We start from the raw sequence: 461,373 nt of genomic DNA on the forward strand, positions 1-461,373 counted from the left end.
CCGCAAGGCCCTGGCACGCTGGGCGCACCCCGCCGAGCCCGCCGCCCGCGCCAATGCACCGTCAGCTACACCCATTACCCCGGCGCCCACGACCACGGTGGCGACCAGCACGTGCCCCACGTCCGCCTCAGCGGCCTATGGCTGGAACAATTGGGCTTCGCCATCGGCACCAAGCTGCGCATCACCGCCAGTGAAGGTCAACTGCTGATGGAGGTGTTACCGCCGGTGGAGGTGCCGGCCAAGGCGCGCAGCGTGCGGCGATGATGGTGCGGCTGCCAAAAGCCTTGCGATTGACCTCAGCGCCCGATGCCACTAGCGTCGCAGCCACACCAGCGCACAACGGACGCTTCATGATCGCGCGCGCCCTCTATGCCTTGCTCGCCACCCTTGCTCTGGGCGCCTGCGCCCACACAGCGGCCACCCCAGCCCCGGCAACCGTCACGGAGACATCTGCCATGCGTTCCTCAGCCGATTACGTACCTGCAGATCCTTCCAAAGGTGGACCACGTACCGCGCAGGAGGCATTGGAGCGGGTACTGGAGCTGATTCGCACAAGCACCAGTATCGAATCGTTCACTGCCGACCATGTGTCTCAAGCAATGGGCCAGTCGGTACAGCATCGCGATGATGGTTCCGGGCGGTTCGGTGCCAGCGGAGTGCTGACCCGAAACTGGAACTACGGGTTTGGTGTCAACAAAACCGAAATAAAGGGTGCATGGTTCGAGTTCCTGTTCCTGCCTAATCCGCCAGAAGTGTCTCCGTCTATGTCGGATATCTGCCAGATCGACCTCGAGGCATTTGCGGCGCACCTCGAAAAAATGGGTTTTTCGCGACAGCGCAATCTTGTCGAGGATAGACGATGGATGAGCGATATTTTTCAACGCCCAGGGATGCGCGTAGAGCTCTTCACGCGTGGTGAGGCTGACGAACCTTTAGCGCGCACTACTCATCAGTGCGTCGAGTGGGTTCAAATTCGCTAGTCCAAGGAGCAGACATGTCACTCAGTCCTGATGCTTTGAAAGTTCTGAATGATTTCGGCAATCAGCCTGGAGTTACCAAACCTCACGTCGATCAACTGCCAGAAGCCTTGCGATTGACCTCAGCTCCCGATGCCACTAGCGTCGCAGCCACACCAGCGCACAACGGACGCTTCATGATCGCGCGCCCCCTCTACGCCTTGCTCGCCACCTTCGCCCTGGGCGCGTGCGCCCACACGGCGGCCACCCCAGCCCCGACAACCGTCACGGAGACATCTGCCATGAATTCATCCGGCCCTACCACTGTGCCGCCTAATAAGCCCACTGCTGAAGGCTTGCTTGGTCAGTTGCTTTCGTTGATCAAGGATAGCCAGACCATCTCCGACTTCACTCCACAGCGTTTGAATTCGACGATGGGGCAGGCGGTTCAGTTCGTGAAAGGCGACGAACGCCGATACCGCGCCTTCGGTCTGCTCACTAAGGATTGGAGTTATGGATTTGGAGTGGATGAAACCAAGCTTGATGGCAGATGGTTCGAATTCCGCTTCGATCGCAATGTCGCCGGTGCATCGCCTCCGATGAGCGAAATTTGTCGCCTGGACTTTGATCGCTTTACCCAGCAGCTTGAGCAGATGGGATTTGCGCGTGAGCGCAACATCGTCGAAGACGGGCGCTGGATGAGTGATTTCTTTACGCGCCCAGGAATGCGAGTAGAGGTTTTTCCGCGAGGTGAGGCTGCGGAACCGCAAGCGTTGGTAGCGCACAAATGCGTCGAATGGGTCTACATCCGTTAAGTCCAAGGAGCGGACATGTCACTCAGTCCTGATGCTTTGAAAGTTGTGAATGATTTCGGCAATGAGCCTGGAGTTACCAAGGCTCACGTCGATCAACTGAAGCAGCTTCTAACCGATTCGCCGGAACTTACGCGCCAACTGAATGTAGCAGTGGATCAAAAGCTGGTGACCAGTTTCAAGCCTCTCACCGATCCGCATGCTGGAGGCTCGTTTGATCCTATTGGCCACTCAATCCAGTTGCCACTGACAAAGCTGGTGGCCCCAAATGGAGTTGCTCCCCCATCTGCGGGGGATCTGACGTTTGTCCTTGGGCACGAGTTGCAGCACAGCACCTTCAGCCCGGACGCGGAGGCCGCAAGGCAACAATTCATGACTGAGGCTCGTACGATTGCGCGCACCACACACGACTATACGTCAGCCGCTGAAAAGGTCATTGCTAGCAACCGTGAGGATGAATCACGTGCAGAGATCGCGGGTTGGAATGCCACCCTCAGTAGGGTCAAAGGCGGTACGCCTCAGCCGACCTTGGAAGACATTTATCGTGCGGCTCCAGGAAGGATGCGTGATTTCATCGATACCGCTGCGGGAAGCCAAGGTCTCGTCTATACCTTAAAGCCCAATCTTTCCTTGAATCAAGATTTGACCATGTCAGCTACGCCGGCAAATGTCGAGGCCATGGGTGTCAACTATTTCGATAAATCAGCACAGGATACGCAGATCGGTTACGGCGGCCTGTCTGACTATCACAACCATTACGGACCTTGGGTCATCGGCACCGCAGCGATCTTTGAGCGTCACTACAATAAGGCGCAGCCGGGCACGCCTGAGCAACCCATGATCTTTAACCTGCAGCGACTTGGTCTCAAAGAGGATGCACTAGAGCGCAATGGTATTGATCTGGGCAGCAACACGCGCCCGATGCCTTACCTAGATAGCAGCACCCAGCCCCCGACGCCGGGCTTGTTCCAGCACAGCAAAAACACTCATCTGCATGTCTCGCCGATCTCTGCACAAGAGCTGGAGCAGGAGCTCCGTGCACGTGAATCCCCATCGCAAGGGACGTCACTTCACCTTCTTCCGTCAGATCCAGGCCATGCGGATCACCCGCTATATCAGCAGATCAAAGGCGGGGTGCAAAAGCTCGATGCTGAACATGGCAGGCAGTGGGATGCATCGAGTGAGCGTATGACGGCCAGCCTGCTTGCGCTGGCAAAAGAGGAGGGGTTGTCGCGGGTGGATCATGTGGTGCTCAACAACCCAACGGCTCAGCTGGCGGGCGGCGAGAAGGTCTTCGTCGTTCAGGGCGCCCTCAACGACCCGGCTCACCAGCGTGCCCATATGTCGACCATGGACGCCGTGCAGACACCAGAGACCCAGTCGTTCGATCGCCTGCAGGCAATCAACCAGACTCAGGCCCAGGCGCGCGAACAGCAGCAGGCGCTGGAGCAGTCCCAGCAAGCCGTCAGCCAGGCTGGTCCTTCGATGACTCGCTGAGTGTTTCGCAACGAGATAATGGGGTCCAAATAACGGTTCCAGGTTCAGTTCCACGGCAGCCTGGCCGTCGCCAAACCAGCACGCCCATGCCTGCGCGCGTAGCGGGGTAGATCGGCAGCAATGCTGCTAGTGAAACGACAACGGCCGCAGTACGCGGCCGTTGTCGTTGGATCAGGCAGCCAGGATCGTCTTGACGATTCCCGATTCCCGATTCCCGATTCCCGATTCCCGATTCCCGAACCTCAATGATCGCTGGAGCGCAATCCATCCACATCCAGGATCAGCGCCATGCGGCCGTCGCCGATCAGGGTGGCGCCGGCGTAGCCGGGCAGGCCGCGCAGGGCGCGGGGCAGGGGCTTGATCACCACTTCCTCGCGGCCGCGGACCTGGTCCACCACCAGGCCGAAGCGGGTTTCGCCGGCCTGCAGCAACACCACGGTCAGCAGCGGCGGTTGTTCGGCCGGTACGCCCAGCCAGCGGCGCAGGTCGATCAGGGGCAGAGTGTGCGAGCGGCGGTCCAGCACGGCGCGGCCGTCGAACCAGCCCAGCGAGGTTTGTGGTGCATGCAGTACTTCCACCACGCGCGCCAGCGGCAATGCGTAGACTGCTTCGCCGGCCTGCACCAGCAGGGTCGGCAGAATCGCCAGGGTCAACGGCACGCGGATCATGAAGCGGCTGCCGCGGCCCAGTTCAGACTGGATCTGGATCTGCCCGCTGAGTTCGCGGATACGCGACTGCACCACGTCCATGCCGACACCGCGGCCGGAGATGTCGGTGACTTCCACCTTGGTCGAGAAGCCCGGCATGAAGATCAGATGCAAGCACTCGTCGGTGCTCAGACGCGCGGCGGCTTCGGCGTCGATCAGGCCCTTGTTGCGGGCGATTTCGCGCAGGCGCTCCGGGTCGATGCCGGCGCCGTCGTCCTGGATTTCGATGCTGACGTAGTCGCCTTCCTGCTGCGCCGACAGACGCACATGGCCGCTGCGCGGTTTGCCGGTGGCTTCGCGCAGGGCAGGCGATTCGATGCCGTGGTCGATGGCGTTGCGCACCAGGTGCACCAACGGGTCGGCGAGGGCTTCGACCAGATTACGATCGAGCTCGGTTTCGGCGCCGATCAGTTCCAGCTCCACCTCCTTGGACAAGGTGCGCGCAACATCGCGGGCCACCTTGGGGAAGCGGGCGAACACCTTGCTCACCGGTTGCATGCGGGTGCGCATGACCGCGGTCTGCAGGCGTGCGGTGGCGATGTCCAGCGTGCTGACCGCGCGGTCCAGTTCTTCGTCGCGCAGGCGGGTGCGCAAGGTCTTCAGTCGGTTGCGCGAGAGTACAAGTTCGCCGATCAGGTTGACGATGGCGTCCAGGCGCTTGGTGTCCACGCGCACGGTCTGTTCGGCTTCGGCGCCGGTCTTGGCCGCGCCCTTGCCGGCCGCCTTGGGGGCGGGCGCATGCGCATCGTCGCCGTGTGCGGCGGCAACCGGCTTGGCCGCGGCCGCCTGCGGCGCGGCCTTGACCGCCGGCGGGGCGCTCTTGGCGTCGAACTGCGCGATCAACGTGGCCGGTGCGTGCGGCACGGCTTCGCCCGAGCCCATGGCATCCAGCATGGCCTGCAGATAATCCAGCGATTGTTGCGCGGCATCGAAGTGATGCGCCTGCAGCACCGCCTGGCCCGAGCGCGCCATGCCCAGGGTTTCTTCAGCGGCGTGGCACAGCTCCACCATGGGCTTGATCGCCAGAAAGCCGGCGCCGCCCTTGAGCGTGTGGAAGCCGCGGAACACCGCGTTGAGCTGGTCGGCTTCTTCTGGCGCCTGTTCCAGCGAGACCAGCTGTTCGCCGAGGCGATCCAGGATTTCCTGGGCCTCGACGATGAAATCGGCAGCAATATCGTCTGGAACAGCACTCATGGTTACAGCCCCAATCCGGACAGCAGGTCGTCGGCATCGTCCTGCGACACCGCGTGACGGTCCAGGCCCTTGACTGCAGGACCGGCAAGACCGCCGTCGTCTTTCTTCGGTTCGATGTTCTTCGGCGGCAGGCCGAGCGCACCGAAGCCTTCATGCACGCGCCGCACGATACCGGCCACGCGCCGGATGATCTGGCCGCTCAGGTCCTGGTAGCTCTGCGCCAGCGACAGCTCGGTGAGGTTGTGGCGCATCTTGTCCAGCAGCGCGCCCTGGTCCTGATTGAGCCCGCCGTTGCGCAGCTGGTTGGCCAGCTCGCGGCATTCTTCGACCAGATCCAGCGTGCGATGGCTGGCCTTTTCGGTCATTTCCACCACGTGGTCCAGGCGCGAACAGGCATCGTCCAGTTCGCCGGCTTCTTCGGGGATGGTGGGCAGCTCGCCCAGCGCCTGGCCGAGTTCGCGGGCGAGCCGGCTCAGGCTCTGCATCATCGGGCGCGTGCGCAGGGCGGCGAGATGATCCACCTCGCGACGCCAGGCGACCTGGTCACCGCTTTCCAGTGCATCGAGTGCGTTCTGCAGGCGCTCGATCAACGCGGCACGTTCGGCATCGGTTTCCATGGTCGCGTTCATCAGGCGGTCGCCGCCAGACGTTCGAACACCTTGCCCAACTTTTCTTCCAGCGTCTGGGCGGTAAACGGCTTGATGATGTAGCCGTTCACGCCGCACTGGGCCGCTTCGATGATCTGCTCGCGCTTGGCTTCGGCGGTCACCATCATCACCGGCAGGTGCTTGAGCTTGGCGTCGGCGCGGATGTTGCGCAGCAGGTCGATGCCGGTCATGCCGGGCATGTTCCAGTCGGTGACCACGAAATCGAACGGGCCGGCACGCAACGCCGCCAGGGCGCTGTTGCCGTCTTCGGCCTCTGCGGTGTTGGTGAAGCCGAGATCGCCCAACAGATTCTTGACGATACGTCGCATCGTCGAGAAGTCGTCCACGATCAGGATCCGCATGTTCTTGTTCACATCAAGCTCCTAACACGAAAAATTACGCGAAAAATTCAGTCGTCGACTTCGACGCCGGCATCGGCCAGTTCGAAGACTTTGAGGCGGCCACGCAAACGCACCACCGCCTGGCCATGGATCTGGCACACGCGCGATTCGCTGACGCCCAGCACGGCGCCGATTTCCTTCAGGTTCAATTCCTGTTCGTAGTACAGCGACAGCACCAGCTGCTCGCGCTCGGGCAATTGGCCGATGGCCTTGCCCAGCTCGCGACCAAATTCGCCACGCTCCATCATCTGCTGCGGGTTGGGGCCACCCTTGGCGGTGGTGTCCAGCTCGCCGTGATCTTCGATGCGCGATTCCAGGCTCAGCACCTGGCCACGTGCGGCATCTTCCATCAGACGCAGGTAATCGGGCAGCGGCATTTCCATCGCGGCGGCCACTTCGGTGGCGGCGGCGGCGCGGCCGGTGTTCTGTTCGATCTTGCGCACGGCGGCGGCAGCGTCGCGGGCGCGGCGGTGCACCGAACGCGGCACCCAGTCGCCCCTGCGAATCTCGTCGATCATCGAGCCGCGGATGCGGATCGAGGCATAGGTTTCGAACGAAGCGCCCTGTTCGGAGTCGTAGCTGCGCGAGGCTTCGATCAGGCCGATCATGCCGGCCTGGATCAGGTCGTCCACTTCCACGCTGGCCGGCAGGCGCGCCGCCAGATGGTGGGCGATGCGGCGGACCAGGTCGGCGTGCTGGGTCACCACGTCGTTGGCGTTGTTGCGCTGCACGGCGCGGTACTGCGCGCTGGCCGTGGTTGCGGTAGCGGTGCTCATGCGGCCACTCCCCGTTGGATGATGCGTTCGACAAAGAACTCGACGTTGCCGCGCGGCACGGTCGGGGCCTGCCAGCGCGAGGTACGGCGTGCGATTTCGGCGATGGCCTGCGCCGACGGACTGGCGGGGTAGGCCTTGATGACCGGTTGCTGGCGCTGCACCGACAGGCGCAGCCAGTCGTCCTGCGGCACATGGCCGAGATAGTTCAGCGACACATCGCCGAGGAACTTTTCGCACACGCGCGAGAGCTTGTCGTACAGCAGGCGACCTTCGTTGGGGTCGCGCACCATGTTGGCGATGATCTGCAGGCGGTCCACGCCGCGTTCGCGCGAGAGCACCTTGATCAGCGCGTAGGCGTCGGTGATCGAAGCTGGCTCGTCGCAGACCACCACCACGGTGTCCTGGGCGGCCTGGCAGAAGGTCAGCACGCTGTCGGTGATGCCGGCGGCGGTATCGATGACCATCACGTCCAGGTCGCGTTCCAGTTCGGAGAACACGTTGACCAGGCCGATGTGTTGGGCCGGGGCCAGTTCGGCCATGTGGCGGCGACCGGAGGCGGCCGGCACCACCAGCACGCCGCCGGGGCCTTCGATGATGACTTCATCGAGCGTGCAACGGCCGGCAATCAGGTCGGCCAGGGTGTACTTGGGCGCCAGGCCCAGCACCACGTCCAGGTTGGCCAGGCCGAGGTCGGCGTCCAGCAGCAGCGTGCGTTTGCCCATGTCGGCAAGCGCCACGGCCAGGTTGGCGGAGATGTTGGTTTTCCCCACGCCGCCCTTGCCACCGGTCACGGCAATAGTGCGCACCGGGCCCAAAGGCTCGGGACGGGTCGCCGACAGGGGGAAGGCGTTGGTCAGCTTGGCGTATTCACGCGACTGCATGGTTGTGCTCCGGAGTACAGGGCTTATCGGCAGCGCGCCGCAAATCTTCAAGGCGAAGAACGAGACTGGCGGCATTGGCGCGGTGCAGGTCGTCGGGGACCCGCTGTCCGTCAGTCACCCAGGTGATGGGCATTTGGTGGTCGACCACCACCGACAAGGCGCTGCCGAAGCGGCCGGTCTCGTCGAGTTTGGTCAGCACCACGCCTTGGGGCTTGGCGTGGGCGAAGCGACGTACGACCTCGTCGAGGTCGGAAAAATGGGCGTTGGCAGGCAGTACCAGCAGCGAGGTGACCTGCTGGGCGGCACGCAGCCAGTTCAGCTGGGCGGCCAGGGCGCGGTCGCGCTGGCCCATGCCGGCGGTGTCGATCAGCACCAGCTTGTAGTCGCGCAGGCGCTCGAGCAGGTCCAGCAGGCTTTCGGCGCTGTCGGCCTCGTGCACCGCGATGCCGAGCTGGCGGCCGTAGCTGTGCAGCTGTTCGCGGCCGCCCACGCGCTGGGTGTCGGTGGTGACCAGGGCCACGTCGCGCGGGGCGTGCTGGGCGGCGAAGCGCTGGGCGAGCTTGGCGATGGTGGTGGTCTTGCCGGCGCCGGTCGGGCCGACCAGGGCGATGACGCCGCCACGTTCCAGCGGGTCGACCGGGGACACCGGCAACCGCTTGGACAGCAAGCCCAGCATCAGGCCGCGGCCACGGTGCAATTCGGTATCGGCCGGGATCTGCAGGGCGATATCGCGGGTCAGGCCGGCGTCGAAGCCGTAGTCGTCCATCAGTTCCAGCGCCTGGGCGCGCACCGGCGAGCCACGCAGGCGCTCGTCGGTGAGGCGGTTCATTTCGCGCTCGATCATCTGCCGCATCAGCGCCAGCTCACCGCGCAGTTGCTTGAGTTCTTCGTCGTTCTGCGGGATCGGCGCGGCCGCCACCGGCACTGCGGCCAGCGCAGCGGGGGCGGGCGGGGCGACCACGATCGGCGGCAGCGCGGCCGGCGGCAGGATCTGCGGAAGGGCGTCGTCCAGATCGAAGTCGGCTTCATCGGCGAAGGCGTCGTCGTCCTGGCCTGCGGCAGCAAACGCCGGGGCGGTGACCGTTGCCGCCGCGACCGGCGCGGGCGCCTGCACCGCCGTGGCCGGGACGGCCGGGCGCTGCACCGGGGCCGTGGTCAAAAAGTCGGCGAACAACTGTTCCGGCACGGCCGACAGCGCGTGTTCCTGGCGCGGCGCGGCGGTGACGGCAACCGCGTGGGCGAGTGCCTGGGCAGCGGGCGAAGGGATGCTGGCGGTACGCACCGGCGCGGCGACCGGCGCCTGGCGCGGCACGCTGACCGGCTGGCGCAGCGCCATGGCGGCAATCATGTCGTCGGCGGCGCTGGCGACGCGCTGGCGCTGGCTTGCTTCGGTGTCGGCAGACGGCTTGAGCAGGGCGTGCACCGGTGCAGCGGGCTTGGCCGGGGCTTGCGGGGCAGGCGCCGGCTGAGCGGGAGCCTGCTGGTGCTGTGCGGGGGCCGGGGTGTCGGAGCGCGCGGTTTCCAGGGCGCGCTGCACGAGCTCTTCGTCGTAATTGCTGGCAGCGACGATCTCGATGCCTTCGGCGGTGCGACGGTTGGACAGGATCACCGCGTCCGGGCCGTGTTCTTCACGCACCATGCGGAATGCGGTGCGCATGTCCGGGGCGACAAAGCGTTTGATCTTCATACGAAGTGCCTCCAGGAACGGGACCCGCCGGACGCCGGACGGGTGTGCGATGAATGTGGGTGTGTTGCCAGCGTCATGAGTTGCCTGTCCCGTTCGTTCGTCCAGTTCCGCAGCGGTGGTGCTGGCTGTGGTCTCGGCAGAGCTAATGCATGCGGTGTGCCAAAACGCGGTGCCAGCGTTCCGGCGCGGGGCGCCGGAGCATCAGGGCGGGGTGGGCGCTGTGCGTCTGGCCCGGTTGGAAGGCGTCAAGTCACTGAATCGATTGACGTTTTTCCGGGGCGGTGCGGCGCTGGCGTCTTTCTGCGGACCGCTGAACTCGCAGGCCGGACGTCCGGCCGGGCGCATTGGGAACGCCTCGCAGCGGCCAGCGCCACGCAATCGATTGGAGGTCCGGGCCGGTGGCGGCTTTCCGACGCCGGGTGCGGTGGTCGGTTGCGGCAGGTATCCATCGCTGGCTGGCATGTCGGCCGGGCACGGGAATGGCTTGGTAGGAGCGCACTTGGGCGCGACGGGCTGTCCGGTAAAGGCGGTCGCGCCCAGGTGCGCTCCTACGGTGGTGTCGGCGTGGGCGGCATATTTCCGCATCGCCTTGGATGTCGTAGGAGCGCACCCGGGCGCGACTGGCCGTCCCGGCAAGCCCGGCGGGGGATGGGTGCGTTGTGGTTGGGCGGTCTCAGCTGATCGTGCCGACCAGCTTCAGGCGCTTGTCTTCTGGCACTTCGCTGTAGGCCAGCACCGACAGGCTGGGCACGCTGTGGCGCACCAGACGGGCCAGTGCGGCGCGCACCTGGCCGGGCACCAGCACCACCGCCGGTTCGTTGCGGGCTTCCTGCTTGCCCACGCAATCGGCCAGGCTCTGGTGCAGGCGTTCGGCCAGCCCGGGCTCCAGCGCCACGCCGTTGCCATGGGTGGATTCCTGCAGGACGCGCTCCAGCTGCGGGGCCAGGGTGAACACCGGCAGCTCGGCCGACATGCCGGCGATCTCCTGCACGATGAAGCGGCCCAGCGAGGTACGCACCGCGGCGGTGAGGGTGGCCGGGTCCTGGCTATGCGGGGCGTGTTCGACCAGCGCTTCGACAATCTTGCGCAGTTGCCGTACCGGAATCTTCTCGATCAGCAGGTTCTGCAGCACGCGCACCACCACCGACAGCGGCAGTGCCTTCGGGGTGAGGTCTTCGACCATCTTCGGCGCGGTCTTGGCCAGCGTGGCCAGCAACTGCTGCACTTCTTCATGGCCGAGCAGTTCGGGCGCATGCTCGCGGATCAGGTGCGACAGGTGGGTGGCGACCACGGTCGCCGGGTCGACCACGGTGTAGCCCATCGATTCGGCATAGGCGCGCTGGTGCGGCTGGATCCAGGTGGCGTCCAGGCCGAATGCCGGGTCCTTGCCGGGGATGCCGTCGAGCTGGCCGAGCGCACCGCCCGGGTCCAGTGCCAGTTCGCGATCGGAATAGATTTCTGCGGTGGCTACCGGCACGCCATGCACTAGTAGCCGGTAGGCATTGGCCGACAGTTCCAGGTTGTCGCGGATATGCACCGGCGGCACCAGGAAACCGATGTCCTGGGTGAGCTTGCGGCGCACGCCCTTGATGCGCGCCATCAGTTCGCCGCCCTGGTTCTTGTCCACCAGCGGGATCAGCCGGTAGCCCACTTCCAGGCCCAGCGGGTCGATCGGGCGCAGCTCGTCCCAGCTCAGCTCGGCGCTGGCCTGGGCGGCGGTCGCCGCGGCCGCCGCCTGCGGATCGGCCGCCGGATCGCCGGCCGCCGGCTTTGCCAGGCTGCGCTTGTACAGCTTCCAGGCGATCACGCCCAGGACCAGGCCCAGCGTCAAAAACGCGACGTTCGGCATGCCGGGCACCAGGCCGACCAGGCCGAGGATGGCCGCAGCCACCGCCAAGGCGCGGTGCTGGCCGAACACCTGGCTGACCATGGCCCCGCGCATGTCCTGCGCACGCGAGGCGCGGGTCACCAGCAAGGCGACCGAAGACGAAACCAGCAGGGCCGGCAGCTGCGCCACCAGGCCGTCGCCGATGGATAGCAGGGTGTAGGTGGAGGCGGCATCCATGAAGCTCATGCCGTGCTGGAGCATGCCCACCGCCATGCCGCCGATGAGGTTGATGAACAGGATCAGGATGGCGGCGATGGCGTCGCCGCGGATGAACTTGTTGGCACCGTCCATCGCACCGTAGAAGTCGGCTTCCTCGCGCACTTCCTCGCGGCGGGCCTTGGCCTCCTCGCGCGTCAGCAAACCGGCGTTGAGGTCGGCGTCGATGGCCATCTGCTTGCCGGGCATGGCGTCCAGGATGAAGCGCGCGGTCACTTCCGACACGCGTCCGGCACCCTTGGTGATGACCACGAAGTTGATGATGGTCAGGATCGCGAACACCACGATACCCACGGCGTAATTGCCGCCGATCACGAACTGGCCGAAGGCCTCGATGACCTTGCCGGCGGCGGCGTGACCGTCCTGGCCGTTGATCAGGATCACGCGGCTGGAGGCGACGTTCAGCGCCAGCCGCAGCATCGTGGTCATCAACAGCACGATCGGGAAAATGGTGAATTCCAGCGGGCGCTGCACGTACACCACCGCCAGCAGCACCATCAGCGAGATGGCGATGTTGAAGGTGAACAGCGCATCCAGCACCGGCGCGGCCAGCGGCACCATCAGCATGGCCAGCATGGCCATCAACGCCAGCGGGGCGCCCAGGCCGTTGCGCAGCAACTCCATCACGCGGCGGGCGTTCATCGGGGCGGGGCGGGCGCTCATGCGCTGGCTCCCTTGCCGAACTCATCCACCTCAAGCGAGGGCAGTTCCGGCATCGGGCCGCCGTTCCAGCCACGCAGCTGGTAGACGTAGGAGAGCACCTGGGCCACGACCGAATAGAGTCTCACGGGAATTTCCTTGCCGATTTGCGCTTCCCTATACAAGGCGCGTGCCAAAGGCGGGGCGGTGACGATCGCCACCCGGTGCTGTTCGCCGGCTTCGCGGATGCGGAAGGCCATTTCGTCCGCGCCCTTGGCCACCACGATCGGGGCGCGCATCTTGCCGCCTTCGTACTTGAGCGCCACCGCGTAGTGGGTTGGATTCATCAGCACCACGTCGGCCTTGGGCACCGCTTCCATCATCTGGCGCTGCGACATCTGCATCTGCATCTGGCGGATGCGGCCCTTCACTTCCGGGCTGCCCTCGCTTTCCTTCATCTCGCGCTTGATCTCTTCGCGCGTCATCTTCAGCTTCCGCAGCCAGTTCCACTTCTGGTACGGCGCGTCGATGGCGGCCAGCAGCACCAGCGCGCCGGCGGTGTAGAACAGCAGGCTCTTGGTGAAGTCCAGCCCGTTGCCGATGGCCTGTTCCAGCGGCTGGTTCACCAGCGAGCGCAGGCCGTGCAGGCCCTTGGAAATGCAGAAGCTGGCGGCCAGCCCGACAAACAGCAGGCGCAGCACCGACTTGATCAGCTCGGCCAGGCTGTTGCTGCCCCACATGCGCTTGATCCCGTTGGCGGGGTTGAGCTTGCTGAGGTCGGGCATGATGGCTTTGCCGGAAAAGCGCAGGCCGCTCATCATCAGCGGGCCGGCCAGCCCGGCAGCCAGGCAGATGCCGATCAGCGGCAGCATCACCCACAGCAACTGCAGCAGCAGATCGCCGAAATGGCCGAACAGCGCCATCGGGGTCTCGCGCAGCTTCGGGTCCGGGCTGAGCGCGGTCTTCATCCACACCGCAGCGCCATCGCCGATGCCGCGGGCCAGCACCATCAGCGCGAATACGCCGGCACCGAACACCGCTGCGGTCGACAACTCGCGCGATTGCGGGATGTTGCCCTGCTCACGGGCCTCGCGTAGGCGTTTTTCGGTGGGAAGCTCTGTACGCTCGCCGCCGTCTTCGGACTCGGACATGGAGGTGCCGGTGGGGGATTAATCCAACCGATGCAAGCGGCGTTCCAGTTTGTGGAGCTGGGAATCGGGATTCGGGATTCGGGATTCGGGATTCGGGATTCGGGATTCGGAAAAGCGGTGGCTGCGGGTTGCACCGTAGGCCAGACGCCGGGGCTGCAGCGAGCGGCTCAGCTGGCCAGGCGGCGCGGGCCGTCGCGCTGGGCGACCACGGTGGCGATGAAGCGTTCGGCGTCCATCGGCCGGCCCAGCAGATAGCCTTGCAGCTGGTCGCAGCCCAGCCGTTCCAGGGTGTTGCGCTGGGCGAGGGTTTCCACGCCTTCGGCCACCACTTGCAGGCGCATGGTGTGCGCCAGCGCGACCACGGCCGCCACGATGGCGATGTCTTCGGCGCTGCCGTCCATGGCCTGGACGAAACTGCGGTCGATCTTGAGCTCGTGCGCCGGCAGCTTGCGCAGGTAGAGCAGGTTGGAATAGCCGGTGCCGAAGTCGTCGATGGCAATGCGCACGCCCAGCGCGTTGAGCTGGCCCAGGGTGCGCAGGCAGGCCTCGGCGTCGCGCATGGCCATGGTTTCGGTGATTTCCAGGGTGAGCTGGCCAGGGGCCAGCGCATATTCGCTCAGCGTGGTGGCCACTTCGTCCAGCAGGCTGGGCGAGGCCAGCTGGAGGGCCGACAGGTTGACCGCCACCCGCCAGTCGCCGTGCCCAGCCTGCCGCCAGTCGCGCATCTGGCGGCAGGCCTGCCGCAGCACCCAGCTGCCGAGCAGGCCGATCATGCCGCTGCGTTCGGCCAGCGGAATGAAGCTGTCCGGCGGCACCAGGCCGCGCTCGGGGTGCTGCCAGCGGATCAGCGCTTCGGCGCCGATCGGGCGGCCGTCCTCGGCGCAGTACTTGGGCTGGTAATGCAGCACGAACTGCCCCAGTTCCAGCGCGCGCGGCAGTTCCTGCAGCAGCTGCAGGCGGTCGCGGGTGGTGGCCGTCATCGAGCGTTCGAAAAAGCTGTAGCGGTTGCGGCCGGCATGTTTGGCATGGGTCATTGCCGCATCGGCATGCGTCAGCAGCTGGTGCTCGCTACCGGCGTCTTCCGGGTACAGCGCAATGCCAATGCTGCTGCTCAGGCGCAGCTCGTGGTTGGCCACCAGGAACGGCACCGCCAGCGCCTGCACCAAGTGCGCGGCCAGCGCAGCGGCATCTTCCGGGTCGGCGATGTCGGCCACCAGCACGAATTCGTCTGCGCCCAGCCGCGCCAGGCTGCCATGCGCGCGCCGATGCGCGTTCAAGCGCTCGGCCACCACCACCAGCAGGCGGTCGCCCAACGCATGACCATAGCCGTCGTTGATCACCTTGAACCCGTCCAGGTTGATCAGCATCACCGCAAAGCGCTGCCCCTGGCGCTGGGCGCGTTCGATGTTCTGCACGAGATGCTCGTGCAGCAGGATGCGGTTCGGCAGCCGGGTGAGTGGGTCGTGCAGCGTGGCCAGTGCCAGTTCGGCATTGGCCTTGGCCAGCGACTGCGCCAGCACATCGGTGCGCTGCTGAAAGCGGCGCGACAGCAACGAAATGACCAGCGCCAGCATCAGCAGGACCAAGGTCACCAGCACCACCACCGCCGTCAGCCACGACAACGGCAGATGCGTATCGGCCACCGCGCCACACACGCTACCGGGCGCGAACCGGGCGGCGGCCATGCCGGTGTAATGCATGCCCACGATGGCTACGCCCATGATCGAGGCGGCGATCAGGCGCAGGCTGGAGCGCTGCCCATCGTGGCGCAGCCGGAACGCGATCCACAACGCGGCGGCAGAGGCGCCGATGGCGATGGCGATCGACAGCCCGAACAGCAGCGGGTCGTAGCGAATGGCCGGCACCATGCGCAGCGCATCCATGCCCATGTAATGCATCAGCGCAATGCCCAGTCCCATCAACAGCGCGCCCAGGCCCAACCGAAGCGACGGCAGGTCCGCGCGCGAGGTCAGCCAGAGCGCCAGCGCCGAGGTCAGGATCGCCGCCAGCATCGAATAGCACGTCAGCGCCAGGTCGTAGCCGACCGGAATCGGCAGGCGAAACGCCAGCATGCCGACGAAGTGCATCGACCAGATGCCGATGCCCATGGCAATGGCGCCGCCCACCAGCCACGCGGCTGCGATGCCGCCACGACTGGCAGTGGTGCGTGCGGCCAGATACAGCGCGGTGTAGGAAGCCAGCACGGCCACTACCAGCGACAGCATCACCATGCCAGGGTTGTAGGTTCCGACCACCTATCCACTTCCCACGTCGAAAGACGCGTTGCCCAAGACCTAGCGACCCCTTGGCCGACTTCTTGAGCGCGGGGAAGCGGCCAAGGCCATCAACCCGGCGTTGCCGCCAGAGACGGCACGCTCGAAGGTGCTGCGGCCGCCCTGCGTGCGCTGTCGGCGTACGCAATCACGGCATGGTCGCGCATCGACTGCCGGTGCGCCGTGGCTTGCCGATGAGACGCGTGCGCTGCCTGCCTGCGCGTGCCCGCCGGGCCTGGCCGCCTGCGCGGCTCATGCCACCGAACTTTCCGGTTCCTCCGGTTCGATCCGGTTACGGCCGGAGCGCTTGGCCCGATACAGCGCCTCGTCCGCACGCGCCAGCAGCGAGGCGGCGGTATCGCCGACGCGGAACCAGGACACGCCCACCGAACAGGTCACCTGCAGCGGGCGTGCGGCGCCCACTTCGTAGGGCGCAATGCTGAGCGCTTCGTGGATGGCGCGCAGCCGGTGCTGGCTCTGTTGGCTCATGCCTGGCAGCAACAGCAGCAATTCTTCGCCGCCGTAGCGGCCCACCTTGTCCGAATCGCGCAGGCAGGCCGTCAGCCGCGCGCCCACCTTGGCCAGCACCGCATCGCCGACCAAGTGCCCATGTTCGTCGTTGACCTGTTTGAAGTGGTCCAGATCGATCAACACCACCGCCAGCGGATGCTCGCCGTGCGCGCAGCCCTGCAGTTCTTCGGCCATCGCTTCCAGGATGCCGGAGCGGTTGAGCAGGCCGGTCAGCGCGTCGTGGCTGGCCTTCAAGGCCAGCGCCGCACGTGCGTTTTCCAGTTCGCGTTTTTCGCGCTCCAGCTGGTAAGTGCGCTCGGACACCAATTCGGCCAGCATGCGTTCGCGCGCCACCAGATGGCGGTGCCGCCAGCGCCACAGGCCGATCAGCAGGCCGCCGCCGATCAACACATACAGCGCGATCGCCGGCGGGCTGCGCCACCACAGTGGCGCGACCGCGAAGGGCAGGTCGGCGATCGGCGAAGCGGTGCGACGGTAGCGGTCCAGCACCTGCACCTGCAGGCGGAAGTGCCCGGAAGGCAGCGGTGGCTGGTCGATGGAGAGGTTGTCGCTCTGGATCCATTGGTCGTGCAGGCCGAGCAGGCGATAACGTACCGTCAGGCGGCTGGGGTCGTCGTAGACCTCCATCGTCGACAGCTCGATGTGCAAGGGCTTGTCGCTCCAGCCCAGCAGCTGCCCGCGCTGCACCGGCATGCCGCCGCGGCTGACGCTGTCGATGCGCACGCTGGGTTGGCGTTCGTCGAACAGGCGCGCCGGGTCGCTCACGTGGCTCACCCCGCGTGCGGTGCCGATCCACACCGAACCGTCCGGATCTTCGGCAAACGCGGCCTCGGAAACGTCATCCCAGATCAGCCCCTGCGACTGCGACAGATGCGCTCAGCGCTCGCCGTCGTAGACTTCGACGCCGCGCGCATGACCCACCCAGACCCGGCCGAAGCTGTCGCTGCGCAGCAGGTACACGCCGACATCGCGCAGCGCCTCGTCGCTGATTTCCTGCAGGTCCAGGCCGTCGTGCAACAACATGCCGTGCCACAGGCCGGGGCGATAGAACGCCAGCCACACCTCACCGCTGTCGCTGATATGGAACTTGGCGATCCATGGCTCCGGCGCGCCGCCGTTGACCTTGACCCTGACCTTGGACCACCGCCCATCGCGCAGCTGGAACAAGCCGTTGGAGCTGGAAACCCACAGCGTGCCGTCGGCGGTTTGCTGGATGTCGGTGTAGGCGATGGCAGGCACGTCGGCCACGGCCTGCATGCTGCCGCCGTCGAGCGGGTGTTCGATCACGAACAAGCCGCCGGCGCTGAGCATCCATAGCCGGCTCTGGCGGTCGATCAGCAGGCGGCGCGCAGTGCGCGGCAACTTGGCGATCTGCGCGCTGCGCCCATCCGGCCAGGTGCGGCGCAGGAAACCGGCCGAATTGAGCGTCCACAAGCTGCCGTCTGCGCTGCGCTGCATGCCTACGACCTGGATCCCGGCGCTTTGCAGGGCCGGGACGAAGCGCTTGTCCGGCTCGGCCTGGCGGCCGATGCCGTGCTCGTTGCCGACCAGCAGTGCGCCCTGCGTGTCGCGGGCGATCGACCAGGTCGGCGCGGCCGGCATGCCTTGCGAAGCGTCCCAGTTTTCGATCCATTCGTAGCCGGCCCAGCGCACCAGACCTTCGCCGTCCACGGTCATCCAGATATCGCCATCGCGGTCCACCAGGATCGCGTCGCTGCTGCCGGGCGGTAGCCCATTGTCCGCGCCGAAAGTGCGCCAGTGGCCGTTTTCCCAACGCGCCAGGCCGTCGTTACGACGCACCAGCACGCGTCCTTCGCTGTCCATCACCAGTGCCGCCGGCCGCCCGACCGTGCTGCCATCCAGCAGCGGCAGCGAGCGAACACTGAAGGCACTCGCCCCGCGTGCGCGATAGAGCAGGGTGCCCGCACCGCGCACCCACAGCCCGCCGTCGTGGTCGCGCAACACGCTGTACCACCGGTCGTCCGGCACCCCGTGTTCGGGTCCGAATACCTGCACCTTGCGCTGCGCATCGATGGCGCACAGCTTGCGTGCGCAGCCCACCCACAGCGTGTCGCCGTCCACCGACAGGCTCAGCGACTTGGACAACTCGGGAACGCGTACGCGGGTTGCGGTGTCCAGCAACGGTTCGCTGTGCCAGCGATCGTTGGCGCGGCCCTGCAGGATTTCCAGCGTGCCGCCATTGGCCAGCACCGTGCCCCAGGGCAGGCTGGCGAGCTGCATCTGGTCCCCCAGGTGCTCGGCTTCATCGGGCTGCAGTTTGCGGAAGCCGTGCTCGTCGCCGACGAACAGGGCCTGGAAGCCGGCCACCCACAACCGCCCATCGGCGGTTTCGGCGATCGAGGTGGTGGGCTCGTTGCGCAGGCCATCCAGCGGCACCTGTTGGAAGATGCGCCCGTTGTAGCGATACAGCCCGCTCTCGGTGCACACCCACAGCAAGGTGGCGCGGGTCTGCAGCAGGCAGGTACCGGCAAGCCCGAGCAGGCCCTGGTCGTGGGCATAGCGGCGGATGCTGGCGCTTTGCGCACCGGCCAGGTCGGCCAACGACAGCAATGCCAACAGCACCACGACGGCAAACGGTGCACGCCGGTGCGACGACCTCCATTGGCGGTGCTCAAACCCCACGGACGTTGCAGTCTCCCACGCATCGGCAATGCGGTCCGCGCCCCTCGCGCGGTGTCTCAGGCTTGCCTTGGCAGCCCCCCGTTGCAGGCCGCATTGGAATCACTAGCGGCTGCCAACGCGTAATCCTTTAATGCTTCAGCGAGCACGACGGCGTGAGGAACTGGCATACGCGGCTGGTTGCTGGCGTGTTGTAGGACGCAGGTCACACGGGTGCGCAAGCGCGATTCACCTGTCGTCCCTGCCGGGCTTTGCACGGCGCGGTACTGGGCGGGCGCAGGCTTGCGCTTGACCAGGCGTTGCAATCGATTGTCGGCGCTTGTGCGTCTCCGGCATGCGGGTCGAACGGGTGCAACGCGCGGCAAGCTCAGCTGCGCTGCCGTCACACCTGATCGAACGTATCCAGCGGCACGTGGTCGTAATCGACGCGATTGCGGCCACTGCGCTTGGCCCTGTACAGCGCCGCATCGGCGCGAGCCAGCAGTTGCTCGAGCGTTTCGCCACGCTGGAACCAGGCCACGCCGACCGAACAGGTGACATGCAGCCAGCCGCCATCGATGGGGTAGTCGCCGCAGATGCCGTGGTGCAGGGCGTCCAGCCGATGGGTGGCATCCAGGTTCAGGCCTGGCAGCAGCGCCAGCAATTCTTCGCCGCCGTAACGGCCGATGCGGTCGTCGCCGCGCATCAGCGTGTCCATGCGGCGGCCGACCCCGGCCAGGACGGCGTCGCCGGCCAGATGGCCATGCTGGTCGTTGACCAGTTTGAAGTGGTCCAGGTCGATCAACACCACCGCCAGCGGACGCCCGGTGTGTTCGGCGTGCAGCAGCATCTCGCGCAACGCGGCCAGGATGCCGGCGCGGTTGAGCAGGCCGGTGAGTTCGTCGTGGGTGGCCTTGAGCGAGAGTTCGGCGCGCGCCGCTTCCAGATCGCGCTTGTCCTGTTCCAGCTCGGCGGTGCGCTTGGCCACCAGTTGCTCCAGTTCGCGCTTGCGTCGCAGCAGTTTGGCGGTGCGCCAACGCAGCAGCGCGATCACTGCCAGGATGCTCAGCACCGCATACCCGATGATGGCCGGCACGCCGCGCCACCACGGCGGTGTCAGTTCGAAACCGAAGCGGGTGATCGGGCTGCTGCTGCGCTGGTAGGCATCCAGTGCCTGCACTTCCAGCGTGTAGCTGCCCGGCGGCAGCAGCGGGTAGGTCAGGTGGCTGAGCGAGGTGCTGGTCCAACTGGCCTGATGGCCTTCGACCCGGTACCGGAAGCTGATGCGGTTCGCGCCGCCTTCCGCCCCCGGGGTGCTGAGCTCCACATCCAGCGGCACCTGCGACCACGCCACCCGGGATTGCGGCAGCAGCGGTTGGCTGCCGCGGCGCACATGCAGGATGTCCACCCGCAGCGGCGGTGCGGCGAACAGGCGCATCGGATCCAGCAGGTGGGTCAGGCCACGGCTGCTGCCGAGCCAGATGCTGCCATCGGTATCTTCGAAAAATGCATTGGCCGACATGTCGTCCCACAACAGCCCTTCCGTGCGCGTGGCCCGCGACCAACGACCGTTCTGGTACACATCCAGGCCCTGGCTGCTGCCCAGCCACAGCCGGCCCTTGCTGTCGTGGCGCAGGATGAAGGGCATCACCCGTGCCACCAGCGGGTCGTCCACGGCGGCAAGCGTCAGCACGCCGTCGGCCTGCAGCCGGCCATGCCACAGCCCGGTATCGCGCAGCGACAGCCAGACCTCGCCATCGGCGCTGAAATCGAGCAGGAAGAAATCCTGGCTGGGCAGGTCGCCGCGCACCTGCACGCGCTGCCAGTTGCCGTCTTTTGCCTGCAGGAACAGGCCTTCGCGCGTGCTGGCCCACAGCCGCCCCTGCGGATCCAGGTCGATATCGCCCACAAAGGCTGCCGGCAGCGCCGTTTCGCGCTCGGCCCGCAGCGGGGTGCCGCGCTGTACGCGGTACAGCCCACGCGGGGTGGTGATCCACAAGGTGCCGGCCGTATCGAACATCAGCCTGTTGATCGGCAGGTCGAGCTGCAGCACATCGGTGGTCTTGCCGCTGCGCGAGTCGCGCCGCGCCACGGCTCCGGACGAGCGCGCCACCCAGGCCGCACCATCGTCCGGCGACAGTGCAATAGAAATGGATTGCAGCAGGGGTTGGCCGTTCTCCAGCGTCCACGGCTGCATGCGCCCGCTACGCGGATCGAGCATATTGGAACCGGCATCGCCACCGACCAACAGCTCACCGCTGGGCAGTCGCTGGCTCACCCAGGTCGGCGCTTCGGCCAGCCCCTGGCTTTCGTCCCAGTGTTCGACGGTGCCGTAGCCCAGCCAGCGCTGCACACCCAGGCCGCGCGTGCCGATCCACAGGTGGCCGGTGCTCTGCATCATCAACGGGCCAACCATGGGGCTGATCTGCAGCCCCTGGCTTTGGCCGAAGTAGCGCCAGTGGTCGCCTTCCCAGCGCACCAGGCCGCGGTCCGAGCGCGTCAGCAGGCGGCCCTGCGCGTCTTCCGACAGCGTCGTGGCACCGGAGAGGGTGTTGAACCGGGTGCCCGCCGGCGCCGGACGATTGCGGAACACGCGCTCGCCGGCAGCGCGTGAGAGCACCAGGCCGCCCCCACGCAACCACAAGGTGCCCTGGTGATCGCGAAAGATCGCGCGCCATTGCCGTTCGGGCACGCCATCGTCTTCGGATATCAGGGTGATCCTGCCGCCGGCATCGATCCGGCAGACGTGCTGGCCGCAACTGGCCCATAACGCGGTTCCGTCGGCCAGCAAGGCCCTGCCGGCCGGCAAGAGGCGTCCATCGTCCAGCTGCAAGGGCAGGGGGTTGACCGACCAGCCGCCTGCTGCATTGGGCGACACCCGCAGCAGGCTGTTTTCGCTGACCACCACCACGCCATCGGCGTAGGCGGCAACGACATTGCCGCTGTCGGCACGGATCGGCTTGCCCTCGCGCAGCACCTGCACGAAGTCGTTGCCCTCGCGCACGAACAGGCCATTGGCGCTGGACACCCACAGACGTCCGGCCGCATCCAGCCCGAGCGCGCGGATATAGCGCGCATCCAGCCCGCTCTCCTTGCCGACCGGGGTGAAGTGTTCGCGTTCGAAACGGTGCAGCGCCAGCTCGGTGCCGACCCAGACCACGCCCTGGCGATCTTCGAGCAGGCTGTTGACGGTCATGCCCTGCAGGCCATCGGCCTGGGCGTAATCGCGGAAGCTGTAGGTTTGCGCCCAACTTGTGCCGCAGATCAGCACCGCCGCCAGCAACAGCCACGCCCTCGCACGCAGGCGAGCGCCTTGCAATCGCATCGGGGCCAACAGCGCAGGCACAGTAAGCATCGATTCCCGTGGGATGGGTAAGTGTTGGACGACGATACGCAGCGTCAATCGTGTAGGGGCTTTAGCGGCTGCGCGGCCAGAAACTTGAGGCGTGTCACGGTTTGCAAGGGTGCAGGCGGGGCGGCCCCCCGTCGAAGTGGTGGCGGCGCCGGCAAGTTGGCGGCCTGCCGTGCTTGCAGTGGTCGGCCATTGTCTAGTGTGGGTCAGGCCGTCAGCTCTCTGGCGGCATCGAAGGCGGTATCGAACATGCGTTGCACTGGCGGGGCGAACTCGCTGGCGAAACTCGACAGCAGGAACAGCCCCAGCAACACCGTCAGCGGCAGGCCCAGTTGCATGGGATTCAATGCCGGCGCCGCCTTGGCCAGCGCGCCAAAGGCCAGGTTGACCGCCAGCATCGCCACCATCATCGGCAAGGCCAGGGTCAACCCGCCGCGCAGGATCTGCAGGAACAGGGTGGGCGCCACTTCGGCGAATGCGCCGGCATCGGGCAACGCGGTCCCGATCGGCAACGCCTTGTAGCTGTCCACCAGCAATGCGATCACCGCCAGATGCCCGTTGGCCGCGAAGAACAGCAGCCCGAAGCCGAGATAGAACCACTGCGCGATCACCCCCGACGTCACGCCGCGCATCGGGTCGGACATCTGCGCGAACGACAGGCCGGTGGACTGCGACACCAGTTCGCCGGCCAATGCGCCGGCTTCGAAAATCAGCTTCAGCATGAAGCCCATGCTGGCCCCGACCGCCAGCTCGCGCGCAATGCTCAGCACTGCCTGGGCGGTAAAGCCGTCCCACTCCGGCACCGGCGGCAGGATCGGCGCCAGCACCATCGCCAGCGTCCCGGCCAGCATCACCCGCACCCGTCCGGGCACCGCCCGCGTACCGATCAACGGCATGGCGGTGAGCAACGCACCGGTGCGCAGCATGGTCCACATGATCGCCCCGACCATCGCGAACGCGCGCTGGCCATCGATCACCATCTGGGTTGCAGAATCCATCCGGTCTGGCCCGCTAGCCGATCAGGTGTGGAATGCGCTGGAACAGCGCAATGGTGAACTCCACCAGATGCCCCAGCAGCATGCTGCCGGTGGCAAACAGCGTGGCCGTCAGCGCGACCGCCTTGGCCACGAAGGCGATGGTCGGCTCGTTCAACTGGGTGGCGGCCTGCACCACGCCAATCACCACGCCGACCACCAGCACGGCCAGCAACATCGGCCCGGCGATCCACAGGACGGTGACCAGGCCACCACGCAATTCAGTCAGGGCGATTTCAGGGCTCATGGGAGGTGCTGATGCAAGTGGGGTGCCAAAGGGGCGGGGATTCGGGATTCGTGGTTCGGGATTGGTTGGCGAACGGGGATCTGAGTTGCCTCGTGTTGCACTCGCTGTCGCTGTCGCTGTCGCTGTCGCTGTCGCTGTGCTCTTGCTTGGCATTTGCAGTTTGCTTTTCATCCCCCATACCGCAGCGGCGGGCCGCGTGGGTCAAACCCGAAGGGGCGGCGCGCATGGATGCGCGACGTTTTTCTAAGGGACATGGATGTCCCTTAGAAAAATTCCCACGTGGACTGCGTACCCGTAGCGCCTTGGCGCGTAGGGGCGCGAGGACGGGGTGTGTTTCTTTGGTTACTTGATCAGCCTTCGGCTGCTGTAAAGCGCTTCTTTGCACAGGCAAAGAAAGTGACTCGTTCCCCGAAGGGGAGCGAAAGCCCTGTACTTGAGTTTGCTCGGTTTGCAGTTTCGTTTTTGGTGTGAGACAGAGAATCAACGGCTTTCACGCCCTGCGGGCGCGAGTCACTTTTCTTTGCTTGTGCAAAGAAAAGTAACCAAAAGAAAGCACACCCCGTCCTCGCGCCCTCCGCGCCTACGGCGCTGCGGGTGCGCAAGTCCGGCAGAAATTTTTGTAAGGGACATCCATGTCCCTTACAAAAACGACGCGCATCCATGCGCGCCGCCCTGCGGGTTGTATCTGCCGGCCTTGCCGCTGCGGTATGGGGCCCTGGAGAAGCTAGAAGCCAAAGCGAAGCACAAAGGCAAAAAGCGGAAGGCAAAAAGCGGCAAGCGGAGCTGATGGTTGAGCAATGCAACCCCGCAGTGCGCGAAAATCAGTCGATTGACAAGCGCTACCGCGCGCACCGCGCGTCCACACCTACGACGCATTAAAGCTCGCAGCCAGCGTCCCCACCACCAGCACCCACCCATCCACCAGAATGAACAGCAGGATCTTGAACGGCGCGGAGATCAGCATCGGCGACAGCATCATCATGCCCATCGACATCAGCACGCTGGCCACCACCAGGTCGATGATCACGAACGGAATGAAGATCAGAAAGCCGATTTCGAACGCGGTCTTCAGCTCGCTGGTCACGAACGAGGCCACCAGCACCGGGAACGGTACCGCGTCCGGGCCGGCGTACTTGCCGTCGCCGGCCATGCCGGCGAAGGTCATCAGATCGGTCTCGCGGATCTGCGCCAGCATGAAGGCGCGCAGCGGCTGCGTGGTGAGCGTCCAGGCAGTGGAAAAATCGATCTGGTTATTGAGATACGGCTGCAGTCCGGCGCCCCACATCTTCTGCCACACCGGCATCATCACCAGCGCGGTCAGGAACATCGCCAGGCCCAGCAGTACCTGGTTGGACGGGGTCTGGCCGGTGCCCAACGCCTGGCGCAGCAGGCCCAGCACGATGGTGATGCGGGTGAAGGCGGTCAGCACCAGCAGCATCGACGGCAGCAGGGTGATCGCCGTCATCAGCAGCAAGGTCTGCAGCGGCAGGCTCACGGGCTGGTCGCCGATGCGGCCCACGCTCACGTTCGGCAGCGACGGCAACTGGTTGGAACCGGCCGGTACCGCGGCAGGGGTCGCCGCCGGTGCCGCGGCCTGCGCCATTGCCGGCAGCGCGGCCGGGCTGGCCGCGGCCAGCAGCGGGCAACTCATCACCAGCAGGATCAGCACCAGGCGCACACTGCGCCCCCAACGATTCCAACGGCTCAACATGTCACGGGTCCTTGCGCAGCTTCTGGGCGAGCAGCTGGGCGAAATTGGGGAGTTGCTTGAAAGTGGGCAGGGTGGGTGCGGGCGTGGGCGGCAGCGGTTCGGGCAAGGTGTGCAGGGTGCTGATGCCGCCGGCGGTGACGCCCAGCAACAACTGCTGGCCGTTCACCTCCACCACCACCACACGTTCCTTGGCACCGACTGCCAGGCTGGTCACCACACGCAGGCCCTCGGTGCTGCGGAATCCGCTGCCGGGCATGCGCTTGAGCAACCAGCCCAGGCCGACGATCAGCGCGAGCACCAACAGCAATGCAAAGACTGCGCCAAACAGACCGGGCGAGGACGGTGCCTGCGCGCCGACCCCGGTCGCCTTGGCCGCGACCGGCGCAGCAGTGGCCAGCAGGCCGATCACCGCAGCCTCCGGATCCGTTCGCTGGGGCTGACTACGTCGGTCAGGCGAATGCCGAAGCGGTCGTTGATGACGACCACCTCGCCGTGCGCGATCAGGGTGCCGTTGACGTAGACATCGAGCGGTTCGCCGGCGCCGCGTTCCAGTTCCACCACCGAGCCCTGGTTGAGCTGCAGCAGGTTGCGGATCGGGATGCGTGCGCGGCCCACTTCCAGCGACAGGGTCACCGGTACGTCCAGGATCACGTCCAGGTTGAGGTCGGCGGCGTTCTGGTCCTGCTCGGCCTGCAGGCTGTCGAAGGTGGCAGGCGAGGCGTCGAGGATGTCGGAGTTGATCATTTGCTGGGGTCCTGGGAGGGAACGGCGCGTGGGGCTTGCACGCCGGGCGGGCGTACGGCGGTGATCTTGACGGCGTTGTTGCCATTGGAAACGCCGAATTCGCCGGTGAATAACGGGATGTCTTCCACGCACAGCGGCACCTGGGCGGGCAGGTCGATCGGCAGGATGTCGCCGACCTTCAACCCGGTGAGCTGGCGCAGGCTCATGCGCTTGCTGGCCAGCACGCTGGAGAGCGTGACCTCGGCGGTGTCCAGCTGCTCGCGCAGCATCACGTTCCACGAGTCGTCGCGGTCGTTGCGGTCGCTCTGGATGCCGGCATCGAGCAGTTCGCGGATCGGCTCCAGCATCGAATACGGCAGGGTGATGTGGATCTCGCCGCCGCCGCCTTCCAGCTCCACATGGAACCGGCACACCACCACATACTCGCGCGGGGTGACGATGTTGGCGAAGTGCGGGTTGATCTCGGAGTTGATGTACTCGAAGTCCACGTCCATCACCGGCGCCCAGGCTTCCTTCAGGTCGGCGAAGGTCTGCTTGAGCATCAGCTGGATCACGCGCATCTCGGTGGCGGTGAATTCGCGGCCTTCGATGCGGGTGTGGAAGCGGCCGTCGCCACCGAAGAAGTTGTCCACCACGGTGAACACCAGGGTGGGTTCGAACACGATCAGCCCGGTACCACGCAGCGGCTTGAACCGGATCAGGTTGAGGTTGGTCGGCACATACAGCGAGTGCATGTACTCGTTGAACTTGACCAGGTCGATGCCGCGCACCGACAGGTCGGCCGAGCGCCGGATCAGGTTGAACAGGCCGATCCGCCACAACCGCGCGAAGCGCTCGTTGACCATCTCCAGGGTCGGCATGCGCCCACGGATGATGCGGTCCTGGCTGGACAGATCGTATTGGCGCGCCTCGCCGGGCAGCGGCTCCGGCTCGGTGTTGACCGCGCCCGAATCCACGCCATGCAGCAGGGCATCGATCTCGTCTTGGGAAAGCAGATCACTGACGCTCATCGGGCAGGCCTTACTGGGTCACGAAACTGGTGAACAGCAATTCTTCGACGCACTTCTTGCCGGTCTCGCTGGTCATGACCTTCTGCGCTTCGGCCAGGGCGGACTTCTGCAGCTTCTGCTTGCCAGCCAGGTCGGCCACGTCGGTGGCCTTGACCTGCGACAGCAGCATCAGCAGGTGCGCGCGAATGGCCGGCGCGTTCTCGGTGATGAGCTTGAGCTCTTCGGGGTCGCGGGTGACCAGCTGCACTTCGACCTGCAGGTACTGCGGGCCATCGCCGGGGTCGGCCAGGTTGACCACGATCGCCGGGTCCATCGGGAAGTACTGCGCCGGCTTGGGCACTTCGGCCACCTTGGGGGCGTCGTGCTTGCCGCCTTTTTCCTCGCCCTTGTGGCCCAGGAAGAACCAGGCGCCGCCGCCAGCGGCTGCCAGCACCACCACGCCGATGGCGATGAGCAGGATGGGCTTCTTGCCGCCCTTCTTCTTCTCGCCCTTGTCGTCTTTGTCGTCGGTCTTCTTGGTTTTTTCGGCCGCTGCCACAGTCTGCTCCAGGGGAATGCTCACCCTGTCGATGCAACTGGCATGCCAAAACCGCGTCGGTTTCCTGGCGCGGGCTGCGTGGAAACCAGAAAACCCCCGCAGGCCTTGCGCCGCGGGGGTGGGAGGGCGTCATCGGCCAGCGGCCGAGCGCGAGGATCAGCGGTGCCGGGGTGTGCCCGGCACGTCGTCTCAGGCGTAGGCGTCCAGCAATCCACGCTGGCGTAACACCACCGACGGAATTCCGACGGGCGGGGCGTCGTCCAGGGTCAGGCCGTTGCCGCTGTCGTTGCCGCCATTGCGATTGCCCGCCGACTGCTGCTGTTGCTGGCCGACGTCGGCCTGGCCAAGCTGGAAGCCATTCTGGCCGAGCATTTCGCGCAGCCGCGGCAGGCTCTGTTCCAGCGCCTGGCGGGTGTCGGCGTTGGCGGCGGTGAAGCTGGCATTGACCTTGTCGCCCTCCAGATGCAGGCGCACCTCGACCGGACCCATCTCGTTCGGAGTCACCTTGATGTGGGCATGGCCGATTTTCTGGTCTGCCAGCCAGCTCATGCGCGCGCCGATGGCATCGTCGAAAGTGTCGCTGCCCAGGTCCGGGGTAGGCGTGGGCGAGGCGCTGAAGATCGGTGCGGCATCCTGCAGGCGGGTGAGTGCCGGCGCGGTGGTGGTCGGCAACACGAACGCCGGGGCGTCCGGCGCTGCGGCAGCGGCGCTGTCGTCGGCGGCCGGCTCCAGCGCCTTGGCGGCCATGCTCATCAACGCGGCCGTCTGTGCATCGCCGCTTACGGCGGTGGTCGAGGTCGGCTTGGCGCCTGCAGCAGCGGCCGGCACCGGCGCTCCCAATGCGGGCAGGGCGGCGCCGGCGTTTGCAGTGGCGGCGGCTGCGGCTGCATCGGTGGGCAGGGCGGTGGCGGTCGCCGCAGCGCCGTTGGCGCCGGCCATGCTGGCCGTCAGTGCGGCGGCTGCGGCCGCCAGCACGTCGCCACCCGGCAGCGCCTGCGCCAGCAGGCCCATGCCGAAGCCACCCAGGCCAGCCGGCGGCCAGCCGGCATCGGTCGCGGTGGCTGCTTCTGCGGGCGCGTCTTCGCCGGTCGCGGCGGCCTTGGCCGGTTTGCCGGTCTTGCTGGCAGTGGCGGCTGTGCTCTTGTCGGTGGTTGCCGCGTCCTTGGCGGCACCTGGCTTGGCCTGCTTGGCATCGCCGTCCTGCGCCCGCGGCCGGGCAGTGGCATCGCCGGCCGCATCGTCGTGGGTGTCCTCGTCGCCGCGGTTCTTGTCGGGCTGGTTGGGCCTGGGCGCGGCCTGCTTGGCAGGCACGCGCTCGGGTGCCTGCGGCGGGGCCTGGTTCGGCGTGTTGGCCGGATTGAGCATGCGCGCAAACTGGTCCTGGCCCGCGTCCGGTTCGGACGACGGGTCGCTGTAGCTGGATTTCTTGCCGGTGCCGGCAAGCGCACCAAGGCCGGCGGCGAAGGCGGACAAGGGGTTCATGCGGATTCTCCGTGGGTGTCTTGGCTGCGGGCCAGGCGCGAACGACGCGCGCCGAGGTCGTCCATCTCACGCTGGTCGCGGCGTTCGATCACTTTGTTTTCCTGGGCACGGTAGCTGGCGGCCAATTGCTCCAGCACCTGCTTCTCGCGGCTGGCCAGCAGCAGGCGGGTGCGCTCGGCTTCCACCTTGGCGATGTTGCTTTGCACGGTCTGCGCCTGTTGCAGCACGGCGCTGTCCAGGCGGTCCAGGAAGGCGCGGCGGTTGCTCAGCGCCACCGCGCTGGTGCCGGCCATCTGGCTGTTGGCGTATTCCTCGGCGTAGCGGCGCAATTCTTCCAGGCGCGACTGGTGGGTTTCCAGGACGCGCTGGCGCTCGGCCAGATCGCGGGCGACCTTGTCTTCCTGTTCCTGCGCGCGGCGCAGCAGTGGGTCGATCCGTTTGGACTGCATCATGGATTAGTTCTCGGGTTCGACCAGTTGTTGCAGGGCGGACAGGCTGTCGCTCAGGAGCGAGGCCTTGTGCACGTCCTGGCCGAGGAATTCGACGATTTCCGGCCAGCGCGCCAGCGCTTCGTCGGTGGCCGGGTCGCTGCCACGCTGGTAGGCGCCGATGGCGATCAGGTCGCGGTTGGCGGTATAGGCCGAGAGCAGCCGCTTGAGCTTGCGGATGCGCAGGCGCCAGGTGTCGTCGGCGATGTCCTGCACCACGCGGCTGACCGAGGATTCCAGGTCGATGGCCGGATACAGGCCGCTGTCGGCCACCCGACGCGAGAGCAGGATGTGGCCGTCCAGGATGGCGCGGGCAGCGTCGGCGATCGGGTCCTGCGGGTCGTCGCCTTCGGTCAGCACGGTGTAGAAGGCGGTGATCGAACCGCGCCCCTTGGCGCCGTTGCCGGCACGTTCCACCAGCGCCGGCAATTTGGCGAACACCGACGGCGGGTAACCGCGGGTGGTCGGCGGCTCGCCCACCGACAGGCCGATCTCGCGCTGCGCCTGGGCGAAGCGGGTCAGCGAATCCATCAGCAGCAGCACGTTCAAGCCCTGGTCGCGGAACCATTCGGCGATGGCGGTGGCGCGGTAGGCGCCATGCAGGCGCGCCAACGGCGGGCGGTCGGCTGGTGCGGCCACGACCACGGCGCGGCGCAGGCCTTCTTCGCCCAGGGTGGTTTCGACGAAATCGCGCACTTCGCGGCCACGTTCGCCGATCAGCCCGACCACGATCACGTCGGCCGAGGTGAAGCGGGTCATCATGCCGAGCAGCGTCGATTTACCGACGCCGGAGCCGGCGAACAGGCCCACGCGCTGGCCACGGCCGATCGGCAGCATGGCGTTGATGGCGCGCACGCCGACATCCAGCGAGGTGGTGATGGGCTCGCGCGCCAGCGGGTTGATCGACACGCCGGCCATGCCGATGCTGCCTTCGGCGCGGATCGGGCCCTTGCCGTCCAGCGGGGTGCCGTCGCTGTCGATCACACGGCCGAGCAGGCCTTCGCCCACTTCCACGCCGCCGCGGCGGCGCGAGGGCACCACCCGGGCATTGGGCAGCAGGCCATGCAGTTCGGCGCTGGGCATCAGGTAGGTGCGTTCGCCGGCGAAGCCGACCACTTCAGCGTCGACCCAGCCGCCATCGACCTCGACCTTGCAGGTCGCGCCCATCGGCGCTTCGCAGCCGGTCGCTTCCAGGGTCAGGCCGACCGCGCGGCGCAGGATGCCTTCACGGATCAGGGTGCGACCGGCGGTGGGCTCCAGGCCAAGGGTGCCCAGGCGCGTGGCCAGGCGCAGATTGCGTGCATCCAGCCAATCGGCCGGGGTGGCACCGAACAGGGCGCTCACAGGCCCGCTCCGGATTTGCGCATGACCGTCTCCAGCGCAGCCCGCAGGCGCGCGTCCAGGGTGCCGTCGATGCGCACGCTTTCGGCGTGCACACGCAGGTCGCCGCGGCTCAGGCTCATGTCCGGGGCCACGCGGGTGGTGCTGCTGGGCGCCAGATGCGGCAGCAGCGCGGTGATGTCGTCCGGGTGCAGGCGCACTTCGACCTCGCGGCCGGCGCCGCCAACCGCATCGACCGCCTCGCCGACCAGGTCGGCCAGCAGTTGCGGGTCGGCCTGGTAGGCACGGCCGACCAGCTGGCCGGCAATGCGCACGGCCAACTCGCCGAGCGCGCCGACCACTTCGTTTTCCAGCCGCGCCAGCGGGCGGGTGAAGTTGTCCAGGATGCCGTCGATCTGCGCGGTGAGGCGGCGCACTTCCGACTGGCCCTGGGCGAAGCCTTCGGCATGCCCACGCGCGAACCCTTCGTGCTGGGCGGCATCTTCGATGGCCTGGATCTCTTCCAGGGTCGGCGGGCGCAGCACCGGCTCGAGCATGGCCGGTTCTTCGTAGTCCGGTTCCGGCAGGGCCGGGACAAGCTGCAGGTCCGGGGCCAGCCAGCGGGTGACCACCTCGTTCATACCATGGCCTCCGCACCGGCGCCGCCCAGGCTGATGGCGCCTTCGTCAGCCAGGCGGCGGACGATGGTGAGGATTTCCTTCTGCGCCGCTTCCACGTCTGCAAGGCGCACCGGGCCGCGCGCTTCCATGTCCTCGAGCAGGATTTCGGCCGCGCGCTGGGACATGTTGCGGGTGATCTTTTCGCGCACCTTGACGTCGGCGCCGCGCAAGGCCAGCCCCAGGCGCTCGCCGGAGACTTCGCGCAGCAGCGTCTGCAGGCCGCGGTCGTCCAGGTCCACCAGGTTGTCGAACACGAACATCAGGTCCTGGATCTTGCCGGCCAGGTCGGCGTCGATCTTGCCGATCTCGCCCAGCACGCCCTGGTCGGCGCCGGTGTCCAGGAAGTTGAGGATGTTGGCCGCCACCTTGATGCCGCCCACGTTGGACGACTTCAGGTTCTGGTTGCCGGCGAATTGACGCTCCATGATGTCGTTGAGCTCGCTCAGCGCATTCGGCGGAATGCCGTCCAGGGTGGCGATGCGCAGCAGCACGTCGGCGCGGGTGCGCTCGGGCAGCAGCTTCAGCGCCTCGGCGGCCTGGTCGCTGTCCAGATGCGCCATGACGATGGCGATGATCTGCGGGTGCTCGTTGCGCACCAGGTTGGCGACCGCGCGCGGGTCCATCCACTTCAAGGTGTCCAGGCCGGTGGTGTTGCGGCCCAGCAGGATGCGGTCGATCAGCCCGCCGGCCTTGTCGGCGCCCAGCGCCTGGATCAGCACGTTGCGGATGTAGTCGTCGGCGCCCACGCCCAGCGAGGTCTTGCCGGCCAGTTCGCCGTTGAACTCGTCCATCACCTTCTCGACCTGGTCGCGCGAGATGCCGGTCATGGTGGCCATGGCGATGCCGATCTTCTGCACCTCCTTGGGGTCCATGTGCTTGAGCACTTCGGCCGCGTCGCTCTCGCCCAGCGACAGCAACAGCACCGCGGCGCGCTGCACTCCAGTCATCGGTTGTGTATCAGGCTTCACTGGCGACCCATCCCTTCACGACTTGTGCGACACGTTTTGAATCGGCTTTGACGGCCTCGCGCGCCAGGCGCATGCGCTCTTCGTAGGCGTCTGGCAGAGCGATCGGGGTCTTCTTGTCCTGACCGATCTGCGCGGTGTCTTCTTCCAGGCGGGGCATCAGGTCGTCGTCTTCGTCGACCATCCGCACGTCGGCGCTCTGTGGAGTGCCATCCTTGCCAGCCTTGCCTTGCTTGTCCTTGACCGCGGTCACGCCGGTGAGCTGACGCAGGGTGGGGCGCACCACACCGAACAACAGCGCCAGCACCACCACCGCACCGACCAGCAGGCGCAGACCGTTCTGCACGCGCGGGTCTTCCCACCACTTCGGGCCTTCCTCGCCCGCCACCGCTTCGCGCACGAACGGGGCATTCATCACCGACACCGTGTCGCCGCGTGCCGCATCGAACCCCACTGCCTGCTTGACCAGGCCTTCGATACGGGTGAGCTCGGCAGCGGTGAGCGGCTGTTCGACCATCTTGCCCTTGGCGCCGGGGCGCGGGACGTTGTCCAGCAGCACCGCCACCGAGACGCGCTTGATGCGACCGGCCGGCTGGCGGGTGTGTTGCAAGGTTCGGTCCAATTCGTAGTTACGCGTGGCGCTCTTGGAACTTTCGGTCGGCGTGGCCGGGGCCGCGGCCTGGCCATTGGCGGCCGCCGGGGTGCCCGGCGCGCCGGCCACGGCCGGTGCCGGCGGCTGGCCGGGGCTATTGCTGGTGGCGCCCGGAGGGCCCTGCGGGCCGGTGGCGCTGGTGCTGGTGTCGCTGACCTGCTCGCTGCGCAGCTTGGCCGGCTCGCCGTTGTAGAGCTCGCGGGCTTCTTCGACCACCGAGAAGTCCATGTCCACGCTGGTTTCCGGATTGACCCGGCCCGGGCCGGTCATCGGCTCCAGCAGCTCGCGGATGCGCTGGTTGTAGGAGCTTTCCTGGCGGCGCACCTGTTCGAACTGGGCGGCGTGCTGGGCCGCGTCGCTGTTCGGGTCGGCAATGGAGAGCATGCGGCCGCTCTGGTCGACCACGGTCACGCGTTCGGGGGTCATGTCCGGGATGCTGGACGCCACCAGATTGACGATGGCATCGACCTGGTTGCGCTCCAGGCCCTGGCCGCCGCGCAATTCCAGCACCACCGAGGCGCTGGCTACATCGCGCTGGCGGGTGAAGGCGCTGGGCTTGGGAATGGCCAGGTGCACACGGGCCTCGCGGACCGGGCGCAGGGTGCCGATGGTGCGCGAGAGTTCGGTTTCCAGCGCGTGCTGGTAGCGGGCGTTTTCCACGAACTGGCTGACGCCGAAGCCCGGGTCCTTTTCCATCAGTTCGAAACCGCCGCCGGTTTCCTTGCCGGTCAGGCCGGAGCCGGCCAGTTTGAGGCGGGCGTCGTACAGACGGTCCTGCGGCACCGAAATGGCGCCGGTGGCCTGGTCGATCTTGTAGGGAATCTGCGCGGTGCGCAGCAGGTCGGCCGCTTCGGCATTGCCCTTCTCATCCAGGCCGGTGTACAGCGACTGATAGCCAGGCTTCTGCGACCAGAAGAACACCGCCAGACCGGCCGCGACCGCCAGGGCGATCATCGCCATCATGGTCAGCTTGCGGGTGATCTGCAGGCTGCGGACACGGTCGAACCATTGCCCCGCCTTTTCGGCGTTCTGGTTCATGTTTTCTTTGCTGATCGCGAGTGCCATGTGTCGTCAACCTTTACAGCGGCATGTTCATGACGTCCTGATAAGCCTGGACGAGACGGTTGCGGACTTCCACGGTGGCGCGGAAGGCCACCTGGGACTGCTGGGAGGCGACCATGACCCGTGCCAGATCGGCATTGGGGTCGCCCATTTCGAATGCTTTGGACAGCGCGCCGGCCTTCTGCTGGGCCTCGTTGACGCCGCCGATGGCGCCGCGCAAGGTCTCGCTGAAGCTCGGTGCCTGCGTCGCCGGTGTTCCCTGTGCGCCGGCCAGGCCCTGGATCTGGTTGCCACGCGCCGCATCGCCCACCGCGCCCATCGGGCCTTGGCCCATCTGCGTCTGGTAGCTGCGGATCTGCGAGAGGATGGAGGTGACGGAATCGCTCATGGGTGCGGTCAGCCAGGGAGGCATCCACACCAATGCAAGCGGCGTGCCGAAATGGCGCCGGGATTCCGGCGCGGGGGCGTTCCGGTCGCGGCCGCGTCGCAGCGATTGGCTTGTTTTCTCCCGCAGCCAGGTGTTCCTTCTCCCGCCTGCGGGAGAAGGTGGCGCGCAGCGCCGGATGAGGGCAACCCGGTGGGTGGTCAGCTGAAGCAGCGCATCCGCATTAGTCCGGCAACCAGGCGGCCCGCCAGGTGTCCAGATTGCTGCCGCTGAGCATCCAGTCGCGCCGCACCACCTCGCGCAAGGCCGCACCTTTGGCGCGTGCTGCGTCCAGGTCGGCCAAGTGCTCGCGGATGGCGCCGATCCAGTCGCGGTAGCGGTTCTTCACCAGCGTCACCGGCAGGCTGCCCTGGTAGCAGCGCACGTCGCTGGCGATCACCGGATAGCCGCAGGCGCCGTACTCCAGGAGCCGCAGATTGCTCTTGCATTCGTTGAACAGGTTCTGCTCCACCGGCGCCAGCGCCAGATCCAGGTCCAGCGCCGCCAGCGCGGCGGGGTACTCATCGATCGGCACACCCGGCTGGAACTGGTGAATATGCTGGCGCAGCGCAAACGGGTACATCCCCATGAACACCCATTCCACTTCGCCGGCGAGCTCCTTCACCACGTCGGCAATCAGCTCCAGGTCGCCGGTATGGCTGGCGCCGCCAGCCCAGCCGATCCGCGGCTTGCCACCCTGGCGTTCGGCCCGCGCAGGCAGATGTTCCCACCAATGCGGCGGCAGGCGGTTTTCGGCCACGCGGATATCGCTGTGCAGCCCAGCAAACGCCTCGGCCAGGGCAGGGGTGGAGACCACGAAGCGGTCCACCATGCCGAGCCCGCGCCTCACCGTCTTCAGAATGTCCTTGGGCATGTGCTCGCGGTGCGCATTCTTCAGCGGCAAATTGGGCAGGTAATCGTCCAGCTCGTACACCTTGAATGCGCGCGACAACGCCTTCATCCGCCGCATCGCCTCTAGCCGCGCTTCGCCGACCTGGCGTTGCAGGATCACCACGTCGGGATCCTGGCGCGCAAGCTCGCTGATCTCCAAATAGCCGTTGAACAGCACGCCTTCGACCATGCCGGCTTCGCGCAGGGCGCGCAGCGGCTGGATTACCCGGTAGTGGCCGCAGCCTTCGATATCGGCGGGCAGGGCGATCATCGTCGGCAGCGGTCGCCACGACTGCAGCGGCCGCCAACTGGCGCACGGGTCGGCCAGCTGGAAGCCGGCGCCGGGATCCAGCGAGAAGCCCGGGTTGTAGGCCGGGTCGTTGGCCATCACCGGCAGCCAACGCGCATACATCGCTTCTTCGTCGAGTGCAGTGGCGGGTGGCGCGTCGGGCGGGTCGATCAGCAGCTGCGCGCGTGCGGCGTAGACATTGAGATAACCGGCCTGCTGCAGGCGCAGACATAGATCGACGTCGCTCCATTGCGCCAATGCCGGTTCCTGCGCAAAGCCGCCGGCGTCCAGGAACAGCTGGCGCGGCAGCATCAGGCATTCGCCACTGAGCGCGCTGTAGTTCTGATCCAGTTGCAGGCGCTGCAGATAGCCCGATTCGTCGAACGCCGCACCTGCGAAGGCGCGCGCTGCCGGTGCGCCCAGGCCTAGCAGCAGGCCGGCGTGATGCACAGTGCCGTCGCCGCGCAGCAGCTTGCCGGCCACCGCGCCGACCTCCGGGCGCAGCGCGTGGTTGAGCAGCTGCGCCAGCCAATCGGCCTTGATCGCTGCCGCGCCGGCCGCCAGCCACAGCAACACCTCCCCACGTGCCTGCTCGGCCGCCGCATTGCAGGCCGCTTCGCGCGAGGGCGCACCGTCGAAGCGCAGCACGCGGATCTGCTGCAGGCCGAGGTTGTCGATGCCCGCCAGCCAGTCGCGCAACCCCGGCTCGGCGCTGTCGCCGCGATCCAGCAACAGCAGCTCGTAGTGCGGGTAGCCGGTGTTGGCGAGCACGCTTTCCAGGCAGCGCTGCACCTGCGCCAGGCGTCCATCCACCAGCACCAGGATGCTGACCAATGGTTGCTGTGCATGACGGTAGTCCACCGCGTGCCTGCCGGGGCCGTTGCTGCTCACCACCGCGTCCACGTACCCGCGCGCGGCAAGATGGCGGCTGATGGCGCGCTGCTCGTCTTCGTCGCCATGCCGCGTGGTGGCCGATGCCACCAGCAAGGGTTCGGCGATGTGCTGGATGCAGGCCAGGCCGTAGCGTTCGACCAGCCCAAGCTGGTAATCCAGTTCGAAGGCGTCGCTCGTTTCGGTTGCAAAGCCGCCATCGGCCACTAGCGTCTGGTGCCGGAACAGCCAATGCCGCGACATCGTCGACGGTGAGCTCAGCAACATGTCCAGATACAGCGCCGGCCGCATCGCCAGCCCCAGCTGACCGCCGTCCAGCGCGACCACTTCATCGGCGTAGATGGCCTGACACGTGTCCGGCAGCGCGAGCATCTCCAGCGCCAGCATCAGCAGGCCGCTGGCGGTGAACAGGCTGCCGGCCTGGACCAGCAGCACCCAGTCGGTGGACTGTTGCGTGGCGATGGTCCGATTGAGTGCGGGCACCAAGCCGTCCGGACCGATCAGCACGCCGTACTCGCCGTGCTCGGCGGCCTGCTGCGGCGAGCTGCTGATCACCCAGGTCTGCTGGTTCCGATAACACGCCACCGCCGCCAGGCTGGCCTGGGTTGCGGCCACCGCCGCCGCATCGCCGTCGCTGTCGACCACCATCACTGCGATCCGCGGGCCGCCCGCATGCGCCTGCAAACGTGCATCGATCAAGGCGCGCTGCACGGTGCTGGGATGACGCACCCCCAACCAGGTGGCCGGCGACACGCGCTCGGCCATTCCTGCGCTCTGCATCAAGGCGTTGACCAGATCCACCGACTTGAACACCCGCGCCTTGTGCGGGCTAAGCGGGGCGACACGCACCTGGCGGTTGTCGCCGCCCTCGCGCCGCCAGCCGAGTTGGCGGATGCCCTGGCGCAGGTCGTCGTGACCTTGATCGCCGATACCGGGCTGATCGCGGCCGGCCTGACTGAACTGCGCACTGGACACGCGAAAATGCGTGAGCGGGCTGGACAGCAAGGCCAGGTTGCCGTGACGCAGCAGCTTGACGTAGATCGCCAGGTCGCCAACCCAGTGGATGGCCTTGCCGTTCAACATCATCAGCTCGCTACCCAGCGCCACCAGGTCGGCGCGCCGTGCAAGCACGCAACTCGGCTCGCCGATGAAGTTGATGGCATGGTCGGCCAGGAACGACACCAACTCCGGCCCATCGATCAGCACGTCCTCGGCAAACGGGAAGCTGGTGGCCAGGATGTCCGGCAACGGCGCACCGTCATCGTCGATCCGCAGCCGGCGCGAGGACGCCAGCGCGGTGCCGGGGTTGCGCTCCATTGCGCCGACCAGCTGCGCGACGCAGTCCGGCTGCAGCACGTCGTCGTCGTGCAGCAACTTGACGTACTCGCCCTGCGCCAGGCCGATCCCCTTGACCGTGCTGCCGAGTTCGCCGAGGCGGGGGGTATTGCGGTGGTAGCGGATCGGAAATGGGGCGTCAGCCAGCCTCGACGCCAGCACAGCCTCGATGGCGCCATCGGCGTTGTCGTCGCAGATCACCAACTCCAGCGCCGTGTAAGTCTGCGCCAGCACGCTGTCCAGCGCCTGCGCGAAATAGCGCGGCTTGTAGGTCGGCATGACAATGCTGACCAGAGTGGTAGAAGTCATGCAGAGCGGACCGTGTTCGAGGATTGGAGGACTGGGACTCATCGCATTGTCGAGGATTCGGCAACTAAGCGTATACAGGCAGCGGAGCCAGAGCGGTCCGTTGCTTGAAATACTCGTGCTTTGATCGCCTGCGCGAGGTGCTGAGTTCAGCAAAGCCTGTAATGCGCATATGCACGGATGCTGTGTTGAGGCGAATCCTCAACTGAGGACTGGTTCTCAATAATAGAATTAAGTCAATGATAAATTGAAGAAAGAGCAATTTTCCGTTGAATTTTTCCATTTAAATATAATGTCCGCTAACGGGGTATTGGCCTGAAAAAATCTCACGCTTCAATTGGAGTGATAGTGTCAAAAATTTTTAATATCATTTATTTTGAACTATAAATCCAGGGAATTTAACGCCATGTCTGATTCAATATCAGGTGCAAATATTTATGTGAAACGCGGAACTCGTGCGCAATTTGATGCTGCTGCCACAGCTGGTGAACTCGCTGCCAGCGAGCCGTATTTCATCATTGATGAAGGTCGGTTCGCGATGGGTACCAGTGCAAACAGCTATGCCACTTACGCCATTGCCTTGACTCAGGATTTATCTTTGTATGTCTCCAGCACCGGTAGTGATTCAAACGATGGGTTAAGCGCTGCGACTGCGTTTCAGACCATCCAGCGTGCTGTGAATGTAGTGAGGACGCGCTATTCATTATGTGGCTATACAGCGATTATCAATGTTGCAGACGGAACTTACATAGAAAATGTTTTGATGGGCAGCGTGGCAGGTGGCATCGTAAGACTTGTAGGTAGCACATCTGCTATTTGGCGTAACACAGCAGGATACCTCCTCACGGTTAGTGAGGGTAGCAGGGTTTCGGTGTCCGGTTTCACTTTTGGCGGCGGAGGTACAGTAAATGGCATATTGATTAGTAATAGAGCGTTGTGCAGTTTCCTAGGTGGTCACGTGTTTGCAGCAATGACCGGTTTCCAAATCGTCGCAATTTCCAATGGCGTCTGCTACGTCAACGGTAACTACAGTATCACTGGAGGTGGTATTTACCACTATGGGGTGTATGATGGTGGTCAGCTAATTATTGGTAGCATTACCGTTGCACTGACAGGTACGCCGGCTTTTACTGCCTTTACTAACGTTGGTCGCGTTGGTAGCATAAATGGCGGTGACAACGTATTTACATTCTCCGGGGCGGCCACGGGTCAGCGATATCAAATATACACAAATGGAGTGATTTGGATTAACGGAAAAGGTCCAAATGTCTTTCCGGGAAATGCAGCGGGATTCGTTACTGCCGGTGGTACTTATTACTGACGTCAGAATTTGTAAAGGCTGTTAGTTTGTGAAGACCAGCATTCCTCATTCAGAGGGGCGATTTCCAAGCTGGTGCGCTGCTAGCCCAGCTTGTCTACGCGCTGCCGGAAATCGGTATGACCTTACTCTTTAATGCTTATCTGGTTGCTGGTAGCGAACGGGGGGAGGGCGCTACCAGCAACTTGGACGCTACTACCGCCTCAATGGCGGCAGGGGCATCGGCGTCACAGGTCACCAGCTGCAACGCTGCTTAGGTTTGCGCCAAAACGCTATCCAGCGCCTGCGCAAAGTAGCGTGGCTTGTAGGTCGGCATGACGATGCTGACTAGATTCGATTTCACGTGGCTTTACCCGTAGATCGGCTGAGATAATCCAAATACTCCTTGCGCGTCAGCCCTGGATAGCGCCGTCTAAGGAGTTGGAATTTATCTACCAAGCGCCGAGACATCTCTCCGCCATGCTCTCTCCGAACAACGACTTCGCGGTCCAGATTCTCTACGAGTTCGGTGTAGGCTTCATGTAGCTCAGCTGCAACCGAGGGGCTAGTGCTTTTCTTTAGATCCGGAAATTCAAAACAAGGTTTTTCATGAGGCACAGTGCAAGGAACAAGGCCGACTGCGTCGAGAAAATCAAGAAATTCCTTGTACAAAACCGGGTAAGCGTTGTTCATTTCAGAGAGGTCGAGGTTCTCGAAAACTTCACGGATGTTGCTTCGGCTGTGAATGGTAGGGTCATAAGGGATGCGGAGGTATTCGCAAGTTTCCCTGGCCCTGGAATCCGGGTTGGTCACAATGGCGGGGACGCCGCTATTAATCGAGAGAATTCCGGAGTGAAGTCGGGTTCCAATCGTGAGGCAATGGTCGTTGCTTTTGAAGAACGTGGCCCATCGGCTGTAATCAGAGAAAAATTCCAGCCGTCCAGCCATGGCCTTGGCCAATAGTTGGAAGGACGTGGGTATTTCGTCGAGATTGAAAGGTTGCGCTGTGATGTTGCGGGTCGATGGCAGCGCTTTTTCAAGATAGAGCAAGTTGATGAAATACAATTCATCCTGCAGCAGATGGGATGTCCTCGGCAGCCCGGAATTGAAGAATGTGGCCGTAGTGATGACCTTGTCCGCATCCCACGGCTTTTTTTGCAGAGCCCGGGTGGGTCCGTTCTCGAAATAGCTCGGGCAGCCAATCACTCTGACGTTCTTTATGCCAAGGCTATTCAGGATCTCGGCGGAATAATTTCCGCGAACACCAATTAGCTTGGACTTTTCAGAGAGAAGGGAGAAATTTCGCTTTTGATTGGGGCTGAGGCGCTCGGCCAGGTTCGGGTCGTAGCCGTTGAATGAGTTCGCGCAAAGGCTCACCGGCACGATCGGGATCGTGATTTTTTCAAGAAAGTGCGTGATCCGCTCAACCGGGAGGCCCGAGAAGTCCTCCCGGATGTCATCCTTCATCGTCCAGACAAGATGCGAATATTTTTGGTTGATCTCTTCTGCAAGTTGATCGGAGAGCTTTGCCTCAAGCGCGTTAGAGATGTGGTCAACTTTCACCGGGCGCCCGAACAGCGCTTTCAAAAAACCGTAGGCGATATAGCCGTTTCCTATATTCTGGCCTCTGACATTGTCTTGGGACGGCCCCATGCCTTTCAGGAAATCCGAAATTTCCAGGGATTCAGGAAGAGCTGAGTTGAAAAGGAAAATCTTGCTTGGGTCAGTCATCGATCCGCTCATTTTTAAGGCAGAGCGTTAATAAAAATAAAGGCAGGTATCCCAGCGATCCGGCGTGTGATGGCGCAGGCCGATCCTGTAATCCGGGTTCAGAGATAGGGCAAAATCGCTTAGATCTAGCAGGTCGGTAGCTCTGTGATAGGCGGAGATCGCCATCTTGGGCTTGCACTGAACAATCGCATTCTGCGCACCTTTCAGTGCCGAAAGCTCCGACCCCTCGATGTCCATTTTGATGAAGGTGGGTGCATCGTCGATGACATCGTCGATGCAACATACGTCGATCATGTCTGCCGGTTCGCAATCCTCACTCGAAGGCTTGACGAAGCCGCCGTGGCCACCCTCATGATTGAATGGGACCCTGCCTGTTGTCTCGCCTACGCCGCAGTCATGCAGACTGATTCTGGACGCCAGAGCTGTGCCTTCGTAGCGGCGCAGTACGTTCTTGAGTGTGCCGACGTTGATCCGATCGGGTTCAATCATCCAAGAACGCGAGAATTGGCCTTTGGTGGCGCCAATCAGGCCTGCGAGCGACTCGCCAATCGAGGCGCCGCAATCAACCATCTTTTCTCCGCTACCGAATTGCAGCAGGCCGGAGCGGAAGTACAACGTGGTGTAGGGGCGTTCGATTTCGTGGTAGTACTCGGGGTCACACGTCAGGTGGAAGTTGAGGACAGAGAACAGGGTTTGTGCCGAATAGGCATCGGAAAAGCGTTCTGCCAGGCGCTGAAACCTGGGAATGTTGCGCACGATCTCCCGTCCCCAATCGTCCACCCGGAAATCTACACGCCCCTGTAGACCGAAAGCGCGAACGGCCTGTTCAAAGTTGATATGAGCAATCCCGTGCTGCCTGCAGACCTGGTCAAAAAATCGCTTGGGTCCGTCATATCGGCAGGTGTTGAGGGCGATGATGTCGCCAGACTTGGTCAGTTCGATGAACCTGTCCGTCGAGATGATCGGAGTGCCGTAATACAGCGCACCGGAGTGATAGCGGAAGTCGTCCACCGAGGCGATCACATTGCAGTGCCGGTCCTGCTTCAGGTTCAGCAAGTGCGCGCCGAACCCCCCGGTTCCTAAAACGATCACCTTGACTTCGTCGCCAAATTTGGCAATGAGGTGGCGAACGTCCTCGGGAATACCGAACATCGGATCACCAGTCAGGCCTTCGGCGGCGACCTGAAACGTCTCTTCCGATGCCTGCGGGTCGATATTTAGTTTGAATTGGATAGCGGTTTGCATGATTGGTCCCCGGCTTAGGCTTCATAAACATGGATTGGAGTGTCGTAGCGGGCGTGGAAATAGGTCTTGGCCGGCACGTCCTCGCAGTAGACACGTGACCAGCCAAGTTCGCAGCTTCGCCCCACCTTGACGCCCCCACTCACGATGGCGCCGGTACGCAAGATGCTGTTGCCGCCGATTTCGACGCCCGCGCCGATTTGAACGCCATGCTCTATCCAGCATGAGGATTTGATGCGGCATGCCGGCCCAAGGTGCGCTCCGGCATGGATGACGGTGTTGTAGTCGATCCTGCACCCGTGCCCGACGACAGCATTGGCACCCACGAATGCGTTGAGGCCGATGACAGTGTCCGTGCCGATGGCGGCGCTGGGGTGTATGAATGGCTCCAGCTTGAAGCCACGCTCCATTGCTGCCTGCATCAGTTCCATGCGCTTGAAGTTGCCGAAGCGTTCGTCGAAAGCCACGAACATGGCGCCGTCGGTCGGATTCAGTCGATCCAGCACGCCCAGATCGAATTCGTGTTCCGAGTCTTGTGGTACATCGATCCTGATGACCGTCTCGTCCTGACGCGCGTGCTTCCAGGCATGAAAGGCCAGATCGAGGTATTCGCTGCCGCCGATGATCCACCTAGATCTCATGTTCGGTCTCCATCAGCGCCGTGTACCAGCGCTCAACCAGGCGATTCATGGATTCATAGGCTCCCTGGGTGGGTAGCGGGGCGTCTGTATGCAGTGCCGCCTGCACCCGCTCCATGATGTCCACGTCTTCTCCCACTACCACCTTGCTGCCGTGCATCTGCGCAAGCAGCACTTGGCTGGAAGAACGGTAAGGCTGTTTCTTGCGTGCGCTAAACCAATAGATTTCCAGGTCGGTCCGGTCCGGTGCGACGGGGATGTGGTGTTCCAGAGTGAAGGAATAGCCCCCGTTGGCGCTGGCGATATGCAAATTCGGGAAGGCAAGCCAGTTAAAGTAGGCGTCCTGCTTGCCCCAGCGTTCCACTTTAGCGTGCCAGCCGAAATGCTTAAGGTTGGGGATGGTGGCTTCCGGGCCGCCGAAACTGAAGCGGCGCATCTCGCGCCTCAGCGCTACCGGCGACGTGTCCTGCAAGGCCTCCATGGACTCCTTGGCTTGTTCCTCGTTTACCTGGGGAGTGAAGTTGACGCTTTTGGCCAGGGTCTTGGGGTGGACAAAGCGCGGGTGGTTGGCGTCCCGCAGATTCTCGTAGGCCAGCTTCCAGTTGTACCGGCCATGCCATGTGGTCACCATGACCTCAGTGTCATAGGCGTTGGAACTACTTTCCAGCAAGGCGATGAAGTCTGCCGAAAACTGCTCCTCGATTGGCATGGGGTCTGGATCGAGGTTGACGAACAACAGGTTGCCGATGGCGCGCAGTGAGAATTCGCGCAGCTTCAAGTTGGCCTTTTCACTATTGTCCAGGTGGTAGATCGCATCGCAGTCCGGGATGTTCTTTACCCGGCCTTGTTCGTCGTAACTCCAGGCGTGGTAGGGGCACACCAAAGGCCGGCAACCGAGAGCAGCGGTTTGAATCAGTGCACTACGGTGGAGGCAGACGTTCTCGAACGCACGGATTTGCCCGCGGAAGTTCTGGATCACCAGAGGAACACCCGCGATCTTGCGTGTGATAAAGCAATTGTGATCCTTCAGCAGCGTTTTGAGTCCTGCGAACAACCAGACCCTGCGGAAGATCTTGCGCTGTTCGCAGTCAAAGATTTCCTGCGACAAGTAATACTTGGGGTGCATCCTGGAGCGCATGGATCAGTCCATCTTGATGTTCTTGTGGAATACGATCTTGGCCGGATTGCCAAACACCGTGGCGCCTGCCGGCACATCCTTCAGCACGACCGCACCGGTGCCGACGACAGCGTGCTCACCTACCTTGACGCCAGGTACTAGGGTGGCACGTGGGTGCACGACTGCGAAATCGCCTATCTGCACACCGCCTCCCATGAAAACCTGTGCGCCCACATGAGCATAATTGCCAATGCGGACATCGTGTCCAATCACCGACCAAGTGAGCAGATTGGCAAAATCCCCGATCCACACATCGGGGCCAACGTGTACCTGGTTGCCGAGAAAGCAACCTGTGCCCAGACGCACGCGACGACTGAGGTGCGCCTCGGTGCAGATTGGGATGAACGCGGCCCCCTTTGCAAGCAGCGGTTGAATGTATTTATGCCGTTCCAATGGGTCGCCTTGCGCGCAGACAAAAGCCTCGTTGCCACGCGGCACGTATGTCAAAGGGTCACCGACGATGGGTACCCCGGTATCGAAGCCATCGAGAATATGCTCGCGGCTGTCCAGGAATCCGGTGACTTCCCATTCCTTGCGATGTGCAATATCACCTTGCATCTGCTCAAGAACCTCCCGGCCCCAGCCGCCCGCCCCGACGATGAGCACGGAATAGGTCATAGGACAGACCCACCGTCCATTACCAAACTGGTCCCGGTTACCCAGCGGCTGGCATCGGACAAGAGATAGATCGCAGCGTTCGCTACGTCCTCTGAGGTGCCCAAACCGAGCGGGTGGCGTTTTCGCTGTGCTTCCAGATGGGTTGCGTCCCAAATGGGCGTTATGACTGCAGAGGGAGACATGCCATTGACCCGGATCTTGCGTTTGGCCTGCTCCATGGACAGGCAGCGAATGATGCCGAGCAGGGCTGACTTCATGGCCGAATACGGTCCTACCCCGGGTGTGCCGATATGGGCCGCAGTGGAAAGCATGAAGACGATGGAACTTTGAGGCGCAAGAGCGTTGGCCTGCAACAGCCGCTGGGTGAGCATGACAGGGGCCAGGAAATTGACCGCATAGACATCGGTCATGAGCTTCTCGGTCAACTGCCTGATAGGGCTCAAGCGCTGCCTGCCAGCGCAGTGGACCAAGCCATCTAGGCTGGAAATGCCCTGTACTAGTCGTTCACGGCCTTCGGCTTCGGTCAGGTCGGCCAGCACTTGAAGGTGGCCTTGGCCATTCAACAAGTTGTAGGTTTCCTGCAGGCGTTCTGCATCCCGCCCGGTGATGACCAGGCGCGCCCCACGCCGCGCGCAGGAAACAGCGATTTGCCTGCCGATGCCTGATGAAGCGCCTGTGACCAAAATGGTCTTGCCATCCAGTGAAAAAGCGCGTTGCGCCGCGTTGGTCATGCGTAGATGTCCATCGGTACAGAAAAACCGCCATCAAGAATGAAGTGGTTGCGCGTGATCCAGCGGCTGGCATCGGAAAGATAGAACACTGCTGCATAAGCCACGTCTTCCGGCTCGCCCATGCCAAGTGGCGTCAATTCAAACAGGCTGTCCATATTGCCGCCGCTTCCCTGCAACCCATCCAACAAGGGAGTGCGTACATAACCCGGTGCAATGCAGTTGGCGCGCATACCTTGCTTTGCTACTTCCATGCCAAGCGAGCGCATCATGCCCAGCAGGGCGCTTTTGCTGGCAGCGTATGCGCTGCTTGCCAGTGGGCCGATATGCGAGGCAATTGAGGCAATGAATAGCAGGGATCCGCCCGGCGCGATCTGCTTCTTCGCCAATAGGCCTCGCGTCAGTAGCATGGGTGCGTAGGTGTTGCTTGCAAATGTCTCGTCAAGGTGCGCTTGACCGATCATTCGAAAGGGGGTCAGCTTGGACATGCCAGCTGCGTGCGCCAGGCCGTTGATGACACCGCTCGCAGCCACCACGTGGTCAATACCCTCCTGTACCGCCAAGTCCGCCACCACTTGCGTGTGGCCTTGGCCGTCCAGTTGGTCGAATGTGGCTTGCAAGCGCTCGGTGTTGCGTCCGGTGATGACAACGCTCGCTCCCATCTGTGAGCAAGTGATTGCAATTTGACGACCAATACCCGATGAAGCACCAGTCACCAGGACGCGCTTGCCTTCTAGGGAAAACGGATCACGCTCGGCGTTCATGCTTCGATCAGTGCCGGAAAAGCCGCGTTTTCGACGTCCACGATCGCCGTGCCCCACGACAAGCCGATACCGAAGCCGGCAAGCAACAGTCGGTGCCTGGCATTGATCAGCGTATCGTTCAGGCGGACGGTCATGGTGACGGGCAGGGAGGCGCCACTGGTATTGCCGAAGTCTCGCAAGGTTGACGGAACTTTCTCCGTCGGCAGCGCCAACTTCTTGCGGATGGTTTCGTTGATCATCTTGTTGGCCTGATGGAAAACGAAAAAATCAACGCTGTCCTTATCAACACCAGAATACTCAAGCAATCTTTCCACCGCTGGAGGTACTCGCTGGGTCGAGAAACTCAATACGGCAGGGCCATCCAGAATGAGTTCACCCGGCCAATGCAGCACACCGTTCTCGTCACGTGTAGGAGAGATATGTTGGGGGCCGTAAGGCTCACGATGTCCGCCTATGGGCAACATGATGGCTCGGTAGCCGCTACCGTCGCTGTTCAAATCAAAATGCATGGGTGGTGCATTCTTGTCGAACTCCAGCGCCGTGGCGGTGCCCGCGTCGGAGAACAATGGGTCCAGAAGCGTGGCCGAGCGGTCGCCGACCAGCAGAAGCGCCTTTTTGATGGTGCCCGCTGCAATCATGCTTCCCACCAGGTGTAGGCCAAAGGGATAGCCGGAACAGCCGAGATTGACATCAAAGGCGATAGCGGTCTGTGGCAATTGCAGCCGGTGCTGCATGATGATGGCCGTGGCCGGGATGGGGTAGTCGGGTGATTGCGTCACGACAATCAGTGCATCGATTTCTTCCTTATCCCATTGCAGCTCTGCAAGCAGCTTTTCCGCAGAGATGAGCGCCAAATCGGAAAATGTCTGCCAGCTTGGGCAAATGCGACGAAACTCGATGCCGATGTTACGCACCAGACGCTCGCGTTCTGAGCGCATCTTCGGCGGGCAATCGGTCAGGTTGGAAATGATCCGCTTGGGCACGCAACTCGCCATGCCCGCAAAACGGACATTGCTAAGAGTGGACAGTCCCATGGCTTTACCCCAGCAGTTTGTGAAGATCGTTCAAGGTGGCGCAGTTCTTGAGATCTTCGCCGGTAATGACCTTTCCGTAATCCACGTCGAACATGACGATTACCCCCAACGCGGAGAGCGAATCCCACTCAGGCAAGTCGGCCAGTGCGGTGTCCATGGTGACCTCCACCGGTTCCTGGAAGTCGGTGGCGGAGAGGAAGTTCTCGATAAATGTTGCCTGGGTCATGCGAGCTCGCCTGGTTGCCTGTTGAAGAGATGGGAGTCTGGAATGCAGCTGCAGCGTGTTGCGATCATGTTGCCTGTGCGCCGGCGATCAGATCGGCAATGGTATCGACCTGGTCGCGGGTCAGGCCAGGAAAGATTGGCAGGCACAATACCTGTGCGGCCACCGAGCGCGCGACCGGCAGCCATGCCGGCGCCGAGGAGGGTAGGGCGCGATACATCGGGAAATCGCTGATCAACGGATAGAAGTACCGCCGCACCAGGATGCCGTGCTCGCGCATCACTTGGTACAGCGCATCGCGCGACAGCGGGTAGTCGTCCTGCACCAGGATCGGAAAGTACGCGTAGTTGGCGCTGGCGTGATCGGGCCGTGCCACGCAGCGCACGCCGCGAACATCGCTCAGGCGCTGCCGATACTGCGCATCGATGGCGCTGCGCTGGGCGATGGCGTGATCGATGTGCTTGAGCTGCAGCAGACCAAACGCTGCGCTGATCTCGTTCATCTTGCCGTTGATGCCCGGTGCCACCACCGTGGTTTCGTCGACGAAGCCGAAGTTCTTCAGATGCCCGATGCGCTGATAGGTCCTTTCGTCGGGGCAGACAATCGCGCCGCCCTCGAAGGTATTGAAGACCTTGGTTGCATGGAAGCTCAATACGCTCAGGTCGCCGTGGCGCAGGATCGAGCCGCCGTCATCGCGCACCCCAAAAGCATGCGCCGCGTCGTAGATCACCTTGAGGTTATAGATATCGGCGATGCGGGTGATTGCGCTGGTGTCGCAGGCGGTGCCATAGCAGTGCACCGGCATGATCGCGGTGGTCTGCGGGGTGATGGCCGCTTCGATCTTCGAAGGGTCCATGTTGAGCGTCACCGGATCGATGTCCACGAACACCGGGGTGATGCTTTTCCACAGCAGCGAATGCGCGGTAGCCACGAACGAGTAGGGCGTGGTGATCACTTCGCCGGTGATGCGCAGCGCCTGCAGGGCGGTGATCAACGCAGTGGTGCCATTGGTCAGCAGTGCAAGGTGCGGAACGCCCAGGTAATCGCACAACGCCTGCTCCAACGCCCGGTGCATCTCGCCACCGTTGCTGACGATGCGGCTGGTCCAGATCCGTTCCAGATAGGGCAGGAACTCTTCCAGCGGCGGCAGCAGCGGACTGGTGACGGGAATGGGCATCAATGCCTCGCTGGTGCGGGTGGATGTCGGGATTCCGCCGCAGCCGGCAGCTGCGAACGGAGTGATCCTGCTGAAGCAAGCGCTATGCCAGCGAGTGGAACCCGAGCGTGTGCTGGCTCAGTTGGCCAGCTCGGTCTGCTCGCGATCGATGCCGTACTTGCGCAGCTTCTCCACCAACGTGGTGCGGCGCAGGCCCAGCAGCTGAGCGGCATGCGCCACCACGCCCTGCGTGCGTTCCAATGCTTCGTTGATCAACGCCAACTCGATATTGGCCATATGCCCGCGCAAATCGATGCCATCGTCCGGCAGGCTGGACGTGGCGGCCGGTTCGGCATCGGCGGTCTTCGGTTGCAGCGTCACCACATTGCTCGGCAGGGCGCTGACTTCGACCGGTGCGGCCACCAACGCCGGCTCCGGCGGCAACTCGACCGGACTGGCCGAAGCGAAATCGCCGCGATAACGCGCCGGCAGATCCTGCACCCGCACCAGCCCGCCGGGATGCAGCACCGCCAGGCGCTCGACCAAATTGGTCAGCTCGCGCACATTGCCCGGCCAATCGTAACTGCGCAGCGCCTGCAGGGCCTCGTCGGCAAAGCGCACTTCGCCGCGACCGGTGCGTGCCAGCTGGCCCGCAATGGTCTGTACCAGCATGGCCAGATCGTCCACGCGCTCGCGCAGTGCCGGCATTTCGATCGGAAACACATTCAGGCGATAGAACAGGTCCTCGCGGAACTGGCCATCGCTGATGCGCGATTCCAGATTGCGGTGGGTCGCGGCGATCACGCGCACGTTGCAGCGGATGGTCTGCCCGCCGCCAACGCGCTCGAAGCTGCGCTCCTGCAGCACGCGCAGCAGCTTGACCTGCATCGGCAGGCTCATGTCGCCAATCTCGTCCAGCAGCAGCGTGCCGCCCTCGGCCATCTCGAAGCGACCCTTGCGGGTGGTCAGCGCGCCGGTGAAGGCGCCTTTTTCGTGCCCGAACAGTTCGCTTTCCAGCAGATCCGGCGGGATCGCGCCGCAATTGATCGCGACGAACGGCCCGTCGCGCCGCGGCGAATGCTGGTGGATGGCGCGCGCCACCACTTCCTTGCCGGTGCCGGATTCGCCCAGCACCAGCACGGTGGTGTCGAACGCGGCCACCTGGTCGATCAGCCGGCGCAGGCGGGTCACTGCCTCGCTGTTGCCGGTCGGGCCGGAGTCCTGCTGCACACCGGCCTGGTGCTCGGCGTCCAGCCGCTTGAGGCTGGCACGGCGCAGCAACGCTTCCAGCTGCGCATGCCGCAGGGGAGTGTCCAACGCCCACACATTGGCTTCGTGCAGGCCGTGGGATTGCGCAAATGCGCTCGGGCTGCCCTCCATCAGCAGTACCGGTGGCGGCAGCTTGGCATCGGCCAGCCAGTCGAAGAATTTGTCGGCCTGTGCGGCGTCCTGCGCCGAGCCCACCATCACCGCCATCCACTCATCGTGGCGGTGACGGCCAGGATTGATGTCGGCGCCGTCGGTGACCCAGCGGGGATTGAAGTCCATGAACTCGAGCAGCGACACGGTGCGCTCGGCGCGCACGGCGTCACTGTCGATCAACAGAATGCGGGACTCACTCATTCCTGGCTCCTTCCGTCAGGCCCTCCAGGATTGGCATGACTTCCTGGATATAGGACAGCTTGCTGACAAAATTGTCAGCACCCGCGCGAAGAGCGTGTTCACGATGCTCGGCATCATCGAAGTGGCTCGCGATGACAATATACGGCGGATCGTCCTGCGTCTTGATCAGACGCGTGGCCTGCAGCCCGCCCATCTCCGGCATGGCCAAGTCCATCAGCACGACATTGGGGCGCAGCGACTCAGAGCGCTCGATCGCTTCCAGCCCATTGGCGGCACTGCCCACGATATTGAGCCAATCGACCTTGCGAAAATGACGCATCGCAGCGTTGATGAAGCCCTCGTGGTCGTCGACCAGCAGCACGGTGAGTTTGCTCATAGTAGTCCTTATCCTGCCCGGGCAAGCAGCGGTTTAGTGGTGCGGCGGCGCTCGCGTGCCGGTGCGATATCAAGTTGTTCGCGGTACTTGGCCACGGTGCGGCGCGCAATGTTAACGCCTTGCCGCGACAGCAATCCGGCAATCGCCTCGTCGGCCAGCGGCCGGCCGGCCGGCTCGCTTTCGATCAAGCGGCGCACCATCGCCTTGACGGCCTGGCCGGAGACGCTGGCGCCTTCCAGCCGCACGGCGAAGAAGTGCTTGAGCTCGAAGGTGCCGCGTGGAGTCTGGATGTATTTGCCGGTGGTGATGCGCGAAATGGTCGATTCGTGCATGCCGATCTCGTCGGCGATTTCCTTCAGCGTCAGCGGTGCCATTGCTTCTTCGCCACGCGCCAGGAAGGCGGCCTGGCGTTCGACGATGGCACGCGTGGCGCGCAGCAGGGTCTCATAGCGCATCGACAGCCCGCGGGTCAGCCAGCGCGCTTCCTGCAGCATGTCGCGCAACGGCTGCGCGGCCTCGCCGGCGTCGGCCAGCGCGCGTTCGTGCACCGGATTGATGCTGACGCGATGGGTGGTGGCCGGGTTGAGTGCGACGCGCCAGCTGTCGTCGGCATGCCAGGCGAGCACATCCGGGATCACGCTGGCATTGCTTTCCTGCAGCAGGTCGTCGCCGGGGCGAGGTTGCAGCGACAGGATCAGCCGCACCGCTTCGCGGGCATCGTCCACTTCGGCATCGTGTGCGCATGCCAGCACCGTGTAGTCGTGCGCGGCCAGCAGCTCCAGATCGCCGTCGAGGATGCGCGCAGCCAGGTGGCGTGCCGGCACGCGGCCGGGCAGGGCGCTCAACTGGGCCTGCAGACACTCGCGCAGGTCGCAGGCGGCCAGACCGGCCGGGTCGCCGTGCAGCAACCGCTGCCGGATCGCTTCCACCGCCTGCACGGTCATGCCCAGACGGGTGGCGCCCAGCTGTTGCAGCGTCGACAGCGCTTCGGTCAGATAACCGGCGTCGTCGGTCTGCTCCAGCCAGAACGCAGCGGCCCCCAATGCCGCCTCGTCCAGGTCCAGCGCCAGCTCGCGCAGGATGCGCACATGCGGGTCGGTCGACTCGCCGGCGGCCACGCGCTGCATGCGATCGTCGTCCCCATCGTTCCAACTGCCGCCCTGCACGTCCCACATCGTGCTTTCCGGCAGTTCGTCGAACGCGGCGATATCGCTGGCGCCATCGTTGTCGGTGGCGGCCTGATCCCCGTTATCGGCCAGCTCTTCCAACTCCAGCAACGGATTGGTTTCCAGGGCACGACGGATTTCCAGTTCTAATTGCATGCCGTCCAATTGCAACAGACGGATCGACTGCAGCAACTGCGGGGTGAGGTGCAGTTGCTGGCCAAGCTGGGCGGAAATGGTCGTCTTCATGGAAGCGCTTCCGATGGGCGCTGCACGCAGCAGCGATGGAATGCATCTTGCAGGACAACGCGACGGGTTTCTAATCAGGGAGTCAGGTGAGGTGACTCATGATTTTCCCGACAGTTTGTCAGGAACTTCCTGACGTTGCAGGCGGGCTCAAGCGTGCCCGCCGGAATCCCGTCACTGTTTTCAGCGTCGCTGGCCCACGCGTGCCCGGATAGCGCGTCAGACCAACTCGTTGTGATGTTTGGCGGCCAGCAGCACCAGATCGTTGGCGCGACGGCATCCGAGCGATTCCATCATGCGGGCGCGGTGGGTTTCCACGGTCTTGACGCTGATGCCCAAATCGGCGGCGATTTCCTTGTTGCTCTGGCCGCGGCCGATTTCACGCAGGATCTCGCGCTGACGCGGCGACAGCGCGGCAATGCCGACCGGCTTTTCGCGGCCCAGCATCGGCGCAATCATCTTGGACGAGATCTGCGGGCTCAGGAACACCTGCCCGGCGGCGGCGGCGCGCAACGCCAATTCCAGTTCCAGTGGTGCGGCGTCCTTGACCACGAAGCCGACCGCGCCGCGATCGAGCGCATCGCGCACATGCACCGGGTCGTCGTGCATCGACATCATCACCACGTGCGTGCGCGGCGCGGCGCGCAGCACGTCGGTCATGGCATCCAGGCCGCTGCGGCCGGGCAAAGACAGGTCCATCAGCACCAGGTCGGGCCGGTGCAGGGACGTCATGTCCAGGGCTTGTTGCGCATTGCTGGCTTCGCCCACGACATCGATGCCGGCGAAGGTTTGCAGCAGCCTGGACAGGCCGGCACGGACAAGGGTGTGATCGTCGACGATGATGACTCGCACGGCGCAGAAGAGACCTTTTTCAGTAAAGGGCACCTTAGCTGACCCGGCGCCCGGCGCCAACTATCGGATCAACGCTGGCGGCGCGCGTCGGCGATCTGACGGCGGTGCAAGCGAAACAGGTGGCGTTCCAGCGCATCCTGCAGGCCGGGCGCGAGCGGGGCAAACCGCAGCCACAGCCAGACATCGTGGCCATCGCTCGCGTTCGCCAGCACGGTGGCAGGAAGCTGTACAAGTTCAGGAAGCCAGTCGGACGGCTGCAGGCAAACGGCGCCGGTTGTGCCCGGCGGGTGACTGGTTGCGCAACTCAGGCGGATCCCGCGCACCGACCAGTGCACCATTCCCTGGCTCAGGCCGCTGTCGCCCTGGCGCACCAGGCGGCCGATCAGCGCCAGCATCAAATCCAGTTTGGCGTCCATGCGCTGCACCAGCAGCGGCAGTTCGCCGCGGTCCTCGCTGGTTTCTTCGCTACGCAGGTCTTCGACCTGGCCAAGACTGCGCAACAGGGTTTCAGCGGCGCTGTGCGCGCCCGCATCGCTCCCGGCGCGGAAGCCGGCCGGCAACTGCAATTGGCAACTGAGCGTGTCGGCAAACAGCTCGGCATCGGCCGATGGCGCGAGTGTGCCGAGCGCGCTCATCAGATCCGTCCGACCCGCGCGTAGGCGCGGCTGGCCGACGATGAGGTGCGCTGTGCGCGGATCAGTTCCAGCAGCTTGCGCTGCCGCTCGCGCATCATCCGCATCAAGTCCTGATGCATGGTGAGCAAGGCCTGCAGCGCGTCGCGGTCCTGCTGGATGTCCACCTGCTGCGCGTATTCGCGCAGGTGCAGGTCGTGGTTGTCCAGCATCTGCGGCATCGCCTCGAACTCCTCTTGCGCCATGGCCAGGCGGAGGTCGGCGATTTCTGCTTGAAGGCTTTGCACGCTATGCATGGCAGGACTCACGAAACGGCGGAAAGGCCGCGTTGTTCGAGGGGGATGGAGTTCCACGCCGAGTCAATTTCGCTGAGCAACCCCAGCGCTTCGGTCAACGCGGTCTCGTCGTTGTGCAGGTTGGCCGCGGTCAGCCGCTGCATCACGTAGTCGTACAGGGCCGAGAGGTTACCAGCGATCTCGCCACCGGCTTCGTGATCGAGCGAGCCGTTCAAGTGACCGACGATCGCGCAAGCCTCGCCGATGGCCTTGCCCTTGCGCGCCTGGTCGCCCTGCGCCAGGCAGGCCTGGGCCAGACGGATGCGTTGGCAAGCGCCGGCAAACAGCAGCGAGACCAGCTTGTGCGGATCGGCTTCGGTCACGCTGGTGGACACGCCGACCTTGCGATATTGCTCGGCATACTGACGATTGGAACCGTACATGGATGACTCCTCAATGGGCTGACCTTCGCTGGTCCCGGAGCGCTGCGCTCCTGCGACGACGCTCCTGCCGGAAGGCAAGGCCGAAATCACGATAGGCCTTACTTGTATCGGCAATACCCTGACAGGACTTGAGGATCGTCATCACGGAAATCAGCTTGTCAGCAGGCTGCTGAGCGAGCTGGTGCTGCTCTGCAGCTGGCTGATCATGGTTTCCATTGCGGTGAATTGGGCGGTGTAGCGGTCGCTGAGTTTTTCCATGCGCGCATCGAGATCGTCCAGCTCCGACTCATAGCCCTTGATGGTCTTGTTCAAGCTGTCCGAGCGCAGGGTCAGCGTGCCGTTGGTGACATTGACGTTGCTGTCCAGCACTTTGCTCAGCGTGCCGCTGAACTTGCTGTCCTTGCCGAACACCTCGGCCGCGGCGCCACCGTCCGAGGCGATGGCGGTGTCGAACTTGGCGCCGTCGAAACTCATCACGCCATCCTTGTCGATGGTCAGGCCCAGGGCCTTGAGTTCGTTGACGTTGCCGCTGACCTGGCCGCGCAGCTGCTGCTGCAGATTGCGCACCAGCGAATCGCCGGTCAGCGCCGAGGCGGTCTTGGTGGTGGCGTCATAACTGCTGCTCTTGGCCAGCAGCGTGTTGGCCGTGTTGTAGGCCGCGGCGAACGCGGTGAGGTTGCCCTTGAGGCCGCTGGTGTCGGCGGCCACGCCCAGATTGAACTTGGTGCCTTCAGCGGCCTTGGTCAGGGTGAGCACCACGCCGGGCACGATGTCGCTGACGGTGTTGGAGCTGGACGTGCGCTCGAAACCGTCCACGCGTACCAGCGCGTCGGCGGCGGCGACGGTCTGGTTCAGCCCGCCGGTGACGCCGGGGCCGTAGGTCAGGCTGCTCAGGCTGGGGTCGCTGGCGCTGATGGTCAGGGCGCCCTTGGTACCGGAGTCGACCGCATTGAAGACCAGGTGCTGGCCATCGTTGGCGGTGACCACGCTGGCAGTCACGCCCTTGCCGCCGGCGGCCTTGTTGATGGCTGCAGCGATGTCGGTGAGCTTGTCGGTGCCGCTGATGTCCACGGTGACGCTCTGATCGCCATAGCCGATCGTCAGCGTGCCGCTACCCACGGTGGCATCGGCAGCGAATGCACCGGAGGCCAGTTTTTGCGAGGTCGCCAGCGAGACCACTTCCACCGAATAGTTGCCCGGCGCCGCCGAACTGGTGGTGGTGGCGGTGAAGCCGGCATCGGTCGGCACCGTGGCCTTGTAGGCGTTGGTGTCGGCGCTGCTGATCACCTTGTCCAGCGCAGACTTGAGCGTGGTCATGCTGCTCTTGATCTGGCTGATCGCCGACAACTGCGTGGTCGCGGCGGTGCCGGCCTTGTTGATGCGTGCCTGCTCGGGGTCTTTCTGCCGGGACACCAGGGTGGACACCACGGTAGGGATGTCCAATCCGGAGCCAGAAGTGCTGATCACCGATGCCATGTTGCATTCCTCGTCTGGGCGCCCGAAACAGACGGACGCATGGGATTACGTGACGGGTATCGGCCGCATCCGCGAGGACTTTAGCGGCGGCGAGGGGTCACGCGCACGACGGCTATCGATGCAAGTTCCATGCCCGTGGTGGCCGGCGGCGCGCGTCAACAAACCGTCCATGGCGGGCGTGGACGGGCTGCGGCCACAAAAAAGCCCCTCCGAAGAGGGGCTTTGGACGTGCTGCGGAGCACTGCCGCGTTGCGGCGGCAGGTCACTGCCAGTTACTGCAGCAGGCTCAGCACGTTCTGCGGAACCGACTTGGCCTGCGCCAGCATCGCGGTACCGGCCTGCTGCAGGATTTGCGTGCGGGTCAGTTCGGCGGTTTCCTTGGCGTAGTCGGTGTCGCGGATACGGCTACGCGAGGCCGACAGGTTTTCCGAGGTTGCGCTCAGGTTGGCGATAGTGGAGGTGAAGCGGTTCTGCACCGCACCCATGTCGGCGCGCGAGGAGTTGACCGCGGTCAGCGCCTTGTCGACGATTTCCAGGGCCTTCTGCGAGCCGGAGAACGTGGAGATATCCAGGCTGCTCAGGGTCGAAGCGGTGGAGCCGGAAGCGGCCGAAGCGGTGGTGATGCCGGCGCCGACGGTGATGCCAGCGGCGCTGGAGGTGCCAGCCGACAGCGAGGTGAAGTCCTGGCCAGCCTTCAGCGATTCGATCTGCAGCGAACCGTCGCTCTTGATCGAGGCGTACATGCCGGTCTGGTCGAGCTTGTCGTTGATCGCCGAGGCGACCTTCTTGTTGACGTCGGCAGCGGTGTCGCCGGCGCCGATCTTGACGTCGGCAATGGTGACGCTCTTGGCCGAGCCGCTGGCGTCCTTGAACGACAGGCTGATGCCGCTGACCGAACCAGAAGCGGTGGCGGTGCCGGTGACGCCGGCGCCGGAGACGGCGGCAGCGAAGTTGGCCTTGCCCAGCGAATCGACGTTGGCGTCGACGATGCTGTTGATGCCGATGGTCTGGCCGGCGTCGGCGCCGACCTGGAACAGCGCGCCGGAGAACGAGCCGTCCAGCAGCTTGGTGCCGTTGAAGTTGGTCTGGTTGGCAACGCGGTCGATTTCCGCGGTCAGCTGCTTGACTTCCGAGTTCAGCGCGTCACGGTCGGTGGACGAGTTGGTGGCGTTGGACGACTGCACCGACAGCTCGCGGATACGCTGCAGGTTGCTGCCGATTTCCACCATCGCGCCTTCGGCGGTCTGGGCCAGCGAGATACCGTCGTTGGCGTTGCGCGAGGCAACGTCCAGGCCGCGGATCTGCGTGGTGAAACGCTCGGAGATCGCCAGACCTGCGGCGTCGTCCTTGGCGCTGTTGATGCGCAGACCAGACGACAGACGCTGGATGCTCGTCGACATGCTGGCGCTGCTGGTGTTGAGGTTCCGCTGAGCGTTCAGCGACATTACGTTGGTGTTGATTACCTGTGCCATTTTGATTTCTCCTAAGCGATTTTTCCGGCAAGGGGGACTTGCCTGGAGCCTCCGCAGGGGGGCCATCAAGTTGGCCGTTGCCGCTGCTGAGATGAATAACGGCGTTGCGTCGGGAACCTTTAGCGAAATTCAGTATTTTTTACTGTCTTTCTGCGTCGGGACGAAATACGTAAGCGTTGTGTATCAAGGGGTTTGGTTTATTCGGCAGCACCCCGCCAATCTTTAGCGTTGGTATAACTCTTCGAAAAATAAACTCCGTCCGCCTGCGCAAGCGCTGACGCGCAGGAGCGAAGAAAACCCAGGTTTTCTGCGGCAAAATCAGCGGATGATGTTGAACAACGACGAGGACTGCATCTGCTGAAAAATCGTTTGAGCGGCCTGCAACGAGGCCTTCTCGAGTTGGTACTGCCCAATCGCCGAGGCGTAATCCAGGTCGCGGATCGACGACAGGCTGGTCTTGAGCGTGACTTCGTTGGATTCAAGCAATGAGTTGGCATTGTCGATGGCCGACAACTGCGCGCCGCCGGAGGCGCGCGCATCGATCATCTTCGAAGACGCCTGGGTGATGTCGCGCATGGACGACTGCAGCGTGTTGATCATCGCAGCCTTCTGCGGCGCGGTCAGCGTATCGGAGTTGAGCGCGCCGACCAGGTCATCGATGGTGGAGAACACATCCTTGGTGCCGGAGGCGCCAATCTGGAAACTGTCGCCCACCGCCGGGGCGCCGCTGATGCGCATGCGCACGCCGGCGGCGTTGATGTCTTCGCCCTCCTTGTAGGTGCCGGTGCCGACCACCGTATTGGTGCTGTCGCGCACTTCATAGGTGTCGGCGGCGGTGAACTGCACGCTGTAACTTCCACCGTTCCAGCTGCCGGTGCTCGCGTCGCGGCTGAAATCCAGCAGCAAGCCGGTCCCCGTGTTGGCGGCGTTGGCGTGCGCATCCACGGTGCCGTCGCCGGTGCGGATGCGCATGAAGATTTCGCTGCCGGGCAGGGTGTCGCTGACGAAGGTGTCCGGCGCCACTTCGACCTGCTTCTGGGTCTGGTCGCCGTTGTAGGTGACGCTGCCATTGCTCTTGATGAAAGGCGCACTGCCATCGGCGGTGCCGCCGAACAGGTAGCGTCCGGTGCCGTCGGTGCTGTTGGCCAGGCTCACCATGCTCTCGCGCAGCGCTGTCAGTTCCGAGGCGATCGCCTTGCGGTCATCGGGGCTGAGCGAAGAATTGCTGGCCTGCACCGCCAATTCGGTGACGCGCGCCATTTTGTCGCCGGCTTGCGACAGCGCGTTTTCCTGCAGCCCGAGCCGGTTCTGCACGTTGTTGGCGTTTTCGCCGAAGCGCGTGATCGCCGCCAGGGCACGGTCCAGGCCGACCGCCGTGCCTGCAGCCACCGGGTCGTCCTTGGCGGTGACCAGGCGCTGCCCACTGGAGAGCTGCGATTCGAGCTGGTTCAGCCGCGACTGCTTGGCGCCCATCGAGGCGACCGACTGGCTGTACATCATGCTGGTGGAGATACGGTCGGTCATCAGCGTACGGCACCCAGGATGGCTTGGAAGACGGTGTCGGCGGTAGAGATCATCTGTGCGGCGGCCTGGTAGGCCTGTTGCAGCTTCAGCATGTTGGCGGCTTCCTCATCGAGGTTGACGCCGGAAATCGAGTCGCGGCTGGCCTGCGCCTGGTCGTTGATGACCTTCTGCGCATCGGCCGAATAGCTGGCCGCACGCGCGGCCGAACCGACCGAGGTGGTCAGGCCGGAGAGCGCGCCATTGAGGGTGACCGTGCCGCCGCTGAGCGCCTTGGCATCGTCGATGTTGGCCAGCAATTTGGCATTGCCGTTGTCGCTGGAGCCTGCGCCCATTGGGCCGACGCCGAAGGTGTCGCCGGCCTTGGGCGCGCCGTCCAGCGCGAAGCTCCAGCCGTTGGCGCTGATGGTCTGGCCGGCGGTGTAGGCGAACGGGCCGGCGCCATCGATGGTGTACTGGTTGGCGTCGATGAACTCGATCGACGAGGGGGTCAGCAGCGCGGGGTTCTGCGCATTGGTGACCTTGACGTCGCTGATCTTGCCGGTGCCCAGGTTGGCGACCGTGGCGGTGGCCTTGACCGGGGTGGCGGCGGCAATCCGCGAGGGATCGGTAATGGCCACCGACAGGCTGCCGGCCAGCCCGGCGGTGGGCTGCAGCAGGAACTTGTCGCCGCTGGCCGGCGTGCCGCCCACCACCATGCTGACGCCATTGAGCACCAGCGGGTCGGCGGCGGTGCCGGTACCGGTCATCGGCACGGCAGAGCCGGTACTGGCGTTGATGGCTTTCCAGGTGGTGCCGTCGAAGCTGAGCGTGACGTTCTGGCCGTCAACGGCGCTCACGTTGCTGAAACTGGCGCTCAGCGATGCGCTGCCGGTATTGCTCGGATTGGCGGCAACGGCGGGCGAACCGATATTGAAGAAGTTCCCGCCCATCGCGCCATACAAGTCCATCCCCTGGCTGTGGCCGGCATTGAAGGTGCTGGCCATGCCCACGGCCAGGCGGCCGAGTTCGGCCTGGGTCGGCTCCAGCACGCTGCTGCGAAATTCCAGCAGACCGCCGATCTGGCCGCCCAGCGAACTGGCGCTGAGGCTGACGTTCTGGCCTTGGGTCTGCATCGCCACCTGCAGCTTGGTCGGCTGATACGGGTCGGCAACGGTGACGAGTTTGGAAGAGGTGGTACCGACCACCAGCGGCTGGCCGCCGGCGGTGAAAACATTCATGAAGCCGCCGTCCTGGATCACCGCCGTGCCGCCGGTAAAACCGACCAGCTTGCTCACCAGCGCGTCGCGCTGATCCAGCATGTCCGGCGCTGCCGCCTGGGCACTGCTGCCGATGGTGCCGTTGAGCTTGGCGATCTGCTGCGTCAAGCGGTTGACTTCGTCCACCGAGGAGGTCAACCCGCTGTTGACTTCGTTGCTCAGGCTGTCCATCTGCCCGTTGAGCTGCTTGAAGCGCGTCGCCAGCGAATTGCCGCTGTCGAGCATGCTCTGGCGCTCGGCGGTGGAGGAGGCGTTGGACGACACCGCGCTGGTGGAATCGAAGAAATTCGACCACAGCCCGGCCACGTTGGTGGCGGTGTTGGAGTACAGCGCGTCGACGCGGTTGGACAGCGAGGACAGCTGCTGCAGGCGCGAGAGTTCGCCGCCGCTGTCGAGCAGGCGCGAGATGGCCAGCTGGTCGGCGACCCGGCCCACATCGGTGATCTTGGCGCCATTGCCCACGAACGCGTAGCCCATGTCGGTGGGCGTGCGCGTTGCAAATTCCACACGTTGGCGGCTATAGCCTTCGGTATTGATGTTGGCGACGTTATGGCTAACGGTCGACAACGCCCGTTGGAAGGCGATGAGCGCGCTGGTCCCGGTGGACATGATGGACATGAGCGTTTACCTCAGCGACGGATGGTGCCGAGCCCGGCCGGCTCGGCGGTACTGGCATAGCGGTTGGACAGATCGGCCGCCGCATTGCCGATGGCGGCCACCGCACGGTCGATGGTCGGGCCGTTGGCGATCGCCGCGATCTTGGCCGCATAGCCCGGATCGGTGGCGTATCCGGCTTGTTGCAAGCCGCGTGCAAAACCCCTGATATCGGTGCCGGCCTGCAGCGCGGGCTGGTAACGGCTGTTGTTCTTCAGCAGCCGCACGTAGTCGGCAAAACTCTCCTCGGCCGAGCCATAGGCGCGGAAATCGGCGGTTTCGGTGGTTTTGACGCCGTTGACGTATTCGTGGGTGCCGGTGGTGACCTTGTCGCCGCTCCAGCCGGTGGCCTTGATGCCGAACAGGTTGTTGGAGTCGCCACCGTTGCCGATGCCGCGACGGCCCCAACCGGTTTCCAATGCGGCCTGGGCCACCAGCGCGCGCGGGTCCACGCCAAGTTCGCGCGCAGCCTTTTGCGCATGCGTCCAGATCTTGGCGACAAAGCCTTCCGGGGTGCGCTCGCCCAGGCTGGCAGCGGCGCTGCTGGCGGCGCTCGCATTGACCGCGGCATTGGCATCGGCTGCATCGCTGGCGGCCACATCGGCCCAGCGATCGTTGGCCGACGGCCAGCTCAGTGCTGCAGCATCGTCGCTGCCGGCTTCGCCAGCGCCGGTACGCCCGGCAATCAGATCCAGCACCTGGCTCATGCCGATGCCGCTCAAGTTGCCTGCGCCCAGGGCCGCCTTCGCCACGCTGCTGGTCGTGATGCCGGTGGCCGCGCCGTCGCGGGCGGGCAGCGGCAACGAGGCGTCGCGCTTGCCGGCAACCAGGGCGTACGCCTTGGCCGCTTCGGCAGTGTTCAACGAGGTGTTCAAGGCCGGGCCGCCAGTGTCGCCACTGAGCTGCTTGGAGATCATCGCCGACAGCCCCAGCCCCTTGCCGTCGGTCAACGCCTTGGCCATCTGCTGGTCGTACATTTCGCGGAACATCTGGTTTTGGCCCGGAAACATCGGGTCGCCGGAGCTCGCATCGCGCATGCTCTTGACCAGCATCTGCGCGAACTGACCTTCGAGCTGACGGGAGACCTTGTCGATCTTTGCCGGATCGGCCTTGGTGCTCGGGTTGAGATCAATGGGCGAGGCTGCGATACGCATGTCAGATCACCTCTAGCTCCGCCGTCAGCGCACCGGCTTGCTTGAGCGCTTCCAGGATGGCCACCAGGTCGCCGGGCGCGGCGCCCACTTCGTTGACTGCGCGTACGATCTGATCGAGCGTGGTGCCGCCTTCGAACTTGAACATGCGGCTGCCTTCGGAGGTGGCCGTGATCGTCGATTGCTGGGTCACCGCAGTGCGGCCGCCACTGAAGGCGCCCGGCTGGCTGACGTTGGTGTTTTCGCTGATGGTGACGGTGAGCGAGCCATGCGCGATGGCGGCCGGCATCACCCGCACCAGCTGGCCGATGACCACGGTGCCGGTACGCGCATTGACCACCACCTTGGCCGGTGCATCGCCCGGGGAGAGCTCGACGTTTTCCAGCCGCGACAACAGGCCGATCCGCGCACCCGGGTCGGTCGGCGAGCGCACCGCCACGGTCACGCCGTCGACCGCACGCGCGGTGCCGGCGCCGAAGCTGCTGTCGATCGCCGCGACCATGCGCGAGACGGTGGTGAAGTCGTTCTGGTGCAGGTTGAGGGTGATCTCGCCGGTACCGGCGAACACGTCCGGCAATGCACGTTCGACGGTGGCGCCGTTGGGAATGCGCCCGACGCTGGGCACATTGACCGAAACGCGCGAGCCGTCCTTGCCTTGCGCACCGAAGCCGCCAACGACCAGGTTGCCCTGCGCCATCGCATAGACCTGGCCATCGGCGCCTTTCAGCGGTGCCATCAGCAGCGAGCCGCCACGCAGCGACACCGCGTTGGCGATCGAGGAAACGGTGATGTCGATGGGCTGGCCGGGCTTGGCGAACGGCGGCAATTCGGCATGGATGGCCACGGCCGCGACGTTTTTCAGCTGCGGGTTGACGTTCGCCGGAACATTGACGCCCAGCTCGCCGAGCAGGTTCTTCAGGCTCTGCACGGTGAAGGGTGCCTGGCTGGTACGGTCGCCGCTGCCGTCCAGGCCAACCACCAGGCCGTAGCCGACCAGCGCGTTGCCGCGCACGCCGCCGACCTGGGCAAGATCCTTGATGCGCTCGGCGCTGGCCGGCGCGGCAATCGCGCACAGCGCGACGGCGGCAGCCAGCAGACGGAAGGGCAGGGAAGACAGGTTCATGGTCGCAGGCTCAGTAGGGCGACAGACGGGAATTGAAGAAGCGGCTCAGCCAGCCCATTGCATTGGACTGCGCGATCGCGCCGCGGCCGCCGTAAGCGATGCGGGCGTCGGCGACCTTGCTGGAGGGCACGGTGTTGTCCGGGGCGATGTCGGCGGCGCGCACGATGCCTTGCACCTGCACCAGTTCGTCGCCCTGGGTCAGGCGCAGGTTCTTCTGCCCCTGGATCACCAGGTTGCCGTTGGGCAGGCGTTGCATCACGGTGACGGTGACGCTGCCCTGCATGCGGTTGCTCTGTGCGGTGTTGCCCTTGCCGGCAAAGCTGCGGTCGCCGCTGGTGCTGTTTTCCAGCACATTCAAGCCACCCACGGTGAGCGGTGCGCCCAGCAGCGTCGGCGCGCCCATGGTAGTGGCGTCCTTCTTGCTGATGCTGGTGTTGGCGGTGGACGAGGCGGTAGTGCTTTCGACCAGGTTCACCGTCAGCAGATCGCCGACATCGCGGGCACGGCGATCGCCATACAGGTTCAGGCTGGGGCCGGCGGCGTAGATCGCACCGGCCGTCGGCTGCGCCACCGGTGCCACCACCGGCACGATCGGCGCCAGTTCGGCGAACGGACGTACATCGCCGGCGGCCACGCAGCCACCCAGCAGCGCGCTGCAGGCAATGGCGAGGCACAGGCGGGAGAGAGAAGGCAGGCGTGACATGGCGTTGATTCCTGAGAGGGCGAGGAGCGGCGAGCCGATCAGACGTTGTTGTTCAAGTAACCGAGCATCGAGTCGGTGGTGGAGATGGCCTTGGCATTCATTTCGTAGGCGCGCTGCGTCTCGATCATGCTCACCAGCTCTTCCACCGTATTGACGTTGCTGCCTTCCAGCGCGCCCTGCACGGTGGTGCCCAGGCCGTTGAGGCCAGGCGTGCCGTTTTGTGCGGGGCCCGAAGCGGTGGTTTCGACGAACAGGTTTTCGCCCTTGGCCTGCAGGCCCGAGGGATTGATGAAGTCGGTCAGCGTCAATGCGCCGATTTCCTGCGCGGCGGCCTGGCCGGCCAGCGTCACGCTGATGGTGCCGTCGTTGCCGATGGTCAGCGACTGCGCGCCTTCCGGCACCTGGATGCCCGGCTGCAGCGGGTAGCCGCTGTTGGTGACCAGTTCGCCCTGGGCGTTGATCTGGAAGGTGCCGTCGCGGGTGTAGGCGGAGGTGCCGTCGGGCATCTGCACTTCGAAGAAACCGCGACCGTTGACCATCACGTCCAGCGCGCGGCCGGTCTGCTGCTGGCTGCCCTGGTCGAACCCCTTGAAGGTGGACACCACGCGCACGCCGGTACCCAGTTGCAGGCCGGTCGGCAGCTGCGTCTGCGCGGAGGTCGAGCCGCCGGGCGCACGCACCTGTTGGTACAACAGGTCTTCGAACGCGGCACGGTCGCGCTTGAAGCCGGTGGTATTGGTATTGGCCAGGTTGTTGGAAATGACCGACATGCGCGTCTGCTGCGCATCCAGTCCGGTTTTGGCGACCCACAAAGCCTGATTCATGACCCGATTCCTCGTTAGACCCGGGGATGTGTTCCGGGTACGGGTGGGTATATGCACGTGCCGTGCCAAACCCGCGTCGGATTTCTGCCGGGTGTGCAGTGGGTCACGTGGGGTGGGGGGGGGGGCGAGCTGCGTGGGGCAGGGGCGGCAGCTAGCGGCAGCGGTGGGGCTGCGTGATAGATCCGCTTGGAGGTCTGTTGCAGGTTGCCGGTTGTAGCGTCTTGCTCGCTTGGCGGAGAGCGGTGGAGTTTGTTAGCCGCTTCTTGTTAGCGTGGTCCTGGATCAGGGCAAACTCTGAGTCGGTCGAGTGTGCGGTGCCCTCACCGCTCGCGGGACACGCCGTGAACCCATCCCTGGGGGCTCGATGGCGGCATCCATGCCGCCAACGGTCCCGCAAGCGGCGAGGACACCGCACCAGAGAGTTTGTCGGTTCCTCCCTTAAAACTTGTCCATTGCCAGGCCTGAGGCCTGCATGGAGAAGATGACTGGATGGGCCGTGATCCCAGCAGCCACGTCAGGCATTGTGTGCACCATGCGCACCGACCATCTCGACAGGTCCTTGCCCGCCCACTGTCGCGGGACCTTACGCGGCATGGATGCCGCGTAAGAGCCTACAAGGACGTACTTGCGGCGTGTCCCGCGATGGTGGGCGGGCAAGGACCCTGCAGCCAAGTCACAAACCAGCCGCTCTGCAGCGAACCCGGGCGGCGGCCATCAAGGTGCTCGGCAGAGCGGCGAGCCAACCGACGGTGCGGCCGTGGGCGCCAGTGGCGCTTAGCCGCTCACCCGCAACAGCGAATTGGCCGATTGCGCATTGTCGTCGCCGTTCTTGATGATCTTGACCTGCATTTCGAACTGCCGCTGCAACTGGATCATTTCCACCAGCGCGCCGGCCGCGTCCACGTTGCTGCCTTCCAGCATGCCGCTGTTGACGGTCTTGCCGGTGGCCACCGCAAACGCCTGTGCCGGGTCGGTGCTGGTGTTGCGCATCAGCCCGTCGGGGCGCCGCGTCAAACGGTCGGCGGGCGCATCCACCACCTTCATCTTGCCGACGATGGCCATGGTCTGCGGGCCTTCGCCCTGCGGAATGATGGAGATGCTTCCGTCGCTGCCGATTTCCATCGCCTGGTGCGGTGGGATGGTCATCGGGTTGCCGCCTTCGTCCAGCACGGCATGCCCGTTGGCGGTGACCAGTTGGCCATTGGCGGTGAGCGCCAATTCGCCGTTGCGGGTGTAGGCCTCGCTGCCGTCGGGCGACTGCACCGCCAACCAGCGGTCCTGTTGCAGCGACACGTCCAGCGGGTTGCCGGTGACCTTCTGATGGCCCTGGCTACGATCGAACCCTTGGTCTACATGCAGCGCATCGATCCGCGACGGATAGCCCTTGCCCTGGATCTTGAACGCCTCGGTGTTGGCCAACGCGGCCTTGAATCCCACCGTATCGACATTGGCGAGATTGTGCGAGACGGTGCTTTGCGCCTGCAGTGAGGCGCGGGCACCGGTCATCGCGACGTAGAGAGCTTTATCCATGGGACACCGAGACTTGAGATTCGGGATTGGGGATTCGTAAAGGCGGACTGTTGCGACTCGGGATTTGAGGGGGCAGGGCCGGTCACCGATTGACGGAGTGCCGGCTTTTACCAATCCCTAATCCCGAATCACCAATCCCGGCTTTTAACGAATATTGATGATCGTCTGGGTGACCTGGTCCTGGGTCGAGATCATCTGCGAGTTGGCCTGGAAGTTGCGCTGGGCCACGATCATGTTCACCAGCTGCTCGGTCAGGTCCACCGTGGAGGCTTCCAGCGAGCCGGATTCGATCTGGCCCAGGTCCGAGGTGTCCGGCGCGCCGGTGCGGGCGGCACCGGAGGTGTAGCTCTCGGCCCACATGTTGTTGCCCTGCGACTGCAGGCCCTGCGGGTTGACGAAGCTGCTCAGCGCCACCTGGCCCAGCGGCTTGTCGGCACCGTTGGAATAGCGCGCGAACACCACGCCGCTGGTGTCGATGCTGATTTCGTTGAGCTTGCCGCTGGCGTAGCCGTCCTGGCGCGTATCGCGCAGGGCGAAGGCTTCGCCGTACTGGGTGGAGCCAGTGACGTTGAGCTGCATGTTCAGCACGCCCGCGCCGGTGCTCGGGGTGAACGGGTCCATCGCGATGATGCCGTTGGCCGGGGTGGTCAGCGCGCCGGTATCGGAGAACTGCAGGGTGGTCGGGGCACCGACCGCAGCCCCGTCCACGTAGTTGTAGACCTGCCACTCGTTGGGGTTGGCGGTCTTGACGAAGTAGGAGGTCTGCACATGGCTGACGCCCAGCGAATCGTAGACATTGATGCCGCCGGTGGAATGGCTATAGGTCTTGTCGTCGGCCGGGTTGAACGGGGTCACCGTCGGCGCGGTGGCATTGCCGGGCAGGGTGAAGGCCAGGTTGACCGTGGAGGTGGATTTTGGCGGGCTGTCGGTGGTCAGCAACTGCAGGTCCGACAGGCGGCCTACGTCAAACCCGTTGCCGCTGGGATTGGGCGCGAACACCTGCAGGCGTGCGCCCTGCGGGTTGACCACATAGCCGTTGGCATCGGTCTGGAAATTGCCGGCGCGGGTGTACATCTTGGCGCCGTTGGACGAGACAGTGAAGAAGCCTTCGCCGGAGACCGCCAGGTCCAGGCTGCGCCCGGTCGGGTCGATATTGCCCTGCGAGAACTGCTGCGCCACGTTGCTGACGCGCACGCCCGAACCGACCGCATTGCGCGACAGGCCATAGCTGGTGCTCTGGAACATGTCGGCAAATTCGGCGCGTGATTCCTTGAACCCGGTCGTGTTGACGTTGGCGATGTTGTTGGAGGTGACGTTCAGATCGGCATTGGCTGCGTTGATGCCGGACAACGAGGTATTGAAGCCCATGGATGAGTTCCTTTAGGTGTTGGTTGCCGGCTCAGCTGACGCGGAGCACGTTGGCGAGCGGGGAAGTGCCTAGCCCGGTCAGGTTGAGATACAACCCGTCCGAGCCGATCGTGACGCTGTCCACCGGTGCCTGGACATAGGTAGACAACTTGCTTTTGGAGCCGGCGGTGTCGGTCTGGGTGGCAGTCACGCCGTATTTGCCGGCCGCCATGCGATTGCCGTTTGCGTCGGTGCCATCCCAGTCGAAGGACACCTCACCGGCGGCGCTGGCCGGCACGCTGATCTGTTTGACGAAGGTGCCGTTGGCGTCGGTGATTTCGAAATTGACGAAACCGGCCGAAGTCGCGGCCACCACGCCCTTGGCCGAGCCGGTGGCATCGATCGCTACCTGCGCCGAGGGCACCAGCACGTTGTGGCCAACCAGCGCCGCGCCCTTGAGCACCTGGTCGCTGTTCATCGAATCGGAAAAGTTGCTGACCTTGGTATTGAGGTCGCCAATGCCCTGCACGGTGGAAAACTGCGCCAATTGCCCGAGAAACGCGCTGTTTTCCATCGGCTTGAGCGGGTCTTGATGCTGCAGCTGTTCGGTCATCAGTTTGAGGAAGTCGGCCTGGCCGAGTGCCTCCTCCTTCTTGGCGACGGTGCTGCTGGTACTCAGGCCAAGGCTTTTGTAGAGATCGCTGCCGATCGTGCTCATGTGGAGTATTCCGTTGGTAAGGGTCAGCTAGGAAGGGTCAGCGACCCATGGTGAGGGTCGCGAGCGCCAGTTCCTTGGCGGTATTGAGCATTTCCACGCCTGCCTGGTAATTGCGCGAGGCGGAAATCATGTTGACCATCTGCGAGACCGGATCCACGTCGGGCGAGAACACGTAGCCGTCGGCGTCAGCCAGCGGGTGGCCGGGTTCGTAGCGGCGGATCGGCGGCGCATTGGTGGTGGTGATCTCTTTGACGTTCACCGAGGTCAGGCTGGGGTCCTGGCGGCTTTGCTGGGCCTGGAAGATCGGCTCGATCGGCTTGTAGGTCGCCTCGGCCGAGCCTGCGACCGAATCGGCGTTGGCCAGGTTGGAGGCAATGGTGCTCAGGCGCACCGACTGCGCGTGCAGCGCCGAGCCGGCCACATCGAAGATGGGAAGATTGCTCATGACTTATTGGCCCGTGATCGCGGTGAGCATCGAGCGCACCTTGGATTCGAGGAAGCTCAGCGACGCGCGGTATTCCAGCGCGGCGCGGCCGTAGGCGGCGCGTTCGGCATCGGGATCGACGGTATTGCCGTCAAGGCTGGGCTGATCGGCTTCGCGGGCGAACTGGAAGGGGTTGAGCCCGGCGCCGCCGCCCACTTCGTAATGCTTGGCGTCGGTGGTCTGCAGCAGACCGCCATCCTGCTCGCCCTGCGCCGACTTCAGCGCCGCCTCGAAGTTCAGGTCCTTGGCCTTGTATCCGGGCGTGTCCACATTGCTCAGATTGCTGGCAATGAGCTTCATGCGCTGCTCGCGCAGCGTCAACGCGTCGCCATGGACGCCGAGGAACGAAGAGAAGGGGCTGGACACGGTGCTCTCCCGCGAAGTGTTGCCAGGGAGGAAGCAATGTTTGTGCCAATCGAGGTGGTACGGGCTATGGAACGCGGAGAATGATCGACGCTGCCGGCGCACGGCAGCTTGCTGTCCGGAAACGCGATGGCCACGCCATCCGTCGCGGAATTGGCGCGGTCAAACTCGACAGGCCGGAAGGTTCGACAGTCCCGAGGCGCAGTCTGGCATCAGCAGATGTGAAGTCGGAATCGCGTGGACGCGCTTGCCTCACCTTTCTGCGCTGCAGTGCTTCTGCAGCTGGGCAGCACCTTGTGGCTGCCATCGGCTCCGACCCGGCAGCCGCTTGGTCTTGCTCAGGCCGCTTCTGCGACCACTTTCAGGCGGGCCAGCACATAGTCGGCCAGTTCATGGGCGCTGTACTTGGCCACGAAGGCGTTGGCGCCCACCTGCTCGACCATCGCGTTGTTGAACACGCCCGACAGGGAGGTGTGCAACAGCACATACAGGCCTTGCAGGCCCGGCGTGCGCCGGATTTCCGTCGTCAGCGTATAGCCGTCCATTGCCGGCATTTCGATGTCGGAAATCACCATGGCGTAGCGGTCGGCCGGGTTTTCGCCCGAGGCGGCCACCTGAAGCAGGTGATCCAGCGCCTGGCGGCCATCGGACAGCAGGGTGGCCGAAACACCCAACTGGTCGAGCACGCTGCGGATCTGCTGCCGCGCCACGCGCGAATCGTCCACCACCAGTACCTGGAACTGGCGGTCGTAGGCCACCAGCTGCAGCGAGGGATCCAGCTGCACGTCCTTGCTCACCTTGGCGATATCGGCCAGCACGCTCTCCACGTCGATGACCTGGATCAGCTCGCCCTGGAAACGCGTCACCGCCGTCAAATAAGTGGCTTCGGCACCCAATTCCGGCGGCGGGTGGATATCTTCCACCGCGATATTGACGATGCGTTCCACTCCGCTGACCAGGAAACCCTGGACCGAGCGGTTGAACTCGGCAACGACCAAATAGCCGGGGCCGTTTTCCGAATGCGAATCGCGTTCCGGGTGGCCGATGGCCAGGCCCAGATCCAGCACCGGCACCGAGCGCCCGCGCACGTCGGCCACGCCGGCGAACTCGGTCGGCAGGCCAGGCACCTGGAACAGTTCCGGCCGGCGCAGCACTTCCTGCACCTTGAAGACGTTGACGCCAAAAAGCTGGCGTCCGCCCAGCCGGAACAGCAGCAGGGCCAGTCGGTTGTGGCCAGCCAGTCGCGTGCGCTGGTCGATGCGGTTGAGCAGATCGTGGGTCATGGGGCAGATATCGACAGCGCCCTCTGGAAACTTGAGGGCTTTATGGTTGGTCGGGGCGCTGTTGGGATTGGGGATTGGGGATTCGCTCAAGCGCCGGGATGAGGTGATTTGGGATTAGGGATTCGCTTAAAGCGTGCATTAGCGAGTTTGTCTGCCGCTGCTGCTTCTGCATCCTTGAGAGCTCGGTATGGTTGTCGAAGAGATCCGGTCGGTGAAGGGGCTTCGGCAGTGGATAAATGAATCACCCGCAAGGCCGCTTTTACGAATCCCCAATCCCGATTCCCCAATCCCGGCAAAAAACAGGCACGCCGCTTGCAACGCCTGTCCCGTCTTCCTCCGGATCTGGTCCCATGCGTCTGCTCCTGCTTGTCATCTTGTTGGCTGCCGCTCCGGCCTGGGCCCAGAGCTATCAGTCCGTCGATTCCATTCGTGCTGCGGCGCTGGCCACCGTCGGCCCGGACGCCGAGGCCGAGGCCACGCTCGATCCGGGTCTGCGCATGCCGGCTTGCCCGGTCGCGCTGCAGGCGCAGCCCACCGGCACCAACACGGTGGAAGTGGCGTGCCCGCAGCCGGCCGGCTGGCGCCTGTTCGTGCCTTTGAAGGTGCGTCGCAACCAGGACGTGCTGGTCTTGCGCCGCGGCATCAGCGCTGGAGAAACCATCTCGCTGGCCGATATCAGTATCGAGAAGCGTGACGCCGCCCGCATCGTCGGCGCGGTGCTTGCCGACCCGGTCGCTGCGGTGGGCAAGACCGCCCGCCGCGTCCTGCCGGCCGGCTCGCTGCTCTCGGCCAACGATCTGGTGACGCAGCGGCTGGTCCGGCGCGGCGACACCGTGCCGCTGGTCTCGCGCAATGGCGGGCTGGAGGTGCGCATGAGTGGTCGCGCCCTGTCGGACGCCGGCGAAAACGAGCGCGTATCGGTGGAAAATTCGTCCTCGCGCCGGGTGGTGCAGGGCATCGTTGAAGCGAGCGGAACCGTTGTGGTCTCCAGGTAAAAAATTTCTATAAAGTTTTTTTTCTGGGTGCCGTTATCCCCTACGACCTGTAGAGGAGTTCCTGACATGACCCAGAAAATCGAAGGCAATCTACCGACCGCTGCCACCCTTCGCACCACGGCCACCAGCAGCAAGATCGCTTCGGCCGGCGAAGACCGCGCGTCCCCGGTTGCCGCAACCCCGCCGACCGACAGCGTCAAGTTGACCGGCGAAGCCACCAACCTGCAGAACCTGCAGCGCGAGCTTTCGCAGTCCTCGGCGATCGACACCGGTCGCGTCCAGGCGGTGAAGGATGCATTGCAGAACGGCAGCTATTCCATCAACCCGGACGCCATCGCCAGCCGCATGATGGATCTGAATCAGCAACTGGCGGGTTGATCCCCGACGGAAAGGATGAACGTGAACGAGTTCCTGCAACGTCTCAGCGATGCGCTGGCCGGCGAACGCCAGGCATTACTCGAGAACGACATCGATGGGCTGATGCGACACACGCAGGACAAGCTGTCGGCGCTGCAAGCGCTGGAAGCGGCGATGCCTGCAGGCGAAGAAGAGCGGCTGCGTGAGCTGGCCGAAGCCAACCGCGCCAATGGCGCGCTGCTGGCACGCCGGCGCCGCGAAGTGAACTGGGCGCTGCGTCACCTGGGCCGCACCGAAAGTGCGCCGTCCTACGATGCCAAGGGGCAATCGAGCGTGTTGCGCGGCGGGCGTTCGTTGGCAGTGGCCTGAGTTGCAGGCTGTTCTGCAGCACGCCGGGCTGCAGATGGTGCGGCAAGCCTGGGCGAGCAGGCAGGTGCCGTTGGCTCTGCGTCCCATCGCCGGGTAATGCAAGACGACAATACGGAGCGTCAATGGTTCGGCGTATATTGAGGCATCCTCTACGCCGCCTGCTCCCGTGACCGCCAAGTTTTTTCTCAATCAAGCCTTACTGCCTTCCCCGGATATCCTGCGCGCCTTCGGCGACCAGATGATGGAGGGGCTGCTGCTGTTCCGCGCAGACGGCAAGCTGATTCTGGCCAATGCCATCGCACGCCAGAGCCTGTGCAAGGAAGACCCCACCGACGACCGCAATCTGGGCGAGCGCATTTCGCAGGTATTGCCATCGGACGCACTCAATCAGGCGCGCAGCAAGGGCAGCTGGACCGGCAGCCTGCCGGTCGCCGACCGGGTGGTCATCGCGCATCTGTATTACAACGAAGAGTCCGGGCCCGGGCATTTTCTGGCGCTGTTCCACAACATCGAAGGCCAGCAGGATTACGAGCGCGAGCTGCAACAGCGCCATGCCGAATTGCGCCAGGCCTATCTGCGCCTGAACGGTGCGCAGGACAAATTGCTGCAATCGGAAAAGATGGCCTCCATCGGCCAGCTGGCCGCAGGCGTGGCGCACGAAATCAACAATCCGATCGGTTATGTGCACTCCAATCTGGGCAGCCTGCAGGAATATCTGCGCAGCTTGTTCACCCTGATCGAAGCCTACGAGCGCGCGCTGCAGGCGCCGGATCCCAAGGCGCTGATTCCGGAAATCGACGAAATCCGCAACCGCGCCGACATCGACTTCATCAGCCGCGATCTGCCGCAATTGATGGCCGAATCGCGCGAAGGCATCGAGCGGGTGACCCGCATCGTGCGCGACCTCAAGGACTTCTCGTACTCGGACCGGTCCGAGTCGTGGAAGATGGTCGACCTGCATGCGGGTCTGGAATCCACCATCAACATCATCTGGAACGAGCTCAAGTACAAGGTCACGCTGGAGCGCAACTACGCCGAGTTGCCGCTGGTGGAGTGCCTGCCATCCGAGCTCAACCAGGTCTACATGAACATGCTGCTCAACGCCGGCCAAGCCATCGTCGAGCGCGGCACGATCACCGTGACCACCGGTCGCGACGAAGCAGAAAACGTCTGGATCCAGTTCCAGGACAGCGGTGCCGGCATCGCCCCGGATCTGTTGCAGCGCATCTTCGACCCATTCTTCACCACCAAGCCGGTCGGCAGCGGCACCGGCCTGGGCCTGTCGATTTCCTACGGCATCATCAACAAGCACCACGGCCGCATCGACGTGGAAAGCACGCCAGGGCAGGGTGCCAGTTTCAGGATCACGCTACCGATCCGGCAGCCGCGCTGACGCGCTGGGAATCGGGAATCGGTAAGGCAGCTTTTCGCTCGCTTGATCTGGTTGCGTGTTTGAGAAGCAACAACACGCAGAGGTCTGCTCTACCGATTCCCCAATCCCGATTCCCTATTCCCGGCCATTACGCAACTCATCATGCGTGCGGAATGCCTGGCGAATGTGCTCGCGCAGCTCGTCGTCGTTCCAGGGCTTGGTCAGGAAACGGTAGATCGCGCCGCGGTTGATGGCCTCGGTGACGGTGGCCAGGTCGGTGTAGCCGGAGAGCACCAGGCGCACCGTGTCCGGGTAGAGCATCTTGACCCGGCCCAGGAACTCGGTGCCGCTCATGTCGCTCATGCGCTGGTCCGACAGGATCACCTGCACATCGTTGGTGGCCAGCAGGTCGAAGGCGTCGCGCACGTTGCCGGCTGCCAGAATCCGGTAACCGTCGCGGCGGAACAGCCGCACCAGCGAGCGCAGCACGTTTTCTTCGTCGTCCAGCAGCAAGAGCGTGCGGTCGGGGCGGCTTTCGGCAAATGATTCCGGGCGCAGGTAGCGGCGACGCAGTGCCATGCCGGCCGACTCGGCTGACATCGGCTCGCCGAACAGGTAGCCCTGGAAGATGTCGCAATCGTTGCGGCGCAAAAAGCCCAGCTGCGCCTGCGATTCCACGCCATTGGCAATCACCGTCATGCCGAGCTGGTGGCCCATGGCGATAATAGCGCGCGCGATCGCCGCCTCGCGGCTGCCGGCCGGTGCGCTCTTGATGAAGCTGCGGTCGATCTTGAGCCGGTCCACCGGGTAGCGCACCAACGCGCTCAGGCTGGAATCGCCGGTGCCGAAGTTGTCCAGGCTCAGGCTGATGCCTTCGTTGCGCAGATTGGCCATCGTCTCGTGGACGAAATTGACGTTGTTGGTCAGCGCGCTTTCGTTGATCTCCAGCGTGACGAACTGCGCCGGCACACCGGCGGTCTGCAGCATCGCCATCACTTCGTTGAAGAAGCCCGGGCGCAGCAGCTGCAGCGTGGAAACATTCACTGCAATGCTGAAATCGTCGAAACCCTGGTCGCGCCACAGCCGCGCCTGGCGCACTGCGTTCTGCAATACCCATTCGCCGATCTGCACGATCACGCCCAGGCGCTCGGCGGTACGCATGAAGCGTTCCGGCACCAGCATGCCCAGGGTGGGCGATTGCCAGCGCAGCAGCGCTTCCATGCCCACGATGCGGCCGTCGCGCGCACTCACCAGCGGCTGGTAGCGCAGGCGCAATTCGCCGTGCGGAATCGCATCGACGATCTGCCGCGCAATGATGCTTTCGCTGTGCGCGTTGGTGGCCGAGTTGCGCGTGTACAGCCGCACCGTGTTGCCGCCTTCGCGCGCGGCCTGGTAGCTGGCTTCTTCGGCGTAATCCAGCAGCGTGGACAATGAGGTGGAATGTTCCGGACACAGGCTGATGCCGACCTTGCCGGTCATGAACAAGGTATACGGCAGCACCGACAGCGGCAGTTCCAGTTGCTGGCGGATTTCCTCGGCAAAATCTTCCGGCAGGGGCGTGTCGTCGCGGCGCACCGCTACAACCACCATTTCATCGCTGCCGTGGCGCCACAGCTTGCCGCGCGTGCCGAGAAATTCCTGCAGCCTGCGCGCTGCCAGCGTCAGCGCCTGGTCGCCGACCTCGCCACTCATGTTCTCGTTGATCGAGGCAAAGTGATCGATATCGACGTGGAAGATCATCAGCGGCGGGCCGCCGGACGCGGCCGCATCCACCAGGTGCAGCAATTCGGGGTTGCCCGCGCCAAGCCGGGTGGGCTTGACGATTTCCAGTCCGGGCGGGATTACGGGACTCCACATGACTCAACGTCCACCATCGTCGTGGACGGACTCGCCGACCGGGTGATAGGGCAGGCGCAACGTCACGCGCGTGCCTGCTCCGGGGGCTGATTCTATCGCGAGCGTGCCGCCGACGGTTTGCGCACGCTCACGCATCACGATCAGTCCCAGCCCACGCGGACCCTCCGGCTCGAACCCATCGCCGTCGTCGCTGACTTCCAGGCGGAAACTGTCGCCATCGATCGAATGCAGACGCAGGTGCACTTCGCCGGCGCAGGCGTGCCGCAACGCATTGGTCAGGCTTTCCTGCGCGATCCGGAAGCAGGCCTGTTCGATCTCGTTGCCCGGCCGTTCCTCGAGTGCCTGAATATCGAGCTCCAGCCGAACCTGCGAGGCGCGGAACAGCATCGATGCCTGCCAACGCAGCGCTGCCTCCAGGCCCAGGGCATCGAGTTGTGGCGGGCGCAACAGCATCGACAGATTGCGCAGCTTGGTCACCGTGGTGTCGGCCAGCGACACGACTTCCAGCAAGTCCTCGCGGCGCGCGTCCGCGTCCGGCTCATCCAGGGCTGCGTGCGCAGACAACTTCATCGCAGTGATCGCTTGCCCGATGTCGTCATGCAGGTCGCGCGAGATGGCACGCCGCTCATCTTCCTGCAACGAAAACAGACGTTTGGCCATCGCCTGCAGTTCGGCATTGCTCTCGGCCAGGGCATCGCGCATGCGCTCGGGTTCGCTCAGATCGCGCACCACCAGCAACTTGCAGCTGCGTCCGCCGTAGCGGATGTCGCCGGCCGACAGACCTGCGTAGAAGGTGCTGCCGTCGCGACGACGCATCGCGCGTGCGCTGGAGACCGGCTCATTGCGATCGCTGCCTGCGCGCAGGTATTCGCGCACCACCGGCAGGTCGTTGTCGCCCACCAGGGTCTGCAGTGGTTCGCCCAGGATGGTTTCGCCCTGGAAGCCGAACTGGGCCGAGCCGGCCGCGTTGGCATACATCACATGCTCGTCGGCGAGAATCAGCACACCGTCGGGCAGCACGCGCACCAACTCGCGAAACTGCTCCTCGCGTTCGCGCAGCAGCCGGCGCGATTGCTCGCGTTCGCTCACGTCCTGCAAGGTGCCGTGCACATGGCGCACGCCGCTGGGGCTGGTCACGCTTTCGGCGCGCAGATGCACCGTGCGCGGTTGCGAATCGCCACCGGTCAGCGGCAGCAGCACATCGATCTGCACCTCGCCACCGGTACACATGTCTTCGATCATGCGTTCGATGCGCACCTGGGTCGCGCTGTCAGAGGCGGTCAGCAATTCTTCCAGCCGATGCTCACGACGGTGCATCGGCACGCTGCGCCCCAGCAGGCGGTAGACCGCCGGCGAATAGCGCCCCAGGCCGGTGGTGCGATCCAGTTGCCAGGAGCCCAGCCGCGCGATGCTTTGCGCCTCTTCCAAGCGTTCGAGCGCCTCGTCGCGCAGATCCTGCGCCCGGCGCTCTTCGCTGCGATCTACGGTGACGACCAGACGGGCAGGGCCGCTGGCCAGATGTAGCTGGTTGCTGCGCACCTCGACATGCCGCGGGCCGCTGCGCGTCATCAGGTCTTCGTTCAACACGCAGGTGGCATCCCCCTTGCCACGGATCTGCGCAATGATCTCTTCCAGCCGCTCGCCATCGGCATTGGGCCAGATCGCCTGCAGCGTCTGCTGCAGGAACTCGTCGCGCTCCCAGCCGAAGAATTCCAGCGCCGCCGGATTGGCGTCGAGGATGCGCATGGTGGCCAGGTCGTAAATGAAGGCCGGGCTGGGCAATGCCAGGAACTTGGCTTGCAGCAACGCCTCGGACTGCGCCAGCTGGGCGTACTCGTCCACGATCAAGCCGGTAAAGCGGCGTAGCACCAGGTGGATGACGATGCTGGACAGCACCAGAAAGCTTGCATCCGACCAGCGCTCCGGCATGGCGGCGCCGGCCAGGTTGAGCAGCCGGTTGCCCAGCAGCAGCCAGATCACGCCAACCAGCAGGTACAGGCCGGTCAGTGTCCACAAGCCTTGCTGCAGGCGCTCGGCCAGACGGAGGCAGGAGACGGGGGCAGACGAAAATGCGGGCGCGGCGACGGGCTGTTGCATGGATCCGCGGACGACCTTGAGTGCTGGCGATGCGGCCATCTTAGCCGTAACTCGGGCCGGTTCGGTCCAGCTCGCAACAGGTGGCTCAACTATTGGCCGGCACGGCCGTTATCCATTGCGACTCCGAAGGCCGGGGTCGATTCTTCGGAGTGTTCCAGAGTGGACTCAGGCGTCATTGCAAGCATGCTGCAGCACCCGCTGACCTCGGCGGTGGTGTTGTTGGATGCGCATGGCCAGCCTCTGGCGGCCAACCGCGTTGCGCAATCCCTCGGATTGCCGGCAACCCTCGGCGCATACGCCGATGTGTTGGAAAGCAGCCGTGCCCAATTGGCCGAAAGCGGGGGCATGGCGCCCTGCGTATTGCCAGGCACCGGCGGCGGGCGGCTGGAGGGCTGGCTGCGTGCGGTCTGCGACGAGCACGGCCAGATCATGGCATTCACGCTGAGCATTCCCGAGCCCAAGGGTGCCGATGGCACCAGTCGCTGGGAGATAGGCCTGGACAGCGCCGATCATGGCTTGTGGGATTGGGATATTCCGGCCGATGTGGTGTATCGCTCCGAGCGCTGGACGCGCATGCTCGGTTATTCCGAGCAGCCGCTGCCGAACAATCTCACTGCCTTGTCCGGGCTGATTCATCCGGAAGACCATGCGCATGTCAGCGCGGCGGTGCAGGCGCATCTGGAAGGCCGTACCGATACCTATGTGGCCGAATTTCGGCTACGCCAGCACGACGGCCAGTGGCGCTGGATCCTGGATCGCGGCCGCGTGGTATCGCGCACCGCCGACGGACGTCCGTTGCGCATGGTCGGCACGCATACCGACGTGCACCATCACAAATTGCTCGAGCAGCAGCTGCGCGATCAGCAGGCACAGCTCGAAGAAGCCCAGCGCATTGCCAGCATGGGAAGCTGGAGCTGGGATTCGCATCACGATGCGCTGTGGGTGTCGCAGGATTTCCTGCAACAACTCGGCATGACCCAGGTTCGTCTGCAAGGCATCCGCGACATCCTGCGCCTGCTGGCTGGGCCTTCGGTTGCGCAGCTGCGCAGCGCCTGGCGCAAGATCAAGCACGAAGGCATGCCGGTGCACTTCGAGATGGAGATCAACGGCCTGCTCGGTGCCAACCCGCATCATCTGCGCGTGTGGGCACAGCCGGTGTTCGATGGCGACGGCAGCATGGTGCGCGTGCTTGGCCAGCTGCAGAACGTCACCGAACAACGCCAGACCGACGCGCTGATCCGTTGGCGCACCGAGCTGCTCAATCGCGTGTCCGCGTTGGGCAAGATCGGCGGCTGCGAGATCGAGGTCGACACCCGGCGCATGCAATGGACCGAGGAGTGCTATCGCATTCACGGCCTGCGCAAGGAAAACATCACCCTGGAGCAGGCGCTGTCGCTGTATACGCAGGATTCGCGCGACGCTTTCGAGGCGGCGCTGCTGCGTATCTCCGATGGCGGCCTGCCCGAGCAGCTAGAGCTGTGTTTCTATCGCAACTCCGGCCAGCGTGTCTGGGTGCAGGTGCTGATCGAACTGGATCGTCGTGAGGGCTTGCCGCCGCGGTTTGTTGCCTTGTTCCGCGATATCACCCGCGAGCGCGAAGCCAACGAGCGCATCGAGCTGCTTGCCCATTACGACCGTCTGACCGGTTTGCCGAACCGCTTCTTGTTGCGCGAGCAGGCAGAAAACGCCATTCGCGAAGCGAGCGAGCGCGGCCAGACATTGGCAATGCTGTTGATCGATCTGGATGGCTTCAAGAGCATCAACGATTCGTTCGGCCACGCCACCGGCGACAACCTGCTCAAGCTGGCCTCGTCGCGCCTGCATCAACATCTGCGTAATAGCGACCTGTTCGGCCGCTTCAGCGACGACGAATTCATCGTGCTGCTGCGCGATATGTCCGAGCCCGAAGATGCCGGCCACGTGGCGCGCAAATTGATTGCTGCGCTGGGCGAGCCGCTGCGCAAGGAGCACGTCACCCTCAAGCTCGGCGCCAGCATTGGCATCGCGCTGCAGGGCGAAGGGCTGTCGGATTTCGACAGCCTGTTGCGTGCCGCCGACGCGGCGATGTATGCAGCCAAGGAGTCCGGGCGCAATACCTACCATTACTACAGCCAGGACGTGCTGCTGCGCGCGCAGCGCCGCCTGGAGCTGGAGCATGCGCTGCAAGGCGCGCTCGAGCGCGAAGAATTCACGCTGGTCTACCAGCCGCTGGTCAACACCGTGGACGATGCATCGCCGGCGATCGAAGCGCTGATGCGCTGGAATCGCCCTGGCCATGGACCCTGCAGCCCGGTCGAATTCATCCCGATTGCCGAAGAATGCGGCGAGATCGTGCGTCTGGGCGAGTGGGTCATCGGCGAAGCGTGTCGTCAGGCCGTGGTCTGGGATCGGGCCGGGCTGCATTTCAGCCGCGTTGCGGTGAATGTGTCTGCGGTGCAATTGCGCGAACGCGGCTTTGCCGAGCGCGTGCTGGAAATCTGCCGCGACAATGGCTGGCCGCCTTCACGCCTGGAGCTGGAGCTGACCGAATCTGCCTTGATTCGCGACTCCGATTCGCTACGCCGCTGCTTCGAATTGTTCGAACAGAACGGCGTGCTGCTGGCGGTGGACGACTTCGGCACCGGCTTCTCGAACCTGCATTACCTCAACCGGTTCCCGGTACAGCGTCTGAAGATCGACCGAAGCTTCGTGCAGGGCATGCTCGACGACGCCAACACGGCCGAAGTCACCCAGGCCATCGTCCATCTGGGGCATGCCCTGGGCATGCAGGTGGTCGCAGAAGGCGTGGAAACCGTGCAGGAAGATGCACTGCTGCGCCAGCAGGGCTGCGACGAAATCCAGGGTTACTTCTACTCACGCCCGCTATCGCCGCGCGACATGGCGCAGTGGTTGCGCGAAGCCGACGCCGGCATGCGGTTGGGCGCACGGCTGGTGATTGCCAACTGACCCAGTGCGTTGCGTGGGTTTGAGCCGCGGCGCATCCGCCCTACAGGTGTCGGTGTATATTGCCCAACGGGTCGAAGACATCAGACATGGCGAGCCATATCGGCGTTCTCACGCCGCTGATCACTTGTCAGGTCGGGTACGCAGGGCCTCACCAGTCACAGGGCAGGCCATGAGGGCGTCCCACACATACTTCGCGGCGGCATCAACGACGCTCAAGCTGACGTAAGCGACAGGGCCACAACCACGTCCTGGCGTCGAAGGCGGCGCGATGCCTTGCCGCTCGCGGGACACGCTGCTGGTCCATCTAGTGAAGTTCGATGGCGACCTCCATGCCGCGCCAACGCTCCCGCACTCGGCGAGGACATCGCACCCGAGCGTTGGCAGGTCGATAAGTGAAAAGCAGGGGGCGATGCACTGCGCACATCGCGCAGCGACCATCTCCACGGTCGCTGCGCGCCCGCCATCGCAGGACCTCGAACGGCATGGCTGCCGCGTAAGCTCTTACAGGCTGCAATGCATCTGTCCTGCGATGAGGCGCGCGCAAGGACCCGCAGCCACGCTACACATCAGCATCGGTGCAACTGGCGGGTCCACTTCCACTGCTGAAGTGGTTTGGGTTGCTCAGCCGGCAAAGACGCACTTCGAGTGTGTGCCGCAACAGGGGCGTGAGAGAGTTGCGACGCTGCGTAGCAGACGCGCAATTCCCTCGCGCAGGCTCGTTCCGATCGCGCGGTAGCGATCAAAGGCGCACGTTCAGTCATAAGAATCGCCGCAGACGGGCGGGCAGAGCTCACCTGACGCTGCAGGTGAGCGGTGTCGCGTGCGTGGGCACTGCTTGTCGGCAGAAGCGCCTTGGCGGCAAAGCGGGGCGCAAAGGCCTCAATCTCGGGCAGTGGAAACAACCAGCGGGGCGCCTGCCGAGGCATGCCCCGCTGTGCGGCGCTGGGCTTACCGCGCCGATCCGCTGACCGCGGCACCATCCAGACCGAGATCCCAGGCCACGGTTGCAAACAGCAGTTCTTCTTCGCTGCATGCACGGCGCGGGTTGATCAGGGCCAGCAGCTCCGCGCGTGCGCTGTGTTCCAGCCGTTCCAGCGCGGCCGGCATGCGGACGCGCCGCAATGCAGGCCTGGCCGCATCGCTTTGCGCGATGCGCTCGGCCTGTGCGGCTGCCAATGCAGCGGCCTGCAGTGCGGCGGTAGGGGCATCGATGGTCGGGGCAACAAGCGTCATGGGCGGAACACCAGGTCGTAACGGAACGACAAATCCCCGGAAGGCCGGGGAATGTCGGAATCAGCAGCTGCGTGGCGGCATCGGTCTTAGAACAACTCGACCGTGCCGGCACCCATGCCTTGCTGCGCCACCGGCTTGTGCGGCGGGCGCTCCCACTCCACGCGCATGTCGCGAAGGCGGTTGGACACCTTGGCCAGCGCGGCGACCAGGTCGCTGTCGTACACGCCGCCATTGCGATGCAGCAGTTCCTGCAGCGCCACCGCTTCGCGGTTGATCGCGGTCAGGCGATCCAGGTGGGTGTGGATACCGCTCAGCGTCTGCGTGGCGATGTCCTCGAACTGCAGGGCACGCACCGCTTCGGCCACGCTGCCATCGATCGAGCGTGCGCATTCGGAGATCTCGCGCATGCCATCGCCCAACGAGGCGTTGATCTGGGCGACGTTCTCCAGCATGGCGGCCGATTCATGGCGCGCCTCGCGGGAGCGGTCCATGTGGCGCGAGGCCAGCTGCGAGACCGTTTCACGCACCTTGGCGATCGATTCCTTGGAGCTGTGTGCCAGCTTGCGGATCTGCTCGTTGAAGGTGGTGGAACGCTCGGACAGGTTGCGCACCTCGTCGGCAACCACGGCGAAGCCGCGACCGGCTTCACCGGCACGCGCTGCTTCGATGGCGGCGTTCAAGGCCAGCAGGTTGGTCTGGTCGGCAATCGACTTGACGTCTTCCAGCAGCGCGAAGATGCCATCCAGATGCTGCGCCATCTCGTCGATGTGATGGACGGTATTGGTGCTTTGGCCGCTCACCTGTTCCAGCGCTTCCACCAACTGCTCCATACGGGAGCTGGCGTGCTGGGCGAAGCGGGCGACGTCGACGCCGGCGCTGCCATCGTCACCGGCGCGGTCGACGATGCGGGCCAGTGCCTGGCTTTGCTGACGCGATTTGCGATTCATCGCTTCGAAGCTGCCACCCAGGCCGGACACGGCCTGGCGGATCAGTTCGCGGGCACGCTCGACTTCCGAGCGCGAACCGTCGACTTCGTTGCTGACGAACGTGCGCAGTTCGTTGAGCAGTTGGTCCTGCTCGCGCAGGATGCGGGCCTGGTCCGGATTAGGCCGGAACTGGGAATACGTCACCCAGGCAGCGAAACCCAACCAACTGAGGGTCATGGTCGCCAGGATCGCCCAGCGCACCGAAGCGGGCCAGTCGAATCCGACAGCGAAGGGGAACAGCAAGGTCAGAGCCAAAGGAGCGGCTAGACGGATGAGTGGACGTGAATACATGGGCGTTCTCGGCAGAGTCACGGTTGCTGTATCGGCACTGCCCCCGTTGTCTTTAGCGACGATCGCCACATCGCCTGGCCCATTCAACCGCCGTTGGCGCGCGTCAGCGGCCGCTAGCGTGCAGATGCAGGCGGCTTTTTCGCGCCATTTAGCGCAACGCGCGGCCCACCGCTTCGATCATCGCGCGCTTGGCGAACAAAAAATCCCACAGGCTGCCGCCCATCTGCCGCCACAGCACCGCCGAGCGCACTGCTGCCAGCAACAGCGCGCGGATCTCCGCGACCACGCCGGCCTGGCCCAGGTAGTGCGGGTTGCCTTGGACCATGACCTTGGGCCGCAAGTGGCTGATGGTCTGTGCGTACAGCCCGCCGAGCGAGCTCAACACATCGGGGTGGCTGCTGTCGCCCAGCTGCTGGGCCTGGCGCGCTGCCGCGTCGATTCCGCTGGCGACAGTGGCGACGGTGCTGGTATCGCGTACGAACCGGCGCTCCAGCTGCAGCACGGCCAGCGCCAGACGCGGCAGCACTTCGTCCTGGCCCTGGTTGCGGAAGTAGTTGTGCAGCAGGCGCAGGCCAGGCGCCAGCGCCGCTGCCGAGCCGTACACGGCCTCTGGCGAGGCGGCGTCCACCCGGAACACGCTGTCCATGGCGGTACGCACCGTCGCCGCTTCCGAATGCCCGGTCTCGGCGATCCGCCGCACCTGTTGCAGGGCCTGAGCGACGCCGGCAAGCGCCAGCACACGGTGATCCATGGAAACACTCATCAAGCCACTACCTCAGAGGAAAAAGAAGATCCCGCCAACTGGCGTTCCAGCGGTGCGTCGGTGGCGGCGATGACCGCGCCGCCCAGGCACTCCTCGCCGTCGTACAGCACCAGCGACTGCCCCGGCGTCACCGCCCGTTGCGGCCGTTCGAAGCGCACCTGCACGCTGCCATCGTCCTGCACATCCACCGCGCAGGGCTCGTCGGGCTGACGGTAGCGCGTCTGCGCAGTGCAGGTGAACCGGCGTGCCGGCGGCGCCCCGGTCACCCAGTGGGCTTGTTCGGACCGCAGCCAGCGCGATTGCAGCAGCGGGCTGTCGCGGTCCTGGTCCACATACAGCACATTGTTCGCCACATCCTTGCCGACCACATACCACGGCGCGGCCGCCCGTCCGCGCACGCCGCCGATGTTCAGCCCTTCGCGCTGGCCCAGGGTGAAATAGAACACCCCCGGATGCTCGGCGATGCGCTGCCCCTGCGGGTCGCGGATCTCGCCGGCGCGCGCGGGCAGGTAGCGGCCCAGAAACTCGCGGAAATCGCGTTCGCCGATGAAGCAGATGCCGGTGGAATCCTTCTTGGCATGGGTCGGCAAGCCGGCATCCTGGGCAATCCGGCGCAACGTGCTTTTTTCCAGATCGCCGATCGGGAACAGGGTGGCGGCCAACTGCGCCTGCCCCAGCTGATGCAGGAAATAACTCTGGTCCTTGCCGCGGTCGGCGCCACGCAGCAGCCGCCACTTCCCGCCGCGATGCGCCACCTGCGCGTAATGGCCGGTGGCGATGCGCTCGGCACCCAGCGCCTGTGCTGCATCCAGAAAATGCTTGAACTTCACTTCGCGGTTGCACAACACGTCCGGGTTGGGCGTGCGTCCGGCCGCATATTCGGCCAGGAAATGCGCGAACACGCCGCTCCAGTATTCGCCGGAGAAATCGCGAAAATGAAACGGGATGCCCAGCACGCCGCACACCGCCACGGCATCGCGGCGGTCGTCTTCGGCGCGGCAATCGCCGCTGCCGTCGTCGGCCCAGTTCTGCATGAACAGCCCCGCGATCGGCTCGCCTTGCTGCGCCAGCTTCCACGCCGCCACCGACGAATCCACGCCGCCGGACACACCCACCACAATCCGTGGCGTACTCATGCGACGTGCCGCACCAGGGAGAGCGGATAGCGCTGCCCTGCCAGGTAGTCGGCAACCACCTCCCACACCAGTGGGCTGCGCAGGCGCTCGGTGGAGGCGCGCAGTTCGTCCGGGGTCATCCACAGCGCGCGCACCACGCCGGTGTCGAGGCTGCGTTCGGAGTGATGGGCTAGCGCATCGGCAACGAATGCAAAGCGCAAAAAGCACTGTCCGTTGGGGGCAACCCATTGGTAGGTACCGATGAACTGGGTCAGGCGCACGTCCCAGCCAGTCTCCTCGAGGGTTTCGCGCACGGCCGCATCCAGCAGGCTTTCGTTCGGCTCCAGATGCCCGGCAGGCTGGTTCAACAGCAGGCGGCCGCCGATGGCTTCTTCCACCTGCAAAAAGCGTCCATCGCGCACCACGACGGTAGCCACGGTCACATCGGGATGCCAGCGTTGCTCTGGCGTACTCATCGAATCTGCTCCAACGCGGTCGACCACCTGTGCGCTGCTTGCGCGGCGGGGACGGCATTGCGGTGCCACCGCGGCACGGCTGCGCCGTCGTGTGCGGTGCGCATCGGGGCATCTGCGGTCGACGACGGCGCCAGCAGCTGCGCGGTCATGGGATCGGTCATCAAGGGCCAGCCAGGGAATTGGAGACAAATTGTGCGGGGCGCAGCGTAAATCGTCCAATGCGTGCAAGGTTGAACCGTATAATGGCCGGATGCCTCGGAATACCTCACACGAACACGACCACGGCCTGATGGTCGAAGCCAGCAAGCCCGAAGTGGCGCCACCGCCGCGCTACCAGGTGCTGTTGCTGAACGACGACTACACCCCGATGGACTTCGTGGTGACCGTCCTGGAGCAGTTTTTCAACCTGAATCTGGAGCAGGCCACCCAGATCATGTTGCACGTCCACACCCGCGGACGCGGCGTGTGCGGGGTCTACAGCCGAGAGGTTGCGGAGTCGAAAGTGGCCCAGGTCAACGAGTTTTCGCGCATGAACCAGCACCCGCTGCTGTGCACGATGGAACAGGCCTGAGGCGCCCGGCAGGTCATTCCAGCAGCGCAACAGTGTGGCTGCGATCACGTGCTAACGCTGTCTGAACATGCCTATCCGATAGGGTTGTGGAAAATCCCAACAAAAGCCGCATATTGTTGGCAACAGCCGTTCGGAGTTACCAATGTTCAGCAAAGACCTAGAGCAAACCATCGGCCAGTGCTACAAGCGAGCACGCGAGGCGCGTCATGAGTTCATGACCGTCGAGCACCTGCTGCTCTCGCTGCTGGACAACCCTTCCGCCCAGGCCGTGCTCAAGGCCTGTGGGGCAGACCAGGTGCGCCTGCACAATGACCTGGAACAGGCGATCGAGGCCTCGGTCTCGCGCCTGGCCGAGGACGACGGGCGCGACACGCAGCCAACCCTGGGATTCCAGCGGGTGTTGCAGCGCGCGGTCTACCACGTGCAGTCCTCGGGCAAGAAGGAAGTTACCGGCGCCAACGTGCTGGTCGCGATCTTCGGCGAGAAGGACTCGCATGCGGTGTACTTCCTGAACCAACAGGACATCACCCGCCTCGATATCGTCAATTATCTCTCGCACGGCATCGCCAAGCTGGGTGAGGACGGCGAGCAGCCGTCCGCGCCGGATGGTGAGTCCAAGAGCGAAGGCGGCGAGGGCGAAGCCAAGGGCGACGCCCTGGCCGAGTTCGCCACCAATCTCAACGATCAGGCACGCAACGGCAAGATCGACCCGCTGGTCGGCCGTAGCGATGAGATCGAGCGCACCATCCAGGTCCTGTGCCGTCGGCGCAAGAACAACCCGCTGTACGTGGGCGAGGCCGGCGTTGGCAAGACCGCGATCGCCGAGGGCTTGGCCAAGCGCATCGTCGACAACGACGTGCCGGAAGTGCTCGCCGATGCGGTGATCTACTCGCTGGATCTGGGCGCCCTGGTGGCAGGTACCAAGTACCGCGGCGATTTCGAAAAGCGTCTCAAGGGCGTGCTGGCTGCGTTGAAGAAGGTGCCGAATGCGGTGCTGTTCATCGACGAAATCCACACGATCATCGGTGCCGGATCGGCGTCGGGCGGCACCATGGATGCCTCCAATCTGATCAAGCCGGCGCTGTCGTCGGGCGAGCTGCGCTGCATCGGCTCGACCACGTTCCAGGAATATCGCGGCATTTTCGAGAAGGACCGTGCGCTGGCGCGTCGGTTCCAGAAGATCGATATCGTCGAGCCGACCGTGGGCGAGACCTTCGAGATCCTGCAGGGCCTCAAGCCCAAGTACGAGGCGCATCACGGCGTGACCTACGCCGATGACGCGCTACAGGCCGCCGTCGACCTGTCGGTGAAGCATATCGGCGACCGTTTGCTGCCGGACAAGGCGATTGACGTGATCGACGAGGCTGGTGCGCGTCAGCGTCTGCTGCCGGAAGGCAAGCGCAAGGAACTGATCGATATCGAAGAGATCGAGACCATCGTCGCCAAGATGGCACGCATTCCGGCCAAGCAGGTCAGCGCGACCGACAAGGACGTGCTGCAGCACCTGGAGCGCAACCTGAAGATGGTGATCTTCGGGCAGAACCCGGCGATCGAGACGCTGGCCGGTTCGATCAAGCTGGCGCGCTCGGGTCTGGCCAATCCGGAAAAACCAATCGGCAACTTCCTGTTCGCCGGCCCCACCGGTGTCGGCAAGACCGAGGTCACCAAGCAGCTCGCGCTGCAGCTGGGGATCGAGCTGGTGCGTTTCGACATGTCCGAATACATGGAAGCGCACTCGATCAGCCGTCTCATCGGTGCGCCCCCGGGCTACGTCGGTTTCGATCAGGGCGGCTTGTTGACCGAAAAGATCGTCAAGACACCGCACTGCGTGCTGCTGCTGGACGAAGTGGAGAAAGCGCATCCGGACATCTTCAACATCCTGTTGCAGGTCATGGACCGCGGCATTCTGACCGACACCAACGGGCGCGAGGCCAACTTCAAGAACGTGATTTTGGTGATGACGACCAATGCCGGCGCCACGCAGGCATCGCGTCGGTCGATCGGTTTTACCAAGCAGGATCATTCCACCGATGCGATGGAGTCGATCCGTCGCGGTTTCACGCCCGAATTCCGCAACCGTCTGGATGCGATCGTGCAGTTCCAGCCCCTGGCGTTCGACCACATCCTGCGGGTGGTGGACAAGTTCATCATCGAACTGGAAATGCTGTTGCAGGAAAAGCACGTCTCCCTGTCGGCTACCCCGACCGCGCGCGACTGGCTGGCCCAGCATGGCTTCGATCCGCTGATGGGTGCGCGGCCGATGTCGCGGGTGATCCAGGAGAAGATCAAGCGCCCGCTCGCCGACGAACTGCTGTTCGGCAAGTTGGTGGACGGTGGCCGGGTCAGCATCGACGTCAAGGATGGCGAACTGGTGGTCGAGGCGCATCCGGAACCCGAACGCCTGTTGCCCGCGACGGTGGATTGATCGTTGTAAGGTTGTTTGGCAGTCAAGGAAAAGCCGCTCGAAAGAGCGGCTTTTTTACGTCTTCAGCGCGCATCGCGATCACGCACCCTGACGATGGCACGCTTGGCGGGGATGGCTGCTGGGTGATGCGTTTCTACGCTGCCGGCAAGTCTTGCCCAGCCGCCGGTGCGGAGCAGGGCAGTGCGTTTCGGTGACTGCCTTGCACTGCGCGCTCGAATTGCGGGCACGACAAAAAGCGGCCAATGGCCGCCTCGCGTCTCGGTACCAAAACCGCTTACTTCATGCGGTAGGTAATACGACCCTTGGTCAGGTCGTAGGGAGTCATCTCAACTTTGACCCGGTCGCCGGTCAGGATGCGGATGTAGTTCTTGCGCATACGTCCGGAGATGTGGGCGATGATTTCATGCCCGTTCTCCAGCTTGACCCGGAACGTGGTGTTGGGAAGCGTCTCGCTGACGCTGCCTTCGAATTCAATGGAGTCGTCTTTCGACATGTAATCCTGTGCAGTCACGGCTGGCCCGGCAGGGCCGTAAGGGACGGCATTTTACGCGCCATCTCCCCGCGGTGCAAATTTTATGTTAAGCGGGTCTCACACAGCTCGCTGGCGGCGTGTTCGCCGTAACGCGCAGACCAACTACCCGGCGGTTCCGTCAGGGCAACCTGGCGTTGCACCTGGTGCAAAAAGTCAGCGCGCGGCAAGCGTTCGGCGCCCAGGCTCAGCAGGTGCGGATTTTCCACCTGCGCATCGATCAGTGGCCACCCTCGGCCATGCAGATTGGCGGCCAAGGCGGCTAGTGCCACCTTGGAGCCGCCGCTTTCCCCGCTGAACATGCTTTCGCCAAAAAACATCCGGCCGATCGCGACGCCGTAGATCCCGCCAACCAGGCGCGCGCCGTCGAACACCTCGATCGAATGCGCGTGGCCGAGACGGTGCAAGGCGATATAGGCCTGCTGCATTTCCGCGGTGATCCAGGTGCCGTCCTGGCCAGGGCGCGGACTCGCAGCACAGGCGTCGATCACCTGTTCGAAGGCGGTATCGGCGCGAACCGTCCAGGTGCTTGCGCGAAGCTGGCGCTTGAAGCGAGAGGACAGGCGCACGCCGTCCGTGCGAAAGACCATGCGCGGATCCGGGCTCCACCACAGGATCGGTTGGCCTTCCGAATACCACGGGAAAATGCCGTGCGCGTACGCGTTGAGCAGGCGCTGGGGCGACAGATCTCCGCCAACGGCAAGCAGTCCGTCGGGATCGGTCAGGGCGGCCTCGGCAGGCGGGAATGGGGCCGAGGCGGAAGTGCCCAACACGGTGGGACGACGAAAGGGCGTCATCACGCCGGCCACCGGCCGGATCGCCACGGCGCGCCACGCATGCATGGAAATGGAGCGGCAAAGGGCATGGGCAGGTGCCTGGTTCGGTTCCGGCGATGGTACAGGTGCGCTTGCGGAGCACCCAGCCGGCTCAGGCCCGTCGCTGCCGTTCCCAGCTGGCGTAGTGCGCGTGCAAGGTCTGCTCGACCGGACGGTAGTCCACGCCCAACTCCTGGCGCGAGCGCCGGTTGTCCAGGCCGAAGCGGATGCCGAGATGGTTGCGAATGTACCTGGGGCTCAGCCCGAAGAAGGGGCCGAGCAGCCGCAACGCCAAACCGGGAATCTGCAGACGCGGCAACAGGTAAGGGCGGCGGTGGACCTTGCGCAGGAACCGCGCGATTTCCAGGAACGAGATCATCTGTGCCGAGGCGACGATGTAGCGGCCGTGCGCGCTGGGTCGCTTGGCCGCGGCGATATGCGCGTTGGCAACTTCACGCACGTCCACCGTGGCAAAGCTCAGGTCCGGCACACCATAGAAGAACAGGCCGCGCATCAGTTCGTCGAGCAGGAACAGGCTGCCCGAATCCGAGCCTGCGGCCGGGGACGGACCGAGCACCAGGCCGGGGTTGATGCAGACCAGGTCCCAGCGCTGCTGCGCACGGGACATGGCCCACGCCTCCTGCTCGGCGACCACCTTGGAGTAGTGGTAGGGATTGTGATCGAGGCTGCTGGTGGTGTTGAAGAAGGCTTCCGACAGCGTTTGCCCGGGCATGTCCAGCACGTCGCGGTAGTCGCCGAAGATCGCGCCGATGGTGGACGTGAGCACCACCCGCTCGACGCTGGAAGTCGCGTTCACCGTGGTCAGCACGTTCCTGACGCCTTGCAGCGCGGGTTCCAGCAGTTGGGTGCGGCCGTTCTTGATCTTTTCCGGCATCAGGAACGGCGAGGCGACGTGATGCACCACAGAGCAGCCCTGCATCGCGTCGGCGAAGGAGCCGGGTACCAGCAGGTCTGCTTCGAACAACCGCAATCGGTCCGGGTGGTCCGCCTGCAGCTGCCGTAAGGGCCGCAGCTTGGGCGAATCGTGCAGGCTGCGCACGGTGGCGTGCACGGTGTCGCCCGCTTCCAGCAACTGCTTCACCAGCCGGCAGGCGACATAGCCACTACCGCCGGTGACCAACACCGTTTGCTTCATGGGCCGATTCCGGTGCGGGCGACATGCCCGAATCAATAGTCAACGCTAGCATATTCTGCGGTAGCGTCCGCAAGTGCGGAATGATCGGGTACCAGGCACGGCAAATGCGCGGCCTGCGAGGGCTACGATGAGGACTGATGAACGGGTCTCGCGCAACGGCGCAGAGGCCTGCCACGTCAGGCGGTGCCTGGATTTGTGCGGCGGCGGTGCGATGTATCGGCCCGGGATGGGTGGAGAAGCCGCCGCAGGGCGATCACCCTTGGCGGAACGGCGAATGGCGCAGCAGGGCGGCGGCGTGCTGCTCGACCTCGGCCCGCTCTTGCGCGCACCAGTCCGCCAGCGGCTCGCGAAAGCCCGGATCGGCAATCCAGTGGCGGCTGCGCACCAGCGTCGGCAGAAAGCCGCGCGCGATCTTGTGCTGGCCTTGTGCGCCAGGTTCGAAGCGGGTCAGGCCTTCGCGCAGGCAATATTCGATGCCCTGGTAATAGCAGGTCTCGAAATGCAGGCCGGGCAGGGCTTCACCGCCCCAGTAGCGGCCATACAAGGTGTCCTTCCCGCGCAGGCAGAGTGCACCGGCGATGGGTTGCCCATCGAGGTCGGCCAGGAACATCACCAGTTGGCGCGGCATGGCCGTGGCCAAGTGCTGCAGGAACTGCGGCGTCAGCGCGGGCGAGTTGCCGTACTCGTTGAAGGTCTTGAGATAAAAGCCGTACATCGCGGCCAGCTCCGCATCGCTGGCCTCATCACCGTGCACCACGCGCAGTTGCACGCCGGCGCGCTGCACCTTGGCGCGTTCCTGGCGAATATTCTTGCGGTGCTTGTGATCCATCGCCGACAGGAACGTCTCGAAGTCGCCCCAGCCGCTGGCGTTGTGCCAGTGGTACTGCAGGTCGTTGCGTTCCAGCCAGTCGGCATCGAAGGCGGCGTCTTCACCAGCGGGGTAAAAGTTCACATGCGCCGACGACAGTCCGCTGCGCTCCACCAGCTCGCGCATCGCCTTCAGCAGGTGGCCGCGCCACGTGGGCGCACCGAGCAGGCGCGGGCCGGTGACGGGCGAGTAGGGCACCCCACACAGCCATTTGGGGAAGTAGTCCTGGCCATAGCGCGCGTACGCATGCGCCCAGGCATGGTCGAAGACGAACTCGCCGTGCGAGTTGTTCTTGAGGTAGCCGGGAGCCGCGGCGACCAGAGTGTCACCCTCCCACAAGGTCAGGTGCAGCGGGTTCCACCCCCAATCCGGGCGCAGGCAACCCTCACGTTCAAGGCCTTGCAGAAACGCGTAGCCGATGAAGGGATGCGTGCCATCGTGCAGCGCATCCCAGGCGCCGGCCGGCAACTCGTCCAGCTGGCGACACCAGCGTGCGGTTATGCCCATGCGGGCAGCCCCTCGGCGATGCTGGCCGCGTGGCGCGGCCGGCAATCAGGCGCCATCTCAGGCGCTCTTGTCGAGATAACGCTCGGCATCCAGCGCGGCCATGCAGCCGAAGCCGGCCGAGGTGATGGCCTGGCGGTAATGCTGGTCGGCCACGTCGCCGGCGGCGAACACGCCGGCCACCGAGGTCTCGGTCGCGGCGCCGTTCAGGCCGGAGCGGATTTCCAGGTAGCCGTTGTTCATTGCCAACTGGCCATCGAACAACTGCGTGTTCGGGTGATGGCCGATCGCCACGAAGAAGCCATGCGCATCGATGTCGCGGGTGCTGCCGTCGATGGTGGACTTCACTCGGACGCCGGTAACCCCGGCATCGTTGCCCAGTACCTCGTCGATGGCATGGTGCCAGACGGTCTCGATCTTGCCGGCGGCCACTTTGGCGAACAGCTTGTCCTGCATGATTTTTTCTGCGCGCAGCGTATCGCGGCGATGCACCAGGTAGACCTTGCGGGCAATGTTGGACAGGTACAGCGCCTCTTCGACCGCGGTGTTGCCGCCGCCGACCACCACCACGTCCTGGTCCTTGTAGAAGAAGCCGTCGCAGGTGGCGCAGGCGGAGACGCCACGCCCCTTGAAGGCTTCTTCGGTGGGGATGCCCAGGTACTTGGCGGTAGCGCCGGTGGCGATGATGAGCGCGTCGCAGGTGTACTCGGCCCCGTCGCCGATCAGCCGGAACGGACGCTGCGACAGATCTGCCGTGTGGATATGGTCGAAGATGACCTCGGTCTCGAAGCGCTCGGCATGCGCCTGCATGCGGCTCATCAGGTCAGGACCCATCAGGCCGTGGGGGTCGCCCGGCCAGTTGTCCACCTCGGTGGTGGTCATCAGCTGGCCGCCTTGCTGCAGCCCGGTGATGACCACCGGCTTGAGATTGGCGCGGGCGGCGTAGACCGCGGCGGTCCAGCCGGCCGGGCCGGAGCCCAGGATCAACAGGCGGGAATGCTTGGCGGGGCTGGCAGAAGAGGCGCTCATGTATACTCGCGATCTAGGAATTGGTAGGGCAGGCGAAGTAATTCGCGCCCCCGTGGCGGCATAGAGTGGCGGTCCCCACCCGGTGAATCAAGGCGGCGCGATGGAACTGCTTGAACCGCAGATGGCATGCTCCGCTCCAACCACGTGCTCGACGCCGCCTTGTGCGGCGTTTTTCGTTGAGCGGCGCTTGGTTGGATGGCCAGGGCGCATGCAAGTGCTGAAACCGTGGCTTCAGTCGTTTATTATCAAACACTAACAGCATTTTTCTAAGGTCTGGCTACAGGTGGCAAAGCAGGTTCCCGAACGCAGCAGCAAGCCCGCAGAGGGCAAACCGTCGTCGCGTAAGACGGCGGTGGCGGACAATCCGCGGCGGCAGAAGCTCTGGCGCGATCTGGCCTTGATCGCGGTGGCGCCGTTGCTGCTGTATCTGCTGGCCAGCCTGTTCACTTACTCGGCGACCGATCCGGGTTGGTCGCGCACCGGCAATCTGGTTGCGCCGATCCATAACATGGGCGGCCGATTCGGCGCCCTGGCGGCCGACGTGCTGCTGCAGCTGTTCGGGTATGTGGCTTTCCTGCTGCCGGTGCTGTTGGGAGCGGTCGCCTGGATCGCCTTGATCGGCGAGCGCGAGGAGCAGAGCCAAAGCGACCTGGGGCCGGCGCTGCGCCTGGTCGGGATGGTGGGGTTCCTGATTTCCTCGACCGGCTTCCTGCACCTGCGCCTGTTCCAGGGCGAGGTGGCCGAGGCCGGCGGCATCCTGGGCAAGTTGGTCGCCGGCTCGCTCAGTTCCGGCTTCGGTGCCTTGGGCGCGAACTTGTTCGTGTTGGTGCTGCTGCTGGTGTCGATCACCCTGGCGACCGGCTTGTCGTGGTTTGCGGTGATGGAGCGCATCGGCAAGTGGGTGCTAGCGCTGGGGCCGCTGATGCAGCGCAAGACCCATCAGGCCACCGAGTGGCAGCAGACCCGGGTGATGCGCGAAGAACGCGAGGAAGTGCGCAAGGTCGATGCGGTCAAGCAGGCCAAGCGCGAGCCGGTCAAGATCGAGCCGCCGCCGGCGCCGGTGGTGGAAAAGAGCGAGCGCGCCAAGCGCGACACCCAGATTCCGATGTTCCAGGGCGTCAGCACCGACGGCTCGGACCTGCCGCCGCTGGCGCTGCTGGACGACCCCAAGCCGCAGACCAAGGGCTATTCGGAAGAGACGCTGGAAACGCTGTCGCGCCAGATCGAGTTCAAGCTCAAGGATTTCCGCATCGAGGCGCAGGTGGTCGGGGCCTATCCGGGCCCGGTGATCACCCGCTTCGAGATCGAGCCGGCGCCGGGCATCAAGGTCAGCCAGATCAGCTCGCTGGACAAGGACATCGCGCGCGGGTTGTCGGTGAAATCGGTGCGCGTGGTGGACGTAATCCCGGGCAAGTCGGTGATCGGCCTGGAAATTCCCAATGTCAGCCGGGAGATGATCTTCCTCTCCGAATTGCTGCGCTCCAAGGAATACGACAAGTCGGCCAGCCCGCTGACGCTGGCCCTGGGCAAGGATATTGCCGGGCGCCCGACCGTGGCCGACCTGGCGCGCATGCCGCACTTGCTGGTCGCCGGTACGACCGGCTCGGGCAAGTCGGTGGCGGTCAATGCGATGGTGCTCAGCCTGCTGTTCAAGGCCTCGCACAAGGAACTGCGGATGCTGATGATCGACCCGAAGATGCTCGAGTTGAGCGTCTATCAGGGCATCCCGCACCTGCTGGCGCCGGTGGTCACCGACATGAAGGAGGCCGCCAACGGCCTGCGCTGGTGCGTGGCCGAGATGGAGCGCCGCTACAAGCTGATGAGCGCGGTGGGCGTGCGCAACCTGGCCGGCTTCAACAAGAAGGTCAAGGACGCCATCGACGCCGGCCAGCCGATGATGGACCCGCTGTTCAAGCCGAACCCGGAACTGGGCGAAGCGCCCCGGCCGCTGGAAACGCTGCCGTTCATCGTCATCTTCATCGACGAATTCGCCGACATGATGATGATCGTCGGCAAGAAGGTCGAAGAGCTCATCGCGCGCCTGGCGCAGAAGGCGCGTGCGGCCGGCATCCACTTGATCCTGGCCACGCAGCGGCCATCGGTGGACGTGATCACCGGCCTGATCAAGGCCAATATCCCCACCCGCGTGGCGTTTCAGGTCAGCTCCAAGATCGATTCGCGCACCATCCTGGACCAGTCCGGCGCCGAGGCGCTGCTGGGCAACGGCGACATGCTGTACCTGCCGCCGGGCACCGCGCTGCCGGATCGCGTGCACGGGGCTTTCGTCAGCGACGAGGAAGTGCATCGCGTGGTCGAGCATCTCAAGGCCAGCGGGCCGGTGTCCTACGTCGAAGGCGTGCTGGACGAAGTGCAGACCATGGGCGATGGCACCGTGGTCGGTGCCACCGGCTTGCCGGAAAGCAGCGGCGGTGGCGGCGACGAATCGGATCCCTTGTACGACGAAGCCTTGCGCATCGTCACCGAGACCCGGCGTGCGTCGATTTCCGGCGTGCAGCGGCGCTTGAAGATCGGCTACAACCGTGCCGCGCGTCTGATCGAAGCGATGGAGGCGGCCGGCGTCGTCAGCCCGCCCGAGCACAATGGCGACCGTACCGTGCTGGCACCGCCGCCGCCGAAGTAGGCGCCGGCGATGTCGTGGCGCATTCCCGGTGCAGCTTCCGATCGGGCGCCTGCAGCAATGCCGCATTGTTGGAAGCCCGTGCCTGTCATTGCCTGGCACAACGGCTACCCTGTGGGTGAGGGCCGCTCCGGCCCGCCGTGATCGAGACCCATGTTGCATCGTCCCTCGTTAGTGCTCGTGCTGCTCCTCTGTCTTCCGCTGCTTGCCCAGGCACAGCAACGGCCCGCGCCCACTGCCAGTGCTGCAACGCGCACGCAGGCCGACACCAATTACAGTTTCGTGCGCTACCGCGCCGACTACGAGGTGCGCGCCGACGCCAGCAGCGTTGAAACCGACGAATACGAGATCCTGCTCAAGACCAAGTCGGCCGTGGAGCAGTTCAGCCAGGTCCGGCTGAGTTATAGCGAGAAGATGGAAACGCTCGATGTGCTGCAGGCGTATACCGTCACGGCCGAAGGGCTGCGCCAGGACGTGGCGGCCGACAAAATCTATACCCAGGAAAGCTATTCCAGCGCCTCGGCAGCGATGTATGCCGACCGCAAGGTGAAAGTGGTGGTGTTCCCGAATCTGGCGCCGGGCGCGCGCATTGTGTACCGCGTGCGGCGGGCACAGAACACGCCGTATTTCCCCGGTTACTTCAGCCTGTGGGAGACCTTCAGCGTCTTCGCGCAGTACGACGATGCGGTGATTACGTTGGTCGCGCCGAAGGGGCTGCCGATGCATCTTTCTGCACGCGGGCTGCAGGGCAGCACCAAGCCGGTGGTGCGCGGCGACCAGGCACGCTGGGAGTGGCGCTACCAGCGCACCGCGCCGATGAAAAACCAGAACTGGAGCGCTGCGACCTGGGAGTTCAGCCCCACCTTGATGGCCAGCACCTTCGATAGCTGGTCGCAGATGGGCCTGGCGTACCACGTCAAAGGCGGGCGCGCTGCGGCGGTGACGCCGGCGATCCAGGCGCTGGCCGATGAGGTCACCCGCGGTATCGATTCCCCGCGCGCGCAGGCTGCCGCGCTGTATGCGTGGGTGGCGCGCAATATCCGCTACGTGGCGGTGTATCTGGGCAATGGCGGGCTGGAACCCAACAGCGCCGAGAGCATCCTGGCCAACCATTACGGCGATTGCAAAGACCACACCGTGATTCTGGAGGCCCTGCTTGCCGCCAAGGGGATTGCCAGCACCCCGGTGCTGATCGGGGCAGAGGGCGGCCCGACCTTGCCGCAGATCCCGGTGCTGGGCCGCTTCAACCACGCCATCACCTACATTCCCGCATTCGATCTGTACGTGGACTCGACCAACCCCTACGCACGCTTCGGCCAGTTGCCGGCCGGCGATCTCGGCGCGCCGGTGGTGCATACGCGCGATGGCAAGGTCACGCAGACGCCGCCGAACGACCGCAAGGTCAATCGCTATGTCGCCCGCACTGAATACCGGTTCACGCCGCAAGGCGATCTGCAGGGCACCACCACGCTCGACAGCGGGCAGACCGGCGAAGTGGGCTTGCGCGCGATGTTCGTGCAGCTCAATGCGCAGAATCGCAACCGGATCGAAGAGTCGATCCTTGCCCAGTCCGGTTTCGACGGCACCGGCGATCTGCTGATTCAGGGCGACCCGCTGGATCTGGATGCACCGTTCAACTACCGCTACACCTTCCAGGCCAAGGACGCGGTGGATTTCTCGGTGGTCGGCGGCATGACCTTGCCGGATATGCCAGGTGCCGAGTCAACGCGCGCCATCTACACCACCACCTCGGCCGAAAACAATCTGACCCCGTTTTACTGCAACGACAGCGTGCGCGAAGAAACCTACGTGGTGAGCTTTCCCGAGACGGTGCCGATCATCGCCATTCCGCGCAGCAGCACCTTTCGCAATGCCGCCGGCGAATACGTGGTTGAGTGGACACGGCAGGGGCAGACGGTCACCGCCGTGCATCGCCTGCAGCGTGCCGCCGTGCGCGGGCCACAGGCGTTGTGCCAGCCGCAGGATTACCGTGCGTTTCGCGAGCTCTACCAACAGGTTCGGCGCGGGTTTCGCGGGCAGATCGTCTATGGCGATCTGTCCAGGGTGCAGACGGCACGATGAGGCGGATTGCCGCGCACACGCCGCCATCTGAACATGCCGTGCGATAGCGCTCGCCCATTCATCTATGAAGTATCAGAATCTACGCATGTCCTTCTGGAAGACCGCGATGCATCGCCAGCTCCGTTATGCCGTCCTTGCCACTGCTCTGTTCGCCAGTACCGCGTTTGCCGGTGCGCGCCAGGAGCTGGACACCTTCACGCGAGGGTTGAAGGGACTGGATGGGCAGTTCAGTCAGCGGGTGACCGACGCGAACGGCCGGGTCAAGGAAACTTCGAGCGGGCGGGTCGCACTGGCGACACCGCGTCAGTTCCGTTGGGAATACGCCAAGCCCTATAAGCAGCTGATCGTGGCCGACGGCAAGAAGGTCTGGGTATTGGATCCGGATCTGGAGCAGGTCACCGTGCGCGCACAGGGCAGCGAAGAACAGAACAGCCCGCTGGTTGCATTGATCGACCCGGCGCTTCTGGACAAGAAGTACGATGTCAGCGAAGAAGCCGCGCCACGCGACGGCCTGCAATGGTTGTCGCTGACGCCCAAGGTGGACACCGACGCCAGCTTCCAGATCGCCTCGCTGGGGTTCGGCAAGGATGGCCTGGCCAGGATGGAAGTGGTGGACGCAGTCGGCCAACGCACCGCGATCAGCTTTAGCGGCTGGAAGCGCAACCCGGCGTTTGCTGCAGACACCTTCCGCTATACGCCGGCCAAGGGCGTGGACGTGGTGGGCGACGCGCAGTAGAAGCGTCTGCGGGGCTCTCGGGATGAACGCATGGCGCAGCGAGCGGCTGTGCCTGCGGGCGCGCAGCAGTTGTCGTGACCTGACGGATGCACCCGCACAGGAGCGATGCCACCACGCTACGGGACTGGCTCGTACGGGATCCACTGACCAACCGTCCGACTCGCCTCCGCTGCCTGGTTGGTCTGGCGTTTGATGAAGAAATCGAGGCCACGTTCGCGCTGGCGTTTGCCCTTTTCGCGCAGGATCAGGATGGTCGGTTCCCAAATGCTTGGGTGGCTGATCAGCTCATCGAACGCGCGATCGGCTTCTGCCGCTTGCGCTTCGCATCCGGCGACCCGCAATAGCTGGGCCTGCGCGCGCAGCGCGTCCAGGCGTGGTGCAGCCTCTGCCTGCAACACCCAGTCCACGATCAGCGAGGCGAACTTGTTGTCTTGCATGTGGAGGCGGACCCGGTCGATGAAGTCCTGCAACTGGCGCTCGGCCACCATATAGAGCCGCTGGTCATCGACCTTGCCCTGCAGTTTGGAGATTCCGTAGTGGGTCCATAACTGCCAGTTACGCTTCACTTCGCGTTCGAATGAGGCGAAATTGAAGAATTCGAAGCCACGATCGGTGCGCACGGGATCGATTTCGTTGTTGAACATCCACAAGGTGGAGAACGTCGTGCTGCCGGCCGAGCGCAGTTCCCTGCTGTAGCCGAGATCAAGCGTGGCCATGGACAGCCGCGCCACTGGTGTGGGCGGCGCATTGCCGGTGCCTGGGTGCGTCCACTGCCGGGCGACGACACTGGCCGATGCGCGCCCTGCGATCTCTACCCTGGATTGTGCGCTCGAATCCTTCAGCACCATGGTCATGTAGCCTTCGATCGGCGTCTGCGACCGGGAGGTTTCGCGCCGCGCTTTCACGCCGAGCGACGCGCCCAGGGTGGCGCGACGCGGTTGGCCATCCATGTTTCCCACGCGCACGCCGGCAGCGACGCTGAGGCTGGATTCGGTGGCCGAAGTATTGCGTTCGGCATGGCCGATCAAGCCAACGGTGATGCTGGGGTGGTGCGCCAGCAGCTCCCCCAGGAAGTCGCGCTCGCTCAACTGGCCTGCATCGTCGCCGGATTGCTCGGCCAGTTGCAGCAAGTGTTCGAACATGGCCAGGAATTGCGCGCGCTGCTCCAGCTCCTGGCCCTTGCCCCGTCGTGGTACGCGGATTTGCACGCCATGCTCGATGCCCGATTCCTTTTTCATGCGCCATTCGGCTGCGCCCGTGATACCCACCGGTGCGTGTTCGGTGCCCGGCAGCAGCACGCCCGCGCTAATGCCGGTACTGGCGTTGAACTGCCGCGCCTTCTGCCGCCCGATCTGCAGCGACAACCCGGTCCGCCCCATGTAAATCTCCACCGAGCGATCGGAACTGGTCTGGCCGCCCGCGGAGAGTTTCAGTCCCAGGCCGCTGGGGATGATCGCAAGTGCGGCCGACAGCGGCGTCGTATTGAGTCCGATCACCCGTTGCTCGGTAAGACGCAGCTTGTCGCGCCATTCCAGTCGTTCCATCAGGTTGCGCAGGCATTCGAACAGCGCACGTGGCGATCTGACGCGGGAGGTGTCGCCCTCGTGCAGAAGGCGACTTGCATGACCGATGGCCTGATGAAAGTGGGTGCGCGCGTCAGACGCCAGTTCTTCATCCAGGGTCGCTGCACCGACCGGCAGGTCGCTCGGCTGTCCGGCGTGGTCGAGCAGGCCACGCTGGATCAGACGCAGCGTTTCGGGCAGACGCATGCGGCCGGCGCGTAACGCACCCCACGCGGATGCGATGGCCGGATGGCACGCCGCCGGCTGCAGGTCGTCGGTCTCGTTCACGGAGGCAGCCACCGAGCGCTGAAGCTCCTGGGCACGCCGTTCGATCGTGCCCAGCACCTTGGCGGTGAAGGTCAGGTCGGTTGCGTTCTGCTCGTGTGGGAGCCATTGCACGTATTCCAACAGTGCCTGCATTGCCAGCTCGTCCTGCGACGGCATTCGCCCGCCAGCCAGCTGGATCTGGCGGCGCGCGACGAGCCAGCTGGTCAGGTGGCCGGCCGCTTCGCGAAAAGCGTCGTTGGCACGCCGCACGGCGGTGGGAAGCGCTTCGGAGGCGCCAACCTTCACTCCCAGCTCAAGTGCGTTGAAGGGATTGAGGGCGCGCCTGCCGCGCCGCCCACTGCCTGCGACCGCCCATTGCGCAAACATCTGCAGGCATGCGTTGACGCGCGCATAGGGTGAACCTGCCCGGGTGGTTTCGTAGCCATTGCGGAATGCGTGAAATGCGCTGCGCTGGGCATCGGTTGCAGACTGCAGGCCCTGCAGCGGCGAGTCTCCATGCACGGCATGGCGCGCTCCCATCTGCGCATCGCCCAGCCAGCTGCGTTCAGCCTGTTCTGCGTCCGGCGTCAGTGCAAGCCGGTGGCTGGCACGCAGGTGGACCTGCGCCGCCTCCAACCATTCCCTGGAGGGGGGCGTGGCTTCTTCGCGCAGCATGTGCGAAAGAACCTGCATGCCACGCGGAACGCTGGCCAACAGGCCGACGCAGGCGGTAACGGTCTCTATTGGCTGGGCCGCCTCGGCAGCGATGGAGACCTGTGGCGGCGGAATCAGCTCACGCAACCGCACCATGCCCAGGCGTCGCAGCACGTCGGCCGCTGCGGCAGCATCGCCTTCGCTGGCGATCGCCAAGGCCTGCAGGGCGATGCGCAAGGCGTCGACCGGCTGCAAGGCGTCGCCCCCGAACGCAGCGCTGCGGCCATGCAGACCGTCAGCCCAGGCGCGCAGAACCTGTCGACTCACGGGGTCGATGGTTTCCTCGCGAAAGCCGGGCAGGGCGCCAAGCAGTGCGTCCATGGTGTCGGCGACGATCTCGGCAGCGACGGGCCGGGCCTCATCGGCCGGCGGCTGCGCGGCTGCATGTTCCGCCACGCGCTGCATGTCGCCGTTCGCAGCTTCCAGCGCGTTGACCGTCTGTTCGTGCTGCCACACCTCCTCGGTGTTGATCCGCGACGAATGCCGCGCCTGCTGCAGTTTCGCCTCGACCTGGTCGAGGCGCTGCTGTAGGCGTCGCGCATGCCGCCGACAGCGCTCGGCATGCGTGCGTTGCAGGGTCAGCATGTTCTCGTTGCGTCCCAGCCGTGTGCGCAGTGCCTCGACTTCTCGGTTTCGCTCTGCAGCAAGGTGCGAGCCGAGCGTGCGCGAAGCCGGCCTGTTGGCAGAGTTGCCTGCTTGATCCGACTGCAACGCATCGCGTGCTTGCGCATACGCGCTTCGCAATCGATCGATTTCCGCGTTAGCTTCCGCAAGTGCTTGCTCTGCTTGTGCTGCCTGTGCCGAGCCGCGGCCGAAAAAGACCGCTTTGGCCAGCGCATCGCCGCGTGCGCGCGCCTGCCGCACTGCGTGCTCGAGCCGAGTGCAGGCGCGTTGCAGCTGTAAGCGATCGACGCCCTGCTGCGCGTCGGCCGAGGATGGGCCCGCGTGCGCTGCGACAGCGCGCGACGGCTGATCGTGCGGTAGCGCGTTCAATGCGGCGCGTGCGGAGAGGATGTCCGACTCGAGATCGTGGATCGCGGCCGCCACTGCATCAGTCTGCGCATTGCATCCATGCAGCTGTTGCAGCAGTTCGGCACGTTCGCGCGTCAGCGCGTTGATGCTGTCGCTCAGGTTGGCGGCGCGCCGGGCTCTCAGGGCCAACTGCTCGCGTGCAGCCTGTAGCGTTTGTGCATGCGCGTAGCTCAGCTCGTCCTGGCGACGCCGCCAGATGCGTGCGGCCAGATCGTTGTTGGATTGTTCCAGGCGGGCGATCAGGGCCTCATTGAGATGCTGGGTGGCATTGGACAGCAGCGGGGCTGCTCGCAGATCACGGGCGGCATCGGCGTTGCGATCCGATGGGCCGGCTGGTGTGTCCCGCGCGTACTGCACCGAGGAATAGCGCAGCAGGCTCGTATGTGGTTCTGGCGAACCGCTACTGAGCCCCAAGCGTTCTGCGGCCTTCCTGCAGGGACGCGGGAGGGCGTGTTTGCGTTTGGGAGCGGCCTTCAGTCCGGGATCGACGACGCTTGGCTGTCTTGCTTGCTCAAGTAGCGTCGCGGACCAACCCAGCGGATCTTCCTGTGCCTGGATCAGTTCCGCCTCGAACGCGCATGGGTCCGGAGTCGCCAATTTGTTGTGCGTCTGCCGCCGCGCAGAAGGCTTGGATGGATGCGCGATGGTCTCGGCCATGCCTGGAAGGCAAGCGGCGATGACGGAGGGGCGAAGCGGAATGCGAGGCATGGTGGAATCCGTGCGCTGAACCTGCCGCTTGCGCTTGCGCAGCTCGTGGCCGATGCGGAATGCCGGCAGGCGATTGCGGTCACTCGTTACTCAGTAACAGTATTGCGCTACGCAGTCGATGCGTTGCACCTGCGCGAAGTGGTCGCTTGGAAAGAGAACGTCGGCGTCCCAGCGATGGCCGAACACTGCGTTGTGGAACGTCCATCAGGCGCAGGCGGTAGAATGAAGGGGTGAGCAAAGCCAAACGTCCCGACTCGATCACACCCGATCTGCTGCACGTCGATCGCAGCGCCATGGGGCCCTTGGCAGAGCGGATGCGGCCGCGCACGCTTGACGAGATGGTGGGCCAGAAGCGATTGCTGGCTCCCGACAGCGCCCTGCGGCGCGCGGTGGAATCCGGCCGCGTGCACTCCATGATCCTGTGGGGCCCGCCGGGATGCGGCAAGACCACATTGGCCTTGTTGCTCGCGCATTACGCAGACGCCGAATTCAAGGCGATCTCGGCCGTACTCTCCGGCTTGCCGGAAGTGCGGCAGGTGCTGGCAGAGGCGGCGCAGCGTTTTGCCGGTGGCCGCCGCACCGTGTTGTTCGTCGATGAGGTGCATCGCTTCAACAAGGCCCAGCAGGATGCGTTCTTGCCGCATATCGAACGCGGCACGATTCTGTTCGTCGGTGCGACCACTGAAAACCCGTCCTTCGAGTTGAATTCAGCGCTGTTGTCGCGCTGCCGCGTGCATGTGCTGGAAGGCGTGTCGCCGCAGGATATTGTCGAAGCCTTGCAGCGTGCCTTGCGCGATGCCGAGCGCGGCTTGGGGGCAGAGACGATCCAGGTCAGCGAAGCGTCGCTGCTGGAAATCGCCAGCGCCGCCGACGGCGATGTGCGTCGGGCACTGACGCTGTTGGAAATTGCCGCGGAACTGGCGGCAGGCGAGGGTGGCGAGATCACGCCACAGACGTTGCTGCAGGTGCTGGCCGACCGTACGCGCCGCTTCGACAAGAACGGCGAGCAGTTCTACGACCAGATTTCGGCGTTGCATAAGTCCGTACGCAGTTCCAACCCGGATGCAGCGCTGTACTGGCTGACGCGCATGCTCGATGGCGGGTGCGACCCTGCGTATCTGGCGCGTCGGTTGACCCGCATGGCGATCGAGGACATTGGCCTGGCCGATCCGCGCGCGCAGAGCATGGCGCTGGAAGCCTGGGACATCTACGAGCGCCTCGGCAGCCCGGAAGGCGAGTTGGCATTCGCACAGCTGGTGCTGTACCTGGCCAGCACTGCCAAATCCAACGCCGGCTACGCGGCCTTCAACCAGGCCAAGGCCGACGTGCGCGCCACCGGCACCCAGGAGGTGCCGCTGCATCTGCGCAACGCGCCGACCAAGCTGATGAAGACGCTGGGCTACGGCCAGGATTACCAGTACGACCATGATGCCGAGGGCGGCATCGCGCTGGATCAGACCGGGTTCCCGGATGCGATGGGCGAGCGCGTGTACTACAACCCGGTGCCGCGCGGGATGGAGATCAAGCTGAAGGAAAAGCTCGATCGGCTGCGCGAGGCGCGCGCGCTGGCACGGGCTGACAAGGCCGGCAAGCCCACGGCATAATCGGCCGCACAGGAGATGGCATTCCTCCTCGAACCGCACGCACCTGCGCGCTGATGATGCCTGCCCACCCCGCCGGGGCGGCAGGCCTGTGCCCCGGCATCGCTTTTGACTCACAAAGGATGACGCCGATGTCGCACACTTTTTTTTCGAACACACGCTCTGGTCGCGGGGTGCGTGCATGAACGGACCGGTGTGGTGGCAACAGCTGTTGTTGGCAATGACCGGTGGCGCACTGGGATCGGGCTTGCGTTTTGCGATCGGTGCCTCGTTGATCCAGCGCTTCGGTACCGGCTTCCCTTGGGGAACGCTGACGGTGAACCTGCTCGGGTCGTTCGTGGCCGGCGTGTTGCTGGTCTGGCTGGATGCACGCGGGCCCTCGAGCTGGCCGCTGCGGGCCCTGTTGATCGTCGGCGTGATCGGTGGGCTGACCACGTTTTCGTCGCTGATGATGGAGTGCCTGGTGTTTGCGCGCACCGACCGCTCGACGATGATCGGCATCTATCTGGCGGTGACCTTGCTGGCTGGACTGGCGCTGGTCGTTGCAGGGGCGCGGACCGGTCAATGGTTGGTGGCGCGCTGAGCGTCGCCGTTTGCTAGCGGTATCTGCGGCGTCCCTATTGCGACAGCTGGATCGACGGCTTCAGGCCGCAGCGACATGACCGATGCATCAGAACGCAACGCTCAGCGTTTCACTGGGCACGCGGGGGATGTGCGTTGGAGCGCCGCGACGTTGGCAAGACCGCATTGACCGAGAAAGGAAAGGGCGTGCTTGCGCACGCCCTTTTGGGCACAGCATGGCGATGTGATCCTTAACACCTGATCTCCGCGGATGGATGACACAGATGGAAACACCAGATCGACCCGGAAGGCCGACCCGGCGCTCCAACGCGCTTCACAGCGCTTCGATGATGCCCGCAGCGCCCATGCCGGTACCGATGCACATGGTGACCATGCCGTACTTCTGCTGACGACGGCGCAGGCCATGCACCAGCGTGGCGGCACGGATCGCGCCGGTGGCGCCCAGCGGGTGGCCAAGGGCGATTGCGCCACCCAGCGGATTGACCTTGGATGGATCCAGTTCGCTGTCGCGGATCACGGCCAACGCCTGTGCGGCGAAGGCTTCGTTGAGCTCGATCCAGTCGAGTTGATCTTTGGTCAGCCCGGCCTGCTTGAGCGCCTTGGGAATGGCGGCGATCGGTCCAATGCCCATGACTTCCGGGCGCACGCCGGCTACCGAGAAGCTGACAAAACGCGCAAGCGGTGTGAGGCCGTAATCCTTGATCGCCTGCTCGGAGGCCAGCAGCACGGCACCGGCGCCATCGCTCATCTGCGAAGAATTACCGGCGGTGACGCTGCCGCCGAACTGGCCGTTGCGGAACACCGGGCGCAACTTGGCCAGGCCCTCGAGCGAGCTATCCGGACGCGGGCCTTCGTCGGTGTCGACCAGGCGCTTGCGCAGCGCGATGACGTTGCCTGCCAGATCGGGCTGGTGCGAATGGATTTCGTACGGAGTGATTTCGTCGCGGAACTCGCCGGCGGCAACTGCGGCGATCGCCTTTTGATGGGAGGCCAGCGCAAAAGCGTCCTGGTCTTCGCGCGACACCTTCCACTCTTCTGCGACCTTCTCGGCAGTGATGCCCATGCCATAGGCAATGGCCACATGGTCGTCGGCGAACACGCTTGGCGACATCGCCACCTTGTTGCCCATCATCGGCACCATCGACATCGACTCGGTACCGCCGGCCAGCATCAGGTCGGCATTGCCCAGCCGGATCTGGTCGGCGGCCATGGCGATGGCCTGGATGCCGGACGAACAGAAGCGGTTGATGGTCTGACCGGCCACCGAATTGGGCAGGCCCGCCAGCAACACGCCGATGCGCGCCACGTTCATGCCTTGCTCGCCTTCGGGCATGGCGCAGCCGATGATGGCGTCGTCGATGCGCGAGGTATCGATGCCCGGCGCCTGCGCGACCACGGCGCGCAGCACATGCGCCAGCATGTCGTCGGGACGGGTATTGCGGAACACGCCCTTCGGCGCCTTGCCCACCGGCGTACGCGTGGCGGCAACGATGTAGGCTTCTTGAATCTGCTTGCTCATGGCTATCTCCGATAGCCGGGATTCGGGATTCGGGATTTGGGATTCGTCAAAGCGAATCCGCGTGCCCGAATGTTCCTGCCCGGCGGATGAATTTGGTGGAAGCGAGAAAGTTGGAGGGCGGGGACCCGCTGTTACGAATCCCCAATCCCCAATCCCGATTCTCAGTTCCTGAGTGGCTTACCCGTCTTGAGCATGTGCCCAATCCGCGCCTGGGTCTTTTCCTGCTGGGCCAGTTCGACGAAGTGCTTGCGCTCCAGCTTGAGCAGCCATTCCTCGTCGACCAGTGCGCCGCGATCGACTTCGCCGCCGCACATCACCGTGGCGATGCGGCTGGCGATTTCGTAGTCGTATTCGCTGATGAAGCGGCCTTCCAGCATGTTGACCAGCAGCATCTTGAAGGTGGCGATGCCGACGTCGCCGGCGACCTGGATGCGGCGTGCCGGCAGCGGGGCGCGGTAGCCGCCCTCGGCCAGCGCGCGCGCTTCGGCCTTGGCGATGTGCAGACTCTCGTAGCTGTTGAACACCACCTTGTCGGTGGCACGCAGCAGGCCCAGTTCCTTGGCATTGACGGCCGAGTTGGAGACCTTGGCCATTGCCACGGTCTCGAAGGTCTTCTTCAGCTCGGCGAACACGTCGCCGCCCGGACCTGCGGCGATCGAGGCACGCACCGCAATTTCCTTCAGGCCACCACCGGCCGGCAGCAGGCCGACGCCGGCTTCGACCAAGCCGATGTAGCTCTCCAGCGAAGCCACGGTCTTGGCGCTATGCATCTGGAATTCGCAGCCGCCGCCCAGCGCCAGGCCACGCACGGCCGAGATCACCGGCACCTGCGCGTACTTGATGCGCTGGCTGGTGGCCTGGAAATTGGCGACCAACGCTTCGAACGCATCGACCTTGCCGGCCTGCAGCAGGCCAAGCGCGCCGGCCAGATCGGCACCGGCGGAGAAGGGCTCCTTCTGCTGCCAGATCACCAGACCGGCGAAGTCTTTCTCGGCGCGGCCAACCACTTCCTGCAGGCCATTGAGCACGTGGTCGGAAACGGTGTTCATCTTGGTCTTGAAGCTGACCACGGCGATGTCGTCGCCGTCGTGCCACATGCGCACGCCGTCATTTTCGAACACGGTTTCGCCCGGCGAGAACTGCTCGCCCAGCAACGGATCGGGGAAGCGCTGGCGCTTGTACACCGGCAGCGACGAGCGTGGCAGCTTGGCGTCGCGCGCCGGGCTGTACGAGCCTTCGGCGCCATGCACGCCATCGCGACCGTCGAACACCCAGTTCGGTAGTGGCGCGCTGCTCATGCTCTTGCCGTTGGAGATGTCTTCGGCAATCCACTGCGCCACCTGCTTCCAGCCAGCGGCCTGCCAGGTCTCGAACGGGCCCAGCGACCAGCCGTAGCCCCAGCGGATCGCCAGATCCACGTCGCGTGCGGTCTCGGCGATATCGGCCAGGTGGTAGGCGCTGTAGTGGAACAGGTCGCGGAAGCTGGCCCACAGGAACTGCGCCTGCGGGTGCTGGCTTTCGCGCAGCTTGGCGAATTTTTCGGCCGGGTTCTTGATCTTGAGGATCTCGACCACTTCCGGCGCGGCGCTACGATCGGCCGGGCGATAGTCCTGCTTCTCCAGGTCGACCACCACGATGTCCTTGCCGACCTTGCGGAAGATGCCGGCACCGACCTTCTGGCCCAGCGCGCCCTTGCCGATCAGCGCATCCAGCCACTTCGGCGACTTGAAATACTGATGCCACGGGTCGTCGGGCAGGGTGTCGCCCATGGTCTTGATGACGTGCGCCATGGTGTCCAGGCCGACCACATCGGAGGTGCGATAGGTGGCCGACTTTGGGCGACCCACCAGCGGGCCGGTCAGCGCATCGACTTCGTCGAAGCCCAGGCCGAATTCCTGCGTGTGGTGGATGGTGGACAGGATCGAGAACACGCCGATGCGGTTGCCGATGAAGTTCGGGGTGTCCTTCGCATACACCACGCCCTTGCCGAGCGTGGTCACCAGGAAGGCTTCCAGGCCTTCCAGTACCGCCTTGTCGGTGCCCTTGGCCGGGATCAGCTCGGCCAGGTGCATGTAGCGCGGCGGATTGAAGAAATGCACGCCGCAAAAGCGGTGGCGCAACTGCTCGGGCAGCACGTCGGAGAGCTTGTTGATGCCCAGGCCGGAGGTGTTGGAGGCCAGCACGGCATGATCGGCCACGAACGGGGCGATCTTCTTGTACAGGTCCTGCTTCCAGTCCATGCGCTCGGCGATCGCTTCGATGATCAGATCGCAGTCGCGCAGTTGTTCCAGGCCGCTCTCGTAATTGGCCGGCGTGATCGCCTCGGCCAGCGCCTTGCTGGCGAGCGGGGCGGGGCTCAGCTTGCCGAGATTGGTGATCGCCTTGAGTACGATGCCGTCTGCCGGGCCTTCCTTGGCGGGCAGGTCGAACAACACGGTGTCGACACCGGCATTGGTGAGGTGCGCGGCGATCTGCGCACCCATGACGCCGGCACCGAGCACGGCGGCACGACGGACTAGCAACGGGTTGGACATAGCGATAGGCCTCTTGTGGAACGTTTACAGTGTGGAATGAGCGCGGAACCCGGGTTCCGCGAAACGGATGAGTTCGCGCGCCGCGCGCGCACGATGGTCGGCCTCGCTGACGCCCGCAGGCCGCTTGATGAGCCCGAAATCGGCCATGGCATAGGTCAGTGCGCCGGCCAGGAAGTCCAGCCGCCAATACAGCTCTTCCTTGCTCAGGCCCGGCACGCAGCCGGCGATGGCCTTGCCGAATTCGCGCAGCACATGTCCGTAGTGGTCGGACAGGAACTTGCGCAGGTTGTCGTTCTTTTCCGCGTAAGCGCGCGCAATCACGCGTACGAACGCGCCGCCGTTCTGGCGGTCCTGCGCCATGGCCAACGCCGGCTCGACGAAGGCAGCGAGCACGGCCGTGAGCTCGCCGGGCTGGGACTTCTTTGCCGTTTCCAGCTGCTGCAGGCGCGCGGCGGTCATCTCGTCCATGCGCCGGCGGAACACCTCGTTGACCAGGTTTTCCTTGGAGCCGAAATGATAGTTGACCGCGGCGATATTGACGTCGGCCTGCGTGGTGAGCTGGCGCAGCGACGTGCCGGCGAACCCGTGCTGGGCGAACAGCTCCTCGGCCGCACCGAGAATGCGGTCCTTGGTGGAGAAGTGGGCGGGCTTGGGCATGCGCGAAGAGGGGACTCAATCAAACGATTGTTTGAGTCTACGGGCTCGCCTGCGAGCGGGTCATGTCGCAACGCAGCACGATTCAGGGGGCGGTGTGCAAACGTAGCGTTGACGAGATAGAATTGACCATCGCAAAGAAGCCTAAGCCCGCGTTTTGTCGCGGGTTTTTTTCATGATAACCTCGGGCCTTCAGTGGCCCGCCCAACGGAGAACTTCCCATGGCGCTGGAGCGCACCCTGTCCATTATCAAGCCCGACGCCGTTGCCAAGAACGTCATCGGCGAAATCTACAGCCGCTTCGAAAAGGCTGGCCTGAAGGTCGTGGCCGCCAAGTACAAGCAGCTGTCGCGCCGTGAAGCCGAAGGCTTTTACGCCGTTCACCGCGAGCGTCCGTTCTTCAACGCGCTGGTCGAGTTCATGATCTCCGGCCCGGTGATGATCCAGGCGCTGGAAGGCGAGAACGCCGTTGCCGCACATCGTGACCTGCTGGGCGCGACCAATCCCAAGGACGCTGCGCCGGGCACCATCCGCGCCGACTTCGCCGATTCGATCGATGCCAATGCCGCCCATGGCTCGGATTCGGTCGAGAACGCTGCCAACGAAGTCGCGTATTTCTTTGCTGCCACCGAAGTGGTCTCGCGCTGAGGCCGAGTGAGTCGAATCGTGAATGAGGTCGTGATCCCTTCCGTGCTGCAGGACGGCTCCGTCCGTCCCCCGGAGCCGCGCAAGCAGAACCTGCTCGACCTCGATCGCGAGGGTCTGGAGCGCTTCTTCGCCGACACGCTCGGCGAGGCGCGTTACCGTGCCCATCAGGTGATGAAGTGGATCCACCATCGCTACGTCACCGATTTCGACCAGATGACGGACCTCGGCAAGGCGCTGCGTGCGAAGTTGCACCAGCATGCCGAGGTCCTCGTCCCGAACGTGGTGTTCGACAAGCCTTCGGCCGACGGCACCCACAAATGGCTGTTGGCCATGGGCGCCGACGGCAAGAACGCCATCGAAACCGTGTATATCCCCGACAAGGGCCGCGGCACGCTGTGCGTGTCCTCCCAGGTCGGTTGCGGCTTGAACTGCACCTTTTGTTCGACCGCCACCCAGGGCTTCAACCGCAACCTCACCACCGCCGAAATCATCGGCCAGGTGTGGGTGGCGGCGCGCCATCTGGGCAATGTGCCGCACCAGCAGCGCCGTCTCACCAATGTGGTGATGATGGGCATGGGCGAGCCGCTGATGAATTTCGATAACGTCGTGCGCGCGATGAGTGTGATGCGCGACGATCTTGGCTACGGCCTGGCCAGCAAGCGGGTCACGCTGTCGACCTCCGGCCTGGTGCCGATGATCGACCGGCTCTCCACCGAAAGCGACGTGTCGCTGGCGGTCTCGCTGCATGCCGCCAACGACACGCTGCGCGAGAGCCTGGTGCCGTTGAACAAGAAATACCCGATCGCCGAGCTGATGGAGTCGTGCGCGCGCTACCTGCGCGGCAGCAAGAAGCGCGATTCGGTGACCTTCGAATACACCTTGATGAAAGGCATCAACGACCAGCCGGAGCATGCGCGCCAGTTGGCCAGGTTGATGCGGCAGTTCGACAACGCGGTGCAGTCCAAGGACGCCGGCAAGGTCAATCTGATTCCGTTCAATCCATTTCCTGGAACGCGCTATGAGCGCTCGGGCGAGACCGAGATTCGCGCGTTCCAGAAGATCCTGCTCGATGCGCAGGTGCTGACGATGGTTCGCCGCACCCGTGGCGACGACATCGATGCCGCATGCGGGCAGCTCAAGGGGCAGGTCATGGACCGTACCCGTCGCCAGGCGGAGTTCCGCCGCACATTGGAAGGGCAGGCCGATCGAGATGCGGCAGCGTGAACTCGCTTTAATGGCGGCCGTGGCGATCGCGCTGAGCGCGGTCGGCTGCGGTGGTCGCAATGCCAAGGCCGGCTCGGCCAAGAGCGTGGAGGAAGTCGCGCCGGTGTACTCTTTCCGCGACGACAAGGCCACCAAGAATCGCCTGGCTGTCCAGGAAAAATTAGGCCTGGCGCGCAATCGGCTGCAGACCGGCGATTACGCCAGCGCCGAAGAGCAGGTGCGTGCGGCCTTGAAAAAAGATCCGCAGTCGGTGGATGCCATCGGCTTGCTGGCGCTGATTCAGGGCGCCAGGGGCGATACGGCGGCGGCTGGTGCGTCGTACCGGCAGGCCGCAGAACTCGCACCGCAACGCGGCGACGTGCTGAATAACTATGGCGCCTGGTTGTGCGCGAATGGCTCGCCCGCCGAAGCGTTGACATGGTTCGATCGTGCGCTGGCCGACCGGACGTATGCCTCGCCTGCGTCTGCCTTGGGCAATGCCGGCGGTTGCGCGCTCAAGGCAGGACAGCCTGAGCGAGCAGCGGGCGATCTGCGCAAAGCGCTCGATCTCGACCCGAATAATCCGTATGCGCTCGAATCGATGGCACGTCTGGAAGCCGGGCGCCGCAATTATTTCGAAGCCCGCGCTTTTATCGAACGCCGCCTTGCGGCTGCACCGGCAACTGCTTCCGTGTTACAACTGGCCATTCAGATTGAGCAAGGGCTAGGCGACAAGGTAGCTGCCGGCCGTTACCAACAGCGGTTGGTCAAGGAATTCCCTGACGCAGCGACCGCTACTCCCGGGGCCAATGCATTGTGATCAGTGATTCCAATCCGAACCTTTTCGAGCAGGAAAAGGGCTGCGGACAGCATTTGCGCGAAGCGCGCGAGGCAGCAGGTCTGAGCGTGGACGAGGTGGCCGGCAAGCTGCGCATGCCGGCCCATGTGGTGCACGCGTTGGAGCAGGAGGACTGGCAGCGGCTGGGCGCGCCGGTGTTCGTACGCGGGCAGCTGCGCAGCTATGCGCGCTTGTTGCAGGTCGATCTGGAGCCGCTGTTGCAGCAGGCCACCATTGCGCCGATCGAGCCGGTCAAGCTGGTCAGTCACACGCATACGCCGCGTGCGCGGCGCATTCTCGAAAGCACCGCGCGCAAGGCCATGTATGTGGTCATCACCGGCGTGTTTGCGGTGCCGGTCTGGTACGCGACGCGCTCGCATCTGGATGGCAAGGCGCCTAGCACGGTGTCCTTGGACAGCATGCCTGAGGCTGCAAAGTCCGCTGCGCCAGGTACGCCGGCAACGCAGCCGGCCGCCGCGCCGCGCGAGCAGCCGGCGCCGTATATCGCGTCGATGACCCCGGTGCCGCGTGCGACCGCCGACGCCAAGGCGCCTGCGGCAGCAGCTGCTCCCGGCGGCAGTTTGTCGCTGAGTTTCAGCGGCGACAGCTGGGTGCAGATTTTGGCACCGGATGGCAGTGCGGTGGAAAAAGCCCTGATACGTGCCGGTGAACAACGCACGTATTCGCCCGGTCAGGTGGGGCGCATCGTGCTCGGTAATGCCTCGGCGGTACAGGTTCAGCAAGGCGGCAGTATCGTCGACGTGAAACCGTTCCAGCGCGCTAACGTGGCCCGTTTTGCGGTATCCTCCGACGGCTCCGTGGTACCTGCTTCCGAGTGAAGCGGACTGCGGTTTTTCATTTATCCCTTTTGATGTTCCGTGCCTCCGGGATGACGGAGCGAGAGTACGCATGGCGATCGACGATCTGCTGGACGAACACGAACAAGGCGAACGCGTTCGTTCCTGGTTGAGAAAGAATGGCGCAGGTCTGGTGGGCGGTGTCCTGCTTGGTCTGGCACTGATCCTGGGCTGGCAGTGGTGGCAGACGCGCACCAATACCGCATTGGTCGAGGCCAATGGCCGCTACGAGGCGGTGGTGAAGTCGATTCAGGCCAAGGACCTGGACAAGGCCGCCAAGGACATCGTGGCACTGGACGACGGCAAGGGCGGTATTTATGCCGAGCTGGCGGCGCTGCGGCTGGCCAAGGCCCAGGTCGATGCCGGCAAGAATGCCGAAGCGATCAAGACCTTGCGCGACGTGCCCGCCGAAGGCGAGCTCAAGCAGATCGTGCAGCAGCGCCTGGCGCGCGTACTGACCGAAAGCGGCAAGCCCGACGAAGCGATCAAGCTGCTGGCCGACGCGCAGGACCACGCCAGCCTGGAGATTCGCGCCGATGCATTGGTCGCGCAGGGCAAGCCGGATGAGGCGCGTGCGCTGTACACCCGCGCCCTGACCACGGTGGATGTGGCTTCGCCGCAGCGCCGGTTGCTGGAAACCAAGCTGATGGATGTGGGCGGCAAGGTGCCCGATCCGGCGGAGCAGATTTGATGAAGCAGGTTGATATGTATAAGCGCGTTGCGTTGATTGCCGTGATGGGTCTGTCGCTGGCTGGCTGCAGCACCGTGAAGGGCTGGTTCGCCGGGAAGGACGCTGCTGCCAAGAAGGCGCAGGAACCTGCCGAGCTGGTGAAGTTCGAGCCGTCGGTCAAGGTCGAGAAGATCTGGTCTGCCGGTGTGGGCAAGGGTGAAGGGCATATCGGTGTCCGTCAGCGCCCGGCCGTGGCCGATGGCAAGGTGTATGCAGCGGCGATCACCGGTGGCGTGGAGGCACTCGACCTGCAGACCGGCAAGCGCGTGTGGGAATACAAGCCCAAGAAAGAAGAGCGTAACGACCGCAAGTTCAAGCAGCGCCTGTCCGGTGGTCCCGGTGTGGGCGAGGGCCTGGTGGTGATCGGTAGCCTGTCCGGCGATGTGATCGCCTTGAACCAGGCCGACGGCACTGAAAAATGGCGGGCCAAGGTGCCGAACGAAGTGATTGCTGCGCCGGCCATTGCACAGAACCTGGTGCTGGTGCGTAGCAACGACGGTCGCGTGACTGCGTTTGATGCGGCAACCGGCGAGCGTCGCTGGTTCCATGCCGAAGAAGGCCCGACCTTGTCCGTCCGCGGCAATGCGCCGATCGTGACCGGCCCGGGCGTGGTGTTCGTCGGTAACGACAGCGGCACCTTGAGTGCGCTGGCGCTGCAGGACGGTCGCCCGTTGTGGGAGCAGGCCATCGGCGTGCCGGAAGGCCGTACCGAGCTGGAGCGCATGTCCGATGTGGATGGTGCGCCGGTGCTGGATGGCACCACGCTGTACGCGACCAGCTTCAAGAATGAAACCCTCGCACTGGAAGGCCCGAGCGGCCGTCCGCTGTGGACGCGCGATCACGGCGGCGCCGGTGGCGTTGGTGTGTCGTCGGCCGTCGTGGTGGTGTCCGACAATGCTGGATCGGTGTGGGGGCTGGACAAGAGCAGCGGTGCGGCGATGTGGTCGCAGGCTGCGTTGGCACGCCGTTCGCTGACCGGTGTGGCCATCCAGGGCGATTACGCCGTGGTCGGCGACTACAAGGGCTATCTGCACTGGCTGAAACTCAGCGACGGCGCACTGGCTGCGCGCGCACGTGCCGGACGCGATACGCTGCTGGCGCAGCCGCAGGTGGTCGACGGCATTTTGCTGGTACAAAACACCGACGGCGATCTCACCGCCTTCCGGTTGGCACAATAAGGACCTTGCGATGCTGCCCCTGGTCGCCCTGGTTGGACGGCCCAATGTCGGCAAGTCCACCATCTTCAATGCGCTGACGCGCACCCGTGACGCGCTGGTCCACGACCAGCCTGGCGTCACCCGCGACCGTAACTACGGGGTCTGCCGTCTCGACGAGCAGCAGCCCTTCATCGTCGTCGATACCGGTGGTATCGCCGGCGACGAGGAAGGTCTTGCTGGAGCCACGGCCCGCCAGGCACGGGCCGCCGCCGGCGAAGCCGATCTGGTGCTGTTCGTGGTCGATGGCCGCGAAGGCGCGTCCTCGCTCGATGACGAGATTCTGGCCTGGTTGCGCAAATTGGCGCGGCCGACCGTGCTGGTGATCAACAAGATCGACGGCACCGACGAAGAAACCGTGCGCTCGGAATTCGCGCGCTACGGCTTCTCCGACGTGGTGGCGTTGTCTGCGGCGCATCGGCAGGGCATCGACGAATTGCTTGACGAGGTGGGTGCGCGGCTGCCCGAGGAAGGTGCCGGCGAGCTGCTGGACAACGACCCGGCACGCGTGCGGATCGCCTTCGTGGGCCGGCCGAATGTCGGCAAATCGACGCTGGTCAATCGCCTGCTGGGCGAAGAACGCATGATCGCCTCGGAAGTGCCGGGCACCACGCGCGATTCGATCGCGGTGGACCTGGAGCGCGATGGCCGTCAGTACCGCCTGATCGATACCGCCGGCCTGCGCCGGCGCGGCAAGGTGGAAGAGGCGGTCGAGAAGTTCAGCGCGTTCAAGACGCTGCAGGCGATCGAGCAATGCCAGGTGGCGGTGCTGATGCTGGACGCTACCGAAGGCGTGACCGACCAGGATGCGACGATTCTCGGCGCGATCCTGGATGCCGGCCGGGCGCTGGTGGTGGCGATCAACAAGTGGGACGGGCAAAGCGATTACCAGCGTGCGCAGGCCGAAGACCTGCTGTCGCGCAAGCTGGGCTTCGTCAATTGGGCAGAGGCGGTGCGGATCTCTGCATTGCACGGCTCGGGCATGCGCGAGCTGTTCCAGGCCATCCATCGTGCGCACGCATCGGCGACGCACGAATTCAGCACCAGCGAAGTGAACCAGGCACTGGAAATCGCTTACGAGACCAACCCGCCGCCGAGCATTCGCGGGCATGTCTCCAAGCTGCGCTATGTGCACCCGGGCGGCGCGAATCCGCCGACCTTCATCGTGCATGGCACGCGCCTGAAGGTGTTGCCGGAGTCGTACAAGCGCTATCTGGAAAACTTCTTCCGCAAGCGTTTCAAGCTGGTTGGTACGCCGGTGCGTTTCATCTTTCGCGAGGGCGCCAACCCGTACGAGGGCAAGAAGAATCCGCTCTCCGATCGCCAGGTGGCCCGCAAGCGGCGCCTGATGCGGCATGTCAAAGGGAAGTAAGGGCCCCAGGCTCCCTGAGGTGTGATGTTCAGGCGGTTCGGCAGGCGCGCAGATCGGTCAGGCTGCGCGTTCGCCGCTTGCAGGCAGGGTTCTAAACGTTCCGCGCATCCTCCTGATCGCTCGATCGATACGTGAGGCAGTTCCTGCCGCGTGCAGGCGTTCGTTCTTTGGCGCGGGTGGCGGCGCGTGCAGGTGCAATCGAATTCGCTCGCAGCGCGGCGTGTCGTTAAAGCCCATCTCCTTTGGCCGACGCGTGGCGCGGCCACCCTTCGCGTTGGCGATGCGCTGGTATCCTGCGCGGCATGACCGATTATCCTTCCCGCATTCCGTACGCGCAGGCGCTGCAGATTCTGCGCAGTGTCGCTGCCACCAACCGTTCGCCCGATGAAAACATCGCCACCTCGCGTGCCGATGGGCGGATCTCTGCTGGCGACCTGATCGCACCGCTGGCGCTGCCGCCGTTTGCCAATAGCGCGATGGATGGCTTTGCGCTGCGGCACGCCGATGTCGCTGGCGGCGATGCGTCGCTGCAGCTGGTTGGCGAACAGTTTGCCGGCGAGCGCTGGGCCGGCACACTGGGCGCCGGGCAATGCCTGCGTATCACCACGGGCGCGCCACTGCCCGATGGCGCCGATACCGTGATTCCCAAGGAAGATGCCGACGAACGCGATGGCATGGTGCGGTTTCAGACCGCGCCTGCATCGGGCGCAGCCGTACGCCTGGCCGGCAGCGACGTGCGTGCCGGCGACCTGGTGATCCAGGCCGGGCAGGTGTTGACGCCTGCACGTATCGGCCTGGCCGCTGCGCTGGGCGTGTCGCGGCTTGCGGTCGCGCCGCGCCCGACCATTGCGGTGCTGGCCACCGGCGATGAGCTGATCGAGCCGGGCATGCCGCTCGGCCCGGGTCAGATCTACAACAGCAACCGCGACATGCTGATGGCGCAGCTGCGTGCACTGGGCTATGCGCCGACCGCGTGGCCGACCTTGCCGGACGACCCGCAACGCATTCGCACCATGCTGGAAGATGCGGCCGCAGCGTTCGATGTGGTCATCACCTGCGGCGGCGTTTCTGCGGGCGAAAAAGATTATCTGCCGCGTCTGATCGGCGAATTGGGGCGCATCCATTTCTGGCGTGTGCGGATGCGCCCGGGCATGCCGGCGGTGTTGGGGCAGATTGGCCGCTGCCTGGTCTTGGGCCTGCCGGGCAACCCGGTCTCTGTGCTGGCAACGCTGATCGCCTACGGCGTGCCGTTGCTGGATGGATTGCAGGGACGCAGCGAGCCGCGCCTGGTCTGGCATGCGGCGTTGGCAAGCCCATGGGACAAGCGCCACGAACGGCTGGAATTCCTGCGTGGGCGATTGGAATGCGGCGAAGATGGGCGGCTGACCGCGCTGCCGCACCGCGGCGATGCCTCGCATCTACTGCGTGGCGCGGCCGACAGCAACGCATTGATCGTGCTGCCCGAGCAGGCGCGGCGCTTTGAGGCTGGCGAGATCGTGCGGGTGATTCCTTACGCGTTGTGAGCGTTTGCTCGATCGTTGGTGCCCGGCAGAATGATGCGCGCCCTGTTGGAGTGTTTACGTCATGGGCAGCGCATGGCGAAGTGCGCGCCGCGGCGTTTCAACATGTAGGGCGATCGTCAAACTGCTCAAGCGTCTTGGGCGTGGCCTGGAAGCGAACGCCTCGACAATGGGAGCCAATCGCTCGATAGCCGCTCTCCCGGTGGGAGAGTGGTGAGGTGGGGCGCAAGACAGCCATCCACGCAAACGTCGCCGAAGTGCTTGACGTATCGATATACCTCGCATTGCATCGGTGGCAAGCCAATCAGTCAGCGACCGACACCACACGCCGCTGTGGGCTCGCTCAACCAACCGCACTACCGCAGAACGCCGCGTAATCCGCATAGCCGCGAAATGCCGCGCCAGGCGCGCACACCGGGCAGTGCGGGTCCGGCGGCAAGCGGATGTCGCGAAAGCGCATCGCCAATGCATCGAAACTGAGCAGGCGGCCAGTGAGGCCGTCACCAATGCCGAGCAGCAACTTGATCGCTTCGGTGGCTTGCAAGAGTCCGATCACTCCGGGCAGTACGCCGAGCACACCAGCCTCGGCACAACTGGGCGCGAATTCCGGCGGCGGTGGTTCGGGAAACAGGCAGCGGTAGCAGGGCGCATGACCGCGGTGGCGGCCGGCATCGAACACGCTGACCTGTCCTTCGAACTGCTGCACGGCGCCGTAAACCAGTGGTTTACCGAATTTGACGCACGCATCGTTGAGCAAATACCGCGCAGGAAAATTATCTGCGCCATCCACCACCACATCCACATCCTGCAGCAGCGCTTCGACATTGTCGGCCGTCACGCGGGTTTGCACCGCCTCGATGTCCACGCGCGGGTTGAGCGCGGCAATGCGCTGTGCGGCGGAGTCGACCTTTGCAGTGCCGACGCTGTCTTCGGTGTGCAGAATCTGGCGTTGCAGGTTGCTGCGGTCCACCACGTCGTCGTCGGCAATGCGCAGATGCCCCACACCGGCTGCGGCGAGGTAGAACGCGGCCGGCGAGCCTAGTCCGCCTGCGCCGATCAGCAACACCCGCGCGCGCGCCAGGCGCCGCTGACCTTCCAGGCCGACCTGGGACAGACGCAGATGGCGTGAATAACGCTCAAGAAAGTCCTGCTCGTCCGCCGGCAACGTCGGGCGTACCAACGGCAGGCCGGCCCTGGCCCATGCGCTGGTGCCACCGACCACCGACGCCACGTGCGCATAGCCGTGCGCGCGCAAGATGGCGGCCGTGTGCGCCGAGCGTTTGCCGCTCTGGCAGATCAACACGATTGCGCGGGTTTGCTCCGGCAGATGGGCTGCAGGCTCGGTTTCCAGGGAGTTCTGTGCGATCGCCAACGCGCCTTCGGCCTGGCCGCCGGCACGCTCATGCAGTTGCCGGATGTCGACCAGCAGGGCGCCTTGCAGGGCGCGGGCACGGGCGTCGGCGGGAGAGATGTCGTGGCTGCTCATGTTGCCATTGTCGCGCAAACGCAGCAGCTGCGATGTGCAGTCTTGCCCATGACACGCACGCACCTCGCCGTTGATGAAAGGCGCGTCATGATCGCGGCGCGACGGCGGACGCGATCACGCTGCACTGCGAGCGGCACCGCTGTAATTCGGCCTTGTTCAACACCTCGCGGCTCGTGCGGCCCGGTTTGCCTGACTTGCGCAGGCGCGCCCAGCCGCGCGTCATCGCACTGCTGCCCCAGGAGGCCATCATGCTTGTTCCGTCGCAGCATGCGTCTGTCGCGCGGCGTGCCATCACGTATCGGCCGCTGGGTGTGTGCATCGGTTTGGTCCTGAGTTGCAACGCGGCGGCGCAACAGGCCGCGCCCAACCCCGATCCCGCGGCGCCGGCCACATCCACGTTGGAAGCGGTGCAGGTCAAAGGGGTGCGCAGCAGCGTGGAAAGCGCCATCGCGATCAAGCAATCGAACGCGGAAATCAGCGATTCCATTGTCGCCGAAGACATCGGAAAGCTGCCCGACAACAGCGTGGCTGCGGCCCTGCAACGCGTGACCGGCGTGCAGGTGGCGCGCGCCGGTGGCGAAGTGGGGCAGGTGCTGGTGCGCGGCTTGCCGAACGTCATCACCACCCTGGATGGGCGAAACGTCTTCACAACGGTGGGTCGCGACATGGAGTTGGCCGATGTTCCGGCCGAATTGCTGCGCAGCGTGGATGTGTATAAGACCACTGGCGCGCAATTTCAGGAAGGTGGCATCGCCGGGGTGGTCGATGTGCATCTGCGGCGGCCATTCGATTTCGATCAGGACAGCACCATTGCCGGCAGCATCAGCGCCTTGCGGGGCGACCAATCAGGCAAGACCGTTCCCAATGGCAGCCTCACCCTCAGCCAGCGCCGCGACACCGGGCTGGGCCGCATGGGCTGGATGGGAAGCGTGTCCTATCAACGCCGCCCGTATCAGGAATCCAACACGTTGTACGGCACTTACGACCGGAAGGCGAACCCGCTCGATCCGGCCCAGCAGATTTACGTGCCTTACAGCGCAGGCGGATTGATGGCGCGCGGCGATCGCAAGCGCAAATCGGCGAATTTTTCGTTTCAATGGGCGCCAAGCGAGAACAGCGAGGTGTATTTCGACACGCTGTACATCGGGTACGACAACCGGCCCCAAGTGAATTACTGGTTGCCATTCCCAGGGCTGGCCACGCCAGAGAACACCGAAGCGGTCAGCCTGCGGCCGGGCAGTGATGTGCTGGCTGGCCTGGTGGCGCGCGAGGTGCGCACGCTCTCCAGCACGCAAGCGCACAAGAACGCATCCGATACCTACCAAGCTGCGCTGGGCGGGCGTTGGACCGGCGAGCGCATGCGTGCGAGCAGCGAGCTCGCCTATACCCATAGCACTGCCGAGAACCGCTCGTTCACCCTGGACATGACCACGCAGGCGCCGCGATTGAACATGCGTTCGTCAGGCGGCGCTGCAGATGTCTGGATCACCCAGGCCGATGGCAGCGCTTATGACGTCACAGCGCCAGGAAATTGGGAACTGAGTCAGTACTACGACAGCTGGAACACGCAGAGAGGCGAAGAGTGGGCATGGCGGGCCGATGCCACCTTCGACCTGGAGCTGGGGCCGTTGCGATCGGTGGACGTGGGTGCGCGCGCAAGCCGGCGGACGGCGACCAATCACTCCGGCGATACCGGCGCGCGCAACAATCTGACCGGCGCACCGATCTACTTGAGCGAGGTGTCCGGCCTGGCATCGGTAACGCCCGGCAACATGCTCGACGGGGCGCGTGCATTCACCAGCGATCGCTGGGCATCGGCCAACCAGGACGTCCTGCTGCAGCAAAGCACCCGGTTGCGTACCGTGATGGGGCAGCCGCCGGGCCGGCCCGATGAAAACCCTGCCTTGTTCTTCGACGATCGCGAAGACAGCTATGCGATCTATGCGCAGGTGAATTACGGGTTCTCGCTTGGGTCCATTCCTGTCGATGGGCGTGTGGGGGCGCGCGCGACGCGATTGGATTCGCAACTGCAGGGCAGCCAGTCGGTGGATGGCGTGCTGAGCCCGGTCAGCATCGATCGGCGTATCGACAAGGTGTTACCCAACTACAGCGCCAACCTCACCTTGCATGACAACCTGATGCTGCGGCTGGCAGGCAGCACCACGATCACGCGCCCGGAATTTGCCGATCTCAATCCGCAGCTGGCCTTGTATCAGTCCACCGAATCGTTGCCGGCGCGCGGCAATGGCGGCAACCCGCAGCTGCGTCCGGTGGAATCGCGCAATGCCGATGTGTCGCTGGAATGGTATTTCCGTCCCGGCTCATTGCTGTCGGTTGCCGGCTTTCATCGCAAGATCGATGGCTATATCCAGAATTACGCAGCCGATGAACCCATCGGTGGCATCGTCTATTCGATCAGCCGGCCGCGCAATACCGGCGAGGGCAGCTTGAAGGGCGTGGAGGTGGGGTACACGCAGTTCTACGACTTTCTGCCGGGTGGGTGGTCCGGCTTCGGCAGCCAGCTCAACTACACCTACATCTCGGCGAAGGCCGAATCGCCGGAAGGGATCAGCCAGCCGTTGACCAACGTCTCCAAAAATTCCTATAACGCGATCCTGATGTACGAATACGCGCGGTTCTCGGCGCGGGTCGCCTACAACTAGCGTGGCGACTATGCGGTGAGCTTCAACAGCTCAGGCGATCAGCCCGAGCAAATCAATCAGGGGCGGGAGCAATGGCTGGATGCCGCCTTCAATTACGAGCTCAACAGGCATGTGACCTTGTTTGCCGAGGCCACCAATCTGCTCGGCACCACGACCAACAATTATTTCGGTCAGCGGCATGGCGATTTCCCGCGCGAGATCGCATCGCCCGAGCGGACTTACACCCTGGGTTTTCGCTTCCGTTTGTGATGCGGATAACGTTGATGCGGATAACGCGGCCTGCGCACCACGTTGGCATCGGGCTCACCGGCGCAGCGGTAGCGTGAGCACAGCAGAGGAGACCGTGATGACACCTGACATCGATGCACAATTGAAGCAGCTTGCCGAAGCGTTGCCGGAGATGCGCAGTCAGCACCCGGACGATTTTTGGGATGTGTTCCGGGCCCGTTCCGAGAAGATCACCGGTGCGGCGCAATCGCAGGAGCAGGCAGCGCAGATCGTCAAACGTATCGACGAGATATTGGCCGCCAATCAGCTGGGGCCGGCGGATCCTGGCGCATGACACGGGACGCTGACGGGATGCGGTAGGCTCGACCCTATGCCGTGAATCGACGTTGCAGCGCCAAGCGCTGCAGCGACAGCTTGCCCGTGATTACGCCCTTGCTGCGGGACAAAGCGGCTCGCGGTGCGCGTGCATCGCCACAGTACTGCCAGTGGGACGATTGCAGCACAGAATGCACGTAGAGCCGATCCTCGATGTCCCGGGAAGCCGACCATTGCCTTGATGATGGCAGCGCCAGGCGCTGGCGGCGAGCGATTGCGTTCTTCCAAAACAGGGTTTTCGATAGCCGATGATGCGGTATCCCGCGCTGCCGCGCAGCGGCATGGTCGTCAGCGAATTCAAAGTTGGAGAAAAACCCCGACTGCGTGACCTTCACACAGTGTGACGATGCGTTGCGCTGCAGCACGCAGCCTTCGCCAGTTCTCGACGCTAGCGCGACGATCGAGTCACGCAGCCAAGCCCAGCATCGAGCTACATCATCCAGCTGGAGACTTCCATGAACACACGTCGCCCGATCATCCTTGTCCTGGCCCTGTGCGTTGGCGCCAGCATATCTGCGCAAGCACAGAACCGGACACAGTCTGCAATGCCCGCCGGGCAGCAAACCGCGGGTGCAGCGACACCCAGCGAGGACGAGCGCGAGGCGCTCGGTATGCTGAGTGCCATCAACACCAGCGAAATCAACGCGGCAAATCTGGCATTGCAGAAGCAGGTGCAAGGCGGCGCACGCGACTACGCCACGCGCATGATCAAGGAACACACCGACAACAACCAGAAGATCGCCAAATGGCAACCGGACACGTCCGCCGCGGGTGCAAAGCTGCAGATGACGAAGGGCAAGGCGGAGTTGGCCAAGCTGCAGAAGCTGGACGGTCATGCATTCGAAACGGCCTATATCACTGCGATGGTGAAAGACCACACCGACGCATTAACGGCGCTCGACAGCAAGCTGATCCCGCAGGCAAAGACATCGCCGGTGCTCGAACACCTGCAGACCACGCGCCATCACGTCGCCGATCATCTGAGCAGCGCCAAGGCATTGCAGGCCGACGACAAGAACGCCGGAGCCCGCTGAGCCATGGCTGCATTACCGACCGATCCGGTACGTACCGACGATGACGGTACGCACATCGTACGCAGCATGACCATCCGTGCCGAACCTCATCAGATACTGGATGCCTGGTGCGATGCGAATGTGCAGCAACGCGTGTTGGAAGGTGCTGCCGAGCTGGTCTCCGGCGACGGCCATGCGTCCCGCTGGAAGCTGCACGCGCCGCTGCGTCAGGATGTGGAGGTGACCTTGCGCCGCGCAGATGCGCGGCTGGGCGAGTCGGTGCGTTACGAGGCCGAGGGCGAACATGGGCTGCAGCTCGCTATCGTATTGCAGGTGCGCCCTGCACGTGGGCGCGAAGCCAGCGAAGCGACGCTAAGCCTGCACTATGCGGTCGAAGGCCTGCTGGCGCAGGTGTTCACCAAGCTGGTGAATCCCGCGCCGTACGTGCTGGTCGGCAAGGGACTACGGCGATTGCGCGCATGGCTGGAGGCCGGCGAGGTGCCGACCTTGTTGCATACCCCAGCGGCGCGCGCGTCGACGCACGCGCATTCTTGAGGAGGGCTTTTCTGTGCGAGCACTGTGCTGGAATGGCATCAACGATTTGCGCGTGGAAACCGTGCCCGATCCGGTGCTGGTCAATCCCCGCGATGTGATCCTGAAGGTCGGGCTCACCACCACCTGCGGCTCTGATCTGCATTTCATCGATGGCTACCTGCCAACCATGCGCGAGGGCGATGTCATCGGCCACGAGTTCATGGGTACGGTGGTGGAGGTGGGCAACGCAGTGAAGAATGTGCGCGTGGGTCAGCGCGTGGTGGTGCCGTCGTTTATTTCCTGTGGCGGTTGCTGGCATTGCGAGCGCAAGGAATTTTCGCTGTGCGACAACACCAACCCCAACTGGGAAATGCAGGAACCCTTGCTTGGGCATGCGACCGCCGGGATTTACGGCTATACGCACGCCTTTGGCGGTTACGCAGGTTCGCACGCAACCTACATCCGCGTGCCGCATGCGGATGTGGGGTGTTTCGAGGTGCCCGATGGGGTCTCCGACGAAGATGCGCTGTTTCTCTCGGACGCGGGGCCCACTGGCTTCATGGGTGCAGACTTTTGCAATATCCAGCCCGGCGACACGGTGGCGGTGTGGGGATGCGGTGGCGTGGGGCTGATGGCCCAGCAAAGTGCACGTATTTTGGGCGCAGAACGCGTGATCGGCATCGACCGCTTGCCGGAGCGTCTGGCAATGGCGCGCGATGTGTTAGGTGTGGAGGTGATCGATTATTCGGCGGTCGACAGCGTGGTGGATGTCCTGCGCGAAATGACTGGTGGGCGTGGCCCGGATGCCTGTATCGATGCGGTCGGAATGGAGGCGCATGGCACCGGCATCGGCCATACCTACGATCGGGTCAAGCAGGCTTTGCACCTGCACACCGATCGCGGCCAGGCGTTGCGCGAAGCCATCCTCGCCTGCCGCAAGGGCGGCATCCTGTCGGTCTTGGGCGTGTACGGAGTGATGGACAAGTTTCCGCTGGGTGCCGTGATGAACAAAGGTCTGACGGTGCGAACCGCGCAGCAACATGGGCAGCGATACGTGCCCAGGTTGTTGGACTTGGCGCAGGCGGGACGTTTGAAATCCGGATTTTTGCTGACCCACAAGATGCCGCTGGAAGACGCCGTGCGGGGCTACGACATGTTCAAGCACAAACACGATGGGTGCGTGCGTGCGGGGTTTGTGCCCTAGCGTCGGAGAACCTTGGTCGCACTGAGTTGCGCTGCAGGCGCTGCCGGGAATCGCTTGGCATCTGGCGTGTGCAACAGGGCAGGGTACGCGCGTACCGCTAGCTGCATCGCGCGTTTTTCCAGGCTCTAACGCATTGCCAAGTACGCGCGCCACGCCTGACCCTGCTGCACGTTGGTGCAGCAAGGTGTCTTGTGGGCTCAGGGATGCTTGCCCCTTGCGTCGGTCACCCCGGGTATGGGTTGGGCGTTGGGAAAATGGGCACGTAATGCATCCACGCCTTCTTGCGGCTTTGCCAGCGGCACAAGCTCTTGACGGTTGGCGCGGCGCTCTGCGGTGGACACCGAAACGGCCTGATCGCGTTGCGCAATCAACGGTTGCTGCAACTCACCATCGCGATTGAACGACCACGCCAGCATCGGCTCGCCCAGCGGCAAGGTGTCGCCGGGCGCGGTGCCCTTGCGCGAATGCCAGGTGTGCCAAGTCTTGCCGTAGCTGTTGATCTTGCTGCGCATCAGTTCCTTCTCTGCGACCTGCGGCAGGTTGGGAGCAGAGAGCTGGCCGGAAAGAATTTCACCGTTATGCGGATGCCAGAAGTTGCGCTCGTGTGCCGGCAACTGCGCAAATAACGTCTCCGAGATGATGTACTCGATACCGGTGAGGTTGGCACGGTCGGTGTTGCCGTCGTAGAGCGCGCATTGGGCAAGATCTTCATTGACCTGCTGGCAATAGTGATGCGCCTCCATTTGCTCATCTGGCGCATCCTTCATCGGATGGAAGCCGACCAGATAGATGTCCAGCTTGCCGACCGGGCCGCTGGGCTGCAGCACTTTCGCGCCGGCTTCCAGCACATTGGTCTTGGGCGTTTCCGGTGCGCCGGGCGGGGTGACCGACGGTGGGCTGCGCGAGCAACTGGCGCAGAGCGCAAGGCCGATCAACAGTGCGGAATGTCGCATGGCAATTCCCCTCAATGAATGTGCTTCAAGCTAAGAGCGCCGGTGGTGTGCCAGGCGTGAGCATGGGCCGGGGCACGCAGTGCAGCTTCACCTCGCTTGAGCATCGGCTTAATCAAGCGGCGGTCATGCTGTTGCACCACGGAAGCGGCCATTTGCACCCATGTCAGGTACCTTACGTAAGATCGCGACGTTCAACGTCAACGGTATTGCCAGCCGTCTGCCACACTTGCTGGAATGGCTGCAGCGCGAGCAGCCGGACATCGTGGGCCTGCAGGAATTGAAATCGACGCAAGCTGCGTTTCCGGAGCAGGCAATCCGCGATGCCGGGTACGGTGTGATCTGGCAGGGCGAAAAGTCCTGGAATGGCGTGGCGCTGCTCGCGCGGGGGACCGAGCCAGTGGAGATTCGTCGCTGGTTGCCCTGGGATCCACGCGATACGCAAAGCCGCTATCTGGAGGCGGCGATCCATGGTGTGGTGGTGGCCTGCCTGTATTTGCCCAACGGCAACCCGCAGCCCGGGCCGAAGTTCGACTACAAGCTTGCATGGTTCGAACGCTTGATCCGGCATGCGAAAACGCTGGTGGACCTGCCGCATCCGGTGGCGCTGATCGGCGACTTCAATGTGGTGCCGACCGATGCGGATATCTACGACCCCAAGGGCTGGCGCAAGGACGCCCTGCTGCAGCCGGAGAGCCGCGAGGCCTACCAGACCCTGCTGGCACAGGGCTGGACCGACAGCCTGCTGGCCATCCATGGCCACACGCCGATCTATACGTTCTGGGATTACTTCCGTCAGCACTTTGCGCGCGACCGTGGGTTGCGCATCGATCATCTGCTACTCAATCGCACGCTGGCGCCCGGCCTGCAAGATGCCGGCGTCGACAAGTGGGTACGTGCGTTGGAAAAGGCCAGCGACCATGCACCCACCTGGATCAGCGTGCGCGTACCGGATGCGCCCGCCGAAGCAGCGGCGGATGCCATGCCGGCAGCGAAGGTGCGCAAGCCGGGCGTAGCGAAAAAGGCGGCCGTGCCCAAGGCGGCCGCCAAGAAGACGCCCAGTGTCATCGCGAAAAAAGCGGCCAAGAAGATCGCTGCGAAGAGGGCCACAGCCGCATCGGCAAGACCACACAAGTCGGCGAAAAGAACGGCTGACTAAGCTCGACCGGCCGGCAGGAGTCCACGCAGCCTGTCTACGCTGCGCGTTCCAGCCTGCGGCGCTTGACCCGCTGCAATGCATAGCCGGTCAGGGCCGTCAGCAGGATCAGCACATTACTGACGATAAACACCGCGTTGCCAACCAGATAGCTGTAGAGGATGAACAACACCGAAGCACTGATCTGGCCGAGGAACAACCAGCGCGAGACGCCCTGCGCGGCGTCGGAGCGCCATTGTTTGTAGATCTGCCGGATCAAGGTGGCGATCAGGATGATGCTGGCGAGCCAGCCCACGACGTCGACGAATTGCATGCGTGCAGTTGATCAAGGAAGGCCTGCAACCTTGCAGCGCACACTGTCTGCATACCGTTCGAGCAGCTTCAAGCGTGGTGTCTACGGTGATGCCCATCATGTGGCGGATGGACACACGACGGCCCCGCACGGCCACGCCTGTACCTGCTGCGCCAGGGGCCGGTATCCTAGCCGGGTCATCCATTGGTCGGCACTGTCCTGCACATGATCAGCTATGCCGAAGCACTCGCGCTGGTCCACGCGCACGTCGCACCCCTTGCCAGCGAGTGGGTGGCAAGCGCCGATGCCGAAGGTCGCGTGCTTGCCGACGCCTTGTCGAGCCAGGCCGAGTTGCCGCCCTTCGACAACAGCGCAATGGATGGGTTTGCATTGGCGACCGCGGGGATGGGTGCGTTGGCAGACCGCGAGTACGTGGTGAGCGGTACCGTTGCGGCAGGGCAGGACGCCGGTGCGGCTGCGATCGGTGCGGCCTGGGAAATCATGACCGGCGCCGGCGTGCCGCCGGGTGCCGATGCGGTGGTACCGATCGAGCAAGTGCAGATCCTTGAGCACGACGGCGGGCGACCCAGCCGCATCCGCCTGCGTCAGCCGGTGCGTGCGGGCCAGCACATCCGTCGTCGCGGCGAAGACGTGCGCTTGCACGATCGCGTGATCGACGCCGGCACCATGCTGCGCGGTGCGCATCTGATGCTGCTCGCCGGCCTGGGCTGCGCGCATGTGCAGGTGGTGCGGCGGCCGCGCGTGGCCTTGATTGCCACTGGACGCGAGTTGATCGGCGACCCTGCACAACCCCTGCAGCCGGGCCAGATCCGCGATGGCACCAGCAGTTATCTGCTGGCTCAGTTGCGTGCCGCCGGCGCCGATGTCGTGTGGCGTGGGCAGGTAGGCGACGACGATGCTGCGTTCGATGCGGCACTGGCACAGGCCCGCCATGCCGGTGCCGATCTCATCCTGAGCACCGGCGCCGTTTCGCGTGGTCGGTACGATTTCATCCCGGAGGCATTGGCACGCCACACTGCCGAAGTGCTGTTTCATAAGGTCGCAGTGCGACCGGGCAAACCGGTGCTGCTTGCACGCTTTAGCGATGGCGCGCTGTATATGGGGTTGCCCGGCAACCCGATGGCCAGCGCGGCCGGTCTGCGCTTTTTCGTCGAGCCGGCATTGCGCGGTTTGTTGGGCATGCCGGTTGAGCATGGCGTGCGCGTCGCATTAGAGGCACCGATGCAGGCCAGGCCGATCTGGCGGCAGCATCTGCGGGCACGCCTGCTGTGCAGTGCGGCCGGCGCGTTGTCGGTGCAGATCCTGCCGCAGCAGGAATCCTTTCGTGTGGCCCCGTTGCTGCAGGCCAACGTCTGGGCAGTGCTGGAGCCACAGGACGAAGGCGCCGCAGCGAGCACGCATGCCGAGGTCTTCGGCCTGGGCCACCTGCACCCGGCCGCGCCGGCCATCGCGCCATGAACATGCCGGTGGGTGCCGCCCATCCCGGGGCTGTCGCATGACGCTGCAGCAGCCGTGGACGGGCGTGGTGCTGGCTGGTGGACGTTCGTCGCGCATGGGGCAGGACAAGGCCTTACTGCCCTGGCATGGACGTCCGTTGCTGGAACAGATGCAGGCGCTGCTGCGCCAGGCCGGTGCGCAGCACGTGGTGGTCAGCGGCAACCGGCCCGAATATGCCGGCATTGCCGACGTCCATCCCGATCTGGGCCCGCTCGGCGGGCTGGCAAGCGTGATCGCGGGCGCGGCCGACGCGACCACGCTGGTGGTGGTGCCGGTGGATATGCCGCTGTTATCGGCCGCGTTGCTGGGCAAGCTGCTTGCGCCGTCGCAACATTGCTGTGTGGCCTTCGAGGACCAGATGCTGCCGATGTGCCTGCGCCTGGATGCCAGCGTGCGCGAGGCGTTGACGGTGCTGATGGCGGGCGCTGCATCGTCACGCTCGCTGCGCGCCTTGCAGCATTCACTGCAGTGCCATCGCGTGACTGTCACTGCCAGCGAACGCGCTGAGTTCGTCAATTGCAATACGCCCGAGCAATGGAGCCGGCTGATCCATGAAAATCCAGATTGAAGGCCAACATCTGCGCTTTCGTATCGACGAGGACGAGCTGGCCAGCCTGCTGGCCGGGCGCAGCGTCGACAATCTCAGCCGGTTGCCGAGCGGGCAGGGCGCGCGGTTGGTGAGACACAGCGTGAGCCTCACCGGCGGTCACCCCGCATGTAATTGCGCCACCGATCATTGGCAACTGGCGATCCCGCGCGACGCGCTGGAGGAACACGCACGCCAGCTACCGCGCCGTGACGGGCTTCAGTTCAGTTTCGATGCGGGCGCTGGGCATGCCGAGGCGATGACCTTGCAGGTCACCTTCGACGTGGATGTGCGCGACAGCACGCGCAAGCGTTTGTTGCGGGACTGATGGTTTGACGCGCCGGCAGCTGTTGGCTGGACCTGCACGCCATCGCTTGCGCTAAAGTGCGGCCGAGCGGTTGAGGCCGCATTGTCGCGAGGACGCAACGCATGCAAGACGTTCGGCTCCGGCCGGCTTGTACCGCCACATGGCACGCGCTGCATGGTGGCGTTATTGGCTGCACGGCACGCTGGCACCGCGGCGAACGCGAACGCTCTGCGGAGCACTGCTGAGCATGCCGCGTGTGCGCGCGGCCGTCACACGCAGACAGCCCATCTCCGAGGTCGGCAACGCGCGTCCGGCGCCGGCCGATAACCGCCGCACCGCCAACATCGTTCCCAACACCGTGCGCTCGCTGCTGGGCCTGGTCGAAGATCGAGGACACGCGCCGGAGCGGCTGTGCAAGGGGTTGGGATTCACCGACCGCGACCTGCACGACCGCGACCTGCTGCTGTCCTACCAGCAGGTGCGTGCGCTGATCCTGCGCGCACGCCGTCTGCTGGACGAGCCGGCGATGGGCCTGGCGGCCGGCATGCGGCAACGGCCGGTGTCATGGGGACTGACCGGGCTGGCCATGCTCACCTGCGAAACCTTCGGCGAAGCCATCGCCTATGGCCTGGGGCATCAGCACGAAGCCGGGGCGATGATGCAGCACCTGTTCGCACAGCAAGGCCCCGAAGCCTGCATCGAACTGGTGCCGCATGTGTTCGACCTGGAGATCGAGCCTTACCTCATCGAGGAAGCCTTTGCCGGTGCCCTCAATGTCAGTCGCTGCATGCTGGGGCCGGACATCCGACCGCGCGCGGTGGAACTGGCCTTCGCGCGATCGGCCCCGCTGGAGATCTACACGCGTTTTTTCCGCTGCCCGGTGCGGTTTGGCGCCGGCCGCAACCGGATGACGCTGGAGGCAAAGTGGCTGGCCGCGCGGTTGCCGGGCTACGACCGCACCACCTGCGGACTGTTGCGGCAACAACTGGAGACCCTGATCCAGCGGCCGCCGTCGCGCAACGAGTTGGTCGAATCGATCGCACTGCGGCTGCGCAGCGATGCCGAGCATGCGCCGCGGCAACCGGAGCTGGCGCGCCAGGCCAATTGCAGCGAGCGCACTCTACGGCGTCGGCTCGGTGCGCAACAGGTCGGCTACCGGGCACTGCGCGATGCCGCCCGCTACGAACGTGCGCAGGATCTGCTGCGCAATTCGCAGATGACCGTGGCCGAGGTGGCGCAAGCGGTGGGATACGCCGATGCACGGGCGTTTCGGCGCGCCTTTCAACGGTGGTCCGGTCGTTCGCCCGGACAGGCGCGCGATCCGCGCTGAGCGTTCGACCAGACACGGTACTTGGCCGTAGCGGCGCACCGGTTTGCCCTCCAACAGCGCTGCCGCCGCATGCGCTGCGCGTGCGGGCGCCAGGCAGCGGCTCAGGTCCGCTGCGTGGTTGCTCGCGTTGCGGCGAGGGTGTGCGGGTCTTCGCGGTGAGCGGGCGGCACCACTTCCCATCCGTCCTGGCGTGGGCGAATCAGGCCGCGCTGCTGCAGCGACGCAAGATAGTTGCGATGCCCACGCTCGGCGCTGCGTGCGAACAGCGGCAGGGCGCGCGTCAGCAGGTTGGGCAGCAGCATGGCCAGCCGCACCGTCCACGATTCGCTGGGGCGCACGAAGCGCTCCAGGCACGGTGCGTCCAGGCACCGCAACACCTGCAATGCGACTTCGTCCGGTTGTTGCGGCCGATCCATGAACTGCAACTTGTTGCCGCCGTTGAGGGCCTCGCGCATCAGCATCGGGGTGTCGGTGGCCGACGGGTTGACGATGGAGACGCGAATACCCAGGCGTGCGCCGTCCAGTCCCAGGCAGAGCATGGCACCGCGCAGCCCGAACTTGCTGGCCGAGTAGACCGTCGATTCCGGCAACGGGAACATGCCGCCCAGCGAGACGATGTTCACCACGCGCCCGTCGCCACTGCGCTGCAGCAGCGGCAGCAACCGGTGCGTGAGCAACAACGGCGCCATCAGGTTCAACTCCAGTTCGCCGCGGATCGACGCCGGCGTGCGCTGCTCGAACGGCGTGGTGCCGACGATGCCGGCATTGTTGACCAACAGCTGCAACTGGCCCCAATCCGTGTCGAGCCGCTCGGCGAGACGGTCGCGCGCGGCCGGATCGGTCAGGTCGGCCACCTGCGCGCACGCCAACGGCCCCAGCGCCTGCACCGCACGTGCCAGTGCATCGGCATCGATATCCACCAGCAGGCAGCGCACGCCGCGCTGGATCAGGCGCGCGGCGGTCGCGCGTCCCAGCCCGCCGGCGCCGCCGGTGATCACCGCATTCCAGCCGCGCAGATCCTGCGGCTTAGCCATGGGCAACCTCGCTGTCGGCTAGCCGTGCGGTGGCGGTAGTGCGCATGCGTGGATCGCCACCGGCGTCGAGCTTGAGCGCGTCGTACATGTGTTCGCCCAGTTCGCCCCAGCCCAATCGCCTGCGCAGCTGATGCAGATAGCGTTTGAATGCATGCGCCTCGATGTAGACGGCGTGGCGCTGCGATGCCACGAAACGGATGCCGCCGGACAGGTCCGGTGTATCGTTTTCGATCAATGCATCGAAGCGGCGTGCGCTGGCAGGATCGCGGCGCTGCGCGGTCAGGTAGGACGCGATCATGTGGGCCTGGGTGTCGAACAGCTTGTACGCGCTGGAATTGGTTTCCAGGTAGCCGATCCCGAACAGATTGCGATGCGTGCGGTTGAACATCGACAGGTACATCTGCGGGCGTCCGCCGTTCCAGAGGAAATACTCGCTGGCATACGGGCAGCTCCAGCGGTAGCCGGTGGCGCACAGCAGCAGGTCGATCTGCTCGCGGCTGCCGTCCTTGAACACCACGTGCCTGCCGTCCAGTCGGTCGATATCGGGTTTGACGGCGATGTTGCCGTGCTGGAGATGGTGCAGCAGCTGGGCGTTGAGCAGCGGGTGACTTTCGAACAGGCGATGGTCCGGCTTGGGCAACCCCAGCCGGGCCAGGTCTCCGTTGACCAGCCGCAGCAGGGCCGAAAAGATCGGGCGTGCCAGCCACAGGGGCAGGTGCGGACCGGTTTCGGCGATCTGGTCGACCGGAATCCCCATCAGGTGCTTGGGGATGAAGTGATATCCGCGGCGCACGCTCAGAAAGGCGCGTTGCGCATGCATGGCCGCCTCGCAGGCGATGTCCGCGCCGGAGTTGCCGGCCCCCAGCACCAGCACGCGCTTGCCACGAAATTCGTCGCCATGCCGGAAACTCACCGAGTGGCGGATCTCGCCATCGAAGTGGCCCGGCAATTGCGGCATGCTGGGGTCCCAGTTGACGCCCGACGCGCAGATCACCGCGGCGTAGAGGCGCTGCGAGCCATCGGCCAACGTCACCTGCCAGCGCCCGTCCGCCTGTTTGTCGATGCGCAGGACGGCGGTGTCGAACTGGATCTTCTCGCGCAGACCGAACGTCTCGGCAAAGCTGCGCAGGTAGGCCAGGATCTGCCGATGCGACGGGTAGTCGGGGTACTGGCGCGGCATGGGATGGCCGATGAAGGCCGACAGATCGCGCGAGGAAATGAAATGGGTGGAGTCGTAGATCGGCGAGCCGGGGTTGCTGACGTCCCAAATCCCGCCCAGGTCGCCGTGGCGTTCGAACTGGTCGTAGTCCAGCCCCTGCGCCTTGAGCGCGCGTGCCGCACTGAGCCCACCCGGGCCAGCACCGATGATGCAGACCGCATCGCTGCGGTCGAGCGGGAACGTCTGGGACGGCGAAGGCGTCTGCATGGTGTGGCGATGTCCGAACCGGGATGACGTGCTCGACTGTAGGCGGATGCGCGCGCCGTGCTGGGGACTTTTTCGGCCAGGCAGGGGGTGAAACCGGTCACGCTGGGTGGCTGTTGCCTGCCTTGCTGCACGCCGTGACGCGGTGCCGATGGCATGCGCCGGCGGGTAGCAGTCGAGCGCCATCGCGCGGCGGCGGGCCGTCATTTCCCGCGGATGGTATGGGCGGGCGCTCCGGCGATCGGTGTGTCGAACGCACGCGTTGGCAGCAGGACACGGCGCGCCGAGCGTTGCTGGCGCGGTAGGCAGTCGCGTTCAAGCGCGTCGAATCCGGCAACGCGCTTGGAAAAATCTAGCGGAGCGGCAAACCCGGAACCCGCACCGACAGGATGCTTTGCGCGTGCAGGGCGGCGTCCAGCTCCGCCGGGATGGCATCGCCGCTGCCCATGCGCAGGACCACGACCTGCAGCCCGGCGCCGACCAACTCCACTACGGCGGCCTGCTGCGCGCCCGGCGTCTCCGGCCAGGCGCGCCGTTGCGCATCCCGGCGCGCCAGTTCCACCACCGCGGCGGGCACGTCCGACGCCAGCAGCAGCACGTCGGCCAGGTTCAGGGCACGCAAGGCATTGAGCGTGAGCAGGCCGGGATCGCCCGGGCCGGCACCGACCCATTGCACGCTGCCGCGCGCCGGAACGCTGTCCACCGCGTCCAACGCAGCGGCAAAGGCGGCTTCGGCGGCGACGGTATCGCCGGCCTGCAGCAATTGCGGCACCTTCCCGTCGATCACCTGGTCGAACCAGCGGCGCCGCCGGTTCATGTCCGGCAACTGCTGACGAATGCGCTCGCGGTGCCGGGCGAACAAGGCCGCCAGCGTACCCACCGACGCATGCAGTTCGCGCTCCAGTCGCTCGCGCAGTCGGCGCGCCAGCATCGGCGCCGCGCCCGCCGACGAAATCGCAATCACCAGCGGATCGCGGTCGACAATGGCCGGCACCTGGTAGGTGGAGAGCTCGGCATCGTCCACGACATTGACCAGACGCTGGCGTGCGCCGGCCGCTGCGGCCACACGTTGATTCAGATCCACATCATCGGTGGCGGCGACGACCAGCCACACAGTGTCGATCCAGGCAGGATCGAACTCGCCTGTCATTTGCTCAAAGCGCCCGGCCTGCAGCAGCTGGGCAAGTTCGGGCGAAAGCGCATGCGCATACAGCCGGATGTGCGCCTGCGCCTTCAGCAGCGCCAGCACCTTGCGTGTGGCGACTTCGCCGCCACCGATCACCAGCACAGCGCGCCCCTGCAGGTTGGCGAACAACGGGAACAACGGCATCGGACACTCCGAAAAGATGGCTCGCACGAGCGGCATGTTGCATGGCACCATCAGGCCACGTCCATGCCTCGCTGCTGTCAATGCGTGTTTTGCTGGTCAACGATACCGAAAAGCCGATCGGCGAACTGCGCCAGGCACTGACGCGCGCCGGCTACACGGTGCTCGATGACGTGGCCTCGGTCAGCGCGCTGCTGCATGCCGTGCAACGCCAGCAGCCGGATGTGGTGGTGATCGACGTGGATTCGCCTTCCCGCGATACCTTGGAGCAGCTGTCGATGTTGCATGCGCACGCGCCGCGGCCGGTGGTGATGTTCTCCGGCGATGGCGACGATGCGTTGATCCATGCAGCGGTCGGCGCGGGCGTGACGGCGTACGTGGTGGATGGCTTGGCGCCTGCGCGGTTGGCGCCGATCGTGCAGGTGGCGCTGGCCCGTTTTGCGCAGGAAAGCAGCATGCGCAAGCGCCTGGACGAGGTCCAGCAGGCGCTGCAGGACCGCAAGCAGATCGACCGTGCGAAGGGCTTGCTGATGGAAAAACGTGGCCTGAGCGAGGCCGATGCCTATGCGGCATTACGCCAGCAGGCGATGAAGCAGGGCGTCAAACTGGCCGAAGTGGCGCGCCGCATCGTGGCCATGGCCGAGTTGTTGGGATGAATCTATGAGTCAAGCCGAATATCCCGTCCTGCGCGTGGCCTACCTGCCATTGATCGACTGCGCGCCGCTGGTCGCTGCGCAACACCTGGGTCTGGACCATCGACATGGTCTGCAGCTGGAGCTGCAACGACAGGCATCCTGGGCCGGCGTGCGCGACCGTTTGCTGGCCGGTGAAGTGGAGGCAGCCCACACCCTGGCCAGTTTGGTGTATGCGATCGACCTGGGCATCGCCGGCCCGCAATGCCCGATGGCATTGCTGATGACGCTCAATCACAACGGCCAGGCGATCACGCTGGCGCCTGCACTCGCGCAGGCGTTGGCGGCCGGCCGCACGCTGCCACAGGCATTGGCAGGATTGGGGCGGCGTGCGGTGTTTGCGCAGACCTTTCCTACCGGAACGCATGCGCTGTGGCTGTACTACTGGCTGGCTGCAGGCGGGGTGGACCCGATCGGCGATGTGGATGTGCTCAGCATTCCGCCACCGCAAATGCCCGAGGCGTTGGCCAGCGGATTGGTCGACGGCTATTGCTCCGGCGAGCCGTGGGCGGCGGTGGCCGAAGCGCAGGGCACGGGGCGGCGTGTGATCCGTAGCGGCGAGTTGTGGCCTGGCCATCCGGAGAAGGTGCTCGCCTGCCGCCGCGAATTTGCAGCACTGCAGCCGGAGTTGAGCGAGCGCTTGACCGCTTGCGTGCTGGAGGCCTGCCGTTGGCTGGACGCGGCGCCAGCCAATCGCGCGCACTGTGCGCAGTGGCTGGCCGAGCCGCAGCATATCGGGGTGCCGGCGACGCACCTGGCGGTGTGTCTGGGGGCGCATCCCGAGGTTGAGTCGCATGTTGGTTGCGGCGCTGCCACCGATGATGCGACTGCGCTGGCCTTTCACCGCGGCGGGGTGGTGAATATGCCGTGGCTGTCGGACGGCGAGTGGTTCCTGGGCCAGTTCCAGCGCTGGGGATGGCATGACGTTCAAGGCGACGACATCGCCCGGCTCGGCGATATCCACCGACTCGACAACTATCGGCGTGCCGCCGCACGTGTGGGTGTCGTCGCGCCGGACAGCGATCATCGCAGCAATCGGTTGTTCGATACGCCGTAACGCGATGGATCAGGCGTGCTGGAGTCTGCGCTGATGGCTGGAGAGCGTAGAGGGATCGCAGGGAGAGCGGCTGGTCTGCAGTTTGGCTGCAGGGGCCCTTGCCGGCCCACCAGCGCAGGACAGGCTGCAAGTACGTCCATGTAGGCTCTACACGGCATCCATGCCGCGTAAGCTCCCGCGACGGTGGGCCGGCAAGGGCCAGTGGAGATGGTCGGTGCGCCAGGTTTCAAACAGAGCAAACAGCAAGCCGCACGAGGCGGTTTCCTCGCTCTTCCACAAACCGCCGGCCAACTCCCAGGTGCGGTGTCCTCGCCGCTTGCGGCATGGATGCGGCCATCGAGTCTGCACGGACGTACTTGCAGCGTGTCTGCGAGCGGTGAGGGCGCCGCGCGCTCCATCGGCCAGGCGTTTGATCTCGGCAGTCGCGCCAATGCGTTCGACTGCACCCAGTCACGCCGTCTAGCTTCCCTGACGCGCAATGCGCCAGCCTGGCGTCACGATCATGCGTGGAGGGACGGCGTGTCGCAGGAATATCGATCGATCGCGCCCGCCAGCAACGCACGGTGTTGGTGCATTGCTGCACGAAAGCCGGGAATGGTGAGCCGCGCCAGCGGCTACCCGTTACCTCGCGCGAGACCGGCAACCAGCCGCCAACCCTTAATTTATCAAGCGCTTGCAGCGCAGTGAGGTCGTGGTGAGAAAGTTGGCACGTTGATTGCGTAGTACGCACGTGCAGGTACAACGGCGTGCCTGCAACAACATGCAGACGATGCCAGCGGCTCAACGGCGAGCCGCACGCATCCAGGACAACGGCGTCCTTCCGGTTTACCGGAGGGCGCCGTTTTTTTTTGGCCATCGCACTCGAAGAGGTCTCTATGCAGCGCTCGTTCTGGCGATCAGGGCATACGCCCACGTTGTTCGCATCTTTCCTGTATTTCGACCTGAGCTTCATGGTGTGGTATCTGCTCGGTCCGCTGCAGGTGCCGATCGCGCAATCGCTGGGGCTGGATACGCAGCAGCGTGCCTTGATGGTGGCAGTGCCGATCCTGTGCGGCGCCGTGTTGCGCCTGGTACTGGGCATGTTCGCCGACCGGATCGGCGCCAAGCGTGCCGGCATGGTCGCGCAGCTGGCGGTGATCGCAGCACTGTTCGGTGCATGGCAACTGGGCGTGCACAGCATGGGGCAGGTGCTGTTGCTGGGCGTGCTATTGGGGATTGCCGGTGCATCTTTCGCGGTGGCATTGCCGCTGGCTTCGCGCTGGTATCCGCCCGAGCATCAGGGCACCGCGATGGGGATTGCCGGAGCCGGCAATTCCGGCACGGTGCTGGCGGCGTTGTTCGCCCCGATGCTGGCGGCCGCTTTCGGCTATCAGAACGTGTTCGGCCTGGCGTGCATTCCGTTGGTGCTGACGCTGGTCGTGTTCGCAACCATCGCCAAGGAAGCACCCACGCCGGTCGCGCGCAAGCAGTGGTCCGACTATGGCCGCGTGCTGGTGGGCAACCGCGATGCATGGCGCTTCATGTGTTTCTACGCGATCACCTTCGGTGGCTTCTCCGGCTTTGCCAGCGCACTGCCTGGTTACTTCCACGACCAGTTCGATTTCGATGCGCGTACCGCGGGGTGGGCCACCGCAGCGTGCGTACTGGCCGGCTCGGTGATGCGCCCGCTCGGCGGCGTGATTGCCGACCGCCTCGGCGGCACGCGCGCCCTGTTGGCGGTGTATCTGCTGGTCGCCGGGCTGGTGGCAATCGCCGGATTTGGTGCCGGCGGCGCCACGATCACGCTGGCGCTGTTCGTGCTGACCTTGTTGTGCCTGGGCGCCGGCAATGGCGCGGTGTTTCAACTGGTGCCGCAGCGCTTCGGCCAGGACATCGGCGTGATGACCGGCCTGATCGGCATGGCAGGCGGCATCGGTGGATTTGCGCTTGCCGCAGGGCTGGGCGTGCTCAAGCAGCACACCGGCAGCTACGCGATCGGCATGTGGTTGTTCGCTGCCTTCGCGCTCGGCGGCTGGGCGTTGCTGGCCGGCGTGAAGGCGCAGTGGCGCAGCGAATGGTCAACCGCAGGCGCGGCGCGCGTCTGATATGTCGACAGGAGCCCAGGCAATGAAGCAACCCAGACTCGTCGTCATCGGCAATGGCATGGCCGGCATCCGCACCGTGGAAGAACTGCTCAAGCTGATGCCGGGCATGTACCACATCACCGTGTTCGGCGCCGAGCCGCATCCCAACTACAACCGCATCCTGCTCTCGCCGGTGCTGGCCGGCGAGCAGGAATTCGACGACATCGTGCTCAATCCGTTGCAGTGGTATCAGGACAACGGCATCCACCTGCATTTGAACAAGGAAGTCACGCGCATCGACCGCGTGCGCCGCCGCGTGATTGCGGCCGATGGTACGCAAGCCGAGTACGACCGGCTGCTGATCGCCACCGGCTCGGTGCCGTTCGTGCTGCCGATTCCCGGTAACGACCTGAAAGGGGTGATTGGGTATCGCGATATCCAGGACACGCGCACCATGATCGATACCGCGCGTAGCAAGCAGCACGCGGTGGTGATCGGTGGTGGGTTGCTCGGGCTGGAAGCGGCCAATGGGCTCAAGCTGCGCGGCATGGAGGTGACGGTGGTGCATCTGGCCGGCTGGTTGCTGGAGCGCCAGCTCGACCCGGTGGCCGGCAACCTGCTGCAACAGGCCCTGCGCGCGCGTGGCCTGCACTTCAAGCTGAGCACCGCCACCAGTGCGCTGCTGGGCAATGCGCAGGGCGAGGTGATCGGGGTGAAGTTCGCCGACGGCAGCGAGATTCCCGCCGATCTGGTGGTCATGGCGGCCGGCATTCGCCCGAACACGCGTCTTGCCGAAGAGGCAGGGATTCATTGCTCGCGCGGCATCGTGGTCAACGACAGCCTGCAAAGCTTCGACCCACGCGTGTACGCGGTGGGCGAGTGTGCAAACCATCGCGGCATTGCCTACGGCCTGGTCGCGCCGCTGTTCGAGCAAGCCAAGGTCTGCGCAAACCACCTGGCGCAGTTCGGTATCGGCATTTATCGCGGTTCGGTGGCATCGACCAAGCTCAAGGTCACCGGCATCGACCTGTTTTCTGCCGGTGATTTCATGGGCGGCGACGGCTGCGAAGAAATCGTGCTCTCCGACCCGGCCGGTGGCGTCTACAAGAAGCTGGTGATCCGCGACGATGTCCTGGTGGGCGCGTGCCTGTACGGCGACACCAGCGACGGCGGGTGGTACTTCAAGTTGCTCAAGGACGGCACGCCGATCCAGGCGCAGCGCGATCAACTGATCTTCGGCGAAAGCGCGCTGGGCGATGCCGGCACCGGTGGCCAGGACCGCGCCAGTGCGATGGCCGACAGCGATGAAGTGTGCGGCTGCAACGGCGTCTGCAAGGGCACGATCGTCAAGGCGATCAGCGAGCAAGGCCTGTTCACCGTGGACGAGGTGAAAAAGCACACCAAGGCGGCCAGTTCGTGCGGCTCGTGCACCGGCCTGGTCGAGCAGATCCTGATGAATTGCCTGGGCTCCAACTTTCAGGAAACCCCGAAAACCAAGGCGGTATGCAGCTGCACCGACCTCAGCCACGGCGAGGTGCGCCGCGCCATCCGCGAGCACAAACTGCTCACGCATGCACAGGCTTATGCGTTCATGGAATGGCGCACACCCAACGGTTGCGCCACCTGCCGGCCGGCAATCAACTACTACATGCTGTCGACCTGGCCGCATGAGGCCATCGACGACCCGCAGTCGCGTTTCATCAACGAGCGTGCGCACGCCAATATCCAGAAAGACGGCACGTTTTCGGTGATTCCGCAGATGAAGGGCGGGGTGACCAATGCCAGCGAGCTGCGCCGGATTGCCGATGTCGCCGACAAGTATGCGGTGCCCATGGTCAAGGTGACCGGCGGCCAACGCATCGATCTGCTTGGGGTCAAGAAGGAAGACCTGGTCGACGTGTGGCGCGATCTGGGCATGCCCTCCGGCCATGCGTACGGCAAGTCCATCCGCACGGTGAAAACCTGCGTGGGAAGCGAATTCTGCCGCTTCGGTACCCAAAACAGCACGCAGATGGGGATCGATCTGGAAACCATGCTCGCCAACATGTGGAGCCCGCACAAGGTGAAGCTGGCGGTGTCTGGATGCCCGCGCAATTGCGCCGAATCCGGCATCAAGGACGTGGGCATCATCGCGGTGGATTCCGGCTGGGAGATCCATATCGGCGGCAATGGCGGCATCAAGACCGAGGTGGCACGCTTCCTGGTCAAGGTGGCCACCGCCGACGAAGTGCGCGAATACACCGGCGCGTTCCTGCAGCTCTACCGCGAGCAGGCGTATTACCTGGACCGCACGGTGCACTACATCGCGCGGGTAGGGCTGGATTACATCCGTGCGCAAGTGGTGGACGACGCCGCCAACCGGCGTGCGCTGTACGAGCGCCTGCTGTATTCGCTGGAGGGTCTGGTCGACCCGTGGAAGGCGCGTATCGCCGGCCAGCGCCGACAGGAATACCAACCGCTGCGCGTTGCGGCGCCGGCTGCCACGGTGGAGCAATGAGCATGCATAAGCCGCCTGCCTGGATCCGCATCTGCGCTTTGCAGGAATTGCCCGCATTGGGCGCACGCGTGCTGGAGATCGAGGGCATCGAACCGATCGCGTTGTTCCGCACTGCCAGCGACCAGGTATTCGCGCTACGCGACCGGTGCCCGCACAAGGGTGGACCGCTGTCGCAAGGGATTGTTGCCGGCGACACCGTGACCTGCCCGTTGCATGGTTGGGCCATCGCGCTGCAGAGCGGGCAGGCATGTGCGCCGGATGTGGGTTGCGCGCCGCGCTATCCGGTGAAGGTGGAAGCCGATGCGGTATGGATCGTGTTGCAGCCGGCGACCGCGCCGGATGCTGTCGCCGAGCCCGCCGTATGAGCGAAGGCCTGCAGCATCTGTCAAGCGACGAAGCCGCGCAGCCGCAGGCCGCGTTACCGATGCACCGCATCACGCGTTCGTCCTGCTGCTATTGCGGGGTGGGCTGCGGTGTGCTGATCCACAGCGAGCATGCCGCCGATGGCGAACGCATCGTCGGCATCGAAGGCGACCCGCTGCACCCGGCCAATTTCGGGCGCCTGTGCAGCAAGGGACTGGCACTGCCGCAGACGGTGGCCAGCACGCAGGGGCGTGTGCTCCAACCGCAGCTACGCCGTCATCGCCAGGCGCCGCGTACCGCAGTGGGTTGGGAGCAGGCACTCGACCATGTGGCCCACAAGCTGGCCGCCATCATCCAGGAGCATGGCCCGGACGCGGTGGGGTTCTATCTCTCCGGGCAGCTGTTGACCGAAGACTATTACGTCTTCAACAAGCTGGCCAAAGGCCTGCTCGGTACCAACAACATCGACACCAATTCGCGGCTGTGCATGTCCAGCGCGGTGACCGGCTACAAGCTTGCGCTGGGTGCCGATGGCCCGCCCACCTGTTACGACGATCTGGAGCTGGCGCACACCGTGCTGTTTGCCGGCAGCAACATGGCCTATGCGCATCCGGTGCTGTTTCGCCGGCTGGAAGAGGCACGCGCGCGCAACCCCGACATTCGCTGGATCGTGATCGATCCGCGGCGTACCGACACGGCGGCCATGGCCGATCTGCACCTGGCGATCGAGCCCGGCACCGACGTCGCCTTGTTCAACGGCATGCTGCATCACCTGATCTGGGAGGGCCTGGTAGACGCGCGTTTCGTCGCGGCACACACCGAGGAGTTCGATGCCCTCAAGCGGATGCTGCGCGAGTACACGCCGCGCATGAGCGCCGAGATCTGCGGCATTGCGCACGAGGATTTGGTGCAGGCGGCCGAGTGGTTCGGGCGCAGCCCTGCAGCGTTGTCGCTGTACTGCATGGGCTTGAACCAGTCCGTGCACGGCACCGACAAGAACCTGGCCCTGATCAACCTGCATCTGGCCACCGGGCAGATCGGCAAGCCGGGCGCGGGGCCGTTTTCGTTGACCGGTCAACCCAATGCGATGGGCGGACGCGAGGTCGGCGGCATGGCGACCATGCTGGCGGCGCATCGCGAGATTGCAAATGCCGACGACCGCGCCGAACTGGAACGGCTGTGGGGCGTACCAGCCGGGCGAATCTCGCCAACGGCAGGCGCACCGGCCGTGCAATTGTTCGAGCGGCTGCGCGCGGGCACGCTCAAGGCGGTGTGGATCGTGTGCACCAACCCCGTGCATTCGATGCCGGAGGTTGCCGGCATTCGCGCCGCGCTGGAAAACGCCGAATTGGTGATCGTGCAGGAGGCCTTTTCCGGTACCGACACCGTGCCGTATGCCGACGTGTTGCTGCCTGCCGCCAGCTGGGGCGAGAAGGACGGCACGGTGACCAACTCCGAACGCCGCATCACCCGCGTGCGCAAGGCGGTGGAAGCACCCGGGCAGGCACGTGCGGATTGGTGGATTGCCAACGAGGTGGCGCGCCGGCTGGAAGCGCGCCTGGCACCAGTGCGCGGGCAGGGCCTGTTCGCATTCAAGCACCCTGCGCAGATTTTCGACGAGCATCGCGCGCTCACGATTGGCCGCGACCTGGATATCGGCGGCCTGGATTACGCGCTGCTGGATCATGGCCCGCAGCAATGGCCGTTTCCGGCAGGCAGCACGCAAGGGCAGGCCCGGCGTTACACCGACGGCGTATTCGCGCACGCCAACGGGCGTGCACGCTTCCACGCCACGCCGTATCGCAAGGTGGCCGAAGCCACTTCGGCACGGTTCCCGATGCGGCTGCTCACCGGACGCCTGCGCGACCAGTGGCATGGCATGTCGCGCACCGGGCGGGTCGCGGCGGCATTCGCGCATAGTCCCGAGCCGGCGCTGCGCATGCATCCAGGCGATGCACAGCGGCGTGGGCTGGTGGCCGGCGAACTGGTGCAGATCGCAAGCAAACGCGGTGCGCTGGTGCTGCCGCTGGAACTGTCGGACGAACTGCGCTCGGGCACGGTGTTTGCCCCCATGCACTGGAGCGGGCAGAGCCTGTCCAGCGGCGGCATCAACGAAGTCAGCACGCCGGCAGTGGATGCGCGTTCGCAACAGCCCGAACTCAAACACACGGCCGTGCGGGTGGAAAGGATCACGTTCGGCTGGCATCTGCTGGCGGCGCGGCGTGGGGATGCACTCGCCTTGCAGCAGGCGTTGCAACCGCTGTTGCGCGACTGCGGCTATGCCTCTCTGCGCCTGCATGCCGAGCCCTCGAGCGGCACCAAACGCCGTGCAGCCGGGGATTGGGTCGTGTTGCATGCCGCCTGCGAACGCGCACCCGATGCCAGCTGGATGGATCGCCTGGTCGTCGCCTTGCAGCTGCCGGCCGGCGCGGATGTGCTGGAGTACCGCGACCTGCGCCGCGGGCTGATGCGCCGCGTTGGCTGGCGCATGCAAGACGGGCATCACCATATCGACGGCGTGCTGCTCACTGCCGCGCAACCCGGCGACGCCGATCGATCGTTGCTTGCCACCGCACTGGCGGGTGAACCGTGGCGGGGTGCGCGGCTGTCGGTCTTCGCCCATACCCACAGCGCACCGAGCGACCCGATCGTGTGCACCTGCATGCATGTCTCGGCCGCCGCGATTCACGCGGCCATCGACGACGGCGCCGATGTTGCGCAGCTCAAGCAACGCCTGGGCTGCGGCACCGTGTGCGGCTCCTGCGTGCCGCAACTCACTCGGCTGTGCCGGCAAACGCGGCTTGCGTGAGTGCACCTGTCCTCTGAATGCACCGTCCCTCCACACCCAACGAGAACTCCCATGTCAGTCACACCTTCCTGCGCACGTGATGTGGTGTTGTTGTCCGCCGGCCCGGGCGACCTGGAATTGCTCACCATCAAGGCGGTGAAGGCCCTGGCGTCGGCGCAGGTGCTGCTGCTCGACGATCTGGCCAACCCGGAGATCGTCGAACTTGCACCGCAGGCGCGCGTGATCCGGGTGGGCAAACGGGGCGGATGCCGTTCGACACCGCAGGAGTTCATCTGCCGGCTGATGCGTCGCTACGCGTTGCAGGGCCTGCGCGTGGTGCGCGTGAAGGGGGGCGATGCGCTGCTGTTCGGCCGCGCTGGCGAAGAGATCGCCTTTCTGCGGCGTGCCGGCGTCGGCGTGCAGGTGATCAACGGCGTGAGTGCGGCCTTCGCAGCGGCGGCCGCACTGGAGGTCTCGCTGACCCATCGCAGCCATTGCCATGGCATCACCTTCGTCACTGCGCACACGCACGACCACGGCGAGCCGAATTGGGGTGCGCTGGCGGCCAGCGGCACGACGCTGGGTATCTACATGGGCCTGCGCCGCGCGGATGCGCTGGCCGCTGCATTGCTGGCGCATTTGCCGGCCAGCACGCCCGCCGCCATCGTGCAGGCCGCCACACGGCCGGAGCAGCAACGTCGCCTCACCACCCTGGGCGAGCTGGGGATGACAGCCGCCGCGCTGCCACCGGGCATGCCGACCTTGTTGCTGGTGGGCGGTGCTCTGTCCGAAGCTGCGGCAGCGTGCGACGACCGCGATGGGCCAATGGTGGTGCAGGCCGTGGGGTGAGGGCGGCGCACCACCGCTGACGCGGCTGCGGGGCAGGGCGATTCGGGCTCACGGTTGCCGCCCGACATGGTACGTGCGCGTCCGGAGACTGCTTGCCCAGCCTCTGGGGCAGCCGCATCCGGGCGTGGACGGCACGGCTAATGGTTCCGGCCCGGCGTCAACATCGGCCAGTGGTACCCACTTGCACACAACCGCTAAGTCTTTCGCAAGGCGGGTAGCAACGCCTGAGGCGTTGATGGCGCATCAGTGTGCGCCCAGATCCACGCGCAGTCTGTGTGCGGGCCCTGCCTGTTTCAACCTGTGGCTGCGCCGCTGTCTGGCAGTCCAGTGGCGAATTGGCCGAGCGATCTGCGGTATCGGCAGCACACGTCTTGCGAGGCGCTGCGCACGCCGGCACCGAGGCGACTGGCGCGCGCAGACGATGAGTGAGCTGTACGCAGACGGCTGTTCCCGCACCGTGCGTCGCAACCGGACTACGCGAGATTGCAACACACCTGCATCAGGGGCGGGCGCTTGGTCCAGGCATAGCGGCTGATCCCTGCGACGCCAGCGCAACCCGTCCAGCGGCTGCAGACGGATTGCGCCCCGTGATAGCGCTATCCACCTAAGAGGTAGGCCGAATCGTCCGGCGATGCGAAGGTGTGCAAGATTTGCGCAGCGAGCGCAGCCGTTTTTTCCTGCATCCATCCGCAATGCACCGCGGAGCCTGCCTTTCAGGGTTGGCACGAATGTTGCGGTTAGCCCAATACCCAGGCGTAACCGAAGCATCGAGAGGAGGCACAGTGGAAGACGGACAAAACACGACCCGTAGCCGGCGCGGCTTTGCCGCATTGGATCCGGAGAAGCGCCGCCTGCTGGCGAGTAGCGGCGGCAAAGCCGCGCATGCCAGCGGCAATGCGCACGAATTTACCAGCGACGAAGCGCGCGAAGCTGGCCGCAAGGGTGGCCAGGCCGTGAGCCGCGATCGCGATCACATGTCGCGGATCGGCAGCAAGGGCGGGCGTTCCAAGCAGGCCAAGCCGCAGGAAGAATCCGCTTAATCCAGCCATCGGCGCGCCATGGCGCGCCGGTTTGGGAGCGAATCTTGCGGAAGGCTGGACACAGGCGCTACGCCCATGCGGCTAGCGCCTGTGCTGTTTTCGGTTTGAAGCAAGCCGATTGCTGCACGCGGTAAGGCGCAATCGATTGCAGATTTTTGCACGCCGTCATCGTGCGTGATGGCCTGTGCACCTGGAAAGATTCATGAGCGCCTGCTGTGCAACGCATCAAGCGCAAGCGAGAAATTTTTGCAGTCGTGCATTGATGTCCGACATCGATTGCATGGAAAAATTTCACTCCAGCCACGATGCCGTTTCCAACATCGGCAGGATTTGCAGCCCACCCGGTTTGGGGCTCACCTGCGCCACGGCGGCATGAGGCGTCCCCACCATTGGTCGCAGGGCCCGGTGCCTTAGATGGTCAGCGCGGTCAGTGACCCACGCATTGCATGCAGATCCCTCAGCGATCGCCACGCAGATCCTCGGTTCCGTTGCGACCACATGCAAACAGGCTGTGGAAGGCGGAGCCGCCAGTCCCTCTGCGTCCTGTCAATGCCACGTAGACGTCGCACGCAGCGTTCACTTGGAACAGTCACATCTTTCATCCGCGCCGCTGCAGGCTGGACATATCGCAAACACACAGGAGAACCCCATGGCCGAACCCCAAGAAAACCTGATGGACTGGCTGCGCGATGCGCATGCGATGGAGCAGCAGGCCGAGCAGATGCTCAAGGCCCAGGCCGCACGCATCGAGCACTACCCCCAGCTCAAAGCCCGCATCGAGCAGCATCTGGAAGAGACGCTGGGGCAACAGCGCCTGGTCGAATCGTGTATCGAGCGCCTGGGCGGTTCGCCGTCGATCATCAAGGACGCCATGGGCAAGATGGCCGCGTTCGGGCAGGCAATGGGCGGCATGACCACCTCCGACGAAATCGTCAAGGGTGCGATGGCCAGCTATGTGTTCGAGAACCTGGAGATCGCGACCTACACCGCCTTGCTGGGTGCCGCCAAGACGGTGGGCGATACCGAAACGCAGCGCGTGTGCGAGCAGATCCTGCCCCAGGAACAGGCCATGGCCGATTGGCTGTTGGCGCATCTGCCGGAGTTGACCGAAGAGTTCCTGGTCCGCGACGCCACCCCAGGGGTCACGGCGAAGAAGTAAACATCAGCGACGCAGGTTTCATCGGCCCCGCAGCGCGGGGCCTTTTTGCTTCTGTGCGCAGAGCGCTTACCCTTGGCGGCTCCTTCGCACCGGTGTCTGCAATGACGACAAACCCAACGTATCCGATCGGCACGCCCGGGCAACCGTGGGGTGAGCCGGAACGCGCCCTATGGCGCGCACGCCAGCTGCAGCAACGCAGCTATGCGGAGGATGTCGTGCAGCAGGTCGCCGCACTGGCCGAACAGTACGAGCGCGTGCAGTACGGCACCATTACCCATGCGCAAGGGGAGTATCCGTTGCTGGCACTGCGCAGCGCGCAGTGGGACGTTAGCCTGCCGTGCGTGTTGGTCACCGGCGGCGTGCACGGCTACGAAACCAGCGGCGTGCAAGGTGCGCTGCAATTCCTGCAACAGCGTGCTGCCGACTACGCAGGCAAATGCAATCTACTGGTGGCGCCGTGCATCAATCCCTGGGGCTATGAACGCATCCAGCGTTGGAATGCCGATGCAGTCGATCCGAATCGCGCGTTTCGCCGCGACAGCCCGGCCGAAGAGTCGGCTGCGCTGATGCGGCTGGTGGCCTCGATTTCCGGCCGAATGCTGGTGCATATCGATCTGCACGAAACCACCGATAGCGACGAGAGCGAGTTTCGCCCGGCGTTGGCGGCGCGCGACGGCGCGGTGTTTGTGCCGGGGAGCATTCCGGACGGGTTTTACCTGGTCGGCGACAGTGAAGATCCGCAGCCCGCCTTCCAGCAAGCGGTGATCGCAGCGGTGGCCGAGGTAACGCATATCGCGCCAGCCGACGCGGATGGGCAGCTCATCGGTGCACCGGTGGTGGGACATGGGGTCATCAATTATCCGGTGCGGCGACTGGGCTTGTGCGCCGGCGTCACCGATGCGCGGTATCGCACGACCACCGAGGTCTATCCGGATAGCTCACGCGCCACACCCGACCAATGCAATGCTGCGCAGGTGGCGGCAATCTGCGCGGCAATCGATTACGCACTGGCGCAGCACTGAGGGCAGGGCACCTGGAGCAGCTAACAAAACGACTGCACAGCCGCCAGGCCCACCTGACGACTGTTCGCTACGTTTTGTTGGCCGCTCTTAGGCGCCACGCGGCAGGGTTGGCCGGCAAATCGCTGTACGCCGCGCGCCCGCAATTGCCCGCGCGGATTCGGGCCTGGGTTTTGCGGCGACTTCGCATGTATGCGGCCCGTCTGCACGGCTGCGCATCGTCGAAGCACAGGCCGGCGCCTTGCCTGCCTGGCGAACAGAGGAGGGGTCGCACCCATGCGGCCTTGCGCGTACAGCACGTAAACTACGCGTTCATAAGTCGCAGGAGCGCAGATCCATGCAACACGATGCATTCAACGGCGCACGCAGGCGCGTGTTGGCTGGCGTGGTCGGGATGACGCTCAGTGCTGGCGCGTTTGCACAACAGACCGACCCGAGGAAAACCATGGTGCAGGACAGCAGCTGGCACGCCGGAACCTGGCTCAACCGGCCGAAGACACTCGATATCAACGGCGACACGTTGGATGTGGTGACCGACCAGGCGACCGACTTCTGGCGCAAGACGCATTACGGATTCACCCGCGACAGCGGGCACTTTCTGGGCATCAAGGCGGGCGCAGGCTTCACCGCGCAGTTGCGTGTGCGCGCGCAGTACGAAGCCTTGTACGACCAGGCCGGCATCATGGTGCGGGTGGACGAGCAGCACTGGGTCAAGGCCGGGATCGAACTCAGCGACGGGCGCGCCATGCTCAGCAGCGTGTTGACCAACCCGGTTTCGGATTGGGCAACTGGTCCTTACGAAGCCGACCCCAAGGATTTCTGGATCCGTGCCACGGTTGCCGATGGTGTGCTGCGCCTGCAGGTCTCCGCGGATGGCCGTCACTGGCCGCTGGTGCGGCTGTGTCCGTTTCCGCCGGCAAGCGCCTATCTGGTCGGACCGATGTGCTGCACGCCCGAGCGCTCAGGTCTGAAGGTGCGGTTCTCCGATTGGGCACTGAGTGCGCCGCTGGGCAAGGACCTGCACGATCTCAGTTGAGCGCTAGGAGCATTGCTGCATTGCAGGCAGCAGGTTGGACGTGCATCGCATCGCAAGGCATGGCGCATGCATCCGCACGGCGCGGCGTGGTGCGGTTGCCTGTCCGGCGCATCCGCGCACCGCCGCGGCTCTACGGCAGACGCTGCAGCGCCCCGGTTTGTTTGACGTAGTCGGCCACCAGATGCGCCTCCATGGGTTTGGCGAGCAGATACCCCTGCGCCTCATCGCATCCCCAGCTCCGCAGCAACGCAATTTCATCGGCGTGCTCGATGCCCTCGGCCACGGTGCGATAACCCAACGCGTTGGCCAGGCGCACCACCGCCTCGGCGCGCATCTGCATGCCGGTTTTGGTGGCGATGCCAGTCACCAGCGACCGGTCCAGCTTGAGCACATTGACCGGCAACTCGGTGAGATAGCCGAAGTTGCTATAGCCGGTGCCGAAATCGTCGATGGCCACGCTCACGCCTGCATCGCGCAGCGCGCGCAGCCGCGGCACCGCTTCGACATTGCTGCGCAGCCAGCGGCCTTCGGTGATTTCCAGTTCGATGCATGTGGTGGGAATCGCCAGGTCCTTGCAGCGGTTGATCACATCCGCTGCCAGGTTGATGTTGCCGAAATCGCGCGACGACAGGTTGATGGAGATGGAAAAATCCAAGCCCTGGGTACGCCATTCCGCCAGCTGTACCAAGGCGCTTTCGATCACCCAATTGGTGACCGTGCACATCAGTGCGGTTTTTTCGAAGAGCGGGATGAACTCGTCGGGACCGATCGGGCCGAGGCTGGCGTGATGCCAGCGCAGCAACGCCTCGAAGCCGGTCACCGATAAGTCTTCAAGGTTGATGCGTGGCTGGAACACCAGCCGGAAATCGCCGGCTTTCAGGGCCTGTTCGGCATCCAGCGCCAGGCGGTACGAGCGTTGAATCGCATCGTCGTGCGAAGCGCTGTACCAGCACACGATGGCATGGTTGTTGATGGCATCGCCCAGCGCCACCAGGCCCTTGCGCATCACATCGTTGGTGTCCGGCTGCTGCGGGGCGAAGCGCACCACACCGGCATGAAAGGTCAGCGACATCGGTACGCCGGCGGCATCCACCGGCTTGTGCAGCATGTCGCGCAGATCCAGCAGCAGGTCTTCCATCTCGTCCGGCGCGGAGTTGAGCAGAAAGAACGCAAAGCGCATCGAGGCCACGTGGTAGACGGTGGCCTTGCCGCGCAAGGCGCGGGTCAACACGTAGCTGGCGTGGCGAACCAGCTCTTCCAGCGGCTGCATGCCCAGCGCCTGGCGCGCCTCGTTGGCGGCCTGGGTGTCGTAGACCTCAATGAACGCGGCAATGGTAGGCACGCTATGGCTGCCGAAGGCGAGGGCGTCCAGATCCGATTGCAGCTGACGCGTATTGAGCAAGCCGCTGTGCGGCTCGCGTCGGCCCGCACCGAACTGCAGTTCCAGCTGTGCGGCAGCCACGTTGGCGAACATCAGCAGTTGCTGATGCTCCTGGCTTGCCAGCCGTCGCTCGCGCGTGTCGATCACGCACAGGGTTCCGGCAATTCCTGTCTGCGGCGCACCCACGGGCACGCAGGCGATGAAGCGCGCGGGCAAGCCGGGGAACGCGGCATCGCCGAGTTGAATTTGCGCAAGCGTTGCATGCTCGATCAACTCGGTCACGCCATTTGGCGCTGGCGGAACCTGCTGGCACAGCTCCATGGCCTGCCTGACATGACTGCTGCTGATGCCACGCGCTGCCAGCACACGCAGGCGCCCGCCCTCCGTGATGGTCAGCGCAGCAGCCGGTGCCACCAGGGCATGGCAGAGCAATCGTGCGATTTGCTCCAGGGGCTCCATGCCGCCCAAGTCGATCGGCACGCCTGACCAGTCGAAGTGGCGATCCTGCAGTTTGTCGTCCGGGGCAAGCGTCATGGCATCGGGTTCCGTGTCGAAGATCACACACTGCACCGCTACTAGAAACAAACCGAGGTCATCGATAGGTGACGGAAACTCCACGAACTACGTGTCGAGCCAATCACTTTCGATTTTTTCTGCAAACGTCGAGCTGCCTGGCAGTCCCGACAATAAACCATGCTGTTGCGCTCGCGACATACAAATACCGCACTCCACTGTCCGCTGTCGACTACAAAATGGTCTTACTCTCTAAAGCAAACTCCGAAACTGATTGGCACCCTGCTGGAGGGTGTGTCGGGCTTTGCAACGCAGCAAGTTTCGCTGAACGCGATTGTTATAAGTCACAGTTGCCGGCCCAGCTCAATTGCGCATCAGTCTGCTTTATCAAGCTCGGGCTCATCCGTTCAAATCACTTCAAAAAATTCAAAATTCCGCTTTGCAAGTGATGAATCCGGCATAGATGGTGGGGGTCAGTACAGATGAGGCTGAAAAACCTGCATTTAGCGGGCACGAGCAAACCAGTCCACAGATCTGGCCTGTGTCATGGATGAGGTGAGAGTTAGTGATATTCAGCACAGTTTCAATCGTATTGAATCGCCTATTAATTTAATGGCGCGGCGAATAGAGAGTGGTATTAACTCAACTTCTCCCTGCAAGCGATGTTCGCGGCTAATCGCCATTATTCGTCTAGGTGGCCTGGCTGCTTTAAACCAGCTCTACCGTTATTCCAATCCCGTCTTTGGAGGCGCGCGCCTGGGTGCGCGCTGGTCTCTGCCCGGCAATCAGGGGGAATTCAAATGAATCGTGCATTTGCGCTGGTCTGGAACGCAGCCATTGGCAATTGGGTGGTGACGCATGAATTGGTGCGTCGGCGTCGCAAGCCTGGCTCACCCCGTCGTCAATTGCCGGCCTTGGTGGTCCTTGCGGTGGGGGCCGCCGCACCGATGCTGGCCTGGGGCGCATGCACGCCGGCCATCCCCGCGGCGGGCGCAACCGTCACCTGCTCGGGTACGCCGGTCACCAGTAACAGTTTTTCCAGTAGCGCCAACAACCTGACCGTGAATGTCGCCTCCGGCAGCCAGATGACCGCAGGCCTGTTGGGCGGCACCGCCATCGCCCTGAGCGGTACCAATTCCACACTCAACAACGCCGGCACCATCGACCCTTCCGTGCTTGGGCTGCTCTCGGTACTGAGCAGCGGCGTGACCATGGGCAATGCCAGCTCCACTGCAGTCACCGTCAACAATCTTGCCAGCGGCACGCTCTACGGCACCGGCGGCTTGCTGGGCGCCAATCTGCTCAATCTCGACGGTATGGCGCTGGGGCTGACGTCGGCCAGCAATGGAACGGTGCAGATCAACAACGCTGGCGTGATCGATAGTCGCCCGTTGCTGGGATTGTCAATCCTGGGGTCGGACACGCCGGTGATCGCGGTGACCGGTGGAGGCACCGTCAACGCGGTCAATACCGGCACCATCAACGGACGGGTGGGCTTTCAGAGTTCGGCCACCGGCAACACGTTCGTCAACTCAGGCACCATCAACGGCAGTGTTTCGATGGGGGCGGGCAGCACCAACAGCTTCACTGCGGTCACCGGTGGCAGCGTCAACAGCGGGGGAGGCCTTGCACTGGAATTGCTCGGCCCGGGCGGTTTGCTGAGCTTCGCGCAAACCGGTGTGGTGGATGGAGGCCTGGGCGGAAACAACACGCTGATCCTGCAAAATTCTGCGGTGGGTACCGGCAGCGGCAGCACCGGCACCGGAACGTTAAGCACCGCGCAATACATCAATTTCGGAAATTTGCGCGTCAATAGCGGCACCTGGTCGGTGGGCGGGGCGAGCAACTTCGCCAACAGCGCGCTCAATGGTGGCGTGTTGCAGTTCGCCAATCCTGCGCAGTTGGGCACCACCATCACCGCCAACGGAGGCACGCTCCAAGCCACCGCTGCTGGCCTGACCCTTGCACCGACCAATGGCATTGCGCTTGGCGCGGGCGGCCTGACTGTGCAGGGCACCAATAACCTGACCGTTGGCAGCGCAATTACCGGCACCGGCGGATTGACCAAGACCGGCACCGGCGGACTGGCGCTGACCGGTACCAGCACGTTCAGCGGTGGCGTCAATCTGGTCGATGGCGCGTTGACGGTGGGCACCAACAGTGCCTTGGGCACCGGCACGGTCACCGCATCCGGCGGCAGCCTGTTGGCAGGTGCCGCAGTGAACTTGGCCAATGCGTTTTCGCTAAGCAACACGGTGGGTATTGGCGGCGCAAACGCGCTGCGAATCGGAGGGACAATCAGTGGCACCGGGGCGCTCAACAAGGTTGGCGCCGGCACGCTGACCTTGGGTGGCAGCAATACCTACAGCGGTGGCACCACCCTGGGTGCAGGCAGCGTGCTGCTGGAGACTTCCGGTGCGCTCGGCACTGGCACGGTCACTGCGGCAGGCGGTTTGCTGGATAACGCTGCACCACTGACCCTGACCAACAACTTTGCGCTCGCCAATGCGCTGGGCCTGGGAGCCAGCGGCAACGCGTTGACCTTGAGCGGCACGCTGGCCGGCGCTGGCGGTGTCAATAAGACCGGCACCGGAACGCTGTCACTCAGCGGCACCAATACCTATAGCGGCGGCACCACGCTGGCAGCGGGCACGCTGCAACTGGGTACCGCGTCCGCGCTGGGCACGGGCGCATTGAATGTCACCGGCGCATCCAGCCTGAGCACCACTGCGCCGTTGACGGTGACCAATGGCATCAGCCTTGCCGCACCGTTGAACTGGACCGGCGCACAAGCGCTCACGCTCAGCGGCGCCATCAATGGTGCCGGCAGTTTGATCAAGAGCGGTACTGGCGATCTCACCCTGACCAACGCCAACACCTACACCGGCGGCACCACGCTCAGCACCGGGCGACTGGTGGTCGGTTCGAATGCGGCCCTGGGCACCGGCACGCTCACCGCCAGCGGAGGCGAGCTCGATGCCACGGCCGCGTCCACGCTGGGCAACGCGATTGCGCTGACCGGAAACCTGGGCGTCGGCAGTAGCGGCAACGCGTTGAATCTCACCGGCACCATCAGTGGCGCCGGTGCACTGAACAAACTCGGTGGCGGGACGCTGACGCTGGCTGGTCTGAACACCTATACCGGCGGCACCAGCCTCAATGCCGGCACCTTGCAGGTGGCCAGCGGCACCGCACTGGGCACCGGTACGTTGAATGTCACTGGCTCTGCGAGCTTGCAAAACACCGCCGCTGCCACGCTGAGCAATGCAGTGACGCTGAGCACCGGCGCGCTGACCCTTAATGGCGCGCAGGCGTTGACCTTGGGTGGCGCCATCAGCGGTGCAGGCAGCCTGGTCAAGGCCGGCGGCGATCTCACGCTCAGCGGCAACAACACCTATACCGGTGGCACCGCGCTCAACACCGGCAAGCTTACGGTGGGCAGCAATACCGCGCTGGGGAGCGGGACCTTGACCGCAGCGGCCGGCACGACGCTGGACAACGCAGCAGTGAGCACGCTCGCCAATGCCATTGCACTGGCAGGGCAGTTCACTGTGGCTGGGAGCAACGCGCTCACGCTGACCGGGGGCATCAGTGGCGCCGGCAGCCTGGACAAACTCGGTCCGGCCAGCTTGACCCTCAGCGGCAACAACACCTATTTGGGCGGCACCCGCCTGACGGCAGGCCGCCTGATTCTGGGCAGCGATGGCGCACTCGGGGCGGGCAGCCTGAGCGTGAGTGGCGGCCTGCTCGATAGCACCGCTGCACGCGTGCTGGCCAACAACGTGGTGCTGGATGCGGATCTGCAACTTGGCGGCAGCCAGGACCTGACCCTCACCGGTGGCATCAGCGGCACCGGTGGCCTGGTCAAAGATGGAGCAGCAACGCTGACACTGACCGGCGCAAACACCTTCGGTGGCGGCGTGGATCTCAACGCGGGGAGCTTGTCGGTCGGCAGCGGCGCGGCGCTGGGCGGCGGGGTGTTGACCGCAGCCGACGGAACGCAACTGCAGGCCGCCACCGCCACCACGCTTGGCAACGATGTGGTGCTCAATGGTGCGTTGTCATTGACCGGCAACAACAACCTGGGCTTGAGCGGTACCGTGAGCGGTGCCGGCAGCCTGGTCAAGCAAGGCACCGGAGCGCTCACGCTCAACGGAAACAACAGTTACACCGGCGGCACCGCGTTGAACGACGGTGCCCTGGTCGTGGGCAGCAATACCGCACTCGGTAGCGGCGCACTTACTGCGGCCAACGGCACGCTGCTCACCGCTGCCTATGCGGTGACCTTGCAGAACGCGCTCACCACCAACGGTGCGCTGACGATCGATGGACAAAACCTCACGCTCGATGGCGCGATCGATGGCGCAGGCAGCCTGATCAAGACCGGCGCGCAGACGCTCACCCTCAATGGCAACAACACCTGGAGCGGTGGGCTGCAACTGCAGGGTGGTTCGTTGCTGGTTGGCAGCGACACGGCATTGGGCGCAGGTACCTTGACTGCCGCAGGCGGTACCACGCTGGATGCAAGCACCGTCGTGGCGCTGGGTAATGCAGTCGCCTTGAATGGCACGCTGACCCTGCCTGGCACGCAGGATATTGCGCTCAACGGCGTCGTCAGCGGCATCGGTGGCCTCGACAAGCAGGGCAGCGCCATCCTGACGTTGAGCAACGCCAATACCTTCACCGGTGGCGTTGCGCTGGACGCGGGCAGGCTGGTGCTTGGGAACAATGCCGCGCTTGGCGTGGGTGACATGCGAGTCAACGGCCCTGCCGAACTGGATGCCACTGCCGCGTTGACGGTAGGCAACAACCTCGCGTTGAACGATCAACTGACGTTGGTGGGCAGCAACGATCTGGTCTTGAACGGCAGCGTCAGCGGCACCGGCAGCCTGGTCAAGAATGGCGCCACCACCCTGTCGCTCACGGCCAGCAACAGCTACAGCGGCGGTACCAGCCTGACCGCAGGCACCATCGCGGTGGGAGCCGACAATGCGCTCGGCACCGGCAGCCTGTCGGTGCTCGGCAATTCGGTATTGAGCAATGCGGTCGCCGTGGCGCTAGGCAACGACATCGCGCTGGGCGCCGCGCTCACCGTGGATAACGCCGCAGACATGTTGGCAAGCGGTGCCATCAGCGGAAGCGGAAGCCTGGTCAAGACCGGTCTTGGCACGCTGACCTTGAGCGGTAACAACAGCTACACCGGCCCGCTGGCGATTCAGGCCGGCACCGTGGTGGCCAGTACCGCGGCCTCATTGGGCAACGCCAGCAATGTCGATGTCGCGGCAGGTGCGCTGTTGAACCTGACCAACGGTGGCTTGATCAACACACTCACTGGTGCGGGCGGTGTAGACACCGATACCGGCGCCACGCTGCAACTAGGCGGCGGCGATTTCGCCGGCAGCCTGGGCGGTGGCGGCAACCTGGACAAGGTGGGGGCCGGTACCGTGCGTTTGCTCGGTACCAGCGCGATCGGTGGCAGCACGCAGGTCAGTGCGGGCACGCTCGATGTGGTCGGCAGCCTCGGCACCGGCGCCTTGAACGTCGCATCGGGCGGCACGCTGACCGGCACCGGCGCCGCCGGTAATGTGGGTGCGGCGGTCACCGTCAGCGATGGCGGCAGGCTCGCACTGACCAGCGGTTCGTCGTTGAGCGTGGGCGCGTTGACGCTCGCGCCAGGCGCGTTCGTCGATGTGGCATTGGGCGCGCCAAGCGCAACCCGCTTGCTGGCCGTCAATGGCGATCTCACCCTGGACGGTACGCTCAACATCACCGATCTCGGTGGCTTCGGGACCGGCGTGTACCGGTTGATCGACTACACCGGCGCGCTCACCAACAACGGCATGCTGATCGGCCTGTTTCCGGGCAGCGTGGACATCAGCCAGCTCGCCCTGCAGACCGCCATCGGCCAGCAACTCAATCTGGTGGTGACCGCGCCGGGCAGCATCGTGCAGTTCTGGGATGGGGTACAGACCACGGCCAATGGCACTGTCGATGGCGGCGCCGGCACCTGGGGTGCAGCCACCAACTGGACCGGCCAGGACGGTAGCGCCAACAGCACGTGGCAAGGCGACTTCGCAGTGTTTTCCGGTACGGCCGGCACGGTGGGCGTGCAGGGTACGCAGAACACCGGCGGCCTGCAGTTCGTGACCGATGGATATCAGTTGACCGATGCCGGCGCGGGCGCACTGGCGGTGAGCGACCCGTTGACCGCCATCCGCGTCGATCCGGGTGCCACGGCAAGCATCGATGTGGCCATCACCGGCACCGGCGGCGTGCAGAAGCTTGATACCGGCACGCTGGTGCTGAGTGGTCCCAACACCTACACCGGTGGCACGGCGCTGGGCGGCGGCAGCCTGGTGCTGGGCAATGCGCTAGCGTTGGGCAGCGGCACGCTGACCGCCGCAGCGGGCACCACGCTCGATACCAACCAAGCATTGGCCCTCGGCAACGCGGTGGTGCTCGATGGCGCGTTGACGCTGCCCGGCAGCAACGACCTGACATTGGCCGGCGCCATCAGCGGTGCAGGCAGCTTGATCAAGAACGGCACCTCCACGCTCACGCTGGGAGGCAGCAACAGCTACCTCGGCGGCAGCGTGTTGAATGCCGGCACCCTGGCGGTGGGCAGCAATACCGCACTCGGCACGGGCAGCCTGTCGGTGCTGGGCGATGCGACGTTGAGCAATGCCATTGCCTTGGCCCTGGGCAACAACGTCAACCTGGGCGCCAACCTGACCATCGCCAGTGCGGACGATCTGGCGTTGACCGGCGTGCTCAGTGGCGCGGGCGCGCTGACCAAGACGGGCCTGGGGACCTTGACCCTGTCCGGCAGCAACCTGTTCAGTGGCCCGGTGTCGGTGCAGGGCGGCGTGCTGGCCACCTCCGCCACCGGCACGTTGGGGACCAGTGCCAGCGTGGACGTTGCGGCAGGGGCGGGGCTCTCGCTCGGCAGCAATACCGCATTGAGCAGCGTGACCGGCCTGGGCAATGTCGCGATCCAGGGGGGCAGCACCTTGCAACTGGGCGTTGGCAACGTCGGCAGCACCTTCGCAGGTGCGTTGAACGATGCCGGAAATCTCGAAAAAGTCGGCACCGGCACCGTGCAACTCACCGGCACCAGCGCGATCGGCGGCACCACGCAGATCACCGCGGGCACGCTGGATGTGGATGGCACGCTGGGCAGTGCCGGTGGCGTCACCGTGGGCACCGGCGGCACGTTGAGCGGCAGCGGCGTGGTCAATGCCGCGGTCACGGTGAATGACGGTGGCCGCCTGGTAGTGACCAGCGGTGCGCTGCTGACCACCGGCAGCCTGAACATGGCGCCCAATGCCACGCTCGATGCGTTTTTGGGGATACCCAGCCAGACCGGTGTGCTTGCGGTCAACGGCGACCTCACGCTGGATGGCACGCTCAACATCACCGACATCGGCGGCTTCGGCACCGGCGTGTATCGCCTGATCGATTACACCGGCACCTTGACCAACAATGGCATGGGTTTCGGCACCTTGCCGGGCACGGTCGACCCCGCCCAGCTCACGCTGCAGACCTCGCTGGCGCAGCAGGTCAACGTGGTGTTGTTGGCTTCTGGCAGCAACGTGCAGTTCTGGGATGGTGCGCAGACCGTCGCCAACGGCAGCGCCGAGGGCGGTACCGGCACATGGACCGCCGGCACCACCAATTGGACGTCGGTCGATGGGCTGATCAACAGCGATTGGCAGAACAGCTTTGCGGTCTTCGCAGGCACAGCGGGCAACGTGGGCGTGCAGGGCACCCAGGGCATCACCGGCATGCAATTCATCACCGATGGCTATGTGCTGAGCGATGCAGGCGGTGGCGCATTGAGCGCCAACGCAGCGAACACCATCATCCGCGTCGACCCCGGCGTGACCGGCACCATCGACGTCGCCATCGGCGGCAGCGGCACGCTGCAAAAGCTCGACACCGGCACGCTGGTCCTGACTGGTGCCAACACCTATACCGGCGGCACCGCGCTCGGCGGCGGCAGCCTGGTGCTGGGCAATGCGCAAGCGCTGGGCACCGGCACGCTGACTGCCGCAGCGGGCACCACGCTCGATACCGATCAAGCATTGGCGCTGGCCAATGCGGTGGTGCTCGACGGCGCGCTGACGCTGCCGGGCAGCAACGACCTGGCATTGACCGGTGCAATCAGCGGTGCAGGCAGTTTGATCAAGAACGGCACCTCCACGCTCACGCTCAGCGGCAACAACAGCTATGCCGGCGGCACGACGCTCAGCGATGGCACGCTGGCGGTGGCCAGCAACACCGCCCTGGGGAGCGGCACCTTGTCGGTCACCGGCGATGCGGTGCTGAGCAATGCCATTGCCGCGGCATTGGGCAACGCGGTCACGCTGGGTGCGGCGCTGACCGTCGACAACCCGGCCGACCTCACCCTTGCCGGCAACATCAGCGGCAGCGGTGCGTTGATCAAGACAAACACCGGCACCCTCACGCTGGACGGCAGCAATACCTACAGCGGTGGCACGACGCTCACTGCGGGTACGCTGGTGGGCGACAGCGCAAGCCTGCAAGGCGCCATCGTCGATAACGCAACATTGGCGTTCAACCAAGTAGCCGATGGTGTGTTCAACGGCTCGATCACCGGCACCGGCACCGTGGTCAAGGATGGTGCCGGCGCGTTGTTGCTCAACGGTGCCAATGGCTACACCGGCGGCACCAGCATTGTGGCCGGCACCCTGATCGGCGACACCGCCAGCTTGCAGGGCGATATCACCAACAATGCAGCGTTGGTGTTCAACCAGACCACCGGTGGCGTGTATGCCGGCGCGGTCAGCGGGACTGGCTCGCTGGAAAAGACCGGCAGCGGCGTGCTGCAATTGCTTGGTGCCAATACGTATACCGGCGGCACCGTCATCAGCGCCGGCAGCCTGGTCGGCAACACCACCAGCTTGCAGGGCGATGTGGTCGACAACGCGACGTTGATCTTCGATCAGGCCAGCGATGGCGTGTTCGCCGGCGTGGTCAGCGGCACCGGTAGCGTGATCAAGCAAGGTGCCGGCGCGTTGACCTTGGTGGCGCCCAACACCTACAGCGGCGGCACCACCATCGCCAGTGGCAGCCTGATCGGCACCACCGACAGCCTGCAGGGCGACATTGTCGACAATGCAGTGCTGGTGTTCGACCAGGCAACCGATGGGACCTACGCCGGCAACGTCACCGGCAGCGGCGTGCTGGTGAAGAACGGCACCGGTACGCTCACCCTGGACGGCGTCAACGGTTACCTGGGCGGTACGACCGTCAACGCGGGCACGCTGGTTGGCAACACCGCCAGCCTGCAGGGCGACATCACCAACAACAGCACGCTGACCTTCCTGCAAAACAGTGCCGGCAGCTATGCAGGCAGGTTGTTCGGGGTCGGTCGCTTCATCAAGCTGGGGACCGGCACGCTGTTGCTCACCGCCAACAGCAGCACCTTCACCGGCCCGACGGAGGTCAACGCCGGCACCCTGAGTGTCGGCAACCTGGCCAACCCGGGCGCGGCGCTGGGCGGGCCGGTCACAGTGGGTCCGGGCGGCACGCTCGCCGGCAGCGGCAGTGTCGGCAGCCTGGTGTCATCGGGCACGGTCGCCATCGGCGGTGCCGGTGGCACCATCAGCGTCGGCGGCAATGCCACGTTTGCACCAGGCTCCACGTTGCAGGTGACGCCCGGCGACGGCGGTGTCGTCACGCCGGTGGCGGTGGGCGGCGCAGCCAGCGTGGCAACCGGCACCACGCTGGCGCTGGTGCGGGCGACCGACTTGCCGCTGTTTACGGAAATTCCGGTGATCAGCGCCGGCGGCGGCCTCACCGGGCAGTTCACCAACGTCATTTCCGACTACGCGTTTATCGAGCCGGATGTCAGCACCACCGCGACCGGATTGTCGGTGACGTTCGGGCGCAATACGGTGGGCATGGTGGACGCGGTCACCACGCCGAACCAGCAGTCCACGGCGGCGGCCGTGGACGGCTTGCCGAACACCAGCCCGATCTATCAGGCCGTGGTGCGTTTGCCCGACGACCCGGAGGCGGTGCGCACCGCGTTTGCCTCGCTGTCGGGCGAAAGTCATGCCAGCACTGCAACGGCCCTGCTGGACAGCCGCTTTCTCTACAGCGGCATCGCCAACCATCTGCGTGGCGACAGCCAGGACACGCTGGTCGGCGACACCATGGTCTGGATCACCGGGCGCAGCCTGCCCACCCGTGTCGATGGCGATGCCAATGCGGTGTCGGTACGTCGCGAGGACAACGGCGTGATGGCCGGTGCGGAACGCCGCTTCGGCGAACGCAGCGTGGTGGGCATTGCGGTCGGCAACCAGGATATCGAGAGCTGGTCGCGCGAATGGGGCGACCGTGCCGATGTGGATGGCACGCATGCCGGCGTGTATGGCCGGGCCGATTGGTCTGCGTTCTCGCTGCAGGGTGCGGTGGACTACGCCAGCTATCGCGTCGACAGCACGCGCCGGGTGATGTTGCCCGGCGTGCTCGAAGAGCGCATGGACAGCCGCTACGACGCCACCGCCGTAACGGTGTCGCTGGAAGCGGCCTGGAATCTGCGCACCGAAGGTGCGGTGTACAGCCCGTTCATTGCGGCCGATTACACCCGCCTGAAGACCGACGGGTTCACCGAACGCGGCGGCATCTCCGCGCTGTCGGTGGACAGTGCCAGCGACACCTTCAGTACCGCCACGCTGGGCGTACGTGGTGATTGGGACCTCGGCCAGAAGGCGGCGTTGTATGCGTCGGCAGGCTGGCGGCATGCCTTCGGCGACCGTTCCGTGCAGCGCTCGGCCGGCTTCGTCGGCACCGCCTCGGAGTTCTCGGTGCAAAGCGTCACCCTGGCCAAGAATGCGGCCATCGGCGAGCTGGGCGTGAGCCTGATCACCTCGCCACGCAGCCGGCTGGCACTGTCGCTGCAAGGGCTCAGCGGCGACGGGCAGACGGCGTACGGTGGTCAGGTGACCTGGGGAGTGAGCTTCTGAAGTCTTGTCTTGCGGCATGCCTGACACCGGAAACAAAAACGCCCCGGATACCGGGGCGTTCTTTTTGCCCGCATTCCTGTGTCTGTCGCGCGCGCCGCAAGATACGCACCGGAGCGTCAGGTGCGTTGCGGTGACCAGGTCAATGCATGACATCGAGAGCCGAAAAAGCGCTGCGTGGGTGCTGCGTCATGGCGCTGTCATCCTGGAGCACGCAGGCCGTCATGGCGGCTGGATGCCCGCCGATGGCGCGTGCGCGGGCAGCTAGCACAGCACGCCTGCGCACCGGTCACACAGCGCGCATCACAGCCCGATGCGTTCGGCCAGGCGCACCAGTTCGGCCAGCGAGCCAGCCTGCATCTTGCGCATGGCCTGGCCACGCCGCACTTTCACGGTGATCTCGCTCAGGTGCAGGCGCGCGGCGATCTGCTTGTTCAACAGACCTTGCACCACCAATCGCGTGACATCCTGCTCGCCGCTACTCAGCGACTCCCAACGTGCACGCAATTGCGCGGCCACCGCCTCGCTCTGGCGGCGCGCACGGTCACGCCGGATGCCGTCCTGAATGGCATCCAGCAGGGCCTGATCGCGGAACGGTTTGGTCAGGAATTCGATCGCGCCGTTCTTCATCGCCTCCACGCTCATCGCGATATCGCCATGGCCGGTAATGAAGATGGTGGGCAGGGCAACGCCGGATTCGACCATGCGCCGATGGAACTCCATCCCGCTCTGGCCCGGCATGCGAATGTCCAGCACCAGGCAGGCGGGTGCCTCGTGCAACCGGTACGCGAGGAATTGATCGGTGGAACCGAACGCGTAGACCTGCAAGCCGACCGAGGCGAACAGATCCTCCAGTGCAGCGCGCATCGAGGCATCGTCGTCGATGAGATACACCACCGGGGCCGGCTCGCTCATGGCCTGCGCTCCGTCGCGACCAGGGGCAGACGCAGGCCGAAGCGCGCGCCGCGTACACCGGCCGGCTCGGCCCAGATCTGCCCGCCGTTGGCTTCCATGATGGTGCGGCTGATGCTCAAGCCAATGCCCATGCCATCGTCCTTGGTGCTCCAGAATGCTTCGAATACATGCGCCAGTGCGTCATCGGACAAGCCTGGGCCGGTGTCGTCGATGCACAGGCATGCCCACCCACCATCGGTGTGCGAGCGTACATGGATGCTGCGCGCCTCGTCCGGCAAGGTCGCCAGTGCCTCCACGGCGTTGAGCAACAGATTGCCGATGACCTGCTGGATCTGTACGCCATCGGCCAGCACCGCGGGCAGGGCAGGGTCCAGCTCCAGCGACAGCGCGATGCCATGGCGCTCGGTTTCGCCACGGGTGAGGGCAATCATGTCGAGCACGGTGCGGTTCAAATCCAGCGGCTGGCGTTGGCTGGCTTCGCCACGCGCCAATGCACGCATGCGCGCGATGATGGCGCTGGCGCGGCCGGCGTCGGCGAGCATGCGCTCCAGTGCTGCATCGGCCTTGGCCAGGTTGGGCGGTTGCTGCGCCAGCCAGCGCTGGCAGGCATTGCCACTGGTCACGATGGCGGCCAAGGGTTGATTGACTTCGTGGGCGATCGATGCGGCTAGCCCGCCCATGCTGCCGCTGCGGGTGAGCCGCAACAGCCGTGCCTGTGCGGCATGTGCGCTCGCCTTGGCCGCTTCCATCTGCACCGCCAGATAGGTGGTGACCGCCACCACCACCGCACTGATGCAGGAGTTGATCACGCCCACGCGGTAGCTGCCGGCCGGGGTGAGATGGAAGCTGAGCACGATCAGCGCCAGGCAGGTGGCCGCCAGCAGCACTACGCCCGTGCGCGTCAGCAGGCGTACCGACAGCAGCACCACCAACGTATAGAACAAGGCTGCCGCCACCGCATAGTCGGTGAAGGTATCGGCCACGAAGATCGCCGCCATGCCCGCCACCAGCCCGACCATGCCGAGCAGGTCGGTACGCGTGGGTGGCGAGCGGAAGAGAGAGGTCATGCGCATGGCGGCGATTGTCTCAGCTGGCGCCGCCGCCGTTACACAACCGGCGCTGGCTGCGGTGCGTGATTCATGGAGCCGCGGGCTTGGGCGTCCGGGCCGCTGGCGACCACCACGGCCCGCCACCCAGGGCCTGATACAGCGCCACGGTGTCGGTGTAGCGGGCGGCTTGTGCCTGGACCGTGGCGGCCTGCGTGCTTTGGTAGGCCTGCTGCGCCTGCAGCAGATCTGCCATGCCCACCGCACCGACCGCCTGTTGACGTTGCACCAGCGCCAGCGTGCGCTCCGCAAGGGCCTGCGCATCGGCACAGGCGCGCAGGTTCTGCGCGTCGCTCTGCAGCGCGGTGAGCGCGTTGGAAACCTCGCCAAATGCGTTCAGCACCACGCTGCGGTATTGCGCCATGGCCTGCGCGTAGCCAGCTTCGGCCGCCCGTTGCTGATGCGCAAGCGCGCCGCCATGGAACAGCGGTTGCAGCAGGCTGCCGGCCACCGACCATTGTGTATTGCCGGCCGCGAACATGCGCCCGACACTGGAAGCAGAGCCGCCGCCGGCCGCACTCAAGGTAATGGATGGCAAGCGCGCAGCGGCCGCCACGCCGATCAATGCGCTGGCAGCATGCGCCTGCGCTTCGGCGGCGCGGATGTCCGGGCGGCGATCGACCAACCGCGAGGGCAGCGATAACGGCAATTGCGCCGGTAATTGCAGCGTGTCCAGCGTAAATGCCGCACCCGCACCCGCAGCGTCGCCAGGCAACTGCCCGCCCAGAATCGCGAGCAGGGTCCGTTGCTGTTCCAGCTGTTTTTCCAGCCCCGGCACCGCGGCCTGCGCCTGTGCCAGCGCCGTGCGTTGGGCCAGCACCTGCGCTGCACCGAGGGCGCCAAGCGCCTGCTGGCGTTCGGTGAGCGTGCAGAGCTGCTCGGCGATGGCGACCTGCGCGCGCGCAGCCTCCAGCTGCGCGCGCACGGCCGCCTCGCCAATGGCCGCGTTCACCACGTTGGCGGTGAGGCTCAGGTACGCCGCATCGCGCTGATCGCGCTGGGCCTGTGCTTGCGCACCGGCCGCTTCCACTTGCCGCCGCGTACCGCCAAAGACGTCCAGCGTGTAGCTGACGCTGAGTTGGGCGGTGCGTAGCGCATACGGTGTGTCGATGCCGGCATCTGGCGCCGGCACCACCGAATCGCGTTGCCGGCTGGCATCCACATGCAGATCCGCTTGCGGTAGCCAGGCACCGCGTTGTGCAGCCAGCGTCTGCTGCGCCTGCCGGAGCGCTGCGTCGGCGGCCTGCAGGTCCGGATTGGCACGTAAGGCCCGCTCCACCACAGCATTGAGTTGCGGCGAGCCGAAGGCGCGCCACCAGGCGGCCGGCACGTCCTGCCCGGGCTCGAACTGCTGCGCACCACCATGTGCTGCGTCGGCGGCCACGGTCGTTGCCGGTAACGCATTGGCGGTATAGCGATCGGCATCAGGTGGAGCGGGGCGCTGAAAGTCCGGTCCCACTGCGCAGGCGGCGAGCGATACCGCCACGGCACTGGCGAGCAATGCGTTGCGAACGTCGGTCATGCGGTCGTCTCCGGGCGGCCCTGGCGCGTTGCGACGAAGGCTTCCATCAGGTAGTACAGCGATGGCAACAACACCAAGGTGAGCACCGTGGCGGTGACCAAGCCGCCAACCACCACGGTGGCCAACGGGCGCTGCACATCGCTGCCCAGGCCAGTGGCGAGCATTGCCGGTGCCAGGCCAAGCGCTGCCACCGTCGCGGTCATCAGCACCGGACGCATGCGGCTCACCGCACCGGCCACCACCGCCTCGCGCAAGGACATGCCCACGTCCTGGCGCAGCCGGTTGATCTGCGCGAGCATCAGCACCGCGTTCAGGACCGCCACCCCGAACAGGGCGATGAAACCTACCGCGCTGGAGACATTGAGGGTCATCCCGCGCAGGTGCAATGCAGCCAACCCGCCGATCATGGCCAGCGGCACGGCGGCAAGCACCAATGTCGGCTGGCGCAGGTTGCCGAATGCGCCAAACAGCAACACGAACATGATGCACAACGTGGTTGGCAGCACCACCAGCAAGCGCGCCTGGGCACGCTGCAGGTTCTCGAACTGGCCACCCCACACCAGCTGCATGTGCTGCGGGTCGAGGTGCACTTGCCGCGCGAGCGTGGCCTGCGCATCGCTCAGGAAACTGGACAGGTCGCGGCCGCGCACGTTGAGCCGCACGATGATGTTGCGCCGGCCCATCTCGCGCACGATCACGCTCTGGCCACTGGTGGTGATGATGCTGGCCACCGCCGAGAGCGGTATCTCGGCGCCGGCAGCGGTGCGCAGGCGCAACGCGCCGATGGCCTGCGGATCGTTGCGATACCGTTGCGGAAAGCGCACGGTGAGGTCGTAGCTCTTCTCGCCGATGTACATCTGCCCGATCGGGCTGCCGCCGATGCCGGTGGAAATCAGATCCGACACATCGGCCGCATTGATGCCATAGCGTGCTGCCGCCGCGCGGTCGAAACGTACCTGCAGGTTGGGCAGGGGCGGCTCTACATCCACGGCGATGTCCGCAGCGCCCGGCACCTTGTGCAAGGTTGCAGCCACCTGGTCGGCAACGCCGCGAACCTGCTGCAGATCGTCGCCGAACACCTTCACGGTCAGATCGCTGTGCGCGCCGGAGAGCTTGTCCTGCACGCCGTCGATCATCGGCTGCATCATGCTCACCGTGTAACCGGGCATCCGTGCATAACGTGCGCCGAGCGCAGCGATCAATGCCTGCTTGTCCATGCCGGCCGACCAGTCTTTGTAGGGACGCAGGCCAACGCTCGCTTCGATATGCGAAGGCGTCCAGTAGTCGGTGCCATCGTCGTTGCGCCCGGTCTGGGTCACCACGTACGAAACCTCGGGAAATTCCAGCGTGGCCTTGCGCAAGGCATTGGCCATGGTGGCGGCCTTGTCCAGAGTGATGCCTGGCGGCATCTGCACCTGCAGCCACAGCGATCCTTCGTCGATATACGGCAGGAAGTCGCGGCCGATGCTGCCCCCCAACACCGCCAGCACGCACAGGGCCAGCGCCGCGCAAGCCAGCAGCCAGCCGCGTCGGCCCACGCTGCGTTCCAGCAATGCGCGGTAGCGCTGCCCCAGTGTTTCCAGCACGCGGTTGTGCATCATCTTGCGCGGCTTGCGAAACGCCAGCCACGCCAGGCCAGGAATCAGTGTCAGCGCCACTAGCAGCGCACCGATCAAGGCCGCGCCCACCGCATAGGCCATCGGCGAAAACAGCTTGTATTCGATGCGTTCGAACGCCAGCAGCGGCAGGTACGCACAGCCGATCACGGCCATGCCGAAAAAGATCGGCCGCGCCACCTGCAGGGTGGCGTCGATCGCATCGCGCGCCGTCAATGCACGCTGGCTGTTTTCTTCGCGCAGGCGCAAGACGTTTTCCACCAGCACCACCGCGCCATCGACCAGGATGCCGAAGTCGATCGCGCCCAACGACAGCAGATTGGCCGGAATCTTGAGGTGGTGCATGAAGATGAAGGCGATCAGCAACGACAGCGGGATGGTCAGCGACACGATCGCCGCCGCACGCGGGCTACCCAGGAAGATCAACAGCACCACGCACACCAGCAGCATGCCTTCGGTCAGCGTGGCGCTCACCGTATGCAGCGTGGCGTCGATCAACGCGGTCCGATCCAGGTACGGCACCACCTTGACGTCCCTGGGCAGCACGCCGTTGTTGAGCTCCTCCACGGCGCTGTGGATGCCTTGCAAGGCCACCGACGGGTTGCTGTCCTTGAGCAGCAACGCGATGCCTTCGATCGTGTCCGGGTTGCCGTCCTTGCCCAGAATGCCGCGTCGCTCGACATTGTCGTAGCGCACCTGGCCCAGGTCCTTGACCAGGACCGGTACGCCATTGCTGCTGCTCACCACCACATTGCCGATGTCCTGCAACGAATGCAGCAGGCCGATGCCGCGGATCACGTAACTTTGTTCGCCACGATCCATCACGCTGCCGCCGCCATCGGCGTTGTTGCTGGTGATGGCGCTCTTGACCTGCTGCAACGACACCCCGTACCGGGTCAGGCGGTCCGGCTCCAGCGCCAGCGAAAACTGCGTGGTAAGGCCGCCGAAATTGGTCACATCGGCCACGCCTGGCACTTTCTGCAGGCGCGGAATCACCGTCCAGAATTGCAGGTCCGACAGCTCGCGCAGGCTGCGTGTTTTCGATTCCAGCGTATAGCGATAAATCTCGCCGGTGGGCGAGGTGTATGGGTCGAGCCCGGGAATTGCGCCATAGGGCAGGGTGACCGCCTGGATGCGTTCCAGCACACGCTGGCGCGCGAAGTAGCCTTCCGTCCCATCGTCGAAGACCAGCGTGATCAAGGAAAGGGCGAACAGGCTGCGCGAGCGCAACACATGCAGGCCGGGCGTGCCCATCAACGCACGTTCCAGCGGCACGGTGATCTGCTGTTCCACTTCTTCTGCACCCAGGCCCGGGACCTGCGTGACCACCTGCGAGGTGACATCGGCGATGTCCGGGTAAGCCTCCACCGGCAGCTGCGTCCAGCTCCATGTGCCGTATAACGCAATGAGTACGAAGACCAGCCAGACGATGCCGCGACGCTGGAAGCAGGTGGTGATGATCGCCTCAATCATTGAGCAAGGCTCCGTCCTTGATCACCACACGCTCGCCGGCCTTCAAGCCGGACAGGATTTCGGTATAGCCCTCCATTGCGCGGCCGGTGGCCACGATGCGCGAGCGATAAGCGAACGGCGCGGTTTCGACAAACACCCGCGTGTACAGTCCCATCTGCAAGAGCGCACTATCGGGCACCACCAATGCCTGTTGCGGGCGCGACTGGAATTGGGCGCGCGCAAACATGCCCGGCTTGAGCAGGCCGTCGCGGTTATTCAAGGCCACCCTGACTTTCAACGTGCGGGTGGCGGGGTCGAGCAAATCGTCCAGGTGTTGCACGTGGCCGACGAAGCGTTGGCCAGGATAGGCATCCAGGCTGGCAGTGACCGGCTGACCTTCGAAGACCTGGCCAATCTCGCGTTCCGGCACGCTGGCGGTGAGCCACACCTGCGAGATATCGGCCACCGTCATCAGTGACGCCGACGTGTCGTTCCAGAAGCCGCCCAGCGCAGCGCTCAGCTCCGCCACGCGGCCGGCAATGGGCGCACGCACGACATAGCGCCGGTGCGATCTCGCCTGCGTAGCCACACCCAGCTGGGCCAGGCGATCGCTGGCCGCCCGTGCATCGTTCTGCGCGCTGTCGAAGGCCTGCTGCGCCGCCTGCAGATCGCGTGCAGCGGAAATGCTGTCCGCTGCCAGCGCCTTCTGCCGGGCAAGTTCCAGGCGCGCCTGTTCCAGCGTGGCGCGCGTCTTGCCGGCATCGCTGTAGGCACTGGCGAGTTCGGCAGAATCCAGCACGCACAGCACATCGCCCGCATGCACGGTGTCGCCCAGGGTCTTGGGCAGTGCGACCACGCGCCCGGCCAACGGCGGCACGACGCGCACCAGGCGCTCGGGCAGCACGTCGATCACCGCCGGCATCTGCAGCAGCGGGGCGATGGGTTGGCTGCGCACCGCCTGCACGCGCAGGCTGGCACGCAGGGGCGAGTGCGCCGGCACCATCACCTGCGTGTTGGTGTGGATCAGCAGCGGCGAGGGAGCAGCCGGCGGCGGCGTGGCTCCGCAGCCGGCCAGCAAGCTGCACACACAGGCAGCTGCCAGCGTAGAACGCAGGAAGGGGGACGACATGCGATGACTCGTACGGGGAGAGGGAAGGCGTTGCACCCGCAGCCTGCGATGCGCGAACGCAGGCCGCGGTTGCATCGGCGATGGATCTACGCGCGCTGCCGGCAGCGGCGTACATCGGCATCGCCTGGCACCCATGGCGCATCGCCACAGGTGTGAGTTGTGCGCCAGCCATCCGGGCCGGCGCAGTTGCAACGCGTGCTGCAGCCGCGTCGATGGCGTGCATGGTGCCAGCCGTCAGCGCGCGAAACCAGGGGTTTTCGGGCGTTTTCGCCAGTCCATGGACATCGCATCGATATACTTTCGTATCGTCTGCGCGGGGCCGGCACGCAAGACGCCGTGTCAGCCAAGCGCTTGGCGGTTTCGCCATTGGCACGCGGCCGTCAACGAAAAGGCCCCGGACATGCCGGGGCCTTCTTTTATCTGTCACGCAGCAGTGTGCGTGACATCGTCACGTGCATCGCCTGCAGCACCGCTGCATCGGCTGCAATCAGAACTGCCAGCGCAGACCGATGTTGGCGTTGATGCTGTTGGTGTCCGAACGAGCGCGCTCGGCACCCACGTTGCAGTAGATGGAGAACGCATCGTTGAGCTGGTAACGCAGGCCAACCGAGGCGCGCAGCGACTGCTTGGACACCGGCTCGCCGGCGACAGTGAAACGCGCTTCCGGCAGGCCGGTGAACCACGCCGAGAAGTCGGCATCCGGGTTGCCCAGCAGCGAGCGATACGCCACCAGACCATCGAAGCTCCAGTTGCCGCGCGCCAGATGGCCACGCACACCCACCTCGCCGTACCCTGCGCGCAGGGTGTCGCTGTTCGCGCTCAGGCCCAGGCCCGTCACCGAGGCTTCGCTGAAGGCATCCTGGGTCTGGCTCACCACACCGGCGGCCACGAACGGCGACAACCCGGCATGCGGCATCAGGCCGATTTCCGCGCGCGCCGACCAGTTGGTGTCGTGGCGACGGTCCTGCAAGCGCTCGCCGATGCTGCCGGCCTGCACGTTGCGTTCGGTCTGGACGTTGCTCATGCCGTACGAACCGATCGCCGACAGATACGCCTGGCCGATCGGCTGGTACAGGTACGCGGTCATCGCATACCGGTCCGAGCGCAGACGGCTCGAAGACGCGGCGATGTGCGCACGGTCCTGACCGGAGGTCACGGCCGCACCGACGATGGTGCCGCCGCTGCCCATCGGCAGATCCACGCCGAAGGTGGTGGCCTGCTGGGTGTAATCGGCCGAAGCGAAACCGCTACGGCCCAGATTGCCGTCCAGGTAGCTGCCCTGCATCCAGGTGGTCAACGTGGTGGTGTCGGCCAGGTAGGGCAGGCGGTCGGCGGCCACACGTGCGTCGTTGAGCGCGGACTGGAAGCCCAGCGTGCGCTCGATGCCGTGTACCTGGCCGGTCAGGGTCGGCAGCGACGCGGCAACCTGCGCATCGGATGCTGCAATCAGCGAACCGGTGGCGCTGATCAGGCCACCCAGGTTGTCGGTGTCGCCCGAGGCGACTCGGGTATCGAGCACCTTGACCAGCGCGTCGGCCTGGTTGGCACCGTTGACCACCGACTGCGGTGCACCGGCCGCCTGTGCGCTGGCCGCGGAGGCATTGCGGGTCAGGGTTGCGGTGACGGTGGTCGGGTCGTAGGACAGTGCCGCGGTCCAGAAGAAATTGTTGGCGTACTGCACGCGGTCGAACGTGCCTTGCAGGACGCCGGCCTTGACGATCTTCTCGGTACTGCCGACGGTGTAGCCGGCCGCTTCCGGCAGCAACAGCAGATTGCCCTTCAAGCTGGCCCGGCCGGTGACGGTGAGGCCCTTGCCCAACTCGAGCGCGGTGGTGCCGGTGTTGTTGACCAGGCTGTAGTTGCCGTTGATCACACCGCCGCGCGATTCGAACGTGGCCGAGTTCAACACGATCACATCCGAACGCAGGCTGCCGGACAGTGTGAGCACGCCGTCGCTAATGCTGGTGCCGCCGGTATAGCTGTTATTGCCGCTCAGGGTGAGCTTGCCGGCCCCGTTCTTGGTCAGGCTGCCCGCGCCGGAGATGTCGTTGCTGAAGGTGCTGTCGTAGCCGGCGGTCACATTGGCCGCCCAGTTGCTTGCGAACTGGCCCGGGCCCTTGATCGCCTTGGCCGCATTGACCAGGCCCCAGCCGTACAGCGCGTCCACGCCCGGGTCGCCCAGGTCGGTGGCGGTGGTCAGCAGGGTTTGCTGCAGGTTGGAAGCGCTCATCCACGGATACACGCCCAGCACCTGCGCGGCGACACCGCTGACGGCGGCGGTGGAGAACGAGGTGCCGGCAATCTGGCCCTGCAATTCGGTGCCGGCCAGGGCCGGGGCGGTGTAGCTGCCCGGCGCGACCAGGCACCACTGCGCGGCGGCGCCGCAGTGATTGGAATAGCTGGTCAAGCCGGCGGCGTTGCCGGCGCTATCGATGTTGATCGCACCGACGGCCAGCCAGTTGTTGCGCACACTGGCTTCCTGCACCGGCGTTGCCGCCGGGTAGGAAGCTTCTGCCGCGCCTTCATTGCCGGTGGATGCCACGATCAGCGCATCGGCCTGCACCAACGGGGTCAGTGCGTATTTCCAGGCCAGCGCAGCGTTGGCACTGGAGGCGGCATCGGGGTAGGAGGCACCGATGGAGAGATTGGCGATCCGCACGCCAGCCGCGGCCAGGTCCACCGCCGCACGACGGGTCTGCTGCGTGCCGCAGGAATTTTCGGCGCAGATGCGCGCATAGAACAGGTCTGCATCCGGCGCGACACCACCGGCGAAGCCGTCCTGCGCGGAGCCCAGCACCAGCGCAGACACAATCGTTCCGTGGCCGCGCAAGGCATTGGCCGACGACTCGGGCGTGCCTGGGCTGGCGGTGTAATCGTTGAAGCTGTCGACCTTGCCGCTGATCGGTGCGTAGCTGGGCACCAGGTTGTCGTCCAGCACGGCCAGCTTCACGCCCTGGCCCCGCGCGCCCGCCTGCTGCGCCAGATCCGCGTTGGTCGGCACCAGCAGATTGCTGCCCACGCCCTGATAGCGTGGCGGGGCCGGCGTCGGCGCGGGCGTGGTCTTGGGCAGCGGGTCCGCTGCCGGCGGCGGGGTCGTCGGTGTCGGCGCGATCACCGTGGTCTGCGGTGCGTCGCTACGCACGTTGCCGCCACCGCCACCGCCGCCACAGGCGGTCAGGACGAGGCAGGAGGCGATGGTGGTTGCCAGTAGCGAGCGATTCATTGGTTGGTCGGTTCCAGTTATTGAGTGCGCCGCTACTGCTGGTGATTCAAATTTGGCGCAGAAGGACCCCGCGCCGGCGATCGCCAGCGAAGGCATTAATTTCACGCGTTATTCATTTCTCGACCGCTGCGCCTCTTCCCCACGAGTGCGCCCGCGGAGCATCTGAAAAATACGTTTCGTATTACTCAGTGCTTGCGAGATTGTTTAACGGCGCTATCTGAGATCTCTGAAATCTGAATGGACAGTTGCTATTCAGAGAAAAATCGCCCAAATAGGATTTGCCGATTTAATCCATAGCCAGAACGAATTAGAGGCGCATTAGCAGGTGAGCCTGCAGATTATTGTCGGAGCGTACTCAACAATAATACGTCACAAATCTCGCGGGGCGACAATCCTAAATGCGACTGCGGTCTTCGTGAATCAGGGAATCGCATCCGCCTTGTCGGTGAAATCACTACGCTGGGTAGCGAATTCAAGCGCGAGTTAGCGGATCTAACGGGCTCTAGCACAGGACGTTCGTGGCCGGACTGATACTGGCAAAATTATACTAATTTGCTCATTTCCTCTTGCCGATTAATTGAATATATTCCCGGGAATATAATAAATAAGGTCAGGCGCGAACCTCCATTGTGCGTAATCCTGCACTTCAGATGGGTCAAATTCACTAGTTCGGCACCTTGCTTAAAGATCGGGCAGCAATTTCGAATAAATCTCGCAGCCAGGTCGTTGATCTTTCAGACGGGGGCGCAGCTGAATGGCGCGTGTTTTTTTCCTGTGTGTGGATTTAAATTCCGACACGCGCAGCTGCATTCCCCGACGGCAGGCCGGGTCAAACGCCAGCGATGACGCTTACCGTCATGGGCCGGGAGCGCATCGCCTGCCGCTGCGCGGCTGCGTCCGGTGTCGCCGTGCGGTGCACGCTAGCGGCCAGGTTCTGCCAGGCCCCATCGCGGTTCCGCATCACACAAGGCCGATCGCCGCGCAACGCCACCTGTGCCGGCGACAGGTTTGGCGATGCTCGCTGCAGCGCAGACTGCGATCGTGTAAACGGTTCAAGGTGTGCTGCTGCCGCGCTGACCGATCGTCGCTATGCTCGCTGGGGATGAGCACCACATCGCCCGAGGATCTGCTGACGATGGAAGGCACGCTGCATGGCATTGCCTATGCCGTGGTGGCCCGTCAGCTAGAGCGCCAGCGCGTGGTACTGGACACCTTGCAGGTAGGCGGGCAGTCGGTTCCGTTGACGGGCTCTCCCACCTTCGGTTCGCTGCAGGCTGCAGTGGACATCGGGAGCAAACTGGCCCGGCAATACATCGGCGAACTGCTGAAGAAGCAAACGCGCCCGCCCGGCAACGCACGGGGCTAGCGCGCAGACGCCAGCACACGGCGGCTACGTTGTCGCCCGGTGCGATGCAGCGATGCAGCGAGAAAGCATCGGCGGTCATCCACATCGTGCAATCGCCTTCACTCGGCCCTATTCTCTGCCCGGGCATCGGTGGCAACGCGTCGCTGGCATGCCGGACGGAGATGAGGCTGCGTGACAGAGGCAAGGAAAGACCCGGCATGCGCGGAGTAGGGCGCATGTTCTGGCTGATGCAGGCATTGGGCTGGTCGCTGTTCCTGGCGATTGCCTACGTGGCTCGGCCTAGCGAGGAAGCGGTGCCCGATGGGCTGCAGCTGGCCGCAGTGGCTGGCTTCAGCGTGGGCGGGTTGCTGGGTAGCCTGCTGCTGCGCCGGCTCTATCGAACACTGCAAGCCGATGGCTACGGCGAAGTGCGTTGGCTGGGCCTGTTGCTGGTTGCCAGCCTGCTGGCGGCGCTGGGCGTGGATGTGGCGGTCCACGGCGTACTGCTGGGCTTGCGCGGATTCTCGCCGGGGTTGATGGCGCTGTCCGAGGCGCAGCCGATGATCGCGGGCACGGCCCTGCTATGGCCGGCCTACATCGCCTGGAGCCTGCTCTACCTGTCGATCAGCAGACAGACGCGGCTAGCCGAAGCGACTCGCCACCAGAACGATCTGCGGCTGGCGCTCAAGGAGGCGCAGTTGCAACGTCTGCTCGGCCATATCAGCCCGCATTTCACCTTCAACACGCTCAACAATATTCGAGCGCTCATCCTCATCGATCCAGAGCTGGCACGCGAACAGATCACCCGCTTCGCCAGCACGCTGCGCTACCAGTTCACCGGCGGCGAAGAAGCCCTGGTGACCGTGGACGAAGAAATGGCGGTCGTGCGCGACTATCTGGGCTTGGTCGGCATGCAACTCGGCAAGCGCCTGCGCTATGCCGAACACGTGGATGCAGCCGCATTGCTGCGACGGGTACCACGATTCTGCGTGCAGCTGCTGGTGGAAAACGCGATCAAGCACGGTCTGGGGCTCAGCAGCAGCGTCGGCGATCTGCAGGTAGGCATTGCCGTGCAGGATGATGCGCTGCATATCCATGTGCGTAACAGCGGGCAATTGCAAGCCGGCGGCAGCGGCGGCACGGGCCTGGCGAACCTGCGGCAACGCCTGCAACTCTCGTTCGGATCACATGCCGGCCTGCAATTACATGAAGAAGGCACGTGTGTGGTGGCACATGTATGGATTGGAGAGGGCGCGTGATTGAAGCGGTGATCGTGGAAGATTCGGAGCTGGCCCGCTTCGAACTGGAGCATCAGCTCAAGGGTTACCCGCAGCTGCGTGTGCTGGGCCATGCCGATGATGTGGACAGTGCAGTGCAGTTGATCGAATCGGCTACGCCGGACGTGGTCTTTCTGGATATCGACCTTCCCGGTGGCAACGCGTTCGATGTGCTGGAGCGCCTGAGTCGGGTACCGCGCATCATCTTCACCACCGCCTTCGACGCGCATGCGCTCAAGGCGTTCGGCTACAACACGGTGGACTACCTGCTCAAGCCAATCGAACCGCAGCGGCTTGCCCAGGCAATCGAGAAACTAGGCGACGCGGTTGCCGCCCCACCGGTGCGGCGTGCGATGGACAGCGCCATCTTCATCAAGGACGGCGAGCACTGCTTCCTGGTCAAGCCGCGCGATGTGCGGTTGATCGAGGCGGTCGGCAACTACAGCCGGGTGTACTTCCAGAACCACGCGCCACTGCTGTATCGGCCGCTCAGGGCGATTGAAACGCAGCTGGCGCCGGACAAATTCTTCCGCGCCAGCCGCAAGTACATCGTCAATCTGGACTTCGTGGAGCAGGTTGCACCGTGGAGCAACGGCGGCCTGATGCTGACCCTGCGCGGTGGGCTGGAAGTGGAAGTGTCCCGCCGCCAGAGCGCACGCTTCAGAGAGCTGCTCAGCCTTTAGCTTTCGGCGGTTTCTGGGTGGCTGGCAACGTGGGGGCAATTTGCCAGATCAGTGCCGATGGCGCACGCGAGCCACGGGGCATGGGTGTGGCATATGCCGACTCTGTGCACCGATTCCGCCGGAGGGCAGCCGCGCAGCCGCTTGTCAGTTGCCCCCGATCGGTTCGCGGGTGCCGCTGCTGTCACCCATCAAGCGGTCGTGCATGGTCATGACTGCGTTGCCATTGCCGTCGTTGTTGAAGCTCAACGCATCCAGGCTCTCGCCCAGGTAGTAACGGCCGTCGGCATGCGGCAGCACGGCAACCGGGTCTTCTCCCTCGCGCTGCAGTTGCAGCGCGCCGTCCACTTCCGCAAGCACGCGTACATCATCTGCAGCAAAGCGATAACGGCCCAGCCATGCGCGGTCCTGGCTGCGCAGCGCGACCGTCGCCGCATAGGCATGCCCGGCGGCGATGGCGGCCAGACGCACGCTCAGGTTGGTCGGATCCAGGAACTCGGCATTGGTCAACACGGTCACGAAGACGTCCGGCTGCGTCACCCGCACCACATAGCTGTTGAAGCCGTTGATGAAGCCGCCATGCTCCACGTCGGCCATGCCGTTTACCTGGCCGATGATCCAGCCGAAGCCGTAGGGCGAGGCGCTGCCATCGGCCAACGTGGTCGTGCGCATCGCCTGCGCCAGCAGCGATGCCGACACCGGCAAGCCGTCGCGCAATGCGCGGTGCCAGATCGCCAGATCGTCCACCGTGCTGATCAGACCGCCCGCGCCTTGCGGCTGCGACATGCTGATGAAGTCCGCGTTCTGTAACTGGCCCTGAGCGCGGCGATAGCCGTGCGCGCGTTTGGCGATCACGGTGAGATGGTCATCGTAGCGGGTATGCAGCATGCCCAGCGGCTGGAACAGCGACTGCTGCATATAGACCGGGTAGGGCTGAGCGGTGATGCGTTCGATCAGATAGGTCAGCACGATGTAGTTGGAGTTGCTGTAGCGAAAGCGCGTGCCCGCAGCAAACTCCAGCGGCAGGTCCTTGAAATAGTTCATCAGGCTCCGCGCATCGGTGTCTTCCCGTCGCGCGGCGCGCGAGGCAGCGATGCTGCTGACATTCTTGATGCCGGAGGTATGCGTGAGCAGCTGCTGCACGGTGACTTTGGCGAGCGGGCCGCTCAGCGCCGGGCCCACTGACTCCAGGCAGGTATCCAGTTGCAGCTTGCCCGCCTGCACCAGTTGCAGTACCGCCATGGCGGTGAACTGCTTGCTGACCGAAGCCAGCCGCATTGCCGCGTCCGGTTGCATGGTCACGCCATTTTCGATGTCCGCCATGCCGTAGGCCTGGCGCAGCAGCACCTGATCGCCGCGCGTCACCAGCACCACGCCGCCCGGCTGGCTGTCCTTGAAAAACGCAGCGGCCTCGCGCGCCAATTCGGCCGTGGCTGACGCCGGCGGTGTGGTTCCCGTCGCGCGGGCCGTGCCGGCCATGCTCAGCGCGGTAGCCAGCAGCATCATCGCAATTGTCTTCATACACCTGCTCCTTCAGTGGATGGAGCGCAGCTTGGAAGCGGAGCCGTGCATCGCCCAGCGATGCATGACGTGCGGTCGAGACAGGCATCGAACGGTCGACGGAGCGGGTGAGCGGGAGCCGTAAGTGACGGTCTGCGCTGCACGTGGCCCGGCATCGTGTGGGGTCAGGGCGTGGGCGCTATGGATGCGGTGGCACCTCCCAGGCAGCCCGGCAGCAGGCTGCCCAGGGATCGAACGCGACAATAGATGCAGCCTGCGTGCGTTCGAAAGGCACCAGGCAGCGCGAGCTTCGGTTATCCGCACGGGCACGAATTGCGCGAATATCACGCTGCTCATCACATGCAAGCTGTCAGCATCGGGGCACGTTTCGCCATTGCCCCCAATGAGTCCGCTATGAATTCAACGACCGTTCCGGCCCGTCCATGGGCCGTCCACCCGTTCCACGCAGCCGTGCTCGGCGGTGTGTGGCCGCTGTTTCTCGGCGCCTTGCTCAGCGATTACGCCTACTGGAGCAGCTACCAGATCCAGTGGAGCAACTTCGCATCCTGGTTGCTGGTAGGCGCGATGGTGTTGACCACGATTGCGTTGGTGTGCGCCATCGTCGCGCTGGTGCGCGGAAGCCGTAACCTGATCTACATCATTGCGCTCATTGCTACGTGGATCGTGGGCTTTTTCGATGCCTTGCATCACGCCCGCGACGCATGGGCCGTCATGCCGGCAGCCCTGGCGCTGTCCGCGATTGCGACGTTGTTCGCATTGGTTGCGACCTGGGCAGGATTGTCCGGTCTGCGCGTAGGAGGTGCACGATGAAGCGTCAGACCACCAGTCTCATCACCGTCTCCATTCTTGCTGCAGCGCTGGCCGCATGCGGCAAAGCACCGGAGGTCAGTCAGCGCGGCGCAACCCCGGAACTGCCGGAGCCGGACCGCGGCTTGCTGCCCGACATGAAGATTGCCGAGCCAACCGCCTGGAACGAGCGCAAGCCCACCGTGCCGGCAGGCTATCGCATCACCGCGATCGCCAAGGATCTTGGCATTCCGCGCCAGACACTGGTGCTGCCCAATGGCGACATCCTGGTGGCAGAAGGCCGTGGTGGCGGCGCGCCAAACCTCAAGCCAAAGGATGTCATTGCCGGCGCGATCAAGGCCAAGGGCACCTCCAAGGCCAAGAGCGGCAATCGCCTGACCTTGTTGCGCGATGCTGATGGCGATGGCACCTACGAACTGAAAACGGTGTTTGCCGACAAACTCAACGCGCCCTACGGGCTGGCGCTGATTGGCGAGGCGCTGTACGTAGCGAACCAGGATGCGTTGGTACGCTTCGAGTATCGGCAGGGCCAGACCCAGGCGAGCGGGGCGCCCACCAAGGTGACCGACCTGCCGTCGGCCATCAATCATCATTGGACCAAGGCGCTCACAGCCAGCGCGGATGGCCGCTATCTGTATGTGGCCATCGGCTCCAACAGCAACATCACCGAACGTGGCATGGCCGTCGAGCTCGACCGCGCGCAGATCTGGCAGGTGGATGCCGCAACCGGCGCGCACAAGCCGTACGCGACCGGTATCCGCAATCCCACGGCGCTGGCCATCCAGCCGGGTAGCGGTGCGTTGTGGGCAGTGGTCAACGAGCGCGATGAAATCGGCCCCAACCTGGTGCCGGACTACCTCACCTCGGTACGCGAAGGCGGTTTCTATGGTTGGCCGTACAGCTATTGGGGCAAGAACGTGGACGCGCGCGTCATGCCGCAAGATCCGCAGAAGGTGGCATCGGCGATCGTGCCGGACTATGCCCTGGGTTCGCATGTCGCCGCACTTGGCGTTGCGTTTTCTTCCAGCGCAATGGGCGCCAAGTTCGCCGATGGCGTCTTCGTCGGCGAGCACGGTAGCTGGAACCGAAATCCGCCGGTTGGCTACAAGGTCGTGTTCGTGCCGTTCCGCAACGGTCGACCAGCAGGCGACCCAATCGACTTCGTGTCCGGCTTCCATGGCGAAGATGGCAAGACCCGCGGCCGGCCGGTGGGTGTCACGGTCGACCCGCGTGGTGCATTGATCGTTGCCGATGATCTGGCCAACATCGTCTGGCGCGTCACACCAGACGCCGCGGCCGCTGCGCCCCAGTAGGCAGGACCAGCCGCGCAGTGACGATCCCGGTGTTGCACGCTCCGGTATCGTCGCTGCAGTCGGCGGTGCTGATTGCTGCTTCCAATGGGGCGCGATGTCGATTGCGTGCACTGTCATGCCATGAAGACTTCGCGCTCACTCAGGTGTCGATGCCCTGCAAGCGACGCATCCTGGGGAGCATATTCGTTGACATCGTCGGTGCTTTGCTAGCATCACCACACCACCGATGCAGAGCACATCCTCATGCTGCCGACCACATTCCCGACGCCGGACCTGTTCTTGCCAGGCCAGGGCGAACCGGCATTGCGCTGGGGCGTGCTGGGTCCCGGCAAGATCGCATCCGCATTCGTCGATGCCTTGCGTCGCAATACCCGCCAATGTCCATTCGCGGTGGCCTCGCGCAGCCGCGAACGTGCCCAGACGTTCGCCGATACCTGGGCGATGGAACACGCCTGTGACAGCTATGAGGCGCTCGTCCATCACCCGGACGTCGACATCGTCTACATTGCGACCCCGCACAGCGAACATCTGGAACATGGCCTGCTCGCACTTCGTGCGGGCAAGCATGTCCTGATCGAAAAGCCCATGACCACCTGCGCGCAGGATGCCCGCATCCTGGTGCAGGAAGCGCGTAGGCGCGGACTGTTCCTGATGGAGGCCATGTGGAGCCGTTATCTTCCACACACCTCGGTAGTGCGCAAGCTACTGGCCGATGGAGCGTTGGGCGATGTCCGCCACGTGTTCGCAGACCTGAGTCAAGCGGGGCCTCGCGATCCACTGCATCGGCAACGCAATGCTTCACTCGGGGGCGGGGCGTTGCTCGACCTGGGCGTCTATACCGTGCAGTTCTCCTCGATGGTGTTGGGCGCACCTAGCGCAATCACGGCCGTGGGCGCGCTCACCCAGACCGGCGTCGATGCCTATTCGACCGTGGTGCTGTCGCATGGCGGGCACGCGCAATCCACCCTGGTCAGTTCCATCGTGGCCCGTAGCAGCTCCACCGCCTATGTCACCGGTAGCGCCGGCCGTATCGATCTGGCAGGCGATTTCCATAACCCGACCACGCTGCGTCTGGTCGGCAACGGCGACGCCATCGAACCGTTGCTCTGGACCGACCCCACCGGTGTTGACGGCTATCGCGCGCTCTCCTGGCAAGCCACTGCAGCTGCTCGCTACATCGGCCAGGGATTGATGGAATCGCCGCTGCATCCGCTCGACGAAGTCATTCAGATCATGACGACTTTGGACGTGGCGCGCTCGCAGCTAGGGATGGTGTAGGACCGCGCCACCCGGTACGACGCGCGGGCAGGGCGGACATCCATCCAGGAAGAATCTGCTCTTGGAGGACTGCAGGCAGAGGATCGCAGCACGTACCTCTGGTCAATGGCCGCGCATTCTCTGCACGCATGCATTGGCCATTTCAGCCAAGAACATTGTAGAACGGCCTGTGATTGTCCTGGTGGCGACGAGAAAGCGTCTGGCGCATGTCACGCATTTCAAGATCATGAAAAAGGCGCCCCCACTACAGCAGGGGCGCCAGTCCAGTTGCACGTTGCAGTGAGTCAATATTGCGGTGCAAGCAATCGAAACCGAACTTACTGCGGCAGATCGCACTTGAGTTTGCCGTCGACGTAATACGGCTTGGGAACATCCGGATTCTTGCTGGTCTTCTCGAACACCACTTCAAATGAGCCAAGATCCGGCGTGCCGTTGCGCGATGTGCAGGCTTCCTGCAATTTCTTCTTCACCGCCGCGATGCCTGCATCGCGATTGGCGCCTTCGGCGCTGTTGGTCAGGTTGGCAACTTCGGCGTAGGCCATCGAGCTTAGCCCCATCAGGCAACCAGCCAGGATCATCGTCTGTAGCTGCTTCATACAATCTCCTTTGTCGTGTCGCTCATGCGCTGCAGCTACCCTGCAGCGCCGACAGCATAGGCGGTTCGCGTTAAGCGCTCGTGGGCACTGGAATCTGGCGCTTTCGGGTCAGCAGCATCAGCAACGGCAGGCAGTCATCGCGCAACCGCAAGCGTCGCCCATGCAACCACGGCATAGCGTGCGGTCTTGGCAATGACCAGCAGAGGCACCACCGCACGCAGCGACTCGCGCATGAGCCCAGCGGCGAGCGTGAACGGGTCGCCGATGACCGGCATCCAGCTCAGCAGCAGCGGCCATTTGCCATCTCCTAAGTTAGATGGGTCAAAGCCTCACGGCCGCTCTAACTTCATGAGGAGCGCATTTGCCTCGGCCATGCGCGCTTGGACCGATGTCGAGGCGAGTGGGTCGAACCGCGCAACGACATTGCCGGAGCTGTCGCGTATCCAGATCGTTAATCCGACACCGAAACTCTGCGATAGCTCGCGCCAGGCGATAAGCTCCGCAAAGTCTTCGCCTGCCGAAGCGGTGGAGTACAACGACACAAATGGAGATTCGGCCAGAGCCCGATAAAGCATTGGTGCCTGTGACAGGGGCTGAGCTGGTTTGCGCCGGTAGACGGAGGACGCAAGCGGGCCGCGATCGAGTGGAGCGGCCAAGCTGCGGTAGTCGGTCCATATCTCGCGGAAAGGGCCGCCGTCGGCGGTGATCTTCAAGGTGCTGTCGACGACGTGAGTTGCTTCGTGCAGCAGCAGATACTCCAGAGCAGGAACCGCACCTGCATCCAGTTGAATGCGATATCCCGACGCGTCTGTAGTGAAGAGGCGGGCATCCTTGCCGGTGAGAAAGTCGCTGAGCGAGGTGTCGAGGACATCTCCACGCAAGGTAATCTCGAAGAGCGGTTTGCCATCGGCGCCGTCGTACTCGCGTGTCAATGCCGTACCCGGGCTCCAGGGCGCATCAACGAAGCTCAGTCGCGCCAGACGCTGTTGCAGGATCTGACGGTGCAACGCAGGCAATGCGTCAATCGCGCGTTCGACCAAGGCCCACTCGCGGTCGCTTAGCTGATGCACCTGTGCGCGCTGATCGTTACCAGAGAAGGCGCTCAGGCTGTCTTCGTGTGCAGGCTGGACCCGCGCGCGCAAGGACGTGCTGGACAGATCGACGTCCGCCTTCGGTGGCGTACCCGAGACCGGCGCGGGTGCGCCAGCCCAACCGACATTCGCACACATCAATAAAGACGCCAACAGGCAACCTGCCAATGGGCCAGACGTGTATTTCGGCAAATCAGACATGAGAGGCACCCGACAGAGACGGTGTTGCATCCGTATGTAGCGGACAAGTGATGTAGTGCCCGTGGATCGTAGCCTAGGCGGCACGAGGTGGGGTCGTATGGCACCTATGCACGCATCCGATTGAAGCTATCTGCCCCGCAATAGTGCACTGATCATCTTGATGCCCAGTTCCATATCCGCTTGCCTGCATGCAGGCAAGCGGACATTGCGCAGCGTGATCAGCGTCTTCGCCGCCATGCCATGACGCATGCTCGCATCGTGCCGCCTGCTCGCACGGTCCAACCACGGCGCGTGCCAGGCGTGTCCATCGCGAAAATATGCCAGCGATTCGCTGTGCGCAAGATCCGACTCCCGTCGAAGGCTGCGCGGACTGCGATTACCTGAACGAATGCGTGGCCGTGGGGATTCCCTCGCCGCTTGACGCAATGCGCAGCGGCTGGCCAGCGATTGGATGCCGCGCGGAAGAAGCCAGCGCATTCGAGTGCTCCGCCGGCGTGCACTGTGTTTGTCATTGGATCCTGCGGGAAAGCCCATCACGCACACCCATACCTGCCATCCCGGCGTTCGATTTCATTCCGCCGACGGCAACGCACACGATGCACATCCGGTGCAAGGGATACGCCTTTGCCACATGGCCGCTGCAACCGCAGCGTCCAGCAACCACGCAGATCATCGGAGGCCGCATGTCCGTTCGCAGCAGCAGTCAGAAGTTCATTGCCAGGAATCGCGCGCCTCGCGTGCAGATCGAATACGACGTCGAGATCTACGGCTCGCAGAAGAAGGTGCAGGTTCCGTTCGTCATGGGTGTGTTGTCGGACCTGTCCGGCGCCAATACAGAAAACCTGCCGGCGCTGGAAGCACGCGAGGCAGTGGAAATCGATGTCGATAATTTCGACAGCCGGCTGCGTGCCATGCAACCGCGGGTGGCAATGAGCGTTTCCAACACTCTCACCGGCAGCGGCGAATTACCTGTCGATATCACCTTCGACAGCCTGGACGATTTTTCGCCCACCGCCGTCGTGAAAAAGGTGGCACCGCTGGCCGAGCTGCTGGAAGCGCGTACCCAACTGGCCAATCTGGGCACGTATCTCGACGGCAAGGCCGGCGCCGAGCGCTTGATCGCCGATGCGATCAAGGATCCCACCTTGCTGCGCTCGCTGGTCGCGGCCCCCAAGTCGACGGATGAGTAACCCCATGGCGACCCAGAATTCTTCCGCTGCCCAAGACCTTGCCGATGCCCAGCCGCTAACCCGTCAATCCGACGACTTTGCGGCGCTGCTGACCCGCGAATTCCGTCCGCGCAGTGAACGCGCCGGCGAAGAAGTGCGGTTGGCTGTGCGCACCCTGGCCGAGCAGGTGCTGGAACGCAGCGACATCATCAGCGACGACCTCGCGCAGACCATCAATGCGTATGTTGCCGAGATCGACCGCAAGATCACCGAGCAACTCAACCTCATCCTGCACGCACCGCAGTTCCAGGCGCTGGAGGGTGCATGGCGCGGCCTGCATTATCTGGTGAGCAATACCGAATCGAACACGCAGTTGAAGATCCGCGTGCTCAACGTGTCCAAGAAGGAGCTCGCCAAGAACCTCAAGCGCTTCAAGGGCACCGCCTGGGACCAAAGCCCGGTGTTCAAGAAGATCTACGAGGCCGAGTACGGTCAGCTGGGTGGCGAACCGTATGGCTGCCTGATCGGCGATTACCACTTCGACCACAGCCCGCAGGATGTCGACACGTTGCGCGGCATCAGCCAGATTGCGGCCGCTTCGCATGCGCCCTTCATCGCCGCTGCGGGTCCCGGACTGATGGGGATGGAAAGCTGGAGCGAGCTCTCCAACCCGCGCGATCTGGCCAAGATTTTTTCCACCCCCGATTACGCGGCATGGCGGTCGTTGCGCCAGAGCGAGGATGCCAAATACCTGGCGCTGGCCATGCCACGCACGCTGGCACGGCTGCCGTACGGCGCCAAGACCGATCCGGTGGAAGCGTTCGACTTCGAAGAAGACACTCAGGGCGCCGATTCGTCGCGCTACACCTGGCAAAACGCAGCCTACGCAATGGCGGTCAACATCAACCGCTCATTCAAGCAGTACGGTTGGTGCACGCGCATTCGCGGCGTGGAGTCGGGTGGGGCGGTGGAAGGCCTGCCGACGCATACCTTCCCGGCCGACGACGGCGGTGTGGACATGAAGTGCCCGACCGAGGTGGCCATCACCGACCGCCGTTCGGCGGAACTGGACAAGATGGGGCTGATGCCGCTGGTGCATCGCAAGAACACCGACATGGCCGCCTTCATCGGTGCACAGTCGCTGGGCAAGCCCGAGGAGTACGACGACCCGGATGCCACCGCCAACGCGGCACTGAGTGCACGGCTGCCGTATATGTTCGCTTGCTGCCGTTTCGCGCATTACCTCAAGTGCATCGTGCGCGACAAGATCGGCTCGTTCAGCACGCGCCAGCAAATGCAGAGCTGGTTGACCGATTGGGTGATGAACTACGTCGACGGCGACCCGGCCAATTCCAGCGAAGAAACCAAGGCACGCAAGCCCTTGGCCGCCGCCGAAGTGGTGGTCGAAGAGGTCGAGGGTAACCCCGGTTACTACACCTCCAAATTCTACCTGCGCCCGCATTACCAGCTCGAAGGCCTGACGGTATCGCTACGCCTGGTCTCGCGCTTGCCATCGGCGCAAGCCGCCTGACCGCTTTCAGGCTTGGCTTTCAACACTAACGACCTGCGGCTGGCATAGCCGCCGGGTCGGCTCTGCCTTTCCTGCACCACCCACCACTGGAGAAGTTCCATGGCTTTCGATATGCATCTCAAATTCGGCTCGGGCGACGTCGAGATCAAGGGCGCGTCCAACCATTCCAAGCACAAGGATCAAGTGCCGATCATTGCCTGGTCGTGGGGCACCAGTAACACCGGCAACCTGCACACCGGCGCCGGCTATGCGGCCGGCGGCAAGGCCAACGTGCAGGATATTTCCGTCACCAAGTACGTCGACAGCTGCTCCAACGCCTTGCTCAATGCCTGCTGCACGGGTGCGCGTGTGGATTCGGCCACGTTGTACGTGACCAACGCCACCGGCGAGCAGACCGACTACGTCACCATCGAGCTGAGCGAGGGCGTGATGATCACCTCGGTGTCCACCGGCGGCAGCGGTGGCGAAGATCGTCTGACCGAAAACGTGACGCTGCATTTCGGCAAGTTCAAGTACTCGTTCCAGCCGCAGGACGACAAGGGCAAGAAGCAGGGCGGCACCAAGGACTTCACCTTCAACATGCAGGAAGTGAAGAAGTCCTGAGCCAACGCAGTCCGACCGGAGCGCCAATGTCGATGTCCATCATCCATCCCGAACATGCCTGTGCCCGCCTGATCAAGGCAGACAATCCCGAGGCCTCGTTGGCGACCGCCAAGGAGTGGGTGCGGCAATGCCCGGCCGATGCCCAAGCGCGCATCGGCTTGTTCCAGCTGCTGGCCGTGGTGGGCGACTGGGAGCGGGCGCGGCAGCAGTTGCTGCTGGCGGCAGACCTGGATCAGGCCTGGATCGGCGTGGCTGGCGCGTATGCGCGCATCCTCGACGCCGAACGTGAGCGCGAGCAGGTGCTGGCCGGTCGGATGATGCCACTGATGCCTGGTCAGGTACCGCAGTGGCAACACGATCTGCTGCAGGCATTGCAACACGATCGCGACGGCGAGCCAGCGCAGGCCGCACGACGGCGTGCGCTGGCACTGACTCAAGCCGATGCCATCGCGGGGCACGTCGATGGCGAACGTTTCGACTGGTTGGCGGACGCCGATCCACGGTTTGGGCCTTGCCTGGAGGTCATCCTCGAAGCGGGCTACGCCTGGCTGCCGTTCGCCCAACTGCGCAGCCTGCGTTTCGAGGTGCCTGGCAGTCTGCGCGACATGCTGTGGCAATCGGTGGAAATTCAATGGCGCGACGGCACGCACAGCCGTGGCGTGGTGCCTTGTCGTTACCCCGGCAGCCACCACAGCGACGACGGCGCGATCCGTCTCGGCAAGCGCACCACCTGGCAGGGCGAAGACCTGTCTGCCTGCGGTCTGGGGCAACGCCTGCTGGCCGGCAGCGAAGACGACTACCCCTTGCTCGATATTCGCCATATTGCATTCGACACCGCCGCGGTGGCAGCGCCATGGCCGAACTGACCCAACAAGAGCGGCTGCAGCCCTCGCTGCTGGACCGTTTGATCGACGACCGTCGGCATGAGCTGGCCGAGAGCCGCGACGCGCGCGCGATCGGTCCGGCCAAGCTGCGCGACTGCGTCATGCGCGACCTGACCTGGTTGCTCAACTGCACCCGCCATTGGCATGAGGACGCACTGCAAGCGTATCCGCATGTCGCCACCTCGGTGCTCAATTACGGCATTCCCGATCTGGCCGGCGCGCGCCTGGCCGGACTGGACGTGGTCGAGCTGCAGAACCGTATCAACGCCGCCATCGTGGCGTTCGAGCCGCGGCTCGCTGCGGCCAGCCTGCAGGTCACCGCCAAGGTCGATACCGGCCGCATGGACCGCATGTCGCTGTCCTTCGTCATCGACTCCGAACTCTGGGCGCAGCCATTGCCATTGGCGCTGTATCTGCGCACCGATCTCGACCTGGAAACCGGTCGCTTCAGTCTGTCGCCCGGAGCGCACTGAGCATGGATCCGCGCCTGCTCCACCACTACAACCGCGAGTTGCAGCATGTGCGCGAGATGGGCGCGGAGTTCGCGCAGGCGTATCCGAAGGTCGCCGGCCGGCTCGGCATGAGCGGCATCGAGTGCGCCGACCCGTATGTCGAACGCCTGCTGGAAGGGTTCGCGTTCCTGTCCGCGCGCGTGCAACTCGAATTGGAGGCACAGCAACCGGTATTCGCCCAGCACCTGATGGACATGCTGTATCCGCATTTCCTGTCGCCGGTGCCGTCGATGGCCGTGGTGGAGCTGCAACCGGAGCAGGGCGAGGGCATCGGTCCGGCGGGGCATCTTGTGCCGCGGGGCAGCGCGCTGCGCTCGCTGATCGGGCACGGCGACCGCACGGCGTGCGAGTATCGTACGGCGCATGCGGTGACGCTGTGGCCGCTGCGTCTGACCGCCGCCAGCTACCTGGCCTCGCCGGCGGCGCTGGCCACGCTTGGCGTGCCGGTCGAGTCGCGCGCGCGCGCCGGCCTGCGGTTGGTTTTCACTGTGAATGCCGGGCTGCGTCTGGACATGTTGGCGCTGGACACACTGCCGATCTTCATCACCGGCGCCGACGGACTGGCCGGCAGCCTCTATGAGCAACTGCATGCCAATGCGTTGGGATTCGTGGTGCGTGCCCGCGCCGCGGATGGGCAGGTGCTCAGTCGCAACTTCGGCCCCGAGCATCTGCAGCCACAGGGCTTCGACGATGAGCAGGCATTGCTGCCGCGCAGTGAGCGCTCCTTCAGCGGCTATCGTCTGTTGCAGGAATACTTCGCTTGCCCAGAGCGCTTCCTGTTCGCCGCCTTCGATGGCCTGGCACAGGTGCTGCCGCGCGCGGCCTGCACCGAGTTCGAGATTGTGGTGTGGTTCGATCGTGCCGTCGAACGGCTCGACAATGCCGTGGATGCGAGCAATTTCCGCCTGCATTGCACCCCGGCCATCAACCTGTTCCCCAGGCGCGGCGATCGCATCCATCTGCAGCCCGGCATCTGCGAGCATCATGTGCTGGCCGACCGCACGCGGCCGATGGACTTCGAGATCCATGGCGTGGAGCAGGTCGAGGGCTTCGGCGATGGCAATACGTCGATGCAGCGTTTCGAGCCGTTCTATGGCGCGCAGCCGCGTAGCTGGCATGAGCGGCGCTCGGCGTTTTATGCGCTGCGGCGTCAGCCGCGTCGGCTGTCGACCGGGCAACGCCGCACCGGGCCGCGCTCGAGCTACGTCGGCAGCGAAGTGTTCCTGTCGCTGGTCGATGGCGATCAGGCGCCGTATCCGCATCAGCTGCGGCAATTGGGCATGCAGCTGTGGTGCAGCAACCGCGATCTGCCGCTGCATATGCCGGTGGGCAAATCCAGCACCGACTTCGTGCTGGACGATGGCGGCCCGGTGGCGGCGATCCGCTGCGTGGCCGGTCCAACGCGACCGCGCTCGGGCGTGACCGCCGGCGATACCCGCTGGCGCCTGATCAGCCATCTTCAGTTGAACTATCTCTCGCTGCTGGAGGCCGGCGACGACGGCGCCACCGCAGTGCGCGAGATGCTCACGCTCTACCACGACCCGCACGATGCCGCGGCGCGGCGCCAGGTCGAGGGCGTGCGCCGCATTGCCTCACGCCCGATCGTGCGCCGCATTCCGGTGCCGGGCCCGGCCACCTATGGCCGCGGGCTGGAGATCACCTTGACCTGCGACGACGCCGCGTTCGAAGGGCAGGGCGTCTACCTGCTCGCCTCGGTGCTGCGGCATGTCTTCGCCCGCCAGGCATCGCTGAATTCCTTTACCGAAACCGTGCTGTGCACGCTCGAACGTAACGAGGTCGTCCGATGGCCAGCCCATCTCGGCAATCGGCCGATCCTCTAGCGTTGCTGGCGCACCTGGAGGCGCAGCCGCAGGACTTCGAGTTGTTCGAGGCGTTGCGGCGGCTGGAGTGCGCGCATCCGGCGCAACCGCGTCTGGGCCAGGCAGCACGGCCGTTGGAGGAGCCGGTGCGCTTGGGGCAGCGCGCCTCGCTGGAGTTCCCGCCGCGCGATATCGACAGCCTGCAACCGGGCCCGGACGGTCTTCCGCCGACGCTGCGGACGCTGGCCTTGGGTTTGTTCGGCCCGCATGGCGCGCTGCCGCTGCATCTGACCGAACACGCGATCGAACGCGAAGGGGCTGGTGACCCGACCTTCGCCGCCTTCGCCGACATCTTCCACCACCGCATGATCGCGCTGTGGTACCGCGCCTGGGCCGATGCGCGCCCGACCGTGCAGATGGATCGTCCGGGCGAGGACCGCTTTGGCGCGCGGCTGGATGCGCTGACCGGCGTGGACCAACCCGCGCTGCGCGGCCGCGATGCGATGCCGTTGGCCGCACGCCGGCACTTCGCTGGCCGCTTCGTCGCCCAGGCACGCAATGCCGAAGGCCTGCGTGCGGTGCTGATCGGCCTGTTCGATGTCGCCGTGCAGGTGCAGGAATTCGTTGCCAACTGGTTGCCGTTACCCGAAGAAGGACGGCTGCGGATGGGACGTGCTGCTGCGCGCATGGGGCGTGACGCCACGCTAGGCGCATCGGCGCGCAACGCCCAACACCGCTTTCGCCTGCGGATCGGCCCCTTGGAGATCGCCCGCTACCGCGAGTTCCTGCCGGGCGGCCAGGCCCTGGAAGTACTGACCGCCGCAGTACGCGGCTACGTCGGCGACGAGCAGGCCTGGGACCTGCAATTGGTGCTGGCGCGCGAAGACGTCCCGTTGCCGCTGATGGGGCAGGGCCAGCGCATCGGCCTGTCGCTCTGGCTCGGCCACTATCGCCGCCCGCGCGATGCCGACCAGCTTGTACTCGCACCGTCCTGATCGACCTCTGTATCCACTTTTCTGGAGTTCCCATGGCAGACATCAGTCGCGCCGCCTTGTTCGGCAAGCTCAACAAGACCACGTATCGCGGCATCGAATCGGCCACCGCCTTCTGCAGGCTGCGTGGCGACCGCGAGGTGGATCTGCTGCATTGGCTGCATCAGTTGCTGCAGGCGCAAGACGGCGACCTGCATCGCATCGTGCGTCATTTTTCGCTCGATGCGGCGCGACTTGCGCAGGACCTGACCGCAGCGCTCGATCGGCTGCCGCGCGGCGGTGGCGGGCACTTCGATCTGTCGGCCAGCGTGGAAGAAGCAGTGGAACGCGCCTGGGTGCACTGCACGTTGCGCTACGGCCGGCAACGCATCCGTGGCGGCGACCTGCTGGTGGCGATCCTGCATACGCGCAGCCTGCGCAACGGCTTGCTGGCCATGTCCAGCGAGTTCGGCAAGCTGCGCGCGGAAGCACTAGCGGACGATCTGGACGCCATCGTCGCCGGCTCGCCGGAGGACGATGCCACCGATATTGCGGCGGCCAGCGCTCCCGCCGGACCAGCCGCCGCTGGTGGGACTGCTGCGCTCGCGCTGTATACGGTCGATCTCACCGCACAGGCACGCGAGGGCAAGCTGGACCCGATCATCGGCCGCGACGACGAGATCCGCCAGGTCGTCGATATCCTGATGCGCCGCCGCCAGAACAACCCGATCCTGGTTGGCGAGGCCGGTGTCGGTAAGACCGCGGTGGTGGAAGGCTTCGCACAACGCATCGCGCGCGGCGATGTGCCGCCCGCGTTGAAGGACGTGCAGCTGCGCACGCTGGATGTGGGCCTGCTGCAGGCCGGCGCCAGCATGAAGGGCGAATTCGAGCAGCGTCTGCGCGCAGTCATCGACGAAGTGCAGGCCAGCCCCAAGCCGATCATTCTGTTTGTGGATGAAACCCACACCCTGGTCGGCGCCGGTGGCGCGGCCGGTACCGGCGATGCGGCCAACCTGCTCAAGCCGGCACTGGCACGCGGTACCTTGCGCACCGTAGGCGCGACCACGTTTGCCGAGTACAAGAAGTACATCGAAAAAGACCCCGCATTGACGCGGCGCTTCCAGGCCGTGCAGGTAGACGAGCCGGACGAGGCCAAGGCCGTGCGCATGATGCGCGGCGTCGCTTCGATGATGGAACAGCACCACCGTGTGCAGATCCTGGACGAAGCGCTGGAAGCGGCAGTCAAGCTCAGTCACCGCTATATCCCCGCGCGGCAGCTGCCGGACAAATCGGTGAGCCTACTCGACACCGCCTGCGCGCGCGTGGCGGTGAGCCTGCACGCTACGCCTGCGGAAGTGGACGACAGTCGCCGCCGCATCGAATCGCTGGAGACCGAACACGCCATCATCGAACGCGAGCGTGCAATTGGTATCGTGGTGGAGGAGCGTGCTGCCGCTTGCGCCAACCTGCTGGAAAGCGAACATACCCGCCTGCGCGAGCTGGAACAGCGTTGGGTTGCCGAAAAGGCGTTGGTCGATGAGCTGTTGTCGCTGCGCGCCCAACTGCGGGCCGGCAATGCGCCGGTGGAAGGAACTGGCAGTGGGTTGGAAGCGGAGGCCGAACAGAGCGCGCCTGGCGATATCGCCGTGCTCGATGCACCGGTGCAGGTGGATCGCGACACGCTGTTAGCACGCCTGCAACTGGTACAGGCCGAACTGGCCGCACTCCAGGGCGAATCGCCTTTGATCCTGCCAACCGTCGATTACCAGGCTGTGGCCGCCGTGGTCGCCGACTGGACCGGCATTCCGGTCGGGCGCATGGCGCGCAACGAGATCGACACCGTGCTGCGCCTGCCCGAACTGCTGGCCAAGCGCGTCATCGGCCAGGACCACGCGATGGAGATGATCGCCAAGCGCATCCAGACCAGCCGCGCCGGCCTGGACAACCCGGACAAACCGATCGGCGTGTTCCTGCTGGCCGGCACCTCCGGCGTGGGCAAGACCGAAACCGCACTCGCTTTGGCCGAAACCTTGTACGGCGGTGAGCAGAACCTGATCACCATCAACATGAGCGAGTACCAAGAGGCGCACACCGTCTCCTCGCTCAAAGGCGCACCGCCGGGCTATGTGGGCTATGGCGAAGGTGGCGTGCTGACCGAAGCGGTGCGACGCAAGCCGTACTCGGTGGTGCTGCTGGACGAAGTGGAAAAAGCCCACCCGGACGTGCACGAACTGTTCTTCCAGGTCTTCGACAAGGGCTGGATGGAAGACGGCGAAGGCCGCCGCATCGACTTCCGCAACACCTTGATCATCCTCACCAGCAACGCCGGCACCGACTTGATCGCCAGCCTATGCAAGGATCCGGAACTGATGCCCGATCCAGACGGCATGGCCAAAGCCATCCGCGAACCGTTGTTGAAGGTGTTTCCGCCGGCATTGCTGGGACGGTTGGTGGCGATTCCGTATTACCCGCTCAGTAACGCCATGCTTGGCCAAATCGTTCGGCTGCAGTTGAACCGCATCAAGCAGCGGATCGAGGAGCGCTACAGGATTCCGTTCGAGTACGACGATTCGGTGGTGGAGCTAGTGGTCTCGCGATGCACGGAGAGCGAGTCAGGTGGGCGGATGATTGATGCGATTTTGACTAACTCGATGTTGCCGGAGATCAGTCGGCAGTTTCTCACTCGGGTGATTGAGGGCAAAAAAATCAATCATTCGCGCGTATCGGCCGTGGCGGATGGCTTTTTCTACGAATTCTGAGGGCAGAAAACATGGTGGCCAAGGCGACGGTGTATCTGAATGGTATCGAGCGCGGCAGCAGCGATGCCGCCATGGGTGGCGGGAGGCGGGGAGGGCCGGTCAACGATCTCGCCGATCACGCCGAACGCAAAGCCTGGCGAGAAGCATGGCCAAGGATCTGTCGTGAAGTACGGGCGACCGCGGACGGAACGCCATTCGAGATCACCATCGAAGTCAACATGACGATCTGCGCGGACTGCCAGAAATGGATGATTGTTGAAGTTCGTCGCCATCTCGGCCAGTTGGGTCGAGTTTTTACCTTTCATGCCACGGTGGGAAAGGAAAAGCCGGTTGTCGTTGCGCGTGACACGGTGTGGAACGCGAAGGTCGGTCAATGCCGACTTTGGAAGGCTGATCGAAGCGATCTGCAGATGGGTCGTGTACGAAAGCACGAGGTGATCTATGAAAAGACGCGAGGATAGATGCGTACTCATTTGATCGCCGGCCGTGCATGCAATTGCAGAAAAGCTGCGATCCGAGGACGTCCGCTGCCAGACCCAATCGCGCAGCGCGCATCTGACGCGAAACGTCGGTTTGCATCTAGTGAGAGTTGGCTGCAGAAGGTGTGCTTCGACGCTTCTCCATCGCTGCATCAACAAGAACGGGATCCGAAATGGTCAATGCAAAGTACATCACAGAAGAAACCGCAGCCCATGGTCGCGTGCTGGCCTTTCCGAACGTCAGTTCATGCGTGGCGGTAGTCGTCGTGTTGCCGGATGAACTCGTCGGTTGGCACGTCACGGTGAAGACGCTCGACTCGATCGACAAGGGCATGGCCGCGCAGGGGGCCGCAAAGTTTCTTGACTATGCCAGAAGCGGGACACCCCGCAGGCTGCTCATCGTGGGTCACGTCACCCACCATGACCCCACGGCGCTGCGCGATTGGGTGCGGGCTCAGCTGGCTGTCGACCTGCCCACGCAGTCTTTCGATATCACCAGGCACCGCAAGGCAGAGACGAATGTCGCGTACCACCTCTTCTTTGAGCATAACGGCCACGACATTCCGCAGATCACCTTCAAGAATTCGACGAAGGTGGGAGTAAGCAACGTCACCAATGGCGAGAGCGGAGTGCCGAATGGAGGGCTGCCCGTTCACAACCGCAGTGCGGACTTCACGGTCAGTCGCTGGCACACGCTGCGGCGCCATTTCGTCGACGTATGACCTCCGGAGCTAGCAAGACAAAGAACGCGCCAGCGGACATGCATCGCATCTTCCCGCCGCAGAGAGAGCGATACCGCAAAGCGCCCTCCGGAAAACTTGGGTCAGAGTGAACTTCCTTTAGCTCGGTGGACGACATTCATTGATAGCTGCCAGGCAGGGCGATACCCCGCGACAAAGAACACATGTGCACATGAGAGGAGGCTTACATGTTGGAAAAGAAGATCAAGGTTGGCGATGACGCCAGCTGGCTTCCTAGAAAAGAAGGGGAGCTAACAGGCAGCGGTGGCTTGATAGAGGTGCCCGGTACGGTACTGGAGGGGTACGCCACGAAGTACCTTCCTTTCATCCCGAATGCCATCAGTGCAGTCCATTCGGGAGGACTGGATGTGATCAGTTACAACTTTAGCGGCTGCTTGATGGCTGCCTACACTGCTCAGGACGGGCGGAGAATGGTTTGCCACGTGTCGACGGGTGAAGGAAATGATTGCAAGAGCGCCTGGGACCAAATTAGGAGTACTTCGACGAACGTCCTTGAGTTTCGTCCATCCGATTACATCGACACCAAGGGACGTTCCTTAGCCGGGTGCTACGGACTGATCACAAACGATGATCGGAGTCTGGCCATTACCGTGGTTTCAGGTAAAGACCCGAGCTCAAGGTTCATCTCTGCAATTACCGTGGTTTCAGGTAAAGAGCCGAACTCAAGGTTCATCTCAGCGATTAAAAAGATGAGGTTCTGGCGGGATTAATGCGTTCCGCCCCTGGCGTGATGCGCAGGGCGAGGGCGATGCGTGGATCGACAGTTCGCACAACGACAAGAAGATGCTGCCGTTCGTGGCGCTGAACACGGCACTGTTCAAGATGGCGACACAGACACAAGGATCTGATCACGCGGCGCCAGTACGACGCGGGCATGGCGCAGATGGGACTGCCGAAGGACTTCAGCTCGCGCTACGTCGAGGAGTCCGGCTATGCGCCGAGCAGCGAGGACGGCCTTGTGGAGGAGTGGATCAAACCCGGCCTGCGCGCGGAAGGCAGCGTCTGGCGGCGGCACGTGCTAATCCGATCGGGGCATTCCTCTGTTGATGCGCTGCACGATTCAACGACTATTACGGAGAACGACATGGACAACGCAGTGACAGGGGCGCACGGCCAAGCCGGCTTGCATTGGGTAGGCCATGTAGGCCATGAACGAGTTGGATTTCGGGATCCCCGTGGAGTAATGCTGCGATCGCGCGTGCAGGATCCTGCAAGGCGGGTGAGCGCATGAGCTGCAGAATCCTCACCAGCTTCGCCATGGCCAACCATGGCTCGACCTTCATGCACTGGCTGCGTAGCGAGTTGATGAAGAGCCTTGGGCTCTACGACATCGATGCGGTGTATGTCGATTCGATCGTGTCGCGGTCCATCGACGATCGTGCCACGGTCGCTCCCGATACCCGCGCGCACATGCGTTCGCCAACGGGCGCAATGCCCATCGGTGCGATGCGCGAGGACTGGAATGCGCTGTACCAGGCGGCGATGCGCCAGGCGCAGTTGATGCTGTTTTGCTACACGGACGAGTTCAGGGACAGCCAGTGGTGCCGGCAGGAATGGGACCAGTTCATCGGTCAGAAGGCGGGGCGTCCTGCAGATCGACCGCTACGCGGGCTGATACTGGAATTCACCACCGATGCATGCACGCTGCCTGGGAGTCGTGGTGATGGCGTGACCCGGATACCGGTCGCCAAGACCGATGGCGGGCGCTGCGGGCTGGCCTGGGACAAAGGGGACTACATCCTGTCGAGCACGGATTATGCACGGGTGCTCGCCCAGATCCAGCAGCTGATCCGTTAAGAGGGCATGCCGGGCATCGAGGCGATGCCATGGCGTGAGCGGGAAGACCTACTCGTCGCCGGTATGTGTGGCATCGCGATTTTCGATTTCCTGCGAGCCAGCGCGGCCGGCAAAGTCATCGCATGCCATCGACCTCCGCGCCGATGTACCGCAAGACCACTCCGGGAGCCTGATCATGGCCCACGCCATCACCCTGCAGTCGCCGCTGGGCAAGACGCTGCGCTTTGTGCGGATGAGTGCGCACGAGGCGCTGGGGCGCCCGTATGCGTTCGCCTTGCATGGCATCAGCCGCGATGTGGCGATCGACCTGCGCGCTCTGCTGGGCAAGCCGATGGCGGTCAAGGTCACTTCGCCTCAGGGCTATGTGCGGCACTATCACGGCATTGTCGCCGAAGCCGAGCAGACCGGTTTCGAGCAGATCGAGGGGCTGCGCTACGCCACCTATGCCTTCTCGCTGGTGCCCAAGCTGTGGTTGCTCGGGCAGCGCCGCGATTGCCGGATCTACAAGAACAAGAGCGTGCCGGAGCTGGTGCGCGCATTGCTGGCCGACGTTGGCTGCACCGACGTCAAGTTGCGCCTGAGCGCGAGCTACCGGCCGCGCGAATATTGCGTGCAGTACCGCGAGAGCGGGCTGGACTTCGTCAGCCGGCTGATGGAGCAGGAGGGCATCTACTACTACTTCGAACACAGCGCCAGCACGCATACGCTGGTGCTGGCCGATAGCCTTGGCGGCCACGAGGCGGTGGCGCCGTTCGCGCAGATTCCGTACTGCCCGCCCGGACAGAAGGGCAGCCGGATGAAGGACGCAATCACCGACTGGTCGCTGGCGCGCAGCGCGCACAGCACGCGCGTGCGGTTGGACGACTACGACTATCTCAAGCCCAAGGCGTCGCTGCGGGTGAACGAGACTCCTGCCGAGTCCTCCGGACCGGCGTTGGGTGAGCTGGAGGTGTTCGACTATCCCGGCGAGCATCTCGATGTCGCCGCCGGCCGCCGCCACGCACAGGTGCGTGCCGAAGCACTCAACGTGGCGCAGGCGCAGTACCAGGGCTGGACCGATGCCTGCGGTTTGCAGGTGGGCGCGTTGTTCAAGCTACGCGACTTCCCGCTGGCCGAGCACAACCAGGAATACCTGGTGACCAGCGCGAACACCGAATTGGTCGAAGTGGATTATGTGTCCGGTGGCGAGACGGTTGCCGAGCCGTTTGCGTCCACCTTCCGAGCGCTGCGCAGCCGGCAGCCGTACCGCAGCCCGCAGACCACACCGCGTCCCAGCATCGCCGGATTGCAGACCGCGGTGGTCGACGGCAAGACGCCCGAGGACATCGCGGTCGACCAGCACGGCCGCGTCCAGGTGAATTTCTTCTGGAGCCCGCCGGGAACGCCGAACGCCGACTGTTCGTGCCCGGTACGTGTGGCGCAGGCGTGGGCGGGCAAACGCTGGGGCGCGCAGCACATTCCGCGTGTTGGCCAGGAGGTGGTGGTGAGCTTTCTGGAAGGCAATCCGGATCGTCCGCTGATCATCGGCAGCGTCTACAACGCCGACCAGATGCCGCCGTATGCACTGCCCGAGCACCGCACCCGCAGCGGAGTGAAGAGCCGCAGCTTGTTGGGCGGCGCCGAGGACTACAACGAGATCCGTTTCGACGACAAGAAGGGCAACGAAGAGCTGCTGCTGCATGCGCAGCGCGATCTGCGCCACGAAGTGGAGAACGACCATTTCGTCACTGTCGACCGCAACGAGACCGCGGAGGTCAAACGCGAACGCAGCCACACCGTGGGCGGCAACGACCGTCTGGACGTGGGCAAGGCGCTGCGCATCCAGGCCGGCAGCGAGATCGAGCTGGTGACCGGCATGGCCCGCCTGCAGCTGAAGGCCAGCGGCGAGATCGTGCTCAGCGGCACCCGGCTCACGCTCGATGGACGCGTCAGCGTCGGCATCCAGGGCGGCGTCAGTGTCGATGTCAGCGCGATGGCCAACCTGACCCTACGCTCGAACGCGTCGGTGCTATTGCAATCCAACGCCGTGACCACCGCGCGCGCCAACGCGGCGCTGCTGTTGCAGTCGTCCGGTCCGGCCGTGCTCAAGGGCACTCCGCCCATCATCGCCTGAGGACCGCCATGTTGCAGATTCTTCCCGCCGCGCGGCAGATGCGGCTCTCTCCCTGCGCGCATGCCGCCCTGGCGCCGGACATGGCGCCGGAGACTGCCGTGCGCGAATTGCTGGCGCGCGGGCTTGCCCAGGACGCGTTGCCGTTGGCGTTGCGCTTGTTGCCCAGGCCGTATGCGGTGGCGTGGTTGTGCCAGTGCATGCGCGCGCAAACGCTCAGCGGCCACGACAGCGAAGGTCTGCGGTTGGCGCAGGCGTGGGTGCAGCAGCCGGGTCCCACCCAGCGCGAGAGCGCACGCGCATTCGCCGCCGACGACGACTACCAATCGGTCGGCGCCTGGCTGGCGGCGGCCGCGGCCTGGAGCGATGGCAGCCTGAGCGAGGAGGACGGCCCGCCGGTGGCCGATCACCTGACTGCGGCGGCGGCCGTGGCGGCGTTGCTGCATCTGGCTGGGCGCGAGCCTGCAACCTTCGAAGCGCAATTGGTGCGCTGGAGCGAAGATGCCGCACGGCTGCTGTCGGGACTACGCGTGCGCGAGCGTGCGCCATGAGCGCGGCCTCGCCCAGGCTGACGTTGACGGTGCGCGATGCCCAGGCGGTGCCGGGCAGCGCGCCGCCGCAGGCCAGCTTCGCGGCAGAAGGCGGGCGCATCGGCCGCGACGCCTCCTGCGACTGGGTGCTGGAAGGCGAAGGCGTATCGCGCCTGCATGCCAGCGTGCGCCATCTCGATGGCGTGTATTTCATCGAGGATCACAGCACCAACGGTGTCCTGCATAACGGCGTGCCGCTGCGTGCCGGCTTCCCGGTGCCGCTGCATGCCGGCGACGCCTTGCGCATCGATGCCTTCGAGATCGACGTGGCGGTGGAAGGCGCAGGCGTCACCGCTGTTCCGGCGGCCACGCAGACCTGGAATCACGCCGAGCCGTGGACACTGTCGCCGACGCCACCACCGCAGCCATCCCAGCAACCGCCGCTGGAGCGCGAGCGCGATGTGTTTGCCGAACTTGGGGCAGCGTCGACGCAACCGGCCGACACCGACCCGCTGGCCTTGTTCGCCACTTCGTTCACGCTGGCCGGCAGCCAGGGCGATGCGGCGGCGTTCGGGCTGGGGCATGCGCCGGCAATGGCTGACGCTTACCGTGCCCCCGTGGCCGTGCCGGCTGCCGCTGGCGTCGTGTTGCCCGAGCATTGGGATCTGACACGCAGCGAATTTGCGTTGCCGCCGGCTGCCGATGCAATCGCGGCCGTGCCAACGCCGTTGCAGCCCGCGCCAGTTTCCATCGTCGCCGCGGCGCCAGCACCGACACCGACACCAATGCCAATGCCGGCCTCGGCAAGCGAAGTCGCGCCGGCATCGACGTCCACCACGGTCCCCACCGCGGCGCAGCCGGTCGTCGCACAGTCGCCGGATGCACCCGAACTGCCTGCGCTGTTCGCCGCCATGACCGCAGGCCTGATGGATGTATTGCGCGCACGCGCCGAGCTGAAGAACAGCCTGCGCCTGCCGGTCACGCTGATCCAGCGCACGGAGAACAACCCGCTCAAGTTCGCCGCCACCGTGGACGAGGCGGTCGCCCGCCTGTTGGCGCCAGCAGGCCCCGGCTATCTGACCGGTGCGGCTGCGATCGACGAAGCCATGGAGGACATCGGGCGTCACCAGGTGGCCTTGCTGGCCGGCATGCGTGCGGCCTTCGAGCATGTGTTCACCCAGTTCGATCCGGCACGCTTCGAGGCAGACGCCGCCGGCCATTCCGCGCTCGCGTCCTGGGGCAATCGGCCCTGGCGACGCTACGCGCAGCACTACCGCGAGCTGCTCGGCGATCCTGACGAGCGCTTCCGCCGCCTGTTCGGCGAAGAGTTCGCCCGCGCCTACGAACAACAGCTGGCCCGCGCCAAGACGCAGGCCCAACCCGCAGACGGCGACCGAGCATGACCCCCTACAACAAGGTGATCTGGAGCGAGGGCCTGTTCCTGCGCCCGCAGCACATGCAACAACAGGAGCGCTATCTCGAGCGCTACATGGAACTGCAGGCCGGCGCGCTGCGGCCGCATGCGTGGGGATTCAGCCAGTTGGAGCTGGAGCCGGAACTGCTTGCCATCGGCAAGCTCGGCATCCGCCGCGCCCGCGGTTGCTTTCCTGACGGCACGCCGTTTTCCATTCCCGATCGCGATCCGGCGCCGCCAGCCTTGGACGTGCCGGCCAACTGCCGCGACCAGGTGGTGAGCCTGGCGCTGCCGCTGCGCGCAACCGCCCAACCCGATAGCGCCTGGCCTGATGGCGATGGCAGCCGGCTGGCGCGCTATCGCGTGGGCGAAGCGGAAGTCGGCGATGCCTCCGGCAGCATCGCCGGCACCGTGCTGCTGGAAGTGGGCGTGCTGGCCAGTCGCCTGCGCCTGCAGTCCGAACCGGGCGAAGGGCTGGTGGAGGTGCCGATGGCGCGCATCGTCGAATGCCGCGCCGATCGACGGGTGATTCTCGATGACGCCTTCATCCCGACCGCCAGCCGGATCGAAGGCGCAGCGCGCCTATCTACGCTGCTGGCCGAGTTGCTGGGGCTATTGCACCAGCGCGGCCAGGCGCTGGCCGAACGCGTGGCCGGCAGCGACCGGGGTGGCGTGGCGGAAATCGCCGACGTGCTGATGCTGCAGGTGATCAACCGCTACCAACCGCTGGTGGCGCATTGGGCGAGCGCGCCGTTGGAGCATCCCGAAGCGCTGTACTGCGTGCTGCTGGGGATGGCTGGCGAACTGGCGACCTTCACCCGTGCCAGCAAACGCAGCGGGCCATTCCCGCCGTATGCACACGATGCGTTGCAGGCGAGCTTCGAGCCGGTGGTGGTGTCCTTGCGCGAAAGCCTGAGCGCGGTGCTCGAACAGTCGGCGATCGCCGTGCCCTTGCAGCAACGCAAGTACGGCGTCTGGGTGGGCATGGTGCCCGATCCTTCCTTGCTGGACTCGGCGGCGTTCGTGCTGGCGGTCAAGGCCGATCTGCGCGCCGAAGACTTGCGCAAGCGGCTGCCCACCGAATCGAAGATCGGCCCGGTGGAGAAGATCCGCGACCTGGTGAACCTGCAATTGCCAGGGGTGGCCGTGAGCGCGCTGGCGATGGCGCCGCGGCAGGTGCCGTATCACGCCGGTTGCGCCTACTTCGAACTCGATCGGCAATCGTCGCTGTGGAAGACGCTGCGCACCTCCGGTGGCGTGGCGCTGCATTTCGGCAGTGGTTTTCCCGGCCTGGAACTGGAGCTGTGGGCGGTGAGGAATTGAGATGAGCAATACGGTCGACCAACACGACGACGATGCCACCGTGGTCCGCAGCGCGACGCCGGCGCCGCGGGCCGCTGCCGCCACGCCGGCTCGCCAGGCGACGACGCGCACCGTGCCACCGCCCGACCTGGATGCCGCAATGCGTGCGGCGCCGGGCGCGATGCAGGGCAACGCGGTGGTGCGCGCCGCCACGCCGCTGCTGTTGCTGGCGGTGCAGTTGCGACACTCCACGCAGACGCCGGACATCGCCACCTTGCGCGAACACTGCAGCACGCGCCTGCAGCGCTTCGAGCAGGAGCTGCGGCAACAGGGCATCGACGACAAGACCGGCATCGCCGCGCGCTATGTGCTGTGCACGCTGCTGGACGAAGCCGTGCTGGCCGCGCCGTGGGGCGAGGGCAGCGGCTGGTCGCAGCGCACCTTGCTGGTGACCTTCCACGGCGAGACCTATGGCGGCGCCAAGGTCTTCGACCTGCTCGATCGGCTGGCGCGCGATCCGGCGCGGCACCTGGACCTGCTGGAGCTGCTGTATCTGGCCTTGGCGCTCGGCTTTGGCGGTCGCTATCGGGTGGAACAGGGCGGGCGCGCGCGGCTGGCCGATCGCCAGGCCGAGCTGTACCAACTCATCCAGCGCCAGCGCCTGCCGGCGCCCGCCGAGCTGTCGCCCAACTGGCAAGGCGCGCAGGCACCGTTGCTGCGCAATACGGCGGCCACGCCGCTGTGGATCGCGACGCTGGCCTCGCTGTGCATCGTGCTGCTGGCGTTCGTGTGGTTGCATGCGCGCCTCAATGCGCTGACCGCGCCGATCAGCGCGCAGCTGGCGCGCATCGGCCTGGAGCGGGTGACGTTGCCGATCCCGGCGGCGGCCACACCCGCAACCAGCGCAGCGCTTGCACCGCTGCTGGCCGCCGAGCAACGCGCAGGGTGGCTGACCGTCCAGACCGAGGGCGATGGTCGCAGCACGGTGCGGCTGGCCAGTGCGTCCATGTTCCCCAGCGGGAGCGCGGAGTTGGATGCCGATCAGACCCGCCTGCTCGAACGCGTTGCTGCGGCGCTGGAACAGCTGCCGGGGCGGGTGGTGGTGGTGGGACATACCGACGACCAACCGGTGCGCTCGCTGCGCTTCAAGGACAACTTCGCCTTGTCGGCGCGCCGCGCCCAGAGCGTGGGCGCCGTGTTGGCGGCCGGCTTGCGCGACCCGCGCCGCGTCCAGACCAGCGGCGCGGGCGATTCCCAGCCCATTGCGTTACCGCCGCAGCTGCCCGGCAACCGTGCGCGCAATCGGCGCGTCGAAATCCTGTTGATTCCCGAGACCTGACCCATGCGCCTTGTGCTTGATTTCCTGCGCACCCGCTACGTCGCCAGTGCTGCCGTCCTCGCTTTATTGGCCATGCTCGTCTGGGTCGGCGGCCCCTATCTCAGCGTGGGCCGCATGCAGCCGCTGGCCAGCGTGAGCGGCCGCCTGCTGGCCGTGGCCGTGCTGCTGCTGGTGTGGGCGGGGTGGCGCTACCTGCGTTGGCGCCACGACAACGCCAAGCAGCAGCGCATGGCCGGCGAACTGGTCGGGCAGGGCGCCAGCGCCGAGGACGCCAGCGGCAACGACAGCCGCGCACGTGCAGCGCAGGAACAGGTCCGCCTGCGTGCGCGTTTTGCCGAGGCGATGGCGGTGCTGCGGCGGCGCCGTCGCAACGGTCCCGGCCTGCATGTGCTGCCCTGGTATCTGCTGATCGGCGCGCCCGGTTCCGGTAAGAGCACCTTGCTGCAGTCTTCGGGCCTGGAGTTTCCACTCAAGGAACATGGCAACCACGCCGCGCTGGAAGGGGTTGGCGGTACGCGCAACTGCGATTGGTGGTTCGCCGACCAGGCAGTGTTCCTCGACAGCGCCGGGCGCTATACCACCCAGGATTCGGACGCCATCGCCGATGCCGGTGCCTGGCACGGCTTTCTGGACCTGCTGCGGCGGCACCGCCGGCAGCCGTTGAATGGCGTCATCGTGACCGTGAGCGTGACCGAGTTGCTGGAGCTCGATGGCGATGCCGGTCTGTCGCATGCGCGCGCGGTGCGTCATCGGCTGGACGAACTGGTCGACAAACTGCGCGCCCGCGTGCCGGTCTACCTGGTCGTGACCAAATGCGACCTGGTGTCGGGCTTTGCCGAGTTCTTCGCCGATCTGGATGCCGCCGGACGCGCGCAGGTGTGGGGAGTGTCGTTCCCACAGGCGCAGGCCGCCGGTGACACCGATCCGTTGACGCCGCTCCCCACCGAGCTCGAACGCCTGCTGGAGCGGATCGATCAGCGCGTGCTGGAGCGCCTGCATCGGGCGCGCGATGCACGCGAGCGTGCCGCGGTGCTGTCCTTTCCACAGCAGTTGCGGCTGCTGCAACCGGCGCTGATGGAGTTCGTGCAGACCGCGTTCGGCCGCCATGGCTATGCCGGCCAGCCGTGGCTGCGTGGTGTCTATCTGAGTTCGGGGACGCAGCAAGGCCATCCGATCGACCGCGTCATCTCGGCAGTGGCGCGACACTTCGGCGTCGCCGCTGCCGGCCTGCCGCCCGCTGTCAGCGCGCCACGCAGTTACTTCCTGCCACGCTTGCTCAACGACGTCGTCTTCGCCGAGGCGGGCCTGGCCGGCAGCCAACCCGGCAGCGCGCAGCGCCGTCGGTTGCTGCAGCTGGCCTGCTGGGCCGTGCTGACCGCCACCACCCTGGGCGTGCTGTCGGGCATGGCCGGCAGTTACGCCCGCAACGTGCAACTGATCGGGCAGGTGCGCGATGCGCTCGACGCCTATCCTGCCGGCGCGCTGCCTGCCGATGCCGGCGAGGCCGCCTTCTATGCCAAGGCCTTGCAGCGTTTCGACGCGCTGGCGCGCGCGCGCGATGTGGCACTGCCACCGGGTCAGTCGATCCCGTGGTCGCGACGCTTCGGTCTGCACCAGGGCAGCGCTTTGGCGCGCGATGTGCAGGACGCCTATCTGCGCGACCTCAATGGCGCGTTGCTGCCGGCATTGGCGCAATCGCTGCGACGCAAGCTGGAGCAGGCCAGCAACGATCCGCAACGCTTGTATCCGCTGCTGAAGGGCTACCTGATGCTGGGCGACCCGGCGCGCCGCGACGTCCTGCATCTGGCCACGCTGGCAGGCACGGTCTGGCGGCAGATATTTCCCGACGATGCGTCGGTGCGTGCGGGATTGAACCGGCATCTGCGCGCCCTGCTGGGTCCGGTGGACGGTGCCCGCGCGCTCGCGCTGGATCGGCAGCAGATCGAGCAGACACGGGCGAGCCTGCGAACCGCCGAACTGCCGGCATTGGTCTACGGTGGCCTCAAGCTGACGCAACCCGGCGTCGATGCCGGCCAGGCGCCACGCCTGGATCGCCGCCTGGGCCTGTTGGGCGATGTCTTCGAACGCCGCAGTGGCCTGCCGTTGTCTGCGCCATTGCCGCCGCTGTTTACCCGCCAGGCGTTCCAGGCACAGACCGGTGGCGGCATCGCGCGTGGTGTGCAGCAGTTCCTCGCCGACGATTGGGTACTGGGCACGGCACCGCTGGACCCGCTGGCGCGTTCGCAGCTGGAGCGCCAGGTATTGGCGCTGTATCAGCGCGATTACATCGCTGCCTGGGACAGCCTGCTGGCCGACCTGGTGCTGCGGCCGGTCACCCAGACCGGGCAGGCGAGTGCGGTGGCTGCCAAGCTGGGCGGGCCGGCATCGCCGTTGAAGGCGTTACTGGTGTTGCTGCGCGAACACACCCACGCACTGGGGCGCACGCCACCGGCCAAGGGCGGTGCGGGTGCTGCAGCGGGTGGAGAGAGCACCGCCGCGGCCGAGCCCGATGTGGCGGCCGACCCGATCGAACGCCATTTCGACCCGCTCAACCGCTTGCTCGATGGCGGCCCAGGCGCCAGCGCGCTGGACGAAACCCTGGCTGCGCTGACCCAGATGAGCCGTACGCTGTTGGGCGCTGCTGCCGGCGTTGCCGCCGACCAGAACGATCCGGCGTTGCTGATCGCCGCGCAACAGGCCGAACAATTGCCGCCGCCGCTGGGAAACTGGATGGCGACCCTATCCGGCCGGAGGGTCGGCAGGGAATCATTACGTCCTGGGCCAAAAACCGCCTAAGCGACTGAAGCGCAAGCTGATTGCTCATCTCCCCGGTGGGTTCTCCCCGTCTATGGGGTCTGTTCAAGAACCTTGGCTGTGTAGCTCAGCGGCGCCACTTCCCTTTCAAGATCCAGGTGGTAATCGCCAAAGCGATTGATGTGGCTGGTCCGATAAGGCGACAAACCGGCCAGGATCTCGGGCGTCAGTTCGATCCCCTCCTTCCGCATCTCAGCCAACGTCCGGCTCATGCCCTCCACGTTGTGGAGAATGATCATGTTCGCCACCAACTGGCTGTACTTGATGATCTTGCGCTGTTCGTGTTGGACGTTCTCAGCAATGATCCCTTGGCTGCCAAAGAACACCCACTTCACGAAGCCGTTGTATTCCTCGCTCTTGTTGGTCGCGGCATTGATCGTTTTGCGGATCTCGTTGTCATCAATGTAGCGCAGCAAGAACAGCGTTCTAACGGCCTTGCCTAGCTCCCGGAATGCGAAGTACAGCTTGTTCTTCCGGCTGTAGGTGCCCAGCCGACGCAGGATCGAGGACGCGGTGATCTTGCCCAGTCGGATTGAGATGACCACCCGCAGCATGTCGTGAAGATGGGTGGCGATCAGTTGCCAGTCAATGCTGTCTCCGAACAGTGCCTGGATGTTCTTGTAGGCCCTTCCCGGCTCCGGCCAGAAGAATGTCAGGTCCTTGATGTTTCGGATCCTGGGCATCAGTTGGATCCCCAGCATGTGGGCCAAGCCGAAGACCGGATAGCTTTGGGCCTGCGTGTCGCCATGGACAATCTCAGGCTGGATGTCGGAAGTGTTGGCCAACAGGCCGTCCAGGATGTAGATGCCCTCGTGCACGCCACAAGGAATGAAGTGGCTGAACAGCGCCACGTATTTGTCGGACACGTGGTAGTAGCCGATGCCGCCATAGCCACCGTAGCGGATGTGGTACTCCGACAGGAGGTTGTCTTCGTAGACGCTCCACTTGGTGCCATCTGCTGATGCGCTCTTCCCGCTGCCCCAATAGCCCGGCAGGTCGAATTTATTGTAGGTATTGATGACCTCTACGATGGCCTTTTCAAGCACATCTTCGGTCACGTATTTGAGATTGAGCCAAGCGACCTGGCGCCGGCTGAAGCCCTTGATCGACCGCGCCGTCTGCGTCGGGCCCAGGTTGCAGCCATAGCAAAAAAGCGTGGTGATCACGCGCCGAGGAAGATCTTCAACCTGGCTCTCGGTGCCGGCGATCGGACGGAAGAAGCGGTGCAGATCCAGCCATTGGCTGGCATCGATCAGAACATCGACGATGCTGGACTCGGGCAGCCGTTCAGTGATGAGGCCGTCCACGGTAGCAATTGCACTGGAGACTTCGGCGCGTTGCCCCTTCCGCAATACCAGACGTCCTTCCAGGATGTCCGCATGCACGTTCTCCGGGAAACGCGCGTCGACCTCATCGGCCAGGGCGGTCAGTTGTGTGCGCAACCCAGCCACGAAAGTCGCGGCGTCGGTGGGCAGGCCTGACACCTGCCCATAGGCTTCCAGTTCCTGGGCCAAGGTGGCTTCATCGACCAGCTGCTCGCGGTAGTCGTCAAAACGCTCGCTGCTGGGAATGAAGAGATCTCCGGACTTCAGCTCGTCTTTGACCTGCACCAGCACGGCCAGCTCGAAGTACTTGCGGTGCATCCAGCCTGCGCCTGCCGCACTGGCCCGCTTGCCAAACACGTGCTGACGCCAGAGCTTGGACATCCAATCGAAGTCCTTTTCCGGGTCCAAACCGAGGGAAGCCACCTCGATCAGCTCACGGCGTTGGTTGCGCAGCGACAGCACCGCTGCGATCAACGGCTCCATTCCAGCATCGTGGCTGGTCGCCCGCAAGTTCATCAGCTCCAGCCCGTTGAACAGTAGCGGCCTGATCGCGCCGTAGGGTTGCAGCATGAAAGGCAGGTAGTTTTTCCCAGCGTAGGCCATATGTTCTTCGCATTCGGCCAGCAAGGTCGACACTTCCGCTTCCAGGCTGTTGTCGATCGCGTCCACGCGCTGGCTATCGCTACCATCGAGCTGATAGGCCTGCAGGATCTCTTTGAGCTGGCCGATGAGGAAGTCGGCCCGTTTGGCGTGTTCGAGCTGATACGCCAGTAGCTTCTGTTGCGCGGTGTTTTCCAATCCACGCACCTGCTTGATGAACAACTCGGCCGCATCGTCCAATGTCTTGGCATGCTGGGCGCGGATGAAGATGGTGGCCAGCGTATAGCGCTTGTCCGCAGCCAATTCGGCCAACTCACTGGCGTCATAGGCCCGCGCCATTGCACGGAATTGCTTGAGCTTGGGGACCGGTACATCGATGGGAGGCAGCTGCTCAGCCAACTGCTGCAGCATGCGGGTGTGCTGCAGATAGAACCGGACCTCCTTGTTGGTCGGGCGGCCAGGCTCGCGCTTGAGCGAGTGCCAGCCGGTGAACCTGGACCCTTCCGGTGCGCGCAGCAGTTCATCAATGAGCGTGCGCGTGGCAGGCGTCAGTGCATGGCTGATGCTGCGGTAGTACCCCAAATTGACCCGCTCGCGGGCACCGATGGCGGCCAGCTCCAGGGTGCGGAAGCCAGGCAGTTCGTAGCGATGGTGCACCAGCTCTTCAAGCAGGACGTTCACGATGTCTGGGATGGTGTGCTTGGTCTGGGCTGCGGCGGTGGCCACCGTATCCAGCCAAGCCAGCCCCGACTTGTCCAATGGACGTACCCCAATGAACTGCCGAAGTTGTGGCATATGCCGGCGCTTGCTGCCGGAGACGTCATAGCGTTCGAGCTGGTCGGAGGCCAGCACGCGGCCGAGACGTGCGGCCTTGGCGATGTGCTGCCGGATCCGCTCAGGCACCTCCGCCAACAGCGTGAAGTAGCCTAAGCGTTGGAAGAGCTTGAGATGGATCAGTACCGCCAGCTGCGGACCCGGCTGGGCAGTCAGCTGCTTGGCAAAGGCGATTTCAGCTGCGGTAGGGGTATAGACCTCCTCCAGTTCCTTGGCGGTGGGATCAGGCTTCAGTCGCGGGTAGGCGGTCTCGTGAAGGGTAGCCATTAGATCCGGAGGTTGTGAGGGGAATCAGTCCCAGTGCCGGCCGTCGTCTGTACTGAGTGACGCTTCCAGGAAACACTGGTGCGTATCGGCCATGCGGTGCATGTCATCGAGCAACGTGGCCAGGATTTCATCCAGATCCCGGTCGGGATCGGTGGGAACAGTCAACCGGTACTCGCTGCTGGCGGTGTTCAGGCGCATAGCCTTGAACGGGGCCAAGCAGATCTCTTCGATCCGACCCCGGGCTCTGGCCGCGCCGCGGCCGGCGCGGGCAAACGGGGTCAGCACCAGGCGTAGGCGCAGCTGCAGGGCAGATTTGCCCTCGGGCGCCGGCAGCACCATCGTCGGAGCTGGCGCGGTTGGGCTGGGCAGGCTCGCTTCAATGCGATCCCGGGCGAACGGGTCACGCCCGTCCAGGTAACGCATGGCCGAGTGCACATCGCGCCAGCCCACGTACTCCATCAGCGCCTTCATATCCCAGCCTTGGTCGTTGGCCCAGCTGGCAAACCCGCGGCGCAGCGAGTGGCTGCTGTGGAGCCCAGCATCGGCAAACCCGGCACTGGCCAGCAACTCGCGCAGCAAGCGCACCAAACTGTTGGGATGGAGGCCTTCGGCGCTTATCTGGCCCCACTGGTTGACCGCTCGAAACACCGGCCCTTCTTGCACGCCAGCCGCCTGCAGCCACGTCTGGGTCGCCTCCACCGGACACAGCCGCGACAACGCTGGCACTTTGTAGGTGACGCCGGCGGCCTGCCTATCGCCCTTGCTGCGCGGCAGGAAGCAGGTCATCCCCTGTCCCGGCACCAGCGTGAGATGGGCCACTTCCAGCCGCAGCAGTTCATCGCCGCGAAAGCCACGCCAGAATCCGAGCAGCACCAGCGCTCGGTCCCGTTGGTGGCGAAGCGCTGCCGCTCCATCGCCCCGGGCATGCGCCGCAGCGATCGCTGCAGCCAACCAGTCATCGAGCTCGACCAGCCGCCGAATCTGGAGCGGCGCGGCTTGCTTGACCTGGCCCGGGTGCAGGGTCTGGATGCCTTTGAGCACCTTGCGCACCAGCGGCGACCGGGTCGGGTCGACAAAGCCGTGGTCGCGGTGCCAAGAGGCAATGGCGGCCAGCCGGTGGCGAAGGGTGCTGGTGGCCAGGGTCTGCGCATACGCGGCCAGGTAGCGGGCCACGCTGTCCGGTGTCGCTGGGAGGTGTCCTTGCCACTCGACTTCAAAGTGCCGCAGCGCCGACGCATAGCTGCGCACCGTGTTCTGGCGCGTGGCCGCATCGAGGTAGCGGTCCAGTTCGGTCACTGGCGCGTGGCCTCCACCGAGGCCGGCTGCCGCAGCGTTGACAGGATGGTGCATTCAGCCCGCTGCCCGCCGTGGCAACTGGCAATCACCCGTTCCAGCTCGCTGGCCATGCGCTGCAGGTCGGCCATGCGCGCCCGCACGTCGGTCAGATGGCTGCGGGCCAGCCGATCCACGTCCCCGCACGAAAGCTCTTCATCGCCCGCCAACTGCAGCAGGCTGCGGACCTCCTCCAGGCTGAAGCCCAGGTCCCGGCCGCGCGCAATGAAGCGCAGTCGCTCGATGTCGGCCGGGCCATAGACCCGGTAGCCATTGCCCGAGCGCCCCGGGCGCGGCAGCAGGCCGATCCGCTCGTAATAGCGGATGGTCTCCAGATGGCACCCACTGGCGTCGGCAGCCTCACTGATTTTCATTCGTAGTGCGCTTGACTCCGTAGTAGCTACGGACTTTACCCTCACCGGCTGTGCCATGCCAGCGGTCCGCCTGGGCCTGGCTTCCCTGCGACTGGAGATGTTCCGATGAGTGATTGCGGCTGCCACCACGAGGCCAAGAACGCGCAGGAGCGGCGCGTGCTCTGGATCGCCCTTGCCCTGAATGCGGCGATGGCCGTGATCGGCGGCATCGCCGGCTGGGTTGCCCATTCCACAGGCCTATTGGCCGACGCGCTGGACATGCTGTCTGACGCCACCGCCTACGCCATTGGCCTGGTCGCCATCGGGCGCACGGCCCGCTTCAAGGCGAACGCAGCCTGGGTCAGCGGCAGCGTATTGCTGGTGCTGGGCGTGGGTGTGCTGGTGGAGGTCGGCCGTCGCGTGATGTACGGCGCCGAGCCGGTCAGTGGCTGGATGATCGGCACGGCGCTGCTGTCGCTGGTGGTCAATATGACCGTACTGCGCATGCTGGCGCCGCTGAAGTCCGGCGAAGTGCATCTGCGGGCGACCTGGTTGTTCACCCGCGCCGATGTGGTGGCCAATGTTGGGGTGATCCTGGCCGGCCTGTTGGTGTGGTGGTTGGCTAGCCCCTACCCGGATTTCGTGATCGGCGCCCTGATCGGTCTGTATGTGATCAAGGAAGCCTTCGAGATTCTCGGTGATGCCCGCCGGGCACGTGCCGACGCGCGCAAGACACCTGCATGATCGCCCTTGGCCGGCTGCGGACGGGCCTACGCTGGCTGCTGCTGGCGCAGCTGGCGGTGGGTTTGCTGGTCCAGCCGGTCTTAGGTCTGGCGAGCGAACTGCACGTTCACATCCATCCGACCATTGCCGCCCATGGGCCGGCAGTGGCCGCACCGGCACCTGAGCGCGGCATCGGCGCCGCCTTGCACCGCCTTCAGCAGCTGGCGTTGTGCTGCAGCCAGGCCGCGCAGCCCCCTGAGATCCTGCTGACCGTTGCGGACATCGGCCGGCATTTGCCGGTGATGCAAGTCAACACGTTCCCGTATCCGCACGAGCAGCCGGTCGCGCCGTTCCGGCCTCCGATCGCAGGATGATCTCCGCCGGCAGCGCCGGCCTAGCGACCTGCTGCTGTGCGCGGTGGTGATCGTTTGTTGATGTCGAAACCCTTCGGAGTACTTCCATGCATGTGCGATTGGCGGCCTTGGCCGCATGGCTGCTGCTGACTGCGGCGACAACGCCGGCGGCAGCGGCCGAACTGATGACCTTGGACGACGCGTTCGCGCGCGTGGCCCAAACCCACCCCGAGCTGCGCTTGGTCGATGCGCGGGCCACCGTGCTCGCTGCCGAGCGCGACCAGGCGGTGCAGCGCCCACCGTGGACGCTCGGTGCCGAGGTCGAAAATGCGTTGGGCACTGGCGCGGCACGTGGATTGGACAGCGCCGAGTTGACCTTGAGCCTGAGCTCGGTGCTGGAGCGCGGCGGCAAGCTCGACGCCCGCCGTACCTTGGCCCAAAGCCGGATTGATGCACTGGCCGTGCAGCGCGAGACCGGGCGGCTGGACCTGCTCGCCGAGACAGCGCAGCGCTATTTGGCGGTTGTCGGTGCCGACCGGCAACGCGGCCTGACGGACACGGATGTTGGCCAGCGCCAGCGAACCGTGGCCGCCGCCCGACAGCGCCTGCAGGCCGGCGCTTCACCCGAATCGGTGCTGCTCACCGCGCAGGCAGCGCTGGCGCGGGCCGAGCTGACGCGTGATCGGGCCGTGCAACAGCGACTGGCCGCCCGTCAGCATCTGGCCGCGCTGTGGGGCGAACGTACTCCCACCTTCGAGGTGATCCCGGCCGATCCGATGGCCCTGCCGGCGATCGCCTCCATGCAGACGCTGGCCGATGAGCTGGAGCGGACGCCGGAACTGGCGCAGTTTGCCAACGCTCGACGGATCGCGCAGGCACGACTGCAGCTGGCGCATTCAGCGGCCTCACCGGACCTGTCCTGGCAGCTCGGTGTGCGCCGCCTGCAGGAGTCCGACGACACCGCGCTGGTGGCCAGCCTGTCCATGCCGCTGGGCAGCCGCAGCCGCGCGCAGCCAGAGATCCGCGCCGGCGAAGCCGAGCTGGAGGTCCTGACGATCGAGCGCGAGGCCAAGGGCCTGTCGCTGTATTCCACGCTGGTCGAGGCCCATGGCCGCTACACCGTGGCGCAGGCCGAGGTGGCGCGCCTGCATAGCGACGTACTGCCGAAGCTGGCCCGGGCTGAGCAGGCTGCCGAGCGCGCCTATCGCGCCGGCGCCATCAGCTACCTGGAATGGGCACAGTTGCAGTCCGAACGTACGGCCATGGCCCAGCAGCAGCTGGACGTGGCCTTGGATGCGCAGCGCGCCCTGATCGAAATTCAACGACTGACCGGCCAGGCGCTTGTAACGCCGCCGGCGGCCGCTTCACTTGGAGATAGCCGATGAGCCGTTTTTCCTGGACCGCACTGGGCATGGCCCTGTTGCTGACCGCCTGCAATGCGTCCGACCCCAGCGAAGGCTCCGAGGGCGGCGCCGCGGCTGAGGGCGAAGAACACGGCGAGCACGAGGAAGCGCCGCTGGAAACCAAGATTGCCGCCAAGGCGGCGGAGGCGGCGGGAATCCAGGTCGCGCCGGCAGGCCCCGGTGAGATTGCTGACGAGCATGAGGTGCAAGGGCTGCTCACCCCCATCGATGGGCGCATCGCCCAGGTCACTGCACGCTTCCCCGGACCGGTCCGCTCTGTGCGAGCCGGCGTTGGTGATCAGGTACGGGCCGGCCAGGCACTGGCCACGGTAGAGAGCAATCTAAGCCTGACCACCTATACCGTCACCGCGCCGATCAGTGGCGTGGTCATGGCGCGTACGGCCGCCGTGGGCATGGCGGCGGCTGAGGGCGCGCCACTGTTCGAGGTCGCCGACCTGTCCACGCTGTGGGTGGACCTGCACATCTTCGGCGCCGACGTCCAGCACATCGGTGCGGGCGTGCCGGTGACGGTCACCCGCTTGAGCGATGGCGTCACCGCGCAGACCACCTTGGAGCGCGTCCTGCCCGGCACCGCCACCGCCAGCCAAAGCACCATTGCGCGCGCCACCGTGGCCAACACCGATGGCCTGTGGCGGCCCGGTTCGGCGGTCAAGGCGCGGGTCACCGTGGATCGCCAATCGGCGGCGCTGGTGGTGCCGATCACCGCGCTGCAGACCGCAGAAGACCAGGACGTGGTCTACGTGCAGCAGGGAGAGACCTACCACACCCGGCCAGTCAAGCTGGGGCGCCGCGACGCTGAGCGCGCCGAAGTGCTGGAAGGGCTCAAGGCCGGTGAACAGGTGGTGGTGGCCCAGAGCTTCCTGATCAAGGCCGACATCGAAAAGTCCACCGTGGAAGAAGAATGAGGCCCGCCATGCTCGAACGCCTCATTGGGCTGTCCATCCGCCACCGCTGGCTGACGCTGGTGCTCACCGCTGCGCTGATTGCGCTGGGTGTGTGGAGCTACCGTCACCTCTCCATCGACGCCACACCGGACATCACCAACGTCCAGGTCCAGATCAACACCCAGGCCCCGGGTTACTCCCCGCTGGAGGCCGAACAACGGGTGACCTTCGCCATCGAAACGGCCATGGCCGGCCTGCCCAAGCTGGACTACAGCCGCTCCCTGTCACGCTACGGGCTCTCCCAGGTCACTGTCGTATTCAAGGACGGCACCGACCTGTACTTTGCCCGCCAACAGGTCGCCGAGCGCCTGCAGCAGATCGCCTCCCAACTGCCCGACGGGTTGGATCCGGAGATGGGCCCCATCTCCACCGGCCTGGGCGAGATCTTCATGTACACCGTGGAGGCCGAGCCCAATGCCCGCAAGCCCGACGGCACCCCGTACACGGCCACGGACCTGCGCACCCTGCAGGATTGGGTGATCCGGCCGCAGCTGCGCACCACGCCCGGCGTCACCGAGGTCAACACCATCGGCGGCTTTGAGCGGCAGATCCACATCACCCCGGATCCGGCCCAGCTGGTGGCGCTGGGATTCACGTTGAACGACGTAGTCGCCGCGGTCATGCGCAACAACCAGAACATCGGCGCCGGCTACATCGAACGCAACGGCCAGCAGTTCCTGGTGCGCGTGCCCGGCCAGTTGGCCAATCTGGAGGCGATCGGCAACATCGTGCTGGACCGGCGCGATGGCGTGCCCATTCGGGTGCGCGATGTCGCAAGCGTCGGCGAAGGCAAGGAGCTGCGCACGGGCGCGGCCACCCAGAATGGCCATGAGGTCGTGGTCGGTACCGCCTTCATGCTGTTTGGCGCCAACAGCCGGGAGGTCTCCCAGGCGGCCGCGGCCAAGCTGGCCGCCGCCAACGCCAGCTTGCCCCCGGGCGTGCATGCCAAAGCCGTGTATGACCGCACCGCGCTGGTGGACCGCACCATCAATACCGTGTCCAAGAACCTGATCGAGGGCGCGCTGCTGGTCGTGGTGGTGCTGTTCCTGCTGCTGGGCAATGTGCGCGCTTCGCTGATCACCGCCGCAGTGATTCCGCTGGCGATGCTGTTCACCATCATCGGCATGGTCCGTGGCGGCGTGTCGGGCAACCTGATGAGCCTGGGCGCACTGGACTTCGGCCTGATCGTGGACGGGGCGGTGATCATCATCGAGAACTGTCTGCGCCGATTCGGGGAGGCGCAGCACGCGCTGGGCCGCCAGCTCAACGATGAGGAGCGTTTTGACCTGACCGCCTCGGCCACCGCTGAGGTGATCCGTCCCAGCCTGTTCGGTCTGGGCATCATCGCGGCGGTCTACCTGCCGATCTTTGCGCTGTCGGGGGTGGAAGGGAAAATGTTCCACCCGATGGCCATCACCGTGGTGCTGGCCCTGACCGGTGCCATGGTGCTGTCGCTGACCTTCGTGCCGGCGGCGATCGCCACCTTCCTGCGCGGTCGTGTGGCTGAGCACGACAACCGCCTGATGCGCTGGTCACGCGCTCGCTACACGCCGCTGCTGGATTGGGCGCTGCGCCGGCGGGTTGTGGTGCTGACCGGCGCGGCCGTGCTGGTGGTGGGGTGTGGCGTGTTGGCCACCCGCCTGGGCTCGGAGTTCGTGCCGAGCCTGGATGAAGGCGACATCACTTTGCAGCCCATGCGTATCCCCGGCACCAGCCTGGAGCAGTCGGTGGCCATGCAGGAAACCCTGGAGAAGCGCTTGGCCCAGTTCCCGGAAGTGGCCAACATCTTCTCCAAGATCGGCACCGCCGAGGTGGCCACCGACCCGATGCCGCCGTCGATGGCCGACACCTTCCTGATGCTCAAGCCCCGCGACCAGTGGCCCGACCCGCGCAAGCCCAAGGCCGAGCTGGTAGAAGAGCTGGAGGCAGCGGCCAAGGAAATTCCGGGCAGCAATTACGAGTTCACCCAGCCTATCCAGATGCGCACGAACGAGCTGATCTCCGGCGTCCGCTCTGACGTTGCGGTCAAGGTCTACGGTGACAACCTCGACCAGCTGACCCGTCTGGCCAGCCGGGTCGAGCGGATCATGCGCAGCGTCCCCGGCGCCGAGGATGTCAAGGCCGAGCAGGTCACCGGCCTGCCGCTGCTGACCATCACACCAGATCCGGCGGCATTGGCTCGGTATGGCCTGAACCCGGGCGACGTGCAAGAAACGGTGGCCACCGCCATTGGGGGCAGTGTCGCCGGCCAGTTGATCGAGGGCGACCGCCGCTTCGACCTGGTCGTGCGCCTGCCCGAATCGCAGCGCCAAGACCCGGCTGTGCTGGCAGATCTGCCCATTCCACTGCCGGAAAGCGCCAGCGTGGACGAGTCCAGCCGCCTGGCCACCGGCGCCAATGGTGGGCCTCGTACGGTGCCGCTGCGGGAAGTGGCGAAGATCCAGGTGGAGCGCGGGCCCAATCAGATCAACCGCGAGAATGGCAAGCGGCGGGTGGTGATCACCGCCAACGTGCGCGAGCGCGATCTGGGCGGGTTCGTCGGCGAGTTGCGCACGCGCATCGGCCAGGATGTGAGGCTTCCGGAGGGCTACTGGATCGACTACGGCGGCACCTTCGAGCAGCTGATCTCGGCCAGCCAACGCCTGGGGGTGGTGGTTCCGGTGACACTGGCATTGATCTTCGCCCTGCTGTTCATGGCCTTCGGCTCGGCCAAGGATGCGGCCATCGTGTTCAGTGGCGTTCCACTGGCGCTGACGGGCGGGGTGCTGGCGCTGGCCCTGCGGGGGATTCCGCTGTCGATCTCCGCCGGCGTGGGCTTCATCGCGCTGTCGGGCGTGGCTGTGCTCAACGGGCTGGTCATGATCGCCTTCATCCGCCGCCTGCGCGAACAGGGCGATGCTCTGGACGACGCTGTCCGGGACGGCGCCCTTGGACGCCTGCGCCCGGTGCTGATGACCGCCCTGGTGGCCTCGCTCGGGTTCCTGCCCATGGCCTTGAATATCGGTGCCGGCTCGGAGGTGCAACGGCCGCTGGCCACCGTGGTCATCGGCGGCATCGTCTCATCCACCGCATTGACCTTGCTGGTGCTGCCGGTGCTCTATCGTTGGCTGCATCGCGACCGAACTCCCCGCGCCGGTGGCAGCGCCTTGGAGTCTTCGACACCATGAACGAGATCAACCTGGAACAGGTGCGTGCGGCGATGTTTACCGACCCCGGCGTGAAGGCGGTCGATGACCTGCGCCTAGTCCCCGCCAAAGAGCATGGCCGCGCGATCGCGGCCACCATCACGGTCGCTGCGCCCTCGGTCGACCTGGACCTGGTGCACGCGGTGACCGCCCGCGTGCTGGCTGACCAATTCGGCATCGATCAGGTCATGCTTTGCTTCAACGACCCGGGACCGGTGCCGCCGCCACCCACCGCGGCACCCTTGAAGAAGATGTGATCACTGCCGGCGGCTCTATGCGTCTGCACTGGCAGGCGCATAGAGCTGATGACCCGGCAAAGCGCACGCGCCGGCATACACAAAGGCCACGCTTTGCCGCGCCCGGGTGAAGGCTACGTAGTACTTCGGTGGCGCGGTGATGCGCGCCGCATCGGCCGTGCGCAGGTACTGCGTCAACGGCCCATTGGGGAAGATAAGGACCCGACTGTAGGTGCGGCCCTTGCTCTGCCCGAAGTTCACCGCAGGCATTCCGTCGCAGGTTTGCCGCCGGTCATGCCGGAGCACGGTAGGGGCAAACTCCTGCATGTACGCGGCAACATCCCCTGGAGCGACGAGGAAGATGCCATCGTGCCCGGTGACCTCGCCATTGCCTGATTCGGTGCGGGGCATCTGCGGATAGAGCGTGTCAGCCATATCGCACAGGGCCTGGACGCAGCGCAGACTGATGAGACGGTGGTCGAGCTGGCATAAGCCGTCCGACTCCCAGATCTGGAACAACGCCGCCAAGTTCGGTCCGCGATATTGACTATGCCTTTGCGCATAGTTGGTGGCATACGTCGTCTGGCGCGTATCACCCACCAACGTGATGGCGATATCGCTCTTCAACAGCCGCTCGACCAGATCCAGATCAAAGCCGGCCAGGTCCTGAACTTCGTCGATGTAGAGCTCGTCGTACATGGCCGCCAGGCGTGCCATGACCTGACCTTGGGTCAGCTCATCGCAGCGCACAGCAAAGTCGGCGGCCCGGTCCGAATACATCCGGTTGCCTGCCAGGTAGTGGCGCGCCACCTGGGTGCGTGGAGCCCGGTTGTTGGTGACACCTTCTACGAACAGGATGGTCTCGATACGAGGCTCAGGGCACAGTGCCGCCTGGTACGGGCGGATGCACTGGCGCAGCAGGAAGCCATACCAGCTGTGCAAGGTGACATGCGCGGGGACCGCACCGGCGTGGACCTCAAACGAGCGCCGGATCTCTTCTAGATTCTCCAGCGTGTAGGTGACAATCGCGATGCGACGCTCGGGCCGCTCCAAGGCCTGCCGGACCAGCAACGTGGTCTTGCCCGATCCGGCCGCTGAGAGCAGGACCCGGTTAGGTGATGGCACGCTGGACATAGTCCGGGAACCTGATCGAGTGCGGGCTGTTGAAGATTGCCAGGGCCGTGTCGGTCTTGTGACCTTTCATGTACTTGAGCAACGCCACCTCATCGGCGAAGGTCTTGCCCAGCACGGTGTTGAGCTCAGCCAGCGAGTTGGCTTTGATCAGCTGCTCTTCCAGCGATGGGGCACTTTCGTCGGAATCGTAGTAGATCGCGGTAAGGTGCTCGGCGTAGCGAGCCTGCACAACGGCGATGTCGCCATCGTTGTCGGTGATCACCTTGGCCTGAATTTTCAGCCGATCTGCAATCTGCAAGAAGCGTTTGAATGCCAGCGATTTGACCGAGATGATGTCCACGCCATGGGCCATCGGCGCCACGCCGTGGTGGTCGCTGTAAGCACGCTGCACGATCAGCTCATCGGACGGCCCTTCCACCAGGATCGCCTGTTTGGCCAGGATCAGCCGCAGCGTGTCGTGGCCAGGCAGCTTCATGAAATAGTCGTGCGTATCGGATGGCAGCTGGTCCAACTTCATCTGGCCCTGCGCGCTGAACAGGATCACGTTGTCCACGCCCAACTTGTTCAACACGAAGCTGCTGTGGGTGGCGATGATCACCTGCTGCGCGGTGGAGAGGGCCGCAATCTTGTCGATCAGCTGGGTCATGCTGGAATAGGACAGGTGGTTCTCCGGCTCCTCTATCAGCAGCACGTGGGCGGCGCCTGCCGCGTGCATTGCCAGCTTCATCTTCACCGCGCTTTGTTCGCCCTTACCTGCCTGGGTGAAGGGGAGCTCATCCAGGTACGGTGACAAGCTGGTTTCCCACGTTGAGCGCGGCGATGTGTCCACGCCCACCGTCAACGCTCGGTGGCTGATGTCCCCGGTGTGCTCGGTCAAGTAGGCATTGATCGCCGCCACATCCGCTTCTTCGGAAAAACTCTGCCGCATGCGGCGGAAGCTCAGCGACAGCGAGACGCGCTGCGCAGGCGTCAGTGCTTGTTCGATGATGCCAGCGATATAGCGATCGGCACCGGACAGGGTCTTGATGCCGTGCGTGTCGATGATGGTCGAGTCGAACGGAATGCTGCGGGCGGTGACGCCATTGTTGGCAAAGGAGTACCAGCGCACCGTGTAGTACTCCACCGGCAGGCTGACCGCGCCCTGGTGCTGCTGCAGGTAGGCGTTGAACTCCTCGCGGTAGTCGTCGTTGAGCTCGACCAGCAGCCGGATGCCAGCGGTATCCAAGCGCAACGAGTTGTTGGTGCCGCGCAACGAGGCCAGCGCGGCGTCTCCTCCCAGATACGCTTCGATGGAGATCCGCGGCGGCGAGGCCGGCTTGCCCGCTGCAAGCGCCGCCAAGTACTCCTGCACCGTCGGCTGATGGAACAAGTAGGGCGTGAGCTCGTAGGCGAGGTTGCGCCCATGCAACTGGCCGGTGACCACCGCGTGGATGGCCTCCAGCAGGGTGGACTTGCCAACCTCGTTGTCGCCCACCACTAAGTTCATGTGAGCGTTGAGGGGCAGGTCCAGATGGCGAAACGACTTGAAGTTGTCGATGACGATGCGTTCGATCGGCATGCACAGTCCTTTGATGGCCAACGAGCTCGGCGGCGGAGCCTACCCGCACCTGGCTGGCCTCCTTTCCGCTCTGGGCCATACTACCCAGCGATCGTCGGTCCTGGGCGGTTTCGTACTGTTTGGGTGGCTGGGAAGGGCCGGAATGGGCATTACGCGGGATAATTCAACATTATCCCGTATTAAATATTCAGCCGACGAACGGTCATCTGTCCGCTTCAATAGTATGTAATTACATGGTATGTAATACATTACGAAATAGTTAGAGGGCGGTACCATGGCGCGCGCAGGACTTTATAAGGGGAATGTCCAGAAAGCGCGTGACGCGCTGCTGGCCCAGGGCAAGAAGCCTTCCGTGGACGCGGTTCGGGTGGCTCTGGGCAACACGGGCTCCAAGACCACGATCCATCGCTACTTGCGTGAACTGGAAGAGGAGGAGGGTGGCGGTCCGGCACGTTCGGTGGCCGTGAGTGAGGCCCTGCAAGACTTGGTCGCACGCCTGGCTACGCGACTTCAAGAAGAAGCGGAGACGATCCTCACCAGGGAGCGAGAACGCCATGGGGCCGAACTCCAGCGTCAGCAACAAGCGCTTTCCACCGCCCAACAGGAAGCCGCTGCCCTGGGCAGTCAGCTGCAGCGCACTGAGACCAGCTTGACGCAAGAGCAAGCCGCTCACGCCCTAATTCAGCAGAATCTGGGCGAAAAGGTCGCGGAAATCGCCCAGTTGAATGAGCGCATCGCCGGCATGACGGTGCGGCTGGCTGATCACGAGGCGCATACGCGCTCTCTGGAGGACAAGCATGCCCACGCCCGGGAAGCGCTCGAGCACTACCGCACTTCAACCAAAGAGCAGCGCGAGCAAGAGCTTCGCCGTCACGAGCATCAGATCCAAGAGCTGCAAGTAGCCTTACGTCAGGCCAATGAAGCCTTGGGCGCGAAGAATCAGGAGCTGTTGGTGCTTAACCGCGACAATGGCCAATGGCTGGAGCGCCACGGGCGGATTGAGCGTGAGCTTGCCCAGTTACGACAGGTCCACGAAGGCCAACACAGCGAGATCGTGGCGTTGCGCCAGACCGCGACGGACCATTTGGCACTGCAGGAGCGCTGGAAGACTGACGCCAAGGCCTTGGATGCCATGCGCAGCGAGCTAGCTCAAGTCCAAGACACCCTTGCGCGGGAGCGTGAGCGCCGCCAGAGCGCTGAAGCCGATGCGTTGCGTGCCAACGCGCGTCTTGAAGCGCTGGAGCCCCTGCTGAATCAACTGACGCCGGCACAAAACACGGTGAAGAAACCCCGGCGAAGCAGTAGGCAGGATGGGGGGGCGGACTAGCGAGGCTACTCGTTTGCCTGCTAGCAGCCGGCGTTGCGCTCCCCCGTCCAGTACGCCCATTCCATAGGAACCACCCAGTCTACGAACAGCTTTGCTACTGAGGACTCCGGCGCCAGATGGTAGGGCTTGAACATGCCTTGCTGGGGCGAACTGGTCATCAGGTAGCGCAAGCGCTTCTTGACCTCCTGAAAGATGGCCTCGCGCACATGGGCGCTGTCGTGCACGCCAAGACGCATTGCCACCGACGCGCCTTGGCGTACCGCCGCCCAGCAACAGTAACGCCACTGCGCGATCGGCAGACCCCGCGGTCCGGATTGAAATACGAACCCCACATCACGTGCCCAACCTGGATCGAAGTGATGTTTGAGCAATTGCTGCTCTAGAAACTGCTCGGTCTCCCAGAGTGCAAGTTCATCCCACAGCTCCAGTTTCGCATCCGCCAGTTCTACATCGCGTGCCATATCGCCGAGTTGGTCTTCCAGCACCGGGAGCAGGTGCCTGCGCTCATGGGTAGACCAGGCGAAAGCCCATTGCAGATCTTCGATGGGCGTGACCTCGGCATCGGGTCGGATCTGCCATCGATCCGCTGGCCAGGGAACTTGGATCAGGGCCAAGTCTCGCAAGGCGTCCAGCACCAGCAAGGTGGAGCGGCGTGTGGGCGCCACCGGTATGCGTCGTAGCTGCGCGGTCAGCAGCGCGGCCAGGAAAAGGGTGCCACGAAGCCCCAACTCCTCGATGCTGGCGACCCCAGATGGCGTCATTGACGAGGTTCCGGGCATGCGGGTTCCGGGGGTGAGGGAGCGGCGTGGCTCCTGGCGATGGCAGCGCTACCGGGGTCGCCGGTTGCCTCAAAGCTAAGAATATCTTAGTATGCAAGGCAGGGTACATCCGCCATCCTTATGGGGTCTCCATGGGGTGCGCGCGTGACTTTGTCCGTCGACTCAACACCGACCTTCGCTCGACGCCTCAAACAAGCCCGCCTGCACACGGGCTTGTCGCAGAAGGAGTTGGGCATCCGGGCCGGTCTGGATCCTCACGTGGCCAGCCCCCGAATCAACCAGTACGAGCGTGGCAAGCACGAGCCGAAGCTGGAGACCGCTGAGCGGTTGGCTCAAGCCTTGGGGATCCCCGCCGCGTTCCTGTACACCGATGATGATCTGCTGGCCAAGTTGCTCCTGCGCTGGGGCTCGCTCAGCAAGCAACAGAAGCGCGAACTGGTGAAGCTGATCGAGAGCACATCCGAGAAGTAGGCCGTGCGGTCGCTCGCTTTATGGGCAGCACTTCGCTTCAACCCGGTCCTTGGGAGCGCTCCCGGATGGAACATCAGTAGGCGCGGCGAGCGCGACTAACGGGGCGCGGCATCTCAGGCCTGCCTGAGATTTTGTTCACGACCGATACACGCGCGCCTTGTCTAAAGTGATTTACCATGTCGCCCGTGTCAGCCTCCTCACTTCTACTGCGACTGCTCCTGATCGCCATGCTCGTGCTTAACGGGGCGTGGTCGGCGTTTGCGTCGGTCAGTATGAATCCGGTGATGGAAGAGCAGGCCAGTGAAGTGGCTGCCGCTGTGCAAGTCGACGAGGACTGCGTCGCCCATCACAGTGCTGAGCATCATCCCGATGCCACATCGATTGAAATGGCTGGCACTGGGCACGGCGATCATGCCGGTCCCGACTGTTGCAAGTCGTCTGCGTGCCGGTGCGCCTGCGTGCACGCGTGCGCGAGCGCATTGCCTGCGCGCCTGCATATTGCCGTACAACTGGCCTTGGGCCTGGATGTCATGCCGCTGCCGTTGGGGCATCCGGCACCCGCCTTGCCTCATCTGATCCGACCACCGATCGGCTAAGCGTCCCTAGGCGCCGCAATGGCGCCGTTGGTGTGGTTTGCGTGCCTGTTTAGGCCAGCCACCCGCTCTGTACCACCGCCTGCCGGTGGCAACACGACGCTTGGAGCATTTTCATGTCGCATGATGATTTTCGTGGTCCACACGGTGGACCGCTGCTGCCTTCGAGGCGGCGATTTGTCCAGGGCTTGGCCTTGGGAGGCGCAGTCGCAGGATTAGGGTTCTGGCCCAAGGCCAGTTGGGCGCTCAAGGGCCCGGGACAAGCCAACGTACTGTCGGGCACCGAGTTCGACCTGACCATCGGCGAGACGCCGATGAACTTCACCGGCAAGACCCGCACCGCGATCACGGTCAACGGATCCGTTCCGGCGCCGTTGCTGCGATGGCGGGAAGGCACCACGGTCAACCTGCGTGTCTCCAATGCATTGCCGGCCAATTCCCTCCATGGCACGGACACTTCCATCCATTGGCACGGCATCATTCTGCCGGCCAACATGGACGGCGTGCCGGGACTGAGCTTTGACGGCATCGGACGTGGTGAGACCTACCACTACCGGTTCACCCTGCATCAGGGCGGCACCTACTGGTACCACAGCCACTCAGGTTTCCAGGAACAAGCAGGGCTTTATGGACCGATCGTGATCGATCCACTGGAGCCAGAGCCTTTTAGCTTCGATCGCGACTACGTCGTGATGCTGAGCGATTGGACAGACCTGGACCCGGCGGCCCTGTTCGATCGTTTGAAGAAGATGCCGGGCCATGACAATTACTACAAGCGCACGGTCGGCGATTTTGCACGCGATGTGAAGCGCAACGGTCTGTCGGCCACGTTGGAGGATCGCAAGATGTGGGGCGTGATGCGGATGACGCCCACGGATCTGTCCGACGTCAACGCCAACACCTACACCTACCTGATGAACGGCACGACCTCTCTGGGCAACTGGACAGGTTTGTTCCGCAGTGGCGAAAAGGTGCGTCTGCGTTTCATCAATGGCTCTGCCATGACGTACTTCGATGTGCGCATTCCGGGGTTGAAGATGACCGTGGTGGCGGCAGATGGCTTGTACGTCCATCCGGTTTCCGTCGACGAGTTCCGCATTGCAGTAGCTGAAACCTTCGATGTGATCGTGGAGCCCTCCGGGCAGGACGCATTCACCATCTTTGCCCAGGACTCCGGTCGCACCGGCTACGTCAGCGGCACGCTCGCCGTGCGCGAAGGACTACGCGCGCCTGTTCCGCCTGTGGATCCCCGGCCGCTGCTGACGATGGCAGACATGGGCATGGATCATGGATCGATGGATATGTCTGGCGGCAGCAAGGGCATGGAAGGCGGCTGTGGTGCGGCCATGGGTATGCCCGGCATGGCCCCACCTGCCAGCGGTAACGAGACCTCGGCCCATGCAGGCCACGCGATGCCCGCCGCCGGCGATGGTGCCATGGCCGGCATGCAGCACGGGGGCATGCAATCACACCCTGCCAGCGAGACCAACAATCCCCTGTTGGACAACCAAGCCATGAGCGTGACTTCGCGCTTGGACGATCCGGGCAATGGCCTGCGCGATAACGGCCGTCATGTACTGACGTATTCCATGCTCAAGAGCACCTTTGAAGACCCTGACGGACGCGACCCCGGTCGCGAGATCGAGCTGCATCTGACCGGACACATGGAGAAATTCTCCTGGGGTTTCAATGGTCAGAAGTTTTCCGATGTCGAGCCGCTGCGGCTGAACTACGGCGAGCGCATGCGCATCGTGTTGGTCAACGACACGATGATGACCCATCCGATCCATTTGCATGGCATGTGGAGCGATGTGGAAGACGATAACGGCAACTTCATGGTGCGCAAGCACACGGTGGACATGCCGCCGGGTAGCCGACGTACGTATCGCGTGCGTGCCGATGCGTTGGGCAGCTGGGCGTTCCATTGCCACCTGCTTTATCACATGGAAGCCGGAATGATGCGCACGGTGAGGGTCGACGAATGAACATCAATAGACGCGATACCACCCTGACTGCGCTGACGCTGGCTATCTCGCTGGCCCTGGCCAGTGCGGCCAGCGCCCAATCCATGCAGCACGGCTCCATGCCGATGGGGCAGAGCGCGCAGACCCAGACGCAGGATCACTCTGCACATCAGGCGCCGACATCAAAACCTGCGCCCACCCAAAAGCCTGCAACACCGGCCAAGACCAGCGAAGCGACCATCGATCATGCGGCGATGGGTCATCCCGCGCCACCGGCTAAAGCAGCCGAGCCTGCGATGCAAGGGATGGACCATTCCAAGATGGGGCACGGCTCGCCTCCAAGTACGCCTGTAGCGCCCAAAGCGCAGACGCAGTCGATGCAGGGCATGGATCACAGTCAGATGGCACAGCCCGCTGCAGCCGACACCTCCATGACCACACCTGCGATGCAGGGGATGGACCATTCGCAGATGGGGCATGGTTCGCCCGCACCCGCTACGCCAGAAGCGGGTATGCAATCAATGGAAGGCATGGACCACAGTCAGATGGGACACGGGTCTGCAGCGCCAACGCAGCCGCGCACCCCGATTCCGGCGGTGACCGAGGCTGATCGTCAGGCGGCCATCGCGCCCGCACACGCGCATCCGGTGCATGACAATTCGATCAAGAGCTATGTACTGCTCAATCGCCTGGAAGCCTGGGATGCCGATCCTGGAACCGGGCTGGGTTGGGAGGGTCAGGGCTGGATCGGTACGGACCTCAATCGCGTCTGGTTGCGCAGTGAAGGCGAACGCACAGATGGTCAGACAGAATCGGCTGATCTGGAAGTGCTCTACGGCCGCAGTATCTCCACGTGGTGGGATGTGGTGGCCGGTGTGCGCCATGACTTCAAGCCGGGGGCTTCGCAGAACTTCGCCGCTATCGGCGTACAGGGCTTGGCACCGATGAAGTTCGAAGTGTCCGCCACAGCCTATCTCGGCGAAGGCGGCCAGACTGCCGCCAATGTCGAGGCTGAGTACGAACTGCTGCTGACCAATCGGCTGATCCTACAGCCGCTGGTGGAGGTCACGGCGTATGGCAAGAACGATCCACTGCGCGGAATAGGTTCGGGTCTGAGTACCGCTGAGGCGGGCCTGCGACTTCGTTATGAGTTCACCCGAAAGTTCGCTCCCTACATCGGCGTGGTGTACGAGCGTGCGTTTGGCAATACCGCAGACATGCGACGCGAGCATGGCGAGTCCTTTGAAGACACGCGCTTGGTCGTCGGCCTTCGTACCTGGTTCTAAGGGGAACTGACAATGAAATCCAACAAAAAGATGTGGGTATGGCTCGGTGCCGGCGTGGGATTGGTTGCGGTCGCGGCAACTGCCACGGTCTCTCTGGGCGTGTACAACGTGGCCGCCGACGATCCGCATAGTCGCCCGGTGTATGCGCTACTTGAAACGGCGCGCGAGCGTTCCATTGAGGTGCGCGCCGCCAAGCTTCAGGTGCCCACGAACCTGGATGATCCTGAGCGTATCCGCCAGGGTGCGGGCAACTACAACGCCATGTGCGTGACCTGCCATCTTTCGCCTGACGCGGCGGCCACCGAGATGAGCAAGGGCCTGTACCCCGCGCCACCAAACCTAAGCAAACAGCCGGTCGCTCCAGCTGAGGCGTTCTGGGTGATCAAGCACGGCATCAAGGCCAGCGGCATGCCCGCGTGGGGCGGCAGCATGGACGATGAGTTCATCTGGAACATGTCGGCCTTCCTGCAGAAGCTGCCCACGCTGGACAAGGCCGGCTACCAGGCATTGGTGGCCAGCAGTGATGGCCACTCGCACGGTGGCGGTGAGACCGGCGGGCACTCGCATGGCGAGGAAGCGGGTGCGGATCACCATGGCAGCGGTGATGGCGAAGAGATGGGTGATGACCATGGCCAGGGTCATGAAGCAGGTGGAATGGGCATGGACATGAGCAAGCCTAAGGAAGGCACCACGCATGTGCATGCCGACGGCAAGACGCACGTGCATGCGGCCGAGCCGGCCAAGCAACCGGCGCAGGCCAAATCCGAGGGCGAGCACGATCAGCACGGCTCCATGCCAGCCAAACCAGTCGAGCCAGCTCCCAAGGCCGATGACGGCCACGATCACCAGCATTGATCCCTTCATGGAGCTGCCCCGGCTCCACGCCCGAGCGCCTCGGCGCTCGGGCATCTCTTGAGGACGCATGATGAATACTTCTCGCAGCTGTCTCTTTCTGCTGACCACGGCCTTGTCGCTGACCGCATGCGCGCGCCCGGAATCGGCTGTCAGTACAGAGGCGGCATCGGCCGCTCAATCTCCGACATCGGCGGCTGCGCAGCAGGTCGCTCAACCGCAGCGTCCGTTGCCGTTGGTCAAAGTACATAAGAGTGCAACCTGCGGTTGCTGCCAACTGTGGGTGGAGCATCTGGAGAAAGCAGGATTTACGGTTGAGGTGCACAACAGCGAAGACCTCAACCCGATCAAGGCGCGCTTGGGCGTTCCTTATGGACGCGGCTCGTGCCATACCGCCGAGATCGATGGCTACATCGTCGAAGGTCATGTGCCGGTGCAGGACATCCTGCGCCTGCTTCGTGAGCGCCCGGTAGGCCGTGGATTAGTGCTACCGGGGATGCCCGCCGGTTCTCCTGGTATGGAGATGCCCGACGGACGTGTTCAACCCTATACGGTGGAATTTGTACTGCCCGACGGCACCACGCAGCCTTACGTCCTGCACGGTCAACGCAGCTGACAGTTTGCTCGCGATCCCTTCTTCCAGACCAGAGTGATCCATGTCCCCTCCTTCCCACGATGAAGCCGGCAAGGCGATGCCGCAGGATGCCAGCGATGGTCCAGACTCGGTGCGTGATCCGGTATGCGGTATGCAGGTCTCTGCGGTTAGAACGCCCTACCACGCCCTGCATGGCGGAACGAAGTATCACTTCTGCTCAGCCAAATGCCGAGAGCGGTTCATCACCAATCCCGTCCGCTATACGGACGATGCTCCCCAGCAAGTTGAAGTGACCGCCCCAGCAGCGGTGGCCCAACCCAGCGGTACCCACGCCACGGTCTACACCTGCCCGATGCATCCGCAGATTCGTCAGCCGGGTCCCGGCACCTGTCCGATCTGCGGCATGGCGCTGGAGCCGGAGATGCCCTCGCTGGAGGAGGACGAAAATCCAGAGCTACGCGATTTCACCCGAAGGTTCTGGTGGACATTGCCCTTGACCTTGATCGTCCTGGTCTTGGCCATGCTGGGACACCGTCTGCCCGGCTTGTCCACGCAGGCGCGCACCTGGATTGAGCTCGTGCTGAGCGCTCCAGTGGTGCTCTGGGCGGGGTGGCCATTCTTTGAACGCTGCCTGCAGTCCATCGGCAATCGCAGCCCCAACATGTGGACGCTGATCGGCATCGGCGTAGCCGCCGCGTTTGGCTACAGCGTGGTGGCCACCGTTGCACCGGGCCTGTTTCCGGACTCTTTCCGCGAGCATGGACGGGTAGGGGTCTACTTCGAGGCGGCAGCGGTCATCGTCTCGCTCACACTGCTCGGACAGCTGCTGGAACTGCGGGCGCGTTCCAAAACCTCGGCGGCCATCAAGTCCCTGCTGGGATTGGCGCCCAAGACGGCTCGCCGCGTCAAACCCGATGGGGGCGAAGAGGACGTTGCGCTGGATCACGTGCACGTGGGTGATCTGCTTCGCGTACGACCGGGCGAGAAGGTGCCGGTCGATGGGGAAGTCATCGAAGGCCGCACCAGTGTTGATGAGTCGATGCTGACCGGTGAACCCATTCCGGTGGAGAAGGCTGTCGGTGATCACGTTATAGGCGCCACGCTCAACGGGACCGGCGCCTTGGTCATCCGGGCGGACAAAGTCGGATCCGGGACGGTACTGGCGCAGATTGTGCAGTTGGTAGCCCAAGCCCAGCGCTCCCGCGCGCCGATGCAGCGTATGGCGGACAAGGTGGCGTACTGGTTTGTCCTGGCCGTGCTGGCCACGGCGGTGCTCACGTTCTTCGGATGGGGTCTGTTTGGACCCGAACCGTCCTGGACCTTTGCCGTCCTCAATGCGGTATCGGTTCTGATCATTGCGTGCCCGTGTGCCCTGGGTTTGGCTACCCCCATGTCGATCATGGTCGCCACGGGCCGCGCTGCACAGGTCGGGGTCCTCTTCCGCGATGCTCAGGCGATCGAACAGCTACGTCTGATCGACACGTTGATCGTGGACAAGACCGGTACGTTGACCGAGGGGCGTCCAGCCTTTCGCGACACGCTCTCCTACGCCGGTTTCGATGCCGATCAGATCCTCAGCTTGGCTGGCAGCTTGGAGCAGGGCAGTGAGCACCCCTTAGCCGAGGCCATCGTGGCGGAAGCCCAGCGACGTGGCTTGAACCTGATGGCCGCCCAAGATTTTGATTCGCTCACCGGCCAAGGCGTCCGCGGGCGCGTGTCCGATCAGGATGTCGTGCTCGGCAACCAAAGCCTGATGGCGTCGGTTGGCGCCGATGTAGCACCTTTGCAAAGCAGCGCCGAGCGTCTTCGTAAGGAAGGCGCTAGCGTGATGTTCCTGGCGGTCAATGGTCGGTTGGCCGGCGCCATTGCGGTGGCTGATCCCATCAAAGCCACAACCTTGCCTGCCTTGAACCTGCTACGTGCCGATGGCCTGCACGTGGTGATGGCCTCTGGTGACGCACAGGCGACGGCCGAGGCCGTGGGGCGCACGCTGGGCATCGAGGATGTGCGTGGCGGCGTCAAACCTCAGGACAAGGCCGAACTGGTCCAGCAACTCAAAGCCCAGGGTCGTCGTGTGGCCATGGCTGGCGACGGCATCAACGATGCGCCGGCCCTGGCGGCAGCCGATGTGGGCATCGCGATGGGGACGGGCACGGATGTGGCCATGTCCAGCGCCCAGCTCACCCTGGTCAAGGGTGATCTGAGGCGCATCGTGCAAGCCCGTGCCATCTCGTCTTCGACGGTGGCCAACATGAAGCAGAACCTGGGCTTCGCCTTCGTCTACAACGCCATCGGCGTGCCTATCGCCGCCGGCCTGCTGTATCCCAGCTTCGGCCTTTTGCTCAGTCCGATGATGGCGGCCCTGGCCATGAGCCTGAGCTCGGTTTCGGTGGTCACCAATGCCTTGCGTTTGTCCGGCTCCACCGTTGTTTCCACCCCCCACCCTGACCGCGCCGATGAGCCTGCGCGCGGCCATTCCTGTCACTGATGGCTCATATCCCACAAGGAGTACTGCAATGAAGCGTTATGCCTCCCTCTCGATGATGGCCCTGTTTCTGATGGCGGGCGCGGCCTTCGCCGGCGGCCAGACCACCACGCCCACCACCGACCACGGTCAGCACAAGCCGATGGACCACAAGAAGCAGGAGCATGGTCAGCACAAGCCGGCCGCGGCCGATACCGATTTCACCAAGCTCGATACCAACAAGGATGGCACACTGTCCAAGGAAGAATTGGCCAAGCACAAGCTCGCGCCGCACTTCGGCATGCTTGATGGCAACAAGGACGGCAAGCTGAGCCCGCAGGAATTCGCTGCCGGCAAGGGTATGTAACTGCTATCTCCCCGGGGGCTGGTTCCTTGGCCCCCGGGATTCGGCGATGTTCTGCCATTCCCACGGAGATCGACATGTCTTCTTCGCACGGTAAGCACGAAAGCACGCACACGCAGCATTCAGAGCAACACGCCTCGCACGGAAGTTCCGGTCAGACGCATAAGGGCCACTACGGTCGCCTGCTGCTGATGATGGCCTTGTCGTTTCTGGCCATGTACGCCCTGATGTATGCCATGGTCGATCAGTTGGCCAACGTCTATCACAACGTCAACCAGTTCTACATGGCAGGGCTGATGGCCGCGCCGATGCTGTTGATCGAGCTTTGGCTCATGTCCAGCATGTACCCCGATCGTCGTCGTAATCTGATCCTGGCCAGCGTGACCGTGGTGTTCATGCTGTTCTGCTGGTGGGGAATTCGCACGCAGGCCGCGGTGACAGATCGGCAGTTCATCCGCTCCATGATTCCACATCATGCCGGCGCCATTCTGATGTGCGAGGAAAACCGCCTGAAGGATCCCGAGCTGGTCAAGCTCTGCCAGGAGATCATCACCTCGCAGAAGCAGGAGATCGCCCAGATGAAACAACTTCTGGCTGAGCGCTCCGCTAGCTCACTGCCTTTTGCCAACCGGTATCACCCCACTGAGCCTGCGCGCTGACCATGCGGTGGATCAAGCGCGCAGCCACACGTGCGGTGGCCTGATCCGGATCCAGCGGCGGACACAGTTCCGCCACGTCGACCACACGTACCTTGCCCGAGGCCATGACCAGATCCAGCAGGGCTTCCAGGACCTCCAGACTCACCCCGCGTGGGTTGGGGGCACTCACGCCCGGGGCCACCGCCTGTGGGAGCACGTCCAGGCACAGCGTCAGGTAGATAACGTCAACCGCATCACACCACGCACGCAGAACCTCAGCCTGTGCCTGCCAATTCCAGGTGCACAGCACGTCATCGGTGAGGTAATGGACGCCTTCGCGGTTGGCCGTGGCGAATAGACGCGGCGTGTTGCTGGATCGACTTACACCGATGCAGTGATACTGCAGCGGGGTGCTAATGCTGCGGGCATGCTCCAGTGCTTGCAGGAAGGGCGTGCCCGAGCTTGCACTGCCTTGCTCGCGCAGATCAAAGTGTGCGTCGAAGTTGAAGATACCGATGCGAGCCTTGGATGCGCCCAGGTGTCCGCGCAGTGCGGCGTAGCTGGCATACCCGATCTCGTGACCGCCGCCCAGACCAATCACCCAATGCCCCTGATCCAGCAGTTGCTGCGCTCGATGCGAGTAGTGGGCCTGCGCCAGCTCCAATGCCTGATCCGCGCAGGTGATGTCGCCCGCATCGTAGAGCGGAGCGCAGTGGAGCACGGGTAGGTTCGCCAAGGCGTTGCGAAGTGCACCGGGCCCTTGTGCGGCGCCCAGTCGGCCGGCGTTGCGACGAATCCCTTCATCGCTGGCAAATCCCAGCAGGGCAATGCCGGGCGCCTCAGGCTGCGGGTCCAAGGCCACCCTTTGGTGCCAGCGTTGCGTATCGGCGGTCGCCGGCGGGTCCACGCGTCCGTGCCAAGCCAGATTCACGCGCGCAGATCCTGCAGCGGCCAATCCAGGAACGCGCGCAAACCGCCCCGCTCGATCAAGGCTTCCATCGCCTGCATTTCCGGGGCCAGATAGCGATCCTCATCGTAGCGGGGCACCTCGCTACGCACCTGCGCATGCACTGCCTCCAATGCTTGCGAAGACGCCAGTGGCCGCCTGAACTCGATGCCTTGGCACGCGGCGAGTAGCTCGATGGCCACAATCCGGCGCACGTTGTCGGCCACCTCGCGCGACTTGCGCGCGGCGAAGGTGGCCATGCTGACATGATCCTCCTGATTGGCCGAGGTCGGCAGGGAGTCCACGCTGGCCGGGTGGGAGAGGGTCTTGTTCTCGCTGGCCAGGGCGGCCGCGGTCACGTGCGCGATCATGAAGCCGGAGTTCACGCCCGGATTGGCAACCAGGAAGGCGGGTAACCCGGAGATCGTGGCATCGATGAGTAGGGCGATGCGCCGTTCCGACAGGGCGCCAATCTCGGACACCGCCATCGTCAGCTGGTCCGCGGCAAAGGCTACCGGTTCGGCGTGGAAGTTGCCGCCGGAGATCACCTCGCCGGTGTCGGTGAACACCAGCGGATTGTCGGAGACTGCGTTGGCTTCGGTTAGCAGCACGTGGGCGGCGTGCTGCATGACATCGCGCACCGCCCCCATGACCTGAGGCTGACACCGAAGGCTGTAAGGGTCTTGCACGCGGGTGTCGTTGTGAAGGTGCGATTGGCGAATGGCGCTGTCGGCCAGCAGTCGCTGGTAGTGCGCGGCCACTGCTATCTGGCCAGGCTGGCCACGCACGGCGTGGATGCGCGGATCGAACGGAGCATCGGAGCCGCATGCCGCATCCACGCTCATCGCGCCCGTTAGCACGGCGGCCGCATAGACTTGTTCGGCGGCAAACAGCGCCATCAGCGCAATGCCCGTGGACACTTGGGTGCCGTTGAGCAATGCCAGCCCTTCCTTGGCTGCCAGTCGGATGGGAGCGATCCCAGCGTCCTGCAGGGCCTGGCTGGCCGACAGGATCTGCCCGTCGACGCGTACCTGGCCTTCGCCCATGGCCGCCAAGGTCAGATGCGCCAAGGGGGCCAGATCACCGGATGCACCGACTGAGCCTTGGGAGGGAATACAGGGCCAGATCCCGGCGTTGTAGATCGCGATCAGGGTAAGCAGGGTCTGCTCGCGTACACCGGAGTAGCCTCGCGCCAGGGAAGCGATCTTGGTGGCGAAGATCAGGCGCACGCAGGCATCGTCGAGCAATGGCCCCATGCCCACGGCGTGCGAGCGCACCAGGTTGGTTTGCAACTGTTCCAGCTGCTCGCGCGGGATATGGACTTTGGCCAGCTTGCCAAAGCCGGTGTTGATGCCATAGGCCGGCTCGCCGGCGGCCACGATGGCCTGCACGGCCTGCGAAGAGGCGCGGACGTTGTCCCAGCAATCTGCGTCCAAGGCGATGGGATCAGTCCCTTGCGCGATCTGCCGCAGTTGGGCCAACGTCAGCTGGCCCGGTGTCAGGGTAAGCATGCGATTCACTCCAGAATGGCCGGCAAGGTCAGGCCATACTCACGGGCACAGGCCAGTGCCTGCTCGTAGCCCGCGTCGGCGTGGCGCATCACGCCCGTGGCCGGGTCGTTCCACAGCACGCGCGCCAGCCGGCGGTCGGCTTGCTCGGTGCCATCGCACACGATGACTACGCCTGAGTGTTGCGAGAACCCCATGCCGACGCCGCCGCCATGATGCAGGCTCACCCAGGTGGCACCGCCACTGGTAGCCAGCAGCGCGTTGAGTAGCGGCCAATCCGAGACGGCATCGGAGCCATCGCGCATGCCTTCGGTTTCACGGTTGGGGCTGGCTACCGAGCCGCAGTCCAGGTGATCGCGTCCGATGACGATCGGTGCCTTGAGCTCGCCATTGCGCACCATTTCGTTGAAGGCCAGCGCGGCCTTGTGGCGCTCGCCCAAGCCGAGCCAGCAGATTCGCGCGGGCAAGCCCTGGAAGGCAATGCGCTCGCGGGCCTGGTCGAGCCAGTGGTGAAGATGCGTGTTGTCGGGAAACAGTTCCTTGACCTTGGCATCGGTCTTGTAGATGTCTTCGGGATCCCCGCTCAAAGCCACCCATCGGAACGGGCCCATGCCGCGGCAGAACAGCGGACGGATACATGCAGGCACGAAGCCGGGGAAGGCAAAGGCATTGTCCACGCCCTGATCCAGCGCCACCTGGCGGATGTTATTGCCGTAATCGATCGTCGGCACGCCCATGGCGTGGAAATCGAGCATCGCGCGCACATGCGTGGCACACGAGGCCGCGGCAGCTTGCGCCAGCTCGCGTCGCTGACCATCGTCACCGCTGCGGGCCTGTTCCCACTGTGAGAGGGTCCATCCGGCGGGCAGATAGCCATTGATCAGATCGTGCGCCGAGGTTTGATCGGTCACGGCGTGAGGGCGGGGACCTCCATTGCGCGCACGCGCGACGAACTGCGGCAGCAGTTCAGCGGCATTGCCCAGCAAGCCCACCGATACCGGCGTCGGGCTGTGTTCGATGATCTGCAAGGCTTCATCGATGGAGTAGGCCTTGTGGTCGACATAGCGCGTGCGGATACGAAAATCGATCCGAGACTCCTGACACTCGATCACGATGCTGCTGGCCCCGGCCAAGGTCGCCGCCAGCGCCTGCGCGCCGCCCATGCCGCCCAACCCCGCGGTGAGGATCCATTTGTTCGTCCAATTGCCAGCGTAATGCTGGCGCCCCAACTCCACGAAGGTTTCGTACGTCCCCTGGACGATGCCTTGGCTGCCGATGTAGATCCAACTGCCGGCCGTCATCTGGCCGTACATCATCAAGCCCTTCTTATCGAGCTCGTTGAAGTGCTCCCAGGTCGCCCAGTGGGGTACGAGGTTGGAGTTGGCGATCAGCACGCGAGGTGCATCGGGGTGCGTGCGGAACACGCCGACGGGCTTGCCCGACTGGACCAACAGCGATTCGTCGTCCTCAAGCGATCGCAACGTTTCCAAAATGCGATCAAAGCTTTTCCAGTCGCGCGCAGCACGACCGATGCCGCCGTAGACCACCAGGTCTTCCGGGCGCTCGGCGACATCGGGGTCCAGATTGTTCTGGATCATGCGGTAGGCCGCTTCGGTCAGCCAGCTCTTGCAGTGCAGCTGGGTGCCGATCGGAGCGCGCACGGTACGCGCAGGGGAAGCGGAGCGTTCCAAGGTATCCATCAAATCCTCAGGGAGTCAGGGGGGCGCCAACCTGGAAGGTGCCCACAAAGCGGTAACGAGATGCCGGGTGAATCAACCGCACAAAGCTGGCCACCTGTCCGCGCGACCACGTACGTCGGGTCAGCACCAGCAACGGATCGCCTTCGTTGATCTTCAGTTGCGCGGCCAGACGCTTGCTGGCCGTCTCGGCTTCGATCACATGTTCGGCGCGCTCCAGCGGCGCAACGCGCATCAAGTACTGATGCGGAATCTCGGTGTGGAAATCGATGTCCAGGTAATCCGGCGCCACGCTGGGTTGCACAAAGCGATCCTCCAACTGCACGGGCTTGTCATCGCTGTGGTGGAGCAGGCGGCTGTGGAACAGCTCCGTGCCCGGTGTCAGGCCGAAGTTGGTCGTCACACTGGAGCGCGCCTCGACCGTCTCGCAGATCAATACCTGGACCGAGTGTGTCTGGCCGCGGGACTGAATCTCTTCGCGAATGTTGCGCACCTCGAACATCGCCGATTCGGCCTTGGGCCCGGCGACGAACGTGCCCACGCCTTGCACTCGGGTCAGCACGCCGGCATCGGTCAACTCGCGCAGCGCTCGATTCACTGTCATGCGAGACAAGCCGAACTTGGCCGTCAGTTCGTTCTCGCTGGGGACGCGACTGCGCGCGGGCCAGTCGCCGTTGGTGATGTGACGCAGGATGAAGTGCTTGAGCTTCTGGTAGTGCGGCTTGGGTTCGTCCATGGGCCAAGCATTACATGTCTATACAACCAGTCAAACCACTTTCGATGCTGTGCTGCACAAGCAGTTGACACTAAGAATTTCCTCGTGCTATTGCTGTGGTATAGACAACCTGCGGGTTCGCCACACGCTCATGTCGTCGCTTCGCGTGCTACTGCGTATGTTCCTGATCCTCGTGCTCTGCGCGGATGGGATCCTGAGCGCGCAGGCCACCACGCGGATGGCCGTGCGGCATATTCCTCCCCCAGGTGCGGTGAATGGCACCCACTCGGTGCACGGCGGCGCGCGTGTCAATGAACGCGCCAAGATTAGTAACGATTGCAACAAAATTCGTCCCGGTGGCAAGCAAGCCGGGCAGGGTGATCAGAACGATCATCAGTGCGACTGCAGCACCACCTCCTGCGACTGCAGCTGTGTGCTCACCTTCTTCGCCGGGCGTGTGCCGGTCATCTTTGCCGCCCAGCACGCCCTGACGAGCACCTACCTACCTACGCCTGAGTTGCCGCCGCTGCGACGACAGGTATCCCGGCTGTTCCGACCTCCCATCGGCTAATGCTGCTTGGTCGCCATTGATTGGCGACGTCTACGCACGCCCTGATGTCGCATAGGCCCCCACGTCTGGGGCACCAGGGTCATACGCATGCATTGCCCTTCGGGGGAGAGAGAACCCATGTACTTCAAGCGCAATCCTTTGGCGGTATCCGTCGGTGCCCTTCTGTGCGCCGGTTTTTCCACGGTGGCCCTGGCTCAGCAGGCTGAACAGGGCGCCACGAGCGAGTCGGCCAAGACGCTGGACACCGTCCAGGTCACCGGCAGCCATATCAAGCGACTGCAGCTCTCCGGTGTTGGTCCGGTCAGCGTGGTTGATGCCGAAGCCATCGAGCGCTCCGGCGCCACGTCGGTGGAGACGCTGCTGCAGCGCCTGCCGGCCTCGGCCGGTTTCGCCGGCAGCCAATCCAATGCCTACTGGGCCGAGAACGGCTACGGCACTACCCAGGTCAATCTGCGCGGCCTGGGCATCAACCGCACGCTGGTTCTGCTCAATGGTCGTCGTGTGGTCAATGGTGGCACCGGTGCCAACAGCTCGGTGGACCTGAACATCATCCCGGTAGCGCTGATCGAGCGGATCGAGGTCCTCAAGGACGGTGCCTCAGCCATCTACGGTGCCGATGCCGTGGCGGGCGTGGTGAACATCATCACCAAGAAGAACTACGACGGTGCCGAGGCGGCAGTGCGGTACGGACAGACCTTCGAAAGTGATGGCGAAGAAAAGTCGTTCGATTTCGCCTGGGGTATTACGTCAGACCGCGGTTCGTTGATGGCCGGCATCAACTACTCGGAGACCGGCACGGTCAACATGGCCTCACGCGCACCGTGCGGCTTGGGTGAGGTCGACGGGCAACTCGAATGTGTGGGCAGTTCGGCCACCATCGGTGGGCGCGCATTGCTAGCCGACGGCTCGCGCGTGAACTTCAATCAGGATCCCAATGGTGACGGGGATTTCTATGAACCGTATTCGGCGGCCAAACATAACTACAACGGCAATCCCTATCTCAATGCCGTCAATCCGATCAAGCGTTTGAGCTTCAGCCTGTTCGGCGACAGCACGGTGAATGAAACCACGCGCGTGTTCACCGAGTTGATGTTCACCAACCGCCAGTCCGACCAGTTGGCCACGCCCGGCAGCCTGGGTGTCTATCGCCCGATCAACATCGCGGCCAGCCACCCGACCAACCCGACCGGCCAAGACCTGCTGCTGCAGCGCCGCCGTCTGGAAGAGGCCGGCCCGCGCGAGTTCTTCCAGGAAACCAATACCTTCCGCGTGGTCGCGGGCATTGAAGGCCAGTTGGGCATGAACTGGGACTGGTCGGCCGCGCTGAACTGGGGGCGCAACACCGGTGTGGATGGCTCGACCAATGTGGCCAACCTGGACCGGGTGGATGACACGCTCAATACCGCGGTGTGCAGCAACACGCCCGGCGCGGCGATCCCCTGCGGTGACTATCTCGGCTACGGCGACCTGACCCCCGAGGTGCTCAACTACATCCTGTTCAGGACGCGCGATAACGGCGGTAATGACCAGAAAAGCTTCACCGCCAACATCAGCGGCCAGCTATTCGAGATGCCGGCCGGTTGGGTGGGCTTTGCCTCCGGCATCGAGGTTCGCAAGGAGCGTGGTTGGCGCGATCCTGATCCGCTGACGGTGCTGGGCATTGCCAACACGAACCAACAGGATCCGATCGCCGGTGAGTACACGGCCAAGGAAGCCTTCGCCGAGTTTGCCGTGCCGCTGCTGCAGGACAGCGTGATCGCCGAGAGCCTGACGCTCAATGCCGCCGTGCGCTACTCCGACTACGACCTGTTCGGGGAAGACGTGAACTACAAGGTAGGCCTGGATTGGCAGATCGTGCCGTCCTTGAAAGTGCGCGCCAACTACGCCACGGCTTTCCGCATCCCCAACATCCCCGAGTTGTTTGGCGGCGTGGCCGAAGGCAACCTGACCACGACCGATCCCTGTAGCGGCTGGAGTAGCTTGCCGGCTGATTCGGTAGTGCGTCAAAACTGCCAGTCGTACGGTGTGCCGGCAGGTTACGTGCAGCCGGGCAACACGATCCTCACCACCTCTGGCGGCAATCCTAACCTGGAGCCGGAGGATGCCAAGTCCCTGACCGTGGGTGCGGTCTGGACCCCGAGCTTCCTGCCGGGACTGACGCTGACGGTGGACTACTTCAACATCAAGATCGACAACGCCATCCAGCGCATCGATGGCTCAACCAAGCTGTCGATCTGCTACAACACCCCGGGCTTGGCGCATCCGTTCTGCGGCAATGACAACTTCACCCGCAACCCGATCACCGGTGAAGTGGACTTCCTGTCGTCCCAGCCGGTCAATGCCGCCAACGAGCGGGTACGGGGCATCGACCTGGGCGGTCTGTACGAGTTCGCGGTCGCTGGGTTCGATTCGACTCTGAGTGTGGATGTGTCCTACCTGGACCAGTACGACGTGCGGCCGTTCCCGGGCGCGGAGGTGATCGAGTACGCCGGCAAGATCACCGGTGGCCGTGGCAGCTTCACTCACTGGCGCGCCTTGACCTCGCTGACGATGGAGCGCGAAGCCTGGTCCGGCTCATACAGCTTGCAGTACATCGGCAAGGCGGATGACATCAACGCCAGCCCCGGCGACATTGGCGATCATGCCCCCAGCGTGACCTACCACAATGTCCAGCTCAAGTACGCACCGAACAAGACCTTCGATGTGTCCTTCGGCATCGACAACCTGTACGACAAGAAAGCCCCGTTCATCCAGAGCTACACCGACGCCAATACCGACACGATGACGTATGACCTGCTGGGTCGTCGTTGGTATGCACGCGTGGGTTACCACTGGTAAGGCCCGCTTCACCTGTCCCCGTCCGTGTGACGGGGGCAGGTGTCGTCTTCCTGTCGAACGAGATCACTATGAAATCGGCTTTCTGGGCGCGTAAGGCCCACAAATGGATTGGCCTGATCATCGGCGTGCAAGCGCTGCTGTGGATGATCAGCGGCGTGTACATGACGGTCATTTCCTTGGACATCATCCATGGCGATCACCTGGCCCATGCGCATCAGCAACCGCTGGTCGCACCCACGCACTTGTCAGGTGAGGAGTTGCAGCGCCGCTACCCGGGCATGACCCAGGTCAAGCTCAAGCGCCTGCTAGAGCGGGATGTCTATGAGATCCATGCCCACGACAAGATCTACCTGCTCGACGCTACGACCGGCCAGGTGCTCTCGCCGGGCGATCAGCAAATGGCGATCGCGCTGGCTAAGGCGGTGTACCAGGGCCAAGCGCCGGTAGCCCGGGTTGAATGGGTGACGCAGGCGCCGCAGGAAGTCGCCACGCGCCCGGTTCCCATGTGGGCCGTGCACTACGCCGATGCCGGTGAAACGACGTTGTACTTCTCGCCCTATAGCGGCGAGTTGCTGGCGCGGCGGCACAGCCTGTGGCGTTGGTTCGATTTCCTGTGGATGTTCCACATCATGGACTACGAGGCGCGCTCGGACGTCAACAACACTCTGTTGCGCGTGGCCTCGGCGGTCGGACTGGTGTTCGTGCTCAGTGGCGCCTGGCTGTTGTTCTACAGCTTTCGCAGGAGGGCCGCAGCATGACGCCCTGGATGAGAACGCTGCACAAATGGGTCGGCTTGATCATCGGCCTGCAGTTGCTGCTTTGGATGGCCAGCGGCGTGATGATGAGTTGGTTGGACCACGATCAGGTGCAGGGCCATCAGTTCCAGGCCCATGCGCATGCCGCGCACGACTGGCCCGCCAACGCCCGATCGCCGGCCAGCTTTCTGGGTGGCAACAAGAAGATCAGCCGCGTGAGTTCTGGCTGGCTGTTGGACACGCCGGTGTACCAATTGGCCGATGCGCAAGGTGTCACCTTGGCCAACGCCGTTACGGGCCAGCCGATCCCCTTGGATTCGGCCTGGGCCACCCGCCTGGCTCAGGCCTCCTACACCGGACCGGGCACGCTGAAAGCGCCGCGCCTGTTGGAGTGGAGCGGGGAGGTGCGCGATCACGAGGGGCGTCTGTGGCGTGTGGACACCGATGACACGCAGGACACCACGGTGTACCTGTCTGCCCAGACGGGCGAAGTGCTCTACCACCGCAACAAGACCTGGCGTCTATTCGATGTGTTCTGGATGTTGCACATCATGGACTACACCGGGCGCAAGAACTTCAACAACCCGTTGGTGGTCACTGCCGCGATCGGCGGTCTGTGGTTGGCCCTGACCGGGATCTGGCTGCTGTTTGCCAGCTTCCACTGGAGCGAGTTCGTGCCGCGCCGCTGGCGTCCGGCCCGCGAGTTGTCGGTATTCGGTCCGGACGGGACACGGCTGCGCACCGTACGGGCGTCGGCAGGCGACAACGTCTACGTCTCGCTGGCACGCGAGGGCGTGCAACTGCCGTCCAACTGTGGAGGAGGGCAGAGCTGTGGTCTGTGCGAGGTGCGCTTCCGCGGCGCGGCGCCCAAAGCCACCGCGGCCGATCGCGCCCACCTGGGCGCCAGCAAGGTCAAGATGGGCTATCGCCTGGCCTGCAACCTGGCCGTGACCGAGGACACCGATGTCGAGGTGGCCGGCGGGGCCAGCCTGTGGACCGAGTATGCGGCCACCGTGGAGCAGGTTACGGCAGTGACCCCGTTCCTGCGCGAGATCGTGCTCAAGCCCGACGAGGCTGCCGGACCGGAGTATCAGCCCGGTGCTTACCTGCAGGTGCACGTGCCCGATTACGACGTGCCTGTTCACAAGTTGGTGCGACCCGAACACCACCATCAGGATTGGGCCGGCGTGGATCTGCCGGAAAAGCTGGTCAATCGCGAACCGGTCCGTCGGGCCTACTCCTTGGCCTTGCCCATTGATCAGGCGCAGGGTCGTCTGACGTTGCTGGCGCGCTTCAGTCCCGGCAGATCGGACAAGAAGCGGCAACCGCCGGGCAGGGGATCGACCTACCTGTACACGCTCTCGCCGGGGGATCGGGTTTCTTTCAGCGGCCCCTTCGGCGACTTCGCGCTCAAACCCCACGGGCGGGAGAAAGTGTTCATCGGCGGCGGCGCTGGCATGGCGCCGCTGCGCGCGATGATTCGGACGCTCTTGGCGGGGCAGGGCGGTGAGCGGATCCACTTCTGGTATGGCGCACGCAGCCTTAAGGAGGCACCGTACATCGAGGAGATGGAGCGCCTGGCCCAGCAGCACGAGAACTTCAGCTGGCACTTGGTGCTGTCAGATGAAGCGCAGAACGACGATGCGCTCTTGAGGGGTCTGGTTCACGAAGTGGCCCACGATCGTCTGCTCAAAGCCCATCAGGCCCTGGCTGATTGCGAGTTTTACCTGTGCGGACCGCCGGCCATGCTCAAGGCCACCCGAGAGCTACTGAGCAGGCTGGGGGTACCCGACAGCCAGGTGGCGTACGACGACTTCAAGATCTGATCCCAGCGCCCGCCGGCCAAGCAGGCCGGCGGGCGCCGCGGTGTACCGGATTTCCTGACCGCGCTCGTCCCAGTGAATGGACGTGCCTGAGCCTGCCCGATGAATCAGCGAGCACCCTGGTGACCACCGCACTGGATGAGTGGTTCATCGCCCATGTCTTGCCGCTGGAAGGCCTGATCCACGCCTTTCTGCGCCGGCATGGGCATGAGGACAGCGAGATTCCTGATCTTCGGCAGGAGGCTTACACACGCATATACGAAGCCGCGCGTCGGGGTCTGCCGTCGCAGGCCAAACCTTTTGTCATGACCACCGTACGCAACCTGCTCATTGATCGCATCCGCCGCTCACGCATCGTGTCCATTGAAGCCATGGCCGATGTCGAGCAGGCGGTGATGCAGAGCGATGAGGTGACGCCGGAGCGGCATCTGGGCGCACGCGATGAGTTGCGGCGCCTCCAGCAAGGCCTGCAGAAACTGCCCACCAAATGCCGGCAGATCGTCGAGCTTCGCAAGATCTACGGCTTGAGCCAACGCGAAGTGGCCAGCCGCCTGGGCATTGCCGAAGATACGGTGGAGCGCCAGACGTTGTTGGGCATGCGCGCATTGGCGGACTTCATGCTTGGCGGTACCGGCAAGATTCAGCGCCCGGCCCGGCGCTTCAACAAGGAACGTTCGCACCCATGAGCCCGCACAACGACATCGAACAAGTTGCTGCGCAGTGGATCAATCGCGCCCAATCTTCGCAGTGGACCGCGCAGGACCAGAGGCAGCTTGATGCTTGGTTGGGGCAGGATACGGCCCATCGTGTGGCCTGGCTTCGTTTGAAGTCGGTCTGGGATCGAGCCGATCGACTGGCGGCCGTGCGCGGCGTGCAATCACCTCGCACGCGGCGTTGGGCCTCACCGGTGCGTTGGTCAGTGGCCGCGGCGGTGGCAATGCTGGCCGTACTGCTGAACATGCCCTGGTGGGGGCCGGGTACTCGCTACACCACCGAGGTTGGGGGGCGGGAAGTCGTGGCCTTGTCGGACGGTTCGCGGGTGGAACTGAATACGCACACCGAGCTCCGCGCGCAGGTGGATCCCTCGCTGCGCCATGTATGGCTGGACAAAGGCGAAGCCTTCTTCGACGTAAAGCCAGACCCTGCGCATCCGTTTGTGATCCATGCCGGCGACCACAAGGTGGTGGTCTTGGGAACGAAGTTCTCCGTCAGGCAAGAACGCGAGCGCCTGGAAGTGGCGGTGCTGGAAGGCAAGGTGCGCGTCGAGCCGATGGTGGCCAAGCCCGGCCGCCCGCCCGTGATCGTACAGGGCGGCGGTTTGCTGTACAGCAAACCGGCCGGAACTCTCGTAGCGGTGAATGCGCAGGACAAGGTGCGGCGATCCCTGAGCTGGCGCCATGGCACATTGGAGTTCGATCAATCCACCTTGGCCGATGTGGCAGCCCAGTTCAATCGCTACAACGAAAAGCAGCTGGTGCTGATGGATACGGAAACCGCCCACATGCGCGTGGGTGGCAGCTTCGATGCCGCCGGGGTGGATGCCTTCGCGCGACTGCTGGCCACGGGCTTCAATCTGCGCGTAGAGACACACGGCGATCAGATTCGTGTCTCGCAACCGCATTGAATCGCCTACAGACATCAATCTGAAATATTTCATACCGGAACTGCGTCGCCATCTCGTCTCAGACATAAGGCCGATTTGCGCCGACCTGGGGAAAATGCATGGCACGTACGAAAGTGGCGAGGACAGCGTTGGCTGTCATGTGTGGTCTGGTCATCGCGGCCTCGGCCGCAGCACAAACAAGCACCTTTGATATTCCAGAAGGGGATCTGAAGGTCGCGCTGGAGGCCTATGCCAGGCAGTCGGGCGTTCGTCTGGTCTACCTGAGCGAAGACGTGCGCGATCGGCGCACCTCCGGGGCGCGCGGTGACATGTCCCAGGACGCGGCGCTGAACCGTCTGCTGGCGGGCACTGGGTTGACCGTCAAGCGGGATCAAAGTGGCGCATTGGCCATCGTCCGCGAGGCGGCAAATGCACCGGCGCCCAGTATCCGCAGCACACCATCTTCCAGCCTAGGGCAAGCCGGCTCCGACACGTACACCTCCACCGTCTCCGGCGGTGCCGACGCCTCCACGACGTCGACCACTGCACCCACCACCTTTGATGCGGTCCAAGTAACCGGCAGCCATATCAAGCGTGCCCAGATGTCCGGCGTGGGACCCACCACGGTCATCGATGCTGAAACCATCCAAAGCTCCGGCGCCGTGTCCGTGGAAACACTGTTGCAGCGCTTGCCTGCATCGGCCGGCGCGGCCGGCTCGCAATCCAACAACTTCTGGACCGGTAACGGTAACGGCACCACCCAGATCAACCTGCGTGGCTTGGGCGTAAACCGCACATTGGTGCTGCTCAACGGCCGGCGCGTAGTCAATGGTGGCACCGGCGCCAACAATTCGGTGGATCTGAACGTAGTGCCGCTTGCCCTGGTAGATCGCATCGAAATCCTGAAGGATGGTGCATCGGCCATCTACGGCGCCGATGCCGTAGCCGGCGTGGTGAACATCATTACGCGCAAGGAAACGGATGGCGTGGAGATGTCCACCCGTTATGGCCAAACCTTCAAAGGTGATGGCGAGATCGGCTCGTTCAACTTGGCCTTCGGCACCACAGGCGAGCGCAGTTCGATGTCCGGTGCGCTGACCTATGCCGAAAGTGGCACCATCACGATGGCCTCGCGCGCGCCGTGCCCGCTAGGCGTAGTGGCGGGCACGCTGCAGTGCGTGGGCAACTCATCCACCATCGGCGGTCGTGCACGCTTGGCCGATGGCCGGGTAGTCAACTTCAATCAAGATCCCAATGGAGATCCGCGCTCTTACGAGCTCTACGATCCCGCCAAGCACAACTACAACTACAACCTGCTGCTCAATGCCGTCAGCCCGATCAAGCGCATTGGCCTGAGCGGCTTTGGTCAGTTCGACCTGACTGAGAACACGCGCCTTTTCACCGAACTGATGGCGACCAATCGCCAGTCCAACCAGCGTGCCTCGCCCAACACCCTGGGCGTCTATCGCACGATCCGGATTGCTGCCACCAATCCGACCAACCCCACCGGCCAAAACCTGACCTTGGAGCGCCGGCGTCTGGAAGAAGCTGGAGCGCGCATCACCGAGCAGGAGGTCGATACGTTCCGCACCGTGCTAGGGCTGGAAGGGCAGTGGGGCGATAACTGGGCATGGAATGTGGCGTTGAACTGGGGGCGCAATTCGGCCACCGACAGCTCGACCAACATTGCCAACCTGGACCGGGTGGAAAACACTCTCAATACCAGCCTGTGCAGCAACACCCCGGGCGCGGCCATTCCTTGCGGCAACTATCTGGGCTACGGCAATCTGACGCCTGAAGTGCTGGACTACATTCTGTTTACCCAGCGTGGCTCAGGTGGCAACAGCCAGCAGGGCTTTAGCGGCACCATTTCCGGCGCCCTGTTCGATCTGCCCGCCGGCAGCGTCGCCTTCGCCTCGGGCGTGGAGTTTCGCAAGGAACGCGGTTGGCTGTATCCGGACCCGCTGGTGGTCAACGGCAGCGCCAACATCGTGCGTCAAGATCCGATCGAAGGCGAGTACTCGGCCAAGGAAGCGTTTGTCGAGTTCGCCGTCCCGCTGTTGCAGGACATTCCGCTGGTGGACTACGCCACCTTGAACCTGGCCGGCCGCTATTCGGACTACGACCTGTTCGGCAGCGACACCAACTACAAGGTGGGGTTGGATTGGCAGGTGGCCGAACCTCTCAAGATCCGTCTCAACTACGCCACGGCTTTTCGCATCCCCAGCATTCCGGAGTTGTTCGGTGGCATCGGCCAAGGCAGCCTGACTACGCTGGATCCGTGCAGCAACTGGAGCACGTTACCCGCCGACTCGGTCATTCGGGCCAACTGCCAAGCCGCGGGCGTGCCGACCAACTTTCGTCAGTTGGGCAACACCATCCTCACCACGACCGGCGGCAATCCCGACCTCAAGCCTGAAGATGCGCGGACCTTCACGGCAGGCTTTGTGTGGACCCCAGGGTTTGCGCCGGGGCTGACGCTCACGGCCGATTACTACCGTATCCGCATCGAGAATGCGATCCGTAGCATTGAAGGCTCGGTCAAGCTGCGTGCGTGCTACACCACACCGAACCTGGCCCATCCGTTCTGCTCGCCGGCCAACTTTACCCGTGATCCGGTTACCGGTGAGGTCAACTACCTCTCGTCCCAGCAGGTCAATGCGGCCAGCGAGGAATCCGAAGGCGTGGATATCGGCGTGCTGTATCAGTTCGATGTGGCCGGCTGGCAGGCCAGCGCGAGTCTGGACGCCTCGTATCTTGAGCGTTACGACGTCACTCCTTTCGCCGGTGCCACCACCATTGAGTACGCCGGCAAGATCACCAGCGGCTTGGGTAGCTACACCCAGTGGCGTGGCTTGGGCTCACTGCGCATGGGCAAAAACCGTTGGACCGGCGTCTATTCGGCGCAGTACATCGGCAGCGCGGACGACATCATCGCCGTGCCCGGCACGATCGGCTCGCATGTGTCCAGCGTGGTGTACCACAACCTGCAACTGAGCTACGGCATCAAGAAGAAATGGGACATCTCCGCTGGCGTTGAAAACGTGCTCGATAAGAAGGCGCCGTTCGTGCAGAACAACCCCAACGCCAACACCGACACCATGACGTACGACTTGCTGGGTCGTCGCTGGAATGTCCGCTTTGGTTACCACTGGTAAGCCACGATCCCAAGGAGCTACACATCATGAGAAACACGCAACTATCCGCCGCACTACTGCTGTTCGCGGTGGCCGGCAGCGCCGGCGCGCACGACCTGTTTGTCGCATTCTCCAAGCCCGGCACCGCAGCGGGCGAGGCGAACACCGCGTTGGTGAACAATGGCACCTTCGATGAAAGTGCAGGTGCAGTCACCCGAGCGCGTCTACAGGACGTTTCGCTGAGTCAGGGCGGCGCTAAGGCTGCCCCGGACTTGGCCAGTTGGAAAGAGGTCGGCAAGCAAAGCCAGCTCACCGTGCATCCAGCGGGCGAGGGCACCTATCTGCTGGGTGTCTCGACGATGGCTTCCACTAGCACCCGTACGGCCAGCGAGTTCGGCAAGTACCTGGAATTGGAAGACTTGCCCGATACCCTGGCCACCTATGATGCGAGCAAGTTTCCCAAAGGGGTCACCTATAGCTATACCAAGCATGCCCGTGCCATTGGACAGGTGGGCACGAAACTGACCGACGACTTCGCTGCCTCCCTGGGCTATCCGTTGGAGATCCGCTTGGCCCGCAATCCTGGAAGCGTGAAGGTCGGCGAACAGCTGTCGTTCCAGGTGCTGCAGCAGGGCACGCCAGTGCCTAACCTACGCGTGTACGTCGGTCATCGTGCTGACGCACCGGTCAAGGGTGGGCACGGTAGCGCTACGCTCCTGCGCACCGATGCCCAAGGCCAAGCCAGTTTCCAGGTGACCACCGCCAAGACCTGGTACATCCACACCAATCACATGGTGCCCTCTACACAAAAGGGTTTGGATTTTGTGTCGGATCGGGCGTCGCTGAGCTTTGAGATTTCCCTGCACGCCGGGCACTGATAAGTAAGCACGTAGGCGGTACTCTCCCCTTTGACGCCAGTCATGACTTCTTCCATGACTGGCGTCTTTTTGTGGGGACGGACCTCAAGTGCTCAGTCTGTCTCTCATTGGTCGCCCCGCGCCGCGCGCAATCCACGTCGCCGCACCAGATAGAACGCTGCGGGAATCACCACCATGGAGAGCACCGGTGCGGTGAGCATGCCACCCAGCATCGGCGCGGCGATACGTTGCATGACCTCCGAGCCGGCACCGGCACCGACGAAAAGCGGAAACAACCCGGCCAGGATGACGGCTACCGTCATCGCCTTCGGGCGCACCCGTTGCACGGCACCTTCGTAGATAGCCTCTTGCAGGGTAGACACATCTTCCGGCGCACCGCTGGCCAAGCGCTGCTCCCAGGCATGACGCAGGTACAGCAGCATGATGACGCCGAACTCAGCCGCAACGCCGCCCAGGGCGATGAATCCGATCATGCTGGCCACCGAAATCGCATGGCCCAGCCCCCAGATCAACCAGAAACCGCCCACCAACGCCAAGGGCAAGCTGAGCAGGATGATGGATACATCGCTAAGCCGGCGAAACACCATCCAGATGACCAGGAAGATGATCGCCAACGCCGCGGGCACCACCCATTGCAGGCGTGCCAATGCCCGTTGCAGATACTCGTACTGCCCCGACCAGGCCAGACCATAGCCGGCAGGCAAACTCACCTGAGTCTGCACCGCGGCTTGCAGGTCCTGGACCACCGATCCCAAGTCGCGATCGGCCACATCCACGTAGATGTAGCCCACCAACCGGCCGTTATCGCTCTTGAGCATCGGCGGGCCTGGGCTGATTGACAGCTCCGCCACCTGGCTCATGGTCAGTTGCACACCGCCTGGCGCGATCAGCGGCAGATCCTGCAAGGCCTGCAACGAGTCACGCTGGCCACGGGGGTAGCGCAAGACGATGGGATAGCGTTCGCGCCCCTCGATCGTTTCCCCGATTGGATCACCGCCAACGACCGTGGCAATCAGTTGCTGGAGTTGGCCTTGAGTGAATCCGTAACGTGCAGCGATTTCCGGGCGCACCTGTACATCGACATAGCGCCCACCCGTGACGCGTTCGGCCAGTGCCGAACTCACGCCGGGCACAGTCTTGGCCACCTGCTCGATCTGTTGGCTCAGGCGCTCGATCTGCTCCACATCTGGTCCGGAGACCTTGATCCCAATCGGGCTCTTGATGCCGGTGGCCAACATATCGATGCGATTGCGAATGGGCGGGACCCATAGGTTGGTCAGACCGGGAATCTTGACCGCTGCGTCCAACTCCTGGCGTAGCTTCTGGGGGGTCATGCCCGGGCGCCATTGATCCCGCGGCTTGAAGGTCACGGTGGTCTCAAACATTTCGATGGGTGCCGGATCGGTCGCACTTTCGGCACGGCCCGCCTTGCCGAACACGTGCTCAACCTCCGGTACGGTCTTGATCATCCGGCCCGAGAGCTGGAGCAACTGACGGGCCTTGTCGGCGGACAGGCCGGGCAGGGCCGTGGGCATGTACAACAGGCTGCCTTCTTCCAAGGGCGGCATGAACTCACTGCCCAACCGGCTAAAGGGGATCAAGGTGAGCACTAGCAGCAGGCCGCTGAGCAGCAAGGTGACACCGGGATGTTTGAGGACCCACAGCAGGATGGGCCGATAGCCAGCGATCAGGATGCGATTGATGGGGTTCTGCTGTTCCGGGCGGATGTGGCCGCGGATCAGGTAGCCCATCAAGACCGGGATTAAGGTCACCGACAACCCTGCTGCGGCGGCCATCGCGTAGGTCTTGGTGTAGGCCAAGGGCGAGAACAATCGCCCTTCTTGCGCCTGCAGGGCAAAAACCGGCACGAAAGACAGGGTGATGACCAGCAAGCTGGCGAACAGGGCCGGTCCGACCTCGGCCGCCGAGCGGGCCATCAACTGCCAGCGCTCCTCACCCTGAGGTTCCCGGCCCTGCTCCTCCCGCCAGTGCTCCAGATGCTTGTGTGCATTTTCGATCATCACCACCGCTGCATCGACCATCGCACCAATGGCGATGGCAATGCCGCCTAATGACAGCAAGTTGGCGGAGATCCCCTGGGCGTGCATCACGATGAAGGCCGCCAGGATACCCAAGGGTAGGGTAATGACGGCCACCAACGCTGAGCGTAGGTGCCACAGGAACAGCAGGCATACCAGCGCTACGACCAGGAACTCTTCGCCAAGCTTGTGGGTGAGGTTGCGTACCGCATCCTGGATCAGCTCGGAGCGGTCGTACACTGGCACCACTTCCACACCCTCGGGCAAGCTGGATTGCAACGCCTGTAGTCGAGCTTTGACGTTCCGGATGGCCCCCAAGGCATCCTTGCCGGTGCGCAGGACGATCACGCCGCCGGCCACCTCACCTTGACCATCCAACTCTGCGATACCACGACGGAAGACCGGCCCCCGACTGATCGTGGCCACCTCACCGAGCAAGACGGGGATGCCGTCGTTTCCGGTTACCGGCACCTGTTCGAACGCCTCCTGTGTGCGCAGGTAGCCTTCGCTGCGCACCATCAGTTCGGCTTCGCCTTGTTCGATCACCGAGCCCCCGGTAGCGCCGTTGGCCGCATCCACCGCCTCGATGAGCTCGGCCACCGTCAGTCCACGGGCCGCCAACGCCTGCGGATCGGGCTGGATCTGCCAGGCGCGCACCGCACCGCCCACACTGGCTACTTCAGCCACGTCCGGCACGGTTTTTAGCTCATAACGAAGAAACCAGTCCTGCAACGCACGTAGCTGCCCCACATCACGTTGACCGGTCCGATCCACCAGGGCGTACTGGTAGATCCAGCCCAGTCCTGTCGCATCAGGACCCAGCGCCGGATTCACATTCGGCGGAAGTCGATCGCGCACCTGGCTCAAGTACTCGAGCACTCGAGAGCGCGCCCAGTACAGATCAGTCGCATCGTCAAACAGGATGTAGACGAACGAATCACCGAAGAAGGAGAAGCCGCGTACCGCCTTCACGCCCGGCACGGACAACATCGTGGTGGCCAACGGGTAGGTGACCTGGTCTTCGATGATGCGCGGGGTTTGCCCCGCCCATTGCGTGCGGATGATGACCTGGGTATCGGAAAGGTCCGGCAGCGCATCCAGCGGCGTGTTCTTTACCGACCAGATACCGACCACCGCCAGCAGCGCGGCGGCGACCAGCACCAGCACGCGATTGGCGATGCAAGCATGGATCAGGCGCGCGATCATGGTGTGCCCTCCATCGCTTCGGACATGACGTCGCTTGCCTGGCAATCAGCGGCTGCGGCGGGGCCGAACTTGGGTACCAACTGCATATCCATGAACGGTGACTTGCCCGGCTTGTCGAAATGCGTCTCCGGCACCATCGGGTCATACCAGTACTGCACCGGGCAGCGCGGCGGCGTAGAGGTGAAGGTCCCTGGCGCGACAGGCGCAGGCTGTCTGGACGGTGAGGGCACGACAGTGCGTGGGTCGTGCCCGGCGTCATGGCGCTCGTGCACACCTGATGCGCTGGCAGGGCGTGTCGGTTGTGCAGCGCCCAGGCGCTCCAACGCACCGGAGAGACTGGCTTCAGAGTCGAGCAGGAACTGACCCGAGACGACCACGCGTTCACCACCGGCCAAGCCTGCCACGATCTGCGTGCGCCCTTGCACGCTACGTCCCACACTCACCCGCACTGGCCGGAAGCTCCCGTCCGGATCCTGCACGATGACCCGGCTGTCCCGCCCGGTGGCGATCAGCGCCTCCGTGGGAACGACTGGCAGGGCCTGCTCGGCGTCGGGCTGCACCAGAACCTCGGCGAACATGCCCGGCACCAGCCGACGCTGCGGGTTACGCAGCACAATTCGCGCCCGCTGCGTGCGACTAGCCATGTCGACCTGGGGAAGCAACGCCTGGATCTGTCCGGCAAAGCGCTCTGCCGGCCAGGCACTGACCGTGGCCTGCACTGAGGTCCCCGGCCGCAAGGTGCCTAGCGCTGCCTGGGGCACCGAGGCCTCCAGCCACAGTGTGTCCAGCCCATTGATCTTGAACAGTGGCGTACCGGGCATCACAGTCTGTCCCTCGCGTGCCAGGATCTCGGTCACGACACCACTGTGGTCTGCGCCAAGCACGACGCCACTTCTAGCCGAGGCGCCAGAAGGAACACCCAACGAACGCAACCGTTGTTGCGCCGCACCCTGTAGCTCACGCGCACCCGCGGACTGAGCTTGGCTCAGGGCATGTGCTTCGGCGATGGCGGCGTTCCATGCCGGGGCCTGCACGGTGGCCAGCGCTTGACCACGACGAACCTCGGTAAACGGCGCCTTTACCTGCACGTGGGTGATCAAGCCTTCCATGCGCGCACTGACCACGGTTTCCTGGGTCAGATCCCACGTCAGTGTGCCCGGCACGCGTACGGCAGTCCCTAGTGACTCTACCGTCACTTCCTGAGTGCGTATGCCCACGTTCTGCTGCAGGCGCGGATCGATCTGCGTTCCGCCCCCTATGGCCTCATCTGCGTATTTGGGCTGCAACTCCATATCCATGAACGGAGATTTGCCCGGCTTGTCGAATCGCTGCTCCGGCGCCATGGGGTCGTACCAGTACAGCACCTTGCGTGCTTGATCTGCGCCGCTCGCGCCGGTGGGCGGAGTGGTATCAGAGGTTCGAGTCATCCAGGCGTAGCCGCCGGCAAAGCCGAGCGCCAGCAACCCGAGCGCCACGGCGAGCTGTGTGAGACGCGTTTTGGTCGGGCTCATGGCGTGTTCTCCTCATGGGGCAGCAGATAGGCCAGTGCCGCCCAGGCACGGCCCTGTTCGCCCAGCAGACGGGCGTTCTCCAGTTTCAATTCGATCTCATCGCGCCGCGCTTCCAGCCACGGCTGCAGGTCGGCACCGGCGCCGTAGGCGGCCAACGCCGTGCATGCACGATCGCGCGCCAAAGGCAGGCTCTGCATGTTCTGGCGCTCCAACTGGCCGGTTAACCCGCGCCATCGCGCTATCGCGCGTTGCACCGACTCGGCTTGGATGCGCCGGGCTTCATCGCGCTCTGCGGACACCGCCTCCAGCTCGGCCCGCCGTGCCGCGATGCCTCGTGCTTGGCGGTTCTTCTGGAACAGCGGCAGGCCCACACCCACTTCCACCATGAGCATGTCACTGCGCGCCATGCCGTCGGGCGCGCGCTCGCGACGTCCGTAGGTGAGTTCCACACTCCAATCCGGGCGGGTTTCGGCCACGGCCGCATCCACCTGGGCCTGGGCTACGCTCTGGCGTGCCTCCCAGCCCAGTAGTGGCGTGTGCTGGTCCAGTTTGGCCAGCAGTTGGGTGGGCTCCAATGGCAACTGCGAAAAATCCGGTGCCGTACCAGTGGCCAAGATCGCCTCTGGTGCAATACCCAACCACCGCGCCAGGCCGGCCCGCGCCGCGGCATGCTCCGCATGTACCTGCTCCAGGCGATTGTCCAACTGCAGCAGGGCGGCCTGAGCGGCAAGCACATCACTGGCCACGGCCGTGCCGCCTGCCAAGCGAGCACGCGCCGCACGCTCGGCTATGCGGGCCGGCTCGCGCAGACCTTCCAACGCATCTACGGCTTGCTGCGTACTCCACAGCTCGATCCAGGCCAGCGCGGCCGCTTGGGCCACCATCTGCTGTTCGGCCATCGATAGTGAGCGCGCTTGCGCCAGCGTCGCTTGCGCAAGCGCTTGCTCGGCACGTCGTTTCGCACGCGCAGGAAACTCCTGCATCAGACCGATTTGCTGGGTGGTCATCTCATCGGCCCGCAAGCTGAAGGCATCGGGTCCGCTGACGGGCCAGTTCGCCAGCCCCACGATCAAACGTGGGTCGGGCAGCGCGCCAGCACGCGCGGCTTCCTCGGTACTGGCATCGATCTGGGATCGGCGCACCTGCAGGGTTGGGGCGTTAGCAAGCGCCCGTTGTAGGGCTTCTCTGTAGCTGATCGGGATAGCGGGCGATGCCGCCACCGCAGGACCACTGAGCGCCAGGGCAAACACGAACCCACACGCCATCCTGCGCCTTGCACGCAAGAAGAAAGACATCTCCATAAGACCTCCGGACAAACGACAACGAGCGCGCTGCAACGCATGCAGCACGAGCAGGGGTCAATCCAGGAGGGGGCTTAAATCAGCAGGCTACAGAAGCGCTGCAGGGGAGGCGGATCGGACACGCACACCGGAACATCCCGATAGAACTGCGCGTGTGCCGGTGGCAACAGAGCCTGCACGAGCGCGAAGGCGACCAGCGCGGGCTGGTAAGGCACTTGAGGGGCCTTCGCATCGGCCGTGGCGATGTGATCGCGCTGGCAATGCTGGTCGCACAACGCCGGAGCATCGGGATCCGGCGCGGACATCTCTTCGCAACCGACCATCAGGGTCGCTTGTCCAGCTTCCACCGATTCCAGCGGACAGGCGTAAGCCACCAGCGCCAGTTGCTGCAGCAGCAGCGCCCACAGTCCCAGCCATGCCAGTCGGGCACGAGAACGGGGTCGCCGCCATCGCCTCAGCAGCTTCACCATGACAGCTCCCGCACGCCCGAAGCAGCGCCTGCGGACGCTGGGCAGATCAGGGTAGGGGACGTGCGAGCTCTCATGATGGCCAGTCTAGCCCTCTTGGGGCCGACTGGCATTGATCAGGATCAAGCCCTCGCGCGGACTCAGCGGTGGCATCCGCCGCAGCAGGAGGATGCGGCCGGGGTGGCAGGCGTACCGGCCTCAGAAGGGAGCACGGCGGCGATCACATAGCCTTGCCGCTGGATAGCCTCAACCGCCTGTTCTACGGCAAGCAGGCCCTCGATCTTGACCACGCCACTGCCCAGATCGACGTCCACCTGGGCGTGGGGGTCAAAGGCCTGAATGGCTTGGGTGACCGTCCGGACACAGTGACCACAGGTCATGCCTTCAACAACGAGATCCATAAACAACCCTCCAAAAGTATCGACGGTTTGCCGACGGTGTCACGTTGGGCCTTCCCACGGTGGGAAGGTCAAACGAAGGGCAAGTTGAGTACTGATCCCTCTCGCGCTGTTGACCTTCCCATCATGGGAAGGCTCAGGCTACCTGCTCGTTCCTATTGGCCCTTACTCCATGGACATAACGCTCACCTCGCCGCAGCCGGCGCCTGCGGACACCCATCGCTTCAGCGTCGCCGGCATGACATGTGCCTCATGTGTAGGCCGGGTAGAGCGCAGCTTGCGGGCCGTTGCCGGCGTGAGCGATGCGTCGATCAATCTGGCAACAGAAGTGGCCGAGGTAACCGCGCCGGCAGCCGTATTGCCCGCCTTGATCGCTGCGGTGAAGCAGGCCGGTTATGAGGTTGCCAGCCAGGAGCGGGATCTGATCATTGAAGGGATGACCTGCGCTTCCTGTGTGGCACGGGTAGAGCGTTCGCTGCGCGCTGTGCCGGGCGTGATGGAGGTGTCGGTCAATCTGGCCACCGAGCGCGCGCGCATAACGACCACGTCACTGGTGGAGGTCGCATCCCTGGTTGCCGCGGTCAGCGCAGCGGGCTACCGCGCGATCGAACCGCAGACCCCGGCAGGCAACGCCGATACAGCGCCGGCGCGCCAGGCGCTCAGTGGTGACACCCTCAAACTGCTGATCGCTGCGGCCCTGTCCCTGCCATTGGTCGTCCCAATGCTGGGATGGGTCGCAGGTCAGCACTGGATGCTACCGGGCTGGCTGCAGTTCTTGCTCGCAACGCCGGTACAGTTCTGGATCGGTGCGCGCTTTTATCGCGCCGGATGGCACGCCCTGCGCGCCGGCACGGGCAACATGGATCTGCTGGTCGCTTTGGGGACCAGTGCCGGTTATGGGCTGAGTGTCTATCACTTGTTCAATGATGCAGGACACCACGGCAATGCCCCGCTGTACTTCGAGACCTCGGCGGTCATCATTACCTTGATCCTGCTGGGCAAGTGGTTAGAGGCCCGCGCCAAGCAACAGACCACGCAAGCGATCCGGGCCTTGCAAGCACTGCGGCCAGCCACCGCACGCGTGTATCAGGACGGGCACGAGCGCGAGGTTGCCATTCATGAGGTTGCCGTCTCGGACATCGTCAGTGTGCGGCCAGGCGAGCGCATCCCCGTGGATGGCGTGATCGCGGAGGGCCGCACGCATGTGGATGAGTCCCTGATCACCGGGGAGTCCATGCCCGTGGCTCGCGGGGAGGGCGATCGCATCACCGGTGGGGCTATCAATGGCGAAGGCCGCATTCTGGTACGCACACTGGCCATCGGCGCCGAGACCGCCCTGTCTCGGATCATTCGCCTCGTGGAGGATGCACAGGCCAAGAAGGCACCTATCCAGCGAACCGTGGATCGGGTGAGTGCGATCTTCGTGCCGGTAGTGATCGGCCTGGCTTTGCTCACGCTGCTAGGGTGGGGTTTGGGGACGGGTGATTGGAACCAGGCGATCCTGAGCGCGGTAGCGGTGCTGGTCATCGCATGCCCATGCGCGCTGGGGTTGGCGACTCCGACCGCGATCATGGCCGGCACCGGCGTGGCCGCCCGAGCGGGCATTCTGGTCAAGGATGCCGAAGCGCTGGAAGTGGCACGTACCGTAAAGGTGGTGGCCTTCGACAAAACAGGCACGTTGACCCAAGGACGTCCGGTACTGACCGAAGAAACTGCCACCCGTGGCCACGCGGCCGATCTGTTGCCGTTGGCGGCGGCCCTGCAGCAAGGCAGCGAGCATCCCTTGGCCAAGGCCGTACTGAGCGCAATGGGCCAGCGCGCCATTCCGCTCGCACGCGACGTGCAGGCGGTGCCTGGCCGCGGCATCACCGGCAAGGTGGATGGCAGGAACCTGTTGCTGGGCAGTACCCGTATGATGCTTGAGCATGGCGTTGCGCTCACGGCATTGCAGACCCGGGCCGACCTACTCAGCCAGACCGGCCACACGGTGTCCTGGCTGGCAGAGCAGGGCACCGATCATCCGCAGTTGCTCGGCATACTGGCCTTTGAGGATCCACCGCGTCTGGGTGCAGCCGCGGCCGTGCAGCGTCTGCATACGCTGGGTTTGCGCACCGTCATGATTTCTGGCGACAACCCCGGCGCCGCCGCCTCGGTGGCCAAGGTGCTGGGCATCCAAGAGGTGCGCGCCAATGTATTGCCTGAGCAGAAAGCTGCGTTGGTCGCTGAATTGGCTCAGTCGGCACCGGTGGCCATGGTCGGCGATGGTGTCAACGATGCGCCAGCGCTGGCTGCCGCCAACCTAGGGGTGGCCATGGGAACCGGTACCGATGTGGCGATGCATGCCGCTGGGGTTACCCTAATGCGCGCTGAGCCGGGTCTGATCGCCGATGCCATCGACATTTCCCGCCGCACGACCCGCAAGATCCATCAGAACCTGTTCTGGGCCTTCGGTTACAACGTGGTCGGGATTCCTCTGGCGGCCCTGGGCTTGCTTGATCCGGTCATTGCCGGCGCAGCGATGGCCTTGTCCAGTGTGAGCGTGATTGCCAACACGCTGCTGTTGCGCCGTTGGCAGCCAACCAAGATCGATGTGGGAGAGGCATGATGGCAACCAGACGCAGCTCCAAGGCACTGCGACCCGAACTGGCCGACGCGCGCGAAGCCGGATTGCATAACATCGGCGAGGCTGCCGCGCTCAGCGAGGTCAGCGCCAAGATGATTCGCCACTATGAAGGGATCGATCTGATCCCTCCGGCTAGTCGCACCTTTGCTGGCTATCGCCTTTACACCGATGCCGATGTGCACAGGCTTCGGTTCATTCGTCGTGCCCGCAACCTGGGATTTTCCATCAAACAAATCCAATCGCTCTTAGGCTTGTGGAGCGATGACCGGCGAGCCAGCGCCCAGGTCAAGAAACTGGCCCAAGGCCACATCGACGATCTGCAGATCAAGATTACCGAGATGCAGGCCATGCAGCGAACGCTGCGCGACCTAGCAAGTCGATGCCATGGCGACAACCGCCCGGAATGTCCGATTCTGGACGATTTGGCGAGTCCGACGAACGGGCATTGACGTTGCCACAGTGGGAAGCCTGACGCTAGCTATCCCTGCTGGTTGGAGCAGCAACATGCATCGACTACATATCCCGGCCATGGCTTGCAGCGCATGTGTGGCACCCATTCGACGTGCGTTGATGAGCGTAGATCCATCGATGCGGGCGCAGTTCATGCCGGACCAACGCCGCATCAGCCTCGAAACCCGCCGTCCGCTTGAGCTGATAAAGCAAGTGCTCAGCTCGATCGGCTATCCGGCCCATATTGTTCATTAATGGCGTCGTCAAAGAATTCGTTGTGCCATTGCGCCATCTCGATCGCCACCTCTCACCAACCTCGCCGTATGAGCCTCATGCACGCCTACCGCGTCATCCGTGGACAGGGTCCACAAAGCCTTCACAGAATCGAAATTCCGCTCTCGTCCTTGGGTGAGAACCAGATGCTACTGGCCGTCAAGGCCGCCTCGCTCAACTACCGTGACTTACTCGTTGTTCACGGTCAGATGGGGGCCGGCGAAACCCGCATTCCTTTGTCGGACGCCGCCGGACAAGTAGTAGCTGTAGGTTCGGCGATCACCGACTTCTCCATCGGTGATGCCGTACTTCCCATCTTCTTCCCGCTGTGGAGTGAAGGATTTCCCAGTGATGAAGCGCTGTCCCTGTCGGTTGGTGGCAATATCGACGGTGTGCTGACGACACATCTGGTGGTCGATCAGAGCGCATTGGTGCACGCGCCGCGCACTCTGTCGTGGGAGCAAGCTTCTACGATCGCGTGCGCAGGGGTCACTGCCTGGCACGCGTTATTTGAGTTGGGCGCGCTGCCCGACGGTGCTCATGTGCTGATTCAGGGCGCCGGCGGTGTGTCTACATGGGCGGTCCAGCTCGCGCTGGCAGCCGGCTTCTGCGTCACGGTGCTCTCTGGGAGGGAAGAGGGCATCGAGCACATGGTGGCATTGGGGGCACAAGCTGCCATCAACTACAACACCGATCCCAACTGGGATGAAACGGTGCTCCGCACGACCGGCGGCGTAGATCTGGTGATGGACATCGGTGGAGCTGACACGATTGCTCGCTCGCTGCGAAGTCTGCGCCCCGGCGGCAAAGTCGTGACCATCGGTGGCGTCGCTGGCGGATTTGCATTGAGCATCGATCCATTCTCACTCATCGGCGGTAAGTCACTCACCGGAGTGGTAGTGGGTTCCAAGAAAATGACCCAAGCCCTTATCCGCTTCATCGACGAACACGCCATCGTGCCGGTTATCGACACCATCTTTCCTTTTGCTGAAGCTGCTGCCGCGTTTGCGCGCATGGAACATGGAAGGCCCATCGGCAAAGTGGTCATCGCCATCAACTAGCCTCTCGGCTTCACACGTGCTCCTTCATGCCTCTGATCAACATCAAAGTCTCTGCATCTTCGTCTCCCGCGCTGACCGCGAAGATATCTACACAGATGAGCGATCTGATTGGCGTCTCAAGCTTCTCGCTGGAGATCATCGTGACGGATGAGACCAACACCAAAGCGGAGAAGGCAGAGTATCTTGCCGAGGTATTCGCCTGCTTTGAGCGCCTGTTAGGCCCCGTGCACCCGACAAGCTATGTACATGTCCACGATGCGCGCGCCTCGGCCTATGGCTACGGTGGGCGTACGCAAGAAGCGCGGTTCCATCAGTCCTGACATTCCCGTTGCGCGCATATCTCGCATAAAAGGGCGCTGTCGGGTCAAGTTTTCAGGCACTCCCATGCCTAGGAGCTTTCGCCGGGTACCGCAAAGATCTGTCTAATGTCCATGGGGGTCGTGCGGCCATCTTTTGCTACGAGCTCATGAAAAGCTTCTTGAACTTTGGAGAGTTGGGCCATTGGCAAAGTGATTTCGCCCGATCTGACCGGATCGCACCAGTACGCCGTGTTGGTCAACGCAACATGCTGGCGGCAAACCATTGGACGGTCCTCGTAGATCGAGCATTGTTCCTGGATGAGGAAGGGGCAGGGCGAACCATGGAAGTCGGCACTAGGAAGCGACTTCGGCAATCGAGAATGCGAGGAGCGCTTCTCAATAAGCTCGGCCTCAACGGGATAAAGGTGCACCGGGTAGTGGCAACATGCCGAGCACCCCGCACTGCATGCGACATACGGAGCCATCGCAGCGGACAGGATCTCCATTTCCTTGTGCAAGGCGCGCAGCTTTTTTATCGGGCTTCCAGGCAAGGCGGCCAGCCGACTGGCCAAGCTGGCTTCTCTGTCTTGGATTTCCATCGGAATGCCAGTAAGCATTCGATCGAAATTCGCCTGAGCATTCTTCTTGGCCTGAGCAGGATCGCTCTCTGAGTCATCCGTTTGCTGCGTCATCGGTGCCCCTCAAGCGTGCCGGGTTGATTCTCGAAACCTACCAAGCCTGCGCCCATCATGCTCGCGGAACTGAAGGCTATCAGTGCTGGAGCGTCCGGCGCGGGCTAGCCGCAACGTGAGCAAGACACCAATCGAGGGCGGAGCCACTCAGACACCAGACTCACCATACCGGCCACGCCGCGGCTTTACATAAGCGACGTTATGCGAAGTAAGTTGTTGATTCTATTACATTAATACAGGAATCGCAAGGTCCGCAGTTGCACCGTGCGCTTGCCGGCGACAAACGCGATAAGCTAAGCATTCCTTAGTATTAGTCATTCTTGATGTCATGACGATGCCATCTGAGCGCACCCGCAATGTGCTGCAGGCGGGCGCGTTCCTCAGGCAGCTAGCGGCCAGCCAAGCCGTGCCCAAAGAGGTGCGGCAAGAGGCATATCGACTGCTGCGGCACTATCCAACCGTCAGCGACATCGAGGCGATTGCTGAGCACGAAGAGCGGCTGCGAGCGCTGACCAAGTCGGCCTTCGTACGACCCTACCTGAGCAGCGAGATCGAGGCTGATTGGTTCTCCGAGTACCCGCTTGGCCCTCATCGCATCTGACCATGAAGCAACCGAGCAGGCCGCGTGGAGGAGGGACTACGTCTGCGGAGGCAGCGCTGGAGGCTTCCTTTGAACGGGCCCGCGGCAGCGCAATCGAGGAACGCGCATTCTTCCACCGACTGATGGATGCGATCGTGTACGTGCATGCGCCCGTCTCGGACGACGCGCCGACACCGCGGCTGGTCCAGTTCCGGCATCCTGACGGTTTCGATGCGATCCCATTCTTTACCTCGCTCGACAAGGCGCAGGCGGCCAGCTCAGCTGCTGTCAGAATTCTGGGAGTTTCAGGCCGTGAGCTGCTAACCGGTACTCGCGGCGCGACGTTGATGCTCAATCCCAACGACGGCGGCGTTGTCCTGTACCCGGAAGAGGTTGCGGCATTCTTAGATACGGGCTTTCTGGCCAGGGTGGAACGGCTGGCGCCGGCGGAGTTCGCGGTGAGACCTGCCCAGGCCGCACCGGCTTGGCTCGCTCCGGCCATCAGCGGCAGCCTTGAGCACGCCAACTTCGTCTCGTCGGCGTATCTCCTAGAAACTCACTCGTCAGAGGGTGTCGAACAGCCTCCCGGTCTGTTGATCTGGCTGGTGGTCGACCTGGCTTTCGCCGAGCGGGCGGCTCGTCTGGTGACCACCGCCATTCAGCCCCTATGCTCAGATTTAGACGTAATCATCGACTTGGCGGTCCACGACGTATCGCTGCCTTTGCCGACGGGCCTGGATGATCCCCAGATCCTGCCCATATTCACGAGAATCAAGCCAACTTGAGCGCAGCTCATCGGCCTATGAGCACTGAAGACAAGCTACTAGCACTCCTTCCGGAATTGACCGAGGAAGAGAAGGATCGGCGGACCCGCGAGGGTATGGCTGACGTCGACGCTGGACGTACGATCCAGCACGAGGAACTACTGCAATGGATCAGGCGACGGCCGGAGCCTTCATGAAGGTTTCCGTTGGGTCAGGAGCGTGGAAACTCTTGAATCCAACATTCAAGAAAGGCACGCGTGCCTGAGCAGCAGTACTCCAGGAATGCCTGTGTCACGCGGCTTCTGGTTCGATCAACCCTAGGTCTGTAATCTACGAACTGCCTGACGTCGAGGGACGTTTCCTCGTTGAATCATGGTGTTAGAGCCGATTCGGCTGTTTTTCTCACGAATCCCTGCCGACCCTCAGCAGCGCCTCAAGCTCGCTACGGGTAATGGCGGTCTTCTTATGTGGCCGCTCGCCGCGTTTGACCGAGGCGCGGCGGCCGCGCTTGAGCAGCTGGCGCACGGCAGGGGCCTCGCACGGGTTAGCGGCTTTGTGCGCCTGGTGGGCCGCCGAGAGCACGGCCACGCGATGCACCACGGTGCTGAGCTTGAAGGCACCTGATTTCTGCTTAAGCCCGGCGGCGACCAAGTACCCATCCAATGCCGGCGGCAGCTCCCACGTCAGGCCAGCCTTGCCGCGCCGGGCCAGATGGTCGACCACGAACTGGACCACGGCCGGCTCGGGCACCGGTAGCGTGATTGGCTGCCCGAAGCGCCCCTGGAACCAGCCCGCCCAGTAGCGCAGCGCAGTGGCGTAGCTGCGGGTGGTGTTGGCGGCGGCTGCCTCAGCCAGCAGCTCGCGCACGGCGTCGGCCGCCTGCGCTGCGAGACGGTTCGGGGCGAGGATGGCCGAGGCAGGGGGGTTGGGCACAGCCATGTTAGATTTCATATGTTGCACGTATCAGATAGTACGTTTTAGGGCGCTTACTTCCGATAACTATCTGTTATCGGATGTGGATTGGCAATGGGGCAGGGCACGCGTGTCGGAGATATCAGATGGCTAAAGGAATCAAAGAAAACGAGGTGTTTGAGGCGGCCGACGCGCTGCTCGGCGCTGGCGAACGGCCGACCGTCGAGCGCGTACGCCTGCACCTTGGTCGCGGCTCGCCGAACACGATCGGGCCGTTGTTGGACGCGTGGTGGACTCTGCTTTCCCAGCGGCTCAATCACCGGCTGGAAATGCCGGAGGTGCCGGAGAATGTGGGCGTGGCCTTCGCCCAGATATGGGAACTCGCGCTGGCGGCCGGACTTGAGCAGGCCGACGCGTCGCTGGCGCCCGAGCGCGCCTCCCTAGCCGACGCCATGGCTAAGGTCGAAGAACGCGTGACCTCCGAACGCGAGCGCGTGACTGGGCTTGAGGCGGAACGGCAGAAGGCGATGGCCGCGAGCCAGATTGCCGAGGCGGCGTTGGCCGTCTGGGAGCAGCGCGCCGGCGAGCTCGCCGCGCAGGTGGGCGGCTTGCAGCGGCAATTGGAACAGATGAGCGGTCGCCGGGACGCCGTAGAAATGCAGCTCCACGACGCGCAGTCCCGCCTTGAGCAGGAGCGAATGGCGGCCGCCGCCGAGCGCGAGGCGCTGCACGCGCACCTGCGCCAGGCCGAGGACCGTGCCTACGGGGAGGTTGACCGCATGCGCCAGGAGCTCAAGGCGGAAAAAGCCCGAACCACCGCATTGCTTCGCGAGCATGCCACCGCGCTGCGCGCCAGCGACCTAGCCCGGCGCGGCGCGGAGACCGCACTCGCCAAGGCCCAGCGGGAACTGGCCACGGTACAGTCGAGGCTGGCACGCGCTCAAGCTGCGCGACCCACCGGGCTGCGATCGGCGCCTCTCCGCCAAAAAGCGTAACGTTTACGACTGAAGATGCCGACTGACTCGACGCCGCCCTATACGCCATGGATGACGATAGTTACCAGTTCCCCAAGCCCCGTAAGGTCTATGTCAGCCCCTCGCTACCGGGATTTGGCGATAAGACCAAGCGCGTGCGGATCGCCTCGAAAGTCTCCGGCGCCAGCGATGGCTACGAGTACGCCAAGGAGCACGGCGAAGTTGTACTGCGCGATAAGCCCAATGCACGCACGAGCATCAAAGCGAAGTTCCTGGAAGCCACTGGCGATGTCTTCATCCTTACGATCCAGAAGTTCGACAACGACTCCGGCATGCCGTACGGCGCTGGCTTCACCTTCGTCGGCGAGGAGATCCCGCGGCTGCTGGAGTTTGTAACCAACATCCGCGCCGCCGCCTTCGAAGAGAGCCGCTCATTGAATCTCACCGATGACGAGCTGCGGCGCCGCGTACTCACGCCGGCGCAAGCCGGTGCACTGCTGGCCGGTAACCCTGAGGTCTTTGCTGAGGCGGTGCGCCAAGCTGTGACCAAGGAAGACCTGGTGTCGCTCGGATACCGCCGTCAGCAGCTCGAGACCTTTGAGCGACTGTTGAGCGATGCGGATTACTTTGAGCACGCCAAGGCCGTGAAGCGGTGCGGTGACGAGGCGCTGTGGCAGCAATTCTTCGAGAAGAACCCGTGGATCTTCGGCTATGGCCTGCAGTACGTGTACGGCGCGGGCCTCGATGGTGAAAAGCTTGAGCAGTACGTACGCGGGCATACCGTTCTCCGGCCCGGCAAGCGCGTCGACGGGCTGCTCAAATCGAAGGCGATTGCCTCGACGTTGTGTTTCGTCGAGATCAAGCACCATCGCACCGGCCTGATGGCCAAGCAGCAGTATCGCGGCGGTTGCTACGCCCCGTCGGCCGAACTTTGCGGCGCTGTGGCGCAAATCCAGGGGACGGTGTCCTATGCATCGGAGAGCCTGTTTGGCAGGCATAGGATCACCGGTGAGGACGGATTCCCAACAGGAGAGGAGGTGTTCAACTTTTCGCCGCGCTCATTCGTGATCGCGGGCAGCCTGGGTGAGTTCCGCAACGAGCACGGGGTGAGCGAGGACCGACTGCGCTCGTTCGAGCTGTACCGCGCCCACTTGCACCAGCCAGAGATTTTCACCTTTGACGAGATCTTTGAGCGTGCGCGCCACATTGTCGCGGGGCACCATGCACCGCTGGCGCAGGAATAGCCCACGCCGTTGCAAGATATGGCGGACCAATTCGTTTCTCTCATAACCGGTACCCGAAGGAAGTCTGACTGATGACAGCTGAGGATTCGCTGCCTCCAGAAATAGAGCCGGTACGCCAAGGCGCTTTGCGAGCGTTGCGAGACGTTCGTCCCGCGCACGACCAAACCCAGACCGTGCCGAACTTCTGGTTGAATGCAAAGCGTACACAGGCAGGACGGCGCCTGCCCGAGTACTACCTGGTCTACTTCCTGCTAGTGGAGCTCCTGAACTTCCCGCACAGAGGTCCGGAGGAAAAGGTCGCATGGACAATTCCGCTCGATTTTCGCGGCAATCTGTTTACCATCGAGCATCGCAAGATGGGCTTGGGGCTGTTCCATCCTGAGCCCGAGCGAGTGGCGGCTGAAGCGACCGAGATCGTGAACCGAATACTCAAGGCGACCAAGGAAGCGCGGCGGTTCTTTGATTGGTTCGCTGACACCCGGGTCGCACAGTCGGCGATAAACGTGGCCAACCACAGCCAGCCGCTCTACGAGCGCTACCGCTACCTGCGCCAGGCCGCGCAAGATCATGCCGACACGGCCAAGAAGCGTGAGGCCGAGCGCCGCGCCGCGGCCAAGGGTAAGACTGACCTTTCTTCGCTAACAGAGATGTGGCTCGCGGAGTGGCACCCCGAGCCGCAACCACAGTGGATGGCCTTGTCGGCAGTGGAAGCGTACTTCTCTTGGACTGAGCACGCGCTAATCCACCTGGCAATTTTGCAAGGACGCATCACCACCGGTGACAAAGTGGCAGCACTGGCGTCCGGCGATTGGACGGGCAAGTTCAAGTCGGCGATCGATGTAACTGAGGAGGGCGCCAACACGCTGCTAGATCGCGTGCTGGCGGTGCGCCAGGATCTGCGCAACCACGTGGCGCATGGAGCCTTCGGCAAACAGGGGGAGGCGTTCTCATTCCATTCGCCGGCAGGCGCGGTACCGGTGTTGCTGCCGCACCGTAAGGGGCCTAAGCACTTTCGCTTCGGAAACGGTTTGGCATTCGACGCGCTGAAGGTTTTTCAGGTGCTCGACCACTTCGAGGCCTTCATGTTCGCGGGCGTTCGTGCCCCGGCACGTGAGTTCTTGCTGGAGAACACGTATCCGACGGTGCTAACTATGGCCCGGAGCACCTATGTCATTGCGATGCGTTCGCCGGAGGCGATGACAGAGTTCCTGCACTACTGGGGTCATCAGGTCGACCGCTCTGCCGACATGGACTGGTGACGTCGTCGACGGCGTCCGAGCGTTCACCTCAGCCCACGATTGCGCGGCGCGACCTAGCGTTAGATGCACCCTGGCCACTGGCAGCCGGTCGGGCATACGCGCTAGGCTAAGAGTTCCTTAGCCGCCTGTGGTGCTAGTATGACCCTTCCCGATGAGCGCACCCGCAACTTGCTGCAAGCCGGAGCGTTTCTCAGGGAACTCGCCGGCAGTCAAGCCGTGCCCAAGTCTGTGCGCCAGGAAGCCTACCGGCTATTGCGTCACTACCCGACACTCAGTGATGTGGAAGCCATCGCTCAGCATGAGGAGCGGTTGCGGGACCTCACCCAATCGGCGTTTGTGCGCCCGTATCTAACCTCGCAGTTCGAGGAGGAGTGGTTCCGCGGATACCTCAATGGTCCTCATCGGATCTGAGCGACAGCAACCGTCCTTCTTCCTTATTGGCAAGCGCCTACAACGTCAGCCACGGGGGGATGCGCCCAGCGTGCGTCGATGGACCGTTAAAGAATGCGGCGCCCATTTCTCGTGCCGGGCCGTAACCGGTGCGCCTTGGTAAACCTGTGACTTCCCCGAACTGCACGCAAAACCTGTTACTTGGCCGGGAGCAGGGTGAAAAGTCACAGCTTTACCGAGCCCGGTTCCAGATCCAGCGTAGCCAAGTCGATGCCGCTCGGATAGATGATTTCGCATAATGTATATTATGTAAAATCCCATGACTGGTCTGAAGCCGTCACAAGCTAGATTTCCGCCACATCCGCGGCGAGTGCCCTACCTGCGCCTTGAATGCACGCGAAAGCGCTGCTTCGCTGGCGTAGCCCACCTCGTCGGCCAGTTGCTTGAGCGACCGGCCCTGGCGCAGGCCGCGTTGCACCAGCGCGATGCGCCAATCCTGCAGGTACTGGCCTGGAGTGCAGCCCACCGTGTCGTGAAAGCTGCGGGCAAAGGCGCTGCGCGACATGCCGGCACGGGCGGCCAGCGACTCCAGCGACCAGGGCTTGGCGGGATGTTCGTGGATGCCGACCAGGGCCAGGCGCAGCCGCGCGTCGGCCATGCCGGCCAACATGCCGCCCTTGGCGTGGCCTTGCTCCATCAGTTCGCGGATCACGTGCACCAGCACCACTTCGAAGAGCCGGTTGAGCACTGCCTGCCGCCCGCAGTGCTGTGCGAAGGCTTCTTCGAACAAGGCATGCACCAGCACCGCACCTTGGCGCAGCGCTTCCAGCGGCAGGCAAATGCACGCAGGCAGTGCGCGCACCAATGGATTGGCCGCGCCGCCGCTGAAACTCAGGTGCGCGCAGGCAAAGTCGGCTCCGTGCACCGGGTCGGTGTCGAAGCGGTGCGCAAGTGCGCGCGGATAGAGCAGCAAACTGGGCCGGTCGATCTGCAGGTGGCTGCCGTCGCCGTTGTGGACCACCACCGTGCCCTGACGGATCAGGTGCAGCTGGCCCCGGTCGCCACTGTCGAGCTGGTTGATGCCGCACAGCGCGCCGGCATGGAAGACCTCGGCGGTCACCGAGAAATGGCTCAGCAAGGCGGCCAGACGGTCGACCATCTTGGACTCCAGGTAAAATTTCATGGACGATTTGCGGCATATCGTATCGCCTTGACGCGCAAAGTCACTCCTGTCGCCGGCACCCTGCCCGGCTTGTCCAGGAACCGCATCATGAAGACTCCCCTCGCCCTTATTGCCACCACGCTGCTGGCGGCATCGATTGGCACTGCTGTCGCGGCCGCACCCAGCGACCAGCCGGCGCCATTGCGCCCGGTCGCAGACTTCCTCAAGGCGCTCAACAGCGGTGGCGGCACGCCGATCGAGCAGCTGAGCCCCGCGCAGGCCCGCCAGGTGCTGACCAACGCCCAGGCCAATACACCCCTGCCGGCGGCCGATGTAAGCCGCAAGACCATCCAGGCCAACGGCAAGCCGCTGAACCTGGTGATCGTGCGGCCGCCGCATAGCACTGGCCAGGTGCTGCCGGCTTTCATGTTCTTCCATGGCGGCGGCTGGGTGCTGGGCGACTTCCCGACCCACGAACGCCTGATCCGCGACCTGGTCAATGCCTCCGGCGCAGCGGCGGTCTACGTCGATTACACGCCCTCGCCGGAGGCGCACTACCCGGTGGCGATCCATCAGGCCTATGCCGCCACGCGTTGGGTTGCCGAACACGGCATGGAGATCGGCGTGGATGGCCAACGCCTGGCACTGGCCGGCAACAGCGTCGGTGGCAACATGGTGGCGGCAGTGGCGCTGCAGGCCAAGGCAGCAGGCACGCCGGCACTGCGCTACAACCTGATGCTGTGGCCGGTCACCGACGCCGCGTTCGACAATGACTCGTACCAGCGCTACCAGAGCGGCTACTTCCTCAGCCGCAACATGATGACCTGGTTCTGGGACAACTACACCACCGACCCCAAGGCCCGCGCCGAGATCACTGCTTCGCCCCTGCGTGCTACCGCCGCCCAGCTGGAAGGCTTGCCGCCGACCCAGATTCAGACGGCGGAGCTGGACGTACTGCGCGATGAGGGCGAAGCCTTCGGTCGCACGCTAGATCAAGCAGGTGTCGAGGTGACCGTGACGCGCTACAACGGGCTGATCCACGATTACGGCCTGCTCAATGCGCTTCGGGACGTATCGGCAGTCCGTGATGCGATTCGCCAAGCCGGCGATGGATTACGCGAACACCTGAAGTAAGCGCGATAGCGGAATGGCTCTGTGGCCGCCGCATCCGCAGTTGGCCCGGCCGGTAGACGATGGCAAGGAACCGTTGAACTGTCAGGAAGGAAACCGTGACTGAGCCGTGCCACGTTTCAACGTGCCAACTCGTCCAGGGCGCGGATGACCCGTGCCGAGTGCAAGCTGGTGTGGATTCAACTTCATCGATCCGCGATTGCAGTCATCGTTGATGTTGAAGGTGCGGAAGCGGCGGCCAGGCCATGAGGCGGCGTCGGACATGAAGTCTGCCTGCCAGGTGTGGTTCGCCGCTTGCGGGATCTCCAGCGGCGCGGATGCGATCAGGTCGCCGACGCTTGCCGCGACATGGAAGAGTGAGGTTCAGCGCGGTCTGGACCCGCCAGGCACGGTTTTTGCCCCGACCCCGCGACCGCCACGCCGACTCCATAGGCAGGTCAAATCCGTGTCCGGGGTCGTCCGTCAGATGCGCCTGGATTACGGCGATGAGCTAGCCAGCGTCGCGCGGCGCGGACGGCAATGCTGCGCAGATCGGAGCAGCTGCATCCATAGCGCATTACTCAGGGACGCGATCGCCATGGTCATCCTCCGCACAAAAGATCGCATGCATGGCGCTCAGCAAGGCTGCCACTTTTGGGTCGGCCAAACGATAAATGATGGATCGAGATTCGCGGCGAGTCAGGACCAACTGCCGCTGACGCAGGTCGGCCAGTTGCTGGGACAAGGCAGGCTGCCGAATGCCTGTCGTCGCTTCCAGGCCACTGACGGTGGATTCGCCTTGCGATAACTGGCACAGCAACAGCAGGCGTGACGGTGTGGCCATGAAACGGAGCAGCTCGGCCACGTCTGGCACGCGCTCCTTCATGGCGGCAAGAGCATCGGTGGAGAAAGCAGATTCGGTCACGAGGCGTGGGGACTGCGGATCAGGAATGTAGAGGGTAACGGCTAGGCACTGCGGCTGAACGAAAACGGCCAGCGCCAATTTGATATTTGCACAGTATATGTAACTATGAGATTGTTTCCTTACTCCTTCTCGACGCTGCCATCGTGAGTCATCCAACACGCGACACCTGCCTGGCAGCGGCCTGCGCTGTCGTGGAAGACACCCGCTCCGGTCGCATGAGCGCGCCGCACGTGGCGACATTCTTCGACCCGGTGACCTTTGCCGCCAGCCACGTGGTCCGAGACCCTGGCTCGTCGGCCTGCGCCATCATCGACAGCGTGCTCGACTTCGACATGGCGTCAGGCCGAACTGCGACCGGTTCGGCTGAAGCGCTTGCGCACTACGTGCGTGACGAGGCGTTACAGGTGCAATGGCACCTCGAAACACACGCCCATGCCGACCACCTGTCGGCTGCGCCGTGGCTGCAGCAGCAGGTGGGCGGACAGCTCGCCATCGGCGAGCGCATCACGGCCGTGCAGCAGACCTTCGGCAACCTTTTCAACGCCGGCAAGGAATTCAGCCGGGACGGCAGCCAGTTCGATCATCTGTTCGCCGACGGCGCAGCATTCACGATCGGGCATCTGCACGCAGTGGCGCTGCATGTTCCCGGACATACGCCCGCGTGCATGGCTTACGTCATCGGCGATGCGCTGTTTTCAGGCGATACGTTGTTCATGCCGGACTACGGCACGGTGCGCTGCGATTTTCCGGGCGGCTCGGCACGCCAGCTCTATCGCTCCATCCAACGGCTGCTGAAACTGCCCGATGCCACGCGTGTCTTCGTCTGCCACGACTACAAGTCCGCAGGCCGGGCCCATTTCGCATGGGAAACCACGATTGGCGCGCAACGCAGCGCGAATGTGCATCTGCATGCGGGCGTTTCCGAAGCGGACTTCGTGAAGATGCACGAGACACGCGACGCCACGCTTCCCATGCCGCGCCTTCTGCTTCCATCGGTGCAAGTCAACATGCGCGCCGGTCATCTGCCCACGCCGGAAGACAACGGCGTGCGTTATCTGAAGCTGCCGTTGGACGTGCTATGACGCTCCCGCACCTCGCCTGGTATTGGCCGCTGATTGGTGGGCTGATGATCGGCACCGCCTCTGGCGCGTATTTACTGCTGGTCGGCCGCATCGCCGGCATCTCCGGCCTGCTCGCCGATGCGCTCGGTCTGCACGCGGGCGGCGCGCGCTCGCTGTCCATCCTGTTCCTGGCCGGGCTTCTGACAAGCGCAGGTGTGGCATTGGCGCTCAAGCCCATCACGCTCGCGCCGCTGAGCGGCACCAGCATGCCGGTGCTGATCGTGGCCGGCGTGCTGGTGGGCTATGGAACCCGTCTGGGTGCCGGCTGCACCAGCGGGCACGGAGTGAGCGGCCTGGCAAGACTGTCGCCGCGCTCGATCGTCGCCACCACCGTGTTCATGCTGCTGGGCATGGCAACAGTGACGGCCGTGCGGGCTGTCGCTGGAGCGGGCGCATGATCCGCGTGGCGGCTTTTCTCTGCGGCGCCTTGTTCGGGTTGGGCCTGGTGATTTCGGACATGGCCAATCCTGCACGCGTGCTTGCCTTCCTCGATGTCACCGGTGCCTGGGATGATTCGCTGGCCCTGGTGATGGCAGGCGCGCTGATCCCTTCGGCCATCGCCTACCAATGGGCGCGCGCACGCCGCACTCCCTTGCTCGCCCCGACACTGCAGCTGCCGCAGCAGCGGCGAATCGACCGCAAGCTGGTAATCGGTGCGGCGCTGTTTGGCATTGGCTGGGGTCTGGCCGGGGTCTGCCCTGGTCCCGCCATCGCGCTGTTGGCGACCGGCCAGGCGTTCGCCTTGGTGTTCGCTGCCTCGCTGGTGGCAGGCGTCTTCCTCCACAGCTTTCTCCATCGCGCCGGCGCGGGAAAACACGTCGCATGAAACTGCGATCGCTTTCGCCTGCCCTGCTGGTGGCCGGCCAATTGTTGCCTGCCGATCTTCCTGCCCTTGCCAGCCTGGGTGTCGCCAGCGTTGTCTGCAACAGGCCAGACAACGAGCAGCCGGATCAACCCGATCATCTGACCATGCAATCGGCCTGCGCGCAGGCGGGCATGCGTTTCGCTTATCTGCCCGTTGTCGCCGGCGCCATTTCGGAGGACGACGTGCAGCAATTTTGCGAAATGCTGGAGCAACTGCCTGCGCCCGTCGTTGCGTATTGCAGGACGGGAACGCGCTCGACGTCGTTGTGGGCGCTGGCACAAGTCCGCACCCTCAGGCTCACCACAGACCAGGTTCTGTCGATCGCCGCCGGCGCAGGTTACGACCTTTCCTCACTCGCTCCGCGTCTCATTCGCGACGCGCCATCCAGTCCTGAGTAAACACCGGTCATGCAAACCCTTTCATTGCTGCAGCTCGTGCTGGGCGGGCTTTCCGGCGTGTTGGTCGGCTTCGTGCTGGGACTGGTCGGTGGCGGCGGCTCCATTCTCGCTGTCCCGCTGATGCTGTATCTGGTCGGTGTGGATAATCCGCATGTTGCCATCGGGACCAGTGCATTGGCCGTCGCTGCCAATGCGCTGTCCAACCTGTTCGTGCATGCCCGCCGTGGCAATGTCAGGTGGCCGTGCGCCTCGGTCTTCGCCCTGGCCGGCGTTGCCGGCGCCTACCTTGGTTCGAGTCTGGGTAAGGCCGTCGACGGACAACGGTTGCTGGCGCTGTTTGCGGGATTGATGGTGGTGATTGGCCTGCTGATGCTGCGCAAGCGCAACGCGCAAGAGAATGCGGCTGCGCGCATCAGCAAGGAAAATGCACCCGCGTTGGTCGGGCTGGGAACGCTCGCTGGCGGATTTTCCGGCTTCTTCGGCATCGGCGGCGGTTTCCTGATCGTGCCGGGCTTGATGACCGCCACCGGGATGCCAATGTTGGCCGCGGTAGGCGGCTCGCTGGTGGCGGTGTCTGCCTTCGGTCTGACCACCGCGGTGAACTACGCGTACTCCGGGTTGGTGAACTGGCCACTGGCTGCCGCGTTCATCGTTGCCGGCAGCGTAGGTGGCATGGCGGGAGCACATGCTGCAGCGGCGCTAGCCGGGCATCGGGGATTGCTCAATAGCGCATTTGCATGCCTGATCTTCCTCACTGCGGGCTACATGTTGTGGCGGGTGATCTGACCGGTTGTCGTCTCATCTGACAGCCCCACGCAGCTCCACCATCGGTTCGAGAGCGGCCACCGACGATCTGCCCCGCCCTCGCCAATTGCACGGGGATTTGCTTGGATAAGACATGCAGCAGGACGGTTGGGCAATGCACGTGCTTGCCGCTGCACAGCGCCGCCCGCCTCAGCCGGCGATGGTGAATACCGAGCCCGAGTCCACGCGCACGCCGGCGCCGTTGATGAAACTGGCGCGCTCCGAGCACAGGAATGCGACGACGGACGCCACTTCCTCCGGCCGGCCGCGCCGCTTCAGCACCATGCCCGGGCGTTCTTCATCCAGGAACGAGGCGATGGCTTCTTCGACACTGGTTCCGTTTTCTTGCGCGCGCTTTTGCATCATCTTGTCGGTCATCGGTGTTGCGATGAAGGCAGGCGACACCGTGTTGACCAGCACATTGTCGGCGCCATAGGCCTTTGACAGCCCCTTGGCCAGGCTCAGGATGCCGGCCTTGGACGCGCAGTAGGCCAACTCATCCACGTACGGCTGCACTGCATCTTCGGACGCGAACAACACAATTCGCCCCCACTGCTTGCGACGCATGGCAGGAATGGCCTGGCGGCACATGCGCACCGCGCCCATCAGGTTGATGTCCAGCGTTTCGAGCCAGCCGGCATCGCTGACCTCCAGGAAATCGCCGGTGGCGCCGGTCACGCCGGCGGCGTTGACGTAGATATCCGGTTCCCCCAGTTGCGCGCGCACCTGGGTCCAGATGTGGGCGACATCCTGTTCCTGCGTCACATCGCCTTCGACGGCGATGATCTCGCCCAGGCCGGACAGCTCGGCCACTGCCTGGTCGAGCGTGCCGTTGGGAAGATCGGTGATCGCCACGCGCACGCCGGCTTCGAGCAGCTGGCGCGCAGTCTCCTTGCCCATGCCGGAGTCGCCGCCGCTGATGAGGGCGATCCGCTGTTTGATTCCGAGATCCATGTTGAGCTCCTGGTCGTTGAATACGTGATGGCGCAGTGCTGGCGCAGCTATCGCTAGCGCGCAAGGAAGCGTTCTGCGGTGCGCAGCGCGAGTGCCATCTGGGTCAGTGCCGGATTGGCTGCCAGTGCGCTGGGAAACACCGAGTTGTCGCAGATGTAGAGGTTCGGCACGTCGAAGGTGCGGCCATCGGGATCGACCACGGCCTGTGCAGGATCGGTCCCCATGCGGCAGGTCCCGAGCGTGTGGGCCGAGCGCGCAGCCGCGAAGATGTTGCGGGCGCCAGCGGCTTGCCAGATCGATCCAAGCACTGCGCGCGCATGGGCGTCGATGGCCTGCTCATTGGGGCCGTAACTGAAATCGATGCGCGCCTTGCGCTGCCCGAAGGCGTCCCGTTCGTCGGACAAGGTCAGGCGATTGGCGTCCTGCGGCAGGCATTCGCCATTGATGCCGATACCGGCCAGGCGGTTGTAGCGCCGCAGCGTGGCGACCAGGTCCCTGCCCCACAGGCCGGCACCGCGCGCCAGCGTGTTCGCCAGCGTGATCGGCTGCACGCCCAGGCTCTGCACCAGATAGCCGCCAATGAAGCTGGCGTCAGCCGGGCGCAGCATGTCTTCGCTAATGAGCGAAGACGGGTAGCCGCGATTCATGCGCATGTCTGTGTCGAACTCGCCCCACACCTGGGTTGCCACGTGCGCCATGAAATTGCGGCCCACCTGCCCGCTGGAGTTGGCCAGCGCCAGGTTGAGCAACAAGCGCGGTGTCTCCACACCCCCTGCGCACAGGAAGACGGTGCTGCAGCGCTGGCGATACTCCTGCCCATGCTGGCGGTAGATCACCGCGGTCACCGCGCTGCGGCCGTCGCATTCAAGATCGACCACCCGGCTGTCAGTGCGCAATTGCGCACCATGCGCCCTGGCCAGCGGGAGCCATGTGGTGTCCACGCTCACCTTGGCGGCGTTGCTGCAGCCCTGGTGACAGGCACCACAGTTGTTGCACGCCGCACGCTGGCCCCAATGCGCCTGCTGATGCGGCCTGGTGACCAACGCGGCGGGTGCATCGGTGGTCCGGATGCCAAGCGCGCCGCAACCGTGCGCCATGGCCGTGGCCGACGCATTGCGTTGTGGTGGCCGATACACATAGCTGCGCTCGGGGTCCCACGGGTAGTGCACGGGACCGGAGACCCCGATGAAGGTCTCCACGCGACGAACGTAAGCGACCAACTCATGGTGCGGGATCGGCCAATCGGCGCCCTGCCCGGTCTGGGTCAGAAGGCTGAAATCGCGCTTGTCCGGCCGCGGGCAGAACGCGCCCCAATGCAACGTCGAACCGCCCAGTCCGCAGCCCGAATTGTTCGGCCCGAACGCAGTGGGCGTTTGCCCACCGCTCAGACGCTCCTCCATCCAATAGATGCCGGTGGTCAACTCATCGGGAATATGCGAATCCGGCGTAAATGCCGCGCCGGCTTCCAGCACGACAACCGAGACGCCGGCTCGCGCAAGCCGCGCCGCAAGCGGGCCGCCCCCCGCTCCGCTGCCGACCACCACCACATCGACGCTGTCCTGGCCACCCGCGTTGCTCATTGGGCAGTCTCGGGCGCACGCAATTGCCAGTGCTCATCCCGGCCCGCTGCCGTCTCTACATAGCCGACGGGGCCACTGCCCGTGTCGTTGCCGACCGCAAAACCGTCGTAGCCCAGCGCAGCCATGGTGGCGGGAAGGCTGGTCCAGGTGCGCACCACATCCGCACGTACATCCTCGAACCAATGCGCGAATTGCCCCGCATCCAGGCCGTGCGCAGAGGTATTGCCCACCACCGAGTGCGCGATCTCCTGCAGCCAGCGGTCCTGGTCCCTGGCCGACTGTTCGGCAAAGCCGCCGGCCAATGCATCGAGTGCATCCAGGCCAAGCGCCATCGCCAGGCGATCGTCTGGCAAGTCTGCGTACCGCCAGCCATCTCCCGTGCCTTCTGCAAGCTGCAGGTCGATGCGCCGCGCAATCTGCGCCGCATCGCCCGCGCCATCCAGCACGCGTGCAGCCACGGCGGCGAGCACGTTCAACTGCCGCGGGTTCAACACGCCCTCGCCCGAGGCCGGCGGCCCCGCGTGCCGCGCGAGCAAGGTCTTGCGCATGCGCGGCGCAACGCGCTCGGAGTTCAGCAAGGCAATGAAGTCCTCAGGCAGGCAGTTCTCAATGCAGCGGTCTACATGCGCTGCGATCAACCGCGCCAGTTCCTGCGGCTGTTCATAGGGAATCAGATGCGCGGCGTCGGCCACGATGGCGAACTGCGCATGCGCATAGTGCGGCGCATTCAGGCGCCGCTGCGCAGCCTCACCCAGATCACCATCCTGGCCACCTGCGACAATCAGTGCCGGCACGCCGATGCATCCGGCCTGCGCTGTGCAGTCTTCGCGACTGCCGTGTGTGAGCCATGCCATCCATGCACTGGGTGCGGTGCGCAGAACGTCGTTGATCGCAGCGTCCCTGATTTCATCAGGAAGCGGGCAAGCGCAGTTGGCATCCACGAACTGCGCCGCCTCCACGCGCGCAGGCTGCCCTGTTTCGAACCAGGCAAGCATGGTGCGCCGTCGCGGTTCCTGCATCGGTTCGGGGGCTGGCGGTGACGCGGCAACCAGCACCACGCCAGCCAGCCCGGCAAGGCCCGCCACACCGTCGCGTGCCCGGGCCGCCGTCAAGGTAGCGATCTTTCCGCCCATGCTATGCCCCACTGCAAACCAGCATGCTGGTTGCCGCCTGATGACTTCAGCGCTAAACCAGTCAACAAGCGCGTTCGTGTCGAAGTGGTCCAGCGCAGGTGCATCGCCGAATCCTGGGATGTCCAGGGCAATACAGTCGAAGCGGCTACCCAACTGCGCGATGACATGGCTCCACTCCTGTCGGCTGGCGCCGAGCGCATGCAGGAAGAACAGCGTTGGCTTGGCCATGTCGCACCTTGTGAGTCGGTTCGGCATGGTGGCGTACGCTTCGTCCACGCCCCGTGCAGATGAGGTCGACAGCCGGTCAGCAGGTGTCAGGCGCTGGGCCGCGACATGCCGTGGTTCGACTGCGGCGATGCCGCGGATGCGCTTCAAGTCGCTGGTCTTGCCAGGCCGTAGCCCTGCAGTCGTTGAAGCGAAGACACGTTTTAGCTAAAGCGCATCTGCTTGGCGAATCGAAGACATGCGGCATGGCCATGACATCTTGCAAAGACGGCCCAAAGCGTTGCGTTACCGACTACGCAGGCACGCAGGTCGAGGCTTCCAGCTGCTTCAAAAAATCCGAGAATCCGCCAATTGCCCGTGCCTGCCTGCGGGCACTGGTCCACACCACCGAGCATGGCGACCAGGCGATTGACGCGTTGATCGCCTGCAGCGCGTGGACCAGCGCAACGTCTTCGCTGCAGGTCAACGCAGAGAACCCACCGCATTGTTGATAGAGCGCGGTGCTCACACCGAGGTTGGCGCCGTGAATGCGGCCATGACCTTGTCCAGTTGCCTGGGTCTGTTCGAACCTGCAACGCACTTCATCGGAATAGTCCAGCCAGTCCTCCACCTGCACGACACCGCAGAACACGTCCGCGTCGGCCCTGCGCTGTTCCACCAGCCAATCGGCCGGGACGCGCGAATCAGCGTCGGTCACGGCCAGCCAATCGGCGCCCAGTGCAATGGCCTTTGAGGCCGCTGCGGACCGTGCGATGCCGACGCCGCCGGGCACGGGTACGTCGATCACGTGCGCGCCCAATGCCAGTGCCAGCTCTGCCGTTGCATCCGTGCAACGGTCCACCGCGACGATCACCTCCACAGCCTCGTGCAGTTCGGGGTGCGATGCGGCGAGAAACACCGATGCAAGGCAGGCGGCCATGCACTCGGCCTCGTTATGTGCCGGAATGATGACGGCGATCATCGCAAGCCTTCGTGCTGTGCTACCGACAATGGCTGCGCGGTCCACGCTTCCAGCAGAAAATCGCTGTCTTCATAGCGATAACTCAGCGGCAAGGTGAGCAGTCGGGCAATACAGGCATGGACCGCGATGCCATCTTGCTGTGCCTGTTCGAAAGGATGCTTCCAGTGGCAGGCCACCAGCAGTCCCTCCGGCGTAAGCGCCTGCTGCAGACGCTCGATCAGCTCGTCGAGTTCGGGGGCGGCGAGGTAGTAGCCGATCTCGCTCAGCACGATCAGATCGAAACTTCCCACCGGCCAGTGCTGCGGATGGCAAGCCTGCACGATTTCGACATTGCTGCGCTCCCCCACGCGTTGCTTGGCGTGGTGTACCGCGGCGGCGGACATATCGGTTGCCAGCAAGCGCTCGCAGCGGGCAGCGAGCCCACAGGTTGCTTCGCCGTTGGAACACCCCAGCTCCCATCCCCGTGCAAATCCCTGCCGAGGCAAGGTTGCCAGCAGGATGTCGCGTTTGCGTTTTTCGTACCAACGTGTCCCATAGCCGAAGGGATCTTGCTGCTGGTAGATGCTGTCGAAATAATCGGCGTTGGCCTGGGCGTTCATGGGAGATAGACCTCGAAGTCGCGCCGAAACCTCGCCAGCGCCCAGTCGGGAAGGATGGGGTTGCGCAGCGCAGGCGTGACGTGACCGGTCTGCGTCTTGAACGCGGACATCGCCTGCAGCTTTGCAACGTGAGCATCGGCAGAAAGCACCAGACGCGTGGCCGATGCCAGCATCTGACTGTGGTCGGGGTCGTCCCAATGCCATGCCCATATCGGAAACTGGATCAACCGCGCTCCGCATCGTGCAACTGCGGCACTCGCTGCATCTGCGCAGGCTTCGTGATCGGGGTGGCCATCGCGCGCATACGTCACCAGCACCACGTCGCGTGGTTGCAGCAGGTCGGCCAGCCGTGTACCAAGTGCGTCAATTCCGGCACGTACCTGGCCATCTCCCGCATCCAGCCTGACGATGCTGGATGGATCGATACCCAGGCACGCCAGCGCGTCACGCAACTCCTCACGACGCGCAGCTGCCAGCCGCGCGGGCGGCCATGCGTCGTCCTGCGGATAGGCGGCTTCGCCATCGGTCACGGAGATGATCAGGACCTGCCTTCCCGATGCGATCGCCATCGCAAGCAGCCCGCCACACCCCAGCACCTCGTCATCCGGATGCGGGGAAACCACCACGACACGTGTGGCGGTGCCCAGTAGCTGGTCGAGGCTGCTGGTGAGCAGCGCATTCAACTGGCTCGATGCACGCCAGCGCTGTTCGCTGATGCCTTGCCCTGCGATCTGCTCGCCCCTCACAGCCGCCATGGGTTGACCTCGCGTGCATGCAGTTGTTCCCCCAGCCACTGCTCGTCTTTTTCCCCGTGGGATTGGCGGATGAAGGCAGCCAGGTCGGCGCACCGTTGCGCGTGCCCGGCATCGCAGCACAGCGAGGCAGGCCCCAGGGCCAAGGCGGCGCGTTCGATCACGTCCCGGCAGACGCGATCCATCACGCTACGTAACCGAATGACAGGCAGTTGATGGCTTTGGGTTGGAGCGTCGTCGATCGTTTTGGCCAGGTCCTGCAGCATCAGCCGTGCACCCGTCAGCCGTTCGTCGAGTGCGCCCAGGTGTGCTGCGGCAAAAGGATTGTTTGCCACTCGTGGCGAGCGGCGGACATGCTCGGCAATGGCTGCGGCGGCGCCATACCAGCAGGCCGCGATGCCCGCCCCGCCATGCCAAAAACCCGGCCGCTGCAAATAGAATTCCGGCGCACCCAGCAAACGTGCCGGCGCATTCGCGAAATGGACGTTGCCAGTTGGAATGCCGAGCATGCCTGGTCCGTGCCATTGACTTGCATCAAGCTCGAAGCATCCTTGCCTCAGCGTCACCGCGGCAAGCGGCTGCCGATCGCCGTTTCGGACGGTCACCAAGGCGTGCGTCACAACGTCCAGCTCCGCGCTGCACCACGGCTTGATACCGGACACCGTGCTTGAGCTCGCTTCGTACGCCACGGTGTCATGCGGCCCGCCCGCTGCCCACACAGCCCACACCGCTCCATTGGAAGCTAATGGCTGGCCGGCCTCGGAAAAAATCGACACCGCGTCGTAATGCGCTTCCAGCACCTTGGCAAGCGGCAAGCTCGCAGCCCCCAGCTTGCTCAGCGCCTGCCATCGCGTGTACGTGCGTCCTGCGCCAGGATTGGGAAGTTGCGGCGTCAGTCGCAGGTACTCACGCACGCGTTGCGCGAGCGCTGGATTTGGCGATAGCGAAGGTGTACCCGGCAGATCGTCGCGGGCGAGTGCTGATTGATACATACGCCAATCTAGGCGATGGCTCGTCAAACTCAAGTGAGCCAACGGCCAAGTGCCTCACCGCGACGGCAGCTTGATAAAGAACAATGCTTTGCCGCTTGACGATGGACGCAAGTCGTCGATGCAAGCCTGGCTTCGCCAATCAACACAGATCGCAATACCACGCGTCAGGAATGTCACGCCGTGTTTGCGTCCGTTCAAAGGCGGCGAACAGAGTTTTGGTCAAGCGTTGTAACCGGACTCAACCGATGCGAAGAATCAGTCGTGCTACCGAATGTCACTTCAAGCCGGAAAGAATCGATGGACCGACCGCTCAGCAGAATAGGCGTGCATCAGCCTCAGTTGGAATCGTCGGGCGCTAGCCGCTGCGCAAACGCCGCTAGCGATTCAGTCTGCGACGCGCACTGCCATGAACTGTCCGTTGCCGACTGGCACCTCGCTGCATCGGAAGGACATGTCGGCACGGACAGCCTGCATGAAATCTGCCATCTCCGTCGCGTGCGAGGTGGCGTTGTCCACCACCATCAGGCCGGTGCCGCGCTTGAGCACGCGGCGCAGCTGCGGCCACCACCGTGCATAGGCGCTGCGGTCCGAGTCCAAAAACAGCAGATCGACGCTGCCATCGTCGGCGGTCTCCAACCACGTGCCTGCATCGCCCAGCACCTGCGTGATGTGCGCCTGTAGTCCGGCACGCACGAAGTTCGCCGCCGCCAGGGCGGCCTTGTCTTCGGCATGTTCCAGCGTGATGACGTGTCCACCGACGGCGATGACAGCTTCGGCCAGCCACAGCGTGGAGTAGCCATTGGAAGTACCCACCTCTAGCACCTGCCGTGCCCGCGTCGCGTGTACCAGCAGGGCGAGCAGTTCGCCGGTTTCGGGGGTGATATTCAGCATGCGTTTGCCACGTGCGGTTTCTACCGCATCGTTGTTGGCCCCAAAGCGCGACAGCTCCTCTTTCAGATCCTGCAACGTGCTCATGCCTTGAGTGCCTGTTGATTGCTGCAATGTGGGCAATGACCCTGGCATCGCCCTTCAGTACCTGGTGTGCTGCGCCGTGATGCGAGCGAATCGGATGCTCGATGCGCCTGCCTGATACAGCGTGCTCGCTATTTGCCATTCGCCATTCGCCATTCGCTCTTCGCCGAAAAGAACGCTCTACGTCGCTTTCGATATCGCTTGCATCAAGAGGACTGCAGCCATGGCGGACACAAATCGGTCGCAAGAACCTCCCTGATGGGCGCCCTAGCGATGGGGTAGACCGTTCACCCGCGCCTGGTCATACATCAGCTGTCGGCGGCATGGCCCCCTCCCAGAACTCCAGCAACCGGGACACAGGCTCCGGCTTATTTCCCGCAGACCACAGCGCAAGGCGTGTGCGCGACCAGCGTTGTGCGCTGAGCTCGACGATTGACCCGGGAAGCACCTTGCGGCACGCCATCTGCCAGTCGGGAAAGTAACGCTCGACGATGGAGCCGTTGTAGACCTCTGCGATCACGTGATGGCGCGCAGACTGCTTGATGCGATCGTAGGTATGCTGCACCCCGGCAGGTGGGCCCTCGAAATACTGAAAAAATCGAGCGCCGTCGTAGAGCAGGACGCCGGTGATGGCGGCCAGCGCGTTGTGTGCACTGGAAGAGACAAGCAGCCGGTCGACCTCCCCCATCGACATGGGACGACGCACCTCGCTCACGTAAGCGATGGCCTGCAACGGTGGATTTGCCAAGAACTCATCCCGATAGGTGATCTGCTCCAACGTCCATTTCTGCAGAGTCGTCAGCGCCGGCTCCTCCTGAGATCGCTGCGAGCGCAGTATCAGGGTGTGATGCACCAATTGGCAATGCAGGCATTACAATTTACTTATACAGAGCGGCAACGCGCGTTCATGGTCTGCACGCTCAAGCCGCCTCGGCGCGGCGGTGCCATGCTGGCAGGTCAGTCGATCCGCTGCACGGTCAGCGAAGACGCTGACGCGTCGCAGTGGCTGGCCGAAGACGTGGTTCGGGATCTCATCTAAAGGACGTCGATCAATGCGCGCATCGCTCCAAAGCCACCCGCAACCTCAATCGTGCCAGGCGAGGACTGCCGGCAAGCATGACCTTCATCGCGCCCCTTTACTGTCTCTGGCAGTGCTCGCCGTCATGTCGCTTGGAGGATGCGCCACTACGCCCCCGGCGACGGGTCATCTCATTGAAGGCCCTGTGCGCCTAGGCGAGATGGCAGCGGTCGATGGTCCCAGGGTACGGCCCGACCGAGTCGTCGAAGACAGCCGTTGCCCTACTGATGTTCAATGCATCGTGGAAGGCCGACTGATCGTACGTGCGACGGTGCTGGGTGGTGGCTGGTCCAGACAGGTTGACCTTACGTTAGGCATTCCGGTGCCTATTGCCGATGGCATGTTGACGCTGGTGGAGGCCACGCCCGTGCCCATCGCCCCGCAAACCGCCGACCGCTCTGCGGCGCGCTTCACCTTTACATTTCAAGGCGGTCGCTAGCCAAGCATGTCCTCAGGCTAACGATCCGCCTCTTGCATCAGCCGCCACGTCCCGCTGGCTCGAAGTTGTCCGCCCTCCCTTCGCTAAATAGCTCATCGCAGCCGAATGCACTGGATTGCCGCTGCAAAGCCCAATCAGCTAGTCGGACTCGATAAGATCCCGCAACCATTACCGCAGCGATTGAAAGGTGTCTCGGAGGTGGTCGACAAATGCCGGCGGATTTTCCATCGCAGCAAAATGCCCGCCCCGCTCTGCCTCTGCAAAAAAGCGCAGATCTGCGAAGCGTCGTTCTGCCCAGCGCCGCGAAATGCGTACTTGTTCTCCGGGAAACATGCTGATCCCGGTTGGCGTGGGCATCGGGTGCATGGGCATCGCAGTCCCAGCTTCCTGCGCAGCTTCCCAGTAAAAACGCACCGAGCTGGGCCCGGCATTGGGGAGCCAGTACAGCATGATGTCGTCGATGAGATGGTCCAGCGCGATCACGTTTTCCGGTTCGCCGCCGCTTTGGGAAACATCCTGGAAGAGCGCATAGATCCATGCGGCAATGCCGGCTGGAGAATCAGCCAGGCTAAACCCCACCGACTGCGGTCGTGTGCTTTGCAGGTGCATGTAGCCTGAAAATTCTCTCTGATAGCGCTTGGCATCGTCGAGCATCCGCTGCTCTGCTGGCGTGGCGTTGGCAATTTCTTCGGCGCTCGGGTCGAACATCACCATGTTCAGATGGATGCCCACCAAGCCGGGCGGCTGCATGAACCCAAGCGCGGTCGTGATCGCGCTGCCCCAATCGCCGCCCTGGGCGGTCCAGCGTTCGCCATAACCCAGCCGGCGCATCAGTTCGACCCATGCCGCAGCCGTTCGCCCCACTCCCCAGCCGCGGGAGGTGGGTTTCCCAGAGAAACCAAAGCCGGGCAACGATGGGATCACCAGATGAAACGCATCCGACGCCTTCCCGCCGTAGGCCACCGGGTCAGTCAGTGGGCCGATCACGTCGCGAAATTCCAGAATCGATCCCGGCCATCCATGCGTCAACAGCAATGGAAGCGCGCCCGGCTCCGGTGAACGCACATGCAGGAAATGGATATCCAGTCCGTCAATGGCCGTGCGACTGCTATTCCAGCCATTGAGCAACCGCTCGGTGGCGCGCCAGTCGTAGCCCGTCCGCCAGCGCTCGACCAGGCGTCGCATGCTCGCCGATTGTGGGCCCTGGCTGTGATCACTCACGGTTTCCGGACTGGGCCAACGCGTGTGCCCAAGACGTTGGTTGAGATCATCCAGCTCAGCCTGCGCGATGTTGATCCGAAACGGTGTCATGCCGTCAGTCATCTCAAGCCTCCGTTGCGTAGGTGTTCGCCAAGGTCTGGCGAGCTGACTGCCACGCGCGCGCGCCGTAGCGATCATTGTCCAGATGGATCAACTTGCCGCGTCCACTCATCATGTCGCGCAGGTATTGCATGCCTTGCCAGGGTGGGAACGGGTCATCGCTGGTCGGCGTCAGTGCGCGCACGACGCGGATGATGGCCGACATCGTGCCGATTCCGCCTGGCCTGAGCGTGCGATATCGCTCGCCCGTGAGCTCGGTGAGCAGGTGTGCGATGTCGTTGGGCGAAATGCTGTTGCCGGCAATCCGCAGATCGCGTGGAGCATTGGGATCCAGCGCCGCCGCGGCCGTATAGCGGGCGACATCGTCCTTGGCAGTGAAATCGAGTTTCTGGTCTGCGTCGCCAAAATGCAGAACCCGGCGGCCCGGTACAACCAGGCGCGCACTGCCCTCAAGCAATTCCAGAAAGCCGCCACACAGAATTGATGTGGCCGAAATGGGCGTGGCGTCCAGTTGCTCTCTGAAGCGGCGCCGCAGGTCCAGATTGCGATTGTCGCCTGGCCGCGTCTTCGTGTAGTCCAGCGAGAAATCGGACGGGATAAAACGCGGGACGCCCGCAGAAACTGCTGCATGCAACAGGTTTCCCTGTTGACCCAACATGACCTCTTCCAAGCCGTTGAGTGCGCAAACCACACAGTCCGCACCCATGAGTGCCTCGCGTAACCGCTCGGCGTCGTCGAGCTCAACATGTCGAACCTGGATGCCCCGCTCCTCCAACGACGCGACGCGGCTCTTGCCTGCCCCGTGCCGCACCAGTGCATTCACGGCCGCGCCCTGATCTTTCAGGGCCACCGCGATCCGGTGACCGAGATCGCCGGTGGCTCCAGCAACAACGACCTGCGAACTCGTCTGTGTGTTCACCACGTGCTTCTCGCTTGAGTCTTCGGGTGCCGAAAGCGGCGGGCAGCCAACGCACCAGGGGGCAGCAGCGCCCTGTTACATCGGCTCTCATGCATCGTGCTGGCGGGAAAGACCATGCAGCGAACAACTGAACGATATCGTTCAGTTGTTGAAAGCACAAGTGGCGTGTAACGTTTCGTCGATGAAGGCGGTCAAGCAAAAATCCAAAGGCGGCAGGCCGCCACCCGATAAAGCCGGCGATGTCGATCGGCGGCTTCTGGATGCGGCACTACAGCTCTTCCTGGAACGCGGCTTCGAGCACACCTCATGCGACGACATCGCGCGACTGGCAGGTGCCGGCAAGGCCAGCCTCTACGCGCGCTATGCCAACAAGGACGCCATTTTCGAGGCAGTGATTCGCCGTGATGTGCAGACCCAGCCCCTGCCAGCCGCTCCCAGCGTCCCGCTGGATCTTGAGGGGCGGCTAAGGCTCGCAGGTCGAGGAATACTTGCGCACGCGCTGCAGCCGCAGACCGTGGCAATGATGCGCTTGGTCGTCGGCACCTCCATCCGGGCGCCGGAGCTTGCTGCGGAGGTCAACCGCATCGGCTGGGAAGGCGGGCTGCAACGTGTGCGCATGGCGATCCTCGATGGCCAAGATCAACCCGCCGATCCCTCTGCGTTAGCAGGCCACTTCGTCGATCTGGTGTTTGCGCCGCATCAACTTCGTGCGCTGCTGGGAGAACACCCGGCACGCCTGATCGACTCCGCAGCAGAGCGCGTGGAGTGGGCGCTGGGACTGCTCAGCGCTGCGGGCCAGCTAAAGACGAAACGTCCGCGCTGAGACGCGCTCAGCGCCCGCAAACAGGCCCGGGGCTTTGGAGCGCCTGCCGGTCGATTGCTGGCGCCGTCAGGTCGGCACGAACGCTATCGCGATTCCTGCCGCCCTCTCCTCACGATCGACCGATGCCGCATGCAGTTGCCCGGCATGATCATGTGGAGGGCTCCGCCGGGTTTGCAGCTGCACTCCTGCGGGCAGCCACATACGCCATCACCCAGGTAAAAAAGATCGGGGTGAACACGACACCAAGCGTACTGGCCGCCAGCATGCCGCCGATCACGCCGGTACCCAACGCATTCTGGCTCGCTGCACCCGCACCGCGTGCGATCACCAGCGGAATCACGCCGAGAATGAAGGCCAGCGACGTCATCACAATCGGGCGAAAGCGCAGCCTAGCCGCCTGCATTGCAGCGTCCGGCACGCGCGCGCCCTGCGCATGCAGTTCCTTGGCGAATTCCACGATCAAAATCGCATTCTTGGCGGCCAGGCCGATGATGGTGATCAGGCCGACCTTGAAGTACACATCGTTGGAAAGGCCGGCCACCCACACCGCGGCGGTTGCGCCAATCGCGCCGATCGGCACGATCAGCATCACCGAAAACGGAATCGCCCAACTCTCGTACAGCGCGACCAGCAGCAGAAACACCACCAGCAAGGCCAGGCCGAGCAGCAGTGGCGCCTGTGTGCCGGCAGCTTTTTCTTGATACGACAGTGCAGACCATTCGTAGCCAATGCCCTGGGGAAGTGCAGTCGCCAGGCGCTCCATTTCCGCCAGCGCGTCGCCCGAGCTGATGCCTGGCGCAGCCTCGCCGGTGAGATTGACCGATGCATAGCCGTTGTAGCGGGCAATCTGCACCGGCCCCTGCTCCCACCGTTGCGTGGTGAACGCCGTCAACGGCACCTGCTTGCCGGTGCTGCTGGTGACAGACAGCGTGTCCAGTGATTGGGGCGTGGCGCGATCGCTTGCATTGCCCTGTACCACCACCCGTTGCAGACGACCGCGGTTGACGAAATCGTTGACGATCGTCGAGCCGAACGCGCTGGACAGCACCTCCATCGCACTCTGAAAGCTCACGCCCAGCGCTTCGGCCTTGCCGCGATCCACTTCCAGGCGCAGCTGCGGCGCATCGGCAAGACCTTCCACCATCGCGTATGCCAGCTTGGGCGACTGATTGGCCGCATGCAGCAACTGGTTCACCGACTGCATCAGCGCGTCGCGCCCAAGATTGCCGCGGTCCTGCACGCGCAGCGAGAAACCGCCGGAATTGCCCAGGCCTTCGATCGGTGGCGGCATCACGGCCATGATGGTCGCGTCGCTGATGCGTCCCAGCGCCGCGTTGGCGGCCGCCACTTCGCTGGCCACCGATTCGCTGTCGCCGCGTTCGCTCCAGTCTTTCAGTGACGGAAAGGCCATGGCCGCATTGGCGCCGCTTCCGGAGAAACTGAAACCGTACACCAGCGTCACGTCCTGCATGCTCGGCCGCGCGGCGAGGTAATCGTTGACCTGTTGCCCGGCCGCGCGCGTACGGCTGTAGCTGGCGCCGGGCGGCAACTGCATGTCTACGATCATGTAGCCCTCGTCTTCCTGCGGTACGAAGGCCTCCGGCAGCCGCACGTATGCCAGCCCAAGCGCGCAAAGCAGCACGGCGTACACCAGCATGTAGCGTCCGGCACGGCGCACCAGGCGATGGTTCAACTGATCGAAACGCGACGTCAGCGCGCTGAAGTTGCGGTCGAACCAAGCGAAGAATCCCTGCTTCTCATGGCGGCCGTCGATGGGTACCAGGAACGTCGCGCACAGTGCCGGGGTCATGGTCAGCGCCAGGAAACCGGAAAACAGGATCGAGACGGCGAGCACTGCGGAGAACTGTCGGTAGATCACGCCGACCGAACCGCTCATAAAGGCGAGCGGCAAAAACACCGCGGTGAGCACCAGGGTGATGCCGACGATCGCACCGCCCACCTGCGTCATCGCCTTGATCGAGGCATCGCGCGGCGACAGGCCTTCGCCGGCCATCAGGCGCTCGACGTTCTCAACCACCACAATCGCATCGTCCACCAGGATGCCGATCGCCAGCACCATCGCGAACATGCTCATCATGTTCACCGAGAAACCCAGCAGCTTCATCATCGCGAACGTGCCCAACAGGCACACCGGCACCACGATGGCCGGGATCAAGGTGTAGCGGATGTTCTGCAGGAACACGAACATCACCAGAAACACCAGCGCCATCGCTTCGAGCAAGGTGTGAAGCACCTTCCTGATTGCCACATTGACGAAGGTCGAACTATCGAAGGGCACCGAGTAGGTGATGTCTGCCGGAAAACGCTGCGAGAGTTCCTGCAGGCGCTGGCGCACTGCCGCCACGGTGGCGACGGCATTGCCGCCTGGCGCCAGCTGCACTGCCGCGCCGGCGGCCGGGCCACCGTTTTCCTGCACATCGAACTGGTAGTTCTCCAATCCAAGTTCCAGCTTCGCCACGTCCGACAGATGCACCACCGCGCCATTGGTCTGGGCACGCAGGATGATCTGGCCAAATTCCTGCGGCGATTCCATCAGGCCGCGCACCACCAGCGTGGTGGTCAATTCCTGATCATGCGCGCCTGGGCGTTCGCCCAGGCTACCGGCTGCCACTTGCAGGTTTTGCGCACGGATCGCGTTATTGACGTCGACAATGCTCAGCCCATAGCCGCGCAATGCCTGGGTGTCCACCCACACCCGCATCGCCGCTTCGGCGCCGAAGAACTGCACGCGTCCCACGCCGGGAACACGGCGGATCTCGTCGTTGACCACTCTGGCCGCGTAGTCGTTCAGGCGCACCACGTCCTGCGCGGCGGTCGCATCCTTGTAGACCAGCGAATACAGCATCAGGAAGCCGGCAGTGGTCTGTTCGACCTGCAAGCCAAGTTGCGTCACCGCTGCCGGCAGTCGCGATTCGGATTGACGAATGCGGTTCTGCACGTCCACCTGGGCGATGTTGGGATCGGTGCCGGGCTGGAACGTGATGGTGATCTGCGCACTGCCGTTGGAGCTGCTGGAGTCGTAATACAGCATGTCGCGCGCGCCGTTGAGCTCCTGCTCGATGACACTGGTCACCGCGTCGTTGACGACCTGGGCCGACGCGCCGGGATAGGTGGCAGAAATGCTGATCTGCGGCGGCGCCACTTCCGGATATTTTTCGACAGGCAAGGTGCGCAATGCCAGCAGGCCGGCGAGCGAGATGAAAATCGCAACCACCCACGCGAAGTTGGGGCGGTCGATAAAGAATCGGGACATGGACGGTCACCGGGGCGCCACGCGCCCGCACAGGCGGAATGAAGAGTGGTTCAGTGCGCGGCGTTCAACACGGCACCAGGCTGGATCCGCGTCGCGCCTGAGGCGATGTAGCGCTCACCGGCCTTCAGCCCTTCGAGTATCTGCCAGTCGGTGCCGACCATCGCGCCGGTTCGGACATCGCGCAGTTCGGCCCTGCCGTCGGCGCCCACGACCATCACCGCAGCGCTGCCGCCCGGTCGCCGCTGAATCGCCCGCTGTGGCACGTAGACCGCGTCGCTGGCGGTACCGTTCGGCGTGCGCACGCGCACGAACATCCCCGGCAGCAACAGGTTGTCGCGGTTGTCGAATTGCGCGCGCAGCGACACCGTATCGGTTGTTTCGTCCACCCGCATGTCCGCGAACAGCAGGTCGCCCTCGCGTGTCTCGCCGAGCTCAGGAATGTCGATGACGACCTTGAGCGGCGCCTCGCCTTTGCGGGCGCGACCGCGCAACTTCAGCGCTTCGGCGACCGGACGATTGAAGTCGGCGAAGATCGGATCGAGCTGTTGTATCAGCGCCATTTCTGTCGCCTCGCCCCCCTGCCCGACCAGCGCGCCCTCGGTGACCAGCGCCCGCCCGATGCGGCCGTCGATCGGCGCACGCACCGTGGCGAAGCCCAGCTCCAGTTGCGCGGTTTTCAGCGCCGCACGCGCCGACGCCACGGCTGCCTGGGTGCTTTTGAAATTGCTGCGGGCGGTGTCGAAGTCCTGCCGGCTGATCACCTGCCGCTGCACCAGTTGCTGGCTGCGTTCGAACTGGGCGGCGGCATTTTCCAGCTCGGCGTCGCTACGCCTCAGCTCCCCGCGTGCGCGCGCCACCGCGGCCTCGAACGGCGCGGGGTCGATCTGAAACAACACCTGCCCGGCCCTGACGTCCGAACCTTCTTCGAACCGGCGTGCCAGCACCACGCCGGCCACGCGCGCACGAACCTGCGCTACGCGCATCGGCGAAACACGGCCGGGCAGATCGGTGGTCTGCAACACCTTGCGCGCCTGCGCGGTGGCGATTTCCACCGCAGGTGCAACCGAAGACTCAGCGGATGGAGCGGCTTTGCCGCAGGCGGCCAGTGCGAACGGAAGGAAGGCGCACAGCGAAAAGAAACGGTAAGCGCGTTGGGCTGTCACAGCGCGGGGTCCAATGGATGACGCGGCAATGATGCGCCATAGATCCTTATGAATCAAATATGATTCATAAGGATCATTTCCAAAGAACCTGTATCATCCCTGCTTCACTCGTTTTTCAAGCGTATGAGCCAGGACGACCAACGCCTTATCCGCCTGCTGGCCGCAACGCTGACCCGCCGCCCACGCAGCAATCTCACCGAACTGGCCGCCGGCGCGGGGATCAGCCGCGCGACGCTGTACCGCTTTGCCCCGACCCGCGCGGCAATCGTGGAAAAGGTCACCGCCGAAGCGTGGCTGCGTCTGCAGGCGGCCCTGCCCGACGACGACGCCCTGCCCGATCCCATGGCAAGCCTGCGACGCATGACGCACGCCTTGGTGGAAGACCTGGATCTGGTCATCTACATCGTCAACGAGATGGGCATGGAGGGCGCCGAACGCGGCAACACCTATTACGCCGCGCCGGAGTGGGAGTCGTTCCAGGCGCATCTGGATGCTTTCTTCTTGCACGGCCAGCGGCGCGGCGTGTTCGGTATCGAAATGCCGGCGTCCTGGTGGAGCGACTTCTACCTCTCGTGCCTGTTCGGAGCCGGTTGGGCAGTGGCCACCGGCCGTCTGGCACAGGCATCGGTCGTGCGTGCGGTCCTGACCTCGTTCCTGGAAGGCGCACGTTCCGGTTTGAGAGTGCAATCTCCCTAGCCGCGAGCCGCTGGCGCCACCGTCACCGTCACCGGCAGCCGGAACACCACGCGATGTATCGCGTTTCCGCAGTTTGAGCGATCGGTTTTTATCGAAGCGGTAAACCGGTTCGCCGGTGGCCGGCACGGTCTGCAGCCGATGGACGAGCGCCCCCCCGCATCCTGCGCTCTCGGCGGCTGATGCAGACAATGCATGTCCACGCGCCCGGAGGCGCGCAAGCGCACCGTGAAGCGAAGGGGCGCAGGGCTGATCTGTGCACTCAGGCAGACATCGCCGCACCTCATCGCGCGTCACGCTTACCCGCCGTTATGGGGCAGCGCGCCCTTGTCTTCCTGCAACTCACGCTTGAACGGCACGTCCGGCGGTGGGCGTGCGGTAGCCGGTTGATCGTTGAGATTGGGGTCGCTCAGGCCGCAACCGCCGCCGAATTGCAGCAGGGACACCACGCAACTGATCTTGGTGGTCGTGCCCGGAATCGGAATCTCGATCTTCTTCAGGCCGCGCCGCACCCATTCCTGCAGCAGCGTCTGGTTCGGCATCCAGTACTTGTCCAGCGATGTCGGCGTGTAGCCGTACGGCGGACGTTTAAGCCAGGTGCCGCCCTGGGCAATCTGGTCGCGGGTCCAGGTATCGGTCTCGCTGCCTGGTGGTCCGCGGTCACCTGCACCCTGGCCGGCATCACCGGCTCCGGTGGCCACCTTGATGCTGCCATCGGCATTGAACATGCCGTTGCGCTGGGTGTTGCCACCCGTCGTGTCGCCTTGCCGATTGCGGTCGGACTTGCTCCAGTCGTCGGCGTTGGCGGCCACGTCCCACCCGCCGCTGCGATCGGCAGGCGCCGGGCCGGCATGACCGCTGGCGGCTGGCTTGGCGGGCGACGATGCAGCGGCTGGCGCGCTGCTGGAACGTTCGGACCGGGCAGGACTGGCCTGCGACTGTGCAGGTTGCGCGGCTGCTTGCGCGGATGGCGCCGCCACGGTGGCCGGCGGTGGGTCGGGAGTCGCAGGCGTTGCTGGCACGACAGGCGTCGCCGCCACTGGCGCAGGCGCCGGATCCGGCACATTCGGCAGCTCTGCGGGACGCACCGCAACGTCAGGCATGCGCACGGTCGGCGAGATCTCACGCAGGCGCGCAGCCGGCGCGGCGATTTGCGGGCGCTCGGGGATGACGATGTCGCGCTCGCGCACTGTTGGCGCAGCGGCAGAGCGCACCGCCACGTCGGTGGCCGGGCGCTGCAGTTCGCGCACCTGCGGGCGTTCGGTCACCGTCTGGATGTCGCGTTGACGCACTTCGACCTGCGGCGCCGCCCGCTCGATCGCACGCGGCGTCAGCGTGATCGTTGGCGGCGGTGGGACGACAAAGTCGTTGGTGGCGACCGGGGTTTCGGTGACCTGCAGCGGCGATTCGATCGTCACCGGCGGCACCTGCACCGTCACCTGCGGAATATCCGCGGTGACGGGTTCGCTGGCCGCTTGCACCGGTTCCGGCGCATGTTCTGGTACCTGGGCTGTGTCGGGGCGCTCGACAGGATCGGCAGCTGGCGGCACTGGCGTCGGTGTCGGTGCCGGCGATGCAGCTGGTTCGCTCTTCGCCGCCGATGCACCCGCGTGCGCTGGCGAAGACGCCGCAGCTGCAGCAGCCTGCGTCGATGCCTCGGCCGCAGGTTGACCTTCCCCGCCGCCCTGCGCTTCAGCCCCATCGCCGATCAAGGTCATGCGCACCCGCGATTCGTCGCCGGGCTTGGTTTCTTCCGGCGCCCAGCGCACGGTGACCACCCAGATGAGCAGCGCACCAAAACCGAGGTGGATGAGAAAACTGCCGAGCACCGCCAGCCAGTGCTGCCGACGCTGATCCTTCGGCCGCGGGTCCCAGTGTTGCCACCACAGGCTGCGGAACGCCTGGAATGGCGACAGCAGGGAGACGCCGGCCACATCGCGCCGATCCGGCTGCCCACGCGCCAACAGCACATCCATGACATGGTCATCGTTGAATGGCGCAGCCGCGTGCTTGCGGTTGCCCATCCAGATGCCCCAGCCATACGGAAGGCCGGTGCGCCGATCCAGAATGAGCTTGCCGGGCATGCGCGCGCGCAGTGCCTGCAGCAGATCGGCAGCCGTTGTCACCGGTGGCGCGGAATCAGGCCGCGCTGTCGCGCGGAATGTAGGGAGCGTCGCCGGTGGCGTGGTCGGTCGCATCGCGCACCGCAGTCACGCCGGGCACGCGCCCCATCAAGGTCTTTTCGATGCCCTGCTTCAAGGTCACGTCGGCCATGCCGCAGCCGTGGCAACCGCCGCCGAAGCGCAGCAACACCACGCCGTCGGCAGAGACTTCCTGCACGGCCACGCGCCCGCCATGCGATGCCAACTGCGGGTTGATTTCGTTTTCCACCACCCAGCGCACGCGCTCCACCATCGAAGCCGACTCTGCGGGCGCTTCGCCCTTGATCTTGGGCGCCTTGATGGTGAGCTGCTGGTTGCCGGTGGACTGGGTGACGTAGTCGATTTCGGCCCCGTCCATCCACGGCACGCTGGCAGCGACCACATACAAGGTGAAACCATCGCAGTCGATCGCCCATTCGTCGCCGCTCAGGTCCGCCGGTTCGGCGAACTCAAGCCGGGCATCGGCACGTGGGGTACCCGCATCCACCGCGCTCAGGCGCACGCCCATGCCGGGCACGCCCTCGCGTTCGATGAGCTTGCGGAAATAGGTCTGGGCTTTGTCGGATATCTGGATCATGCGGGTTATTCTACCGCCCAAAGCGCCCTCGCTCATGGAACACCGTGATCCTGGTGGGCGCGCCGTCCGCCACCCCTGCGAGACCGTCATGACCGATCTGATTCCCCTGGAGCAGGCCCACTGCCTCCCGCGCAAAGGCAGCGACCACAAGCTGGGCGAGGCGCGCCTGGCCGAGCTGCTGCCGCAGGTGCCCGGCTGGGAGCTGGCCGAGGCCGGCATGGCGCTCACGCGCACGTTCCGCTTCGCCGACTATTACCGCACCCTGGCCTTTGTGAATGCGCTGGCCTGGATCGCCCATCGCGAAGACCACCACCCCGACCTGGGCGTGCATTACGACCGCGTCGTGGTGCGCTATTCCACCCATGACGTGGGCGGACTGAGCGAAAACGACTTCATCTGCGCGGCCAAGACCGCGCAGCTCTACGATCAGGGAATCACTGCATGAACATGTATCGCGCCGCGTTCGCCGGCCTCGTCGTCGCCACCGGCCTTGCTGGCTGCGGCAAGTCGCCACAGCAGGCCGCCGCGCCCACTGTCGCGCCCACCGAGCTGGCCGCCCTGAAGACGCCGCCGCCGGAATATTCGCCGCAGCTGGCCTGCGCCGGTGTGGGCGGCACGACCGTGCTACGGGTCGTGGTCGGCACCCAGGGCACCCCGACCGATGTCTCGGTGGCACAGAGCAGCGGCCAGCCCGTGCTCGACGAAGCGGCCCGGACGCGCGTGCGCGAGTGGCAGTTCAAGGCCGCCACCCGCAATGGCCAGGCCGTGCCGCAGACCATCCAGGTGCCGGTCTCGTTCAAGCCGCCGGTGCCGCGTCCGAACGAATGTTTCGCCATCGAGGAACGCGCACGCCGCGGCGGCTGAGGACAGCGGAGGTCGGTGACGCCTTATTCCTGCACGGCACAAGCGCATCGACACCAGCGCATGAGCAACAGCGCCTTGTTCGCGCGCTTGAGTGTCGCCCCTGCCTGACGCTGGCGCAGAGGCGCTGCTTTTCGTCTTCGACACCACGTCTTCGTCATCGCGGCATGGCCATCCTGCTTCCGCGGAGGGGTGTGCGTATCTGGCGAGCTGCAGTTGCCACGCTCTCCGCAGGAAGTTCTTCATTCCACGAGGACGTCGCGCCACATGCTTGCAGTGTCATCACACAATCTCTGGATCGCGCTTGCGGTCACGCTGGCGGCCGGGCTGGCAACCGGGCTCGGCAGCCTCATGGTGGTGTTCGCCAAAAAGCCCAATCCGCGCCTGTTGGCATTCGGCCTGGCCTTCGCCGGCGGCGCCATGGTGTACGTGTCGCTCACCGAGATCCTCAACAAATCGATCGTCGCGTTTTCCCATGCCTACAACGACAAGCTCGGCTTTACCTTCGGTACCCTGACCTTTCTGGGCGGCATGCTGCTGATCATGCTGATCGACCGCCTGGTGCCGAATCCGCACCAGAGCTTGTCCAGCGACGATCCGCAGTTTCGCGAAGACAACCGGGCCTATATCCGCCGGGTTGGCCTGATGACCGCCGTCGCGATCACTGCGCACAATTTCCCGGAAGGATTGGCGACTTTCTTCGCCACGCTTGAAAGCCCGGCGGTCGGCATGCCGCTGGCGTTCGCGATCGCCATCCACAATATTCCCGAAGGCATCGCGATCGCGGTGCCGGTGTATTTCGCCACGCGCAACAAGTTCTATGCGGTGGGCGCCAGCCTGCTCAGCGGGTTGGCCGAACCGGTCGGTGCAGGCATCGGATATCTGGCCTTGTCCAGCGTGCTCTCGGATGCGGTCTTCGGCACCGTGTTCGGGCTGATCTCCGGGGTCATGGTGTTTCTGGCGCTGGACGAATTACTGCCGGCTGCCAAGCGCTACGCACAAGGTCACGAGACCGTGTATGGCCTGGTCTCGGGCATGGGAACGCTGGCGATCAGCCTGGTGTTGTTCCGTTTCGCAACGCCGTGAAGCGCGTCATGCGCGGGCATCACCACTCGTGATGGACTGGCGCGAAGTCTGTTGCAGCAAGTGCAGACAATGCCGCTTCAGAAGCCCGATCGCTGTGTTGCCCGTGACGAGCCGACGCGCCCGCCCGCCTGAAATCAACCGCATGCCACGCAGCGCACCTGCGTGAGGTGCTGTTTCCCGCATGTCTGCTGAACACCGTCGCGCCTGGTCGACTGAAGCCAAGTTCTAGAAAGGTTCCAGACATTCAAGCCGGCGCATGGTACGCGCGTCATCAACGCACACACAGCGAGGTGCCGTATGCAACGCACATGGTCACAAGGGCGCCTTGCCTTGGCGCTGTCGATCGCATCCACTGGCCTGATTGCACTCGGCGGCTGCCAACGCACCGACGCACCGGCGCCGGCCGCCGCCGAGCCTCCGCCGCCTCCCAGCGCGATGGCAGCGCCGGCTTACACGCCGCCCACGGCGGACCAGCTTTACCAACTGGTCGCGCCGATTGCCCTGTTTCCAGACAAGTTGCTGGCGCAAACCTTGGCGGCGTCGGTGTATCCCGATCAAGTGGTCACCGCACAGGAATGGCTACGCAGCAATAGCGGTTTGAGCGCTGCAGATCGCGCGCAGGCCACGGTGTCGCAATCGTGGGACCCGAGCATCAAGGCACTGACCGCCTTTCCCGACGTGGTGGCCCAACTGGCTGGCAATCTGGATTGGACGCGTGCGCTCGGCGATGCCTACGCCCACGATCCCAACGATGTGCTCAACGCGGTGCAGATCATGCGCCAACGCGCCCAGGCCAGCGGCCATCTGCACAGTACGCCGCAACAGCAAGTGCAGGTGGCGCGCCACGTGGTGGTGACGCCCATTCCGGATGAGGGCCGCATCCCGCCGCCCTCGCAGGTGATCACCATCGAACCAGCGCAACCGGATGTGGTGTACGTGCCGCGCTACGATCCCGGCGTGGTCTACGGCGCGCCGGTCGATGTCTACAGGGAGTATCGCTACCGCCCGGTCCGCTGGTACGACGAAGGCGACGTTGTCACCACCGGCCTGGTGTCCTTCGGCGTCGGCGTACTGGTGGGCGGCGCACTCGAGCACCATCACGGTTGGTTCGGCTGGGCCGAGCCGGCGCCTGTCTGGCACCGCTGGGGCTGGAACAGCTGGGGTGTGGATTGGAACGCGCCGCCGGCCGCACCGCATTACGTGGTCTACCAGAACCATGTCTACGCGCCGCGTACCACCATCATCAACAACCGAAATACGTATGTCGATTCACGCTCGTACGTGAATCAGGACCAGCGCCATTGGTCCACTTCGACATCCGCGCCTGTGGCCGGGATGTCCCCAGCCAACTTCCATGCGGCGCAGGCGGCCGCTCTACCGGCAGCAGTCGCCAGCGCACGTGGGCTTGGTGCGTTTGCAGGAGCGGCCACGCCAGCGCCTTCGCCCGCCCAACTGCATCGCCCGCCCGACTATGCGCATCTGGCCACACCGCATTTCAATGCACAGATGCTGCAACCAGGCCGCCCGGTAGCACTGAACGCATCGCCATCGCCATCGCCGTCGTCGCATGCTGCGCCCCTGACAACTGCGGGCCATCCGATGCAGCCATTGCCCTCCGGGATGCGTTCGCCGCGCGTGCAAGTACCGGCATTCGCCTCGGCTGCAACGCCTGCACGGGTGAATGACTTGCAGGCCGCACAGCAGCACATGGCGCAGATGCACGCACAGTCGCGGGCAGCGCAGGAACAGGCAGCTGCAGCCAACCGCGCACATGCCGGCATGCCGCCGCGCGATGCATTTGCGAGCCGCGACGCCCGCGACAGCCAGTTCCGAGCCCAAGCCCAACCTGCGCAATGGAAGCCGCCCGTGCAAGAGCAGCGGCAGCTGGCGCCTCACCAGCAGTTTGCATCCGCGGCAGTGCCGCGTGTCGAACGTGCGCAGCCGTCGCAGCCGCGTGACGAACCGCGCCCGGTCATGAAGACAGAGCCGCAGCAGCGCATGCAGCGGATGGCGTCCTTCGCCCCGCCGCGTGCCGCTCCGACCCATCAGGCCGATATGCACCAGCAACGCCCGCATCCGTCGGCGCAGCCGCAACATCACGACCATCGCCACGAAGGCTGAGCCAGCCGCGCTGGCGCAGCCGCCATGGCTGCGTCAGCGACCGAGCTGGTCCAGGGCCTCGGCGAGCTCTGGCGCCAATGGCGCGCTCAACACGTACGGCGTCTTGCCGGCATCCAGTGCGAATTCCAGCGATGCGGCATGCAGGAACAGCCGCTTCAAACCAAGCTGGTCGCGTAGGCGCTTGTTGACGTCTGCCTCACCGTATTTCTCGTCGCCGGCCACCGGGTGCCCCAGGTGCTGGGCATGCACGCGAATCTGGTGGGTGCGACCGGTCTCGATGCGCACTTCGCAATAGGAATGGCCGCCGCGCCGTTCCAGCAACTTGAAATGGCTCAGCGACGGCTTGCCGATCGCATTCACCTGCACATGCCGCTCCCCTCCCTGGCGCAGGCCGATATGTAGCGGCGCGTCCACGGTCATCACGCCGTCGGGCATGCGGCCCACCAGCAGGGTCAGGTAGCGCTTGGTGATGCTGCGTCCTTCGACGCGGTCGTCTTCACGCATGAGGGCCTGCAGCTCGGTCAGCGCCGAGCGCTTCTTGGCCACGATCAATAGGCCGGACGTATCGCGATCAAGCCGGTGCACCAGTTCCAGGCTCTGGTTCGGGCGCAGCGCCCGCAGCGTTTCAATGGCGCCGAAGCTGATCCCGCTGCCGCCATGGCTGGCAACCCCGGACGGCTTGTTCAGGGCAAGCAGGCGCGCATCCTCGAACACGATTGCCGCTTCCAGCCGCGCCATGAATGATGACGGCGGCGCGGCCTTGTCGCCCTCTTCGTTGATGCGCACCGGCGGAATCCGCACTTCTTCGCCGCCCTCGAGCTTGCGTTCGGCCTTGGCACGCCCGCCATTCACGCGCACCTGACCGCTGCGCACCAGCTTGTAGATCAGGCTACGCGGAGCGCCCTTGAGCTGGCCAAGCAGGAAATTGTCCAGCCGCTGCCCAGCACGGTCTTCCGGAACTTTGAGAATGCGCACGCCGACGCGGTCGGCCGGCGGCTTGGGGGGCTGGGGGTCGGTCATCCGGCTCTTTATTCTGTTACACTCGGCGAGCGAGATAAGGGTTTGATTTTGTTGGAAGTTGATTGGCCAGAAGCCTGACTTCCGATGATTCCGGCACAGTGCGCGACCACCGCCCCCGGGGCGGCCATGTTAGCGGCTCACCGGCCTACCCGGCCATCGCCAGCGGTTTTTGACCGCTGCGCTGAACATGTCCCGTGCGCTGCCCCGGTTTGTCCGGACGCGGCTGCCGGCCCTGAAACACCTATAAAACTTAAACAAGCGCTCCCGCGGCCTGCCGTGGTGTTGCAGCGCTGGAAACTCTGGTCAGGCCTGTCCGCGCGTTGCGCGAAGGGCCGACAAGCTGTTCCAGAGGCGAAACGTCACGGCGTTCCGCGCGGTAGAGCGCGTGAGGAACGCAACAATGAAGCGAATGCTGATCAACGCAACGCAGGCCGAAGAGCTGCGCGTGGCGATTGTGGACGGCCAGACCCTGTACGACATCGACATCGAACAGCCGTCCAAGGAACAAAAGAAGTCCAACATCTACAAGGGCCGTATCACCCGGCTAGAGCCTTCCCTGGAAGCGGCGTTCGTGGACTATGGCGCCGAGCGTCATGGCTTCCTGCCGCTGAAGGAAATTTCCCGCGATTATTTCCAGGCCGGCGTCGACCATAACAAGTCGACCATTCGTGAGCTGCTGCGCGAAGGCCAGGAAATCGTCGTGCAGGTGGACAAGGAAGAGCGTGGCAACAAGGGCGCCGCCCTGACCACGTTCATCTCGCTGGCCGGCCGCTACATGGTGCTGATGCCCAATTCGCCGAGCGCCGGTGGCGTTTCGCGCCGCATCGAGGGCGAAGACCGTGCCGCGTTGAAGGAAGCGCTGGACAAGCTCGACATTCCTGACGACATGGGCGTGATCATCCGCACTGCCGGCGTGGGCCGCGATGCCGAAGAACTGCAGTGGGATCTGGACTACCTGCTGCAGACCTGGAAGGCGATTGCCGAAGCTGCGCTGAGCAAGCCGGCCGCGTTCCTGATCTACCAGGAATCGCGCCTGATCATCCGCGCCCTGCGCGACTACCTGCGCGCCGATATCGGCGAGATCCTGGTCGATACGCCGGAGCTCTACGCCGACGCCCAGGAATTCATGAAGCAGGTGATGCCGCAGAGCCTGCGCAAGCTCAAGCACTACACCGACGATATCCCGCTGTTCAATCGCTTCCAGATCGAATCGCAGATCGAAGGCGCCTATGAGCGCAACGTGCGCCTGCCCTCGGGCGGCTCGATCGTGGTGGACCAGACCGAAGCGCTGACCGCCGTCGACGTGAACTCCTCGCGCGCTACCAAGGGCAGCGATATCGAAGAAACCGCGTTCCAGACCAATCTGGAAGCGGCCGAAGAAGTCGCACGCCAGCTGCGCCTGCGTGACCTGGGTGGCCTGGTGGTCATCGACTTCATCGACATGGCCTCGTCCAAGCACCAGCGCGAAGTTGAAAACAGGCTGCAGAACGCACTCAAGTACGACCGCGCACGCGTGCAGCTGGGCCGTATCTCGCGTTTCGGCCTGATGGAAATGAGCCGCCAGCGGCTGCGACCGAGCCTGGGCGAATCCAGCCAGATCGTCTGCCCGCGTTGCGATGGCCATGGCCGCATGCGCAGCGTCGAGTCGCTGTCGCTGTCGATCATCCGCGTGGCAGAAGAGCACGCTATGAAGGAAAACACCGGGCAGGTGCTGGTCCAGGCGCCGGTGGAAATCGCCAACTACCTGCTCAACGAAAAGCGCAGCGCACTGCGTGAAATCGAGCAGCGCCACGAGTCGCCGATCATCATCGTCGCCGACGAGCAACTGCACACCCCGCACTACGAAGTCACGCGCCTGCGCGAGAACGAGCTGGGCGAAGAGAGCGGCAAGCCGAGCTACCAGCGCGGCACCCCGCGCAAGCTGCCGGTGCATGCACTGACCAAGGCGCAGTTGAATATTCCCGCAGCCCCGGCGGTCACGTCGATCAAGCCGAGCCAACCGGCACCGGTTCGCGAAGAAGCCCCTGCCCCGGTCGCGCCCGTCGCTGCGCCGGCGCCGGTGGTGACCGTGCCCATTCCGGCACCGGTCACCGGTGTTGTGGGCTGGCTGAAGCGGATCTTCGGCGGCGTCGAGCCCGTCGCCCCGGCCCCGGAGTCGACCCCGCGTCCGCGCCAGAACGATGCCGGCCGCAATAACCGTGGCGAACGCGGCGAGCGTGGCGGTCAGCGCCGCGATGGTCGCGATGCCCGTAATGGCGGCAATGGTGGCAACCAGCAACGTGGCAATGGCGGCAATGGCAACGGCGCCAATAAGGAACGCCGTGACGAGCGTCGCCAGCCTGCCAGCGCCCAGGGCGCGCAGAATGGCGCACAGGCACAGCAGGTGCAGGCGCCTAAGCCGCCGCGCAATGAAACGCAGGCGTCAAAGCAGCAGCAACCGCAGCAGCAGAAGTCCAAGCCGCAGAACCAGAGCCCACGCCCGCCACGTGCGCCTGCACAGCAGGACGGCGCGCCAGCCGAGCGGCAGCCGCGTCCGGCACGCCAGGATGAGGGTACGGCAGCGGCGCAGACCGTGACCTCCACTGCCGCAACGGCCACCACGTCGAGCGTGGTGGCCGCCATTGCTGACGCCGCTGCACCCACCAATGCGCAGACCAACGCCAATGAAGCGGCGCAGGCGCATCCTGTCGATGTCATGGTGAGCGAATCCACTGCTGATCGTGGCGCCGACGCAAATGCAACTGCACCGGCCCAGGATGCCGCAGGCGACGATGCAGCCAATGGCGAAGGCGGGAGCCGTCGCCGCCGCGGCCGTCGTGGTGGCCGTCGTCGTCGTCGTGGCGCCGGTGCCAACGGAGAAGGTGGTACCAGCGTCGATGGCCTGGAAGGCGACGATCTGGACAGCGATGCCGACAACGATCTCGATGGCGACAGCGAAGGCGACGACGCCGGTGCTCATGCGCATGTATCGGGCGCACCGCGCGCCGGCCAGCCGGAGTTCGATTTCGACGATGAGGCACCGGCACCGGCGGTGCGCGCCAAGTCGGAATCCGCTGCCCAGGCAACCGCCAAGCCGCGTCCGGTTCCCAAGGAGCGCGCAGAGCCACAGGGCGGCAGTGATACAGCTTCGACCACCGCGCCGATTTCCAATACCGTGCCGGCATCGCAGCCTTCGGCAGCACCCGTTGCCGAAGCCGCCCGCGAGCGCCCTGCTGCGCCCGTCGCTGCTACCGACGCACCAGCCAAACCCGCGCCGGCTGTCACAGCGTCGACGGCTGCCAGCACCGAGGGTGCTGCAGCGCAGGCTGCAGAACAGCGCCCCGCGCCGGTCGCACAGCAGGCGTCCGCTACCCCGGCTCCGCTTGCCGCCCCTGCGCCAGTGGCATCCACGCCGGCACCTGCAGTGGCTCCCGCTGCCGGGACTGCACCGACGGCAGCGGTGGCGGCTGCCGCGGCTTCGGCACCGGCTATTGCATCGCCTGTGACCAACGATGCGGCGACAAGCAGCCAGCACCAACCTGCGCCCTCGGCGCCGGCAAGTGCGGCTGTACCTGCCGCCGACGCCGAGGCCGCGAAGGCCGACCACCAGCAGCGCGCTGTGTCGGCGGACGTGGCAGCGCCTTCGGTACAGGCAGCGCCGGTGCAGCCGGCACGGGCAACGCCTGCTGACGACCTACCGGCACCTGCGGCGGCTACGCCGGCATCGCAGGCCGCAGTAGTCACGGTGACGTCGCCGCACGCCGAGCAGTCTGCTTCGCAGGCGCCATCGGCCGAGGTGGCAATGACCTCGACCTCGACGGTTGTGCAGGCAAGCCCAAGTGCGGACACCGCGCCCGCACGCAAGCCGTATGCTCCGGTGCAGACCACCATGCTCGATGCGCTGAGCCCGAACGATGCTGCGCCAGCAGCCTCCTCGGCCAGCAAGCCTCCGGCAGACCCTGCAGCAGCGCAGGAGTTGCAGGCAGGCAAGCCCAAGCCGACGGTGGTCGTGTCCGAACCAGTCAAGCCGGCTGCTCCATCGACCGACGCCGACCAGGTGCAGGATGACGACAGCAACAAGCCGCGTGGCGATCACTGATGGCCAGGTGACTTGATTGGGTGGCCTGTTGGGATAACAGGCCACGTCAACATCGAAACAGCGGCCTTCGGGCCGCTGTTTTTTTGTGCAACGCCTGCACTAACGCCAAACCGCATCCGCCGGTTGTGATCCCGGCGAGACATCGACGCTCCACGTTCTTCCACATGAGCGGCGACGTTTGTCGTCACTCGTGGTCAGTGGGTGCAAAGACCCTTCGATCGGCAAGTGCGGCGAGGCCAGGCCTTGCTGGCACATGACGACAATCAGCGCGGAAAGCTCCTAGTACCCGGCGTGTCGTTACGCTCACCCCCCGGGCGCCCTGACGCCCGGGTCTTGTTCGACATACCGCGCGCCTCTAGAAGGTCGGGCTAGTTCCCCCACTCACGCGTTGACGCAATCCAGCAACCGCTTCTGAGGGCGAGACACGTCATTTCTAGGCACGTGATGAGCTTTCTCTACGCGATGTTGTGCGCCCTGGCCTTGCGATGCAGCGCAGCCACTGCACTGCACTCAAGGCAACGGTTCACAGCACCCTGGAGGGATCGGTCAGACCGTATTGATTGGCTAGCCGCGCCAGCGCAATGTTGTCCTGGATGCCGACCTTCTCGAACAGGCGTGCCTTGTGCGTGTTGATGGTCTTGGCGCTGAGGTTCAGGCGCTTGGCGATGTCTTCCTGGCGCAGGCCCTGGGTCAGCAGCAAGGCCACTTCCAGCTCACGGGGCGACAATGCATCAAACGGTGAACCGCCACCTTCCAGATTAGACAGAGCCAGGTTCTGCGCGATCGTATTGCCGAGATAACGCCGTCCCAATGCGACTTCACGCACCGCGCGCAGCAACTCGTGCGCGTCACCACCCTTGCCCACATAGCCGGAGGCCCCTGCCTCGAGCAAACGCTTGGGCAATGGGCCGTCTTCGAGCACGGAGACGATGATGACCCGCGTACCGTAGTCGCCCTTGACGATGCGCTCGGTAATTTCCAGGCCGCTGACGCCGGGCAAATGCAGATCGCACAGCACGATGTCCGGTTTGAGTTGACGAATCTGCGGCAATGCGGCTTCGCCGCTCTCTGCTTCACCCACCACATCGACGTCCACTTCCTTGGACAGAATCATCTTCATGCCTGTACGCACGAGTGCATGATCGTCGATCAGAAAAACTCTGATGGTCATCCTTGTTGTCCTCGCTAGCGGCTGGCTGGTGCAGCCTATCTCCGTGAATAATTCAGGGCAAGCTCGATGCGACGTATTACGCCCAAGTTAGAGCGTTATGACACGTCACTAGAGCATGCATGACGTGCGCATGGCGCGATGTCTCTAGGCAAGATGTTGCAACGTGTGCCGATGATGCGGGCGCCAGGCCGACCGGTGACATCGGGCAATGCAGTCGCGCTCGGTCAGATTTTCACTGGCTAGGCGGTACGGTCGGCGTCCACCAAGGGTTTTAATTCGGGATCCAGCGCAACGCGTTCGTCGAAGACGAAGCAGCGGCCCTCGTAGCCTTCGCCACCGACCTCTTCGAAGTAGCCGAGGATTCCGCCCTCCAGTTGCAGCACGTTGTCCATGCCATCGGCCTGCATCCACAGCGCGGCCTTTTCGCAACGGATGCCACCGGTGCAGAAGCTGACCACCGTGGCATCGGCCAACGCGCCACGATGCGGTTCCAGCGCGCCAGGCAAGTCGGTGAACTTGTCGATCGGCAGCGTCAATGCACCCTGGAAGGTCCCGTATGCCACTTCCTGCGCATTGCGCGTGTCCAGCAACACCAGCGGACGGCCGCGATCATCCTGCCCATTACGCAGCCACTCGCGCAGCACGGCAGGCGTCACCGACGGTGCACGACCTTGCAGCGGCGATGCATCGTCGCGCCGAAAACTGATGATCTCCGGCTTGATCTTGACCTTGAGCCGCGCAAACGGCTGATGCGCGCTTTCGCTGTACTTGATGCGCATCTGCGCAAACCGCGCGTCGGCCTGCAGCCAGGCATAGAACGCGCCGATCTGCTCGGCAGCCCCTGCCAGGAACAGGTTGATGCCCTCTTCGGCTACCAGTACCGATCCTTTCAGCGCATGCTGCTCGGCTTGCGCGCGCACGCCGTCGGCAAGTGTCTGCGGATCCTGGATGGTGACGAACTGGTAGGCGGCGGTATTGATCATCATGCGGCTATTTTAGGGCCGCGGGCAGCCCCTAGCGAGCGCCGTGAACGGGACGTCCAGCACGGTGCAGCAGCGTGCCTGCAAGCGCGTCATGCCGCGCACTCAGCCGCGCAACAGCACAAACGGCAGCAACACCAGCGAGGCGACGACCAGCATGCCGATCAGCGTCACGAGCACGAAGACCGGTCGCCTGCGCAGCAACGCGCCAAAGGTCTCCGCAGTGCCGGCTGCAAGTTCCTCCTGGCGCTGGGCACACGCAATCGCGCCGCGCTGCGCCTGGTAGGCATCCATCGCCGCCTTGGCGCGTGGATAGTCGGCATCGTCGCTGAGCCAGATACCGCCAGCGGAAATCCCCCAGTTGCTGGGGCGCGTTTCATAGATCTGCACGCGCTGCTCGCGCATCAGCGCCCGCACCTCATCGGCTTCGTCGTCGGGAACATTGCGCAGATTGAGCAGCAGCTTGGCCATGCCGCGATGATACCGGGAGCCAGGTGCGATAATGGCGGCCTTTCTCCATGGACCCTGCCATGCGCCTTTTGTTGACGCTCGTTGTCGCCCTGTTGCTCGCAAGCTGCGCGCCCGCCCTGCCGCCCTCCGGCGGCACCATCGCCAGTTTCGAGCGGATCGACCGCACCGTGGGGACCGGTGCAGAGGCCACACCAGGCGCCATGGTCACCGTGCACTACACCGGCTGGCTGTACGACGAAAAAGCCGCCGACAAGCACGGCAAGAAGTTCGACAGCTCGCTGGATCGCGCTGAGCCGTTCCAATTCGTACTAGGCGGCCACCAGGTCATCCGCGGCTGGGACGATGGCGTGGCCGGCATGCGTGTCGGCGGCAAGCGCACCTTGATGATTCCGCCCGATTACGGCTATGGCGACAACGGCGCCGGTGGCGTGATACCGCCCGGTGCATCGCTGGTGTTCGATGTGGAATTGCTGGGCGTGCAGCCGCGCTGAGTGCCTGACGATGACTGATCTGAGCAGGCAGCGGCTGGCAGTGATCGGCGGTGGGCCGGCCGGTTTGATGGCGGCGGAAGTGGCCTGCGCGTCAGGCTTGGCGGTGGATCTGTACGAAGCCAAGGGCTCGGTGGGACGCAAGTTCCTGATCGCTGGCAAAGGCGGCTTGAACCTCACGCATTCCGATTCGATGCCGCTGTTTGCGCAACGCTATCGCCAACGTCAGCAACCGGTTTCCGCATGGTTGCAGGACTTCGATGCTGATGCGCTGCGCGATTGGGCGCGAGAGCTCGGTGTCGAGACCTACGTCGGCAGTTCCGGCCGTGTCTTTCCAATGGACCGCAAGGCCGCACCCTTGCTGCGCGGCTGGGTGCGCCGGCTCAAGGAACAGGGTGTCACGTTTCATGTGCAGCACCGCTGGCTGGGCTGGACTGAAAACGGCGCACTCCGTTTCGACGCACCCACCGGTGCTGTGGAGTGCAGTGCAGAGGCGGTCGTGCTGGCGCTGGGTGGCGGCAGCTGGCCGCAGCTTGGTTCCGACGGCCAGTGGCAAGCAACACTGCAGCAACGCGGTATCGCGGTAGCGCCCCTGGTGCCGGCCAACTGCGGCTTCGATATCGATTGGAGTGCGCACTTCGTGCAGCGCCATGCAGGTGCACCGCTGAAACCGGTCGTTGCGCATTGGCAGGATGGCAACGGCATGCAGCATGCATTGCAGGGGGAATGCGTGGCCACAGCGAATGGCATCGAGGGCAGCTTGATCTATGCCTTGGCCGCGGACCTGCGCGAGCAGATCGACGCCCATGGCGTCGCCGAACTCGTGCTGGATCTGGTTCCCGGCCGCTCGCTCGAACGCGTGCATGCCGAACTGGCCCAACCGCGCAAGGGGCGCAGTTTCAGCGAGCATCTGCGCCGCCAGGTCGGCATCGATGGTGTCAAGGCGGCCCTGCTCTACGAAGAACTCGGCAAGCAGGCGGGCGACGACGTGGCGTTGGTCGCACGCACGCTCAAGCAGTTGCCGCTGCGACTGTTGCGGCCACGTCCGCTTGCCGAAGCAATCAGTTCTGCAGGCGGCGTGCGGCTGGAGGCGCTGGACGATCAGCTGATGGCGCAGTCGCAACCAGGGGTGTTTTGCGCTGGCGAAATGCTCGATTGGGAAGCGCCAACCGGCGGCTATCTGCTCACCGCCTGCTTCGCCAGCGGCCGACGCGCCGCACGCGGCGCTGTGCAGTGGCTAGCGCAGCACAACGCAGACGCTACAGACGATCGCTGACTGCCGCACGCGGCCACACCGATTTGACGTCGTACACCACCGCGCCCGGCTTGCCGAGCGCGGCGATCTGCGCGACGTCGTAGTCGCGATACTGCGCGTGCGCCACTGCCAGCACCACGGCATCGTAGGCGCCCTCTTCCGGGGTCTGGCTTAAATGCACACCGCCGTGCTGCAGCGCTTCAGCCGGGTCTGCCCACGGGTCGCAAGTGTCCACCTGCACACCCACGGCCTGCAGCAACTGCACCAATTCCAGGGCGCGGCTGTTGCGCAGATCCGGGCAGTTTTCCTTGAATGTGGCGCCCAGTACCAGCACCCTCGCCTGCGCAAGCGCGACGCCACGCATGGCCAACATGCCGCACACGCGCTCGGCCACATGTCGGCCGACCCGATTGTTGACCTGCCGCGCGGTGTGGATCAGGTCCGGGTGATAGCCCACGCTTTCGGACTTGTGCATCAGGTAGTACGGATCCACGCCGATGCAATGCCCACCGACCAGGCCAGGACGAAACGGCAGGAAATTCCACTTGGTTCCTGCGGCCTCGAGCACATCCAGGGTGTCGATTCCCAACTTGTCGAAAATCAACGCCAACTCATTGACCAGTGCGATATTGACGTCGCGCTGGATGTTTTCGACCACCTTTGCCGCTTCGGCCACGCGCATCGACCGAGCGCGCCAGGTGCCGGCAGTGATGATGCTGGTATACAGCGCGTCGACTGCATCAGCGGCGTCCGCCGTCGAGCCCGCGGTGATCTTGCGAATGTCGCGCAGACGCCGCTGGCGATCGCCGGGATTGACACGCTCGGGGCTGTAACCGCAAAAGAAGTCGTGGTTGAAACGCAACCCGGAGCCTGCTTCGAGCAAGGGCACGCAAACTTCTTCGGTGGTTCCTGGATAGACCGTGGATTCGTAGATCACCAGGTCGCCGGGCTTGAGGGCGGCGGCGATCAAGGCCGTGGCGCTACGCAACGGCTCCAGATCCGGTTGCTCGAAGCTGTCGATCGGCGTTGGCACGGTCACGATGAAAATGCGACAGGCGGCCAGATCCGCAGCGTTTGCGCTATAGCGCAACTGTGTTGCGGCAGCCAATTCGGCATCGTCCAGTTCCAGCGTGGCATCGTGGCCCTCGCGCAATTGCGCAACGCGCTGCGCATCGATGTCAAAGCCCAGGGTGTCGCGCTGCTCCCCGAATGCAACCGCCAACGGCAGGCCGACATAACCCAAGCCGATGACGGCGATGCGCCCCTGTGGGGGGGCGAGAAGCGTGATGCCGGACATGCGGTTCCTTAAAATGGTGCGCAGCCCGTGGCGGCCCGCTATGCGGCGGCAGCATAACGCAGGCCGCAGGCGCCAGGCAGTGCAGGAAGGACGCAGCAAAGATTCACAATCGCCGCGCAATCAGGCACGCTATCGCAATGCCCGGGTGGCGAAATTGGTAGACGCAAGGGACTTAAAATCCCTCAGCCGCAAGGCTATGCGGGTTCGACCCCCGCCCCGGGCACACGATTTATAAGGTAATCGAGTCGGCGCACACGCAATCGTCTGCGCGCCGCTTACCGGCTGATGTCCATGCACGATCATCCGCATCATGCAGCCAACGCGCTGGTCACCTGGCCCGGATGCGTTTCGATTACGCGTGCCCGCGACATCGCGTTGCGCCATTCCTCCAACGCAATCAGTCAAACCCACGTGTCCAAGTGTCCAAGCACAGGTGTGCGCACTGGCACATGCGCTCATTACCGGACACCGCAGCACCACCGCTCATATTTCGCAGCCGCCGCGTAGTGCGTGGACGCCCCCGGCAATAACACGCGACCAATAAAAAAACCCTGGATATCGATCGATATCCAGGGTTCGAATTTGGAGCGGGAAACGAGACTCGAACTCGCGACCTCAACCTTGGCAAGGTTGCGCTCTACCAACTGAGCTATTCCCGCGTGGAGCAAAATTGTACAGCGTGTTGCTTCGTTGCGCCAGCCCTGTCGTCGTTATCGATGGCAGGAAGACCGCATGCGATGTGGAGGCCTGGGCCGGAATTGAACCGGCGTACGCGGATTTGCAGTCCGCTGCATAACCACTCTACCACCAGGCCGAAACATCAAACCCAAGGCATCCTGCCTTGAAACGACGAGACCCCTGACGCGGGGTCCTGTCTACATCTGGAGCGGGAAACGAGACTCGAACTCGCGACCTCAACCTTGGCAAGGTTGCGCTCTACCAACTGAGCTATTCCCGCTTGGGAGGCGAAATTCTACAGCGAACAGGATAGCTGTCAACTGTTGCTTTCGATTTTTTTCGGCTTGTTGCTGATCGCTGCTTTTTCGTCGGCGCGCAGGCTTGGCCATGCAGCCTGCAGATACTGAAACCCCGACCACAGCGTCAGCAAGGCCGCAATGGCGAGTGTCCAGTAGCCTGCACGAAATATCAGGTTGCCCAGCCAGATTTCATGCGTGGGCATTTGCCCGGGCGTGACCGAATACAACAGGCACAGCAAGGCCACCATTTGTGCGGTGGTCTTGATCTTGCCGATGGCCGCCACGCGTACCTTGGCGCGCTGGCCGATCTCGGCCATCCATTCGCGGAGTGCGGAGACGGCAATCTCGCGTCCGACGATGACTGCAGCCCAGAACGCCATCCACGGCGTGGGATGGCCCTGCACGATCAGGAACAGCGCCACGGCGACCATCAACTTGTCGGCGACCGGGTCCAGAAATGCGCCGAACGCGGAATATTGGTGATAACGCCGCGCGACCCAGCCATCCAGCCAGTCGGTGATGGCGGCCAGCGCAAACACGCCGGCGGACGCGAAATTCGTCCACGTGTACGGCAGGTAGAACACCACGACCAACACCGGGATCATCACGATCCTCAGCAGTGTCAGCCACGTGGGGATGGTCAACTTCATTGCGGACTTGCCTCGCCTGCCGCATCGGGAAGCGCCAGCCCGTGCAGGTTAGCGTAGATTCGCGCGGCAAGTGCGGCATTGACCCCCTCCACTCGTGCAATCTCGGCCTCGCCGGCGGCCTTGAGCCCGACCAGCCCGCCGAAGTGCTTGAGCAGACTCGCGCGGCGCCGAGGGCCGATGCCGGGGATATCCTCGAGCTTGCTGGTCATGCGCGCCTTCTGGCGGCGACCGCGGTGGCCGGTGATCGCAAAGCGGTGCGCTTCGTCACGCACCTGCTGGATGAATTGCAGCGCAGGCGACGCCGCGCCCGGCCGCAGCTCGCGGCCGTCGGCCATGATCAACGCTTCGTGCCCGGCCCGGCGCTCTTCGCCCTTGGCCACGCCGACCAGCAACACGTTCTCGACCCCGAGATCGGCCAGCGCGGCCTGCGCCTGTGCCAGCTGGCCTGCGCCACCGTCGATCAACAGTACGTCGGGGAGCACGCCGTTCTCTTCCACGGCGCGACGGAAGCGGCGCTCGATCGCCTGCCGCATGGCTGCGTAGTCGTCGCCCGGCGTGATGCCGGAAATATTGAAGCGCCGGTACTGGCCACGCACCGGGCCACTGGCGTCGAATACCACGCACGAAGCGACGGTCGCCTCGCCCATGGTGTGACTGATGTCGAAACACTCCACGCGCTTGACCGGCTCGGCAAGTCCAAGCATCTCGCGCAAGGCTTCGCTGCGTGCGTGCTGAGCGCTCTGGCTGGTGAGCTCGGTGACAAGCGTCAGCTGCGCATTGCGCGTTGCCAGCAGCAGATAGCCGGCACGCTCGCCGCGCACGTTCCACTTCAGTGCCACCTTGTGCTCGGCCGCCGTACTGAGCGCCGCTTCGATCAGCTCGGCTTCCGGGATCTCGCGGTCGAGCAGGATTTCGCGCGGGGGAGAGTGCTCGGCGTAGTACTGCGATACGAAAGCGCCAAGAATTTCGTCGGCACTGTCTTCCCCGTTGGTCTTGGGAAAGAACGAGCGCGTGCCGAGATTGCGGCCGTCGCGAAAACTCAGCAACAAGACGCAAGCCTGGCTGGATTGCGTGGCGCAGGCCAGCACGTCCAGATCCGCTGCACGCCCGTCGACGTATTGACGGTTCTGCATGCTGCGCAGCGACGAGAGCAAATCGCGCAAACGCGCAGCACGCTCGAATTCCAGCGCCTCGCTGGCCTGCTGCATCGAGTGCATGATCTCTTCGCCGAGCTGATCGCTCTTGCCTTCGAGAAACATGGTGGCGCGGCGTACCGATTCGGCGTAATCCGGAGCCGCCACCAAGTCCACGCACGGACCGCTGCAACGCCCGATCTGGTATTGCAGGCATGGCCGCGAACGGTTACGGAATACGCTGTCCTCGCAACTGCGCAGCTTGAAGAGCTTGTGCATCAAGCTGAGCGTCTCGCGTACACCGGTGACGCCCGTGTAAGGGCCGAAATAACGCCCTTGCACCGCACGCGGACCGCGGTGCAAGGCAATCCGGGGCCATTGTTCGCGGGTCAGCAACACGTATGGGTAGCTTTTGTCGTCGCGCAACGAGACGTTGTAGCGCGGCGACAGCGATTTGATCAGCTGGTTTTCCAGCAGTAGCGCTTCGGCTTCGCTGCGGGTGACGGTGACGTCCATGCGCGCGACCTGCGACAGCATCGAGGTCAACCGGGCGTTCTTCGGTGTCCCGTTGAAATAGCTGCCCACACGCTTGCGCAACGCGCCGGCCTTGCCGACGTACAGCAAGGTATCGTCGCCCGCATACATGCGATAGACGCCAGGCGCGGTGCTCAGTTGCGCAGCAAACGCTTTTCCATCGAAATCGTTGTGGGGCCTGACGCTCATTCGTCTATCGAAACATCACTCAGTGCGCCGCTTGCAAGGTCGTATCGCAAGATGGCATGCGCATCGGTTTCTGCGATCCAGACCGCACCGGCGGTGACCGCCAGACCGGCCGGGCCATGCAGACGACGCGGCAGCGCGACCGTGGTCAATTCACCGCCGCCCAGGCGCAGGCAGCGCAGGCGGCCATTGCCGGTGTCGGCGATCCACAGCAACGGCGAATCGGCCGCCAGTGCAATGGCCTGTGGGAACTGCAGGCGTGCCGTGCTGCGTGGGCCGTCCTGATCTCCAAACTGCCAGGTGCCCTGCCCGCCGACCAAGGTCTGTACCAGATCGCCGCGTAGTTGCATGGTGCGGATTGACGAGCCCAGCCCGTCGCAGACATAGGCCACCTGCTGCACGGACGCCAAGCCGGCCGGCTGTGCGAAAGCAGCGAGATGGCCGCTGCCGTCGCGAATTTCAAGGGCACCGGTGCCTGCGCGCGCGGTCAGCGCGGCGCGGCCCAGGTGATAACTCCAGATCCGGTTATCGCCGGCCATGGCGATCAACACCTGGTTGTCGGCGATGGCCAGACCTTGCGGGTAGTTCAGCGCAGAGGCACCGGGCGACGCCAGCGGGCCTTCGACCGGCTCGCCGGAACGGCCGGTGCCGCACAAGGTATCCACCTGCCCGCTGCGCAGGTTGATACGACGTAGCGCATGGTTGCCTGTATCGGCGACATACAGCTGATCGCGTTCCAACGCCAAACCTTGCGGGCGCCGGAATGCCGCTTCGCCGACACCGCCGTCGATGAGATCAGCATTGCCATGCCCGAACTGGCGCAGTACGCGCCCGCTGTGCGTGCACTCGAGCACGCGGTGATGGCCGGTATCGGCGACATACAACCGGTCTTCGGTCGCGGCCAGGCCGGTAGGAAAACGCAATGCCAGGTGCGGCTCGGGCTCGCGCTCGGCCACGCCGTGCAGGTCGGCGTCCGATGGCGGCTGCTGGCCCTCGCACAGGGCAGTCAGCGCCTTGTCCAGATCGCCAGTGACGCCCACCAGGCGCTGCCGCTCGCGGCCGTAGGCATCCAGCAGCACCAGCGTGGGCCAGGATTCGATACCGAAGCGACGCCAGGTTTCCCAGTCCTTGTCGAGCAGGATCGGCGCACTCACGCCGTGTCCGCGCAGTTGTTTAAGCGAGCGTTGCGGCAGGCGCTCGCTGTCGAAACGCGGCACCTGCACCACGATCACCTGGAGCCGGCCAGGGCTGCGCGCCTGCCAGTGGGCAAGCTCGGCCAGGCGTTCGGCGCACCACACCGAACTGGCGTTGACGAACGCCAGCACCAGCGCACGGCCGCGATGCTCCTGCAAGGTGGAGGGCCTGGCATTGAGCCAGGTGGGAAATTCCGGCAGTTCCTGGGTGAGCTGGGCGTTCATGCGGTGATTATGCCCAAGCGCGATTAGCCGCGGGTGAGTCTGGCCACGGTGAGGCGCGCGGCAGTGTCGACCAGCTGCCATACCTGCTCGAAGTCATCCATGCTGCCGGTATACGGGTCGGGGATGTCATCGCGCGCGTCGATGCCGGCCCAGGGCAGCCACAAGGCGAGCTTGTCGCGCTGCGCCGCCGGGGCGAGCCGCTGCAGATCGCGCAGATTGCTGGCGTCTGCGCACAACAGCCAATCGAAATGCTCGAAATCCGAGTGCTTCACCTGGCGCGCGCGGAGGCCGGAAATATCCACGCCGTGACCGCGCGCGCAGCGGATGGCGCGCGGGTCCGGCGCCTCGCCGGCATGCCAGTCGCCGGTACCGGCCGAATCGACCTGGATGCGCCGCGACAAACGGGCTTCATCCAGCCGCGCACGCAACGCACCCTCGCCCATCGGTGAGCGGCAGATATTGCCCAGGCAGACGACCAGCACCTTCATGGCGATGCCACCCGCACCTGTGCGCGGACGAGATCGTCCGGGGTATCGATGCCCGGCGGAAACGGCTCGGGCGTCACCGCCACGGCGATGCGATAACCGGCTTCCATCACGCGCAGTTGTTCCAGCGATTCGATGCGCTCCAGCATGCCAGGCGGCATGGCCGCGAAGCGTTGCAGGAAGCCTGCGCGATAGGCGTAGATGCCGATGTGGCGCAGCCACTGACCTTCTGCAGGCACGCTATCGCGCTGGCTGGCGAAGCTGTCGCGGTGCCAGGGAATCGGCGCGCGGCTGAAATACAGCGCATCGCCGCCGGCTGTGCGCACCAGCTTCACCACGTTGGGATCGAACAGGTCGTGCGCGCTGTCCACCGGCGCGGCCAGCGTGGCCATCTGGGCACCGGAGTGCTGCAGCAGATCGGCAACGGCACGGATGCCTGCAGCCGGCGCAAACGGTTCGTCGCCCTGCAGATTGACCACGCAGGTCTGGTCGTCCCATCCGGCAATGCGTGCGCATTCGGCAAGGCGGTCGGTACCGGACAGATGCGCGGCGCCGGTCATTGCCACATGCACTCCTGGCAGATGTTCGATCGCCGCTGCGATGCGCGCGTCGTCGGTGGCCACCCATACCTCGCGCGCACCCGCCAGCAACGCACGCTCGGCCACATGCTGGATCATCGGGCGATCGCCGATCCGTTGCAGTGGTTTACCCGGCAGCCGCGTAGAGGCGTAACGGGCGGGAATGGCGACGACGAAATCGGCAGGCGTGGTGGGTGTCATACGTGCGCGCTCTGGATGCAGTGGGGAAACGAGAGAACCGAATCGCTTGATGCCGATGTGTGATTGAGCGAAGTGGCTGTATTCAGTGGGAGCTGCGCTGCACGACATCAGCACTCAAAAACGCGCTGCATGCCCTGCTCGCAGCCATGCGCACCGATATTTCAGGGCAGACCTCTGCCCGAGTGTTGCGAAACTTCATGCAGCCTGGATGCCACATCACAGCAGCAAGCGCGTCCTCGACGCCTGGCTCGCGATGGTTGGCCAGCAACGTCCAGCTGCATGCTCACCATGGCCCGTGATGCACTCACACGCCCTGCCGGCTGGCCAATTTGTTCAGGCGGTCCAGCAGACTCACCCAGAACGCGGCCGGCAGCTCCGCCTTCAGTGGCACGCTGTACAACCACTCGTCGGCGAACGGACGGCATTTCACCGCATCCTTTTCGGTCATCAGCACCGGCAGGCGGCTTCCGAAGCTGAAATCCGCGGCGCGGTAGACGTGATGATCCGGAAACGCGTGCGGCACCACGCCAATGCCGCGCGCGCGCAGCATGGCGAAGAAACGTTCCGGATGCGCGATGCCCGCTACCGCATGCACGCGCTGCCCGGCAAGCATGCTCAAGGGCTGCGCACGCTTGCCATCCATCGGCTGCACGCTGTCGATGCTCAAACGCATCTGCCACTCGCCGAAACCGGCATCATCGGGCACCTGCGGTGCGGCAGTCGCACTGGCCTGGCCGAGATTGACCACGCGGAAATCGCAATCGCGCGCGCGCGCGGCCGGTTCGCGCAGCGGCCCAGCGGGCAACAGGCGTCCGTTGCCGTAGCGCCGCTGGCCATCGACCACTTCGATCTCGACATCGCGCGCCAGACGGTAATGCTGCAGCCCGTCGTCGCAGATCACGATGTCGCAGCCCGCTTCGACCAGCGCCCGTGCAGCGGCGAGCCGGTCGCTGTCGACACGCACGCGTGCACCGGTTTTCCAGGCGATCAACACCGGCTCATCGCCGCCGAGCGCCACCGGCGTGTCCGCTTCGACCCACCGCGCGGTACCTGCGTCATCGCGGCCGTAGCCACGGCTGGCGACGCCAGGCGTCCAGCCGGCTTCCTGCAGCTTTGCGACCAAGGCGATCGTCAGCGGCGTCTTGCCGGTGCCGCCGGCGGTGACATTGCCAACCACGATCACCGGCACTGGTACCCGGTGGCGCCTGCGCCAACCGCGGCGATACAGCGCCCGCCGCAATGCAATGGCAGCGCCGTAGACTGGCGCCAGGATGCGCGCCGGCAAGGGGATCGGCGTGTCGTCGTACCAGTAACCCGGGGTGCGGGTGCCGCGCTTGCTCATGCCTGGCGTTCGCGGAATTGCATGCCGTGCAGATGCGAATACAAGCCGCCCTGCGCCAGCAATTGGTGATGCGTACCGCGCTCGACGATCCGCCCCTGGTCCATCACCAGCACCTGATCGGCATGCTCGATGGTGGACAGGCGATGCGCGATGACCAGCGTGGTGCGGTCCGGCATCAGCTTGTGCAGGGCGTCCTGTACCAAGCGCTCGGATTCGTTGTCCAGCGCTGCGGTGGCCTCGTCCAGGATCAGGACCGGCGCGTCCTTGAGCATGGCGCGTGCGATCGCCAGACGCTGGCGCTGGCCACCGGACAGGCGCCCGCCCTTGGTGCCGACATGCGACTGCAGCCCCTCGGGCAGTTGCGCGACAAATTCCATTGCGTTTGCGCCCAGAATCGCCCGCTCCAACTGGCCGGCATCGGCGTTGCGCATTTCACCGAACGCCACGTTGTCGGCGATGCTGCCGTCGAACAACATCACCTGCTGGCCCACCAGCGCAATCTGCCTGCGCAGATCCGCCAGGGCATACGCTTGCACCGGATGACCGTCGAGCAGGATCTGCCCGGCCTCGGCTTCGTAAAAACGCGGGATCAACTTGATCAGACTGGACTTGCCGCTTCCGGAACGCCCGACGATGGCAGTGACGGTGCCCGGTTGCGCAACGAAACTGACATCGGCCAGCGCCGGATTTACCTGGCCGGGGTAGCGCGCCGTGACATCGCGAAATTCGATCAAGCCCTTGGCACGCTTCAGCGGCACGGTACCTTGATCCGGCTCGTCCGGGCTGTCGAGCACCGAAAACAGGCGCTCGGCCGATGCCAGGCCGCGCTGCACCATGTTCTGCACATTGGTGAGCTGCTTGAGGCCCGGAATGATGGTCAGCATCGAGGTCATCAGCACGACGAAATCGCCGGCCGTCAGGCGCCCGGCCAAGGCCTGCGCACCGGCCACGAACAGCAGGGCCGACAGGCCGATTGCACCGATCATCTGCACGGTGGCAGTGGAAATGCCGCGGGTGGATTCGACCTTCATCGCCAGGCGCAGGTTGCGATTGGCCAGCGCGCCATAGCGCTCCATTTCGGTCTGCTGGGCCCCGTAGATCTTGACCTCCTGATGGCTGGACAAGGTCTGGTCGGCAGCCTGCAGCAGCTGCGCACCGCTTTCCTGGATGCTGTGGCTGATACGGCGGTAGCGCCGCGCCACCTTGTCCATCACCCAGGCCAGCACCGGGGCGAGCACCAGGATGGTCAACGTCACCTGCCAGCTATGCCACAGCATCAGTGCCAGCGCACCGATCACCTGCAGCGATTGCTGGATCATGACCTTGACCGCATCTACTGCGGCCTGCGCAACCTGGTCCGAATCCGAGCCCAGGCGTATCAGCATCGAGGGCACCGGCTCCGAATCGAAGCGTGACCCCGGCAGGCGCAGATACTTGGCCATCACCTTGATACGCAGGTCGCGCGCGATGCTGCGTGCGGACTTGCCCATGGCCATGTCGGTGATGTAACCGGCGACGCCGCGCACCACGAACAGCAGGATGATCTGCACCGGCAGCCAGCGACTGACCTCGGCGTTCTTGTAGATGAAGGTCTCGTCGGTGATCGGCTTCATCAACGCCAGAAACCCGGTGGTGCCGGCCGCTTCGATCAACGCGGCGATCAACGCGGCCACCAGCAACAAGCGATACGGCTTGGCAAACGCCAGCAGGCGACGGTACGTGCGCCAGGAAGACACTGGCGCCGGGCGGTCGGTGGAGATGGTCACTGGCGGGTTCCGTTGGTGCTTGTCTTGCCGGTCGTACCGGTGGCGCTGGCCGGGGGCGCGGTGGCGATGGCAATGCGCCGGAAGCCGAGCTGGCCCAGCGCATCCTGCGCGGTCACCACGGCCTGATACGGGGTCCGCGCATCGGCGCGCATCAGCACGGTCTGTTCGCGGTCATCGCCGGCGATCTGGGCGATGGTCTGCTTGAGCGAATCCACATCCGAGCGCAGTACTTCCTGATCGTTGATGAAATAACGCCCATCGGCGTTGACCAGCACGCTCAACGAACGCGGCGGCGCACTGGTGTGCTGGTCGCTGGCGGTCGGCAACTGCAGCTGCAGCGTGGAGCGTGCGTCGAAGGTCGTGGTCACCACGAAAAAGATGATGAGGACGAGGATGACGTCAATCAATGGCACCAGGTCGATATGCGGCTCGTCCTGGCTTCGGTCGCTGCCGATGCGCATCCGTCAACCCTTCGCCGTGACAGGCCTGGCGCCCGCTGCGGCCGGCGCGACGGCTGCAGGCACGACTCGGCCATCGATGGTGTCCAGCAACAAGGTGGCTTCCTGCTCCATCTCGATGATGTAACCGGCGATGCGCCCCTTGAAGAAGCGATGCGCCATCAATGCCGGAACAGCGATGATCATGCCGGTGGCAGTGCACACCAGCGCTTTGCCGATGCCGCCGGCGAGCTGATTCACATCGCCGACGCCGTGATCGAGGATGCCCAGGAACATCTGGATCATGCCGACCACGGTACCAAGCAGACCCAACAACGGCCCGGCCGAAGCGATCGTGCCCAACGCATTCAGGTAGCGCTCCATGCGATGCACCACATGCCGGCCGGTGTCTTCGATACGTTCGCGAATCATGTCGCGCGGGCGGCCGCGCACATCCAGTGCAGCGGCCAGCAAGGCGCCCAACGGCGAATTGCGGCGCAGCGATTCGATGTGGGTGGGATCCAGATTGCCGCGCGCGGCCCAATTGCGCACTTCTTCACCCAGGCCCGGCGGCGTCACCTCATTGCGGCGCAGGCTCCACAGACGCTCCAGCACGATCGCCAGGGCGATCACGCCCAGCAACAGCAACGGCACCATCGGCCAACCGCCTGCCTTGACCAGCTCCAACACGATTCGATTCCTCCGGCAACACGGCCGCCTGTTCGCTGACCGATAGGATAGCAGCCGACCGCCGCCGTTCCGCAGCATCCCATAGCCGCGGCTGCCAGTGCCGCCGCTCGCGCAGTTGCAGGCCCGCGGCACCGAGCCAAACCCGTATCGCTCCCGCCTGGGCAGTGTCCAGCACTTCTGCTCCGCCCGACTTCCAGCGTTGCACGACCTCGGCGCGCGGATGCCCGAATCTGTTGCCATGACCGGACGACACCAGCGCCAGGCGTGCGCCGGTCGCGGCGATGAAGCCGGCTTGCGAGCCGTCGGCGCTGCCGTGGTGCGGCACGATCACCAGGTCCGCACGCAGATCCGCGGCGCGCCCGCGCAGCAGGCGGCGCTCGACGATTTCGCCAATATCGCCCGGCAACAGTGCGCTCGCATACGCGGTCTCGACCCGCAGCACGCAGCTGGATTGATTGCGTAGATAAGGAAACCCAACGCCGGGATGCAGGAAGCGGAAGCGCACACCGTCCCACTCCCACTGCTGCCCGGCGCGGCAACGTGCGGTGACGTCCAACGGCGCACCCGGTGGCGCAGCCGTGCGTGCCACCGGCAGCCCCGTGCGCACCGCGGCATAGCCACCGGCATGATCGGCGTCGGCGTGGCTGAGCACGATGGCATCCAGCCGGCGTACGCCAAGCGCGCGCAACGCCGGCAGCACGACGCGCTCGCCGGCATCGAACCCGTCGCGCACCGCCGGACCGGTATCGAACAACAGCGCATGGCGTTGCGTGCGCACCAGCACCGCCAAGCCCTGGCCCACATCCAGCACGTGCACTTCCGCCTCGCCTGCGGCGGGTAGCTCGCGATCCGGCCAGAGCAGCGGCAACCACAGCAGCGCCGCCAACGATTTACCCGGCGTTGCGCGCGGCAGCAACAGCCAGAACGCACCGAGCAAGGCGGCGATCAGGGCAACCCCATCGGACTCGGGCACCCACCACAACGCCACCGCGGTGTGCCCGAGCCAGACGAACCCCGGCCAGGTCAGCTCAAAGCACCAGCCCGCAAGCTGCCATGCCCATACGCCGGTCCCTGGATAGATCGCTTCGAGCGCGGTCCCCAACAGGCACAGCGGCACCACCACGAAAGTCCACCAGGGAATGGCGACCAAATTGGCGAATGGCCCGACCAGCGACGCCTGCCCGAACAGGCTGACCGTCAACGGCAGCAGGCCAACGGTGGCCACGGTCTGCGCAGACAAAAAGCCGCGCACGATGGCGCGATCGTCAGACGGCAGGCACCAGACCAGCCATGCCACGCCGGCGAAGCTGAGCCAGAAGCCAGCCACCAGCACGCTGAGCGGATCCCACAGCAACACCGCCAACAAGGCGAGCGAGAGGACGTGCGCGGTCGAGGCGCGTCGCCGCAGTACCCTGGCGAGGGCCACCACCGCAATCATCAACACGGTGCGTACCGTCGGCAGCGCCAGGCCAGCCAATAGCGCGTAGGCGGCGGCGCCGAGTAGCGCGGCAATCGATGCCGCATGCAGACGCGGCATGAAGGTGCCCAGTCGCGGCTGCCAGCGCCATATGCCAGCGACCAGCAGCGCGAAGAATGCCCCGACCAGCCCGACATGAAATCCAGAGATGGCGATCAGATGGCTGAGCCCGGTCGCGCGCAACGTTGCCCATGCCATATCGTCCAGCCCGCGGGTATCTCCGAGCGCGAGCGCCCGCAGGTACGGCGCAGAAGGGCCGCCGACACGCTCGGCGATGCGTTGCGACATCCGTTCGCGCCACGCATCCACGCCTTGCGGCGGCGCGATCTGGCGTGCGGTTGCAGGCATGCGCACATAGCCCGTCGCAGCGATGCGCTGCGCCAGTGCCTGGCGCTCGGCATCGAAGCCTCCGGGATTGCGCAAGCCGCGTGGCGCACGCAGCTTGAGCCGCAGCTGCCAACGCGCACCTGCATGTAGCGCTGCGCGCGGGCCGATGCGCTCGGCGCCAAAGTCGTCGTACCAGGCCAGTTGCAGGAGCTTCCCGCGCAGTGCCGCCGGCTGCGCCGGCGCTTGGTCCACGCGCAGCTGAAAGCGGGTACGGCGTTGCTCGGCGGTCGGCAGGCCGACAATCTGTCCGCGCACGGTGACATCGCGTGTTTCATCCTGCGGAAGCAGTTGCGACTGCAGGGCATCGGTCACCTGCCACCCCATCGTCCCGAATCCAAAGAGTGCCGCCGCCCCTGCCAGCAATAGCGCACTCCGGCGCGGGCGCAGCCACACCGTCGCGCCGCTGCCCAGCAATGCAACACACGCGCAGCCGACGTAAACCATGCGCGCAAGCAGTGTGGGCGACCAGGCGCAGGCCACCACGCCCAGCAATAACGCGGCCGCAATGGCCACCGCCGATCCCATCTGTGGCGGCGCTGCCTGCGCTGACACTTCCATGCTGTCGGTCGCCATCCCGCACCCTATCGATCAACGTCTTCACTTTAGATCGCGGCACCTTCCACGCACAGCGGAGATCTGCCCGAGGCTGGGTAGGAAGAACACTGCGCGGCGCTCGCTGATCGCGAATACGGAAGAAGTACTGCAGTCCGCAACCGCTAGATGCAGTGCGTAGGACAGTGCACACCTGACGATGCATGCCGCAGCAAATGGAACGATCAACGGCGCAGCACGCCCTCTTGCCCAGCATTCGCCCCGATTTCATGGTGTCGCCGCTAAGGTGAAATCCGTTTTCCAGGAGTCTCCCCCATGCGTAAAGGCATTGCATTGATCGTCGGTGTGACCGGCATCTCCGGTTACAACCTTGCCAACGTGCTGCTCGCCGACGGCTGGACCGTCTACGGCCTTGCACGCCGGCCACTGCCCCACGACGGTGTCATTCCGGTCGCGGCAGATTTACTGGACGCCGACAGCACCAACAGCGCGTTACGTGGCCTACCGATTACCCACGTGTTCTTCTGCACCTGGACCCGCCGCGATACCGAACGCGAGAACGTCCAGGCCAACGGCGCGATGATGCGGCACCTGTGCGATGCACTCAGCGATGCGCCGCTGCAGCACATGGCGCTGGTCACCGGCACCAAGCACTACCTGGGCGCCTTCGAGAATTACGGCAGCGGCAAGGCCGAGACGCCGTTTCGCGAAAGCGAGCCGCGCCAGCGGGGCGAAAACTTCTACTACACGCTGGAAGACCTGCTGTTTGCGCATGCGCAGCAGCACGGTTTCGGCTGGAGCGTACATCGCTCGCACACCATGATCGGCATGGCCAACGGCAGCAACGCCATGAACATGGGCGTGACGCTGGCGGTGTATGCATCGCTGTGCAAGCACACCGGGCAACCGTTCGTGTTCCCAGGGTCGCAAGCGCAGTGGAACAGCCTCACCGACCTCACCGATGCCGGGCTGCTCGGCCGCCAACTGGCCTGGGCCGGGCTTAGCCCCGCAGCGCGCAATCAGGCCTTCAACACCGTCAATGGCGATGTGTTCCGCTGGCGCTGGATGTGGGGCGAGATTGCGAAGTTCTTCCAACTCGATGCTGCGCCCTGCCCCGCTGTGCCTGAACCGCTGGAACCACGCATGAGCCAGACCGCACCTGCCCTATGGGCTGAGGTGGCCGCGCAACACCAGCTGGTAGAGTCCGACGTCAATCGGCTTGCATCGTGGTGGCATACAGATGCCGACCTAGGCCGCGAGATCGAGTGCGTCAACGACATGACCAAGAGCCGCGAACTGGGTTTCCTCGACTTCCACGACAGCCGCGCCTCGTTCTTCGAACTGTTTACCCGCCTGCGGGCACTGCGCATCATTCCTTGACCGATGCCATGGCATCCCCGCAGGCTGCATTGGCCTGCGGCGACCAGGCAGCTAATGCCCTGGCGGTTGGGGTGCAAGCGATCGTGCGCTGCCACTGCACTTCAAAATTCGCCACCATTTCGGCTAACGGGCACAGCACCGGTGACCGTTGAAGATTCCACGCTCATACACGACGCGATCGGTCTGCCAACCGACCGCTTCGCCATGCGCTTACACCGCAGACGGCGCCAATTCGCGCAGCTTGCCCTGGTGTAGCTCCAGCACGCGGTCCAGGCGCCGTGCCAAGCCGCGGTCGTGCGTCACCAACACCAGGCTGGTGCGCTGGGCGCGGTTGAGCTCAAGCATCAGCTCGAACACGGTGCCCGCGGTCTTGTCGTCCAGATTGCCGGTGGGCTCGTCGCCCAATACGCAGCCCGGCTTGTTGACCAATGCACGCGCCACCGCACAGCGCTGACGTTCGCCCCCGGAGAGTTCGCTGGGCTTGTGTTCGACGCGATGCCCAAGCCCAACCGATTCCAGCAGTTGCAGTGCCTGACCCTTGGCGACGGCCACATCCTTGCCGGACAACAGCACCGGCATCATCACGTTCTCCAACGCGGTGAATTCGGGCAACAAGTGATGGAACTGGTAGACGAAGCCAAGCGCCTGGTTACGCAGCTTGCCGCGCTGCGCGTCGGACAGCGCCGACATGCGCTCGCCGGCCACATACACCTCGCCGGAGGTCGGAATATCCAGCCCGCCGAGCAGATGCAGCAAGGTGCTCTTGCCGGCGCCGGAGGCACCGACGATCGCTACGGTTTCGCCGGTGGCCACCGAGAGATCCAGGCCATCGAATACCGGCGTGCGCATCTTGCCTTCGGCGTAGGTCTTGGCCAGCGCTTCGGCGCGGATCACCGCAGTTGCCTGTTCTGGTGTTTGCACGGCCGCTTCCCGGATCTCATTCATAGCGCAGCGCCTCCGCCGGCTGGGTGCGCGAAGCGCGCCACGCCGGGTACAAGGTCGCCAGGAAACTCATCACCAAAGCCACCACGGTGATCACTACCACGTCCTGGGTTTGCATATCGGTCGGCAGGCCGGTGATGTAGTACACGTCTTCGGGTAGCAACTTAACGCTGAAAATCGTTTCGATCACGCCGAGGATGCGTTCGAGGTTGAACGTCAGCACGATGCCGCCGATCACGCCCATGAAGGTACCCATGAAGCCGATCAACGAGCCCTGCACCATGAATACCTGCATCACCCCGCCCGGCGACAGCCCGAGCGTGCGCAAGATGGCGATATCGGCCTGTTTGTCGGTCACCAGCATCACTTGCGAGGACACCAGGTTGAACGCCCCCATCGCCACGATCAGCGACAGCAGGATGCCCATCACCGTCTTTTCCATCTTCAAGGAGTGGTACAGGTTGGCGTTTTCCTGGGTCCAGTCGCTGACCCGATACGGGCCGTGCAACTTCACCGCCAGATCGCGCGCCACCGGCCAGGCCTGATCCATGTCATGCAGGCGCAGGCGCACGCCGGTGACGCCATCCATGCGCAGCACGCGCGCCAGGTCCTGCATGTTCACCACGGCCAGGCCGCGGTCGATCTCGTTGTATCCGGCCTCGAAAATACCGCTCACGGTAAAGCGCTTGAGCCGCGGCATCGCGCCCAGCGGCGTCGCCTGGGTGTCGCTGAGCAACACGACGATGCTATCGCCGACATCCACGCCAAGCCACAACGCCAGCTCCTTGCCGATGACGATGTTGTACGAGCCAGGGGTCAGGCTGTCGACCGAGCCCTGCTGCATCTTCTTGGCCAGCACCGACACCTTGCCTTCTTCGGCAGGAATCACGCCGCGCACGATGGCCGGCTGCTTGCGCGGGCCCTGCAATAAGGATTCGGTTTCGATGTAGGGCGCGGCACCGGCTACGCGCGGATCGGACATGGCGACCTCGACCGCATGCTGCCAGTCGCGCATCGGCGCGCCTTCTGCACTGACAGTCGCGTGGGCAGCCATCTGCAGCAGGCGGTCGCGAATTTCCTTCTGGAAACCGCTCATCACTGCAAGCGTGGTGATCAGCACGGTCACGCCCAGGGCGATGCCCAGGATCGACGCCATCGAAATAAACGATATGAAGCCATTGCGCCGCTTGGCACGCAGATAGCGCAAGCCGATGGCAACCGGGATAGGTTTGAACATGCGGTTCAACCGGGAAAGGGACGCTATGGTGCCACTAGCGGCCGCCCCGACGAAATGGCGTGGGCCTGAGCGGCCAGACGCAGTTCACGTCGTTGCGGCGCCGGCAAGGTGTCCGGCCAGAAATGCAGGCGCTCGCGCCGGCCATCCGCTCGCCTCCACGACACCACCGCAAGCGGTCCGCGCCAACGGACCTGCAGCCCTTCCACCTGCATACCGTCAATGCTGGCGGGCGTTTGCGTCCATGGCACCAGCAACTGCCTCACTGGCGAACGCAACAGCTGGCGCACTGCTCGCCCGCCTACAAACACCGCGTACGCCGACAACAACACGGCCAGCCACGGTGGTACGCCACTGCGCCACACCGCCCACACGGCCAGCGCTACCAACACGCTCAATGCGCAAATCAACCAGCGCGAGGGGCGCCACTCAAGCCTGCAAGGCGCGAATATCGGCGATGAGTGCGGCGTTGGCGGCATCGGGGCAAGCCTCGTATCCCATGAACCAGCGCCACAACTTATCGTCTTCGCAATCCAGTAGCTGTAGGAAAACCGCGCGCTCGGCGTCGGGAGCCTGCGCCCAGCGTTGATCAAGGTAGCGCCCGAATAATTGGTCGAGTTCGCGCATGCCGCGTCGGCAACGCCAGCGCAGTTTTTTCAGCAGGGTTTGTTCGTCCATTCTCACTCTCCACCGCACCGCATGGCGGGCCAAAAACGACAGCGGCACCTGACCCAAGGGCCGGTGCCGCTGCGAACCACATCCCCGTGGTGGGGAATCAATGCCGTGCAATCAGGCGCGACGCGCCATCATCAGCTTCTTGATTTCGGCGATCGCCAGCGCCGGGTTCAAGCCCTTCGGGCAGGTCCGTGCGCAGTTCATGATGGTGTGGCAGCGATACAGCTTGAACGGGTCTTCCAGATCGTCCAGACGCGCACCGGTGTCTTCGTCGCGCGAATCGATGATCCAACGGTAGGCCTGCAGCAGGATCGCCGGGCCCAGATACCGCTCGCCATTCCACCAGTAGCTTGGGCAACTGGTCGAGCAGCATGCGCACAGGATGCACTCGTACAATCCGTCGAGCTTGCGACGGTCTTCGGGCGACTGCAGGCGCTCGCGGTCCGGCGGCGGCGGGGTCTGGGTACGGATCCACGGCTTGATCGACGCGTACTGCGCATAGAAATGCGTCAGATCCGGCACCAGGTCCTTGATCACGCTCATGTGCGGCAGCGGATAGATCGGCACCTCGGACTTGCCGCATGCGGCAATCGCCTTGGTGCAGGCCAGCGTGTTGGTGCCATCGATGTTCATCGCGCACGAGCCGCAAATGCCCTCGCGGCAGGAGCGACGGAACGCCAGCGTCGGGTCGATCTCGTTCTTGATCTTGATCAGCGCGTCCAGGACCATCGGGCCGCATTTATCCAGATCGATCTCGTAACTGTCGGTGCGCGGGTTGGCGTCGACGTCCGGATCCCAGCGGTAGACCTTGAAGGTGCGCGTGTTCTTGGCGCCCTTTGCAGGGTAATGCTTGCCCTTGCCGATCTTTGAATTCTTGGGGAGGGTGAACTCTGCCATAGCTGCTCTCGTTGGCTCAGGCGATGCGCGGTGCGGACGACAACTGCACCGTGCGCATGAAGGTAAAGATGACGGATGCCACTGCCGAAGCAGTCGCACAGCGGCCGGCCATGTGCCGGCACTGCTCCAGCGTCATGCCACGACCACACTGCTGCACCGACTCGCCGCCACGCGCCGAGGCGATGGCAAGCGATGACAAGGCAACGGTGGGTCGCTGCATGCGCATCGATCAGTAAACGCGCGGCTTCGGCGGGACCACGTCCACGTCCTTGCTCAGCGTGTACATGTGCACAGGGCGGTAATCGAATTCGCACTTGCCCTTGTCGTCGACGGTCACCAGCGTGTGCTTCTGCCAGTTGACATCGTCGCGATCCGGGAAGTCTTCGTGCGAATGCGCGCCGCGGCTTTCCTTGCGCTGTTCGGCCGAATTGATCGTCGCCACCGCGTTGAGCAGCAGGTTGTTCAATTCATAGGTCTCGATCAGGTCCGAATTCCACACCAGCGAACGGTCAGACACCTTGACGTCTTCGAAGGTGGCGAAGATCTCGGCCATCTTGTCCACGCCCTCTTTCAGCGTCTTGCTGGTGCGGAACACGGCGGCGTCCGACTGCATGGTGCGCTGCATGTTGTCGCGGATCACGGCCGTCGGCGTGGAGCCGTTGGCGTGACGCAGCTTGTCCAGCAGGCCCAAGGCCTTGTCGCAGGCATCGGACGGCAGCGTCTTGTGCGGCTGATTGGGCTTGACCGTCTCGGCACAGCGATTGGCAACCGCGCGGCCGAACACCACCAGGTCCAGCAGCGAGTTCGAACCCAGACGGTTTGCACCATGGACCGAGACGCACGCCGCCTCGCCGATGGCATACAGGCCCGGCACCACGGCATCCGCATCGTCGCCCTGCTTGCGCACGACCTCGCCGTAGAAGTTGGTCGGAATGCCACCCATGTTGTAGTGCACGGTCGGCAGCACCGGGATCGGCTGCTTGGTCACGTCCACGCCGGCGAAGATGTGTGCGCTTTCGGCGATGCCGGGCAGCTTTTCGTTGATCACTTCCGGACCAAGGTGGGTCAGGTCGAGCAGGATGTGATCCTTGTGCTCGCCCACGCCACGGCCTTCTCGAATTTCCACCGTCATCGAACGCGACACCACGTCGCGCGACGCCAGATCCTTGTAATGCGGTGCGTAGCGCTCCATGAAGCGCTCGCCATTGCTGTTGCGCAGGATGCCGCCTTCGCCGCGCACGCCCTCGGTGATCAGGCAGCCCGCGCCGTAGATGCCGGTGGGGTGGAACTGCACGAATTCCATGTCCTGCACCGGCAGGCCGGCACGCATCACCAGGCCGCCGCCGTCACCGGTACAGGTGTGTGCGGAGGTGGCGCTGAAGTAGGCACGGCCGTAACCGCCGGTCGCCAGCACCACGCCGTGGGCGCGGAACAGATGTAGCGAGCCTTCTGCCATGTCCAGTGCGAGCACGCCACGGCAGACGCCTTCTTCGTCGAAGATCAGATCGAGCGCGAAGTACTCGATCATGAAGCGTGCGTTGTGCGCCAGCGACTGCTGATACAGCGTATGCAGCATGGCGTGGCCGGTCCGGTCGGCTGCGGCGCAGGTACGCTGCGCTGACGGGCCTTCGCCATACTTGGTGGTCATGCCGCCGAACGGGCGCTGGTAGATCTTGCCCTCTTCGGTACGCGAGAACGGCACGCCGTAGTGTTCGAGCTCGATGATGGCCGGAATCGCTTCACGACACATGTACTCGATCGCGTCCTGGTCACCCAGCCAATCGGAGCCCTTGATGGTGTCGTAAAAGTGATAACGCCAGTCGTCCTCGCCCATGTTGCCCAGCGCCGCGGAAATACCGCCCTGCGCTGCCACGGTGTGCGAACGGGTCGGGAAGACCTTGGTCAGGCAGACCGTCTGCAGGCCCTTCTGGGCCAGGCCGAACGTGGCGCGCAGGCCGGCGCCACCGGCGCCTACCACGACCATGTCGTACTTGTGTTCTGTGATCTTGTAAGCGGACATCGAATTATGGGTTCCTGTTTGGTCGCTGACGACTCAGCTCATGCCCAGCGCGATACGCGCCACGGCAAATACGCTGACGATGGCGCCCAGCACGGCAACAAAACGCACGAGGGTCTGCGCAATCAGTGCGAGCAGCGAGTCGTGCACGTAGTCTTCCAGTACCACCTGCATGCCAAGCTGGGCATGCCAGAACGAGGCAATGAGGAAAGCGACAAGCAAAATCGCATTCCACGGCTTGGCCACTGCGGCGGTGGCGGCAGCGTGATCGGCACCGATCAGGCTCAGCACGAAGATCAGGAACCAGATCGACAGCGGCACCAGTGCGGCCGCGGTCAGGCGCTGGATCACGAAATGTTCGGTACCGGTCTTGGCGGCGCCCAGGCCGCGCACATTCTTCAGCGGGGTACGGTAGCGGCTCATACGGCACCTCCGGACAGCAGTACGTAAGCCCAGATGGCGATAGTCAGCACAAGGCTCAGAACCACAGACAACCAACCCATGCTGATGAACGAGCGCACGGCGTAGCCTTGCCCGAAGTCCTGCAGCATGTGGCGCAAGCCACCGAACAGGTGGAAGGCGAAAGACCAGGTCCAGCCGAACAGGAATACCTGCCCATACCAGGTGGCAGCCTGATCGCGGAAACAATTCCAATGGTCGGGGCCAAGCATCAAGGTGAGCAAGGCAGCGGCAATTCCCAGTGCGCCGACGGACAGTACGATGCCGGTGGCTCGATTGAGAATCGAGGTCACCATCTGTATCTGCCAACGGTATACCTGGAGATGCGGGGAGAGAGGACGTTCGCGGATCGCCATTCGCTGGGCTCGTTTTCTCGGCTGGGCGGCACTAGGCCGCTGTGGCTAAAAGCTGCTCAAAAATCGATGCAGCGTCCATTTTTTTCCCAGTCGCCGTAGCGCGTTGGCTCGGGGCCGTCGCGCCCACCAATCTCCTTCGGCAGTGGCTTTTTCTCGGGAATATGCTCCTGAGAAGAAGGCTGCGTCTCGGAATCCTGCGCTGGGGTGGGGGTTGGATGGCCTATCATAGTGCTCTCACAACTTGGCGATTTTAGTCCTCCCCTTCCGTGGCTGACAACCTGAATCTTATTCCGCAGGGTTTTGGCTCCCTGCACGACATGCAATACGTCCGATTGGCCGGTACGGATGCAGTGGCGTTTGCGCATGCCCAATTTGCCAATGACGTACAGGCGCTGGCGGTTGGGCAGTGGCAGTGGAACGCGTGGCTGACGGCGAAGGGGCGCGTGATTTCCATCTTCGCACTCCTGCGTGAGGACGACGCACACCTGCTGATGCTGTTGCCGGACGGCAACGCGGCCGAGATCGCCGCGCAACTCGGCCGTTTCGTGTTCCGCCGCAAGCTGAAAATCAGCGCTGCCGCGCTGCTCGCCTACGGCGGCTTCGTAGCGCCGGAACACGCGCATGCCGCGCAAGCCGACCTCGGAACCCAGCGTATCGAACTGGATCTGGGTAGCGCAGCGCTGCCGCGCACGCTATTGCTCTACAGCCCGGATGCATTGGCGATGCCTATCGAACTGCCGAGCGCAGAGGCGCAGTGGCGGACGACCGATCTGCAACTGGGGCTCGCCCGCCTGGTCGAGAGCCAGCGCGAACAGTGGACGCCGCAGCAGTTGGCACTGGACCGCCTGCAGGCGTACAGCGTCAAGAAAGGCTGCTACCCGGGCCAGGAAATCGTGGCGCGGACGCACTTCCTGGGCAAGGCCAAGCGCGTCTTGCAGCTGCTCGAAACGGATGCGGCCGTGGATGCAGGCGATGCCGTCGCATTGGACGGTAGCGCGATCGGCACGGTAGTGAGCGTGGCCGGCAACCTCGCGCTGGCGGTATTGCCGTTGGAACTGACGCTGGACGCCGGTACCGCGTTGCAGGCAGGCACGCATGGCGCCCGCCCACGCGCACTCACGACGGGGCTGGAGCGTTAGCGGCAAAAAAACGCAGCGAGCCGTGCCAGGCGGGCGTGGGCATCGCGCAGCACGCAGTGGCCCAACGACACCCGCCAATTCCGAGCGCCGGCCGTGTCCGTCTGGCGGCTGCGTCGCTGTTGACCAGTTTGCCTAAGCCGCCTCCAGCCGCTGGCCGGTGGCTGGATCGAAAAAGTGCAAGGCCTCGCTGCGCAATGCCAGGCGCAATGGCTGGCCTACCGCCGGCAAGCTCTGCGGCGGGACACGGATCACCAGCGGCTGACCGCCACGGTCGAGATTGAGGAAGATCTCGTTGCCGACCGGCTCGATCACATCGACCCGCGCATCGAAGCCCAGGACCGCATCGTCGGACGGCTGCAAGTGCTCCGGGCGCACACCGACGATCACGTCCTGGCCGAACCAAGCCGCATCGACCCGCGCCGCACCCAGCGGCACGCGCCAGCCATCGGCCATGACCAGGTGCAGGCCGTCCTGCGCGTCCAGACGCCCCTGCAGCACGTTCATCGCCGGGCTGCCGAGGAACCCGGCCACGAACAGATTGGCCGGACGGTCGTACAGCGCCATCGGGCTGTCGATCTGCTGGATCACGCCATCCTTGAGCACCACGATACGCTGGCCAAGCGTCATCGCTTCGACCTGATCGTGGGTGACGTAGATCATGGTGGTACCAAGCTTGCGGTGCAACTGCGCGATCTCGGTGCGCACGCTGTGGCGCAACTTGGCGTCCAGGTTGGACAGCGGCTCGTCGAGCAGGAACACCGAGGATTCGCGCACCATCGCCCGGCCCAGCGCCACGCGCTGACGCTGACCGCCGGACATCGCCTTGGGCAGCTTGTCCAGCATCGGCGTCAGGCCCAACAGCTCTGCGGCGTTGTTGACGCGTTCGGCGATGACCTGCTTCGGATGCCCGCGCAGCTTGAGCCCGAACGCCAGGTTTTCGGCCACGGTCATGTGCGGATACAGCGCGTAGCTCTGGAACACCATGGCGATGTCGCGATCCTTCGGCGCCACGTCGTTGACCACGCGCTCGCCGATCTTCAGCGTGCCGGCGCTGATGTCTTCAAGCCCGGCAATCATGCGCAACAGGGTCGATTTGCCGCAGCCGGACGGCCCCACCAGCACCATCAGCTCGCCGTCGGCCACTTCGAAACTTGCGCCCTGCACCGCCACCTGGCCATTGTCGTAGACCTTGCGGACACCTTCCAACTGCACTTTCGCCATCGTTCGGCCTCAACGTAAGTTGTGCGCCCTGCCCTCGGCCCTCCCGATGGCGGTGACGCCGCATGCGCTTGCGAGGAATTCCCTGCAAACGAATGCATTGGTTTATTCTGACATGTAATCGTTTTCACATGGCAACATCGATCTCTGGAGGACCATGCCGCCACGCAGGTATGACGCATTGCCTGCAGTGCAGCTCGCCGCACGACGCATGGCATGCCATCACGCAGGTGCAGCTATGCCGCCATGGCGCTAACCGCTGATCGCCAGTTGCTGCAACAATCCGGGACTGGGTGTCAGCGTCCATCCCCCGCTGCGCGCACGCAAGTGTCGCTCAGGAACAGACGTACCGACCGCCGGACGACCGGCGCCTTTCCGACAAGCTGCTGATAACGATGTCTCCAGAATCTGAAACGCGGTCCATGCACAACACCCTGATCCTGTTTGGCGCCACCGGCGATCTTGCCCAGCGCTATCTCTTTCCTTCCCTGCTGCGCCTGTTCATCGACGGCCTGCTGCCGGAGGACTTCCGCATCCGTGCGCTGGCGCTGTCGCCCCACGACACCGATGCATTTCGCGAAGTGCTGCGGCCGCGCCTGACCGAAGCACTGCCGATCGCGACCGCCGAACAGATCGACACGCTGCTGCAGCGAATCGATTACCGCTCGGTGGATCTGCGCGATGCCGAGTCGGTGGCCAATGCGGTCCGCGAGCTGGCCAGCCGCCGCTGTGTGAGCTACCTGGCGATCCCGCCGGGCCTGTACATCAGCACCTGCCAGGGCCTGGCGCTGGGTGGCGCGCTGGAGGCACCGCATCGCTTGATGCTGGAAAAACCGATCGGCCACGACTCCGACAGCGCCCGCGACATCCTGCAGTCGATCGGCGCGCTGATCGACGAGGACCGCGTGTTCCGCCTGGACCACTACCTGGGCAAGGCGGCGGTGCAGAACCTGATCGCACTGCGCTTCGGCAACACGCTGCTGGAGGCGGTCTGGAACCGCGCCTACATCGAGTCGGTGCAGATCCTGGTCGCCGAAAGCGAAGGCGTCGACGGGCGCGACGCCTACTACGCCCGCTCCGGCGCACTGCGCGACATGGTGCAGAGCCATATCCTGCAGCTGTTGTGCCTGGTGGCAATGGAGCCGCCGGCCTCGCTGGAAGCCGACCGCATCCGCGATGAGAAGGTCAAGGTGCTGCGCGCCCTGCGTCCGATGACCGCCGAGCACGCCGCGCATGACTGCGTGCGCGGCCGCTACACTGCCGGCAGCATCAACGGACAGCCGGCGCAGGCCTACCACCCGCCGGAAGGCAGTGACGTGGAGACCTTTGTCGCCGTCACCGCGCATATCGACAACTGGCGTTGGGCCGGCGTGCCGTTCCACCTGTGCACCGGCAAGCGGCTGGCCGAGCGCTCCACCCGCATCGTGGTGACGCTCAAGCCGGTGACGCATTGGCTGTTCGAACGCCCCGACCGCCAGAATGCGGTGCCGAACCGCCTGACCTTCCAGTTGCAGCCGCAGGAAAACATCGAACTCGGCCTGATGAGCAGCCTGGCTGGCCCGGAATGGGGCGCGATCGAACTGCAGCCGCTGGAACTGGAACTGTCGGTGCCGACGGGCCTGCACCGTCGTATCGCCTACGAACGTCTGTTTGTGGACGCCTTCAACGGCAACCCCGCGCTGTTCGTGCGCGACGACGAGGTCAAGGCGGCGTGGTCGTGGATCGACAGCGTCAGCGACGCCTGGAAAGACGCCGCGCTGCCGCTGCAGCCCTACCCGGCCGGCAGCTGGGGGCCCGAATCCGCCGCCCACTTCCTGCCCCCGGCCACCGACGCACAGGGAAACAACGCATGACCGCTCCTTCCAAGCCGGTGCTGGTTGCCGATATCGGCGGAACCAATGCGCGCTTCGCGCTGGCCGATGTCGACGCTTCGGTGCCGTTGCTGGATGACACCTCGCGCGAATTTGCCGTGGTGGACTTCGGTTCGCTGGGCGAAGCCGCGCGCTATTACCTCGACCAGATCGGCGTGCAGGCCACCCAGGGCGTGTTCGCCGTGGCAGGCCGCGTGGATGGCGACGAGGCGCGCATCACCAACCATCCCTGGGTGATCTCGCGCTCGCGCACCGCCACCATGTTGGGTTTCAGTACCTTGCATCTGATCAACGACTTTGCCGCGCAGGCCATGGCCATCAGCCTGCTGCGCCCGCAGGACGTGGTGCAGGTGGGCGGCGCCAGCTGGCGGCCGGCGCCGATCGATCAAGCGCGCAACTATGGCGTGATCGGCCCGGGCACCGGCCTGGGCGTGGGTGGCCTGATCATCCGCAACGGGCGCTGCTTTCCGCTGGAAACCGAAGGCGGCCATGTCAGCTTCCCGCCCGGCACGCCGGAAGAAATCCGCATCCTGGAAATCCTGTCCGAGCAGTTCGGCCGGGTCTCCAACGAGCGGCTGATCTGCGGCCCCGGCCTGGTCAACATCCATCGCGCGCTCAGCGAGATCGCCGGCGTCGATCCCGGCCCGCTGCAACCCAAGGACATCACCGCACGCGCGGCCGCGGGCGACCCGCGGTCCTCGCGCACCATCGATCTGTTCTGCGCCATCTTCGGTGCGATCGCCGGCGACATGGTGCTGATGCAGGGCGCCTGGGACGGCGTGTTCCTCACCGGCGGGCTGGTGCCCAAGGTGCTGGATTCGCTGCAGCATTCCGGCTTTCGCCAGCGCTTCGAACACAAGGGCCGTTTCTCCGCGATCATGTCGAAGGTGCCATCGCTGGCGGTCATGCACCCGCATGCCGGCCTGCTGGGCGCCGCCGCATACGCGGTGGATGCACAACGTCAGCACCCCGGGGAGCAGCGATGAACCTGCAGGACAACCCGCGCATCGCCCTGGTGCGCTACGACGACCCGGCCGAGTGGACCGAGGCGGTGGCCAGCGAAATGGCCGACCTGCTGGAACAGGAAATCTCCCGGCGCGGCCAGGCACGCATGCTGTTGTCCGGCGGTACCACGCCTGCGCCGGTGTACGAGTCCCTCGCCCACCGGCCGCTGGACTGGTCGCGGGTGGAAGTGGGCCTGGTCGATGAGCGCTGGTTGTCGCCGCAGGATCAGGACAGCAATGCCTGGCTGGTGAATCACAGCTTCCTGACCCACGCACCGGCCGCGACCTTCATCCCGCTGGTTCGCCCAGGCAAGCAATTGCCCGAATGCGTGCACACCGCCAACCTGCAGGCCAAGCATGCCGAACCGGCCTGCCTGGCGGTGCTGGGCATGGGCGGCGACGGGCACACCGCGTCGTTGTTCCCGGGGGCCACCGACCTGCCCAAGGCGCTCGCCAGCCCGCAGCCGTATGCCTCGCTGGATGCCACCGGCTGCCCGGGCTCGAACCAATGGCCGTTACGCATCACCCTCACACCTGCAGGGCTTGCCAGCATTCCGACGCGCCTGCTGTTGTTGCGCGGCAAGCAGAAGCTGGACGTGCTGCAGGCTGCGCTGGCAGGCGACGATGTCAACGAATATCCCATCCGCGTGGCGCTGCAGCAGCCTGGTCCGCGGTTGCGGGTGCATTGGTGTGCTTGAATGCGAGTGGTTTGATGCGAGTCCTTCGCAACAGCCGATGCGATGCGAGTCCCTCGAAAAAACCCGCACATCCATGTGCGGGGAATTAAAAGAGCATTTCCTTCCCCCCTGTTTCTCATAGCCGGTAGCCAATGAGCCTGCATCCGAATATCCAAGCCGTCACCGACCGTATCCGCAAGCGCAGCGCTCCCTCGCGCGCGGCGTATCTGGCCGGTCTCGATGCTGCCCTGCGTGAGGGTCCGTTCCGTAGCCGCTTGAGCTGCGGCAATCTTGCGCATGGCTTCGCTGCGTCCGAGCCGGGCGACAAATCGCGCCTGCGTGGTGCGGCCACGCCGAACCTGGGCATCATCACCGCCTATAACGACATGTTGTCGGCACATCAGCCGTTCGAACACTACCCGCAGCTGATCCGCGAGACTGCCCGCGCGCTCGGTGCCACCGCACAGGTGGCCGGTGGCGTGCCGGCGATGTGCGACGGCGTGACCCAGGGCCGCGCCGGTATGGAGCTGTCGCTGTTTTCGCGCGACAACATCGCCCAGGCGACAGCCATCGGCCTGAGCCACGACATGTTCGACAGCGTGGTGTACCTGGGCGTCTGCGACAAGATCGTGCCGGGCCTGCTGATCGGTGCGCTGGCGTTCGGCCATTTGCCGGCGATTTTCATGCCGGCCGGGCCGATGACGCCGGGCATTCCGAACAAGCAGAAGGCCGAAGTGCGCGAACGCTACGCCGCTGGCGAAGCCACGCGCGCCGAGCTGCTGGAAGCCGAGGCCTCGTCCTACCACTCGCCGGGCACCTGCACCTTCTACGGCACGGCCAACTCCAACCAGGTCTTGCTCGAAGCGATGGGCGTGCAGCTGCCCGGCGCCTCGTTCGTCAATCCGGAGCTGCCGTTGCGTGATGCGTTGACCCGCGAAGGCACCGCGCGCGCATTGGCGATCTCGGCGTTGGGCGAAGATTTCCGCCCATTCGGTCGCCTGATCGACGAGCGCGCCATCGTCAACGCCGTGGTCGCGCTGATGGCGACCGGTGGCTCGACCAACCACACCATCCACTGGATCGCAGTGGCGCGTGCGGCCGGTATCGTGCTGACCTGGGACGACATGGACCTGATCTCGCAGACGGTGCCGCTGCTGACGCGCATCTACCCGAACGGCGAAGCCGACGTGAATCGCTTCCAGGCCGCGGGCGGCACGGCATTCGTGTTCCGCGAGCTGATGGACGCCGGCTACATGCACGACGACCTACCCACCGTGGTGGAAGGCGGCATGCGCGCCTACATCAATGAGCCGCGCCTGCAGGACGGCAAGGTGACCTACGTGCCGGGCACTCCCACCACCGCCGACGACAGCGTGGCGCGTCCGGTCGGCGATGCCTTCGAATCGCAAGGCGGGCTGCGCCTGCTGCGCGGCAATCTCGGTCGCTCGTTGATCAAGCTGTCGGCAGTCAAGCCGCAGCATCGCAGCATCCAGGCGCCGGCCGTGGTGATCGATACGCCGCAGGTGCTCAACAAACTGCATGCTGCCGGCGTGTTGCCGCACGATTTCGTGGTGGTGTTGCGCTACCAGGGCCCGCGCGCAAACGGCATGCCGGAGCTGCATTCGATGGCGCCGCTGCTGGGCCTGCTGCAGAACCAGGGCCGGCGCGTGGCATTGGTCACCGACGGCCGCCTGTCCGGTGCCTCGGGCAAGTTCCCGGCCGCAATCCACCTGACGCCCGAAGCGGCACGCGGCGGCCCGATCGGGCGCGTACGCGAAGGCGACATCGTGCGCCTGGACGGCGAAGCCGGCACCCTGGAAGTGCTGGTCTCGGCCGAAGAATGGGCATCGCGCGAGGTTGCACCCAATACGTCCGTTGCCGGCAATGACCTGGGCCGCAATCTGTTCGCCATCAACCGCCAGGTCGTCGGCCCCGCCGACCAGGGCGCGATTTCGATTTCCTGCGGCCCGACCCATCCGGACGGTGCGCTGTGGAGCTACGACGCCGAGTACGAACTCGGTGCCGATGCTGCCGCTGCGGCAGCACCGCACGAGTCCAAGGACGCCTGATCCCCTTCCCTCTCTGCGGCCGCTCCGGCGGTCGCCGTCACCCGGAGTTGCAATGACGATTGCCCAGACCCAGAACACCGCCGAACAGTTGCTGCGCGATGCCGGCATCCTGCCGGTGGTCACCGTGGACACGCTGGACCAGGCGCGCCGCGTCGCCGATGCGCTGCTCGAAGGCGGTCTGCCCGCGATCGAGCTGACCCTGCGCACGCCGGTTGCCATCGATGCGCTGGCGATGCTCAAGCGCGAGCTGCCCAACATCGTGATCGGCGCCGGCACGGTGCTCAGCGAGCTGCAACTGCGCCAGTCGGTGGATGCCGGTGCAGACTTTCTGGTGACCCCGGGCACGCCGGCGCCGCTGGCGCGCCTGCTGGCGGATGCACCGATCCCGGCGGTTCCAGGCGCGGCCACCCCGACCGAGCTGCTGACGTTGATGGGCCTGGGCTTTCGCGTCTGCAAGTTGTTCCCGGCCACCGCCGTGGGCGGTCTGCAGATGCTCAAGGGCCTGGCTGGCCCGTTGTCCGAGCTCAAGCTCTGCCCCACCGGCGGCATCAGCGAGTCCAACGCCGCCGAGTTCCTGGCGCAGCCGAACGTGCTGTGCATCGGCGGCTCGTGGATGGTGCCCAAGGACTGGCTGGCGCAGGGCCAGTGGGACAAGGTCAAGGAAAGTTCGGCCAAGGCGGCGGCGATCGTGCGGCAGGTGCGTGCAGGCTGACGCGCTGACGCCATCTCCAGCGGGTTGATCGTTGGATGACTTCGAATCTGTACGCCGATACAGATGTACGGATTCGCTAAGGACGGCATTGGAGATCGAGTGATCCTGCATGACGGCGATCACTGCAGTGTTCGCCCGTAGGCCGAAAAAAATCTTTCGAAGCATCCTTGAGCGCGGCTTTTCTGCTCGAGGTCATGGCGATGGCACACCGATCTGCTCGAAGCCACGGCAATGACATACCGAAGCGGCAGCGCGGCCGGGGATCGGCGGAAAGCGGCACACGGATGTGTCGTGCCGAAGAGCCGATCCCCGGCTGCGCTGTCGCCCCTTACCGGAGCCGCTGATTGGCGGCCAGGTGCTTTGGTTGTCGTACGAGCCGAAGGAAGCAACCGTACCCTCACCCCCAACCCCTCTCCCGGGGGGGGAGAGGGGCTTAACGCCTTACCTCGTTCACGATTCCAACGCAGCGCTCGACCGCCTCTCCTTCGGCACACCACGCGCACGCTGTACCAGCGCAGCCGCACCGCTGCTCATGTCGTCGAGGATCGCGTAGATCGTCGGCAGGAACAGCAGGCTCACCACCGTCGAAAACGCCAGGCCGCCGGCGATGGCGCGCGCCATCGGGAAGTACGGTGGGCCGTCGCTGAACATCGTGGTGCTGGTCAGCGAGATCGGCACCATCGCCAGGATCGCGGTGCCCATGGTCATCATGATGGGCCGCAAACGCTCGCGTGAGCCTTCGACCAGCGCCTGCGTCCGCCCCATGCCGCGGCGGCGCAGATTGTTGATGTGCTCGATCATCACGATGCCGTTGTTCACCACCACGCCCATCAGCACCAGGATGCCGATGAAGGACATGATGCCGAACGAGGTACCGGTGATCCAGAACAGCCAGAACACCCCGAAGATCGAGAACAACACCCCGCTCATGATCGCCGCCGGGAACAGCAGCGATTCGAACACCGCGGCCATCACCACATAGATCATCACCAGCGCGATCACCAGATTGAACACCATCTGGTTCATCGCCTCGCCGTCGTTCTGGTAATCGCCGCCGTCGAAGGTGTAGCTGTAACCGGCCGGGAAACTCATCGCCTTGAGCGGCACTTCCATCGCTGCGCGCGCCTCGGGCATGGTGACCTTTTCGGCGAGATTGGCCTTGATCGTCAGCGTCGTCTGCCGATTGGTGCGCCCGATCTGGGTGGCGGCCGGACGGATCTGCACCTCCACCAGACTCAGCAACGGTACGCTACGGCCGTCCTTGGTGCGCACGGTGAAGCTGGCCAGATCTTCCGGCTTGCTCTGCTCGGCGCCGGCAAACCGCACCCACACCGGCACCTCGTTGTCGCCCCGGCGGAACTCGCGCAGCGGTGTACCGCGCAACGCCAACCCGACAAAACTGGCCACCTGCTCGGCACTGAAGCCGAAGGCAGCCGCGCGCTCGCGATCGACACGAATCGCCAGCTCGCTGGTGCGGTCGCCCGTATCCACATGCACATCACGCAGCTCCTTGCGCTGCGCTAGCAGTGGAATCACATCGTCGGCCAGCGCTTTCAGTGCATCAGTCGAATCGCCGACCAGCTGCACCTGCACGCCCTGGTTGCCATTGCCGCCATCGCCCTGATTGCCGATGCTGTAATCGGCACGCGCAGAGCGCGGCAGCTCCTTGCGGATTTTTTCCAGCAGCGGCGGCAGGTCCTTGACCTTGCTCGCATCGAAGGTCACCACCGTATTGCTGCCTTCCACTTCGCTGAACCACGAATAGATCTGCGTGATGTGGTACCTGGCACGATTGGCTTGGAGATAGTTTTCGACACGGCCGATCTCTTCGCCCAACTGCTCACGTGTGTACGAACCTTTCCACTGATACTGGATAAAGGCTTCGTTGCCCCCGTCGCCACCGAACATGTCGACCTTGGTCAACTTCATGGGCACCAGGCTGATCGCGCTGACCAGGATGATGCCGGTCACGCTCCAGCCGCGGTGCGCCAACGTCCACGCCAGCACCTTGGCGTAACGGCGCTGCAGCCGCGCAATCACGCCGTGCTCGGAGGTCACCATCGGCGGCGTTTTCATGCGTGCAGACAACATCGGAATCAAGCTGATCGCCACCAGCCACGACGCCAGCAACGACACCGAGATGGTGATGGCGATCTGCGCCATGAAAATGCTGATGTTGTTGGTTTCGCCAAACAAATTCGGCACGAACACGATGCAATGGCACAAGGTGCCGGCGCTGAGCGCAATGGCCACGCTACGTGTTCCCAGCAGCGCGGCAAGCTGCGGTTGATCGGGCATGCGCTCGCGTTCCTGGTAGATGCTTTCCACCACCACCACCGCGTTGTCCACCAGCATGCCCACTGCCAGCAGCAACCCCATCATGGTCAGGATGTTGAGCGTGACCCCGACGAAATACATGAAGCCCAAGGTGATGGCGAAGCAGATCGGGATCGCCAACGTCACCATCAGCGTCGATGGCCAGTGCCGCAGGAAGAAGAACAACACCGTGATCGAGAGCAATAGGCCCACCGCGCCGGCTTCGGCCAGTTCGGCCAGCGACGAGGTCACCGCCTTGCCCTGGTTGTCGATCACCTTGACCTGCACATCGCGCAGCGCCGGTTGGGCGCGGATGTCTTCGACCTCTTTCAACGCCGCCTTCGACACCTCCACCAGATTGGCGCTGCGTTCCTTGTAGACATCCAGGCCGATGGCCGGGCGCCCATCCAGGCGCCGGCCATAATTCATGCGCGTCGGCTTGAGCCGCACCTCGGCGATGTCGCCCAGCCGCACACCTTTGGCATTGAGCACCAGCTCGCGCAATTCCTGCAGGTCGCGCAGCTCGCCGATTGGCTGCACCCGGATACGCTGGCCGTTGTCGTCGATCTGGCCTGCAGACACCGAGAAATTCAGCTTGCCCAAGCGCTCGCTCAGATCGTTGAGGCTGAGGTCGTGCGCGGTGAGCCGATCCGGTGCGATCGCGATCTCGACCTCGTTCGGCGGCGCACCGGAAATCTCCACCTTGGCCACGCCGGGGATGCGCTCGATGCGCCGCTTGAACTCGCGGTCGAGCATGTCGTACGCGCCGGTCAGATCGGTCTGGCTGGCCAGGCGCACCTTGAGCACCGGCTCGTCGCTGCTGGACCACTTGAAGACGTGGAAGCGCTGCAGATCCTCCGGAAAATCGTCGCGCACCGCATCCAGTCGCTCGCGCGCATCGGATGCGGCGATGGCGATATCGCGGTCCCAGTCGGAGAATTCGATGAAGATGTTCGCGCCGTCTGCGGTGGCGGTCGAGCGCATGCGCTTGATGCCGGTCATCGTTGCCAGCGCTTCCTCGGCCGGCCGCACCAGGTTGCGCTCCACCTCGTCCGGCGTGGAGCCGGTGTAGGGCAATTGCACGAACAGGAATGGCGCGGAAATATCCGGCAGCGCCTCCAAGGGCAGCCGGAACGCCGCGATCAAGCCCACCACCACCAGCGACACGAAGCACATGATGGTGGTGACCGGGCGACGGATGCTGAATGCGGCAACGCTCATAGCGCCCCCAGTCCGTCGGCGTTGCTTGCCGCCTGTGCACGTTGCCCGGCCATGCGCCTGCCGCGCTCCAGGTAGTACGCATCGGCACGGCGATCCAGCAGGTCGTACACCACCGGGATGACCAGCAAGGTCAGCAAGGTCGACACCAGCAACCCGCCGATCACGGTGATCGCCATCGGTGCACGCACCTCCGCGCCCTCGCCCATCGCCACCGCCAGCGGCAGGAAGCCGAACAACGTGCACAAGGTGGTCATGATGATCGGCCGCAGGCGCGAGCGCGCACCTTCGATCAGCGCCTCGCGCTTGGGCACGCCGTCTTCGCGCAGCTGGTTGACCTTGTCGATCAGGATGATCGCGTTCTTGGTCACCAGGCCCACCAGCAGGATCAGGCCGATGAACACCACCACCGAGATCGGCTTGCCGGTCATCAGCAGGGCCAGCACCGCACCGACCATTGCCAACGGAATGGTGAACAGAATGACGAACGGATGCAGCAGCGACTCGAACTGCGAAGCCATCACCAAATAGACCAGGAAGATCGCCAGGCCGAACGCGAACAACAGCGACTTCACCGATTGCGCCAGCTCCTCGCCCTGCCCGCCGATGTGCATGCCCACGCCGGCAGCGAGCGGGTCGTTGCGCACCATCGTTTCCACTTCGCGTACCGCGCCGCCCAGGTCGATGTCCTTCAGGCTGGCCGACACGATCGCCACGCGGGTCTGGTCGGCACGATGGATCTCGCTCGGCCCCGTCGTCGCCAACACCTCGGCAACGGCCGCCAGGCGCACCGGCCGGCTGCTGCCCGGGTTGACGATCAGCTGACGGATCGCATCGACACTGGCGCGATCGGCTTGTTGGGCACGCACCAGCACATCGATCTTGCGGTCACGGAAGCTGTAGCGCGTGGCCACATCGCCACGTACCTTCTTGACGATGACATCGGCGATCTGCCGCGTGGTCAGCCCCAAGGCACCAGCGCGCTCCTGGTCGAAACGGATCTGGATCTCCGGGAAGCCCTCTTCCACCGTCGATTTGACGTCGGCGTAGTGGCCGTTGGCGCGCAGCATCGCGGCCAACTTCTGCCCGGCGCGTTCCAGCTCGCCCAGATCCTGGCCGCGCAGTTCCACTTCCAGCGGCGTTGAAAAACTGAACAACGCCGGCCGCGCGAAATCCACCTGTGCGCCCGGGTGCCCGATCATGCTGCTGCGCAGCCGCTCGGTCGCCGCCGCCTCCACTGCCGGGCTGCCGCCACCTGCCATCACCACGGTGAGTTTGCCGATGTTCTCGCCGCTCTCGGTGGGGTTGGCATCCAAGCGCGTGCCGCTACCGCTGACGCCGTACAGCGAGGCGACGCCCGGGTCCTTGTCGTGCGCCAGCTGCAACTCGCGCACCACTGCATCGGTCTGCGCCAGCGGCGTGCCGGAAGGCAGTTTGACGGTCATTTCGAAGCGATCCTGCGCCAGCTGCGGAATCAGATCCGCGCCCAGCATCGGCACCAGAAACACCGTCCCGATGAACGCCGCCGCGGCCAGCCCCAGCACCAACCAGGGACGCCGCAGCGCCGCCGGCAACATCCCCAGATAGCCACGCTCGGCACGGGCATACGGCGCCATCGCCAGGTCGCTGGCCTTGCGCATCACCGGCCCCACCACGCGGCTCAACCCGCGCCACACCTTCACCACCGCCCACGCCGCACCGAAGAATGCATAACGCACGCTCGCACCCGCGCCGCGCCGCCCGGCCGCCACCGGCTTGAGCCAGCGCTGCTCGGGCCGCCAATCCGGATGGCTCGGCTCGTCCGGGAACGCCATCGGCGGCGCGCCCTTGAGCGAGCTCAGCATCGGAATCAGCGTCATCGACACCACCAGCGAAATCGCAATCGCGATCGCCACCGTCAATGCCTGATCGCGGAACAGCTGCCCGGCGATGCCTTCGACGAACACCAACGGCAGGAATACCGCAATGGTGGTCAACGTGGACGCCATCACCGCCATGCTCACTTCGCGGGTGCCGGCGATGGCCGCGTCCAGTACGCTCAGGCCACGCTCGCGTGCCTTGGCGATGCTCTCCAGCACCACGATCGAATCGTCCACCACCAGGCCGGTGGCCAACGCCAGCCCGCCCAGCGACATCACGTTGAGGCTCAACCCCAGCTGGCCCATGAAGAAGAACGTGGTGATGATCGACACCGGCAACGACAGGCTGATCACGAACGTGCTCCAGCCATCGCGCAGGAACAGGAAGATGATCAGGATCGCCAGCACGCCGCCAATCACCGCATCTTTTTTGACATCGCTGATCGCATGCTCGATGAAGTGCGATTGGTCCTCGATCGTGGTGATTTCCACATCGCCCGGCACCGTCGCCTTGAGTTGCTCCAGGCGCTTGCGCAGCGCCGCGGCGGTGGACACGGTATTGGCATCGCCTTCCTTGTAGATCGCCAGCTCCACCGCTTCCTTGCCGCCCAGGCGGATGATCGCCTCGCGTTCCTTGTAGCCCTGGCGCACCTGCGCCACATCCTTCAGCCGCACCGGCATGCCGCCGGCGATGCTGCTGCTGGACGAGGAGGAGGTGCTCTGCACTTCGGCCGCTGCCGCCAGCGCCGCCTGCGAACCGGTGGACGCCGCAATGGCGTACATCTGTTGCATCGCCGCTTCGGCCGCGCCGCCACTGCTGCTTTGGGTGGTCACCAGCATGTTGCGGATCTCGTCCAGATCCACGAACTGGTTGACCGTACGCACCAGGTAACGCTGCGAGCCTTCTTCCAGCCGACCGCCGGAGATGTTGACGTTCTCCTCCTTGAGCCGGGTGATCACGTTGTCGATCGGCAGATTGAGCTGCGCCAGCTTCTGCTGATCGATGTCGACCTGGATCTCGTCTTCCAGCCCGCCGCCGACCTTCACCGCTGCCACGCCGGCCACCGGTTCGAGCTTCTTTTTCAGGTCTTCGTCGGCATAGCGACGCAAGCCGGTGAGCTGGCGGATCGCATCGGTATCGGAGGCCGGCGCCTGCTTGGGCGACAACGCCAGCCGCATGATCGGCTCGGTGGAAGGATTGAAGCGCAGCAGTACCGGCGGCTTGGTTTCCAGCGGCAGCGACAAGGCCTCCATCTTGTCGCGCACCTCCAGGCTGGCCTGGTCCATATTGGTGCCCCAGGCAAACTCCAGCACCACATCGCTCTGCCCTGTGCGCGAGATCGACTTGAGCTTGCGCAGGTTCTTGACCACCCCGACCGCTTCTTCCACCGGCTCGGTCACCAGCGTTTCGATTTCCGCCGGCGCCGCGCCGGTGTATTCGGTGCGTACGGTGAGCGTGGGATAGCTCAGATCGGGCAGCAGATTGACCTTGAGGCTGCGTAACGCGATCAGCCCGAACAGCAGCATCGTTACGGTGATCATGGCGATGGTCACACGCCGCCGCGTGGCGAAGGCCACCAGGCCACCGCCGCCAGGCAGTGGTGCGTGCGGATCATGCACGGGTCCGTGCGGGTTGCCGTTCTCGCTCATGCGTGCGTCTCATCATGTGCGGGCGCAGCGGCCTTGGTCGCGACCGGCTTGCGATCGGGTTGGCCGATCACCTGCACCGCAGTGCCGTCGCGCAGCGCCACCTTGCCGGCAGTCACCACCTGGTCGCCTTCCTTCAGGCCCTGCCGCACTTCCAGCCACGGCCCCTCGGCATAGCCCAGTTTCACCGGCACCCGGCTGGCCTTGCCGTTGCGCACTACGAAAACTGCCGGTTCGCCGTCGTCCAATAACGCCAGGCGCGGGATCACCAATGCGTCCTTGCGCTGGTCGTAATCGATGCGGATGCGCCCGAACATGCCCGGCTGCAACGCTTCGGCCCCCTGGCCGAACGCGCAGACCACGCGAAACGTGCCGCTGCCCGAGTCCACCACCGGCGCGATGCGATCCACCTTGCCGACGAATTGTTGGCCCGGTAGCGCATCGGCCAGCAAGGTCACCGGCTGGCCCGACTTGAGCGTGGCCAATTCGCGTTCGGGCACATTGAGCGTGGCCTCCAGCTGCGAATCGTCGACGATGCGGAAGATCGGCGTATTGATCTGCACGAAGTTGCCGGTCTTGATCGAGCGCGATGCGATCACGCCGGAGATCGGCGCCTGCACCGTGGTGTACGACAGCTCCAACGATGCAAGCCGGTGCTGCGCACGGCTGTTTTCGACATCGAATTTGAGCTGGTCCACATCCGCGGCGCTGACCAACTGCTGCCCTACCAACTGGGTGGCGCGGCGATAGCTGTTTTCCAGCTTGCGCAGCTGGGCTTCGCTCTGCGCCACCGCCAGATGCGCGCGATCCGGATCCAGACGCACCAGCGCCTGGCCCGCCGACACCTTCTGCCCCTCTTCCACCATCACGGACAGTGCAACGCCTGAGGTCTTGGCCACCACCTGCGCTTCGGCGCGCGGCTCCAGCGCGGCGGTGCCGGTGTAACTGGCGGCCACCGCACGGCGCGCGGCCTTGGCGATTTCCACCGGCACCGCATCGACGGCCTTCTTTTCCTCGGCGGTCTTGGCCTGGCCCTCTCCTGCCTTGCAACCGCCCAGCAGCAGGCTCGTGGTGATCAACAATGCAGCGGCGCAGGTTCCGCTGCGACCCGGCAAGAAGGAGAGTGGCGACATCGTCGTGTCCTAGTGGATGCGTGAACAGGTGTTGTAGGCAAGTAGACCACCCAGATGCACATGCCGCCAATGCGCCAAAGGTCATGGTCTATTCAACTTTGCCTATTCACCCGGTTTGCGCCGCGCCAAATCGCAGGCATACTCGGTCCGGTTCCGTCACGCCCCCACGTGCGGACGCTCAATCAGTCTTCCGGATACGAAACCATGCGCCCGCAGCCGCTCGCCGCTTGTCTCGCTCTGGTCGTCTTCCTGCCGTTTGGGGGCGCATCAGCAACACCGCAAGCCACACCCGCAGCTCCGGCCCCCGCGGCACCTGCTGCCGCGGTGGCAACCCCTGCCGCGCCGACCGGCAACCCGTCGAATGGGCGCTTGCTCGCCTATACCTGCCAGGGTTGCCACGGCGTCACCGGCTATAAGAACGCCTACCCCAGTTATCGCGTGCCCAAGATTGGCGGCCAGACCAGCCAGTATCTGACCCAGGCGTTGACCGAATATCGCCAGGGCAAGCGCAAGCATCCAACCATGCAGGCACAGGCGCAGAGCTTTTCCGAGCAGGACATCGCCGACATCTCCGCCTTTCTGTCCACCCTCAAATAAGCGCCCACATGCCGAACGCCCTGCACGCTCCGCGTCTAGCCATCGTCCTGGTCGCTGCCCTGATGATGGCGGCCTGTTCCCAATCCCAGGTTGAGTCCACCGACGATTCCGCTGGCGACCCCGGCCACGCCAGCGGCGAGCACGGCTCCGGCTCGTCGGCAGGTCTGCCCACCGGCCGCGCCGACGCCGGCGACAAACTCGCCCATGCCAAGGGCAAGGCGACCGGCCAGAGCTGCGTGGACTGCCACGGTGCCGATGGCAATGCGCCGATCGATCCCAGCTATCCCAAACTGGGCGGCCAATACGGCGACTATCTTGCGCATGCGCTGCAGGCCTACCGTAGCGGCGACCGTCAGCATCCGTTGATGACCGCCCAGGCCACGGCGCTGAGCGATCAGGACATCGCCGACCTGGCGGCGTACTTCGGCGCGCGTCAGACGCAGTTGCGCGATCTGCACGGCGTCAACTGAGTGCGATGCGAACGTCGCACCGTCTCATTCGGAATGAAAAAGCGCTTGCGCGAACGTTAACAGGCCGCTATCATTTCGTTCTCAGTTTCGTGGGGCCATAGCTCAGCTGGGAGAGCGCCTGCATGGCATGCAGGAGGTCGGCGGTTCGATCCCGCCTGGCTCCACCACTTCAGACATTAGGCCGTCTCAAGTGGACAACGAGGTTTTGATATGCGTCCCCATCGTCTAGAGGCCTAGGACACCACCCTTTCACGGTGGACACCGGGGTTCGAATCCCCGTGGGGACGCCAATCATCCAAAAGCCCCGGCACTGCCGGGGCTTTTTTTTGTCTGTCACCAGGCCGAATCCGGTTCTGAGCGACGTTGGGCATGATGCCTCGGTTCATCGCCATGATGCAGCGGACAGAAAGAGTTGAATCTCTGCCGCGGATGGCACAGCGCTTGGTGTGCACATCGATACGCACGCACTGCTGTTCGGCAGGCCACTACTGCTGCCAACACCCGCTCGATCCAAGCGCTTGACGAGTTTCGGCACGACTCAAGCGTATGCGCATTCGCGCGCGCACATAATTTTGCTGTCGATGTCCCTGCCCGCCTTGCGGTTGTCACGTTGCCAGAAGCGTCGCGACAGATTGCCGCGCCAAAAACGCAATGTGCGCGATGGTCGCGCTCACGCATGCCGTGATGACGGCGAGCACGGGACGCGAATCCGGTGTTGCTTGTAGACGAGATGCAGCGGACTTGACGCGCGACCCGGCGCGGCAGTTGCTCGCGAATCGATCGCTGTCGAAGTGAGTGCAAACTCACATCGGCGCATCCAGCGCGCCGATATCGTCGTCGCTGCAATCCACTGCACGCCCCGAACACCGTGGACTTATGGCGCTTCATGCACTCCAGCTGCGCCGTTGCTGTTCAATCGCCGCGCTCGACGCATGCGGCCCGGCAGTTCGCCCGGCGGCTGCGCCCTTGCTACAACTTTTTTGCCCAGACCACTTCCCATCGCGCGGCGATGTCGCTATGATTGCCGGCTCGCAGCAACGCGGGGCCATAGCTCAGCTGGGAGAGCGCCTGCATGGCATGCAGGAGGTCGGCGGTTCGATCCCGCCTGGCTCCACCACTTCAGACATTAGGCCGTCTCAAGTGGACAACGAGGTTTTGATACGCGTCCCCATCGTCTAGAGGCCTAGGACACCACCCTTTCACGGTGGACACCGGGGTTCGAATCCCCGTGGGGACGCCAATCATCCAAAGCCCCGGCACGGCCGGGGCTTTTTCTTGTCTGTCCCTAACCTTCGTCTCAGACGTATTTCGAGGCCATTGCGGGCTGGGACCAGTGGCGCGCAAATGCATTTCACTGGCGAGCCTTGTATTCAACTCCCCGCTACGCACTCGCAAGCCATTACATCGCTGACCAATCGTCTCGCCACCTCGCAATGCGTTCGGGGCGTGTCGCAGGCCCCATCGCACGCTAATGCGATGAGTAAAACCTCCGTCCGATCTCAAGGCCAGCCACGCAGTGCACGGTGCGAAACACCTCAGGTCTGCCCACTATCCAGCGCCTTGCGGCCCTCGTGCGTCAGGTCGATGTCGCCATCTTCAGCTTGCGTGGCATAGCCGGCGCGTACCGCCCAGTTTCCCTCTTCGTCGGCCACCGGCTTGGTGTCGTGGATGTCGCGCAGGATGCGCAGCTGTTGCGAAGCATCGAAGTCCATGGGGTCACCCGCTCAAAAGAGACTCCCACGGTACGCAAGCAGCGTGATGGTCGCGTGCCTGCAACGTCATCCATTACCTGCGCACTGCACGGCGCGCGGCAGTTGCGTGCCTGATGCGTGGCGTGCCGATGGACGAACTCGAGCGATCAGCATCTGCGCCACGCAGATGCACTGCAAACAAATTGCTCCTGACGCCAGTCGTGCATCGCGCGCCAACCACGCCGTCGCTTCGCGCTCCGTTCGACCGCACTGACGGTCACCAGCCTCGCTGGTCGCGCCGCATCAACGAAGCCCCACGCCCTGCCGAACGGCACACAGCAAAAAGCCCCACCGGACTTCTCCAGAAGGGCTTTCGCTGGTACTGCAACAACCTGGTGCCGAAGGTGGGACTCGAACCCACACGCTTTTAAGGGCGGCGGATTTTGAGTCCGCTGCGTCTACCGATTCCGCCACTTCGGCGTGGCCGCGCAGTATAGCGACTTGTTGTTGAAACGAACAGTGTCAGTTTGCGCCTGACGAATTCAGGTGCAAGCGGGGTCTGCAGCGCTGTGTCCAGGCAGTCCCGATATACTGGCCGACTCAGTAAAGGAGTAAGCAATGTCGGTGTTGCGTGGAGTTCGGGTACTCGTGGTCGAAAACGATGACATGAATGCCATGCTGCTCGACCTGCAGCTTGTTCAGGCGGGTGCCGTCGTCATCGGCCCGGTCGGCGAAGTGCGCGATGCCCTGCAGCTGATCAGCGCCGAGCCACCGGATATCGCAGTGCTGGACTATCGCCTGGGTAACGGCGAAACCAGCGAACCGGTCGCACGCCTGTTGTCGGAGCGCGGTATCCCGTTCGTGCTGGCAACCGGCGTGGCCATCGGCAGCATCCCGAGTGGATTCGAACGTGGTGTCATCCTGATCAAGCCCTATCTGTCCGAAGAACTGATCGGTGCATTGTCCAAAGCGCGCGAGTTGCGCGGCGCTGAGGGCTGAGCAGCAGGACCGGGCGCCCTGCCGGTGCCACTGCCAGGTGCGGCACGCCTGCCCTCTCTCTAACACCTTATCCTTCTGCCACAGACGCATTGTGTTGCCATGTGCCGGCAGCGATTAGCTGAATCGCCGGTTCCGCGGCGCTGCCGGTGCAGGCCGGTTGCTACTAGAATTTGCCATCGAAGAATGACGGGCGGGTCGCTGGATGGATATCGCCGTGTCGCCGTTAGCCGGCTTGCTGCCGGAGACGAGCGAAACTGCAGCATTACTGGCCGCTTCCGTGCACGCTGCGGACGCGCTGTTGGGCGACAGCCCCGCGCTGCGCACAGCACTCTCGATCTGCCTGCATGCGCAAGTTCCGATGCTGCTCGTATGGGGCCGCGACGAGCGCTGTATCTACAACGATGCCTGCATTGCACGACTGGGACCGCACCACCCGGCGGCATTCGGGCAGCCGCGTGCGGCGCTGACATATGCATCCAATCGCGATGGCGATGACGAACCAGCCGCGGCAATGGCCCTGGAGCTGGAGCGCTGGTCATGCAGCCCAGTGCTGCAAACGGGCGAGCAGGTAGGCGCGCTCTACATCGGCGTTGCGGATTCGACCGCTGACGTCAGCGAACAACGTCGCAGCGATAGTCGCGACAGTTTTCTATTGATGCTGGAAGACGCACTGCAGCACGTGTCCGATCCGCGGCAGATCATCGACACCAGCGTGCGCCTGCTTGGCGAGCATCTGCAGGCGAACCGTTGCGCATTCGGTCTGGTCGCTGCCGATGGCAGCACCATGCATGTCATCAGCGACCATGTGCAGGACATGCCGAGCCTGCAAGGCGACTTCCCACTGGAGGCCGCACAGGGCCTGCGCGATGCGCTGCTGGCGAACCGCCCCTGGTTCACGACCGATGCGATGGCGCCGGGTGCGCCGGACTATGTGGCCGAGCAGTACCGCCGCTCCGGCTTGCGCGCCTCGCTGGCCATTCCGCTGCACAAGCACGACCGATTGGTGGCCGCGATCGGCGTCCATCAGCGCGCACCGCGGCGCTGGCTGTCGGCGGAGATCGAACTGGTGCGATTGGTCGTGGCACGCTGCTGGGAATCGATGCAACGGGCCAAGGCGCAGCAGCAACTCGCGGCCAACGAAGCGCGCCTGCGCCGCCTCGCCGATACGCTGCCGCAGATCATCTTCATTGCCGATCCGGACGGACGACCGCACTACTTCAACCAGCGCTGGTACGAGTACACCGGCCTGGATCCTTCCAGCAACGAAGATGCCGCCTGGCACCGCGCGCACACCGCCGATGGTCTGCGCCTGTCCGAGCAGGCGTGGAGCCTGGCATTGAAAGGCCAGCGCGCTCTCGAGGTGGAGTGCGAACTGCTGCGTCACGACGGGCAATCGCGCTGGCACCTGGTGCGCGCGCTCCCGGTGCGCGGCGACGATGGCAGCATCAGCGAGTGGATCGGTACCTACACCGACATTCATGACCGGCGCGCATTCGAGCAGCAATTGCGCGAAAGCGAAGTGCGCTTCCGTGCGCTCTGCGAGACGGTGCCAGCGATGATCTGGATGGCCGACGCGCAAGGCGATTGCGTGTACTGGAATCCGCGCTGGTACAACTTCACCGGACAGGGGGAAGACCAGGCACTGGATCAGGGCTGGTGGGATGTGATGCATCCGGACGATGCAGCACGCGTGCGGCATGCCTTTGAACAGGCACTCGAGCAACGCGGCGAATTCCTCGCCGAATACCGCGTGCGCCGCCACGACGGGCAATACCGCTGGTGCATCGACACCGCATCCCCGCACTTCGCCAGCGACGGACGGTTTCTTGGGCACATCGGCTCGCTCACCGACATCTCCGAACGCAAGCACATCGAAGATGCCACCGCTTCGGACCGCGCAATCCTGAGTTTGATCACCACCGGCGCACCATTGCCGGTGGTGCTGGATGCGATCGCATTGAGTGTGGAGGCACGCGGTGAAATCCCGTTTTACTGCTCGGTGATGGTGCGCGATGAGGTCCGCCACACCTTGAGTTTCGGCTCGGCACCGCATTTTCCGATCGAGTACCGCGGGCACTTCGAGCCATCGCCGATCGGGCCGGAGGGGCCGCCGTGCGCCCTGTCGGCGCACCTGGGTCGTCAGGTGATCTGCAGCGATCTCCAGGCCGATGCAAGCTTCAGCAGCCACCATGCGATCTCGGCAACGATGGGCATCGCCGCGTGTTGCGTTACCCCGATCCTGGCCAGCAACGGGCAGGTATTGGGCACGCTCAATATCTACTACGACCGCCCTCACCTACCGTCCTTGCGCGAGCAGGCGATGGCGCGCTCGGCCTCGCACCTGGCCGGCATCGTGATCGAACGCACCCGGGTGGATGCCAAGCTCAAGCTGTCGTTGCAGGCGGAAACCGCCGCGCGCGCGCAGGCCGAGCATGCCAACCGGGTCAAGGACGAATTCCTGGCCACGCTCAGCCATGAGTTGCGCACACCCCTCAACGCGATCCTGGGTTGGTCGCGGTTGATGCAATCGGACATCGCCGATCCGGCCAATCTGGGCCGGGGCCTGGTGATCATCGAACGCAGTGCGCGCGCGCAGACGCAGATCATCGACGACCTGCTGGATATGAGCGCGATCCTGTCCGGCAAGATCCGCCTGCAGGCCGAGCATTTCGATATCGCCGGGTTGGTGCGCAGCGTGCTGGAACTCATGCAGCCGACCGCGTTGGCGCGCAAGATCGCACTGGAGCTGGATGCGCCTTGCGATGGCGAGCTGTGGTTCTTCGGCGATGCCGGGCGGCTGCAGCAGGTGCTGACCAACCTGCTCAGCAATGCGCTGAAGTTCACCCCTGCCGGCGGTACGGTGCGAGTGGCGATGGATGTCGAAGACGAGCGGCTGCGCCTGTGCGTGCAGGACACCGGAATCGGCATTGCGGCGGATTTCCTGCCGCATGTGTTCGACCGTTTTCGTCAGGCCGATGCAGGCACTACACGGCGCGTGGGCGGCCTGGGGTTGGGCCTGTCGATCTCGCGTCAGTTGGTGGACCTGCATGGCGGCAGTCTGGGCGCCTCCAGCGCGGGCGAAGGCCAGGGCGCGCTATTTACCATCGTGTTGCCGTTCCAGCACGGGGTCAGCGATCTGCGGCCTGCCTCGGCAGACACTACCCACGTGGGCGCGCTGCCGGACGAGTGCCGCGACCGCCTGGCTGGCGTGCGCGTCCTGCTGGTCGACGACGATCAGGATTCGCGCGAAGCGGTGATGCAGTTCCTGATGCTGGCCGGGGCGCAGGTGCAGGCTGCCGGGTCGGTGGACGCGGCCGAGCACTGCTTGGTGAACGCGCACTTCGATGTATTGGTCAGCGATATCGCGATGCCCTTGCGCGATGGCTACGACTTGATCCGCACCGTGCGCTCGGGCCGCGCCGATCTGCCGCGGCATATTCCGGCCGTCGCCCTTACCGCCTATGTCCGCGAAGAAGACCGCGACCGCGCGGTAGTAGCCGGCTTCGATGCGCACATGGGCAAGCCGGTGGAACCACCCGGCCTGGTCGACCTGATCGAACGCTTGATCTTGCCCACGCGCGCGGTGCGGGCTGCAGTGGAATAGAAGTGGAGTAGCAGTGGAGCGTGCTCGGTCGATGACTTCGTCACCGATCGGCACACTGAGGATGCTTGCCTGCACCGAAGGCTTTTACTTATAAGCCAAACCGCAGACCATCCATCGCCACAATAGATCCGCGCCACGCCACCCAACCACGCCGATCAACCGACAGATCAAAAACGCGACCTAGCTACGCTTGGCACGCGCAAACGCCGCTGCCAGCGCATTGTCCGCCGGCGGCGCGGTGATCCGCGGTTTGCTATTGGCCTGCGCCTGACCGCGTCCACCACCGTCGCGCCTGCCCTGCCCCGGACCGCCGCTGCCACGGGCTTCGCGCGGCTGCGCTGCGCCATCTGCCGCTGGCGGCGTGTCGGACAGACGACAGGTCAGCGCGATGCGCTTGCGCGCCACATCCACCTCCAGCACCTTGACCTTGACTATGTCGCCGGCCTTGACCACATCGCGCGGATCCTTGACGAAGGTCTCCGACAAGGCCGAGATGTGCACCAATCCATCCTGATGCACGCCGATATCGACGAACGCACCGAACGCGGCCACATTGCTGACCACACCTTCGAGCACCATGCCCGGCTTGAGGTGCTTGATGTCCTCGATGCCTTCGGCGAACTGCGCTGCCTTGAACTCCGGGCGCGGATCGCGGCCGGGTTTTTCCAGCTCTTTCAGGATGTCGCGCACGGTCGGCACACCGAATTGGTCGTCGGTGAACATCTCCGGCTTCAGGCCACGCAGAAAACTGCCGTCGCCCAGCAATGCCTTGATCGGCTTGCCGGTGCTGCTCACGATGCGTTCCACCACCGGATACGCTTCCGGATGCACCGCCGACACATCCAACGGCTCCTCGCCATCGGCAATGCGCAGGAAACCGGCGCATTGCTCGAAGGTCTTGTCGCCCAGCCGCGGCACCTTGAGCAGGTCCTTGCGTCGCTTGAACGGGCCATTGTCGTCGCGGTGACGCACGATATTTTCCGCCACCGTGCCTGACAGCCCGGACACGCGCGACAACAACGCCGCCGAGGCCGTATTGACGTAGACACCGACCGCGTTGACGCAGTCTTCCACCCGCGCTTCCAATGCCTTGGCCAGACGGTATTGATCCACATCGTGCTGGTACTGGCCCACGCCGATCGCCTTGGGCTCGATCTTCACCAGTTCGGCCAATGGATCCTGCAGACGGCGCGCGATCGACACGGCGCCACGCAGCGACACATCCAGATTCGGGAATTCTTTGGCCGCGAACTCCGAGGCCGAATACACCGATGCGCCCGCCTCGCTCACCACCACCTTCTGTACCTTGGCAGCGCCGCACAGCGCAATCGCCTCACCGGCCAGCTTGTCGGTCTCGCGGCTGGCGGTGCCGTTGCCGATCGCGATCAGCTCCACGTTGTGCTGCATGCACAACTTTTTGATGGTCTGCAGCGACTGATCCCACTGCCGCTTGGGTTCGTGCGGATAAATCGTTTCGGTGGCCACCAGCTTGCCGGTGGCATCGACCACGGCGATCTTGCAACCGGTACGGATGCCCGGATCCAGCCCAAGCACCACCCGCGGACCGGCCGGCGCTGCCAGCATCAGGTCCTTGAGGTTGTCGCCGAATACCGCGATCGCTTCGGCCTCGGCCTTTTCGCGCGCCTGGTTGAACAGGTCCAACAGCAAGTGCATATGCAACTTGGCGCGCCAGGTCAGCCGGCACGCGTCCAGCAACCAGCGATCGGCTGGACGGCCTTCGTTGGAGATACCGGCATTGCGCGCCACACGGCCTTCGGCGTACTGGTGGCCAGCCTCGGCATCGCTGCCCGGATCCAGATCCAGATACAGGATTTCTTCGCGGCGTGCGCGAAACAGCGCCAGCAAGCGGTGCGAAGGAATCTTCGCCAATGTTTCGGCGTGATCGAAGTAGTCGCGGTACTTGGCACCGGCCTCTTCCTTGCCCTCGGCGACCCGTGCGCGGATCACGCCATTGTCGCTCAGCCAACTGCGCAGCTCACCGACCAGCGCCGCATCTTCACCCCAGCGCTCCATCAGGATGGCGCGCGCGCCTTCCAGCGCCGCCTTGCTGTCGGCAACGCCTTTCTCGGCATCGACGAAGGCTGCCGCGGCCACGTCCGGGGATTGCGTCGGGTCCGCCAACAGGCCATCGGCCAGTGGCTCCAGCCCGGCTTCGCGCGCGATCTGCGCGCGGGTGCGGCGCTTGGGCTTGTAGGGCAGGTACAGGTCTTCCAGCCGCGACTTGGTGTCGGCTGCCAAGATCTCGTTGCGCAATTCGTCGCTGAGCTTGCCCTGCTCGCCGATGCTGGACAGGATCGCCGCGCGGCGCTCTTCCAGCTCGCGCAGATAGGTCAGGCGCGTTTCCAGGTTGCGCAGCTGAGTGTCGTCCAGCCCGCCGGTGACTTCCTTGCGGTAGCGGGCGATGAAGGGGACGCTGGCGCCTTCGTCGAGCAAGGCGATGGCGGCGTGCGCCTGGGCGGGCTGGGCACCGATCTCATCGGCGATGGTGCGAGCAATCTGCTGGGCGAGCTGGCTATCGTGCATGACGGCGCGGGGTGACCCGCTTCACTGAAAAACGCATTTTCGCAGTGCCGGCCCGCCACGGAAACCCGTTGACAACGCCGCCGTAAACCTATGCTGCCGCGCTCAGCTGACCTGACGAGCGTAATGGGTGGCGGCACGTTCGACCAGAATGCTTTCGTGCAGCGACTCCAGCGCCATCACACGGATCTTGCCGACATCCTTCAGCGGCACCATGCGTTCGACATACACCTCCGGGCCAGCATCGGTCATCGCACGCGACTTGCTGAAACCGTAAGGCACCACGCCCTTGTCGCCATCTTTGCTGCCACCGACGTACAGGACAATCGACATACCCACACCCTCTTCTGCTGCTGTTGCTGCGTTGTGGCGGCAGGATAACCAGCACGCCGTGAGGAGCTTTCCACGCACGTTAACGCTGGCTGTTTGCCGTTTGGTGACGGCGGCAAGGCCGGGCTCGCCTCACGGCCGCTTCACCCCGCTTGGCGGTCAATCGCCGTCCATCCGCTCGCTGCTCGACACCGCATGGACCTCAAAAGTGGCTACCCGTTCTGGTCGATCCGCAACGGGTTGATGCGCGCGTACCCGCGCCTGGAGCAAGACACCGTCTGCGAAGTGGCCATCGTCGGTGGTGGGGTGACCGCCGCGCTGATTGCCCACGAATTGGTGCGCCATGGGCACGAAGTCGCGGTAGTCGAACAGCGCGACATCGGCTGGGGCAGCACCTCGGCCAGCACCGCATTGCTCCAGTACGAAATCGATACACCGATGATCGAACTGGCCAGACAGCACGGCATGCAGGCAGCGGCGCTGGCCTATGGGGCGTGCGCGCAAGCCATCCTCGACCTGCAGGGCCTGTGCAATACCTTCGGCGGCACCGACTTCACGCGCCAGGACAGCCTGTACTACGCCAGCCGCTCGCGCGATATCAAAGACCTGCGCAGCGAGCTGGAGACCCGCCAGGCGCAGAGACTGCCGGTGGAGTGGATCGAACGCGAGCCGCTCTGGCACAACTACGGCGTGCATTCGGATGGCGCGATTCTGAGCCGCCTGGCCGCCAGCGTAGACCCGTACCGCCTGTGCTACCGCCTGTTTTCCGAGTGCGAGCAATACGGCGCACGCATCTATGACCGCACCGCCATTGCCTCGATCGATCCGCACGACCCGCATGTCGACCTGCGCACCGAAGACGGTGTGAGCGTGCGCGCCCGTCACGTGATCCTGGCAGCCGGCTATGGCAACCAGCGCTGGCTCTCGCAGCCGGTGGCGCGCAATCGCAGCAGCTACGCCTTCGTGACCGACACCCTGCACGACAGCGAAATGGGCGCGCTCAAGCACACCATGATGTGGGAGACCGCGCGCCCGTATCTGTACCTGCGCAGCACACCAGACGGGCGCGTGGTCGCGGGTGGCGAAGACGACAACATCGACATTCCCCCTCGCCGCGACGCACGCGTGCAGGGCAAGCTCAGGACGTTGCTGAAGAAAATTGGCAAGACCATGCCCGATATGCGCCTGCGCCCGGCGTTCGCATGGGCTGGCACCTTCGCAGAGACTGCCGATGGATTGCCGTTCTTCGGGCCGCATGCCGAACTGGGGCCACGTGTATCGTTTGCGATGGCCTATGGCGGCAACGGCATTACCTATAGCGCCATTGGCGCAGGCTTGTTGCGTGCACAACTAGAGGGCACGCCTCACCCGCTGTCCGAATTGTTCGGCTTCGCGCGCCTGCGTTGAATCCCCCACGGCCACCAACCGTGGCCGTGCATCGCATAGGTATCGGCAGCCCGCTCCAGCGGATTGCGCACGTGGATGCCGCCGCACAGAACATACATGGGCAGGAACAGCGGCCCAAGCAGCATGTACTGATAGACATGCGCGCGCTCGTGGTCGCCCAGGCGCACCGGCGGATGCTGGCAACGGCCTGCGGCGTGCGCGTAGGTGCTGCACTGCAGGTCCAGCGATGCACCTTTCAGCAGGATCACGTTGCCCAACGTCATTGCGCCCCCCGGACCCCACGGCCACGCGTGAAAGGCCACGGCATGTTCCCGCGGCGACCAGACGGGACGCGCGCCGAAACACCAGCCGGCCGCGCCGATCGCGAGCCCGATCAAGGTATTGGGCAGCGTCCACAACGCGCCCAGCACCTGCAGTGCAGGCAGGCCGCGCATTACCGGCTTCAATCGGCCTGGTTGGGGATCAGCAGCCACAGAATCAGATACACCAGGATGCCGGGAAACGCGGCCGAGGCAATCGACACGATGACGAACAACACACGCAGCAGCGTCGAGCTCCAGCCAAAACGACGCGCAATGCCGCCAACGACACCGGCGATCATGCGGTCGTTGAGGGAGCGGGACAACGTGGTGGTAGACATGGCAGGACTCCTGCAAGACGTAGCCAACAGTCTAGAAAAAGCGGCCGCTGCACATCGTGATGGCCGCCCGGCCTGCTTGGCGCAGCATCACCTGCGCGGCGTGCAGGCAGCCATCTCAGGCATTGCCGCCGCGTTCCTGCAACCAGCGATGGATTGCCACCGGCACCTCGCGCTGCGCACGCCCGGAGACGTAGATTCCGATGTGCCCGCCACGGAAGCTCAATTCGCTGTAGTCGTCGCTGCCGACCAGCCCTCCTAGCGCCCGTGAGGCATCCGGCGGCACCAGGTGGTCGTGTTCGGCGTAGATATTCAGCACCGGCATGTCGAGCACCTGCAGATCGACTGCCTGTCCCCCGATGCTCACCTGCCCGGTGACCAACCCGTTGCGCTGATAGAACAACGTGACGAATTCGCGGAAGGCCTCACCGGCCAGGTCGGGCGAATCGAAGATCCACTTTTCCATGCGCAGGAAATCCTCCAGCGCCTGCTTGTCGTCGAGGATGTCGAGCAGGCCCACGTATTTCTGCAGATTCAGCCGGAACGGCTTGAGCATCAGGTAACTGGCGTTCATCAGGTCTGCCGGCACATTGCCCATCGTGTCCACGAACAGATCCACATCGACCATCCGCGCCCAGTTGGACAGCATGTTGTCGGGAGTATGGAAATCCACCGGCGTTACCATGGTGATCAGGTTGCGCACCTTGTCGCGTTGCAGCGCGGCGTAGCACAACGAAAACGTGCCGCCCTGACAGATGCCGAGCACATCGACCGCTTCCAGCCCCGACTGCGCCCGCAGGTGATCCACCGCACCGTCGATATAGCGCAGCAAATAATCTTCCAGCGTGAGGTAGCGCTCGGATCGGTCCGGGTAGCCCCAATCCAGCACGTAGACATCCTGGCCGTGACTCAATAGCCCCTTCACCAGCGAGCGATCCGCCTGCAGATCGACCATGTAGGGGCGATTGACCAATGCATAGACAATCAGCAGCGGCGTCTTCGCCACCGGTGCCTGCTCGCCGATGAAGCGGTATAGCACCACCTTGCCATCGCGCCAGATTTCTTCGCGCTCGGTGACGCCGTAATCCACATCGTCCACGCCCGGCAGCAACTTGAGCCCTTCGCGCAACTTGCGTTGCATCGACAAGGTTTCCTGCATCAGGTCTTCGGCACTGAATCCCAACGGACCTTTCATGCCTGCGCTCCACGTTTTTTACCTGCAGCGGGTTTACGGTCCGCAGGCTTGGGCGGGGATTTCGCCCCACCGCGCTTCTTGACCGAGGTCGTTTTCGTCGACTTGGAGACCGCTGGCGCCTGTTTCGGAGCCGCCTTTTTCGTCGCGGTCCTGTCGACGGACGCCTTCTTGGATGCACCCGGCTTGACTGCCCGTGCTGCCTCCGCCGGCCGCGCTGCCGCCGCACTGGCGCTGGCGGACGACGCGCGCTTGCCCGCCGCCGATGTCACCGTTTCAGGCTGCGGCGCCGCAGCGGGCTTGCTTGCCGGTGAAGCTGCGTTACGCAGCATCCGCCTGACCAGGCGTTCCAGTTCGGCAATGCGCCGATGCGCGGCGTCCATCTCCGAACGTGTGGGCATGCCGAAGCGTTCGCTGAGTTGCTCGACCTCTTCCTGCAGCGCAGCGCGCAGACGCATGTGCGCATTGGCAAAACCGCCGTACACCTTGCGGAACTGCTCCGACAAGGCGACATCGGCATAGGACTCTTCGGCCGCCTCGATCCACAAATCGAACAGGGCGCGGGCGCTGGTCAGCTGGCTACCGCTGCTCTCGTGCTCGCTCAGCTTGGACGCGAAGCGCGCGAACGCCTGCTCGATCGCCGCCTTGAGTTGCTCGCCATAGGCCTCCGACTGGGCCTGGAACTCCTGCTGTGCGCGTGCCAGTTTCTGCAGGCGCGACTGGTGATTGCGGTTCAATCCGAACGCCGGCATGTCCAGCCAGGGCGCATTTTCCTCGCGCCACTTCTGCAGCGCCTGCGCCGCGTCCTGCAGCCACGGGTCGAACCCGCCCGGGCTGCCGCCGCGCAGCGAACCCAAGGTCCACTGCATCAGCTGTTCGCCCTGCCCTTGTACGGCCTGGCGCCAGGCCTCGGCCACTTCATTGGCCGAGGTGTCGCGCCCGGCAAACTGCGCGGCCACCTGCTGCATGGTCCCGAACCAGTCACCGGCCTGGGTGCGAAAGCGGTCGATGGCCTCCTGCGCCTGCGGGGCGGCCTGGGTGGGCAGCAACTGCGACCACCAATCCACGGCCTTGCGCCAATCCTGCGGAGCATCGCTACCGGACGCGGGCGGTGGTTGTTGCGCGGCGGCGCCGGCCTGGCCGTGGCGCATGGCATCTCCCCAGGCAGCCCAATACTGGCGCGCCTTGTCGTCGAAGTTGCCGTTGTCCGAACCGCTGCTTGCCATCATCCCGTCCAGTGACCTTTACCCAGCCATCCTACCGCGTGCGTGGCGGTGTGCCGCTCAGGGCTTGGGGATACGCAGCGTCTTGCTGATCATCAGCGAGCCGGACACCGCAAATAGCAGCACCAGCGGATGGAACTGCCACGGCCCCAGCTGCCATTGCCCCCACCACAAGGTGTCGCCGATATGCCCGCTGCTGGCGGCAACGGCGAGCAGGATCACCAATATCAGGCTGGTCGGAATGGGCGTGCCTTCGAAATACGGCACCTTGTCGGCCTCGCCAGCGATCTCTTCGGCGGTGACGTTGTAGCGGGCCAGGCGGCTGACCCCGCAGCAGACGAAGTAGCTCAGCACCAGCCAGTCCCAACCGCCGCGCATGCCGCAGGCGTAGCCCAGCGCCGCCGGCGCCACGCCGAAGGAGATCACGTCTGCCAGCGAATCCAGTTCGCGGCCCAGCGTGGAAGACGCTTTGCGCCAGCGCGCCACATGCCCGTCCAGCGCATCGAACACGAACGCCAGCGGGATCAAGGCCATGCCAAGCAGCAAATCGCCGCGATGCCCCTCTTGCAGGAACCGCATGGCCGCAAACACCGCGCCGGTGCCGCAGAACGCGTTGGCAAGCGTGAACCAGTCCGCGAGTTGGAAATCGCGCAGCATCGAAAAATGGCGTTTCATGCGGAGCCTGAGGTGAGCAATGCACAAGGGTAACGCGCGCGCGCCATGCAGGCGACCGTTTCGCTGCACTCGGCTAGGCTGGCGATCCGCGTGACCGCTCCCGGCCGCGCACCACTTCACGAGGACATCCGATGCGCAGCATCCTGATTACCGGCGCGGGCAGCGGCATTGGCGCCGGTATCGCCAGCCAACTGGCGGCCGATGGCCATCATCTGCTCGTCAGCGATGTGCAGCTGGCGGACGCCGAGCGCACGGCCGAGGCGTTGCGCAAAGCAGGCGGCTCGGCCGAGGCGCTGGCGTTGGACGTGACCGATGCAGACAGCATTGCGCAGGCACTGGCCAACGCATCACGCGCCCCGCAGGTACTGGTGAACAATGCCGGCCTGCAGCATGTGGCCACACTGGAGGAGTTCCCGATGCAGCAGTGGGCGCTGCTGGTGGATGTCATGCTCACCGGCGCCGCACGCCTCAGTCGCGCCGTGCTGCCCAGCATGCGTGCAGCCGGCTATGGCCGCATCCTCAATATCGGCAGCATCCACTCGCTGGTGGCCAGCCCATACAAAAGTGCGTATGTCGCCGCCAAGCATGGCCTGGTCGGCCTGGCCAAGGTCATCGCGCTGGAAACCGCCGATTGCGACATCACCGTCAACACGCTCTGCCCCAGCTATGTGCGCACACCACTGGTGGAGCGGCAGATCGCCGATCAGGCGCGCACCCGCGGCATCGCCGAGGACGCGGTGGTGCGCGATGTGATGCTCAAGCCGATGCCCAAGGGCGCCTTCATCGAGTATGACGAGCTGGCCGGCACGGTGGCGTTTCTGATGTCGCATGCCGCGCGCAACATCACCGGGCAAGCCATCGCCATCGACGGCGGCTGGACGGCCCAATGATCACGCTGGCGAAATTTTGACCAGGCGTCGCGCATGCCAGATGGCGCAAGGGGTGCGCGGACTTGTCCACAGACTTGCGCAGCGTCCATCCACAGGGGGTGTGGAGAACTGGGTGAGGCCTGCCGTTCTCGATAGCGTCGAAAGGCTCCCCGCGATTAATGTCAGACAGCGCACGGTTGAGCCTGGCTGGAATTGGTGCTGCGCCGCGAGCCGGCACGGCTCGCCGATCGGATGGGAAGCGCTGCTCCGCTGCCCCGTCGCACGTCGAGGACATCGCCCTACAACAGTCGGGCTCGGTTGGGCAGCTGCCGGAACGGTGTCGGCGTCACGTCCCCATCGCGTTGTGCACGCGCAGCGATCAGATCCGCGAATACGTCCACGACTGCATGCGCCCGTCGCGATACGGCATGACGCCGTGGAACGGGCGCGGGTCGCCATCGAACACCAGCGGCAGGAAATGGCGGTCGCCTTCCCACATTGGCACCTGGTCCATCCGCTCGATCGCGATCCACTCCAGCGTCCCCTCCGGATTGGAGGTGTGGGGCGTGCCGTCGAAGCTGTGGATCAGGAACACGAAGCCCAGCCAATCTTCGCCCTGCTTGCCGAAGCCGGGCCAGCTGATGGTGCCGCGCAGCTGCATCTGCCCGCAGTCGACGCCGGCTTCCTCGCGTATCTCGCGGCGCATGCAGGCCAGCACGTCTTCGTCCGGCTCCATCTTGCCGCCCAGGCCGTTGTATTTGCCCAGATGCTGGTCGCCGGGACGGGCATTGCGATGGATCATCAGCACCTGGGTGCCGTCCGGCGACAACAGGTAGCCGAGCGTGGCGACAATCGGGGTATAGGGCATGGCATGCGATCTGACACGAAGCGCATCAGTATGACCGAAGCGGCACGCCGCACGCGGCGGTAACGCCGGCTCAGCCGACGGCAGCCTGCGGATTCGGGCGCGGCGGTGCCACGTGATCGGTATCCAGGCGGAGGGTCGCAACGCCATGGCCGCGTTCGGCCAGGTACTCCAGCCACTTGCCCAGGAACGTATTCATGCGCATGCGGTGGCTGATCAGCTCGGCCGGCGGCGGGAACATGCCCATCACGTCCTGCCAGCGCCGACCGACATAGCAATGCGTGGTCTCGGCCTGGCGCGCATCGCGGTACAGCCGCACATACGCCGATGGGTCCGGCTCGCCGGTAACCGGGTCGCACAGGTCGTAGGTCAGGCGCAGCTCCACCGTGTAGCGGTGGCATTCGATCACGTCCAGCCGCAGGTTCAGGCCATCCCCGATCGAGGACACGTACGAGCCCGGCGCAAGATCGGCCGGGGCGAACAACCGGGTCAGATGTTGGAAGTTTTCTGCATACAAGCCCATCAGCCAGCCGAAGCGGCTCAGTTTGGGAATGCGTTCGAGTTTGCTCAGTGCTTGCGCCATGGACCGATCCTACACGCTGCGCCGCCGCACGGGCAGCATTGACGAGGGCCCAACGGCAGGCCTACCTTGGCGGAGCACTGCCCCGCCCGCTTTGCTCCCACAGCCACCGCCGCAACCGCACCGTTCGCTCTCCGTCCGATGCGCACGCTCGCAAGACCGGCGGGCCGGCGACCACGCCTGATCTCCGATCAAAACATCTCGCGTTGCAGGCCCAGGGTGGACAACACCTTGCTGGAGATTTCTTCGATCGAGGTATTGGTGGTGCTGAGCGAGGGAATGCGCTCCATCTGGAACATGCGCTCGGCGATCGCGACTTCGCGCCGGCAGGTCTCTGCCGCGCTGTAGCGCGAATTGGCGCGCCGCTCCTGACGAATTTGCTGCAACCGCTCAGGGTCAATGGTCAAACCGAACAACTTGCTGCGGTAGTTACGCAACCGCGGCGGCAACTGCTCGTTTTCCAGATCTTCGTCGGTCAGCGGATAGTTGGCGGCGCGGATGCCGTAATGCAAGGCCAGATAGATGCAGGTGGGTGTCTTGCCCGCGCGCGACACTGCCACCAGGATCACATCGGCCTCGTCGTAATTGAGCGCAATGCCATCGTCGTGACTGAGCGCGAAGTTCATCGCGTTGATGCGGCGGTGATAGGTTTCGAAGTCGACCATGCCGTGCGCGCGGCCCACACGCGAATGGCGTGGCGCATTGAGCTCGCGCTCCAGCGGCTCGATGAAGGGCGCGAACACATCCAGCATCAGCGCGCCACTTTCGGCCAGGATCATGCTCAATTGTGGATCGACGCACGAATTGACCACGACCGGGCGCACCTGGTACCGCTCGCCTGCGGCGCGCACCCGCATGGCGGCATCGCGCGCTTTATCTGCATCATCGATGAACGACATGCGGTCGGTGACGAAGTTGAAACCGCTGAACTGCGTGAGCAGGCTATGCCCAATCGTTTCAGCGGTGATACCGGTTCCATCGGAGACGTAAAACACCGGCCGAATTGTTGACATCAAGACCACCTCTTTGAACTGGTGTCCAAAACTTACGGATTCATGCTTGTGCAGGCTCCGCTGTGCACTGCATCATAGCGGCTTCTTCGTACGGTCGCGGCCATTCAGCCCGCTCGGGCGATGGCCTTACGGAGCATCGCGCTTGAACGAGAATATCCTGTGGTTGCATGAGCTACGCCTGGCCGACCTGGCCCGCGTAGGCGGTAAAAATTCCTCACTTGGCGAGATGATCGGCAACCTGGCTGGGTTGGGCGTCTCGGTTCCCGGTGGATATGCGACGACCGCGGAAGCTTTCAAGGACTTCATCGCACACAACGATCTGTCCAAGCGCATCTTCGACAAGCTGGCGACGCTGGATGTCGAAGACGTCAATGCACTCACGCTGGCCGGCAAGGAAATCCGCGGCTGGGTGATCGATGCCCCGCTGCAGCCGGAACTGGACCGCGACATCCGCACCGCCTACGCCCAGTTGTGCGCCGAGAACGGCGGCGGTGAAGTTGCCGTGGCCGTGCGCTCCTCGGCAACCGCCGAAGACCTGCCGGACGCGTCGTTCGCAGGCCAGCAGGAGACCTTCCTCAATGTGACCGGCGCCGACGATGTGGTGCACAAGGTCAAGGAAGTGTTCGCCAGCCTCTACAACGACCGTGCGATCGCCTATCGCGTGCACCACGGCTTCAAGCATGAAGACGTGTTCCTGTCGGCCGGCGTGCAGTTGATGGTGCGCTCGGGCGTGGGCGCGGCAGGCGTCTTGTTTACGCTTGACACCGAATCCGGTTTCCGCGACGTGGTGTTCGTCACCTCCAGCTTCGGCCTGGGCGAAATGGTCGTGCAGGGCGCAGTCAACCCGGACGAGTTCTACGTCTACAAACCCACGCTGACCGCGGGCAAGCCGGCAATCCTGCGCCGCTCGCTCGGCAGCAAGGCCATCCGCATGGTCTATTCGGACGTGCCCGGCGAGCGTGTGCGCACCGAAGACACCCCGGTGGAACTGCGCAACACCTTCTCCATCAGCGACGAAGACGTGCAGGAGCTGTCCAAGCAGGCGTTGGTGATCGAAAAGCATTACGGCCGCCCGATGGATATCGAGTGGGCCAAGGACGGCGTCAGCGGCAAGTTGTTCATTGTGCAGGCGCGTCCGGAGACGGTGAAGTCGCGCAGCCATGCGACCCAGATCGAACGTTTTGCGCTGGAAGCCAAGGACGCCAAGATCCTGGCCGAAGGCCGCGCGGTCGGTGCCAAGATCGGTAGCGGCGTGGCACGCGTGGTGCGTTCGTTGGACGACATGAATCGTGTCCAGGCTGGCGATGTGTTGATCGCCGACATGACCGATCCCGATTGGGAGCCGGTGATGAAGCGCGCCTCGGCCATCGTCACCAACCGCGGCGGCCGTACCTGCCATGCAGCGATCATCGCGCGTGAGCTCGGCGTGCCGGCCGTGGTCGGATCGGGCAATGCCACCGCCGTGATCAAGGACGGCCAGGAAGTTACCGTCAGCTGCGCCGAGGGCGACACCGGCTTCATCTACGAAGGCAAGCTGGCGTTCGAGCGCACCACGACCGATCTGGGCAACATGCCGCCTGCCCCGCTGAAGATCATGATGAACGTCGCCAACCCGGAACGCGCGTTCGACTTCGGCCAGCTGCCCAATGCCGGCATCGGCCTGGCGCGCCTGGAAATGATCATCGCCTCGCACATCGGCGTGCATCCCAACGCCCTGCTGGAATACGACAAGCAGGATGCCGATGTCCGCAAGAAGATCGACGCCAAGATCGCCGGCTATGGCGATCCGGTCAGCTTCTATGTCAACCGCCTGGCCGAAGGCATCGCTACGCTGACCGCATCGGTCGCGCCGAATACCGTGATCGTGCGTTTGTCGGACTTCAAGTCCAACGAGTACGCCAACCTGATCGGCGGTTCGCGTTACGAGCCGCATGAAGAGAACCCGATGATCGGCTTCCGCGGTGCCAGCCGCTACGTCGACCCGTCCTTCACCAAGGCCTTCGCGCTGGAGTGCAAGGCGGTGTTGAAGGTGCGCAACGAGATGGGCCTGGACAACCTCTGGGTGATGATCCCGTTCGTGCGTACGCTGGAAGAAGGCCGCAAGGTGATCGAAGTGCTGGAGCAGAACGGGCTCAAGCAAGGCGAGAACGGTTTGAAGATCATCATGATGTGCGAGCTGCCGTCCAATGCGCTGCTGGCCGACGAGTTCCTGGAGATCTTCGACGGCTTCTCGATCGGCTCCAACGACCTGACCCAGCTCACCCTGGGCCTGGACCGCGATTCTTCGATCGTGGCGCACCTGTTCGATGAGCGGAACCCGGCGGTCAAGAAGCTGCTGTCGATGGCGATCAAGTCGGCGCGCGCCAAGGGCAAATACGTGGGGATCTGCGGCCAGGGGCCGTCCGACCACCCGGAACTGGCCGAGTGGCTGATGCAGGAAGGAATCGAATCTGTGTCGTTGAATCCCGACACCGTGGTCGACACCTGGCTGCGTCTGGCCAAGCTCAAGAGCGAGGGCTGATGGGACTGATGGGTGCGATGTGGGCAGCAGCTGCGGGAGCAGCTGCTGCAAAACCGGTTGCTGCAGCAGGAGCGGCAGCCGCGAAGCCCGCCGCGACCAGCGAGCCGGCATTCAATTGGGCCGCCATTCCGTGGGCGCAGTACGCGGTCAACTGGGGAGTGGCGCTGCTGATCGTCGTGGTCGGCATGTGGCTGGCCCGGCAACTCAGCCAGTGGTTGCACCGCGCGCTCACCCGCGCACGCGTCGAGATCACGCTGACCAACTTCCTGCGCAACGTGATGTACGCGTTGTTGCTGGTGCTGGTCTTCGTCAGCGCATTGAGTCAGATCGGTGTGCCACCGACCTCACTGATCGCAGTGCTCGGCGCAGCAGGCCTGGCGGTCGGCCTTGCCCTAAAGGATTCGCTGTCCAACATCGCTGCTGGCGTGATGCTGATCGTGCTGCGGCCGATGCGCGATGGCGACCACGTGTTGATCGCCGGGCAGGAAGGCATCGTCGACGAGATCCGGATCTTCCAGACCCGGATCCGTTCGTTCGACGAACGCATGATCACCCTGCCAAACAGCACGATTACCACCGCCCCCATCGTCAACTACAGCACCCTGCCCAACCGCCGCCTGGAAGTGACGGTCGGCGTGGGCTACCAAGACGATCTGAAGAAGGCGCAGCAGCTGTTGCTGCAGATCGCCAAGGACAACCCGAACATCCTGGAATCGCCTGCACCATTCGTGCAGGTGACCAATCTGGGCGAGAGTACGGTGGACCTGATGTTGTTCGCGTATGCGACCAACGGCAATTTCGGCGCCGCCAAGAGCACCACGCTGGAGCAGATCCGCAATCAATTGCTGGAAAACGGACTCAACATCCCCTACCCGCAGCGCGACCTGCACGTGTATCACCACGATGCCGATGGCAAGCCGATCTCCGACCTGTTGCTGAAAGGCATCGCCGACGATGGCGACCTGAGCAAGGGGCCTTCGTTGGCGCGCTGACGTACACAATGGCGCGATGGAAAGGCAAAAAAGGCCGCATCGAACGATGCGGCCTTTTTGTTGATGCTTTTCTTGTTGGACGCTTTTGTTGGATGGGTCGCCATCGCGTGGCCTGCACCCCGCGCAGTCGGCTGAGGAGTCAACTGGCGCACGCATGCGTGCCATTGGAATGGGACACCGGCGACACGCCAACAGCCTGCAACAACGCCGTGGCCAACGCTCAGCCCTCCACACCCGCCGCAGCATCGCCACCGAGCGCACCCATGAACTGACGGTAGTGGCGCAACTCGTCGATCGAATCGCGCACATCGCTCAGGGCGGTATGCGCCGAACTCTTGGCAAACCCGTTCGCCACCGTGGGCGCCCAACGTCGCGCGAGTTCCTTGATGGTGGACACGTCCAGATTGCGGTAATGGAAATAGCGTTCCAGGCGAGACATCTGACGGTGCAGGAAGCGGCGATCCTGGCAGATCGAGTTGCCGCACATCGGCGAGGCGCCGGCACGGATCCACTCGCTCAGGAATGCCACCGTCTGCGCTTCAGCCTGCGCGTGGGTCACCTGGCTGTCGAGCACGCGCTGCCACAGACCCGAACGGCGGTGCTGATTGCGGTTCCATTCGTCCATCGCTTCCAGGGTTTCCAGCGGATGCGCAATGGCCAGTTCCGGCCCCTCGGCAAGCACGTTCAACTGCGCATCGGTCACGATGGTGGCGATCTCGATGATGGAATCGCGATCGGTATCCAGGCCGGTCATTTCCAGATCGATCCAGATCAGTCGGTCGTTGCCTGCAAGGTTCTCTGCCATGTCGCCGTCCTGTGGAGGCCGTCGCCGGCCGGATGCTGAAGAGGGCGCGCATCATACCGCGGCCACGTCGCTCAGGGCGCAAGTGGTGGCTTGCCGCGCTTGGCCCTGAAGTAATTGGTCAGCCGCAGGCTCGCCTCGGCCGCAAGCACGCCACCGCACACCTGCACGCGATGATTGTGGCGCGGGTCGGCAAGCAGGTCGAAGACGCTGCCGCAGGCGCCGGTCTTGGGATCGCTGGCGGCGAACACCACGCGCGCGATCCGCGCATGAATCATCGCCATCGCGCACATCGCGCACGGCTCCAGGGTGACGTACAGCGTGCAGCCGATCAGACGGTGATTGGCCAGACGGCGCCCGGCTTCGCGCATTGCCACGATTTCGGCATGTGCGCTGGGATCGTGGCTGGCGATATTGAAATTCCAGCCTTCGCCAAGCACGTTGCCTTGCGCATCGACCAGCAGCGCGCCGACCGGGATTTCGTCATAGTCGCGCTCGGCACGCTCGGCCAATTGCAAGGCATGCCGCATCCAGTGCTCATCGATCGCCGCGTGCGGCGTTTCGGTCGGCGCATCGATGGGCACACTCACGTGGCCGCACCGCCCTGGCGGTCCAGGAACGCGGCGAACGCGGCAACCGTGGCTTCGCTGACATGGTGTTCGATGCCCTCCGCGTCGCGGCGCGCGGTGGCTTCGTCGATGCCAAGCGCAAGCAGGAAGCGCTCCACGATCTGGTGGCGCTGCCGGCTGGAGGCGGCCAGCGCCTCGCCGGCCGGGGTCAGGAACACTCCGCGGTAGGGGCGCTGCACGACCCACCCATCGCGCACCAGCCGCTTGAGCATCTTGGCCACGGTGGGCTGCGCCACACCCAGGCGCGCCGCGATATCGACCTGGCGTGCCTCGCCGCCATCCACCAGCAGATCGGAGATGAGCTCCACGTAGTCTTCGACCAGCTCGGCGCGGCGCGCTTCGCGTACCTGACGGAAGCTCTCCATGTGCACCTGCGCATCGATCAGGACCGGCGCGGCCGCTTCCACCTTTTCGCTCTTGCCCACCCTCGTCCTCGTCATCGTCGCCGGCGTCGATGCCGGGCGCATAGTTTGAAGCACACGGCAGATCAATACGATTCAAATTGCCAATGCTCAACAGCATAGCAACTGCTATATGATGCATTGACCCCGTTGTGACCCGAGTGCATGTCCGCCAACACCGCCGCCTCAGCGCCATCGCCAGCCACCGCCAACGGCGGCCTGGGCGACCACCAGGCCAGCGTCTCCGTGCCCAAGGGCGGCCATTGGTGGTTCCGCCTGCTGGCCTTCCTGGGACCGGGCTACATGGTGTCGGTGGGCTATATGGACCCGGGCAACTGGGCTACCGATCTGGCCGGCGGCTCGCAGTTCGGCTACCTGCTGCTGTCGGTGATCCTGTTGTCGAACCTGATGGCGATCGTGCTGCAAGGCCTGTCGGCGCGGCTGGGCATCGCGACCGGGCTGGATCTGGCGCAGGCCTGTCGCGTGCGTTATCCGCGTGGCGTCAACCTGGCGCTGTGGGGCATTTGCGAACTGGCCATCATCGCCTGCGATCTGGCCGAGGTCATCGGTACCGCGATTGCGTTGAAGCTGTTGTTCGGGATTCCGCTCACCATGGGCGCGATCATCACCGCGGTGGATGTGGTGCTGGTGTTGCTACTGATGAACCGCGGCTTCCGCGCGCTGGAAGCCTTCGTGATCGCGCTGCTGCTGATCATCTTCGTGTGTTTCGGCATCCAGATCGCGCTGGCCGCACCACCGGTTGCGGCGATCCTGGGCGGTTTCATTCCGCGTGCGCAGGTGGTCACCGACCCGCAGGCGCTGTATCTGGCGATCGGCATCATCGGGGCGACGGTGATGCCACACAACCTGTATCTGCATTCGTCGATCGTGCAGACGCGCGCGTATCCGCGGACCGATGTCGGCCGGAAATCGGCGCTGCGTTGGGCGGTCACCGACAGCACCGTGGCGTTGATGTTCGCGCTGTTCATCAATGCCTCGATCCTGATCCTGGCTGCGGCGGTGTTCCATGCGCAGGGCCGCACCGACGTGCAGGAGATCGAACAGGCGCATGCGTTGCTGGCGCCGATGCTGGGCGTCGGCCTGGCCTCGACGCTGTTTGCGGTGGCGCTGCTCGCCTCGGGCATCAACTCCACCGTGACCGCAACGTTGGCCGGGCAGATCGTGATGGAAGGTTTCCTGCAATTACGCCTGCCGCCGTGGATACGGCGCTTGCTCACCCGTGGTATCGCCATCGTGCCGGTGGTCATCGTGACCTGGCTGTATGGCGAAGCCGGTACCGCACGGTTGTTGGTACTCAGCCAGGTGGTGTTGTCGATGCAGCTGCCGTTTGCGGTGATTCCGCTGGTGCGCTTCGTGTCCGACCGGCAATTGATGGGCGCGCTGGTAGCGCCAGCGTGGCTGGTACGCATCGCGTGGGTGATCGCGGCAGTGATCGTATGCCTCAATCTGAAGCTGCTGTGGGATACCGCGCTGCATTGAGATGCGGCATCGGCTCGGGTGTTGCACCGGCGTTCGATCAATTGTTTCGCATCGCCCGGACAGCTGGAAGACGACGTCGCGCTTTCTTCCCTTCAACGCGCACCATCGCTGTTGGTGATGCTTGAGAGCTTACCCAGCGTGTCCTGCCATGATGGCTGGACACGCTCTCGGCAGCAGACTCGACTGACTCGAGGTGGCGGTGCCCTCGCCGCTCGCAGGACACGCCGCAAGTACCTCCCATGTAGGCTCGATGTCGGGATCCATGCTGCCAACGGTGAGCACACCGCACCAGACAGGTGCTCGGTGAGGTGATCGAAGAGCGAAACATCACGCTACCGCTTGAGCCCGTCGCCAGCGCTGTGCGCATGTTTACGCGTCTTCCATTACGGCCTGCGTATCGCTCGAATCGACCACATTCTGCGCCAGTTCGCGCACTGCGCACGCATGTGCAATCTGCCTCGTGCCCGACGCGCTCTACTTGGCGCATGCACCGGTGTGTCGTTTGCCTGCAGTGGCCTTGCGCTGCGTAGGCATGCCTTACATGACGCGCCAACGCGCGCATGCGACCGCCGGGCTGCATGCCCTCGCCTGCAGGAGTTCTTATGGATCCGTTCGAGGCGTATCCGGCCGATGCCGGGCGCCGCCACTTTCTCATTTCCGGCACGGCAGCCGTGGCAGCGTTATCGCTGCCACATCTCGCCAGCGCTGCCGCGGCCACGCGCATGCCATCCACCTCCTCGCCCCACTCGTCCACTCACGGAGTCAAGCAGATGTCCAATTTCGTCAAACGTCCCGACGGCGCCAACATTTTCTACAAGGACTGGGGCAAGGGCCAACCGGTCGTGTTTTCGCACGGCTGGCCGCTCAGCGCCGATGCCTGGGATGCGCAGATGTTGTTCATGGGCCAGCACGGCTTCCGCGTGATTGCGCATGACCGCCGCAGCCACGGCCGTTCGTCGCAGACCTGGGATGGCAACGATATGGACACCTACGCCGACGATCTGGCCGCGGTGATCGAGGCGCTGGATCTGAAGGACGCGATCCTGGTAGGCCATTCCACCGGCGGCGGCGAAGTGGCGCATTACGTTGGCCGCCATAGCAGCAAGCGCGTGGCCAAGGTGGTACTGGTGGGCGCCGTGCCGCCGCAGATGGTCAAGAGCCCGACCAACCCGGGCGGCCTGCCGATGAGCGTGTTCGACGGCATTCGTGACGGTGTGGCCAAGGATCGTTCGCAGTTTTATCAGGACCTGACCACGCCGTTCTTCGGCGCCAACCGCGATGGCCACAAGGTCACCCAGGGCATGCGCGATGCGTTCTGGCTGCAGGGCATGTTGGGTGGGCATAAGGGTCAGTACGACTGCATCAGGGAATTTTCCGAAGTCGATTACACGCCCGACCTGAAGAAGATCGATGTGCCGGCGCTGGTGGTCCATGGCGACGACGATCAGATCGTGCCGATCGATGCGTCCGGCAAGATGTCGGCCAAGATCATCAAGAATGCAGAATTGAAGATCTATGCCGGCGCGCCGCACGGCCTGACCGTGACCCATGCGGACCAGTTCAACAAGGATCTGCTGGCGTTCGCAAAAGCCTGACCGAAGTTGGATGGATCGGCGAAAGGCCGGCTCGACAGAGCCGGCCTTTTTTGATCTGGCGCTAGTGATCGCGCAAGCACAGCTCACGCCCGGACAGGTTGTTGTCGGGCGGTATCGACGCTGCGCTCGGACCTACACCTTGCCAGTGATGGATCCCGATTCGCACACTGGCCAGGTCTGCCTGACGGTGAGAGTCGTTGCTGTTCGCTGCGCTTCTCAGGCTCAGTCGAGATCTTGGTTGACTGAGGGCATCATGCGCTCGCCGCTCTCAGGACACGCCGCATGCTCCCGGCACCGTGGCGCTTCAGCGCAGCAACCAGTCGGCCAGCAGGAACCCGACGCTCATCGCCACGACGAGCAATGCACCGGTCAGACGTGGCGGAGCGGGCAACGGCAAGTCAAGCAACCGGCAGCCGATGCCGATCGCCAATGCGAGCAGGACCCCGAGCACTGCCAGGCTCATGCATCGCCCTGCCGGCCAACGCGGCCGCTGGGTCCGCCGCAATGCTCTAAATTCCTCGCGGCACGCCGGGCCAGAAAGCGGTCGGCCAGTGCATAGCCGCACGTCATTGCCAGCACCAGCAGCGCGCCGACGAAGGCCGTCGGTGCAGGCGATGGAATGCCGGCCACACGGCAGCCGAAGCCGATTGCCACACCCAGCGCGACACCGCTGATGAACTTCCAATTCATGGCATCAGATATCCGAGTGCGCGTGCGGCGGCAGCGCAGCACCGCCGCCACCGACGAAGTGGCGCACCACCGGCGCGCGCTCGCCGTGATGCAGGGCGCGGATCTGTTCCTGCAATTGGCGGTCGTCGCCGGTGACGCGTTCGTGCTGCCGCAGATGCTCCAGCCATGAGGCGACGATGAAGTATTCCAATTGCACACCCGGCGTTGCAGCGTCTTCGGCAATGCCCCAGACCACGGCGCCGTCGCGGCGGCGCGCGTTGCCCAGTTGCGTCATCAACTGCAAGAACGCGACGCGTGCCTCGGCAGCGATACGGTATTCCACCGTGACCAGCACCGGGCCGCGGTCGTGCTCGACGCGATCGGTTTGCGCAGGTGCAGGCCAATGTCCGCCGGGGGCGAGGTCCAGCTGTTCGGTTCCGGCAATCCGCGCGCGTTTGACCAATAGCGCGGCGATCACTGCACCGGCAGCGGCGATCTGCAGTGCTGTCGCAATCGACGTGCGTTGCGCCAACGCACCCCATAACAGCGAACCGCCGGCCATGCCTGCGGAAAACACCACGATGTACAGCGACAATGCACGCGCACGCACCCACGCAGGGACGGCGGTCTGTGCGGCGATCTGCAACGACGACAGCACCGTGATCCAGGCCAGACCGTTCACCACCATCACCACGCACAACACGCCAAGCAGCCGCGACAACGCCAACCCCAGCAGCGATGCGGCGCACACCAGGGTGGCAACGAACACCAGCAGATCGCGGTCGTAGCGCGCACGCAGGCGTGGCAACAGCAAGGCGCCGCTGATTGCGCCCATGCCAATGCAGCCCAGCAAAATGCCGTAGCTGCCGGCGCCCAGCTGCATATCGCGGCGGACCACCAACGGCAGCAGCGCCGTCAACGCGCTGGCGAACACGAAAAAGCCGGCAGCCTTGATCAGCACCGCCTGCAGGCGACCGGCGCGCGCGGCGTAGCGCAACCCTGCGCGCAGGCCTGCGCCAAAGCTCTCCGGCGGCAGCGCCGAGGCACGCACATCGCGGCGCCACCGCCACAGCACGTACAGCATCACTCCAAAGGTCAGCCCGTTGAGCAGGAAGGCCCACGGCGGGCCGAATTGCGCCACGATCAGCCCACCCACGGCCGGGCCGATCGATCGCGCGATGTTCATGCCGATCGAATTGAGCGCCACCGCCGAAGCCAGCATCGGGCGCGGCACCAGTTCCGACACGATCGCTGCCTGCGCCGGCATCGCCATTGCTGCGCCCACGCCCATTGCAAAGGTGAGCGCCACCAAGACCCACGGCGTCAGCAACTGCAGATGCGCCAATAACGCGAGCATACCGGCCACCAGCAGCATCCAGGCCTGGGTCAACAGCAGGTAGCGACGACGGTCGACGATGTCGGCCAGCGTGCCGGCGACCAGTGCCAATAGCACCACCGGCAAGGTGGTGGCCGACTGCACCGCCGCCACCATCAATGGCGAGCCGGTCTGTTCGGCCATCACCCAGGACGCGGCGACATCATTGATCCAGGTACCGACGTTGCTGCCCAGGATCGCCAGCCACAAGGCACGGAAGACCGGCTCACGCAGCGGCGCCCAGGCACCACCTTCGGCAGGTGCGGCAGAAACAGTCATCGCGGCAAGGCTCCAGGCAATGGGACGAAACAGACAACGCACAGGTGTGCCGCGCGCAACGCACAGGCACGCAGATGTGCTGGCGATACCGCCATCAGAACGCGAAGCACGCGCATCCCAAGGCGCCCCAGAAGCTACGTAGATCATCGGTTGGGACCGCATGTCGCCCGGCGTGCGCGTGCGCGCCGTGGGCACGACACGCGTGGCCGTGTGCATGCGTGTGCGTTGCAGCGGACAGCCCGCTTACCGCGCCTCCAACCTGGTAGCCGCCGAACCGATTCACCGGCGACCAGTCCGGCATGGCAGGCGGCAGCGTGGGAGCGAGCGCAGCAAAGTCGCCATCGCCATGCACAACACGCCCGCCCAGCACGGTCAGCACGCTGGTGATGTCGGCGATGGCCGCATCGTCGATGCGGAAGTAATCGTCAGACAACACGATGAAGTCGGCCAACTGCCCTACCGCCAAGGTGCCCTTACGGGTCTCGTCGCCGGAAAACCAGGCGCTGCCCTGCGTCCACAAGCGCAACGCCTGTTCGCGATCGAGCAGATTGTCCTCGCCATACAGGGCCAGACCGCCCACCGTTCGGCCGGTGACCAGCCACGACAGCGCCACCCACGGGTTGTAGCTGGCCACGCGCGTGGCATCGGTGCCTGCGCCGACCGGAATTCCCGCTGCGAGCATGCGTCGCACTGGCGGCGTCTGACTTGCAGCCTGCACACCGTAGCGCTGCACGAACGCCTCGCCCTGGTAGGCCATACGATGCTGCACGGCGATGCCGCCGTTCAAGGCGCGGATGCGTTCGATATTGCGCGGGGTAATCGTTTCGGCATGGTCGATGAACCAATGCAGGCCGTCGAACGGGATGTCGGCGTTGACCTTTTCGTAGACATCGAGAATGCGCGCGATGCTTTGGTCGTATGTCGCATGGATACGAAATGGCCAGCGCTTTTCCACCAATAGCCGCACCACCTGCTCCAGCTCGGGCTCCAGCGCCGCCGGCAGCTCTGGGCGCGGCTCGCTGAATTGTTCGAAGTCTGCCGCGGAAAACACCAGCATCTCGCCGGCGCCGTTGTGACGCAGCAGGTCATCGCCCTTGCGCACCGGCAGTAAGTCGGTCCAGCCGCGGAAGTCCTCGACCTCCCTGCCCTTGTTCTGGGTGAACAGGTTATAGGCAATGCGCACGCTCAGTTGGCCGGCTGCGTGCAGCTGTTCGATGACCTGGTAATCCTCCGGATAATTCTGGAAACCACCACCGGCGTCGATCACCGAAGTGATCCCGAGCCGGTTGAGCTCGCGCATGAAATGGCGAGTGGAATTGGCCTGGTATTCCAGCGGCAGACGCGGGCCTTTGGCCAGACTTGCGTAAAGGATCAACGCGTTGGGCTTGGCCAGCAGCAACCCCGTGGGGTTGCCCAACTTGTCGCGCTCGATGCGCCCGCCCGGCGGATCCGGCGTGGTCTTGTCGTAGCCGCAGGCTCGCAGCGCGGCACGATTGAGCAAGGCACGGTCGTACAGATGCAACAGAAACACCGGCGTGTCCGGCGCGATGGCGTTGATCTCCTCGAGCGTGGGCAGGCGCTTTTCAGCGAACTGATGCGCAGTGAAACCGCCAACCACGCGCACCCACTGCGGCGCTGGCGTGCGATCGACCTGCACCTTCAGCATGGCCATGGCGTCGGCCAGCGAGCGCACGCCATCCCAGCGCAGCTCCAGGTTGTAGTTCAGACCACCACGGATCAGATGGGTGTGGCTGTCGTTGAGGCCGGGCAGCAACCGCCGCCCCTGCGCATCGATGGTGCGCATGCCCTGCGCCAAGGCCATGATCTGCGCATCGTCGCCGACTGCCACGATGCGTCCATCGGCAACGGCGATGGCAGTGGCACTGGGCTGGCGCGGATCGAGCGTGGTAATGCGCGCATTGCGAACGACGAGATCGACCATGGGAGACTTCCCTGACGCAGACGAGGCAGCCGGCAATGCACCCAACGCAAGACCGGCTGCGGCGCCCTGCATCCACAAGCGTCGACCGGCATCGTGATTGCCCGCAGTGGGGCTCATGCCGCGCGCCTACGCAGACGATCCAGCGACCAGTCGCCACCACCGACTGCAGCCAGTGACAGCAAGACGACCATCCACATCAGCGGATACTCCATGCCGCCGTGCATCCAGAACCATCCGTTGGGAATGGCAACCAGCACGGTGGTTGCGATGAACAGCGCTGCCAATGCGGCGCTGGCACGCGTCCACATTCCCAGCAAGACCGCCAGCCCGGAGAGGGTCTGCATCAGGGCCAGCAGCAGCGGTAACGGTGCAGCGGATGGAAGGCCGAACTGCTGCAACTCGGCGGCGAACCCGGTCAGGCCCGGTCCACCGAACCCGCCCAGCAACTTGCCCAGCCCATGCGGCAGCAGGAAGCCGCCGCCGGCGATGCGCAGCATCAGCAACGCTGACGAAAGTCCGGCGGTGCCACGTGGTGCCGATAGGTTCAATGCCCGCCTTCCTGCGCACCGAACATGCTCTTGGCGTACTGGATGCCGATCCCGTAGCCGCCAGCATGCGCGCGTGCAATGCCGGTGGTCAGCGCATAGGTGTCGCTACGTGCCCAGTCGCGCTGCAATTCCAGCAGGTACTGCACACTGGTCATGGGCGCAGCGCCGGCCTGCACCATGCGCATAACGGCACGTTCGTGCGCCTCGTCGCTCACGTCGCCGCAAGCATCGGTGATGACGTACACCTCGAACCCTTGGTCGATCGCCGACAGTGTCGGGCCCACGATGCACACGCTGGTCCACAGACCGGCGATCACCAGACGCTGCTTGCCCAGTGCGTTGATGCGATCGATCACGCCCTTGTCTTCCCAGGCGTTCATGCTGGTGCGATCCAATACCGGCTCATCCGGAAAGATGTCCGGCAACTCCGGGAACAACGGGCCGGAGAACGATTTTTCTGCGACGGTGGTCAGGATCACCGGCACCTTGAAGCCTTTGGCGCCCTTTGCAATCAAGGACACATTGTTGCGCAGCGCCGAAATGTCGATGGTGTGCGTGGCGAACGCCATCTGCGATTGATGGTCGATCAGAATCAGGGTGTGATCGCCAGGCGATAGCAAGGATGTGCCGGGCACGGCAATTGCAGTGGTCATGCGGGTTGCTCCATGGAAAGTGACACCGATTCATCGCCGCGCCGCTGCGATGAGGGCATGTGTGCAGCCCCGCATGTCTCCATCGCCGTCTGCGCGGCGAAACGCGCCGGCGTGCACCCGGTGGCGTTGCGAAAGCTGCGAACGAAGTGGCTTTGATCGAAGAAGCACAGATCGGTGGCGATCTGGCTGATGGTGTGGCGGCCTTCGCGCAACATCGCCTGGGCACGTTCGAGCCGACGATGACGCAGGTATTCCATCGGACTGGCGCCGACCGCATCGCGAAATACGCGGGCGAAATGGAAGCGGCTCAGACAGGCAGCTTGCGCGAGATGCGCCACGCTGACAGGTTCGTACAGATGCGTGTCGATGTACTGCATTGCGCGCGCAACAGCGCGCACACGCGGCGCCTGCGTTTGCATGCGTCCTGCAGCACGCGTCTCGGGGCAAGCGATGGCAGTCAGAGGTGCCACGGGGCGTCTCCGGGGGGAATGACCGCATGGTGCCGGGGACAGCCTCGTTGCCCTACCCCTGATGGTGAGGTGAATCTTTCCCTCTTTCGGGGGAGCGCTTGCACGTCTTCGCCACGGGCAGCGGCCTGGATGCAATGCGCGTTCGATCGAGCGCGGCGTCATGCCCCGATGCAGTGCCAGTGCGATCCAGAGAGCGCAGACGCATCGCCACACATCGCGCTGATCAGACGGCGCGCGGTTGTTCAATATCGCGATCAACATGCAACAGCGCGTCGCGGCGACCGCCAAGCAACCGCAACCGCAACGCGGTGCAGTGAGGCTGCAGCATGCCGAGGCGTTGCGCGCCGCCCTACGGTTCGCGCATCACGCGCGCGGCCTGAGTCAGTCGCTAAACGAATTCTTCCCGCACGTCCCTCCCCCGAAAGAGGTGGTGGTGCTTCCCCCGATCCCGCCCGACAATGATGCGATGCCGCATGCGTCCGTCATCCATTCGCTTTGCTTGTCGCGCTTGCGCGCGGCAGCGGTGGTGGCGCTGTGGTGGCTACTCCTGCTCTGTCGTCCTGCCTGCGCAGCCGGCATCGCCGCGACTCGCGACGGGCTGCTGCAGTTCCACCACACGGCCTGGAGCATCGAGCGCGGTGCGCCGGCCGACATCTGGGACATCCAGCAAGCTGATGGCGGCGCGCTGTGGCTGGCGACTGGCTTCGGGCTGTTCAAGTTCGACGGCGAACACTTCACCCGGCAGGCAGCGCCGGAGGGCGAAGCCTATGCATCGCACAACATGACCGCACTGTCGCTGACCAACGACGACGGCGCGTGGATCGGCTATTTCAATGCCGGCATCGATCGCCTGGCCGACGGCCATCTCACCCATTTCGTCCCCGGCAAGGATGTGCCGGATGGGATGGTCTTCCGCATCGAGCGCGATGGCAGCGGCCGTCTGTGGGCCGCCATCGATGGCGGGCTGTGCTGGTTTGACGGACAACGCTGGCATCGCGCCGGTGCCGACTGGGGCTACCCGGAATCCAGCGCGCAATGGCTGCTGCGCGATCGCCGCGGCATCTTGTGGGTGAGCGATGGCAGCCGCATCCTGTCGCTGCAACCGGGTGCACGACGCTTCGAATCCAGTGGCCAGCAGGTCGGGCACTTCACCACCATGGCCGAGCACCCGGGCGGCGCGATCTGGGTCGCCGATCCGCACCGCGGCGTGTTCGCGCTCACCGATGCGCATGGCGTGGTGTTACCCGCCGTGGCACGCAACCGGCTGCAGTTTCCCGGCTTGTTCGCGCACCGCATCCGTTTCATGCGCGATGGCGCGCTGTGGGGCAGCGACTACATCGCAGGCGGGGTGTTCCGTGTCGCCCAACCCACATCGCCGGCGCCGGTGCTCGAACGCTATGGCCCGCTGCAGGGTCTGACCTCCTCCACTGCCGGCCCGCTGCTGGAAGACCACGAAGGCAACCTCTGGGCCGGCACCAATCTGGGGCTCAACCGCTTCCGCCATCGGGCCCTGCTGCCGCTGGCGGCATTGCTGCCCGGCCAGACCACGGCGGTGGCGGTCTTTGCAACCGTCGCCACGCCAAGTGCACCGGTGTTGCTGGCGGTCCTGCGCGACGAGCGCCAGCTGGCATTGACGCGGACCGGCATCCAGGCCCTGCAACGCGGCGCGCCTGTCGGCGTGCTCCAGGTGCCGTCCAACGCCAACGGCTGGTTGCTCGGCGACAACCGCCTGCTGCGCCTGCACGCAGGCCGCACTCACTCCCTGCCCCTGCCGCAGGATGCGCGCACCGGATCGATCCGCGCGTTTGCCGTCGATGCCCAGGGCTCGCCCTGGGCGTGTCCCGATGCCAGCGGCCCGCAGCGCTGGGACGGCCATCGCTGGCAGCCGATTGCGAGCTTGCAGGACCAACCCTGTTCGGTCCTGGTGGCCGCGCCCGATGGCGCGCTGTGGGTAGGCAGCGTCACAGGCGAGCTCAGCGTGCTGCGTGGCGGGCAGGTGCAGCACTACACCGCCAACAACGGCTTGTCGGTCGGCCCGATCACCGCCATTTGGCGCAGCGCAGCCCTCACCCTGGTGGCCGGCGAAAGCGGGCTGGCAGTGCTCGGCAGCGATGGCCGCTTCCAGCAGGTGGCCGATCAGGCCAATCCGGTGTTGCAGGGCATCACCGGCATCGCGCGCGACCGTCACGACACCTTCTGGTTGAACGGCAATCGTGGCGTCGTGCAAATCGGCCGGCAGGCATTGCTGCGCAGCCTGCGCAGCGGTCTGGTCAGCCCCACGCTGCGCCTGTACGACATCATGGATGGCCTGCCCGGCGTCGCCCAGCAGGCCACCCCGGTGCCGACCGCGATCGCCGCGGCCGATGGCCTGCTCTGGTTCACCACCAACCAGGGCCTGGCCTGGCTCGACCCCGAGCAAACCTATCGCAACACAACCGCGCCGAAGGTCTTCATCACCGAGGTGGTTGCCAACGACCGCCCTTACCCGCGTCAGGACGGCCTGCACCTGCCCAAGTGGACCGACCGTCTGCGCATCGGCTACGACGCCATCAGCCTCACCCGCCCGGAGCGCGTGCGGTTCCGCTACCGGCTGGAGGGGGTGGATGCACGCTGGCAGGACGCCGGCAACCGCAACGAGGCCTTCTATACCAACCTTGCACCGGGGCGTTACCGCTTCCGTATTGCGGCCGCCAACAACGACGGCCTGTGGAATGCACGCGGCGACACCCTGGCCTTCGTCATCGAACCGGCCTTCATCCAGACCTGGCAGTTCAAGGCCTGCTGCGCGCTGGCGTCGCTACTGGCGCTGGGCGTTGCCTGGCGCATGCGGACCCGGCAGGTGGCCGGGCGCCTGCGCGCGCGTCTGGAAGAGCGCTACCGCGAACGCGAACGCATCGCCCGCGAATTGCACGACACCTTACTGCAGGGCACCCAGGGGCTGATCCTGCGGCTGCATGCTGCCAGCCGCTCGCTTCCCTGGAACGATCCGCGCCGGCTGGAGCTGGAACAGGCGGTGGATCTGGCCGAAAACGCGCTTGCCGAAGGCCGCGATCGCGTCAACGGCTTGCGCGACAGCCAGTCCCTGCACGAAGACCTGGCCGCCGCCCTGCAACGGGCGCGCAACGCCAGCATGCCGCCGCCAACGGCCGCACTGCAGGTCTGCGTCGAAGGCCGGCCCATGCGCCTGCGTCCCCTGGTGGCCGACGAGCTGTTCCAGCTCGGGCGCGAAGCGCTCGCCAATGCCGACCGGCACGCCAACGCCACCGGCATCGCGCTGGAACTGCGTTACGGTTCTCGTGACTTCACGCTGCGCATCCGCGACGATGGCCGCGGCCTGGACCCGGACGTGCTGCACGGCCACGCCCGCACCGGGCATTGGGGCCTGACCGGCATGCAGGAACGCGCGCAGCGCATCGGCGCCAAGATGCAGCTGTGGTCGCGTCCCGGCAGCGGCACCGAAATCCAGATCACCCTGCCCGCCCGTGCCGCCTACCTGCGCGCCAAGCGGTGGTGGTGGCCATTTCACACCGCACGACCCACGGAGAGTTCCAATGGCTGAGATGGCCCGACCAACCGGGGTGCTGGTGGTAGACGACCATCCGCTGCTGCGCGATGGGCTCAGTGCCATGCTCGCCGCCGAGCACGACATGCGCGTGGTCGGCGAAGCGGAAGACGGCGAGCAGGCAGTGGCCTGCTACATCCGCCTGCGCCCGGACGTGGTGTTGATGGATCTGCAGATGCCGCGCATGGACGGGGTCGAGGCCATCCAGCGCATCCGGCAGGTCGACTCCGCCGCCAAGGTCATCGTGCTGACCACCTATACCGGCGACGTGCGCGCGGTGCGCGCCCTGCAGGCAGGCGCCTGCGGCTACCTGCTCAAGAGCGCGCTGCGCCGCGAGCTGGTCGACACCATCCGCGACGTGCGCCGCGGCCAGCGCCGGCACGTGCCGGCCTCGGTTGCCGAAAACATCGCCGCCCATGTGCTCGACGATGCCCTGTCCGCGCGCGAGACCGAAGTGCTGAACCTGGTCGCCACCGGCTGCTCCAACAAGCAGATCGGCAGTGCCTTGAGCATCTCCGAAGAAACCGTCAAGGCCCATATGAAGAACATCCTGGGCAAGCTCGGCGTGCGCGATCGCACCCATGCGGTCACCGTCGCGCTGCGGCGGGGGATCCTGTCGCTGGAGACCTGAGCGGCGGCTCGCCCATCCTGGGCGCAGCCAGCGGCGGCTTTTGCTACGCGGTCGACCATTCTTGAACGCGAGGCGACACGCGCGATAGCTCCGCGCGCTCAAACCGATCGGCTTACGCTATCGTATGCACCGCCAAGCGGCATGGGGGCCGCTTCAGCATCTGGTTCGGCAGCCGATAACGGCTACGTCCAACCGCCGCACTGCGCTGCGGCGGCACTCGACTCACTCATTTAAACGCGTTCAGGGGAATTGCGATGCTTCGTCACTCTTTGCGGGTGCGCCTGCTGTTGCCGGTGCTGGCCTTGGTGCTGGTTGTGGTGGTCACACTGACAGTCGTCCTGTCCATCACGGAAGCCAACCGGGTCCGATCCGAGGCAGAAGCCGCAATCGGCCGGCAATCGCTTTCGCTACAAACGTTGTTCGCTGTCACGCGCACGATGATCCTCGATCGCGTCAATTCTTCGATGCGCCAGCTGCGCAAGGAAGCCGGTACACAAGGCAGCCCCAGCCTGGGTGGCGAAGTTCGCGTAGCCGACCGTAGTGCCAACGATCTGCTGCTGGGCCAGAAGCCGCAGGCCAACAATTTCACCCTGCTGGACGAAGTGACGGCAATCCACGATGGCACCGCGACGTTGTTTTCGCACACCGGCGAAGACTTTGTGCGCATTTCCACCAACGTCAAGAAGAACGACGGCAGCCGCGCGATCGGCACCGTGCTCGACCCAAGCGGCCAGGCGGCCGCCAAACTTCGCAATGGCGAGAACTTCTACGGTGTGGTCGACATCCTCGGCTCACCTTATATCACCGGCTACGAGCCGATCTTTGGCGGCAACGATCGCAAGGTCATCGGCGCCTGGTACGTCGGGTACGAGGCCGATACGCAGGCATTGGAAAACGTGGTCAGCAGCCGTCGCGTGCTCGAGTCTGGCTTCATCGCCGTGTTCGACAGCAAGAACAAGCTGCGCTTCCACTCTTCCACAGGCGCGACCACCGATGCGGCCACCATCGAGCGCATCGTCAAGGAGATGCCCGACGATTGGGTCGTGACCAAGCAGGAAGTACCCGATTGGGGATTTACTCTGGTGTCGGCCTATCCTGAAAGCGACATCAATGGCGTGATCATTCGGCAGTCGCTGTGGATCGCCGGCATCGGCCTGCTGATCTGTGCGCTGCTGGTCGGCGTGCAGTGGGCACTGATCTGGAGCCGGGTGTTGCGCCCCATCCAAAACCTCACCACCGTGGCCGAAGAATTGAGCCTCGGCAAGTGGAACCACACCATCGCAGAGGTCAACCTCAAAGATGAAATCGGTACGCTGGCGCGCGCCATCTCCCGCTTGTCCAACAGCGTCCGGTTGGCCATGGAGCGCCTCAGCAAACGCTGAGTCGCTGTCACCCATTCCGTACCTGATGCTGCAAGGAAGACGCCATGTCCACTGAATTCCGTCCGCTGATCGAGATCCTGCGCGAGCTCAAAGCGCTGGCATTGAAGAAGGCGTCCGGCTTTCTGTTCATCGTCACCGAGGAAAACCACTCCTGCATTGTCCGCATCAACAGCGGGCAGATCGAAGAAGTGGTGTTCCGCATGCTGCGCAATGACGAGGCGGTGCAACGCCTCACCATGGTCAACGCAGCCAAGGCGCGCTTCCAGGCCGACCCCGGGGCGGGCCTGGGCAAACCCTCGCTGTTGAGCGACGACTCGCGGCAGTGGTTGATGGGCGGTTTTGAACAGGATCTCGGCGGCGCACCGTCGCCGGTGCGTGCGCCGGTTGCCCCGACACCGGCTCCTGCCGCAGCTGTCGCAAGCGCGAGTGCGGCGCCGGTCGCCAGTGGCGACAACGCCGGGCCCGACGAGCGCGTTCGCAGTGCACTGGAATCGGTCGCATTGAACTACCTCGGCCCGATCGCCGGCATGCTGTGCGATGAAGCCTGGGACGCCTCCAGCGACATCGAGCAGGTGCTCAGCCAGCTCGCCGCCAACCTGGCGACACCCCAGGAAGCACAGAAGTTCATGGCCGACGCCCGCGTGGCATTGGCCAAGGTTCGCTGAGGAGCATCTCAGTTCGGCTCCTGCATCAAGGCCGCGCACTGCGCGGCTTTTTTTTGTGGGCGCGGCAAGGGCGCCGGCCATGCGTTGCAACATCAAGCCACGTCGAGGCAGGCCGAACATCGGCTATGCGTTGCTGGTCTGCGAGGCGTGCGCAGTGGCCAGCGTGACGATAGATCATGGCATCCGACCCAGGCTCGGCCTGTCGGCCATCAGCAAGCGCGCAGCTCATGCAGATCGCAATGCGCCACGAAGCGCTGCAGATTGCCCGACAGACGTTTTTGCCGGTGCTGGATCCGGTAAAAGCGCCGGGTCAGCCGCGGCAAGGTGGTCTGCAGAATCACCAGCCTGCCCAGCGTCACCAGGTCCTGCACCGCGCACAGCGATAGGCAGGCCAGTCCCAGTCCTTCTGCCGCCGCCTGCTTGATCGCCTCGGTGCTGCCCGGCTGCAGGTCGCTGTGCAGATGATGCAGGTGCGGCAGTAAGACCTGTTCTACCGCCTCGCGCGTGCCGGAGCCGGGCTCGCGAAGCAGCCAGTGCGCCTGTCGCAAGGCCTTCAACGGAACCCGTGCCTGCATGGCGGCCTGCGCCACTGCATGCGTCGGTGCCGCCACGATCACCAGCTCGTCCTGTCGCCAAGGCACGACCTGGAGGTCTGCCTCATGGCACGGGCCTTCGATCAAGCCGATATCCACCTCCAACCGGCTCACCGCGGCGGCCACCTCGCGTGTGTTGCCGATGACCACGTCCACCGCCGCGCCCGGCCACGCGCTTCGATAGCTGGCAATCAGCGCCGGCAACACATAGTTGCCGATGGTGGTGCTGGCCCCCACGCGAAGACGCGTGAGCAACGGCGCAGCCGCGGCAGCGGCACTCCCAAGGCCGAACTGGCCTTCGATCTGCTGCACGCCATCGAGCACTGCCCTGGCCTGCGGCAGCAATGCACGGCCATTGTCGTTGAGCAATAAACGCTTGCCGATGCGGTCGAACAGCTGTGCGCCGAGCAGGCTCTCCAGTTCGTTGAGCGCACCGCTGGTAGCCGACTGCGATAGCGCCACACGCTCTGCGGCCGCAGTAGTGCTGCCGGTATCGGCCACGGCCGTGAAGATCAGGAGCTGCCGCAGGGTCAGGCGCATGGAGCTATCGATTACCTGTTTTATCGCTAGGTTATAACGAAATTATCCGTTTGTTGGATAGTTCCGGGCAGTCCACAGTGCGCTCCTGCCTGCCGCGCGTTGCGATGAAACCACCATGTACAGCACTCCTGCCCCACCCAACCTTTTGCAAGGCCATGCCGCTGGGGCCACCCGGCGCCTGCGCCAGTTGGTGCCCGGTCTTGCATTGACGGGCCTGCTGGCTGGCGCGTCGATGCAGCTGGGCAAGATCGGCGGGCTGCAGGCCAACGGCGTCAGCGCGCTGACCCTGGCCATCCTGCTCGGCATGCTGGCCGGCAACACGTTCTATCCGCGCCTGGCTGCGAACGCCGACCCGGGCGTGCGTTTTTCCAAGGCCACCCTGCTGCGGCTGGGCATCGTCCTGTACGGCCTGCGCCTGACCTTCCAGGACATCGGCAACGTCGGCTGGACTGGTGTTGCCATCGACGCGGCGGTGCTGTGCAGTACCTTCGGCCTTGCCTGTTTCGTTGGCATGCGCGTGTTCGGCCTGGACCGCACCACGGCGATGCTGATCGGTGCGGGTAGCTCGATCTGCGGTGCAGCCGCCGTGATGGCCGCCGAACCCGTCGTCCGCGGCCGCGCCGAACAGGTGATGGTCGCGGTGGCCACGGTGGTGGTGTTCGGCACGCTGGCGATGTTCCTGTACCCGGTGCTGTATCACCTGGTCGCGCACTCCCGCGGGTTCGCCCTGTCGCCGGCGGCATACGGCGTCTTTGCCGGTTCCACCATCCATGAAGTGGCACAGGTGGTCGCTGCGGGTCGCGCCATTGGCGAGCAGGCCGCAAATACCGCAGTGATCGCCAAGATGGTGCGGGTGATGCTGCTGGCGCCGTTTCTTATCGCCCTGTCGGCCTATCTTTCTCGTACCAGGGGACAGCACGCAGATCCCTCAAAGTGCGATGGCGGTACCGACCAGAACGCGCGCACGCAGCCCGGCAGCGTCGTGATGCCCTGGTTCGCGCTTGGGTTCATCGCGGTTGCTGGACTCAACTCGCTGGCGTTGCTGCCACCGACGCTGGTGCACCAGGCGATCGACATCGATACCGTCCTGCTGGCGATGGCCATGGCCGGCCTGGGATTGACGACGCACGTCTCGGCCATCCGCAAGGCCGGCATCAGGCCGCTGGCGCTTGCAGCCATTCTGTTTGCATGGCTGGTTTGCGGCGGCTTTGCCCTCAATGTGGGCATCACCGCAATGTTCCGCTGACGTGGAATTCGGGATGGGTGCATCCCATCACGGCATGTGGATCCCCACTCCCGCGGAATCAGCCAGCCGCTCGCCAACCTGCAGATTGATGCGCCGCAAAACGACAGGGGCGCAATCGCGTGCATCATCTTGCGACCCGCCCCGGGTCAGCCAGCCGTTGCTTCCGTTCCGGAGGACGTCGCCATGCCAACCACCGAGCTGTTCGACACCACGGCGATCCAGGCCGGCGCGCGCCTGCGCTATTGGAAAGACCTGGTAAGAACGGCCTTCGACAACATGGAGATCGAGCCGGCATCGCAACGCTTCTGCGCGCGCATGCAGAGGCGAGGCTTCGGTTCGATGCACCTGACCACCGTCGAGTCGACTCCCGTGGCGATCGATTCCAGGCGCAGCAGCAAATACGATGGCATCTACCTGATGCGCAACGAGCATGGCAGCTGCGACGTCTATCAGCATGGCCGGCAGGCGCGTTTGCAAGCCGGCGAACTGGTCGTGTTGCGCGCGCGCGATCCGTATCGCATCGAATGCAGCCGCGATCACCGCACACGCGTGCTCTACCTGCCCGGCACCGATCTGGCCGATCAGTTGGCTGCGCAGAGCGCCACCGCTTATCGCGGCGAACAGTTCCAGTTGCTCGGCAATTTCATCACGCATCTCGATCACCTCGGCGCCGGGCAGCACGTCTCGACGCTGCTGACCACCGCCTGTGCCCTGTTGGCGCTGACCTGGCCTGCGGCTGCCGGCACGCATTCGGGAAGGAGCACCGCGCTCGCCTGGCAGGCGCGCCTGCGCCAGCATGTGCATCAGCATCTCGCCGATCCGGGGCTTGGTGCGCAGAGCATCGCCCGGCATTTCGGCATCACGCCCCGCTATGTGCAACTGCTGTTCGCTGCCGCGCACACCTCCCTCGGTGCGTATGTGCTCGAACAGCGCCTGCAGTGGGTGGCCGAGCGCCTGCGCGATCCGGTCGCCGCGCCCATCGGCGAGATCGCGCTGGAGGCAGGCTTCAGCGACGTCTCGCATTTCTGCCGCTGCTTCCGCAAACGCTTCGGCAGCAGCGCACGTGCCTACCGCAACGGCGCAAACGCCGGTTAGCGTCAGCGCCGGATGCCGATTTCGCTCCTGGTCAAGTTTGCTTCGTCGCTCGCCAAGCGCTGCCGCCGTCGCGCTCTCTAAGCTGCGCGTGCCCATGTCGAGTACGAACCACCAGCCGGAGGCGGCACCGCATGAATGCCTTGAGTCGCATCAGCAGCGATATCGATCTGTTTACCGACGACGCGTTGCACGACCCCTACCCGCTCTATGCCGAACTGCGCAATCTCGGGCCTGCCGCCTACCTGCGCACCTATGACCTCTACTACCTGGGCCGCTACGAGCAGGTGCGCAAGGCGCTGATGGATTGGCAGACGTTTTCGTCCGCGCAGGGCGCCGGGCTCAATCCGGTCATCAACAAGCAGTGGGAACACGCGCTGATCTGCGTCGATCCGCCCATGCACGGTGGCACCCGCAAGCTGTTCACCGAACGTCTCGGTCCACGCCATCTGCAGCACGTCCAAGACACCATCCATCAACGCGCCGACGAACTGGCAAGAAGCCTGCAGCAGCGCGAGCAGTTCGATGGCGTACGCGACGTCGCTCACGATCTGCCGGTCAATGTGATTTTCGATCTGATCGGATGGCCGGAAGAAGCGCGCGGCGAACTGGCGGCGCTGGCCGCCGGCTGCTTCGATGCCTGTGGCCCGGACTCTTTACGCATGCGCGCGGCCCTGCCGCGCCTTGAAGCGATGCGGGCGTTCGTCGCCGACACCTACGACCGCGATCGGCTTACGCCCGGTGGCTTCGGTTCCACGGTCGCCGCCGCCGGCAAGCGCGGCGAGATCCCGCGCGAAGCGGCCATCGGCCTGATGGAGGGCTATGTCATCGCCGCCTTCGACACCACGATCAATGCCATCAGCAATGGGCTATGGCAGTTCGCGCAACATCCCGAGCAGTGGGAAAGGTTGCGCCAGGATCCGGGCAAGGCATCTGCCGCCTTCCAGGAAATCGTCCGCATCGACGGCCCGCTGCAGCACCTCTCGCGCGTGACTACCCGCCAGGTCGATCTGGGCGAAGGTGTCGTGCTTCCCGCAGGCGCGCGGGTGATCGTGAGCTATGCCTCGGCCAATCGCGACGAACGCCATTATCCGGAACCGGACCGCTTCGATATCGAGCGCAATCCCGTCGATCACCTGGGATTTGGGCTGGCGACGCACAATTGCGCAGGCCAGGCGCTCGCCAAGCTGGAAGGGATGGCCACATTCGCAGCGTTGGCCCGCTACATCGACCACTTCACGCTGACCGGGCCGGTGCAACGCATTCCCAACAGCATCACCCGTGGGCTGTCGCATCTGCCCATGCGCGCGTACTAGGAAGCGACCATGCCCACCATCACCTATATCGAACCGAGCGGCGAGACCGTGGCGGTCGACCTCGCGCCGGGATGGACCCTGATGCAAGGGGCCATGCATCACGGCATCGATGGCATCGAAGCGCAGTGCGGCGGCTCCTGTGCGTGCGCCACCTGCCATTGCTACGTGGAGGCCGGCGGCCAGAACCTGCCACTGCTAGACATGGAGGCCGGCATGCTCGACAGCGTGGCGGCCGAACGGCGCAGCAACAGCCGCCTGGCGTGCCAGCTCGTACCGACATCGGACATGACCGTACGCTTTCCGGATCGGCAGACATGAGCCTGCGCACGGCAGGTGCGCGATGAGCGGCATGGTCATCGTCGGTGCGGGTCAGGCGGGCCTGCAGACCGCCGAATCCCTGCGCAGCGGCGGCTATACGGGCTCCATCGTCTTATTGGGGGACGAGCCCTGCGCGCCCTATCACCGTCCACCGCTTTCCAAGGGGTTTCTGCTGGGCGAGGTGAGCGACACCCAGCTGTACATTCGCGCACCCGAGGCCTTGAACCGCAAGGGCATCCAGTGGCATGCCAGCGCCCGGGTGATGCGCATCGAACACGCCACCCGCACGCTGCACCTGGATGACGGCAGCACCCTGGGCTACACAGGGCTGTGTCTTGCCACCGGCGCACGCGCCCGCCGGCTGGAGGTCCCAGGCGCCGGGCTCGGCCATGTCTGCATGTTGCGCGACATGGCCGACACTCGCGCGCTTGCCGCGATCCTGCCGCACACCTCGCAGGTGGTGGTGATCGGTGGCGGCTTCATCGGGCTGGAATTCGCCTCCATCGCCAGGCGGCTCGGCAAGCAGGTCGTTGTGCTGGAGGCGGCCGATCGGCTGATGGCGCGCGTCGTCAGCCCGCAACTGGCGGACTTCTTCCTTCGCCTGCATCGAGACAACGGCGCGACCATCGAACTGGGCAGCAACGTCAGCGCATTGAGCGGCAATCGCGGCGTGGTGACTGCCGTCCACACCGCGGACGGGCGCGTGTTCCCGGCAGACCTGGTCGTCGTCGGGATCGGCGTCATCCCCAACGGCGAACTGGCCCAGCAGGCCGGATTGGCTTGCGATCGCGGGGCATTGATCGTGGACGCGTGCGCACGCAGTAGCAGCCCCGGCATCGTCGGTGCCGGCGACTGCACGGTGCGGCAGCGTGCAGGCAGCGGTTTGCTGCGGCTGGAGTCGGTCCAGAATGCAATCGAACAAGCCAAATCCGCTGCCGCCTCACTGCTGGGCGAGCATCGCCCCTACCCTGCGTTGCCCTGGTTCTGGTCGGAGCAGTACGAGGTCAGGCTGCAAATGGCCGGCTTTGCCGCAGGCCACACGCAGGCGGTGGTGCGCGGCGACCTGGCGACCAGCACGTTCTCCCTCTTCTACTACGTCGATGGCGAACTCTGCGCCGTGGACTCGATCAATCGGCCACAGGATCATCTGGCGGCCCGCAAGCTGCTCGAACTGGGACGCTCGCCGACGCCGCAGCAAGCCGCCGACCCCAACTTCGCGTTGACCAGCCTCATCCCCGCCTAGCAATGCGGCTGGTCGATCCGGCTCGAGCCCGCGCGCCTGCGCTTCGGCGGTGCGGCTGCACGCGCGCCTTGCGTTCAAGACCGCACTGCAGCGGCTTGGCGCCCCCTGTCAATGCATGGGTCTGCATGCCTGCCCGCAGATGGCAACCGAGCGGCATTACGGGCTGTCTGGCCTGGTCGAGGGCTGCAGCAGAAGCCGGAGCAGAGGATTCGGGAAACGTCGCGACATGGTCACCGCATGGAAAGTCTCCACGATGTCCGGCAATTGATCGCCTTCCATCAACGCGCCAGCGGCGATCTCGTCCTTGACCACGATCGGCGGAAGAACCGCCAGGCCGATGTCCTCGCGGGCAAGCAGTCGCATCATCGCCATGTCCTCCACTTCCGCCACGATCTGCGGCCGCACGCCCAGCCGGTCGGCCAATGCGTCGAAGCCGATGCGCACGCTGCTATCCACCGTCGGCAGGATGATGGGGTGGCTGCGAAGGCGGTCGGCGAAGCTGGCCGCATGGCCCAGGCGATCCGGCGTCCCCACCAGGCTGACCGGGTACTCCGCGAGCCGGTGAGTGACGAAGGGGGACAGCGCGTCGCCGGCAGGTGCCCGATTCAGCAGCACCACGTCGAGATTGAGCGCCTCCAGTGCGCGCAGCAGTTCACCCGCGCTGCCCGAACGCAAAATGAGGTCGATGTCGGTGCGGCCCAGCAGCGGCCGCAGGAATTCCATCTGGAAGTTGCGCGACAGCGTGGCAAGCGAGCCGACCCGCAGCGCCTGCCGCGCCGCACCTGTCTGCCGCAGCGTGCCGAGCAGTTCATCGCCGGTGGCAAAAATCGCATCGGCATGGTCGAGCACGATCTGTCCGGCCTCGGTCAGATGCAGTTGTCGCCCGCGGCGTTCGAACAGCGCATGGCCCAGGCGCTCCTCCAGCTTGCGGATTTGCACCGAAAGCGCCGATTGGGTGAGGTTGAGACGCTCGGCAGTACGGGTGAGGTTGCCGTCGTGCGCGACCGCCCAGAAGTAGCGCAGATGGTTGTAGTTCAAGGCGGCCATATCATTCGATAATAACGAACGAATCTGCAATAACAATGAATTTTTATTCAACCCCACCGATCGCTATCGTGGCGCGGCCCGCCACCACGTTCGTTCTTAGGGGATTGCCTTGTCGCTCTATCTACTCCCGCTGTTCGCACCACTCCTGTTGCTGACCGCCGCTGTCGTCGCCTTGGGGCGCGGCGGTCGGCCTCCACTGAAGATTCCCCTCCTCGCCGAAGGCGCCGCGCTCGGCGCGCTCTGCATCGCGATCGCATCGCTGGCGCTGGTGCTCCTGCGAGGAACCGGCGCCAGCCCGCTGATCGGATGGGGCGATATCGGCCTGTCCGCGCGGCTGGACGCGGTCAGCGTGACGATGCTCCTGCTGGTGGCCTTCGTTGGCTGGATCGTGGTGCGGTACGCGCGCACCTATCTCGACGGCGAGGCACGCCAGGGCTATTTCACCGGCTGGCTGTGCATGGCGCTGGCGGCAGTGCTGCTGCTGGTGCAGGCCGGCAACCTGGTCCAGGTCGTCATCGCCTGGATCGCCACCAGCATCGCGATGCATCGCCTGCTGCTGTTCTACCCCGAGCGCGTCGAGGCGCAGCGCGCCGCACGCAAGAAGCGCGTGTTCTCCACCACCGGCGGTATCGCCCTGACCTGCGGCGCGGTGCTGATCTGGAAAAGCATGGGCACGACCGATATCGCCACGATCAATGCGCTGGCCGCGCGCGGGCAGCACTCCTGGGCGCTGGTCGCGGCGGCCGCCCTGATCGCACTCGCGGCGGTGCTGAAATCGGCGCAATTCCCGACCCACGGCTGGCTCACCGAGATGATGGAAGCGCCCACGCCGGTATCGGCCTTGCTGCACGCCGGCGTGGTCAACGGCGGCGGCTTCCTGCTGATCCGCTTTGCCGACCTGATGCTCGCCGCCCCCGGCGTGCTCGCCGTGCTGGCCATGCTGGGCGGGTTCACCGCCTTGTTCGGCGCGCTAGTGATGCTGACCCAGCCGGCGGTCAAGACCTCGCTGGCCTGGTCCACGGTCGCGCAGATGGGATTCATGATGCTCCAGTGCGGTCTGGCGCTGTTCCCGCTGGCCCTGCTGCACATCGTGGCGCACTCGCTCTACAAGGCGCACGCGTTCCTGGCCTCCGGCGGCGCGGTCGAGCAAGTGGCGGCCATTCGCCGGCCCGGGCCGGTCGCCGTTCCGAACGGGTCGGCGGTCGGCCGCGCATTTTTGATCGCACTGGCGATCTATATCGGCATCGGCACTGCCTTCGGGTTCACCTTCGGCTTCGAGCACAAGTCGCCACAGGCGCTGGCACTGGGCGCGATCCTGATCTTTGGTGTCGCCTACCTGCTGGCCCAGGGCCTTGCCGATGCCGCGCCACGCCCTCTCACCCGCAGGACGGCGATCTACGCCAGTGCCGCAGCGATCGGCTACTTCGCGCTGCAGACCGCTGCCGAATGGCTGACGGCCGGCGTGCTGCCGGGCACGCCCGCACCGGGGCGGCTGGAGTGGACGCTGATGACGCTTGCGGTACTGAGCTTCGGGCTGGTGGCGGTGGCGCAGGCGCTGTTCCCGCTCTGGGCCTCGCACCCCGCGGCCGCCGGGCTCCGCGTCCACCTCTCCAATGGGCTGTATGCCAACGCCACGATCGATCGCCTGCTCGGCGGCTGGTCCATTCGCAAGACCTCCTGAACCCCTTCACCCCAGGCCCCCACGCTGATGACCACCACGCCCACCGCCATGCCTGTGTCCCCGTCCCACGATGTGATCATCGCCGCCGCCCAACGTGCGGCACGCGCCATCCCGCCGCTGTGGCCGCTCGCCTCCAGCGTTGCGGTCAACCCCTTCCTCGGCCAGGCCAGCGAGCCGTTGGAAATGGCGGGGGCGCGACTGCGGCGCGCGTCCGGTATCGCGATCACCATGCCGCGGTCCTGGTATGCAGAGCGGCTACAGTCCGGCCAGATCGCCGAGCAGGATCTGCAAGCCGCCTTGCAGAACGCGCCGGCAGCCCTGCGGCCGCCGAACTTGCCCGCACTGAAACAGGCGGTCCAAGCCGCACGCCCTGCCCCGCAGGCGCTCCCCACGGTCGCCGAGCTGGCCCGCGACGCGGATGCGGTCGACTGGCCCGGCATCGTCAACGAGCGCATCGGTCACTGGGCAGCCGGCTATTTCGACCAGGGCCAGGCGCTCTGGGCGGTCGGCCAGTCCGGTGGCGCCTACAGCACCTGGCGGATCATCGCGACCCACGATCTGACTCCGGAAATCGCCGGCCTGGCAGGTTTCGCACGGTATGTGGCGGAGGCGCCGGCCAATGCCGAAGACGCCATCGTCGACTGTGTCGCTCGCCTGGGACTTTCGCAGGACGCACTGGACGGTTATTTCCACCGCTTGCTGACCACGTTGGGCGGCTGGGGCCAGCTCGCCCGGTATCGGCTCTGGCAGGCAGAGTTGAGCGGCGCAACCGATGCATGCGTCACCGATCTGCTCGCCATCCGCCTGCTCTGGGAAGCCGCGTTGCTGGGCAACGGCGGCTGCACGCTGGTGCCTGGCTGGCAGAGGGCCGTTGCCGCCTACGCCGAGCCGGTCGCTGCAACGTCGGACGATGTCATCGACAGCATCCTGCAGGAAGCGGCCGAACGTGCCGCGCAGCGCAAGCTCAACGCCGTGCTGGCCGCGCCATCGCCGGCCCAGGTCGCATCTGGGCGTGTGAAGCTGCAAATGGCGTTCTGCATCGATGTGCGCTCGGAAGTCTTCCGCCGGGCGCTGGAAAGCCTCGATTCGGGCATCCAGACCCTCGGGTTTGCAGGGTTTTTCGGCTTGGGGATCGGCCATCGTCGGTTTGCCTCGGACGTGGTCGAAGCGCGCCTGCCCGTATTGCTCACGCCAGGTGTGACTACCTGCGCGGGAGATGCAACATCGTCGGCCGCCGCCTCCGACCTCAGCGCACGGATCGCGGCACGTGCCAAGCGCGCCTGGGGCCGCTTCAAGCTGGCGGCCATTTCCTCGTTCGCCTTCGTCGAGGCCACCGGCCCGATCTACGTCGCCAAGCTACTGCGCGACGGGCTGGCGCTGGCCCGCCCGCATGCACCGGACGAGCCTGCGCCACGCTCTGCCGACGGGCTGGACCTGGAGACCCGGCTGACCATGGCCACGCGCATCCTCAAGGCGATGTCGTTCACCGGCGGCTTCGCCCGGCTGGTGGTACTCGCCGGCCATGGTGCGAAAGTGGTCAACAACCCTCATGCGAGCGCGCTGCACTGCGGCGCATGCGGCGGCTATTCGGGCGAAGTGAACGCGCGGTTGCTCGCGTCGCTGCTCAACGACAGCCAGGTGCGCGCCGGTCTTGCCGCACGCGGCATCGTCATTCCCGCTGACACGTTATTTCTGGCTGCACTGCACGACACCACGACCGATGCGGTCACCCTCTACACCGCCGATCACCCTTCGCCTGGGCATGCCGACGATCTCGCCCAAGCGAGGCAGTGGCTGGCCGCAGCCGGGGCGCTGGCGCGCGGGGAACGTGCCGTGCGCCTGCCCCGCGCGCATCGCAGCCAGGACATCGCACATCGCGCCCGCGACTGGGCCGAGATTCGCCCCGAATGGGCACTTGCCGGCTGCCAGGCCTTCATCGCCGCACCGCGCTCGCGCACTGCCGGGCGCGATCTGGCCGGACGCGCCTTCCTCCACGACTACGACTGGCGCTACGACGACGGCTTCGGCGTGCTGGAGTTGATCCTGACCGCACCGGTCGTCGTCGCCAGCTGGATCAGCCTGCAGTACTACGGATCCACCGTCGCGCCCGAGAGTCTTGGTGCCGGCAACAAGCTGCTGCACAACGTCACCGGCGGCATCGGTGTGGTCGAGGGCAACGGCGGGATCCTGCGCACCGGGTTGCCGTGGCAATCGGTGCATGACGGCCAACGCCTGACCCACGAGCCGCTGCGGCTCTCCGTGCTGATCGAAGCACCGCCCGAAGCGATCGCCACCATCCTCGAACGCCACCCGCAGGTCCGCGCCCTGTTCGACAATCGCTGGCTGCACCTGTTCGCCCTGGACGACGAAGGCCGCATGGCGCAGCGCTATGCAGGCGACCTGCGTTGGGAGCAGAACGCCAGCGGCGCACGCAGCTGCGATCACTCCGTGCCGATGCTTGCATGACACACACTCGCCTACCCCGCCACCGGACCGGAGGCGGGAGGGCAGGAAGTGGATTTTCTCCAAGCCAACGAAAACCCCGCCGGATCGGATCAACACCTTGGAATGATGGGTTGTCCGCCGGCAATGGCCGAAAGCAGCTGAGTTCGTTCAACCCCATCCTCGGCAGAGCTCCGAATCCACATCCTTGAAGAAGTGGCCGTGATGGGCATAGGCCTCTGCCGTCAGCAGCACAGGTCTTGCATTCGTGGGAGATACAGCGAGCCGGCCGGGCAGCGACAGGCTAACGTCAGTGTCTCGTACCACGGCAGCTTTCAATATTCGCTTGGCAGACGGCACGCGTGAGATTGTTGCGGGTGCACTCACCAGCATCTCCGTCTACCGACAGGATGGGAACGCCGTGTCCGGCGCCCCTGCGCATCCCTGCGTGGTCAGCAGGCTGCCGAAGCGGAGCAGCGAGAAGGCGTCGAACAGGGTCCATGCCTGGCCGGTGGATGATGAAATGCGTCGCTTCGATCATGGATTGGAGAGGGCTGCCGCTCGATAATGTGATCTCCCCGTGTCCTGCGATCCTCTTCCCTACGGCAGCGAGGACCTCTCATGCACTACGCCCAGTTTGGTCGCACCGGTCTTTTCGTGTCGAAGTTCTGCCTCGGCGGCATGACCTTCGGTGGTGCCACGACGCCTGCGGGTGCAGCCATTGGGCGCCTGTCGCAGCAGGAGACGAACGCCATCGTCGACCAGGCCCTCGATGCCGGCATCAACTTCATCGATACAGCGGACGTCTACGGCGGCGGCGATTGACGCGGTGCGCCTCCCTTCAGGCCTACTACTCCATCGCGGGGCGGGACATCGAACATGAGCTGGTGCCTGCGGTCATGGATGCACAGATCGGCCTGCTATGTTGGAGTCCGCTGGCCGGCGGACTGCTCTCCGGCAAGTTCGATCGCCATGGTCACACAGACAACACCGCGCGCCGCGCGTCGATCGCCTTTCCGCCGGTTGACGAAACACGGGTGCACGACATCATCGACACCTTGAAGACCGTGGCCGCGCGGCATGACGCGACCGCTGCCCAGATCGCGCTCGCATGGCTGCTCTCTCGTCCGGCGGTCACCAGCGTCATCGTCGGCATCAAACGCCCCGAGCAACTGACCGAGAACCTCGGAGCGCTGGAACTGACGCTTTCGAGCGAGGACCTGGCCGAACTCGACCAAGTCAGCCGACCCGCTGCCGCATACCCGGGTTGGATCCAACGCTATAACGCCAGAAGCCGGGTTCCAGCCGGTCATGCATTCGAGGGACCGAGTTGGAGCCTTGGCGAGCGTCCGCTCTAGCCCGACCTGCCTGCGTCTGGAGCGGACGTGGTCCGGGCCTAGACGGCGAGAACGCCACGGAGCAGTGAGAAGGATGGCAAGTCCGGGATGCAGCTCCAACACGGAGAGGTCGGCGCACCATCCACAAGTTCCAGGACTAGACGTACGTGATGTCGAAGCGGGCTACGCAAGCCGTCCGGCCGTGTAGTCACGTGCCAGCGTGATGAAGGCCTGGAAGGCCGCAGAAGAATTGCGCCGGTTGTAGTAATACAGGCATAGCGGCGCGAGCGGCGGCGTCCAGTCTTCGAGGATGCGCACGAGCCGCCCTGCGGCGATGTCTTCGCGGATATCGGCCTCCATGAAATAGCCGATGCCCACACCATTGGCCACCGCGATCCGCGCCAGCGACGCCTCGTCGAGCGTGATCGGTCCCTGGACCTCCAGCTGCAGCTCTTCACCGCCCTTCTCGAACCGCCACCGGAGCAATGTACCGTCGGGAAGCCGACCGCGAACGCAGGGGTAAGCGAGCAGATCCTGCGGGACTTTCGGGATAGCCCGGTTTTCGAAGAAGGCGGGAGAGGCAGCCACCGCCATGCGCCGCCTCTGCCCCAGCGGTATGGCGATCGCGTCGCTGGGCACCAGATCGGCGCTGCGCACGGCCAGATCGAAGCCCGCCGCCACCACGTCAACCAGTCGCCCCTCGGTGACGATGTCGACATGCACCAGCGGATAGCGCTGCAGGTAGCTCAACACCAGCGGCGCCATGATCTCCCGCGCGGCGGTGGCAAAAGCATTGATGCGCAAGGTACCGGATGGCGTCTCCTGATGGGAGCGCACCGCGTTCAGCGCATTCTGGATGCCCTCGAAGGCAGGCTTGATGCGGTCGACGAACATCCGCCCCGCATCGGTAAGCGAGACGCTGCGCGTGGTGCGGTTGAACAACCGCACGCCAAGGTCTCGCTCGAGCTTGCCTACCGCGCTGCTGATAGCCGTGGTTGACATGTCCAGTTCCAGTGCCGCCGCACGAAACGAGCCGCAGCGCACGATGGCGAGAACCGCTTCAAGCTCGATCAGCGAATGACGCGTCATTATCCCGCTTTCCGTGATACTCCATGCGCCTTTATCTGGCTTATCAGGCGAAAAGTCCACCGCTAAATTGACTCCATCACCGCCGAGGAGATGACCATGTCAATCAAGCTACCCAATCCGATCGCCGAATATATCGATGCAAACACCCGTCTCGATCTCGACGGCATGATGAAACACTTCCACGAGGACGCCGTTTTCATCGACAACGGCAAGCAATACGTGGGGCAGGCCAGAATCCGCCAACTGCTCGAGGAAGAAGGGATCGCGGTGAAGGCGATCTTCGAGCCCGATACCGTGCGTGAAGAGGACGGCGTCGTGGTCCTCGAAGGCCCCACCCATGGCGACTTCCCCGGTAGCCCGCTGCGCTTCACCTATCGTTTCACGATGGTCAACGATGCCATCAAGACCCTGGAGACAAGGGTATGGGCATGAAGGCAGATCCGACCGAATTCGCCGGCAAGCGCGTGCTCGTCAGCGGTGGCACCAAGGGGCTGGGCCGTGCCACGGTCGAGCGCTTCCTCGCTGGCGGCGCCCGTGTCATCACCGCGGCTCGCACGATCAACACCCCTATCGGAGGCGTCGAATACGTGCAGACCGACCTGACGACCGCGGAAGGCGGCCAGGCGTTTGCCACGGCGGCGCTTGAGCGGCTGGGCGGCGTCGACATCCTGGCTCATGTCGTCGGTGGCTCCTCTTCGCCAGCCGGAGGTTTCGCCGCGCTGACGGACGAGCACTGGCTTGCCGAACTGAACCTCAACCTGCTGGCGACCGTGCGACTCGATCGGCTGTTGATTCCGCAGATGCTGGAGCGTGGCAGCGGCGTTGTGGTGCACATCACCTCGATTCAGTCGGTTCTGCCGTTGCCCGAGTCGACGACAGGCTATGCCGCCGCCAAGGCCGCGCTGCGGACCTACAGCAAGTCGATTTCCAAAGAGCTCGGCCCCAAGGGCGTGCGGGTCAATGCCGTCTCACCGGGCTGGATCATGACCGAGGCCACGCAGGACTTTCTGGAAACGCTCAGCAAATCTGGCGGCACGATCGAGCAAGCGCGTCAGTCTGTGCTCGATGCCCTGGGCGGTATCCCGATCGGGCGCGCAGCCGAACCTGAAGAGGTGGCTGATCTTATCGCCTACCTCGCTGCCGATCGTGCGGCGGCGATCCACGGCGCCGAGTTCGTCATCGATGGCGGCACGATCAGGACGGTGTAGGCATGGCTTTGCGGTATTCCCGCAAGCGCGCCGCTCACCTCCCCTTGCCGGTGGATGAAGTGGTTGCCCAATGCCAGCCCGCGGATTGATTGAAGAGAGGCCAACACCATGCCTGAGAACCCATCTTGCGAACGCTGCAGCTGGGCCCAGAACGACCCGCTGATGCGCGACTACCACGATGCCGAATGGGGCGTGCCCCAGCGCGACCCAAGGATGCTCTGGGAGATGCTCATGCTGGAAGGGTTCCAGGCAGGTCTGGCCTGGATCACCATCCTGCGCAAGCGCGAAGCCTTTCGCGCTGCCTTCGCGGGTTTCGATCCGGTCAAGGTCGCCGCTTTCGACGAGCAGGATATCGAGCGGCTGATGGCGAACCCCGGCATCGTGCGTGCGCGGGCCAAGATCGAAGCCACCATCAAGGGCGCGCGAATCTACTGCGACATGCAGGATCGCGGCGAAGACTTCTCGGCCTTCTGCTGGTCCTTCACGGCTGGCGTTCCCATCCTGGGTGACGGTGTAAGCCTGGTGGCCAGTACGCCACTGTCCGAGAACATCTCCAGGGAACTGAAGCGACGCGGCTTCAAGTTCGTCGGACCGACCATCATCCACGCCTGGATGCAGGCGGTCGGCATCGTCAACGACCATTCGCTTGGCTGCTTCCGACGCCATCTCGAGCACCAAGGAACCCGCTAGGGCGCAGGGCTCATCAGCTGGACCCATGGAAGCCAGATTTCAACTGCGGTACCGCAGGGCAAACCTTGCGCCAGCGCTCACTTCGACTTCACGTGCGCGCCGCACAAAACGTCCAACCGACTGAAGGAGAACGACCATGTTTACCGTCTACGCCAAAGAAGCCAACGTCGACGACCCGCTTGCCTCCGTCGTCGTCGGAGAGCGCCCCGAGCCCATCGTGCAAGAGGGCTGGGTACGCGTGAAGGTGACCCATGCCAGCCTTAACCGGCACGACATTTTCACCCTGCGCGGCATGACCTCCCAGGAGCAGCCGATCCCCTTCCCGATGATCCTGGGCAACGATGCCGCAGGCGTGCTCGAAGACGGCACGCCCGTCGTGCTCTATCCGGTACTGGGCAGCGACGACTGGAAAGGCGACGAGACCCTCGACCCGCACTGGCACGTTATCAGCGAACTCGTGCCCGGGACGATGGCCGATTATGTCGCCGTCCCGAAACGCAACGCGGTCCCTATTCCTGACGGTTTGTCACCGCTTCACGCCTCGCTGCTCGGCACCGCGTGGCTCACGGCCTATCGCTCGCTCTTTACCAAATCACGGTTGATTCCGGGGCAGACGCTTCTCGTACAGGGCGCTTCGGGCGGTATGTCGACGGCGCTCATACAGATGGGCCGTGCTGCCGGCTTCGAAGTGTGGGTCACCACCCGCAATGATGAAGGGGCCGCCATTGCCGAACGCCTTGGCGCCAACCGGGTATTGCGACATGGCGAGGCCTTGCCACGCCGCGTTGACGCAGTCGTCGACAACATCGGCGCGGCGACATGGGCAGATAGCCTGAAGGCGGTCAAGCGCGGTGGCGTCCTGGTGATCAACGGCATCACCACCGGGAACATCGCCGAAACCGACGTGCTGCGCATCCTCGTCGAACAGATCGACATCCGCGGCACCATCATGGGCACGCTTGAGGAAATGAAGGCCATGATGCAATTCGTCATCCGCAACAACATCGCCCCCGAAGTCGGAGCGGTGGTGCCGATGACCGAAGCCCGCGACGCGATCCGCAACATGATCGACGGTCGCACCCAGGGCAAGACCGTGTTCACGAGATAATTGGTAGAGCAGCGTAAAGCACAGAAGCAAAAGCCCGCCCAACGGAGCTTTCGCTGGCTAAAACACTACCCGAACTTGCCAGACCCAAAAACCCAAAGCCCGCAGTTACGTGGGTCTCAGGACATTTTGCTAGACCGTGCCGGGCAGTGCCGCACGCGGGATCACTCCCACTCGATTGTAAACAAGAACATAAAATCCTTTAGCGACAATAGCTTGCAAGCACGGATGGGCTCAGTGCCACGAAAAATACCATGTGCAGATCATGAGGTTGAACACGGCTTGCACCGTCGGCGTTCACGCTCTTGGTCGGCGATCTCGCCCGGCTCCAATGCTAGCTCGGCATCGGTCATGCGCTCCAGCACGTCGCGTAGGCGGATGGTGCAAGGAATGGGCGGCGGCTCGAACTCGTAGCCGCCGGCGATCATTTCGGCCGCAATTTCCTCGGTGATGAAAAACGGCTCGTCGTCTTGGTGCGGCTTCGTCATGCCCTTTCCTCCTGGCGTTCATCCTGGCCGACAGCGGCCAGCGCATCGGCTTCCGTCAATGCGTCCTCCACGAACGCGCCGTGCTGCTTCGCTTCGGCCTGGCTGACCTCGGCCCATATCCGTTTCACCTGGGCCGCACTGCACCCGGCCAGCTCGGCGGTTTTGTTGATGCTGTGGCCGGACTTGCGCAGCGCGACAACCTGGGCGCGGCGCTTCGGATCAGCACGGCGGCCCTTGTAGCGCCCGGCCTGGCGGGCCAACTCAATGCCTTGGCGCTGGCGTTCGCGCCTGTCCTCGTAGTCGTCGCGGGCCATCTGCAAGGCCAGGCGCAAAAGCATGGTCTGCACGGCTTCCAGCACGATCTTGGCGACGCCCTGGGCCTCGGCCGCCAGGTCGGATAGATCGACCACGCCAGGGACGGCCAGGCGTGCGCCTTTGGCCTGTATCGAGGCCACCAGGCGCTCGGCCTCGGGCAAGGGTAGGCGGCTGATGCGGTCGATCTTCTCGGCAATGACCACCTCACCGGGCTGTAGGTCGCCGATCATGCGCAGCAGCTCGGGCCGGTCGGCGCGTGCGCCGGATGCCTTCTCACGGTAGATGCCGGCGACGTAGTAGCCGGCGGCCTTCGCGGCCGTGATGATCGCCTCTTGGCGTTCCAAGTCCTGCGCGTCGGTGCTGACGCGCAGATAGACCCGCGCCATCATCGGCGCGGCTACTGGCTTCGTCCTGCTCATACTGGCCGGCTCCTTTGGGCATACCTAAATGTGCCTATGTTATCCCGATAGGCTCATTTATGAAACGACGATCTAAACGCGCTGTCGTTTTCAGAAGACGGCTGCACTGAACGTCAGAAGCCGACTGCACTATAGCAGCGGAGGGGTTGGATCCATCAGGCAACGACGGGCTGCTGCCGGCCAATAGCCGACAATGACGACACTGGAAATCCCCGCCTGTGAGCGTCGGCTCAGGGCGGGACAGCGTCATCCAGCTACCTGCGCCACTGACTCAGCCTTGTCCAGCCGGCCGCGCCGCACGAACAGACTGACCAGCCGTTGACGGATCGCCACCTGGAGTTCCGCCAGTTGTTCCGGCGTGATGCGAATTTCACCCGCTCGACGAGCGCAACACCGGCGCCGCCTACGCCAAGAACCGGCGAATCGAACTCAAACTCACGAACCGCTGAGCGCCGCGTCACCGCGCTGCTGCGCCAGCCAGTCGCGCGGGGCGCAGCCCATGCGCACGCGGAAGGCGCGCGCCAGAGCGTTCGGGCTGCCGTAGCCGACGCGGTCGGCCACCACCGCCACCGGCCGCCCCTGCTTGAGCAGGGTGCAACTGACGTTCATCCGCCAGTCGGCCAGATAGTCGCCCGGCGTGACGCCCACCGCGTCCTTGAACGCGGCGGCGAAGCGCGCGCGTGACATGCCCGCCTTCGCCGCCAGCGCCTCGAGCGACCACGCGGTCTGCGGCGCATCGTGCATGGCGGTTATGGCGCGCGCGAGTTTCGGGTCGGCCAGGCCCGCCAGCAGTCCGGTGGCGCCAAGCCGCCCATCCATCAGATAACGCAGCAACTGGATCAGTAGCAACTCGCACAAGCGGTCGATGGCGGCCTGCCGACCGCACTGGTCGCGCTCGGCTTCGGCAAACAGCAACTCTAGCGTCGGCCCGAGGCCGGGCAAGTCCGCCAACGGAATCAGCAGCATCGACGGCAAGGCCATGGCCAACGGATTGCCCGTCGAAGCGCCCAGGTCGACCTCCGCACACAACTGCTCAGCGGTATCGCCGGGGGCGGCGACAAAACGATGCGACGCCACGCGCGGATAAAACAGCAGGCTCGGCTCGGTAACCAGCAGATCTTCATGCACGGGCGAACGCGCCGTAATCGGGCCGCGCCGCACCAGATGGATATAGCCATGCGGCGCCGCGTAATGATGCTGCCCACAGAAGGCGCCGCTGTGAAAAACGCGCGCCGAAAGCGAGTAGTGCCGGAGCAAGCCGGCCAGTCGATCCGCCATTCCACTCTCCATATAAGACGATAGGTTACGTATTTGATACTTTACGTGCCATATCGTACCAAACAAAGGGCGATCATGCCCACGTGCTCTTGCACCTCACCCACTACGGAGATAGACATGACCCAAATCGCCCCCCTGACCATCGACACCGCTGACGCCGCTACCGCTGCCACACTCAAGGCCGTCAAAGCCAAGCTTGGCATGGTGCCGAACCTGTTCGCCACGCTGGCCCACGCGCCGGCGGCGCTCAATGGCTACCTCGGCTTGTCCGAAACGCTGGGCACCGGCCGCCTGAATGCCTCCCAGCGCGAGATCGTTGCGCTCGCTGCCGGTCAAGCCAATCGCTGCCAGTATTGCCTGAGCGCACACACCCTGATCGGCAAAGGTGCCGGACTGTCGGCAGAGGCCATCGCCGCGGCCCGCACCGGCCAGGCGGCCAACGCACTTGACGATGCAATCGCCGGCTTTGCCCGCGCGCTGGTCGAGCAACGCGGCGTGGTGTCGGCCGACGCCATGGCCAACTACCGCCGCGCGGGGCTCGACGACGGCCTGATACTGGAAGTGATCGCCAACGTCGCGCTGAACACGCTCACCAACTACACCAACCACATCGCCGACCCCACGGTGGATTTCCCCGTGGTCGCCGTCTGATCTCCATAGGCATATAAGGAGAACACGATGAAAATCGCACTCACCGGCGCTCTGCTCGCCAGCGCCCTCGTCCTGCCACTGGCCGTCACGGCCGGCGACTAAAGGCCTCGGCCGAGCACTACCGCAAGACCGGCAAGTTCTTGGACGGCGCCACGCTGGTGAAAGAGATCCGCAAGCTCGAAACCAGCGCCATGACCACTGGCAACCCTGTGGTCTGGGGTTCCGATGCGGCCGTGTGGTTCGTGATGGTCAAGGACGCCAAAGGCCGTTTCGCCAGCAACCCCTTGTGGGGCGACGGCTGGGGCTGGGCGCTGTTCAAGGCCGACGCCCCCGCCAAGAATGTCGCCGTCAGCTACGAAGCCGACTGCATGGGCTGCCATGTGCCGGCGGCCAAGACCGACCGCGTATTCATCCAGGGCTATCCGACACTGACCCAGCACTGACTTGCTGCCGGGTTACGCTTCGCGCAGGATGGCACCTCCGTCCTGCGCGAGCCACCCTTTCCGGAAGCGCGCCATGCCGACACTCGACGCCTTTCTGACCGACGTCCGCGCCTGCACGCGCTGCGCACCGCATCTGCCACACGGCGTGCAGCCGGTCTTCCAGTTTCACCCGAGTGCGCCCATCCTCATCGCCGGCCAAGCACCGGGGGCCCGGGTCCATGCCTCAGGCGTGCCCTTCGACGACGCCAGCGGCGCGCGTCTGCGCGCCTGGCTGGGCGTGGACCGCGACACCTTCTACGACCCTACCCGCATCGCCATTCTGCCCATGGGCTTCTGTTATCCGGGCACCGGCAAAAGCGGTGACCTGCCGCTACGCCCGGAGTGCGCCCCCCGCCTGGCGCGAAGCCTTCATGCAGCGTTTCGAGCGCCTGTCGCTGGTCATCGTGCTGGGCAGCTACGCCATGGACTACCACCTCGGTACTGGCAAGACGCCGCTCACCCGGGTGGTCGAAGCCTGGCGCGAGCACTGGCCGCAAGCGTTCCCCCTGCCTCACCCTAGCCCGCGCAACAATCGCTGGCTGGTGCGCAACCCCTGGTTCCAACAAGACGTGCTGCCCGCGCTGCAAGCACGCGTCCAGGCAGTCCTCACCGCCAACCCCAAGGAAACCCCATGACCGACGACACCGCCGCCATTACCGAGCTGCTGCACAAGTACTACGACACCCTGGCCTGGGCGAACGGAGACAGGCACCGGCTTTGGAGCGATGAACGACGGCTTCAGGTGCGGTAGCTGACGCCTGGGACCTCAATCACCGTATGACCGGGTCGAAAGCGGTCCTTTCTCTGACAACATCGCCCTAGCCCGCACTCAACCCCCACAACACATCCAGCACATGTTGCGTAGGCCGCTCGACGTCCCCACCACGGTGGGCAATACCAAGTTGACGCCACAATAAGGGCTGTAATGGCCGCATGACGATCCTGGTATCGGGCAATGGCGTGGAGGCTTCATGCGGCAACAACGTCGCACCATAACCGGCCGCCACTAGGCTTTTGATCGCATCGTTGTAGTTCAGTTGAATACGCGGCGTGGGCTGCCGTCCATCACTGGCGAACCACTCCGAGGTCAAGCGCGAAAGCCGAGTAGTTTTGTCATTCAGAATTAATGGCTGGGCGGCCAGCCAACCGGGGGTCACAACATCCGGGCATTCCCAGCGAGCCGGCAAGAAGGCCATGACCGGGTCCCGCCGCCATGGCTCGATCCGCAATTCCTTCACCGGGGTCTGTGGCAGCGCGACCAGACCGATCTCCAAAGAGCCCTCGGCAAGCTTCTTCAAAGTTTCCTGCGACGTGAGCACCGCGACCTGCACATCGATAGCGGGATGGCGTTGGCCCAACGTCTCCAAAGCTTGCGGCATCAACTGTGCGATGGCCCCTGTGGAGGCACCCAGCCGCACACGCCCGGCCAAGCCCTGCACCTGACGCTCCACGTCCTCAAGCGCCTGCTCCGCATCCGCCAACAGGCGCCGCGCGCGCTCCACCAGCGTTTCTCCAATCGCCGAAGGCTGAATGCGCCCACGTGTGCGCGACAACAGCTTTCCGCCAACCCGCGACTCCAGGTCGGCAATATGCAAACTGACCGTGGGTGGCGCGAGGTGCAGCACACGGGCCGCCTCGGCAAACGAACCCAGGTCGGCAATGGCCACCAACGTGCGCAGACGGTCCAGGCTGATTTCGCGCATGAGTCACTCCTTGTTCAGAAAAGCTGAATTTCATCGTTTAGAAATTCAACTTTTCCTATCTTAGCCCCTCACTGAAGATTGGAACTCCTGATTTCCTATGTCCGAGAGCATTCCATGGCAAGTCCTCTTATATTCATCGACGGCGACCACTCCTCGATCTGATCGAACGGTTTGGCCGGCGGCAGGTTGTCTGCCTGCGGGTCAGCCATGTCCACATCCGGCGGTATGGGCTTGGCCGGTGGCTCCGACGTCTTGAGGTGCTGGCGGCGATCAGCGTCGCGCCGCGCCTTGCGCGTGGCCTTCTGGGCGGTGGTCACGATCTCGCGCATCTGCCCGATCATGCGGAACAGCGCCGACTCGTCCACCTGCTCGCGCCCGAGCTGACGCAATTTGGCCAGCGCCTGGCGTTGTTCCCAGAGGGTGACGGCCGGATGGGACAAGGTGCGGTAGTGGATCTCCAGATAGTGCTGACCTTCCGGTTCCAGTACCCAGATGCGGCTGATGTCGCGCGGATCGCGCCGGATCAGGAAGGCGGGCAAGCGCTCGCGCCGGGCAATCCACGGCTTGAGGGCGTCGGCGTAGTAGTGGATGTGGTCGATGACAAAGCCGGTGCGGGTCAGGGTGCGGCGGATCACCGGCAGGAAATCGACCAAAAACGCGGTGGGGCGGGTAACGACGGCCGGGACGCCAACGCGCTCCACGGCCTCGGCCCAGCGCGCGGCCGGCGGCTGGAGCAGGCCGTTGTGCACGGAGCCGTGATAGGTGCCTACCGCCAACGCGAGCCAGCGCTCCAGCTCGCGCAGCGTCAGGGTGGCCATCTTCTCGGAATCGTACTCGCCGCGCTGGCCGGGATTGGAGAAGGTCGTCCCCGGTAATTCGTCGTGGATCATCTGCATCGCCGTGCCGATGATCCGTTCCACGATGCCGCCGTAGTGCGGCTGGCCTGGTGGGCGATAGTCCAGCCGGATGCCATGCTGTTCGCAGCCACGGCGCAGCGCTTCGCTTTTGAACTCGGCCGCGTTGTCCAGATAGAGCAGCCTGGGCTTGCCGCTCATCGGCCAGTCCATTTCCACATTCAGCCCTTCCAGCCAGGGCCGCTTGTCGCAGGCGGCATGCGCGAGGCATAGGCCGACCGAGACGGCGGACGGCGCTTCCAGCGTGACCACCATGCCGAGTACGCAGCGCGTGAACACGTCGATGGCGAGGGTCAAATATGGGCGGCCAATCGGTTGCCGGTCGCGCTCGTCGACCACGATCAGGTCGATGACGGTGTGGTCGATCTGCACCTGTTCCAGCGGCATGGTGACTTCTGGCGGAATGCCACCCGCGCCTTGCAAGGGACGGGCAGCGTCCTGCCCGCCCCGGCTGCGGGCTATTTTCGCCGGGTGTAGTCCGGCAATCCGCTGGGCCACGGTGTTGCGCGCCGGCACCGGCAGCTTCTGGGTTTTGCACGCCTGCGCGACTTCGCGGTGGAACGCCGCCAGGCTGCGTTTCTGCTTGGTCAGGAAGCGCTTTTGCAGCAGCTCGCGGATGATGCGCTCGACCGGTTCCGGCAAGCGCCCCTTGCCTTTGCCGCCGCCGGATCGGCCGGGCGTCAGGTCTGTTACCAGGCCAGTACCCTGCCGGGCGCGACGGATCAGGACATATACCTGTCGCCGGGACAGGCCCAGCGCTTGGGCTGCCTCATCGGCGGCTTCATGCCCGACCACCTCAAGCGCTGCCAGTGGCCCGATGATTTCCGTCCGGTGCCGGGCTTGCGCCCATGCCTCGTCGGGCAGGGTGGCCACGCCTTGCGCGGCAATCGGTGGAGTGTCTGATGTCATGCCCAAACCTCGCTTTGGTGCACACGAGTATTGAGCATAGTCGAGATTGGTGCAGACGACTCCTGATATTGGGCTGTCAGGAGCCGTATGCACACCAGGCGTTACATCCAGTCAGATGGTGCGGTCGTCTTCTGAAAACGACATAAACGCGCCTAGCTCAATTCGACGACTCAAGTGCGCCGTTGACCTCTCTCAATATTTCGATTATTATTGAAATATGGAAACGTTAAACGCTGTAGCCGCCCTGGCGGCCCTCGCCCAAGAATCGCGCCTCGCGGTGTTCCGGCTGCTCATCCAGGCCGGCCCCGCCGGCATGGCCGCCGGGAAGATCAGCGAAGCGGCCGGCATCCCGCCGTCCTCGCTGTCCTTCCACCTGAAAGAGCTGGCCCACGCCGGCATGGTCACGTCGCGGCAGGAAGGCCGCTTTGTGATCTACGAGGCGAATTTCTCGACGGCCGCCGATCTGGTGGCCTTCCTCACCGAGAACTGCTGCGGGGGCAACCCTTGCATGCCTATCTGCAACCCGGCCTGTGCCACTACCGAAGAGAGGTCATCATGAAACGCCTGCACGTGCATGTGTCAGTCGAAAACCTGGCGGACAGCATCCGCTTCTACTCGGCCCTGTTCGCAGCCGAGCCGAGCATCACCAAGAACGATTACGCCAAATGGATGCTGGACGATCCGCGCGTGAACTTCGCCATCTCGGAGCGCGGCCAAGCCAAGGGCCTCGACCACCTGGGCATCCAGGCCGAGAACGCCGACGAGCTGGCCGAGCTGGGCCAGCGCCTGAAAGCGGCCGACCTGCCGCACCTGGCGCAGCCAGATAGCAACTGCTGCTACGCCAAGTCGGACAAGCATTGGAGCCTCGATCCCAGCGGCATCGCCTGGGAGGCGTTCCACACCCTCGACAGCATCCCGACCTACGGCGAGCACGGCCGTACCGCGACCGAAGCGGCGGCCTCGGGCTGCTGTAGCCCTGTTCAACAACTCACTTCCACCGTGGCCCCGAAAGCCTCGACGTGCTGCTGATTGGAGCCACACATGACCGAAAGAACCTACAACGTCCTCATCCTCTGCACCGGCAATTCGGCCCGCAGCATCATGGCCGAAGCCCTCATCAACACGATGGGGCAAGGCCGCTTCCGCGCCTACAGCGCCGGCAGTCACCCGACCGGCAAGGTCAATCCCTTCGCCATCGAAAAGGTGGAGTCGGTGAAGTACCCGACCGAGAACCTGCGCAGCAAGAGCTGGGACGAGTACGCCACGCCCGACGCGCCGAAGATGGACTTCATCATGGGGTCGTTTGCGGGAGAGGGCGAAATCCTACGCTAAGGCTTTGGCCAACGATATTCTCCGGTAAGATTGATGTGTTCCCAGGGGATAGGAGAAGTCGCTTGATATCTAGTATGACGTCTGTCGCACCTGCTTGATCGCGGCCGCGATAGCTAGATCGCGTTGCTCCTCTTCTCCATCCGCGTTCCAAGCTGCGGAAAGGCACCCATAAGCGTACGCCTGGTCGAGCAGGCGACGCGGATCGACGTCCAGCGCACGAGAGAATGCGTCCGCCATCTGTGCAATGCGTCTAGGATCGAGACAAAGGTCGTCTCTGTCAGCCGGATCGTAGAACATATTGGCGGCGCCAAAGCCCACTTCACCGACCAGACCGACGGGATCTATCACCAGCCAGCCGCGACTGGAGAACATGATGTTTTCATGATGCAGATCGCCATGTAGCCCACGCAGTTCCGAGGCATTGCTCATCATTTGATCGGCTATAATCGCCGCGTGGACGTAGTCAGTTTGACAACCTGCGTTTTGATCATCGCGCGCCCGCTGAAACAAAGCTGCAAAGCGATCCCGGATCGGGAGAAGGGCAGAAGGCAGGGGTTCCTCAGATGCGGCATACAGCTTCGCCATTAGTTCCGCTGCAATTTCGGTCGCCTGGTAGTCGCCGTGCTCGGCAACGATGTGAGAGAGCATTCGCTCCCCGGCATATTCGAGCAACATCAGATTGTTCTCACGACCGAGCAACCGGACTGCTCCCCTCCCATTGCGCCATACCAGATAGTCGGCCCCGCGCAGTTCATCAGCAATGTCTTCTATAGGTTTCAATCCCTTGACGATTGCAGGAGTCCCGTCTGGCAATGAAACTTTCCAAACGAGGCTGGAAAAGGTGTCCGCAATGAGAACAGGTTGCGAAACGTGCCAATGAGCAGGAAAAACAGGCGGCATGAACATCAACCCCAAGTCAGAGGGTCCAATCGCAGATAGAAGGCAAGGCGTTCGCGGTCGGGGGCTTCGATCCCCAATACATTGAATAGGACAGCGAAGGCGCGCTCTGCTTCATCTGGCGCTGCCCAGTTCTCTTCGGCGTTAGCAATCATGAGTGCCAAATCGGCATAGCGATCTGCTGTTCCGAGCCGCCCAAGGTCGATCAGACCCGTGCATTGAAGAGTTTTAGGGTCCACCATGAAGTTCGGCATGCAGGGATCACCATGGCAAACAACCATATCGGTGCGCTCTTGGTCGAGCCGCACCGGTAGCTCTCGTTCGACACGAGCCAAAAGATCGAGCTGCGGCGTACTCTTGTCCTCGTCCGGTAAGAAGTCGGGATTGACGGCATTGCGGGACACCACATCAACGGCGCGTCCGAACATTCGCGACAGCCTGCGCTCAAACGGACATTGATCAACCGATAGGCTGTGAACAGCGCCAAGTTGCTGCCCCATTGACGGCCACGCTTTGAGCAAATCCGCTCCAGACAGATCAGCCGCCGGTACTCCCGGAATTGCCGTTATCACCAAGCATGCACCCTCCTGTTCCTCCTGCCAGTTGATCACCTCGGGGCAAGCCACACCTCGACCTTTGAGCCAAATGAGGCGGTCACGCTCTCCAGCGAGCTCACCGCGGCGGGAAGCAGGTGCGATTTTCGCGAAGGCATGCCCGTCACCACGTCGAAAAACAAAATCACCAGATTCTCCGCCTCTGACAGGCAACCAGTCAGAATGCGATTCACCAAAAAAAATATTAGTTCGATTCAATGGAGGTTCCTTCAGTTTTCTGATGAAGCGCGGAGGTGGCTCAACCTGCGAAAAGAAACGAGTTGCTACGTAAGTCCGAGAACATGCTTTCCATGGTCTCTGAGCTCGCCTTTGGGACCGACATATCGGTAGAGAGTGACGCGCTCGATGCCGAGTTCCTTGCAGAGATCGGAAACTGAAGTATCGCGCTGGGCCATGGCGGCTTGCGCGAGACGCACCTGAGCTTTGGTGAGCGCGAATTTTCGTCCGCCCTTGCGACCGCGCGCTCTCGCGGAGGCGAGACCCGCCATGGTGCGCTCTCGGATCAGATCCCGCTCGAACTCGGCCAAGGTGGCGAAGATTCCGAACACCATGCGACCGGACGCAGTCGTGGTGTCGATCTGAGCGCCCTTTCCAGTCAGAACCCGCAGGCCGATCTTGCGGTCTGACAGCTCCTTCACCGTGTTGACCAGATGGGCAAGCGATCGTCCGAGGCGATCGAGCTTCCAGACCACCAGCACATCGCCGTCACGCAATGACTTGAGGCAGGCAGTCAAGCCAGGGCGATCATCACGACCGCCGGAAGCAAGATCATCATAGATATTGTCCCGTTCGACACCTGCGGCGCGCAAGGCGTCGTGCTGCAGGTCGAGAGACTGCGAGCCATCGGCTTTGGAGACGCGGGCATATCCGATCAGCATGTATCACAAACGTTGGTTTGAGGCGGCGCTTCGGCCACGATTGCATTGACCTCTGGAAATGTATCTCAACCAGCTTCATAAACAAAGCGTCTTGAACGCTATCAGATTTTGAAAAAGGAACATGTATGCCGCGTCGCGTCACTCTAACCGATCGGCAGAAAGACGCGCTGTTGCGCTTGCCGACTTCACAGACGGATTTGCTCAAGCACTATACGCTGAGTGATGAAGACCTTGGGCATATCAGGCTGCGTCGGCGCGCTCACAACAGGTTCGGCTTCGCCCTGCAATTGTGTGTCCTGCGCTATCCCGGCCGGGTGCTGGCTCCAGGCGAACTGATCCCTGCAGAGGTCATCGAATTTATCGGAGCGCAGCTTGGCCTGGGTGCCGACGATCTCGTAGACTATGCTGCCCGCGAGGAAACACGGCACGAGCATCTTGCCGAGTTACGGGGGCTCTACGGCTTCCGCACCTTCTCCGGACGTGGTGCGAGCGAGCTGAAGGAATGGTTGTTCCGAGAAGCCGAGATGGCGGTGTCGAACGAGGATATCGCCCGTCGCTTCGTAGCCGAGTGCCGACGCACCCGCACTGTCCTTCCCGCGACATCCACGATCGAGCGGCTTTGTGCCGCGGCTCTCGTCGATGCCGAGCGACGCATCGAGACGAGGATCGCCAGTCGGCTGCCTATGTCGATCCGAGAACAGTTGCTGGCATTGCTCGAGGAGACGGCTGATGATCGGGTGACCCGTTTTGTGTGGCTGCGCCAGTTCGAGCCTGGCTCGAACTCTTCGTCGGCCAACCGGCTGCTCGACCGGCTCGAATATCTGCAACGCATCGATCTCCCCGAGGATCTGCTTGCCGGCGTTCCTGCCCATCGGGTGACTCGTCTGCGCAGGCAGGGTGAACGGTATTATGCCGACGGCATGCGCGATCTCCCGGAGGACAGGCGGCTTGCGATCTTGGCTGTTTGCGTCTCGGAATGGCAGGCGATGTTGGCCGACGCAGTGGTCGAAACCCACGACATCATCACCGTCTGCGACAACGCCGCCGGCGAAGTCTGCCCGGTGTGGCCAGGTCAGCCGATCTCGGCGCATTGGGGATTTGAAGACCCGGCCGCCGTCGAAGGCACTGACGACGAGAAGCGCCGGGCCTTCGATCAAACCTTCCGGCACATGATGAACCGCGTCCGCCTGTTCGTGAATCTGCCGCTGACGATGCTCGACCACACGGCCATCAAGCGCGAGCTGTCGAACATCGGCAAGACCGAGCAAGAAGCATGAGCGCCGGCGCGCAGGCCGTCGCCGTGAAGCCGCGCCAAGCACCGATGAGCGGCTTCGAGCGTTACCTGACGCTGTGGGTGGCCCTGTGCATCGTCGCCGGCGTTGCGCTCGGCCAGGGCCTGCCTGGCGTGTTCCAGGCCATCGGCCGCATGGAGGTGGCCCAGGTCAATTTGCCGGTCGGCCTGCTGATTTGGGTGATGATCGTCCCGATGCTGGTCAAGATCGACTTCGGGGCGCTGCACCAGGTCAAAGAGCATTGGCGCGGCATCGGCGTCACGCTGTTCGTGAATTGGGCCGTCAAGCCGTTTTCGATGGCTCTGCTCGGGTGGCTGTTCATCCGGCAAGTCTTCGCCCCGTTTCTGCCGGCCGATCAACTGGACAGCTACATCGCGGGCTTGATCTTGCTGGCCGCCGCACCCTGCACGGCTATGGTGTTCGTGTGGAGCCGGCTAACCAATGGCGACCCACTTTTCACGCTCTCGCAAGTGGCCTTGAACGACGCCATCATGATCGTGGCCTTCGCGCCCATCGTCGGCTTGCTCCTGGGCATGTCCTCGATCACGGTGCCCTGGGACACGCTGCTGATTTCGGTCGTGCTCTACATCGTCGTGCCGGTGATCTTGGCGCAGCTCTGGCGGCGTCATCTGCTCAAGCGAGGGCAGGCCGCCTTTGACCGGGCTATGCAGAAGATCGGGCCGTGGTCGATGGCCGCGTTGCTGCTAACGCTGGTTCTGCTGTTCGCCTTCCAAGGCGAGGCCATCATCCGGCAGCCGCTGGTGATCGCCATGCTGGCCGTGCCGATCTTGATTCAAGTGTTCTTCAATTCCGGGTTAGCCTATTGGCTGAACAAGCGGGCCGGGGAAAAGCACTCCATCGCCTGCCCTTCGGCCCTGATCGGTGCCAGCAACTTCTTCGAGCTGGCCGTGGCGGCCGCCATCAGTTTGTTCGGCCTGCACTCCGGCGCGGCCCTGGCAACCGTGGTCGGCGTCCTGGTCGAAGTGCCGGTAATGCTCTTGGTTGTGCGTGTAGTGAATCGCTCGAAGGGCTGGTACGAACGAGGTTGAACATGGGCAAGAAAGAAACTGAGGAAGCGATTGCAGACAGCCGCGCCGGCCGCGTTGCCGGGCGGTTCGGCTCGGTCGATGAGCTGCTGGCTGATCTGAAAGCCGACGACACGCCGGAGAACCTGGAAAACTGGTTGCACGAGAAAGCCGGCCCGACCCATGACGCATTGAAGGCCGACCCGGCCCGCGCCGTCTCGGCTGACCTGGTGCGCCACACGCTCGATGAGCTGCCGGCCCAATGCGACTCTTCGGCCGAGCTAGCCGCACAGGAACGGGAATGGCTGGATGCGCCGGCTGTGGGCCGCGAGCTGCTGACGCCCTACGGCCCCGCCGAGGCGCTGACCACGGCCGAAGCCGTGGCCGCGTTCCTGGCCGACGCCGAAGCTACTGCCGACCCGGCCTACATCGAGCACGCCCGCGAAGTTGCGGCACGTGCGCGGGCCATGCACGGCATCAAATAGCGAAGCTGGCCAGCATCGCCATTTCTGGCGGTGCTGCAGGTGGATCTCATCGCCGGAAATGACGATGCGAGATCCACGCCAAGGGAGAAGTACAGGGCGGCCGTCATCGCCCGATCTGGCGATGCTCGAGCACGCAGTCGCGCATCGTCGCTTCTGACGATGCAGGCCCGGAAACGACAAGGGCGGCCAGTGGCCGCCCTTGCTGTTCTTGGTGCGCGTCTATGCGGCGAGAGACAGCCGCACGGCATCCAGGGCCTCGCGGAAATCGTCCCGCGTCGCCTGGCCCGTCTCGGCCTGGTAGTACAGCACCATGAACATATTGGCGACGGCCTCAGCCATCGGTGAGAGCTGCCGCGCCGCGTCCTGGTCGAGCCAGTCAAGGGACGCGAGCTGCATAGCTGCGTGCTGCACTGCCTGCGTTGCATGGGTAGGATTCAAGGTTGCCATGATTCACCTCTGTGGTAGGTGGGTTGTGGAAGTGTCGGCCGGCCCCACGCCGGCCGGCGCGCTTTATCGCTGTCCGCTGCTGTAGATGCCGGCGGCCTCGGCCAGCGGCGTGTTCCTGTTGCTGCCGCTGTAGCTGTTGCTCGATGGCCTGGCGGCCGGCCTGGTGATCTCGAAGGCAGACGGGGCAGGACGATCAACGAAGGCCGTCACTTCCGCCGCTGCATCAAGCTCGGTTGATTGATCGCCAGGCTGTTCAAATTCCACCGCGGGCTGCTGCGCCTGGTCGAGCGTCAGGCAGTCGAAAAAGCCACTACGTTTCATAGTCACGCCTCCGATTTACCGTGATCGCGGTTGGCGAACGCGGTCACTTCATCATCAGGATCGGCAGCGGCCGAATCGGCCCCTGCAAGGTTGTTTCCGCCGAATGTCGGCACCGACTCGACAGCGGCGGCCTGGTCGCTCTCCGCGCTCGCCCTGATAGCCGCCGCGATCTTCCCGCCGGTGGTGTCTGCGATGCGTTCGACAGCGGCATCGCGGATGCTGGCGGCCTTGGCCTTGGCAACCTCGCCAACGCCTTGCACCAGGTTCGCGCCAGCGTCGGCCGTGACCCGGCCAGCCGTACCGAGCGCCGCAGCGGCCGATGCCAACAAGCCGGGGCCGGTGCTGCCTGGTGCGGCCTGCTGGCCGCCTTGCTGGGCTTTCGTGCTACCGGCTTCGTTACCACCCTTCGAGCTGGAACCTCCATCCGATTTACCGGATTGCTGCCCATTGCGACCACCCGAGCCGCTGGCACCGCTGCCCGAGCTACTGCCGAAACCGGCGGCCTGTGCAAGTGGTGTAGTGGTGCCGGCACCTGAGCTTGAACCACCATCAAAGCCGGCAGCCTGCGCAAACGAGCCGGCATCACTGCCGGAGTCGGAGCCGCCGCCGAGCATGGGCATTCCGCCCGACTCGCCGCCGGCGCTCGACCCCGCATTCTCGAACGCTGCCTTGATCGCCGACATGCCGCCAGCGGCCGAAGCCGCGCCACCCATCACGGCCGCACCGGCCACGCTTGCCGCACCGGCGGCCATGCTCGCCGCACCCATAGCTGCACCGATGGCAGCGCCTGCGCCGAAGTTGCCGATGCCACCCGCGCCACCAATACCCGAGCCGGTAATGATGCCGGCGACCAGAGGGGGAACACGATTGACCAGCATGAGCAGCGCCACGCAGAAAACCAGCATCACGCCCAGCTCTTCAAAGTTCAGCGTACCGGTGTTCATCCTCGCGTAGAAACTGGAAAGCAGGTCGTTCCCGATGCCGACCAGGAGCACCATCGTCATGATCTGCACGGCCACGCCCAGCACGGTCTTGTAGTAGTTGATCGCCATGTCGGACGTCCAACGCGAGCCACCGAAGCCGAGGAAGAAGATGCCGGCGTACATCAACAGCCAGCCCGAGACGAGCAGCAGCAGCATATTCACGGCGACAACTGCCAGCAGGATCAGGATGCCGACGCTCAAGGCCACACCGATGAAGCTATCCACGGGCGACCAGATCGACGAGTTTGTGAATGCCTGCTTCAAGATCATGAAGCCGATATCCACGATGCCCGAGGGTGTCACCGACGCCACCCCGGACGCCTGCTCACCGATCCGGGCCAGTGACTGAATGATCGAGTTGGCGAAGGCCGGGCCGTTGCGCAGCAACCAGAGGAAGAAGCCGAAGAACAGAATGAAGCGGATGAACTCGGCGAAGAACTCGCCAATGTCCGCCTTGCGCAGCGCCATGAAGCCGAACGTGAAAACCAGCGAGATCGTGCCCAACGTCCAGAACAGGAACATGGCGGCATTCATCACCACCGTCTGCCAGGATGTGGCCCGCGTGGCGAACTCCGTCACCACCTGGTCAAGCATCCCCTGGTTGGTGAGCTGGGCCGATGCGGCGGTGGAGTAAAGCGCTAGGGCGACGCCGATCAGCGCCGCCTTGTGCAGTGCTTTCATGGCTTCGCCTCCTTCTGGTCTTTCGGGTCGGCCAGTTCGAGCCAGTTCATGGGCTTCTCGGTCGGCGCGATGCCGCCGGCGGCCGGCGACCGGCGCGAGCACAGCCCGGCGAATTTCTCGCGCGTGCCCCTGTCCTCGATCTTTTTGATCGCCTCGATCTGGCAATTGGTGTCATTGACCTCGGGCATGGGCGGGATGGCCGGCTTGTTATCGCAGCCAGCCACCAGCACCACCACGAGGCCGGCAAGCAGCATCGTTTTCTTCATGGTGCAGAGCCTCCGTCAGCGGGTCAGTTCGAGCCAGTTTCTCGGGCTGGCCGTGCGCTCGATCCTGGATTCCCTGGAAGTCGCGCCGGCGGCCTGCTGTTGCGCCTCAAGGTCGGCCTGGGCCTGCATCCTGGCCGTCGCGGCGTTCTGCTGCGCGATCAGCAAGCCACGGATTTGCAGAAGCTGGTTTGCCTGGTTGGCTGCGAGCTGGTTGGCGAAACCGATGGCCTGCATCTGGCCGGTCGCGCCCTGCGCGGCCGACTGGAGCCGTTCGAGCTGGCGAGCGTCGGCGGTAAGGTTGCGCTGCTGGTGCTCCAGGCCCTTGAAAAGCGCGTCGTTCGCCTTCTTCTGGCTCTCGCTCGCCAGGCGGCGATTTTGCTCCATCGCGGCGCGCTCGGCATCCGAGCACCCGGCGGCCGAGAAGCACGGCGAGCTGCGGTAGTAGCTCACGTCCTGGAACTTGCCCAGGTAGGCGTCGAGGCTGCCGAGCTGGTTCCTGTAGTAGTCCAGCGTGTTGACGGCATTCATCAGGCCGTTGATCGTGGACTGCGCCTGATCCCAGATATAGGCCGCCGGGGCCATCGTGTTTTGCAGCATGTTCTCGTACTGCTGCAATTGGGTCTGGTACTGCTCAATCTGCTTGAGCGTCTGCGCCACCGACTCGATGGCCGTCATGACGTTCTGCACCAGGTTCCCGCCGTCGATGACGGGAATGCCGGCCTGCGCGGGCGTGATGATGATGCTGCCGGCCAGGACGGCGGCGAGTGCGGTTTTAGCCGCTAAAAAGCGATGCTTCTTCATGTCGATAACCCTTTCTGAAAGTGGCTTTCAGGGTCATCGAATAGCTGCGCCACGTAGCTAATCGGTACTTGACCAGGGCGACACCGATGCCCGGCCTTTTGGGTTCATGTCACGGTGTCATTGCATGTCGATGCTTCTATACCCCCTATCGTTGATGATGGCACTGCCCATCAAATTTTTAGCCGCTAAAACGCTCAAGGCTTAGCCCTCGGCTGCACCACCGACTTCATAAGCTGGCTCATTTCGTCCTGGGTGGCCTCAATCCGCCCCAGCAGGGCAAGGATCGTGGCATCGCCGAATCGGGCCGTGCGCGGGTCATCGGTGAGCCATAGCTTGAGCAAGCCGCCCAGCCGGCCAAGGTCGCCGTTCACGCGCACCAGCTCGCGCACGTAGTGGTAGTCCATGACTCCCTTGACCTGGTAGCCCTGCCCTACGTCGCGCAGGTAGCGCGCCACGCTGATTCCCGCCATCTTGGCGTTCGCCTCGATCAGTTCGCGCTCTTCTGGAAGGCAATACACCTTGATCGGCGGGCTGCCCTTCCTGGTAATTTGTTTCTCGTCGCCCATGTGTCCTCCAACCGGCGGCAGCCGGTAGCCTCGCAGAGCAGGATGCCCCGTTGAGCGCCCCCGGCGCGAATAAGGGGAAGTGAAGAAGGACAACCCGCTTGCGGGTGGGCCTACTTCACACATCCTGCCCGCCTTACGGCGTTGTTTTTGCCTCGCATGACTCATCGAATTTCGCGCTGTAAGCGCACCGTCGGTTCGCAACAGCGCGCCAGCAGCGCGAGAATCGACGGAAATGCCCCGTTTCCGCGCGCTTGCAGCGATCCAACAACCAACAACCGTGTTTCAGCCACGCGCTTGCAGCGATTGAGCACGGGTCTTTCCTCACTTCGTGCTGCTCTGATTCATGGAGCCAGGTGGCGCATTGGTGATGTGCTGGCGAACGTATTTCAGGAACGTCTCATATCGAAAAGGGATACGGCCGGTTTCGCGCATGTACTCCCAGATGATCTTGAGCGCGTAGCCGGCCTCCATCGCTTCCTTCACGTCCGCGCGTGCCGCCATGAAAGCGGCCAGGTAGTCCCTGCGCTTGATCTGCGAGGTCTGCTGCTGAAGAGCGAGCCGTGCGGCCAACTCGGCGGGGTAACTGCTTTCTGTCGTCGCCATGTCCGTAAACCTCCGTTATCAACTGAACTACTCCGAAGGTTACGGAGTGCCGGCCTGCACAACATTCCAATAATTGTCCGAAATGGTTGACATGGAGCCGTTGACACGGGCACGCCTATAGAAACAGGGATGGCAACCCATTCAGCACGGAAGGTTGGACGCCAAGAGGGAGAGGCCGAGAGAATCTACCGCCGCTCGGCCCCTCAAGTGTCAATGAGTGGATCGCGTCGTCAGAGCTGGCGATGGGGCCCTCGGCGCATGGTCGGATGTGGCGATGGTCGACCGTGAGCCGATCTTGGCCAGCCTCGCCGGAAATGGCGATGCTGCAGCTCGATGTGTGCGCGAAAGCAGGTTTGGCCTCATGTCGCTGTCGCGGCCGGGCACCGAATGGCACTGTTGTATGTTGTAGCGCGCTACAACATACAACATACAACGCCAGTCATTGACACTTGAGGGGCACAGCGTTTTAGCCGCTAAAAAGACCAACCGGAGCTGACCACCCTTCTGGCGTAAAACTCAACGGCCGAAGGCCGATGATCGGCAAGGGCTTGGCGTCGCCCAAGGGCGGCGGCAAGTGCCGCGCCTAGTGGATGATCTTGGAAGATCATGGATGGAATTCACGGACTAGCCGCAAGACCGCACCGTTGCTGTGTTTTTCAGCTTTGGCCGGGGAACGTTGCTACGGGTGAAGGGGAGCGTTGCTACGGAGGTTGGGGAACGTTACTACGGGCTTTGGCCTGCCGATTTCCCACTTCCCTGCCGCATACTCGCTCACCTTCCAGCCCACGGCGGCCAGCTCGGCCAGAGCCTTGCGAGCCTTCTGGCGGCGCTTCTTCATGGCCTCGGCGTTCGCCTCGTCCGGCCAGACGTAACCAGAAAGAGTATCCAGCTCCACGCGCCCAGCTTTCCCCGGGTCGATCCAGCCGCATAGACGCTGGTGAATCAAGCGGGCCGGGTCGGTTTGTAACGACCGCACCTCGGCCATGTCGATGCGGGTATGCGGGCGCCTTCCAAGAATCGCCTCCGTAATCTGAGGGTTCAGCGCGACGAATAGCCGCCCATCTTCCTCATCGAAGTCATGGCTCATCAGGTGAAAAGACTTGTGCTTGAGCCCCTTGGTAACCATCACGGTCACGTTTGTCATGCGCAGCAAGCACGCCTTGATCGCCCTGATGTTGTCGCCGCCATCGGTCAAACCGATCTCGCCTAGCAGACTGGTCATGCTCTCGCGCACGACAAGCGCATCCTGCCTTACCGCATCGAACTTCGGTTCAAGAAGTAGACGGAGCTGCTTAGGCAAGTCCCCTGATGGCTCTGGCGTCAAGATGATGCCCTTCGGCCCTCCAAGAGCCACAAGACCTTGCAGCAGGCGCATGTCATCAGCACCAAGGGGCTCGAAGCCGACGAACCGCGCTTGTGCATTCTCGGCGTAGTGATACGTCACATCCAGCTTGAGCTTCTTCCGTTCACCGCGCTTGAGACTGCGAAACAAGCCGGGAACCAAGCAGTGCATTGGATCGTGCCTGGCATGGGTGAGGTCAAAAGCCATCGCCTCGCCTCCGGCCATCACGTCCCTTTTCTTCATTCCTGCTGGCCTCATTCAGCTCCACCGGCACCAGAACGCCGCCCGCGTGCCGCATGTACCAGCGATCAAGCGGCGTAGCGTCGTAGTTCTGCTTGCTAACGCCGAAACGCACGAAGTAGCCGCGCCGCTCATTGCCGATGGGCTGCCGATCATGAGCGCGGTCGCTGAGGCGCTTGGCCTCGTCCTCAGTCATGCGGGCGACGTAGCCGCACCATCTGGCGTTGTCGATCAGCGCGGACGCGCCGCGCGCGGCCTGCTGCTGGTCGGTCTGCCCTTCGCGGGCGCTTCCCTTGCTGACGTGGTGCAAGTAGAGCACGGATGCGCCTGTGGTAGCCGCTACCTGCTCCAGCACGGCCACGAGGTGGGCCATGTTGCCGTTGCTGTTCTCATCGAGGGCGTGAATGCGGCTCAGGGTGTCCAGCACGATCAGCCGCGCCCCGGCGCTGTACTCGATGACGCGGCGCAAGTGGGCATCGTCCATGATGTTCAGACGCTTGCCCATGATCGGCTCAACCGCAAGGTTCTCTGCGATGGCTTGGCGTGCTGCGGGTCCGAGGTGCTGACCGATAGCGTGAATGCGCCGTACGAGCGCGGGCGGCGGGTCTTCCCCGGCCAGATAGACTACGCGCCCGGCGTGCGCGGGGGCGAGGCCAACGAGATCGCCACCGGCAACGCTGCATGCGATGCTCATGGCCGCTTCCAGCGCCCAGAAGCTCTTGCCCGTGGCTCCCGGAGCGACGAGCGCACCGACTGTTCCCGCGAGGAAGCCCGGCCATATGAAGTCCAGCACCGGCGGTTCGCACTCGAACGCCGCCAGTACGTCAATCGCCACGACTCAGTTCCCCGTTCCGTATAGGGACTCGTCGCTCAACACCTCGGCGATCTGCGAGGTTCGGAAGTAGACGCGCCGGCCGATTTTCAAGCGAGCCTTGTTGATTCGCCCCGCCCATTCGCTCGCCGTGCGCAAGCTGACCCGCAGGCCATCCGGTGATCGATCCAGGACAGAGGCGAGCTGCGCCATGCTCAGTAGTGGGCCGAAGCGTTGCAGCAGCGTGTCTTCTATCGTCATTGCGTAAACCTCCGTTATCAACTGAATTGCTACGAAGGTTAGGCGTCATTAGAGTTGCCAACATCCCTTTTGTTGTCCAAAATGGTTGACATGAAAAATGTGTCAACCACCATCATTTCCAAGGGCTGCGATCCCACTGTCGCGGAAGCTATCAAGCAGTTCCATGATCGGTGGCAGCCCTACTCCGCATCGTCGCGGCAACACCCCATCGTTCGGCTGATAGAAGAACTGATCGACCCCGCCGTGGTCACGTATACGGAAAAGCTTCCACTGCGCTACGTGGGCCACATCCCCGGAGCAGGGACAGGGGTGGGCCTGAGCGGGATCATTCGATTGATCGGGTTTGATGCGATGGTTCGCTTGCAACGGGAGCTGCTACGGAAGTTCATCCGCCAGGAGGACTGCGCAAGCACAAGGGACAAACGATTTACAGCAACTCTCGAATCGCTGTTTGAGCTGATATGGGCCTGCGCCTGCAAGCAACCGGTGGAATCTCCAATACGAGGCTCGGATGGCAAACCACGCGGCTTGAATGGAAGACGCCGGCAAGGATTTTGTCGGTTTTGCGGAGAGCTTACCGCCCTAGCTTCGTTTGCAGGCGATGAATCTCAATTGCGCGGAGCCGCTGACACACTTCGCTTGAGCAGCCTGTACTGTGCGGCGCATCAGCCCAAGTTGCTGAACGGCGCGGGAAACCCTACCTATAGACAAGCAAAACGATCTATCGCTCAGTTTGATCTCGAATTGGCCCGACTTAGTCAGCAATGCGCGAAGCGATCCAACCCCCATGCGGCGGCATCCGGCGACAAACTGGTTGATAACTACTTCTTTCACTACATGCTAGGTCAAACCTTGCAGCCTGCCGACATGGCTGAGCTACGCAACCTGGCACGATTGATGGTGGACTCGAAGCTGTCAGACACCAAGAAGAAGATTTTGATGCTCCAGTATTCCGGGCTAAATCAGTCAGAGATTGCAGAGCAGCTTTCGAGCAACGATCAACGGCCGCTGACGCGCCAAGCAGTATCTAAAACCCTTAAGGCACTGGCATCCATCCCTGCAACGTTTCACCTGAAGAAGCAATAGAGACGCCCATTTCCTGCCCCGCCACATGTCAACCAAAGTGGGCAATCATTAGGCCGACCTGATCCGAATTACCGGGCACCATCAGGCACGTGTTCGCAAGTGACTGAAAGAGGCTAGGGGATGCAGGCAACGACAAGTAAGACGCTCATCAATCGCAAGAAGCTGCTGGCGATGATCCCACTATCTGAGCGCACGATTTTCAACATGGAGCAGCGCGGGGAGTTCCCGCGCCGGATCGCACTCACTAGCCGAAACGTCGCCTGGGACTTGGCAGAGGTCGAGGAATGGATCGAGGCGCGCAAGTCATCGGGCACTCAGGCCGTGCGTCCCGGCTTCACCCAGTCGGTCGCAGCCGCCGCTTTTTAGCCGCTAAAACGCCGCGCCCCTCAAAGGTCAAAACACCCGAGGCCATGCCTCAATGCTCGGGCGGCGCTATCTAATCTGCCCTCGCCTGACTTACGCCTTCGGCCGTTTCAGTGTCCATTCGTCGATCATGTCCGCCCAGTCCTGCAACATCGCCGTGCGCTGCTCGCGGTACTCGGCTTTGTTGTAGACGGCCCTGACGCCCTTCTGCTCGTGTGCTAGGCACTTCTCGATCCAGTCCGTGTTGTAGCCGGCCTCATGCAGCAACGTGCTGGCCGTTCGCCGCAAGTCATGTGGGCCGAACTTGGCGAGCGACTTCCCTTCCTTCTGCGCCAGTCGATACGTCAAAGTCAGCACCTGGTTAAGCGTGGCGCTGCTCATGGGCAAGTCCGAGTCATACCGTGACGGCAGCACATAGTCCGATCCGCCGGCAAAGGTTTTCAAGGCAATGAAGATGTCCAACGCCTGGCGGGACAGAAACACCAGGTGGGGATTGCGCCGCTTCATCCGCTCTTTCGGGATCGTCCAAAGCGCGTCGCTAAAATTGATCTCGCTCCAGGTAGCGTTGGTCAGCTCACTCTTGCGCACCATCGTCAGCAGCAACAGCTTGGCCGCCGCCCGGATGGATGGCGTCGTGCCGATGCGCTCCATGTACTGATACATCAGGCCGATCTCGTCGGGCGTCAGCGCACGGTCGCGCGGCTCGAACCTGGCGATGCTCGTCGGGCGCACCAGCTCTGCCGGGTTCTCGACCTTCTGGCCGCGCTCGATGGCCCAGCGAAAAACCTGTAACACCACCTCGCGGACATGCACTGCGGTTGCCGGTGCGCCGCGCTCCACGATGGCATCGGTCAGCGCGCGCAAGTCCTCGTGGGTGATCTCCGCCAGCTTCTGATTGCCGAATTTCGGCTTCAGCTCGCGCTCGTAAACGGAGCGGCGCATGTCACGGGTGGAATCGGCCATCTGGTAGCCACGCAGCCACTTTTCCGCCCAGGCCCCGAACGTCTCCGCGTCCTTGACGCGGGCCTTGTCACGCGCCTTTTCCTTGGCCGGCGACTTTCCGGCCGCGATCATCTTCTTGGCCTCGCCCAGCCGCTCACGGGCTTCCGCAAGGGTGATGCCGCCGACACCGTAGCGGCCGAAGGTGATGGTCTCCTGTCGGCCGTGGATCGAGTAGTTGTAGCGGAACGAGATCGCCCCGGCAGGCGTGACGGCCACATAGAGGCCGTCGCGGTCGTTTTCCTTGTAGAGCTTGTCCCTCGGCTTGAGGTTACGCAGCTTGGTATCGGTCAGCATGGTTCTCGCCCTGGTTCGGCTCAAATACCATGACCTAGAGTCAGCCCATCCTGTCGTAAAAACTCAATGAAATCATTGAATTACGTCAGATCAATACCATGACAACTAGAAAGACGGCTGCATGGTATTGATGGAACATCATGGCATCGAAGCATTCAATGCCATCCATCATGCCATGAAAAAGTAGTGCTTGGCGATGCCAAAGATTGCCAGTCGGTGCCGGACGAAATCACAAAAAAATCCGCATTTACGCGGGCTTAGGTGTGTTCTGGTGCTACTCGGTGCCAGTCGATGCCAGACGCCCAATCACTCCCACTCGATCGTCGCCGGCGGCTTGCCGGAGATGTCGTAGACCACGCGCGACACACCACGCAGTTCGTTGATGATGCGGTTGCTAACGGTGCCGAGGAAGTCGTACGGCAGGTGCGCCCAATGCGCGGTCATGAAGTCGATGGTCTCCACCGCGCGCAGCGCGATCACCCATTCGTAGGCGCGGGCGTCGCCGACCACGCCGACCGACTTCACCGGCAGGAACACGGCGAAGGCCTGGCTGGTCTTGTCGTACAGGTCGGCCTTGCGCAGTTCGTCTATGAAGATCGCGTCGGCCTTGGCCAGCAACTCGGCGTACTCGCGCTTCACCTCGCCCAGAATGCGTACGCCCAGGCCGGGGCCCGGGAACGGGTGGCGATACACCATGGTGCGCGGCAGGCCGAGTTCCACGCCAAGGCGACGCACCTCGTCCTTGAACAATTCGCGCAACGGCTCGACCAGGCCCAGCTTCATGTGCTCGGGCAAGCCACCGACGTTATGGTGGCTCTTGATCACGTGCGCCTTGCCGGTCTTGCTGCCGGCCGACTCGATCACGTCCGGATAGATCGTGCCCTGCGCCAGCCACTTGGCATTGGCCAGCTTGTTGGATTCTTCGTCGAAGATCTCCACGAACAGGTTGCCGATGATCTTGCGCTTGGCTTCCGGGTCGCTGACGCCTTCCAGCTTGGCGAAATAACGGTCGGCGGCGTTGACGCGAATCACCTTGACGCCCATGTGCTCGGCGAACATCGCCATCACCTGGTCGCCTTCCTGCCAACGCAGCAAGCCGGTATCGACGAACACGCAGGTCAGCTTGTCGCCGATCGCCTTGTGCAGCAGCGCGGCCACCACCGACGAATCGACGCCGCCGGACAACCCAAGAATCACTTCATCGTCGCCCACCTGTTCGCGCACGCGCGCGATCTGGTCCTCGATGATGTTGGCCGCGGTCCACAGCGTCTGGCAGCCGCAGACATCCACCACGAAGCGGCGCAGCAAGGTCTGGCCCTGCAAGGTATGCGTCACCTCAGGATGGAACTGCACGCCGTACCAACGCTTGGCTTCGTTGGACATGGCCGCCACCGGGATGCGGTCGGTCGTGGCGGTGATGGTGAAGCCCGGTGGCACCTGCGACACGTGGTCGCCGTGACTCATCCATACATTCAGGCGCGAGGCGCCGGCGTGGTCGGTGAGGCCGGAGAACAAGGCATCTGCCGCCACCACGTCCACTTCGGCATGGCCGAATTCGCGTTGATCCGCTGCCTCGGTCGCACCACCCAATTGCGCGGCGAGGGTCTGCATGCCGTAGCAGATACCGAACACCGGCAGGCCGCTATCGAACACTTCCTGCGGCGCCACCGGTGCGCCCGGCAACGTGGTCGACTCCGGGCCGCCGGACAGGATGATGCCCTTGGCACCGAAACCGGCAATCTCCGACGGATCGTGATCCCACGCCCAGATCTCGCAGTAGACCCCGATCTCGCGAATACGCCGCGCAATCAGCTGGGTGTACTGCGCACCGAAATCGAGGATGAGGATCTTGTCGGTATGGATGTTGGTCATTGAGAGCCGGGAATCGAGAATCGGGATGAGGGAATCGCAACAGCAAACGCAGCGCCGACCGCTATCGGATGAGGAGGCGGCGGGCTCTTACGATTCCCGATTCGCGATTCCCCATTCCCGGTTACCCGGCGCGATAGTTCGGCGGCTCTTTGGTGATCTGCACGTCGTGCACGTGGCTTTCGCGCTGGCCGGCGCCGGTGATCTTGACGAACTTGGGCTTGGTCCGCATGTCTTCGATGGTGGCGCAGCCCACATAGCCCATGGTCGCGCGCAGGCCACCGATGAGCTGATGGATGATGCCGCCGACCGGCCCGCGATACGGCACGCGGCCCTCGATGCCTTCGGGAACCAGCTTGTCGGCATCGGAGGCATCCTGGAAGTAGCGGTCCTTGGACCCCTTTTCCATCGCACCCAGGCTACCCATGCCGCGGTAGCTCTTGTAGCTGCGGCCCTGGAACAGTTCGACCTCGCCCGGCGCTTCTTCGGTACCGGCCAACAGGCCGCCGACCATCACCGTCGAGGCACCGGCCACCAGCGCCTTGCCGATGTCGCCGGAATAGCGGATGCCGCCATCGGCAATCAAAGGGATGCGGTCCTGCAGCGCTTCGGCCACCATGTCCACCGCAGTGATCTGCGGCACGCCCACGCCGGCAACCACTCGCGTGGTGCAGATCGAACCCGGGCCCACGCCGACCTTGACCGCGTCCGCACCGGCATCCATCAACGCCAATGCCGCATCGCCGGTGACGATGTTGCCGCCGATCACCTGCAGCTGCGGATAGGTCTTCTTGACCCACGCCACGCGATCGATCACGCCCTGCGAATGGCCATGCGCGGTATCGACAATCACCACGTCCACGCCGGCTGCGGCAAGCAGCTCGATGCGCTGCTCGGTATCGCCGCCCACGCCCACCGCCGCGCCCACCAGCAAACGCTTGGCGCTGTCCTTGGCGGCATTGGGGTTGTCGGTCTTCTTCTGGATGTCCTTGACCGTGATCAGGCCGCGCAGCTCGAAGCTGTCGTTGACCACCAGGACCTTTTCGATCCGGTTGCGATGCAGCAGCTCGAGCACTTCCTCATCGCTGGCGCCTTCGCGCACGGTAATCAGGCGGTCCTTCTTGGTCATGATGTGGCGGACCGGATCGTCGAGCTTCTTTTCGAAGCGCATGTCGCGGCTGGTGACGATACCGACCAGTTCGCTGCCATCCACCACCGGCACGCCGGAGATGTTGCGCGCGCGCGTCAGTGCCAGCACTTCGCCGATGGTCGTGTCCGGGCTGACGGTGAACGGCTCGGTGATCACGCCGGACTCGAACTTCTTGACCCGAGCCACTTCGCCGGCTTGCTGCTGCGGGGTCAGGTTCTTGTGGATGATGCCGATGCCGCCCAGCTGGGCCATGGCCACCGCAAGACGGTGTTCGGTCACTGTGTCCATTGCCGCCGACAGAATCGGCAGTTTCAGGCGCAGGTCGCGCGTCAGCCGGGTTTCCAGGCTGACGTCCTTGGGCAGGACGATCGAATGAGCGGGGACGAGCGAAACGTCGTCGTAGGTGAGAGCTTCAGCCTGGATGCGTAGCATCGGCGGACCCGAGTTTTGGGGAAGCGCGGCATTTTAACGCATTGGAGCCGGGATTGGGGAGTCGGGATTCGCAACGGCGGGCCCTGCACCGTTCGCCGTTCGCTTGTTTGTCAGGATGCCGATGGCCGGCCGATCTCGGATGCAATCCGGATGGGCCGACGCGTGCGCGTGGCCGCTGCGGTTAACCAATCCCCAATCCCGAATCCCCACTCCCGGCGGCATCGGCGGCCTCGATGGTGTTCTGCATCAGCGTTGCCACGGTCATTGGCCCTACCCCGCCCGGCACCGGGGTGATCCAGGCCGCGCGCTGCGCGGCGGCGTCGAAGCCGACGTCGCCCACCAGGCGGCCATCATCGAGCCGGTTGATGCCGACATCGATCACCACCGCGCCCGGCTTGACCCATTCGCCCGGAATCAGGCCCGGGCGGCCCACCGCCACCACCAGGATGTCGGCATTGCGCACGCTCGCTTCCAGCACATCGGGCGGGGTGAATTTGTGGCAACTGGTGACCGTGCAGCCGGCGATCAATAGCTCCAACCCCATCGGCCGGCCCACGTGGTTGCTCACCCCCACGATGGTGGCATTGCGGCCGCGCACCGGTTGGTCGGTATGCCCGAGCAAGGTCACGATGCCGCGCGGCGTGCACGGGCGTAGCCCGAATTCGCGCAAGGCCAGATGCCCGACATTCTGCGGATGGAATCCGTCCACGTCCTTGCGCGGGTCGATGCGCTGAATCAGCCGGTTGGCATCGGGGATGCCCGGCAGCGGCAGCTGGATCAGAATGCCGTGGATCTTGGGGTCGGCATTGAGCTCATCGATCAGCGACGCCAGCTGGGCTTCGCTGGTGCCCTGCGGCAGGTCGTAATCGAAGGCTTCGATGCCGACCTTCTCGGCCGCGCGCCGCTTGTTGCGCACATACACCGACGATGCCGGATCGCCACCGACCAGCACCACCGCCAGCCCGGGTCGCGCCTTGCCGGCGGCCAGCCGCGCATCCACCCGCAGCTTCAATCCGTCGAGCAATTCCTCGGCAATGCGGCGACCATCGAGAAGGCGGGCCGAAGCGGAGGCAGCTGGCGCAGAAGCGGTCATGGGGCGTCAGGTGTAGAGTCGAAGGCCGTCTATTGTCCCCGATTCCGCCATGACCGACACCACCTCACGCACCGATTCAAGCACCACTTCGATCGAAGCGGCAGCATTTCGCCGTCTCTTGCAGCATCTCAATCAGGACCGCACCGATGTGCAGAACATCGACCTGATGATTCTCGCCGGCTTCTGCCGCAATTGCCTGGGCGACTGGTACCGCGAAGCGGCCGAAGCGCAAGGCCAGGCCATGACCAAGGAACAGGCGCGCGAAGCCATTTACGGCATGCCATTTGCCCAGTGGAAACAGCAGCATCAGAAAGACGCCACGCCCGAGCAGTTGGAAGCCTTCGCCGCCGCCCAGCGCAAGCATGGCTAGTAGGCATCGGTGAGCGCGCCTGCCAGAACGTCCCGTCAATCTTTGGCGGGATGTGGGCGCACTGAGGAGCCGGAGCGCCCGAGCGATCCGTACCGCATCGAGCAGGGGTGGCGCACCCGACGCCTGCGCAGGCGTGTGTGCCCGCTCCTGGCGGCCAACAAGACCTAGTGAGCAGTCGTCCAATCGCGGCTATCGCGCCGGACGACTGGCGCACCGCATCGCGCACTGGCCATGCCGCGGAGCGCCTGCGCAGCGGTTTGTGGGCCGCCCTTAGTCGCGCGTCTGTGTCTCTGCTGGCTCAGCCTGCGGCACCGCATCGGGATTCAACGTGCGGCTGCCGCGACGCGGCCGCGTGAACGGCGTGGGCCGGGGCGCGGTCGGCACGGTGTTGCCATACATCAGCTTGGCTCCGGCGCGTGCATCGCCGGCAGCAATCTCCAGTTCGAAACGCTCGGCATCGCGGCGGCGGATCTGACGCGAAATCATGCCGGCTTCGTCCTCGTCCACCCCCAGCTCCACCAGCGCCACTTTGCCGAAGAGCACCGCCGACTCGAAGGTCTCGCGGATCTGGTAATCCACTCCCGCAGCGACCAACTGCAGCGAATGCTGGCGGTCGTACGAACGCACCAGCAGCTTGGCATGCGGGAACTCGCGCGTTGCCAGCTCGACGATGCGATTGGCCGCCTCCTGGTTGTCGACGCACACCGCAATCGCACGTGCGCTGTGCGCGCCGGAGGCGTGCAACACATCGAGCCGGGTGCCGTCGCCGTAGTAGATCTTGAAACCAAATTCTTCCGCGCTCTGGATCATCTCGATGTCGTTATCGATGATGGTCACATCCACGTCGCGCGCCAGCAGCGACTGACTGGCCACCTGTCCAAAGCGCCCGAAGCCGATGATCAACACGCTGCCGGTCTGGCCAATGGCTGCTTCCACGCCATCCAGCGAGACCGCCGCCGCCGGCGTCAGCCGCCGTTGCAGCAGCACGAACAATGGCGTCAGTGCCATCGACAACACCACGATCGCGGTCAGGCTGGCATTGACCTGGGCATCGATGACGCCGGATGCCGACGCGGCGGCAAACAGCACGAATGCGAATTCGCCGCCTTGCGCCATCAACACACCACGGTCCAGCGCCTGGCGATGGTCGCTGCGCATCAGCCGCGCCACCGCATAGATGCACACGCCCTTGCCCACCATCAGGGCCAGCACGCCCACCACGATCAGGCGCCAGTCCGCCGCCACCACGCGCAAGTCCAGGCTCATGCCGACACCGAGAAAAAACAGCCCCAGCAGGATGCCGCGAAAAGGTTCGATATCCGCTTCGATCTGATGCCGGAACGTGGACTCGGACAACAGCACGCCGGCCAGGAACGCCCCCATCGCCATCGACAGCCCGCCCACCTGCATCAACAGCGCGGCGCCCAGCACCACCAGCAATGCCGCTGCCGTCATCACCTCGCGCGCCTTGGATGCGGCCAGGATGCGGAACAAGGGATTGAGCAGCCAACGCCCGGCCGCCAGCAAGCCGACGATGCAGGCCAGACCGATGCCGATTCCCTGCCAACGCTGCGATGCCGCCTGCGGGTCGCCGCTGGCTCCCATCCAGGCCACGATCGCCAGCAACGGCACGATCAACAGGTCTTCGAACAGCAGGATCGCCACGATCTTCTGCCCCGGCGGCAAGGCGACGTCGCCACGCTCTGCCAAGAGCTGCATCACCACGGCAGTGGATGTCAGCACGAAACCGGACGCCGCCACGAAGGCCACCGGTAGCGCAAAGCCGAGCAACATGCCGACGCCGGTCAACACCAGCGCGCAGACCGCGATCTGCAGCGTGCCGAGTCCGAAGATTTCCTTGCGCAAACTCCACAGGTGCGAGGGGCGCATTTCCAGCCCGATCACGAACAGAAACATCACCACGCCCAACTCGGCCACATGCAGGATGGCTTGCGGCTCGTTGAACAGGCCCAACCCGAACGGACCAATTGCCAGTCCCGCCGCCAGATAACCCAACACCGAGCCCAGGCCCAGACGACGGAACAACGGGATTGCCACCACGGCAGCGCCGAGCAGCACTACCACGTTGATCAGCTCACTGGATTCGGCAGGTTGGCTCATGCCCGGATTCTAGCGGCACTTGCGCGGCCCCAGCCTGCATCAGGGTGCGCATCTTCGTCCCCGCTTGGGCTTGCCAAGCCGAGCTCTGCCGGCGCGGCAAAGCATACGGCAAGCCCCTAAACGACGAACGACGCCAGCTGGCGTCGTTCGTGGAAACAGCGATCAGGCAACACTCAGCCGCGCGCGTCGGCCTGGGCCAGTGCATTGCGCAGGATTTCCTTCGCTGGGCCGCCATGCTTTTCGTGCTCAAGCGCGAAATGCACGGTGGCTTCGATCAGGCCGATGTGCGCGCCGCAATCGAAACGGCGACCTTCGAAACGGAAGGCATCGACTTGCTCTTCCTTCAGCAACTCGGCAATCGCATCAGTGAGCTGGATTTCGCCGCCCGCGCCTGCACCGGTGGCTTCGAGCAGGTCGAAGATCTTGGGGCTCAGCACGTAACGACCGACCACGGCCAGATTGCTTGGCGCGACTTCCGGCTTGGGCTTTTCGACGATCGCGTTGATGCGGCCCTTGCGGCCGTCGAACGCGTCGGTGGAAACGATGCCGTAGCTGGCGGTCTTGTCGTGCGGCACGTCTTCCACGGCGATCACGCTGCCGCCCGAGGCCTCGGCCACATTGGCCATCTGGGTCAGCGCAGCATCGCCGCGGTTCCACATCAGATCGTCCGGCAGCAACACCGCGAACGGCTCGTCACCGACAACGGCCTTGGCACACAACACCGCATGGCCCAGGCCAAGCGCCTCTGCCTGCGTGACAAAAATGGCGCGGACGCCCTCGGGCAATGCATGGCGCACCAGCTCCAGCTGCTCCAGCTTGCCTGCGCGCTCCAGCTTCTGCTCGAGCTCATAGGCTTTGTCGAAGTAGTCGGCAATGGAGTGCTTGTAGCGGTTGGTAACGAAGATCAGCGTATCGCAACCAGCCTGGATGGCTTCGTCGACGGCGTACTGGATCAATGGCTTGTCGATGATTGGCAGCATTTCTTTCGGCACTGTCTTGGTTGCCGGAAGAAAGCGGGTCCCAAGACCTGCGACGGGGAATACGGCCTTGCGAATACGCTGGCTCATTACAGTCTTCTGACCTCACGTGCGGGGAATGGAACGACCGTATCAGATCGCGCGTCGACTTTCCGTCGAGCAGCCGCGAAATCCGGCATCAGGCTGCCCAATACAGTCTCCATCGCGTTGATGTCATAGCGGTTAACGGCCTCGCGCAAGCGCGTCACCAGCTGCAGCACCTGCTCATGCGAGAACTCGCGCACACCGGCTTCCAGAATCTTGGGATGCGCGGTGGGACGATAGTCTTCGTCGGAATAGAACAGCGTCTCATGCAGCTTCTCGCCCGGCCGCAGGCCGGTATAGAGAATCGCCACGTCCTTGCCCGGCTGCTTGCCGGCCAGACGGATCATCTGCTCGGCAAGCAAGCGAATCGGCACCGGCTCGCCCATGTCCAGCGTATAGATCGCACCATGCGATGCAGATGCAGCCGCCTGGATGACCAACTGGCAGGCTTCGGGGATGGTCATGAAGTAACGCGTGACATCCGGATGCGTCACGGTCACCGGCCCGCCCTGGCGGATCTGTTCGCGGAACAACGGCACCACGCTGCCGGCCGAATCCAGCACGTTGCCGAAGCGCACGGTGATGAAGCGCGTCGGCGCATCGCGCGCGTCAAGGCTCTGGCAGATCATTTCTGCATAGCGCTTGCTTGCGCCCAGCACATTGACCGGCTCGACCGCCTTGTCGGTGGAAATGAAGACGAACGTCTCGATACGTGCCCGCTGGCAGGCGCGCGCCACGTTCTCGGTCGCCAGCACGTTGTTGCGCACCGCCTCGCGCAACTGCTCTTCCAGCAACGGCACCTGCTTGTACGCAGCCGCATGGAAGACCGCGTCCGGCGTGGCAGTGTTCAACGCATGCGCCACGACCGCCGGGTCGCCGCAATCGCCTAACACGCGCACCACTTCGATATCCGGAAACAGCCGGCGCAGATCCGAGTCGATGGTCAGTAGCGCCAGCTCGTCGATTTCCAGCAGCACGATCCGGCGCGCGCCATGGCGTGCGCACTGGCGGCAGACTTCCGAACCGATCGAACCGCCGGCGCCGGTCACCATCACGGTCTTGTTGGTCAGCCAGTCGCGGATCAGGCGCCAATCGGGCGTGACCGGCTTGCGGTTGAGCAGGTCCTCGATCGCGACCTCCTTCAACTCGCCCGGCAAGGAGCGCCCCTCCAGCACGTTGATCAACTTGGGCACCATGCGGAACGGCAGGCCGGTGCTTTCGCAAATCGCCACCACGCGCTGCATGCCGGAGGCATCCAGCGATGGGATCGCGATCACCAGCAATTTGGCAGCGGTCTCTTTGGCGATCGCGGCGGCCTGGTCCAGATTGCCCAGCACATTGAGGCCCTGGATCTTGGCGCCATGCAGGTTACTGGCATCGTCCAGATAGCCGATCGGCACAAACGCGCCGGTACGGCGAAGATCGCGCACCAACCCTTCGGCGGCGCGCCCGGCGCCGAGGATCAGCACGCGCTGCCCCGCATCACCGGAATGCGCGATCTGGTAGTCCTTCCAAGCGCGATACAGCAGACGCGGCGTACCCAGCATGGCCGACAACGCAAATGGATAGACCACCAGCACCGACAGCGGCACGCCATCCAGACGGTCGTACGCCAACGCCAGCACGATCGCGACCAATCCGAGAAAACTCGACTTGAAGATGTTCCACAGGTCCGGCACCGAGGCGAAGCGCCACAACCCGCGATACAACCCCATCTTCCAGAACACCAGGGCCTGCGCCACCAACACCACCGCGGTGCGCCAGTCCCACAGCGGCAGATCCGGCGCGTCGCGTAGCATCGAATAGCGGCCGGCATGCAGGAGCTGCCAGCACACCCACACCATCAGCAGATCATGTACCACGACCGCTATCTGCGGCAGGGCCTTGGTCAAACGGTCACGCCAGGAAATCATAAAAGTCCATTAGTCAGGAATTGCGCAATCCATCGCGCAGAAAATGCCAGATTGCAGTGGTGCCCATGCCCCATGCCAGCGCGCCGGACACCTGCAGCCAGAACGGATCATGACGGATTAACAGGTACAAGCAGACGGCAATGAGGCTGAAAGCGAAATAAACGCACGTTACCGGAACGTGCGTCTCAAGACGACGCGCCAGACGTTGATAGACGTGCTGGGCATGCGGTTCCCACCAGCGTTGCCCAGAAAGCATGCGAGCAAGCAGTGTGAAGCCGGCGTCTACAACAAAGACCGTCAACGGGAACCAGCTGATCCACCAGCTCACCTGACCACCCGCTACGTTCAGCGCCAATAGCGCCGCCAGTACATAGCCGAGCGCACCGCTGCCGCCATCGCCCATGAAGATGCGTGCGCGTGGGAAATTGAACGGCACAAACCCAAGGCACGCCGCTGCAACCGCCAGACCTGCCCACGACCAACCGGCAGGCGCTACCAGCGAGAATCCGAGCGCGGCCAACGCCGCCTGGGTGCTGGCCAGCCCATTGATGCCATCCATGAAATTCCAGACATTGATCAATACCACGGACGCAGCGGCAGTCAGCAATCCATCCCACACGCTGCCCGTGTCATGCCAAACCAAGGCGCCCAATGCCGCCGAAGCGGCCAGGTGAATCGAAAACCGCAGCCTTGCCGAAAGCGGACGATGATCGTCCCACCACCCTACGCCGGCCACGGCGATCAGGCCCGCTGCGAACCAGCAGACCGTCAGCCGCGACGTCGGCCACAGCGCGCAAGCTGCAACGCAGCCCAGCAAGATCGCCGCCACAATTGCCATACCTCCGCCGCGCGGGGTAGCGACCACGTGGCTACGCCGTTCACCGGGATGATCGAGCAGGCGGCGGTGCAAGGCATAGCGCCGCAGCCCCCAGGTCCCCAGTGCCGCGACCAGCAGGTGCAGCGCGCACCACAGCCACGCCATCAGACCACCGCGTAGTTCAACAGCGGTTTGACCGTACCCCATTCCTTGCAGCTCGGGCATTGCCAATGATGCGTCTTGGCACCGAAGCCGCAGCGCGTGCATCGGTAGCTCGGATTGCGCACTAGCAATTGGTCGGTGATGTGCTTGAGGTCCTGCAAGGTGCCGACCGGGTCGCTTCCCTCGGCCAGGGTGAGATCGATCAACGCCGACTCACCACGCACCGACGGCCGATCCTTGAGCTGGCGGCCAAGATAGGCCAGCGCAGGCGCGACGCCATCCTGGGCTTCCATCAACTGGGTCAGCGCCAGCACCGGAGCGATGCCGCGATAGTGCTCGGTCATCTCCGACAGGAAGTTGCGCGCCCCAGCGATATCGCCGACCCGTCGATACGCGGCCATCAATGCAGGAATGATCTCGGGCAGGTATTCCGGATCATGCCGGGCCGCCCGTTCGAAAGCGCGCACTGCCGCTTCGTCGTGACCGCGCTCGGCTTCGATGCGCCCTTCCAGAATGCCGGCGCGCACGGAGGTGCCATCGGCCTGGTAGGCACGTGCGATGGCTTGTAGCGCATCGTCGGTCTTGCCCAGGCCGCGATAGCGATCAGCCAGTTCGCATTCGAATTGCGAGATCAGTTTGCCCATCGGCTCGCCGGTCACTTCTTCATAGCGGGTGGCGTTGTCGATCGCCTTTTCCCAATCGCGCTCGGCCTGATAGATGCCGATCAGATGGCGCAGCGCCTGCGGCGCACGCTGGTCCAGTTGCGCCAACTCGGTAAAGACCGTTTCGGCACGATCCAGCAGACCCGACTTCATGTAGTCCTCGCCGAGCGCCAGCAGAGCCTGGACGCGCTGCTGATCGGTCAGGTCGCCACGCTGCACCAGGCCCTGGTGCAGGCGGATCGCACGGTCCACTTCACCACGGCGACGGAACAGATGCCCCAACGCGACCTGGGTCTCGAAGGTTTCCTTATCCAGTTCGGCGATATGCAAGAACAGCTCGATCGCCTTGTCCGGCTGCTCGTTGAGCAGATAGTTCAACCCACGGAAATAAGTACTGGAAAGACGACTGACCTGCGTGTCGCCATGGCGTTGGCCGCCACGACGGCCCACGATCCAGCCACCTAGCGCAGCCAGCGGCACGAACAGGAAGAACCAGATCCACTCGGTCAGAAAGTCCATACGTCGTTACAGTCCATCGATGGGGCGCGGCTCGACGGTCGCAGGCGTGACAGGCCTGGCGTCGGCGCGACTGACCGCAACAGCCTTGTTGGCCTGGCGCAGTTTGGAATAGAGGGGAATGACCACACTGACCAGCACCATGCCGGCACCGATCAACACACCGACCAGCAGCGCGACGATGATCGCGACGCCTGAACTGGTATGCACGCTGGAGAACAGGAAGTCGAGCGTGACGTCCTGGGAATTGACCGCACCGATGATCAGACCGACCAACAGGAAGGCCAACATCACCAGCAAGCGAAGCACCTTCATGGCGAGACTCCGTCGGGAAGCATGCTAGCTTAACCGAGACGACATAAACGCAGCGCCAGACGGGCTTCAGTCTGCCGTATCGACCACATCCACGGGCACCACGGAGCTGACCCGCTCACGCAATTCCTTGCCCGGCTTGAAGTGGGGAACATGCTTGCCCGGCAGCGCGACCGACTCGCCGGTCTTGGGATTACGTCCCAAGCGTGGCGGACGGTAATGCAGCGAAAAACTGCCGAACCCGCGAATTTCGATCCGATCGCCATCGGAGAGCGCCTGCCCCATCATTTCCAGCAGCGACTTCACTGCCAGATCCACGTCGTCCGACTTCAGATGCGCTTGGCGTCGCGCCAGGATTTCAATCAATTCGGACTTGGTCATGGGAAGACTTGCTTTTTTCGACTGACACATCGGAATCGGCCCGGGCAAGCCCGGGCCGATCCATTACGCTCTTGCGAGCGCTACGCGCTTACTCGGACTTGTTGTTGTTCAACTGTGCACGCAGCAGCGCGCCCAGCTGAGTCATGCCGCCCGACGCGGAAGCGGACTGGTAGTCCTCCAACGTTTCGCGCATTTCGGCATCGTCCTTGGCCTTGATCGACAGCTGCAGGGTGCGGCCCTTACGGTCCATGCCCACGAACTTGGCTTCGATCTTGTCGCCGACCTTCAGGTGCTGAGTGGCGTCGTCGACGCGCTCGTTGGCGATGTCGCGTGCAGCGACGTAGCCTTCGATGCCATCGGCCAGGTCGATCGTGGCGCCCTTGGCATCCACTTCACGCACCACGCCTTCGACCTTCGAGCCCTTCGGGTTGGACGCCATGTACTGACCGAACGGGTCCTGCTCCAGCTGCTTGACGCCCAGGCTGATGCGCTCGCGCTCCGGGTCCACTGCCAGCACCACGGCTTCCAGCGTGTCGCCCTTCTTGTAATTGCGCACGACATCTTCGCCGGTGGTGTTCCAGCTGATGTCGGACAGGTGGACCAGACCGTCGATGCCGCCGTCCAGACCGATGAAGATGCCGAAGTCGGTGATCGACTTGATCTGACCGGACACCTTGTCGTTCTTCTTGTGGGTGGCAGCGAAGGTTTCCCACGGATTGGCGGCAACCTGCTTCATGCCCAGCGAGATGCGGCGACGCTCCTCGTCCACGTCCAGGACCATGACTTCGACTTCGTCACCGACCTGCACGACCTTGGACGGGTTGACGTTCTTGTTGGTCCAATCCATCTCGGAGACGTGCACCAGGCCTTCGACGCCCGGCTCGATCTCGACGAACGCGCCGTAATCGGTGACGTTGGAGACCTTGCCGAACACGCGGCTGTTGGCCGGGTAACGACGCGCGATGTTGTCCCACGGATCTTCGCCCAGCTGCTTCAGGCCGAGGCTGACGCGGTTACGCTCGCGATCGAACTTCAGCACGCGCACGTCCAGCTCGTCGCCGACGTTGACCACTTCGGACGGATGGCGCACGCGCTTCCAGGCCATGTCGGTGATGTGCAGCAGGCCGTCGATACCGCCCAGGTCCACGAACGCGCCGTAGTCGGTCAGGTTCTTGACGACACCCTTCAGGATCGCGCCTTCCTGCAGCTTGTCCATCAGCTGCTCGCGCTCTTCCGAGTGCTCGCTTTCGACCACTGCACGACGCGAGACAACGACGTTGTTGCGCTTGCGGTCCAGCTTGATCAGCTTGAACTCAAGTTCCTTGCCTTCCAGGTAGGCCGGGTCGCGCACCGGGCGCACATCCACCAGCGAACCGGGCAGGAACGCGCGGACATCCTTGATGTCCACGGTGAAACCACCCTTGACCTTGCCGCTGATGCGGCCGGTGATGGTTTCGTTCTTTTCCAACGCTTCTTCCAGCTCGTCCCACACCATCGCGCGCTTGGCCTTCTCGCGCGACAACACGGTTTCGCCGAAGCCGTTCTCGATGGAATCGAGGGCGACCTTGACCTGGTCGCCTACGCCGACATCGATCTCGCCAGCGTCGTTACGGAACTGCTCGATCGGCACGATGCCTTCGGACTTCAGGCCAGCGTTGATCACCACCACGTCGCCGCGGACTTCCACGACGGTACCGGTGACGATGGAGCCCGGCTTCAGCTTCGCCAGATTGGCTTGGCTGGCTTCGAACAGTTCTGCAAAAGATTCTGTCATTTGAATTTACTCAGTTGAACACACGGGCGCCGATTGTCGGGGTGCGACAGATGCGAACCGCCCAGCCTGTTGGTCGACTCCGGAAAGCGAGTCGGTTGGAAGTCATAGAACCGCCACGCAGGATGCGCGACGGAGCTTTGGAACGCCTTACGGTCGGCGGGACAAACCCGCTTGCGAAACGCTTACGACGGCGCACGGTCTGCGAGCAACCCGACCACACGCTGGACGACATCTTCGATTCCCATTCCGCTGGTATCGATCAGCACGGCGTCTTCGGCCGGCCGCAATGGCGCCACCACCCGCTGCGCATCACGGGCATCACGGGCCATGATCTCGCGCAGCAGGTCGTCAAAGATAACCGAAACACCCTTTTCCATCAACTGTTTATGGCGACGGCCCGCACGTTCTTCGGCACTGGCGGTCAGAAACACTTTGTAGGCCGCATCGGGGAAGATCACCGTGCCCATGTCGCGCCCGTCGGCAACCAGTCCGGGGGCGCGCCTGAATGCGCGCTGGCGCTCTTTCAGGGCGCTGCGCACCTCGGGAATGGCGGCAATGGCCGAGGCCAGCGCGCCCGTAGTTTCCAGGCGCAGCTCACTGGTCGCATCTGCGCCATTGACCAGCACGCGCAGCCCTGCCTCGCCCGCATCGTCGAACTCCACCCTGGTGTCGAAGGTGCAACGCACCAGCGCTGCCGGGTCGGAGACATCCAGGTCGGCCCAGCTCGCCGCCACACCCACCGCGCGATACAGTGCACCCGAATCGAGGTAATGCCAGCCCAGCCGGGCGGCCACGATCCGGCTCACGGTGCCCTTGCCGGCACCGGAAGGGCCATCGATGGTGAGAACGGGCGACAGGTCGGTCATTCAGGTTTCCGGAAGGTCATCAGCGCGTAGTGTAGCGCCGCTCGCAGCGATCGCGCTGCAACCACTTGAAAGCACGACGAAAAGCCGGTTAGAATCGCCGGCTTAATTCCGGGTGCACCCTCGACCGTGGGCACTCTTCCATCGAATCCAACCGTTTACGCCGAGGTGTGCCATGAAAGTCCTGTCCTCCCTGAAGTCTGCGAAGACCCGTCACCGCGACTGCAAGGTGGTCCGCCGCCGCGGTAAGGTCTTCGTGATCTGCAAGTCGAACCCGCGTTTCAAGGCGCGTCAGCGCTAAGCCTTCGCGGCGCGTGCAAGACCCGAGAAAGCCGCCTCCGGGCGGTTTTTTCTTGGCCGCTGCTTCATCGTGGTTGCCATACGGATCTACGCCGGCCTGCCCACGCAGGACATCGCCGTCCCTGGGCCGGGGCGCCCGGGCAATCGCGGCCCGTCCAGGTCAGCCGTGTCGCAACAGCGCCTGTCGTCGTTTTTTGCTGTAATCACCATCTGAAGTCTTGTCCACTGGGGAGTAGATGACATGCGTAACCGTTTGTTTGTGATGCCGCCGGTCGTGCTGACAATCGCGCTGATGGGGATCAGTGCCGTCGCTTCGGCCGATACATTGCTGGTCGACCGCGCACAGCAGAAGCCTGCCGCTGCCCTGCCCTTGCGCGGCGAGAGCATGAGCCAGGTCGAAGGCCGCTACGGCGCGCCACAGGAAAAGCTCGACCCACGTGGCGGCCAGAAGCGCCAGTGGCCGACCATCCATCGCTGGGTGTATCCGGCCTTCACCGTGTACTTCGAAAAGAGCAAGGTGATCGACGTGGTGGCCAACAAGGCCGATGCCAACGAGATTGGGCCCAAGCCGCCGATCCGCTGAGGCGTCGGTGACGGCTCGACCGGAGGTTTCGGCATCCGGTCTTCGCACGCCGGCCGTCACGATTCGCATCGCAAGGCGGACCGAGTCCGTCAGCAGCCGGACATGCGTTGCTGCAATGCTGTTAGAAGGCCGGCGCGGCGATCAGCGCCTGGATCGCAAGAGCCCGCATCCACCGTGCGGGATATCGATGACCTAGCGGGCGATGGCCTGAACACCAAGATGAGTATTTGCCTGGCATGACCGACCGTCTTCGCTTTCCCGCCGAATGGGAACCCCAATCCGCCGTGTTGCTCGCGTGGCCGCATGCCGGCACCGATTGGGCCGAGCGCCTGGCCGACGTGGAAGAGACCTATATTGCGCTGGTCACGGCGATCTCCCGCTTCGAGCCGGTGGTCATCTGCGTGGCCGACGACGACCTGCAGATCTATGCCGAGGCGCGGCTGCGTTCGGCGCGGGTGGACATGACGCGCGTGCGCTTCGTGATCGCCGCGTACAACGACACCTGGCTGCGCGATTCGGGCCCGATCACGCTGCGCCAGGAAGCCGGCTTCCGGTTGATGGATTTCCGTTTCACCGGTTGGGGCGGCAAGTTCGAAGCCAGCCTGGACGATCAGTTGGTGAGTTCGCTGGATGCCGCGCAAGTGTTCGTGCCGGCGCAGGTGGAGACCATCGACTTCGCGCTGGAAGGTGGCGCCATCGAGACCGATGGTGCCGGCACCCTGCTGACCACCTGGAAGTGCCTGCATGAGCGGCATCCGCAGCGCACGCGCGAATCGCTCAGCAGCGATCTGGCCACGTGGCTGGCGCAAGAGCGCGTGCTGTGGCTGGATCACGGCTACCTGGAAGGCGACGATACCGACGCGCATATCGACACGCTGGCGCGCTTTGCCGGCCCGGATGCGATCGTTTATCAGGGCTGCGACGTGCCCGGCGATTCGCATTACGTCGAACTGCAGGCGATGGGGGCCGAACTGGCCGCGCTGCGCAGGGCCGACGGGCAGCCGTATCGGCTGTTTGTGCTGCCGTGGGCACAGCCCATCCTCGACGAAGGCCGCCGGTTGGCTGCGTCGTATGCCAATTTCCTGATCGTCAACGGCGCAGTGCTGATGCCGGCCTATGGCGATGCGGCCGATGCAACCGCGCAGGCGGTGCTGGCGCAGGCATTCCCGCAGCACGAGATCGTGCCGGTGCCGTGCCGTGCGCTGATCTGGCAGAACGGCAGCCTGCATTGCCTGACCATGCAATTGCCGGCCGGCCTGCTCGCGGCCTAAGCGCAGTTGCGTACCTCGCCTGCGTCGCGGCCGCACAGACCGCGCGCGGCTTCCTGTTCCGGCCGGCAGGCCGGTGTTACGCCATGGCGCGCTACCTTAGTGCGCCACTAACGTTGGATGCTGCCATGACCCGTCATCTCCTTCCCGTCGCGCTGATCCAGGAGCGCAACCACGGCGACGCCGAGGCCAACCTGGCCGTCATCGCATCGCGCGTGGCCGAAGCCGCCGCGCAGGGCGCCAAGCTGGTGCTGCTGCAGGAACTGCACAACGGCGCGTATTTCTGCCAGCACGAGTCGGTGGACGAGTTCAACCTGGCCGAGCCGATTCCCGGCCCCAGCACCGAGCGCTTGAGCGCGCTGGCCAAGCAGCACGGCGTGGTGCTGGTCGCCTCGCTGTTCGAGCGCCGCGCGGCCGGCCTGTATCACAACACCGCGGTGGTGTTCGAAAAGGACGGCCGGCTGCTCGGCAAGTACCGCAAGATGCACATCCCCGACGATCCGGGCTTCTACGAGAAGTTCTATTTCACTCCGGGCGATCTGGGCTTCACGCCGATCGATACCTCGGTGGGCCGCCTGGGCGTGCTGGTGTGCTGGGACCAGTGGTATCCGGAAGCGGCGCGCCTGATGGCGCTGGCCGGTGCGGAACTATTGCTCTACCCCACGGCGATCGGCTGGGATCCGGACGACCAGCAGGCCGAGCAGGAGCGCCAGCGCGATGCCTGGATCCTCAGCCATCGCGGCCATGCGGTCGCCAACGGCGTGCCGGTGCTGTCGTGCAACCGGGTCGGCCATGAGCCCTCGCCGCTGGGCGCCTCGGGCATCCAGTTCTGGGGCAACAGCCATGTGCTGGGGCCGCAGGGCGAGTTCATTGCCGAAGCCGGCCAGGATCCGACCGTGCTGATCTGCGATGTCGACCTGCAACGCAGCGAACATGTGCGCCGCATCTGGCCGTTTTTGCGCGACCGTCGCATCGATGCGTACGGCGATCTGCTCAAGCGCTACATCGACTGACGCATGCCATTGGAGCTGCGTGCAGTCCGCGATGCGGACATCCCGGCGATCACTGCGATTTATGCGGAGCAGATCGCCGGGGTCAATACCTACGAATACAACGCGCCATCGCTCGATGAAATGCGCGCGCGGGTAAGCGCGATCGTGGATGCAGGCTACCCTTATCTGGTGGCAGAGCTCGATGGCGTGGTCGCGGGCTATGCCTATGCCAGCGCATTTCGCGCGCGCGCCGGATATCGCTGGACGGTGGAGAACTCGATCTACCTGGCCAGCGCGATGCAGGGCCGCGGCATCGGCAAAGCCCTGCTGGGTGAGCTGATCGCGGTGTGCGAGCAGCGCGGCTTCCGCCAGATGATCGCGGTGATTGGCGATGCCGGCAATCTGGCATCGCGAAACTTGCATGAACGTTTTGGATTTCGCACGGTCGGAGTCTTCAACGGAATTGGCCGCAAACACGGTCGCTGGCTGGACGGCGTGCAGATGCAACGCGCGCTCGGCTCCGGCGACACCGCCCCTCCTTCTGATGAAAAGCCCCATGACTGAGCAGCCCCCCCACGTTCTGGACGATGCGCTGTCCGGCCAGCCGCATCGCATCGTCGAACGCGACGGCGTGCGCTATACCTTGCTCGGCACCGCGCACGTGTCGCTGGCGAGCGTTGCCGCCGTGCAACGGGCGATTGGCAGCGGGCGTTACGACGCGGTAGCGGTGGAACTGGACGCGCAGCGCCTGCAGGCGCTCAGCGATCCCGACGCCCTCGCCCGCCTGGATCTGGTGCAGGTGATCCGCAAGGGCCGTGTGGCCTTGTTCGCCGCGAATCTGGCGCTTGCCGCGTACCAACGCCGCCTGGCCAAACAACTGGGCATCGAACCGGGCGCGGAATTGAAGGAGGCGGTGAACTTGGCACGCGCGCAGGGCTTACCGGTGCATCTGATCGATCGCGAGGTTGGCCTGACCTTCAAACGTGCGTCCGGGCGGCTGGGGTTTTTCGGCAAGATGAAACTGGCCGGGGGATTGCTCGGCGGCCTGTTCGCTGCCGATGAGGTGGGCGAAGAAGAAATCGAAAAGCTCAAGCAAGGCGACATGCTCGAGGCAAGCTTCGGCGACTTCGCCAGCGAAAGTCCGGAGCTGTACGAGACGGTGATTGCCGAGCGCGACCAATACATGGCCACGCGTCTGCGCGAAGAAGTCGGCGCAGAGCAGCGCGAGATCTTGGCGGTGGTTGGCGCTGGACATCTGGCCGGACTTGCGCGCCATCTGGAACAGGACACCGCCGCGCCCGGCCCGCTGCGCGAATCGCTGGAATACGTGCAGCAGCGCAAGCGTATTCCGTGGATCACGCTGGGCATCCTGGCGGTCATCATCACCGGCATCGGCATCGGGTTCTGGCGTGGCGGCCTGAGCATGGGCGCGGACCTGTTGATGCAGTGGGCCATGTATACCGGCGGCATGGCCGCGCTCGGCTGCTTGCTGGCCGGTAGCCACCCGTTGAGCATTCTCACCGCCGCGGTCGTCGCGCCGTTCAAGCCATTTCGCCTGAGCGTGCCGACCGGTGCATTCGCCGCGTTGGTCGAAGTGCATATGCGAAAGCCGGCCTACGGCGACTTTCTGTCATTGCGCGACGACGCGCAGACGCTGCGCGGCTGGTACCGCAACCGCGTCTCGCGGGTGGTGCTGACATTTCTGCTGACCAATTTCGGCAGCATGGCCGGTGTGTGGCTGGCCGGGGTGCAAATCTTCAACCGTCTGCACGGGTGAGTACAGCGGCACTGAGGCCGCCGGCTCAAGACCGTTCGTCGGAGCGCACCCGGGCCAATAGGCCTTACGGTAAATCCCATCGCGCCCGGGTGCGCTCCTACGGCATCCGGTTGCTTGCCGGATGCTCCGGCGCAAGCTGCAGGCGTACCCACACACCATAGTGATCCGATGCCCAGCGGCCTTCGGCATAAGGCGCCTCGAACAGGATGCGGGCTTCGCGGGCCAGCAGGCGGTTCTGCTGGAAAAACACATGGTCGATGCGTGCAGGCCTGTCGAAGATGTGCATGTTCAAGGTGCTGACCGTGGCGTCGCTATTGCGATGCACGCTGCCGTAGCTGTCGCCGTAGCCCTTGCGTAGCGCTTGCAGATCGAGCGTGTCGGCGGCGGTATTGAAATCGCCGGCGATCACCACCGGCGCCTGCGCGCTGTTGGAGGCGATGAAGTCCAGCAGATCGGCCACCTGGCGCGTGCGTATGCCGGCACCGCGTGCGTCGGCGCGTTCGTTGAGATGGGTGACATAGACGTTGACCGGCTGGCCATCGACATCCACCTGCAGATGCGCGGCGACACGGTAATCGTCCAGCGGCTGCAGCAGGCGCTGGTGGGTGGCCAGCACTTTGCGGCGACTCAGCAACGCATTGCCGTAGCGTTTGGGTGCACCGACCGGATCGACCGAGGCGAAGGTGTAGTCGTAACCGAGCTTGCGCGCGAGCCAGGCGGCCTGGTTTTCCACGCTGCCGCGGCGCTCGATCACTTCCTGCAACGCAATCACGTCCGGCGCCAGTCGCTTGAGTTCCCTGGCGATATAAGCGCGTCGTGCCGGCCAGTCTTCGCGATCGTGGTGCAGGTTGAGCGTGACCAGGGTCATTTCGCGCGACGCTGTGGCGGATGACTGCACGGCGTTCGCTACTTGCTCACGATTGCCGCGCTGCACGGAGGGAACGCCCTGCCCGGCCTGCACGCCAGTGGAGAACAGCAGCAGTGCAACCAACATGAGCAGCCCTTCGGAACCTCGCCGTGCTGGCGCTGCCCGGGACGGCCGCCACGCCTGCCTCATTGCGTGGCGCGCTCGGCCCGCCGCACCGCGCTGGGCACATCGATTTGCACGTTGGCCGGCAGTTGCTGGATGCGCAGCTCGCCGTTTTGCCATTCAGCCGATTCGCCGTTGATCGTGGCCTTGCCCGGGGTGCCCTGATACGGCCACGGCAGCACCACACCGCCCGGCGGCAGGATCAGCCCGGGCTGCAGCTGCAGCACCAATTGCTTGTCGGTGCGTTGCAAAGTGTAGTTGAGGCGCCCGTACGGTGTACGCAGTTCGGCGATACCGATTCCCTTGCCTTCGAACCAGCGCGTCGGCGTGCCGGCCGCGATGACCAGGCTGGCATCGGATTCGCGGCCGTAGGCGAACATGTCCAGCACCGAGCGTACGAAGTCCGAGGCGACCCAGGCATGCGGCAGGTCGCCGACGAAGAACGGCGTGCGTGGCGTGCGCGAGACCACTTCGGCCCACTGGTTCCAGGGTTGTGGAGCGCGGTCCTTGAAGAAGAACGCGGTCGCGTCCCAGGCGCGGTCGCGCCAGCCCAGGCGCACGAATGCGGCCACGTTGCGCCACTCGTAGGGCGTGTAGTCCTTCCATTCGCGCTTGCCGTCGCGACGGTCGGAGAATTCCTTCCAGTAACGCTCGAAGGTCTTGGTCAGCAGATCCTGCGGCAGGCGTTGCTGCTCGCCGCCTGGCGTCAACGCAATGGTGGTCGAGGTCGCATCGAAGTCGCCCAGCTCCGCCGAGCCCGGCAGGAAATCCAGGTTGTGCTGACGCACGGCCGCGCCCAGCGATGCCACCAGATCGCCACTGAATTCATCGCGTGCGGCGCTGAAGCGTGCCGCTTCCTCTGGCTTGTCCAGCGCCCCGGCCAGCATCGCCGCGTCCTTGTAACCGCGCAGTGCCCAGAAATTATCCCAGTACGAATGCACCGGCTTGGCCGAATAGCCTTCGTGGCTGATCGACACCGGCATCATTCCGTAGAAAGCCGGGTTGCGCATGAAGTTTTCTTCGGTACGCTCGCTGGCGCGCAGCGTTTCCATGTAGTCGTAGGCGCCGGTGACATGCGGCCACATCTTTTCCAGGAAGGCCTTGTCGCCGGTATAGCGGTAGTACTCGGCGATGTTGTAGATCAGCTCGCCGTGGCTGTCGTTCTCCGGCACCGGGTCGCTGCCGCGGTCGTCCACGCAGCACGGCACCATGCCATCGGCAAACTGGTATGGCGCGAACCAATCCACGTAGTCGCGCACCACGTCTTCGCGACCCAGCCGCAACAGTCCTTCGGAAATCATTGCGCCGTCACGGATCCAGCTGCGCGAATACGAGCGTGTGCCCGGCTGCAGGCGTGGACCGATGCGTGAGATCAGCATATGCGCCAGCGCGGTGCGCAAGGTATCGACCACCGGCTTGCCTTCGGCCGGCACGCTGATGCGCACCCGATCGAGCTTGCTGCGCCATTGCTGCGCCACCTGCTGCTGCGCCTTGTCCGCATCGAAGTCAGCCGGCAGCTGCGCGGCGCCGGTTTGCGGAATGACCAGGGCCACTTCGCGGCGTTGGCCGGGCTCCAGCTTCCAGCGATACAGCAGTACACCCGATGCCAGGCCAGTTTCGTCCTTGACCTGGGTCACCGTCGGCGGCGTGGCCGCGGTGAGATGGCTGACGTCCATGCCGCTGTCGAAGGCGCTTGCAAAGCCGGCATCCGGCCGCTGTGCAGCGAACACCCGCGGCTTGCCGTTGACGCTGACCTGGCCACCATCCACTGCGAGTTGGTCGATGCGGCTGACGCCACCCAAGGTGTTGAGAAACTGCGCTGGCGGGTTGACCTGGAATGGCCGGACTGCCAGCGCCAGGGTGAACTCGCGCGCATCCTTGCCGGTGTTGTGCAGTTGGTAACGCGCGACCAGTTGCGCCTGATCGGGGGTGCCCTGCACGAAGGCGGTGACGCGCAGATTCATCAGGTCGTGGTGCCAATCCACGCTGGGAATCGGCAGGTAATCGTCCTGCAGGCTTTGCTCGCTGCTGACATCGGACCAGTGCAGCACCTTGCCGCCGGTAACCACGAACGGCTCGATGCTGAAACCGCCCTTGCCCACTTCCACCGCACCGTCCTCGCCGATCAGACCCTGTTCGGTGCCGCCATCCAGGCCCAGGATGGTCCAGTACGGCTGCTCGCCGGAGAAGCCGCGCGGATAGCTGCCGCGCGGCAGTTGCGCGGCCAGCGACTTGATGAAGTCATTGGGCGTTGCGGCGAATGCCAGCGGCTGCAGCTGCACTTCCTTGATGCCATAGCGCCAGTTGGGGCCGTCCTTGAGATCGAAACGCAGGTAGCGCGCTTCGGTATCGGGAAGCGCCAACCAATCGGTGCCGCCCGCGCCGGCAGTGACCGTGCGCAGGTCGCGCCAGCTCCGTCCGTCGCTGGAGGAGCGCACCACGTATTGCGAGGCCTGCAGACCCGGCACCCACTGCACCACGGCGCCGCCGAATTCGCGCACCTTGCCCAGATCCAGCGTGACCGTCTGTTGCTTGACCGCGCCGCTGAGCCAGAACGTGTCCGGCTTGCCATCGGCCAGGCGCTGTTCCAACGCAGGCGCGGTGTCGGTGATGGCCTTGGCCTGCAACGGCGAGGTGTCTTCGGGCGGCAGCGGCGTGAGCGTGAGCCGGTCGAAGCACACCGTGCCCTTGCCGCCGACCTTGTTGTAGATGGTGAACTCCACATCGGCGCTGCTGCGCAGTTGCTTGTCCTGACCTGGGCCCCAGGCCTTCTCGATGTTGCGCTTGCGGTAGTTGAACGTTGTCCAGTTCTTCGGGAAGTTGAAGCCCGGCCGGTTGACCCACCACACATTGTCGCCGCTTGCGTCGATCAGCTTGAGCTGCAGGTCGTTGGACGGCGACTCGCCGCGCACCGCGAACGACATCCGGTAATTGTCCGGATAGGTGATCGGCAAATTGCGACGGATGCCGACATAGCCGGACACGCCGTTGAAGTTGTAGTCCAGGCACAGCGCATGCCCGCCCGAGGGCGTGGCCACCGGGCGCAGCGAACCGCTAACCTGGTTGGACACCACCAGGCGCCAGGCACCGATGTCGTTGAAGCCGTCGAGCACGCGCTCCTGCGCCTGCGCCGCGCCCGCAGACGTGACGAAAGCGGCCATGGCACACAGTCGCAGGAACACTGGTTTCACCCCTTCACACTCCCCAGCAGAAGACCTTGGATGTAGTAACGCTGCAGCGCCAGGAACAATAGCAGCACCGGAATCACCGTCACCACTGCGCCAGCCATCATCAATTCCACATCCATGATGTGCTCGCGCGACAGCGCCGCCAGCGCCACCGGCAAGGTGTACTGCTCCTGGTCGGTCAGCACGATCAACGGCCACATGAAGTCGTTCCACGAACCCATGAAGGTGAAGATGGTCAAGGTGACTAGCACCGGCTTGAGCATCGGCAACACGATCTGGAAGAAGATGCGCATCTCGCTGGCACCGTCGATGCGCGCGGCCTCGATCAATTCATCCGGAATGCTGCGCGCGTACTGACGCACCAGGAAGATGCCGAACACCGTGGCCAGCGCCGGCACCACCACCCCGCCGATGTTGTTGACCAGGTGCAACTGCTTCATCAGCAGGAACAGCGGCAGCATCGCCACCTGTGCCGGGATCACCAGCGCGGCCATCAGGATCTTGAAGATGCGCTCGCGGCCGACGAACTGCAGCTTGGCGAACGCATAACCGGCCATGGTGTTGACCAGTAGCGAGCCGAGCGTGATCAGCCCGGACACCAGCAAGCTGTTGGCGAAGTTGCGCGCCATGCCGGTGCGCGCGAACAGCTCGTGGTAGTTGGCGGTGGTGAACGCCGACGGCAGCATCGGTGGCGGAAACCGGCTGGCCTCGCCAGTGGGCATGAACGACACCGACAGCATCCATAGCAGCGGTGCCAGGCTGATCACCGCCAGCGCCAGCAGGCCGCCGTTGATCAGCACGGCATTCCAGCGCGATTCGCCGACATCACGACTCATATCAGGTCCTTCTTGCGGCCAAAGCGCAGCATCACGGTGGTCACCGCCAGGATGATCAGGAACAACAGGAACGCCACCGCCGACGCGCGGCCGAGGTTCCACCACTTGAAGCCTTCTTCGAACATGAAATACAGCACGCTGACGGTGCTTTGCAGCGGGTCGCCGCGGGTCATCACGTAGGGTTCGGCGAACAGCTGGAAGTAGCCGGAAATGGTGATCACGCCCACCACCATCAGCACCGGGCCGAGCATCGGCAAGGTGATGTGCAGGAACTGCTTCCAGCGCGAAGCACCATCGATGCGCGCGGCCTCGTACAAGTCCTGCGGGATCGCCTGCAGCCCGGCCAGGAAGATCACCATGTTGTAGCCGAAGTTCTTCCACACCGCGAACAGCATGATGGTGGGCATCGCCCAGCGTGGGTCGCCCAGCCAGTCGATCGGGGCGATGCCCAGATGGCTCAGGCCGAAGTTCACCAGGCCGTACTTGATATGGAACAGGTAGCGCCAGATCACCGCCACCGCTACCAGCGTGGTCACCACCGGCGCGAACAAGGCGGTGCGGAACAGCGCCTTGAAGCGCGAGGCCTTGGTGTTGAGCAGCAGGGCCGCGCCCAGCGACACACCGATCGACATCGGCACGCCCAGCAGCACGAAGTAGGTGGTGTTCCACAACGACTTCCAGAACAGCGGCGTCTGCAGCAGGTCGATGTAGTTGCCCAGGCCGACGAAGCGCAGATGGCTGCTGTCGGCCAGTGCGTACAGGTCGAAGTCGGTCACACTGAGCACCAGCGCGGCGAACACCGGCACGCCGAAGAACATGCCCAGCACCATGATCGACGGCGCGGCAAAGACCCAGCCGGCGACGGAATTGCGCTTCATCATCGTGCGGCTCCCTGATCCGCTGCGGCAGCTGGCGCGGTGGTGCCTGCTGCCGCTGGCTTCACTGCCGGCGGAGCGGTGTCACCGGCCGGGCCGACATGCCCGCCCTCCTGCTCGAAGATCCAGCGGCGCTTGGCCAAGATTTCGTCCACGCGTTGATCCAGTTCCTGCACGGCGGCTTCGTGCGATTGCCCGCCGCGCACCACGCGCTCGGTGACCAGACGCATTTCCTGCACGATGCGCTCCCACTCCAGCACCTTGGGCGTGGCCTTGACCCGCTCCAGCTGGTCGCCGAAGGCATGCGCCAGTTCGTCGTTGGCCAGCGAAGGCAGCTTCCAGGTACTGCGACGCGGCGGCAGGTCGCCGATGATGGCGTGGAAACGCGCCTGCACCTGCGGCTGCGACAGGTATTCGATCAGCTTCCAGCTGGCGTCCTTGTGTTGCGAGGACTTGAAGATCACCAGGCTGGAACCGCCGGCGATGCCGGCACCCAAGCCAGTGGGCCCCGGCAACGGCGCGGTGCCCCACTTGCCTTCCATGCCCGGCGGCTGGCGCAGCTTGAACTCGCGCACATTCCACGGCCCGGACAGATAGAACGCGTAATAGCCATTGAAGAATTCGTACCAGACATTGGAGACCTGGGTCTCTGAGACCTTGGGCGCCCAGCCCTGCTGATACATGTTGTCGTAGAAACCCAGCGCCTTGCGGAAACCGGCGCCACGGAAGTTGCCGTAGTTGTCGTGGTCGCGCAGCAGGCGATCGTCCTGCTGCAGCGCGAACGACAATTGCTGCTCGAATTCGTTGAGCGGCATCAGGATGGCGTAGCGGTCGGGGCCGACCTTGCGCTTGATCGCGGCCATCACCTGTTCCATCTCGGCCCAGGTCTTGGGCATTTCGCTATAGCCGGCCTCGCGCAGCAAGTCCTTGCGATAGAACAGCAGCCGCGTGTCCACGTACCACGGCACGCCGTACAGCGTGCCATCGACCAGATTGGTGTCCCACACGCCGGGGAAATAATCGGCCGGGTCGACAACGCTGGAGCGCGCCACGTACGGCTGCATCGGCTCCAACGTGTCCAGCAGCGCGAACTCCGGCAGCCAGGTGTTGCCGAGCTGGCACACATCCGGCAGGCCATCGGCGGCAAAGGCGGTCAGCAGTTTTTCGTGTGCCGCCGTCATCGGGATGTTCTGCACATCCACGTGGATAGTGGGGTTCTGCTTTTCGAAATCGGCCACCAGCTCGGCGACCACTTCGGCCTCCTTGCCCATCGCCCAGAAGCGCACCGTGGTCTTGCCCGGATCGGAGCGTTCGCATCCCGTCGCACCTGCACACAGGGCGACGGCCAACATCAACAGTTTCAAAAGGCGCACGGATTACTCGGGTTTCTGGCGTTGCGAGGGGTCTTGCTGGGCCTGGGCGGCGGCGGCACGCGATTCGGCCATGCCCAGCGCGCGCGCGGCGGCCTTCTGCTCGTCCTTCTGCGGCGCCGGCTGCGGCTCGCCCTCCGGAGTGAGCCAGCCGCCGGTGAAGCCGGCGCGTTCCAGACCGGCACGGATGTAGGGGTTCTTCTTCATCACGTTCCAGACGAATTCGTTCTGGTAGTTGGCGATCATCGTCAGGATCGGGCCCTGGTCGATGGCGATGTAGTCGCTGGCCACCCAGCCACGGTCCGGCACCATGCGCCCGGTCTTGATCGGGATGTCGTAGTTGAAACTGGGGTTGAACGAATCCAGGAACCCGTAGCTCGAATACAGGAAGTCGCCATAGCGCTTGTGCATCTCTTGGGTGGCAGGAATCACCACTTCCGGGGCGAACACGATCGAGGAGATCGCCGCAGTCGGGGCGATGGTGCCGTCGTCGAAATTCTCGCGCAGACCGGCGCCGCGCGAAGAGTAATGGCGGAACTGGCGCTGCTCGCCGCGGTATTCCTGGCTGGTGTTCTGCGGACCGTCGCTGGCGGTCAGGCCCCAGACGTTTTCGCCGTAGTCCTTCCACTTCATCGGGTTGTCGATGGCGTAGTCGCGCTGCGCCAACGTGGCGCGGCGGCTGTTGAGGAAGTAGTCGATGCCGCGTTCGCGCATGTACTGGTCCTGGATATCGCGGAAGTCGATCCAGACATGGCTGTATTGGTGGCCGAACAGCGGGCCGAACGACAGGTATTCCTGGCCCTGATACACGCCCCAGTCGTTGTTGTAGGTGCGGGTCCAGCTGGTCCAGGCGTCCGGGTCGACGCCATGCGTCGGCGAGCCCAGCGCGAGGATGTATAGCATCATCGCCTCGTTGTAGCCCATCCAGTCGTGGTTGATGAAGCCGCTCTCGGGGAACCAGCCCATCGAGATCAGCGGGGCGCGCTGTTGCAACCAGCGCCAGTCCACGCGCTTGTACAGCGTGTCGGCGATCTGGCGGATCTCCTTTTCGCGCGGGTCGTCGCCGTCGTAGTACGACTGGGTGAACAACACGCCCATCATCAGCAGTGCGGTGTCCACGCTCGACAGTTCAACCCAGCTGTCGTAGCGGTTGCCCTGCTGCATGTCCAGAAAATGGTAGTAGAAGCCCTTGTAGCCGGCCCGGCCGGTCTTCTGCGGACCCATCGGTGCGTCGCGGAAGAATTTCAGCGTGGTCAGGGTGCGGTCGATCGCCTGATTGCGACTGACCCACCCGTTCTCGATGCCGATCGGATAGGCGGTCAACGCGAATCCGACCGACGCAATGCTGGCAAACGGGCGCGACGGAAACCGATCCGGCGACAGGCCGTTGACCTCGTTGGTGGTGTCCCAGAAGAACTGGAATGTGCGGCGTTCGATGTCCGAAAACAGCGGCGGCAGCGGCGGCTTGACCGGTTTGGGCGGCAGTTGCGCCTCAACCAGGATGACTTTGACCGGTGCCTTCTTTTCGGCCACCTTGGGTTCCTCGGCTTGCTTGCACGACGCCAAGACCAGCGCGCCCAGCAAGAGTGGAATCGTCAACCATCGCGACGTGTTGCCCCTGTCCATCCGCCCCCCACGTGTGTAATCGATTACATCTGACACGCCAACCTACCCTATCCAGGCGCCGAGTTCGACCGCCCTGGCGTTGCGGCCAGGGCGGTCGAGCACCTCACCAGTTCAGGCCGAAGGCCAGACGGAAGGTACGCATCGGCGACGCCAGCACACCGGTCGGTGTGCCGTAAGCCGTGTTCAAGTCCTGCAATGTTCCGGTATCGCCGTTGAAGGTGGCGTAATTAACCCAGTTGAACACGTTGAGGATATCCGCACGCACATTGAATTTGACACCACCGCCGGTGTCCCACTCTTTATTGGCGGCAATGCTGAATTCCTTGTAGCCCAGCGTGCCATCCGGCTTGAACTGGATGATCTCGCACTGGTCGTTGCCGGCCAGGCAATTCTGGCCATAGCGCGCGGTCTGGCTGGCCAGCGACAGCTTGCCGGACAGCTTGATCTCATACGGCAGCTCGTAGATGCCGGTGACCACCAGGCGGTTCTTGGGGATGCCGCCGGCTTCGCGCCAGCCATAGTCCTGGATGCGTTCGCGGTCCAGCGCATAGTGCTCGCCGAACTGCCGGTTCTCCTTCGCATCGGAATAGGTGTAGGCCACGGTCAGGCCCCAGCCGGATTCTTCGTCGAAGGGCTTTTCCACCTGCAAGGCGAGCTGGTTGTTGCGGGTTTCCACGCCATTGGTGCCCAGCACGATGGCGCTATAGCCATTCGGGCCGTCGGTCGGCACGCCGGAGGTGGTGCCCGGCTGGAAGAACGACCCGTCCGGCAGGCGGTTGCCGCGCACGAAGGCGAAACCGTCATGGCTTTCGATGCGGCTCAGGGTGACATCGGTGAACCAGTCCTGGCCCCACAACGGCACCATGTTGCGCATGCCGATGCTGAATTGATCGGAGTACGGGGTCTTGAGGTTGTTGTCGATCAGGTAGACCTCACGTCCGCCACCGCCGGTGCTGTTGGCCGTGAGTGTGTTCAAGCCATCCTGACTGTTGTACGCCGGATTCCAGGCCGTGCACGGGTCGCCCAGGCAAGCGGGGTTGTTGGCGCTGGTGAAGTAGTAGCTATACGACTTGAAAGAGTTGTTGAGCTGCTCCAGTGCCAGGTAATCGAAGATGTTGCGGTCATAGGCACGACCGGCGCCGCCATAGATCACGTGGGCCTGATCGCCGAACAGGTCGTAGGAGGCGCCCAGACGCGGCTGCCAGGCATTCTTGAACGCCTTGCGGTTGTTGCCGGTGCTGATGAAGTCGTTGATGTTGTAGTTGGCGTTGCGCAGGTTCGGCCAGTTCTGCAGCGCGCTGGCGACATCCGAGGGGGTCACGAAATCCAGGAATGCCGGGGTTTGCTCGTAGTCGTAGCGCACGCCCAGGTTCAAGGTCCAGTGCTCGTTGACCTCCCAGTCGTCCTGCAGGTAGATGCCGTACTGCTTGTTCTTGGACACCACCGAACCGCCACCTTCCACCAGCGGCGCACCGAAGCGCACGCGGTACGGTGTTTGCACGTCGGTGAGGATGTTGTAGTAGTACTGCGGGTTGGCCGGATTGAACTGGGTCGAATCCAGGTCGATGCTCTTGAACTTCACGCCCATCTTGACGGTGTGCGCGCCGTGCCATTCCAGGCTGTTCAAGGTCAGGTCGTCCTGGAAGGTCCAGCCCTTCTGCCCCTTGCGCTGGAAGCTGCTGCCGGCGCCCGCCGCCAGGATGTCGGTCTCGTTGCCGCGCACCGGCGCGTAGCTGAGGATGTAGCCATTGCCGTTGTTGATCGGCGCCTGGTTCCAGAACGCGCTTTCGTAGCTCAGGTTGGCTTCGTTGAGGAAGTTGGCCCCGCTGTACTGCCAGCGCAGGTTGGCGCGCTTTTCTTCCTGGCCGTTGATGCTGCCGTGCTCGTAGGTCGAGGTGCGGCCGACGTCGTTGAGCTCGTCTTCCTTGCGGTACTTGCCGGTCAGCTCGAACAGGTTGTTTTCGCCGATGGTCCAGTCGATCTTGCCGAAGTACAGGTCTTCCTTGAACGGCGTGCTGGAGGTCACCACCAGCGGCTGCAGCTGGGCCGGCAACTGGTCGACGCGGTCCGAATAGATCGAGCCGGGGATCACCACGTTCGGGGTGGTGTATTCCTTGGCTTCATAGGCGATGAAGAAGTGCGCCTTGTCCTTGAGGATCGGGCCGCTGAAGGTGGCGCCGTACTGGGTTTCTTCGAAGTCGTCGCGCACGCCGGCCTTCTTCTCCAGCGGGCTTTCCTCGCGCCAGCTGTCGTTGCTGGTGTCCCAGAAGAAGCTGCCGTGGAAATCGTTGGTGCCGGACTTGGACGAGGCCACGATGGCCGCGCCGCTGACCTGGTCGAACTCGGCCTTGTAATTGGAGGTGATGACCTTGTATTCGCCGATCGCCGACTGCGGGAACGGGTTGCCGCGGCTGGAATCCTGGCCGCTCACGCCGCCGGTGAGCACGTAGTTCTTCTGGCTCACGCCGTCGATGTAGACGTTGGTGCCTTCGGCCGAGGTGGCGCCGGTGCGTACCTTGGTGGTGCCGTTGGCCTCGCGGGTGAACTGCACGTTCGGCACGGTGTCGGCCAGTTCCAGGAAGTTGCGCGTGGCACGCGGCAGGTTCTGGATCTGCACGTTGGAAATGTAGGTGGCGTTCTCGGAGGTGCGCGTCTCCACCAGCACCGGCGGCGCCTTCACCTGCACCGCGTCCAGCGTGGTGGCGTTACCACCCGCGGCGGTGGCCGGCTCGCCGCCGACGCCCAGGTTCAAGGTCGCGGTCTGGCCGACCTGCACGGTGACGTTCTGCGAACTGGTCTGGCCATTGGCGGTGACATCGATGCGGTACGAACCCGGCGGCAGGCCGCCCACCGAATAGCCGCCATTGCTGACCTGCACGGTGCGGGTCAGGCCGGTGGCCAGATTGGTGGCGGTGACCTGCGCCTGGGCGGCAGGTGCGGCATCGACGGTGACCTGCCCGCGGATGGTCGCAGCGGTGCTCTGTGCGAAGGCCGGAGCGGCGCCGAGCAGCAGGCAGCTGGCAAGCGCGCAGCTGAGCAGCTTGCGCGCCGGACGGGCGGAATGGGGGTGGTGGTGGCGCATGGTCGTCCCTCCAGGGATCGGTACAGATTGTTGTTGTGGCAGTGCAGTGGTGCAGGAACAGCCGCTGCGGGGACAGCGGGAGCGGACAGGACGTCCGCGAAAAGGTCGGCCCGGAAACGCGTGGCCGGAAAGGTCAGTGAGCCGATTGGCCGGTACCGCAGGAGGCACGGATCACCAGCTCGGGCGTCAGCAACTGGCGGATGCCGTCGTCGCGGTCAGGCGTTTCGACCAGGCGCATCAGCCGGGTCATCGCCTGCTCGCCCAGCCGGGCGATGCTCACCCGCATGGTGGTCAGCGCGGGATGGACAAAGCGGGCCAGCGGAATGTCGTCAAAACCCGCCAGCGCCACGTCGCCAGGCACCGACACATCAGCCTGGGCGAACGCGTACAGGCAGCCCAGCGCGGTCATGTCGTTGGCGGCGAACACCGCATCCGGCAACGCGCCGGCCGCCAGCATCGCCAGCCCGGCGCGGTGGCCGGAGGCTTCGTCGAAGTCGCCCGGGTATTCCACGCCCTGCGCCTGCGCACCGAACGCAGCAAGCGCATCGCGGAAGCCGCGCAGGCGTTCGCGCGCATCGAAATTCAGCGCCGGGCCACCGATGAAGGCGATGCGGCGGTGCCCGGCCCGCAACAGGTGCTCGGTCATGGCCATGGCACCGGCGTGGTCGTCGATGCTCAGCACCGGATAGTCGGCACCGGGCAGGTGCGCATTGATCAACACCGTCGGCAACGACTGCGGCAGGTTGTCGGTGAGGAACCCCGGCTGCTCGGCGTAGGGCGAGAGCACCAGCAGGCCATCGACGCGCCCGCGCATCGAGCGCAGCGCCCTGCCCTGGGCTTCCGGATCGCCGTGGTAGCTGGACACCAACAGGTGCTGGCCGGCCGCGCGCGCTGCGCCGTCGATGCCACGGATCAATTCGGAAAAGAATTCGCCATACAAGTCCGGCAGCACCACGCCCAGGGTCTGCGAGCGCCGGCTGCTCAGGCTGCGCGCGGCCGCATGCGGGCTGTAGCGCAGCCGCTCGGCCACCTCCAGCACCTGCTGGCGCACCGGTCCGGCAACGTTGTCGTGCCCGTTGAGCGCACGCGACACCGTTGCGACGGAGACCTGCGCTTCCCGAGCGACATCTTTGATGGTGACCGCACCCTTGGCCATTCGTGTCGCCCTCCGCGACCGACTTCCCAAAACTGGCGCGGACTGTAAGCGTTTTCATACAGAGGCGTAAACCCCTATCTTCACATGCGTGAAAACGCTTACAGATCAATCAGCTGCAGGTGAGGAGCACGTGAAGCAATGTGCTGCGTCGCAACAAATATGCACCCATGCGTCCACACGCGAATAAGGATGCAGGTCACGATTCGCTGGTCAATCCAGTCTTGCCAGGACCGCACGGACCGGCGCCTGCACCGGCACTCCCGCGGCCTTGCCGGCTGCACCCTGACGCTCGCTGCCGAGAAGGCAATCACCGCTGAGCCCGGCAGTTCTGATCACAGCAGACGGCCCGGTACGACCGCCGGCGTTCCCCGCGACGTTCAGCCAACCTCGCCCGGCGCGAAGGCCTCGATCGACAAGGCATGAATATCGGTCTGCATCATCTCGCCCACCGCGGCGTACACCGCGCGATGCCGTGCCAGTGGCGGCTTGCCTACGAATGCGGCGCTGACCACGCGCACATTGAAGTGCCCGCGCCCGTCGCGCGCACCGGCATGGCCGGCATGCCGCGCGCTGTCGTCGACGACGTCCAGTTCGGTGGGCGCCAGTGCCGCCTGCAACGCTGCGCGGATCTGCTCGACCCGGCTCATGGCAATACCCGGCGGAATGGGCGGACCTCGGTGCGCGTGTACACGCCCGCTTCCACATAGGGGTCGGCATCGGCCCAGGCGCGCGCATCCTCCAGGGCGTCGAACTCGGCAATCACGACGCTGCCGCTGAAACCGGCCGGACCTGGATCTTCGGCGTCGATGGCCGGACACGGGCCCGCCACCAGCAACCGCCCAGCAGCCGCAAGCGCCTGCAGACGCGCCAGATGCGCCGGCC

Annotated in this window: 392 protein-coding genes, 9 tRNA genes, 8 pseudogenes and 1 riboswitch (2 of these 410 only partly in view); of the genes and pseudogenes, 183 read left to right on the forward strand and 226 right to left on the reverse strand. The window is 64.4% G+C overall.

The window, feature by feature from the left end; all coding sequences use genetic code 11:
- The 4 genes from ACCQ07_RS09795 to ACCQ07_RS09810 all read left to right on the forward strand — a co-directional run.
- Positions 1-264 carry the 3' portion of a SymE family type I addiction module toxin gene (locus tag ACCQ07_RS09795; RefSeq protein WP_372364032.1) on the forward strand. The gene continues 153 nt to the left of window position 1, outside the view, so the window shows 264 of its 417 coding nt (coding positions 154-417); its start codon lies off the left edge, out of view; the stop codon is at positions 262-264.
- Positions 265-350: 86 nt separating this feature from the next.
- Positions 351-980 carry a hypothetical protein gene (locus tag ACCQ07_RS09800; protein ID WP_372364033.1) on the forward strand — a complete coding sequence of 210 codons (630 nt, stop codon included), beginning with the start codon at positions 351-353 and terminating at the stop codon, positions 978-980.
- A gap of 173 nt (positions 981-1,153) precedes the next feature.
- Positions 1,154-1,771: a hypothetical protein gene (locus ACCQ07_RS09805; RefSeq protein ID WP_372364135.1), complete on the forward strand. Its 618-nt coding sequence runs from the start codon at positions 1,154-1,156 to the stop codon at positions 1,769-1,771.
- Positions 1,772-1,786: 15 nt separating this feature from the next.
- The gene (locus tag ACCQ07_RS09810; protein ID WP_372364034.1) at positions 1,787-3,265 is read left to right on the forward strand and encodes an XVIPCD domain-containing protein; all 1,479 of its coding nucleotides are present in this window, start codon (positions 1,787-1,789) and stop codon (positions 3,263-3,265) included.
- A 242-nt stretch (positions 3,266-3,507) separates the two neighbouring features.
- Here the strand turns inward: ACCQ07_RS09810 and ACCQ07_RS09815 are convergent, their stop codons facing one another.
- The 26 genes and pseudogenes from ACCQ07_RS09815 to ACCQ07_RS09940 form a co-directional block, all read right to left on the reverse strand.
- Positions 3,508-5,166 (reverse strand): chemotaxis protein CheA, encoded by a 1,659-nt coding sequence (locus tag ACCQ07_RS09815; RefSeq protein WP_011347258.1) that lies wholly within the window; start codon positions 5,164-5,166, stop codon positions 3,508-3,510.
- A gap of 2 nt (positions 5,167-5,168) precedes the next feature.
- Positions 5,169-5,795 carry a protein phosphatase CheZ gene (locus ACCQ07_RS09820; RefSeq protein ID WP_372364035.1) on the reverse strand — a complete coding sequence of 209 codons (627 nt, stop codon included), beginning with the start codon at positions 5,793-5,795 and terminating at the stop codon, positions 5,169-5,171.
- Entirely contained in the window at positions 5,795-6,187 is a 393-nt protein-coding gene (gene cheY / locus ACCQ07_RS09825) for a chemotaxis response regulator CheY (RefSeq protein ID WP_002813536.1), read from the reverse strand. The genes ACCQ07_RS09820 and cheY overlap by 1 nt, the downstream gene beginning before the upstream one ends.
- A 35-nt stretch (positions 6,188-6,222) precedes the next feature.
- Positions 6,223-6,990, reverse strand: a complete 768-nt coding sequence (locus ACCQ07_RS09830) for an RNA polymerase sigma factor FliA (RefSeq protein ID WP_008576048.1) — start codon at positions 6,988-6,990, stop codon at positions 6,223-6,225.
- Entirely contained in the window at positions 6,987-7,871 is an 885-nt protein-coding gene (locus ACCQ07_RS09835; RefSeq protein WP_005918202.1) for a MinD/ParA family protein, read from the reverse strand. The genes ACCQ07_RS09830 and ACCQ07_RS09835 overlap by 4 nt, the downstream gene beginning before the upstream one ends.
- Entirely contained in the window at positions 7,858-9,558 is a 1,701-nt protein-coding gene (flhF, locus tag ACCQ07_RS09840) for a flagellar biosynthesis GTPase FlhF (protein ID WP_372364036.1), read from the reverse strand. The genes ACCQ07_RS09835 and flhF overlap by 14 nt, the downstream gene beginning before the upstream one ends.
- Before the next feature lie 673 nt (positions 9,559-10,231).
- Entirely contained in the window at positions 10,232-12,304 is a 2,073-nt protein-coding gene (gene flhA, locus ACCQ07_RS09845; RefSeq protein ID WP_029819345.1) for a flagellar biosynthesis protein FlhA, read from the reverse strand.
- Between the two features lie 17 nt (positions 12,305-12,321).
- Positions 12,322-13,452, reverse strand: a complete 1,131-nt coding sequence (gene flhB, locus ACCQ07_RS09850) for a flagellar biosynthesis protein FlhB (protein ID WP_372364038.1) — start codon at positions 13,450-13,452, stop codon at positions 12,322-12,324.
- Between the two features lie 167 nt (positions 13,453-13,619).
- Positions 13,620-15,707, reverse strand: coding sequence for a putative bifunctional diguanylate cyclase/phosphodiesterase (locus tag ACCQ07_RS09855; protein WP_209262017.1), 2,088 nt, complete (start codon positions 15,705-15,707; stop codon positions 13,620-13,622).
- A gap of 270 nt (positions 15,708-15,977) precedes the next feature.
- Positions 15,978-18,899, reverse strand: a pseudogene (locus ACCQ07_RS09860) (diguanylate cyclase).
- Positions 18,900-19,278: 379 nt separating this feature from the next.
- Positions 19,279-22,230 carry a diguanylate cyclase domain-containing protein gene (locus ACCQ07_RS09865; protein ID WP_372364039.1) on the reverse strand — a complete coding sequence of 984 codons (2,952 nt, stop codon included), beginning with the start codon at positions 22,228-22,230 and terminating at the stop codon, positions 19,279-19,281.
- Between the two features lie 203 nt (positions 22,231-22,433).
- Positions 22,434-23,225 carry a flagellar biosynthetic protein FliR gene (gene fliR / locus ACCQ07_RS09870; protein ID WP_008572484.1) on the reverse strand — a complete coding sequence of 264 codons (792 nt, stop codon included), beginning with the start codon at positions 23,223-23,225 and terminating at the stop codon, positions 22,434-22,436.
- Positions 23,226-23,238: 13 nt separating this feature from the next.
- On the reverse strand, positions 23,239-23,508 hold the full coding sequence (locus ACCQ07_RS09875) for a flagellar biosynthetic protein FliQ (RefSeq protein WP_005917968.1): 270 nt from the start codon (positions 23,506-23,508) through the stop codon (positions 23,239-23,241).
- A gap of 865 nt (positions 23,509-24,373) precedes the next feature.
- Positions 24,374-25,219, reverse strand: a complete 846-nt coding sequence (gene fliP, locus ACCQ07_RS09880) for a flagellar type III secretion system pore protein FliP (protein WP_005921349.1) — start codon at positions 25,217-25,219, stop codon at positions 24,374-24,376.
- 1 nt (position 25,220) lies between these two features.
- Entirely contained in the window at positions 25,221-25,628 is a 408-nt protein-coding gene (gene fliO, locus ACCQ07_RS09885; protein ID WP_008577205.1) for a flagellar biosynthetic protein FliO, read from the reverse strand.
- Complete coding sequence (gene fliN, locus ACCQ07_RS09890) at positions 25,625-25,963, reverse strand: flagellar motor switch protein FliN (RefSeq protein ID WP_007969679.1); 339 nt, start codon at positions 25,961-25,963, stop codon at positions 25,625-25,627. Before fliN ends, fliO begins: the two co-directional genes overlap by 4 nt.
- Positions 25,960-26,973 carry a flagellar motor switch protein FliM gene (gene fliM / locus ACCQ07_RS09895; RefSeq protein ID WP_008577203.1) on the reverse strand — a complete coding sequence of 338 codons (1,014 nt, stop codon included), beginning with the start codon at positions 26,971-26,973 and terminating at the stop codon, positions 25,960-25,962. Before fliM ends, fliN begins: the two co-directional genes overlap by 4 nt.
- Positions 26,974-26,983: 10 nt before the next feature.
- Positions 26,984-27,535, reverse strand: a complete 552-nt coding sequence (locus ACCQ07_RS09900) for a flagellar basal body-associated FliL family protein (RefSeq protein ID WP_008577202.1) — start codon at positions 27,533-27,535, stop codon at positions 26,984-26,986.
- 165 nt (positions 27,536-27,700) lie between these two features.
- Positions 27,701-28,993 carry a flagellar hook-length control protein FliK gene (locus tag ACCQ07_RS09905; protein WP_104613796.1) on the reverse strand — a complete coding sequence of 431 codons (1,293 nt, stop codon included), beginning with the start codon at positions 28,991-28,993 and terminating at the stop codon, positions 27,701-27,703.
- On the reverse strand, positions 28,990-29,445 hold the full coding sequence (fliJ, locus tag ACCQ07_RS09910; protein WP_005918178.1) for a flagellar export protein FliJ: 456 nt from the start codon (positions 29,443-29,445) through the stop codon (positions 28,990-28,992). The genes ACCQ07_RS09905 and fliJ overlap by 4 nt, the downstream gene beginning before the upstream one ends.
- A 3-nt stretch (positions 29,446-29,448) precedes the next feature.
- The gene (locus tag ACCQ07_RS09915) at positions 29,449-30,825 is read right to left on the reverse strand and encodes a FliI/YscN family ATPase (RefSeq protein ID WP_005918170.1); all 1,377 of its coding nucleotides are present in this window, start codon (positions 30,823-30,825) and stop codon (positions 29,449-29,451) included.
- A complete protein-coding gene (locus ACCQ07_RS09920; protein WP_011347268.1) occupies positions 30,822-31,442 on the reverse strand; it encodes a FliH/SctL family protein in 621 nt (206 codons plus the stop codon). The genes ACCQ07_RS09915 and ACCQ07_RS09920 overlap by 4 nt, the downstream gene beginning before the upstream one ends.
- On the reverse strand, positions 31,439-32,428 hold the full coding sequence (gene fliG, locus ACCQ07_RS09925) for a flagellar motor switch protein FliG (RefSeq protein ID WP_372364041.1): 990 nt from the start codon (positions 32,426-32,428) through the stop codon (positions 31,439-31,441). The genes ACCQ07_RS09920 and fliG overlap by 4 nt, the downstream gene beginning before the upstream one ends.
- A 10-nt stretch (positions 32,429-32,438) precedes the next feature.
- Positions 32,439-34,163, reverse strand: a complete 1,725-nt coding sequence (fliF, locus tag ACCQ07_RS09930) for a flagellar basal-body MS-ring/collar protein FliF (RefSeq protein WP_011347269.1) — start codon at positions 34,161-34,163, stop codon at positions 32,439-32,441.
- A gap of 13 nt (positions 34,164-34,176) precedes the next feature.
- A complete protein-coding gene (gene fliE / locus ACCQ07_RS09935) occupies positions 34,177-34,548 on the reverse strand; it encodes a flagellar hook-basal body complex protein FliE (RefSeq protein WP_008574166.1) in 372 nt (123 codons plus the stop codon).
- A 220-nt stretch (positions 34,549-34,768) separates the two neighbouring features.
- A complete protein-coding gene (locus ACCQ07_RS09940; RefSeq protein ID WP_372364137.1) occupies positions 34,769-38,269 on the reverse strand; it encodes a glycosyltransferase in 3,501 nt (1,166 codons plus the stop codon).
- Positions 38,270-38,702: 433 nt separating this feature from the next.
- On the opposite strand from ACCQ07_RS09940, the gene ACCQ07_RS09945 reads away from it, so the two are divergent.
- A complete protein-coding gene (locus tag ACCQ07_RS09945) occupies positions 38,703-39,617 on the forward strand; it encodes a hypothetical protein (protein WP_139790253.1) in 915 nt (304 codons plus the stop codon).
- A 336-nt stretch (positions 39,618-39,953) separates the two neighbouring features.
- On the opposite strand, the gene ACCQ07_RS09950 is transcribed toward ACCQ07_RS09945, so the two are convergent.
- From ACCQ07_RS09950 to ACCQ07_RS10100, 31 genes are all read right to left on the reverse strand, one after another.
- Positions 39,954-41,324: a polysaccharide pyruvyl transferase family protein gene (locus tag ACCQ07_RS09950; protein ID WP_057681733.1), complete on the reverse strand. Its 1,371-nt coding sequence runs from the start codon at positions 41,322-41,324 to the stop codon at positions 39,954-39,956.
- Between the two features lie 27 nt (positions 41,325-41,351).
- On the reverse strand, positions 41,352-42,569 hold the full coding sequence (locus ACCQ07_RS09955) for an FkbM family methyltransferase (protein WP_008575933.1): 1,218 nt from the start codon (positions 42,567-42,569) through the stop codon (positions 41,352-41,354).
- Between the two features lie 14 nt (positions 42,570-42,583).
- A complete protein-coding gene (locus ACCQ07_RS09960; RefSeq protein WP_372173511.1) occupies positions 42,584-43,207 on the reverse strand; it encodes an LbetaH domain-containing protein in 624 nt (207 codons plus the stop codon).
- Positions 43,197-44,342, reverse strand: coding sequence for an aromatic ring-hydroxylating oxygenase subunit alpha (locus ACCQ07_RS09965; RefSeq protein WP_057681720.1), 1,146 nt, complete (start codon positions 44,340-44,342; stop codon positions 43,197-43,199). The genes ACCQ07_RS09960 and ACCQ07_RS09965 overlap by 11 nt, the downstream gene beginning before the upstream one ends.
- Before the next feature lie 3 nt (positions 44,343-44,345).
- Positions 44,346-44,999: a NeuD/PglB/VioB family sugar acetyltransferase gene (locus tag ACCQ07_RS09970; RefSeq protein WP_008575938.1), complete on the reverse strand. Its 654-nt coding sequence runs from the start codon at positions 44,997-44,999 to the stop codon at positions 44,346-44,348.
- Complete coding sequence (locus tag ACCQ07_RS09975) at positions 44,996-45,730, reverse strand: SDR family NAD(P)-dependent oxidoreductase (RefSeq protein WP_008575940.1); 735 nt, start codon at positions 45,728-45,730, stop codon at positions 44,996-44,998. Before ACCQ07_RS09975 ends, ACCQ07_RS09970 begins: the two co-directional genes overlap by 4 nt.
- Positions 45,727-46,491 (reverse strand): SDR family NAD(P)-dependent oxidoreductase, encoded by a 765-nt coding sequence (locus ACCQ07_RS09980; RefSeq protein WP_033479028.1) that lies wholly within the window; start codon positions 46,489-46,491, stop codon positions 45,727-45,729. The genes ACCQ07_RS09975 and ACCQ07_RS09980 overlap by 4 nt, the downstream gene beginning before the upstream one ends.
- On the reverse strand, positions 46,488-47,525 hold the full coding sequence (locus ACCQ07_RS09985) for a ketoacyl-ACP synthase III (RefSeq protein ID WP_033479029.1): 1,038 nt from the start codon (positions 47,523-47,525) through the stop codon (positions 46,488-46,490). The genes ACCQ07_RS09980 and ACCQ07_RS09985 overlap by 4 nt, the downstream gene beginning before the upstream one ends.
- Before the next feature lie 4 nt (positions 47,526-47,529).
- Entirely contained in the window at positions 47,530-47,751 is a 222-nt protein-coding gene (locus tag ACCQ07_RS09990; protein WP_008575943.1) for an acyl carrier protein, read from the reverse strand.
- Positions 47,752-47,815: 64 nt separating this feature from the next.
- Positions 47,816-48,925 (reverse strand): DegT/DnrJ/EryC1/StrS family aminotransferase, encoded by a 1,110-nt coding sequence (locus ACCQ07_RS09995; protein WP_008575944.1) that lies wholly within the window; start codon positions 48,923-48,925, stop codon positions 47,816-47,818.
- Between the two features lie 117 nt (positions 48,926-49,042).
- A complete protein-coding gene (locus tag ACCQ07_RS10000; protein WP_008575946.1) occupies positions 49,043-50,527 on the reverse strand; it encodes a sigma-54 dependent transcriptional regulator in 1,485 nt (494 codons plus the stop codon).
- Positions 50,520-50,903 carry a response regulator gene (locus ACCQ07_RS10005; protein WP_003482992.1) on the reverse strand — a complete coding sequence of 128 codons (384 nt, stop codon included), beginning with the start codon at positions 50,901-50,903 and terminating at the stop codon, positions 50,520-50,522. The genes ACCQ07_RS10000 and ACCQ07_RS10005 overlap by 8 nt, the downstream gene beginning before the upstream one ends.
- Before the next feature lie 8 nt (positions 50,904-50,911).
- Positions 50,912-52,315, reverse strand: a complete 1,404-nt coding sequence (gene rpoN / locus ACCQ07_RS10010; protein ID WP_008575947.1) for an RNA polymerase factor sigma-54 — start codon at positions 52,313-52,315, stop codon at positions 50,912-50,914.
- 216 nt (positions 52,316-52,531) lie between these two features.
- The gene (locus ACCQ07_RS10015) at positions 52,532-53,164 is read right to left on the reverse strand and encodes a response regulator transcription factor (protein ID WP_003482986.1); all 633 of its coding nucleotides are present in this window, start codon (positions 53,162-53,164) and stop codon (positions 52,532-52,534) included.
- 68 nt (positions 53,165-53,232) lie between these two features.
- Positions 53,233-53,799, reverse strand: a complete 567-nt coding sequence (locus ACCQ07_RS10020; RefSeq protein WP_008575948.1) for a PilZ domain-containing protein — start codon at positions 53,797-53,799, stop codon at positions 53,233-53,235.
- Positions 53,799-54,092 (reverse strand): hypothetical protein, encoded by a 294-nt coding sequence (locus tag ACCQ07_RS10025; protein ID WP_008575949.1) that lies wholly within the window; start codon positions 54,090-54,092, stop codon positions 53,799-53,801. Before ACCQ07_RS10025 ends, ACCQ07_RS10020 begins: the two co-directional genes overlap by 1 nt.
- 8 nt (positions 54,093-54,100) lie before the next feature.
- Positions 54,101-54,514 carry a flagellar export chaperone FliS gene (fliS, locus tag ACCQ07_RS10030; protein ID WP_014090121.1) on the reverse strand — a complete coding sequence of 138 codons (414 nt, stop codon included), beginning with the start codon at positions 54,512-54,514 and terminating at the stop codon, positions 54,101-54,103.
- 150 nt (positions 54,515-54,664) lie between these two features.
- The gene (gene fliD / locus ACCQ07_RS10035) at positions 54,665-55,990 is read right to left on the reverse strand and encodes a flagellar filament capping protein FliD (protein ID WP_031422562.1); all 1,326 of its coding nucleotides are present in this window, start codon (positions 55,988-55,990) and stop codon (positions 54,665-54,667) included.
- A gap of 272 nt (positions 55,991-56,262) precedes the next feature.
- Complete coding sequence (locus tag ACCQ07_RS10040; protein WP_016848727.1) at positions 56,263-57,462, reverse strand: flagellin; 1,200 nt, start codon at positions 57,460-57,462, stop codon at positions 56,263-56,265.
- A gap of 318 nt (positions 57,463-57,780) precedes the next feature.
- Entirely contained in the window at positions 57,781-58,986 is a 1,206-nt protein-coding gene (flgL, locus tag ACCQ07_RS10045) for a flagellar hook-associated protein FlgL (protein WP_003482970.1), read from the reverse strand.
- On the reverse strand, positions 58,986-60,860 hold the full coding sequence (gene flgK, locus ACCQ07_RS10050; protein ID WP_127165325.1) for a flagellar hook-associated protein FlgK: 1,875 nt from the start codon (positions 60,858-60,860) through the stop codon (positions 58,986-58,988). The genes flgL and flgK overlap by 1 nt, the downstream gene beginning before the upstream one ends.
- An 11-nt stretch (positions 60,861-60,871) precedes the next feature.
- Positions 60,872-62,050, reverse strand: coding sequence for a flagellar assembly peptidoglycan hydrolase FlgJ (locus tag ACCQ07_RS10055; protein ID WP_372364044.1), 1,179 nt, complete (start codon positions 62,048-62,050; stop codon positions 60,872-60,874).
- A gap of 1 nt (position 62,051) precedes the next feature.
- Positions 62,052-63,170 (reverse strand): flagellar basal body P-ring protein FlgI, encoded by a 1,119-nt coding sequence (locus tag ACCQ07_RS10060; protein WP_007971976.1) that lies wholly within the window; start codon positions 63,168-63,170, stop codon positions 62,052-62,054.
- A 10-nt stretch (positions 63,171-63,180) separates the two neighbouring features.
- Positions 63,181-63,873 (reverse strand): flagellar basal body L-ring protein FlgH, encoded by a 693-nt coding sequence (flgH, locus tag ACCQ07_RS10065; protein ID WP_005914445.1) that lies wholly within the window; start codon positions 63,871-63,873, stop codon positions 63,181-63,183.
- Between the two features lie 38 nt (positions 63,874-63,911).
- Positions 63,912-64,697 (reverse strand): flagellar basal-body rod protein FlgG, encoded by a 786-nt coding sequence (gene flgG, locus ACCQ07_RS10070; RefSeq protein ID WP_003482961.1) that lies wholly within the window; start codon positions 64,695-64,697, stop codon positions 63,912-63,914.
- A gap of 774 nt (positions 64,698-65,471) precedes the next feature.
- On the reverse strand, positions 65,472-66,227 hold the full coding sequence (flgF, locus tag ACCQ07_RS10075) for a flagellar basal-body rod protein FlgF (protein WP_005914448.1): 756 nt from the start codon (positions 66,225-66,227) through the stop codon (positions 65,472-65,474).
- A 144-nt stretch (positions 66,228-66,371) separates the two neighbouring features.
- On the reverse strand, positions 66,372-67,595 hold the full coding sequence (gene flgE / locus ACCQ07_RS10080; protein ID WP_003482957.1) for a flagellar hook protein FlgE: 1,224 nt from the start codon (positions 67,593-67,595) through the stop codon (positions 66,372-66,374).
- A gap of 31 nt (positions 67,596-67,626) precedes the next feature.
- The gene (locus ACCQ07_RS10085) at positions 67,627-68,292 is read right to left on the reverse strand and encodes a flagellar hook assembly protein FlgD (RefSeq protein WP_005914450.1); all 666 of its coding nucleotides are present in this window, start codon (positions 68,290-68,292) and stop codon (positions 67,627-67,629) included.
- A 37-nt stretch (positions 68,293-68,329) separates the two neighbouring features.
- Positions 68,330-68,737, reverse strand: a complete 408-nt coding sequence (gene flgC / locus ACCQ07_RS10090) for a flagellar basal body rod protein FlgC (protein WP_005914451.1) — start codon at positions 68,735-68,737, stop codon at positions 68,330-68,332.
- Positions 68,738-68,740: 3 nt separating this feature from the next.
- A complete protein-coding gene (flgB, locus tag ACCQ07_RS10095; RefSeq protein ID WP_218502557.1) occupies positions 68,741-69,142 on the reverse strand; it encodes a flagellar basal body rod protein FlgB in 402 nt (133 codons plus the stop codon).
- A gap of 335 nt (positions 69,143-69,477) precedes the next feature.
- A complete protein-coding gene (locus ACCQ07_RS10100) occupies positions 69,478-70,422 on the reverse strand; it encodes a chemotaxis protein CheV (protein WP_003482947.1) in 945 nt (314 codons plus the stop codon).
- A 350-nt stretch (positions 70,423-70,772) separates the two neighbouring features.
- On the opposite strand from ACCQ07_RS10100, the gene flgA reads away from it, so the two are divergent.
- The 4 genes from flgA (at position 70,773) to ACCQ07_RS10120 (ending at position 73,536) form a co-directional block, all read left to right on the forward strand.
- Positions 70,773-71,417: a flagellar basal body P-ring formation chaperone FlgA gene (gene flgA, locus ACCQ07_RS10105; RefSeq protein WP_218557528.1), complete on the forward strand. Its 645-nt coding sequence runs from the start codon at positions 70,773-70,775 to the stop codon at positions 71,415-71,417.
- A 66-nt stretch (positions 71,418-71,483) separates the two neighbouring features.
- On the forward strand, positions 71,484-71,795 hold the full coding sequence (flgM, locus tag ACCQ07_RS10110) for a flagellar biosynthesis anti-sigma factor FlgM (protein ID WP_003482943.1): 312 nt from the start codon (positions 71,484-71,486) through the stop codon (positions 71,793-71,795).
- 15 nt (positions 71,796-71,810) lie between these two features.
- Positions 71,811-72,143 carry a flagella protein gene (locus ACCQ07_RS10115; protein ID WP_003482942.1) on the forward strand — a complete coding sequence of 111 codons (333 nt, stop codon included), beginning with the start codon at positions 71,811-71,813 and terminating at the stop codon, positions 72,141-72,143.
- 166 nt (positions 72,144-72,309) lie between these two features.
- A complete protein-coding gene (locus ACCQ07_RS10120) occupies positions 72,310-73,536 on the forward strand; it encodes an ATP-binding protein (RefSeq protein WP_008575791.1) in 1,227 nt (408 codons plus the stop codon).
- A gap of 114 nt (positions 73,537-73,650) precedes the next feature.
- Here ACCQ07_RS10120 and ACCQ07_RS10125 read toward each other — a convergent pair whose 3' ends face one another.
- Positions 73,651-75,372, reverse strand: coding sequence for an EAL domain-containing protein (locus tag ACCQ07_RS10125; RefSeq protein ID WP_008575790.1), 1,722 nt, complete (start codon positions 75,370-75,372; stop codon positions 73,651-73,653).
- Between the two features lie 3 nt (positions 75,373-75,375).
- The gene (locus ACCQ07_RS10130) at positions 75,376-77,508 is read right to left on the reverse strand and encodes a sensor histidine kinase (protein ID WP_008575789.1); all 2,133 of its coding nucleotides are present in this window, start codon (positions 77,506-77,508) and stop codon (positions 75,376-75,378) included.
- Positions 77,509-77,628: 120 nt separating this feature from the next.
- Here ACCQ07_RS10130 and ACCQ07_RS10135 point away from each other — a divergent pair, with 120 nt between their 5' ends.
- On the forward strand, positions 77,629-80,415 hold the full coding sequence (locus ACCQ07_RS10135) for a sensor domain-containing protein (RefSeq protein ID WP_011347293.1): 2,787 nt from the start codon (positions 77,629-77,631) through the stop codon (positions 80,413-80,415).
- A gap of 948 nt (positions 80,416-81,363) precedes the next feature.
- Here ACCQ07_RS10135 and ACCQ07_RS10140 read toward each other — a convergent pair.
- The 5 genes from ACCQ07_RS10140 to ACCQ07_RS10160 form a co-directional block, all read right to left on the reverse strand.
- Entirely contained in the window at positions 81,364-81,648 is a 285-nt protein-coding gene (locus ACCQ07_RS10140) for a hypothetical protein (protein ID WP_011347295.1), read from the reverse strand.
- Between the two features lie 86 nt (positions 81,649-81,734).
- On the reverse strand, positions 81,735-83,012 hold the full coding sequence (locus tag ACCQ07_RS10145) for a methyl-accepting chemotaxis protein (protein WP_014090132.1): 1,278 nt from the start codon (positions 83,010-83,012) through the stop codon (positions 81,735-81,737).
- A 61-nt stretch (positions 83,013-83,073) separates the two neighbouring features.
- Positions 83,074-83,688: a high frequency lysogenization protein HflD gene (gene hflD, locus ACCQ07_RS10150; protein ID WP_372364045.1), complete on the reverse strand. Its 615-nt coding sequence runs from the start codon at positions 83,686-83,688 to the stop codon at positions 83,074-83,076.
- Entirely contained in the window at positions 83,688-84,824 is a 1,137-nt protein-coding gene (gene mnmA, locus ACCQ07_RS10155; RefSeq protein WP_372364046.1) for a tRNA 2-thiouridine(34) synthase MnmA, read from the reverse strand. The genes hflD and mnmA overlap by 1 nt, the downstream gene beginning before the upstream one ends.
- On the reverse strand, positions 84,821-85,279 hold the full coding sequence (locus tag ACCQ07_RS10160; RefSeq protein WP_008575782.1) for an NUDIX hydrolase: 459 nt from the start codon (positions 85,277-85,279) through the stop codon (positions 84,821-84,823). The genes mnmA and ACCQ07_RS10160 overlap by 4 nt, the downstream gene beginning before the upstream one ends.
- 250 nt (positions 85,280-85,529) lie before the next feature.
- Between ACCQ07_RS10160 and clpS the strand changes: the two genes are divergently transcribed.
- Entirely contained in the window at positions 85,530-85,850 is a 321-nt protein-coding gene (clpS, locus tag ACCQ07_RS10165; protein ID WP_005914463.1) for an ATP-dependent Clp protease adapter ClpS, read from the forward strand.
- 142 nt (positions 85,851-85,992) lie between these two features.
- The gene (clpA, locus tag ACCQ07_RS10170; RefSeq protein ID WP_008575777.1) at positions 85,993-88,275 is read left to right on the forward strand and encodes an ATP-dependent Clp protease ATP-binding subunit ClpA; all 2,283 of its coding nucleotides are present in this window, start codon (positions 85,993-85,995) and stop codon (positions 88,273-88,275) included.
- 274 nt (positions 88,276-88,549) lie between these two features.
- Here clpA and infA read toward each other — a convergent pair whose 3' ends face one another.
- The 5 genes from infA to trxB all read right to left on the reverse strand — a co-directional run bounded on the left by infA (position 88,550) and on the right by trxB (position 93,176).
- Positions 88,550-88,768, reverse strand: a complete 219-nt coding sequence (gene infA, locus ACCQ07_RS10175; RefSeq protein WP_002813418.1) for a translation initiation factor IF-1 — start codon at positions 88,766-88,768, stop codon at positions 88,550-88,552.
- An 80-nt stretch (positions 88,769-88,848) separates the two neighbouring features.
- A complete protein-coding gene (gene aat, locus ACCQ07_RS10180; protein ID WP_065628589.1) occupies positions 88,849-89,601 on the reverse strand; it encodes a leucyl/phenylalanyl-tRNA--protein transferase in 753 nt (250 codons plus the stop codon).
- A 130-nt stretch (positions 89,602-89,731) separates the two neighbouring features.
- Positions 89,732-90,775 (reverse strand): NAD-dependent epimerase/dehydratase family protein, encoded by a 1,044-nt coding sequence (locus ACCQ07_RS10185; protein ID WP_372364048.1) that lies wholly within the window; start codon positions 90,773-90,775, stop codon positions 89,732-89,734.
- Positions 90,776-91,028: 253 nt separating this feature from the next.
- Complete coding sequence (locus tag ACCQ07_RS10190) at positions 91,029-92,150, reverse strand: GNAT family N-acetyltransferase (RefSeq protein ID WP_372364050.1); 1,122 nt, start codon at positions 92,148-92,150, stop codon at positions 91,029-91,031.
- A 57-nt stretch (positions 92,151-92,207) separates the two neighbouring features.
- Entirely contained in the window at positions 92,208-93,176 is a 969-nt protein-coding gene (trxB, locus tag ACCQ07_RS10195; RefSeq protein ID WP_014090139.1) for a thioredoxin-disulfide reductase, read from the reverse strand.
- A gap of 283 nt (positions 93,177-93,459) precedes the next feature.
- Here trxB and ACCQ07_RS10200 point away from each other — a divergent pair, with 283 nt between their 5' ends.
- From ACCQ07_RS10200 to lolA, 3 genes are all read left to right on the forward strand, one after another.
- Positions 93,460-95,817 carry a DNA translocase FtsK gene (locus ACCQ07_RS10200; RefSeq protein ID WP_008575323.1) on the forward strand — a complete coding sequence of 786 codons (2,358 nt, stop codon included), beginning with the start codon at positions 93,460-93,462 and terminating at the stop codon, positions 95,815-95,817.
- 171 nt (positions 95,818-95,988) lie between these two features.
- Positions 95,989-97,896: a DUF3857 domain-containing transglutaminase family protein gene (locus ACCQ07_RS10205; RefSeq protein WP_033478956.1), complete on the forward strand. Its 1,908-nt coding sequence runs from the start codon at positions 95,989-95,991 to the stop codon at positions 97,894-97,896.
- A 64-nt stretch (positions 97,897-97,960) separates the two neighbouring features.
- Entirely contained in the window at positions 97,961-98,632 is a 672-nt protein-coding gene (lolA, locus tag ACCQ07_RS10210; protein WP_057681709.1) for an outer membrane lipoprotein periplasmic chaperone LolA, read from the forward strand.
- A 116-nt stretch (positions 98,633-98,748) separates the two neighbouring features.
- Here lolA and xopZ read toward each other — a convergent pair whose 3' ends face one another.
- On the reverse strand, positions 98,749-102,915 hold the full coding sequence (gene xopZ / locus ACCQ07_RS10215) for a XopZ family type III secretion system effector (protein ID WP_372364057.1): 4,167 nt from the start codon (positions 102,913-102,915) through the stop codon (positions 98,749-98,751).
- Between xopZ and ACCQ07_RS10220 the strand changes: the two genes are divergently transcribed.
- From ACCQ07_RS10220 to crcB, 3 genes are all read left to right on the forward strand, one after another.
- Complete coding sequence (locus ACCQ07_RS10220) at positions 102,844-103,149, forward strand: hypothetical protein (RefSeq protein ID WP_223648267.1); 306 nt, start codon at positions 102,844-102,846, stop codon at positions 103,147-103,149. The genes xopZ and ACCQ07_RS10220 overlap by 72 nt on opposite strands.
- The gene (locus ACCQ07_RS10225) at positions 103,146-104,519 is read left to right on the forward strand and encodes a replication-associated recombination protein A (protein ID WP_029819381.1); all 1,374 of its coding nucleotides are present in this window, start codon (positions 103,146-103,148) and stop codon (positions 104,517-104,519) included. The genes ACCQ07_RS10220 and ACCQ07_RS10225 overlap by 4 nt, the downstream gene beginning before the upstream one ends.
- A gap of 2 nt (positions 104,520-104,521) precedes the next feature.
- Positions 104,522-104,589, forward strand: a riboswitch (Fluoride riboswitch).
- A 108-nt stretch (positions 104,590-104,697) separates the two neighbouring features.
- The gene (crcB, locus tag ACCQ07_RS10230) at positions 104,698-105,099 is read left to right on the forward strand and encodes a fluoride efflux transporter CrcB (protein WP_057681707.1); all 402 of its coding nucleotides are present in this window, start codon (positions 104,698-104,700) and stop codon (positions 105,097-105,099) included.
- A gap of 312 nt (positions 105,100-105,411) precedes the next feature.
- Here crcB and ACCQ07_RS10235 read toward each other — a convergent pair whose 3' ends face one another.
- The 3 genes from ACCQ07_RS10235 to ACCQ07_RS10245 all read right to left on the reverse strand — a co-directional run bounded on the left by ACCQ07_RS10235 (position 105,412) and on the right by ACCQ07_RS10245 (position 109,808).
- On the reverse strand, positions 105,412-106,617 hold the full coding sequence (locus ACCQ07_RS10235; RefSeq protein ID WP_372364060.1) for an acetyl-CoA C-acyltransferase: 1,206 nt from the start codon (positions 106,615-106,617) through the stop codon (positions 105,412-105,414).
- A gap of 161 nt (positions 106,618-106,778) precedes the next feature.
- Positions 106,779-109,151, reverse strand: a complete 2,373-nt coding sequence (locus ACCQ07_RS10240; RefSeq protein WP_372364062.1) for a 3-hydroxyacyl-CoA dehydrogenase/enoyl-CoA hydratase family protein — start codon at positions 109,149-109,151, stop codon at positions 106,779-106,781.
- Positions 109,152-109,175: 24 nt separating this feature from the next.
- On the reverse strand, positions 109,176-109,808 hold the full coding sequence (locus tag ACCQ07_RS10245; protein WP_031422599.1) for a TetR/AcrR family transcriptional regulator: 633 nt from the start codon (positions 109,806-109,808) through the stop codon (positions 109,176-109,178).
- A gap of 218 nt (positions 109,809-110,026) precedes the next feature.
- On the opposite strand from ACCQ07_RS10245, the gene ndk reads away from it, so the two are divergent.
- From ndk to ACCQ07_RS10285, 8 genes are all read left to right on the forward strand, one after another.
- The gene (gene ndk / locus ACCQ07_RS10250; RefSeq protein WP_002812972.1) at positions 110,027-110,452 is read left to right on the forward strand and encodes a nucleoside-diphosphate kinase; all 426 of its coding nucleotides are present in this window, start codon (positions 110,027-110,029) and stop codon (positions 110,450-110,452) included.
- Between the two features lie 18 nt (positions 110,453-110,470).
- Positions 110,471-111,676 (forward strand): dual-specificity RNA methyltransferase RlmN, encoded by a 1,206-nt coding sequence (gene rlmN / locus ACCQ07_RS10255; protein WP_008575352.1) that lies wholly within the window; start codon positions 110,471-110,473, stop codon positions 111,674-111,676.
- Between the two features lie 10 nt (positions 111,677-111,686).
- Positions 111,687-112,475, forward strand: coding sequence for a type IV pilus biogenesis/stability protein PilW (pilW, locus tag ACCQ07_RS10260; RefSeq protein ID WP_071117220.1), 789 nt, complete (start codon positions 111,687-111,689; stop codon positions 112,473-112,475).
- Positions 112,472-113,332, forward strand: coding sequence for a RodZ domain-containing protein (locus ACCQ07_RS10265; RefSeq protein ID WP_218495407.1), 861 nt, complete (start codon positions 112,472-112,474; stop codon positions 113,330-113,332). The genes pilW and ACCQ07_RS10265 overlap by 4 nt, the downstream gene beginning before the upstream one ends.
- A gap of 70 nt (positions 113,333-113,402) precedes the next feature.
- A complete protein-coding gene (locus tag ACCQ07_RS10270; protein ID WP_008575358.1) occupies positions 113,403-114,041 on the forward strand; it encodes a YfgM family protein in 639 nt (212 codons plus the stop codon).
- Entirely contained in the window at positions 114,041-115,258 is a 1,218-nt protein-coding gene (bamB, locus tag ACCQ07_RS10275; protein WP_008575359.1) for an outer membrane protein assembly factor BamB, read from the forward strand. The genes ACCQ07_RS10270 and bamB overlap by 1 nt, the downstream gene beginning before the upstream one ends.
- 10 nt (positions 115,259-115,268) lie before the next feature.
- On the forward strand, positions 115,269-116,666 hold the full coding sequence (gene der / locus ACCQ07_RS10280) for a ribosome biogenesis GTPase Der (RefSeq protein ID WP_003482878.1): 1,398 nt from the start codon (positions 115,269-115,271) through the stop codon (positions 116,664-116,666).
- A 302-nt stretch (positions 116,667-116,968) separates the two neighbouring features.
- Entirely contained in the window at positions 116,969-118,189 is a 1,221-nt protein-coding gene (locus tag ACCQ07_RS10285; protein WP_122272782.1) for a molybdopterin molybdotransferase MoeA, read from the forward strand.
- 340 nt (positions 118,190-118,529) lie between these two features.
- Here ACCQ07_RS10285 and moeB read toward each other — a convergent pair whose 3' ends face one another.
- Positions 118,530-119,735, reverse strand: a complete 1,206-nt coding sequence (gene moeB / locus ACCQ07_RS10290) for a molybdopterin-synthase adenylyltransferase MoeB (protein ID WP_029819388.1) — start codon at positions 119,733-119,735, stop codon at positions 118,530-118,532.
- Between the two features lie 22 nt (positions 119,736-119,757).
- Positions 119,758-119,922: a hypothetical protein gene (locus tag ACCQ07_RS10295; protein WP_161988242.1), complete on the reverse strand. Its 165-nt coding sequence runs from the start codon at positions 119,920-119,922 to the stop codon at positions 119,758-119,760.
- On the opposite strand from ACCQ07_RS10295, the pseudogene ACCQ07_RS10300 reads away from it, so the two are divergent.
- Both ACCQ07_RS10300 and ACCQ07_RS10305 read left to right on the forward strand, forming a co-directional pair.
- Positions 119,921-122,584 (forward strand): annotated as a pseudogene (locus ACCQ07_RS10300) (TonB-dependent receptor). The gene ACCQ07_RS10295 and the pseudogene ACCQ07_RS10300 overlap by 2 nt on opposite strands.
- 97 nt (positions 122,585-122,681) lie before the next feature.
- A complete protein-coding gene (locus ACCQ07_RS10305) occupies positions 122,682-122,897 on the forward strand; it encodes a hypothetical protein (RefSeq protein ID WP_008575367.1) in 216 nt (71 codons plus the stop codon).
- Positions 122,898-122,931: 34 nt separating this feature from the next.
- Here the strand turns inward: ACCQ07_RS10305 and ACCQ07_RS10310 are convergent, their stop codons facing one another.
- The gene (locus tag ACCQ07_RS10310; protein ID WP_372364063.1) at positions 122,932-123,303 is read right to left on the reverse strand and encodes a hypothetical protein; all 372 of its coding nucleotides are present in this window, start codon (positions 123,301-123,303) and stop codon (positions 122,932-122,934) included.
- A 90-nt stretch (positions 123,304-123,393) separates the two neighbouring features.
- On the opposite strand from ACCQ07_RS10310, the gene ACCQ07_RS10315 reads away from it, so the two are divergent.
- The 3 genes from ACCQ07_RS10315 to ACCQ07_RS10325 are packed head-to-tail and all read left to right on the forward strand — an operon-like array spanning position 123,394 to position 125,689.
- Complete coding sequence (locus ACCQ07_RS10315; protein ID WP_029819392.1) at positions 123,394-123,972, forward strand: DUF4142 domain-containing protein; 579 nt, start codon at positions 123,394-123,396, stop codon at positions 123,970-123,972.
- A gap of 3 nt (positions 123,973-123,975) precedes the next feature.
- The gene (locus tag ACCQ07_RS10320) at positions 123,976-124,506 is read left to right on the forward strand and encodes an SRPBCC family protein (protein WP_008575371.1); all 531 of its coding nucleotides are present in this window, start codon (positions 123,976-123,978) and stop codon (positions 124,504-124,506) included.
- 13 nt (positions 124,507-124,519) lie between these two features.
- Positions 124,520-125,689, forward strand: a complete 1,170-nt coding sequence (locus ACCQ07_RS10325; protein WP_011347320.1) for a zinc-dependent alcohol dehydrogenase — start codon at positions 124,520-124,522, stop codon at positions 125,687-125,689.
- Positions 125,690-125,886: 197 nt separating this feature from the next.
- On the opposite strand, the gene ACCQ07_RS10330 is transcribed toward ACCQ07_RS10325, so the two are convergent.
- Positions 125,887-126,657 (reverse strand): OBAP family protein, encoded by a 771-nt coding sequence (locus ACCQ07_RS10330; protein WP_046935388.1) that lies wholly within the window; start codon positions 126,655-126,657, stop codon positions 125,887-125,889.
- A gap of 145 nt (positions 126,658-126,802) precedes the next feature.
- On the opposite strand from ACCQ07_RS10330, the gene xth reads away from it, so the two are divergent.
- The gene (xth, locus tag ACCQ07_RS10335; protein WP_372356159.1) at positions 126,803-127,798 is read left to right on the forward strand and encodes an exodeoxyribonuclease III; all 996 of its coding nucleotides are present in this window, start codon (positions 126,803-126,805) and stop codon (positions 127,796-127,798) included.
- Positions 127,799-127,832: 34 nt separating this feature from the next.
- Here the strand turns inward: xth and ACCQ07_RS10340 are convergent, their stop codons facing one another.
- The gene (locus tag ACCQ07_RS10340) at positions 127,833-128,108 is read right to left on the reverse strand and encodes a PQ-loop domain-containing transporter (protein ID WP_031422621.1); all 276 of its coding nucleotides are present in this window, start codon (positions 128,106-128,108) and stop codon (positions 127,833-127,835) included.
- A 183-nt stretch (positions 128,109-128,291) separates the two neighbouring features.
- Between ACCQ07_RS10340 and ACCQ07_RS10345 the strand changes: the two genes are divergently transcribed.
- From ACCQ07_RS10345 to ACCQ07_RS10360, 4 genes are all read left to right on the forward strand, one after another.
- Positions 128,292-129,566 carry a molybdopterin molybdotransferase MoeA gene (locus tag ACCQ07_RS10345; protein ID WP_338335011.1) on the forward strand — a complete coding sequence of 425 codons (1,275 nt, stop codon included), beginning with the start codon at positions 128,292-128,294 and terminating at the stop codon, positions 129,564-129,566.
- Positions 129,567-129,603: 37 nt separating this feature from the next.
- Complete coding sequence (gene mobA, locus ACCQ07_RS10350) at positions 129,604-130,173, forward strand: molybdenum cofactor guanylyltransferase (protein WP_071117216.1); 570 nt, start codon at positions 129,604-129,606, stop codon at positions 130,171-130,173.
- A complete protein-coding gene (locus ACCQ07_RS10355; protein ID WP_071117215.1) occupies positions 130,157-130,519 on the forward strand; it encodes a hypothetical protein in 363 nt (120 codons plus the stop codon). Before mobA ends, ACCQ07_RS10355 begins: the two co-directional genes overlap by 17 nt.
- Positions 130,520-130,745: 226 nt before the next feature.
- Positions 130,746-131,828: an AraC family transcriptional regulator gene (locus ACCQ07_RS10360; RefSeq protein ID WP_122273548.1), complete on the forward strand. Its 1,083-nt coding sequence runs from the start codon at positions 130,746-130,748 to the stop codon at positions 131,826-131,828.
- Positions 131,829-131,929: 101 nt separating this feature from the next.
- On the opposite strand, the gene ACCQ07_RS10365 is transcribed toward ACCQ07_RS10360, so the two are convergent.
- From ACCQ07_RS10365 to ACCQ07_RS10375, 3 genes are all read right to left on the reverse strand, one after another.
- Positions 131,930-132,862: an SDR family NAD(P)-dependent oxidoreductase gene (locus ACCQ07_RS10365; RefSeq protein WP_029819400.1), complete on the reverse strand. Its 933-nt coding sequence runs from the start codon at positions 132,860-132,862 to the stop codon at positions 131,930-131,932.
- The gene (locus ACCQ07_RS10370) at positions 132,855-134,288 is read right to left on the reverse strand and encodes a flavin-containing monooxygenase (RefSeq protein WP_008575390.1); all 1,434 of its coding nucleotides are present in this window, start codon (positions 134,286-134,288) and stop codon (positions 132,855-132,857) included. Before ACCQ07_RS10370 ends, ACCQ07_RS10365 begins: the two co-directional genes overlap by 8 nt.
- A 349-nt stretch (positions 134,289-134,637) precedes the next feature.
- Complete coding sequence (locus ACCQ07_RS10375) at positions 134,638-135,615, reverse strand: NAD(P)-dependent oxidoreductase (RefSeq protein ID WP_031422631.1); 978 nt, start codon at positions 135,613-135,615, stop codon at positions 134,638-134,640.
- Positions 135,616-135,695: 80 nt separating this feature from the next.
- Here ACCQ07_RS10375 and ACCQ07_RS10380 point away from each other — a divergent pair, with 80 nt between their 5' ends.
- From ACCQ07_RS10380 to ACCQ07_RS10415, 8 genes are all read left to right on the forward strand, one after another.
- A complete protein-coding gene (locus ACCQ07_RS10380; RefSeq protein WP_008575394.1) occupies positions 135,696-136,268 on the forward strand; it encodes an ANTAR domain-containing response regulator in 573 nt (190 codons plus the stop codon).
- A 4-nt stretch (positions 136,269-136,272) separates the two neighbouring features.
- Positions 136,273-137,361: a CmpA/NrtA family ABC transporter substrate-binding protein gene (locus tag ACCQ07_RS10385; protein WP_372364064.1), complete on the forward strand. Its 1,089-nt coding sequence runs from the start codon at positions 136,273-136,275 to the stop codon at positions 137,359-137,361.
- A 914-nt stretch (positions 137,362-138,275) separates the two neighbouring features.
- Positions 138,276-139,445 carry a nitrate/nitrite transporter gene (locus ACCQ07_RS10390; RefSeq protein ID WP_029819404.1) on the forward strand — a complete coding sequence of 390 codons (1,170 nt, stop codon included), beginning with the start codon at positions 138,276-138,278 and terminating at the stop codon, positions 139,443-139,445.
- A 58-nt stretch (positions 139,446-139,503) separates the two neighbouring features.
- Positions 139,504-141,921 (forward strand): nitrite reductase large subunit NirB, encoded by a 2,418-nt coding sequence (nirB, locus tag ACCQ07_RS10395; protein WP_372364140.1) that lies wholly within the window; start codon positions 139,504-139,506, stop codon positions 141,919-141,921.
- Positions 141,918-142,286: a nitrite reductase small subunit NirD gene (gene nirD, locus ACCQ07_RS10400; protein ID WP_209261992.1), complete on the forward strand. Its 369-nt coding sequence runs from the start codon at positions 141,918-141,920 to the stop codon at positions 142,284-142,286. The genes nirB and nirD overlap by 4 nt, the downstream gene beginning before the upstream one ends.
- On the forward strand, positions 142,283-145,093 hold the full coding sequence (locus ACCQ07_RS10405) for a nitrate reductase (protein ID WP_372364065.1): 2,811 nt from the start codon (positions 142,283-142,285) through the stop codon (positions 145,091-145,093). Before nirD ends, ACCQ07_RS10405 begins: the two co-directional genes overlap by 4 nt.
- 81 nt (positions 145,094-145,174) lie before the next feature.
- Positions 145,175-145,921, forward strand: coding sequence for a uroporphyrinogen-III C-methyltransferase (cobA, locus tag ACCQ07_RS10410; protein ID WP_170808543.1), 747 nt, complete (start codon positions 145,175-145,177; stop codon positions 145,919-145,921).
- Positions 145,922-146,703: 782 nt separating this feature from the next.
- Entirely contained in the window at positions 146,704-146,961 is a 258-nt protein-coding gene (locus ACCQ07_RS10415; protein ID WP_005916070.1) for a KGG domain-containing protein, read from the forward strand.
- 81 nt (positions 146,962-147,042) lie between these two features.
- Here ACCQ07_RS10415 and ACCQ07_RS10420 read toward each other — a convergent pair.
- Positions 147,043-147,243, reverse strand: a pseudogene (locus ACCQ07_RS10420) (hypothetical protein).
- A 367-nt stretch (positions 147,244-147,610) separates the two neighbouring features.
- Between ACCQ07_RS10420 and ACCQ07_RS10425 the strand changes: the two are divergent.
- The 3 genes from ACCQ07_RS10425 to ACCQ07_RS10435 all read left to right on the forward strand — a co-directional run bounded on the left by ACCQ07_RS10425 (position 147,611) and on the right by ACCQ07_RS10435 (position 150,175).
- Complete coding sequence (locus ACCQ07_RS10425; RefSeq protein ID WP_008575404.1) at positions 147,611-148,120, forward strand: ferritin-like domain-containing protein; 510 nt, start codon at positions 147,611-147,613, stop codon at positions 148,118-148,120.
- 101 nt (positions 148,121-148,221) lie between these two features.
- Positions 148,222-149,142: a M14 family metallopeptidase gene (locus ACCQ07_RS10430; protein ID WP_071117347.1), complete on the forward strand. Its 921-nt coding sequence runs from the start codon at positions 148,222-148,224 to the stop codon at positions 149,140-149,142.
- Positions 149,143-149,476: 334 nt separating this feature from the next.
- Positions 149,477-150,175: a DUF1349 domain-containing protein gene (locus ACCQ07_RS10435; RefSeq protein ID WP_029819409.1), complete on the forward strand. Its 699-nt coding sequence runs from the start codon at positions 149,477-149,479 to the stop codon at positions 150,173-150,175.
- 130 nt (positions 150,176-150,305) lie between these two features.
- Here ACCQ07_RS10435 and ACCQ07_RS10440 read toward each other — a convergent pair whose 3' ends face one another.
- On the reverse strand, positions 150,306-152,117 hold the full coding sequence (locus ACCQ07_RS10440; RefSeq protein WP_372364067.1) for an EAL domain-containing protein: 1,812 nt from the start codon (positions 152,115-152,117) through the stop codon (positions 150,306-150,308).
- A gap of 752 nt (positions 152,118-152,869) precedes the next feature.
- Here ACCQ07_RS10440 and ACCQ07_RS10445 point away from each other — a divergent pair.
- Entirely contained in the window at positions 152,870-163,063 is a 10,194-nt protein-coding gene (locus tag ACCQ07_RS10445) for an autotransporter-associated beta strand repeat-containing protein (protein WP_372364069.1), read from the forward strand.
- Positions 163,064-163,363: 300 nt separating this feature from the next.
- Here the strand turns inward: ACCQ07_RS10445 and ACCQ07_RS10450 are convergent, their stop codons facing one another.
- From ACCQ07_RS10450 to ACCQ07_RS10475, 6 genes are all read right to left on the reverse strand, one after another.
- Positions 163,364-163,975: a response regulator transcription factor gene (locus ACCQ07_RS10450; RefSeq protein WP_372364071.1), complete on the reverse strand. Its 612-nt coding sequence runs from the start codon at positions 163,973-163,975 to the stop codon at positions 163,364-163,366.
- Positions 163,972-164,994: a sensor histidine kinase gene (locus tag ACCQ07_RS10455; protein WP_029819413.1), complete on the reverse strand. Its 1,023-nt coding sequence runs from the start codon at positions 164,992-164,994 to the stop codon at positions 163,972-163,974. Before ACCQ07_RS10455 ends, ACCQ07_RS10450 begins: the two co-directional genes overlap by 4 nt.
- A 118-nt stretch (positions 164,995-165,112) precedes the next feature.
- Complete coding sequence (locus ACCQ07_RS10460) at positions 165,113-166,603, reverse strand: efflux transporter outer membrane subunit (protein WP_071118038.1); 1,491 nt, start codon at positions 166,601-166,603, stop codon at positions 165,113-165,115.
- A complete protein-coding gene (locus ACCQ07_RS10465) occupies positions 166,600-169,692 on the reverse strand; it encodes an efflux RND transporter permease subunit (RefSeq protein WP_136732479.1) in 3,093 nt (1,030 codons plus the stop codon). The genes ACCQ07_RS10460 and ACCQ07_RS10465 overlap by 4 nt, the downstream gene beginning before the upstream one ends.
- Positions 169,685-170,800, reverse strand: a complete 1,116-nt coding sequence (locus ACCQ07_RS10470) for an efflux RND transporter periplasmic adaptor subunit (RefSeq protein ID WP_127168144.1) — start codon at positions 170,798-170,800, stop codon at positions 169,685-169,687. The genes ACCQ07_RS10465 and ACCQ07_RS10470 overlap by 8 nt, the downstream gene beginning before the upstream one ends.
- A 487-nt stretch (positions 170,801-171,287) precedes the next feature.
- Complete coding sequence (locus tag ACCQ07_RS10475; RefSeq protein WP_372364075.1) at positions 171,288-174,023, reverse strand: S8 family serine peptidase; 2,736 nt, start codon at positions 174,021-174,023, stop codon at positions 171,288-171,290.
- A gap of 1,102 nt (positions 174,024-175,125) precedes the next feature.
- Here ACCQ07_RS10475 and ACCQ07_RS10480 point away from each other — a divergent pair.
- From ACCQ07_RS10480 to ACCQ07_RS10490, 3 genes are all read left to right on the forward strand, one after another.
- A complete protein-coding gene (locus ACCQ07_RS10480; RefSeq protein ID WP_184421834.1) occupies positions 175,126-175,389 on the forward strand; it encodes a hypothetical protein in 264 nt (87 codons plus the stop codon).
- A gap of 215 nt (positions 175,390-175,604) precedes the next feature.
- The gene (locus ACCQ07_RS10485) at positions 175,605-176,627 is read left to right on the forward strand and encodes a sensor histidine kinase (RefSeq protein WP_184422047.1); all 1,023 of its coding nucleotides are present in this window, start codon (positions 175,605-175,607) and stop codon (positions 176,625-176,627) included.
- On the forward strand, positions 176,624-177,328 hold the full coding sequence (locus ACCQ07_RS10490; RefSeq protein WP_122272810.1) for a LytR/AlgR family response regulator transcription factor: 705 nt from the start codon (positions 176,624-176,626) through the stop codon (positions 177,326-177,328). The genes ACCQ07_RS10485 and ACCQ07_RS10490 overlap by 4 nt, the downstream gene beginning before the upstream one ends.
- A gap of 144 nt (positions 177,329-177,472) precedes the next feature.
- Here ACCQ07_RS10490 and ACCQ07_RS10495 read toward each other — a convergent pair whose 3' ends face one another.
- Entirely contained in the window at positions 177,473-178,846 is a 1,374-nt protein-coding gene (locus ACCQ07_RS10495; protein ID WP_372364082.1) for a serine hydrolase domain-containing protein, read from the reverse strand.
- 393 nt (positions 178,847-179,239) lie between these two features.
- Between ACCQ07_RS10495 and ACCQ07_RS10500 the strand changes: the two genes are divergently transcribed.
- The 3 genes from ACCQ07_RS10500 to ACCQ07_RS10510 all read left to right on the forward strand — a co-directional run bounded on the left by ACCQ07_RS10500 (position 179,240) and on the right by ACCQ07_RS10510 (position 182,244).
- Complete coding sequence (locus ACCQ07_RS10500) at positions 179,240-179,656, forward strand: hypothetical protein (protein WP_011347345.1); 417 nt, start codon at positions 179,240-179,242, stop codon at positions 179,654-179,656.
- Positions 179,653-180,966, forward strand: a complete 1,314-nt coding sequence (locus ACCQ07_RS10505; RefSeq protein WP_008571937.1) for a PQQ-dependent sugar dehydrogenase — start codon at positions 179,653-179,655, stop codon at positions 180,964-180,966. The genes ACCQ07_RS10500 and ACCQ07_RS10505 overlap by 4 nt, the downstream gene beginning before the upstream one ends.
- 243 nt (positions 180,967-181,209) lie before the next feature.
- Positions 181,210-182,244, forward strand: coding sequence for a Gfo/Idh/MocA family protein (locus tag ACCQ07_RS10510; RefSeq protein ID WP_277575085.1), 1,035 nt, complete (start codon positions 181,210-181,212; stop codon positions 182,242-182,244).
- 317 nt (positions 182,245-182,561) lie between these two features.
- On the opposite strand, the gene ACCQ07_RS10515 is transcribed toward ACCQ07_RS10510, so the two are convergent.
- From ACCQ07_RS10515 to ACCQ07_RS10530, 4 genes and pseudogenes are all read right to left on the reverse strand, one after another.
- Positions 182,562-182,840, reverse strand: a complete 279-nt coding sequence (locus tag ACCQ07_RS10515; protein WP_029819423.1) for a hypothetical protein — start codon at positions 182,838-182,840, stop codon at positions 182,562-182,564.
- A 134-nt stretch (positions 182,841-182,974) separates the two neighbouring features.
- Positions 182,975-183,142: pseudogene (locus tag ACCQ07_RS10520) on the reverse strand (DedA family protein); the annotation flags it as partial.
- Positions 183,143-183,169: 27 nt separating this feature from the next.
- Positions 183,170-184,132 (reverse strand): hypothetical protein, encoded by a 963-nt coding sequence (locus tag ACCQ07_RS10525; protein WP_372364083.1) that lies wholly within the window; start codon positions 184,130-184,132, stop codon positions 183,170-183,172.
- 126 nt (positions 184,133-184,258) lie between these two features.
- Positions 184,259-184,609, reverse strand: a complete 351-nt coding sequence (locus ACCQ07_RS10530) for a hypothetical protein (protein ID WP_234703040.1) — start codon at positions 184,607-184,609, stop codon at positions 184,259-184,261.
- A 206-nt stretch (positions 184,610-184,815) separates the two neighbouring features.
- Here ACCQ07_RS10530 and tssB point away from each other — a divergent pair, with 206 nt between their 5' ends.
- The 19 genes and pseudogenes from tssB to tssM all read left to right on the forward strand — a co-directional run.
- The gene (tssB, locus tag ACCQ07_RS10535; RefSeq protein ID WP_014090188.1) at positions 184,816-185,322 is read left to right on the forward strand and encodes a type VI secretion system contractile sheath small subunit; all 507 of its coding nucleotides are present in this window, start codon (positions 184,816-184,818) and stop codon (positions 185,320-185,322) included.
- Positions 185,315-186,832, forward strand: a complete 1,518-nt coding sequence (tssC, locus tag ACCQ07_RS10540; RefSeq protein WP_372364084.1) for a type VI secretion system contractile sheath large subunit — start codon at positions 185,315-185,317, stop codon at positions 186,830-186,832. Before tssB ends, tssC begins: the two co-directional genes overlap by 8 nt.
- A gap of 99 nt (positions 186,833-186,931) precedes the next feature.
- Positions 186,932-187,435 (forward strand): Hcp family type VI secretion system effector, encoded by a 504-nt coding sequence (locus tag ACCQ07_RS10545; protein WP_031422681.1) that lies wholly within the window; start codon positions 186,932-186,934, stop codon positions 187,433-187,435.
- Between the two features lie 32 nt (positions 187,436-187,467).
- Entirely contained in the window at positions 187,468-188,301 is an 834-nt protein-coding gene (locus ACCQ07_RS10550) for a type VI secretion system accessory protein TagJ (protein WP_014090190.1), read from the forward strand.
- Complete coding sequence (gene tssE / locus ACCQ07_RS10555; RefSeq protein ID WP_372364085.1) at positions 188,289-188,792, forward strand: type VI secretion system baseplate subunit TssE; 504 nt, start codon at positions 188,289-188,291, stop codon at positions 188,790-188,792. The genes ACCQ07_RS10550 and tssE overlap by 13 nt, the downstream gene beginning before the upstream one ends.
- Before the next feature lie 2 nt (positions 188,793-188,794).
- Positions 188,795-190,672: a type VI secretion system baseplate subunit TssF gene (tssF, locus tag ACCQ07_RS10560; RefSeq protein ID WP_372364086.1), complete on the forward strand. Its 1,878-nt coding sequence runs from the start codon at positions 188,795-188,797 to the stop codon at positions 190,670-190,672.
- On the forward strand, positions 190,636-191,646 hold the full coding sequence (tssG, locus tag ACCQ07_RS10565; RefSeq protein WP_031422684.1) for a type VI secretion system baseplate subunit TssG: 1,011 nt from the start codon (positions 190,636-190,638) through the stop codon (positions 191,644-191,646). The genes tssF and tssG overlap by 37 nt, the downstream gene beginning before the upstream one ends.
- 32 nt (positions 191,647-191,678) lie before the next feature.
- Positions 191,679-194,381 (forward strand): type VI secretion system ATPase TssH, encoded by a 2,703-nt coding sequence (tssH, locus tag ACCQ07_RS10570; RefSeq protein WP_372165778.1) that lies wholly within the window; start codon positions 191,679-191,681, stop codon positions 194,379-194,381.
- A gap of 11 nt (positions 194,382-194,392) precedes the next feature.
- Positions 194,393-194,842: a hypothetical protein gene (locus ACCQ07_RS10575; protein ID WP_372165779.1), complete on the forward strand. Its 450-nt coding sequence runs from the start codon at positions 194,393-194,395 to the stop codon at positions 194,840-194,842.
- 191 nt (positions 194,843-195,033) lie between these two features.
- Positions 195,034-195,582 (forward strand): hypothetical protein, encoded by a 549-nt coding sequence (locus ACCQ07_RS10580; protein ID WP_218495372.1) that lies wholly within the window; start codon positions 195,034-195,036, stop codon positions 195,580-195,582.
- A 206-nt stretch (positions 195,583-195,788) separates the two neighbouring features.
- The gene (locus ACCQ07_RS10585) at positions 195,789-196,331 is read left to right on the forward strand and encodes a hypothetical protein (protein ID WP_008577832.1); all 543 of its coding nucleotides are present in this window, start codon (positions 195,789-195,791) and stop codon (positions 196,329-196,331) included.
- A gap of 164 nt (positions 196,332-196,495) precedes the next feature.
- Positions 196,496-196,852 carry a hypothetical protein gene (locus ACCQ07_RS10590; RefSeq protein WP_228972437.1) on the forward strand — a complete coding sequence of 119 codons (357 nt, stop codon included), beginning with the start codon at positions 196,496-196,498 and terminating at the stop codon, positions 196,850-196,852.
- Complete coding sequence (locus tag ACCQ07_RS10595; protein WP_014090197.1) at positions 196,849-197,418, forward strand: toll/interleukin-1 receptor domain-containing protein; 570 nt, start codon at positions 196,849-196,851, stop codon at positions 197,416-197,418. The genes ACCQ07_RS10590 and ACCQ07_RS10595 overlap by 4 nt, the downstream gene beginning before the upstream one ends.
- A gap of 175 nt (positions 197,419-197,593) precedes the next feature.
- On the forward strand, positions 197,594-199,531 hold the full coding sequence (locus tag ACCQ07_RS10600; protein ID WP_029819435.1) for a type VI secretion system Vgr family protein: 1,938 nt from the start codon (positions 197,594-197,596) through the stop codon (positions 199,529-199,531).
- Positions 199,532-199,539: 8 nt separating this feature from the next.
- Positions 199,540-200,079 (forward strand): DUF6931 family protein, encoded by a 540-nt coding sequence (locus ACCQ07_RS10605; RefSeq protein ID WP_303401533.1) that lies wholly within the window; start codon positions 199,540-199,542, stop codon positions 200,077-200,079.
- Positions 200,076-201,461, forward strand: a complete 1,386-nt coding sequence (gene tagH / locus ACCQ07_RS10610; RefSeq protein WP_372364087.1) for a type VI secretion system-associated FHA domain protein TagH — start codon at positions 200,076-200,078, stop codon at positions 201,459-201,461. Before ACCQ07_RS10605 ends, tagH begins: the two co-directional genes overlap by 4 nt.
- Positions 201,458-202,795: a type VI secretion system baseplate subunit TssK gene (gene tssK / locus ACCQ07_RS10615; protein ID WP_014090200.1), complete on the forward strand. Its 1,338-nt coding sequence runs from the start codon at positions 201,458-201,460 to the stop codon at positions 202,793-202,795. Before tagH ends, tssK begins: the two co-directional genes overlap by 4 nt.
- A 1-nt stretch (position 202,796) precedes the next feature.
- Positions 202,797-204,113, forward strand: coding sequence for a type IVB secretion system protein IcmH/DotU (gene icmH / locus ACCQ07_RS10620; RefSeq protein WP_372364088.1), 1,317 nt, complete (start codon positions 202,797-202,799; stop codon positions 204,111-204,113).
- 3 nt (positions 204,114-204,116) lie between these two features.
- Positions 204,117-206,879: pseudogene (tssM, locus tag ACCQ07_RS10625) on the forward strand (type VI secretion system membrane subunit TssM); the annotation flags it as partial.
- 80 nt (positions 206,880-206,959) lie between these two features.
- On the opposite strand, the gene ACCQ07_RS10630 reads toward tssM, so the two are convergent.
- Genes ACCQ07_RS10630 through ACCQ07_RS10640 form a run of 3 tightly spaced genes read right to left on the reverse strand, consistent with a single transcriptional unit; the run spans position 206,960 to position 211,659 of the window.
- The gene (locus ACCQ07_RS10630) at positions 206,960-209,953 is read right to left on the reverse strand and encodes a Tn3 family transposase (protein WP_074053038.1); all 2,994 of its coding nucleotides are present in this window, start codon (positions 209,951-209,953) and stop codon (positions 206,960-206,962) included.
- 24 nt (positions 209,954-209,977) lie between these two features.
- Positions 209,978-211,249: a site-specific integrase gene (locus ACCQ07_RS10635; RefSeq protein WP_074053037.1), complete on the reverse strand. Its 1,272-nt coding sequence runs from the start codon at positions 211,247-211,249 to the stop codon at positions 209,978-209,980.
- On the reverse strand, positions 211,246-211,659 hold the full coding sequence (locus ACCQ07_RS10640; RefSeq protein WP_014159616.1) for a MerR family transcriptional regulator: 414 nt from the start codon (positions 211,657-211,659) through the stop codon (positions 211,246-211,248). The genes ACCQ07_RS10635 and ACCQ07_RS10640 overlap by 4 nt, the downstream gene beginning before the upstream one ends.
- 105 nt (positions 211,660-211,764) lie before the next feature.
- Here ACCQ07_RS10640 and ACCQ07_RS10645 point away from each other — a divergent pair, with 105 nt between their 5' ends.
- The 6 genes from ACCQ07_RS10645 to ACCQ07_RS10670 all read left to right on the forward strand — a co-directional run bounded on the left by ACCQ07_RS10645 (position 211,765) and on the right by ACCQ07_RS10670 (position 218,524).
- Complete coding sequence (locus ACCQ07_RS10645) at positions 211,765-212,382, forward strand: cation efflux transmembrane domain-containing protein (protein ID WP_014159617.1); 618 nt, start codon at positions 211,765-211,767, stop codon at positions 212,380-212,382.
- Positions 212,379-212,735 carry a hypothetical protein gene (locus ACCQ07_RS10650; RefSeq protein WP_032961113.1) on the forward strand — a complete coding sequence of 119 codons (357 nt, stop codon included), beginning with the start codon at positions 212,379-212,381 and terminating at the stop codon, positions 212,733-212,735. Before ACCQ07_RS10645 ends, ACCQ07_RS10650 begins: the two co-directional genes overlap by 4 nt.
- 86 nt (positions 212,736-212,821) lie before the next feature.
- Positions 212,822-214,099, forward strand: a complete 1,278-nt coding sequence (locus ACCQ07_RS10655) for a TolC family protein (RefSeq protein WP_184579099.1) — start codon at positions 212,822-212,824, stop codon at positions 214,097-214,099.
- Positions 214,096-215,043, forward strand: a complete 948-nt coding sequence (locus ACCQ07_RS10660; RefSeq protein ID WP_074053035.1) for an efflux RND transporter periplasmic adaptor subunit — start codon at positions 214,096-214,098, stop codon at positions 215,041-215,043. Before ACCQ07_RS10655 ends, ACCQ07_RS10660 begins: the two co-directional genes overlap by 4 nt.
- Positions 215,044-215,051: 8 nt before the next feature.
- The gene (locus tag ACCQ07_RS10665) at positions 215,052-218,249 is read left to right on the forward strand and encodes an efflux RND transporter permease subunit (RefSeq protein ID WP_032961120.1); all 3,198 of its coding nucleotides are present in this window, start codon (positions 215,052-215,054) and stop codon (positions 218,247-218,249) included.
- Entirely contained in the window at positions 218,246-218,524 is a 279-nt protein-coding gene (locus ACCQ07_RS10670) for a hypothetical protein (protein ID WP_032961123.1), read from the forward strand. Before ACCQ07_RS10665 ends, ACCQ07_RS10670 begins: the two co-directional genes overlap by 4 nt.
- Positions 218,525-218,539: 15 nt before the next feature.
- Here the strand turns inward: ACCQ07_RS10670 and ACCQ07_RS10675 are convergent, their stop codons facing one another.
- Both ACCQ07_RS10675 and ACCQ07_RS10680 read right to left on the reverse strand, forming a co-directional pair.
- Complete coding sequence (locus ACCQ07_RS10675) at positions 218,540-219,637, reverse strand: UvrD-helicase domain-containing protein (RefSeq protein ID WP_074053034.1); 1,098 nt, start codon at positions 219,635-219,637, stop codon at positions 218,540-218,542.
- The gene (locus ACCQ07_RS10680; RefSeq protein ID WP_074053033.1) at positions 219,615-221,195 is read right to left on the reverse strand and encodes an ATP-dependent nuclease; all 1,581 of its coding nucleotides are present in this window, start codon (positions 221,193-221,195) and stop codon (positions 219,615-219,617) included. Before ACCQ07_RS10680 ends, ACCQ07_RS10675 begins: the two co-directional genes overlap by 23 nt.
- A gap of 274 nt (positions 221,196-221,469) precedes the next feature.
- On the opposite strand from ACCQ07_RS10680, the gene ACCQ07_RS10685 reads away from it, so the two are divergent.
- Positions 221,470-222,522, forward strand: a complete 1,053-nt coding sequence (locus tag ACCQ07_RS10685; protein WP_046932571.1) for a DNA-binding protein — start codon at positions 221,470-221,472, stop codon at positions 222,520-222,522.
- A 20-nt stretch (positions 222,523-222,542) separates the two neighbouring features.
- On the opposite strand, the gene ACCQ07_RS10690 is transcribed toward ACCQ07_RS10685, so the two are convergent.
- Positions 222,543-223,301 (reverse strand): hypothetical protein, encoded by a 759-nt coding sequence (locus ACCQ07_RS10690; protein ID WP_223866275.1) that lies wholly within the window; start codon positions 223,299-223,301, stop codon positions 222,543-222,545.
- A gap of 120 nt (positions 223,302-223,421) precedes the next feature.
- Between ACCQ07_RS10690 and ACCQ07_RS10695 the strand changes: the two genes are divergently transcribed.
- The 9 genes from ACCQ07_RS10695 (at position 223,422) to ACCQ07_RS10735 (ending at position 232,549) form a co-directional block, all read left to right on the forward strand.
- Positions 223,422-223,772, forward strand: a complete 351-nt coding sequence (locus tag ACCQ07_RS10695) for a helix-turn-helix domain-containing protein (RefSeq protein WP_046936731.1) — start codon at positions 223,422-223,424, stop codon at positions 223,770-223,772.
- A 176-nt stretch (positions 223,773-223,948) separates the two neighbouring features.
- Positions 223,949-224,368, forward strand: a complete 420-nt coding sequence (gene copL, locus ACCQ07_RS10700; RefSeq protein ID WP_046932580.1) for a transcriptional regulator CopL — start codon at positions 223,949-223,951, stop codon at positions 224,366-224,368.
- Positions 224,369-224,481: 113 nt separating this feature from the next.
- Positions 224,482-226,350, forward strand: coding sequence for a laccase-like oxidase CopA (locus ACCQ07_RS10705; protein WP_046932582.1), 1,869 nt, complete (start codon positions 224,482-224,484; stop codon positions 226,348-226,350).
- Positions 226,347-227,615, forward strand: a complete 1,269-nt coding sequence (locus ACCQ07_RS10710) for a copper-binding protein CopB (RefSeq protein ID WP_046932584.1) — start codon at positions 226,347-226,349, stop codon at positions 227,613-227,615. Before ACCQ07_RS10705 ends, ACCQ07_RS10710 begins: the two co-directional genes overlap by 4 nt.
- Positions 227,616-227,627: 12 nt before the next feature.
- Positions 227,628-228,470, forward strand: a complete 843-nt coding sequence (locus ACCQ07_RS10715; RefSeq protein ID WP_260294941.1) for a c-type cytochrome — start codon at positions 227,628-227,630, stop codon at positions 228,468-228,470.
- Between the two features lie 70 nt (positions 228,471-228,540).
- Positions 228,541-229,083, forward strand: a complete 543-nt coding sequence (locus tag ACCQ07_RS10720) for a DUF411 domain-containing protein (protein WP_182688821.1) — start codon at positions 228,541-228,543, stop codon at positions 229,081-229,083.
- A 130-nt stretch (positions 229,084-229,213) separates the two neighbouring features.
- Positions 229,214-231,550, forward strand: a complete 2,337-nt coding sequence (locus tag ACCQ07_RS10725) for a heavy metal translocating P-type ATPase (protein WP_230429239.1) — start codon at positions 229,214-229,216, stop codon at positions 231,548-231,550.
- A gap of 28 nt (positions 231,551-231,578) precedes the next feature.
- Entirely contained in the window at positions 231,579-231,893 is a 315-nt protein-coding gene (locus ACCQ07_RS10730; RefSeq protein ID WP_074053006.1) for a hypothetical protein, read from the forward strand.
- A gap of 74 nt (positions 231,894-231,967) precedes the next feature.
- Complete coding sequence (locus tag ACCQ07_RS10735) at positions 231,968-232,549, forward strand: DUF305 domain-containing protein (protein WP_221208397.1); 582 nt, start codon at positions 231,968-231,970, stop codon at positions 232,547-232,549.
- On the opposite strand, the gene hutG is transcribed toward ACCQ07_RS10735, so the two are convergent.
- Genes hutG through hutC form a run of 4 tightly spaced genes read right to left on the reverse strand, consistent with a single transcriptional unit; the run spans position 232,497 to position 237,415 of the window.
- Positions 232,497-233,459 carry a formimidoylglutamase gene (gene hutG, locus ACCQ07_RS10740; protein ID WP_230434463.1) on the reverse strand — a complete coding sequence of 321 codons (963 nt, stop codon included), beginning with the start codon at positions 233,457-233,459 and terminating at the stop codon, positions 232,497-232,499. The genes ACCQ07_RS10735 and hutG overlap by 53 nt on opposite strands.
- A complete protein-coding gene (hutH, locus tag ACCQ07_RS10745) occupies positions 233,456-234,994 on the reverse strand; it encodes a histidine ammonia-lyase (protein ID WP_074053009.1) in 1,539 nt (512 codons plus the stop codon). Before hutH ends, hutG begins: the two co-directional genes overlap by 4 nt.
- Positions 234,991-236,682 carry a urocanate hydratase gene (gene hutU, locus ACCQ07_RS10750; RefSeq protein WP_372364089.1) on the reverse strand — a complete coding sequence of 564 codons (1,692 nt, stop codon included), beginning with the start codon at positions 236,680-236,682 and terminating at the stop codon, positions 234,991-234,993. The genes hutH and hutU overlap by 4 nt, the downstream gene beginning before the upstream one ends.
- Positions 236,683-236,689: 7 nt before the next feature.
- Positions 236,690-237,415, reverse strand: coding sequence for a histidine utilization transcriptional repressor HutC (hutC, locus tag ACCQ07_RS10755; protein ID WP_046932594.1), 726 nt, complete (start codon positions 237,413-237,415; stop codon positions 236,690-236,692).
- Between hutC and ACCQ07_RS10760 the strand changes: the two genes are divergently transcribed.
- The 8 genes from ACCQ07_RS10760 (at position 237,414) to ACCQ07_RS10795 (ending at position 248,999) form a co-directional block, all read left to right on the forward strand.
- Positions 237,414-237,965: a CopL family metal-binding regulatory protein gene (locus ACCQ07_RS10760; RefSeq protein WP_372364090.1), complete on the forward strand. Its 552-nt coding sequence runs from the start codon at positions 237,414-237,416 to the stop codon at positions 237,963-237,965. The two genes, hutC and ACCQ07_RS10760, sit on opposite strands and share 2 nt — an antisense overlap.
- A gap of 117 nt (positions 237,966-238,082) precedes the next feature.
- On the forward strand, positions 238,083-240,803 hold the full coding sequence (locus ACCQ07_RS10765; protein WP_074053012.1) for a TonB-dependent receptor: 2,721 nt from the start codon (positions 238,083-238,085) through the stop codon (positions 240,801-240,803).
- 68 nt (positions 240,804-240,871) lie between these two features.
- A complete protein-coding gene (locus tag ACCQ07_RS10770) occupies positions 240,872-241,561 on the forward strand; it encodes a PepSY domain-containing protein (RefSeq protein ID WP_074053013.1) in 690 nt (229 codons plus the stop codon).
- Positions 241,562-241,596: 35 nt separating this feature from the next.
- A complete protein-coding gene (locus tag ACCQ07_RS10775; RefSeq protein WP_306677703.1) occupies positions 241,597-243,384 on the forward strand; it encodes a 2Fe-2S iron-sulfur cluster-binding protein in 1,788 nt (595 codons plus the stop codon).
- A 119-nt stretch (positions 243,385-243,503) separates the two neighbouring features.
- On the forward strand, positions 243,504-244,067 hold the full coding sequence (locus ACCQ07_RS10780; RefSeq protein ID WP_230434466.1) for an RNA polymerase sigma factor: 564 nt from the start codon (positions 243,504-243,506) through the stop codon (positions 244,065-244,067).
- On the forward strand, positions 244,064-245,005 hold the full coding sequence (locus tag ACCQ07_RS10785) for a FecR family protein (RefSeq protein WP_074053015.1): 942 nt from the start codon (positions 244,064-244,066) through the stop codon (positions 245,003-245,005). The genes ACCQ07_RS10780 and ACCQ07_RS10785 overlap by 4 nt, the downstream gene beginning before the upstream one ends.
- Before the next feature lie 137 nt (positions 245,006-245,142).
- Positions 245,143-248,142 carry a TonB-dependent receptor gene (locus ACCQ07_RS10790; protein WP_221234445.1) on the forward strand — a complete coding sequence of 1,000 codons (3,000 nt, stop codon included), beginning with the start codon at positions 245,143-245,145 and terminating at the stop codon, positions 248,140-248,142.
- 26 nt (positions 248,143-248,168) lie between these two features.
- On the forward strand, positions 248,169-248,999 hold the full coding sequence (locus ACCQ07_RS10795; protein WP_074053016.1) for a DUF4198 domain-containing protein: 831 nt from the start codon (positions 248,169-248,171) through the stop codon (positions 248,997-248,999).
- A gap of 104 nt (positions 249,000-249,103) precedes the next feature.
- Here the strand turns inward: ACCQ07_RS10795 and ACCQ07_RS10800 are convergent, their stop codons facing one another.
- The 5 genes from ACCQ07_RS10800 to ACCQ07_RS10820 form a co-directional block, all read right to left on the reverse strand.
- Positions 249,104-252,244: an efflux RND transporter permease subunit gene (locus ACCQ07_RS10800; protein ID WP_074053017.1), complete on the reverse strand. Its 3,141-nt coding sequence runs from the start codon at positions 252,242-252,244 to the stop codon at positions 249,104-249,106.
- Positions 252,241-253,707 carry an efflux RND transporter periplasmic adaptor subunit gene (locus tag ACCQ07_RS10805; RefSeq protein WP_372364091.1) on the reverse strand — a complete coding sequence of 489 codons (1,467 nt, stop codon included), beginning with the start codon at positions 253,705-253,707 and terminating at the stop codon, positions 252,241-252,243. The genes ACCQ07_RS10800 and ACCQ07_RS10805 overlap by 4 nt, the downstream gene beginning before the upstream one ends.
- A 44-nt stretch (positions 253,708-253,751) precedes the next feature.
- Positions 253,752-254,897, reverse strand: a complete 1,146-nt coding sequence (locus tag ACCQ07_RS10810) for a TolC family protein (RefSeq protein ID WP_372364092.1) — start codon at positions 254,895-254,897, stop codon at positions 253,752-253,754.
- A gap of 233 nt (positions 254,898-255,130) precedes the next feature.
- Positions 255,131-255,526 carry a hypothetical protein gene (locus ACCQ07_RS10815; protein ID WP_074053019.1) on the reverse strand — a complete coding sequence of 132 codons (396 nt, stop codon included), beginning with the start codon at positions 255,524-255,526 and terminating at the stop codon, positions 255,131-255,133.
- 137 nt (positions 255,527-255,663) lie between these two features.
- Complete coding sequence (locus ACCQ07_RS10820) at positions 255,664-255,924, reverse strand: heavy-metal-associated domain-containing protein (protein WP_074053020.1); 261 nt, start codon at positions 255,922-255,924, stop codon at positions 255,664-255,666.
- Positions 255,925-256,159: 235 nt separating this feature from the next.
- On the opposite strand from ACCQ07_RS10820, the gene ACCQ07_RS10825 reads away from it, so the two are divergent.
- From ACCQ07_RS10825 to ACCQ07_RS10845, 5 genes are all read left to right on the forward strand, one after another.
- On the forward strand, positions 256,160-258,526 hold the full coding sequence (locus ACCQ07_RS10825; protein WP_306677760.1) for a heavy metal translocating P-type ATPase: 2,367 nt from the start codon (positions 256,160-256,162) through the stop codon (positions 258,524-258,526).
- Positions 258,526-258,993 carry a Cu(I)-responsive transcriptional regulator gene (gene cueR / locus ACCQ07_RS10830; protein WP_196768840.1) on the forward strand — a complete coding sequence of 156 codons (468 nt, stop codon included), beginning with the start codon at positions 258,526-258,528 and terminating at the stop codon, positions 258,991-258,993. Before ACCQ07_RS10825 ends, cueR begins: the two co-directional genes overlap by 1 nt.
- Before the next feature lie 121 nt (positions 258,994-259,114).
- Positions 259,115-259,249 carry a hypothetical protein gene (locus tag ACCQ07_RS10835; protein WP_260294694.1) on the forward strand — a complete coding sequence of 45 codons (135 nt, stop codon included), beginning with the start codon at positions 259,115-259,117 and terminating at the stop codon, positions 259,247-259,249.
- 68 nt (positions 259,250-259,317) lie between these two features.
- Positions 259,318-260,328: a zinc-dependent alcohol dehydrogenase family protein gene (locus ACCQ07_RS10840; RefSeq protein ID WP_167370942.1), complete on the forward strand. Its 1,011-nt coding sequence runs from the start codon at positions 259,318-259,320 to the stop codon at positions 260,326-260,328.
- Positions 260,329-260,354: 26 nt separating this feature from the next.
- Positions 260,355-260,648: a tautomerase family protein gene (locus ACCQ07_RS10845; RefSeq protein WP_074053023.1), complete on the forward strand. Its 294-nt coding sequence runs from the start codon at positions 260,355-260,357 to the stop codon at positions 260,646-260,648.
- Positions 260,649-260,716: 68 nt separating this feature from the next.
- Here the strand turns inward: ACCQ07_RS10845 and ACCQ07_RS10850 are convergent, their stop codons facing one another.
- A complete protein-coding gene (locus ACCQ07_RS10850) occupies positions 260,717-261,319 on the reverse strand; it encodes a YkgJ family cysteine cluster protein (RefSeq protein WP_074053024.1) in 603 nt (200 codons plus the stop codon).
- Between the two features lie 328 nt (positions 261,320-261,647).
- Here ACCQ07_RS10850 and ACCQ07_RS10855 point away from each other — a divergent pair, with 328 nt between their 5' ends.
- Both ACCQ07_RS10855 and ACCQ07_RS10860 read left to right on the forward strand, forming a co-directional pair.
- On the forward strand, positions 261,648-261,920 hold the full coding sequence (locus ACCQ07_RS10855; protein ID WP_074053025.1) for a BPSL0761 family protein: 273 nt from the start codon (positions 261,648-261,650) through the stop codon (positions 261,918-261,920).
- Between the two features lie 2 nt (positions 261,921-261,922).
- Positions 261,923-262,684: an SseB family protein gene (locus tag ACCQ07_RS10860; RefSeq protein WP_184579053.1), complete on the forward strand. Its 762-nt coding sequence runs from the start codon at positions 261,923-261,925 to the stop codon at positions 262,682-262,684.
- 387 nt (positions 262,685-263,071) lie between these two features.
- Here ACCQ07_RS10860 and ACCQ07_RS10865 read toward each other — a convergent pair.
- Positions 263,072-263,614: pseudogene (locus ACCQ07_RS10865) on the reverse strand (integrase); the annotation flags it as partial.
- Positions 263,615-263,721: 107 nt separating this feature from the next.
- Between ACCQ07_RS10865 and ACCQ07_RS10870 the strand changes: the two are divergent.
- From ACCQ07_RS10870 to ACCQ07_RS10885, 4 genes are all read left to right on the forward strand, one after another.
- A complete protein-coding gene (locus ACCQ07_RS10870; protein WP_184579045.1) occupies positions 263,722-264,570 on the forward strand; it encodes a DNA-binding protein in 849 nt (282 codons plus the stop codon).
- A gap of 47 nt (positions 264,571-264,617) precedes the next feature.
- Positions 264,618-265,793: a Shedu immune nuclease family protein gene (locus tag ACCQ07_RS10875; RefSeq protein WP_184579042.1), complete on the forward strand. Its 1,176-nt coding sequence runs from the start codon at positions 264,618-264,620 to the stop codon at positions 265,791-265,793.
- Positions 265,794-265,864: 71 nt separating this feature from the next.
- On the forward strand, positions 265,865-267,052 hold the full coding sequence (locus ACCQ07_RS10880; protein ID WP_184579039.1) for a hypothetical protein: 1,188 nt from the start codon (positions 265,865-265,867) through the stop codon (positions 267,050-267,052).
- A gap of 138 nt (positions 267,053-267,190) precedes the next feature.
- Positions 267,191-267,463 carry a BPSL0761 family protein gene (locus tag ACCQ07_RS10885; RefSeq protein WP_184579037.1) on the forward strand — a complete coding sequence of 91 codons (273 nt, stop codon included), beginning with the start codon at positions 267,191-267,193 and terminating at the stop codon, positions 267,461-267,463.
- 316 nt (positions 267,464-267,779) lie between these two features.
- Here ACCQ07_RS10885 and ACCQ07_RS10890 read toward each other — a convergent pair whose 3' ends face one another.
- A complete protein-coding gene (locus tag ACCQ07_RS10890) occupies positions 267,780-268,601 on the reverse strand; it encodes an AraC family transcriptional regulator (RefSeq protein WP_055026686.1) in 822 nt (273 codons plus the stop codon).
- A 111-nt stretch (positions 268,602-268,712) separates the two neighbouring features.
- Here ACCQ07_RS10890 and ACCQ07_RS10895 point away from each other — a divergent pair, with 111 nt between their 5' ends.
- Positions 268,713-269,738, forward strand: coding sequence for an alpha/beta hydrolase (locus ACCQ07_RS10895; protein WP_057681765.1), 1,026 nt, complete (start codon positions 268,713-268,715; stop codon positions 269,736-269,738).
- 553 nt (positions 269,739-270,291) lie between these two features.
- Here the strand turns inward: ACCQ07_RS10895 and ACCQ07_RS10900 are convergent.
- Positions 270,292-270,600 (reverse strand): ArsR/SmtB family transcription factor, encoded by a 309-nt coding sequence (locus ACCQ07_RS10900; RefSeq protein WP_033479010.1) that lies wholly within the window; start codon positions 270,598-270,600, stop codon positions 270,292-270,294.
- Between the two features lie 254 nt (positions 270,601-270,854).
- Here ACCQ07_RS10900 and ACCQ07_RS10905 point away from each other — a divergent pair, with 254 nt between their 5' ends.
- From ACCQ07_RS10905 to ACCQ07_RS10925, 5 genes are read left to right on the forward strand one after another with little or no spacing between them, the layout of a single operon-like run.
- On the forward strand, positions 270,855-271,721 hold the full coding sequence (locus ACCQ07_RS10905; RefSeq protein WP_372165827.1) for an MBL fold metallo-hydrolase: 867 nt from the start codon (positions 270,855-270,857) through the stop codon (positions 271,719-271,721).
- Entirely contained in the window at positions 271,718-272,158 is a 441-nt protein-coding gene (locus ACCQ07_RS10910; protein WP_008575717.1) for a YeeE/YedE family protein, read from the forward strand. Before ACCQ07_RS10905 ends, ACCQ07_RS10910 begins: the two co-directional genes overlap by 4 nt.
- Positions 272,155-272,586 carry a DUF6691 family protein gene (locus ACCQ07_RS10915; protein WP_008575716.1) on the forward strand — a complete coding sequence of 144 codons (432 nt, stop codon included), beginning with the start codon at positions 272,155-272,157 and terminating at the stop codon, positions 272,584-272,586. The genes ACCQ07_RS10910 and ACCQ07_RS10915 overlap by 4 nt, the downstream gene beginning before the upstream one ends.
- Positions 272,583-273,023: a protein tyrosine phosphatase family protein gene (locus ACCQ07_RS10920; RefSeq protein WP_031422774.1), complete on the forward strand. Its 441-nt coding sequence runs from the start codon at positions 272,583-272,585 to the stop codon at positions 273,021-273,023. Before ACCQ07_RS10915 ends, ACCQ07_RS10920 begins: the two co-directional genes overlap by 4 nt.
- Positions 273,024-273,047: 24 nt before the next feature.
- On the forward strand, positions 273,048-273,809 hold the full coding sequence (locus tag ACCQ07_RS10925; RefSeq protein ID WP_081029754.1) for a sulfite exporter TauE/SafE family protein: 762 nt from the start codon (positions 273,048-273,050) through the stop codon (positions 273,807-273,809).
- A gap of 168 nt (positions 273,810-273,977) precedes the next feature.
- Here ACCQ07_RS10925 and ACCQ07_RS10930 read toward each other — a convergent pair whose 3' ends face one another.
- The 9 genes from ACCQ07_RS10930 to ACCQ07_RS10970 all read right to left on the reverse strand — a co-directional run bounded on the left by ACCQ07_RS10930 (position 273,978) and on the right by ACCQ07_RS10970 (position 282,773).
- Entirely contained in the window at positions 273,978-274,781 is an 804-nt protein-coding gene (locus ACCQ07_RS10930; protein WP_057681763.1) for an SDR family NAD(P)-dependent oxidoreductase, read from the reverse strand.
- A gap of 53 nt (positions 274,782-274,834) precedes the next feature.
- Entirely contained in the window at positions 274,835-276,361 is a 1,527-nt protein-coding gene (locus tag ACCQ07_RS10935; RefSeq protein ID WP_372364096.1) for a GMC family oxidoreductase, read from the reverse strand.
- The gene (locus ACCQ07_RS10940) at positions 276,358-277,722 is read right to left on the reverse strand and encodes an alpha/beta hydrolase (protein ID WP_372364098.1); all 1,365 of its coding nucleotides are present in this window, start codon (positions 277,720-277,722) and stop codon (positions 276,358-276,360) included. Before ACCQ07_RS10940 ends, ACCQ07_RS10935 begins: the two co-directional genes overlap by 4 nt.
- A 289-nt stretch (positions 277,723-278,011) precedes the next feature.
- Positions 278,012-278,680: a glycosyltransferase family 2 protein gene (locus ACCQ07_RS10945; protein ID WP_372163794.1), complete on the reverse strand. Its 669-nt coding sequence runs from the start codon at positions 278,678-278,680 to the stop codon at positions 278,012-278,014.
- Positions 278,677-279,279 (reverse strand): class I SAM-dependent methyltransferase, encoded by a 603-nt coding sequence (locus ACCQ07_RS10950; RefSeq protein WP_372163796.1) that lies wholly within the window; start codon positions 279,277-279,279, stop codon positions 278,677-278,679. The genes ACCQ07_RS10945 and ACCQ07_RS10950 overlap by 4 nt, the downstream gene beginning before the upstream one ends.
- Positions 279,276-280,034 carry a PIG-L deacetylase family protein gene (locus ACCQ07_RS10955; protein ID WP_029819476.1) on the reverse strand — a complete coding sequence of 253 codons (759 nt, stop codon included), beginning with the start codon at positions 280,032-280,034 and terminating at the stop codon, positions 279,276-279,278. The genes ACCQ07_RS10950 and ACCQ07_RS10955 overlap by 4 nt, the downstream gene beginning before the upstream one ends.
- Positions 280,022-280,540: an acyl-CoA dehydrogenase family protein gene (locus ACCQ07_RS10960; RefSeq protein ID WP_372165828.1), complete on the reverse strand. Its 519-nt coding sequence runs from the start codon at positions 280,538-280,540 to the stop codon at positions 280,022-280,024. The genes ACCQ07_RS10955 and ACCQ07_RS10960 overlap by 13 nt, the downstream gene beginning before the upstream one ends.
- An 867-nt stretch (positions 280,541-281,407) precedes the next feature.
- Positions 281,408-281,998, reverse strand: coding sequence for an O-methyltransferase (locus ACCQ07_RS10965; protein ID WP_008575693.1), 591 nt, complete (start codon positions 281,996-281,998; stop codon positions 281,408-281,410).
- Between the two features lie 298 nt (positions 281,999-282,296).
- Positions 282,297-282,773 carry a BLUF domain-containing protein gene (locus tag ACCQ07_RS10970; RefSeq protein WP_031422802.1) on the reverse strand — a complete coding sequence of 159 codons (477 nt, stop codon included), beginning with the start codon at positions 282,771-282,773 and terminating at the stop codon, positions 282,297-282,299.
- Between the two features lie 69 nt (positions 282,774-282,842).
- Between ACCQ07_RS10970 and ACCQ07_RS10975 the strand changes: the two genes are divergently transcribed.
- Together ACCQ07_RS10975 and ACCQ07_RS10980 are read left to right on the forward strand one after the other, a co-directional pair.
- A complete protein-coding gene (locus ACCQ07_RS10975) occupies positions 282,843-283,034 on the forward strand; it encodes a hypothetical protein (protein ID WP_057681745.1) in 192 nt (63 codons plus the stop codon).
- A 13-nt stretch (positions 283,035-283,047) separates the two neighbouring features.
- Positions 283,048-283,512: a hypothetical protein gene (locus ACCQ07_RS10980; protein WP_031422804.1), complete on the forward strand. Its 465-nt coding sequence runs from the start codon at positions 283,048-283,050 to the stop codon at positions 283,510-283,512.
- Positions 283,513-283,680: 168 nt separating this feature from the next.
- Here ACCQ07_RS10980 and ACCQ07_RS10985 read toward each other — a convergent pair whose 3' ends face one another.
- Together ACCQ07_RS10985 and ACCQ07_RS10990 are read right to left on the reverse strand one after the other, a co-directional pair.
- A complete protein-coding gene (locus ACCQ07_RS10985) occupies positions 283,681-284,835 on the reverse strand; it encodes an epoxide hydrolase family protein (RefSeq protein WP_057681744.1) in 1,155 nt (384 codons plus the stop codon).
- Between the two features lies 1 nt (position 284,836).
- Positions 284,837-285,751: an NmrA family NAD(P)-binding protein gene (locus ACCQ07_RS10990; RefSeq protein WP_057681781.1), complete on the reverse strand. Its 915-nt coding sequence runs from the start codon at positions 285,749-285,751 to the stop codon at positions 284,837-284,839.
- Positions 285,752-285,932: 181 nt separating this feature from the next.
- Between ACCQ07_RS10990 and ACCQ07_RS10995 the strand changes: the two genes are divergently transcribed.
- Positions 285,933-286,574: a TetR/AcrR family transcriptional regulator gene (locus tag ACCQ07_RS10995; RefSeq protein WP_057681743.1), complete on the forward strand. Its 642-nt coding sequence runs from the start codon at positions 285,933-285,935 to the stop codon at positions 286,572-286,574.
- A 148-nt stretch (positions 286,575-286,722) separates the two neighbouring features.
- Here ACCQ07_RS10995 and ACCQ07_RS11000 read toward each other — a convergent pair whose 3' ends face one another.
- Together ACCQ07_RS11000 and ACCQ07_RS11005 are read right to left on the reverse strand one after the other, a co-directional pair.
- On the reverse strand, positions 286,723-289,848 hold the full coding sequence (locus tag ACCQ07_RS11000) for a multidrug efflux RND transporter permease subunit (RefSeq protein ID WP_071117841.1): 3,126 nt from the start codon (positions 289,846-289,848) through the stop codon (positions 286,723-286,725).
- Between the two features lie 50 nt (positions 289,849-289,898).
- The gene (locus tag ACCQ07_RS11005) at positions 289,899-291,011 is read right to left on the reverse strand and encodes an efflux RND transporter periplasmic adaptor subunit (RefSeq protein ID WP_071117840.1); all 1,113 of its coding nucleotides are present in this window, start codon (positions 291,009-291,011) and stop codon (positions 289,899-289,901) included.
- Positions 291,012-291,134: 123 nt separating this feature from the next.
- Between ACCQ07_RS11005 and ACCQ07_RS11010 the strand changes: the two genes are divergently transcribed.
- Entirely contained in the window at positions 291,135-291,707 is a 573-nt protein-coding gene (locus ACCQ07_RS11010) for a TetR/AcrR family transcriptional regulator (RefSeq protein ID WP_372363321.1), read from the forward strand.
- A gap of 296 nt (positions 291,708-292,003) precedes the next feature.
- Here ACCQ07_RS11010 and ACCQ07_RS11015 read toward each other — a convergent pair whose 3' ends face one another.
- Positions 292,004-293,830, reverse strand: a complete 1,827-nt coding sequence (locus ACCQ07_RS11015; RefSeq protein ID WP_372363323.1) for a transmembrane repetitive protein — start codon at positions 293,828-293,830, stop codon at positions 292,004-292,006.
- A 13-nt stretch (positions 293,831-293,843) separates the two neighbouring features.
- Positions 293,844-294,443, reverse strand: coding sequence for an NfuA family Fe-S biogenesis protein (locus ACCQ07_RS11020; protein WP_008575672.1), 600 nt, complete (start codon positions 294,441-294,443; stop codon positions 293,844-293,846).
- Between the two features lie 88 nt (positions 294,444-294,531).
- Here ACCQ07_RS11020 and ACCQ07_RS11025 point away from each other — a divergent pair, with 88 nt between their 5' ends.
- From ACCQ07_RS11025 to ACCQ07_RS11040, 4 genes are all read left to right on the forward strand, one after another.
- Positions 294,532-294,888, forward strand: coding sequence for a 4a-hydroxytetrahydrobiopterin dehydratase (locus tag ACCQ07_RS11025; protein ID WP_003489213.1), 357 nt, complete (start codon positions 294,532-294,534; stop codon positions 294,886-294,888).
- The gene (locus ACCQ07_RS11030; protein WP_011347609.1) at positions 294,885-295,307 is read left to right on the forward strand and encodes an energy transducer TonB; all 423 of its coding nucleotides are present in this window, start codon (positions 294,885-294,887) and stop codon (positions 295,305-295,307) included. Before ACCQ07_RS11025 ends, ACCQ07_RS11030 begins: the two co-directional genes overlap by 4 nt.
- Positions 295,308-295,571: 264 nt before the next feature.
- Positions 295,572-296,390, forward strand: coding sequence for a zinc transporter ZupT (gene zupT, locus ACCQ07_RS11035; RefSeq protein ID WP_372363324.1), 819 nt, complete (start codon positions 295,572-295,574; stop codon positions 296,388-296,390).
- A gap of 297 nt (positions 296,391-296,687) precedes the next feature.
- The gene (locus ACCQ07_RS11040; RefSeq protein ID WP_372363325.1) at positions 296,688-298,511 is read left to right on the forward strand and encodes a DUF3300 domain-containing protein; all 1,824 of its coding nucleotides are present in this window, start codon (positions 296,688-296,690) and stop codon (positions 298,509-298,511) included.
- A 33-nt stretch (positions 298,512-298,544) separates the two neighbouring features.
- Here the strand turns inward: ACCQ07_RS11040 and ACCQ07_RS11045 are convergent, their stop codons facing one another.
- Positions 298,545-299,531 (reverse strand): RluA family pseudouridine synthase, encoded by a 987-nt coding sequence (locus ACCQ07_RS11045; protein WP_372363326.1) that lies wholly within the window; start codon positions 299,529-299,531, stop codon positions 298,545-298,547.
- Between the two features lie 409 nt (positions 299,532-299,940).
- On the opposite strand from ACCQ07_RS11045, the gene ACCQ07_RS11050 reads away from it, so the two are divergent.
- Positions 299,941-303,609 (forward strand): Rne/Rng family ribonuclease, encoded by a 3,669-nt coding sequence (locus ACCQ07_RS11050; protein WP_372364142.1) that lies wholly within the window; start codon positions 299,941-299,943, stop codon positions 303,607-303,609.
- Between the two features lie 523 nt (positions 303,610-304,132).
- Here ACCQ07_RS11050 and ACCQ07_RS11055 read toward each other — a convergent pair.
- The 3 genes from ACCQ07_RS11055 to ACCQ07_RS11065 form a co-directional block, all read right to left on the reverse strand.
- Positions 304,133-304,780: a response regulator gene (locus tag ACCQ07_RS11055; RefSeq protein WP_003489223.1), complete on the reverse strand. Its 648-nt coding sequence runs from the start codon at positions 304,778-304,780 to the stop codon at positions 304,133-304,135.
- 239 nt (positions 304,781-305,019) lie between these two features.
- Positions 305,020-305,766 carry a sulfurtransferase gene (locus tag ACCQ07_RS11060; RefSeq protein WP_136732588.1) on the reverse strand — a complete coding sequence of 249 codons (747 nt, stop codon included), beginning with the start codon at positions 305,764-305,766 and terminating at the stop codon, positions 305,020-305,022.
- A gap of 99 nt (positions 305,767-305,865) precedes the next feature.
- Positions 305,866-306,231 (reverse strand): DUF6164 family protein, encoded by a 366-nt coding sequence (locus ACCQ07_RS11065; RefSeq protein ID WP_218556108.1) that lies wholly within the window; start codon positions 306,229-306,231, stop codon positions 305,866-305,868.
- Between the two features lie 59 nt (positions 306,232-306,290).
- Between ACCQ07_RS11065 and ACCQ07_RS11070 the strand changes: the two genes are divergently transcribed.
- Positions 306,291-306,722, forward strand: a complete 432-nt coding sequence (locus tag ACCQ07_RS11070; RefSeq protein ID WP_014090254.1) for an FKBP-type peptidyl-prolyl cis-trans isomerase — start codon at positions 306,291-306,293, stop codon at positions 306,720-306,722.
- A 10-nt stretch (positions 306,723-306,732) separates the two neighbouring features.
- Positions 306,733-307,995, forward strand: coding sequence for a TIGR03862 family flavoprotein (locus tag ACCQ07_RS11075; protein ID WP_136732587.1), 1,263 nt, complete (start codon positions 306,733-306,735; stop codon positions 307,993-307,995).
- On the opposite strand, the gene ACCQ07_RS11080 is transcribed toward ACCQ07_RS11075, so the two are convergent.
- Positions 307,979-309,271 carry a nucleotide sugar dehydrogenase gene (locus tag ACCQ07_RS11080; protein ID WP_057681734.1) on the reverse strand — a complete coding sequence of 431 codons (1,293 nt, stop codon included), beginning with the start codon at positions 309,269-309,271 and terminating at the stop codon, positions 307,979-307,981. The two genes, ACCQ07_RS11075 and ACCQ07_RS11080, sit on opposite strands and share 17 nt — an antisense overlap.
- 139 nt (positions 309,272-309,410) lie before the next feature.
- Here ACCQ07_RS11080 and ACCQ07_RS11085 point away from each other — a divergent pair.
- Positions 309,411-309,494 (forward strand) — tRNA-Leu (locus tag ACCQ07_RS11085).
- A 360-nt stretch (positions 309,495-309,854) separates the two neighbouring features.
- Here the strand turns inward: ACCQ07_RS11085 and ACCQ07_RS11090 are convergent.
- The 13 genes from ACCQ07_RS11090 to ACCQ07_RS11150 form a co-directional block, all read right to left on the reverse strand.
- Positions 309,855-309,930: transfer RNA gene (locus ACCQ07_RS11090), tRNA-Gly, on the reverse strand.
- A gap of 81 nt (positions 309,931-310,011) precedes the next feature.
- Positions 310,012-310,085: transfer RNA gene (locus ACCQ07_RS11095), tRNA-Cys, on the reverse strand.
- Between the two features lie 68 nt (positions 310,086-310,153).
- Positions 310,154-310,229, reverse strand: a tRNA-Gly gene (locus ACCQ07_RS11100).
- 36 nt (positions 310,230-310,265) lie between these two features.
- On the reverse strand, positions 310,266-310,898 hold the full coding sequence (gene pgsA / locus ACCQ07_RS11105) for a CDP-diacylglycerol--glycerol-3-phosphate 3-phosphatidyltransferase (RefSeq protein WP_005916703.1): 633 nt from the start codon (positions 310,896-310,898) through the stop codon (positions 310,266-310,268).
- Positions 310,895-312,754, reverse strand: coding sequence for an excinuclease ABC subunit UvrC (uvrC, locus tag ACCQ07_RS11110; protein ID WP_008574530.1), 1,860 nt, complete (start codon positions 312,752-312,754; stop codon positions 310,895-310,897). Before uvrC ends, pgsA begins: the two co-directional genes overlap by 4 nt.
- Positions 312,751-314,169, reverse strand: coding sequence for an NHL repeat-containing thioredoxin family protein (locus ACCQ07_RS11115; protein WP_005916709.1), 1,419 nt, complete (start codon positions 314,167-314,169; stop codon positions 312,751-312,753). Before ACCQ07_RS11115 ends, uvrC begins: the two co-directional genes overlap by 4 nt.
- A 23-nt stretch (positions 314,170-314,192) precedes the next feature.
- Positions 314,193-314,657, reverse strand: coding sequence for a low molecular weight protein-tyrosine-phosphatase (locus ACCQ07_RS11120; protein WP_071117499.1), 465 nt, complete (start codon positions 314,655-314,657; stop codon positions 314,193-314,195).
- The gene (gene kdsB, locus ACCQ07_RS11125) at positions 314,654-315,433 is read right to left on the reverse strand and encodes a 3-deoxy-manno-octulosonate cytidylyltransferase (protein WP_218491495.1); all 780 of its coding nucleotides are present in this window, start codon (positions 315,431-315,433) and stop codon (positions 314,654-314,656) included. Before kdsB ends, ACCQ07_RS11120 begins: the two co-directional genes overlap by 4 nt.
- Positions 315,434-315,737: 304 nt before the next feature.
- Entirely contained in the window at positions 315,738-316,775 is a 1,038-nt protein-coding gene (lpxK, locus tag ACCQ07_RS11130; protein ID WP_218543588.1) for a tetraacyldisaccharide 4'-kinase, read from the reverse strand.
- The gene (msbA, locus tag ACCQ07_RS11135) at positions 316,772-318,541 is read right to left on the reverse strand and encodes a lipid A export permease/ATP-binding protein MsbA (protein WP_057682214.1); all 1,770 of its coding nucleotides are present in this window, start codon (positions 318,539-318,541) and stop codon (positions 316,772-316,774) included. Before msbA ends, lpxK begins: the two co-directional genes overlap by 4 nt.
- Complete coding sequence (locus ACCQ07_RS11140; protein WP_008576649.1) at positions 318,538-319,002, reverse strand: ExbD/TolR family protein; 465 nt, start codon at positions 319,000-319,002, stop codon at positions 318,538-318,540. Before ACCQ07_RS11140 ends, msbA begins: the two co-directional genes overlap by 4 nt.
- Before the next feature lie 3 nt (positions 319,003-319,005).
- A complete protein-coding gene (locus ACCQ07_RS11145) occupies positions 319,006-319,668 on the reverse strand; it encodes a MotA/TolQ/ExbB proton channel family protein (protein WP_071117190.1) in 663 nt (220 codons plus the stop codon).
- Positions 319,559-322,105: a DNA internalization-related competence protein ComEC/Rec2 gene (locus ACCQ07_RS11150; RefSeq protein WP_372363328.1), complete on the reverse strand. Its 2,547-nt coding sequence runs from the start codon at positions 322,103-322,105 to the stop codon at positions 319,559-319,561. Before ACCQ07_RS11150 ends, ACCQ07_RS11145 begins: the two co-directional genes overlap by 110 nt.
- A gap of 294 nt (positions 322,106-322,399) precedes the next feature.
- On the opposite strand from ACCQ07_RS11150, the gene ACCQ07_RS11155 reads away from it, so the two are divergent.
- The gene (locus ACCQ07_RS11155) at positions 322,400-323,464 is read left to right on the forward strand and encodes an SDR family oxidoreductase (RefSeq protein WP_372363329.1); all 1,065 of its coding nucleotides are present in this window, start codon (positions 322,400-322,402) and stop codon (positions 323,462-323,464) included.
- A 210-nt stretch (positions 323,465-323,674) separates the two neighbouring features.
- Here ACCQ07_RS11155 and lolD read toward each other — a convergent pair whose 3' ends face one another.
- From lolD to ACCQ07_RS11205, 10 genes are all read right to left on the reverse strand, one after another.
- Positions 323,675-324,409: a lipoprotein-releasing ABC transporter ATP-binding protein LolD gene (gene lolD, locus ACCQ07_RS11160; RefSeq protein ID WP_057682212.1), complete on the reverse strand. Its 735-nt coding sequence runs from the start codon at positions 324,407-324,409 to the stop codon at positions 323,675-323,677.
- Positions 324,402-325,643 (reverse strand): lipoprotein-releasing ABC transporter permease subunit, encoded by a 1,242-nt coding sequence (locus ACCQ07_RS11165; RefSeq protein ID WP_008576657.1) that lies wholly within the window; start codon positions 325,641-325,643, stop codon positions 324,402-324,404. Before ACCQ07_RS11165 ends, lolD begins: the two co-directional genes overlap by 8 nt.
- Before the next feature lie 23 nt (positions 325,644-325,666).
- A complete protein-coding gene (locus tag ACCQ07_RS11170) occupies positions 325,667-326,119 on the reverse strand; it encodes a YgfX family protein (RefSeq protein WP_372363331.1) in 453 nt (150 codons plus the stop codon).
- Positions 326,070-326,318 carry an FAD assembly factor SdhE gene (locus ACCQ07_RS11175; protein WP_372363332.1) on the reverse strand — a complete coding sequence of 83 codons (249 nt, stop codon included), beginning with the start codon at positions 326,316-326,318 and terminating at the stop codon, positions 326,070-326,072. Before ACCQ07_RS11175 ends, ACCQ07_RS11170 begins: the two co-directional genes overlap by 50 nt.
- A gap of 111 nt (positions 326,319-326,429) precedes the next feature.
- On the reverse strand, positions 326,430-327,212 hold the full coding sequence (locus ACCQ07_RS11180) for a succinate dehydrogenase iron-sulfur subunit (protein ID WP_003482787.1): 783 nt from the start codon (positions 327,210-327,212) through the stop codon (positions 326,430-326,432).
- Between the two features lie 16 nt (positions 327,213-327,228).
- Positions 327,229-327,432 (reverse strand): hypothetical protein, encoded by a 204-nt coding sequence (locus tag ACCQ07_RS11185; protein WP_031422850.1) that lies wholly within the window; start codon positions 327,430-327,432, stop codon positions 327,229-327,231.
- 9 nt (positions 327,433-327,441) lie between these two features.
- Complete coding sequence (gene sdhA, locus ACCQ07_RS11190; protein WP_005916748.1) at positions 327,442-329,232, reverse strand: succinate dehydrogenase flavoprotein subunit; 1,791 nt, start codon at positions 329,230-329,232, stop codon at positions 327,442-327,444.
- Between the two features lie 33 nt (positions 329,233-329,265).
- Positions 329,266-329,652 (reverse strand): succinate dehydrogenase, hydrophobic membrane anchor protein, encoded by a 387-nt coding sequence (gene sdhD / locus ACCQ07_RS11195; protein WP_008576669.1) that lies wholly within the window; start codon positions 329,650-329,652, stop codon positions 329,266-329,268.
- Entirely contained in the window at positions 329,649-330,044 is a 396-nt protein-coding gene (gene sdhC, locus ACCQ07_RS11200; RefSeq protein WP_029819501.1) for a succinate dehydrogenase, cytochrome b556 subunit, read from the reverse strand. Before sdhC ends, sdhD begins: the two co-directional genes overlap by 4 nt.
- Before the next feature lie 56 nt (positions 330,045-330,100).
- Complete coding sequence (locus ACCQ07_RS11205; protein ID WP_014090240.1) at positions 330,101-330,409, reverse strand: DUF1674 domain-containing protein; 309 nt, start codon at positions 330,407-330,409, stop codon at positions 330,101-330,103.
- Here ACCQ07_RS11205 and ygfZ point away from each other — a divergent pair.
- On the forward strand, positions 330,311-331,183 hold the full coding sequence (gene ygfZ, locus ACCQ07_RS11210) for a CAF17-like 4Fe-4S cluster assembly/insertion protein YgfZ (RefSeq protein WP_031422853.1): 873 nt from the start codon (positions 330,311-330,313) through the stop codon (positions 331,181-331,183). The two genes, ACCQ07_RS11205 and ygfZ, sit on opposite strands and share 99 nt — an antisense overlap.
- Before the next feature lie 132 nt (positions 331,184-331,315).
- On the opposite strand, the gene ACCQ07_RS11215 is transcribed toward ygfZ, so the two are convergent.
- The gene (locus tag ACCQ07_RS11215; RefSeq protein WP_008576674.1) at positions 331,316-332,404 is read right to left on the reverse strand and encodes an ABC transporter ATP-binding protein; all 1,089 of its coding nucleotides are present in this window, start codon (positions 332,402-332,404) and stop codon (positions 331,316-331,318) included.
- Between the two features lie 419 nt (positions 332,405-332,823).
- Here ACCQ07_RS11215 and zwf point away from each other — a divergent pair, with 419 nt between their 5' ends.
- From zwf to ACCQ07_RS11240, 5 genes are all read left to right on the forward strand, one after another.
- Complete coding sequence (gene zwf, locus ACCQ07_RS11220) at positions 332,824-334,254, forward strand: glucose-6-phosphate dehydrogenase (RefSeq protein ID WP_008576676.1); 1,431 nt, start codon at positions 332,824-332,826, stop codon at positions 334,252-334,254.
- Positions 334,251-335,258, forward strand: a complete 1,008-nt coding sequence (gene glk, locus ACCQ07_RS11225; protein WP_005929801.1) for a glucokinase — start codon at positions 334,251-334,253, stop codon at positions 335,256-335,258. Before zwf ends, glk begins: the two co-directional genes overlap by 4 nt.
- Positions 335,255-335,974 carry a 6-phosphogluconolactonase gene (pgl, locus tag ACCQ07_RS11230; protein WP_008576678.1) on the forward strand — a complete coding sequence of 240 codons (720 nt, stop codon included), beginning with the start codon at positions 335,255-335,257 and terminating at the stop codon, positions 335,972-335,974. Before glk ends, pgl begins: the two co-directional genes overlap by 4 nt.
- Before the next feature lie 131 nt (positions 335,975-336,105).
- Positions 336,106-338,022: a phosphogluconate dehydratase gene (edd, locus tag ACCQ07_RS11235; protein WP_008576679.1), complete on the forward strand. Its 1,917-nt coding sequence runs from the start codon at positions 336,106-336,108 to the stop codon at positions 338,020-338,022.
- A gap of 52 nt (positions 338,023-338,074) precedes the next feature.
- Positions 338,075-338,734, forward strand: a complete 660-nt coding sequence (locus ACCQ07_RS11240; protein WP_008576680.1) for a bifunctional 4-hydroxy-2-oxoglutarate aldolase/2-dehydro-3-deoxy-phosphogluconate aldolase — start codon at positions 338,075-338,077, stop codon at positions 338,732-338,734.
- A gap of 450 nt (positions 338,735-339,184) precedes the next feature.
- On the opposite strand, the gene ACCQ07_RS11245 is transcribed toward ACCQ07_RS11240, so the two are convergent.
- The 3 genes from ACCQ07_RS11245 to ACCQ07_RS11255 are packed head-to-tail and all read right to left on the reverse strand — an operon-like array spanning position 339,185 to position 346,907.
- A complete protein-coding gene (locus ACCQ07_RS11245) occupies positions 339,185-342,271 on the reverse strand; it encodes an efflux RND transporter permease subunit (RefSeq protein ID WP_372363333.1) in 3,087 nt (1,028 codons plus the stop codon).
- Complete coding sequence (locus ACCQ07_RS11250; RefSeq protein ID WP_372363334.1) at positions 342,268-345,777, reverse strand: efflux RND transporter permease subunit; 3,510 nt, start codon at positions 345,775-345,777, stop codon at positions 342,268-342,270. The genes ACCQ07_RS11245 and ACCQ07_RS11250 overlap by 4 nt, the downstream gene beginning before the upstream one ends.
- Complete coding sequence (locus ACCQ07_RS11255) at positions 345,774-346,907, reverse strand: efflux RND transporter periplasmic adaptor subunit (protein ID WP_008576683.1); 1,134 nt, start codon at positions 346,905-346,907, stop codon at positions 345,774-345,776. Before ACCQ07_RS11255 ends, ACCQ07_RS11250 begins: the two co-directional genes overlap by 4 nt.
- 204 nt (positions 346,908-347,111) lie before the next feature.
- Here ACCQ07_RS11255 and ACCQ07_RS11260 point away from each other — a divergent pair, with 204 nt between their 5' ends.
- From ACCQ07_RS11260 to ACCQ07_RS11285, 6 genes are all read left to right on the forward strand, one after another.
- The gene (locus ACCQ07_RS11260) at positions 347,112-347,504 is read left to right on the forward strand and encodes a c-type cytochrome (RefSeq protein ID WP_218491481.1); all 393 of its coding nucleotides are present in this window, start codon (positions 347,112-347,114) and stop codon (positions 347,502-347,504) included.
- Between the two features lie 8 nt (positions 347,505-347,512).
- The gene (locus ACCQ07_RS11265) at positions 347,513-347,974 is read left to right on the forward strand and encodes a c-type cytochrome (RefSeq protein ID WP_029819508.1); all 462 of its coding nucleotides are present in this window, start codon (positions 347,513-347,515) and stop codon (positions 347,972-347,974) included.
- Between the two features lie 91 nt (positions 347,975-348,065).
- Positions 348,066-348,141, forward strand: a tRNA-Ala gene (locus ACCQ07_RS11270).
- Between the two features lie 47 nt (positions 348,142-348,188).
- Positions 348,189-348,264 (forward strand) — tRNA-Glu (locus ACCQ07_RS11275).
- A gap of 751 nt (positions 348,265-349,015) precedes the next feature.
- Positions 349,016-349,091 (forward strand) — tRNA-Ala (locus ACCQ07_RS11280).
- A 47-nt stretch (positions 349,092-349,138) separates the two neighbouring features.
- Positions 349,139-349,214: transfer RNA gene (locus tag ACCQ07_RS11285), tRNA-Glu, on the forward strand.
- 295 nt (positions 349,215-349,509) lie between these two features.
- Here ACCQ07_RS11285 and ACCQ07_RS11290 read toward each other — a convergent pair.
- Both ACCQ07_RS11290 and ACCQ07_RS11295 read right to left on the reverse strand, forming a co-directional pair.
- The gene (locus tag ACCQ07_RS11290) at positions 349,510-349,686 is read right to left on the reverse strand and encodes a hypothetical protein (RefSeq protein ID WP_003482805.1); all 177 of its coding nucleotides are present in this window, start codon (positions 349,684-349,686) and stop codon (positions 349,510-349,512) included.
- A 372-nt stretch (positions 349,687-350,058) separates the two neighbouring features.
- Positions 350,059-350,145, reverse strand: a tRNA-Leu gene (locus ACCQ07_RS11295).
- A 138-nt stretch (positions 350,146-350,283) separates the two neighbouring features.
- On the opposite strand from ACCQ07_RS11295, the gene ACCQ07_RS11300 reads away from it, so the two are divergent.
- Positions 350,284-350,664, forward strand: coding sequence for a response regulator (locus ACCQ07_RS11300; RefSeq protein ID WP_011347430.1), 381 nt, complete (start codon positions 350,284-350,286; stop codon positions 350,662-350,664).
- Between the two features lie 655 nt (positions 350,665-351,319).
- On the forward strand, positions 351,320-354,268 hold the full coding sequence (locus tag ACCQ07_RS11305; RefSeq protein ID WP_503255947.1) for a PAS domain S-box protein: 2,949 nt from the start codon (positions 351,320-351,322) through the stop codon (positions 354,266-354,268).
- A gap of 180 nt (positions 354,269-354,448) precedes the next feature.
- Here ACCQ07_RS11305 and ACCQ07_RS11310 read toward each other — a convergent pair whose 3' ends face one another.
- Positions 354,449-356,812, reverse strand: coding sequence for a Tex family protein (locus ACCQ07_RS11310; protein WP_372163832.1), 2,364 nt, complete (start codon positions 356,810-356,812; stop codon positions 354,449-354,451).
- 102 nt (positions 356,813-356,914) lie between these two features.
- Positions 356,915-357,142, reverse strand: coding sequence for a hypothetical protein (locus ACCQ07_RS11315; protein ID WP_008573245.1), 228 nt, complete (start codon positions 357,140-357,142; stop codon positions 356,915-356,917).
- Between the two features lie 192 nt (positions 357,143-357,334).
- Here ACCQ07_RS11315 and ACCQ07_RS11320 point away from each other — a divergent pair, with 192 nt between their 5' ends.
- The gene (locus ACCQ07_RS11320) at positions 357,335-358,546 is read left to right on the forward strand and encodes an NAD(P)/FAD-dependent oxidoreductase (RefSeq protein ID WP_122272902.1); all 1,212 of its coding nucleotides are present in this window, start codon (positions 357,335-357,337) and stop codon (positions 358,544-358,546) included.
- Here the strand turns inward: ACCQ07_RS11320 and ACCQ07_RS11325 are convergent.
- The 5 genes from ACCQ07_RS11325 to ACCQ07_RS11345 all read right to left on the reverse strand — a co-directional run bounded on the left by ACCQ07_RS11325 (position 358,504) and on the right by ACCQ07_RS11345 (position 362,273).
- A complete protein-coding gene (locus tag ACCQ07_RS11325; RefSeq protein WP_014090228.1) occupies positions 358,504-358,980 on the reverse strand; it encodes a hypothetical protein in 477 nt (158 codons plus the stop codon). The two genes, ACCQ07_RS11320 and ACCQ07_RS11325, sit on opposite strands and share 43 nt — an antisense overlap.
- Positions 358,981-358,988: 8 nt before the next feature.
- Entirely contained in the window at positions 358,989-359,186 is a 198-nt protein-coding gene (locus ACCQ07_RS11330) for a PspC domain-containing protein (RefSeq protein WP_011347425.1), read from the reverse strand.
- Positions 359,187-359,301: 115 nt separating this feature from the next.
- Complete coding sequence (locus ACCQ07_RS11335) at positions 359,302-360,378, reverse strand: class III poly(R)-hydroxyalkanoic acid synthase subunit PhaC (RefSeq protein ID WP_011347424.1); 1,077 nt, start codon at positions 360,376-360,378, stop codon at positions 359,302-359,304.
- Positions 360,375-361,604: a class III poly(R)-hydroxyalkanoic acid synthase subunit PhaE gene (gene phaE, locus ACCQ07_RS11340; RefSeq protein ID WP_014090227.1), complete on the reverse strand. Its 1,230-nt coding sequence runs from the start codon at positions 361,602-361,604 to the stop codon at positions 360,375-360,377. The genes ACCQ07_RS11335 and phaE overlap by 4 nt, the downstream gene beginning before the upstream one ends.
- Positions 361,605-361,658: 54 nt before the next feature.
- Positions 361,659-362,273: a CDP-alcohol phosphatidyltransferase family protein gene (locus ACCQ07_RS11345; RefSeq protein WP_071117987.1), complete on the reverse strand. Its 615-nt coding sequence runs from the start codon at positions 362,271-362,273 to the stop codon at positions 361,659-361,661.
- Between the two features lie 131 nt (positions 362,274-362,404).
- Here ACCQ07_RS11345 and ACCQ07_RS11350 point away from each other — a divergent pair, with 131 nt between their 5' ends.
- Complete coding sequence (locus ACCQ07_RS11350) at positions 362,405-363,163, forward strand: 3-hydroxybutyrate dehydrogenase (protein ID WP_014090226.1); 759 nt, start codon at positions 362,405-362,407, stop codon at positions 363,161-363,163.
- A 358-nt stretch (positions 363,164-363,521) separates the two neighbouring features.
- Here the strand turns inward: ACCQ07_RS11350 and ACCQ07_RS11355 are convergent, their stop codons facing one another.
- From ACCQ07_RS11355 to ppsR, 3 genes are all read right to left on the reverse strand, one after another.
- The gene (locus ACCQ07_RS11355) at positions 363,522-364,010 is read right to left on the reverse strand and encodes an NUDIX hydrolase (RefSeq protein ID WP_008573201.1); all 489 of its coding nucleotides are present in this window, start codon (positions 364,008-364,010) and stop codon (positions 363,522-363,524) included.
- A gap of 70 nt (positions 364,011-364,080) precedes the next feature.
- Complete coding sequence (locus tag ACCQ07_RS11360) at positions 364,081-364,590, reverse strand: DUF1249 domain-containing protein (RefSeq protein WP_008573198.1); 510 nt, start codon at positions 364,588-364,590, stop codon at positions 364,081-364,083.
- Positions 364,591-364,778: 188 nt separating this feature from the next.
- Entirely contained in the window at positions 364,779-365,600 is an 822-nt protein-coding gene (gene ppsR / locus ACCQ07_RS11365) for a posphoenolpyruvate synthetase regulatory kinase/phosphorylase PpsR (RefSeq protein WP_003482830.1), read from the reverse strand.
- Between the two features lie 142 nt (positions 365,601-365,742).
- On the opposite strand from ppsR, the gene ppsA reads away from it, so the two are divergent.
- Together ppsA and ACCQ07_RS11375 are read left to right on the forward strand one after the other, a co-directional pair.
- The gene (gene ppsA, locus ACCQ07_RS11370; RefSeq protein WP_209261568.1) at positions 365,743-368,121 is read left to right on the forward strand and encodes a phosphoenolpyruvate synthase; all 2,379 of its coding nucleotides are present in this window, start codon (positions 365,743-365,745) and stop codon (positions 368,119-368,121) included.
- Entirely contained in the window at positions 368,121-369,113 is a 993-nt protein-coding gene (locus ACCQ07_RS11375; protein ID WP_071117985.1) for a mechanosensitive ion channel family protein, read from the forward strand. The genes ppsA and ACCQ07_RS11375 overlap by 1 nt, the downstream gene beginning before the upstream one ends.
- Positions 369,114-369,333: 220 nt before the next feature.
- Here ACCQ07_RS11375 and orn read toward each other — a convergent pair whose 3' ends face one another.
- From orn to mntR, 3 genes are all read right to left on the reverse strand, one after another.
- Complete coding sequence (gene orn / locus ACCQ07_RS11380; protein WP_029819517.1) at positions 369,334-369,918, reverse strand: oligoribonuclease; 585 nt, start codon at positions 369,916-369,918, stop codon at positions 369,334-369,336.
- Positions 369,919-369,989: 71 nt separating this feature from the next.
- Positions 369,990-370,505, reverse strand: coding sequence for a tRNA adenosine(34) deaminase TadA (gene tadA, locus ACCQ07_RS11385; RefSeq protein ID WP_039416737.1), 516 nt, complete (start codon positions 370,503-370,505; stop codon positions 369,990-369,992).
- The gene (mntR, locus tag ACCQ07_RS11390) at positions 370,502-370,969 is read right to left on the reverse strand and encodes a manganese-binding transcriptional regulator MntR (protein ID WP_011347418.1); all 468 of its coding nucleotides are present in this window, start codon (positions 370,967-370,969) and stop codon (positions 370,502-370,504) included. Before mntR ends, tadA begins: the two co-directional genes overlap by 4 nt.
- Positions 370,970-371,110: 141 nt before the next feature.
- Between mntR and ACCQ07_RS11395 the strand changes: the two genes are divergently transcribed.
- Both ACCQ07_RS11395 and ACCQ07_RS11400 read left to right on the forward strand, forming a co-directional pair.
- Positions 371,111-372,445, forward strand: coding sequence for an Nramp family divalent metal transporter (locus ACCQ07_RS11395; RefSeq protein WP_218488425.1), 1,335 nt, complete (start codon positions 371,111-371,113; stop codon positions 372,443-372,445).
- 770 nt (positions 372,446-373,215) lie between these two features.
- The gene (locus ACCQ07_RS11400) at positions 373,216-374,040 is read left to right on the forward strand and encodes an alpha/beta fold hydrolase (RefSeq protein WP_029820848.1); all 825 of its coding nucleotides are present in this window, start codon (positions 373,216-373,218) and stop codon (positions 374,038-374,040) included.
- Between the two features lie 304 nt (positions 374,041-374,344).
- On the opposite strand, the gene ACCQ07_RS11405 is transcribed toward ACCQ07_RS11400, so the two are convergent.
- From ACCQ07_RS11405 to ACCQ07_RS11435, 7 genes are all read right to left on the reverse strand, one after another.
- Positions 374,345-374,503, reverse strand: coding sequence for a XapX domain-containing protein (locus ACCQ07_RS11405; protein WP_008577142.1), 159 nt, complete (start codon positions 374,501-374,503; stop codon positions 374,345-374,347).
- Entirely contained in the window at positions 374,500-374,730 is a 231-nt protein-coding gene (locus ACCQ07_RS11410; protein WP_011347415.1) for a DUF1427 family protein, read from the reverse strand. Before ACCQ07_RS11410 ends, ACCQ07_RS11405 begins: the two co-directional genes overlap by 4 nt.
- Positions 374,731-374,734: 4 nt before the next feature.
- Positions 374,735-376,363 (reverse strand): MFS transporter, encoded by a 1,629-nt coding sequence (locus ACCQ07_RS11415; RefSeq protein WP_277573873.1) that lies wholly within the window; start codon positions 376,361-376,363, stop codon positions 374,735-374,737.
- A gap of 94 nt (positions 376,364-376,457) precedes the next feature.
- Positions 376,458-378,305 carry an amidohydrolase gene (locus tag ACCQ07_RS11420; protein ID WP_372363337.1) on the reverse strand — a complete coding sequence of 616 codons (1,848 nt, stop codon included), beginning with the start codon at positions 378,303-378,305 and terminating at the stop codon, positions 376,458-376,460.
- A gap of 113 nt (positions 378,306-378,418) precedes the next feature.
- On the reverse strand, positions 378,419-378,853 hold the full coding sequence (locus ACCQ07_RS11425; RefSeq protein WP_184421693.1) for a DoxX family protein: 435 nt from the start codon (positions 378,851-378,853) through the stop codon (positions 378,419-378,421).
- Positions 378,850-379,506 carry a hydrolase gene (locus ACCQ07_RS11430; protein WP_372363338.1) on the reverse strand — a complete coding sequence of 219 codons (657 nt, stop codon included), beginning with the start codon at positions 379,504-379,506 and terminating at the stop codon, positions 378,850-378,852. Before ACCQ07_RS11430 ends, ACCQ07_RS11425 begins: the two co-directional genes overlap by 4 nt.
- Entirely contained in the window at positions 379,503-379,925 is a 423-nt protein-coding gene (locus tag ACCQ07_RS11435; RefSeq protein WP_029819527.1) for a helix-turn-helix domain-containing protein, read from the reverse strand. The genes ACCQ07_RS11430 and ACCQ07_RS11435 overlap by 4 nt, the downstream gene beginning before the upstream one ends.
- A 517-nt stretch (positions 379,926-380,442) precedes the next feature.
- On the opposite strand from ACCQ07_RS11435, the gene ACCQ07_RS11440 reads away from it, so the two are divergent.
- The 4 genes from ACCQ07_RS11440 to ACCQ07_RS11455 all read left to right on the forward strand — a co-directional run bounded on the left by ACCQ07_RS11440 (position 380,443) and on the right by ACCQ07_RS11455 (position 386,216).
- Positions 380,443-383,535, forward strand: a complete 3,093-nt coding sequence (locus tag ACCQ07_RS11440) for a sensor histidine kinase (RefSeq protein WP_372363339.1) — start codon at positions 380,443-380,445, stop codon at positions 383,533-383,535.
- Positions 383,528-384,169 (forward strand): response regulator, encoded by a 642-nt coding sequence (locus ACCQ07_RS11445; RefSeq protein WP_372363340.1) that lies wholly within the window; start codon positions 383,528-383,530, stop codon positions 384,167-384,169. Before ACCQ07_RS11440 ends, ACCQ07_RS11445 begins: the two co-directional genes overlap by 8 nt.
- Before the next feature lie 254 nt (positions 384,170-384,423).
- A complete protein-coding gene (locus ACCQ07_RS11450) occupies positions 384,424-385,551 on the forward strand; it encodes a Cache 3/Cache 2 fusion domain-containing protein (protein WP_011347407.1) in 1,128 nt (375 codons plus the stop codon).
- Between the two features lie 44 nt (positions 385,552-385,595).
- Positions 385,596-386,216 (forward strand): DUF8082 domain-containing protein, encoded by a 621-nt coding sequence (locus ACCQ07_RS11455; protein WP_008577922.1) that lies wholly within the window; start codon positions 385,596-385,598, stop codon positions 386,214-386,216.
- Between the two features lie 209 nt (positions 386,217-386,425).
- Here ACCQ07_RS11455 and ACCQ07_RS11460 read toward each other — a convergent pair whose 3' ends face one another.
- Entirely contained in the window at positions 386,426-387,349 is a 924-nt protein-coding gene (locus ACCQ07_RS11460; protein ID WP_372363341.1) for a LysR family transcriptional regulator, read from the reverse strand.
- Positions 387,350-387,464: 115 nt separating this feature from the next.
- Here ACCQ07_RS11460 and ACCQ07_RS11465 point away from each other — a divergent pair, with 115 nt between their 5' ends.
- The 5 genes from ACCQ07_RS11465 (at position 387,465) to ACCQ07_RS11485 (ending at position 392,564) form a co-directional block, all read left to right on the forward strand.
- A complete protein-coding gene (locus ACCQ07_RS11465; protein ID WP_372363342.1) occupies positions 387,465-388,595 on the forward strand; it encodes a YeiH family protein in 1,131 nt (376 codons plus the stop codon).
- 183 nt (positions 388,596-388,778) lie between these two features.
- Complete coding sequence (locus ACCQ07_RS11470; RefSeq protein ID WP_008577918.1) at positions 388,779-389,690, forward strand: helix-turn-helix domain-containing protein; 912 nt, start codon at positions 388,779-388,781, stop codon at positions 389,688-389,690.
- 131 nt (positions 389,691-389,821) lie between these two features.
- Positions 389,822-391,003, forward strand: a complete 1,182-nt coding sequence (locus tag ACCQ07_RS11475) for a cytochrome P450 (RefSeq protein ID WP_104613819.1) — start codon at positions 389,822-389,824, stop codon at positions 391,001-391,003.
- Between the two features lie 9 nt (positions 391,004-391,012).
- On the forward strand, positions 391,013-391,321 hold the full coding sequence (locus ACCQ07_RS11480; RefSeq protein ID WP_372363343.1) for a 2Fe-2S iron-sulfur cluster-binding protein: 309 nt from the start codon (positions 391,013-391,015) through the stop codon (positions 391,319-391,321).
- Positions 391,322-391,343: 22 nt separating this feature from the next.
- Entirely contained in the window at positions 391,344-392,564 is a 1,221-nt protein-coding gene (locus ACCQ07_RS11485) for an NAD(P)/FAD-dependent oxidoreductase (protein ID WP_065628013.1), read from the forward strand.
- A 156-nt stretch (positions 392,565-392,720) separates the two neighbouring features.
- On the opposite strand, the gene ACCQ07_RS11490 is transcribed toward ACCQ07_RS11485, so the two are convergent.
- Positions 392,721-393,611, reverse strand: coding sequence for a LysR family transcriptional regulator (locus tag ACCQ07_RS11490; RefSeq protein ID WP_008577914.1), 891 nt, complete (start codon positions 393,609-393,611; stop codon positions 392,721-392,723).
- Between the two features lie 109 nt (positions 393,612-393,720).
- On the opposite strand from ACCQ07_RS11490, the gene ACCQ07_RS11495 reads away from it, so the two are divergent.
- The 4 genes from ACCQ07_RS11495 (at position 393,721) to ACCQ07_RS11510 (ending at position 399,092) form a co-directional block, all read left to right on the forward strand.
- Positions 393,721-395,292 carry a proton-conducting transporter transmembrane domain-containing protein gene (locus ACCQ07_RS11495; protein WP_008577913.1) on the forward strand — a complete coding sequence of 524 codons (1,572 nt, stop codon included), beginning with the start codon at positions 393,721-393,723 and terminating at the stop codon, positions 395,290-395,292.
- Positions 395,293-395,319: 27 nt separating this feature from the next.
- The gene (locus tag ACCQ07_RS11500) at positions 395,320-397,758 is read left to right on the forward strand and encodes a YbcC family protein (RefSeq protein ID WP_372363344.1); all 2,439 of its coding nucleotides are present in this window, start codon (positions 395,320-395,322) and stop codon (positions 397,756-397,758) included.
- Between the two features lie 597 nt (positions 397,759-398,355).
- Positions 398,356-398,559 (forward strand): aldo/keto reductase, encoded by a 204-nt coding sequence (locus ACCQ07_RS11505; RefSeq protein ID WP_008571370.1) that lies wholly within the window; start codon positions 398,356-398,358, stop codon positions 398,557-398,559.
- Positions 398,556-399,092, forward strand: a complete 537-nt coding sequence (locus ACCQ07_RS11510) for an aldo/keto reductase (protein ID WP_228738041.1) — start codon at positions 398,556-398,558, stop codon at positions 399,090-399,092. Before ACCQ07_RS11505 ends, ACCQ07_RS11510 begins: the two co-directional genes overlap by 4 nt.
- Positions 399,093-399,254: 162 nt before the next feature.
- On the opposite strand, the gene ACCQ07_RS11515 is transcribed toward ACCQ07_RS11510, so the two are convergent.
- A complete protein-coding gene (locus ACCQ07_RS11515) occupies positions 399,255-400,160 on the reverse strand; it encodes a LysR family transcriptional regulator (RefSeq protein WP_109290986.1) in 906 nt (301 codons plus the stop codon).
- Between the two features lie 96 nt (positions 400,161-400,256).
- Here ACCQ07_RS11515 and ACCQ07_RS11520 point away from each other — a divergent pair, with 96 nt between their 5' ends.
- From ACCQ07_RS11520 to ACCQ07_RS11535, 4 genes are all read left to right on the forward strand, one after another.
- Positions 400,257-400,592 (forward strand): nuclear transport factor 2 family protein, encoded by a 336-nt coding sequence (locus ACCQ07_RS11520; RefSeq protein WP_029819540.1) that lies wholly within the window; start codon positions 400,257-400,259, stop codon positions 400,590-400,592.
- On the forward strand, positions 400,583-401,368 hold the full coding sequence (locus tag ACCQ07_RS11525; protein ID WP_136732567.1) for an SDR family oxidoreductase: 786 nt from the start codon (positions 400,583-400,585) through the stop codon (positions 401,366-401,368). Before ACCQ07_RS11520 ends, ACCQ07_RS11525 begins: the two co-directional genes overlap by 10 nt.
- Before the next feature lie 162 nt (positions 401,369-401,530).
- Positions 401,531-402,058, forward strand: a complete 528-nt coding sequence (locus ACCQ07_RS11530) for a DNA-3-methyladenine glycosylase I (protein WP_228884950.1) — start codon at positions 401,531-401,533, stop codon at positions 402,056-402,058.
- Between the two features lie 136 nt (positions 402,059-402,194).
- The gene (locus ACCQ07_RS11535; RefSeq protein ID WP_372363345.1) at positions 402,195-403,166 is read left to right on the forward strand and encodes a zinc-binding dehydrogenase; all 972 of its coding nucleotides are present in this window, start codon (positions 402,195-402,197) and stop codon (positions 403,164-403,166) included.
- A gap of 260 nt (positions 403,167-403,426) precedes the next feature.
- Here the strand turns inward: ACCQ07_RS11535 and ACCQ07_RS11540 are convergent, their stop codons facing one another.
- The 3 genes from ACCQ07_RS11540 to ACCQ07_RS11550 form a co-directional block, all read right to left on the reverse strand.
- Complete coding sequence (locus ACCQ07_RS11540; protein ID WP_023596201.1) at positions 403,427-403,651, reverse strand: hypothetical protein; 225 nt, start codon at positions 403,649-403,651, stop codon at positions 403,427-403,429.
- Complete coding sequence (locus ACCQ07_RS11545; RefSeq protein ID WP_023596202.1) at positions 403,648-404,385, reverse strand: recombinase family protein; 738 nt, start codon at positions 404,383-404,385, stop codon at positions 403,648-403,650. Before ACCQ07_RS11545 ends, ACCQ07_RS11540 begins: the two co-directional genes overlap by 4 nt.
- Before the next feature lie 435 nt (positions 404,386-404,820).
- On the reverse strand, positions 404,821-405,663 hold the full coding sequence (locus ACCQ07_RS11550; protein WP_003830784.1) for a helix-turn-helix transcriptional regulator: 843 nt from the start codon (positions 405,661-405,663) through the stop codon (positions 404,821-404,823).
- A gap of 117 nt (positions 405,664-405,780) precedes the next feature.
- Between ACCQ07_RS11550 and ACCQ07_RS11555 the strand changes: the two genes are divergently transcribed.
- The 4 genes and pseudogenes from ACCQ07_RS11555 (at position 405,781) to ACCQ07_RS11570 (ending at position 407,431) form a co-directional block, all read left to right on the forward strand.
- Positions 405,781-406,314 (forward strand): carboxymuconolactone decarboxylase family protein, encoded by a 534-nt coding sequence (locus ACCQ07_RS11555; RefSeq protein WP_032437899.1) that lies wholly within the window; start codon positions 405,781-405,783, stop codon positions 406,312-406,314.
- A 158-nt stretch (positions 406,315-406,472) separates the two neighbouring features.
- Positions 406,473-406,757, forward strand: a complete 285-nt coding sequence (locus ACCQ07_RS11560) for a cytochrome P460 family protein (protein ID WP_229006821.1) — start codon at positions 406,473-406,475, stop codon at positions 406,755-406,757.
- A gap of 73 nt (positions 406,758-406,830) precedes the next feature.
- Positions 406,831-407,106, forward strand: a pseudogene (locus tag ACCQ07_RS11565) (uracil-DNA glycosylase family protein); the annotation flags it as partial.
- Between the two features lie 61 nt (positions 407,107-407,167).
- Positions 407,168-407,431: a uracil-DNA glycosylase family protein gene (locus tag ACCQ07_RS11570; protein ID WP_003830781.1), complete on the forward strand. Its 264-nt coding sequence runs from the start codon at positions 407,168-407,170 to the stop codon at positions 407,429-407,431.
- A 183-nt stretch (positions 407,432-407,614) separates the two neighbouring features.
- Here the strand turns inward: ACCQ07_RS11570 and ACCQ07_RS11575 are convergent, their stop codons facing one another.
- Entirely contained in the window at positions 407,615-408,499 is an 885-nt protein-coding gene (locus tag ACCQ07_RS11575) for a LysR family transcriptional regulator (protein WP_003465017.1), read from the reverse strand.
- 95 nt (positions 408,500-408,594) lie between these two features.
- On the reverse strand, positions 408,595-410,286 hold the full coding sequence (locus tag ACCQ07_RS11580; protein ID WP_425521872.1) for a TnsB C-terminal domain-containing protein: 1,692 nt from the start codon (positions 410,284-410,286) through the stop codon (positions 408,595-408,597).
- Between the two features lie 253 nt (positions 410,287-410,539).
- On the opposite strand from ACCQ07_RS11580, the gene ACCQ07_RS11585 reads away from it, so the two are divergent.
- The 3 genes from ACCQ07_RS11585 to ACCQ07_RS11595 are packed head-to-tail and all read left to right on the forward strand — an operon-like array spanning position 410,540 to position 411,654.
- Positions 410,540-410,881, forward strand: coding sequence for an ArsR/SmtB family transcription factor (locus ACCQ07_RS11585; protein WP_023596205.1), 342 nt, complete (start codon positions 410,540-410,542; stop codon positions 410,879-410,881).
- Positions 410,878-411,351: an ArsI/CadI family heavy metal resistance metalloenzyme gene (locus tag ACCQ07_RS11590; protein WP_023596206.1), complete on the forward strand. Its 474-nt coding sequence runs from the start codon at positions 410,878-410,880 to the stop codon at positions 411,349-411,351. The genes ACCQ07_RS11585 and ACCQ07_RS11590 overlap by 4 nt, the downstream gene beginning before the upstream one ends.
- 12 nt (positions 411,352-411,363) lie before the next feature.
- On the forward strand, positions 411,364-411,654 hold the full coding sequence (locus ACCQ07_RS11595) for an arsenate reductase/protein-tyrosine-phosphatase family protein (protein ID WP_503254631.1): 291 nt from the start codon (positions 411,364-411,366) through the stop codon (positions 411,652-411,654).
- A 69-nt stretch (positions 411,655-411,723) separates the two neighbouring features.
- Here ACCQ07_RS11595 and ACCQ07_RS11600 read toward each other — a convergent pair whose 3' ends face one another.
- The 3 genes from ACCQ07_RS11600 to ACCQ07_RS11610 all read right to left on the reverse strand — a co-directional run bounded on the left by ACCQ07_RS11600 (position 411,724) and on the right by ACCQ07_RS11610 (position 414,043).
- Positions 411,724-412,560: an aminoglycoside O-phosphotransferase APH(6)-Id gene (locus ACCQ07_RS11600; RefSeq protein ID WP_000480968.1), complete on the reverse strand. Its 837-nt coding sequence runs from the start codon at positions 412,558-412,560 to the stop codon at positions 411,724-411,726.
- Positions 412,560-413,363 (reverse strand): aminoglycoside O-phosphotransferase APH(3'')-Ib, encoded by an 804-nt coding sequence (gene aph(3'')-Ib, locus ACCQ07_RS11605; protein ID WP_001082319.1) that lies wholly within the window; start codon positions 413,361-413,363, stop codon positions 412,560-412,562. The genes ACCQ07_RS11600 and aph(3'')-Ib overlap by 1 nt, the downstream gene beginning before the upstream one ends.
- 65 nt (positions 413,364-413,428) lie before the next feature.
- On the reverse strand, positions 413,429-414,043 hold the full coding sequence (locus ACCQ07_RS11610; RefSeq protein WP_000904906.1) for a recombinase family protein: 615 nt from the start codon (positions 414,041-414,043) through the stop codon (positions 413,429-413,431).
- A gap of 125 nt (positions 414,044-414,168) precedes the next feature.
- Here ACCQ07_RS11610 and ACCQ07_RS11615 point away from each other — a divergent pair.
- From ACCQ07_RS11615 to ACCQ07_RS11625, 3 genes and pseudogenes are all read left to right on the forward strand, one after another.
- A pseudogene (locus ACCQ07_RS11615) lies at positions 414,169-415,068 on the forward strand (DUF4158 domain-containing protein); the annotation flags it as partial.
- A 296-nt stretch (positions 415,069-415,364) separates the two neighbouring features.
- Positions 415,365-416,384 (forward strand): ACR3 family arsenite efflux transporter, encoded by a 1,020-nt coding sequence (arsB, locus tag ACCQ07_RS11620; protein WP_425477261.1) that lies wholly within the window; start codon positions 415,365-415,367, stop codon positions 416,382-416,384.
- A gap of 2 nt (positions 416,385-416,386) precedes the next feature.
- Positions 416,387-416,845, forward strand: coding sequence for a helix-turn-helix domain-containing protein (locus ACCQ07_RS11625; RefSeq protein ID WP_023596209.1), 459 nt, complete (start codon positions 416,387-416,389; stop codon positions 416,843-416,845).
- Between the two features lie 219 nt (positions 416,846-417,064).
- On the opposite strand, the gene ACCQ07_RS11630 is transcribed toward ACCQ07_RS11625, so the two are convergent.
- The 10 genes from ACCQ07_RS11630 to ACCQ07_RS11675 form a co-directional block, all read right to left on the reverse strand.
- Positions 417,065-417,241 carry a type I toxin-antitoxin system ptaRNA1 family toxin gene (locus tag ACCQ07_RS11630; protein ID WP_478202453.1) on the reverse strand — a complete coding sequence of 59 codons (177 nt, stop codon included), beginning with the start codon at positions 417,239-417,241 and terminating at the stop codon, positions 417,065-417,067.
- 114 nt (positions 417,242-417,355) lie between these two features.
- Positions 417,356-417,613: a hypothetical protein gene (locus tag ACCQ07_RS11635; protein ID WP_023596211.1), complete on the reverse strand. Its 258-nt coding sequence runs from the start codon at positions 417,611-417,613 to the stop codon at positions 417,356-417,358.
- Positions 417,614-417,615: 2 nt separating this feature from the next.
- Positions 417,616-419,277: a P-type conjugative transfer protein TrbL gene (gene trbL, locus ACCQ07_RS11640; protein WP_023596212.1), complete on the reverse strand. Its 1,662-nt coding sequence runs from the start codon at positions 419,275-419,277 to the stop codon at positions 417,616-417,618.
- Positions 419,274-419,543 (reverse strand): entry exclusion lipoprotein TrbK, encoded by a 270-nt coding sequence (gene trbK / locus ACCQ07_RS11645; RefSeq protein ID WP_023596213.1) that lies wholly within the window; start codon positions 419,541-419,543, stop codon positions 419,274-419,276. The genes trbL and trbK overlap by 4 nt, the downstream gene beginning before the upstream one ends.
- Before the next feature lie 15 nt (positions 419,544-419,558).
- Positions 419,559-420,344 carry a P-type conjugative transfer protein TrbJ gene (gene trbJ, locus ACCQ07_RS11650; protein WP_023596214.1) on the reverse strand — a complete coding sequence of 262 codons (786 nt, stop codon included), beginning with the start codon at positions 420,342-420,344 and terminating at the stop codon, positions 419,559-419,561.
- A gap of 194 nt (positions 420,345-420,538) precedes the next feature.
- Positions 420,539-420,910, reverse strand: a complete 372-nt coding sequence (gene traJ / locus ACCQ07_RS11655) for a conjugal transfer transcriptional regulator TraJ (protein WP_023596215.1) — start codon at positions 420,908-420,910, stop codon at positions 420,539-420,541.
- 321 nt (positions 420,911-421,231) lie between these two features.
- Positions 421,232-421,513 (reverse strand): TraK family protein, encoded by a 282-nt coding sequence (locus tag ACCQ07_RS11660; RefSeq protein ID WP_023596217.1) that lies wholly within the window; start codon positions 421,511-421,513, stop codon positions 421,232-421,234.
- Positions 421,514-422,192: 679 nt separating this feature from the next.
- Positions 422,193-423,098 (reverse strand): replication protein C, IncQ-type, encoded by a 906-nt coding sequence (gene repC, locus ACCQ07_RS11665; RefSeq protein ID WP_425477258.1) that lies wholly within the window; start codon positions 423,096-423,098, stop codon positions 422,193-422,195.
- Complete coding sequence (locus ACCQ07_RS11670; RefSeq protein WP_023596219.1) at positions 423,052-423,930, reverse strand: helicase RepA family protein; 879 nt, start codon at positions 423,928-423,930, stop codon at positions 423,052-423,054. The genes repC and ACCQ07_RS11670 overlap by 47 nt, the downstream gene beginning before the upstream one ends.
- Before the next feature lie 3 nt (positions 423,931-423,933).
- On the reverse strand, positions 423,934-424,167 hold the full coding sequence (locus ACCQ07_RS11675; RefSeq protein ID WP_031627275.1) for an SPRY domain-containing protein: 234 nt from the start codon (positions 424,165-424,167) through the stop codon (positions 423,934-423,936).
- A gap of 81 nt (positions 424,168-424,248) precedes the next feature.
- On the opposite strand from ACCQ07_RS11675, the gene ACCQ07_RS11680 reads away from it, so the two are divergent.
- Both ACCQ07_RS11680 and ACCQ07_RS11685 read left to right on the forward strand, forming a co-directional pair.
- A complete protein-coding gene (locus ACCQ07_RS11680; RefSeq protein WP_031627276.1) occupies positions 424,249-425,253 on the forward strand; it encodes a hypothetical protein in 1,005 nt (334 codons plus the stop codon).
- Between the two features lie 120 nt (positions 425,254-425,373).
- Positions 425,374-425,619 (forward strand): helix-turn-helix transcriptional regulator, encoded by a 246-nt coding sequence (locus ACCQ07_RS11685; RefSeq protein ID WP_023596221.1) that lies wholly within the window; start codon positions 425,374-425,376, stop codon positions 425,617-425,619.
- A gap of 90 nt (positions 425,620-425,709) precedes the next feature.
- On the opposite strand, the gene ACCQ07_RS11690 is transcribed toward ACCQ07_RS11685, so the two are convergent.
- The 4 genes from ACCQ07_RS11690 to folD all read right to left on the reverse strand — a co-directional run bounded on the left by ACCQ07_RS11690 (position 425,710) and on the right by folD (position 431,456).
- On the reverse strand, positions 425,710-426,912 hold the full coding sequence (locus ACCQ07_RS11690) for a tyrosine-type recombinase/integrase (RefSeq protein WP_031627277.1): 1,203 nt from the start codon (positions 426,910-426,912) through the stop codon (positions 425,710-425,712).
- Between the two features lie 306 nt (positions 426,913-427,218).
- Positions 427,219-428,784 carry a glutamine-hydrolyzing GMP synthase gene (guaA, locus tag ACCQ07_RS11695; RefSeq protein ID WP_014090311.1) on the reverse strand — a complete coding sequence of 522 codons (1,566 nt, stop codon included), beginning with the start codon at positions 428,782-428,784 and terminating at the stop codon, positions 427,219-427,221.
- A 121-nt stretch (positions 428,785-428,905) separates the two neighbouring features.
- Positions 428,906-430,363: an IMP dehydrogenase gene (gene guaB / locus ACCQ07_RS11700; RefSeq protein ID WP_008572372.1), complete on the reverse strand. Its 1,458-nt coding sequence runs from the start codon at positions 430,361-430,363 to the stop codon at positions 428,906-428,908.
- 181 nt (positions 430,364-430,544) lie between these two features.
- Positions 430,545-431,456 (reverse strand): bifunctional methylenetetrahydrofolate dehydrogenase/methenyltetrahydrofolate cyclohydrolase FolD, encoded by a 912-nt coding sequence (folD, locus tag ACCQ07_RS11705; protein WP_008572374.1) that lies wholly within the window; start codon positions 431,454-431,456, stop codon positions 430,545-430,547.
- A 49-nt stretch (positions 431,457-431,505) separates the two neighbouring features.
- Between folD and ACCQ07_RS11710 the strand changes: the two genes are divergently transcribed.
- Complete coding sequence (locus ACCQ07_RS11710; RefSeq protein ID WP_014090312.1) at positions 431,506-431,826, forward strand: DUF1244 domain-containing protein; 321 nt, start codon at positions 431,506-431,508, stop codon at positions 431,824-431,826.
- A 270-nt stretch (positions 431,827-432,096) separates the two neighbouring features.
- On the opposite strand, the gene ACCQ07_RS11715 is transcribed toward ACCQ07_RS11710, so the two are convergent.
- The 9 genes from ACCQ07_RS11715 to cmk all read right to left on the reverse strand — a co-directional run bounded on the left by ACCQ07_RS11715 (position 432,097) and on the right by cmk (position 442,411).
- Positions 432,097-433,947, reverse strand: coding sequence for a monovalent cation:proton antiporter-2 (CPA2) family protein (locus ACCQ07_RS11715; RefSeq protein ID WP_372363349.1), 1,851 nt, complete (start codon positions 433,945-433,947; stop codon positions 432,097-432,099).
- A 173-nt stretch (positions 433,948-434,120) separates the two neighbouring features.
- A complete protein-coding gene (gene galU / locus ACCQ07_RS11720) occupies positions 434,121-435,014 on the reverse strand; it encodes a UTP--glucose-1-phosphate uridylyltransferase GalU (protein ID WP_008572379.1) in 894 nt (297 codons plus the stop codon).
- Positions 435,014-436,921, reverse strand: a complete 1,908-nt coding sequence (locus ACCQ07_RS11725; protein WP_372363350.1) for a polysaccharide biosynthesis protein — start codon at positions 436,919-436,921, stop codon at positions 435,014-435,016. Before ACCQ07_RS11725 ends, galU begins: the two co-directional genes overlap by 1 nt.
- Before the next feature lie 13 nt (positions 436,922-436,934).
- Positions 436,935-437,903: an MraY family glycosyltransferase gene (locus ACCQ07_RS11730; protein WP_071117387.1), complete on the reverse strand. Its 969-nt coding sequence runs from the start codon at positions 437,901-437,903 to the stop codon at positions 436,935-436,937.
- Positions 437,903-439,081 (reverse strand): lipopolysaccharide assembly protein LapB, encoded by a 1,179-nt coding sequence (gene lapB, locus ACCQ07_RS11735; RefSeq protein WP_003489647.1) that lies wholly within the window; start codon positions 439,079-439,081, stop codon positions 437,903-437,905. The genes ACCQ07_RS11730 and lapB overlap by 1 nt, the downstream gene beginning before the upstream one ends.
- Before the next feature lie 6 nt (positions 439,082-439,087).
- On the reverse strand, positions 439,088-439,393 hold the full coding sequence (locus ACCQ07_RS11740) for a lipopolysaccharide assembly protein LapA domain-containing protein (RefSeq protein ID WP_003489650.1): 306 nt from the start codon (positions 439,391-439,393) through the stop codon (positions 439,088-439,090).
- A gap of 66 nt (positions 439,394-439,459) precedes the next feature.
- The gene (locus ACCQ07_RS11745) at positions 439,460-439,771 is read right to left on the reverse strand and encodes an integration host factor subunit beta (protein ID WP_008572387.1); all 312 of its coding nucleotides are present in this window, start codon (positions 439,769-439,771) and stop codon (positions 439,460-439,462) included.
- 88 nt (positions 439,772-439,859) lie between these two features.
- A complete protein-coding gene (gene rpsA / locus ACCQ07_RS11750) occupies positions 439,860-441,545 on the reverse strand; it encodes a 30S ribosomal protein S1 (protein ID WP_003489652.1) in 1,686 nt (561 codons plus the stop codon).
- A 182-nt stretch (positions 441,546-441,727) separates the two neighbouring features.
- Positions 441,728-442,411 (reverse strand): (d)CMP kinase, encoded by a 684-nt coding sequence (gene cmk / locus ACCQ07_RS11755; protein ID WP_008572390.1) that lies wholly within the window; start codon positions 442,409-442,411, stop codon positions 441,728-441,730.
- Between the two features lie 172 nt (positions 442,412-442,583).
- Here cmk and ykgO point away from each other — a divergent pair, with 172 nt between their 5' ends.
- From ykgO to ACCQ07_RS11785, 6 genes are all read left to right on the forward strand, one after another.
- A complete protein-coding gene (ykgO, locus tag ACCQ07_RS11760; RefSeq protein WP_005913193.1) occupies positions 442,584-442,709 on the forward strand; it encodes a type B 50S ribosomal protein L36 in 126 nt (41 codons plus the stop codon).
- Positions 442,710-442,949: 240 nt separating this feature from the next.
- Positions 442,950-443,291: a hypothetical protein gene (locus ACCQ07_RS11765; protein ID WP_007970129.1), complete on the forward strand. Its 342-nt coding sequence runs from the start codon at positions 442,950-442,952 to the stop codon at positions 443,289-443,291.
- A 236-nt stretch (positions 443,292-443,527) separates the two neighbouring features.
- The gene (locus ACCQ07_RS11770) at positions 443,528-444,562 is read left to right on the forward strand and encodes an agmatine deiminase family protein (RefSeq protein ID WP_011347667.1); all 1,035 of its coding nucleotides are present in this window, start codon (positions 443,528-443,530) and stop codon (positions 444,560-444,562) included.
- Positions 444,563-444,687: 125 nt separating this feature from the next.
- Complete coding sequence (locus ACCQ07_RS11775) at positions 444,688-445,572, forward strand: carbon-nitrogen hydrolase (RefSeq protein ID WP_011347668.1); 885 nt, start codon at positions 444,688-444,690, stop codon at positions 445,570-445,572.
- Between the two features lie 3 nt (positions 445,573-445,575).
- A complete protein-coding gene (locus ACCQ07_RS11780) occupies positions 445,576-446,115 on the forward strand; it encodes a GNAT family N-acetyltransferase (RefSeq protein ID WP_008575050.1) in 540 nt (179 codons plus the stop codon).
- A complete protein-coding gene (locus ACCQ07_RS11785; RefSeq protein WP_046931923.1) occupies positions 446,096-447,328 on the forward strand; it encodes a TraB/GumN family protein in 1,233 nt (410 codons plus the stop codon). Before ACCQ07_RS11780 ends, ACCQ07_RS11785 begins: the two co-directional genes overlap by 20 nt.
- A gap of 97 nt (positions 447,329-447,425) precedes the next feature.
- Here the strand turns inward: ACCQ07_RS11785 and ACCQ07_RS11790 are convergent, their stop codons facing one another.
- The 10 genes from ACCQ07_RS11790 to ACCQ07_RS11835 all read right to left on the reverse strand — a co-directional run.
- Positions 447,426-448,319, reverse strand: a complete 894-nt coding sequence (locus ACCQ07_RS11790) for an endonuclease/exonuclease/phosphatase family protein (RefSeq protein ID WP_033478931.1) — start codon at positions 448,317-448,319, stop codon at positions 447,426-447,428.
- 62 nt (positions 448,320-448,381) lie between these two features.
- The gene (locus ACCQ07_RS11795; RefSeq protein ID WP_031422947.1) at positions 448,382-451,519 is read right to left on the reverse strand and encodes a discoidin domain-containing protein; all 3,138 of its coding nucleotides are present in this window, start codon (positions 451,517-451,519) and stop codon (positions 448,382-448,384) included.
- Between the two features lie 26 nt (positions 451,520-451,545).
- Positions 451,546-452,382: a carbohydrate ABC transporter permease gene (locus ACCQ07_RS11800; RefSeq protein ID WP_011347671.1), complete on the reverse strand. Its 837-nt coding sequence runs from the start codon at positions 452,380-452,382 to the stop codon at positions 451,546-451,548.
- Complete coding sequence (locus ACCQ07_RS11805; RefSeq protein WP_218502068.1) at positions 452,379-453,263, reverse strand: carbohydrate ABC transporter permease; 885 nt, start codon at positions 453,261-453,263, stop codon at positions 452,379-452,381. Before ACCQ07_RS11805 ends, ACCQ07_RS11800 begins: the two co-directional genes overlap by 4 nt.
- Positions 453,260-454,630: a sugar ABC transporter substrate-binding protein gene (locus tag ACCQ07_RS11810; RefSeq protein ID WP_031422949.1), complete on the reverse strand. Its 1,371-nt coding sequence runs from the start codon at positions 454,628-454,630 to the stop codon at positions 453,260-453,262. Before ACCQ07_RS11810 ends, ACCQ07_RS11805 begins: the two co-directional genes overlap by 4 nt.
- A 3-nt stretch (positions 454,631-454,633) precedes the next feature.
- Entirely contained in the window at positions 454,634-456,253 is a 1,620-nt protein-coding gene (locus tag ACCQ07_RS11815) for a glucoamylase family protein (RefSeq protein WP_011347674.1), read from the reverse strand.
- 103 nt (positions 456,254-456,356) lie between these two features.
- On the reverse strand, positions 456,357-459,335 hold the full coding sequence (locus ACCQ07_RS11820; protein ID WP_122272967.1) for a TonB-dependent receptor: 2,979 nt from the start codon (positions 459,333-459,335) through the stop codon (positions 456,357-456,359).
- Positions 459,336-459,468: 133 nt separating this feature from the next.
- A complete protein-coding gene (locus tag ACCQ07_RS11825) occupies positions 459,469-460,491 on the reverse strand; it encodes a LacI family DNA-binding transcriptional regulator (RefSeq protein ID WP_008571806.1) in 1,023 nt (340 codons plus the stop codon).
- 377 nt (positions 460,492-460,868) lie between these two features.
- Positions 460,869-461,138 carry a BolA family protein gene (locus ACCQ07_RS11830; protein ID WP_008571805.1) on the reverse strand — a complete coding sequence of 90 codons (270 nt, stop codon included), beginning with the start codon at positions 461,136-461,138 and terminating at the stop codon, positions 460,869-460,871.
- Positions 461,135-461,373, reverse strand: the 3' portion of a protein-coding gene (locus ACCQ07_RS11835) for a YciI family protein (protein ID WP_029819551.1). Its footprint extends 61 nt past the window's final position; only the last 239 of its 300 coding nucleotides appear in the window; its start codon lies beyond the right edge, outside the window; the stop codon is at positions 461,135-461,137. Before ACCQ07_RS11835 ends, ACCQ07_RS11830 begins: the two co-directional genes overlap by 4 nt.

It is taken from the genome of Xanthomonas sp. NCPPB 3583 (assembly GCF_041475715.2).
In the GTDB taxonomy this organism is placed as follows: domain Bacteria; phylum Pseudomonadota; class Gammaproteobacteria; order Xanthomonadales; family Xanthomonadaceae; genus Xanthomonas; species Xanthomonas euvesicatoria.

Excerpts from the sequence above, each read along its gene's own strand:
- ACCQ07_RS09800 (WP_372364033.1), top strand. The coding sequence starts at position 351 with ATGATCGCGCGCGCCCTCTATGCCTTGCTCGCCACCCTTGCTCTGGGC.
- ACCQ07_RS09805 (WP_372364135.1), top strand. The coding sequence starts at position 1,154 with ATGATCGCGCGCCCCCTCTACGCCTTGCTCGCCACCTTCGCCCTGGGC.
- ACCQ07_RS09810 (WP_372364034.1), top strand. The coding sequence starts at position 1,787 with ATGTCACTCAGTCCTGATGCTTTGAAAGTTGTGAATGATTTCGGCAAT.
- ACCQ07_RS09815 (WP_011347258.1), bottom strand. The coding sequence starts at position 5,166 with ATGAGTGCTGTTCCAGACGATATTGCTGCCGATTTCATCGTCGAGGCC.
- ACCQ07_RS09820 (WP_372364035.1), bottom strand. The coding sequence starts at position 5,795 with ATGAACGCGACCATGGAAACCGATGCCGAACGTGCCGCGTTGATCGAG.
- ACCQ07_RS09830 (WP_008576048.1), bottom strand. The coding sequence starts at position 6,990 with ATGAGCACCGCTACCGCAACCACGGCCAGCGCGCAGTACCGCGCCGTG.
- ACCQ07_RS09835 (WP_005918202.1), bottom strand. The coding sequence starts at position 7,871 with ATGCAGTCGCGTGAATACGCCAAGCTGACCAACGCCTTCCCCCTGTCG.
- flhF (WP_372364036.1), bottom strand. The coding sequence starts at position 9,558 with ATGAAGATCAAACGCTTTGTCGCCCCGGACATGCGCACCGCATTCCGC.
- flhA (WP_029819345.1), bottom strand. The coding sequence starts at position 12,304 with ATGAACGCCCGCCGCGTGATGGAGTTGCTGCGCAACGGCCTGGGCGCC.
- flhB (WP_372364038.1), bottom strand. The coding sequence starts at position 13,452 with ATGTCCGAGTCCGAAGACGGCGGCGAGCGTACAGAGCTTCCCACCGAA.
- ACCQ07_RS09865 (WP_372364039.1), bottom strand. The coding sequence starts at position 22,230 with ATGCTTACTGTGCCTGCGCTGTTGGCCCCGATGCGATTGCAAGGCGCT.
- fliR (WP_008572484.1), bottom strand. The coding sequence starts at position 23,225 with ATGGATTCTGCAACCCAGATGGTGATCGATGGCCAGCGCGCGTTCGCG.
- ACCQ07_RS09875 (WP_005917968.1), bottom strand. The coding sequence starts at position 23,508 with ATGAGCCCTGAAATCGCCCTGACTGAATTGCGTGGTGGCCTGGTCACC.
- fliP (WP_005921349.1), bottom strand. The coding sequence starts at position 25,219 with ATGTTGAGCCGTTGGAATCGTTGGGGGCGCAGTGTGCGCCTGGTGCTG.
- fliN (WP_007969679.1), bottom strand. The coding sequence starts at position 25,963 with ATGATCAACTCCGACATCCTCGACGCCTCGCCTGCCACCTTCGACAGC.
- fliM (WP_008577203.1), bottom strand. The coding sequence starts at position 26,973 with ATGAGCGTCAGTGATCTGCTTTCCCAAGACGAGATCGATGCCCTGCTG.
- ACCQ07_RS09905 (WP_104613796.1), bottom strand. The coding sequence starts at position 28,993 with ATGAACCCCTTGTCCGCCTTCGCCGCCGGCCTTGGTGCGCTTGCCGGC.
- fliJ (WP_005918178.1), bottom strand. The coding sequence starts at position 29,445 with ATGATGCAGTCCAAACGGATCGACCCACTGCTGCGCCGCGCGCAGGAA.
- ACCQ07_RS09920 (WP_011347268.1), bottom strand. The coding sequence starts at position 31,442 with ATGAACGAGGTGGTCACCCGCTGGCTGGCCCCGGACCTGCAGCTTGTC.
- fliG (WP_372364041.1), bottom strand. The coding sequence starts at position 32,428 with ATGACTGGAGTGCAGCGCGCCGCGGTGCTGTTGCTGTCGCTGGGCGAG.
- fliF (WP_011347269.1), bottom strand. The coding sequence starts at position 34,163 with ATGGCACTCGCGATCAGCAAAGAAAACATGAACCAGAACGCCGAAAAG.
- fliE (WP_008574166.1), bottom strand. The coding sequence starts at position 34,548 with ATGAGCGATTCCGTCACCTCCATCCTCTCGCAGATCCGCAGCTACCAG.
- ACCQ07_RS09940 (WP_372364137.1), bottom strand. The coding sequence starts at position 38,269 with ATGCCGACCTACAAGCCGCGCTATTTCGCGCAGGCGCTGGACAGCGTG.
- ACCQ07_RS09945 (WP_139790253.1), top strand. The coding sequence starts at position 38,703 with ATGTCTGATTCAATATCAGGTGCAAATATTTATGTGAAACGCGGAACT.
- ACCQ07_RS09950 (WP_057681733.1), bottom strand. The coding sequence starts at position 41,324 with ATGACTGACCCAAGCAAGATTTTCCTTTTCAACTCAGCTCTTCCTGAA.
- ACCQ07_RS09955 (WP_008575933.1), bottom strand. The coding sequence starts at position 42,569 with ATGCAAACCGCTATCCAATTCAAACTAAATATCGACCCGCAGGCATCG.
- ACCQ07_RS09960 (WP_372173511.1), bottom strand. The coding sequence starts at position 43,207 with ATGAGATCTAGGTGGATCATCGGCGGCAGCGAATACCTCGATCTGGCC.
- ACCQ07_RS09965 (WP_057681720.1), bottom strand. The coding sequence starts at position 44,342 with ATGCGCTCCAGGATGCACCCCAAGTATTACTTGTCGCAGGAAATCTTT.
- ACCQ07_RS09970 (WP_008575938.1), bottom strand. The coding sequence starts at position 44,999 with ATGACCTATTCCGTGCTCATCGTCGGGGCGGGCGGCTGGGGCCGGGAG.
- ACCQ07_RS09975 (WP_008575940.1), bottom strand. The coding sequence starts at position 45,730 with ATGACCAACGCGGCGCAACGCGCTTTTTCACTGGATGGCAAGACCATT.
- ACCQ07_RS09980 (WP_033479028.1), bottom strand. The coding sequence starts at position 46,491 with ATGAACGCCGAGCGTGATCCGTTTTCCCTAGAAGGCAAGCGCGTCCTG.
- ACCQ07_RS09985 (WP_033479029.1), bottom strand. The coding sequence starts at position 47,525 with ATGGGACTGTCCACTCTTAGCAATGTCCGTTTTGCGGGCATGGCGAGT.
- ACCQ07_RS09990 (WP_008575943.1), bottom strand. The coding sequence starts at position 47,751 with ATGACCCAGGCAACATTTATCGAGAACTTCCTCTCCGCCACCGACTTC.
- ACCQ07_RS09995 (WP_008575944.1), bottom strand. The coding sequence starts at position 48,925 with ATGCCCATTCCCGTCACCAGTCCGCTGCTGCCGCCGCTGGAAGAGTTC.
- ACCQ07_RS10000 (WP_008575946.1), bottom strand. The coding sequence starts at position 50,527 with ATGAGTGAGTCCCGCATTCTGTTGATCGACAGTGACGCCGTGCGCGCC.
- ACCQ07_RS10005 (WP_003482992.1), bottom strand. The coding sequence starts at position 50,903 with ATGAGCAAACTCACCGTGCTGCTGGTCGACGACCACGAGGGCTTCATC.
- rpoN (WP_008575947.1), bottom strand. The coding sequence starts at position 52,315 with ATGAAGACGACCATTTCCGCCCAGCTTGGCCAGCAACTGCACCTCACC.
- ACCQ07_RS10020 (WP_008575948.1), bottom strand. The coding sequence starts at position 53,799 with ATGAGCGCGCTCGGCACACTCGCGCCATCGGCCGATGCCGAGCTGTTT.
- ACCQ07_RS10025 (WP_008575949.1), bottom strand. The coding sequence starts at position 54,092 with ATGCATAGCGTGCAAAGCCTTCAAGCAGAAATCGCCGACCTCCGCCTG.
- fliS (WP_014090121.1), bottom strand. The coding sequence starts at position 54,514 with ATGTACGGTTCCAATCGTCAGTATGCCGAGCAATATCGCAAGGTCGGC.
- fliD (WP_031422562.1), bottom strand. The coding sequence starts at position 55,990 with ATGGCATCGGTGATCAGCACTTCTGGCTCCGGATTGGACATCCCTACC.
- ACCQ07_RS10040 (WP_016848727.1), bottom strand. The coding sequence starts at position 57,462 with ATGGCACAGGTAATCAACACCAACGTAATGTCGCTGAACGCTCAGCGG.
- flgL (WP_003482970.1), bottom strand. The coding sequence starts at position 58,986 with ATGACCGACCGTATCTCCACCAGCATGATGTACAGCCAGTCGGTCGCC.
- flgK (WP_127165325.1), bottom strand. The coding sequence starts at position 60,860 with ATGTCCATCATGTCCACCGGGACCAGCGCGCTCATCGCCTTCCAACGG.
- ACCQ07_RS10055 (WP_372364044.1), bottom strand. The coding sequence starts at position 62,050 with ATGCGTATCGCAGCCTCGCCCATTGATCTCAACCCGAGCACCAAGGCC.
- ACCQ07_RS10060 (WP_007971976.1), bottom strand. The coding sequence starts at position 63,170 with ATGAACCTGTCTTCCCTGCCCTTCCGTCTGCTGGCTGCCGCCGTCGCG.
- flgH (WP_005914445.1), bottom strand. The coding sequence starts at position 63,873 with ATGTCACGCCTGCCTTCTCTCTCCCGCCTGTGCCTCGCCATTGCCTGC.
- flgG (WP_003482961.1), bottom strand. The coding sequence starts at position 64,697 with ATGAATCAGGCTTTGTGGGTCGCCAAAACCGGACTGGATGCGCAGCAG.
- flgF (WP_005914448.1), bottom strand. The coding sequence starts at position 66,227 with ATGGATAAAGCTCTCTACGTCGCGATGACCGGTGCCCGCGCCTCACTG.
- flgE (WP_003482957.1), bottom strand. The coding sequence starts at position 67,595 with ATGGGCTTCAATACCTCGTTGTCCGGCATCAACGCAGCCAATGCCGAT.
- ACCQ07_RS10085 (WP_005914450.1), bottom strand. The coding sequence starts at position 68,292 with ATGAGCACGATCGGCAGCGATCTCTACAAAAGCCTTGGCCTGAGTACC.
- flgC (WP_005914451.1), bottom strand. The coding sequence starts at position 68,737 with ATGAGCAATCTTCCCATCTTCGATGTGGCCGGCTCGGCGCTGCACGCG.
- ACCQ07_RS10100 (WP_003482947.1), bottom strand. The coding sequence starts at position 70,422 with ATGACCCACGATCTGCTCAACCGCATCGACCAGCGCACGCGACTGGCT.
- flgA (WP_218557528.1), top strand. The coding sequence starts at position 70,773 with ATGCGTCTGCTCCTGCTTGTCATCTTGTTGGCTGCCGCTCCGGCCTGG.
- flgM (WP_003482943.1), top strand. The coding sequence starts at position 71,484 with ATGACCCAGAAAATCGAAGGCAATCTACCGACCGCTGCCACCCTTCGC.
- ACCQ07_RS10115 (WP_003482942.1), top strand. The coding sequence starts at position 71,811 with ATGAACGTGAACGAGTTCCTGCAACGTCTCAGCGATGCGCTGGCCGGC.
- ACCQ07_RS10125 (WP_008575790.1), bottom strand. The coding sequence starts at position 75,372 with ATGTGGAGTCCCGTAATCCCGCCCGGACTGGAAATCGTCAAGCCCACC.
- ACCQ07_RS10130 (WP_008575789.1), bottom strand. The coding sequence starts at position 77,508 with ATGGCCGCATCGCCAGCACTCAAGGTCGTCCGCGGATCCATGCAACAG.
- ACCQ07_RS10140 (WP_011347295.1), bottom strand. The coding sequence starts at position 81,648 with ATGACGCTTGTTGCCCCGACCATCGATGCCCCTACCGCCGCACTGCAG.
- hflD (WP_372364045.1), bottom strand. The coding sequence starts at position 83,688 with ATGAGTGTTTCCATGGATCACCGTGTGCTGGCGCTTGCCGGCGTCGCT.
- mnmA (WP_372364046.1), bottom strand. The coding sequence starts at position 84,824 with ATGAGTACGCCACGGATTGTGGTGGGTGTGTCCGGCGGCGTGGATTCG.
- ACCQ07_RS10160 (WP_008575782.1), bottom strand. The coding sequence starts at position 85,279 with ATGAGTACGCCAGAGCAACGCTGGCATCCCGATGTGACCGTGGCTACC.
- clpS (WP_005914463.1), top strand. The coding sequence starts at position 85,530 with ATGCCTCGGAATACCTCACACGAACACGACCACGGCCTGATGGTCGAA.
- clpA (WP_008575777.1), top strand. The coding sequence starts at position 85,993 with ATGTTCAGCAAAGACCTAGAGCAAACCATCGGCCAGTGCTACAAGCGA.
- infA (WP_002813418.1), bottom strand. The coding sequence starts at position 88,768 with ATGTCGAAAGACGACTCCATTGAATTCGAAGGCAGCGTCAGCGAGACG.
- aat (WP_065628589.1), bottom strand. The coding sequence starts at position 89,601 with ATGACGCCCTTTCGTCGTCCCACCGTGTTGGGCACTTCCGCCTCGGCC.
- ACCQ07_RS10185 (WP_372364048.1), bottom strand. The coding sequence starts at position 90,775 with ATGAAGCAAACGGTGTTGGTCACCGGCGGTAGTGGCTATGTCGCCTGC.
- ACCQ07_RS10190 (WP_372364050.1), bottom strand. The coding sequence starts at position 92,150 with ATGGGCATAACCGCACGCTGGTGTCGCCAGCTGGACGAGTTGCCGGCC.
- trxB (WP_014090139.1), bottom strand. The coding sequence starts at position 93,176 with ATGAGCGCCTCTTCTGCCAGCCCCGCCAAGCATTCCCGCCTGTTGATC.
- lolA (WP_057681709.1), top strand. The coding sequence starts at position 97,961 with ATGAAGTATCAGAATCTACGCATGTCCTTCTGGAAGACCGCGATGCAT.
- ACCQ07_RS10220 (WP_223648267.1), top strand. The coding sequence starts at position 102,844 with ATGCGCGATGGTCTCGGCCATGCCTGGAAGGCAAGCGGCGATGACGGA.
- xopZ (WP_372364057.1), bottom strand. The coding sequence starts at position 102,915 with ATGCCTCGCATTCCGCTTCGCCCCTCCGTCATCGCCGCTTGCCTTCCA.
- crcB (WP_057681707.1), top strand. The coding sequence starts at position 104,698 with ATGAACGGACCGGTGTGGTGGCAACAGCTGTTGTTGGCAATGACCGGT.
- ACCQ07_RS10235 (WP_372364060.1), bottom strand. The coding sequence starts at position 106,617 with ATGAGCAAGCAGATTCAAGAAGCCTACATCGTTGCCGCCACGCGTACG.
- ACCQ07_RS10240 (WP_372364062.1), bottom strand. The coding sequence starts at position 109,151 with ATGTCCAACCCGTTGCTAGTCCGTCGTGCCGCCGTGCTCGGTGCCGGC.
- ACCQ07_RS10245 (WP_031422599.1), bottom strand. The coding sequence starts at position 109,808 with ATGCCCAAGCCCGCCCACTTCTCCACCAAGGACCGCATTCTCGGTGCG.
- ndk (WP_002812972.1), top strand. The coding sequence starts at position 110,027 with ATGGCGCTGGAGCGCACCCTGTCCATTATCAAGCCCGACGCCGTTGCC.
- pilW (WP_071117220.1), top strand. The coding sequence starts at position 111,687 with ATGGCGGCCGTGGCGATCGCGCTGAGCGCGGTCGGCTGCGGTGGTCGC.
- ACCQ07_RS10270 (WP_008575358.1), top strand. The coding sequence starts at position 113,403 with ATGGCGATCGACGATCTGCTGGACGAACACGAACAAGGCGAACGCGTT.
- bamB (WP_008575359.1), top strand. The coding sequence starts at position 114,041 with ATGAAGCAGGTTGATATGTATAAGCGCGTTGCGTTGATTGCCGTGATG.
- der (WP_003482878.1), top strand. The coding sequence starts at position 115,269 with ATGCTGCCCCTGGTCGCCCTGGTTGGACGGCCCAATGTCGGCAAGTCC.
- ACCQ07_RS10285 (WP_122272782.1), top strand. The coding sequence starts at position 116,969 with ATGACCGATTATCCTTCCCGCATTCCGTACGCGCAGGCGCTGCAGATT.
- ACCQ07_RS10295 (WP_161988242.1), bottom strand. The coding sequence starts at position 119,922 with ATGATGGCCTCCTGGGGCAGCAGTGCGATGACGCGCGGCTGGGCGCGC.
- ACCQ07_RS10305 (WP_008575367.1), top strand. The coding sequence starts at position 122,682 with ATGACACCTGACATCGATGCACAATTGAAGCAGCTTGCCGAAGCGTTG.
- ACCQ07_RS10315 (WP_029819392.1), top strand. The coding sequence starts at position 123,394 with ATGAACACACGTCGCCCGATCATCCTTGTCCTGGCCCTGTGCGTTGGC.
- ACCQ07_RS10320 (WP_008575371.1), top strand. The coding sequence starts at position 123,976 with ATGGCTGCATTACCGACCGATCCGGTACGTACCGACGATGACGGTACG.
- xth (WP_372356159.1), top strand. The coding sequence starts at position 126,803 with ATGTCAGGTACCTTACGTAAGATCGCGACGTTCAACGTCAACGGTATT.
- ACCQ07_RS10340 (WP_031422621.1), bottom strand. The coding sequence starts at position 128,108 with ATGCAATTCGTCGACGTCGTGGGCTGGCTCGCCAGCATCATCCTGATC.
- mobA (WP_071117216.1), top strand. The coding sequence starts at position 129,604 with ATGACGCTGCAGCAGCCGTGGACGGGCGTGGTGCTGGCTGGTGGACGT.
- ACCQ07_RS10355 (WP_071117215.1), top strand. The coding sequence starts at position 130,157 with ATGAAAATCCAGATTGAAGGCCAACATCTGCGCTTTCGTATCGACGAG.
- ACCQ07_RS10360 (WP_122273548.1), top strand. The coding sequence starts at position 130,746 with ATGCCGCGTGTGCGCGCGGCCGTCACACGCAGACAGCCCATCTCCGAG.
- ACCQ07_RS10365 (WP_029819400.1), bottom strand. The coding sequence starts at position 132,862 with ATGGCTAAGCCGCAGGATCTGCGCGGCTGGAATGCGGTGATCACCGGC.
- ACCQ07_RS10370 (WP_008575390.1), bottom strand. The coding sequence starts at position 134,288 with ATGCAGACGCCTTCGCCGTCCCAGACGTTCCCGCTCGACCGCAGCGAT.
- ACCQ07_RS10375 (WP_031422631.1), bottom strand. The coding sequence starts at position 135,615 with ATGCCGTTGTTCCCGTTGTTCGCCAACCTGCAGGGGCGCGCTGTGCTG.
- ACCQ07_RS10380 (WP_008575394.1), top strand. The coding sequence starts at position 135,696 with ATGCGTGTTTTGCTGGTCAACGATACCGAAAAGCCGATCGGCGAACTG.
- ACCQ07_RS10385 (WP_372364064.1), top strand. The coding sequence starts at position 136,273 with ATGAGTCAAGCCGAATATCCCGTCCTGCGCGTGGCCTACCTGCCATTG.
- nirB (WP_372364140.1), top strand. The coding sequence starts at position 139,504 with ATGGCCGGCATCCGCACCGTGGAAGAACTGCTCAAGCTGATGCCGGGC.
- nirD (WP_209261992.1), top strand. The coding sequence starts at position 141,918 with ATGAGCATGCATAAGCCGCCTGCCTGGATCCGCATCTGCGCTTTGCAG.
- ACCQ07_RS10405 (WP_372364065.1), top strand. The coding sequence starts at position 142,283 with ATGAGCGAAGGCCTGCAGCATCTGTCAAGCGACGAAGCCGCGCAGCCG.
- ACCQ07_RS10425 (WP_008575404.1), top strand. The coding sequence starts at position 147,611 with ATGGCCGAACCCCAAGAAAACCTGATGGACTGGCTGCGCGATGCGCAT.
- ACCQ07_RS10430 (WP_071117347.1), top strand. The coding sequence starts at position 148,222 with ATGACGACAAACCCAACGTATCCGATCGGCACGCCCGGGCAACCGTGG.
- ACCQ07_RS10435 (WP_029819409.1), top strand. The coding sequence starts at position 149,477 with ATGCAACACGATGCATTCAACGGCGCACGCAGGCGCGTGTTGGCTGGC.
- ACCQ07_RS10445 (WP_372364069.1), top strand. The coding sequence starts at position 152,870 with ATGAATCGTGCATTTGCGCTGGTCTGGAACGCAGCCATTGGCAATTGG.
- ACCQ07_RS10450 (WP_372364071.1), bottom strand. The coding sequence starts at position 163,975 with ATGAGCGAGCCGGCCCCGGTGGTGTATCTCATCGACGACGATGCCTCG.
- ACCQ07_RS10455 (WP_029819413.1), bottom strand. The coding sequence starts at position 164,994 with ATGGTCGGGCTGGTGGCGGGCATGGCGGCGATCTTCGTGGCCGATACC.
- ACCQ07_RS10460 (WP_071118038.1), bottom strand. The coding sequence starts at position 166,603 with ATGACCGACGTTCGCAACGCATTGCTCGCCAGTGCCGTGGCGGTATCG.
- ACCQ07_RS10465 (WP_136732479.1), bottom strand. The coding sequence starts at position 169,692 with ATGATTGAGGCGATCATCACCACCTGCTTCCAGCGTCGCGGCATCGTC.
- ACCQ07_RS10470 (WP_127168144.1), bottom strand. The coding sequence starts at position 170,800 with ATGTCGTCCCCCTTCCTGCGTTCTACGCTGGCAGCTGCCTGTGTGTGC.
- ACCQ07_RS10475 (WP_372364075.1), bottom strand. The coding sequence starts at position 174,023 with ATGAATCGCTCGCTACTGGCAACCACCATCGCCTCCTGCCTCGTCCTG.
- ACCQ07_RS10480 (WP_184421834.1), top strand. The coding sequence starts at position 175,126 with ATGAGCACCACATCGCCCGAGGATCTGCTGACGATGGAAGGCACGCTG.
- ACCQ07_RS10485 (WP_184422047.1), top strand. The coding sequence starts at position 175,605 with ATGTTCTGGCTGATGCAGGCATTGGGCTGGTCGCTGTTCCTGGCGATT.
- ACCQ07_RS10495 (WP_372364082.1), bottom strand. The coding sequence starts at position 178,846 with ATGAAGACAATTGCGATGATGCTGCTGGCTACCGCGCTGAGCATGGCC.
- ACCQ07_RS10500 (WP_011347345.1), top strand. The coding sequence starts at position 179,240 with ATGAATTCAACGACCGTTCCGGCCCGTCCATGGGCCGTCCACCCGTTC.
- ACCQ07_RS10505 (WP_008571937.1), top strand. The coding sequence starts at position 179,653 with ATGAAGCGTCAGACCACCAGTCTCATCACCGTCTCCATTCTTGCTGCA.
- ACCQ07_RS10510 (WP_277575085.1), top strand. The coding sequence starts at position 181,210 with ATGCTGCCGACCACATTCCCGACGCCGGACCTGTTCTTGCCAGGCCAG.
- ACCQ07_RS10515 (WP_029819423.1), bottom strand. The coding sequence starts at position 182,840 with ATGAAGCAGCTACAGACGATGATCCTGGCTGGTTGCCTGATGGGGCTA.
- ACCQ07_RS10525 (WP_372364083.1), bottom strand. The coding sequence starts at position 184,132 with ATGTCTGATTTGCCGAAATACACGTCTGGCCCATTGGCAGGTTGCCTG.
- ACCQ07_RS10530 (WP_234703040.1), bottom strand. The coding sequence starts at position 184,609 with ATGCGCTGGCTTCTTCCGCGCGGCATCCAATCGCTGGCCAGCCGCTGC.
- tssB (WP_014090188.1), top strand. The coding sequence starts at position 184,816 with ATGTCCGTTCGCAGCAGCAGTCAGAAGTTCATTGCCAGGAATCGCGCG.
- tssC (WP_372364084.1), top strand. The coding sequence starts at position 185,315 with ATGAGTAACCCCATGGCGACCCAGAATTCTTCCGCTGCCCAAGACCTT.
- ACCQ07_RS10545 (WP_031422681.1), top strand. The coding sequence starts at position 186,932 with ATGGCTTTCGATATGCATCTCAAATTCGGCTCGGGCGACGTCGAGATC.
- ACCQ07_RS10550 (WP_014090190.1), top strand. The coding sequence starts at position 187,468 with ATGTCCATCATCCATCCCGAACATGCCTGTGCCCGCCTGATCAAGGCA.
- tssE (WP_372364085.1), top strand. The coding sequence starts at position 188,289 with ATGGCCGAACTGACCCAACAAGAGCGGCTGCAGCCCTCGCTGCTGGAC.
- tssF (WP_372364086.1), top strand. The coding sequence starts at position 188,795 with ATGGATCCGCGCCTGCTCCACCACTACAACCGCGAGTTGCAGCATGTG.
- tssG (WP_031422684.1), top strand. The coding sequence starts at position 190,636 with ATGGCCAGCCCATCTCGGCAATCGGCCGATCCTCTAGCGTTGCTGGCG.
- tssH (WP_372165778.1), top strand. The coding sequence starts at position 191,679 with ATGGCAGACATCAGTCGCGCCGCCTTGTTCGGCAAGCTCAACAAGACC.
- ACCQ07_RS10575 (WP_372165779.1), top strand. The coding sequence starts at position 194,393 with ATGGTGGCCAAGGCGACGGTGTATCTGAATGGTATCGAGCGCGGCAGC.
- ACCQ07_RS10580 (WP_218495372.1), top strand. The coding sequence starts at position 195,034 with ATGGTCAATGCAAAGTACATCACAGAAGAAACCGCAGCCCATGGTCGC.
- ACCQ07_RS10585 (WP_008577832.1), top strand. The coding sequence starts at position 195,789 with ATGTTGGAAAAGAAGATCAAGGTTGGCGATGACGCCAGCTGGCTTCCT.
- ACCQ07_RS10590 (WP_228972437.1), top strand. The coding sequence starts at position 196,496 with ATGGCGCAGATGGGACTGCCGAAGGACTTCAGCTCGCGCTACGTCGAG.
- ACCQ07_RS10595 (WP_014090197.1), top strand. The coding sequence starts at position 196,849 with ATGAGCTGCAGAATCCTCACCAGCTTCGCCATGGCCAACCATGGCTCG.
- ACCQ07_RS10600 (WP_029819435.1), top strand. The coding sequence starts at position 197,594 with ATGGCCCACGCCATCACCCTGCAGTCGCCGCTGGGCAAGACGCTGCGC.
- ACCQ07_RS10605 (WP_303401533.1), top strand. The coding sequence starts at position 199,540 with ATGTTGCAGATTCTTCCCGCCGCGCGGCAGATGCGGCTCTCTCCCTGC.
- tagH (WP_372364087.1), top strand. The coding sequence starts at position 200,076 with ATGAGCGCGGCCTCGCCCAGGCTGACGTTGACGGTGCGCGATGCCCAG.
- tssK (WP_014090200.1), top strand. The coding sequence starts at position 201,458 with ATGACCCCCTACAACAAGGTGATCTGGAGCGAGGGCCTGTTCCTGCGC.
- icmH (WP_372364088.1), top strand. The coding sequence starts at position 202,797 with ATGAGCAATACGGTCGACCAACACGACGACGATGCCACCGTGGTCCGC.
- ACCQ07_RS10630 (WP_074053038.1), bottom strand. The coding sequence starts at position 209,953 with ATGGCTACCCTTCACGAGACCGCCTACCCGCGACTGAAGCCTGATCCC.
- ACCQ07_RS10640 (WP_014159616.1), bottom strand. The coding sequence starts at position 211,659 with ATGAAAATCAGTGAGGCTGCCGACGCCAGTGGGTGCCATCTGGAGACC.
- ACCQ07_RS10645 (WP_014159617.1), top strand. The coding sequence starts at position 211,765 with ATGAGTGATTGCGGCTGCCACCACGAGGCCAAGAACGCGCAGGAGCGG.
- ACCQ07_RS10650 (WP_032961113.1), top strand. The coding sequence starts at position 212,379 with ATGATCGCCCTTGGCCGGCTGCGGACGGGCCTACGCTGGCTGCTGCTG.
- ACCQ07_RS10655 (WP_184579099.1), top strand. The coding sequence starts at position 212,822 with ATGCATGTGCGATTGGCGGCCTTGGCCGCATGGCTGCTGCTGACTGCG.
- ACCQ07_RS10660 (WP_074053035.1), top strand. The coding sequence starts at position 214,096 with ATGAGCCGTTTTTCCTGGACCGCACTGGGCATGGCCCTGTTGCTGACC.
- ACCQ07_RS10665 (WP_032961120.1), top strand. The coding sequence starts at position 215,052 with ATGCTCGAACGCCTCATTGGGCTGTCCATCCGCCACCGCTGGCTGACG.
- ACCQ07_RS10670 (WP_032961123.1), top strand. The coding sequence starts at position 218,246 with ATGAACGAGATCAACCTGGAACAGGTGCGTGCGGCGATGTTTACCGAC.
- ACCQ07_RS10675 (WP_074053034.1), bottom strand. The coding sequence starts at position 219,637 with ATGTCCAGCGTGCCATCACCTAACCGGGTCCTGCTCTCAGCGGCCGGA.
- ACCQ07_RS10680 (WP_074053033.1), bottom strand. The coding sequence starts at position 221,195 with ATGCCGATCGAACGCATCGTCATCGACAACTTCAAGTCGTTTCGCCAT.
- ACCQ07_RS10685 (WP_046932571.1), top strand. The coding sequence starts at position 221,470 with ATGGCGCGCGCAGGACTTTATAAGGGGAATGTCCAGAAAGCGCGTGAC.
- ACCQ07_RS10690 (WP_223866275.1), bottom strand. The coding sequence starts at position 223,301 with ATGCCCGGAACCTCGTCAATGACGCCATCTGGGGTCGCCAGCATCGAG.
- ACCQ07_RS10695 (WP_046936731.1), top strand. The coding sequence starts at position 223,422 with ATGGGGTCTCCATGGGGTGCGCGCGTGACTTTGTCCGTCGACTCAACA.
- copL (WP_046932580.1), top strand. The coding sequence starts at position 223,949 with ATGTCGCCCGTGTCAGCCTCCTCACTTCTACTGCGACTGCTCCTGATC.
- ACCQ07_RS10705 (WP_046932582.1), top strand. The coding sequence starts at position 224,482 with ATGTCGCATGATGATTTTCGTGGTCCACACGGTGGACCGCTGCTGCCT.
- ACCQ07_RS10710 (WP_046932584.1), top strand. The coding sequence starts at position 226,347 with ATGAACATCAATAGACGCGATACCACCCTGACTGCGCTGACGCTGGCT.
- ACCQ07_RS10715 (WP_260294941.1), top strand. The coding sequence starts at position 227,628 with ATGAAATCCAACAAAAAGATGTGGGTATGGCTCGGTGCCGGCGTGGGA.
- ACCQ07_RS10720 (WP_182688821.1), top strand. The coding sequence starts at position 228,541 with ATGAATACTTCTCGCAGCTGTCTCTTTCTGCTGACCACGGCCTTGTCG.
- ACCQ07_RS10725 (WP_230429239.1), top strand. The coding sequence starts at position 229,214 with ATGCAGGTCTCTGCGGTTAGAACGCCCTACCACGCCCTGCATGGCGGA.
- ACCQ07_RS10730 (WP_074053006.1), top strand. The coding sequence starts at position 231,579 with ATGAAGCGTTATGCCTCCCTCTCGATGATGGCCCTGTTTCTGATGGCG.
- ACCQ07_RS10735 (WP_221208397.1), top strand. The coding sequence starts at position 231,968 with ATGTCTTCTTCGCACGGTAAGCACGAAAGCACGCACACGCAGCATTCA.
- hutU (WP_372364089.1), bottom strand. The coding sequence starts at position 236,682 with ATGGATACCTTGGAACGCTCCGCTTCCCCTGCGCGTACCGTGCGCGCT.
- ACCQ07_RS10760 (WP_372364090.1), top strand. The coding sequence starts at position 237,414 with ATGGGCCAAGCATTACATGTCTATACAACCAGTCAAACCACTTTCGAT.
- hutC (WP_046932594.1), bottom strand. The coding sequence starts at position 237,415 with ATGGACGAACCCAAGCCGCACTACCAGAAGCTCAAGCACTTCATCCTG.
- ACCQ07_RS10765 (WP_074053012.1), top strand. The coding sequence starts at position 238,083 with ATGTACTTCAAGCGCAATCCTTTGGCGGTATCCGTCGGTGCCCTTCTG.
- ACCQ07_RS10770 (WP_074053013.1), top strand. The coding sequence starts at position 240,872 with ATGAAATCGGCTTTCTGGGCGCGTAAGGCCCACAAATGGATTGGCCTG.
- ACCQ07_RS10785 (WP_074053015.1), top strand. The coding sequence starts at position 244,064 with ATGAGCCCGCACAACGACATCGAACAAGTTGCTGCGCAGTGGATCAAT.
- ACCQ07_RS10790 (WP_221234445.1), top strand. The coding sequence starts at position 245,143 with ATGTGTGGTCTGGTCATCGCGGCCTCGGCCGCAGCACAAACAAGCACC.
- ACCQ07_RS10795 (WP_074053016.1), top strand. The coding sequence starts at position 248,169 with ATGAGAAACACGCAACTATCCGCCGCACTACTGCTGTTCGCGGTGGCC.
- ACCQ07_RS10800 (WP_074053017.1), bottom strand. The coding sequence starts at position 252,244 with ATGATCGCGCGCCTGATCCATGCTTGCATCGCCAATCGCGTGCTGGTG.
- ACCQ07_RS10815 (WP_074053019.1), bottom strand. The coding sequence starts at position 255,526 with ATGGTGAAGCTGCTGAGGCGATGGCGGCGACCCCGTTCTCGTGCCCGA.
- ACCQ07_RS10820 (WP_074053020.1), bottom strand. The coding sequence starts at position 255,924 with ATGGATCTCGTTGTTGAAGGCATGACCTGTGGTCACTGTGTCCGGACG.
- ACCQ07_RS10825 (WP_306677760.1), top strand. The coding sequence starts at position 256,160 with ATGACATGTGCCTCATGTGTAGGCCGGGTAGAGCGCAGCTTGCGGGCC.
- cueR (WP_196768840.1), top strand. The coding sequence starts at position 258,526 with ATGGCAACCAGACGCAGCTCCAAGGCACTGCGACCCGAACTGGCCGAC.
- ACCQ07_RS10835 (WP_260294694.1), top strand. The coding sequence starts at position 259,115 with ATGAGCGTAGATCCATCGATGCGGGCGCAGTTCATGCCGGACCAACGC.
- ACCQ07_RS10840 (WP_167370942.1), top strand. The coding sequence starts at position 259,318 with ATGAGCCTCATGCACGCCTACCGCGTCATCCGTGGACAGGGTCCACAA.
- ACCQ07_RS10845 (WP_074053023.1), top strand. The coding sequence starts at position 260,355 with ATGCCTCTGATCAACATCAAAGTCTCTGCATCTTCGTCTCCCGCGCTG.
- ACCQ07_RS10850 (WP_074053024.1), bottom strand. The coding sequence starts at position 261,319 with ATGACGCAGCAAACGGATGACTCAGAGAGCGATCCTGCTCAGGCCAAG.
- ACCQ07_RS10855 (WP_074053025.1), top strand. The coding sequence starts at position 261,648 with ATGACGATGCCATCTGAGCGCACCCGCAATGTGCTGCAGGCGGGCGCG.
- ACCQ07_RS10860 (WP_184579053.1), top strand. The coding sequence starts at position 261,923 with ATGAAGCAACCGAGCAGGCCGCGTGGAGGAGGGACTACGTCTGCGGAG.
- ACCQ07_RS10870 (WP_184579045.1), top strand. The coding sequence starts at position 263,722 with ATGGCTAAAGGAATCAAAGAAAACGAGGTGTTTGAGGCGGCCGACGCG.
- ACCQ07_RS10875 (WP_184579042.1), top strand. The coding sequence starts at position 264,618 with ATGGATGACGATAGTTACCAGTTCCCCAAGCCCCGTAAGGTCTATGTC.
- ACCQ07_RS10880 (WP_184579039.1), top strand. The coding sequence starts at position 265,865 with ATGACAGCTGAGGATTCGCTGCCTCCAGAAATAGAGCCGGTACGCCAA.
- ACCQ07_RS10885 (WP_184579037.1), top strand. The coding sequence starts at position 267,191 with ATGACCCTTCCCGATGAGCGCACCCGCAACTTGCTGCAAGCCGGAGCG.
- ACCQ07_RS10890 (WP_055026686.1), bottom strand. The coding sequence starts at position 268,601 with ATGGTCGACCGTCTGGCCGCCTTGCTGAGCCATTTCTCGGTGACCGCC.
- ACCQ07_RS10895 (WP_057681765.1), top strand. The coding sequence starts at position 268,713 with ATGAAGACTCCCCTCGCCCTTATTGCCACCACGCTGCTGGCGGCATCG.
- ACCQ07_RS10900 (WP_033479010.1), bottom strand. The coding sequence starts at position 270,600 with ATGAAGGAGCGCGTGCCAGACGTGGCCGAGCTGCTCCGTTTCATGGCC.
- ACCQ07_RS10905 (WP_372165827.1), top strand. The coding sequence starts at position 270,855 with ATGAGCGCGCCGCACGTGGCGACATTCTTCGACCCGGTGACCTTTGCC.
- ACCQ07_RS10910 (WP_008575717.1), top strand. The coding sequence starts at position 271,718 with ATGACGCTCCCGCACCTCGCCTGGTATTGGCCGCTGATTGGTGGGCTG.
- ACCQ07_RS10915 (WP_008575716.1), top strand. The coding sequence starts at position 272,155 with ATGATCCGCGTGGCGGCTTTTCTCTGCGGCGCCTTGTTCGGGTTGGGC.
- ACCQ07_RS10920 (WP_031422774.1), top strand. The coding sequence starts at position 272,583 with ATGAAACTGCGATCGCTTTCGCCTGCCCTGCTGGTGGCCGGCCAATTG.
- ACCQ07_RS10930 (WP_057681763.1), bottom strand. The coding sequence starts at position 274,781 with ATGGATCTCGGAATCAAACAGCGGATCGCCCTCATCAGCGGCGGCGAC.
- ACCQ07_RS10935 (WP_372364096.1), bottom strand. The coding sequence starts at position 276,361 with ATGAGCAACGCGGGTGGCCAGGACAGCGTCGATGTGGTGGTGGTCGGC.
- ACCQ07_RS10940 (WP_372364098.1), bottom strand. The coding sequence starts at position 277,722 with ATGGCCAAGCCAACGCTGTTCTTCCTGCATGCGCTCGGCGCCAGCCGA.
- ACCQ07_RS10945 (WP_372163794.1), bottom strand. The coding sequence starts at position 278,680 with ATGATCGCCGTCATCATTCCGGCACATAACGAGGCCGAGTGCATGGCC.
- ACCQ07_RS10950 (WP_372163796.1), bottom strand. The coding sequence starts at position 279,279 with ATGAACGCCCAGGCCAACGCCGATTATTTCGACAGCATCTACCAGCAG.
- ACCQ07_RS10955 (WP_029819476.1), bottom strand. The coding sequence starts at position 280,034 with ATGGCGGCTGTGAGGGGCGAGCAGATCGCAGGGCAAGGCATCAGCGAA.
- ACCQ07_RS10960 (WP_372165828.1), bottom strand. The coding sequence starts at position 280,540 with ATGCTCGGCATTCCAACTGGCAACGTCCATTTCGCGAATGCGCCGGCA.
- ACCQ07_RS10965 (WP_008575693.1), bottom strand. The coding sequence starts at position 281,998 with ATGAGCACGTTGCAGGATCTGAAAGAGGAGCTGTCGCGCTTTGGGGCC.
- ACCQ07_RS10975 (WP_057681745.1), top strand. The coding sequence starts at position 282,843 with ATGCACCAATTGGCAATGCAGGCATTACAATTTACTTATACAGAGCGG.
- ACCQ07_RS10980 (WP_031422804.1), top strand. The coding sequence starts at position 283,048 with ATGCGCGCATCGCTCCAAAGCCACCCGCAACCTCAATCGTGCCAGGCG.
- ACCQ07_RS10985 (WP_057681744.1), bottom strand. The coding sequence starts at position 284,835 with ATGACTGACGGCATGACACCGTTTCGGATCAACATCGCGCAGGCTGAG.
- ACCQ07_RS10995 (WP_057681743.1), top strand. The coding sequence starts at position 285,933 with ATGAAGGCGGTCAAGCAAAAATCCAAAGGCGGCAGGCCGCCACCCGAT.
- ACCQ07_RS11000 (WP_071117841.1), bottom strand. The coding sequence starts at position 289,848 with ATGTCCCGATTCTTTATCGACCGCCCCAACTTCGCGTGGGTGGTTGCG.
- ACCQ07_RS11010 (WP_372363321.1), top strand. The coding sequence starts at position 291,135 with ATGAGCCAGGACGACCAACGCCTTATCCGCCTGCTGGCCGCAACGCTG.
- ACCQ07_RS11020 (WP_008575672.1), bottom strand. The coding sequence starts at position 294,443 with ATGATCCAGATATCCGACAAAGCCCAGACCTATTTCCGCAAGCTCATC.
- ACCQ07_RS11025 (WP_003489213.1), top strand. The coding sequence starts at position 294,532 with ATGACCGATCTGATTCCCCTGGAGCAGGCCCACTGCCTCCCGCGCAAA.
- ACCQ07_RS11030 (WP_011347609.1), top strand. The coding sequence starts at position 294,885 with ATGAACATGTATCGCGCCGCGTTCGCCGGCCTCGTCGTCGCCACCGGC.
- zupT (WP_372363324.1), top strand. The coding sequence starts at position 295,572 with ATGCTTGCAGTGTCATCACACAATCTCTGGATCGCGCTTGCGGTCACG.
- ACCQ07_RS11040 (WP_372363325.1), top strand. The coding sequence starts at position 296,688 with ATGCAACGCACATGGTCACAAGGGCGCCTTGCCTTGGCGCTGTCGATC.
- ACCQ07_RS11045 (WP_372363326.1), bottom strand. The coding sequence starts at position 299,531 with ATGACCGACCCCCAGCCCCCCAAGCCGCCGGCCGACCGCGTCGGCGTG.
- ACCQ07_RS11050 (WP_372364142.1), top strand. The coding sequence starts at position 299,941 with ATGCTGATCAACGCAACGCAGGCCGAAGAGCTGCGCGTGGCGATTGTG.
- ACCQ07_RS11055 (WP_003489223.1), bottom strand. The coding sequence starts at position 304,780 with ATGACCATCAGAGTTTTTCTGATCGACGATCATGCACTCGTGCGTACA.
- ACCQ07_RS11060 (WP_136732588.1), bottom strand. The coding sequence starts at position 305,766 with ATGATGATCAATACCGCCGCCTACCAGTTCGTCACCATCCAGGATCCG.
- ACCQ07_RS11065 (WP_218556108.1), bottom strand. The coding sequence starts at position 306,231 with ATGGCCAAGCTGCTGCTCAATCTGCGCAATGTTCCCGACGACGAAGCC.
- ACCQ07_RS11070 (WP_014090254.1), top strand. The coding sequence starts at position 306,291 with ATGCGCCTTTTGTTGACGCTCGTTGTCGCCCTGTTGCTCGCAAGCTGC.
- ACCQ07_RS11075 (WP_136732587.1), top strand. The coding sequence starts at position 306,733 with ATGACTGATCTGAGCAGGCAGCGGCTGGCAGTGATCGGCGGTGGGCCG.
- ACCQ07_RS11080 (WP_057681734.1), bottom strand. The coding sequence starts at position 309,271 with ATGTCCGGCATCACGCTTCTCGCCCCCCCACAGGGGCGCATCGCCGTC.
- pgsA (WP_005916703.1), bottom strand. The coding sequence starts at position 310,898 with ATGAAGTTGACCATCCCCACGTGGCTGACACTGCTGAGGATCGTGATG.
- uvrC (WP_008574530.1), bottom strand. The coding sequence starts at position 312,754 with ATGAGCGTCAGGCCCCACAACGATTTCGATGGAAAAGCGTTTGCTGCG.
- ACCQ07_RS11115 (WP_005916709.1), bottom strand. The coding sequence starts at position 314,169 with ATGAACGCCCAGCTCACCCAGGAACTGCCGGAATTTCCCACCTGGCTC.
- ACCQ07_RS11120 (WP_071117499.1), bottom strand. The coding sequence starts at position 314,657 with ATGAAGGTGCTGGTCGTCTGCCTGGGCAATATCTGCCGCTCACCGATG.
- kdsB (WP_218491495.1), bottom strand. The coding sequence starts at position 315,433 with ATGACACCCACCACGCCTGCCGATTTCGTCGTCGCCATTCCCGCCCGT.
- lpxK (WP_218543588.1), bottom strand. The coding sequence starts at position 316,775 with ATGAGCAAGCGCGGCACCCGCACCCCGGGTTACTGGTACGACGACACG.
- ACCQ07_RS11140 (WP_008576649.1), bottom strand. The coding sequence starts at position 319,002 with ATGCGCATCGGCAGCGACCGAAGCCAGGACGAGCCGCATATCGACCTG.
- ACCQ07_RS11150 (WP_372363328.1), bottom strand. The coding sequence starts at position 322,105 with ATGGCGACCGACAGCATGGAAGTGTCAGCGCAGGCAGCGCCGCCACAG.
- ACCQ07_RS11155 (WP_372363329.1), top strand. The coding sequence starts at position 322,400 with ATGCGTAAAGGCATTGCATTGATCGTCGGTGTGACCGGCATCTCCGGT.
- lolD (WP_057682212.1), bottom strand. The coding sequence starts at position 324,409 with ATGAATGAGATCCGGGAAGCGGCCGTGCAAACACCAGAACAGGCAACT.
- ACCQ07_RS11165 (WP_008576657.1), bottom strand. The coding sequence starts at position 325,643 with ATGTTCAAACCTATCCCGGTTGCCATCGGCTTGCGCTATCTGCGTGCC.
- ACCQ07_RS11170 (WP_372363331.1), bottom strand. The coding sequence starts at position 326,119 with ATGCCGCCAACGCCGCACTCATCGCCGATATTCGCGCCTTGCAGGCTT.
- ACCQ07_RS11175 (WP_372363332.1), bottom strand. The coding sequence starts at position 326,318 with ATGGACGAACAAACCCTGCTGAAAAAACTGCGCTGGCGTTGCCGACGC.
- ACCQ07_RS11180 (WP_003482787.1), bottom strand. The coding sequence starts at position 327,212 with ATGGCAGAGTTCACCCTCCCCAAGAATTCAAAGATCGGCAAGGGCAAG.
- ACCQ07_RS11185 (WP_031422850.1), bottom strand. The coding sequence starts at position 327,432 with ATGCAGCGACCCACCGTTGCCTTGTCATCGCTTGCCATCGCCTCGGCG.
- sdhA (WP_005916748.1), bottom strand. The coding sequence starts at position 329,232 with ATGTCCGCTTACAAGATCACAGAACACAAGTACGACATGGTCGTGGTA.
- sdhD (WP_008576669.1), bottom strand. The coding sequence starts at position 329,652 with ATGAGCCGCTACCGTACCCCGCTGAAGAATGTGCGCGGCCTGGGCGCC.
- sdhC (WP_029819501.1), bottom strand. The coding sequence starts at position 330,044 with ATGGCGATCCGCGAACGTCCTCTCTCCCCGCATCTCCAGGTATACCGT.
- ACCQ07_RS11205 (WP_014090240.1), bottom strand. The coding sequence starts at position 330,409 with ATGCGCAAACGCCACTGCATCCGTACCGGCCAATCGGACGTATTGCAT.
- ACCQ07_RS11215 (WP_008576674.1), bottom strand. The coding sequence starts at position 332,404 with ATGGCGAAAGTGCAGTTGGAAGGTGTCCGCAAGGTCTACGACAATGGC.
- zwf (WP_008576676.1), top strand. The coding sequence starts at position 332,824 with ATGCACAACACCCTGATCCTGTTTGGCGCCACCGGCGATCTTGCCCAG.
- glk (WP_005929801.1), top strand. The coding sequence starts at position 334,251 with ATGACCGCTCCTTCCAAGCCGGTGCTGGTTGCCGATATCGGCGGAACC.
- pgl (WP_008576678.1), top strand. The coding sequence starts at position 335,255 with ATGAACCTGCAGGACAACCCGCGCATCGCCCTGGTGCGCTACGACGAC.
- edd (WP_008576679.1), top strand. The coding sequence starts at position 336,106 with ATGAGCCTGCATCCGAATATCCAAGCCGTCACCGACCGTATCCGCAAG.
- ACCQ07_RS11240 (WP_008576680.1), top strand. The coding sequence starts at position 338,075 with ATGACGATTGCCCAGACCCAGAACACCGCCGAACAGTTGCTGCGCGAT.
- ACCQ07_RS11245 (WP_372363333.1), bottom strand. The coding sequence starts at position 342,271 with ATGAGCGTTGCCGCATTCAGCATCCGTCGCCCGGTCACCACCATCATG.
- ACCQ07_RS11250 (WP_372363334.1), bottom strand. The coding sequence starts at position 345,777 with ATGAGCGAGAACGGCAACCCGCACGGACCCGTGCATGATCCGCACGCA.
- ACCQ07_RS11255 (WP_008576683.1), bottom strand. The coding sequence starts at position 346,907 with ATGTCGCCACTCTCCTTCTTGCCGGGTCGCAGCGGAACCTGCGCCGCT.
- ACCQ07_RS11260 (WP_218491481.1), top strand. The coding sequence starts at position 347,112 with ATGCGCCCGCAGCCGCTCGCCGCTTGTCTCGCTCTGGTCGTCTTCCTG.
- ACCQ07_RS11265 (WP_029819508.1), top strand. The coding sequence starts at position 347,513 with ATGCCGAACGCCCTGCACGCTCCGCGTCTAGCCATCGTCCTGGTCGCT.
- ACCQ07_RS11290 (WP_003482805.1), bottom strand. The coding sequence starts at position 349,686 with ATGGACTTCGATGCTTCGCAACAGCTGCGCATCCTGCGCGACATCCAC.
- ACCQ07_RS11300 (WP_011347430.1), top strand. The coding sequence starts at position 350,284 with ATGTCGGTGTTGCGTGGAGTTCGGGTACTCGTGGTCGAAAACGATGAC.
- ACCQ07_RS11305 (WP_503255947.1), top strand. The coding sequence starts at position 351,320 with ATGCTGGAAGACGCACTGCAGCACGTGTCCGATCCGCGGCAGATCATC.
- ACCQ07_RS11310 (WP_372163832.1), bottom strand. The coding sequence starts at position 356,812 with ATGCACGATAGCCAGCTCGCCCAGCAGATTGCTCGCACCATCGCCGAT.
- ACCQ07_RS11315 (WP_008573245.1), bottom strand. The coding sequence starts at position 357,142 with ATGTCGATTGTCCTGTACGTCGGTGGCAGCAAAGATGGCGACAAGGGC.
- ACCQ07_RS11320 (WP_122272902.1), top strand. The coding sequence starts at position 357,335 with ATGGACCTCAAAAGTGGCTACCCGTTCTGGTCGATCCGCAACGGGTTG.
- ACCQ07_RS11325 (WP_014090228.1), bottom strand. The coding sequence starts at position 358,980 with ATGCGCGGCCTGCCTGCACTGCAGGTGCTGGGCGCGTTGTGGACGCTG.
- ACCQ07_RS11330 (WP_011347425.1), bottom strand. The coding sequence starts at position 359,186 with ATGTCTACCACCACGTTGTCCCGCTCCCTCAACGACCGCATGATCGCC.
- ACCQ07_RS11335 (WP_011347424.1), bottom strand. The coding sequence starts at position 360,378 with ATGAAAGGTCCGTTGGGATTCAGTGCCGAAGACCTGATGCAGGAAACC.
- phaE (WP_014090227.1), bottom strand. The coding sequence starts at position 361,604 with ATGATGGCAAGCAGCGGTTCGGACAACGGCAACTTCGACGACAAGGCG.
- ACCQ07_RS11345 (WP_071117987.1), bottom strand. The coding sequence starts at position 362,273 with ATGAAACGCCATTTTTCGATGCTGCGCGATTTCCAACTCGCGGACTGG.
- ACCQ07_RS11350 (WP_014090226.1), top strand. The coding sequence starts at position 362,405 with ATGCGCAGCATCCTGATTACCGGCGCGGGCAGCGGCATTGGCGCCGGT.
- ACCQ07_RS11355 (WP_008573201.1), bottom strand. The coding sequence starts at position 364,010 with ATGCCCTATACCCCGATTGTCGCCACGCTCGGCTACCTGTTGTCGCCG.
- ACCQ07_RS11360 (WP_008573198.1), bottom strand. The coding sequence starts at position 364,590 with ATGGCGCAAGCACTGAGCAAACTCGAACGCATTCCCAAACTGAGCCGC.
- ppsR (WP_003482830.1), bottom strand. The coding sequence starts at position 365,600 with ATGTCAACAATTCGGCCGGTGTTTTACGTCTCCGATGGAACCGGTATC.
- ACCQ07_RS11375 (WP_071117985.1), top strand. The coding sequence starts at position 368,121 with ATGGGACTGATGGGTGCGATGTGGGCAGCAGCTGCGGGAGCAGCTGCT.
- orn (WP_029819517.1), bottom strand. The coding sequence starts at position 369,918 with ATGGCAGAGAACCTTGCAGGCAACGACCGACTGATCTGGATCGATCTG.
- ACCQ07_RS11395 (WP_218488425.1), top strand. The coding sequence starts at position 371,111 with ATGTCCGCCAACACCGCCGCCTCAGCGCCATCGCCAGCCACCGCCAAC.
- ACCQ07_RS11400 (WP_029820848.1), top strand. The coding sequence starts at position 373,216 with ATGTCCAATTTCGTCAAACGTCCCGACGGCGCCAACATTTTCTACAAG.
- ACCQ07_RS11405 (WP_008577142.1), bottom strand. The coding sequence starts at position 374,503 with ATGAGCCTGGCAGTGCTCGGGGTCCTGCTCGCATTGGCGATCGGCATC.
- ACCQ07_RS11410 (WP_011347415.1), bottom strand. The coding sequence starts at position 374,730 with ATGAATTGGAAGTTCATCAGCGGTGTCGCGCTGGGTGTGGCAATCGGC.
- ACCQ07_RS11415 (WP_277573873.1), bottom strand. The coding sequence starts at position 376,363 with ATGACTGTTTCTGCCGCACCTGCCGAAGGTGGTGCCTGGGCGCCGCTG.
- ACCQ07_RS11420 (WP_372363337.1), bottom strand. The coding sequence starts at position 378,305 with ATGGTCGATCTCGTCGTTCGCAATGCGCGCATTACCACGCTCGATCCG.
- ACCQ07_RS11430 (WP_372363338.1), bottom strand. The coding sequence starts at position 379,506 with ATGACCACTGCAATTGCCGTGCCCGGCACATCCTTGCTATCGCCTGGC.
- ACCQ07_RS11435 (WP_029819527.1), bottom strand. The coding sequence starts at position 379,925 with ATGCAAACGCAGGCGCCGCGTGTGCGCGCTGTTGCGCGCGCAATGCAG.
- ACCQ07_RS11440 (WP_372363339.1), top strand. The coding sequence starts at position 380,443 with ATGCCGCATGCGTCCGTCATCCATTCGCTTTGCTTGTCGCGCTTGCGC.
- ACCQ07_RS11445 (WP_372363340.1), top strand. The coding sequence starts at position 383,528 with ATGGCTGAGATGGCCCGACCAACCGGGGTGCTGGTGGTAGACGACCAT.
- ACCQ07_RS11450 (WP_011347407.1), top strand. The coding sequence starts at position 384,424 with ATGCTTCGTCACTCTTTGCGGGTGCGCCTGCTGTTGCCGGTGCTGGCC.
- ACCQ07_RS11455 (WP_008577922.1), top strand. The coding sequence starts at position 385,596 with ATGTCCACTGAATTCCGTCCGCTGATCGAGATCCTGCGCGAGCTCAAA.
- ACCQ07_RS11460 (WP_372363341.1), bottom strand. The coding sequence starts at position 387,349 with ATGCGCCTGACCCTGCGGCAGCTCCTGATCTTCACGGCCGTGGCCGAT.
- ACCQ07_RS11465 (WP_372363342.1), top strand. The coding sequence starts at position 387,465 with ATGTACAGCACTCCTGCCCCACCCAACCTTTTGCAAGGCCATGCCGCT.
- ACCQ07_RS11470 (WP_008577918.1), top strand. The coding sequence starts at position 388,779 with ATGCCAACCACCGAGCTGTTCGACACCACGGCGATCCAGGCCGGCGCG.
- ACCQ07_RS11475 (WP_104613819.1), top strand. The coding sequence starts at position 389,822 with ATGAATGCCTTGAGTCGCATCAGCAGCGATATCGATCTGTTTACCGAC.
- ACCQ07_RS11480 (WP_372363343.1), top strand. The coding sequence starts at position 391,013 with ATGCCCACCATCACCTATATCGAACCGAGCGGCGAGACCGTGGCGGTC.
- ACCQ07_RS11485 (WP_065628013.1), top strand. The coding sequence starts at position 391,344 with ATGAGCGGCATGGTCATCGTCGGTGCGGGTCAGGCGGGCCTGCAGACC.
- ACCQ07_RS11490 (WP_008577914.1), bottom strand. The coding sequence starts at position 393,611 with ATGGCCGCCTTGAACTACAACCATCTGCGCTACTTCTGGGCGGTCGCG.
- ACCQ07_RS11500 (WP_372363344.1), top strand. The coding sequence starts at position 395,320 with ATGACCACCACGCCCACCGCCATGCCTGTGTCCCCGTCCCACGATGTG.
- ACCQ07_RS11505 (WP_008571370.1), top strand. The coding sequence starts at position 398,356 with ATGCACTACGCCCAGTTTGGTCGCACCGGTCTTTTCGTGTCGAAGTTC.
- ACCQ07_RS11515 (WP_109290986.1), bottom strand. The coding sequence starts at position 400,160 with ATGACGCGTCATTCGCTGATCGAGCTTGAAGCGGTTCTCGCCATCGTG.
- ACCQ07_RS11520 (WP_029819540.1), top strand. The coding sequence starts at position 400,257 with ATGTCAATCAAGCTACCCAATCCGATCGCCGAATATATCGATGCAAAC.
- ACCQ07_RS11525 (WP_136732567.1), top strand. The coding sequence starts at position 400,583 with ATGGGCATGAAGGCAGATCCGACCGAATTCGCCGGCAAGCGCGTGCTC.
- ACCQ07_RS11530 (WP_228884950.1), top strand. The coding sequence starts at position 401,531 with ATGCGCGACTACCACGATGCCGAATGGGGCGTGCCCCAGCGCGACCCA.
- ACCQ07_RS11535 (WP_372363345.1), top strand. The coding sequence starts at position 402,195 with ATGTTTACCGTCTACGCCAAAGAAGCCAACGTCGACGACCCGCTTGCC.
- ACCQ07_RS11540 (WP_023596201.1), bottom strand. The coding sequence starts at position 403,651 with ATGACGAAGCCGCACCAAGACGACGAGCCGTTTTTCATCACCGAGGAA.
- ACCQ07_RS11545 (WP_023596202.1), bottom strand. The coding sequence starts at position 404,385 with ATGAGCAGGACGAAGCCAGTAGCCGCGCCGATGATGGCGCGGGTCTAT.
- ACCQ07_RS11550 (WP_003830784.1), bottom strand. The coding sequence starts at position 405,663 with ATGGCGGATCGACTGGCCGGCTTGCTCCGGCACTACTCGCTTTCGGCG.
- ACCQ07_RS11555 (WP_032437899.1), top strand. The coding sequence starts at position 405,781 with ATGACCCAAATCGCCCCCCTGACCATCGACACCGCTGACGCCGCTACC.
- ACCQ07_RS11570 (WP_003830781.1), top strand. The coding sequence starts at position 407,168 with ATGCAGCGTTTCGAGCGCCTGTCGCTGGTCATCGTGCTGGGCAGCTAC.
- ACCQ07_RS11575 (WP_003465017.1), bottom strand. The coding sequence starts at position 408,499 with ATGCGCGAAATCAGCCTGGACCGTCTGCGCACGTTGGTGGCCATTGCC.
- ACCQ07_RS11585 (WP_023596205.1), top strand. The coding sequence starts at position 410,540 with ATGGAAACGTTAAACGCTGTAGCCGCCCTGGCGGCCCTCGCCCAAGAA.
- ACCQ07_RS11590 (WP_023596206.1), top strand. The coding sequence starts at position 410,878 with ATGAAACGCCTGCACGTGCATGTGTCAGTCGAAAACCTGGCGGACAGC.
- ACCQ07_RS11595 (WP_503254631.1), top strand. The coding sequence starts at position 411,364 with ATGACCGAAAGAACCTACAACGTCCTCATCCTCTGCACCGGCAATTCG.
- ACCQ07_RS11600 (WP_000480968.1), bottom strand. The coding sequence starts at position 412,560 with ATGTTCATGCCGCCTGTTTTTCCTGCTCATTGGCACGTTTCGCAACCT.
- ACCQ07_RS11610 (WP_000904906.1), bottom strand. The coding sequence starts at position 414,043 with ATGCTGATCGGATATGCCCGCGTCTCCAAAGCCGATGGCTCGCAGTCT.
- arsB (WP_425477261.1), top strand. The coding sequence starts at position 415,365 with ATGAGCGGCTTCGAGCGTTACCTGACGCTGTGGGTGGCCCTGTGCATC.
- ACCQ07_RS11625 (WP_023596209.1), top strand. The coding sequence starts at position 416,387 with ATGGGCAAGAAAGAAACTGAGGAAGCGATTGCAGACAGCCGCGCCGGC.
- ACCQ07_RS11630 (WP_478202453.1), bottom strand. The coding sequence starts at position 417,241 with ATGCAGCTCGCGTCCCTTGACTGGCTCGACCAGGACGCGGCGCGGCAG.
- ACCQ07_RS11635 (WP_023596211.1), bottom strand. The coding sequence starts at position 417,613 with ATGAAACGTAGTGGCTTTTTCGACTGCCTGACGCTCGACCAGGCGCAG.
- trbL (WP_023596212.1), bottom strand. The coding sequence starts at position 419,277 with ATGAAAGCACTGCACAAGGCGGCGCTGATCGGCGTCGCCCTAGCGCTT.
- trbK (WP_023596213.1), bottom strand. The coding sequence starts at position 419,543 with ATGAAGAAAACGATGCTGCTTGCCGGCCTCGTGGTGGTGCTGGTGGCT.
- trbJ (WP_023596214.1), bottom strand. The coding sequence starts at position 420,344 with ATGAAGAAGCATCGCTTTTTAGCGGCTAAAACCGCACTCGCCGCCGTC.
- traJ (WP_023596215.1), bottom strand. The coding sequence starts at position 420,910 with ATGGGCGACGAGAAACAAATTACCAGGAAGGGCAGCCCGCCGATCAAG.
- ACCQ07_RS11660 (WP_023596217.1), bottom strand. The coding sequence starts at position 421,513 with ATGGCGACGACAGAAAGCAGTTACCCCGCCGAGTTGGCCGCACGGCTC.
- repC (WP_425477258.1), bottom strand. The coding sequence starts at position 423,098 with ATGAAGAAAAGGGACGTGATGGCCGGAGGCGAGGCGATGGCTTTTGAC.
- ACCQ07_RS11675 (WP_031627275.1), bottom strand. The coding sequence starts at position 424,167 with ATGACGATAGAAGACACGCTGCTGCAACGCTTCGGCCCACTACTGAGC.
- ACCQ07_RS11680 (WP_031627276.1), top strand. The coding sequence starts at position 424,249 with ATGGTTGACATGAAAAATGTGTCAACCACCATCATTTCCAAGGGCTGC.
- ACCQ07_RS11685 (WP_023596221.1), top strand. The coding sequence starts at position 425,374 with ATGCAGGCAACGACAAGTAAGACGCTCATCAATCGCAAGAAGCTGCTG.
- ACCQ07_RS11690 (WP_031627277.1), bottom strand. The coding sequence starts at position 426,912 with ATGCTGACCGATACCAAGCTGCGTAACCTCAAGCCGAGGGACAAGCTC.
- guaA (WP_014090311.1), bottom strand. The coding sequence starts at position 428,784 with ATGACCAACATCCATACCGACAAGATCCTCATCCTCGATTTCGGTGCG.
- guaB (WP_008572372.1), bottom strand. The coding sequence starts at position 430,363 with ATGCTACGCATCCAGGCTGAAGCTCTCACCTACGACGACGTTTCGCTC.
- folD (WP_008572374.1), bottom strand. The coding sequence starts at position 431,456 with ATGACCGCTTCTGCGCCAGCTGCCTCCGCTTCGGCCCGCCTTCTCGAT.
- ACCQ07_RS11710 (WP_014090312.1), top strand. The coding sequence starts at position 431,506 with ATGACCGACACCACCTCACGCACCGATTCAAGCACCACTTCGATCGAA.
- ACCQ07_RS11715 (WP_372363349.1), bottom strand. The coding sequence starts at position 433,947 with ATGAGCCAACCTGCCGAATCCAGTGAGCTGATCAACGTGGTAGTGCTG.
- galU (WP_008572379.1), bottom strand. The coding sequence starts at position 435,014 with ATGAGCCAGCGTATTCGCAAGGCCGTATTCCCCGTCGCAGGTCTTGGG.
- ACCQ07_RS11725 (WP_372363350.1), bottom strand. The coding sequence starts at position 436,921 with ATGATTTCCTGGCGTGACCGTTTGACCAAGGCCCTGCCGCAGATAGCG.
- ACCQ07_RS11730 (WP_071117387.1), bottom strand. The coding sequence starts at position 437,903 with ATGGCGTGGCTGTGGTGCGCGCTGCACCTGCTGGTCGCGGCACTGGGG.
- lapB (WP_003489647.1), bottom strand. The coding sequence starts at position 439,081 with ATGGACTTTCTGACCGAGTGGATCTGGTTCTTCCTGTTCGTGCCGCTG.
- ACCQ07_RS11740 (WP_003489650.1), bottom strand. The coding sequence starts at position 439,393 with ATGAAGGTGCTTCGCTTGCTGGTGATGTTGGCCTTCCTGTTGGTCGGT.
- ACCQ07_RS11745 (WP_008572387.1), bottom strand. The coding sequence starts at position 439,771 with ATGACCAAGTCCGAATTGATTGAAATCCTGGCGCGACGCCAAGCGCAT.
- rpsA (WP_003489652.1), bottom strand. The coding sequence starts at position 441,545 with ATGACAGAATCTTTTGCAGAACTGTTCGAAGCCAGCCAAGCCAATCTG.
- cmk (WP_008572390.1), bottom strand. The coding sequence starts at position 442,411 with ATGACCGACCTGTCGCCCGTTCTCACCATCGATGGCCCTTCCGGTGCC.
- ykgO (WP_005913193.1), top strand. The coding sequence starts at position 442,584 with ATGAAAGTCCTGTCCTCCCTGAAGTCTGCGAAGACCCGTCACCGCGAC.
- ACCQ07_RS11765 (WP_007970129.1), top strand. The coding sequence starts at position 442,950 with ATGCGTAACCGTTTGTTTGTGATGCCGCCGGTCGTGCTGACAATCGCG.
- ACCQ07_RS11770 (WP_011347667.1), top strand. The coding sequence starts at position 443,528 with ATGACCGACCGTCTTCGCTTTCCCGCCGAATGGGAACCCCAATCCGCC.
- ACCQ07_RS11775 (WP_011347668.1), top strand. The coding sequence starts at position 444,688 with ATGACCCGTCATCTCCTTCCCGTCGCGCTGATCCAGGAGCGCAACCAC.
- ACCQ07_RS11780 (WP_008575050.1), top strand. The coding sequence starts at position 445,576 with ATGCCATTGGAGCTGCGTGCAGTCCGCGATGCGGACATCCCGGCGATC.
- ACCQ07_RS11785 (WP_046931923.1), top strand. The coding sequence starts at position 446,096 with ATGAAAAGCCCCATGACTGAGCAGCCCCCCCACGTTCTGGACGATGCG.
- ACCQ07_RS11795 (WP_031422947.1), bottom strand. The coding sequence starts at position 451,519 with ATGGCCGCTTTCGTCACGTCTGCGGGCGCGGCGCAGGCGCAGGAGCGC.
- ACCQ07_RS11800 (WP_011347671.1), bottom strand. The coding sequence starts at position 452,382 with ATGAGTCGTGATGTCGGCGAATCGCGCTGGAATGCCGTGCTGATCAAC.
- ACCQ07_RS11805 (WP_218502068.1), bottom strand. The coding sequence starts at position 453,263 with ATGATGAAGCGCAATTCCGTCGCCGGCTGGGTCTTTGCCGCGCCGTCG.
- ACCQ07_RS11815 (WP_011347674.1), bottom strand. The coding sequence starts at position 456,253 with ATGGACAGGGGCAACACGTCGCGATGGTTGACGATTCCACTCTTGCTG.
- ACCQ07_RS11820 (WP_122272967.1), bottom strand. The coding sequence starts at position 459,335 with ATGCGCCACCACCACCCCCATTCCGCCCGTCCGGCGCGCAAGCTGCTC.
- ACCQ07_RS11825 (WP_008571806.1), bottom strand. The coding sequence starts at position 460,491 with ATGGCCAAGGGTGCGGTCACCATCAAAGATGTCGCTCGGGAAGCGCAG.
- ACCQ07_RS11830 (WP_008571805.1), bottom strand. The coding sequence starts at position 461,138 with ATGAGCCGGGTCGAGCAGATCCGCGCAGCGTTGCAGGCGGCACTGGCG.